The 461,373-nt window shown below is 31.4% G+C and carries 367 protein-coding genes, 10 tRNA genes, 1 other RNA gene, 3 pseudogenes, 6 riboswitches and 3 other annotated features (2 of these 390 running past the window's edge); of the genes and pseudogenes, 70 read left to right on the forward strand and 311 right to left on the reverse strand.

The window, feature by feature from the left end; translation table 11 throughout:
• Together G9F70_RS20295 and G9F70_RS20300 are read left to right on the forward strand one after the other, a co-directional pair.
• Positions 1-1,880, forward strand: partial view of a YhgE/Pip domain-containing protein gene (locus tag G9F70_RS20295; RefSeq protein ID WP_224617708.1) — the 3' portion only. The gene continues 250 nt to the left of window position 1, outside the view; 1,880 of the gene's 2,130 nt are visible here — the last part of the coding sequence; its start codon lies beyond the left edge, outside the window; its stop codon occupies positions 1,878-1,880.
• A 142-nt stretch (positions 1,881-2,022) separates the two neighbouring features.
• Complete coding sequence (locus G9F70_RS20300) at positions 2,023-4,254, forward strand: YhgE/Pip domain-containing protein (RefSeq protein WP_164947397.1); 2,232 nt, start codon at positions 2,023-2,025, stop codon at positions 4,252-4,254.
• A 107-nt stretch (positions 4,255-4,361) separates the two neighbouring features.
• Here G9F70_RS20300 and G9F70_RS20305 read toward each other — a convergent pair whose 3' ends face one another.
• Entirely contained in the window at positions 4,362-5,855 is a 1,494-nt protein-coding gene (locus tag G9F70_RS20305) for a hypothetical protein (RefSeq protein WP_164947398.1), read from the reverse strand.
• A gap of 204 nt (positions 5,856-6,059) precedes the next feature.
• On the reverse strand, positions 6,060-9,041 hold the full coding sequence (locus G9F70_RS20310; RefSeq protein ID WP_164947399.1) for an Ig domain-containing protein: 2,982 nt from the start codon (positions 9,039-9,041) through the stop codon (positions 6,060-6,062).
• A 382-nt stretch (positions 9,042-9,423) separates the two neighbouring features.
• Here G9F70_RS20310 and G9F70_RS20315 point away from each other — a divergent pair, with 382 nt between their 5' ends.
• Positions 9,424-9,849, forward strand: a complete 426-nt coding sequence (locus G9F70_RS20315; protein ID WP_164947400.1) for a hypothetical protein — start codon at positions 9,424-9,426, stop codon at positions 9,847-9,849.
• 88 nt (positions 9,850-9,937) lie between these two features.
• Here G9F70_RS20315 and G9F70_RS20320 read toward each other — a convergent pair whose 3' ends face one another.
• From G9F70_RS20320 to G9F70_RS20405, 18 genes and pseudogenes are all read right to left on the reverse strand, one after another.
• Positions 9,938-10,555: an SLAP domain-containing protein gene (locus G9F70_RS20320; protein WP_164947401.1), complete on the reverse strand. Its 618-nt coding sequence runs from the start codon at positions 10,553-10,555 to the stop codon at positions 9,938-9,940.
• A 245-nt stretch (positions 10,556-10,800) separates the two neighbouring features.
• Complete coding sequence (locus G9F70_RS20325; RefSeq protein WP_164947402.1) at positions 10,801-12,993, reverse strand: S-layer homology domain-containing protein; 2,193 nt, start codon at positions 12,991-12,993, stop codon at positions 10,801-10,803.
• A gap of 89 nt (positions 12,994-13,082) precedes the next feature.
• Positions 13,083-14,420: a hypothetical protein gene (locus G9F70_RS20330; protein WP_164947403.1), complete on the reverse strand. Its 1,338-nt coding sequence runs from the start codon at positions 14,418-14,420 to the stop codon at positions 13,083-13,085.
• 942 nt (positions 14,421-15,362) lie between these two features.
• Positions 15,363-16,031 carry an ABC transporter ATP-binding protein gene (locus G9F70_RS20335; RefSeq protein WP_164947404.1) on the reverse strand — a complete coding sequence of 223 codons (669 nt, stop codon included), beginning with the start codon at positions 16,029-16,031 and terminating at the stop codon, positions 15,363-15,365.
• Entirely contained in the window at positions 16,024-17,178 is a 1,155-nt protein-coding gene (locus G9F70_RS20340; protein ID WP_164947405.1) for an ABC transporter permease, read from the reverse strand. Before G9F70_RS20340 ends, G9F70_RS20335 begins: the two co-directional genes overlap by 8 nt.
• Positions 17,179-17,394: 216 nt before the next feature.
• Complete coding sequence (locus G9F70_RS20345; protein WP_164947406.1) at positions 17,395-18,588, reverse strand: hypothetical protein; 1,194 nt, start codon at positions 18,586-18,588, stop codon at positions 17,395-17,397.
• Positions 18,589-18,833: 245 nt separating this feature from the next.
• A pseudogene (locus tag G9F70_RS20350) lies at positions 18,834-19,043 on the reverse strand (Uma2 family endonuclease); the annotation flags it as partial.
• A 15-nt stretch (positions 19,044-19,058) separates the two neighbouring features.
• Positions 19,059-19,391 carry a PD-(D/E)XK nuclease family transposase gene (locus G9F70_RS27340; RefSeq protein ID WP_318011021.1) on the reverse strand — a complete coding sequence of 111 codons (333 nt, stop codon included), beginning with the start codon at positions 19,389-19,391 and terminating at the stop codon, positions 19,059-19,061.
• Positions 19,392-19,394: 3 nt separating this feature from the next.
• Complete coding sequence (ltrA, locus tag G9F70_RS20360; protein WP_224617424.1) at positions 19,395-21,017, reverse strand: group II intron reverse transcriptase/maturase; 1,623 nt, start codon at positions 21,015-21,017, stop codon at positions 19,395-19,397.
• A gap of 1,126 nt (positions 21,018-22,143) precedes the next feature.
• Positions 22,144-22,350, reverse strand: a complete 207-nt coding sequence (locus G9F70_RS20365) for a hypothetical protein (RefSeq protein WP_164948071.1) — start codon at positions 22,348-22,350, stop codon at positions 22,144-22,146.
• Between the two features lie 421 nt (positions 22,351-22,771).
• Complete coding sequence (locus G9F70_RS20370; RefSeq protein WP_164948072.1) at positions 22,772-23,788, reverse strand: hypothetical protein; 1,017 nt, start codon at positions 23,786-23,788, stop codon at positions 22,772-22,774.
• 76 nt (positions 23,789-23,864) lie between these two features.
• On the reverse strand, positions 23,865-24,119 hold the full coding sequence (locus G9F70_RS20375; RefSeq protein WP_263484342.1) for an Rpn family recombination-promoting nuclease/putative transposase: 255 nt from the start codon (positions 24,117-24,119) through the stop codon (positions 23,865-23,867).
• Positions 24,120-24,507: 388 nt separating this feature from the next.
• On the reverse strand, positions 24,508-26,130 hold the full coding sequence (gene ltrA / locus G9F70_RS20380) for a group II intron reverse transcriptase/maturase (protein ID WP_224617424.1): 1,623 nt from the start codon (positions 26,128-26,130) through the stop codon (positions 24,508-24,510).
• Between the two features lie 758 nt (positions 26,131-26,888).
• Positions 26,889-27,941 (reverse strand): dTDP-glucose 4,6-dehydratase, encoded by a 1,053-nt coding sequence (gene rfbB, locus G9F70_RS20385; protein ID WP_164948030.1) that lies wholly within the window; start codon positions 27,939-27,941, stop codon positions 26,889-26,891.
• Between the two features lie 6 nt (positions 27,942-27,947).
• Positions 27,948-28,520, reverse strand: coding sequence for a dTDP-4-dehydrorhamnose 3,5-epimerase (rfbC, locus tag G9F70_RS20390; RefSeq protein ID WP_164948029.1), 573 nt, complete (start codon positions 28,518-28,520; stop codon positions 27,948-27,950).
• A gap of 15 nt (positions 28,521-28,535) precedes the next feature.
• Positions 28,536-29,438: a glucose-1-phosphate thymidylyltransferase RfbA gene (gene rfbA / locus G9F70_RS20395; RefSeq protein ID WP_164948028.1), complete on the reverse strand. Its 903-nt coding sequence runs from the start codon at positions 29,436-29,438 to the stop codon at positions 28,536-28,538.
• Positions 29,439-29,458: 20 nt separating this feature from the next.
• Entirely contained in the window at positions 29,459-29,620 is a 162-nt protein-coding gene (locus tag G9F70_RS20400; protein WP_224617709.1) for a hypothetical protein, read from the reverse strand.
• A 641-nt stretch (positions 29,621-30,261) separates the two neighbouring features.
• Entirely contained in the window at positions 30,262-31,080 is an 819-nt protein-coding gene (locus tag G9F70_RS20405; protein ID WP_224617710.1) for an ISAzo13-like element transposase-related protein, read from the reverse strand.
• A gap of 244 nt (positions 31,081-31,324) precedes the next feature.
• On the opposite strand from G9F70_RS20405, the gene G9F70_RS20410 reads away from it, so the two are divergent.
• The 4 genes from G9F70_RS20410 (at position 31,325) to G9F70_RS20425 (ending at position 34,409) form a co-directional block, all read left to right on the forward strand.
• A complete protein-coding gene (locus tag G9F70_RS20410) occupies positions 31,325-31,900 on the forward strand; it encodes a DUF6431 domain-containing protein (protein ID WP_164948068.1) in 576 nt (191 codons plus the stop codon).
• A gap of 106 nt (positions 31,901-32,006) precedes the next feature.
• Positions 32,007-33,266 (forward strand): DDE-type integrase/transposase/recombinase, encoded by a 1,260-nt coding sequence (locus G9F70_RS20415; RefSeq protein WP_125006703.1) that lies wholly within the window; start codon positions 32,007-32,009, stop codon positions 33,264-33,266.
• On the forward strand, positions 33,259-34,062 hold the full coding sequence (locus tag G9F70_RS20420; RefSeq protein ID WP_164948066.1) for an ExeA family protein: 804 nt from the start codon (positions 33,259-33,261) through the stop codon (positions 34,060-34,062). The genes G9F70_RS20415 and G9F70_RS20420 overlap by 8 nt, the downstream gene beginning before the upstream one ends.
• 29 nt (positions 34,063-34,091) lie before the next feature.
• Entirely contained in the window at positions 34,092-34,409 is a 318-nt protein-coding gene (locus tag G9F70_RS20425; protein ID WP_164948065.1) for a DUF6618 family protein, read from the forward strand.
• Between the two features lie 169 nt (positions 34,410-34,578).
• Here the strand turns inward: G9F70_RS20425 and G9F70_RS20430 are convergent, their stop codons facing one another.
• The 35 genes and pseudogenes from G9F70_RS20430 to G9F70_RS20590 all read right to left on the reverse strand — a co-directional run bounded on the left by G9F70_RS20430 (position 34,579) and on the right by G9F70_RS20590 (position 82,742).
• Complete coding sequence (locus G9F70_RS20430) at positions 34,579-35,028, reverse strand: hypothetical protein (protein WP_164945513.1); 450 nt, start codon at positions 35,026-35,028, stop codon at positions 34,579-34,581.
• A gap of 156 nt (positions 35,029-35,184) precedes the next feature.
• Positions 35,185-35,310: a hypothetical protein gene (locus G9F70_RS27120; protein WP_263484343.1), complete on the reverse strand. Its 126-nt coding sequence runs from the start codon at positions 35,308-35,310 to the stop codon at positions 35,185-35,187.
• Positions 35,311-35,666: 356 nt separating this feature from the next.
• Positions 35,667-36,041, reverse strand: a pseudogene (locus G9F70_RS20435) (hypothetical protein); the annotation flags it as partial.
• Between the two features lie 408 nt (positions 36,042-36,449).
• On the reverse strand, positions 36,450-37,907 hold the full coding sequence (locus tag G9F70_RS20440; RefSeq protein ID WP_164945514.1) for a flippase: 1,458 nt from the start codon (positions 37,905-37,907) through the stop codon (positions 36,450-36,452).
• A 141-nt stretch (positions 37,908-38,048) separates the two neighbouring features.
• A complete protein-coding gene (locus G9F70_RS20445) occupies positions 38,049-38,654 on the reverse strand; it encodes a DapH/DapD/GlmU-related protein (protein ID WP_164945515.1) in 606 nt (201 codons plus the stop codon).
• A complete protein-coding gene (locus G9F70_RS20450; protein ID WP_164945516.1) occupies positions 38,651-39,871 on the reverse strand; it encodes a hypothetical protein in 1,221 nt (406 codons plus the stop codon). Before G9F70_RS20450 ends, G9F70_RS20445 begins: the two co-directional genes overlap by 4 nt.
• 389 nt (positions 39,872-40,260) lie before the next feature.
• Positions 40,261-40,389, reverse strand: a complete 129-nt coding sequence (locus tag G9F70_RS27125; RefSeq protein WP_263484344.1) for a hypothetical protein — start codon at positions 40,387-40,389, stop codon at positions 40,261-40,263.
• A gap of 202 nt (positions 40,390-40,591) precedes the next feature.
• The gene (locus tag G9F70_RS20455) at positions 40,592-41,470 is read right to left on the reverse strand and encodes a glycosyltransferase family 2 protein (protein WP_164945517.1); all 879 of its coding nucleotides are present in this window, start codon (positions 41,468-41,470) and stop codon (positions 40,592-40,594) included.
• A gap of 18 nt (positions 41,471-41,488) precedes the next feature.
• Positions 41,489-41,665, reverse strand: a complete 177-nt coding sequence (locus G9F70_RS20460; RefSeq protein ID WP_224617711.1) for a hypothetical protein — start codon at positions 41,663-41,665, stop codon at positions 41,489-41,491.
• A 16-nt stretch (positions 41,666-41,681) separates the two neighbouring features.
• Entirely contained in the window at positions 41,682-42,875 is a 1,194-nt protein-coding gene (locus G9F70_RS20465) for an ATP-grasp domain-containing protein (protein WP_164945519.1), read from the reverse strand.
• Between the two features lie 16 nt (positions 42,876-42,891).
• Positions 42,892-44,310 (reverse strand): PIG-L family deacetylase, encoded by a 1,419-nt coding sequence (locus G9F70_RS20470; protein ID WP_164945520.1) that lies wholly within the window; start codon positions 44,308-44,310, stop codon positions 42,892-42,894.
• A gap of 35 nt (positions 44,311-44,345) precedes the next feature.
• Entirely contained in the window at positions 44,346-45,470 is a 1,125-nt protein-coding gene (locus G9F70_RS20475; protein ID WP_164945521.1) for a glycosyltransferase family 1 protein, read from the reverse strand.
• Positions 45,471-45,570: 100 nt separating this feature from the next.
• The gene (gene tagD / locus G9F70_RS20480; RefSeq protein ID WP_164945522.1) at positions 45,571-45,981 is read right to left on the reverse strand and encodes a glycerol-3-phosphate cytidylyltransferase; all 411 of its coding nucleotides are present in this window, start codon (positions 45,979-45,981) and stop codon (positions 45,571-45,573) included.
• A gap of 10 nt (positions 45,982-45,991) precedes the next feature.
• A complete protein-coding gene (locus tag G9F70_RS20485) occupies positions 45,992-47,173 on the reverse strand; it encodes a CDP-glycerol glycerophosphotransferase family protein (RefSeq protein WP_202882630.1) in 1,182 nt (393 codons plus the stop codon).
• Positions 47,174-47,384: 211 nt separating this feature from the next.
• Positions 47,385-48,347, reverse strand: coding sequence for an NAD-dependent epimerase/dehydratase family protein (locus G9F70_RS20490; protein ID WP_164945523.1), 963 nt, complete (start codon positions 48,345-48,347; stop codon positions 47,385-47,387).
• A 91-nt stretch (positions 48,348-48,438) separates the two neighbouring features.
• Positions 48,439-49,605 (reverse strand): glycosyltransferase family 4 protein, encoded by a 1,167-nt coding sequence (locus G9F70_RS20495; RefSeq protein ID WP_164945524.1) that lies wholly within the window; start codon positions 49,603-49,605, stop codon positions 48,439-48,441.
• A gap of 54 nt (positions 49,606-49,659) precedes the next feature.
• Complete coding sequence (locus G9F70_RS20500) at positions 49,660-50,550, reverse strand: SDR family oxidoreductase (RefSeq protein WP_164945525.1); 891 nt, start codon at positions 50,548-50,550, stop codon at positions 49,660-49,662.
• 182 nt (positions 50,551-50,732) lie between these two features.
• Positions 50,733-51,296: a NeuD/PglB/VioB family sugar acetyltransferase gene (locus G9F70_RS20505; protein ID WP_164945526.1), complete on the reverse strand. Its 564-nt coding sequence runs from the start codon at positions 51,294-51,296 to the stop codon at positions 50,733-50,735.
• Between the two features lie 23 nt (positions 51,297-51,319).
• The gene (locus G9F70_RS20510; protein WP_164945527.1) at positions 51,320-51,949 is read right to left on the reverse strand and encodes a sugar transferase; all 630 of its coding nucleotides are present in this window, start codon (positions 51,947-51,949) and stop codon (positions 51,320-51,322) included.
• A gap of 21 nt (positions 51,950-51,970) precedes the next feature.
• Positions 51,971-53,872: a nucleoside-diphosphate sugar epimerase/dehydratase gene (locus G9F70_RS20515; protein WP_224617712.1), complete on the reverse strand. Its 1,902-nt coding sequence runs from the start codon at positions 53,870-53,872 to the stop codon at positions 51,971-51,973.
• A 453-nt stretch (positions 53,873-54,325) separates the two neighbouring features.
• Positions 54,326-55,042, reverse strand: coding sequence for a CpsD/CapB family tyrosine-protein kinase (locus G9F70_RS20520; protein WP_164945529.1), 717 nt, complete (start codon positions 55,040-55,042; stop codon positions 54,326-54,328).
• 97 nt (positions 55,043-55,139) lie between these two features.
• Positions 55,140-55,907: a tyrosine-protein phosphatase gene (locus G9F70_RS20525; RefSeq protein WP_164945530.1), complete on the reverse strand. Its 768-nt coding sequence runs from the start codon at positions 55,905-55,907 to the stop codon at positions 55,140-55,142.
• Between the two features lie 12 nt (positions 55,908-55,919).
• Positions 55,920-56,627, reverse strand: a complete 708-nt coding sequence (locus G9F70_RS20530; RefSeq protein ID WP_164945531.1) for a YveK family protein — start codon at positions 56,625-56,627, stop codon at positions 55,920-55,922.
• Positions 56,628-56,892: 265 nt separating this feature from the next.
• Positions 56,893-60,891 carry an Ig-like domain-containing protein gene (locus G9F70_RS20535; RefSeq protein WP_164945532.1) on the reverse strand — a complete coding sequence of 1,333 codons (3,999 nt, stop codon included), beginning with the start codon at positions 60,889-60,891 and terminating at the stop codon, positions 56,893-56,895.
• A gap of 97 nt (positions 60,892-60,988) precedes the next feature.
• Positions 60,989-64,822, reverse strand: a complete 3,834-nt coding sequence (locus tag G9F70_RS20540) for a S8 family serine peptidase (RefSeq protein ID WP_164945533.1) — start codon at positions 64,820-64,822, stop codon at positions 60,989-60,991.
• A 254-nt stretch (positions 64,823-65,076) separates the two neighbouring features.
• Positions 65,077-66,558 carry an undecaprenyl-phosphate glucose phosphotransferase gene (locus G9F70_RS20545; RefSeq protein ID WP_164945534.1) on the reverse strand — a complete coding sequence of 494 codons (1,482 nt, stop codon included), beginning with the start codon at positions 66,556-66,558 and terminating at the stop codon, positions 65,077-65,079.
• A 64-nt stretch (positions 66,559-66,622) separates the two neighbouring features.
• The gene (locus G9F70_RS20550) at positions 66,623-67,489 is read right to left on the reverse strand and encodes a glycosyltransferase family 2 protein (protein WP_224617714.1); all 867 of its coding nucleotides are present in this window, start codon (positions 67,487-67,489) and stop codon (positions 66,623-66,625) included.
• 111 nt (positions 67,490-67,600) lie between these two features.
• Positions 67,601-68,614, reverse strand: coding sequence for a glycosyltransferase family 2 protein (locus tag G9F70_RS20555; RefSeq protein WP_164945535.1), 1,014 nt, complete (start codon positions 68,612-68,614; stop codon positions 67,601-67,603).
• Positions 68,615-68,625: 11 nt separating this feature from the next.
• Positions 68,626-71,904: a glycosyltransferase gene (locus G9F70_RS20560; RefSeq protein ID WP_164945536.1), complete on the reverse strand. Its 3,279-nt coding sequence runs from the start codon at positions 71,902-71,904 to the stop codon at positions 68,626-68,628.
• The gene (locus tag G9F70_RS20565) at positions 71,901-73,121 is read right to left on the reverse strand and encodes an ABC transporter ATP-binding protein (RefSeq protein WP_164945537.1); all 1,221 of its coding nucleotides are present in this window, start codon (positions 73,119-73,121) and stop codon (positions 71,901-71,903) included. Before G9F70_RS20565 ends, G9F70_RS20560 begins: the two co-directional genes overlap by 4 nt.
• A 12-nt stretch (positions 73,122-73,133) precedes the next feature.
• Complete coding sequence (locus G9F70_RS20570; protein WP_164945538.1) at positions 73,134-74,501, reverse strand: ABC transporter permease; 1,368 nt, start codon at positions 74,499-74,501, stop codon at positions 73,134-73,136.
• Between the two features lie 20 nt (positions 74,502-74,521).
• On the reverse strand, positions 74,522-76,330 hold the full coding sequence (locus G9F70_RS20575; RefSeq protein ID WP_164945539.1) for an O-antigen ligase family protein: 1,809 nt from the start codon (positions 76,328-76,330) through the stop codon (positions 74,522-74,524).
• 212 nt (positions 76,331-76,542) lie between these two features.
• Positions 76,543-77,448 (reverse strand): hypothetical protein, encoded by a 906-nt coding sequence (locus G9F70_RS20580; RefSeq protein ID WP_164945540.1) that lies wholly within the window; start codon positions 77,446-77,448, stop codon positions 76,543-76,545.
• A gap of 301 nt (positions 77,449-77,749) precedes the next feature.
• On the reverse strand, positions 77,750-81,271 hold the full coding sequence (locus G9F70_RS20585) for a hypothetical protein (RefSeq protein WP_164945541.1): 3,522 nt from the start codon (positions 81,269-81,271) through the stop codon (positions 77,750-77,752).
• A 100-nt stretch (positions 81,272-81,371) separates the two neighbouring features.
• Positions 81,372-82,742 carry a hypothetical protein gene (locus tag G9F70_RS20590; protein ID WP_164945542.1) on the reverse strand — a complete coding sequence of 457 codons (1,371 nt, stop codon included), beginning with the start codon at positions 82,740-82,742 and terminating at the stop codon, positions 81,372-81,374.
• Between the two features lie 1,020 nt (positions 82,743-83,762).
• Between G9F70_RS20590 and G9F70_RS20595 the strand changes: the two genes are divergently transcribed.
• Positions 83,763-84,374, forward strand: coding sequence for a DUF4397 domain-containing protein (locus tag G9F70_RS20595; RefSeq protein ID WP_224617716.1), 612 nt, complete (start codon positions 83,763-83,765; stop codon positions 84,372-84,374).
• A gap of 407 nt (positions 84,375-84,781) precedes the next feature.
• A complete protein-coding gene (locus G9F70_RS20600) occupies positions 84,782-85,807 on the forward strand; it encodes a PTS transporter subunit IIC (RefSeq protein WP_164945544.1) in 1,026 nt (341 codons plus the stop codon).
• Positions 85,808-86,567: 760 nt separating this feature from the next.
• On the opposite strand, the gene G9F70_RS20605 is transcribed toward G9F70_RS20600, so the two are convergent.
• From G9F70_RS20605 to G9F70_RS20635, 7 genes are all read right to left on the reverse strand, one after another.
• The gene (locus tag G9F70_RS20605; RefSeq protein WP_202882631.1) at positions 86,568-88,601 is read right to left on the reverse strand and encodes an ABC transporter ATP-binding protein; all 2,034 of its coding nucleotides are present in this window, start codon (positions 88,599-88,601) and stop codon (positions 86,568-86,570) included.
• Complete coding sequence (locus G9F70_RS20610) at positions 88,588-90,357, reverse strand: ABC transporter ATP-binding protein (RefSeq protein WP_164945545.1); 1,770 nt, start codon at positions 90,355-90,357, stop codon at positions 88,588-88,590. The genes G9F70_RS20605 and G9F70_RS20610 overlap by 14 nt, the downstream gene beginning before the upstream one ends.
• Before the next feature lie 272 nt (positions 90,358-90,629).
• Complete coding sequence (locus tag G9F70_RS20615) at positions 90,630-91,085, reverse strand: PadR family transcriptional regulator (RefSeq protein ID WP_164945546.1); 456 nt, start codon at positions 91,083-91,085, stop codon at positions 90,630-90,632.
• Between the two features lie 6 nt (positions 91,086-91,091).
• Positions 91,092-91,940, reverse strand: coding sequence for a DegV family protein (locus G9F70_RS20620; RefSeq protein WP_164945547.1), 849 nt, complete (start codon positions 91,938-91,940; stop codon positions 91,092-91,094).
• Between the two features lie 234 nt (positions 91,941-92,174).
• Positions 92,175-92,393: a DUF1450 domain-containing protein gene (locus tag G9F70_RS20625; RefSeq protein ID WP_164945548.1), complete on the reverse strand. Its 219-nt coding sequence runs from the start codon at positions 92,391-92,393 to the stop codon at positions 92,175-92,177.
• A gap of 109 nt (positions 92,394-92,502) precedes the next feature.
• Positions 92,503-93,828 carry a cobyrinate a,c-diamide synthase gene (locus tag G9F70_RS20630; protein WP_164945549.1) on the reverse strand — a complete coding sequence of 442 codons (1,326 nt, stop codon included), beginning with the start codon at positions 93,826-93,828 and terminating at the stop codon, positions 92,503-92,505.
• A 118-nt stretch (positions 93,829-93,946) separates the two neighbouring features.
• Entirely contained in the window at positions 93,947-95,131 is a 1,185-nt protein-coding gene (locus G9F70_RS20635; RefSeq protein WP_164945550.1) for a pyridoxal phosphate-dependent aminotransferase, read from the reverse strand.
• 162 nt (positions 95,132-95,293) lie between these two features.
• A riboswitch (cobalamin riboswitch) is annotated at positions 95,294-95,427 on the reverse strand.
• 132 nt (positions 95,428-95,559) lie between these two features.
• Between G9F70_RS20635 and G9F70_RS20640 the strand changes: the two genes are divergently transcribed.
• Complete coding sequence (locus G9F70_RS20640; RefSeq protein WP_164945551.1) at positions 95,560-96,474, forward strand: transposase; 915 nt, start codon at positions 95,560-95,562, stop codon at positions 96,472-96,474.
• 233 nt (positions 96,475-96,707) lie between these two features.
• Here G9F70_RS20640 and cobS read toward each other — a convergent pair whose 3' ends face one another.
• The 16 genes from cobS to speD all read right to left on the reverse strand — a co-directional run bounded on the left by cobS (position 96,708) and on the right by speD (position 116,779).
• Entirely contained in the window at positions 96,708-97,460 is a 753-nt protein-coding gene (gene cobS, locus G9F70_RS20645; protein WP_164945612.1) for an adenosylcobinamide-GDP ribazoletransferase, read from the reverse strand.
• A gap of 34 nt (positions 97,461-97,494) precedes the next feature.
• On the reverse strand, positions 97,495-98,100 hold the full coding sequence (gene cobC / locus G9F70_RS20650) for an alpha-ribazole phosphatase (RefSeq protein WP_164945552.1): 606 nt from the start codon (positions 98,098-98,100) through the stop codon (positions 97,495-97,497).
• Entirely contained in the window at positions 98,097-99,200 is a 1,104-nt protein-coding gene (gene cobT / locus G9F70_RS20655; RefSeq protein ID WP_164945553.1) for a nicotinate-nucleotide--dimethylbenzimidazole phosphoribosyltransferase, read from the reverse strand. The genes cobC and cobT overlap by 4 nt, the downstream gene beginning before the upstream one ends.
• Before the next feature lie 150 nt (positions 99,201-99,350).
• A complete protein-coding gene (locus tag G9F70_RS20660; protein WP_164945554.1) occupies positions 99,351-99,611 on the reverse strand; it encodes a DUF3892 domain-containing protein in 261 nt (86 codons plus the stop codon).
• A 580-nt stretch (positions 99,612-100,191) separates the two neighbouring features.
• Positions 100,192-101,172, reverse strand: a complete 981-nt coding sequence (gene rpsA / locus G9F70_RS20665; protein ID WP_224617719.1) for a 30S ribosomal protein S1 — start codon at positions 101,170-101,172, stop codon at positions 100,192-100,194.
• 376 nt (positions 101,173-101,548) lie between these two features.
• Complete coding sequence (locus G9F70_RS20670; protein ID WP_164945555.1) at positions 101,549-102,487, reverse strand: ABC transporter permease; 939 nt, start codon at positions 102,485-102,487, stop codon at positions 101,549-101,551.
• Positions 102,480-103,562 carry an ABC transporter permease gene (locus tag G9F70_RS20675; protein WP_164945556.1) on the reverse strand — a complete coding sequence of 361 codons (1,083 nt, stop codon included), beginning with the start codon at positions 103,560-103,562 and terminating at the stop codon, positions 102,480-102,482. The genes G9F70_RS20670 and G9F70_RS20675 overlap by 8 nt, the downstream gene beginning before the upstream one ends.
• A complete protein-coding gene (locus tag G9F70_RS20680) occupies positions 103,563-105,080 on the reverse strand; it encodes an ABC transporter ATP-binding protein (RefSeq protein WP_164945557.1) in 1,518 nt (505 codons plus the stop codon).
• 37 nt (positions 105,081-105,117) lie between these two features.
• A complete protein-coding gene (locus G9F70_RS20685; RefSeq protein ID WP_164945558.1) occupies positions 105,118-106,224 on the reverse strand; it encodes a BMP family ABC transporter substrate-binding protein in 1,107 nt (368 codons plus the stop codon).
• 108 nt (positions 106,225-106,332) lie between these two features.
• Entirely contained in the window at positions 106,333-106,905 is a 573-nt protein-coding gene (locus G9F70_RS20690) for a xanthine phosphoribosyltransferase (RefSeq protein WP_164945559.1), read from the reverse strand.
• 207 nt (positions 106,906-107,112) lie between these two features.
• A riboswitch (purine riboswitch) is annotated at positions 107,113-107,214 on the reverse strand.
• A 442-nt stretch (positions 107,215-107,656) separates the two neighbouring features.
• Complete coding sequence (locus G9F70_RS20695; RefSeq protein WP_164945560.1) at positions 107,657-110,089, reverse strand: glycogen/starch/alpha-glucan phosphorylase; 2,433 nt, start codon at positions 110,087-110,089, stop codon at positions 107,657-107,659.
• Between the two features lie 44 nt (positions 110,090-110,133).
• Complete coding sequence (gene glgA / locus G9F70_RS20700) at positions 110,134-111,567, reverse strand: glycogen synthase GlgA (protein WP_164945561.1); 1,434 nt, start codon at positions 111,565-111,567, stop codon at positions 110,134-110,136.
• Between the two features lie 24 nt (positions 111,568-111,591).
• Entirely contained in the window at positions 111,592-112,704 is a 1,113-nt protein-coding gene (gene glgD, locus G9F70_RS20705; protein WP_164945562.1) for a glucose-1-phosphate adenylyltransferase subunit GlgD, read from the reverse strand.
• Between the two features lie 18 nt (positions 112,705-112,722).
• A complete protein-coding gene (locus G9F70_RS20710; RefSeq protein WP_164945563.1) occupies positions 112,723-113,877 on the reverse strand; it encodes a glucose-1-phosphate adenylyltransferase in 1,155 nt (384 codons plus the stop codon).
• 507 nt (positions 113,878-114,384) lie between these two features.
• On the reverse strand, positions 114,385-115,671 hold the full coding sequence (gene murA, locus G9F70_RS20715) for a UDP-N-acetylglucosamine 1-carboxyvinyltransferase (protein ID WP_164945564.1): 1,287 nt from the start codon (positions 115,669-115,671) through the stop codon (positions 114,385-114,387).
• Between the two features lie 289 nt (positions 115,672-115,960).
• Entirely contained in the window at positions 115,961-116,779 is an 819-nt protein-coding gene (gene speD / locus G9F70_RS20720; RefSeq protein ID WP_164945565.1) for an adenosylmethionine decarboxylase, read from the reverse strand.
• Between the two features lie 276 nt (positions 116,780-117,055).
• On the opposite strand from speD, the gene asd reads away from it, so the two are divergent.
• Complete coding sequence (gene asd / locus G9F70_RS20725) at positions 117,056-118,141, forward strand: aspartate-semialdehyde dehydrogenase (RefSeq protein ID WP_164945566.1); 1,086 nt, start codon at positions 117,056-117,058, stop codon at positions 118,139-118,141.
• Positions 118,142-118,334: 193 nt separating this feature from the next.
• Here the strand turns inward: asd and hemL are convergent, their stop codons facing one another.
• From hemL to G9F70_RS20755, 6 genes are all read right to left on the reverse strand, one after another.
• A complete protein-coding gene (gene hemL, locus G9F70_RS20730) occupies positions 118,335-119,609 on the reverse strand; it encodes a glutamate-1-semialdehyde 2,1-aminomutase (protein ID WP_164945567.1) in 1,275 nt (424 codons plus the stop codon).
• A 136-nt stretch (positions 119,610-119,745) separates the two neighbouring features.
• Positions 119,746-120,924 (reverse strand): glutamyl-tRNA reductase, encoded by a 1,179-nt coding sequence (gene hemA, locus G9F70_RS20735; protein ID WP_164945568.1) that lies wholly within the window; start codon positions 120,922-120,924, stop codon positions 119,746-119,748.
• 4 nt (positions 120,925-120,928) lie between these two features.
• A complete protein-coding gene (gene cbiB / locus G9F70_RS20740; protein WP_164945569.1) occupies positions 120,929-121,912 on the reverse strand; it encodes an adenosylcobinamide-phosphate synthase CbiB in 984 nt (327 codons plus the stop codon).
• Positions 121,913-122,081: 169 nt separating this feature from the next.
• The gene (locus G9F70_RS20745; protein ID WP_164945570.1) at positions 122,082-123,626 is read right to left on the reverse strand and encodes a cobyric acid synthase; all 1,545 of its coding nucleotides are present in this window, start codon (positions 123,624-123,626) and stop codon (positions 122,082-122,084) included.
• A gap of 122 nt (positions 123,627-123,748) precedes the next feature.
• A riboswitch (cobalamin riboswitch) is annotated at positions 123,749-123,922 on the reverse strand.
• A 220-nt stretch (positions 123,923-124,142) separates the two neighbouring features.
• Entirely contained in the window at positions 124,143-124,988 is an 846-nt protein-coding gene (locus G9F70_RS20750; protein ID WP_164945571.1) for a TIGR03943 family putative permease subunit, read from the reverse strand.
• 102 nt (positions 124,989-125,090) lie between these two features.
• The gene (locus tag G9F70_RS20755; protein WP_164945614.1) at positions 125,091-126,221 is read right to left on the reverse strand and encodes a permease; all 1,131 of its coding nucleotides are present in this window, start codon (positions 126,219-126,221) and stop codon (positions 125,091-125,093) included.
• A 243-nt stretch (positions 126,222-126,464) separates the two neighbouring features.
• Between G9F70_RS20755 and G9F70_RS20760 the strand changes: the two genes are divergently transcribed.
• Positions 126,465-128,465: a methyl-accepting chemotaxis protein gene (locus G9F70_RS20760; RefSeq protein ID WP_164945572.1), complete on the forward strand. Its 2,001-nt coding sequence runs from the start codon at positions 126,465-126,467 to the stop codon at positions 128,463-128,465.
• 150 nt (positions 128,466-128,615) lie between these two features.
• Here the strand turns inward: G9F70_RS20760 and trmB are convergent, their stop codons facing one another.
• The 11 genes from trmB to G9F70_RS20815 form a co-directional block, all read right to left on the reverse strand.
• Positions 128,616-129,269, reverse strand: coding sequence for a tRNA (guanosine(46)-N7)-methyltransferase TrmB (gene trmB, locus G9F70_RS20765; protein WP_164945573.1), 654 nt, complete (start codon positions 129,267-129,269; stop codon positions 128,616-128,618).
• A 214-nt stretch (positions 129,270-129,483) separates the two neighbouring features.
• Positions 129,484-130,629 (reverse strand): ABC transporter permease, encoded by a 1,146-nt coding sequence (locus G9F70_RS20770; protein ID WP_164945574.1) that lies wholly within the window; start codon positions 130,627-130,629, stop codon positions 129,484-129,486.
• A gap of 1 nt (position 130,630) precedes the next feature.
• A complete protein-coding gene (locus tag G9F70_RS20775; protein WP_164945575.1) occupies positions 130,631-131,758 on the reverse strand; it encodes a SagG family ABC transporter permease subunit in 1,128 nt (375 codons plus the stop codon).
• A 99-nt stretch (positions 131,759-131,857) separates the two neighbouring features.
• Entirely contained in the window at positions 131,858-132,793 is a 936-nt protein-coding gene (locus G9F70_RS20780; protein ID WP_164945576.1) for an ABC transporter ATP-binding protein, read from the reverse strand.
• 218 nt (positions 132,794-133,011) lie between these two features.
• Positions 133,012-133,644, reverse strand: a complete 633-nt coding sequence (locus tag G9F70_RS20785) for a response regulator (protein ID WP_164945577.1) — start codon at positions 133,642-133,644, stop codon at positions 133,012-133,014.
• Positions 133,645-133,795: 151 nt separating this feature from the next.
• Positions 133,796-134,668, reverse strand: a complete 873-nt coding sequence (locus G9F70_RS20790; RefSeq protein ID WP_224617720.1) for a sensor histidine kinase — start codon at positions 134,666-134,668, stop codon at positions 133,796-133,798.
• A 281-nt stretch (positions 134,669-134,949) separates the two neighbouring features.
• On the reverse strand, positions 134,950-135,567 hold the full coding sequence (locus G9F70_RS20795; RefSeq protein ID WP_164945615.1) for a site-2 protease family protein: 618 nt from the start codon (positions 135,565-135,567) through the stop codon (positions 134,950-134,952).
• A gap of 459 nt (positions 135,568-136,026) precedes the next feature.
• Positions 136,027-139,554, reverse strand: coding sequence for a 5'-nucleotidase C-terminal domain-containing protein (locus G9F70_RS20800; RefSeq protein ID WP_164945579.1), 3,528 nt, complete (start codon positions 139,552-139,554; stop codon positions 136,027-136,029).
• A 246-nt stretch (positions 139,555-139,800) separates the two neighbouring features.
• On the reverse strand, positions 139,801-140,841 hold the full coding sequence (locus G9F70_RS20805) for a hypothetical protein (protein ID WP_164945580.1): 1,041 nt from the start codon (positions 140,839-140,841) through the stop codon (positions 139,801-139,803).
• A 49-nt stretch (positions 140,842-140,890) separates the two neighbouring features.
• On the reverse strand, positions 140,891-141,931 hold the full coding sequence (locus tag G9F70_RS20810; RefSeq protein ID WP_164945581.1) for a phosphodiester glycosidase family protein: 1,041 nt from the start codon (positions 141,929-141,931) through the stop codon (positions 140,891-140,893).
• A 164-nt stretch (positions 141,932-142,095) separates the two neighbouring features.
• A complete protein-coding gene (locus tag G9F70_RS20815) occupies positions 142,096-143,472 on the reverse strand; it encodes a PhoH family protein (RefSeq protein WP_164945582.1) in 1,377 nt (458 codons plus the stop codon).
• A 177-nt stretch (positions 143,473-143,649) separates the two neighbouring features.
• On the opposite strand from G9F70_RS20815, the gene G9F70_RS20820 reads away from it, so the two are divergent.
• Positions 143,650-144,060, forward strand: a complete 411-nt coding sequence (locus G9F70_RS20820) for a Fur family transcriptional regulator (RefSeq protein WP_164945583.1) — start codon at positions 143,650-143,652, stop codon at positions 144,058-144,060.
• Positions 144,061-144,117: 57 nt separating this feature from the next.
• Here G9F70_RS20820 and G9F70_RS20825 read toward each other — a convergent pair whose 3' ends face one another.
• The gene (locus G9F70_RS20825; protein WP_164945584.1) at positions 144,118-145,362 is read right to left on the reverse strand and encodes an ABC transporter substrate-binding protein; all 1,245 of its coding nucleotides are present in this window, start codon (positions 145,360-145,362) and stop codon (positions 144,118-144,120) included.
• A gap of 104 nt (positions 145,363-145,466) precedes the next feature.
• On the opposite strand from G9F70_RS20825, the gene G9F70_RS20830 reads away from it, so the two are divergent.
• Both G9F70_RS20830 and G9F70_RS20835 read left to right on the forward strand, forming a co-directional pair.
• On the forward strand, positions 145,467-146,450 hold the full coding sequence (locus G9F70_RS20830; RefSeq protein WP_164945585.1) for a hypothetical protein: 984 nt from the start codon (positions 145,467-145,469) through the stop codon (positions 146,448-146,450).
• A gap of 263 nt (positions 146,451-146,713) precedes the next feature.
• The gene (locus G9F70_RS20835) at positions 146,714-147,091 is read left to right on the forward strand and encodes a polymer-forming cytoskeletal protein (RefSeq protein ID WP_164945586.1); all 378 of its coding nucleotides are present in this window, start codon (positions 146,714-146,716) and stop codon (positions 147,089-147,091) included.
• Positions 147,092-147,197: 106 nt separating this feature from the next.
• On the opposite strand, the gene G9F70_RS20840 is transcribed toward G9F70_RS20835, so the two are convergent.
• The 11 genes from G9F70_RS20840 to G9F70_RS20890 all read right to left on the reverse strand — a co-directional run bounded on the left by G9F70_RS20840 (position 147,198) and on the right by G9F70_RS20890 (position 159,636).
• A complete protein-coding gene (locus tag G9F70_RS20840; RefSeq protein WP_164945587.1) occupies positions 147,198-147,992 on the reverse strand; it encodes a hypothetical protein in 795 nt (264 codons plus the stop codon).
• 87 nt (positions 147,993-148,079) lie between these two features.
• Positions 148,080-148,316 (reverse strand): hypothetical protein, encoded by a 237-nt coding sequence (locus tag G9F70_RS20845; protein ID WP_164945588.1) that lies wholly within the window; start codon positions 148,314-148,316, stop codon positions 148,080-148,082.
• A 103-nt stretch (positions 148,317-148,419) separates the two neighbouring features.
• Positions 148,420-148,809: a hypothetical protein gene (locus G9F70_RS20850; protein WP_187352987.1), complete on the reverse strand. Its 390-nt coding sequence runs from the start codon at positions 148,807-148,809 to the stop codon at positions 148,420-148,422.
• Positions 148,810-149,146: 337 nt separating this feature from the next.
• Entirely contained in the window at positions 149,147-149,770 is a 624-nt protein-coding gene (yihA, locus tag G9F70_RS20855; RefSeq protein WP_164945589.1) for a ribosome biogenesis GTP-binding protein YihA/YsxC, read from the reverse strand.
• Positions 149,751-152,093 (reverse strand): endopeptidase La, encoded by a 2,343-nt coding sequence (gene lon, locus G9F70_RS20860; protein WP_164945590.1) that lies wholly within the window; start codon positions 152,091-152,093, stop codon positions 149,751-149,753. The genes yihA and lon overlap by 20 nt, the downstream gene beginning before the upstream one ends.
• 275 nt (positions 152,094-152,368) lie before the next feature.
• Positions 152,369-154,048, reverse strand: coding sequence for an ATP-dependent protease LonB (gene lonB / locus G9F70_RS20865; RefSeq protein ID WP_187352988.1), 1,680 nt, complete (start codon positions 154,046-154,048; stop codon positions 152,369-152,371).
• Positions 154,049-154,261: 213 nt separating this feature from the next.
• Positions 154,262-155,554 carry an ATP-dependent Clp protease ATP-binding subunit ClpX gene (gene clpX / locus G9F70_RS20870; protein ID WP_164945592.1) on the reverse strand — a complete coding sequence of 431 codons (1,293 nt, stop codon included), beginning with the start codon at positions 155,552-155,554 and terminating at the stop codon, positions 154,262-154,264.
• A gap of 19 nt (positions 155,555-155,573) precedes the next feature.
• Positions 155,574-156,158, reverse strand: coding sequence for an ATP-dependent Clp endopeptidase proteolytic subunit ClpP (gene clpP, locus G9F70_RS20875; protein ID WP_164945593.1), 585 nt, complete (start codon positions 156,156-156,158; stop codon positions 155,574-155,576).
• Positions 156,159-156,310: 152 nt separating this feature from the next.
• Positions 156,311-157,603, reverse strand: a complete 1,293-nt coding sequence (tig, locus tag G9F70_RS20880) for a trigger factor (RefSeq protein ID WP_164945594.1) — start codon at positions 157,601-157,603, stop codon at positions 156,311-156,313.
• Positions 157,604-157,961: 358 nt separating this feature from the next.
• Entirely contained in the window at positions 157,962-158,777 is an 816-nt protein-coding gene (locus G9F70_RS20885; RefSeq protein WP_164945595.1) for a sugar phosphate isomerase/epimerase family protein, read from the reverse strand.
• 16 nt (positions 158,778-158,793) lie between these two features.
• Positions 158,794-159,636 (reverse strand): hypothetical protein, encoded by an 843-nt coding sequence (locus G9F70_RS20890; protein WP_164945596.1) that lies wholly within the window; start codon positions 159,634-159,636, stop codon positions 158,794-158,796.
• Positions 159,637-160,253: 617 nt separating this feature from the next.
• Here G9F70_RS20890 and pflB point away from each other — a divergent pair.
• The 4 genes from pflB (at position 160,254) to G9F70_RS20910 (ending at position 164,630) form a co-directional block, all read left to right on the forward strand.
• The gene (gene pflB / locus G9F70_RS20895; RefSeq protein WP_164945597.1) at positions 160,254-162,482 is read left to right on the forward strand and encodes a formate C-acetyltransferase; all 2,229 of its coding nucleotides are present in this window, start codon (positions 160,254-160,256) and stop codon (positions 162,480-162,482) included.
• A 135-nt stretch (positions 162,483-162,617) separates the two neighbouring features.
• Complete coding sequence (gene pflA / locus G9F70_RS20900; RefSeq protein ID WP_164945598.1) at positions 162,618-163,343, forward strand: pyruvate formate-lyase-activating protein; 726 nt, start codon at positions 162,618-162,620, stop codon at positions 163,341-163,343.
• Between the two features lie 617 nt (positions 163,344-163,960).
• Positions 163,961-164,224, forward strand: coding sequence for a CD3324 family protein (locus G9F70_RS20905; protein ID WP_164945599.1), 264 nt, complete (start codon positions 163,961-163,963; stop codon positions 164,222-164,224).
• A gap of 193 nt (positions 164,225-164,417) precedes the next feature.
• Positions 164,418-164,630 carry a hypothetical protein gene (locus tag G9F70_RS20910; RefSeq protein WP_224617722.1) on the forward strand — a complete coding sequence of 71 codons (213 nt, stop codon included), beginning with the start codon at positions 164,418-164,420 and terminating at the stop codon, positions 164,628-164,630.
• Between the two features lie 390 nt (positions 164,631-165,020).
• Here the strand turns inward: G9F70_RS20910 and pyrE are convergent, their stop codons facing one another.
• The 7 genes from pyrE to pyrB all read right to left on the reverse strand — a co-directional run bounded on the left by pyrE (position 165,021) and on the right by pyrB (position 170,943).
• A complete protein-coding gene (gene pyrE, locus G9F70_RS20915) occupies positions 165,021-165,587 on the reverse strand; it encodes an orotate phosphoribosyltransferase (protein ID WP_224617723.1) in 567 nt (188 codons plus the stop codon).
• Between the two features lie 62 nt (positions 165,588-165,649).
• Positions 165,650-166,546 (reverse strand): dihydroorotate dehydrogenase, encoded by an 897-nt coding sequence (locus tag G9F70_RS20920; RefSeq protein ID WP_164945601.1) that lies wholly within the window; start codon positions 166,544-166,546, stop codon positions 165,650-165,652.
• Complete coding sequence (locus G9F70_RS20925) at positions 166,539-167,216, reverse strand: dihydroorotate dehydrogenase electron transfer subunit (protein ID WP_263577374.1); 678 nt, start codon at positions 167,214-167,216, stop codon at positions 166,539-166,541. Before G9F70_RS20925 ends, G9F70_RS20920 begins: the two co-directional genes overlap by 8 nt.
• Before the next feature lie 139 nt (positions 167,217-167,355).
• Positions 167,356-168,219 carry an orotidine-5'-phosphate decarboxylase gene (gene pyrF / locus G9F70_RS20930; RefSeq protein WP_164945603.1) on the reverse strand — a complete coding sequence of 288 codons (864 nt, stop codon included), beginning with the start codon at positions 168,217-168,219 and terminating at the stop codon, positions 167,356-167,358.
• 42 nt (positions 168,220-168,261) lie between these two features.
• On the reverse strand, positions 168,262-169,458 hold the full coding sequence (locus G9F70_RS20935; protein ID WP_164945604.1) for a dihydroorotase: 1,197 nt from the start codon (positions 169,456-169,458) through the stop codon (positions 168,262-168,264).
• Positions 169,459-169,582: 124 nt separating this feature from the next.
• Positions 169,583-170,017, reverse strand: a complete 435-nt coding sequence (locus G9F70_RS20940; RefSeq protein ID WP_164945605.1) for an aspartate carbamoyltransferase regulatory subunit — start codon at positions 170,015-170,017, stop codon at positions 169,583-169,585.
• Positions 170,017-170,943 carry an aspartate carbamoyltransferase gene (gene pyrB / locus G9F70_RS20945; protein ID WP_164945606.1) on the reverse strand — a complete coding sequence of 309 codons (927 nt, stop codon included), beginning with the start codon at positions 170,941-170,943 and terminating at the stop codon, positions 170,017-170,019. Before pyrB ends, G9F70_RS20940 begins: the two co-directional genes overlap by 1 nt.
• A 341-nt stretch (positions 170,944-171,284) precedes the next feature.
• Between pyrB and G9F70_RS20950 the strand changes: the two genes are divergently transcribed.
• The gene (locus G9F70_RS20950) at positions 171,285-171,713 is read left to right on the forward strand and encodes a hypothetical protein (protein WP_164945607.1); all 429 of its coding nucleotides are present in this window, start codon (positions 171,285-171,287) and stop codon (positions 171,711-171,713) included.
• A 41-nt stretch (positions 171,714-171,754) separates the two neighbouring features.
• On the opposite strand, the gene G9F70_RS20955 is transcribed toward G9F70_RS20950, so the two are convergent.
• From G9F70_RS20955 to G9F70_RS21020, 14 genes are all read right to left on the reverse strand, one after another.
• Positions 171,755-172,978 (reverse strand): hypothetical protein, encoded by a 1,224-nt coding sequence (locus G9F70_RS20955; RefSeq protein ID WP_164945608.1) that lies wholly within the window; start codon positions 172,976-172,978, stop codon positions 171,755-171,757.
• 341 nt (positions 172,979-173,319) lie between these two features.
• Positions 173,320-173,396: transfer RNA gene (locus tag G9F70_RS20960), tRNA-Arg, on the reverse strand.
• 54 nt (positions 173,397-173,450) lie between these two features.
• Positions 173,451-173,524, reverse strand: a tRNA-Gly gene (locus G9F70_RS20965).
• 5 nt (positions 173,525-173,529) lie between these two features.
• Positions 173,530-173,604, reverse strand: a tRNA-Gly gene (locus G9F70_RS20970).
• A gap of 24 nt (positions 173,605-173,628) precedes the next feature.
• A tRNA-Leu gene (locus G9F70_RS20975) sits at positions 173,629-173,712 on the reverse strand.
• Between the two features lie 15 nt (positions 173,713-173,727).
• Positions 173,728-173,803: transfer RNA gene (locus G9F70_RS20980), tRNA-Lys, on the reverse strand.
• Between the two features lie 4 nt (positions 173,804-173,807).
• Positions 173,808-173,882, reverse strand: a tRNA-Gln gene (locus G9F70_RS20985).
• 8 nt (positions 173,883-173,890) lie between these two features.
• A tRNA-His gene (locus G9F70_RS20990) sits at positions 173,891-173,966 on the reverse strand.
• Between the two features lie 4 nt (positions 173,967-173,970).
• Positions 173,971-174,047 (reverse strand) — tRNA-Arg (locus G9F70_RS20995).
• Between the two features lie 29 nt (positions 174,048-174,076).
• Positions 174,077-174,150 (reverse strand) — tRNA-Gly (locus G9F70_RS21000).
• 12 nt (positions 174,151-174,162) lie between these two features.
• Positions 174,163-174,238 (reverse strand) — tRNA-Pro (locus G9F70_RS21005).
• A gap of 264 nt (positions 174,239-174,502) precedes the next feature.
• Entirely contained in the window at positions 174,503-174,973 is a 471-nt protein-coding gene (locus G9F70_RS21010) for a metallophosphoesterase (RefSeq protein WP_164944137.1), read from the reverse strand.
• A 31-nt stretch (positions 174,974-175,004) separates the two neighbouring features.
• Positions 175,005-175,601, reverse strand: coding sequence for an XTP/dITP diphosphatase (locus G9F70_RS21015; RefSeq protein ID WP_164944136.1), 597 nt, complete (start codon positions 175,599-175,601; stop codon positions 175,005-175,007).
• 35 nt (positions 175,602-175,636) lie between these two features.
• Complete coding sequence (locus G9F70_RS21020) at positions 175,637-176,611, reverse strand: AIR synthase family protein (protein ID WP_164944135.1); 975 nt, start codon at positions 176,609-176,611, stop codon at positions 175,637-175,639.
• Positions 176,612-176,704: 93 nt separating this feature from the next.
• Here G9F70_RS21020 and G9F70_RS21025 point away from each other — a divergent pair, with 93 nt between their 5' ends.
• On the forward strand, positions 176,705-178,084 hold the full coding sequence (locus tag G9F70_RS21025; RefSeq protein WP_164944134.1) for a hypothetical protein: 1,380 nt from the start codon (positions 176,705-176,707) through the stop codon (positions 178,082-178,084).
• Positions 178,085-178,558: 474 nt separating this feature from the next.
• Here G9F70_RS21025 and G9F70_RS21030 read toward each other — a convergent pair whose 3' ends face one another.
• Positions 178,559-180,241 carry a peptide ABC transporter substrate-binding protein gene (locus G9F70_RS21030; RefSeq protein WP_164944133.1) on the reverse strand — a complete coding sequence of 561 codons (1,683 nt, stop codon included), beginning with the start codon at positions 180,239-180,241 and terminating at the stop codon, positions 178,559-178,561.
• Between the two features lie 225 nt (positions 180,242-180,466).
• Between G9F70_RS21030 and G9F70_RS21035 the strand changes: the two genes are divergently transcribed.
• Positions 180,467-180,736: a hypothetical protein gene (locus G9F70_RS21035; RefSeq protein ID WP_164944132.1), complete on the forward strand. Its 270-nt coding sequence runs from the start codon at positions 180,467-180,469 to the stop codon at positions 180,734-180,736.
• Positions 180,737-180,794: 58 nt separating this feature from the next.
• On the opposite strand, the gene G9F70_RS21040 is transcribed toward G9F70_RS21035, so the two are convergent.
• The 34 genes from G9F70_RS21040 to G9F70_RS21205 all read right to left on the reverse strand — a co-directional run bounded on the left by G9F70_RS21040 (position 180,795) and on the right by G9F70_RS21205 (position 221,933).
• Positions 180,795-181,580 (reverse strand): hypothetical protein, encoded by a 786-nt coding sequence (locus tag G9F70_RS21040; RefSeq protein WP_224617724.1) that lies wholly within the window; start codon positions 181,578-181,580, stop codon positions 180,795-180,797.
• 690 nt (positions 181,581-182,270) lie between these two features.
• A complete protein-coding gene (gene ligA, locus G9F70_RS21045) occupies positions 182,271-184,265 on the reverse strand; it encodes an NAD-dependent DNA ligase LigA (RefSeq protein WP_164944130.1) in 1,995 nt (664 codons plus the stop codon).
• Between the two features lie 94 nt (positions 184,266-184,359).
• Positions 184,360-186,624, reverse strand: a complete 2,265-nt coding sequence (gene pcrA, locus G9F70_RS21050) for a DNA helicase PcrA (protein WP_164944129.1) — start codon at positions 186,622-186,624, stop codon at positions 184,360-184,362.
• Between the two features lie 425 nt (positions 186,625-187,049).
• On the reverse strand, positions 187,050-187,352 hold the full coding sequence (locus G9F70_RS21055) for a YerC/YecD family TrpR-related protein (RefSeq protein WP_164944148.1): 303 nt from the start codon (positions 187,350-187,352) through the stop codon (positions 187,050-187,052).
• Positions 187,353-187,595: 243 nt separating this feature from the next.
• The gene (secG, locus tag G9F70_RS21060) at positions 187,596-187,826 is read right to left on the reverse strand and encodes a preprotein translocase subunit SecG (protein ID WP_164944128.1); all 231 of its coding nucleotides are present in this window, start codon (positions 187,824-187,826) and stop codon (positions 187,596-187,598) included.
• Between the two features lie 112 nt (positions 187,827-187,938).
• The gene (gene eno, locus G9F70_RS21065) at positions 187,939-189,234 is read right to left on the reverse strand and encodes a phosphopyruvate hydratase (protein ID WP_164944127.1); all 1,296 of its coding nucleotides are present in this window, start codon (positions 189,232-189,234) and stop codon (positions 187,939-187,941) included.
• A 118-nt stretch (positions 189,235-189,352) separates the two neighbouring features.
• Positions 189,353-190,885, reverse strand: a complete 1,533-nt coding sequence (gpmI, locus tag G9F70_RS21070) for a 2,3-bisphosphoglycerate-independent phosphoglycerate mutase (RefSeq protein ID WP_164944126.1) — start codon at positions 190,883-190,885, stop codon at positions 189,353-189,355.
• 52 nt (positions 190,886-190,937) lie between these two features.
• Positions 190,938-191,684 (reverse strand): triose-phosphate isomerase, encoded by a 747-nt coding sequence (tpiA, locus tag G9F70_RS21075; protein ID WP_124999633.1) that lies wholly within the window; start codon positions 191,682-191,684, stop codon positions 190,938-190,940.
• 138 nt (positions 191,685-191,822) lie between these two features.
• Entirely contained in the window at positions 191,823-193,019 is a 1,197-nt protein-coding gene (locus G9F70_RS21080; RefSeq protein WP_164944125.1) for a phosphoglycerate kinase, read from the reverse strand.
• 217 nt (positions 193,020-193,236) lie between these two features.
• Entirely contained in the window at positions 193,237-194,244 is a 1,008-nt protein-coding gene (gene gap / locus G9F70_RS21085; protein WP_164944124.1) for a type I glyceraldehyde-3-phosphate dehydrogenase, read from the reverse strand.
• A gap of 79 nt (positions 194,245-194,323) precedes the next feature.
• Positions 194,324-195,358 (reverse strand): sugar-binding transcriptional regulator, encoded by a 1,035-nt coding sequence (locus tag G9F70_RS21090; RefSeq protein ID WP_164944123.1) that lies wholly within the window; start codon positions 195,356-195,358, stop codon positions 194,324-194,326.
• Between the two features lie 147 nt (positions 195,359-195,505).
• Positions 195,506-196,876 (reverse strand): RNA polymerase factor sigma-54, encoded by a 1,371-nt coding sequence (rpoN, locus tag G9F70_RS21095; protein ID WP_187352965.1) that lies wholly within the window; start codon positions 196,874-196,876, stop codon positions 195,506-195,508.
• A gap of 143 nt (positions 196,877-197,019) precedes the next feature.
• The gene (locus G9F70_RS21100; RefSeq protein ID WP_164944121.1) at positions 197,020-197,949 is read right to left on the reverse strand and encodes an ABC transporter permease; all 930 of its coding nucleotides are present in this window, start codon (positions 197,947-197,949) and stop codon (positions 197,020-197,022) included.
• Entirely contained in the window at positions 197,942-199,048 is a 1,107-nt protein-coding gene (locus G9F70_RS21105; protein WP_164944120.1) for an ABC transporter permease, read from the reverse strand. Before G9F70_RS21105 ends, G9F70_RS21100 begins: the two co-directional genes overlap by 8 nt.
• Entirely contained in the window at positions 199,041-200,582 is a 1,542-nt protein-coding gene (locus G9F70_RS21110; RefSeq protein WP_164944119.1) for an ABC transporter ATP-binding protein, read from the reverse strand. The genes G9F70_RS21105 and G9F70_RS21110 overlap by 8 nt, the downstream gene beginning before the upstream one ends.
• A 134-nt stretch (positions 200,583-200,716) precedes the next feature.
• Entirely contained in the window at positions 200,717-201,820 is a 1,104-nt protein-coding gene (locus tag G9F70_RS21115) for a BMP family protein (RefSeq protein WP_164944118.1), read from the reverse strand.
• A 325-nt stretch (positions 201,821-202,145) separates the two neighbouring features.
• Entirely contained in the window at positions 202,146-203,309 is a 1,164-nt protein-coding gene (grdD, locus tag G9F70_RS21120) for a glycine/sarcosine/betaine reductase complex component C subunit alpha (protein ID WP_164944117.1), read from the reverse strand.
• Between the two features lie 39 nt (positions 203,310-203,348).
• Complete coding sequence (gene grdC / locus G9F70_RS21125; protein ID WP_164944116.1) at positions 203,349-204,887, reverse strand: glycine/sarcosine/betaine reductase complex component C subunit beta; 1,539 nt, start codon at positions 204,885-204,887, stop codon at positions 203,349-203,351.
• A 221-nt stretch (positions 204,888-205,108) separates the two neighbouring features.
• Positions 205,109-206,416: a glycine reductase complex selenoprotein B gene (gene grdB, locus G9F70_RS21130; RefSeq protein WP_164944115.1), complete on the reverse strand. Its 1,308-nt coding sequence runs from the start codon at positions 206,414-206,416 to the stop codon at positions 205,109-205,111.
• Positions 206,417-206,542: 126 nt separating this feature from the next.
• On the reverse strand, positions 206,543-207,019 hold the full coding sequence (gene grdA, locus G9F70_RS21135) for a glycine/sarcosine/betaine reductase complex selenoprotein A (RefSeq protein WP_164944114.1): 477 nt from the start codon (positions 207,017-207,019) through the stop codon (positions 206,543-206,545).
• Between the two features lie 70 nt (positions 207,020-207,089).
• The gene (locus tag G9F70_RS21140; RefSeq protein ID WP_164944113.1) at positions 207,090-208,376 is read right to left on the reverse strand and encodes a glycine/sarcosine/betaine reductase component B subunit; all 1,287 of its coding nucleotides are present in this window, start codon (positions 208,374-208,376) and stop codon (positions 207,090-207,092) included.
• Between the two features lie 76 nt (positions 208,377-208,452).
• Positions 208,453-208,782: a thioredoxin family protein gene (locus tag G9F70_RS21145; RefSeq protein WP_164944112.1), complete on the reverse strand. Its 330-nt coding sequence runs from the start codon at positions 208,780-208,782 to the stop codon at positions 208,453-208,455.
• Between the two features lie 99 nt (positions 208,783-208,881).
• Positions 208,882-209,808 carry a thioredoxin-disulfide reductase gene (trxB, locus tag G9F70_RS21150; RefSeq protein ID WP_164944111.1) on the reverse strand — a complete coding sequence of 309 codons (927 nt, stop codon included), beginning with the start codon at positions 209,806-209,808 and terminating at the stop codon, positions 208,882-208,884.
• A gap of 28 nt (positions 209,809-209,836) precedes the next feature.
• Positions 209,837-210,214: a GrdX family protein gene (locus tag G9F70_RS21155; RefSeq protein WP_187352964.1), complete on the reverse strand. Its 378-nt coding sequence runs from the start codon at positions 210,212-210,214 to the stop codon at positions 209,837-209,839.
• A gap of 175 nt (positions 210,215-210,389) precedes the next feature.
• Positions 210,390-210,533: riboswitch (glycine riboswitch) on the reverse strand.
• A gap of 385 nt (positions 210,534-210,918) precedes the next feature.
• Complete coding sequence (locus G9F70_RS21160) at positions 210,919-211,386, reverse strand: tRNA (cytidine(34)-2'-O)-methyltransferase (protein ID WP_164944110.1); 468 nt, start codon at positions 211,384-211,386, stop codon at positions 210,919-210,921.
• Positions 211,387-211,531: 145 nt separating this feature from the next.
• Positions 211,532-213,121: a MutS-related protein gene (locus G9F70_RS21165; RefSeq protein ID WP_164944146.1), complete on the reverse strand. Its 1,590-nt coding sequence runs from the start codon at positions 213,119-213,121 to the stop codon at positions 211,532-211,534.
• Positions 213,122-213,284: 163 nt separating this feature from the next.
• Positions 213,285-213,662: a type II toxin-antitoxin system death-on-curing family toxin gene (locus G9F70_RS21170; protein WP_187352963.1), complete on the reverse strand. Its 378-nt coding sequence runs from the start codon at positions 213,660-213,662 to the stop codon at positions 213,285-213,287.
• Complete coding sequence (locus G9F70_RS21175; protein WP_164944109.1) at positions 213,662-213,835, reverse strand: DUF2281 domain-containing protein; 174 nt, start codon at positions 213,833-213,835, stop codon at positions 213,662-213,664. Before G9F70_RS21175 ends, G9F70_RS21170 begins: the two co-directional genes overlap by 1 nt.
• A gap of 203 nt (positions 213,836-214,038) precedes the next feature.
• On the reverse strand, positions 214,039-214,461 hold the full coding sequence (locus G9F70_RS21180; protein WP_164944108.1) for a VOC family protein: 423 nt from the start codon (positions 214,459-214,461) through the stop codon (positions 214,039-214,041).
• Between the two features lie 360 nt (positions 214,462-214,821).
• Complete coding sequence (locus G9F70_RS21185; protein WP_164944107.1) at positions 214,822-215,649, reverse strand: Cof-type HAD-IIB family hydrolase; 828 nt, start codon at positions 215,647-215,649, stop codon at positions 214,822-214,824.
• Between the two features lie 67 nt (positions 215,650-215,716).
• On the reverse strand, positions 215,717-218,071 hold the full coding sequence (locus G9F70_RS21190; RefSeq protein WP_164944106.1) for a transglutaminase-like domain-containing protein: 2,355 nt from the start codon (positions 218,069-218,071) through the stop codon (positions 215,717-215,719).
• Positions 218,068-219,120 (reverse strand): DUF58 domain-containing protein, encoded by a 1,053-nt coding sequence (locus G9F70_RS21195; RefSeq protein WP_224617725.1) that lies wholly within the window; start codon positions 219,118-219,120, stop codon positions 218,068-218,070. The genes G9F70_RS21190 and G9F70_RS21195 overlap by 4 nt, the downstream gene beginning before the upstream one ends.
• Positions 219,121-219,253: 133 nt before the next feature.
• Positions 219,254-220,195: an AAA family ATPase gene (locus G9F70_RS21200; RefSeq protein WP_164944104.1), complete on the reverse strand. Its 942-nt coding sequence runs from the start codon at positions 220,193-220,195 to the stop codon at positions 219,254-219,256.
• 388 nt (positions 220,196-220,583) lie between these two features.
• Positions 220,584-221,933 carry a VanW family protein gene (locus G9F70_RS21205; RefSeq protein ID WP_164944103.1) on the reverse strand — a complete coding sequence of 450 codons (1,350 nt, stop codon included), beginning with the start codon at positions 221,931-221,933 and terminating at the stop codon, positions 220,584-220,586.
• A gap of 164 nt (positions 221,934-222,097) precedes the next feature.
• Here G9F70_RS21205 and G9F70_RS21210 point away from each other — a divergent pair, with 164 nt between their 5' ends.
• Complete coding sequence (locus G9F70_RS21210) at positions 222,098-223,138, forward strand: M42 family metallopeptidase (RefSeq protein ID WP_164944102.1); 1,041 nt, start codon at positions 222,098-222,100, stop codon at positions 223,136-223,138.
• 56 nt (positions 223,139-223,194) lie between these two features.
• On the opposite strand, the gene G9F70_RS21215 is transcribed toward G9F70_RS21210, so the two are convergent.
• From G9F70_RS21215 to G9F70_RS21230, 4 genes are all read right to left on the reverse strand, one after another.
• Positions 223,195-224,607 carry a TolB family protein gene (locus G9F70_RS21215; RefSeq protein ID WP_164944101.1) on the reverse strand — a complete coding sequence of 471 codons (1,413 nt, stop codon included), beginning with the start codon at positions 224,605-224,607 and terminating at the stop codon, positions 223,195-223,197.
• Positions 224,600-225,106 carry an RNA polymerase sigma factor gene (locus G9F70_RS21220; RefSeq protein WP_125006000.1) on the reverse strand — a complete coding sequence of 169 codons (507 nt, stop codon included), beginning with the start codon at positions 225,104-225,106 and terminating at the stop codon, positions 224,600-224,602. The genes G9F70_RS21215 and G9F70_RS21220 overlap by 8 nt, the downstream gene beginning before the upstream one ends.
• A 273-nt stretch (positions 225,107-225,379) precedes the next feature.
• A complete protein-coding gene (sleB, locus tag G9F70_RS21225; RefSeq protein ID WP_164944144.1) occupies positions 225,380-226,051 on the reverse strand; it encodes a spore cortex-lytic enzyme in 672 nt (223 codons plus the stop codon).
• Between the two features lie 198 nt (positions 226,052-226,249).
• Positions 226,250-227,512: a magnesium transporter gene (locus G9F70_RS21230; protein ID WP_164944100.1), complete on the reverse strand. Its 1,263-nt coding sequence runs from the start codon at positions 227,510-227,512 to the stop codon at positions 226,250-226,252.
• Positions 227,513-228,127: 615 nt separating this feature from the next.
• Between G9F70_RS21230 and G9F70_RS21235 the strand changes: the two genes are divergently transcribed.
• Complete coding sequence (locus G9F70_RS21235) at positions 228,128-229,981, forward strand: YgiQ family radical SAM protein (RefSeq protein ID WP_164944099.1); 1,854 nt, start codon at positions 228,128-228,130, stop codon at positions 229,979-229,981.
• Between the two features lie 65 nt (positions 229,982-230,046).
• Here the strand turns inward: G9F70_RS21235 and G9F70_RS21240 are convergent, their stop codons facing one another.
• The 3 genes from G9F70_RS21240 to G9F70_RS21250 all read right to left on the reverse strand — a co-directional run bounded on the left by G9F70_RS21240 (position 230,047) and on the right by G9F70_RS21250 (position 232,226).
• Complete coding sequence (locus G9F70_RS21240) at positions 230,047-230,682, reverse strand: hypothetical protein (protein WP_164944098.1); 636 nt, start codon at positions 230,680-230,682, stop codon at positions 230,047-230,049.
• 121 nt (positions 230,683-230,803) lie between these two features.
• Positions 230,804-231,688 carry a YegS/Rv2252/BmrU family lipid kinase gene (locus tag G9F70_RS21245; protein WP_164944097.1) on the reverse strand — a complete coding sequence of 295 codons (885 nt, stop codon included), beginning with the start codon at positions 231,686-231,688 and terminating at the stop codon, positions 230,804-230,806.
• A 109-nt stretch (positions 231,689-231,797) separates the two neighbouring features.
• On the reverse strand, positions 231,798-232,226 hold the full coding sequence (locus G9F70_RS21250) for a CBS domain-containing protein (RefSeq protein ID WP_164944096.1): 429 nt from the start codon (positions 232,224-232,226) through the stop codon (positions 231,798-231,800).
• Between the two features lie 242 nt (positions 232,227-232,468).
• Between G9F70_RS21250 and pssA the strand changes: the two genes are divergently transcribed.
• Complete coding sequence (gene pssA, locus G9F70_RS21255) at positions 232,469-232,981, forward strand: CDP-diacylglycerol--serine O-phosphatidyltransferase (protein WP_164944095.1); 513 nt, start codon at positions 232,469-232,471, stop codon at positions 232,979-232,981.
• Between the two features lie 32 nt (positions 232,982-233,013).
• Here pssA and G9F70_RS21260 read toward each other — a convergent pair whose 3' ends face one another.
• The 7 genes from G9F70_RS21260 to G9F70_RS21290 all read right to left on the reverse strand — a co-directional run bounded on the left by G9F70_RS21260 (position 233,014) and on the right by G9F70_RS21290 (position 238,846).
• Complete coding sequence (locus G9F70_RS21260; RefSeq protein WP_125006013.1) at positions 233,014-233,343, reverse strand: hypothetical protein; 330 nt, start codon at positions 233,341-233,343, stop codon at positions 233,014-233,016.
• A gap of 118 nt (positions 233,344-233,461) precedes the next feature.
• Positions 233,462-234,508 carry a calcium/proton exchanger gene (cax, locus tag G9F70_RS21265; protein WP_164944094.1) on the reverse strand — a complete coding sequence of 349 codons (1,047 nt, stop codon included), beginning with the start codon at positions 234,506-234,508 and terminating at the stop codon, positions 233,462-233,464.
• Positions 234,509-234,527: 19 nt separating this feature from the next.
• Complete coding sequence (locus tag G9F70_RS21270) at positions 234,528-234,740, reverse strand: hypothetical protein (protein WP_164944093.1); 213 nt, start codon at positions 234,738-234,740, stop codon at positions 234,528-234,530.
• An 11-nt stretch (positions 234,741-234,751) separates the two neighbouring features.
• Positions 234,752-235,291 carry a rubrerythrin gene (gene rbr / locus G9F70_RS21275; RefSeq protein ID WP_164944092.1) on the reverse strand — a complete coding sequence of 180 codons (540 nt, stop codon included), beginning with the start codon at positions 235,289-235,291 and terminating at the stop codon, positions 234,752-234,754.
• A 125-nt stretch (positions 235,292-235,416) separates the two neighbouring features.
• Positions 235,417-236,292, reverse strand: coding sequence for an L-serine ammonia-lyase, iron-sulfur-dependent, subunit alpha (gene sdaAA / locus G9F70_RS21280; RefSeq protein WP_164944091.1), 876 nt, complete (start codon positions 236,290-236,292; stop codon positions 235,417-235,419).
• 46 nt (positions 236,293-236,338) lie between these two features.
• On the reverse strand, positions 236,339-237,013 hold the full coding sequence (gene sdaAB, locus G9F70_RS21285) for an L-serine ammonia-lyase, iron-sulfur-dependent subunit beta (protein WP_164944090.1): 675 nt from the start codon (positions 237,011-237,013) through the stop codon (positions 236,339-236,341).
• A gap of 174 nt (positions 237,014-237,187) precedes the next feature.
• On the reverse strand, positions 237,188-238,846 hold the full coding sequence (locus G9F70_RS21290) for a nucleoside kinase (protein WP_164944089.1): 1,659 nt from the start codon (positions 238,844-238,846) through the stop codon (positions 237,188-237,190).
• 180 nt (positions 238,847-239,026) lie between these two features.
• On the opposite strand from G9F70_RS21290, the gene G9F70_RS21295 reads away from it, so the two are divergent.
• The 3 genes from G9F70_RS21295 (at position 239,027) to G9F70_RS21305 (ending at position 241,123) form a co-directional block, all read left to right on the forward strand.
• Positions 239,027-239,662: a DUF421 domain-containing protein gene (locus G9F70_RS21295; protein WP_164944088.1), complete on the forward strand. Its 636-nt coding sequence runs from the start codon at positions 239,027-239,029 to the stop codon at positions 239,660-239,662.
• Positions 239,659-240,039 carry a DUF4363 family protein gene (locus G9F70_RS21300; protein WP_164944087.1) on the forward strand — a complete coding sequence of 127 codons (381 nt, stop codon included), beginning with the start codon at positions 239,659-239,661 and terminating at the stop codon, positions 240,037-240,039. Before G9F70_RS21295 ends, G9F70_RS21300 begins: the two co-directional genes overlap by 4 nt.
• 136 nt (positions 240,040-240,175) lie before the next feature.
• Positions 240,176-241,123, forward strand: coding sequence for a ketose-bisphosphate aldolase (locus tag G9F70_RS21305; protein ID WP_164944086.1), 948 nt, complete (start codon positions 240,176-240,178; stop codon positions 241,121-241,123).
• Between the two features lie 360 nt (positions 241,124-241,483).
• On the opposite strand, the gene G9F70_RS21310 is transcribed toward G9F70_RS21305, so the two are convergent.
• A complete protein-coding gene (locus G9F70_RS21310) occupies positions 241,484-242,536 on the reverse strand; it encodes a nucleoid-associated protein (protein ID WP_164944085.1) in 1,053 nt (350 codons plus the stop codon).
• A gap of 327 nt (positions 242,537-242,863) precedes the next feature.
• Here G9F70_RS21310 and G9F70_RS21315 point away from each other — a divergent pair, with 327 nt between their 5' ends.
• The 3 genes from G9F70_RS21315 to G9F70_RS21325 are packed head-to-tail and all read left to right on the forward strand — an operon-like array spanning position 242,864 to position 244,975.
• Complete coding sequence (locus tag G9F70_RS21315) at positions 242,864-243,415, forward strand: class IV adenylate cyclase (RefSeq protein ID WP_164944084.1); 552 nt, start codon at positions 242,864-242,866, stop codon at positions 243,413-243,415.
• Complete coding sequence (locus G9F70_RS21320; protein ID WP_224617728.1) at positions 243,415-244,359, forward strand: DUF5685 family protein; 945 nt, start codon at positions 243,415-243,417, stop codon at positions 244,357-244,359. Before G9F70_RS21315 ends, G9F70_RS21320 begins: the two co-directional genes overlap by 1 nt.
• Positions 244,343-244,975, forward strand: a complete 633-nt coding sequence (locus G9F70_RS21325; RefSeq protein ID WP_164944083.1) for a J domain-containing protein — start codon at positions 244,343-244,345, stop codon at positions 244,973-244,975. The genes G9F70_RS21320 and G9F70_RS21325 overlap by 17 nt, the downstream gene beginning before the upstream one ends.
• Positions 244,976-244,985: 10 nt before the next feature.
• Here the strand turns inward: G9F70_RS21325 and G9F70_RS21330 are convergent, their stop codons facing one another.
• Positions 244,986-245,204, reverse strand: coding sequence for a hypothetical protein (locus G9F70_RS21330; RefSeq protein WP_164944082.1), 219 nt, complete (start codon positions 245,202-245,204; stop codon positions 244,986-244,988).
• A gap of 723 nt (positions 245,205-245,927) precedes the next feature.
• Positions 245,928-246,158, forward strand: a binding site (T-box leader).
• Between the two features lie 115 nt (positions 246,159-246,273).
• Between G9F70_RS21330 and leuS the strand changes: the two genes are divergently transcribed.
• Positions 246,274-248,757, forward strand: coding sequence for a leucine--tRNA ligase (leuS, locus tag G9F70_RS21335; protein WP_164944081.1), 2,484 nt, complete (start codon positions 246,274-246,276; stop codon positions 248,755-248,757).
• 99 nt (positions 248,758-248,856) lie between these two features.
• Here leuS and G9F70_RS21340 read toward each other — a convergent pair whose 3' ends face one another.
• On the reverse strand, positions 248,857-249,651 hold the full coding sequence (locus G9F70_RS21340) for a GTP pyrophosphokinase family protein (protein WP_164944080.1): 795 nt from the start codon (positions 249,649-249,651) through the stop codon (positions 248,857-248,859).
• Positions 249,652-249,855: 204 nt separating this feature from the next.
• On the opposite strand from G9F70_RS21340, the gene G9F70_RS21345 reads away from it, so the two are divergent.
• Positions 249,856-250,746: a DUF2225 domain-containing protein gene (locus G9F70_RS21345; protein ID WP_164944079.1), complete on the forward strand. Its 891-nt coding sequence runs from the start codon at positions 249,856-249,858 to the stop codon at positions 250,744-250,746.
• A 149-nt stretch (positions 250,747-250,895) separates the two neighbouring features.
• Here the strand turns inward: G9F70_RS21345 and G9F70_RS21350 are convergent, their stop codons facing one another.
• The 9 genes from G9F70_RS21350 to G9F70_RS21390 all read right to left on the reverse strand — a co-directional run bounded on the left by G9F70_RS21350 (position 250,896) and on the right by G9F70_RS21390 (position 261,863).
• Positions 250,896-251,585 carry a metallophosphoesterase gene (locus G9F70_RS21350; RefSeq protein WP_164944078.1) on the reverse strand — a complete coding sequence of 230 codons (690 nt, stop codon included), beginning with the start codon at positions 251,583-251,585 and terminating at the stop codon, positions 250,896-250,898.
• Positions 251,586-251,599: 14 nt separating this feature from the next.
• Positions 251,600-251,866: an EscU/YscU/HrcU family type III secretion system export apparatus switch protein gene (locus tag G9F70_RS21355; RefSeq protein WP_164944077.1), complete on the reverse strand. Its 267-nt coding sequence runs from the start codon at positions 251,864-251,866 to the stop codon at positions 251,600-251,602.
• A 99-nt stretch (positions 251,867-251,965) separates the two neighbouring features.
• Positions 251,966-254,272 (reverse strand): hypothetical protein, encoded by a 2,307-nt coding sequence (locus tag G9F70_RS21360; RefSeq protein ID WP_164944076.1) that lies wholly within the window; start codon positions 254,270-254,272, stop codon positions 251,966-251,968.
• A 212-nt stretch (positions 254,273-254,484) separates the two neighbouring features.
• Positions 254,485-255,705, reverse strand: coding sequence for a tyrosine--tRNA ligase (gene tyrS / locus G9F70_RS21365; RefSeq protein ID WP_164944075.1), 1,221 nt, complete (start codon positions 255,703-255,705; stop codon positions 254,485-254,487).
• A gap of 61 nt (positions 255,706-255,766) precedes the next feature.
• Positions 255,767-256,026 (reverse strand) — a binding site (T-box leader).
• Positions 256,027-256,381: 355 nt separating this feature from the next.
• Positions 256,382-256,792, reverse strand: coding sequence for an ATP-binding protein (locus G9F70_RS21370; RefSeq protein WP_164944074.1), 411 nt, complete (start codon positions 256,790-256,792; stop codon positions 256,382-256,384).
• Positions 256,793-256,911: 119 nt separating this feature from the next.
• Positions 256,912-258,057, reverse strand: a complete 1,146-nt coding sequence (locus G9F70_RS21375) for a helix-turn-helix domain-containing protein (protein ID WP_164944073.1) — start codon at positions 258,055-258,057, stop codon at positions 256,912-256,914.
• A 123-nt stretch (positions 258,058-258,180) separates the two neighbouring features.
• Positions 258,181-259,254 carry a sensor domain-containing diguanylate cyclase gene (locus G9F70_RS21380; protein ID WP_164944072.1) on the reverse strand — a complete coding sequence of 358 codons (1,074 nt, stop codon included), beginning with the start codon at positions 259,252-259,254 and terminating at the stop codon, positions 258,181-258,183.
• Positions 259,255-259,345: 91 nt separating this feature from the next.
• Positions 259,346-260,464 carry a Ger(x)C family spore germination protein gene (locus G9F70_RS21385; RefSeq protein WP_164944071.1) on the reverse strand — a complete coding sequence of 373 codons (1,119 nt, stop codon included), beginning with the start codon at positions 260,462-260,464 and terminating at the stop codon, positions 259,346-259,348.
• Positions 260,457-261,863, reverse strand: a complete 1,407-nt coding sequence (locus G9F70_RS21390; protein ID WP_164944070.1) for a spore germination protein — start codon at positions 261,861-261,863, stop codon at positions 260,457-260,459. Before G9F70_RS21390 ends, G9F70_RS21385 begins: the two co-directional genes overlap by 8 nt.
• 119 nt (positions 261,864-261,982) lie before the next feature.
• Here G9F70_RS21390 and G9F70_RS21395 point away from each other — a divergent pair, with 119 nt between their 5' ends.
• Positions 261,983-263,080 (forward strand): endospore germination permease, encoded by a 1,098-nt coding sequence (locus G9F70_RS21395; RefSeq protein WP_164944069.1) that lies wholly within the window; start codon positions 261,983-261,985, stop codon positions 263,078-263,080.
• 75 nt (positions 263,081-263,155) lie between these two features.
• Here the strand turns inward: G9F70_RS21395 and G9F70_RS21400 are convergent, their stop codons facing one another.
• The gene (locus G9F70_RS21400) at positions 263,156-263,698 is read right to left on the reverse strand and encodes an ECF transporter S component (RefSeq protein WP_164944068.1); all 543 of its coding nucleotides are present in this window, start codon (positions 263,696-263,698) and stop codon (positions 263,156-263,158) included.
• A 249-nt stretch (positions 263,699-263,947) separates the two neighbouring features.
• Here G9F70_RS21400 and G9F70_RS21405 point away from each other — a divergent pair, with 249 nt between their 5' ends.
• On the forward strand, positions 263,948-264,103 hold the full coding sequence (locus G9F70_RS21405) for a hypothetical protein (protein WP_164944067.1): 156 nt from the start codon (positions 263,948-263,950) through the stop codon (positions 264,101-264,103).
• Positions 264,104-264,163: 60 nt separating this feature from the next.
• On the opposite strand, the gene G9F70_RS21410 is transcribed toward G9F70_RS21405, so the two are convergent.
• From G9F70_RS21410 to G9F70_RS21420, 3 genes are all read right to left on the reverse strand, one after another.
• Positions 264,164-265,759 (reverse strand): peptide chain release factor 3, encoded by a 1,596-nt coding sequence (locus G9F70_RS21410; protein ID WP_164944066.1) that lies wholly within the window; start codon positions 265,757-265,759, stop codon positions 264,164-264,166.
• Positions 265,760-266,173: 414 nt separating this feature from the next.
• Positions 266,174-267,172 (reverse strand): tryptophan--tRNA ligase, encoded by a 999-nt coding sequence (gene trpS, locus G9F70_RS21415; protein WP_187352962.1) that lies wholly within the window; start codon positions 267,170-267,172, stop codon positions 266,174-266,176.
• A gap of 436 nt (positions 267,173-267,608) precedes the next feature.
• A complete protein-coding gene (locus G9F70_RS21420) occupies positions 267,609-267,983 on the reverse strand; it encodes a desulfoferrodoxin (protein ID WP_164944064.1) in 375 nt (124 codons plus the stop codon).
• A 278-nt stretch (positions 267,984-268,261) separates the two neighbouring features.
• On the opposite strand from G9F70_RS21420, the gene G9F70_RS21425 reads away from it, so the two are divergent.
• Positions 268,262-268,468, forward strand: coding sequence for a hypothetical protein (locus G9F70_RS21425; RefSeq protein ID WP_187352961.1), 207 nt, complete (start codon positions 268,262-268,264; stop codon positions 268,466-268,468).
• A gap of 155 nt (positions 268,469-268,623) precedes the next feature.
• Here the strand turns inward: G9F70_RS21425 and G9F70_RS21430 are convergent, their stop codons facing one another.
• Together G9F70_RS21430 and G9F70_RS21435 are read right to left on the reverse strand one after the other, a co-directional pair.
• The gene (locus G9F70_RS21430) at positions 268,624-277,254 is read right to left on the reverse strand and encodes a GH36-type glycosyl hydrolase domain-containing protein (protein ID WP_164944063.1); all 8,631 of its coding nucleotides are present in this window, start codon (positions 277,252-277,254) and stop codon (positions 268,624-268,626) included.
• A 154-nt stretch (positions 277,255-277,408) separates the two neighbouring features.
• The gene (locus tag G9F70_RS21435) at positions 277,409-278,710 is read right to left on the reverse strand and encodes a M18 family aminopeptidase (RefSeq protein ID WP_164944062.1); all 1,302 of its coding nucleotides are present in this window, start codon (positions 278,708-278,710) and stop codon (positions 277,409-277,411) included.
• Between the two features lie 176 nt (positions 278,711-278,886).
• On the opposite strand from G9F70_RS21435, the gene G9F70_RS21440 reads away from it, so the two are divergent.
• Positions 278,887-280,074, forward strand: a complete 1,188-nt coding sequence (locus G9F70_RS21440) for a cation diffusion facilitator family transporter (RefSeq protein WP_164944061.1) — start codon at positions 278,887-278,889, stop codon at positions 280,072-280,074.
• A 335-nt stretch (positions 280,075-280,409) separates the two neighbouring features.
• Here the strand turns inward: G9F70_RS21440 and lysA are convergent, their stop codons facing one another.
• From lysA to G9F70_RS21465, 5 genes are all read right to left on the reverse strand, one after another.
• On the reverse strand, positions 280,410-281,708 hold the full coding sequence (gene lysA / locus G9F70_RS21445; RefSeq protein ID WP_164944060.1) for a diaminopimelate decarboxylase: 1,299 nt from the start codon (positions 281,706-281,708) through the stop codon (positions 280,410-280,412).
• A gap of 25 nt (positions 281,709-281,733) precedes the next feature.
• Positions 281,734-282,933 carry an aspartate kinase gene (locus G9F70_RS21450; RefSeq protein WP_164944059.1) on the reverse strand — a complete coding sequence of 400 codons (1,200 nt, stop codon included), beginning with the start codon at positions 282,931-282,933 and terminating at the stop codon, positions 281,734-281,736.
• A 200-nt stretch (positions 282,934-283,133) separates the two neighbouring features.
• A riboswitch (Lysine riboswitch) is annotated at positions 283,134-283,305 on the reverse strand.
• A 56-nt stretch (positions 283,306-283,361) separates the two neighbouring features.
• Entirely contained in the window at positions 283,362-284,273 is a 912-nt protein-coding gene (locus tag G9F70_RS21455; RefSeq protein WP_164944058.1) for a PLP-dependent cysteine synthase family protein, read from the reverse strand.
• Positions 284,257-284,754, reverse strand: a complete 498-nt coding sequence (locus tag G9F70_RS21460) for an S-ribosylhomocysteine lyase (RefSeq protein WP_318011006.1) — start codon at positions 284,752-284,754, stop codon at positions 284,257-284,259. Before G9F70_RS21460 ends, G9F70_RS21455 begins: the two co-directional genes overlap by 17 nt.
• Positions 284,744-285,388, reverse strand: a complete 645-nt coding sequence (locus tag G9F70_RS21465; protein ID WP_164944057.1) for a class I SAM-dependent methyltransferase — start codon at positions 285,386-285,388, stop codon at positions 284,744-284,746. Before G9F70_RS21465 ends, G9F70_RS21460 begins: the two co-directional genes overlap by 11 nt.
• Positions 285,389-285,499: 111 nt before the next feature.
• Positions 285,500-285,731 (reverse strand) — a binding site (T-box leader).
• A 207-nt stretch (positions 285,732-285,938) separates the two neighbouring features.
• Here G9F70_RS21465 and G9F70_RS21470 point away from each other — a divergent pair.
• From G9F70_RS21470 to G9F70_RS21480, 3 genes are all read left to right on the forward strand, one after another.
• Positions 285,939-287,039, forward strand: coding sequence for a PRK06851 family protein (locus tag G9F70_RS21470; RefSeq protein WP_164944056.1), 1,101 nt, complete (start codon positions 285,939-285,941; stop codon positions 287,037-287,039).
• A 265-nt stretch (positions 287,040-287,304) separates the two neighbouring features.
• Complete coding sequence (locus G9F70_RS21475) at positions 287,305-287,664, forward strand: DUF5658 family protein (protein WP_224617882.1); 360 nt, start codon at positions 287,305-287,307, stop codon at positions 287,662-287,664.
• A 112-nt stretch (positions 287,665-287,776) separates the two neighbouring features.
• Complete coding sequence (locus tag G9F70_RS21480; RefSeq protein WP_164944054.1) at positions 287,777-288,889, forward strand: DUF362 domain-containing protein; 1,113 nt, start codon at positions 287,777-287,779, stop codon at positions 288,887-288,889.
• A 117-nt stretch (positions 288,890-289,006) separates the two neighbouring features.
• Here G9F70_RS21480 and truA read toward each other — a convergent pair whose 3' ends face one another.
• The 7 genes from truA to G9F70_RS21515 form a co-directional block, all read right to left on the reverse strand.
• A complete protein-coding gene (truA, locus tag G9F70_RS21485) occupies positions 289,007-289,744 on the reverse strand; it encodes a tRNA pseudouridine(38-40) synthase TruA (RefSeq protein WP_164944053.1) in 738 nt (245 codons plus the stop codon).
• Between the two features lie 385 nt (positions 289,745-290,129).
• Entirely contained in the window at positions 290,130-291,497 is a 1,368-nt protein-coding gene (locus G9F70_RS21490) for a VWA-like domain-containing protein (protein ID WP_164944052.1), read from the reverse strand.
• Positions 291,498-291,505: 8 nt separating this feature from the next.
• Entirely contained in the window at positions 291,506-292,624 is a 1,119-nt protein-coding gene (locus G9F70_RS21495) for an ATP-binding protein (protein WP_164944051.1), read from the reverse strand.
• A gap of 13 nt (positions 292,625-292,637) precedes the next feature.
• Entirely contained in the window at positions 292,638-293,441 is an 804-nt protein-coding gene (locus G9F70_RS21500) for a hypothetical protein (protein WP_164944050.1), read from the reverse strand.
• Positions 293,442-293,662: 221 nt separating this feature from the next.
• Positions 293,663-293,850, reverse strand: a non-coding RNA gene (gene ssrS, locus G9F70_RS21505) — 6S RNA.
• Positions 293,851-294,015: 165 nt separating this feature from the next.
• The gene (locus G9F70_RS21510) at positions 294,016-295,371 is read right to left on the reverse strand and encodes a serine dehydratase subunit alpha family protein (protein WP_164944049.1); all 1,356 of its coding nucleotides are present in this window, start codon (positions 295,369-295,371) and stop codon (positions 294,016-294,018) included.
• Between the two features lie 216 nt (positions 295,372-295,587).
• On the reverse strand, positions 295,588-297,375 hold the full coding sequence (locus G9F70_RS21515) for a sigma 54-interacting transcriptional regulator (protein ID WP_164944048.1): 1,788 nt from the start codon (positions 297,373-297,375) through the stop codon (positions 295,588-295,590).
• 207 nt (positions 297,376-297,582) lie between these two features.
• Here G9F70_RS21515 and G9F70_RS21520 point away from each other — a divergent pair, with 207 nt between their 5' ends.
• From G9F70_RS21520 to G9F70_RS21535, 4 genes are all read left to right on the forward strand, one after another.
• On the forward strand, positions 297,583-298,293 hold the full coding sequence (locus G9F70_RS21520; protein WP_164944047.1) for a DUF421 domain-containing protein: 711 nt from the start codon (positions 297,583-297,585) through the stop codon (positions 298,291-298,293).
• 17 nt (positions 298,294-298,310) lie between these two features.
• On the forward strand, positions 298,311-298,676 hold the full coding sequence (locus G9F70_RS21525; protein ID WP_164944046.1) for a DUF4363 family protein: 366 nt from the start codon (positions 298,311-298,313) through the stop codon (positions 298,674-298,676).
• A 427-nt stretch (positions 298,677-299,103) separates the two neighbouring features.
• Complete coding sequence (locus G9F70_RS21530; RefSeq protein WP_187352960.1) at positions 299,104-299,373, forward strand: CD3324 family protein; 270 nt, start codon at positions 299,104-299,106, stop codon at positions 299,371-299,373.
• A 170-nt stretch (positions 299,374-299,543) separates the two neighbouring features.
• On the forward strand, positions 299,544-300,797 hold the full coding sequence (locus G9F70_RS21535; RefSeq protein WP_164944044.1) for a serine hydrolase domain-containing protein: 1,254 nt from the start codon (positions 299,544-299,546) through the stop codon (positions 300,795-300,797).
• A gap of 377 nt (positions 300,798-301,174) precedes the next feature.
• Here G9F70_RS21535 and G9F70_RS21540 read toward each other — a convergent pair whose 3' ends face one another.
• The 46 genes from G9F70_RS21540 to G9F70_RS21765 all read right to left on the reverse strand — a co-directional run bounded on the left by G9F70_RS21540 (position 301,175) and on the right by G9F70_RS21765 (position 357,825).
• Positions 301,175-303,322 (reverse strand): HelD family protein, encoded by a 2,148-nt coding sequence (locus G9F70_RS21540; RefSeq protein WP_164944141.1) that lies wholly within the window; start codon positions 303,320-303,322, stop codon positions 301,175-301,177.
• A gap of 48 nt (positions 303,323-303,370) precedes the next feature.
• Positions 303,371-304,459 (reverse strand): dipeptide epimerase, encoded by a 1,089-nt coding sequence (locus G9F70_RS21545; RefSeq protein WP_164944043.1) that lies wholly within the window; start codon positions 304,457-304,459, stop codon positions 303,371-303,373.
• A gap of 187 nt (positions 304,460-304,646) precedes the next feature.
• Positions 304,647-306,038, reverse strand: coding sequence for a dipeptidase PepV (gene pepV / locus G9F70_RS21550; RefSeq protein ID WP_164944042.1), 1,392 nt, complete (start codon positions 306,036-306,038; stop codon positions 304,647-304,649).
• A 70-nt stretch (positions 306,039-306,108) separates the two neighbouring features.
• The gene (locus G9F70_RS21555; protein WP_164944041.1) at positions 306,109-306,462 is read right to left on the reverse strand and encodes a PqqD family protein; all 354 of its coding nucleotides are present in this window, start codon (positions 306,460-306,462) and stop codon (positions 306,109-306,111) included.
• A gap of 105 nt (positions 306,463-306,567) precedes the next feature.
• On the reverse strand, positions 306,568-308,523 hold the full coding sequence (locus tag G9F70_RS21560) for an OPT family oligopeptide transporter (RefSeq protein WP_411956027.1): 1,956 nt from the start codon (positions 308,521-308,523) through the stop codon (positions 306,568-306,570).
• A gap of 477 nt (positions 308,524-309,000) precedes the next feature.
• The gene (lepB, locus tag G9F70_RS21565) at positions 309,001-309,519 is read right to left on the reverse strand and encodes a signal peptidase I (protein WP_164944039.1); all 519 of its coding nucleotides are present in this window, start codon (positions 309,517-309,519) and stop codon (positions 309,001-309,003) included.
• Between the two features lie 173 nt (positions 309,520-309,692).
• A complete protein-coding gene (locus G9F70_RS21570; RefSeq protein WP_164944038.1) occupies positions 309,693-311,081 on the reverse strand; it encodes an alanine/glycine:cation symporter family protein in 1,389 nt (462 codons plus the stop codon).
• 203 nt (positions 311,082-311,284) lie between these two features.
• On the reverse strand, positions 311,285-312,676 hold the full coding sequence (rlmD, locus tag G9F70_RS21575) for a 23S rRNA (uracil(1939)-C(5))-methyltransferase RlmD (RefSeq protein WP_164944037.1): 1,392 nt from the start codon (positions 312,674-312,676) through the stop codon (positions 311,285-311,287).
• 128 nt (positions 312,677-312,804) lie between these two features.
• Complete coding sequence (locus tag G9F70_RS21580) at positions 312,805-313,164, reverse strand: DUF1540 domain-containing protein (RefSeq protein WP_164944036.1); 360 nt, start codon at positions 313,162-313,164, stop codon at positions 312,805-312,807.
• 311 nt (positions 313,165-313,475) lie between these two features.
• Positions 313,476-315,236 (reverse strand): pyruvate kinase, encoded by a 1,761-nt coding sequence (gene pyk / locus G9F70_RS21585; RefSeq protein WP_164944035.1) that lies wholly within the window; start codon positions 315,234-315,236, stop codon positions 313,476-313,478.
• A gap of 81 nt (positions 315,237-315,317) precedes the next feature.
• Positions 315,318-316,277 carry a 6-phosphofructokinase gene (gene pfkA / locus G9F70_RS21590; RefSeq protein ID WP_164944034.1) on the reverse strand — a complete coding sequence of 320 codons (960 nt, stop codon included), beginning with the start codon at positions 316,275-316,277 and terminating at the stop codon, positions 315,318-315,320.
• 305 nt (positions 316,278-316,582) lie between these two features.
• Positions 316,583-320,155, reverse strand: a complete 3,573-nt coding sequence (locus G9F70_RS21595; RefSeq protein WP_164944033.1) for a DNA polymerase III subunit alpha — start codon at positions 320,153-320,155, stop codon at positions 316,583-316,585.
• An 80-nt stretch (positions 320,156-320,235) separates the two neighbouring features.
• Complete coding sequence (locus G9F70_RS21600; RefSeq protein ID WP_164944032.1) at positions 320,236-320,520, reverse strand: Dabb family protein; 285 nt, start codon at positions 320,518-320,520, stop codon at positions 320,236-320,238.
• Between the two features lie 43 nt (positions 320,521-320,563).
• Positions 320,564-321,868, reverse strand: coding sequence for a DRTGG domain-containing protein (locus G9F70_RS21605; RefSeq protein WP_125004169.1), 1,305 nt, complete (start codon positions 321,866-321,868; stop codon positions 320,564-320,566).
• A gap of 8 nt (positions 321,869-321,876) precedes the next feature.
• Positions 321,877-322,827, reverse strand: coding sequence for a DNA-binding protein WhiA (gene whiA, locus G9F70_RS21610; protein WP_164944031.1), 951 nt, complete (start codon positions 322,825-322,827; stop codon positions 321,877-321,879).
• 57 nt (positions 322,828-322,884) lie between these two features.
• Complete coding sequence (locus G9F70_RS21615; RefSeq protein WP_164944030.1) at positions 322,885-324,216, reverse strand: uridine diphosphate-N-acetylglucosamine-binding protein YvcK; 1,332 nt, start codon at positions 324,214-324,216, stop codon at positions 322,885-322,887.
• Positions 324,213-325,097: an RNase adapter RapZ gene (rapZ, locus tag G9F70_RS21620; RefSeq protein ID WP_164944029.1), complete on the reverse strand. Its 885-nt coding sequence runs from the start codon at positions 325,095-325,097 to the stop codon at positions 324,213-324,215. The genes G9F70_RS21615 and rapZ overlap by 4 nt, the downstream gene beginning before the upstream one ends.
• A gap of 317 nt (positions 325,098-325,414) precedes the next feature.
• On the reverse strand, positions 325,415-326,350 hold the full coding sequence (gene murB, locus G9F70_RS21625) for a UDP-N-acetylmuramate dehydrogenase (RefSeq protein ID WP_164944028.1): 936 nt from the start codon (positions 326,348-326,350) through the stop codon (positions 325,415-325,417).
• 147 nt (positions 326,351-326,497) lie between these two features.
• Positions 326,498-328,360, reverse strand: coding sequence for an excinuclease ABC subunit UvrC (gene uvrC, locus G9F70_RS21630; RefSeq protein ID WP_164944027.1), 1,863 nt, complete (start codon positions 328,358-328,360; stop codon positions 326,498-326,500).
• Positions 328,361-328,693: 333 nt separating this feature from the next.
• Positions 328,694-330,118, reverse strand: coding sequence for a peptidoglycan D,D-transpeptidase FtsI family protein (locus G9F70_RS21635; RefSeq protein WP_164944026.1), 1,425 nt, complete (start codon positions 330,116-330,118; stop codon positions 328,694-328,696).
• Positions 330,111-331,355, reverse strand: coding sequence for an FtsW/RodA/SpoVE family cell cycle protein (locus G9F70_RS21640; protein ID WP_164944025.1), 1,245 nt, complete (start codon positions 331,353-331,355; stop codon positions 330,111-330,113). The genes G9F70_RS21635 and G9F70_RS21640 overlap by 8 nt, the downstream gene beginning before the upstream one ends.
• A 38-nt stretch (positions 331,356-331,393) precedes the next feature.
• Entirely contained in the window at positions 331,394-331,822 is a 429-nt protein-coding gene (locus G9F70_RS21645) for an FHA domain-containing protein (protein WP_164944024.1), read from the reverse strand.
• Between the two features lie 69 nt (positions 331,823-331,891).
• Positions 331,892-334,714 (reverse strand): excinuclease ABC subunit UvrA, encoded by a 2,823-nt coding sequence (gene uvrA, locus G9F70_RS21650; protein ID WP_164944023.1) that lies wholly within the window; start codon positions 334,712-334,714, stop codon positions 331,892-331,894.
• Between the two features lie 61 nt (positions 334,715-334,775).
• Entirely contained in the window at positions 334,776-336,761 is a 1,986-nt protein-coding gene (uvrB, locus tag G9F70_RS21655; RefSeq protein WP_164944022.1) for an excinuclease ABC subunit UvrB, read from the reverse strand.
• A 249-nt stretch (positions 336,762-337,010) separates the two neighbouring features.
• Complete coding sequence (locus G9F70_RS21660; protein WP_164944021.1) at positions 337,011-337,394, reverse strand: hypothetical protein; 384 nt, start codon at positions 337,392-337,394, stop codon at positions 337,011-337,013.
• 290 nt (positions 337,395-337,684) lie between these two features.
• Positions 337,685-338,881 carry a C40 family peptidase gene (locus G9F70_RS21665; protein ID WP_164944020.1) on the reverse strand — a complete coding sequence of 399 codons (1,197 nt, stop codon included), beginning with the start codon at positions 338,879-338,881 and terminating at the stop codon, positions 337,685-337,687.
• Positions 338,882-339,176: 295 nt separating this feature from the next.
• Positions 339,177-339,626 (reverse strand): hypothetical protein, encoded by a 450-nt coding sequence (locus G9F70_RS21670; RefSeq protein WP_164944019.1) that lies wholly within the window; start codon positions 339,624-339,626, stop codon positions 339,177-339,179.
• A gap of 768 nt (positions 339,627-340,394) precedes the next feature.
• Entirely contained in the window at positions 340,395-341,687 is a 1,293-nt protein-coding gene (locus G9F70_RS21675; RefSeq protein ID WP_164944018.1) for a PDZ domain-containing protein, read from the reverse strand.
• Positions 341,688-341,886: 199 nt separating this feature from the next.
• On the reverse strand, positions 341,887-343,167 hold the full coding sequence (locus tag G9F70_RS21680) for a S41 family peptidase (protein WP_164944017.1): 1,281 nt from the start codon (positions 343,165-343,167) through the stop codon (positions 341,887-341,889).
• Between the two features lie 87 nt (positions 343,168-343,254).
• Complete coding sequence (ftsX, locus tag G9F70_RS21685) at positions 343,255-344,148, reverse strand: permease-like cell division protein FtsX (RefSeq protein WP_164944016.1); 894 nt, start codon at positions 344,146-344,148, stop codon at positions 343,255-343,257.
• The gene (ftsE, locus tag G9F70_RS21690; protein WP_164944015.1) at positions 344,138-344,824 is read right to left on the reverse strand and encodes a cell division ATP-binding protein FtsE; all 687 of its coding nucleotides are present in this window, start codon (positions 344,822-344,824) and stop codon (positions 344,138-344,140) included. The genes ftsX and ftsE overlap by 11 nt, the downstream gene beginning before the upstream one ends.
• Before the next feature lie 267 nt (positions 344,825-345,091).
• A complete protein-coding gene (locus G9F70_RS21695) occupies positions 345,092-345,448 on the reverse strand; it encodes a hypothetical protein (protein WP_164944014.1) in 357 nt (118 codons plus the stop codon).
• Positions 345,449-345,564: 116 nt separating this feature from the next.
• The gene (locus tag G9F70_RS21700) at positions 345,565-346,503 is read right to left on the reverse strand and encodes a transketolase family protein (RefSeq protein ID WP_187352959.1); all 939 of its coding nucleotides are present in this window, start codon (positions 346,501-346,503) and stop codon (positions 345,565-345,567) included.
• Positions 346,503-347,327: a transketolase gene (locus G9F70_RS21705; protein ID WP_164944013.1), complete on the reverse strand. Its 825-nt coding sequence runs from the start codon at positions 347,325-347,327 to the stop codon at positions 346,503-346,505. Before G9F70_RS21705 ends, G9F70_RS21700 begins: the two co-directional genes overlap by 1 nt.
• A gap of 234 nt (positions 347,328-347,561) precedes the next feature.
• Positions 347,562-347,909, reverse strand: a complete 348-nt coding sequence (locus tag G9F70_RS21710) for a type II toxin-antitoxin system PemK/MazF family toxin (protein ID WP_125005266.1) — start codon at positions 347,907-347,909, stop codon at positions 347,562-347,564.
• Positions 347,869-348,189, reverse strand: coding sequence for a CopG family transcriptional regulator (locus G9F70_RS21715; RefSeq protein ID WP_125005264.1), 321 nt, complete (start codon positions 348,187-348,189; stop codon positions 347,869-347,871). Before G9F70_RS21715 ends, G9F70_RS21710 begins: the two co-directional genes overlap by 41 nt.
• 159 nt (positions 348,190-348,348) lie before the next feature.
• Positions 348,349-349,509, reverse strand: a complete 1,161-nt coding sequence (gene alr, locus G9F70_RS21720) for an alanine racemase (RefSeq protein ID WP_164944012.1) — start codon at positions 349,507-349,509, stop codon at positions 348,349-348,351.
• Between the two features lie 57 nt (positions 349,510-349,566).
• A complete protein-coding gene (locus tag G9F70_RS21725) occupies positions 349,567-350,208 on the reverse strand; it encodes a germination lipoprotein GerS-related protein (protein WP_164944011.1) in 642 nt (213 codons plus the stop codon).
• A 147-nt stretch (positions 350,209-350,355) separates the two neighbouring features.
• The gene (gene acpS / locus G9F70_RS21730) at positions 350,356-350,745 is read right to left on the reverse strand and encodes a holo-ACP synthase (RefSeq protein WP_164944010.1); all 390 of its coding nucleotides are present in this window, start codon (positions 350,743-350,745) and stop codon (positions 350,356-350,358) included.
• Positions 350,746-351,092: 347 nt separating this feature from the next.
• Entirely contained in the window at positions 351,093-351,446 is a 354-nt protein-coding gene (locus G9F70_RS21735) for a DUF6514 family protein (protein ID WP_125005256.1), read from the reverse strand.
• Between the two features lie 368 nt (positions 351,447-351,814).
• A complete protein-coding gene (locus G9F70_RS21740) occupies positions 351,815-352,414 on the reverse strand; it encodes a hypothetical protein (RefSeq protein WP_164944009.1) in 600 nt (199 codons plus the stop codon).
• A gap of 160 nt (positions 352,415-352,574) precedes the next feature.
• The gene (locus tag G9F70_RS21745) at positions 352,575-353,819 is read right to left on the reverse strand and encodes a hypothetical protein (protein WP_164944008.1); all 1,245 of its coding nucleotides are present in this window, start codon (positions 353,817-353,819) and stop codon (positions 352,575-352,577) included.
• The gene (locus G9F70_RS21750) at positions 353,816-354,946 is read right to left on the reverse strand and encodes a DUF58 domain-containing protein (RefSeq protein ID WP_164944007.1); all 1,131 of its coding nucleotides are present in this window, start codon (positions 354,944-354,946) and stop codon (positions 353,816-353,818) included. The genes G9F70_RS21745 and G9F70_RS21750 overlap by 4 nt, the downstream gene beginning before the upstream one ends.
• Positions 354,947-354,956: 10 nt before the next feature.
• Positions 354,957-355,904, reverse strand: coding sequence for an AAA family ATPase (locus G9F70_RS21755; protein WP_164944006.1), 948 nt, complete (start codon positions 355,902-355,904; stop codon positions 354,957-354,959).
• Between the two features lie 390 nt (positions 355,905-356,294).
• On the reverse strand, positions 356,295-356,753 hold the full coding sequence (locus G9F70_RS21760; protein WP_164944005.1) for a COG2426 family protein: 459 nt from the start codon (positions 356,751-356,753) through the stop codon (positions 356,295-356,297).
• 181 nt (positions 356,754-356,934) lie between these two features.
• Positions 356,935-357,825, reverse strand: a complete 891-nt coding sequence (locus G9F70_RS21765) for a DegV family protein (RefSeq protein WP_164944004.1) — start codon at positions 357,823-357,825, stop codon at positions 356,935-356,937.
• A 195-nt stretch (positions 357,826-358,020) separates the two neighbouring features.
• Between G9F70_RS21765 and G9F70_RS21770 the strand changes: the two genes are divergently transcribed.
• Positions 358,021-360,564 carry an FAD-dependent oxidoreductase gene (locus tag G9F70_RS21770; RefSeq protein ID WP_164944003.1) on the forward strand — a complete coding sequence of 848 codons (2,544 nt, stop codon included), beginning with the start codon at positions 358,021-358,023 and terminating at the stop codon, positions 360,562-360,564.
• Positions 360,565-360,617: 53 nt separating this feature from the next.
• Here G9F70_RS21770 and G9F70_RS21775 read toward each other — a convergent pair whose 3' ends face one another.
• The gene (locus G9F70_RS21775) at positions 360,618-361,511 is read right to left on the reverse strand and encodes an N-acetylmuramoyl-L-alanine amidase (protein ID WP_224617730.1); all 894 of its coding nucleotides are present in this window, start codon (positions 361,509-361,511) and stop codon (positions 360,618-360,620) included.
• Positions 361,512-361,747: 236 nt separating this feature from the next.
• Between G9F70_RS21775 and G9F70_RS21780 the strand changes: the two genes are divergently transcribed.
• The gene (locus tag G9F70_RS21780) at positions 361,748-362,131 is read left to right on the forward strand and encodes a hypothetical protein (protein ID WP_164944002.1); all 384 of its coding nucleotides are present in this window, start codon (positions 361,748-361,750) and stop codon (positions 362,129-362,131) included.
• An 83-nt stretch (positions 362,132-362,214) separates the two neighbouring features.
• Here G9F70_RS21780 and G9F70_RS21785 read toward each other — a convergent pair whose 3' ends face one another.
• The 4 genes from G9F70_RS21785 to yidA all read right to left on the reverse strand — a co-directional run bounded on the left by G9F70_RS21785 (position 362,215) and on the right by yidA (position 366,082).
• Positions 362,215-362,898, reverse strand: a complete 684-nt coding sequence (locus tag G9F70_RS21785; protein ID WP_164944001.1) for a PBECR4 domain-containing protein — start codon at positions 362,896-362,898, stop codon at positions 362,215-362,217.
• A 353-nt stretch (positions 362,899-363,251) separates the two neighbouring features.
• Positions 363,252-363,908: a deoxynucleoside kinase gene (locus G9F70_RS21790; protein ID WP_164944000.1), complete on the reverse strand. Its 657-nt coding sequence runs from the start codon at positions 363,906-363,908 to the stop codon at positions 363,252-363,254.
• A 394-nt stretch (positions 363,909-364,302) separates the two neighbouring features.
• A complete protein-coding gene (locus tag G9F70_RS21795; protein WP_164943999.1) occupies positions 364,303-364,980 on the reverse strand; it encodes a hypothetical protein in 678 nt (225 codons plus the stop codon).
• Between the two features lie 277 nt (positions 364,981-365,257).
• Positions 365,258-366,082 (reverse strand): sugar-phosphatase, encoded by an 825-nt coding sequence (yidA, locus tag G9F70_RS21800; RefSeq protein ID WP_164943998.1) that lies wholly within the window; start codon positions 366,080-366,082, stop codon positions 365,258-365,260.
• Between the two features lie 507 nt (positions 366,083-366,589).
• Between yidA and G9F70_RS21805 the strand changes: the two genes are divergently transcribed.
• Positions 366,590-368,890 (forward strand): diguanylate cyclase, encoded by a 2,301-nt coding sequence (locus G9F70_RS21805; RefSeq protein ID WP_164943997.1) that lies wholly within the window; start codon positions 366,590-366,592, stop codon positions 368,888-368,890.
• Positions 368,891-369,142: 252 nt separating this feature from the next.
• On the opposite strand, the gene G9F70_RS21810 is transcribed toward G9F70_RS21805, so the two are convergent.
• Positions 369,143-369,316: a hypothetical protein gene (locus tag G9F70_RS21810; RefSeq protein ID WP_164943996.1), complete on the reverse strand. Its 174-nt coding sequence runs from the start codon at positions 369,314-369,316 to the stop codon at positions 369,143-369,145.
• Positions 369,317-369,458: 142 nt separating this feature from the next.
• Positions 369,459-370,004 (reverse strand): (d)CMP kinase, encoded by a 546-nt coding sequence (gene cmk / locus G9F70_RS21815; RefSeq protein ID WP_164943995.1) that lies wholly within the window; start codon positions 370,002-370,004, stop codon positions 369,459-369,461.
• Positions 370,005-370,190: 186 nt separating this feature from the next.
• Here cmk and G9F70_RS21820 point away from each other — a divergent pair, with 186 nt between their 5' ends.
• The 3 genes from G9F70_RS21820 to G9F70_RS21830 all read left to right on the forward strand — a co-directional run bounded on the left by G9F70_RS21820 (position 370,191) and on the right by G9F70_RS21830 (position 374,437).
• Positions 370,191-370,652: a ferritin-like domain-containing protein gene (locus G9F70_RS21820; RefSeq protein ID WP_164943994.1), complete on the forward strand. Its 462-nt coding sequence runs from the start codon at positions 370,191-370,193 to the stop codon at positions 370,650-370,652.
• 290 nt (positions 370,653-370,942) lie between these two features.
• On the forward strand, positions 370,943-372,439 hold the full coding sequence (locus G9F70_RS21825; protein WP_164943993.1) for a leucyl aminopeptidase: 1,497 nt from the start codon (positions 370,943-370,945) through the stop codon (positions 372,437-372,439).
• A 174-nt stretch (positions 372,440-372,613) separates the two neighbouring features.
• Entirely contained in the window at positions 372,614-374,437 is a 1,824-nt protein-coding gene (locus G9F70_RS21830) for a MutS-related protein (RefSeq protein ID WP_164943992.1), read from the forward strand.
• 121 nt (positions 374,438-374,558) lie between these two features.
• On the opposite strand, the gene G9F70_RS21835 is transcribed toward G9F70_RS21830, so the two are convergent.
• A complete protein-coding gene (locus tag G9F70_RS21835) occupies positions 374,559-375,593 on the reverse strand; it encodes a ComEC/Rec2 family competence protein (protein ID WP_164943991.1) in 1,035 nt (344 codons plus the stop codon).
• Positions 375,594-375,812: 219 nt separating this feature from the next.
• Here G9F70_RS21835 and G9F70_RS21840 point away from each other — a divergent pair, with 219 nt between their 5' ends.
• Positions 375,813-375,956, forward strand: a complete 144-nt coding sequence (locus G9F70_RS21840) for a hypothetical protein (RefSeq protein WP_164943990.1) — start codon at positions 375,813-375,815, stop codon at positions 375,954-375,956.
• Between the two features lie 368 nt (positions 375,957-376,324).
• Positions 376,325-377,668 (forward strand): magnesium transporter, encoded by a 1,344-nt coding sequence (mgtE, locus tag G9F70_RS21845; protein WP_164943989.1) that lies wholly within the window; start codon positions 376,325-376,327, stop codon positions 377,666-377,668.
• 71 nt (positions 377,669-377,739) lie between these two features.
• Here the strand turns inward: mgtE and G9F70_RS21850 are convergent, their stop codons facing one another.
• Both G9F70_RS21850 and G9F70_RS21855 read right to left on the reverse strand, forming a co-directional pair.
• Positions 377,740-378,216: a hypothetical protein gene (locus G9F70_RS21850; protein ID WP_164943988.1), complete on the reverse strand. Its 477-nt coding sequence runs from the start codon at positions 378,214-378,216 to the stop codon at positions 377,740-377,742.
• A gap of 70 nt (positions 378,217-378,286) precedes the next feature.
• Positions 378,287-378,772, reverse strand: coding sequence for a VanZ family protein (locus tag G9F70_RS21855; protein ID WP_164943987.1), 486 nt, complete (start codon positions 378,770-378,772; stop codon positions 378,287-378,289).
• Positions 378,773-379,055: 283 nt separating this feature from the next.
• Between G9F70_RS21855 and G9F70_RS27540 the strand changes: the two genes are divergently transcribed.
• From G9F70_RS27540 to G9F70_RS21890, 8 genes are all read left to right on the forward strand, one after another.
• On the forward strand, positions 379,056-379,370 hold the full coding sequence (locus G9F70_RS27540; protein WP_411956008.1) for a hypothetical protein: 315 nt from the start codon (positions 379,056-379,058) through the stop codon (positions 379,368-379,370).
• Between the two features lie 183 nt (positions 379,371-379,553).
• Complete coding sequence (locus tag G9F70_RS21860) at positions 379,554-380,180, forward strand: TrkA C-terminal domain-containing protein (RefSeq protein WP_164944138.1); 627 nt, start codon at positions 379,554-379,556, stop codon at positions 380,178-380,180.
• 226 nt (positions 380,181-380,406) lie between these two features.
• On the forward strand, positions 380,407-381,540 hold the full coding sequence (locus G9F70_RS21865) for a betaine/proline/choline family ABC transporter ATP-binding protein (protein ID WP_164943986.1): 1,134 nt from the start codon (positions 380,407-380,409) through the stop codon (positions 381,538-381,540).
• The gene (locus tag G9F70_RS21870; protein WP_164943985.1) at positions 381,533-383,110 is read left to right on the forward strand and encodes a glycine betaine ABC transporter substrate-binding protein; all 1,578 of its coding nucleotides are present in this window, start codon (positions 381,533-381,535) and stop codon (positions 383,108-383,110) included. Before G9F70_RS21865 ends, G9F70_RS21870 begins: the two co-directional genes overlap by 8 nt.
• A gap of 151 nt (positions 383,111-383,261) precedes the next feature.
• Positions 383,262-384,398 (forward strand): TlpA family protein disulfide reductase, encoded by a 1,137-nt coding sequence (locus G9F70_RS21875; protein WP_164943984.1) that lies wholly within the window; start codon positions 383,262-383,264, stop codon positions 384,396-384,398.
• A 39-nt stretch (positions 384,399-384,437) separates the two neighbouring features.
• Positions 384,438-384,575 carry a CD1871A family CXXC motif-containing protein gene (locus G9F70_RS21880; protein ID WP_164943983.1) on the forward strand — a complete coding sequence of 46 codons (138 nt, stop codon included), beginning with the start codon at positions 384,438-384,440 and terminating at the stop codon, positions 384,573-384,575.
• Positions 384,568-385,437, forward strand: coding sequence for a 4Fe-4S binding protein (locus G9F70_RS21885; protein WP_164943982.1), 870 nt, complete (start codon positions 384,568-384,570; stop codon positions 385,435-385,437). The genes G9F70_RS21880 and G9F70_RS21885 overlap by 8 nt, the downstream gene beginning before the upstream one ends.
• Positions 385,438-385,468: 31 nt before the next feature.
• The gene (locus G9F70_RS21890) at positions 385,469-386,053 is read left to right on the forward strand and encodes a TlpA family protein disulfide reductase (protein ID WP_164943981.1); all 585 of its coding nucleotides are present in this window, start codon (positions 385,469-385,471) and stop codon (positions 386,051-386,053) included.
• Between the two features lie 82 nt (positions 386,054-386,135).
• On the opposite strand, the gene G9F70_RS21895 is transcribed toward G9F70_RS21890, so the two are convergent.
• From G9F70_RS21895 to G9F70_RS21910, 4 genes are all read right to left on the reverse strand, one after another.
• The gene (locus G9F70_RS21895; protein WP_164943980.1) at positions 386,136-387,182 is read right to left on the reverse strand and encodes an LCP family protein; all 1,047 of its coding nucleotides are present in this window, start codon (positions 387,180-387,182) and stop codon (positions 386,136-386,138) included.
• 177 nt (positions 387,183-387,359) lie between these two features.
• Complete coding sequence (locus G9F70_RS21900) at positions 387,360-388,778, reverse strand: polysaccharide biosynthesis tyrosine autokinase (RefSeq protein ID WP_164943979.1); 1,419 nt, start codon at positions 388,776-388,778, stop codon at positions 387,360-387,362.
• 179 nt (positions 388,779-388,957) lie between these two features.
• Entirely contained in the window at positions 388,958-390,550 is a 1,593-nt protein-coding gene (locus G9F70_RS21905; RefSeq protein ID WP_164943978.1) for a hypothetical protein, read from the reverse strand.
• A gap of 167 nt (positions 390,551-390,717) precedes the next feature.
• Positions 390,718-392,301, reverse strand: coding sequence for a glycosyl hydrolase family 28-related protein (locus G9F70_RS21910; RefSeq protein WP_164943977.1), 1,584 nt, complete (start codon positions 392,299-392,301; stop codon positions 390,718-390,720).
• A 211-nt stretch (positions 392,302-392,512) separates the two neighbouring features.
• Between G9F70_RS21910 and G9F70_RS21915 the strand changes: the two genes are divergently transcribed.
• Both G9F70_RS21915 and G9F70_RS21920 read left to right on the forward strand, forming a co-directional pair.
• Positions 392,513-394,747, forward strand: a complete 2,235-nt coding sequence (locus tag G9F70_RS21915; RefSeq protein WP_164943976.1) for an Ig-like domain-containing protein — start codon at positions 392,513-392,515, stop codon at positions 394,745-394,747.
• A 162-nt stretch (positions 394,748-394,909) separates the two neighbouring features.
• Positions 394,910-395,974, forward strand: coding sequence for an acyltransferase family protein (locus G9F70_RS21920; RefSeq protein ID WP_164943975.1), 1,065 nt, complete (start codon positions 394,910-394,912; stop codon positions 395,972-395,974).
• A 29-nt stretch (positions 395,975-396,003) separates the two neighbouring features.
• Here the strand turns inward: G9F70_RS21920 and G9F70_RS21925 are convergent, their stop codons facing one another.
• The 10 genes from G9F70_RS21925 to G9F70_RS21970 all read right to left on the reverse strand — a co-directional run bounded on the left by G9F70_RS21925 (position 396,004) and on the right by G9F70_RS21970 (position 406,057).
• The gene (locus G9F70_RS21925) at positions 396,004-397,548 is read right to left on the reverse strand and encodes a lipopolysaccharide biosynthesis protein (RefSeq protein ID WP_224617732.1); all 1,545 of its coding nucleotides are present in this window, start codon (positions 397,546-397,548) and stop codon (positions 396,004-396,006) included.
• The gene (locus G9F70_RS21930) at positions 397,541-398,659 is read right to left on the reverse strand and encodes a hypothetical protein (protein WP_164943973.1); all 1,119 of its coding nucleotides are present in this window, start codon (positions 398,657-398,659) and stop codon (positions 397,541-397,543) included. The genes G9F70_RS21925 and G9F70_RS21930 overlap by 8 nt, the downstream gene beginning before the upstream one ends.
• A 240-nt stretch (positions 398,660-398,899) precedes the next feature.
• A complete protein-coding gene (locus G9F70_RS21935) occupies positions 398,900-400,048 on the reverse strand; it encodes a glycosyltransferase family 4 protein (protein ID WP_164943972.1) in 1,149 nt (382 codons plus the stop codon).
• The gene (locus tag G9F70_RS21940) at positions 400,045-400,953 is read right to left on the reverse strand and encodes a glycosyltransferase family 2 protein (RefSeq protein WP_164943971.1); all 909 of its coding nucleotides are present in this window, start codon (positions 400,951-400,953) and stop codon (positions 400,045-400,047) included. The genes G9F70_RS21935 and G9F70_RS21940 overlap by 4 nt, the downstream gene beginning before the upstream one ends.
• 66 nt (positions 400,954-401,019) lie before the next feature.
• Entirely contained in the window at positions 401,020-402,153 is a 1,134-nt protein-coding gene (locus G9F70_RS21945) for a glycosyltransferase (protein ID WP_164943970.1), read from the reverse strand.
• A gap of 41 nt (positions 402,154-402,194) precedes the next feature.
• Positions 402,195-403,298, reverse strand: coding sequence for a glycosyltransferase (locus G9F70_RS21950; protein ID WP_164943969.1), 1,104 nt, complete (start codon positions 403,296-403,298; stop codon positions 402,195-402,197).
• Positions 403,295-403,789 carry a glycosyltransferase gene (locus G9F70_RS21955; protein ID WP_164943968.1) on the reverse strand — a complete coding sequence of 165 codons (495 nt, stop codon included), beginning with the start codon at positions 403,787-403,789 and terminating at the stop codon, positions 403,295-403,297. Before G9F70_RS21955 ends, G9F70_RS21950 begins: the two co-directional genes overlap by 4 nt.
• Positions 403,786-404,235, reverse strand: a complete 450-nt coding sequence (pssD, locus tag G9F70_RS21960) for a PssD/Cps14F family polysaccharide biosynthesis glycosyltransferase (protein ID WP_164943967.1) — start codon at positions 404,233-404,235, stop codon at positions 403,786-403,788. Before pssD ends, G9F70_RS21955 begins: the two co-directional genes overlap by 4 nt.
• A gap of 73 nt (positions 404,236-404,308) precedes the next feature.
• On the reverse strand, positions 404,309-405,355 hold the full coding sequence (locus G9F70_RS21965; protein WP_164943966.1) for a mannose-1-phosphate guanylyltransferase: 1,047 nt from the start codon (positions 405,353-405,355) through the stop codon (positions 404,309-404,311).
• A 33-nt stretch (positions 405,356-405,388) separates the two neighbouring features.
• Complete coding sequence (locus G9F70_RS21970) at positions 405,389-406,057, reverse strand: sugar transferase (protein ID WP_164943965.1); 669 nt, start codon at positions 406,055-406,057, stop codon at positions 405,389-405,391.
• 321 nt (positions 406,058-406,378) lie between these two features.
• Between G9F70_RS21970 and G9F70_RS27130 the strand changes: the two genes are divergently transcribed.
• On the forward strand, positions 406,379-406,510 hold the full coding sequence (locus tag G9F70_RS27130) for a hypothetical protein (protein WP_263484350.1): 132 nt from the start codon (positions 406,379-406,381) through the stop codon (positions 406,508-406,510).
• Positions 406,511-406,658: 148 nt separating this feature from the next.
• On the opposite strand, the gene galU is transcribed toward G9F70_RS27130, so the two are convergent.
• The 4 genes from galU to G9F70_RS21990 form a co-directional block, all read right to left on the reverse strand.
• Positions 406,659-407,570 carry a UTP--glucose-1-phosphate uridylyltransferase GalU gene (galU, locus tag G9F70_RS21975; RefSeq protein ID WP_164943964.1) on the reverse strand — a complete coding sequence of 304 codons (912 nt, stop codon included), beginning with the start codon at positions 407,568-407,570 and terminating at the stop codon, positions 406,659-406,661.
• A gap of 24 nt (positions 407,571-407,594) precedes the next feature.
• A complete protein-coding gene (gene galE, locus G9F70_RS21980; protein ID WP_164943963.1) occupies positions 407,595-408,581 on the reverse strand; it encodes a UDP-glucose 4-epimerase GalE in 987 nt (328 codons plus the stop codon).
• A gap of 163 nt (positions 408,582-408,744) precedes the next feature.
• Positions 408,745-409,578 (reverse strand): dTDP-4-dehydrorhamnose reductase, encoded by an 834-nt coding sequence (gene rfbD / locus G9F70_RS21985; RefSeq protein WP_164943962.1) that lies wholly within the window; start codon positions 409,576-409,578, stop codon positions 408,745-408,747.
• A 64-nt stretch (positions 409,579-409,642) separates the two neighbouring features.
• Complete coding sequence (locus G9F70_RS21990) at positions 409,643-410,635, reverse strand: LCP family protein (protein ID WP_164943961.1); 993 nt, start codon at positions 410,633-410,635, stop codon at positions 409,643-409,645.
• Positions 410,636-410,883: 248 nt separating this feature from the next.
• A riboswitch (cyclic di-GMP riboswitch) is annotated at positions 410,884-410,964 on the forward strand.
• A gap of 18 nt (positions 410,965-410,982) precedes the next feature.
• Between G9F70_RS21990 and G9F70_RS21995 the strand changes: the two genes are divergently transcribed.
• Both G9F70_RS21995 and G9F70_RS22000 read left to right on the forward strand, forming a co-directional pair.
• On the forward strand, positions 410,983-412,347 hold the full coding sequence (locus tag G9F70_RS21995) for a right-handed parallel beta-helix repeat-containing protein (protein ID WP_164943960.1): 1,365 nt from the start codon (positions 410,983-410,985) through the stop codon (positions 412,345-412,347).
• 344 nt (positions 412,348-412,691) lie between these two features.
• Positions 412,692-413,900, forward strand: coding sequence for a right-handed parallel beta-helix repeat-containing protein (locus tag G9F70_RS22000; protein ID WP_224617884.1), 1,209 nt, complete (start codon positions 412,692-412,694; stop codon positions 413,898-413,900).
• Between the two features lie 31 nt (positions 413,901-413,931).
• Here G9F70_RS22000 and G9F70_RS22005 read toward each other — a convergent pair whose 3' ends face one another.
• The 18 genes from G9F70_RS22005 to G9F70_RS22090 form a co-directional block, all read right to left on the reverse strand.
• Entirely contained in the window at positions 413,932-415,143 is a 1,212-nt protein-coding gene (locus G9F70_RS22005; RefSeq protein WP_164943958.1) for a hypothetical protein, read from the reverse strand.
• A 27-nt stretch (positions 415,144-415,170) separates the two neighbouring features.
• Positions 415,171-416,496: a glycosyltransferase gene (locus tag G9F70_RS22010; RefSeq protein WP_224617734.1), complete on the reverse strand. Its 1,326-nt coding sequence runs from the start codon at positions 416,494-416,496 to the stop codon at positions 415,171-415,173.
• Between the two features lie 94 nt (positions 416,497-416,590).
• Positions 416,591-417,742: a beta 1-4 rhamnosyltransferase Cps2T gene (gene cps2T / locus G9F70_RS22015; protein WP_164943956.1), complete on the reverse strand. Its 1,152-nt coding sequence runs from the start codon at positions 417,740-417,742 to the stop codon at positions 416,591-416,593.
• A 45-nt stretch (positions 417,743-417,787) separates the two neighbouring features.
• A complete protein-coding gene (locus G9F70_RS22020) occupies positions 417,788-418,417 on the reverse strand; it encodes a CpsD/CapB family tyrosine-protein kinase (RefSeq protein ID WP_164943955.1) in 630 nt (209 codons plus the stop codon).
• Positions 418,418-418,444: 27 nt separating this feature from the next.
• Positions 418,445-419,113 (reverse strand): YveK family protein, encoded by a 669-nt coding sequence (locus G9F70_RS22025; protein ID WP_164943954.1) that lies wholly within the window; start codon positions 419,111-419,113, stop codon positions 418,445-418,447.
• A gap of 1 nt (position 419,114) precedes the next feature.
• Positions 419,115-420,128, reverse strand: a complete 1,014-nt coding sequence (locus G9F70_RS22030; protein ID WP_164943953.1) for a glycosyltransferase family A protein — start codon at positions 420,126-420,128, stop codon at positions 419,115-419,117.
• Entirely contained in the window at positions 420,112-421,644 is a 1,533-nt protein-coding gene (locus G9F70_RS22035) for a lipopolysaccharide biosynthesis protein (protein ID WP_164943952.1), read from the reverse strand. The genes G9F70_RS22030 and G9F70_RS22035 overlap by 17 nt, the downstream gene beginning before the upstream one ends.
• On the reverse strand, positions 421,634-422,824 hold the full coding sequence (locus G9F70_RS22040; protein WP_164943951.1) for a Coenzyme F420 hydrogenase/dehydrogenase, beta subunit C-terminal domain: 1,191 nt from the start codon (positions 422,822-422,824) through the stop codon (positions 421,634-421,636). Before G9F70_RS22040 ends, G9F70_RS22035 begins: the two co-directional genes overlap by 11 nt.
• 35 nt (positions 422,825-422,859) lie before the next feature.
• The gene (locus tag G9F70_RS22045; RefSeq protein WP_164943950.1) at positions 422,860-424,074 is read right to left on the reverse strand and encodes a polysaccharide pyruvyl transferase family protein; all 1,215 of its coding nucleotides are present in this window, start codon (positions 424,072-424,074) and stop codon (positions 422,860-422,862) included.
• Between the two features lie 39 nt (positions 424,075-424,113).
• Positions 424,114-425,142, reverse strand: coding sequence for a glycosyltransferase family 2 protein (locus G9F70_RS22050; RefSeq protein ID WP_164943949.1), 1,029 nt, complete (start codon positions 425,140-425,142; stop codon positions 424,114-424,116).
• A gap of 29 nt (positions 425,143-425,171) precedes the next feature.
• A complete protein-coding gene (locus G9F70_RS22055) occupies positions 425,172-426,200 on the reverse strand; it encodes a glycosyltransferase family 2 protein (RefSeq protein ID WP_224617885.1) in 1,029 nt (342 codons plus the stop codon).
• 70 nt (positions 426,201-426,270) lie between these two features.
• Positions 426,271-427,251 carry a glycosyltransferase gene (locus G9F70_RS22060; protein ID WP_164943947.1) on the reverse strand — a complete coding sequence of 327 codons (981 nt, stop codon included), beginning with the start codon at positions 427,249-427,251 and terminating at the stop codon, positions 426,271-426,273.
• A 55-nt stretch (positions 427,252-427,306) separates the two neighbouring features.
• Complete coding sequence (gene rfbC, locus G9F70_RS22065; RefSeq protein WP_164943946.1) at positions 427,307-427,876, reverse strand: dTDP-4-dehydrorhamnose 3,5-epimerase; 570 nt, start codon at positions 427,874-427,876, stop codon at positions 427,307-427,309.
• Entirely contained in the window at positions 427,876-428,940 is a 1,065-nt protein-coding gene (gene rfbB, locus G9F70_RS22070) for a dTDP-glucose 4,6-dehydratase (RefSeq protein WP_164943945.1), read from the reverse strand. The genes rfbC (G9F70_RS22065) and rfbB (G9F70_RS22070) overlap by 1 nt, the downstream gene beginning before the upstream one ends.
• A gap of 31 nt (positions 428,941-428,971) precedes the next feature.
• Entirely contained in the window at positions 428,972-429,892 is a 921-nt protein-coding gene (gene rfbA, locus G9F70_RS22075) for a glucose-1-phosphate thymidylyltransferase RfbA (RefSeq protein ID WP_164943944.1), read from the reverse strand.
• A gap of 87 nt (positions 429,893-429,979) precedes the next feature.
• The gene (locus G9F70_RS22080) at positions 429,980-430,648 is read right to left on the reverse strand and encodes a sugar transferase (RefSeq protein WP_164943943.1); all 669 of its coding nucleotides are present in this window, start codon (positions 430,646-430,648) and stop codon (positions 429,980-429,982) included.
• Positions 430,649-430,764: 116 nt separating this feature from the next.
• The gene (locus G9F70_RS22085; RefSeq protein ID WP_164943942.1) at positions 430,765-431,304 is read right to left on the reverse strand and encodes a UTP--glucose-1-phosphate uridylyltransferase; all 540 of its coding nucleotides are present in this window, start codon (positions 431,302-431,304) and stop codon (positions 430,765-430,767) included.
• 789 nt (positions 431,305-432,093) lie between these two features.
• Positions 432,094-432,930, reverse strand: a complete 837-nt coding sequence (locus tag G9F70_RS22090) for a YihY/virulence factor BrkB family protein (RefSeq protein WP_164943941.1) — start codon at positions 432,928-432,930, stop codon at positions 432,094-432,096.
• A gap of 232 nt (positions 432,931-433,162) precedes the next feature.
• Here G9F70_RS22090 and G9F70_RS22095 point away from each other — a divergent pair, with 232 nt between their 5' ends.
• Positions 433,163-433,960, forward strand: a complete 798-nt coding sequence (locus G9F70_RS22095; RefSeq protein WP_164943940.1) for a nitrilase-related carbon-nitrogen hydrolase — start codon at positions 433,163-433,165, stop codon at positions 433,958-433,960.
• 521 nt (positions 433,961-434,481) lie between these two features.
• Here G9F70_RS22095 and G9F70_RS22100 read toward each other — a convergent pair.
• From G9F70_RS22100 to G9F70_RS22120, 5 genes are all read right to left on the reverse strand, one after another.
• Positions 434,482-434,751, reverse strand: coding sequence for a DUF1294 domain-containing protein (locus G9F70_RS22100; protein ID WP_164943939.1), 270 nt, complete (start codon positions 434,749-434,751; stop codon positions 434,482-434,484).
• 97 nt (positions 434,752-434,848) lie between these two features.
• Positions 434,849-438,442: an AAA family ATPase gene (locus G9F70_RS22105; RefSeq protein WP_164943938.1), complete on the reverse strand. Its 3,594-nt coding sequence runs from the start codon at positions 438,440-438,442 to the stop codon at positions 434,849-434,851.
• On the reverse strand, positions 438,429-439,676 hold the full coding sequence (locus G9F70_RS22110) for an exonuclease SbcCD subunit D (protein WP_164943937.1): 1,248 nt from the start codon (positions 439,674-439,676) through the stop codon (positions 438,429-438,431). Before G9F70_RS22110 ends, G9F70_RS22105 begins: the two co-directional genes overlap by 14 nt.
• Before the next feature lie 24 nt (positions 439,677-439,700).
• A complete protein-coding gene (gene addA, locus G9F70_RS22115) occupies positions 439,701-443,651 on the reverse strand; it encodes a helicase-exonuclease AddAB subunit AddA (RefSeq protein ID WP_164943936.1) in 3,951 nt (1,316 codons plus the stop codon).
• Positions 443,651-447,352: a PD-(D/E)XK nuclease family protein gene (locus G9F70_RS22120; protein ID WP_164943935.1), complete on the reverse strand. Its 3,702-nt coding sequence runs from the start codon at positions 447,350-447,352 to the stop codon at positions 443,651-443,653. Before G9F70_RS22120 ends, addA begins: the two co-directional genes overlap by 1 nt.
• Positions 447,353-447,802: 450 nt before the next feature.
• Between G9F70_RS22120 and G9F70_RS22125 the strand changes: the two genes are divergently transcribed.
• Both G9F70_RS22125 and G9F70_RS22130 read left to right on the forward strand, forming a co-directional pair.
• A complete protein-coding gene (locus tag G9F70_RS22125) occupies positions 447,803-449,149 on the forward strand; it encodes a TIGR00366 family protein (protein ID WP_164943934.1) in 1,347 nt (448 codons plus the stop codon).
• A 493-nt stretch (positions 449,150-449,642) separates the two neighbouring features.
• Positions 449,643-449,912 carry a late competence development ComFB family protein gene (locus G9F70_RS22130; RefSeq protein WP_164943933.1) on the forward strand — a complete coding sequence of 90 codons (270 nt, stop codon included), beginning with the start codon at positions 449,643-449,645 and terminating at the stop codon, positions 449,910-449,912.
• Between the two features lie 432 nt (positions 449,913-450,344).
• Here the strand turns inward: G9F70_RS22130 and G9F70_RS22135 are convergent, their stop codons facing one another.
• The 7 genes from G9F70_RS22135 to G9F70_RS22165 all read right to left on the reverse strand — a co-directional run bounded on the left by G9F70_RS22135 (position 450,345) and on the right by G9F70_RS22165 (position 458,854).
• Positions 450,345-452,069 (reverse strand): phospho-sugar mutase, encoded by a 1,725-nt coding sequence (locus G9F70_RS22135; RefSeq protein WP_164943932.1) that lies wholly within the window; start codon positions 452,067-452,069, stop codon positions 450,345-450,347.
• Positions 452,070-452,416: 347 nt separating this feature from the next.
• A complete protein-coding gene (locus G9F70_RS22140; RefSeq protein ID WP_164948081.1) occupies positions 452,417-453,934 on the reverse strand; it encodes a transposase family protein in 1,518 nt (505 codons plus the stop codon).
• Positions 453,927-454,829 (reverse strand): Druantia anti-phage system protein DruA, encoded by a 903-nt coding sequence (locus G9F70_RS22145; protein ID WP_164948080.1) that lies wholly within the window; start codon positions 454,827-454,829, stop codon positions 453,927-453,929. The genes G9F70_RS22140 and G9F70_RS22145 overlap by 8 nt, the downstream gene beginning before the upstream one ends.
• Before the next feature lie 263 nt (positions 454,830-455,092).
• Complete coding sequence (locus G9F70_RS27345; protein ID WP_224617738.1) at positions 455,093-456,481, reverse strand: nucleoside recognition domain-containing protein; 1,389 nt, start codon at positions 456,479-456,481, stop codon at positions 455,093-455,095.
• Between the two features lie 74 nt (positions 456,482-456,555).
• The gene (locus G9F70_RS27350) at positions 456,556-457,314 is read right to left on the reverse strand and encodes a FeoB small GTPase domain-containing protein (protein WP_164946664.1); all 759 of its coding nucleotides are present in this window, start codon (positions 457,312-457,314) and stop codon (positions 456,556-456,558) included.
• 67 nt (positions 457,315-457,381) lie between these two features.
• On the reverse strand, positions 457,382-457,621 hold the full coding sequence (locus G9F70_RS22160) for a ferrous iron transport protein A (protein WP_164946665.1): 240 nt from the start codon (positions 457,619-457,621) through the stop codon (positions 457,382-457,384).
• Between the two features lie 261 nt (positions 457,622-457,882).
• Positions 457,883-458,854 (reverse strand): serine hydrolase, encoded by a 972-nt coding sequence (locus tag G9F70_RS22165; RefSeq protein ID WP_164946666.1) that lies wholly within the window; start codon positions 458,852-458,854, stop codon positions 457,883-457,885.
• 313 nt (positions 458,855-459,167) lie between these two features.
• On the opposite strand from G9F70_RS22165, the pseudogene G9F70_RS22170 reads away from it, so the two are divergent.
• Positions 459,168-460,532 (forward strand): annotated as a pseudogene (locus tag G9F70_RS22170) (sulfite exporter TauE/SafE family protein); the annotation flags it as partial.
• Between the two features lie 132 nt (positions 460,533-460,664).
• A protein-coding gene (locus G9F70_RS22175; protein ID WP_164946668.1) for a transposase crosses the window boundary here: on the forward strand, positions 460,665-461,373 show its 5' portion. Its footprint extends 203 nt past the window's final position; only the first 709 of its 912 coding nucleotides appear in the window; it begins with the start codon at positions 460,665-460,667; the stop codon falls past the right edge of the window.

Genomic DNA, 461,373 nt, shown 5'->3' on the forward strand with positions numbered 1-461,373 from the left:
GCGAGGCCCAAAAAGGTATAAAATACGGTAAATACTATGCCAGTTTAACTGTTCCTAAGGATTTTTCAAAGGATCTTCTTTCTGTTGCAACTAGCAGTAATCCAACGAAAGCAAAACTAATTTATACTGTTAATGAAAAAAGAAATGCTATATCTCCAAAAATCACTGGAAAAGGTGCAACTTCTCTGCAGGAAGAAATCACGAAGACTTTTATTGAAACAGCTAGTGGAACAATTTTTTCTTTTCTTACCCAAGTTGGAGTTGAATTAGAAAAAAACAAACCACAAGTAGAAAGTGTTATTGATATAATGGTTAGCTTAGATGATAAAATGCCTAAAATTAAAAAGTCCTTAGATAATATTTATGGACAATCTGTAATGTTTCAAACATATATGCATAAGGTTCAGGGAGATGTCCCTACTATATCTGATGAATTAGACAATGTTTTGGACATTACTAAGACAAGTAATAGCTATATAGAAAAATCAAGAGATTCCCTGAAAGCTGTATCTCCAATTGTAAAGGAAGACCTTTCCCTTATAAAGGATATAACAGATAATGCTGAATCTTCTTTAACTAAAGTCCAAGACTTAACCCCCTCAAATGATGCTCTAATGAAAGATGTTTTAATTAAAGTTCGAGACCAGTATAGGGATGGAATGCAAACAATTGACAATGTTTCAAGTTTAAATAAATCAATGAATAATTTTTTAAACAGTGCTGTTATTGATACTTTAATTGATAATCTTTCAAGCGTTAGAAATGAAATGGCAAACCAACAAAACGATATTAATTCTATGATTAGTACTCTTGATCGTGGAAATTCGGTTTTAACTAGTGATATAAGTGCTGCAATGCGCGGTGCGAATAAAACTTCAAAGTTAATGAATAATTTGACGGATAAGTTTGACACCACAATCGACCCAAAGATCGATGATGCACTGAAAAACATAACTAAGTTATCAAATAATGCAGTTGGCATGTTACAAGGCGTACAAGACAATATGCCCACGGTTAATAAACTACTTGGAGAAACGGTTAATAAAGTTGACTCAAAAGTAAATAGTTTAAAGAAAATAAAGGATAATTTCCCCAAAACAGAGCAAGATATGCATTCAAATGCAGAAAAATTAAAAAGCCTTACTAGTGATGAAAAACTTAATCAAATTATCCTGATGTTAAAAAAGGATGGTAAAAAAGAAAGTGACTTTTTATCAAGCCCCATAAATTTAAAGCAAAATAGCATCTATCCAATACCTAATTATGGTTCAGCTATGTCCGCATTTTATACTACGCTTGCTATTTGGGTAGGCGCACTTATAATGTTTTCATTCTTATCAGTTGAGGTTAAAGAATTTGAGGGTGGCATACCTATAAATACAAGGGAAAAATTTTTGGGAAGATATTTTACCCTTTTAAGTATTGGAATTGTGCAAGCTTTAGTCACTATAGGTGGTAACTTGTTTTTACTGAAGACCTATGCCGTCTCCCCTATTATACTTACGCTGTTTGGGGTGTATGTAAGTATTGTATTTATCACTCTTATGTACGCAACCGTATGTATTTTTGGCAATATAGGTAAAGCTTTGATTGTTGTAGTGATGGTACTACAAATTTCTGCCTCAGGAGGAACATTTCCAGTAGAATTATTAGGCACGTTCTCCCAATATATACACCCTATGCTACCCTTTACTTATGCTATAGGCGGAATGAGGGAAGCCATCGCAGGAATTATACCAGAAGTGTTAATGAATAATGTGGTAACCCTGGGCAAATATTTTGTTGTTTCTTTACTTTTAGGACTTTTATTACAAGAAAGAATGACTAAAATAACTTCACACTCCGCAAGGCAGTTTGATGAAAGTGGCCTCGCCGAGTAATAGTATTTGATACTTTGCCCTGCGAAGGATTCCTAGTGCTTAATATATATACACACCATTAAACTAAATAAAATTAGTTATCGAAAATCTTAAAAAGCAGTAATGTTAATTTTAAAATATATAAGTAAGGTTGTGGAGGTTTATGAAGAATATTTTTAAAAGTTCTAAAATATGTATAAAAAATATTTTAAAAACTTATAAAATAGATATGAAAATTGTTTTTAAAATTTATAAAAGAGATATAAAAAATATATTTTCCAACTATATAACACTAATTATAATAGTTGGAGTATCTTGCTTACCGGCACTTTATGCATGGTTTAATATTCAAGCAGGTTGGGATCCATATTCAAAGACTAAAGGACTTTTAGTTGCAGTTGTTAATTTGGATAATGGTTCGCAGTTAAAAGATGTTAAAGTTAATATTGGACGTGATTTAGTAAAAAAATTAAAAACTAATGACTCTATTGGTTGGAGATTTGTAAATGAGAGCGATGCTAAGGAGGGTGTAAAATACGGTAGATATTATGCCAGTTTAACTATCCCTAAGGATTTTTCAAAGGATCTTCTTTCTATTGGAACTTATAATGCCCCAACGAAACCACAACTAATTTATAGTGTTAATGAAAAATTAAACGCTATAGCTCCAAAAATTACTGGAAAGGGTGCAACTTCTCTACAAGAGCAAATATCAAGAAGCTTTATTGAAACAGCTAGTGGCGCAATTTTTTCTTACCTTAACCAAGTTGGAGGTAAGCTTGAGAAAAACAAACCAGAACTGGAAAGTCTTATTGATAGAATGCTTAGCGTAGATGATAAGATGCCTGAAATCGGGAAATCCATAGATAATGTTTATGAAGGCTCCTTAATGTTTCAAAAATTCATGAAAAATGTTGAAGGTGATATTCCTGTTATATCTGACGCCGTAGACCATACTTTAGACATTACTAAAACAAGCAATGAAAACATGGGAAAGGCAAAAGATTCACTTAAAACTGTATCTCCAATTGTGAAGGCTGACCTTGCTCTTATAAAGAATACAGCAGATCTTGCTGAATCCTCTTTAATTCAATTTCAAGACTCTCAGCCATCAAATAAGGCTTTACTTAAAGCCACTTTAATTAAGACCCGGGACAAATATAGGGATGGAATACAGAAAATCGACAATGTTTTAAGTTTTAATAAATCAATAAATAATTCCTTAAACAGTACTCTTATTGGAACTTTCATTAATAATCTTTCAAACGTTAAAACTGAAATGGTAAACCAGCAAAGCCATGTTAATTCTATGATTAGTACCCTAGAGACTGGTAATGAGGTTTTAACTAGTAATATAAACGCTGCAATAAAAGGCGCCAATAAAACTTCAGGGTTAATGAATAATACAATTGATAGTTTCAACAGAGATACTAACCCAATAATTGATAATGTAATGAACAATGCAAGTGGGCTATCAAATACTGCAGCGGATATGCTACAAAGTATACAAGGTAATATGCCCTTGTTTAATAGCATACTTGATCAAGCCAATACTCAAATTGACTCAAGCGTAGACGGTTTAAAGCAAATAAAGGATAATTTTCCTAAGATTCAACAAGATATGCATTCAAATGCTGAAAAATTAAGAAACCTTACTGATGATGAAAAACTTAATGAACTTATCAAGATGTTAAAAGAGGATGGTAAAAAGAAAAGTGACTTCTTAGCAAATCCTATAGAGCTAATAGAAAATAGGGTCTATCCAATTCCTAATTATGGTTCAGCTATGACCCCATTTTATACTATACTTGCTATTTGGGTAGGTGCATATATACTGGTTTCATTATTATCAGTTCATGTTAAAGACTTTGATGATGGTACACCTATGAATACAAATGAAAAATTTTTCGGAAGGTATTTTATATTTTTAAGTGTTGCAATTATGCAAGCTTTAGTAACTATAGCTGGTAACTTATTTGTTCTTAAGACTTACACAGTATCCCCTATTCCACTTGTGCTAATTGGGATCTATGTAAGTGTTGTATTTATTACCATAATCTATACGTTAGTATCTGTTTTTGGCAATGGCGGTAAAGCTCTCACCATGGTAGCAATGGTATTACAAGTTTCTGGATCCGGAGGAACATTTCCAGTAGAGTTATTGGGTTCTTTCTTTCAATATATAAATCCAATGATGCCATTTACTTATGCCATAGGAGGAATGAGGGAAGCAACAGCGGGAATTATACCGGGCGTGTTAATTAAAGATATGCTAATACTGGCTATATATTTTGTTGTTTCTTTATTTCTTGGGGTTTTCTTAAAAGAAAAAATAAATAAAGCAACTGAAGGCTTTGTAAAAGAGTTCCATGAAAGTGGATTAACAGGTAAATAGCATTAAATAATAGTTCAAAAAGTTGATGCTGTAGATAATTTATCTACAGCATTTATTTTTATATTTGCTAGGTAACTAATGTTAAGATACAAATACATACCCTATTACTACCTTATATTTAGTTTAGAGTGAATACCATTTACAGAAGTAATATTTGTTGTTTCGTAAGGATTATCATATTTAAATGTATCCTTTACCTGCAACGCATATCTTCTTCCCCATACAGTTAAATCAGTATCAGATAAATCATTGATTGTATTAAAATGTATCATAGCATCAGAATTTTTTTCATCAAAAATATTTTGATTTATTTTATCATAGTTTAGTCTAACCCATCTGTTGCCTACATAAATTTCATTATAAGTAGGAGAAGAAAATCCCACCATTCCAGCTGTACCTTGTCTTACCTTACCACGAATATCTGCATCACTAATATTATTTAATAACGCTTGTTGAATTGGGTCATTACAGTCAATAATAGGTACTGTTTGAATTATCCTACAAGGAATACCTATAGCTCTAAATACAGTTTCCATCAATATTGCTGATGATGTATCTGAACCATGTTGCTTATTCATGTACATCTGCTTACCATACAATTCATGATTAAATTGTTCCTGTGTAGACCATGATTGATCGCCCTTATCTCTTTGAAATGCTGCTTGCAATTCTGGTGCTATTGTAGGTATACCATTGGAAAAAGATGTATAAAAATTAGTAGATTCTTTTAAGCTTTGTGTATTATTAAAAATATAATTTGTTACTTTTTCTACAATTTGAGTGTCTGCAACTTTAACCCCATTATACATAGAATTTTCTATATCAATACCCTGATATTTTAAATCTGAAATTATAGTTGTCCTTAATTGATTATCCCAATTAGCAGTTATTGTAGGTTTTAAATATTGTTGAAGTTCCGAACTTTTAGCATAGTCTTTCCAGTTATAATTTGAATCTACATTATTGGTATTATATGGATATAGAACTATATCAAATATACCATACTCTGAAGTTTCTCCTTTTAATGTAACATCTTGATAATTATCATTTTTCATTACATTAATATTATAAGGTTTCTTTATTCTCATTGTAGTCTTAATTACATAGGTATTTTCGGTTCTTTCATTTAGGTCACCATCTGGTATTCCATCACCATCAGTATCTCTATTATAAGGATTAGAAAAATATTTGTGAATTTCTTGATAGTCGGTTAACCCATCACCATCAGTATCAGTATACATATCTTGATTAAATACTGGATCAATTATATTAGACCTATTTTCAGTAGTAAAGCCAAAATTAAGATCCAGACTCAAATGGTTACCATTATTTGAATTGCTTTCTTTTTTGATTGATAATCCCCATTTATCATTATGCTTTTGTAACTGAATGAATTTATACCCTCCTTGTTTTGATTTATTTAATTGTATGTCTATATCACCATCCCCATCTTTAACAATAATTTTATTATTTAATGTAACTTTATCCGTTGTAATACTAGTATTATTATTTACATTTACTCCTTGTGCAAATACATTTATAGTCATAAATGTTGATATGATTATTATTGTGGAACATAGATAATTTCTTGATCTTTTCATACTTACGCAACTCCCCCGTTATTTTATAGTGTATAAACCAAATATATGGCTTATTTTATTGTATCATCGTATCCATTATTAGTCAATTTACCTATTGTAGAACATAACATAATCTCTTAATTTATTTTTAAAAAAACAACCCTAGCACAATTAATGTACTAGGGTTGTTTTTTATTCCATATTTACCCAGGGGTCTGACCCCTTTTAATGTACTTCAATTTCTATAGTATATAAATTTCCTTTATAGAATCCTGTTACAGTTGTTTTGCCAGCTTTTACTGCTGTCACAAGACCAGAAGAATTTACTGTAGCTACTTCCTCACTTGCAGACGTCCAGGTTGTATCAGCTTGTACTTCTTTTTCAATTCCGTACTGATCTTTGCCTATTAAAACAATCTGTCCTGTTGTTTCCATATTAGCATTTCCATTTGCACCTTTTCCAATTACTAATTGTACTCCTGCTACATCTATATTTTCATCCACAGTGTCTTTAATTACTACCGTTGATTTATCAACTACTGGTGCATCATCAGAGAATGTTAAATATATTGAAGATGTTTTTCCATTAGCTGTGAGAATGCTTATTGTTACAACTGCATCACTACCCCCAATACCTGTTGTAGCATCATTTGCTTTAGCTTTAACAAATATTTCCGAACCAGATTTGGTTACAGTAACTAAATCAGAATCAGCAATTACACTAATTGCACTTGCAGGAACGTCTATTAATCCACCATTTACTTTATAAGTTAATGCCACTGTTTGGTCCTTAGTATCATCAGTTGAATTGTACACTTTATAACGATTTGCATCAAAGGCTATGGAGCTTATATTTGTGTTATCCCCAATAGTTACATTTACAGTTAGTTTTACATTAGCGTCAGCCACTGCTTTTAAAACTATTGTATCAGTTCCTGTTTTTTTACCAGTGTATGTTATATACATCTTTTTAGCTATTGCATCAAAGGAAACTGCCGCAGTAACTTTTGTATCATCTGTTGCCATGGCTGTTACCATTGTAGGATCAGTTATAACTTTTGAATATTGGTCAAGTAAAACTAATTCTTTTTTAACAGTAGCTCCAGGAATTACTGTAACAGCTGAATCTGCTAGAGTTATATTCTTTACTGAACTCTTAGCTTTTACAGTTACATTTAATGTATCTTTGATTACATCTGTTGCAGATATTGCCTTATTTCCAACTGTTACTGTTAATATTGTATCTGCAGTATAAGCATTTATAGGTGCTACATTTGGAGCAAATTTCACAGCTATTCCTTGCGCCTCTATTGAAGTAGCTTCTACAACGAGCCCTCTTGCATCTCGTTTGTAATAAACAAGGCTTGCAAAACTCGCAATAGCATTTGCACCATTTTTAGTTGAAATAGACCAATCTTTAACATCAGGAGTTATTTCATCACCTTTACTATCTTTTACACTTATCACTCTATAAACAGGCTCTGTAGCATTAGCTATTATACTATCCTGTGCAACGCTATTCCCAAACTCAATTGTTTTAATTGTTGTAAGTTCTGCTAAAGCTGCTATATCATAGGTTGCAGTTGTTCCATTAACGGTTACGCGTACCACATAGTTTCCACCAGCTATGGCATTAAATCTTAAGGTTTTGACTGCCTTTGTAGTTGCTAGTTGTCCATCTTTATCTAATTTTTCCACTATTACTTTGTCAGATACTATTCCATCTTTATAAACTACAGTGGTAACATTATTGGAAGTTACGTCTATAACTTCACCATAAGTATTTCTTATCACTAAGTTTGCTGCTTGTTTTATATCAACTTTAAGTTTTGGTAATGTTATTGGATCAATCTTTGTTGCGGTTGAATTTAATGTAGTTGCCACATCAAATTTTGCTGATTTTATAGTACCTTCTGCATCAAATGTGGTTCCTACATATGGTGTAACTTCATAGGTCCCAACTTTTGTTGTTTTAGCATTGATTAGTATATCATTTTTATCAGTACCATTACCACCTCTGAGTGCAGCTGAAACTGTTATATCACTTGCACCTGTATTTACAGTTTTTGGAGTTATGTTAAATTTAATCATATCCGCTGTTAATACAGTACCATCATTTCTAGCTATTTTATTATATTTAATATTTTCATTATTAAACTGCGTAGTTGGATTTTCGGAAGTTAGCCTAAGTGCTGTAAGTTTAGCTGGTGCTACTATAACTGTATATGTAGCTTTAGCGCCATTAGCAATATTATATGCACTTATAGTTATTGTACCTGGTTTTGTAGCTGTGAATTCAACTTTATTTAATTGTGTATCATTATCACTTTGTGATTCATTTCCAAGTACCCCATTATCATCTATTAAATCCATACCTGCGTCTACTACCCATCTTACTAGTGTTTTACCTTTACCTGCATCTGACATTGGGTTGTTAAATTGATTTCTTATATCAGCTGTTAAAGTTACTTTTGCATCTCCTACTACTATACTATCTACTGATGGAGTTACTTTTGCAATTGACTTAGGAACAACTGCTCCATCTTTCTCCACTATGTACACAGAACTTATTGAAGCTAATAATTTAGCTGTTTTATCCCCTCCATCTTTATCAAATTTTTCTACTTTAATAACTACAGCGTCATTTTCAACTAACTCTTTTGCTATTGTGATTTTTGCCATATTATTCTCTGTTGCGAGTTTCACTTCTGTTGTTAAAGGCATTCCATTTACTGTGGCTGTTACTTTATAAGAAGAATCTGTTGCTATATTATAAGCTTTTCCATATTGATCTGATGCTGTTAAATATACAACATTAGATGTATTGTTGATTGCATTTGTTGCATTAGTAAATGTTGATAAATATGATGCTTCTAGAGCACCTGATGCATCTTTATCTCCAGCATCAAATTTAATTTCTTTAGTAGCATTTTTATAAACTACTGCTGGTATAACACTTGCTTCTACTTTTAATCCACCTTCATTACTAATCCACTTTCCGTCGAAATTTTTAATATAAACTGATCCACCTGCAACTATCGCGTTAGTTATTTCAACAATATTCGCTTGTGTATTAGCATAAGCTAAGTCAAAAGCTTTATTACCTATTACAACCGTACCACTGGACATTGAAGCAAAAGCTGAGAAGGATGTTGATCCTGCTATCATGAGTGTAGCAAGAGCACACCCTGTAATTTTCTTATTCATATATTTATACCTCCATTGTTTTGTTTTATCTTTAATACTTTATATTAAGCTAATCAAATATTAATTGTGATTTTATGTACTATTAAATCATCACCTATGCTGCTAAATATGGTTGAAAATTATAGTTGTTGAAATTTTACCCCTTACCCTTAAATAACGATTAGTCCGACAATATAGTTGCACTTTTATAAATCTTATTATAATTAAACCATAAAAGGTCAATATATACATTAATTTTATAAACTTGTTTTCATTATTATTCTAAATATCAGATAAGAGTTTGTAGAAATAAAGGGCTAATCCTCCCTGTTGAATGGATGTTTTCTGTGAAAAACTTGACATTACCTCGAATCTTGACTAAAATTTTAATGAGGTGATTTTTTTGAAAAAATTTTTATACATTCCTATGGTATTAGGTATATCAATATTATTTGTTGCATGTGGTGCAAAAGCTCCTGTTAATTCCAGTAAAGCTACCACTACTACACCTACTACTAATACTAGTACTAGTACTAAAATAATCTATACTCAAAAATTAACGTATCTTCCATCATATAATGGAGTACAACCAACTGAGTACACTGCTGCAAGCAAAAAATCAGCACTTGCTACTTCAACATATACTATAAAAAACACTACAGATATAAAGGTGTTTGAAGATTATGAAAATATTTTAAAAAAAGATGGATGGACCATTACAGATGCAAAAAAACACTATAGTATTTTTGCAAAAAAGGATAAGCATATGGCAAATATTATAATTCAAAAAGCCAGCAAAGATGTAATACTACAAGTTACGTCAAAATAGTATAGTAATTTTACTTAAATATAAGTAGGTTTGTGTAAATAATTTACACAAACCTACTTATATTTCCTACTATTTTGCACATTTAATTTTACCCAGTAAAAATTATATCCCATTTTTCCAAATTAATAGTACTTTCTTTCAGTTTTTCTTTACTTACTATAGTTTCAAATATTCCTATTTTTCCAGGATTCACTATTGCATCTATATCAACTTCTTCTTTTATTATTAATGATTTGTTTGCATCTGTCAATTTTAGTGATATTTGCGGTAAATTTAACCGTAATTTAGCTCCATTATGTATTACTAATGTAATCTTTATGTCTCCATCTTCTGTTTCACTAACGCTATATGGATATATCATACTCCATCCGGTTTCTTTGAGATCTTTCCCCTTTAAAAATCCTAGGATTTTATTTACCTCCTCCTCTGATAGCCCTTCTGGTATTTTTTCAAAGGTATCAATTAAATTTTCCTCTTTAACTTCCTCTTTAGCAATAGTATTTACTATCTTAATACTATCTTCACTAGTTTTACAATTAATTATTATTTTTCCATCCTCATTAACCTTAAATGCACAAGCATTTTCTTTGTCTGCACTATATAATTCTGTTGAAGGAACTGTAATACTAACAATGGAGGTTGTATCGGAAATATCAATAACTACACTGTTATTAGAGCCTTTTTTGAAATTTATAACATCATTCATATATTTTTCTCCTCTCATTAAAATAGTATTTACGAAATAATATTTCAATCATTAATTTTACATCGTACTCAAGCAAGCTCAAAGATGAACTTGCCATTCTATAACATATGTTTTAATTTTATCATTGTTTTATATATTATAAAAGCTTTTTATGCTTTCCCATTTTTTTACAAGTGCCTGTCCCCTCTTTAAAAAAGGCCCTGTGGAGAGCATCTCCACAGGGCCTTTCTTAAAATATTTATTTACTATTTAGAAATAACAGAGTCTTTAACAAAGTTTCCATTGCCGTCTACTAAGTTTGCAGCTTTGAATTCAACAGTAATTGTATCTGTTAATGAGTAGTCGTTAGTAGTTTTAACAGCTAATTTACCATTAGCACTTGTAACAACTGCAGTAACCACAGTTCCATTGATTTTCACTATAACTCCACTTGGAGTTGTAGTATCTACAAGTAATTTTGAGAAATCAACAGTGAAATTTTTACTATCAACTACAGTTATTTTAGAAGCTACTGGAGCAACATTTTCTTTTAATGGAACTTGAACAGTTGCTTTTCCATCTTTCAAAGTGTTTCCAATTGTATCTATAACATTCTTAGCTCCAAGAACATAATTACCATTAGCAGTAATAGATCCTTCTGGTAATGTGAATCTTACTTTCTTAGTACCATCAACAAACTGAAGTTCAGTACCTGTTGGTAATGCTTTTCCTCCAAGAGTGTAATTAACTGCTGTTGTTGCTGAATTAGTAACGTTTGTAGCATACTCAACAGTAAACACTTTATTGTTAGTAGGATCTACTACAACAGGTGTAGTACTAGCAAATACTAATGAATCTGTAACTGTTCCAGGTGGAGTTTGGAAAGTACCAGATGCAGCATTAAATGTAATAACACTTGCGTTTACATTTCCAGACAAGTCTGATACGGATCCAGCAGCTAATTCGAAAGTGTATACAGAGTTGCTATCTAAGTCTATATCAACTTTAATAGTGTTTAGCTCATCACCTTCAATTTTGCCGTTAGCATCAACATCAAAACCAGTTCCAGTAACTTCATTTACATTTGTTACAGTTCCCGCAGTATAAACAACGCCATTCCTAGTTTTAAGAGTTAATGCGCCCTTAACTTTTACAGGCTTATTGAAAGTAAGATATAAAGCATCTTTATCTGTATCAACCGCTGTATCATCAGCTACTAACATTTTTGTTGAAGTAGATGAAAGAGTAGCTGGAGTTGAATCCTTAGTTAGAGTAGCATTGAATTCAAATGCATCTCCAGCATTCAAAGCTAGATCTTTTTGTCCTTCTACTTTAACTGTTGTATTTATAAATTTCTCTGAACCTAATGCAGATACTGCATCTAAAGTAAATTTAGTTTTATCAGTAGTATCTTTAATTTGAGCATCAGTCAAGTAGAAAACACTAGTTCCTACAGTTACTTTTGCATACTCTTCAATAGAAGCGTTACCATCAAGATTCTGCTTAGATAATTCCTCTGAGAAATCAAAAGTGATTTCTGTACCATTAACTGTAGAAGTTACAGTTGGCTTTGAACTATCAACTACTAGCCTGTCTACTGTGAAGTTAACAGCCATTGGGTTCGAGATATTACCTGCGAAGTCAGTTGCTCCAATAATATCTACTTTATAAGACTTATCAGCAGTTAACCCTGTGATTGTTAGCATATTATCAACTAAAGTATATTGAGTACTAGAAAGCTGAACACCATCTAAGCTTACTGTTCCTTCGTTTTGTATTGGCTCATCAAAAGTGATAACCGCTGTAGTTCCTTTTGCTGCAACAGATTTAACGGTGGCTGAAGTTGTATCTGCAAATGTTAGCAATGTATTAAACTCAGCTGTTAAAACGGTAACATTTGATTTTGTTTTGATTGGTGAAACAGTTACTTTAGCATTTGAAACTTTTAACTCAGTTTTAGTTGTTAGCGTAACAGTCTTACCATCTTCTGAAACCACTGCCTTAGTGATATCCATGCCTGCTACAGCATATTTTGTTGTAATTGCAGCATCTATTGCATCAACTGATTTGTTAAATTTAACTTCAAGAGTTTTAGCATTAATTGCATTTACTGTTGTAACTGATGCTGTAGTCACTATATCTGTATCTTTAGCATCAAAATTAGTTTCTATTCCAGCAGCATTCTTATAAACTACAGCTGGTATAACACCTACATTTACTACGAGTCCTGTAGTATTGTCTATCCAATTTCCTTGGAAATCTTTAACGTAAACTGCTCCACCTGCAATTATTGCATTAGTGATTTCAGTAAGATTTTTTGCATCATTAGCATAAGCTAAGTCAAAAGCTTTGTTTCCTATTACAACAGTACCATTTGCCATTGCAGCAAAAGCTGAGAAAGATGTTGTTCCTGCTATCATTACAGCAGCAAGAACTGAACTTGTAATTTTTTTATTCATATATTTCTACCTCCATTATTTTAGTTGATTTTTCTTATTAACTACCCTTAATCAAATATTAATTAAGAATTAAAGTTCTTTAAAAGTTATTAGTTAGCGGCTACTAAAGCTACTTCGTTTGTTGCAATCACTGTTCCAGCTTCATTTATTAATTTAACATTAACTTTGTCTCCTGCAACTTTTCCAGGGAAAACTGTTGTAGCTGTCCCTAGAACTTCTATAGCTGATAAAGCTTCTGTACCATTAAATACTTGGTATTTAACTGCATCTTTTAGAGTCGATGTAACAGTTACTAATGCTCCAAATGTAGCAGGTTTTACTGTTGCTTTAACTTCTACTGTAGTTGGATCTACTGGTACAACTGTAATTGTTCCTGATTCTCCTAAAGCTACTTCTATAACTTTAAGTTCTTTTGCACTTGCATCAAATAATTTAACATTTACTTTATCGCCAGAAGTTTTAGCTGGGAAAACTGTTGTAGCCTCTCCTAAGTCACTCATAGATGATATAGCGCTTGTACCATTAAATATTTGGTATTGCGTAGCTGTAGCAAAGTTTTTAACGCCATCTGCTGTCATAGTTACATTTACTAATGATCCAAATGCAGCTTCTTTAACAGTAGTATCAAATACTTTTACTGTATCTTCTGCTTTAACAGTTACCATTATTGTTTTCCAAGCTTCATATGTTCCATATGTTGAACCTTGATTTGCAACTGTTTTGTCTTGTGCTAGGTATTTTTCCCAAGTTGTTGATTTTTCTGTGTTTGCATGTACAACAACCATGTAAGTTCCTTCTTTTGTGAATGTGTATGATGGAGTTTCTTGATAAGTAGTTACTCTCTTTGTCCATACTCCAGTCAATGGATCCATTATATGTATTGCGTATTTGTATGGTCCTTCGATTCCGCCTATTCCTTCTATTTTATTAAAAGTTAATTTCATTCCATTAACTGTATAATCCGCTTTTCCATCAGCGTATACTCTATTTGCATCATCTTTAGCTACACAGTTTAGTGCTGCTACATAGTAACTATCAAAGTCACCGTTTTTGTTTGATTTAACACCTGTCTCTCCAGCTTTTTTTACCCAAACTGAAAGCTGTTGCTTTCCTAGTGTGAATTTTTTTGTTTCTGGTAACGCATATGGTGTTTTAGAATCTACTGCTGCACCATATCCACTTGTTAATTCATTCCACTGTTTACCGTCGAAAAGGAATGCTCTGTATTGTACTAGGCCCTCATAATTCGATGAAGTTACTGTAAAGTTTTCAGTGTCCCCTACCACTAGTGGTGAATGTTCTATTCCAACATAATTTACTACTGGAACAACTACTGCCTCGGCTTTTGCCGTAACGTTGCCTAAAATTCCAGCCATTACAAATAGTGCTGCCATAAATATACTTAATGTTCTTTTGATTCTTTTCATATGTTTGTCCCTCCCATTAATAGATATTTTTTATTTTATATAAAAATAAAAACGTAATTATAATTGCAGTCTTTTTAAAGAGTACAATTAGCTTTTCTTTAATTACGCGCCCCCTAGGTCGCTATTTTTTGTTACTATAAAATGACTTGGCCAGTTTTATAGTAATATTGTAATTAAAGACCTCAATGTGCTTGTGATATTTTTCATTTCCACCGCATTTTTAATAAAATGCTTAAATCCGGAGAACAATTGTAATGTTTATATCAAATTTCTACAATTTTCATATTATTATTCTATCTTATACCATATTTCGTCAAATTTCAACTATAATTATTGCATTATAAAATATTATTTTTGATTTTCGCCTTATAATATTAAAGTTTGTCCCACTTATCCCATAAAAAAAATTATATCCTTCTTTTCTGTGATCTAAAATTTCTTTTAGCTTTCAAGCCTTCAATATGCTAGTCCTAGATAATATTTCTTAAAATACATTTGGATTTAAATAACAAACTAATTGTATTATACTAGAAATATGTCGAATTACAACAGGTAAGTTAAACCATTATTTAAGGTAAATTATTCATTATTAATTATCATACTAATGTAATTAACTATTTCCTAGAAACACTTTAAATTCTAGTCGTATATTGTCGAAATGATAATAAATAAAAAAATTGCTAAAAATCTTTAGTTTGTATGAAATAACCGTATTTTTTAAACTTAATTATTAAAATTTTGTGCAGAAATTATTTAACGCTAAGTTTAGCTCCTATATTTGGAAATATATTCTTAACTTCAATTCGACATTTTTTGCAGTAAAATAGCTATATACTTTTTTCATTAATTAATGATTTTGTCAATATCACAGATAAATTATCCTGTGATATATAAAAAAAAATAGTGCCGTAAAGGCACTATTTTCTTTGTAGTTCGATTGCTTTAAATGACACCATCTTTTATTTCAATTATTCTATCTGTTTTTTTTGCTATTCTTTCATCATGAGTTATTATTATAAAGGTAGTTCCAAAATTTTTATTTATATCTCTAAATATATTGTATATAGCTTCAGACGCATGAGAATCCAAATTCCCTGTAGGCTCATCTGCCAGTATTATTTTAGGATTATTCATGAGTGCCCTAGCAATTGCTACCCTTTGCTGCTCTCCCCCGGACAAATCATATACTTTGTTATGTTTAACCGTTGGAAGTCCAACTAGTTCAAGAAGTTCTTTTGCTTTTTCACGAGTTTTTCTGCCAGAAAACAAATTTCTTATAGAATGTGGCATAAGCACATTTTCCAATGCATTAAATTCTGGTAATAAATAATGAAATTGAAATACAAAACCTATCTCTCTATTTCTAATAGAGGCTAAAGACCTTCTACTCATTTTGTCTATTCTTTTACCTTCCATTTCTACTTGTCCACTTGTAGGCTTGTCCAGCATTCCTATTATATTTAATAATGAAGTTTTACCACTACCGGATTCCCCAATAATAGAATTAAGAGATCCCTTATCAATAGATAAATTTATATTATTTAATACTTGTGTTTTAACTCTTCTGCCATAAATCTTATTGATATTTTTTAGTTGTATAATACTATCCATTTTTTATGACCTCCACAGGCGTTAATTTAAAGGATTTTATAGCTGGAAAAAATGCTGCTAAAGTTGATGCAATTACATCAATAATACATAATTTAATTATAAAACTATAATTTATAATTATCTTAACTATAGGTGTTCCATCTGAGGAAACTATATATCTATTAAAGCCTCTTATATATATATATGTTAAAAACACACCAAGGCAAGTACCAACTATACCTAATATAAAAGCTTGAATTAAAAATATAGCACCAGCTGAACCATCTTTTATACCCATAGCCTTTAAAATACCTATTTGCTTGTATTTCTGAACCACACTTATACCCATTATACTTATTATACTTAAAACAGCTGCAATCATTACGCAAAGTTGAATTACTATACTACATACTTTTTCACCCATTATGGCACTTACTAATAGTTTATTTTGATCTTTCCAATTTTCTATCTTTAAATTTTTATCTTTTAGCCCAGATTCTATTTTGGTTGCAATAGAATCTGCATTATAAGGATCACTTGTAGATAATTGCATGGAGCTTGCAGCATCACCAACCGCCGCTAAATCTTGAGCAGTTTTCAAATCTGTAATAACTAAAATTTTATTAACCTTTATTGTATCTAAATCATAAAATCCTACCACTTTTATGACCATATTTCTTCCATCAGGCGTTACTATATCAATATTATCATTTATTTTTAAGCCTAATTTTTCACTAAGTTCCTTTCCTAATATTGCTTCTCTAGGATTTTGAAGGGTTCTTCCCTTATAAATCTTATTTTTTATATTATATAATGAATCCAAATCTTTAGAAATAAATCCTCTAATTTGAATTGCTTCAACCATATCCCTAAGCTTAATAGATGCACCGTACTCCACTACAGGCGCCACTGATGTTATTTTACTATCCAATTTTCTAATTTTCTCTTCCTTTTCATGATAATTTTCTATTATATTATTCTTAGGGTAGATTGTTATATGAGTGGAATTTCCAACCACTTTATCCAGCAATGTAGTTTCAAGTCCCATGCTTAGTAGTCCAACGAATATTTGTACTGAAATACCTATGGCAATACCTAAAATTATTACTAACGTTTGAATCTTACTGTTTATTAAAAATCTCCAGGCTATTTTTAAAGCTGTAAACATATTGTCTAGCCTCCACTATCCATTTTTTTAAATCTTCATAATTAATTAGTTTTTACTTTGGAATCATTATATTAATTCCAATTCTTCTATCATATCATATTTTTTTATAAATAAATAACTAATTCGCTAATTTTCGACCCATCAGCCCTGAAAATTAAAAAAATAAAGCTATCAAAATACTTCTTAGGTATTTTGATAGCTTTTATTTTAATGGTCCTATACTCCAAAAATATCTCTTAGCAATTGAAGATTGCTACCTTCAACATTAGAAGCTAATGCATACTTGACTTTATTCCTGCTGCCTGAATCTAATGTACTATACATAGACTTGACAGAAGCTTGCTCTGAGCTAGAATTATAGGAAGGGTCGGATGCCATCTTATCCATAGTTGACTGCATTATTGATATTATCTGCTTCTCTTTTGAGGTCTCTAGCTGAGAATATGCACCACTTAGATCCTGCGCAGCTTTTGTTAATGCAACTCGCCTAATCTGGTTTTGCTCCTGAGATTTTTTTTCCTTTTCAGCTGCAATATTTTCAGCCCTTTTAGCCTCTGCTTTTATTTTTTCTAATTCTTTCTTTTTCTCACTGTCTGTTGTTTTATTAATAGCCTCATTAAGTTGACCAATAGTATCACTTATAGCTTTTTTCTTTTCTTGTATAGATTTTCCCTTAACCTCTTCTATGATGCCTTGAATTTCCTTTGCTTTTGCTTTTTCTGCCTCATTCATAAATGCAGTGGCACTTTGTATTTTCTGCTTAACTGAAGCTAGTTGTCTATCTATTTCTTTCTCACTCATTTTATCTAGCTCTGCAAATGAGGTTTTTGTACCCTGAGTCAAGGCTACAGCTAAAATTTTATTATCTTTAATTTTAAGACTGTTTATCTTAAAAGGAATTATGCTTGGATTAATTTTTATTAAATTGTCCTCAACATAAATCCTCTCATTCTTAAGCTTTAACATTTGGGACATTACTAATTTTTTGGGTAGTGTAAGCTTGCCAATTTTAAAATTATCAGCAGTATATGTAATTTTCCCATTAGAAAAATCTATTTTCCCCTTGGTGGACAATAACAAGTTAATCTTCTTGTAACTGATAGGAGCCTTAATTAAAATCTCGTCATTATAGATTTGAACACTAACTCCTGTAAGAGTTACGTTTCCTTTACTTATAGGCTTTGCAAAATATAAGCTGCTTAACTCATCTATATTCTTTTGAGTTAATTCAAATTGTCCACCTTTTACCTGTACATTTTTAAGTTTATCTATAACCTCTGTGGAAGTGGTTTTTTTAAGTACTACTCCACCATTATATAATATAATGTATGAAAAAATTGCTAGCGCTCCTAATAAAATAATTAGTGCCCATATTAGTTTGTTTTTCTTTAGTTGCTTAGTTCTAGACATATACTCCCCCCTTTCTTTTATAGTTATATAATACCACAATTACTATAATTTTTGAATTAAATATAGCATATCCTTCTCTTCACGATGAAAAAAAAACACCAAAATATATTCAGTAGTTTTCCTCCCTGGCTGACGCCAAGTATCTTTATTTTTATTTTTTTACCATCTTAGTAAAAATTTGATCTTCCCCCAAGGTACTAGGAGATGCCTGGAAGGTTAGCTCCTTGCTACAACCCCCAGGGAAGTTAAAGCTCGAAAATTTCTCTCAAATTTATCTTAAGTTCTTTGAAAGTAGCTGATTCAAATTCTTCTCCATTTTTATAAACTCCAAATTGCTCATAAAAACACTTTTCATTAATTTTATATATTGATACTGTTTTAATTTTAGGGTTTACTATCCAGTATTCATTTACTCCAAAGTGTTGATATAAATTCATCTTTGTAGCTAAGTCATGAGACTGATTTGTTAACTACACTTCTATTTCAAGTTGTGTACCATCTTCTGTTTTAGCTCGAACATCTATTATGCCTGTCTTATCTCCGATTAATTCAGGTGTTAGCCCTTTATTCCCAACTATTTCTAGTGTTACTAATTTATCTCTATCTTTTTTACTTAGGATTGCATTAAGTAGTGCTATTAGATTATCTTTTGTTTCTTCCTCACCAAAGGTTTTCTTGCTGACTAGGTAGGTGGAATTACTTCCACTTTCCCGTCTAAGAACCGTACTTGAAAGTTTCCCTTCATACGGCTCAAGCCCCTGAAAGCATTCTTTAGCATGAAAATGCCGGTTTCTATTAATAATTGGTCAATTGGTTAAAGTACAAGCCCTATGTGCTAATAATACTTTATCCTTTTGTTTATTTCCAATAGGATTATTATTATTATTATATGTTATACTTCTTTCTTCAGCAGTGTCCATTGATAATCCACATATAGTACATTTTCCATTCTGTTTTACCCATAATTTTTTAAATATTCCGGTTAGCTTCTTTGCTCCCAATTTGTACTTTCGCTCTTCAAAATATTGAGTATCAGTATATGGATTTTTATTAAGCTTTAGTGGTATATGTCTGATTATTTTCTTATCACTCATTAAAATCAGCTTCTTATTATCCTTGAATACCCAATTTCTAGCACCGTGTACTTTCCAGTATTTTGATTTTATCCATCTTTTGCCTTTGTTAGGATGTCTCCTTTTTGCCCATTTCCATAGCATTTGAAATGTAATATGGTCTATCTTTTGAAATATATCATTTGATACAGCACATTGATGGTAATTACTCCATCCAGTTATTATTTGATTTAACTTTATTATTAATATATCCTGTTCTACTGATTTATTCCCCTTTATAATCGCACTAATTTTACTTATTACCCTTTTAATTGATTTTTGAGATGGCTTAATCAGCAACTTACCTTTATATTTCTTTATATTCCATCCAATAAAATCAAAGCCTTCATCTATATGAGTTATTATTGTCTTTTCATCTGACAATTCTAGCCCTCTTTGGATTAAAAAACTTTTTATTATTTCTTTTGCTTTTATAGCAGTTTCACTGTCGGGAGCTGTAACAATAAAGTCATCCGCATAGCGGATTAGATTAACCTTGGGTCTTTCATTATTTCGGATTTTTGTACTTCTTTTAAATGTGCTTTTCAATAATTCGTCTATACCATCAAGAGTAAAATTAGCTAAACAAGGACTAATTGGAGAACCTTGTGCGGTTCCGCTTTTTGTAGAGAATAGTTTCCCCTTATATACATATCCAGATTTAATAAGCTTATTTAATACATTAGTATCCATAGGAGAGTTATCTGTTAGCCATTTATGTGATATATTATTAAAACAGCCTTTGATGTCTCCTTCTAGAACCCATGTTGGGGATGACTTGCGACTAAAGTTTATAAATATTTGTGACATAGCGTCTACACAACTTCTGTTTTTTCGAAATCCAAATGATGTTTTGTCACTCATGCTTTCTACAACAGGATCCAATCCCATCATATATAATGTTTGCATAGCTCTATCATGCATTGTAGCTATTCCAAGCGGTCTCAATTTCCCATTTTGTTTTCGTATATTTACTCTTTTTAATGGTTTAGGTTTATAGTTCTTACTGTTAAGCAACTTTACTGCTTCACATTTTTTCTTTGCTGAATTCCAGAGTATATTATCTATGCCCGGTGTTTTCTTACCTTTGTTTGTTGTTATACGTTTTACTGACATTAGTTTAGCATAGTGGGAATGAACCAGCATTCGCTGTAATTCTTTTACAAGTTTCCAATTTTTATTAATAGTCGCCTTTACAATCCTAGCTTGAATCTTATTAACGAATTTTTCAATGTTTTTCCAATCAATGCTTTTCCAATAAAAGCTTGCTTGTTTTTCGTCTAAGTTTGCAGTCTGTTTAATTAACAGTATACACATCTCCCTTATTCGTAAGATTCATTCCTTTAATGTAATCAAGCACCATAGTATAAGTCAGCATCCTTTCGGATCACTCCAAATATTGAAGAGTTATACCTTCCATTACAGAAGATCTTTCGCTTTTTATACTTTCCTATACCCTCTACTTCCCATAAAAAAAGGGCCTGTATAGGGCTTACCGAGTTCCAGTTTAAAACCAATTCAATGTGCCTTAGAACCTGTCTATAGCCCGGAGATACTGACCATCTTGCATACTGCATTTTCAGACATTATGCCCTTATCTCTCACCTTTTTTGTCCAAGCGTGTCAACCTTTTTTCGCTTGTTTGACTTAACGAGCCTTGCAACAGTTTGTTTATCCTGTTCATAACACATCATTTATGCTTGCAGTAGATAGGATAAGGTTTCCCATTTTTCCCGCTTTGTCCCAACAGCTTAGTACATTTCTGTTGCCAAAAATGCACCTGTGGTAGCATTACCCCAAATGGTAGGGATAGCCCAAAAGTTTAGTTAATACTTAGGCAGCTTTTAAACCGACCTCTCGTCACAGGAAAATGAAGTCATTTAAAGGTTTTAATCTTTTCATATAATCATTCTTTCCTATATTCTTATTTTATCAGAAAATTACATTTTATTCTACACTGTTTATAAACTAATGTCGTGAAAACATTATTTAACGTCAAAAAAACCACCAAAGTTAATTCAGTAGTTCCCCGCATATCTTTTACCTCTCTTGTAAAAATTTGCTCTTCACTCTAGTCTTTTACAAAAATTGGATGTAATAGCAGACTGTTTCTGTTTACTTTACACTACTTTTATATTTTTAAAATAATGTTTTAAAGCTCAACTTAACGACGGAAAACTACAGAAATATATTCAGTAGTTTCCACTTCGTGGCTGCCTCCAAGTTTTTTTCGTTTCTATTCTTTTCTAACCTTCTTAACCTTACAACTCAACTTCTTCACCTTAAATCCGCATCAGATGTCACATCTTGATGCCCTCCGAGGTGTTCGAGGGGCGCAAAGCGAACCTCTTGCTTGAAATTGGTAACGCAGTGGACAACTTCTGTTTGCTAACAGGCTATTTGATTTATGTTATTTTACTGATTTTAATTTTGATATATCGTTCTAATTTTTTGATGTTATCATTTCTACTGCTGTAAGATCTTCTCTAATTCCTCTAACTTCACCTTCGACTCTTGCAACCGTATAGTTAACTTTATCTATTTCTGCTTTGTGAACCTCACTTGCATGTTCTAAAGATCTTAATATTTGTGTATGTTCATCAAGCTTATTATTAATAGTATTCAATAAATCTAAAATTTCATTATCCATGTTTTCACCACCTATATTTTTAATTTTAACATCAATTTAATTCTATTTCAAGATAAATCAGCTTTGCTAAAAATACATTTAGCAACAAAAAAAACACTAAAACAAAGTTTAGCGGTTTTCCTCTCTGGCTGCCGCCAAGTTTTTTTGTTTCTATTCTTTTCTCAATTTTTTCACCTAACTATGACTCTACTCCTTACGCATCAGCTGTCCCATCTTTCATGCCCTTCGAGTCTTGTCGTTCACACTTTGTTCACGTACCCCGAGGTGCTAAGAGATGACTGGAAGTCAGTTCCTTACTATAGGCCTCCGAGATGTTTGACGGGCGCAAAGCGAACCTCTTGCTTGCAGACTGTTTCTGTTTGCTAAGTGACAGGCACCCTAGTGATGAGGGTTGCCGACGAACTTGCTAATCTCCTTGCTACTAATGAATACTATTTTTCACTACATCCTTCACATATTCAACATCAAAATCATTTATCTCTGCAATATATTCTATAGAAAGTCCTTTACTATATTGCTTAAGTATTAGTTGTTTTCTTTCTTTTTCTATTCCTTTTTCTATCCCTTTTTCTATTCCTTTTTCTATTCCTCTTTCTATTCCTCTTTGTTCTACAGCCGGATCATACAAGGTCTTAGTCATACTACGCACCTCCTCATTTAATTTTACATCCTCACCATATTTTGTATTCAGATATTCAAATAAATTTGCTACTGCTAATAATATTCTGTGAAAATCATCACCGTCTATTTCCCCACTATTAAATAATTGACTTCCTTCTTTTGATATTATTTCTGATATCATTTTTGCTTCCATGATAGTTTCTTTAAGTTCATAACTTCCTTCACCATGTTTCTTTTTTACTTGTTCCATTTTGTACCTAAGCTTAAATACTTGCAATGGAAGCAGTGGATACATTTTTTCTTGCAAAATGTCTTCGTCGCTAAATTCCCAATATTTCATTGTTGGAACAGTATATTTTATTTCCTGATCATTCGGAAAAATTAATTTCATTTTTAATTCATCTTTGATATTTCTATTTTGCTCAACAAATATCACTAATTGCTTTGGAATGAAAATAACCGTTTCTTCTCCATCATCTCCATTACATTTTGCTACTTCCTTTGCTTTTTTAAACCCATACTCAAACATTCTAATGACCATACCTAAATCATTTTTAGTTTGTAGCTCTATATGATAATGATATGGTTTATTTTCCTTAGAAATTTTTATAAATAAATCTCCACGTATAATATCATAATCATCTGAAACAAATTCAGTATTATCAAACGATATTTCTGTCATTTTTACATCAAAATTTTCTTTGAATAAGCTATTCATCATTGTAATTAGTACTTTCTTTGATACTGCAAACAATGATTTTAGTATCTCATCTAATTTTACTTGTTGTTCATTTTCAGTGTTTATAAGCCATCTCACCTGCTTTCTATCTTGCTTTTATTTTATCATTTTTATATGTGCTTTACAATTCCATTATACACTATTTACGTAACCGCTATAATAGATATTCTAGAAATGTCGTGAAATCCCTTTTAACGGTTTGTGGATCACTACTTAGATATTCTATTTTTTCTTCTGCTTTTCTAATATCAACATCCATGTCCGTAAGCTCCTTTAACTCTTCTTTACTTATATCTTCTCTAAAGAATGATAACCACCTTTGCAGCTTATCTTCTTTTAAGTTCTTATTTTTTAACTTTGTAAATTTCTCCATCTCTATGAAGTGAATCTCTACAACATCTGTTAACATGTAGTCTTTGACCTCATCTTCCCATAGATGAAATGTTGTGCTGATTTGTTAACTGCACTTCTATTTCAAGTTGTGTGCCATCTTCTGTTTTAGCTCAAACATCTATTATGCCTGTCTTATCTCCGATTAATTCAGGTGTTAGCTCTTTATTTTCAACTATTTCTAGTGTTACTAATTTATCTCTATCTTTTTTACTTAGGATTGCATTAGGTAGTGCTATTAGATTATCTTTTGTTTCTTCCTCACCAAAGGTTTTCTTGCTGACTAGGTAGGTGGAATTACTTCCACTTTCCCGTCTAAGAACCGTACTTGAAAGTTTCCCTTCATACGGCTCAAGCCCCTGAAAGCATTCTTTAGCATGAAAATGCCGGTTTCTATTAATAATTGGTCAATTGGTTAAAGTACAAGCCCTATGTGCTAATAATACTTTATCCTTTTGTTTATTTCCAATAGGATTATTATTATTATTATATGTTATACTTCTTTCTTCAGCAGTGTCCATTGATAATCCACATATAGTACATTTTCCATTCTGTTTTACCCATAATTTTTTAAATATTCCGGTTAGCTTCTTTGCTCCCAATTTGTACTTTCGCTCTTCAAAATATTGAGTATCAGTATATGGATTTTTATTAAGCTTTAGTGGTATATGTCTGATTATTTTCTTATCACTCATTAAAATCAGCTTCTTATTATCCTTGAATACCCAATTTCTAGCACCGTGTACTTTCCAGTATTTTGATTTTATCCATCTTTTGCCTTTGTTAGGATGTCTCCTTTTTGCCCATTTCCATAGCATTTGAAATGTAATATGGTCTATCTTTTGAAATATATCATTTGATACAGCACATTGATGGTAATTACTCCATCCAGTTATTATTTGATTTAACTTTATTATTAATATATCCTGTTCTACTGATTTATTCCCCTTTATAATCGCACTAATTTTACTTATTACCCTTTTAATTGATTTTTGAGATGGCTTAATCAGCAACTTACCTTTATATTTCTTTATATTCCATCCAATAAAATCAAAGCCTTCATCTATATGAGTTATTATTGTCTTTTCATCTGACAATTCTAGCCCTCTTTGGATTAAAAAACTTTTTATTATTTCTTTTGCTTTTATAGCAGTTTCACTGTCGGGAGCTGTAACAATAAAGTCATCCGCATAGCGGATTAGATTAACCTTGGGTCTTTCATTATTTCGGATTTTTGTACTTCTTTTAAATGTGCTTTTCAATAATTCGTCTATACCATCAAGAGTAAAATTAGCTAAACAAGGACTAATTGGAGAACCTTGTGCGGTTCCGCTTTTTGTAGAGAATAGTTTCCCCTTATATACATATCCAGATTTAATAAGCTTATTTAATACATTAGTATCCATAGGAGAGTTATCTGTTAGCCATTTATGTGATATATTATTAAAACAGCCTTTGATGTCTCCTTCTAGAACCCATGTTGGGGATGACTTGCGACTAAAGTTTATAAATATTTGTGACATAGCGTCTACACAACTTCTGTTTTTTCGAAATCCAAATGATGTTTTGTCACTCATGCTTTCTACAACAGGATCCAATCCCATCATATATAATGTTTGCATAGCTCTATCATGCATTGTAGCTATTCCAAGCGGTCTCAATTTCCCATTTTGTTTTCGTATATTTACTCTTTTTAATGGTTTAGGTTTATAGTTCTTACTGTTAAGCAACTTTACTGCTTCACATTTTTTCTTTGCTGAATTCCAGAGTATATTATCTATGCCCGGTGTTTTCTTACCTTTGTTTGTTGTTATACGTTTTACTGACATTAGTTTAGCATAGTGGGAATGAACCAGCATTCGCTGTAATTCTTTTACAAGTTTCCAATTTTTATTAATAGTCGCCTTTACAATCCTAGCTTGAATCTTATTAACGAATTTTTCAATGTTTTTCCAATCAATGCTTTTCCAATAAAAGCTTGCTTGTTTTTCGTCTAAGTTTGCAGTCTGTTTAATTAACAGTATACACATCTCCCTTATTCGTAAGATTCATTCCTTTAATGTAATCAAGCACCATAGTATAAGTCAGCATCCTTTCGGATCACTCCAAATATTGAAGAGTTATACCTTCCATTACAGAAGATCTTTCGCTTTTTATACTTTCCTATACCCTCTACTTCCCATAAAAAAAGGGCCTGTATAGGGCTTACCGAGTTCCAGTTTAAAACCAATTCAATGTGCCTTAGAACCTGTCTATAGCCCGGAGATACTGACCATCTTGCATACTGCATTTTCAGACATTATGCCCTTATCTCTCACCTTTTTTGTCCAAGCGTGTCAACCTTTTTTCGCTTGTTTGACTTAACGAGCCTTGCAACAGTTTGTTTATCCTGTTCATAACACATCATTTATGCTTGCAGTAGATAGGATAAGGTTTCCCATTTTTCCCGCTTTGTCCCAACAGCTTAGTACATTTCTGTTGCCAAAAATGCACCTGTGGTAGCATTACCCCAAATGGTAGGGATAGCCCAAAAGTTTAGTTAATACTTAGGCAGCTTTTAAACCGACCTCTCGTCACAGAAAGATAAAGTCATTTAAAGGCTTTAATCCTTCCAAATAATCATTCCTTCCTATATTCTTATTTTATCAGAAGATTACATTTAATTCTACACTATTAATAAACTAATGTGGTGAAATTTAAATTTAACAACGAAAAAACTACTAAAATATATTCAGTAGTTTCCCCCCAAAGTCATAGAGTTAAGTCCCTAAGAGTTCAATTATATCTATTATTTTTCATACATATTGTTATAATAATTTCGGTACTCACCGGAGGTAATATTATCCATCCACTGTTTATTGTCTAAATTCCATTTTATTGTCCTCACAATTCCTACTTCAAAGGTAGTTTCAGGTTGCCATCCAAGCTCTTCTTTTATCTTAGCTGGGTCTATTCCATATCTCATATCATGCCCTTTTCTATCTTCAACATAAGTTATTAGTTTTTCTGTTATTTCACTGTCTACACTTTCGTTTAAATAATTTATAACAGTTTTAACTATTTGCATATTAGTTCGCTCGTTATGTCCACCTATATTATAAACTTCCCCTACCCTGCCACTATTTATAACCATATCTATAGCTTTGCAATGGTCTTCAACATATAACCAATCTCTTATATTCATTCCATCACCGTATACTGGTAGATTTTTATGATTTAAGCAATTGTTTATTAGGAGTGGTATTAATTTTTCTGGAAATTGGTATGGTCCATAGTTGTTTGAACATCTAGTTGTATTTACAGGCATTTTATAGGTATCATAATAAGCCTTAACCATTAGATCTGCACCTGTTTTGCTTGAAGAATATGGGCTGTGTGGGTCTAGTGGTGTAGTTTCAAGGAAGAATCCTGTAGCGCCAAGTGATCCATATACTTCATCCGTGGATACTTGCATAAACTTCTTGCCTTCTTTAAAGCCATCTTGGGTTGCCCATGCATTTTTCGCTACATTTAAAAGGTTTACAGTACCTAAAACATTTGTCTTCACAAATATTTCTGGTTCTTTTATGCTTCTATCTACATGTGATTCTGCTGCAAAGTTTACAACATAATCAATATCAACTTCCGCAAATAATTTTTCTACTAACTCTTTGTCACATATATCTCCTTGAACAAAAGTATAGTTTTTATTATTTTCTATATCTTTCAAGTTTTCTAAATTTCCTGCATAAGTTAATTTGTCTAGATTTATAATTTTTATATCTGAATATTTATTTAACATATAATGAACAAAATTTGCACCTATAAATCCAGCCCCACCTGTTACTAAATAAGTTTTCATAAACACCTACACCCCTTTATATTCAAATGGTATTTCTAAATCTTTTAGTTTTCTTTGTATTTTATCCTTATCTGACAATAAAATCTCTTTTATATCTGCCAGTGGCCATTCTATAGCTATATCTTCGTCATTCCATAATACTCCACTATCATACTCAGGTGCATAATAATCTGTACATTTATAATTAAATACAGCCTCATCTGACATAACTAAAAACCCATGAGCAAATCCTTCTGGAACATAAAACTGTTTTTTATTTTCAGCTGTAAGGATTACTCCTTCCCATTTTCCAAAGGTAGGTGAACCCTTTCTTAAATCTACGGCTACATCAAAGACTTGTCCCTCTGTAACACGAACTAATTTCCCTTGAGTATGTTTAGTTTGAAAATGAAGTCCTCTGAGTACTCCTTTTTTAGACTTTGATTCATTATCTTGAACAAATTCCATTGTAAGCCCAGCTTCAAAGAAGTCATTCTTATTGTAGGTCTCCATAAAATAACCTCTGTTGTCACCAAAAACTTTAGGTTCAATTATGTATATACCATTTATCTTAGTTTCTATAAAGTTAAACCTTCCCATAAGTTCCTCCCTTCATTACTCTGTTACAGCAGCTGCTTCTAAATTAACTTTATTATACTCGTCAGCTATCTGCACCAAATACTTACCATATTCAGTTTTCATTAATGGTTCTGCTATCTTTAGAAGCTCTTCTCTATTTATAAAACCATTTCTATAAGCTATCTCTTCTATACAAGCTACATATAATCCTTGCCTAGTCTGAATAGCTTCAACAAAATTAGCTGCATCCAGTAGACCTCTGTGAGTTCCTGTATCAAGCCAAGCCATCCCTCTACCAAAGAGCTCAACTTTTAGTTCTCCTCTTCTTAAATATTCATTATTTACTGCTGTTATTTCTATTTCTCCTCTAGCAGAGGGCTTAACATTTTTAGCAATATCTATTACAGCGTTATCATAGAAATATAAACCTGGAACAGCATAATTTGATTTAGGTTTTTGAGGTTTTTCCTCTATAGATACTACATTATTATCTTTATCAAATTCAACAACACCAAATTCAGTTGGATTACTTACATGATAACCAAAAATAGTAGCTCCTTCTCTTTCTGATGCCCTGGTTAATCTTTCAGTAAAACCATAACCATGGAAAATATTATCTCCAAGTACTAAGGCTACCTTATCCTTTCCTATGAACTCTTCGCCTATAATAAATGCATCTGCAAGTCCTCTTGGCTCTTCTTGAATCGCATATTGTAATTTAAGTCCTATATCACTTCCATCACCTAGTAACTCTTCAAAAGTAATTATATCTCTTGGTGTTGAAATAATTAATATTTCTTTTATACCTGCAAGCATTAATACTGATAATGGGTAATATATCATTGGTTTATCGTATATTGGAAGTATTTGTTTTGATACTGCCTTTGTTACTGGGTAAAGTCTTGTGCCGGAACCACCGGCTAAAATAATACCTTTCATATTTTGCCCCCTTAGAAATTTCATAATTCCCATCCCTGACTGGCCACGAAGCTCTTTTTTTCTTTTATTGCTATTGCGCTTTCAATAAATTCTTTGTACAACTCTCTACATTTAACACTTCTAAAATAATCAACTATATTTTGTGGTTTTATTATTTGTTTGCAGTCTAATCCTACGAACATGCTATAAGAACTCCATTTATAAGCTTCTGCTTCTCCCAGCATTTTAACTCTTACAAGATTTAAATGTATATATATACCATTTTACAACATTTGTTTGTCATCTTCAATTAATCTTTCAAAATATTTGTCCTGCCATAAGTGTCCTACATAATTGTATTTTTTATTAAAATACCTTGAATATATAGAATCTAATCTTCTAATTAAATTATCATCTGCGATACTGCAATATTAACGGCTTCAGAAGGAGATTTACCTCCTTGTAGACCTCTGGGGCAGATAACAATTATCAATTGTTATCCTCCCACTTATAGAAGTGGGAGACTTTCCTTCTGAAATGTCGTTAAATATTCTGTTTTCTTTTCATTAGCATATATTAATAAATGTATATGATTTATCATAAGAGAATAGCATGTTAACTAATAATTATGTATTTAATAATAATTTATAGATTCCTTCATTATTATTAAGGCATGTTAAAAAAAATAACAAGTCAATTTATATTGAAAATGCAGTTTAACATTATGACTAAAGTTTAAACTGTTTTTTCAATGTTTATTTTCTTTAATTATACTAAATTGGTATCAAATTAATTATTTAAAGCTAAAAAGTATACACTTTCCCCTTACCCCAGAATTAGATTCTTATACTTTCATTTCCATATCAAGCACTACTCTGCATTTTTGTGGTAATATCGTAACAAACCACTTTTCAATACCTTTAGTTCCATACAGCACAGTCTCATAAATATTCATTACATTCTTTTCTACTTTTTTGCCTGTTTCATACACGCTTTCATTAAGAGTTACAAAAGGATTTTTTCCTTTCCAAGTCATGCTGCTTGCAAAACCTAAAACAGCTTCATTGGTATCAAGAATATCTCCATTCCAGTGTTGCTCCAAACTTCCCCATACTCTTTCTATAGGATTATATTTACTATGATAAGGTGGATAATATGCTAAAATAACTTTCACACTGTAGGTCGATGAAAACTCTATAATTCTTTTCATGAATTGCATTCTACGACTGCTATTCTCTGGTCCGTTATCAGCATTTATTATAAGCGTATCTTTAGAATACCAGTATCCACTTTTAAGCCAATAAGCCTCTATACTATCAACCATAAAATCTGATGTGGCCTTAGTTTGAGTAAATATTAGTTCCAAACTATCGTTTGTTAAATCCAATATCCCAAATGGCGTCAAATAATCATTACCAAAGTCGTGGTCGCCTGCCTTAATAGCAATTCTACTTCTACCGCCTCTTGAAAAATCACCAACTTTTACTCTATCTTTTGTATCAATTGATATTCTTACAACATTCTCCTTACCTTTATTTTCATCGTGTACTTTTTTTAGACTTTCAAATATTTTATCAGTTTCCTCAATTTTCTTTAATGGTTTTACTTTTCTTACTTTCTTAAGTTTATAGCCCATTTTGTTTATTTTATTGTAGTACGTCAAAATATAGCTTTATGGAACTGCATTCCTAAGTCAAATTATAACTATAATACTAATAATTATCTAGTGGTTATTTGCTTTTTTACTAAGCAGATTATTCCTATAACAAAGCTCCTAATGACTTGACATCATTAGGAGCTTAATTTATGCTTATTATTAAAACTAGAGAAAGGAAAAGGGAGAACCCCAGCCGTCCAAAGCAATGTTCTCCCTTTATTAGAGTTAATACTCTTATAAAACTACTATTATGATAAGATTAAATTTACAATTATGCAAGTGTTTTAAGCAAATTTCTTTTGAAAATGAGATAACTGCCTTTAATAAATATGTAAGCTCTGTTAATATAGAGACTTTAGTATGTCCATTTTGTGGCGCTAAACATGCGCTATCTCCATTTGCGTCTTACAAACGCCATCTTGTGACTTATAATAATAATACTGCTCAAGATAATATAATCATCATTTCTAGATATATTTGTTCATCATGTAAACGTACTCATGCCCTTCTACCTTCTGTAATTGTGCCGTATATGTCATTTAGTTTTAAATTCACTGTTTACCTCATCCATGACTATCTTGTACATAAATATCACTCTGTGGAAGCTATGTGCGAACATTATGGCATTGCTATATCTACATTCTATCGAATTTTAAAGAAGTTTAAAGAACATAAACAGATGTGGCTTGGACTTTTAGAGGACAAGCTCATTTCAAACTTAACTTTTGTGCAGCATATCATAAATAGTTCCTTTGATAAACTTGAGGACTTCATAATACAATTTTTCAAGCAAAATGGTTCATCGTTTTTTCAAGGAACGTCATAGTTTAGCTATAAGCATATATTTTTAATTTTAATTTAGGCAGACCACTTAATACGATAATGGTCATTGAAATACCTATATGATAACATTTTTCTAGAGGTGATAATAAATGAATAACAAAGAAATAATCGAAATAGCATCTATTAGATTAGCACTAATAGCCCCTGCTATAAATAATACTTTTACTGAGCAATCTAAAATTGCTTATTATAGACGTGTTTCTATTAACCCTGTAAAATTACCTAACGGCAATTCAGTTTTGTATAGCCCAGGAACACTTTCTAATTGGGAATCAGAATATAATAGATTTGGTTTTGATTCCCTTCTTCCGAAGACGCGTAGCGATATAGGTCAAACCAGAAAACTAAGTAATGTAGCTATAGAGCAGATATACACTTTAAAAAACAACTTTCCTAAAATTAATGCTACGCTTATATATTATAAACTCATCGAAGATGGCTTTATTAAAGAAAAGGATGTGTCAATTTCAACTGTTCAACGGTTTATAAAAAATAACGATATTAGATCTGCTAGATGTATCAACATGAAAGATAGAAAAGCTTTTGAAGAAGAATTTGCAACTGGAATGTTTCAAGGCGACACCTGTTACGGTCCATTTATAACTGAAAATGGTGAGCGCAAGCGGACGTACGTAATTATGTTAATAGATGATAAATCTAGATTAATAGTAGGCGGTAGATTCTTTTACAATGATAATTCTTATAACTTTCAAAAGGTACTTAAAGAGGCTGTAGCCAGGTATGGAATTCCAAAAAAAATTTATTTGGATAATGGCTCTCCGTACAGAAATGAGCAATTAAGTCTTATATGCGGCTCTCTTGGAATAGTAGAGCTCCATACAATGGTAAGGGACGGAGCATCTAAAGGAAAGGTAGAAAGAAATTTCAGGACATTAAAAAGCAGATGGCTAAACACTTTAGATGTAGAATCTATTTCCTCCTTAGCGGAGCTAAATGATGAATTATTCACTTATATTAATAAGCATAACATAACTATTCATTCATCTACAAAGCAGCGTCCTATTGATAGATATAAGAGCGATTTAGCTCATGTAAAAGTAGCATCTGACAGTGAATGGCTAGATAATTGTTTTATGAATCGCGTACAACGGAAAGTAAATAATGATGCAACTATAAGCATTGATAAAATATCTTATGATGTACCTATGCAATTTATAAAACAGAAGGTTGAAGTGCGGTATCTACCTGATGACATGGACAGTGCTTATATCTATTATGAAAAGATTAAATATAGCATTAGAAAAACAAACAAGGTTGAAAATGGTAAAACCAAACGTAAAAACCCACTTAATATAGATTATTCAAAGGATGGTGTTAAATATGTTTAAGCAGTTTTATGGTATGACCTTAAACCCTTTTGAAAAAGGTATTAAAGAAAAAGATGCATATATCTCAAGGGATTTAAAAGAAATGATATCAAGACTTGATTATCTTAATGAAACTAGAGGCATTGGATTATTTACGGCTTCGCCTGGATCAGGAAAAACTTTTGCTCTAAGATGTTTCGCGAAAAAAGTTAATCCAAATTTAACAAAGGTTATTTATCTTTGCTTTACTACCGTAACTACTGCTGAGTTTTATCGGCAGTTTTGTATCTCACTAGGACTCGAACCTTGCTCTCGCAAGTCAGACATGTTTAAAAATATAAAAGACTATATGGAAAACATGAGCAGTGATAAGGGTGTCCATTACATACTTGTATGGGATGAAGCACAGTATTTAAGTAATGATATATTGAAAGATTTAAAATTACTCATGAATTTTTCTATGGACTCAAAGGACTGTTTTTCACTGGTTTTAATAGGTCAACCTATACTTAATAATATCTTAGAAAAACAGATACATGAAGCATTAAAGCAAAGGATCATAATAAATTATGATTTTGAAGGGTTTTCAGAGACTGAGGCTGTAGAATACATTCATTCGAGACTATCATTGGCAAGTGCTTCTTCTGAAATTATTGATAATAATGCCATTTTAGCTGCATACAGAAGCTGTACTGGTTCTATAAGACGTCTAAATATGATATTAACAAAGGCTTTAATAATAGGTGCACAGCACGAAAAAACAGTGATTGACACTGACACAATAATGGCTGCCGCCAATGAATTATCGCTTCGGTAATCGTAGATTAGTTTTTAGGAGGATTGTCTATGCTAATTAAATTTGAGTGTACAATGAAAACGGGCAAAAAAATAGAAAATTGGTCTGGGATGATAACTAAATTAACTGAATTTGGAAGTCATTATGAGCTTAAGATTGAAAGTAGAAGTGGCTTTATTGTAGTTATAGGCAAAACAAATTATGGAAATTTTGCTTGTATCCCTGATTATGATGTAGGCTGTCATCTTTCTACCTTAAACGATTTATTTTGGAACTCTGAACGCTTATGTGAAATTATGAACAAAGTAGATGCGATAACAGTGGCTCATGCCTTACAAGCTATGGCCGAACATATTAATTTAAACTAACATACTTGGGTAGCTATTATTGCTACTCATTTTTTATATAAAAGTAGCCTGCCGGCTAAAAGAAATTATATTAATAAAATGCTTTTTTCTTACTGATAAAGTGATTTTATAGGGATAATCTGACGTAAATCACCTACTAATAATAGAAATAAAATGACGTTTCAATTAGTTATAATTTGACGTTTAACATTTTATTGTTTAATGTTTGATTTGTGGGTAGCTCTTTTTCATCATAACCTTTTTGTTTAATAAGTTGATTTCTAACTTCTTTCACAGTAATCCTTGTAAATAGCCTTGTTGTATTAAAGCTTGGATCTGTCTGACTTTGACAATCAACAATGTCCTTTATATCAAGTATTAAATTATGAAGGGTTTCTTCAATATTTTTGCGACCTCTTGCGTTAAAGGCATCAACAATTCTAATTCCTGACTTTAACTCATGGAGTCCCTTTCTTATGGTATCACGGCTAACCTTAAACTCCTTAGCTACCGCTGATTGACCCCCTTTACCAATTCCTTTTGAAACTTTTGCCAAAGCAATTCGCTTATCAGAGCCCCTAAGTTGATTTATATTTTCTATAAAAATATCTTTGCATTTCCAAAAAAAATTATGTATCATAATATCTGTATCCTTTGTTATGTTTTTTTTGTTTTTGTCGTTATTAACTATTAAAACATAATTCAAAGGATATTTTTATATTTTTAGTTAAAATGTTATGTTATTCCTTTTATTGATGCCTTTAGGTTGAGATATTATGAAAAATTGACTTGTTATTTATTTTGAAGTGCCTAAATACATATTAAAATAAGATTCATCTCTAAAAATATCATTTCTATGATTTCCTCTTGCTGTTATATGGTAATTTGATCCCCTATACCATATTATTTTAGGTATCGCCATTTTCTTAACTCTTTCCTTTTTTTTAATTATTGACTTAAATTAATCAATTTAAACCTAAAAAAAATAAACTATGTTAAGTTTTTTTACTTAACATAGTTTACAATGTAACTCTCTTTTTATCTCTTTGGTAAAAATTTGATCTTCCCCCGAGGTGCTAACAGAAATTGGTTGCGCTAGCAGACTGTTTCAGTTTACTATGAGGCGCTGACTGGAATGTCAGCGCCTTGCTATTAAGTAGGCTAATTAGCTACATTCCTGTACTTATTTCTAAATTCTACGTTTTTGTCATCTTTAATAGAATTTACAAGTTCATCCTTCTTTCTTGATATTTTCTACTTCTTCTATTGTTAAGTCACCACTATTTTTGACTCATCATTATTTTTATACCTAAATTTACCCCATATCCTATAAAAGTATCTGAACATTCTTTCCCCAAAAACTTCATGTCCACCGCTATGGCTTTGTACTTCTACGTGTATGAATAGTATCTTACTTCCTTTATCTTTTAATCTCACCTTTATTATTTTATCCGATATTACTGTTTCAGTACTCTCTTTATCAAATATATATTTCTGTATTTCCAGCAATTCCTTCTCTAAGTATTCTGCTCCTAATTTCCAATCTATTTTATTAAATATCTCTAGAAATAGTAATCCTACTACTTCCACTTCAAATGCTTCTAAAATGGACTTCCAAGCTGCATCAAAATCATTGTTTTTGTCGAAATTTATTCACTTCCTTGTAATTCTGTAATTCATTAATTGATTTTATTATATTCACCTTAATTTTTCCTTTACACTACTTTTAAACTACTAAAATTATGTCGTGAGATCTATATTTAACGACAAAAAAACTACCGAAATATATTTGTATATCAGTAGTTCCCACCCATGGCTGCCCCCAAGTTTTTTTATTCTATTCTACCCAACCATACCCTTACTGACTCAGAATCAGCTGTTCCATCCTTGATGCCCTTCGGGTTCACTTTTTGCTTGTAACTGATAATTTTTCGGACCTCTGAGGTGTTTGATGGTCACGAATGAGCACTCAAACACCTCGTTTGGCTATCCAGTTAACTTTCATCTTTGCTTTAGATGTATCAGCATAACACTCAGCTATACCGCCGTGTATCCTAGTTACTATTTAATATAGGAGTTAATTTTGTTTTTTACAAAAGTAACTATCATAATTACTAATTCATCTTTTCTAATCCATAGTGGTATTACATAAACTATACCGCCTACAGCTATTAATATCAAAGTATGACGAATATTTGCTGTAGGTACAAAATACGTTTCAACAAACTTTATTGCTATACACATAATAAATGAATACCCTAAGTACTTAAAGATGGATTTAAAAATAATTGTAACGTCAATTCGTTCTCTATTAATATACATTAGTATTACTAATATCAACAATTCACCAATAATTGTAGCTATGGCTGCACCTTCTGCATTAAAATAAGGAATTAATAAAGCGTTAAATATACAATTGCATATGGTTCCAATTAATATTATTACTGTAAGCACTTTTTCCTTTTTTATAGCCACTAAATATTGATTTCCAATAATATTATTCAATCCCATTATCAAAGCTAAAGGACTAAAAATTTTAATTAATACAGAAACTTTATCGAAACCTTCTCCAAAGAACCAAGGAACCAAATTATCAGATATTGCTATTAGACCAAACATAATTGGTAATGTTATAAAGCAAACAAATCTAAGAACATACTTTAAATACTTATTGATTTCCTCTTTGCTATCATGTGAAAATAAGACGGCCAATCTCGGCATTAATACCATACCTAATGAAGTAACAATCGCTGTACTAAAAGTTATTATTTTTTGAGATTGTTCATAGAATCCTACTTCAAGCATTGAGCCGCTTAATGCACCCAACATAGTTTTATCAATTATAGCATATAATGTTGTTACGGAATAAGGAAGTAAAAGTATAATTGCTGGTTTTATATGCCTTTTAAATTGCAAATCTTTAAACTTTACTTTTCCTACATACCTCGGTACATACAACCATAATGATAGATTTCCAAGTAAATTTGCAAGCATTATGTATAAAGCATAAGCATATAAGTCTCCTCTATTTTTTACTAAAGTAAATATCATTATAACACTTGCCAGTTTTATTAAAAAATTTCTTCCTACCACTATTTTAAATTCCTCTAATCCACCTAAAAACCATGTAATATCAAAAATTGTAGCAATTATACCCATTCCAACCATAAAAAACATTGATGAATATTGATTTTTTCTAACTACAAATAATAAGAAGAACACTATCAGTAAGATAAGCAATGCAATACATTGACATGTAAAAATTTCAACAAATGTCTTGCTTCTCTTTTCAAAATTTTCTCTAGTATATGCTATTTCTCTTTGTCCGTATATTGGAAAACCTAACGTCCCTATTACTATAAAATATGTAGAGATAGACAAGCAATAACTATAGATTCCTATCCCTTTTGCACCTATTACTCTCGAAATATAAGGTGTAGTAATTAGGGGTACAATAACAACTAGCACTTGATAAATTAAATTAAATATATAATTACTTGCAACGCTATTTTTCTTCATAGTAACACTTTCTTCAACCTTTCTATTTTATCGTCAGTTATTCTTTGTTTTGCAACTCAACGTTTTAATCCAACCAGGTATAATCTATAATATTAACAATAAGAGAGTTGAATACAATTTAGTTAGACTTATCAACAATTTTTATTTAATTATTGTACTTTCATCAGATAAAAATGAAATATTATCTTTTATCTTTTTTTCATCCCAATCCCACCATTTTGAATTCTCAATGCATGTTATTTTTTCTTTATTAAACCTCCAGCCTATATGCTCTGCAGGGACTCCACCTACAATTTCATACGGTTTTACATCTTTTGTAACAACAGCTCCTGCGCCAACTACGGCTCCATTCCCAATTTCTACACTTTGTAAAATTATTGCATTCAAGCATATCAAGACATCATTTGCTATTACTACTTTCTTTCTAATTCTATTGCTTATTACAATTGGATGTGTTGTGATGTGCTTTAAATCATGTTCCGCAGGACATATGTATACTCCAGATGAAATGGAACAAAACTTCCCAATTGTGCAATTCTCCACTGATGAATCTCTGTTAATGTAACTATAGTCCCCTATCGTTACAGTTTCATCAACAACAGTATTTTTACCGATAGATACATTCTTACCATACGTAGCATGTAAATCTGCTCTATAACTATGTATATGTGTATGTTTCATTAAATTATAAATGTCTAAATAAAAACTTTTTATTATGTTTCTTAATAATACTAACAACATTCTCATCTTTTATATTTTTCTCCTTTAAATTGAATAGGTAAATTATTTAATTTTACAATTAGAAATGGAAAGCAAAACAAAATATTACTAGAAAAAATACTATCACTTCCAATGCATGATACTAAAATAATAATCCACATCATTTTTTGTGTAAAATTTGTTTTTTTTAATAAAATGGAATATCCAATAAAAAATATTATGCTTCCAATTATACCATAATAATAAAATAAACGAGGTAAAGCAGAAAGATATCCCTCCATATATTCATATGAACGCATGCCAACTCCAAATAATCCTTGCTGGGTGAATAAATTTTCCCCATTAAAAACATTTTGATAAGTACCAACTCTTAAACTAGTTGATTCTCCGAATGACCCATTCTCCGACATTGTTCTTTCAATAAAATATTCATAAAATCCAAATTTAAAAAATACAAATAAAATAATAGGCAATAGTATTATTAGCAACCTTATGAATTTTTTACTTACTTTATTATTAGTTATCATCCATACTAAATAGCTTGTCCATATAATAAGCATAAGAATAATTCCAGTTGACGACATTGACAAAATAATTCCAAATGTTAAAAAAAGTTCTAAATAATATGTTTTCTCTAAATGATAATTAGAAAATAATGTTATTATCAAGAAAAAAACTATATATATTGCATAGCTAGAAGGTTCAGGAAAAACAGATCGAGGTCTTACATAATATTGGCTATATGAAGCATGCTGAATAAAATACAAAACATCTTCACTCATTAAATTCAAGAACGGAATCTTTCCTGTTAAATAAAATCCTGAAGTTCTTAGTAGTAATGTTTGAATAATAATATATAATGTAGAAAACACAGATACTATTTTAAACACTTTATATCCCAATCTCGCATCAAAATAGCATTTGATGAGGGCTATAGTACTTACTATATAGAAAACATAATGTAGCGTTCTGATTGAAATACCAATTATATATTCATCACTCTCCGTAAAATGTATTATAAAAAGCTGAATTAATATGTAAAATAAGTATGGTGTAAGAGCACATAACACTTTTCTAGATAATTTAAACTTTCCCCTTATAATATCAAAAACTATAAAAGGAAAGACTGCCAATAATAATATTTCAGCTAAAGATACATTTTCTATAACTGTACTATATTGCTGCATAATTGGATATATTAGCAATAATATGGTAATATATCCTGTCACAAATTTTTTGTTCATTATAATATAACTCCTTATAATATCTAGTGATAAGAGATTTTAATCCTTACACCATCCTATTTTTATTTTCAATACATGCGCTTAACATATCATTTAAATATACTACCCATTCCATATATGTCGAAAACTACTCCCTATACTGCATTTGGTCCCATTATAGTTACTTTAATTACTAATCTATAAATACCGTATAATAAACTACACTATATTTCTTTCTTTTTTTAAAATAACCAAACTATCTATACATTTTTTCAGATAAAAAAACACAGTCGTTGGTTTGAAATGAAATAATTAACAAAGACATATTCCTACTATTTTTGTGCTTTTAGCCCTATTGTAACTGAAGATACATGAACAACTATTGTTTTACAATTTTTTACTTCATTTTCCTAGTTTCCGTATGAAAAACTTTGAAATGGAAGATTATAACTAATCCACATTGTTCTAAATCCTCTAATTAGCTTAGGAAACTCTTCCATTATAATTTCTGCATCTATATTGTTATTTTTCCATTCCAAGTAAGCATAATCTATTTTTACGCTTTAAACTAAAATGAGAGTATTTTCTTTAATTTTATTAATTTAGCAACCCTCATTCACATCAGTCTATTTGATCTGTTTATAGATATATTTCACATATTCTTTTAGAAAATAGATCATTTCTATTCGTTTGCTGTGACCATATGTTCCAAAACCTAACTATATGTTTATGTTTTTCACATTATCTATAACGTAAAATATATAATAATATTGCTGGGGGATAAGCTAATACTGCAAAATTTTTATATGGTGCGTTTTTGATTTTGTGTTTTTCTTTGCTGAGAATACAACCGACCATGTAACGTATGCTATTAAGATATTTGCTCTTGATAGATTTTGAAAATGCTGCTGACTGTCGATTAAGAACCATATAGCCTCTAGGGTTATTTTTCGTCAAGCTTCTAACATTTGCTGTATAGCCATCTTCAAGATATTCACATATATAAAGTATCCTATCTAATAAATATAACGAATAATGTTGGTCAATTTGAAGATAGACGTAACTTTCACCAATAAATTTTTCTCCTTGAACTACAAAAAATAAAAACTGTTTTAAAATATCTGTGCGAAAAAGTAATGCTGTATCACCACGAAAACCATATCTATCACATAAATCAGTTAAGGGAGATATTTCTACATTTTGGGGCATCCAAGTTCCCATTGGCGTATCACTATCTTTGCCTCTTAATGCCACGATGCCGCTAATTTTCTGCTTATTTTTTATACTATCCCAAGTTGAAATAAAACTTTCTATAGCATCTTCTGTTACATAGTCATCAGAATCAACGCAGATAAAAAGTTCTGTATCACAAAGTTCTACACCTTTATTGTGAGCTCTCTGTTTTCCACCGTTTTTCTGTTTGCAATATCTTACTTCTATAAGCTCTTCCGACAACCAAGTATTCACAAGCTCTTCTGTATTGTCAGTAGATCCATCATCTACAATAAGCCAAAGAAATGAGTCATTTGTCTGCCTTTTCAAACTCTCATATAATCGGTTCAAAATGTAAGCACGATTATATGTGGGAGTAAAAACTGTTATTCTCTTTTTTTCATGCATAATTATCCCACCTACTTATTAATATAAAATAGCTTCTTCCCATACACCTAAAGTCGTAACTCTCTCTTCCATTGATTGGCTTAATTCACCTTCCTCGATTAATAGCAAACATAAACTTTCATAGCATTTATTTAAAACAGCCCCACGATTATAAGTTGGAGTAAACACAGTAAGCAATATATTTCTTTCTTTCATTTCCATAATAACCTCACTATTCTGCTTTTTTTCTTTGCTCTTTTCCTTTATGCATTGATTGCTTAATATAATATAAAATTCTATTCCAAAATGGCTTCATATCCCGTTTATCGAACAACATAAAACAATTCGTTTTATGTAAATCTGCTAGCCAATTTTTAAAACCTAAATGTCCATATATAACATGGCGAAAATCTGTAACTTCTGTCATTACATATCCTGCCTTATCAGCATATTTTTTAAAATTTGGTATCCTCAAACCTGCAGCATCTAGACACCAAATATATGGATAATACATTTCTTGAAACACAGAACAATGTCCATTTCCACTATTTCGGAAATTAATTTCATTCAAGTAGATTTTACCTTTTACATTAAATAATTCGATATCATATGTCCCTCTAAAACCAATGTAACGTAGCACTTCTACTATTTTTATACATTCATTTCTTATTCCTTGATCTATTACGAAGCTTGAATAACAATTTGTTCCACCACTAACTGGCCATTCTCGAATAATACGTAGTGGGCATAAAATAATCTCATTGGAATTCATCATTATACATCCAAATAAATCCAATTCATAATCTTTATTAATATATTCTTGTGCAAAAATTCTTTTATAAGACTTGCTTTCTAATATTTTAATTGCATTTTCTAATTGATCTATATTTTTACAAATGACTATATCTCTTTTGTCCCCTTCTGAACTAACTTGAGGTTTTAATATACATGGAAAACTTATATCATTAGGTATCGAAAGTACTGGACTGATATTTATAACCCAACTTTTAGCCATCGGTATACCATAGTCTTGAGCTAATTTATATTGAATGTTTTTATCTTGTAGTTTATTTACTGCCCCCTGCATGCCATTAATGCTTGGTACAATAAATTTTTGTTTCAATTCATTGAGATTTTTATCAATAACTTCTTCTGCTAAATCAGAATATGGAATAATAATTGGCTTTTGCTTTTCTGAATTGAACTCTTGACGTAAAACCGTCATGATTCCATTTTCATCATCTAAAACAAGCCATGTCTCTTTCCAAAACTTTGACTTTGACGTATATCGTCTTTCTCCAGGTGATGTAATAATCCCATATGGCATAATTCCCTTTACTCCTAGACTTCTAGCAATTCCTATACCATTATGTTGTTCGCCACCAATAAGTATAATTTTATTCTCAATTGTGTTATTTATAGTCATAATTTTCCCTTTCTATTTAACCATTTTTATACACTCTTTTGAGTTTTCTGTTTATTCTTGCTACTAAAAGCAATGTCTTGAAGTAATTAATTTTAATCATTTCTGCTATTCTACTAGATGGTAAGCTGATTCCCTTACCGGTTTCATATTTATTGGCTAAGAAAAACAAATTAGGTTTTTTTCTATTTGAAAATATTTCGACTTCAGTAAAACCTGGTTTTTCTCCTACATATTTTATAATCTTAACTGAAATTTTTGTTATATTTTTTTGCTGTGGAAATAAAATTATTGTTTCTGCTCCACTGTTTATTAACTTACCGGTTCTCATTTTATATCCGTTGTAAAAATCGATTTCTGCATCAATTATATTACATGATAAATCAAAATTTTCATATAAAGATATGCTTTGTACAATTTTCGGTTCATCAAATAAAAATGTAATAGTTTTATTTTCATCTTTTTCATCAGGTATCCAAATGCAATTATCAAAAATATTTACATTTTCCCTTTTTGTATATACATTAGAACAGTCTATCAGCTTAAAATCATTCAAGTATTTTGCATTGCCAGAGCTAACATTAATACTTGCGTGATAGGTTAAACTATCAGTTCTGCGTAACCAATATATTGCATCATCATTACATATTCTATCTATGGTAAATCTAACCATTTGCGACTTCTGTTTGCAAGCAGCTTTATATATTATGTTGTTTCTTATTAAAGGCGTTTTTGCTTCTGCGGGCACTTCGAATCTAATACGACTATCCCACTTGTAAGACGGAACATCAAGTTCATAATTCTGATCAAGCTTTTTAAAAGGTAAAATAGTAGGTTTGAAAGGCTGATCATAATAATCTTTAGGCCCTTCCCAAACTCCTGCATATGCAAATTTTTTCATAACAAAAGGCTTAAAATCATTTCTTTCTTTTAGTAAATCTCCAATTATTTCTTCAAACATAAGAGATGTGGCTCTATGGTCCCAGTGCCAATCAAAATCAACACAAATAATTACTGTAGGCATAATATCAAGTATTACATCTCTCATATCACGCTTATAATTATTTCGGTTGTATTTACTATGAATACCAGACTTCATAAATCTATACTCCGGATGTTTAGGTAAGCCATAGGTTTCGTGTTTACCCGCGATGGAAACCAATGATTCATCTCCTTCGGCATTATATAAGTGAGTTTTACCCTTCCATGTGTCGCCATATCCTAAAAAGTGTATATTTTCTTCCGATACACCAAGAACATCTAGAGATGAAATACATTCTTTAAGTCGAGTAAGAGCTTCATACGGGTGGTAATCTCCATTTGTAGTGTACAATACATCAACACATATATTTTCTTTTGTTAGCTTATATATCATTGAACCCGCAACATTAATTTCATCGTCTTGATGTGGAACAATAATTAAAACATTTTGCTTCATTAAATCCTCCATTTTTAAGTACCATCTGAATCTATCTATTTAACTGCTAACCTCTTATAGTTCTTAAGGTAAAATTTTTGTAACCATTCTGCATTCTTAGAAATATCATACCCCGACTTAATAATCTCTACTTGTGTATTTTGCCTTTTTACATTCCCACTTTCTATTATTTCTTCTGCCCAGTTCTCTATAGGATCGTTCAAATTTATACATTTAACCAAACCAGTAATACTTACTTCTTTTGGAATTGTATCGGATATAACACAAGGCAGTCCACTCGCTTGTGCCTCGATGGTCACTAAACCCAAACCCTCATATAAAGATGGAAATACGAAAACATCTATCGCTTGTAATAAATCTGCTACATCATTGCGCAATCCAAGAAATTCAACACTGTTAGTTAATTTTAACTTTACCACCTTTTCTTTGATTCTTTCCTGCTCACTTCCAGTTCCAATCAGAACCAACGTGGCATTTGGGTTGTTCTTATGCACTTCATTAAATACATCAATAAGAAAAGTATGGTTTTTTACAGGGTGAAATCGGCCTACATGACCAATAACAAATCTATTATCTAAATTTAATAATTTTCGTATTTCAAGTCGCTTCTGCTCGCTGAATAAATATTTTGATGAATCAACAGGGTTTTTAATGATGTTTATTTTCCCTAAATTAAAATAGGTCTCTCCAAAAAGATAAATACCTGCATCTTTACTACATGCAAAATAATCAGTTGTAACTAACTTTAAAAAAGGGCGAAGTGCTGAGCGAATTTTCCCATTAATTCCACTCTCAGACTTTGATCCGTGACAGTGAGCAATCCGAACTGGTATCATGTTTTTCTTTGCATAAAACAAAGGAATCACACTTTTACTTGTTGTATGTGAGTGAACAATTCTATATTCTTTATGCTCTTTAAAAAAGTCACTGATCCCCTTGCAATAAACCCAAGGCTTTTTTTTGGTTAAAAGAGGGATTCTATAAATCTTCCCTCCTAATTTTAATATTTCCTCCTCATAGTCGCAGTGATTTGAATTAGTCAATAAAAAATCAAACTGTATTTTGTTTCTATCGATCTTTCGATAATAATTCATTATCATCGTTTCGGTGCCACCGCAATCCATACTATGAAGAATATTTAACACTCTTATTGATTTCATTTTTCCTCCCAAATCGTTGCTATAACAACTAAGTCTTCCTTAATGAATAACTTAATTCAGATAAAATTTGAATCATTTTCTCCAAACAACTCTTTATACTTTACCCATTTCTTTTCTCACTATTTAGCTGTAAATCTTCCTTTATCTTTGTTGTAGAAATCTCCGGTGTACGTTCCAAGTATACAACTTGACAATAATCATTTAGAAAATCAAATTTGCCTTTCCAATCATCACCCATAACAAAATTATCAATTTTATATTCTTGAACATCTGATACTTTTTGTTCCCAATTATTCTCTGGTATTACCAAATCAACATATCTAATTGCTTCTAATAATTTTTTTCTTTCTTCGTAGGTAAAATATGTGGTTTTGCCTTTTTCTATGCTATTAAATTCATCTGATGATAATACTACAATTAAATAATCTCCTAAAGCCTTCGCTCTTCTTAGCAAATTAATGTGTCCATAATGTAACAAATCAAAAGTACCATATGTAATTACCCTTTTCATACTAAATCCCTCAATTCTTTTTAATTTTTTCAAAAATAGTATCTAAAGAAGTTTTAGTGGCATTTCCATAACTTTCAACATATTTACTCCTAAAACTTCTAACCTTTTCTAACGCTTTATCATAATTCAAACTGTTAATCAAAAGCAATAACTCTTCTTCATTGAGCGAACTCCCAAGTAGTTCCTTCCGTATATCAAAGTACATTCCACGTTTCTCCTCATACTCATTATAATCATATGTATAACAAAACATAGGTCTATCTAAAATTGAATAATCAAAGAAAATACTTGAATAATCCGAAATCAACATGTCAGATGCTAACATTAAGTCATTTAACACTGGATAATCTGATACATTATACACAAACCCATCGTCTGTTTTAACATTTAGTACTTTTGCTACCTCATAATGGGCACGAAGTAAAATCACATATCCGTCCCCAATTTTCTTTCTCCATCTATCAAAATCAATAGGTGGTGCTATAACACAATTGAACTGCTCGTCTCTTTCATATTCCCTAAATGTGGGTGCATACAATACTACCTTTTTATCTAAGGGTAATCCGATTTTCCGCATCATCGCTTGCTTTGTTTCCACTGTTCGATCTGCTAAAATATCATTTCTAGGCAAACCACAAATCAAAAAATTCTCTCTATTTATACTAAACACCCTTGAAAATATGTCAGCTTCATATTTGCTTTGGGATGTCATTACATCAACATCCCATTTTCTCTTCATTCCAAATGACTTATTTGTATTAACTATATCTTCTCCCATCTTTTTAATAGGTGTACCATGCCAAGTGTTAAAATAAAAAGTACTTTTCCCTTTGAAGTTTAATCCTCTCTCAACTGCTGAATTAGTTACCCAGCAACGTGCTTTTAAGGCAGTAATGTAATACTTATATGAGTCTGTCTTGATTATTCGTCCTCTCGGGATTTTAAATGCTTGAGTATTTTGAAAAGCCCAAACAAAATCATAACCATTAAAACGATTATCTTTTATCATATCTTCGTATATATCTTTTGGACTGTCATCAAACTTCTTGCCCCCAAAACTGATAAAAAGGACCAAATTATCCTCTGATTTAACAAAGAGTTTAAGAATATTTACAGCGAACGAGCCAATCCAATAATAAATCTTATATAATGGTTTGAAATACTTCACGATTATCATCAAATGTTTTTTCAAAATATTACACCCCTAAGTATATTTTCTCCATATCTTTTTTACGATTCTTCTATTAAATTCTATGATTTTGTTTTTATTACATTGTCCATATTTTCTTTTAAAATTACCTTTCAATTTTTTTTATTGGCGTCATCTTCAAACTCATCAACATCATTAGGTTCAAGTAACTATTCGCCCTTACCACTTTAATTATATTTGTGTTTCCTTTTATTTAAGGCAAACTATTTGTAGTAACCGCAGCTTCTTTTTCTGCCTCATATACCTCCATATAATACCTGCAAGTCTCCTTCAATCCATCTTCTAAACTATATTCATTCTTCCAATTTAAAAACTTATACGCTTTTTCATTTTTCAAATTACTATCTCTTATGTCCCCATATCTTTCTTTTTCATGAATAGCTTCTAATTTACTATTAAATATTTCTTTCATTACCTTAAAAAGTTCAATAACTGTAACTGGTTTCTGTGTACTTATATTTAAAATTTCATTATCTCCACCGCTAAGTGCTAGTAAATTAGCTCTAGCTATATCTTTAACATATATAAAATCTCTAGTTTGGTTACCATCTCCAAAGATTATTGGAAATTTATTATTTAAAAATTTATCAATAGATATAGAAACTACTCCACCTTCACCTTTAGGATCTTGCCTTATCCCGTATACATTTGCATATCTAAATATTGTGTACTTAATATTATAAAGATCTGCATAAGTTTTTATATAATGTTCTGGTGTATGTTTTGATATTCCATAAAAAGATATGGGCTCAACTGGATGATTTTCATCTACTGGTAAATACTTAGGATCTCCATACACCGCCGCAGAAGATGGATATACTATTTTTTCAACTCCAAATTTTCTACAACATTCTAATACATTTATAGTTCCTTTGATATTAATTTCTGAATCTAAAGCTGGTTTTTTTATGGAAGTTTGTATATCAATTTGAGCTGCATTATGTATAACTACATCTGGCTGTTCTTTAGAAAATATAACACTAAGCTCGTCTACATCTAATATGTCACATTTATAAAATCCAGCGCTACTATGTACATTTTCTCTTTTACCTTGTGAAAGATTATCAACAACTATCACACTATGACCTTGTTTTATAAGTAAATCGACTACGTTAGATCCTATAAACCCTGCTCCACCAGTTATTAATACTTTCATTTTACCCCCACTTTCTTACTACCTAATGTCCTATCCTATCAGTATTATTTTCACATTATGAATCTTCTCACTAAATTACACTTTCAAAATACTACACTTCAAAATATATTTTCTCCATATCTTCTTTTACATTATCTATATCAAATTTCACAATACATTCTTTGTTATATTTACCCATATTTTTATTTAAAGTTGGGTTTCGAATAATTTCATCAATAGCTCCAGCAAATCCATCAATGTCATCTGGTTCTATTATGTATCCACCCTTACCATTTTCAATTAAATCAATGTTTCCCCTTATATTTGAACAGGCTACTTCAAGTCCCGAAGCCATTGCCTCCATTAAAGCCACGGATAAACCCTCTCTATATGAAGGAAAAACAAATACGTCTGAAGTCTTACTAATCTCTGCTATATCTGTACGATAACCCAATAAATTAACTTGTTTCTCTAAACATAATTTTTTTATTAAGTCCTTCAAATAGTTTTTCAATGTTCCTTGTCCACATATCAAATAATAAACATTTGGATTATTTAGCTTTGCTATAGCCTTAATCACCGTTTCATGATTCTTATTTTTATTAAGCTCTCCTACCGAAAGTATTACAAAAGCGTCTTTAGGCACCCTCAATTCTCTACGCTTAGCCAATTTATCAACAATCACTTCACTAATTTTTTTGGTATCAATTCCAACGCCAGGAATGTACTCAACTTTACCTGCTTTAAATGACTTCTTAGCCCTCGCATAATCTTCTTTATTGATTGTAATAAGTACATCAGTACATCTCGCTAACCAACGTTCAATCGGATAATAAAGTAACCAGTTTTTCAATGGAGCCCCTTTGTAAAAATGAAATCCGTGAGCGGTATAGATAACCTTCGTTCCCGTTTTGCGGGCTTTACGAGCTGCTAATCTTACTATCATAGCTGCAACTGGTGTGTGACAATGAATGATTTCAAAATAGTTACTGTTTATAAGTTTTTTAATATCTTTATAAGCAAAGAAATTGGCTTTAGAAAATGGATTTCTATTAAAATTTATTTCATTGACAACAATATTCTTTTCTTGTAATCCAAATTTGTATTCTTTTACTCTTTTTTGAGATGTATTATTCCCCACATAAAAATTAGCAGCAACAGAGACATTATAGGATTTTTGTAATATTCCTATACCATTCATACAAAATTGATCCAATGTTGATGCAACCGTGGTCACTACCAGAGCTTTTTTACAATAATCTGCTTTATAGTTATTCATTTAAATACAGCTCCTATCAGAAACAATTTCTGTAACTATTTTTACTTCTTAGTTTTATTTTTGTAAGTATTCTTCTACTTCCATTATTATCCCATCTTCAAACATAATTGGGTTATATTTTAAATCATTAGTTGCATCATCATGAGAATAGCTCCGGTTTTCATCCATTCTTTGAACTTTTTCAATATAATCAATTTTGCCAAGAGTTATAACCTTGAGGATTTTTGCCATAAATATGCCTAAGCTCAAAGGGACACTAACAAAAATAGTCGTTTTATTAAGTGCATGACTTATCAACTTAAATACATCAATCATCATAATTGGCTTATCTCCAGAAAGATTGTAAGCTTTCCCCGCTATGTCATTTGGTGACATCAACGCAATAAAAAATGTTTTACCCAAATCTCTAGCATTAACAGGTTGTATCAAACTAGTGCCTCTATTTATGACAGGCATAATTCGAAGCTTATCAAGCATTTTTATAAACTTACTCATATTACTGTCGCACAAATCTCCATATATCATACTAGGTCTTAGTATTGTAATGCTCGTCTGACAGCGACTGTCTCTTGTCAATTCTAAAACTTTTCCCTCTATCTCCTTGTATTTTTGGGAAGCATTCTTGAAATTGGAGTAGATTCCGGTGGTATGTACTAATATAGCTCTTTTTACATTATTATCAATAGCAGCTTGTACAATCATTGGAGAATGGTGAATATTATAAATATGCATAACAGTATCCACCCCAACCATAGCTTTATCAATGAATTCTTGGTCATTTAAATTTCCAAGAACCTTATCTATCTTAAGTCCACTACTATCGATTATTGATGTGTCAGATGTCTCTCTAACAATGCAGCGAATAGATCCCTCATACTTATTTTTGATAAGTTCTTGCAGGAAATATCTGCCGCTATGGCCTGTAATTCCTGTAACTAATAACATCTTTTCACCCCTCATACTCACTTCGCCCTAACCATTCAATCATAAAAATTGAATATCTCCATCATCGTCTTATTCTTTAGTATGTACACCATTTCACTTTTTCTTCTTGGCTTGAATTAACAAATAATACATACCACGTTTCTTGCTTTCCTAGATTCAACTGCAATCGCTCCTTTATTTGTTTAAATCACCATTCCATCATGCAATACAAATTTATCTTGCAACATAACTCCCGGTTTAACGCAACCTCCAGCGCCAATATAAGATAATTTCCCTATCCTACACCCACTCCTAACAATCGCTCCACTACACACATGAACTCCATCATAAACCACGCTATCATGATCAACGCAGCTATTGATATTAACAATACACCCTCTCCCAATGCTAGCATCCGTATTAATTACAGCTCCAGCGAGTATCACACTACCCTCGCCTATATGGCTATACTTACTAACGGTGGCTTTAGGATGAATAATCACTGGAACTTTGTATCCTGACTTTAATAGCTTTTCCATTAAAACCATTCTTTTCTCATTGTCACCTATACATACAATAGCATAATCATACTTGTCTGTAAATTGCTCATATTCCTCCAATTTACCAACAATCCTATGATTCAGGACCATATTTACATCTATTCTATCGTCTAGAAATACAATATTTCCCCATAGGCCCATAAGTTCTACAGTTTCAGCCACCACTCTACCATGTCCACCAGCTCCAATTATTAACAAATCACCCATCTAAAATCACCTCAGATCTATACTTAAATATCTTTTGATTCGCTCTTTAGATGTGCAGCATCAAGATGATGTCCACCACCTTGATGCTGCACACCATCAAGAATCCCCTCTGCTCTTAAAACCTTAAAAACCGTTCTAAATACTATTCTTACATCTAGCCACAAACATTTATTATTTAAATAATCCCTATCATGCTGCGTTTTTTCATAATCATCATTATTATCTCGTCCATTAATTTGAGCCCACCCTGTAACTCCTGGGAGTAATTTATGAACTCCTGCCTTTGTTCTAAGTTCCTTAAGTTCATACTGATTATATAGTGCAGGTCTTGGTCCTACAAAAGTCATATCACCTTTAAGAATATTGATTATTTGTGGGAGCTCGTCAAGGCTAGTTTTTCTTAAAATTTTTCCAGTTGTAGTTATGTAACTTTTTGAACTATCAAGTTTGTCTGTTGCTACATTAGGAGTTCCAATTTTCATTGTCCTAAACTTATAAAATTTAAATAATTCATTATTTCTACCAATTCTCACCTGAGTAAAGAATACCGGTCCTTTTGAATTCAACTTTATTATTACTCCTATAATTAAAAATAACGGTGATAAAATTACTAATAATACAAAACTAAATATGATGTTCAAAAATTTACTCATAATATGCTCCCCCTAATTTTTTTACTCTTGCATCTTTGTAATCGCGCTTTCATCCATATTTCTCTTGTAGGTTGGAACTATTTCTTCTATTTTCTTAATTAATAAGCCTACATCATCTTCCTCAATAACCACCGCGAGTTCCCTCATTTTCTTTTTCATTTCTGCCAAATCACTAAAGGTGGGCCTTCCAACAAATATCTTCTCATGTTTAGTATTAGCAAGTCCTTCTTCACTCATCATAAGCTCTTCATAAAGTTTTTCTCCTGGGCGAAGTCCTGTAATTTCAATTTTAATATCCTTATTAGGAACAAATCCCGAAAGCTTTATTAAATCCCAGGCTAAATCGTATATCTTTACAGGTTGTCCCATATCCAACACGAATATTTCTCCACCCTGGGCATATGCACCGGATTGAAGCACTAGTTGTGCTGCCTCTGGTATTGTCATAAAGAACCTTGTTATATATTTATTAGTAAGTGTAATTGGTCCACCACGCTCTATTTGTTTTTTAAATAGCGGGATAACAGAGCCATTACTTCCTAAAACATTACCAAATCTCACTGCTACAAAGTGTGTTTCACTTATCTTATCCATGGATTGTATAATCATTTCACACATTCTTTTAGTTGCACCCATTACATTTGTAGGGTTTACTGCTTTATCTGTAGAAATCATGACGAATCTTTCTACATTAAATTTATGTGCATACTCTGCTACATTATAAGTACCAAACACATTGTTTTTTATGGCTTCCATGGGACTTTCTTCCATTAGCGGAACATGTTTATGTGCTGCTGCATGGAAAACTATATTTGGTGAATACTTTTCAAATACACTTTTTAATCTAGCTTTATCTCTAACAGATCCTATTAATACTTTTAAATCTAATTTTGGGTATTTATACTTAAGTTCCATTTGCAGATCATAAGCATTGTTTTCATATATATCGAATATAATTAATTGTTTAGGCTCGAATTTCAAAATTTGACGACACAATTCAGAACCAATTGACCCACCGCCACCTGTTACTAATATGGTTTTATTTTGAATATAACTTGCAATGCCTGCCATATCTAGCTGAACTGGGCTGCGTCCAAGGAGATCTTCAATCTCTACTTTTCTAATTTGATTTAAAGAAACTTTACCATTTATTATTTCATACATACCAGGAATAATTTCTATTTCACAATTTGTTTTTTTACATATTTCTAAAATTTGTTTTTTATCCATCTCATCAATAGTAGGTATAGCTATAAGTATAGTTTCTATGGATCTTTCTTTCACTATGGCAGGTATGTCTCTCCTACTTCCAAGGACCTTTACCCCCATAATGTTTTTTCCTTTTTTATAAGCTTCATCATCAATTACAGCTACAGGCATATATTTACTTTGGCTACTACTTTTCATTTCTTTTATAACCATAGCAGCTGCCGCCCCAGCACCAATTATCATTACTCTTGCTTTGGGGATTTTGCTTGCATTGCAATTTACAATGCTTTCAAATCTACCGTAAATTCTAAAGGACATTCTAAGCCCAACTATAAAAATAATTGAAAAAGCACAAGCTATTATACTTACTCCATAGGCAAAGCTATGTCCAATTATTCTAATAAAGGCTATAGTAGATAAATTAGAAACAAGACAAGCACCGATAACCAACATAAACTCATCTATGCTGGCATAGCTCCAAAGGCTTTCATAAAGCTTAAAGATATAAAAACAGGCTATATATATAACTGTTACAATTAATGCTATCTCTTTATAGTCAGTGGAATAGAACTTAAAGTTCGTATAATTATATCTGAAATAAATAGCTAATATGTAGGCTAAATTTATTAGTACTGCATCACTTAGTATTAATATTGGTTTTTTCCATTTCCCTAAATTTTTCATTTTATATACCTCTTTTTTTAAATTCTTCATAGTTATCGAACTTAATTATACAGCTTTAGCAATTTTACGGCAAATTTTTCGTTTGGCGATTTAGTCCGTTAATAAACATTTACTCCAATATACGTCAACTTCCTTATTATTTTACACTTTAAGAATTATTTTTTTAAATTTATTAACCTTTAAAGTGTTATATATCAATACTTCACCCTTATACATTTATCGTCATAATATAAATTTTTTTTTATACTTATATTACTTGATATGCAATAAACTACTATGATTTTATTCCACTTATTTTAACTAATTCAAAATTTTATTCAATAAATGAATTTAATGCTTTTGATAAATTTAGTTTTGTTTTTACTAGATAATTATGTGTCTCCCAATATTTATAATTTTTTTAGATGAATAATCTTAAACAAAATAAAAAACCATAATTTTTTATCCTCCTTTAGATAAAAATTATGATTTAAAATAATTTTATTATTTTGCTTTCTTTCTATTTTTGCCTTCTTTGCTAGTTCCACCGTACTCATATTGATAGTGATAGTAGCCTTTCTTTTTTGAATCCACTTTATTAAGTACTGTCCCCAATATTTTTGCATTAACCTTTTCAAGGAGTCCTTTAGATTTAATTGCTGAATCACGTTCTGCCTCGCCTGAAGATATAACTAAAAGGCAGCCATCCGTATACTGGGCTAGAATTTGTGCATCTGTAACCAATACTATTGGAGGAGTATCTAAAATTATAAAGTCATAGGTTTTCTTTAACTGCTCAATAAAATTTTTCATTTTTGCAGAGCCTAAAAGTTCTGCCGGGTTTGGAGGCCTTGTGCCTGAAGATAAAACATGGAGATTGGGCTGCTCAGTTTCATGGACACCTATGTTTATGTCTACTTCATTATCACTTACCAAAATGTTAGATAAGCCATTTTCGTTAGAAAATCCAAAAACCTTATGTACCTGTGGCTTTCTTTGATCACAATCTATTAATATAGTTTTATTTCCACCTTGAGCCATGACCATGGCTAAATTTGAAGAAGTTGTAGTTTTTCCCTCTCCTGGTCCTGAACTAGTTATTAGTATGGTTTTAATCTTTTTATCAAAAGATGAAAACTGAATATTAGTCCTAAGGGTTCTATAAGACTCTGACATAGGCGAAGTAGGTTCTTTAAATGTTATTAAATCTAAACCTTTCATTTGATGCACTACCTTTGCTAATTATTTTTTTAAGTATCCAATTAATTTATGTATAAATCACAACTTGCGCGCTCAAGCATTAATGCTTGTTGCATGATTAATGCTTGAAAAACTGAAATATACTTTTCTTTTTCTTTATTTTTTCCATATTCATTTCTATAGCTTTATCTAAGAGTAACAATTCTAAATTCCTTGATACTTTTTTTTCTATTTCTCTATCTATGGCTTTGGCTTCTCTAAATCCTTCTATAAGGCCTGGGCATCTCCTATTTAAGGAATGAGCATCAGAAGCTATGAAGTTTACAAGACCCTCTTTCACTAGTAGCTTCGCACAATTTTGAATTTTCTTTCCAAATAAACCTTGTAGGCTTCCTGTATTAATTTGAAATATGCATCCCTCTTCAATAAAATCATTTATATTAATAGGTGATTCATTTATGTATTCATATCTTTCTGGATGTGCAATTATAGGCTTAATATTGAGAATCCTTAGCTCGTAAATTAAATCAAGGGCATCCCTTGGCAATTTATCCATAGGAAATTCAATAAGCATATAGCTTGTCCCATTTATCCCTCTTAATTTTCCCTCTTTGCAGAGCTTAAGTGAATATTTGTCTAGCATTACTTCTTGTCCTAGCAGTATTTCTACCTTTATACCTCTAGACTTTGCCTCAAGCTTTAACTCTTGATGCAGAGCAAAAACCTGTTCATAGTGATTTTCATATATACCACTTATATAATGTGGTGTAGCTACAATAGTTTTTGTTCCTTTTTCCTCTGCCAGCTTTAACATTTTAATGCTCATTTCCATATCCTTTGAACCATCATCAATTCCTGGAAGTATATGACTATGAATATCAATCATACTATCACCTTCCTATTTTTTCTCTACAATCATTCTAGGTATTACGCCCAGTACTGGTAATCCTAAATATTTTTCCACATCACTTTCGGTCTTTACAGTGCTATCCATGTAGTCCAAAAGGAATACAATTCCAAGCGAAACCATTAATCCTAGAAAGAAAGCAATTGCAATGTTTAATTTCTTATTGGGGCTAATAGGATTTTTGGGCATAATAGCTTTATCCATTACCTGTATATCTCCACCTGTAGGATAAACCTTTTTTGAGGATTCTATAAAGGATGTTGAAATAGCATTTATAATATTAAATACCTCTTGAGGCTTTTTACCCTTAGCCGTGATTATTAGAATTTGAGTTCCAGTTTGTGGAGTAACCGTAATGCTCTTTTTAATCTGCTCTAACTCTAAATTACTATGTAATTTATCCAAAGCCCCCTGTGATACTAAATCAGACTTAGCAATTTCAGTATATGTCTTAAGTAAATTTTGATACATCATTACATCACTATTTAATTGTGCAGCCCCACTTGCAGTTTCCTGTGGCTTTCCAACTATTATGCTGGTACTAGCCTGGTAGGTTGGTTTTATAACAAAAAAACTTGCTATACCTGCTATAATAACAGCCATAACCGTTATAGAAACTATTAACCATAACTTTTCTTTTATTATTATAAGATAATCTTCAAGACTTATATTGGTTTCTCCATTCATTTCTTCATTCATCCGTAGTTCCTCCTAGTAAAAAATCATATGATTGTATTATATCATTGTTTGCTGTTGGGGTAAATAATGATTTCTATAAAATGCTATTTTTCGTACTGTTTTATATTTTCCTGATGCTTAATTAGAAATTTATTTGTTAACTAATAAAAAAATCATGTTTTGTACTTCAAAAATCAGCATGACGAAAAACTACCGAAATATAAATTTCGGTAGTTCTCCTCCTTTGCTATGGCCAAGTTTTTTTTATTTAATTTTTTATATTACCTTACTCTATTGTTTCTACTACTTTTAGTAGGTCATCTAATTTGAATTTTACAATTGGTTTATAAAAACTTACTGTATTCACTCTAACTGAAGTTCCTGCTTTGGATGAGCTGGCAGTTGTTTTGTCACTACTTACTGCTTCTACCATTCCACTTACATTAAAGTCTATAGCAGAGCTAGTTGTTACTGTAATTGCACAAGTAGCTATTTTCCCACCATCTTCAGTAGTAGCTGTAATAATGGCAGTTCCTGCTTTTATTGCTTTTATATCTGCCATTGCTGCTATACCACCTGTAACTTTAGCTACAGCTTCATTACTACTAGTCCATGTTACATTTTTATTTGTTGCATTGTCTGGGTTTATTGTTGCTACTAGCTCTATTGATTGTCCTGTTGTTACACTTGCTGTTGTTTTGTTTAGACTTACTCCTTCTACCTTAATGCCAATACTAGTTTGCACTATTTCAAAATCTAATTTAGTACTTAAAGAAGCATTAGCTGCTTTTACAAGACCATGATATTTACCTACTTCTAAAATAGTATTAAATGCAGCTTTCCCTGCTGAATCAGCAGTTAATTGATCAATGAAAGCTATATCCTTATTTTCTTTATAGATTGCTATTGTAATTTGTTGATTTAAAGCCTTAATATTATCTACCGCTACAATAACTTTCTTTTGTTCAATCTTTACAACTGCATTAAGCTCTATTGCAGGGCTTGTTGTAGTTGTTACTGTAATTGCACAAGTAGCTATTTTCCCACCATCTTCAGTAGTAACTGTAATAATGGCAGTTCCTGCTCCTATTGTTTTTATATCTGCCTTTGCTCCTATACTACTTGTAACTTTAGCTACAGCTTCATTGCTACTAGTCCATGTTACATTTTTGTTTGTTGCATTGTCCGGGTTTATTGTTGCTATTAACTCTACCGATTGTCCTGTTGTTACACTTTCAGTTGTTTTGTTTAGACTTACTCCTTCTACCTTAATACTAATACCAGTTTGTACTATCTCAAAATCTAATTTTGTACTTAAAGAAGCATTAGATGCTTTTACGAGACCATGATATTTACCTGCTTCTAAAATAGTATTAAATACAGCTTTCCCTGCTGAATCAGCAGTTAATTGATCAATGAAAGCTATATCCTTATTTTCTTTATAGATTGCTATTGTAATTTGTTGATTTAAAGCCTTAATATTGTCTACGGATACAGTAACTTTCTTTTGTTCAATTTTTACAACTGCGTTAAGCTCTATTTCAGGGCTTGTTGTAGTTTCTACTGTAATTAAACAAGTAGCTATTTTTCCACCATCCTCAGTAGTAACTGTAATAATGGCAGTTCCTGCTCCTATTGCACTTACATTTGCCTTCGATTGTGTACTACCTGTAACTGTTGCTACAGCTTCGTTACTACTTTTCCATGTTATTTTTTTATTTGTTGCATTTTCTGGATTTATTGTTGCTATTAACTCTATTACTTGTCCTGATGTCGTATTAACAGTGGATTTATCAAGACTTACTCCTGTAACAGCATAAGTTGGTGCTGGCACTTTTGCTACTTTAATTATACAAGTAGCTATTTTACCACCATCCTCAGTAGTAACTGTAATAGTCGCAGTTCCTACTCCTATTGCTTTTATATCTGCCATCGCTTCTGCACTACCTGTAACTTTAGCTACTAGTGGATTACTACTAGTCCATGTTACATTTTTATTTGTTGCATTTTCTGGATTTATTGTGGCTGTTAATTTTAGTTCTCCAGCTGCTGTCAAATCAGCAGTGGTTTTATTAAGACTTACTCCCGTAACAGGAACTGGCACATCTGCTACTTTAATTGTACAAGTAGCTGTTTTTCCACCATCTTCAGTAGTAACTGTAATAGTAGCAGTTCCTACTCCTGTTGCTTTTACATTTGCCTTTGCTCCTGCACCACTTGCAACTGTAGCTACTAGTGGATTACTACTAGTCCATGTTACGTTTTTATTTGTTGCATTTTCTGGATTTATTGTGGCTGTTAACTCTATTGACTGTCCCGATGTTGTATTGGCAGTGCTCTTATCAAGACTTACCCCTGTAACAGCATAGGTTGGTGCTGGCACTTTTGCTACGTTAATTACACAAGTAGCTATTTTCCAACCTTCCTCAGTTTTAACTGTAATAGTTGCAGTTCCTACACCTATTGCTTTTATATCTGCCTTTACTCCTGCATTACTTTTAACTGTAGCTACTAGCGGATCACTACTAGTCCATGTTACATTTTTATTTCTTGCATTACTTGGATTTATTGTTGCTGTTAATTGTAATATGTCACCTATTGTTAATTCTGAAGTTGTTTTATTTAGACTTACACCTACAACATCATAAGCCGCTGTTGATCCTCCACTTGATCCTCCACCTGTGGATGGTGGTGTTGGCTTTGATGGATTTACTTTTTTCTCAACTGTTCCTAAACCTGTTTGTGCAACAGTTTGACCATTCTGATCTAATGTAGTAACTGTTGAACCCTTCCCTAGCTCCAAAACTACTGGACTATTAGTAGTTATTTTCTCTATTTTAGTGTTTTCAGTTGTAGCAACAACTGCTTTCTTATTTACTTCTACTTGACCGAAATTACCATCGAGAGTTATTTTTTCATTATTTGCAGGCTCTATAACAACCTTTAAAATTTTAGCATCCTTAGCTGTTTTTAGAGTTGCTTTAGTTTTAACTATTATATTTTTATCAAAGCTTCCTCTTAGTTCAATTAAACTCTCAGTTTTGCTTTGATTTTCTAAAACCTCAATATTACCAAAGGAACCTTCTGCGGCATCAAGTATTACACTTGATTTGACCTCTGTTTTTTCAATACTTGTTTTACCTTTAATTTCTATTCTAACTGATTCCTTAGCATTGGTACTATTAACATTTAATGTTTTTACATTAATATTGTTAAAGTGAATACTATTTGCTGCTCCTGAAAGAACCTCTATAGTACCCGCAGTTACATTATCAAGCTTTACTGTACCTTTTTCTCCTGGATTAAGGATTAAAGTTCCTTCAACTTTAACATTATTCAAAGTTGCATTGTTGCCAGTTATTGTAACATTGCCTTTAACATTTGCATTATTTAATACAACATCATTTGCTGTTATATTAATTTTTTTGTTTATTTCCATTGGGTTTTTTAAATCTTTTGAACCATATATTACTCCATTTTCCTTGATATTAATTTCTGTAATTTCAGGCTGTACTTTCTTTTCAGTAACAGTTATTACTTTTAATTTCCAAGCCTCATATATACGTCCATTAAATTTAGCTTCCTTACCCCATAAAGTAGAGTTTGATGACATAGCCCAAACATCTAGAACATAAGTACCAGGTTTATCAGCTAGGAAGCTTAGATCTTTTCTATAAGCCTCATTATCTAGTTTCCACGCATTACTATTTACATCATAGACATGTAATTTGTAAGTGTATGGGTCTTTCATTCCTGAGATGTCTTCGATTCCATTTACTTTTATGGTTTCTCCAACTACATAGTTATCCTTTTCTATATTCATATCTCCATTAGTATAAACTCTGTTGTTATTATCCTTATTTACACAATTTAGATATGAAATATAATAACTATCATATCCACCGTTTTTGTTTTTAAAATTACCTTCCGTGTCTGCTTTTTTTACCCAAATAGAAAGTTTGTACTTTCCAACTTCATATTTAGCTGACCCAGCCACCTTAGTAATATCATTTGCATTTCCAGCATTAGTGTAGTTCGGAGTTAACTCCTCCCACTTATCGCTTCCAATCTTATTTTGGAATATTCTGTACTGCACTTTCTCTGCTCCCATAGCCCTTAAGTAAAAGGTCTCAGAATCACCCTCCACTAATGGCGAATGCTCAACTCCTAAAAAAGCAACTTCTGTAATAGTTTCAGCAGCTTTTGCCGGTACATAGCTTAAAAAAGTCATAGCAATAAATAATATTGCTAAAACTGAACTAAGCCTTTTTTTTAATTTCCCCATTCTTCTCCCCCTTTTATCATATATTGAACTGTAGTCTAAGTCATTTATAAAAAGATGAGGAAAGCGTATTGACCACATCTTTTTATAATTACTTGCATTACTTTACTACGGGTATTTGAATTGCTTCTGATAAAGATTCTTGTCCTTCTATACTATCCCAAACAAAGCATTTAACTATATAATCTCCATCAGTAGGCATTTTAAAGCTCGTTGAAAGGGTAGCTTTTCCTCCAGCTTTTACAACTTTAGGATCTTTAGCATATCCTACTAATTTATTAGTCAATTTATCATATACAGCAAAAATCAATGTTACTTCTTGATCTTTAAGTGTGTAATTTACAGCATTTATCTCAATCTTTGCATCTGCGGCTAATTTAATTTCTTTTGGCATATTTGCTGTCTGAACTGCTATTCCTGTAGCTATTCCTTTAGCCTTTGCTTCTACTTTTGCTTTTCCAACAACATTTCCTTTTTCATCTACAGCAATTATAAATCCTCTATGAGTTCCTTGCGTATTTGGTATTTTTAACCCACAACTTATATTTGCTATTTGTCTATCAAGAGTAACATTGGGATTCTTAATTTCTATAACATTTTCTCCATGTGATGAATTAGCTACTTGCATTGTGAAATCATAATTTGTAACATCTGCTGTTCCATATGCAATTATTGCTAAGGCATATTTACCTGCTTTAAGGGATTCTAAATAAATATCTTCATCACTGCCGCCATTACCTGATGATGCAATCTTATCTCCTAATTCTCCCTTTTCATCAACTTTATAAAGCTCGAGATCTATATCATCCCCAGCGAATTGTGGATTTCTAGTATGGAATCTAGCTACTATATTTGCATCATTTTCTGGTATAGTAAATGGTACTAATGTGGTATCCCCATTATTAATAGTTTTTCTTTCTTTAACTATATTTGTATTTTCTCCTACAAGTCCAGTAGCTTTCAGCGTTATTGCTTTTGAATCATTTTCTGTAGCATTTAAAATTTTCATGGCAAGGTCTTTTTCAATGTATTCCCCAGCCTTACCTTCATATAAAACTACCGATGGGTCAATAACCACTCCTTGCATTTCTGCTTTTATGGTATGTTTTCCTTTAGCTTTAGTAGCAGCGTCTGGACCATATGTTCCTATTGAACCTCTGCTAGAATATACTGCCACTTCCCAAGTTCCTGCTGTAGGATTGTCAAGAATTATTTCTTGTTTCCCAACATTAAGAAGTCTTGCCCCTCCCAAATCTTCTCTTTGTATTCCTGATGGTTCTGCAACGAATGCAGATACATAGCTTAAATCCTCTTTATCATTTCTTTCAAGCGTTATTTTTACCTTTTCTGTTCCATTAGGAATTTTTATAAAGTGCTTGTCCCATTCTTGTAAACCAAATTCTCTTGATTGACTTTCAGTTACAACTGGGCTTTTTATATTTAAATCTAAATAATTAACTAGGGTTATTGGAATGAATCCTTCATTTAATGTAGTACTAGGATCATCCATTCTAATTATTAATGAGTTTACTCCTTGATTTAGCTTAGACTTGTCTATTTTTAAAGTTAAAGTTTTAGACTCCCCTGCTGATAATTTAAGAGTATCTTGCGGTAATGTTAACCATTCTGTTTTGTATACCTTTTCATTATAACTGTCTTTAACCAAGTTTACGTTTACTGCTTGATTCTTAGTATTAGTAATTGTAACCTTTACTTCATTTGGAATATCGCCATTTCTTACATAAAGTCCTTCTGGAGTATAATTTAATTTTTCTGTATAGTTAAATTCAGTCTTTAATACTATATCATTTCTATCTATATAACTTCCATCTTTCTTTAAACTTCCTTGATCTAGTCCTTTTCCTTTTAAGCCTTCTAAATATGTTAATGCTAAGTTTGGATCAATCATACCCCCACCTATTTCAGCTGGCTTATAGATCTTATTGTTTAAATCTTTATTTCCAGTTTCAAATATAGCTTCTTTAACTACAAGTGGGTGATATGCTATACCTTTTTCATTAATAGCTTGCTTTATAGCAGCAAGCACACCTGCTGTATATGGACTTGACATACTTGTTCCTTGCATTAATCCGTGTCCTACAGTTTCCTCTTTGCCTGCTCTTATTTTTTCTGCAAACCACATTGGATATGATGAAACTTGACTTCCTGGAGCTACTATTGTTGGTTTTAATCTACCATCTTCTGTTGGTCCATTACTTGAAAAGTACCACATATTATCTGGCACTGTAGGGTATCCATAGTTTGACCATGCTGGATTATACGCACCTACTGTGACTGCCCACTCACTAGTTCCTGGGGTTCCTATTGAGTTTGTAACGGGTCCTTCATTTCCTGCTGAAATAGCAAAAATAGTGCCATATTTTTTAGTTAATGTATTTACTAAGATAGCCGATGGCTCTCTTTGGTCATTTAAGTCTGGTAAACTTCCAAGACTCATGTTAACAGTATCTGCTCCATTTTCACAAGCATATTCCATAGCTGCCATATATGCAGATTGTGGCGTACCAGAATGACTTTGGAATACTCTACATGCCATTATTTGAGCTCCTGGTGCAGCCCCTTTTAAAGTTCCATCAGTTATTAAATTTCCTTCTTTATCTTTTAATGTCTTGTCTACAAATGGGAGTACTTCATACCCATTTCCTGCTGCATCTCCCGAAACATGAGAACCGTGCTCATTTCCATCGTATCCTAAATTTACAATCCATTGTTTGCTTCCATCTTTAAGTTCTCTATTTTCAACTTCAGTTGCTACAAAATTATATTGACTTCCTACTGGATTTTTCCCCTTGCCAGCATCCACAAATTTATTTGATAATTTATTATATGTCTTTTCATATTCAGCTTTAACTACTGGTTTTCCATCTTTTAATACAGGTTTTTTATCTTCACCCATTTCAAATATAACTTTATCTGCCATAGGTTTTACGAGCTCTTTATATACGCCCATTTCTTTTTCTTTTGTAAAGTCATTGTCTGCATTAGTGTCTACAAATATTTTATCATTTGCTTTATCCGAATCAGAATAATTCATAACAACTACTGGGAATTTATCTTTAAAAGTTCCATTATTATTTAAATCATGTGGAATTTTTTTGTTAGTACTACTATCAACCCTATATACAGGTTCCTCAAAGAAATATCCAAATAATACCTTTTCGCCCGCACTATCTGGTAAATACATTTTTGCTTCTCCATCTTCTATATATTTTTTTCCATCCGCTGTTTTAACATCTGTTTCTTTTAATTTTACATCGCCTTCACCAAAATCAGTATATTTTTTATAGAAATCTTGATAATCTACAATTTTAATCTTACCATCGGTAGTAAGGGTAAGCATTTCATTCCCTGGTTCTACGCCTGTATCAATGATAGCTATTTTTGTTCCTTTACCATCAAACCCCGCTCTCCAGAACTTTGTCATTCCTACTACCTCGTTACAGTATTCTAAGTTAGGCTGAGCTATACCACCCTTTAGGTCCTTAGCTTCTTCCAAATCAATAGGTTTAGGTAATTGTAATATTTTATCTCTACCAACAGCTTTAACTTCTTTTATATTACCAATATTATTTGCTTTATTTGCAGGAATATTTACAACATAAACGCTTGTACTCATTTTGTTTACTTCTGCACCTAGACTTTCTAATTTTTGGGTTATATCACTTCCTTCACATACTAGAAGTAATTCCACAGTTTTTTCAGTTTTGGGATTATCAACTCCTTGCCCTAAAATAGCTTTACTGATTTGTGCTTTGATAATTAATTCATCGGATTTAACTGGTTTATCTGTTTTTAAATTTCCAAAGCTTTTCGTATTGCTGTCTGTATACTGAATTCCTTTAGCCATTGCAGGTAAACTGCTAGTTGCAAGCAGAGTAGCAGTTATAACTGCTGAGATTAGTTTTTTATTCAAAATAATGCCCCCCTTTTTTATAAACATAAAAATAAAATACATTTAAAATTCCCTATTTTTACATTATTGTATTATTATACTATTTATATATTACATTAGCAATATATAAATTGTTTGACAATTGATTTTTTTATCCTACTGTTCCTTTATATATGTTGATTTTTCATTTATCAAAAAAAATATAAAATCACTCTCAGTAAAAATTCCCTAAGAGTGATTTTATGTGTATAAATGAATTTATGAAAGAGTTACTATTAATATGCATTCTTATTCATAAATCCCTTAAATATTGTAAGGAAAAGAATTTTCATATCAATAGTAATGCTCCAATTTTCAATATAATATATGTCATATTCTATTCTCTTATGGATGGAAGTATCCCCTCTCCAACCATTAACCTGGGCCCAGCCTGTCATCCCCGGCCTAACATGATGCTTAATCATGTATTTGGGTATCTCTTCCTTAAATTTGTCCACATAAAAAGGACGCTCTGGTCTTGGACCAATAAGGCTCATATCACCCTTTAAAACGTTAAACAACTGCAAAAGCTCATCAATACTTATTTTCCGTATAAATGATCCAAATTTTGTTTTTCTAGAGTCTTCCTTAGTAGTCCACTTATTAACCTCATCTTCAGTCCGTTGTACTTTCATAGAACGAAACTTATACATAGTAAAGGGCTTTCGATTTCGTCCAATTCTTTCTTGCTTGAATATAATGGGGCCTGGTGATGTAAGCTTCATTATTAAAGAAGTTACAAGCATTATGGGTAAAAATAAAATAATACTTAAGATTGAAAACACTATATCAAATGCCCTCTTTATAAAATTGTTTAGAAAATTATCAAGAGGTACATATCTTAAATTTATCATTGGAAGCCCATCCATATCCTCAAGATAAGGTTTGGAAGGTATATATTTATAATATCCAGGAATAATCTGAACTCTAATTCCCATCTTTTCACAAACCCCAATTATGCTCCCTATTTTGAAGTATTCCTTTAAATCAAGAGTTATAAATATCTCATTCACATTAAATTCATTTAAAAATGACTGTAAGCTATCAATTTTACCCAGGATTTTTATGCCTTTATAATACTCCAATGTAGCTGCTACTTCCTCATAGGTGTCTTGATCAAAATTATTTAACTCAGCCTTTAGATTATTATTGTTTATACTTCCTACTTCTACATTATCATCAAGAATACCTATAATATTGTATCCCCAATGGGCGTTAAAAACTAATTTACTCATAAGTTCATAGGTCATTTCACTTAAGCCTATGACAAGGATATGCTTAAGATTATAGCCATTTTTTCTTAGTCTTCTAAGTATTAAACGCATTATGAATCTTTCAATAAAGGTAAATGTAATGCACAATATACCGAAAATAAATATGAGATAACGAGAATAGTCTACAACCTTAAATAAATAAAGTGCTAAAATAAATATTAAGATTCCTACCACATTGGACCTTATAATACTGATTAATTCTTCAAATGGTTTTCTCACTCTTTGAGTTGTGTATAAACTAAATACGCTATAAATAAAAAGGTATAAAGGTATTATAAATATCAGTGGAAAAAGGTATTGCTCAAAGGTTAAATGTCCATCATTTATATTAATAAATCTACTTTTAAATCTAATAATCCAGGATAAGACTAGAGCCAATATAATAGAAATAGCGTCAATAAGTACAAGAGCTTTGCTTAAGTATTTTTGATTTTGCCTTATCATATTAAAAAATACCCCCCTAAGTAAAATACTAACTAATCTACGTTAATTACTGAAAGACTCAGCTTTACCTTAGTTTAAAGAAATTAATAAAAAAAGACACTGACATTTTTACTATTATTGTAGCAAACACAATTCCAGTAACTATAAAATTATATTTATTACGGTAATGCTTATTATAAAATATATACATGGCTCTGTGAAACTCATAAATAGTCTTATATCTTTTCCTTTTACTACTGCCACCCTTATAGTGTATAGTTACAGCTTTTGGATAATAAATAACCTTGTAACCAGCCTTTTTTATTCTAAAGCACCAGTCCAGATCTTCTCCATACATAAAGAAGGTCTCATCCAAAAGGCCTACCTTACTAAGTACCTCTTTTCTAACCATCATAAAAGCTCCTGTAAGAGCATCCACTTCATTTATTTCATAAATGGGAAGGTAGTTCAACGTATATTTCCCAAACCTTTTCCTAGCTGGAAATAATTTATGAAGCTTTAATATATAATATAAAGAAGCCTCTGGCGTTGGAAACCCACGTCTGCAAGCATGGTCAAGCTTGCCACTACCAAGTAGTAACCTGCATCCAAGTGCACCTATTTCCATATTACTATCCATATAATGCAAACATTTTTGGAGGCAATCCTCAAGAACTTTTGTATCAGAATTTAAAAGTAAAATGTAACGTCCAGAAGCTTCTTTAATCCCTATATTATTCGCTTTTGAAAACCCAAGGTTGTCCTTATTCTCTATTAGATTAACTTCTGGATATTGCCTTTTAACCATCTCAATGCTTCCATCGGAGGAATCATTATCAACAACAATAATTTCATATTTAGTATTATCCCCTGTATCTATAACAGACTTAATTGTATCCCCTAGTAATTTTTTTGTATTATAGTTTACTATAATTATTGATATATCTATCATTACTAAAACCCTCGTTCTTAATTTTTACCAAATTATAATATAACTTCAATTTAAATCATATTACAATTTAGTAAAATGTTGTAATTATTTTCACTCATTACATAGCTAATATTATCTTAGTATAACTATAAAATGCCTTAAGGATTTTTTTAGCTTTAGTAGTATATAGTAAAAAGTATTTATAATTAGCTCATATTCTACTTTTAAATAATTAGCTAAATTTTTATTATAATACTTAGTTTTTTTTATAAGAGAATATTTATTAAAGGCTTCCTTAACGCCATTTATATAATCATTTCCAAAACCTATTTTATAGAAGAATACTACTTTCACTAAAAATCCAATCATTAAGAACGGTAAATTTACAATCAATTGTAAATTAGGCATATTTTTTATAACTAGATAAATATTATTTCTACCAGCAAGCCTTACTTTAAAGCTATTATATTTGCTTCCACTTGTAGCGCTGCCGATATGATAAACAATAGCCTTACTACAATAGATGTTTTTATATCCATTTAACTTAGCTCTGTAGCTAATATCAACATCTTCCATATAAGCAAAAAAAGACTCATCAAAATATCCAACTTTTTCTAATAAATCTTTTCTATAGATTGCAGCTCCTGCGCAGCTACTAAAAACTTTTTGATTTTTAGTATATTTTTCCCATGAAGCTCCATCTCCACGTTTATAAGCCCAGCCTAAAATTGTATACCCGTCCCCTGCATCATCAATTTTATTTCTTTCTGAATATTGCATCATTTTGCTACAGCAAGAGAATATATTTTCATCATCTTCAATGCATTTCACTAAATTTTGGAGCCAAAACTTGTCTACTTCCGTATCATTGTTTAATAAAACCACATATTCTGAATTGGAAGCTTTTATACCCTCGTTCACGGCCCTGCTAAAGCCGTAGTTTTCTTTTAAAGATATAAGTTTCTCTTTAGGATAGTTTTCTAAAATGAATTCACAGCTACCATCCTGTGAGGCATTGTCCACTATTATGATATCAAAGCTTTGAAAAGACTGACTGTATAAAGACTCCAAACAAACCCTGATATATTTCAGACCATTGTAGCTTGGAATTACTATTGATACCTTATGTAGCTTGTCTACTTTCATGCTCTTTCACCTTACCTTAAACTAAAATCTTCTCTATCAAGTGTCAAATTAATATTATAATAGGGATCCCCTCTCTGGAGTTCTTGCTTCCATCTATTTTTAAATCTTACAACTTCACCATTAAATCTAGCCTGTTTTTCTGGTGTATCTTCGCTACCTCTGGAAATTGATTCATAGTGATATGCCTCTGCATAAGGTGTCCATACAATTAAGTATCCAGATTTTCTAATTCTCATACATAAATCAACATCGTTAAAAGCAACTTCAAAAGTTTCATCAAATCCATCAATCTCATTAAATATAGTCTTTTTCACCATAAGACAAGCCGCTGTTACCCCGGATACGTTTCTAGCAAAAAATAAATTTCCCATATAACCAGTTGCATTTCTGTCAAAATTTCTAAAATAATGTCCTGCTAATGTTAATATTCCTATACCTAATCCTGCATGTTGAATACTATCATTAAAATAATAAAGTTTTGCACCTACTGCCCCTACATCTTCTCTTTGAGAATACATTAGCATTTCTTGTAACCAGTTTTCGCTTATAATTTCTATATCATTATTTAAGAATAATAAATGTTCTCCATTTGCATGAGTAACTCCAAAATTATTAATGGCAGAATAGTTGAATTTCCCTTTGCTTTCATAAATAACAACTTTAATATTTTGATATTTTTCTAAAGTTTTATAATACTCAAAAGTTTCTAGCTTTGTACTATTATTTTCTATTATTATTATCTCTATATTTTTATAAATTGATTTTTCTAAAATAGAGTTTATACATTTTGAAAGATCTACAACATGATCTTTATTAGGTATTAATATAGAAATTAAGGGGTTACCTATTATGTTATATTTTATTCTATAAATATTAGGGTGTACTACAGAACTTTCTACTATAGCTTTTAAATTACATCTTTCCAAATGTGCTTTTACAGCATCAATTCCAGCTTGAATAGTATATGGTTTTGCATAGGGATCAGAAGCAACAGAATTCGAACTAACTCTCCAGTGATACAATATCTTAGGAACATGCACAATATGTTTTGCTTTTTGCGTTAATCTTAAAACCATATCATGGTCTTGTGAACCATCAAACTCTTTTCTAAATAAACCAACTTCATCAAGTAAGCTCCTTTTAAATACAGTAAAATGACAAATATAATTATTTGCCCTTAAATTATCAATTGCAAAATCTGGTTTATAATAAGGATCAAAACAAAGATTAATATCTGTTTCAAATTTATCTTCATCACAATAGACAAAATCAGCGTTTTTCTCACAAATAGCCTTCATATATTCAAATAATGCTGATGAATGTAATATATCATCATGATCAAAAAGAGCTATATAATCTCCTGTAGCCATTTTGATACTCTCATTTGTATTTTCTGAAATGCCAAGATTTTTCTTTAAAACTTTATATTTTATACGCTTATCTTTTTTGATATAATCTAGAACTATTTTTTTAACATATCCATGATCTTTATCGCTGCCATCCGCAAGACATAACTCCCAATTATTATAGGTTTGGTCAATGCAAGAATTAATCATCTCACATAAAAAATTCTCAGGAGTATTATATAAGGGCACCACTATACTAAATTTAATGTTTTTAGTGAATTTTGTATTGATTTGAATTTCCTTTTTTTCATTTGTTAAAATGTTTAATCTTGCATAATCTTTATAGCCCTTTGCACTTTTAGATTTACGCTTTATTTTTTTAAAAGTATATTTGATGCCATTTTGCTTTAAACACTTTAGTCCTTTGCAAAATTTATGTGTATATCTATTAGATTTTAAATTTTTTTTTATAAAGTCTAAAACTACCCTAAGGGGCTTTGTTATCTCCCAACTAGTTGAGTTTGCTATAATATTATAAGAAGTTTCTATATGTGATAATTTGATATTTATCTCATCTCTTTGTGCAATTGCTTCAATATAATTAAATTTATAGTTTTCTATTATGCTATTTAATTCTTGTGTCAACTTATCTTTTTCTATAATTATATTTTGTTTTTCAATTATTTTATTTTCTTTTTCATTTATTTTATGTTCTTTATCCCTTATTATATTTTCCTTGTCATTTATTATATTTTCTTTCTCCCATATTGTATTTTCTTTTTGTTTTATATTTAAATTTCTATCTTCAATTATATTTTTAAATAGTTGTTCATATTTATTTATATTATCTGAATCATAATCTATAAGAATATGTTCATAATATAGTACCTTTATATTCATACCTTTAACATCTAAATATATTTGGGGGTCATTGGTTGAAAAAATATATATAGAAGCATATAAATTAATTCCAGTTGTATGTAATATATTTATATCTACTTTTTTATCATCAATTGTTGTATATATATTTTTAATGTCAATTACACAATTATTTTCAATGGGATCTAGTCTTAATTGGCTTATTTCTTTAAATCTACTAAATTGTAATTCTATAATATTATGACTAGGATTTATAAATTTACTAATTTTCTTAATTTCACTATAGTTATCATCTGTTTTTTCCTTAATATAACATGTGAATTCATATTCATAATTCATATCTAAATTTACTTGTTTCAAAGGAGAACATATCATTACATATTCTTTCTTTTTTACTTCAAAAACAAACTGATATAAATTTCCTTTATCCCTTTTCCTTAATGATTTTGCACATTCTTTACTTACGCAGTTATAATTATTATCTATTTCATTTTCTCCAACTCTACAATGAGTAGCTCTTTCTATTACTGTTTTATATCCACTTTCCTCTATCATTCTTACTAAGGATTTATAAGAAAAAAAACTTATATGGGTATTATCCAATAATCCTACTTCATTATATTTAAATTCATCATTAATTAAATCAATTATCACAGAATTGTGTGCAATATTGGGAGCAGATATGATTATTGAACCACTATTTTTAAGGATTCTATTACATAGTTTTAAAACCTTACTGGGAAAATATAAATGTTCTAATACATCTGCAAATACAATATAATCATACTGTTCATTTTTTAATTCATCTAACCATTTGTACTTTTCAATATCTCCTAAAACTTCCCCAACAAAACTTTTATTACTATACTGCAAGGCTTCTAGTCCAGCACTCTCATCTATTTCAACAATATCAATGCTGCAATTCAGATTTTCGCTTAAATATTTTGTCATTCTTCCATTTGCTGGTCCAAACTCTAATACTTTAGATTTTGGTTTTATCATATTTATTATTATTGATAATGAATTTTCACTATCTAAATCCAACTGAAAATTATATTTACTCAAAAATCTTCCCTCCATACATGTGGCATTATGTATCTACCTTCACCAATATAATCAGAAATTACCGTTATATCCTTTATATTAGATATATATTGAATTGGCACTGTGGCTGTTTCTTCAAACAATGCTACATGAAAATAATATTTTCCACCTATTGCTCTGATTCCATATGTATATTCTAATTGAAACTTATTCCTTCCATATTTCCAGGGAATTGAGATTTTATCTAATAGAGTATTTAATCCGCATACATAATCATCAGTTATGCTCTTAATAGCTATTCCTAAAACTGGACTTTTTATATTTTCATCATAAACATCATAGGTCACATCTATTTTTAAATATTCATCCAATTTAACTTCATTAACTATATTATTAGATTTATCTAGAATTTTAAAATCTATTACTTCAGCAATATTTTCTCCTGGGACAAAAGGCTTAAGTTGATTGTTTTTTTCTAAATCATAATTTTCCTCTTGAACCTGAGCACATTTTAAGAAATCTAAATATTTATCGGCAATTCTATTTACTTCCCCAATTTCTTTCATAAAACCGTCATTTAACCAAATAGCTTTCATGCAAAATCTTCTTATAGCATTTATATCATGGGATACAAATAGTACCGTGGTTCCCCCTTCCATCATTTTCTTCATTTTATCCATACATTTTATTTGAAACCTAATGTCTCCAACAGCTAATGCCTCATCCACTATTAAAATATCTGGTTCCACATTAATTGCCACTGCAAAAGCTAATCTTGCAAACATGCCTGAGGAATAGGTCTTTACTGGTTGGTCTATAAATTCTCCTATATTGGCAAATTCCATTATTAGATTTACTCTTTGATCCATCTGCTCTTTAGTGTATCCCATCATAGTTCCATTTAAGTATATATTTTCTAATCCTGAATACTCAGGGTTGAATCCTGCTCCAAGCTCCAATAATGCTGATATCTTACCATTCACCTTAATATTTCCCATGGAAGGAGTAAGTACTCCAGTTATTATTTTTAATAAAGTGGATTTACCTGAGCCATTAGTACCTAGTATCCCTATTGTTTCGCCCTTTTTTACTTCAAATGATATATTATTTAATGCATAATGCTCTCTGCTATATTTCTTTTTTGATGGGCTTAAGGATTCTTTAAGTCTATCCAGTGGCTTAGCATATAATTTATATATTTTGCTTAAGTTTTCTACTTTTATTGCTATATCTGGCATTTGCATCTCCTTCTACAGTACATCTGCAAAATGTGGCTTCAATTTTTTAAATATAATTGCTCCAAAAGCAAATAATCCTAGTGTTATTATCCAAAAATATAGGGTTTGGAAATACCTTTGGTAAAACCAAACATGATTTATAATGGTATCTCTGTATCCTTCTACTATATAGTACATAGGATTTAATTTTACTATCCATTGAAATCTTTGAGGCACTATTGTATAGCTCCACATTATTGGTGTCATCCACATTCCTATTTGCAAAAATATATTTATTATTTGTCCTAGATCCTTAAAAAATATCACTATTGCTGAGGTTGCGTAGGATATTGAAAGTGCTATAAAAAAAGTGCAAAATGAGTAATATATTAATTGTATTGTATACTGAGATGGATAAAATCCGTATATTGCAGCCACTATAAATAAAAATCCTATAAACACTAAATGTACAAATAAAGCTGATATTATTTTAACTATTGGTAGTATGCTTATTTTAAATACTACTTTTTTAACTAAATAACTATATTCCACCATACAATTTGTAGCATTAAGTAATGCTTCCTGAAAGAAAAACCAGGGAACCAGTCCTGTCATAAACCATAATATAAAGGGTACATCTTTTATAGGTGAACCTGCTTTTAGTCCAAATTCAAACACAAACCAATAGATTAGTATGGTTACAATCGGCTGAATAAAGGCCCAGGTAATACCTAAATATGAACCGGCATATTTTGTCTTAAAATCATTTTTTGACAAATTCCATATAAGTACTTTATTATTATTCAACTCTTGAATTAATGTAAATACACTTTTAGACCTTTTTAGTAAGATTAGTATTAAAAAGTCTAAGATTATACAAATCCCTATCTTGAGTATATTATTTAGCCTTTCCATATGTTTAGCGAAATTCATCACTACCTTAGGATTCAACTTGTAATTTATATAAGGGTCTGTACCTACTGTATTTATGTGTAATGTGTTTTGTCTTTTTTTAATTTGAGCTTGATTACTACCCTCTAACATTCCATCCATATCTAGCTCTATACTTTTACCTAATTGTGATAACTCAATATCTGATATAGTCATATTTGAAAGTTTATTACCTAAATCAAATCTCAGTTCTAAAGCATCCATTGGAATTGTAAATTTCAAAGTTTTTTCTTTTTTTATATCTATATAATTTTTCTTTTCAGATTGCTTCTCAGACCAGGAACCCTTATTTTTAAAAAACAGTTGATATGTGTCTTCTTTATCTGATATTAATTTGTAACTTAAAGTTATATTTTTACTTTCTAAATTACAATATTTAAATATTAAAATATTAGATATAATTATTAAACCAATTAATATAACTCGCTTGATAAATTTATTTTTTCTCATATTTTTATCACTTTCCATCTTTAAATAGTTTTATGTGTCAAAATTTTATTAATACTTATTCCCATTCCTAGCAGTATCCAAAATACTGGTGCTACTGATACTACGCTGTCGTTAAATATAGCAGCTCCTAAATATCCCACTACTGCTACAAAAATTCCAAGTCCAGCAATAGAATTAAAATCTTTAAAATCGCTATTATAGTAAATTTTAAAACTTTTTACAATGTACATTATAAATAAGGCTAACATAGCTATTAAGGATAGCACCCCTGTGTTAATCGCTGTTTGTAGGTATAAATTATGCGGCTTGTCCACTAATTGCCACATATCACCATTATATGCATACATCTTTCCTTTAATATCCTGCTGTGGAAAGTATGCCGCAAAAGTATCTGGTCCATGGCCAAGTAATAATTTATCTTTAACTAAGGGTAAAGATCTTGACCATATATATCCTCTTGAAGAAGCTAGAAGTTCCTTACCTTTAAAACCAAAACTTTTGATGTTATCTATATCTATGCTTTTTCCTTTATAATCAACAATTCCAATGTATTTGGATTTCAATTCAAAATATAGCTTTATATTTCCTTTATTAATATATAAAATATTTTTCCCATTCATATTAGCTAATGTAATATCATAATTTTTATATCTTTCATCCTTTAATATTATTTTCCCAGTGTCACTCTTATTTTCTATAGTAATATTTTTTTTACTCTCATCAGTGAAAAGCATATCAGCTTCCCTAATTTCAATGTTTAAAATCCTATTATCTATATTAATAAAGGCAGTATTCCCCTTTGTCTTTACATCTTTTAATGGTATAAGATTTCTAAAGTCTTCAGTTTTCTTATCTGATATAAACGCTGTTTTTAATTCACTAGATAATGTTTTTATTCTTGAACTAAGGGCTCCATTTGATATAAGATTAAGGGCTACAAATACAACTATAAGAGCTATAACTGCTATCCCAAAATTTCTCTTTTTTTCTTTTACATACTTACGCATCATTATTAGTAATACTATTAGAGCTATTCCTCCACCAATAAGTCCTGCACGAGAATTACATGCAATCCAATTTATAGCCATAAGTGTAGTGCCTATCCCCATAAATATTTTTGCTTTTTTATTTTTTATTAGTATAAAAATAGTAAGTGTTAATGGAAATAACATTGCCATATAACTTCCTACATAATTATAATGATACAAAGTTGAATATATTACATTCTTTCCAAACTTGAATTCAACTTTATCTGCTTGGCTCATAAACTCACTTGGAAGCATAAAACTTTTACCAAAATTAGTTTTAAATACATCTAGGCCTATATACTGAAATACACCTATAGTTCCAATAATAATAGCCGAGAAAATTAAAGTTGTAAGTATAAATTTCACATGATACTCGCTATCTACTAATATCATAGTAACTACCAAAATTATCATATAAGCTAATAGGACAAACATGCCTTCATATCTATCTACAAATCCCCAAATAGATATATCCTTATACTCCGAAAATAGAGTGGATAAAATAACAACAAGACTATATACTGCAATAGGTATAAAGTAATACGATTTTTTTAAAATCTTAAATTGTTCTTGATAACCTTTTATCATAAGCATAATTATTGAAAATAGGCTGCAACCAAGAATCCAAACCATCTTATAATAAGAGAAAAAGTCACTAACCTGTTTTGCTCCAGTCCAAAATTCAAATCGGGCCCCTGATAATGGAATAATTTTCAACCTTACAATGATTGGAACTATAAAAATCATAAGCATTAACGGAATTAAGTGATATGCTTCATCTTTTTTGCAATATTTATTCATTTTTCCCCCTTTTAACTATATACCCTTTATTTACTATTAATTTCCTTACCATTATACCATAATAATCCTAAATATCAATATTCTATAAATTGAAATGCATTGATTTTTTTGTAGTGAATTTCACTGAAGTTTTACAATCAAAAGAAAAAGAGAACCATCATTTCTGATAATTCTCTCATTTCGATATTTTTTTAATTTCTCCCATAGGCGAGTTAGTAAGCAGTAATAGTAATTATTGTTGTTGTTTCGTTTCCTGCACCGTCTTTAAGTGTTACATTTAATCTGACTGCATCATTCACTAGAGCAAGATAACTTTTTAAAGTTCTTACAGACATACCATCTCCTTTAGGCGCGAATGACCCCAGTATATCAGCTACAATAATAGTAACTTTACCTGAATCATCCGTTGTAAAAGTTTTAGAGCTTCCCATAGCGAAAATTTTTATAGTAGCTTTTTCACTAGCATTTAAGGTTATGGCAGTAAGCATATCAGTATCTTTTTTACCAGCTAGGGACACTTTAAAATCACCACTGGCATCTTTAGTAGCTGAAACTGATTGTCCAATAACTAAGGATACTGAATTAAGAGCTGGACCAGTTACATCTAGCACTTTAACAAGTTTTAAACGTGTTACTAAATCTGCTCTTATTGTATTTGTTGAAACGTCAGATGATAGAGCATTAACTAAAGCACTTGCAGCATCTATATCTGCTTGTAGTCTGCTAACTTCAGCTTTAACTACTGCCACAGTTGCTGTTGCAATTTTAGCAGTAATGTCTACTGGCGTTGTAACAAATGCGTCTTTATCTGCAGCATCAAATTTATTTTTTTCAGTGGCACTCTTATAAACTACAGATGGTATAGCACTTGTAACTACTGCTAATCCAGTTTTATTATTAATCCAATTTCCTTCAAAATTTTTTACATAAATTTCTCCACCTGCAACTATTTCATTAGTGATTTCTGTAATATTCGCAGGTTCGTTTGCATAAGCTAAGCCAAAAGCTTTATTACCTATTACAACGCTGCCATTAGGCATTGCTGCATACGCTGTGAAAGTTGTTGCTGCTGATATCATTACAGCTGCAAGAAGTGAACTTGTAATTTTCTTGTTCATATATTTTTACCTCCATTTTTTTGATTTAATTTAACCACTTTTATTAACCTTAGTTGAAAATAAAAGCCACCATACCAAAAGATATGATGACTTATACTATATATTTAGTTAGTTGATAACTATATATTTCCCACAAAATGTTTTATGGAGTAGTCAGTGATATGTTCTGACTTAATAAATTCTAACTGATGTGATTGTTTTGAAATGTTACTTTCTGTATTTATTAATAAGAGAAGGACAAATCCACAAATGTCCTTCTCTTATTTCATAATTATTATTTGTTCATACTATTAACTTTAAATTATTTTAAAGCATTTACTAAAGTATATGATACAGTTATAGGTGTACCATTTGAACCTGTTACAGTAAGAACTACTTTTGTACCTTCTATTAAGTTACTACCAAAGTATTTCAATACTTGTGCTTTTACTGCTTCATAGTTGTCTAGTACTGCTTGTGTAGTTCCTACTGCTGGTGATGCATTAACAATAGCAATTTCTGTATTACCCAATTTAACACTACTTACTCTAATAGTCTTAAGTTTGTCGAATACTCCTGAACCAGTTGTTGCAGAAGCATCAGTTACATTGATTTTATCTCCTACTACTGTACCACCTAATACTTGGTTATTAATAAGAGCTAAGCTTACAGCATATTCTGCTATAGTTGCTTTCTGTTCTGCTGTTTCTACTATAACTATTGCAGTTAATCTGTCTTGTAAAGCTGTTTTATCTGTTCCAGTTGGTAATGCAGTTACTAATGTTTGTGCTGCTGTTTTATCAGCTGCTAATTTACTAGTCTCAGCTTTAACTACTGCTGCTGTTGCTTCTGCTAATTTAGCTGCTGCTGTGTCTTCTAATGTAACTATTGCAGTTAATCTAGTTTGCAAATCTGTTTTAATTGTTGAAACTTCTAATCCAGTTACTAATGTTTGTGCTGCTTTTTTATCAATTGCTAATTTGCTAGCTTCAGCTTTACCTACTGCTGCTGTTGCTGCTATTACTCTTGCAGCTTCCATATCTACTGATGATGTACCAGCGAAAACAAGCTTAATTGTCTTCATTTTTCCATTAGGAGTAGCAGCAGAAACTGTAACAAAATCACCAGGCTTAACATTCATAGATGTAATAGTACCATCGTTAGCAAGTTTGAATGTTGATCCAGTTGCAAGAGTAGTTTCATTTTCAATTACTCTAAACGTAGCCAATGCCATACTATCTGTATCATATTGATCATCTGCTGCAATATAAACATTTTGTGTAGTACCAGCATTTCCAGCTGCATCGTATTGTGCTAAAGAGTTTCCTAACATATCTGCATAAGAATTACCAGCAGATTGAGTAAGAGTTATAATATCATCATCTTCAGAAATACCAAGTACTTCAGTAGCTACAGAAGCATATATTGACTTAGCTTCTGGGTCTATTGTTGAAGACTTAATTGTTGTAGTTTTTGAATATAGTTTTTTATCAGCACCTATAAGACTTACTTGTAGCTTAGTGCTTGATCCTGTCTTTGCAGCATCTGCAAAGTCAAATGCAACTACTCTTACTTTGTCATAAGGGCAAGATCCATTATATGGTGCAGCTGCAGGTCCACCAATTTCAGGTCCTCTAATTATTTTAAAGTCTTTACTATCAACGGTTGCTGAAACTATTGGCCTACCTGATAATATTACTTCTGCTCCGCTTGATGTTGTACCATAAACTTTTACACCAGCTTTATAATCTACTTGTCTAGGAGTTACAACCTTAGTAACATGATCAACGTCAGCATATATTGCATTAGGTTTTTCAGATATTACATAATCTTTAATATCATCATTAGCTAATACTGAGAATGTTTGTGATTGAGTATCAACAGCCACAAGAGGATCTCTGTTAGTGCCATCAGCCTTTGTAGGATCAGTGTTATATAATTTAAATGTAATAGTTGCTGTTCCTGCTTTATCTGCTGTAAGTGCTATATAACCTTTTCCTGTACTTAACTTGTTATTAGTTATAACATTTTCGTCTCCGTCTTTGTTAGTAACTGCAACTACATTTGAATTACTTGACTCTGCGACAACATAGTATCTACCTTCGTCTTTATTAGCCATAGTACCTGTAGTCATATCAACTTCTCTGTCATACTGATCTTTAACAGATAATCCGCCGCAATCCCATCCAAAGTCTAATAGTTGCTCTGCTTTACCAGAATCTTGACCTACTTGCATAATAGTTTTGAAAGCTTTAGTATCTAAAGATAATGTATCAGCCATAACTTTTTTCTGAATATTTATATTTATGCTACTATTCTTACCTGTTCTTGTTGATGCTGTTATAATTCTTTGGCCATCACTTGAATAACCTTTACCATCTTTATCTCCACATCTTAATATAGCAAGTCCATCTGCATCTTTATCCCAATATGCTCCTGAAACTGAAACACCATCTTTAACTATATCTACGTATTTTGTTAATATTTTTCCATTTTGATCCATTGCTACAAACGGAATTGCTTTGTTTTCACCAACGGCTATATTATAAGAAGGTGACATTAATTGGATTGAATCTATTATTGCCGCTTTCTTTAATGTTACAATCAATTGTGAATTTTTTCCTGTATAAGTCATAGCTACAATTTGTACATTGGGCATATCTTGTTGAATAACATCTGTTGCATTTTTAACTTGAACTTGAATTGCTGCTTTCTTTGAATCTTTTGGATCATGTACAATTTTGGTAGTTAAATATGAGCTTGACGCAGTTAACTCGTCATTATCATTTAATATTAAACCATTTTTTACAAGATCATAATCTGTTGTAGGATTACCACTAATATCAGTTGCAGTATAAGCAGCATAGAATACAGTTGAAGTATCTTCTGCAGTTAACACTTTGTTATCAACATTTGTTAAAGCTGTAAGCTTTATGTCACTTAATGTACCAGATTCTGTAGATACTGGTAATGTAGCACTTGTATTTGTTCCAGTACCTGAATCAAAAGCACTTATTGTTACTGAAGTAAATTGTAAAATATTCATATTTGGTGTTAATTTAATTACACCATTTTTTCCTTCTACAGTACCTAAACCGCATTGGAAAGTTAAACTGTTAGAAATAGAAGACTGTGTAATATCATTTCCAAATTGATCTAATACTTGATAAGTTACAAATCCAACTCCAAAATCATTGCTATTTTTTCTAATTGCATTGTTAATTCCTAATTTAGTTGAAGTTATATTAATCTTAGCAATTTTTTGTTCTACTACAGTTAATTTTGTAGTTCCAAGATCAGTTTTATCATTCATTACGTTAACTGTATACTCTCCTATTGGTAAGTTTGATGTATTAGTTAATGTAGCTTCTGTTTTAGCAGTATTCCAAATAACTGTTAAAGTTTTAACTTCTGATAGTCCTTGTTTAACTGTAAATACAACCTTTGTTGTATCTGTTACTTCAGCACTAAATGTTGCTTTGAAACTTTTTGCACCATTATTAGTTACTGTTACTCCCGCTGCATCTTTATCTGCTGCTGGATAATTAGTTACTACTCCAGTAGCATTTTTATAAGTTACTGCTGGTATAACACTTGCTGCTACTGTTGTTCCAGTTGTATTGTTAATCCAGTTTCCTTCGAAGTTTTTAACATAAACTGCTCCACCTGCAACCAATGCATTAGTGATTTCAGTAAGATTTTTTGCATCATTAGCATAAGCTAAGTCAAACGCTTTGTTTCCTATTACTACAGTACCATTAGACATTGCTGCGAAAGCTGAGAAAGATGTTGATCCTGCTATCATTAAAGCAGCAAGAGCTGAGCTTGTAATTTTCTTGTTCATATATTTATACCTCCATTTAATTTGGTTTTATTTTGATACTTTATTTATTAACTACCCTTAATTAAATATTAATTAAGGGTTAAAGTCCTTTTAAAAGTTACTAGTTAGCAGCTACTAAAGCTACTTCGTTTGTTGCAATTACTGTTCCAGCTGCATTTATTAATTTAACATTAACTTTGTCTCCTGCAACTTTAGCTGGCATAGACATAACTGTTGTAGCTGTTCCTAAGTCAACTATAGCTGATACAGCTGCTGTACCATTAAATACTTGGTATTTAACTGCGTCTTTTAGAGTTGATGTAACAGTTACTAATGCTCCAAATGTAGCAGCTTTTACTGTTGCTTTAACATCTGCTGTAGTTGGATCTACTGGTGCTACTGGTGCTATTGTAATTGTTCCTGATTGTCCTAAAGCAACTTCTATAGTTTTAACTTCTGTTCCAGTTGCATTTGTTAATTTAACATTAACTTTGTCTCCTGCAACTTTAACTGGGATAGACATAACTGTTGTAGCTGTTCCCAAGTTAACTACAGCTGATAAAGCACTTGTACCATTAAGTATTTGGTATTGAGTAGCTGTAGGAAAGTTTTTAGTACCTTCTGCTGTCATAGTTACATTTACTAATGATCCAAATTGAGCTGCTGCAACAGTAGTATCAAATACTTTTACTGTTTCTTCTGATTTAACAGTTACCATTATTGTTTTCCAAGCTTCATATGTTCCATATGTTGAACCTTGATTAGCATCTGTTTTATCTTGTGCTAAGTATTTTGCCCAAGTTGTTGATTTTTCTGTATTTGCATGTACAACAACCATATAAGTTCCTGGTTTTGTGAATGTATATGATGGAGATTCTTGGTAAGTAGTTACTCTCTTTGTCCATACTCCAGTTGTTGGATCCATTACGTGCATTGCATATTTGTATGGTCCTGGGATTCCACTAATTCCTTCTATTTTGTTGAAAGTTAATTTCATTCCATTAACAGTGTAATCAGCTTTTCCATTAGCGTATACTCTATTAGCATCATCTTTAGCAACACAATTTAATTCTGCAACATAATAACTATCAAAGTTACCATTGCTGTTAGATTTAATTCCTGTTTCTGCGTCTCTTTTTACCCAAACTGAAACTTTATATTTTCCTAATTTGAATGCTGCTGTTTCTGGTAAAACATATGGTGTTTTAGCATCTACTGATGCGCCATATCCCTTTGTTAATTCTGTCCATGTTTTACCATCGGACATAAATGCTCTGTATTGAACTTTTCCTGTAAAGTTTGAAGTTACTGTGAATTTTTCAGTATCTCCTACTATTAGTGGTGAATGTTCTACTCCAACATAATTTATCGCTGGAACAAGTACCTTTGTTGTAACTGCCTGTGCAGCGTTTGCTGTAACATTACCTAAAATTCCGGCCATTACGAATATTGCTGCCATGAATATGCTTAGTGATTTTTTGATTTGTTTCATATAGTTTGTCCCTCCCATTAATATATACTTTTTATTTTTAAAAAAATAAAAACTTAATTATAATTGTAATCTTTTTAAAAGAATACAATATTTTCTCCTTTAACTACACCCCCTAGGGAGCTCTTTTTATTACTATAAAACATAAAAATCAGTTTAAAGTAACTTAGTAATTAAAGACTTCAATGTGTTTGTGATCCCTTTAGAATGTATGGTGTTTTACCATATTATGAAATGACATAAATATTTGTGATAACATTAATCCAATTACACAAAATTCATACTGTACCTATTATATAACTCTTTTTGTTTAATTTCAACTTTTTTATTAAAATTTAACTCAATTTCTTTAATTTTCACATGGTACACTTATTTTCATAACTTACACTTATATAACGTTTATGGTCATATTTTAGTTGCACCTTTTAGAAATTTTTTTTACTTTTCTTTACTTGGTTTAATTTTTACTTAGTTATTAAAATTTCCTCTAGTTCATATGTTTTCATATTTTATACTTATATAACGTTTATGGCTATATTTTAGTTGCAACTTTTAGAATTTTTTTTTACTTGATTTTAATTGGTTTAATTTTCACTTATCTAATAAAATTACCTATAGTTCATATGTTTTCATGTTTTACACTTATATAACGTTTATGACTATATTTTAGTTGCAACTTTTAGAATTTTTTTTACTTGATTTTTAATTGCTTTAATTTTCACTTACTCATTAAAATTTCCTCTAGTTCATATGTTTTTATGTTTTACACTTATATAAGGTTTATTACTATAATATAGTTGTTCTTATCTCCACCATAAAATTTAGTATGTTTATAGTCCTTTACATATCTATTACAAACAAACATGATTTATTACAATAAATTTTAGTAACCCTTTAGAATTTTTCTTCATATATTAATATAGTAGAAATATTTGAAGGGAGCCTTTTATGTTCTATTGTCCAAAAAATGTTTATAATCCTTATTCTCTATATAGGGTAAGCCCTATTACTAGCGCTCGCCCTATGACTTCATATTTAAGAATTCTTCATGCTTCACCTAAATCCCCAGTTGTTGATGTGTATATTAATGATATGTTAAAATTTAAAAGCCTCGCCTATGGTGATTTTACAGATTATATAGATGTTGTAACTGGTAATTACAATGTAAAAATCTATCCAGCTGGAACTATTGCCTCTCCCGTACTTAATAAAACACTTTTTATTCCACCTGAAAAAATTTACACTATTGCTGCCATTGGAATGTTACCTAACATGGATTTACTCTCCGTTCCTGAAACTAAAATTATGAATCCATCAGATAATGTATATATTAAGTTCGCTCATTTATCACCTAATACTGGACCTGTTGATATTGTATTACCTAATGGTAAAATTCTATTTAAGAATATTAGTTACAAAGGATTTACTGACTATATAGAAGTTCCTGCTGGAACCTATACTTTAGAAGCTAGACCTACCGGTACCCAAACCACAGTTTTATACGTTCCTAATATAAAACTAAAATCCCAGCGTTTTTACACCGTTTATGCTATAGGCCTACTTAATGGTCGACCAGGCCTTCAAGCCTTAATCCCTCTTGATGGTAGTTCTTATTTAGAAATGCGAGAAGACTAAATATCGAGTGCCACCCACCTGGCAAGTGGCATCTTTAACTACATTTCAGAAGGAAGGTCTCCTACTTCTACACAAGAGAAAACTTCTGTAGGAATATAAATCTCCATCAGAAGTTTTCTCTTGTAGCTCCAAAGGCGATAGTTTAAAATTTAAGAAAGCTTCTATAATATATTAATATATTATAGAAGCTTCTTTTCATGCCCTCATGCTTTTTCTCTCTACCTTATTGATGTCTTTATAAGGAGATGGTATAATGTTGTCAGTTTATACGTGTATATACATAGGTATACATTTGTGTATATAAGTTAATTAACAATAAATGTGTATAATATTATAAACATGGTTTATGTCCCTAGCATAACAAAAGCATATATTACGAACACTATATTTCATTAGGAGGAGAACTTATGGAAAAATTCAAAATTGCTGTAAAAAAAACCTTTAAACGTGATTTTATAGATGCCTTAAGTGCAATGGCATTAGGTCTATTTGCTTCATTAATTATTGGACTAATACTAAGTCAATTATCAAAAATCCCTGGCCTAACCTTCCTTAAAGAGTTCACAGAAATTATTTCAGCTAAATCCCCTGTAGTTGGCTGCGCCATAGGTGTTGCTGTAGCTTGGGGCTTAAAGGTCGCCCCTCTTGCAATGTTTTCTTCAGCTGCCACCGGTGCCTTCGGGTATATGTATATGGGTGGTGGCCCAGTTGGATCTTTCATTGCAGCTGTAGTAGGTGCAGAACTTGGAAACTTGGTGTCTGGAAAAACAAAACTTGATATTCTAATAGTTCCCATTGTTACTATTATTACTGGAAGTATAGCAGGTAAATTTGTGGGGCCTTATATTTCAGTCTTTATGACGGGTTTAGGTGCAGTCATTAATTCCGCTACTAATCTTATGCCTATTCCAATGGGTATCGCTGTATCTACTTTAATGGGCATGACACTTTCTTCTCCAATTAGTAGTGCTGCCATAGCAATTTCTTTGAATATGTCTGGCCTTGCAGCCGGTGCTGCCACGGTGGGCTGCAGTGCTCAAATGATAGGCTTTGCTGTTTCTAGTTATAGAGAAAATAAAGTAGGTGGTTTGGTATCTCAAGGACTAGGTACCTCTAAGCTACAATTACCTAACATAATAACCCGCCCTCAAGTTTGGATTCCTCCTACTTTAGCAGGTGCAATTCTAGGACCTCTTTCTACAACTATTTTTTCCATGAAAAATAATTCTCTAGGTGCAGGCATGGGCACCAGTGGCTTTGTAGGTCAATTCGGTACCCTTGCAGCTATGCAAGGCAGTGAACCTACTTCTATAATAGTTTTAAAAATATTATTTTTACACTTTATAGCCCCCGCAGTCTTAACCTTAATTTTCTCAGAGATTATGAGAAATAAAGGTTGGATAAGGGAAGGAGACTTAAAGCTAAAACTCTAGTGCCATCTAAGTTGGTGCCACCCACGTGGCAAGTGGCATGTTTAAAGTTAAGGAATCTCCTATAATACATGAATGTATTATAGGAGCTTTTGTTTTTTCCTTCCAATATATGCGATACTTATTTTCAAATATATCTTAGGCGGTAACCTTGTAGATTAGAAATAACTTAATATGTGTAAAGAATATTTTAAATAATGGGCATAATAAATAAGAGAACCATATAACTCTGTTTCTTAAGGGTTAATTATTTTATCTGAATTTTTATTTGAATCTAAATGTGATAAAATATAGATATGAGGTGAAGCGTACATGCCAAAAATAGATATACCTTCAAAACGATTAATTCAGATAAGACCAGAAGATTGGGTAAAGCTTTTACTCCCTGGTTGCAAATGAGAATGGATTAGTGAAATGAAAACAGAAAAAGTACCCAAAACGGAATCAAGATTAGATTCATTATTTTGGGTTGAAAGTCCAGATGGTCCATACATTTTAAATATAGAACCTCAAGGCTACAAAGACAAAGCAACGCCTACAAGAATGTTAAGATATAGAGCAGATATTTGGGAATATACTATGTCTAAAGATAGAAGTACACCTAGAATAAATCAAGCAGTAATATTTTACTTTCCGGAACATGACAATGAAAGAAATACACTAAATGATGATTGGCAAGGAAAACTAACTATTGATTATAACTATGAAGTAATTAAAGTATGGGAGCTTAAGAAGGAGTTAAAATTGATTATCTTTTTTCCCCTTAATTCTTCCCTTCCATATACTGCAACTTATATAAATTACTATACAACCCCTGCTTTTCAAGCAATTCCGCGTGGTTTCCTATTTCTCGTATCCTACCTTTATGCAACACTATTATCTTGTCTGCATTTTTAATAGTAGATAGTCTATGTGCCACAATAATTGTAGTACGGTTTATTGTAAGCTTACTTAATGCATCTTGAATTAAGCTTTCAGTTTCTGTATCTATATTAGAAGTAGCTTCATCCAGGACTAGGATTGGTGGATCAAAAGCTATAGCTCTTGCAAAGGCTATTAACTGTCTTTGACCTTGTGAAAAAGTTGAGCCTCTCTCATTAACAGGCGCAGAATATTTCTGGGGCAATTTTTCAATGAACTTATCAGCGTTCACATATTTACAGGCTTTTATTATTTCCTCATCAGAAATGTTTTTATTATTTAGTCTTACATTGCCTTTTATGTTCCCTGCAAAGAGAAATACATCCTGAAGCACTGTAGCTATGTTTTCTCGTAGTTGCTCTTTCCTCATATGCTTGATATTCTGTCCATCTACCAATATTTCACCTTTTTGAATGTCATATAATCTAGTTATAAGGTTTATAATAGAGGTTTTTCCCGCACCTGTAGCTCCCACAAAGGCTATTTTCTCACCTTTTTCTATATTAAAACTAACATCTTTTAAAACCCAATCTTCATCTTTATATGCAAACCAAACATTTTTAAACTCTATATTTCCCTTAAATCTATCCACTTCCACCGGATTTTCAATATTATTAATTTTTTCTTGGTTGTCCATAAGCATAAAAATTCTTTCTGAGGATGCCATGGAGGATTGGAGTATATCATATTTTTCTGTTAGGTCAAATATAGGCTGGAAAAATTGCATTAAATAACTTATGAAAACAAATAACACCCCTAGTTTTATATTTCCATCAATTGCTCTTATTCCACCAAACCATAAAAGTAGTGCTAAGGTTAAAGATGAAAACAAATCCATGGTAGGTCTAAAGATTGCAAATACTTTTATTTGCTCCATGGTAGCCTGCTTATAAGATTTATTTACCTCATCAAATTCCTTATACTTTTTCTTTTCTTTACCAAAGACCTGAACAGTTTTCATACCAGATATATTTTCTGATATAGAGGAATTTATTTTTGCAAGTCTAGCTCTTACTTTTCTGTAAGCCTGCCTATCATACTTTTTGAATAGGAAAGCCGTGAAAATTACAAAGGGTAGTGCCCCTACAGTAATTAGTGCTAATTTAACATCTAGTATGAACATAGCTATAACTATTCCCACTAGCATAAACAAATCCTTAAATAAATTAACCAGCACAGCCGTATACATTTCATTTAACGTTTCCACATCATTTGTTACTCTAGTCACAAGGCGCCCCACAGGGTTTTTATCAAAGAATGATAAGGATAGGCCCTCTACTTGCTTAAATACTGCTTCCCTAATGCTAAACACAATCTTTTGTCCCGTATATTGCAATATATATGTCTGAATATAATTAAGTATAAAAATCAGAATAGCTATTATCACAATATATACTGCAGTTTTTATAACCTGCTGGACATCAGTTTTTCTTAGTATTTTCAAATCCGCTGGCTTTATAATATCTGCCTTATAGGTAGTGCCACCTTGCGTAAACTTATCAACTTTTATATTGAATTCAGTGTTTTCTTGTACTTTGCCATGGATAATATAGTAACTATTATTAAGATATACCATAGAGCAGGGTTCACCATCTTTAATGTCTCCTTGAACTAAATACTTGTCACCTAGAAGGATACTATTCTCTAGAGGCTCCGCTACAATGGTGTAGGTTTTATTGTAGCCCATTAGATTGTTATCTATAGCATTCTTTATGAGGTATGGGCGAGCTAAATCCATAGCTGTTACTATTAACATTATGAATATTACGAGTGTTATGTACCACCTATATGGTTTTGCAAATTTTAGAAGTCGCCTCATAAGCTTTGAGTCATATTCTTTAGTTATATTCTCTTCCTCATTATTATAGTTTTCCACCCGTTGCCACCTCCTCATCAGATTGGATTCGCTCTTCTATAAGTTGCTTTTCATAAATGTCTTTGTATATTCCAACTTCATTTATAAGATCTGCGTGGGTTCCTCTTTGAATGATTTCGCCCTCTTCTAGCACAATTATTGTATCTGCATCTTTTACTGCAGAGATTCTATGGGATATTATAATAGAGGTTTTTTCCTTCATTATTCTTTTTAGGTTTTGAAGAATCTTAACTTCTGTTTTAGCATCTACCGCTGATAAGCAATCATCTAGAATCAATATGTCTGGATTTTTAATAAGAGCCCTTGCTATAGACGTCCTTTGCTTTTGTCCACCTGAGAGCGTTACTCCTCTTTCTCCAACAATGGTTTCAAAGCCCATAGGGAAATCCATTATATTATCATAAATATCTGCCTCTTTAGTGCTTTGAATTATTTTATCCATATCTAGCTCTTCAAAGGCTAAATTTATATTCTCTGACATTATATTAGAAAATAAGAAGGAATCTTGAGATACAAAACCTATATTTTCTCTTAATGTATTTAATGGAATCCTATTTATATCTTCATTATTTATAAAAATTTTATCATCTTCCACGTTATAAATCCTTAGGAGTAATTGGGCCAAGGTGGTTTTACTACTGCCTGTGCGACCTACTATACCTAATGTTTGTCCTGACTTTACAGTTAAACTAATATTAGTTAAGGCTGGCTTTTCCATAGTTTTATACTTAAAACTCAAATTATTTATAACAATATCTCCTTTAAGTGTTGCACATGCATTGGTATTTACATCAAAAATTTCAGGCTTTTCTTTTAGAACTTTTTCTATTCGCTCCAGCGATGCAAACCCTCTTTGTATAAGATTAATTACCCAGCCTATAGCCATCATTGGCCAAATTAGATTTGCAAGATACATATTAAAGGCTATAAAATCCCCAAGAGATATGTTTCCGTAAATTACATATACTCCACCTAAGGCTACTAATAGTACCAGGCCTAGTGATGCAATAAATTCAATAAGCGGTGAAAATAATCCCCATATTCTAATAAGAGACATATTAGCTTTAAAATTATTGGTGTTTTCTACATCAAACTTTTGAAACTCACTTTCTTCTTGTACAAAGGATTTAATAATTCTTATGCCAGAGAAATTTTCTTGAACCATATCTGTAAGCTTTGAGAAGGCTTCTTGAACCACAGTAAATTTTTTGTGCATTATCTTGCCGAATTTAAGTGATACTATGCTTACAAAAGGAAGTGGCAAAAGTGATAATAGCGTCAGCCTCACATTTATACTAAGCATAATAACAATAGTTGCTATAGTTAAAACTACAGCATCTATAATCATAATTACACCCTGTCCTAGGGCCATTCTTACCGCATTAAGGTCATTAGTGGCTAGCGCCATAAGATCTCCTGTTTTATTTTCATCATAAAAGTCTGTAGATAAACTTTGCAAATGGGTGAAAAATTTGTTTCTTATATCGTACTCCACATATCTTGAACTACCCACAATGAAAATTCTCCACACGTATCTACCTATTGCCATAAGAGCTGCGACCAAAACTATAAGCAATATATATTTTAATAGTAAACCTTTACTTGCTGTACCCTTCGAAATATTGTCTGTTATAACTCCTATTAATTTGGGCGGTATTAGCTGACATATATCAACTATTATTAAAAATACAATTCCAAACAAATACCTTTTTCTATAATCGTAGGTGTACTTAAAAAGTTCTCTGATTTTTTTCATGCTTTCCCCCTCTTTCCTGTTGCTACTTGGTTCTATTGGGCGCTCGCCTGTTGCCATGTAGGTGTCACCCATGGCATTTTTGGATTCCATGGGATTATGCTTAGACTCTCTAATTGAATTTTATTTGTAATATATTCTATTTTTATATTTAAATTCCTTTTTAATTCAGAAATATTACTATAGATTTTTTTAGTCTATGGTCTTAGCCTATATGCTGGACGTACAAAAGGAGCTGCAAGCGAAATCCCTGCAGCTCCTTATTTAACAATATACTATTTGTATAAATCGCTATAAATTATCTTAAATACTTCCAACGCTTCTTCGATTTTATCTTGCAATAGGTATTTTTTATTTTCTAATTGCCTTTTACCGACCTCGGTGATTTTATAAATTTTCTGAGCCTTCTTCGCGTTACTCCATTCACCAACTACTAGTTTTTCCTTTTCCAATCTTTTTAAAAGAGGATATATTCCACCTGTACTAGGAACCCAAAGACCATTTGTCCGCTCTCCTATTTTGTGAGATATATCATTTCCATTAGTTTCACCTAAACTTAGAATAAATAATGCGTACAGTGGTAGTAATCCTTTTGTGAATACTTGCCCCACTGCTTCTTTTTCCTTTTGAACTTTTCGGAGTTCTAGAAGTTTTTTCTTATATTCTTCATAAAGTCTTTTTTCTTCAGCCCTAATGTCTATCTCACTTTCTTTAATCTCTATATTAGCCATCTATATTTAAGGTTCCTCTATACAAACCATTCCTATTAAACCTGGTCCACTATGAACTCCTGATACAGGGCTTATATATCCACCAAATTCTATAGAAATAACGTTTGGATGAGGACGTATACTCTCCATTACTTTTTTAGACTCTTCTAAAGCATCGCCGTGAACTATATAAACTCTACACTTCTTTTTATCTAAAATATTGTTTGTAAGTTCTACAAGCTTATTGAGTGATTGCTTTCTACCTCTTACCTTTTCACAGGTAACATACTTACCATCAGTATCTACAGCGATTATAGGCTTAATATTTAAAAGCTCTGCTATAGTACCTGAAACCTTTCCTATTCTTCCACCCTTTTTTAAGTACTCTAAAGTGCCTACTAGAAAATATAGATGGATTCTCTTTTTAATAGAGGGAATAGCTTCTACAATTTCTTCAAAGCTCTTTCCTTCTTCTATAAGTCTTCCACATTCAGTTACTATTAACCCTTCACCAAGAGCTATAGATTGTGAGTCACATATGTGTGTATTAATTCCTGGATGATTTTCACTTGTAAGTTTCATTGCATTGAATATACCCGATAACCCAGTAGACAGCGTTACTGCTATAGCATGAGTGTATCCTTGTTCTTCCAATTTCAAAAATAGTTCTTCCATATCCTTCATCGATGGCAGTGAGGATGTAGGTACTTCTTTTTCCATATTTGCATAAACTTCCTGTGATGTAATATCTACATTGTCTAAATATTCTCTATCAGAATAGATAATCCTAAAGGGTAATACATTAATATTATATTTCTCTATGAGTTCTCTATTTAAATCGCTTGTAGTGTCTGTAATTAAAGCTATTTTGTTCAAATTAACTCCTCCTATATGCTTTATATTGACATTATATCACTATCGATTATATGTATCAATAGTGATACATAAGAAAAAAATTACGTGGGGACGGTTAACAATTAATTCAACTTTATGTAAGGGGACAGTTAACAATTAATTCAACTAATTACGCAAATTGGAGGAAACAGCTCTAACATAAAAACAACCCTCTTTAGCTACTATAACGCTAAAGAGAGTTATCTAAGGAAGATTCTACTCTAACTCCATGTACTCACCTATAATATCTAATAAACTCTCACAATCTTCTGCTTCAACTAATTCCCCATTTATTCTGGCAATTAATGTATTACCGCATTTATCGCAAGCACCTATACATTTATTAAGGGTAACTGTACATTCTGGGTACTCATTTCTAACAGCTTCAACAACTTCTTCTATTCCTACGTTATGCTTACAAAAACTAATCTTCATATATGTAATCTCCTTTTGCTGATTTTACTAAATGCAAAATATTTTCTTCTAATGTATTGTACCAAAAAATTCGAATAAAAGGAATATAGTTAATTCTTTTGCTTTTCATCTATTTAAATATTTCCTTAAACCATTCTAAATTACCAAAAAAATGCACATGTCCATAGGCTGCTAAGGTGTTTTTCAAAGCATATCCACATTTCCAACTTTTATGGCTACCATCATAAATCTGTTTAGAAAGTTTGAATACATTTTCTGCCTCTAGCTCAACAGTAGATTTATGAAATTCATGACAGTTTATACTCATGTTTTTGGATATAATATTATTATCTAACTCTACCTTGATTTCTGCATATCCAAAATTCTGAAGTTTTTTTGTCAAAGTATAATAACCTTCAAAAAAACCAACTGTATTATTTGATGTTTGCTCTTCCACACCTAGTTTTTCTCCTAAAGTAAGATACATTAATCCTCCACATTCCGCATAGCAACGCAGCCCATTATTAAGAGATTTTTTTATACTTTCTAGCATAGATGCATTTTGAGATAACTCTTTTATAAACACCTCTGGGTATCCTCCACCTATATAAAGAAAATCAATATTACTTGGAAGCTCATCATCCTCAATTGGACTAAAGTATATAACTTGTCCCAGTTCCTCTAAAAGCTCTAAATTTTCTTTATAATAAAAACTAAAGGCTTTATCATAGGCCACAGCTATTTTTTTTCCCTTATACTCCACATGAAATTTATCTATGTATTTTTCACTTTCTTTAAATCCATCTAATAATAAATTCATATCCAAATGCTTTTCTAATAACTGAGCACATATTTCAATTTTCTCTTCTAAATCCTCGACTTCGCTGCTTTGAATTAACCCTAAATGCCTACTTTTTAAATCTAACCTGTCATCCTTCGGAAGATAACCTAAGACCTTCAAGTTACAGTTTTCTTTAATAGATGCTTTAAGTAAATTATAATAACTTTCTGTTACATTGTTTAGTATTATGCCCTTTATATTAGCGTCTTTGAAATTCGCTATTCCATTTATTTCTGCACAAAGAGTTGCTACCTGAGCCTTTGGAGACAATACAAGTATAATAGGTAAGTCCAAAACCTTTGATATGTGATAAGTAGAATAGGATGTATCTGTACCTTTCCCATCATATAAACCCATAACACCCTCAACCACCCCTAAGTCACCATCGCCTCTAGAAAAGCTAGCTTTAACTCCCGCCTCTCCCATAAGATATAAATCTAAATTTCTTGAATCACTACCGGTTATCTTTGTATGAAAAGCTGGGTCTATATAGTCAGGGCCTACTTTGTACCCTTGTACCTTAAATCCTCTATTTTTTAGTGCTTTCATAATTCCCAGTGTTACTGTGGTTTTACCACCACCACTGCAATTCGAAGCTATAATTATACTCTTCATTTTTAATCTTCACATCCTTGTTTTGCTAGAATTCAAATAGTTGTTATCCATCTTCAATGTTTACCTGTCCCCGCCTAATTGCCGTATTTATATCCAATGTTTACCTGTCCCCGCTTGATTAAACTTTAAATTTCAAACTCTCTAGCATTGCCACCAATTTTTCATTGCTACCCCTATCCTTAATAGCCAGCCTTATATACTGTTTATCAAGTCCTCTAAAATTGTCTGCTTTTCTTATTACAAAGCCTTGTTCTAGGCAACTCTTATAAAATTCCTCTGAGTTTAGTCCTTTTTCAAAGGCAAGTCCTTTTTCAAAGGCAAGTCCTTTTTCAAAGGCAAGTCCTTTTTCAAAGGCAAGTCCTTTTTCAAAGGCTAGTCCATTTAATTTGCAAAGCACATAATTTCCATAGGTTAAAAATACTTCTTCTATAAAATAAATATTTTTCAATGATTTTAAAAATCTAGGTCTTTCCTCTCTTATCCACTCTTTGCTTTTTTGAATATATACACTATCCTTTAACACATGGCGTGCTGCAACTTCTGCAAAGCAATTTATGTTCCATGGGTTTTGTTTTGATTTAATATTTTTTATTAAATCAGCATTACTACTTATTCCATACCCAAACCTTATACCAGGCATTGCAAAAAATTTAGTTAAAGCTCTTATTATAAATAAACACTTGTACTTTTTAACTTCGTCTACAAAACTGTGCCTGGAATCTCCCGTAAATTCAATAAAAGCCTCATCTATTATTATTACTTTATTATTACTCTCACAATATTCAAGAATTTTTTGAAACTCGCCTCTATCAATGATATTGCCATTAGGATTATTGGGATTACCTAAAACCATGGCTTCTACCTTTTGTAATTTATTTAAAATATCTTCATAATCATAGGAAAGCTGAGCATATTCAGTCTTTAATAAGTCATTATAATTAATATCCTCTTTTAAATAGGAATACTCTATATTACAACCCCACTTTTTAGCATCAATCTCATACTCTACAAAAGAAGGCACAACAATTAATAAGCTTTTATGACAAGCTATAACCAAGTCAATTATTTCTGCAGCTCCGTTGCCTAAAACAAAATACTCTTCTGGGCAATCAATATATTCTCTTAAAGCTTTTAACACATCTCTATATTGAATATCTGGATATCTTGTTAAGGCATTTATTGCTTCATTAATGTTATCAATGAAGCTTTTAGGAACCCCTAATGGATTTATATTAGAACTATAATCAATTAACTCTCGGCCCTGAAGTAATCCATCAGTATAAACGTCTCCACCATGTATCATTAAATACCTTCCTTTCTATTTATAACTTTTCAGAAGCCACCCAGCTTCTTCAATATACTATCTTTTTAAACGCAAAAAAAGTAGTAAGCTTAAGATAGCGACTACTTTTTAATTAATTTATAATTAAATTAACTATATTAAAAAGCTATTTCCCTCCGAAATCTTTGTTAACATCATTTAGGCAGGTCTCCTGGCTTTTGAAGAGCTATCCTCAATTACAGTAGCGGGGGCTGCTGCGGATTTAAACCGCATTCCCTTTTCACCTATTAAAAGGCACCTAAAATTCTATTCTATTTTAACTACAGTTTATTATAATTACGCCCTCATGTCAATAAAATGCTTGGGGACGGTTAACAACTTTTTGAACTATGAATATCTTCACCAGTTAAAGGCAATAATATAAAAAATTATATAAAGAGGTGTTTTTTATGGCAAGAAAAGCAAGATTAAAAACAAATGATGCTATATACCATATTATGTGTAAAAGCATCACTGAGGTAGATTTGTTCAGAGATGATGAAGATAAGAAAAAATATTTATCTCTTGTAAAAAAATACAAAGATCTCCATCATGTTAAAATTTATGGGTACTGTCTTATGGATAACCATTCACATCTATTAATTGATGCTAATGGTGCAGATATATCAAAAGTCATGCATGGAATAAATTTTTCTTACGCAATGTACTTTAATAAAAAGTATAAAAGAGAGGGCCATCTTTTTAAAGACAGATTCAAAAGCAAAATAGTTGATAGTGATAGATACTTAAGGACTGTATCACTATATATACATAATAATCCTACAGATATAAGTGAATTTAAAGATTGTCCTGAAAAATATGCTTTTTCTAGTTTGGGAATATATATTGGAAAACGACGTGACCATTTAAACATAGTTGATTACGGATTTGTCATGGGCTTTTTTGGTAATAATCTTAAACTGGCAAGGAATTATTACTATAGCCTTGTTTTTGGATGCACCGACGAAAAATTAAAAGAAGAATTTGAATTTAAAGATGAAAAGACAAAGTATTGCAGTGTCCGGACAATACTTGTAAGAAACTTTAAGCCTGAAGATATCATAGAATTTATAGCAGTAAAGATGAATATAGCAAAGCTCCAACTTCATATGAAGTACAGTCGAAAACTTGTAGAAGCAAGAGCATTAACCGTTGTTTTAATGAGGAGTATTTGCAATTTAAAATCCAGTGATATATCCAACATACTTGGAAACATTACACCAGCTAGAGTATCAAAATTAAGCAGTATTGGTCTAGAATTAATTAGAACTAACAAAAACTACGAAAATATCCTTGAGGAATTTATTAAATGTTACGCTGAGTAATTAATATTAAGCTTAATACCTTATTGTATCTCTATATTTTAATTTATAAAAAATTACAAGATAATATAAAGCTATTTTTAATTAAATAAATTTGGACAAGCCTTTAAAAATATCATATCTTATTAAAATATCCCATGAAAATAAGTACTGAAAACATCATTAATTAAAAAGTACAAAGTTTCATAAAAACCTTGTACCAAAATATAGTTTAATTAATTGTTAACCGTCCCCGCTTAATTCATAGCTACAAATAAAATCATAATTAAAATTTCAACTAATTCATTATTAGCACCTAAACTATCTCCTGTAAGTCCCGTAATTTTGCTTTCACAAAACTTATTAAAGAGTAAACTTAAAAGGAGCCCTGAAGCTATTAATATAACACTTTTATTAAATCCTATTAATAAAGTCCCAAGTATAATAGTTGTAATACCTGTAATCACAACCCTTTTAACGTCTATATTGCCAATAAATATATTGCCTGAGCCATTTTCTTTAGCATTTTTTCCGATAAAAGATAAAAACACTACAGTAAACCTTGCAATTACTGGCGTTGCAATTAATATAAATGGTAAATTTAATTCTATGATAGTATATACTGCTGCGTATCGGGCTAACATATCGAATACTATAGCAACACTTGCATAAGTACCTACTCTACTATCCTTCATAACTTCTATTATTTTATCTTTACCACCTTTTAAGGAAAAGAAACCATCGCAGGTATCTCCAAGTCCATCTACATGCAAGGCACCAGTAATAACTATTGGTATAATAACTACAAATATTGATGTAATATTTATTGGTAGCGCTTTTATTAATATATAATAAATTAACCACTGAATAATTCCAATAAATAATCCTACCACAGGAAAAAATATAGATCCTCGCCTAAAGTTCTCTTTTTCGCATTTTAAATTTATGTTTATCGGTATACGTGTAAAAAACTGAAAAAACAGTAACAAATCATTTAAATATTCTCTCATTTTGTTTGCTTGCAAAGACTTATCCCTGCAAACCTCACCTCTTTCCTAAATATGCGTTATGCATTATGGTATCAATATATAAATTCCCATATTCATATTTTATAACGCTTATATCTCCATTTTTACAACCAAATTTCCAAAATAAATCTATGTTTTCGTTCATAACATAACAATATATAGCTCTTATTACTCCAGAATGAGTGCAAATTAAAATATTATCACATTCTAATTTTTTAATATCCTCCATAAAGCTCTTAACTCTTTCACATAACTGAATATAACTTTCACCTCTAGGAGGTATAAATTCCATCCAATTATTTTGCCAACAAAGACATTCTTTGGGATAGAGCGTCTTAATTTCCTCATAGGTTTTTCCTTCAAAATCTCCAAAATTAGTCTCATTTATTCTATTATCCTGTATAACTTGAATTTCCGCTTGTCCTAAAACTAAATTAGCCATTTCTGTGGTTCTTTTTTTATCACTAACATATACTCTATCTAATTTTATATCATTAAAGAAAGCATTAGCTTTGTTTCCTTGACTTATGCCAATTGCATTTAGACTTATATCCAAATTACCATAATAGGAGCCCCTTCTATTTTCTTCTGTCTGACCATGCCTTAACAAATAAATATTCATAATTTCTCACCTAAATCGTGCCCCATGGTATTATCCCTTATATCTATATACTTTTTGCTATCCAAGGTTGCCTCTTCAAAGGTTCCCATATTATCCATTGTGAATAACGCCGCTTCGATTATATTAAACGCAAGAGGGCACCCTGAACCTTCGCCGAGTCGCATATTCAAATTCAGCATAGGTGCAAGTCCTATTTCCTTCATTATAAACGCTGCTCCAGGTTCCGCAGATAAGTGAGATGCAAATATATATTCCTTTACTAGGGGATTTAATTTATAAGCACAAAGTGCAGCTGCTGAAGCTATAAAACCATCGATAACAATGGGCACTCTATTTTTCGCAGCGGATAGGAAGCAACCACATAGTGCTGCAATGTCAAATCCTCCAACTTTTGAAAGTACATCAATAACATCATTTTTATCTGGTTTATTTACTTCAATAGCCTTTTTAACCACTCTTTTTTTATTCGTAAATTGTTCCTCCGTAATTCCTGAGCCTTTACCTACAGACATCTCTACATCAAGCCCCGAAAGAACACTTAAAATTGCTGCACTTGTGGCAGTATTTCCTACACCCATTTCCCCTGTACCAAACAAATCATAGCCTTTATTTGCCAAATCGTCAATTGTTTCTATACCAATTTCTATAGCTTTTATTGTTTGCTCTTTAGTCATTGCAGGCCCCTTAATCATATTCATAGTACCGTATGCAATTTTTCTATTTATGATTTTAGGGTTATTAAAGTCTGCATCAACCCCTACATCTACAACTGTAATATCACTTCCAACAAATTTTGATAAAACATATACGCCGGTAATTTTTTTAGTAAAATTATTAGTAACTGTAGCCGTTACACTTTTAGGGCAATTAGATACTCCTTCTTCTACCACTCCATTATCGCCACACATTATAACCACATTTTTTTTATTAATCTTGTTATGTATCTCTCCAGTAATACCCGCCATTTTGGCTATAATATTCTCTATCTCACCAAGACTTCCTATAGGTTTTGTTAAACTATCAAGTCTTTCCCAAGCCTTTTTCATAGCTTCTATATTTGCCGGTTCAATACACTGCAAAGTATTTTTTAAAATTTCCACTTGCTTATACCCCCGTTCTGATCTAAGTCTACCCCTTAATTTTAACACATAAACCTTAAATAGTGTTCAATAGTTGCATTAGTTTAATTAGTTGTTAACCGTCCCCACTTAACTAACTAAAAAGCAGGGACAACCTAATGTCCCTGCTTCTTAATAGATATCGTTATCGTCTATAACTGGTAAACTGTCTAAATTATTGGATTTATCTCCATCAGGTAAACTTCTGAGGAATTCTTCACCTTTTTTTGAAGTTGATATAGAAACTCCGCCTATATTGCCTTGCCTCGCCAAAAGGACTGCTTGTTCTTTTGAAACTATATCTCCATTTTCAAATTCGTAGGCTGTTATTTCTCCACTATTGTCCTTAACTACTCTACTAATCATATGAGTTGAGCTTTCTTTTTTATCCATAATTACACTCCCTCCCTTAATTCATTAAACACATAAAATATGTGTTTCTTATTTTAGATACATAACCAATGTTAAATAGATTATAAAACGAAATATCTACTTATACAGTTTTACCAATTATATAATTATTTATGAGAAATATTTATATATTTATCAATAATACTACGAGAGTTATTCCAACTTGGTTGTACTATTTCTTATTAGCATTGTTATCATATTTTACTAGATAAAATTTGCGCCAGTGGGATTTAGAATTTAAATTTCAAACAAATATTATCCTACACTAGCCTAAAATGGAGGTGTTTATTATGATCCAAGCTATATATTCGAGAAAATCTATAAAAACTATAAAGATGCAAGTGGTTCTGTATAAAGTCATTTAGAAACCATATGCTCCATCTACGAAGCCATAGTTCTTAAGCTAACACTGCTTTGAATCGGAACTTCTTGTAATGTACAGTAATTTTACTGCTAATTCTAAATAAAATATAAGTATCCCCAAAAAAAAATAACAAGTCAATATGCTAGCATACTGACTTGTTATTTTTTCGGCTTTGTCTAAACAAAACTATGAAAGGATTTATTCAAATTTAAAATCCTTAAATTTATCTTTTAATATATCTCCTAAAGTTAAGCCTTGCTCTTCACCATTATACTGTGAAAGATCACCATAACTTTTATCTAATGCTTCTTTAATACTTAAACTTATTCTTCTATCTTTTTCATTTATATCACCAATTTTAACTTTTACAACATCTCCAACCTTTAATACATCAGAAACCTTTTCTATACGATCTTCTGATATTTCTGATAGATGAACAAGTCCATCTATACCTGATGGTAGTTGAACAAAAGCACCAAATTCCATTATTCTTACTACAGTTCCCTCTACTATATCATTTGTTTTATATGTGCTTGATATATTATTCCAAGGGTTTCCTGCTGCTGCTTTAAGTCCTAGAGATATTCTTCCTTTTTCTCTATCAAGATCTATTACACGAACTTCCAATTCTTCTCCAACAGATACTACTTCTGATGGATCTTGAACTCTTTTCCATGATAATTCTGAAATGTGAATAAGACCATCAACGCCACCTAAATCTACAAAAGCACCAAATTTAGCTAGTCTAGTTACAACGCCTTTTCTCATGTCGCCCTTTTTAAGTTCATCCCAAACTAAATTTCCCTTAGCTTCATTTTCTTCTTTTTCTATAGCTTTTCTAGATAAAACTAATTTTTTGTTTTCTTTCTCTAATTCAATTATCTTAACTTCCATAGTTTTTCCTTTAAAATCTTGTAAATTTTCTATGTAGGCATTTGACATTTGTGAAGCAGGTATAAACGCTCTAATTCCGTCAACATCAGCCGTAGCTCCACCTTTTACTATTTCATTAATAGTAATTTCAAAAGTTTTATTTTCATCTAAAATTCCTTGCAATTTATCCCATACTTTATCGCTATCTCCACTATTTGTAGAATCCATAGATTCCTCAATACTGCCCATCACGTCTTTCATTGATATTTCTTCTTTATTTTCTGTTGTTAAATTTTCTGTTGTCATATAATACACTCCTTCTATTAAATAATTATTATTAAAACTATCCTTGAACTACCTATATAGACTAATATTTCATTCTATATATGCTTATTCAAATCATGGTTATTTTGATGATTTCATAGACCGAACATAAAATCAGTTTTGTTTATCTGACTTTCTTATCATTGTTACCATTTAAATATCACACTATCCATTATACACAAAAAAATCATAAAATACAAAGTTGTTTGAAATTATTCATAAAATAGTTGGGGACGGTTAACAACTATTTGAACTATTTGCATTTAAAAGTGCATTAATTGTTAACTGTCCCCATGATTCCATGATTTTAAAAGTGCCAGCAATGTTAACTACTTCCTAACATTGCCATCACTGGCACTTATCTTTCTTCCCTAAAATAAGCATTAGACAGTCCAGCCGGTGGTGAATTTTTGTTAGATTTTTTCATGGACACTATTACTAAAATTATTATTGTAACTATATAAGGTAGCAAATCAATAAGATATTGGTTTACCGCAAAATTAGGTAGGCCCTGAAGTCTAAATCCTAATATGTCAAGACCACCAAATAGATATGCGCCTATAAGTGCTCTATGAGGCCTCCAAGTGGCGAAAATCACTAAGGCCACTGCTATCCACCCTCTGCCTGCTGTTACATTCTCTTGCCAAGCTGGTACATAAACAAGGGATAGGTATGCTCCACCAAGACCGCAAAGAGCTCCGCCTATTAAGGTATTAACATATTTATATAAATTAACATTTATACTAGCTGCATCGGCAGCTGCAGGATTTTCTCCTACCGCCATGGTATTTAAGCCCTTAGCAGTTTTATATAAGTATATAAACAAAAGTAGGGTTATAATATATCCAAGATATACAAATACATCTTGATTAAAAAATATATCGCCTATAAAAGGTATATCGCCTATTAGAGGAATTCTTTTAGGCACAAAAAATGTTTTAATTTTATCTGGGGTAACTTGCCCTATCAATTTTTTACCTACCATACTTGAAAACCCAGTTCCAAATATAGTTAGTGTAAGCCCACATACAACTTGATTTGCTCTTAGTGTTATAGTTAAGAATGCATAAATCAGTGCACCAAAGCCTCCCGCAATCGCCGCAGCTAACATTGCTATAATTGGACTTCCCGTACTTAAACCTGCCATAAATCCAATGACAGATCCCATAAGCATCATACCTTCTACACCTAAATTAAGATTACCTACTTTTTCAGTTAATATTTCACCTAAGGTAGCAAAAAGTAGAGGCGTACCAGCTACAACTGCAGCGGCTAAAAATGTTGTTATACTATTCATTTTTATTACCTCCCTTTTTCTGAAAATTTACAGCTCGAAAATTTATTTTATATCTAGTAAAAAATTCGCTGCCCAATACGAAAAACAGTATGACAGCCTGTATTAGCTGTGCCGCCGCTTGAGGTATTCCAAAGGCTGTTTGAATAAATGAGGCTCCCTGTAAAAGTGCCGCAAAAAGTATAGATACTATTACTATAATAGGTGCACTTAAGGCTGAAAGCCAAGCTATAATTATAGCTGTAAATCCAGCACCACCTGCCACCTCCGCAGTCAAGGTTCTACTAACTGCTGATGCTTGAATTACACCAGCGATTCCACATAGAGCGCCGCTTAAAAATATAGCTATATACATGGTTTTTCTAATTTTAATTCCTGCATATATTGCTGTTTTTTCACTTTCACCAAGCACCGCAATTTCATAACCCTTTTTAGTATATTTCATGAAAATATAAACTAGAACAACAAGTATAATTGCGATTATCCATCCCATATGTATGCCAAAAACATCTGGTAGCATTGCATTTGGAGAAAAATTAGGTATTTTAGGGAAACCCATTGCCCTTTTATCCTTCCAAGGTCCATATTGCAAATAGGTGATAAATTTTAAAGCTATGTAATTTAGCATTAAGGTTACAATCGTTTCATTAGTTTTCCATTTACCTTTAAGTAAGGCTGCAATTAATGCCCATAAGCCACCACCGAGTATTCCTGCGCAAAACATTAAGAGTAATAGTGGCAATTTATCCATATGAGGAAATTTTAAAGCAAAAAAGCTAGCGGCAAAAGCTCCCATTACTATTTGCCCTTCTCCACCAATATTCCAAAATTGCATTTTGAAGGCTATAGATATACCAAGTGAAGTTATAATAAGTGGTATTGCCTTAATAAGTGTTTGCTTAATACTATAAGTAGATCCAAGGCTCCCCTCTATAATCGCAGCATATACATCTATTGGATTAAGTTTAATTACTAGCAAAAACATACCTAATACCAAAAGGGATAGGAGAATTGCAATGCATCTGATTTTAAAATTATCAGTTTTACTTATTTCAGCTTTTTTAACAATGTGCATCATCTATATCCCCTCCTCAACTGTTTTTCCCACCATCATCATACCAATTTTTTCTCTTGAAGCATCCACTGCAGAAACAATGCCAGTTACCTCACCATGACAAATTACCATAATCCTATCACATAATTGAATTAACACATCCAAATCTTCTCCAATGAATAATACCGCAGTTCCTTTTTTCTTTTCTTCATTTATTAGGTCGTAAATTGTATAACATGTATTAATATCCAGACCTCTTACGGCATATGCCATAATAAGTATTTTTGGGTACATGCTTAATTCTCTTCCCACTAATATTTTTTGAATATTTCCACCGGATAAATATTTTATAGGATGATATATGTCTGGTGTTTTAATTTCAAACTCCTCCACCATTTTTCTTGCCTTTTCAATGACTGGTTTTCTATCTATAAATAGTCCTTTTTGTTTATGATAATCCTTTAGCAAAAGGTTATCCACCATGTCCAACGACGCAACAAGGCCCATTCCTAATCTGTCCTCTGGTATAAAGCTCATGCTTATACCTTTATTAATAATATCCCTAGGAGATTCTCCTACCAGGTTCTCCCCTTCAAGAAATATTTCGCCACCAGCTACCTTCTCGATTCCTGCAATGGCCTCACATAATTCCTTTTGTCCACTACCAGCAATTCCAGCTACACCAAGAATTTCACCGCGTCTTAAGCTGAAACTAATATTTTTAATTATTTCTGCTTTTTCAGCGTTTAACACTTTCAAATCTTTTACCTGTAGCAATATTTCTCCTGGCTCTCTATCAACACGATTTATAGATAAATCCGCCCTGCGTCCCATCATTAGTTCTGTTAGATATTTTGGTGTGGCATTTTCTTTTTCCACGGTTTTTACAGCTTCACCTTTTCTTAAAACAGTAATTCTGTCACAGATTTCCATTACTTCATCCATTTTATGGCTTATAAATATAATTGCACAACCTTGCTGCTTCATCTTTTTCATTATCTTGAATAATTTAGCTGTTTCACCTTGCGTAAATACTGTGGTAGGCTCATCTAATACCAAAATATCAGCACCTCTATAAAGCACCTTTAATATTTCAAGATTTTGCCTCTCTCCAACTGCCATATCACAAACATATTTATTTATATCTATCTCCAACTGAAATTTTTCACATATATCAACAATTTTTTTAACTTCTAACTTGTCCTTAAAAAATATGCCACTATTTTGACCTAGTAATATGTTTTGCTTGGCAGTCATTTCCTCAACTAATTTAAAATGTTGATAAATCATTCCTACTCCAGCTTTTATGGCATCCTTTGGGCAAGTGAAATTCATATTTTTCCCATGAATAAAAATAGAACCGCTATCAGGGGTATATACCCCTGATAGCATGTTCATAAGAGTGCTTTTACCTGCTCCATTTTCACCTAAAAGTGCATGGATTTCTCCACCATGCACCGTTAAATTCATATTCACATTAGCTACTACTTTTCCGAAGGTCTTACTAATATTTTCTATAGATACATAAGGGATTTTATCCATATTTTACTTCTCCTGTCCTTAATATTTTAAATATATATTATTTTTCTATTTTTCCTTCTACTCCTTTAACAAACCAATTGAATTGTAATAATTCTTGATCAGTCATAACTTTACCCTTTGCAATTTTAACTGCTCCACTTTGATCTTTTAGTGGACCTACAAATATTTTATTTTTGCCGCTTATAATAGCTGCCTTACCAGTTTCTACAGCATCTTTTGCTCCAGTTGGTGCATTTGCCGTTAGTGGTGCAAGAGACACAATTCCAGACTCTAATCCTTTCCAATAAGTTCCTGATTTCCAAGTACCTGCTTGAATAGCTTTTATTTGCTCAACATAATATGGTGTCCAATTCCAAACTGGTGATGTCATGTATGCTTTAGGTGCTTTAGCTTGCATATCTGTATTATACCCAATAGCAGATATTCCAGCTTCTTCTGCTGCTTGTAATGGTCCTGCAGTGTCTTGATGCTGAGTAATTACGTCTACACCTTCAGCAATTAGTGCTTTTCCTGCTTCTTTTTCTCTAGCTGGGTCATACCAAGTATTAGTCCATTTTACCTTTACTATTGCCTCTGGTTTCACCGATTGTACCCCTAGTGCAAAAGCATTGATTCCTCTTATTACTTCTGGAATTGGATGTGCTGCTACATATCCTATTTTATTAGTTTTAGTTTTCATTCCAGCAACTTTACCTGAAAGATATCTCGCTTGATACATACGACCAAAATAATTTGACATATTTTCTGATGTTTTGTATCCAGATGCATGAAGATATTTAACATCAGGGTGCTTTGCCGCAGACGCTTCCATCCCATCCATAAAACCAAAGCTTGTTCCTACAATAACATTGGCTCCTCCATTAATCATTTCTTCGCATACCTTTTCTACTTCTGCTAAATCCTCTTTTACTGATTCTTTAAATAGTGTCTTTACGCCCAGTTGTTTTTCAAGCTCTTTTCTTGCAATATCATGAGAATAAGTCCAACCTTCATCTCCTACTGGTCCTACATATATAAATCCTACCTTTATTTCTTTTTTCACAGTATCTTTTGTCTCAGTTTTTTTCTCACTAGCACATCCAACTAAGGCTAAAGACATAATTAATGTAAATGCTATTAGTAAGCTTCCTAATTTTTTTTTCATTATAAATACCCCCTTTATTCTTCTCTTGCATATATTTTCTCTAGTAATACTAATTATTAACCCTTATGTGAACTGCTTACCACCTAAAAGGTGGTAGAATTCCACTCCTTATTTAAAAACTACCTTGTTATCTTTTATAGATTTTATTATGGCCAATGACTCTACCTTAATACCTTCCTTTTCTATTCGACTGCGTCCATCTTGAAATGCCTTTTCAATTACAATTCCCACTCCAACAACCTCAGCTAAGGCCTGACGTACAATTTCTACAAGTCCCAGTGCTGCATTTCCATTTGCTAAAAAATCATCAATTATTAAAATTTTATCTTCACTATTTATGTATTTTTTACTGGCTCTTATCTTATAATTCTTATTTTTTGTAAATGAGAATACATCTGCTTCATATGTATCAGAATCTAAATTAGCAGCTTCATGTTTTTTTGCGAAAACTACAGGAATATTACCAAAATATTGCGCTACAATACATGCTATTCCTATACCAGATGCTTCAACTGTTAGTATTTTTGTAATTTCATTACGCGCAAATCTTTCTTTAAATTCCTTTCCGATTTCATTAAAAAGATTTATATCAATTTGATGATTCAAAAAGCTATCCACCTTTAAGATTTCACTACCTATTATTGTTCCTTCAACTAATATCTTATTTTTTAATGTTTCCATAATTTTTCTCCTTTATTCATTAAATTTTCAACATATTTTAAACAACAAAAAAACTCCACAGTTAATTTTAACTAGGGAGTTTATAATAAAAATAATAACCCTAAAATTCATAAGTATAAAAAGTAATTTCTTTAATCTTAAAGAACAAACTTTTTATATTTTAAACTAAAGGTAACCACAATAATGACGTATTCCAAAATCATTGCACTATTTTATCAAAACACCCATAGTCAAGTATTTTACGGTTACTTGGTAGAAACGCTTAGTCCATATTTCTAAGCATATATGAGTTTACGAATATTAAATTTTATTTTCTTGTTAATTGTTCGTATATGTATTCTTTATAACAATATTACAACATTTTTTTTATTAATTCAACATTTTTTTATTGATTCTACTTATTTGTAGATTTCAATGTGAAATATTCCACTAAATCATCTCCTGGGTCGCTGCAATTAAAGACTTAAGAATGAGATTTACCCCCTTGTAGACCTCTGGAGCAGATAATAATTCTCAATTGTTATCCCCTCACTGAAGTTTTCCTTTTGTTGTAGTATGTGACTCCCACTTATAGAAATGGGAGACTTTCCTTCTGAAATGTCATTAAGCATTTTGCACTAAATTTTTTGTTTAGTAATAAAAATGGACGGTTAACAACTAATTAAACATTAATTAGTTGTTAACCGTCCCCAAAGAATCATGCTAACCTATTTGTAGGCTAGCATACTTACTTGTATTTAACTCTATATAATTATAATTTAACTCTAAACATTGGTGTATCCCAAATTTCTTTGGCATATTGATTTATAGTGTTGTCGCTGGAGAATATTCCAGACTTCGCAATATTGGTAATAGCCATTCTTTGCCAAATAGACTTTTGTCTAAATAGAGAATCAATTTCACTTTGAGCCCTTACATAAGAATCAAAATCTTTAAGTACGAAGAACTCATCATTGTGAGGGATCAAACTATCGTATATAGTCATAAATTCCATTTTATCAGTTTCTAAAAATCCATTTACCAACTGATTTACTATACAGTTTAATCTCATATCGCTATTATAAATATCAGAAGCTCTATAATTTTTATTCTTATAATACTCTATTACTTCCTGAGAAGTTAGTCCGAATAAAACAATATTTTCTTTTCCCACTGCATCAAATATTTCTACGTTAGCTCCATCTAAAGTTGCTATTGTTATAGCCCCATTCATCATAAATTTCATATTACCAGTTCCAGAAGCTTCTTTAGATGCAGTAGATATCTGCTGACTAACATCAGCGCAAGGAATAATTTTCTCAGCTATTGATACTCCATAATTTTCAAGGAATACTATCTTTATTTTATCGTGAGCTATAGGATCATTATTTATCTTTTTAGCAAGTGTATTAATAAGCTTAATAGTTTGCTTTGCTAAACTATAACTTGGAGAAGCCTTTGCACCAAATATAAAAGTTCTTGGCACTATATCTAGGTTAGGATTTTCGCGAAGCTGATTATATAAATGCATTATATTGAAAACATTTAAAAGTTGCCTTTTATATGCATGCATTCTTTTTACATGAACATCAAATATAGAACTTGGATCAATTTCAGTGCCATAATTTGATAATATATAATTTGAAAAGGTTATCTTGTTATTTGTTTTTATATCTTGTGTTTTCTCTTGGAAAGCAGCATCCTGCGCATAATCCATTAATTTACGGAGTTCATTCGGAGACTTTATCCACTTGTCACCTATTGTTTCAGTTATAAGGTTTGCTAGCTCTTCATTAGAATTTAATAACCATCTTCTATGAGTTATGCCATTAGTTTTATTATTAAATTTTTCTGGAAAGAATTCATAAAAATCCGCAAGTTCTTGGTGCTTTAATAATTCTGTGTGCAGCTTTGCAACCCCATTAACAGAATGACTTCCTACAATAGCTAAATATGCCATCCTAATATATTCATCATGAATAATTGACATTTTATTAACTTTATTCCAGTCTCCATTGTACCTATGGTAAACTTCATTACAAAAACGCCTATTTATTTCTTCTATAATCATGTAAATACGTGGAAGTAATTTTTTAAACATTTCTACAGGCCATTTTTCTAGTGCTTCTGCCATAATTGTATGGTTAGTGTAGGCCATTGTACCAGTGGTAATAGTAAAAGCCTCATCCCAAGTAAGTCCCTGTGCGTCCATTAGCAGTCTCATAAGCTCAGCCACAGCTACAGCTGGGTGGGTATCATTTATCTGCACTGCCACATGCTTATGAAATTCGCTAAGTGAAATCTTCATTTTTTTATAGCTTTTGATAATACTTTGCATTCCAGCACTTACAAAAAAGTACTCTTGTTTAAGCCTTAGAAGCCGTCCTTGTTCATAGCTATCATCCGGATATAAAACTTGTGAAATAGCCTCAACTGAATATTTATCCTCACCTGCTTTTGCGTAATTTCCTTGACTAAAGGATGAAAAATCAAAATCTTCTTCCATAGTCTCAGCACTCCAAAGCCTTAGTGTATTTACGGTATTATTTTTATATCCTTTTATTGGAGTATCATAAGGTACCGCTCTTACGGATTGATAATTTTCATGGATAACTTTCATTTGCCCATTTTCTTCCTTCAAATATACATCTCCAGAAAATCTTACTTCTACAGCCTTGTTTTCTTTTCTTATTTCCCAAACATTTCCGTTTTTTAGCCAATTATCAGGAACTTCTACTTGATAACCATCTTCTATTTTCTGTTTGAATAATCCATATTTATACCTTATACCGCAACCATGACCGGGCACTTGCGTAGATGCCATGGAATCTAAGAAGCATGCTGCCAATCTTCCAAGCCCACCATTACCAAGTCCAGCATCCAGTTCTATATCCTCTATATCTATCCAACTAATTCCGAGATCTGCAAAGGCCTCCTCGCAAACATCCTTTATACCTAGATTAACTAAATTACTATTTAATAATCTACCAACTAAGAACTCCATAGAAAAATAATAGACTTGTTTTGTTTTGCTTTTCCCGTATTGTTTATTAGTTTCTATCCAAGATTTAGAACAATAATCTTTTATTAATGCGCCTAATGCAACATATTGATGAAGCCTGGATGCATCCACTGCATCTTCTGCAAACATAGTCTGTAATTTTTCTATATAATCTACTTTAAATTCTTCTTTATCTATTACCACAATACTCACCACCTAAAAATTTTAAATCTACAACAAATAAAATTTTAATCTATTAAATTACTATATAAATCTATATAATTTTTAGCTGAATTTTCCCAACTATTGTTTGAAGTCATGGCATTTTTAACTAATTTATTCCAAGAATCTTTGTCCTTGTATAAATTCAGAGCACTAGTTATGGCGTCCATTAATTCATCACTACTATAATTTTCAAAAGAAAAACCATTGCCAGTACCAGTATATTTATTATAAGGTATAATTGTGTCCTTTAACCCTCCAGTTTCACGTACAATTGGAATACTTCCATATTTTAATGCTATAAGCTGACCAATACCACAAGGTTCAAATAATGATGGCATTAAAAACATGTCTGAAGCAGCATATATTTTCTTTGCTAGCACCTCATCAAAAACAATATTTGTTGATATTCTGCTTGGATATATAGACGCATAATATTGGAATATATCTTCATAGTACCCATCGCCATTGCCAAGCAACACTATTTGAATAGGAAGGCTTAAGAGTTCTTGGAGTTTCTCTACTATTAAATCTAAACCCTTTTGTTTTACTAGTCTAGTTACAATTCCTACCAACGGTATATTTTCATTTACGGTGAAACATAGTTGATTTTGAAGTTTTAATTTATTTTTCACCTTTTGTTTTAAAGAGTCTGAATCAAAATTATAAAATATTTTTTTATCAACTTTAGGATTGTAGAGTTCATAATCTATACCGTTTACTATGCCATATAATTTTTCTGATTTTGAGCGCAATAGCCCATCTAGTCCTTCACCATAAAACGGAGTCTGTATTTCCCCTGCATAAGTTTCACTTACGGTAGTTACTGCATCTGCGAAAACAATTCCGCCCTTCATAAAGGATATAGCATCATAAAACTTAAGTGCATCATCACTAAAATACCCCTCATCTAAATTTAATAACTCATCAAGTATTTCTTTTGGAAATACTCCTTGATATTTTAAGTTATGAATAGTGAATACACTTTTTATTTCACTGTATATTTCATCATCACTATAGATATCTTTAAGCAGTGCCGGCACAATTCCGGAGTGCCAATCATTGCAATGAATTATATCTGGCACAAAATCGCCCATGTATTTTATAGCTTCTAGCACGGCCTTTGAAAAATAAGAATATCTCTCTCCATCATCATAACATCCATATATCTCAGGTCTTTCAAAATAGTATTCGTTATCTACAAAGTAGTAAGGTATATCCTCATAAGTTAAATATTTCAAACCACAATATTGATTTCTCCACCCAACTGGCACAGTAAAACTAGCTAGATTTTCCATGCAATTTTTAAAGGACAGTGGAATGGTACTATATTTTGGTATAATAACTCTTGCATCAATACCCATCTTTCTTAATGCTTTAGGTAGTGCATATGATACATCCCCCAGACCTCCAGTTTTTATAAAAGGATAAGCTTCTGAAGCCACAAATAATACTTTCATACTAACCCCCCCTTAGTTTTTTTATTATTCTAATCTGGATTTTTTCTCTATAACAACTGGGAAATCTTCATCTCCTTTCAATACTGTATTCTCATTTATAATAGTATTCTTATCAAGAATAACATTAGTTAATTTGCATCCTTGTTTGATTTCACAACTTTCAAATATTATGCAATTTTTAAGTTCTGCACCGGCATGAACTATTACTCTTCTTGAAATTATACTATTTTCTATACTTCCTTTTAAAATACATCCATTGGATATCAATGCATTCTTAACTCTTGACTCATTAAAGTATTTAGTAGGTGCTCCGTCTTTACTCTTTGTATTAATTAACCCATTGTTAAAAAATAATTCCTTGGTTACTTTTCCATTTAGCATATCCATACTAGTTTTGTAATAATTTTTTACAGAATTCACACATTGAACGTATCCTTTAAACTCAAATGCATTTACATTAAGCTGAGGAGCACTATTATAAATAGCTGCTTTTATGGAATTACTATATCCTGTCTGAACTGCATTGTTTATAATGTTTATGAGGGTGCTTTTTTTCATTATAAACATTTCCATGGATATATTTAGTTTGTCCTCTGCTCCAATGTTTTTACCAATGCTCAAAACCTTATTTTCCTCATTAATATAAAGTGTACTATTATCTATATAGTGCTTTTTCCCATTATTTGTTTTTTTGTATAATAAGGTTATATCACTACCTGACTCTTCGTGAAACTTAGCAGCCTCATTATAATCCATGTTACACAACATATAGGAAGAAGACATCACTACATAATCTTGCTTTGTTCTACGAATATAATCTATATTATCACTTAATGCATCTATATCTCTTAACCTAGATCCATCTGTTGTTGAATTAAATAAAAATAGCCCATTTATTTTTCTATCCAAGTCCCAAGGTTTACCTGAGCCTAAATGGTCCACGAGTGATCTAGTTTTTGTGTTAGCAAACACACCTATATTATGAATACCCGAATTAACCATATTTGAAAGCACAAAATCAATAATCCTGTATCTTCCGCCTATAGGTATAGCTCCTATAGGCCTTGATTTTGTAAGACTTTTAATATTATCTTCATTCTCATTTAACATTAATATTCCTATGTAGTTTTTAAGCATACTGGCACCTCCCTCAATTTATAATTTAGTTAATATTTTCGGATCAACTTTAATGTCCTTTCCTTCTTCTATAACAATAATATCTTCACCATTGCCAATGTGTGAATTATGTCTTATGCAAACATTACTTCCGATAATTGCTTTATGAATAACCACATTATTTCCTATTTTAGTATTTGGCAGGATAACCGAATTGGTTATTTTTGTATTTTTACCTACATGTACTCCTTGGAAAAGCACACAATTGTTTACCTCTCCAAAAACAGTACAGCCCTCATTTACCATGGCATTACTTATCTTAGCTTCAGGTCCAATATATTGAGGTGGCAACTTAGCATTAACTGTATATATTCTCCATTTAGCGTCATGTATATTCAAATCATTGTCTTCAGACAGCAAATCCATATTAGCTTCCCAAAAGCTTTCAATAGTACCAACATCTCTCCAATATCCTTTGAAGGGATAGGCATATAGCTTCTGATTATTTTCTATCATTTTTGGTATTATATCCTTACCAAAGTCATTACTAGAACTTTTATCAAGGTTGTCCTCTTTTAAAAGTTGTTTAAGAGCAGACCAATTAAATATATAAACTCCCATAGATGCTAAATTACTTTTTGGATTTTCTGGCTTTTCCTCAAATTCATAAATAGTATTATCTTCCCGAGTGTTCATCATTCCAAATCTACTGGCCTCATCCTTTGATACTTTTAGTACTGCAATCGTAACATCTGCAGCTTTTTCTTTGTGATAATCTAGCATTTTGGAATAATTCATTTTATAAATATGATCTCCTGATAAAATAAGCACATATTCTGGATCATAACTATCAATGTAATTTGTATTTTGATATATAGCATCTGCTGTACCATTGTACCAATTGCCTCCATCTTCGCTTTGGTAAGGGGCAAGCATACTTACACCACCATTTCTTCTATCCAAATCCCATGGTGCTCCTATGCCTATGTGAGCGTTTAAAGCCAATGGTTGGTATTGAGTAAGAACTCCTACGGTGTCTATATTAGAATTAGAACAATTACTTAAAGAAAAATCAATGATTCTATATTTTCCTCCAAAGGGAACTGCTGGCTTTGCTATGACTTTTGTTAATTGTTTTAGTCTTGACCCTTGACCTCCTGCGAGTATCATAGCTATGATTTCTTTTTTTAACATGCTAGTTCTCCCCCTTTTTAAACTTATGTTAATAATTTAACATACAATAGTTTACAATAAATAAAATTTAAAACCATATCCGTAAAAAATAATGTTCTATATCTTTTAAATTTTTAATAATGAAAAGAAAACTTCTTTTTTATAATTTGTTAGAATATTTAAATAATATATTTGAAATTATACCATATTATTATTAAAAAACCATAAAAAAACATTAAAAAATTGGAAATTTTTATTTTTTTTAATGTTTATTTAATTTCACCATCTTTTATTTATAATATAAGTATTTTTTTTGAACTTATGTATTTTTTAGTTAAAATGCTTTGATAACTTAGCATTCTTCAATAAATTATAATTTGTAATAGGAACACATAATGGTGTATTATTGTATGCCATTTCTATTAAAAAAATAACCACTACATCTTAATTTAAAGATGTAGTGGTATCTAGGTTTAATAATATTTATAATTTTTGAATATTTATTTTTTTGCTTTTCTGCCACATTCCTTAGCAAATATCAAACTCTTTATTTTCTTCCAGATCAGTTCCAACTAATTTAATATTCGCACCTAGTGATAGGAAATCCTTAACAATATTCACATATCCACGTTCAATATGTTCCACCCCAGTAATATAGGTTGTACCTTCCGCAATTAATCCCGCTAAAATAAGAGATATTCCAGCTCTTACATCTGAAGCATTAACCCAGGCTCCTTTTAAAGACCTATTACCAGGAATTATTGCACTTCCTTCTTTTATAATAATATCTGCTCCCATGCGATTTAGCTCCTGGCAATGATTAAATCTTCCTGGATAAACCTTATCAACAATAACACTGTGACTGCTTGCTAATATCAGCAGGGCAGTTAGTGGCTGTTGCAGATCCGTTGCGAATCCGGGATACATAGTAGCCTTAACATTTACACCCTGAATCTTACCTTGTGTATATGCTCTTATAAAATCATTTCCTTCTTCTATACATACCCCTGCTTCTTCAAGCTTTGCTGTGCAGGATATCAAATGCTCAGGTATAATACCTGAAGCTTTAATATCCCCTCCTGTTATAGCTGCTGCCATTAGATAAGACCCAGCAATTAATCTATCCGGAATAGCGCAGTGGGTACCTCCACCTAGTGATCTTACACCTTCAATAGTAATTATGTCTGTTCCAGCACCCTTAACAAAAGCGCCCATTTCATTTAAAAATATAGCCACATCAACAACTTCCGGGTCCTTAGCTGCATTTCGTAATATTGTTTTGCCCTGCGCAAGTACAGCTGCAAGCATTATATTTATAGTTGCCCCGCTTGAAATTACATCTAAATATATATCTGCTCCAATAAGTTTATTTGCCTGGACCACATAATAATCCTTATAGAAATTAAACTTTGCGCCCAATGCTTCAAACCCTTTGATATGTTGATCAATAGGTCTTGACCCAAAATCATCGCCTCCTGGGTATCCTATAGAAACTCTTTTAAATTTTGCTAGCAATGCTCCGGCAAAATAATAAGAAGCTCTAAAGTCAGCAGATTTATTATGGTCTATAAGTGCACTATTAATATTAGATGGATCTAGTATTAACTTATCTTCTTTAATTATTATCTTCATCCCAATATCCTTAGCAATATCACATACTAAGCTAACATCAGAAATATTAGGTATGTTTTTTAATATAACCACTTCATCACATAAACAGCACGCAGCAAGTAATGGCAGCGAGCTGTTTTTTGATCCCGGTATAGTAATACTACCTTTTAAAGGATTACCCCTTGTGATTTCTAACCAACGCATGTACAACTCCTACCTTTTTTTGTTTTTTTGCTTTTATTATACCATATTTGTTCCTATTTTGTTCATATTTATCATTTATAACCCTTTATATTACATTATATTTAGAATAAACAAAAGATTTTTTTACATTTTTGAGTAAATTCCTTAGTTTGCATAATTAGAGGCTTTATCCTCTACACAATACCCCTACAAATAATATCTATAGAATTAAAAAAAATAAAACTTCAATGGGAGTATTAATCTCCTTTTGAAGTCTTTAATTAAAGCGATTTAGTAGGTTTTAAAGAAGTTACCCATTAGAAATGTCCATACCATAAAATATTTCCACCATTTCTTTTTTTAATTTCTTTATAATATCACATTTTTCTTCATTATTTAAATCTTTTTCTGTAATCTCAAACAAATAATTATCAAGCTCAAAATCATTTAATATCATTTTTGTATGAAATATATTAGATTGATATATATTCATGTCAATTAAATTGTATCTATTTATAGTTTCACTTGCTATATAATTTTGTATAGAATTAATTTCATGATCTATAAAATGCTTTTTACCATCCATATCTCTAGTAAAGCCACGAACCCTATAATCAATAGTAATAATATCAGAATCAAAGCTACCTATTAAATAGTTTAGAGCTTTTAATGGGGATATAGTTCCACATGTTGCTACATCTATGTCCACTCTAAAGGTGCTTATATTATTTTGAGGATGACTTTCAGGATAAGTATGTACCGTCACATGACTTTTATCTAAATGACCCACAATGTTCTCACGAATTGGAGTTAAATTTCCTCTATTACAAGAAGGATCAACCATATATAGTGGAATTTCTTCCTCTGAAATAAGTAGTGTTACACTTGCTCCCTGAGGGTCATAATCTTGCTTCGCAATGTTTAGTACGCTAGCACCTATTATGTTAGTAACATCAGTAAGAATTTTTGTTAGTCTCTCAGCATTATAGTGTTCATCAATATACTCTATATATTTCTTGCGGTCTTCTTCCGTCCTCGTATAGCAAATATCATAAATATTAAAACTTAATGATTTTGTTAAATTATTAAACCCATATAGCTTTATCTTATTTTTATCATTTTTAACCAACTTTATTCCCCATTTCTCTTAGACATCTTCTAAAAAAATTATATAACTTATAGCTTCTTTGTCAAGACATAAATTTATGTACATATCTATTCTATATAATTTTTTACTTGAAGTATATACTTTTTAACATTATAATCATTAATAATAGTAAACTGTATATAATTTTATATATTTATTATTATTATTAACTTTGTAACGTGGATTTGAATATATATAAGTATAGCATTTATATGTTATCACAAATGTACATCATTAAAATATGGAGGTATCAATACAATGGATAAAAAATTAAAAGTTGGTTTGCTAGGTGGAACTGGATTTGTTGGTCAACGTCTTGTTACGCTGCTAGCAGATCACCCTTACTTTGAAATAGCTGTTATTGCTGCTAGTGAGAACTCTGTGGGTAAGACTTATTTTGAAGCTGTAAATAATAGATGGAAATTAGATATGCCAATGCCAGACAGTGTTAAAAATATAGTAATAAAAAATATAGATCAAGTAGATTTAATAAGCAGTGAAGTAGATTTTGTATTCTGCGCTGTCAATATGCCTGCCAACGAAATTAGACAAATTGAAGAGAAATATGCAAAAGCTGAAACTCCTGTAATTTCAAATAACTCTGCAAATAGACATACTAGCGATGTTCCAATGGTTATTCCAGAAATAAATGCTGACCATTTTGAATTAATTCAGGTTCAACGCAGGCGTCTAGGAACTAAAAGAGGCTTTATTGTTGCTAAACCTAATTGCTCAATTCAAAGTTATGTTCCTGCTATAAGTGCACTTATGCAATATAAACCTAAAAAAATATTAGTTTGTACCTATCAAGCTATATCTGGCTCTGGAAAAATATTTTCAGACTGGCCAGAAATTAGTGATAATGTAATACCCTATATAGGTGGAGAAGAAGAAAAGAGTGAGCAAGAGCCTCTAAAAATTTGGGGCCATATAGAAAATGATATGGTAGTTAATGCTGTGGATCCTATTATTTCAACTCAATGCATACGTGTTCCTGTGTCAGATGGCCACTTAGCTGCAGTCTTTGTTTCCTTTGAAGATAAACCATCTATAGAAACTATTTTGCAGCATTGGGCAAGTTTCCAGGGAAAACCTCAACTTTTAAAACTCCCAAATGCCCCTAAACAATTTTTAACCTACTTTGAGGAAAATGATAGACCACAAACTAGGCTAGATAGAAATATTGAAAAAGGCATGGGCATATCAATTGGAAGACTACGAGAAGATAGTTTGTTTGACTACAAATTTGTTTGCCTATCACATAATACTCTACGTGGTGCAGCCGGTGGTGCAGTTCTTACAGCTGAACTTTTAATGGCTGAAGGGTATTTGACTTCAAAATAAAAACAAAAGTATAAATATAACCCCCTATTATTTCAAGATAATTTTCAACTTGAAATAATAGGGGTTTTTCAATTTAAATGTGGGGACAGTTAACAACTAATTCACTTTAAGAATTAAGTAAGGGACAGTTAACAACTATTTAGTTGTTAACTGTCCCTCACTGTTTAATTGTTAAATAGTTGTTAACCGTCCCCTAGTATTTAAAACTCTTAAATACCTCTAAGAATCTCTCAATATCCTCCTCCGTATGTTTCACACATAAAAATGTTGCCTCAAATTGAGAAGGTGCAACATTTATTCCATTTGTTATCATATGCTCAAAGTATCTTGAAAATATCTTAGCGTCACAAGTTTTAGCATCTTCAAAATTTTTAACTTCTTTCTTTTTCGTAAAGAAAGGTGTAATCATGGAACCACATCTATTAACTACCATTGGTATGCCGTTTTCTTTTGCAATTTCTAGTAGTCCCTTTTCAAGTTTTTTACACAGCTTCTCCATGTGTTCATAAAGACTTGGGTTATTATAAAGCTTAGTTAATGTTGCGTATCCAGCTGCCATTACCACAGGATTTCCTGACATAGTACCAGCTTGATAAACTGGTCCCATAGGTGATAATTTCTCCATTATCTCTTTTTTACCACCATAAGCACCACAAGGAAGTCCCCCTCCCATGATTTTTGCATAAGTTATTAAATCGGGAGTTATTCCATAAATGCTTTGCGCACCTTTATATGCTACTCTAAATCCACTCATTACTTCATCAAAAACAAGTAGGCTCTTGTATTTATCACATAAACTTCTGATTTCTAACAAAAATTCTTTTTCAGCAGGGATAACTCCCATATTTCCTGCCACTGGCTCAATTATTATGCAGGCAATATCATCCCCGTACTTCTCGAATATTTGTTTTACGCTATCTATATCATTGTAATTTGCTATTAATGTATTTATGATGCTTTCTTTTGGAACACCTGCAGATCCAGGTATGCCAGCTGTAATTACTCCTGAACCTGCCTGAACTAGAAATCCTTCAGCATGCCCATGATAACAACCTGCAAATTTTATTATTTTATCCTTTCCTGTGTACCCTCTTGCAAGTTTAACTGCACTCATTGTAGCTTCTGTACCTGAGTTAACCATTCTTACCATATCTACATTATCTACGGTGCTGCAAATATGCCTTGCAAGTTTTAGTTCTAATTCTGTAGGCGCACCAAAGGCTATAGCATCCGCACAGGTATCTTGTATTGCTTTTACTACCTCTTTATCACTATGTCCAAGTATCATAGGTCCCCAGGCACATACGAAATCTATGTATTTGTTTCCCTCTTCATCATAAATGTATGCACCCATACCTTTTTTAATAATTGGAGGATTTACAGTTAAATCTTTAAAAGCTCTAACTGGACTATTAACTCCACCAGGCATGTATTGTTTTGATTCATTAAATATGTCTAAATTCTTCATATTAGTTTCCTCTTTTCTTAATATTAATTTTTGATGTTTTTATACTACAGTAGAAAAATGACTACAATTGTGTAGTTAAAATTCTACTAAAATATTAATTTTATTGGCTAGCAAAGTAATCAAGATCAATTTAAAGCTAAAAAATCCTGCTTATTATGTCCACACATTCTTTAGCCCTTCCCTTCAAATGTTCCTCCTTTAAGACATCTATAGCTCTATTTATATAGGCATTTGAAGTACTCTTCAAAAGTATCTCTGCTAATTTCTCATTATCTTTAGTCTCTTTCTTGTGCTTAAAAGTGTCTAACCTTTCTTTGTAGATATCTTCACCATTGTGTTTTATCCTTTTTATAAAGGATGATAGCTCTTTCATGGTTTTCCATTCTATATAATCTTTTATAGCTTTATCCACAATGTATCTGTTATTCTTCATTGATGCTTCTCTTTTTTTGTAGTTATCATCATGGATGTCTTTTAACATATCTATGTCATATACTTCATATAAAGGATTTCCACTTACTATTTCTTCAATATCCCTTGGCACAGCTAAATCAAATAATAATAAGCGCTTATTAGGTAACTCCTTTAAGTGGACCACAGTATGAGGAGCCGATGTACAAGATATAACACAATCCACCTCTTCATAATACTTATGTATATCCTTAAAAGGTATTATTTTTACTCTTGGATCTTCTATATTAACCTTTTGAAGATCTCTAACTGCAATATATAGTAAATCTATTTTCCCCTCTAGTATATATTTTGAGGTTAATTCCCCTACAGCTCCACAGCCTAAAACCATAAAGTTTTTAAGGCCCCTACCTATAGCCTTTTTAACTACCATAGAAGACGAGGAAACTGGTATATCACTTATTTTAGATTTAGTTCTAAATTCCTTGCCACAGGCAATAGCATTTTCAAAAAGCCTTTGAAGTTCCTTTTTAGTTGTTTTAGAACCTTTTGCAGCTTCATAAGCGTCCCTAACTTGTCCTAAAATTTGGTCCTCTCCAAGTAATAATGAATCAAATCCACAAACCACTTCCATTAAGTGCTTAATAGCTTTTTCTTCCTTATAACTTTCTACACACTTTATTAAAGTCTTATCCCAATTTAATGCTTCAAAAACTCTACCTATAATATCTTCATCCTTAGATTCAAAATATATCTCTGTTCTGTTGCAAGTACTTAAAATAACTGCCTCTTCACAAATATTTAAAAGGGCTTCTAAATATTTTGCTTGACGCTTTGGTATAATTGAAAGTTTTTCTCTGATTTCTATTTTCACATCATGCTTTAGTCCTATTAGTTGTATCATTTTATCATCTCCAAAAACACATCACTATTACTAATATTGCGTATAATACGTATAGTATTATTAAATAAAACATTGCCCCATACATTAATTTTATTGTATCTACTATATGCTCTTTTCCTAACTCTTTTATTTTATTTCCTATGGTTGGTTTGTACATTTTCTCTCCAAAATATATATTTGTCCCACCTAGCTGAACTCTCATAGCCCCAGCTGCTGCACCTTCTGGATAAGCACAATTAGGGCTTTTATGATTTTTTCTATCTCTTATCATTACTTTTATACTGGCAGCGATATTCCCTCCAACCAGTGGTGCTGCTAAACAAATTAAAAGTCCCGTTATTCTTGCTGGTACAAAATTAAATACATCATCTGTTTTTGCTGGAAAGAATCCAATATATTTATATTTCTCATTCATATATCCAAGCATTGAATCCATAGTATTTACGCCCTTATACATCATAGCTAAGGGCGCTCCACCTAGTATTGCATAAAGAATAGGGGCTATAACACCATCTGCTGTATTTTCTGCAATAGTCTCCACATCTGCCCTTATTATTTCATACTCACTAAGGGTTTTTGTATCCCTACCTACAATGTAAGATAATTTAACTCTTGCGTCTTCAATATCATTTTTAGCTAAGGAGTCATATACCTTCTTCCCCTCTTTATGAAGTCCTCTAGTAGCTATTGTTGTCCAAAGCAATATTATATTAAAAATATGGTATAGCCAAAAAACCTCACTAGAAACCTTCAAAATTATAAAGGGTACTAAATAACTTGAAAAAGCTACTACGACTACAATGGCCCCTCCAAAAACTTTAATTTGCTTATTGGTTTTACATAGCTTTCTAGCCAGCTTATCTAATGCAGATATAAGTTTTCCTATATAAATCACCGGATGTGGAAACCAATATGGATCTCCAATTAATAAGTCTAGAACAACCGCTAATATTAAATCTACTACATTCATGGCAAATAGAATTTCCATATTAATTCCTCACTATCTTATAATGTTTTAATTTTTTATAAAGTTGTTAACTGTCTTCAACTTGTTACCTGTCCCCAACTTTTTAGATTAAATTAGTTCAATTAATTGTTAACTGTCCCCCACTTTTTAGTTCAATTAATTGTTAACTGTCCCTCACTTTTTAGTTTAATTAGTTGTTAACCGTCCCCAGCTTTTTTAGTCCCATGATTTTATAGATTGAGTCCATGTCTATACTATCTCTCACTATATCTGCTAGCTTGTCTATTTCTTTTTCTCTTAAACTTTCATATACCTTAGATTTTTTAGTCTCCATAGCTTTTTTTACTCTTAGCGCATTTACTATATATTCTCTAAATTCTACTCCATCGAAAATTCCATGAATATATGTACCCATAATATTTCCACCTTCATTAATTGCTCCGTCAAAGGAAGACGAGTGCTCACCTTCTAATGAAGGGCTCTCACTATTCTTTTCATATATTTCAAAGAGTGGTTTTGCCTTATGCCCATACTTACAAATCCCCATATGTATTTCATAACCATAGACTTGAATATTATCACTATTCACTACGTTAATAGCTCTCATATTAATGCTGCGCGCCTTTACTCTTGTAGTTATTTTTTCTTCCTCGAATACTGTATCTATGTCTAAAAGCTTCATACCCTCTATTTTTTCTAAATTTGTTTCTACGCAATAAGGATCATTTAAGCTATTTCCTAGCATTTGATACCCTCCACAAATACCTAATACCTTACCTTCTACGCTATATTTCACAATAGCCTCTGCAAGTCCTGACTTTCTTAGCGTAATTAAATCCTCAATAGTATTTTTAGTTCCTGGTATTATAAGTAAGTCTGGATTTCCCAATTCTTCTTTAGTTGTAACAAATCTAACTGATACATCCTCTTCAGTCTTTAATGCATCTAAGTCTGTGAAATTTGATATATGTGGCAGCCATATCACGGCAACATCAATAGGTGCAGTGATTTTTTTGTTAAATTCTACTGTACCATCTTCATCTTCTAAATCCAGTCTAAAGTAAGGAACTACTCCGGCGCAAGGGATATGTATAATATCCTCTAGCATTGTCAGACCTGGCTTTAGGATTTCTATATCCCCTCTAAATTTATTTATAATAGTGGCTTTAACTCTTTTTTTCTCTTCCTCATTCAGTAAAAGCATTGTTCCTGCTAGAGAAGCAAATACTCCACCCTTATCTATATCTCCAGCTAGGATTACAGGGGCATCTATAAGCTCTGCCATTCCCATATTTACTATATCTCTATCTCTTAAATTAATTTCTGCTGGGCTTCCTGCGCCTTCCATTACTATAATATCAAATTTCTTTTCTAACTCTTCAAACTGCATCTTTAACATATCTTTAAATTCCACTTTCATATTATGATATTCCATAGCTGTACTATTTCCAAAAACCTTCCCATTAACTATAACTTGGCACTTTTTATCTGAGGAAGGTTTTAATAAAATTGGATTCATAAATACCTCTGGCTCAAGTCCAGCTGCATAGGCTTGAAGTACTTGTGCACGCCCCATTTCTTTTCCATCCAATGTAATATAAGAATTCAATGACATATTCTGTGACTTAAAAGGACACACAGAAAACCCATCTTGTTTAAAAATCCTGCAAAGTGCTGTTACTAATATGCTTTTCCCTACAGATGAAGCCGTTCCTTGAACCATTATTTTAGCCATTACTATCCCTCCTTGTATGTTTTTTTTATGCAAAATAAAAAACAGCAAGCTTTCGCACCTGCTGTTATGTACAAAATTTCATTGCACTAACTTAATTTCTACAAGTTCTTTCCCGCCGAAAGTTTAATATTACTGATTTAGGCAGGTCTCCTGGCTCTTGATTCACTCTCCCCTTTCCCTTGCCCTTTCGGGTGGTTATAAAAGGTTCGTCCTCAATTACAGTAGCGGGGGCTGCTGTGGATTTAAACCACATTCCCTTTTCACCCTATTAAATAATCTACTAACGTAGCTTTGTCTACTAATGTAGCTTAATCTACTAACGTAGCTTAATTAATAAAAGGCACCTAAAAAATATCTATTCACTTTTTTAAAAAAATCCTATAATAAAATTAAATTTATTAAAAATCACAATATTTAATGTATTTCTACATTGTTAAGTTTATAGCATTACATGAGTTATGTCAATAACTAAGAATTCCATATGCCTTTAACATGTTTCTTAAATTTTGGAATTAACTAATTATATATATACTCATTATTGTGCTTATCTATTTTTTCTATTTTATTCACTTTAATTATTGGAATCACAGTAATTTGTCCACTTTTTGAATCCACATATTCTCGCTCCCCAAGTGTTCCCTCTACATTTACCCAAGTGCCTTCTGTGAATGATTTTTCCTCGGAATAACCACACAAAATTCCCAGGAGCTGTGCATCTGCAGCGCAGCAACTTACAATGATTCTAGATAATATAAATTCCCCTTCATTAAGTCCCTTTTGTTTATATATGAATCCTTTGGTATTAATGACTCTACCAACATAATTGTGCGGCTTTCCATATATATCTTCATAAATTTTTATAAAATTTTCTTTAGTAATATCTATAGTTCCACCTTTTACTGCTACCATATTTTCTAAAGACTTATTTGATGAAACGTTAGCGCCGTCAATAGAATTAATGTGTTCTTCATTATGCTCACATACCTCTGTTCCATCCGCTAGAACTTTATGTTTATGCTTTAAGTTACTAATTTTCAACTGTGAGTTTAATGAAAACCCCTTATTCATGGCGCTGTAAGTACTCATACCCACCGGTTTTAATAGAAATCCTAAAGTAAGCGGGATTAAAAACATGATATATCCAATTTTTAACCTTTTATCCTTTTTAAATGCATAAATATTTTTTCCTTGAAAAATAAGTAAAGTAATAAAAAAGTATAATGCAAATTTTACGTATTTAACCATTTTGGGATGTACAAATAAAGTTATTTTATTTGTACTTATTATCATATAAAAATAACAAGTGAAGCCTGTGAGTATAAGAAACCATATCAATTCATTTAAATTTAACTTCTTTTTCAACCCTTTCCTCCTTATATAACCCTGTGATTAGATAATAGTTATTAATTAATATATCCCTTGTAGGTAGATACTTATTATAGTTTTATCCATATAAAGAATTATCTATAAAGTTAAAGCATTGCTTAACACCTCAAGAGGAAATATGTTTGCTATAACAGCTAAAATAAAGCAAATAGTAATTATAAGAAAAATCAGTTTAGCTACAAAATTTAATTTGAAACTCCCACAAAGCATAATTGTATTTTTTATATCTAACATAGGCCCTAAAATTAAAAATCCTAAAATTGAACCTGAGGTAAATTGACCTAAAAAACCTCTAGCTATAAATGCATCTGTTTCTGAACAAACTGATAATACAAAAGCCAGTATCATCATCACTATTATGGAGGACAACACTCCACCACCTATTGATAAAATATATGTTTTAGGTATAAACACTTGCATACATGTAGATAAAAAAACTCCCATTATAAAGAATCTACCTATGTCATATAGCTCTGCACTTGTATGTGATATTATTTCCTCCATATTACGTATAAACACATTGCCTGCTTTACTATGATTATGACTATACCCACAAGAACAGTTATCATGATTATGTTTAAGGTTTTTCAGTTTATGATGTGCACAACCGCAATCAGCCTTATGTGATTTGCCTCTAGGCTTTTTTACTACTTGTGGCTTAAAAGGACTATCTTTATGAAGTACCCCTATAAGAACACCTATTGTTATAGCACCAATCATACCAAACATAGCCCTTGCTATTACCATATATGACATTCCCATAAAAGCATAATGTGTTGACAATAAAACCACGGGATTCATTATGGGAACTGATAACATAAATGTAACTGCAATACTTAGTGGAACACCCTTTTTAAGTAGTCTCCTAGTTATAGGAACAATAGCACACTCACATACTGGAAAAACAAGTCCCACTAGGGATGCAATTAAAACTCCTACAAATTTATTTTTAGGAATTATTTTAGCAATTGCTTCCTCTGATACAAATATTTGAATTATAGAAGAAGCTAATGCTCCAATTAGTATAAATGGTATACCTTCAAAAATTATACTAAGGAAAATTGTAGAAAAATCATTAATAACCCTGGAATCAAATTTAATAACTGTGGTACTCTGTGCAAAATATATGCCCAATAGTAAGACTATGATGATAATTAAAATTTTTATTAGGTTAATCTCACTATCATAAACTCTTTTATTTCCCTGAATCAACTTCCCAACCCCTTGCTATTAATATTTATACATTCTGAACTATTATATTATCTTGTAATGCTTACTATGCTACTTATAGAATTGTACTTGTTGATTTTTTAATTATATTTAGATTGTTTTGTTTTTGTTTTTATTTACATTAAATCAAATTTTTGTTGTAAATGTTTTAAATTATATTGATTTCAGTGGACAAATAACCTATTATGTTATGTGTTGGATAAATTTAAAAAGAGAGATTATATGAAATTTAAAAGTTTTACAATGAACAGCATTCGTACTAAATTAATTATTAGTTTGGTAGGAATTTGCGTAATTCCATTAATAATAACAGGTTTTGGCTCTTACAATCAGTCAAAGTCAATTCTCAGTAAAAAATTAACAGTCACAAGTAGCCAAACGCTTACAGAAATAAACAATGGATTAGTTGATTACTTTAATGGATTTTCTAATATGGTTTTAATGGCATCAAGTAATTATGATTTTGTGAATGTTGATACAGGTAATAATGCTAAATATATACCTGATATATTAAAAGGCGTAAAAGAAAGCAACAAAGATATACTTTGCATGTATTATGGAACTGCCTCTGGCAAGTTTGATACATATCCTAATGATAAAATGCCTAAGGGATATGATGCGACCACAAGACCTTGGTATAAACAAGCTTTAGATCATAAAGGTCAAATTGTAATAACTCCTGCGTATAAAGATAATGGAACTGGAAACACTGTTGTTACACTTGCAGGAACAGTAGAAAAAAATGGACAAGTAGTTGGCGTTGTGGCAATAGATTTAACATTAGCTACACTTGCACAGCGAATATCTACTAAGAAAGTAGGTAGTACAGGATATGTGTTTATTTCGGATGTATCAGGCAACATTTTAGCTCACCCACAAAAGGAGCTTATTAACACAAATGCAGCCTCCAAGTTGTCCTTTTGGAATAAAGCAAAATCAGAAAATAGTGGTTTTGTTAATTATAAAGATAATGGTACTAAAAAATTTGGAGTCTATCAAGCAAATGCATTAACAGGTTGGAAGCTCGTAGCTACTTTAGATGAAAGCGAACTATCCAGTGATACAAAATCTATTTTACAAACAACCTTTTTAATGATATTGGTAATGGGAATAATTTCAGTATTTATGTCATTATTATTAAGCAAGGGGATATCTAATAATATCCTGAAATTAAAAGAAGTATTTGCTAAGGCATCAAATGGAGACTTAACGGTGTCTATTAACGCTTCAACAAAAGATGAATTTAACGATTTAGCTATATCCTTTAATTTAATGATAAAAAACATATCAGATCTTATGCATAGTGTTACAAACTCTTCTAAGACGGTACTCCTAACATCAACAAGTCTTACCAATATGTCAGAGGGGGTAACCGCTTCTATAAGTGAAGTAGCAAGTGCAATAGAAGAAGTTTCCGTAGGTGCAACGCATCAAGCTCAAAATGCTCAAAACGGTGCTTCTCAAATAGATGACCTATCAAACAGAATAGATAAAATTAGTGTTAGCTCTAATGAAATGGACAAAATTTCAAGCAATACTAAAGATTTAGGCTCAAAGGGCCTATTAATGGTAAATACCTTAATTGAGAAATCAAATAAGACTAAGATAGCTACTTCAGAGGTTAACAATATAATGCAAGATATGAATGAAAGCACTAAGCAAATAAATGCAATCTCTGAAACAATAGCCAATATAACAGCTCAAACTAATCTTTTATCATTAAATGCAAGTATTGAATCTGCACGTGCAGGTGAAGCCGGCAGAGGATTTGCTGTAGTTGCAGACGAGATAAGAAAACTTGCTGACCAGTCAAAAAGTTCAACTGAAGAAATAAAGGCAATTATAGCAAGCATACAGAAAAAGTCAGATATAGCGGTAAATGCTATTAAATCCACTGAAACTGTAGTAAATGAGCAAGACTTAGCGGTAGTTAAAACTCAAGAGATATTTAGTGAAATTCTAAAATCAATTGAAGTAATGATTACTAAAGTTGATGAAGTAAAAATATCTATTATTGATATAAATGAGAAAAAACAATCTACAGTATTAGAAATCGAAAATATTTCTGCAATATCAGAACAAACAGCCGCCTCTTCAGAACAAGTTACAGCTTCTACAGAAGAAATAACAGCCACTATGGAAGAGTTTACAAAGCATTCAAGTGAGCTACAAATGTTAGCCGAGCAGTTAGGGGCTGAAATAAATAAATTTAAAATTAATTAATCATCCTCCCTTTCCCTTAAATAAATTCATTAGAATTTCGAGATTTATTACTGAATGTACACTAAAAGAAAAATTGTCCACAGTAGAACCAAATTTTATGGCTCTACTGTGGACAATTATGCTTCTAACTGTGTTTATATTATTATTTATCTATATTAGTTTAGCCCTCAAAAACATAGCTTTCATACCCAGGCTCGCAAATTTAGCTTCATACTCTGTAACTACATTTTCTTTAAAATCACTATTGTGCAAGTCATAGGTTGAAAATAATATTTCAAATCCACATTCTTTGAAATACTCTACTGAGTCTTCAAATAACTCTGTGTCATCTGTTTTAAACCAAACTTCAGATCCTGTCTTTAAGAATTTCTTATAATTTGTTAAACATTTAGTGTGAGTTAATCTTCTTTTGTTATGTCTTTCCTTTGGCCAAGGATTACAGAAATTTATATAAATTCTACTTATCTCATCCTTTGCAAAAACATCATCAATAAGCATTATATTTAGAGGCATAAGTCTTACATTTAGTTCTTCTGCACCTTTAACTTCTCTTACCTCTATTACTTTTCTAAGGGCAAATACTAGCACTTCATCTTTTAAATCTATACCTACAAAATTAATATTAGGATTTTGCTTAGATCTTTCTGATATAAAGCCACCTTTACCACAGCCTAGTTCTAAATGTATTTCATTAGTATTTTTAAATTCGTCATTCCATTTTCCTTTATGAACATAATGGTCTGTTACTACAATATGGCTAGACTCTAGCTCTGGCCTAGCCCAATATTTTTTTCTTAGGCGCATATACTTTTCTCCTTTTATTTATATATTAAAAAATTACTACATAATTTTTCTCAAATTCACTTTATTATTATATCACAGGAATTGAGCTAAACAAAACTTATAGTTTTAAAGATACATTAGTTATTACCTGTCCCCGCCTTAAATGTCAATTAATTGTTACCTGTCCCCAACCTTTCAACATTTAAACATCAATTAATTGTTACCTGTCCCCGTCTTAAATGAATCTTTCTACATTTCTATCCTTTTTCATTTTGTAAACTGAAATTAAAAAGAATGTAACTGCGAAAGCTAATAATATTGTTATATTGCCTAATATATCTTTGAACTGACCTCCTGTTTGAATCTTTCTTATAGCCCCTAGCGCCCAACTTTGTGGAATAAAATCTGATAGTCTTTGCATAAATGGCGGCATTAACGAAACTGGCCAAAAACAACCTCCTAGCATACAAGTAGGCGTAACAATTAAGGTAGAGAGGCTATTTGCTGATGCACTAGAATTAGAGCATACCACTATTAAAAGCCCCATTGCTACAGCTACTGTGCCAAAGCTCATTAATATAATTAACAACTGCATAGCTGGTATATGAGTGTTATATTTTAAAACTTTAGTAGCTAAAGTCATAACTATGGTAATTTGAATAAACACAATAAATAGATTTACTATTACATTGGAAATCATATACTGTTTTGAACTTACAGGCGAAGCACATATCCTCTGGAAGGTGCCATCTCTTTTTTCTTTTAAAATCAATCTTGAAGTTGTAGTTGCTCCCATTAACATTACCATAATAAATAATCCCATTGTGTTTTGAGTTGCATTTGTTCCCTTTGCATTATCTGTTACAAATTTACTTTGAAATTTTAATTCTCCATTTGAATAGCCTTTATATATTTTATTAAAAATTTCTTCTTTTCCATTTGAGGCTTTTGCTATGCTCATTAAATTTTTCATATACATGTCTATATAATTTTCGATCCACGCAGTAGTATCTTCACCTTTTATAGATATTATTTGGATATTTTCAGTATTTTCGTTTAATATTTTCTCTTTCATATTTTCAGGGATTATTAATGCAAATTGCACATCTCCATTGGATACTTTGTCTTCTAAATTTTCTTCGTTTATTGGTACTATTTTAAATTTCTCAGTAGAATCTAAATATTTAAGCATATCCGAAGCTATTTCTGTTTTATCTTTATTAATAACTCCCACTGATACTTTAGACCCAGAAGAAGGACCTTGCAAACTCATAAAAATCATAACAAGTACTATAGGTAATATGATATATACTATTACATTAGATTTTTCCTTGAATATTAGCTTAAACATATTTTGCGCTATTAAAAAAATATTTCTCATATTATGCCCTCTCCTTTCTAAATATCAAGGTAGCTATAGTTAAAAATACTGTAGCCGCTATCAAATTAATAGCAATGGTAGTAAACACATCACTAAAATTTCCACTATATATTACTTTGAAAGCAGTGTCATTTGCCCATTTTACTGGAGAAAACTTAGCTATATTGAATAGAAGTTCACTGTTAAATTGTTCTAATGGAACATATCCTCCCCCAAGAAAAACCATGACAGGTATTAAAATATTTAATACTCCTGTCATTGTAGCTTCAGTTTTAAAGATAAAGGCGGCTCCTATTCCAAGGGAAGTTGCCATAAAAGCTTCCGATGCCATTATTAAAAATACTATTCCTGGACTATTTCCCCAGTCTACATTTAAAACATTTCTACTGAAAATTATCACTATTAATAATTGAAATATTAAACTTACAAAAGATCCAATATTCTTTCCTATAAAATATTCATACTTTTTTATAGGGGAAGTTAATATTCTATTCCCTGTCTTCCTTGTTTTTTCTCCGTAAATGGCAAAAGCCCCTGAAAAACAACCATACATTATAATTAAGGTTGTCATGGTTATTCCATAATAGTCAATTGCTCTTGGCTGCTTTTTTCTATCAATGGATTTTACCTCTACGTATTTTTTAGAATCTTCTTTTAAAACTTCTTTTACGGAAGCTGGATTAACCTTTGCTATTTCAGCTACAACATTATATTTTTGTACAAATGCTTGAAAAACTACTTCTACAAATGCGGCTTCTGAATTATATCTTTCATTCTTAAAAAGATTTATTTTGTTTTCCTTTTCATTAAAATCTATATAGCAAGCATACTCTGTTTGTTTAACACTATTAATTCCACTATCATACTCTTGTATCCTCGCGGCTGTTATTCCAAATTTTTCTATTTTTTTTATAAACCCTTCAAAAGCCTGCACCCTCTGCCCTTGACCCTCAATAGAATAAGCTACCTTTGCATCATCAAACATTGATGAATTTCCGCCCATAACACCCGAGAAAGCTGTTCCTAAAATCCACATAAGAACTATAGGAAGTGCTATCATTATAACCATTATTTGCTTATTTCTTAAGTTATGCTTGATTTCCTTTACTACTATATTAAAAATTCTCATTTTCTCCCTCCTCCTATTCCTTATGAGTACATAAATGTTATTAATAGTTATGCTCCTTGTATTCCTTATAGGTACATAACTATTATAAGCAAGTAATGGCTAATCCCTAAGTTTCCTTCCCGTTAGAGTAAGAAATACTGACTCTAAATCTGGATTTTTACTTTCTATATTCTTAATAGAAATACTATTGCTGGTAAAGTATAATATTATCTTATCTAAATTAGTAACGTCCTTTTTGCTTTCTATTTTAATTTTCTCATCCTGGACTTCTATTTGCACAACTCCAGGTATTGCCTTAAGTTGCTCTATATTAAGCACTTCTACATCTTCTACAGTAATCTCAACATAATTTACATCTGTAACTATAGACTTTAACTCTTCCACAGTTCCTTGTGCAATTACTTTTCCATGGTCCATTATAGCTATATTCCCACATATAGCTTCTACCTCTTCCATATAGTGAGTAGTGTAAATTATAGTACATCCCAATAAGTTTAATTTTTTTACAGATTGTAATATATGATTTCTTGATTGAGGATCAATTCCTACTGTTGGTTCGTCCATTATAATTAGCTTAGGTCTATGAGCTATAGAGCATGCAATATTTAATCGTCTTTTCATTCCACCTGAAAAACTTTTTGGATACTGTTTTTTCTTATCTAAAAGTCCAACAAACTCTAGTGCCTCTTCTACTTTTTCTTTAAGCTCAGACCCTTTTAATCCATAAAGACTAGCAAAAAACTTAACATTTTCATAGGCTGTTAAATCTTCATAAATAGCAATTTCTTGAGGTACCACACCAATATTTTGCTTAATATACATTAAGCTGCTTTCAATGCCTCTACCTAAAATTTCAATTTTACCTTTATCCATTGTAAGTAATCCACATAATATATTTATAATAGTACTCTTACCTGCTCCATTAGGTCCGAGTAGCCCATAAATTTCACCTTCTTCTATAGATAAGCTTACATTATCTACCGCTATTACATCTTTGAATTTTTTGGTTAATCCTTCAATTTTAACTATCTTCATATATAACCCCTCTTTATAATTTTTGTTATTTAAGTACATTTAGATAGCAAGTCAATATGCTCGTCTATTTCATGTACCTTATATTTCTATTATATAAAAAAAACGACTTTCTAATAAGTAGTGAAAGTCACCTCTTCTATATGACTAAAGTCACATAAGGCACATGAAAATAAATAGACTAGTCTTCTGACTTGTTATTTATTTTCATATGCCTTATATTATATTTCTCCTTGCAGATAATATATTGCAATTTGTGTTCTATGTTTTAAACCAGTCTTATTCAAAATAGAAGTGATATAGTTCTTAACTGTCCCCTCTGATATATAGAGTTTACTAGAGATTTCTTTATTAGAAAGACCTTCTGCAATAGCTTTTATTATATCTATTTCTCTTTCGGTAAAGGTATCTCCCTTTGGAACTTTATCTTGCCTAGGAGTTTTAAATCCTTGTGTAACCTTATCTAATATTACATCTTGCATAACAATATTGCCCCCAAAAACAGTCTTAATAGCATCTTTTATTTTATCTGGGGAATTATTTTTCAAAAGATATCCTCTCGCTCCATTTTTTAAAGCCTCAAATATATATTCATCCTCATCAAATGTAGTTAAAATTAAGGTTTTAGTTGTGGTTTTCATTGCTATTTCCCTTACTGCTTGTACCCCATTCATAACTGGCATCCTAACATCCAATAATGCTACATCTACAGTTTTCTCAATACACATCTCTAGGGCTTCTAATCCATTTGAGACGCAACCAACCACTTCAAATTCACTATCCAAGCCAAGTATAATCTTAAGTCCTTCTCTTATAAGTATATCATCATCAGCTATCAAAACTTTAATTGCCATACCCATAACCCCTTATTTATTTTTTATTTCTTCTTCCTAATTAATAAATGCGCATTAGTTGTTAACCGTCCCCCACTTTTTCACTCTTCTAAATGTGCATTAGTTCTTAACTGTCCCCCACTTTTTCAATCTTCTAAACATTCATTAGTTGTTAACTGTCCCCGGCTTTTCTCACTTGGTCTAATGGAATAATTGAAATAACGGAAAAGCCTTGCGCTCCATCTACAATGACCTGTCCACCTTCATTGCCTACACGGTCCTCCATGCCAGCAATACCTAGACCTTTAATAACCGTATTACAGCCTATTCCATCGTCCTTAACTTCTAATTTTATAATTTTATTGTGAATTTCAATATTAACATTTACCTTGGAAGCTTTGGAGTATTTCATTGTATTAGTTAAAGCTTCGTTAATGTTGTCGTATATTAGTCTCCACTGCCTTGGAGTTATTCTATTTATGTTTCCATTATAAAGAAAATTAGACTTTATACCACTATTAAAACTAAATTCCTCGATTAATAGTTTAAGCTTGTTTATACCTAATTGCTCTGAGGGTGGTTTAATATTTTTCAAAGTAATTCTTATATTGTCCAGGCCTTCACGTAGTACATTAATAGTGCTTTGGATCATTGATTTTGATTTAGGTATATCAATGTCTAATAAAAGCTTAGCTGCCTCTAGTTGCATAATGCCTCCAGACAACGTATGTCCAATTTTATCATGTATTTCCTGGGCTATTTTATTCCTTTCTTCAAGCCTTGACATATATTTAAATTGCTTATGGAACTGCAGATCTTTATTTAGTTTATTAGAAAGTATAGTATTTTTATTCTTTAAGCTTTCATTTTCTTCTGTAAGCCTTTGAATTTTACTAAAGCTACTATTCACCAAAGTGTATACTAGATAACCTAATATGGCAGCCAATATATATTCTTGTAAAATATCATGTTTTATAAAATATACACTAATGATAATGGCTAATGCATTTATCCACTTATGCTGGTCACTCATACCTATTAACATATAAATGTTAATAGGCAACATTAATATTATTAAATTATAAATATAAGTATATTGGAACAATATTAGTATTAAAGTTACTATCAATATGATATTCTTGTGTTTAGACTTGCTAAATATATAATAACAAATCTTAATACATATATAAGATAAAATAATGGATATAGCAAAAGTGGAATTTTTCATTCCACTCTGTACGTAATTGCTTATACAATAAATCAAAATAGAAAATTCATAAAGAATAATCCATCCTTCCATTTAAATCATCACCTTCTAAAATGTTATTAAATCATCCATACAATATTTTTGAAAAAATAAAATAACAATGACCCTGGTACTTGCACAAGATAATAAAAAACTGATTGTCCACCAGGTAATAGTGGCAACATTAATATAATAAATATCGGGAATTGATACCTAGTAACTGAATCTGAAATATTGTAAAAAAACTTTGGAAATAAATCTCTAACTATATGAAATCCATCAAAACCCGGTATTGGTACTAAATTAAGAAAAAACAACACGCAATTTAAGTATCCTGTAATTTTTAGTATCTCAAAAATTATTTTACCTAGGGCACCATTAATTGGTGAAAACTTTGCAAATAATACAGTTAAAATTGCAAATACAAAACCTAGAATTAAATTAGCAATTGGCCCTGCCGCAGAAACTTTCAAATCGTCCTTATAATAGTTTTTATAGGCACTGGGATTTGTCTCAACGGGTTTTGCCCACCCGAAGTTTACTAGTAAAATCAAAATAAATCCCATTGGATCTATATGAGCAATTGGATTCAGTGTAAGTCTCCCTTGAAATCTTGGAGTTTTATCCCCTAACCTATCTGCTGTGATAGCATGTGCATACTCGTGAAAAGTGAATGCTATTAAAATTGCTGGTATCATTAAAATCTTATATAATATTTCTGATGTATCCAAATTTATTCCTCCTTTTTATCCTACAAGGTATATATCAACTACTAATTGTTACTTCCCTTGTTAGGACATCTTTGACTTATTATTTTCTTCAGATGCCTAATATATCTATTATAGCAAAGTTTATTGTTATTTTGAATGTATTATTTTTAAAACAAAATAATATATTTCTACAACTGGATTTCTTATGAATAAGCTTATATTTTTATATAAGGCATCTTCAAAAAATAGTGAGTATACTCTTCTGATCTATTTAAGATGCCACATAAAAAGACCCTATCTTCAACAGATAAGATCTTTTTTTACAAAATATAGTTTTTAAATAACACTTTATATCATCTTCTACATATAATGCTAAATATAGTAATATATCGTATAGACAATATATTACTATACTGTCTACACGGTATTTTATTGTAGAATTCTTTTTTAAGCCGCAGTCACCAGCTTAGCCGATGCTACTTTTGTGTAAGATTTGTAGATATAACCTACTTTACCATTGTAATTAATTTTATACCAAATAGCAGTTTCTGAAACAACCTGAACTACTGTGCCATATTTAAGTACTCCAAGTTTCTTTGAAGACGCTGAAGCTGCTACTCTGAAATTCAATCCACTTTTAGCTGTAGTCATAACATATTTACCCTTAATAGGTAATGCTGGTTTTGTTACCACAGGTTTTGTTACTACTGGTTTTGTTACCACTGGTGCAGTACCGGAAACAAGATTATTATTGTTTTTAACTGATATAGCTTTAACCTTTTTCAATTCAGTTACTAATGCTTCTCTTATTGGAGTCATAGTATCTACGGCATTTATTGCACCTTTGAAGTCATACTTATCTCCACCTGTGAACATAAAGTCGTTAGTAACTACTGTATAAGTTTTGTTCATGTCAACTGGCGTTCCATTTTCTAAGAACATAGCTGTAATTCTTTTGCCAAATTCAGCTTTTTCATTATAGTAAACTTTTACTCCACCTACTTGAACCCAACCAATATCTTTATTATCTATTCCATTTTCAATTACTCTCTTTAAATCAGAACCCTTAAGTTCCATTTTAACTAATGTATTGTCAAATGGCATAACTTCATACATATTACCCATTGTAATATTTCCAGCAGCTACTGGAACTCTTAGTCCACCACCATTAGTTATACCAATTTGTGTACCTGTTACTTTTCTCATAACATCAGTTGTCCATTGTCCTAGTAGTGATGTTCCTTGGGCATATCTATCATGAGGCAATTCCTTATCTGTTTTTGCTAAAACTTCACTGAGTATAGGTTGTAAATCTTTAGTATATTTATCAGCAATTGCTTTTGCAGCTGCATCTTCTACTAAAGTAGTTGGTCTGCTATATAAGTTATCTATTGAAGGTACTATGCCTGCTAATTTACCGCTGGCATCAATTTTGATTGTTAATCTTCCCAAAGTCCTTCCTGAATAATATGCTTGAACTACAGGAATCCCATTAACCATTCCACTTACAGGTTGGTGAGTATGCGCTGAAATAACTGCATCTATATTGGGAAGTCCGCAAAGTGCAGTGGCTTCTCCAGTAATTTTACCATCTTTATCTTGGAAAGCTCCTAAATGAGTTAATGCAATAACTACATCTGCTCCCTTATCTTTTGCAACTTTAGCCCATTCTTTAGCTGAAGTAGCGGGATCCTTAAACTCTAAATTTTTAACATTTTCTGGTTTCGTTTTAAATTCTGTCTCTGGTGTTGCAATTCCCACAAGGCCTATTTTTACTCCACCTTTTTCAACTATCATGTATGGCTCAGACCAAGTTACTGGCTTACCTGTAGTTTTATCATAAATATTTGAAGCGAGGAATTTGTATCCGCCATCTTGTGCCCACTTAGCTATTTTATCAGTACCCCAGTCAAATTCGTGATTTCCTACAGCTGAGGCAACTACTCCAACTGATTTCATCATTTCATTTACTGGTGCACCATAAGTTAAGTTAGACATTGCGCTTCCTTGAAAATTGTCTCCACCTGATACTACTATAGTATTAGGATTTTGTGTTTTAACTTTGTTTATTTCTCCAGCAAATTTAGCTATACCTGCATTCTTTCCGTCTGCAGCTACTGCACCATGGAAATCATTAAATGTAACAATATTAACTCCATTAGCTGCTATTGCATCATCATAAGTAACAGATTTAACATTTGGAGTTCTTCCATCTTCTGATGTTGGTAATTGTAGTTTACCATTATTGATTAATTTAGCTGCGAAGGCAGCTTTAGTAGCATCCATTCCATTGCCGATTATTTTCCAGTTATTATCTAATTCTGGAGTTATAACACCCTTCTTTTCTTCAACAATATATTTTCTTATTAAATCTCTTATACGTCCGTCGTCTCCCATAGCTTTAAAGGAGTCATATACTATTTCTACACCTTCACCCTTAAATAATCCTGATTCTTCATTAAGCAGAGTTGTGCTAGCTCTGTAATTATTAACTGCTAATTTTAAAACATCTGTGTCTTTTATTTGTGTTCCATCCGTTTTAGTTAAATTAACAATTCTTTTCCCTGCTTCCTTTGATACATCCACATCATATTTTACGCCTGAGAACATATCATAGTTGTAATCTCTTATTTTTTCATTAAATGAAACTGTTAAATCTCCTGGTTTAAAAGTATTGTAATAACTAGCTGACCACTCCATATATTTCTTTAACTGTGCTCCAGTTACTTTAAGTGTCACTAAGGTATTATCAAATTTATAAATCGAAGCTGTACCAGCTTTAATTATTTTACCTTCTTTGATATTTGCAGTAGTGCTAAAACTAGCAGCCGCTGCTACATCTGCCTTTGTATAAAACATCTGAACTTTATTAATTAAATCTATCATTGCAGTATCTTTTACTTGTGCTGTTGGAATTCCTTTAATTTCAGAGGCTGGAACCAAATCTCCGCCTTTAAGTTCTCCAATAACAACATTAGCATCTGCAATAGCTGTTGTACTATAAGATTGTAATTTAGCTGAAAGGTCTGCATCTGCTATTACTGCTTTTCCGCCTTTAGGCGTTGCATACACTAAATCTGATTTAGCATCTACCACAGAATACTTGCCAGCAGCATTTTTAGTAAGCTTAACATCAATTTTTGATAATTGAGATGCTCCTTTATTAGGTTCAGTAATAATAACATTTCCTTCTTTAACTTGAGCTATAGTTGAATGAGCATGCCCAGCTACTATAGCAGTTAATTCTGGGCAAGCTTTAGCAAGTTCTCTAGCGCTATCACCATTTCCATATTCTGCATTTTCACCTGCGTGCATAGTTGCTATCATAACATCAACTTTGCCTTTAAGCTCATCAATAATTTTTCTAGTTTCTACAACTGGATTTGTTACTGTATAACCTACTAGATTAGGTCCATCCCATTTTGTTATATGTGGAGTTACCATACCAATAATAGCAATTTTAACCCCATCTTTTTCTATGATTTTATAAGGCTTACCTATAGATTTACCAGCTTTATCAAAAACATTACCACAAAGAACTGTTCCAGTGAATTTAGATGATATTTTTTGCAGTGTTGGTATTCCATAATTAAATTCATGGTTTCCCATAGACCAAGTATCATATCCCATTTCATTCATTGCAAGTACCATTGGGTGAATTGCATCGTTATTAAATAATGATGATGAATTATCTTGAATACTATCACCATTATCTACTAAAATAGTGTTTGGATTTGCTTTTTTCAATTCTTTGACGATTGTCTGAAGTTGAGCCATACTTCCTGATGTGTCTGGTGCATTAATAGCGTAGTCGTAGGGTAAAAATCTACCATGCATATCACTAGTCGCTAATATTTGTAAATTTATTTCCTTGCTTTCTGCTCCAAAAACATTAACTGGTTGAACTAAAGTAAAAACCATCATTAATGTTAATAACCATGATGTTAATTTCTTCCCCCTAAAATTATTAAACAAATTAACCCCTCCATTCATTAAATGCTAATTTCATCCTATAATTTCTATGTTAATCTATATTATTCATTAACATGAAAATTTTAGGACAAGTCAATAAACATATTATAATACTAAAAAAACTTTTTGTAAACGATTAATAGTTTTTTTATAATATTAAAAAACTTTATAATTTTTTAGCAAACAAAAAAAACCATGCCAAGGGCATAGTTTAAAATTATTATTAACTATTTATTTTAATGTACCTACCTATTTAAAAGGAACAAAGGATATTTTATTACCTACTAAAGATACTATCCCTTTAGCATACATTTGTAAAAACTTCCCTTCATAACTAGTTTGAGATCCAGAATTAATTTCTTTTACTACACCTTGCAGCGAATCATGCTGATAGACCTTGCCAGCATCGGAAACGAATAAATCATCTCTTTCACAAGGTTGTTGTAACTCAATTGTTTTCCAGTCTTGAGTCTTATCTGCTGTTTTTCCATAATAAATTTTGCTTACTAATTTATCCTTTAATTCTCCAAGATACACATTATCATTATTATCAATACCAATTATCGTAAGCTTGTCTACACCTTTAATAGTTATCGGTTCCGTCGGTTCCTCACGAGCCGTGGCATATATTTTATTATAAACTAATCCCTCATAAACCACATTATCTTCATGGCGGGATGATACGATATTGCTCACTTTATTAGGTATGGTATTGACTTTTCTCGTTTTTCTCATTCTATCAATTCTATATATTTGGCTTCTCTCACCATTATTTGAAGCTTTTACATAATAAAAGCCTGTTAAAGTTGATCCTTGAATGTCTTCTACTTTGGTTTCTCCATTGCTCCAGTCTAAATCTACATACTTTGCTTTTTCACCTTTTGATAAATCATAGGAATATAATTCTAATTTACTAGATTCATCATCGCTTTTTTTCTCAACTATATACATCCTATTTCTATCTGGAAGCCATTTATAAAAACAAATTTTGCTTCCTTCTTCCGCCTCTACATTTTTAATTTTTCCATCCTTACAATCAACAATTTTTAATTGCTGGTCTTCATAATAGGATAAATATTTAGCATCATAGGAGGCTAATATTTTTTCTGCGCTTTCTGGTACCGTAATATCGATTTTTTTTGTTTCTTCTTTTTCATCTTCAACAATTTTTTTAGAAACCGCTTTTGAATCACTAGTTGCTAAAAAATAATGATCTATATAAAATAAAACTAAACATTGTAAAGATAGAGATACTACAATCCATATACCTATTCTTTTCTTCCATGTCATAATGATTGCTCCTTTAATTTAAAATATGCTATGCTGAGATTTAACCTTATTATCTACTCTCAACATAAATAATTGAAGGTATAGATCTTTCTCCATAGCTGTCACTAGGATTATTTATAATTTCATCCTTGTAAAACATTGTAGAAGAAGATCCTCCATCTAAGTTACTAGCATGATAAGCTCCATAATCATACAAAATATTTTGAACATCTTTTAAAGAAGCCCCAAAACTACTTATCTGTCTACCGTCAATAACTAATAATATTATTGCGCCATCTTGCCTTTGTCCAATAGCCGTTCTAGGTGCTGGACCCTGTCCACCATCATTCTCGTCACTAACTATAGTTTTCTTACCATTAACTATCAATGCTGGGCCAAAAGACACCGCTTCTGTTACCCCATCTCTTTTCATTTCTTTAATGCTATGAGCACCAACTAACAAATTTCCATCTTTAGTTATTGCAACAACATCTGTTTTAGTATTTTCATTTTTTATATCATTAAAAATTTCTTTTCCACTAGTCATTATAATTCCCGTGGGCTTTGCTCCCGTTCCTGCCCATTCTGCTCCAGCCGCTTCGTCTACGAATGCTCCACCATTAACTGCCGCAATTGCATTATTAGCTTTTGCAATTTCACTAGTACGCTCACCTTCCTTAAGTTGCCCAGGTTTGTTAAGTAGTTTACTACTGTATCCTGCCTTTATCCTAGTAGGATCCTTAATTATTAATACATATCCTTTGTATCTGTTTCCTTTTATCTCATATCTTTCAATGTCATTATCATTTTTATTTTCTACTTTTACACCAGCATTTACGCCATCTGATCTTTCTTGTGCTATAACAGCTACTGTTTGTCCCTTCAAAATTTCATTTATTTTTGCATCAGATAAAAATGCTTTTGCTAGCCACTGTAATGTGAGAGTAGTCATTGCTGCACCCACTACTGTTGTCTTCACTTTTTTAAACGGACCGTAATAAAGCATATATGGACCCGTAGCAGTTGTGAAAATAAGTTCAAATACTATAAATAATATAACCAGCTTGCTTGTACTTATTTTTTTCTTCTTACCATTTTTTCTTTTTTTCATGCTTCCCATCCTTTTTCTTATTAGATACTATCCTATTGTACAATAAAACTTTGTATTTTAAAATACAATTTTAATGTAATTTTTGTGAACTACATCACTAATTTGATAATTTCATACAAAAAGAGAGTATAAATCCATATACTCTCTTTTATAACTTGTCATATTTATAATTTTTTTGAGCCTTCGTAGGCTAGTGGTGATCTCTCACATTCATCATATTTTAAAGTTACCTGATAACACAAATCACTACCCTTCATTTTTTCAGAGGCATAGCACAAACCATTTGATCTTGAATCAAGAAAAGGATGATCGATTTGTTCTGGGTCACCTATAAGAATCAGCTTAGTTCCCTCACCAACTCTAGTTATTATTGTTTTAACTTGTTTGGGCGATAAATTTTGTGCTTCATCTATGATTACCCAATTTTTAACTATGGACCTTCCTCTAAGGTAAGCAACAGCCTCAGTTGTTATAATTCTCCTATCAAATAAGTCTTTTATCTTATCTAATAATTCCTTTTCATTTTTGTAACGTTCTTTTTCATCAGAATCCACAAGTATCTCTAAATTATCAAATATTGGTCGCATAAAGGGTGATATTTTTTCTTGCTCCGTACCAGGTAAAAAGCCTATTTCCTCATCCATGGTAACATTCGGTCTACAAACTAAAATTCTTCTGTAATGCTCACTATTCTCATTTAATATTTTTTGAAGTCCTACGGCTAATGAAAATAGTGTTTTAGCTGTTCCTGCAGGTCCTTTAACAATTACTAAAGGTGCTTTTATAGCATCGACACTTAGTGCTTCTAGCATAAACCGCTGTCCAACATTTCTTGGTACAACTCCTAATGGTTTACTATCCTTACTGTACAGTGGCACTACATTTTTACCATCATACCTACCAAGTGCAGTTTGTTTAGGGTTTTCCAATGAATGAATTATTAAAAATTGATTTGTATATAAAATTGGTATGGTGTATTCCTCTAAATTCTCATCATAATTAAGTAAAGCCTCAACTGCTAAACTTTTTTTGCTATAAAACTCTTGAAGTTTTTCTGAAGATACGAATACTTCTGATCTTCCTGTATATTGATTATCATATTCTGGCACAAATTTTTCATAGAAATCTTCTACATTAATATCTACGGCATCTGCCTTTATTCTTAGAAATATATCTTTTGTTATTAGCCATACCTCCTCTCCTTGTTCTTTAAGACCTTTGCATACCTGTAATATTCTATTGTCAGCCTTTTCTTTATTCCAAGAAGCAGGAATTTTAGTATCATAGTGATTCATCTCTACTCTAAGTCTTCCACCATTCTCAAGCTCAATACCCTCGTTTAGTTTTCCCTCATTTCTCAGTTTATCAATAAGCCTAGCTGCATATCTGGCATTAGCCCCTAAATCACTTTTATCTTTTTTAAAACTATCTAATTCCTCGAGTACCACTTCGGGTATTATTACATCGTTATCTCCAAAAGATAATATAGCACTTGGCGTGTATAGAATAACATTGGTATCTAATACATAGGTTTTTTTCAAAATATCAGCCCTCCTCTCTATATTACTAATATATGTTGCTTATCCTATAAATGAATTAAAAGTTTAATGATTTTTATTATTTTTACAAGTAATATGGAAATTATTTCTTTTGACAAGTAATAATTTTTATTATATAATAAGTTTTATAACTATTAATTAGATTATAGGATGGTGTATATGGAGAACATTACAACAATTTTTAGAGAGAAAAAGTTAAAGCTAACACCTCAACGTATTGCAGTTTATAAATATTTAAAATCTACAAAAGAACATCCTTCAGCAGAAGTTATTTACAAAGCCCTACAACCAACTTACCCTACTATGAGTTTGGCTACAATTTACAAAGCATTAAAAACTCTTGTTGCGGTTGAGTTAATAATAGAACTTAATGTAGGTGAAGGCAACTTTAGGTATGATGGAAACATGGCTACCCATCCTCATGTGCAATGCATAAGTTGCGGTAGAGTTGATGACATAGAAGGCATATCTTTTCCAAATGTAAATGAAGATGTTAAACAGTATACTAATTACGAAATTTTAGCGAGCAAAATATATTTTTACGGATTATGTAAAGATTGCAAAAAATGATTTATTAAGTAAAAAAAAGAAGTATAGAAACTATACTTCTTTTTTTTATTTAATAAATCATTTATAAGATTCTTTTAATAACTCTTCCCATTCTTTAGAATTATAACCACCAGCTAAAATCCTTTTCAAAGTTATCAATACATTGCTTTTGATTTTATCAGGTAAATTATATAATGCAAGAATACTATTATCATTAGCTTTATACATATGTCCAACCATTATTTTGCCTATACCAGTTATTTTATTATTTGCAGTTTTGTTTCCACTTATAATTCCCTTTTGCACAATTCTTGCTTGAACCTCATCACTATAAATATATTTAATAAAAGCATTGACATTATCCCCATTTTTCGCATTTATAGGCATACATACTAAAGAATTAATTATAATAGGCATATTAGAACCATAATTTGAATTATTATCATAATCTCCTATTATACCTATGTTTGTTCCATTAAGTTTAGAATTATAATAAGAAATACATGCAAGTAGAGCCGCATCACCATTATTAAAACTAATAATGCTTTGTTCATTCCCTAACTCAAAAGACTCTTTAGAAATTCCACTGCCTTTTGTTACTAAATTAAATTTCTTAAATGTCTCCTGCATGGTTTTAATTTTTTTATATGACTCCTCACCACTATCATAGCTTTCTTCAAGTTCATGAATATTTACCACTTTACTAGCGATTAAAGAAAACAGAAGTCCATTAGCATCTACATCTTCAGTTAACACTATTGGAGTTTTTATTCCCTTGTTATGAATTTGCTTCAAAACATCTAACCATTGTTCTAAATTCTTAGGGTTAGATATTTTTAATTTTTCTAGATTAACTTTATTATATAATAACTCAATAGAATATGGTACAACTCCTATACCATAATATTTATCCCCTACTCTACCATAAGAGCCTACAATGTCATAATATCTATCGCCGATAGCCTCTTTTTCATAAACACTTTTCATATCACTAATTACTCCCTTTTTGCTAAGCTCAATAAGGGTATTCCTATTAGTGAAAATCACATCAATTTCTGTACCAAGATTAATGCTTTCCATGATATCACTTTTATTACCTAGTACATCATTTAGTTTTATTTCAACATCTGGATTGGCACTTTTAAAATCCTCAATTAAAAACTTAATTACATTAGAAGAATACTTGTCAGTTGTATCCAGGAATACATTTATTTTTTTTTGTTTTTCACTTTTATTAGATTTACAGGCTGAGAGTGTAAATACCATAATTAAAATTATAAAAAAACTAAATAGATTTTTCAGTATTTTAAATGATTTTTTCATAAGTTCACCTCTTAATAATAATAAATATGAATTTTTTTATTTTTTTTCTATATAAATTAATTAAATATATAATTGTTACATATAATTTAAAGGGGGTGGAATATATGAAATTACACATACTATTTTTTAAGAAGAAATTTGTTTACTATGCTTTAGCCTTTATTGTCTTTTCAACAATTTTTACAGTTCTCTTAGTAATTAGAAACAAATCATTAAGTACATTTAATATTGTTACTGAAAGCAAAATGATGCAAGCTGATTTAACAGGGGATGGCACTAAGGATATTCTATACATAAAAACAGAAACAGAAACAGATAAATATTATATTCAAATAAATTCACAAGATAAAAGTTATTACCTTGAACCCTCTAAAAAAATTAATACTGTGGGAAATTATTATAAGGAGTGGCCAATGCGACTTACTTTAATGGACATATCTACAAACAACAAACCTGAAATATTTACTCAAGCCTCTGTAGAGAATACAGCCTCTCTACAGGATACATCATCTATAAACAATAAAGCTGTTCAGCATGTATTCCTTTGGAATAATGAAAAATTTGATGATATATTTTGCAGCACCAATAATATTTTAGGTTTTGTAGACAGTAAAAATAATAAAACGCCTAAAGTTTTATCTGGAAATATTAAAGATGGTAAAATGACGTTTACAAGTTATATTTTTATTAAGAACAGGTTAAAGTCTTTTGACTATAACTATGATGATAATTATATGGGTAAAAACACCATAACAAGCTTTATAAATCTTATGACAAGCTTTCCACTATCAGAATTAAATATGTCAAAAGAGCCTTTCTCACCTGATTTAAATGGTAATGATATATCACTATTAAGCGATTTATGGAATAAAAAAATATATTTCAACTTCCAAGATGCTGTTTTCAAAGATTCTAATTGGGACAAAGAAGGCAATGCCAGTAAAATTCTATGGACCTTAAACTTTAAAGGAAGTACTGAAAGGGATTCAAAAGACACAAAAAACTATACCATAGAACTAATTCTTAAACCTATACCTAAAAGCGATACTACTTCTACCTTTAAGATTAGTTCTATAAGTATTAAGTAATAACATAAAATTTAAATTAGATAGTTAATATATAAAATATTGTTATAATTTACGGATTAAAAAGGGACCGTATTATCGGTCCCAAGGGGGATGGGGGGGTTCCGCATAAAATAATTAATTTTATGCTAATGGAGATTTAACTCCGATTACATTTATAATATTAACCTTTTTGCATAGTTTTATTCATTATAAATGATATTTTAAATTATAAATTTATTATTGTTTAGAAATACAAACTAATTTAACATTGGAGGAGTGTTCATATGTTTAATAACAAGGAAAAAGACGTAAATAGGATTGAAACTTTAATTGGAGATCAATGCTTTATAATTGGTTCTTTAAACGTTAATGGATTAATAAAAATAGACGGTTCCATTGATGGAGACATATTTTGTGCAGATGATGTAATTCTAGGAGAATCTGGCCACATAAAAGGCAATACAGCGTGTGATAATGCCTCTATAAACGGAATGATTAATGGAAATATCTGTTGCAAAAGCACATTGTCCATAGAAAGTTGTGGCAAGGTCAAAGGAGATATTTCAGTGAAAAAACTTATGATATCTGAAGGTGGAATTCTTGATGGTAAATGCACTATGATAGGTTATGAAGATCCTAATAGTGAAAATAATAATTTATAAGATAGACAATAAAATAACAGGCCGAATATGCACGAATATTTGCTCTGTTATTTTTTGATGATTTTCATAAAAAACAGTATCATTGCAATACATTTAAATATAAGCCTTAATTAGAATTCTCTCCTACTATCTTATTTAGCATTTCAAGTTTCCTGTCATCTACTAGATGAGCTAATATATATATTAACTGTCCCAAATCCTCCTCTTCTAAGTTTTTCACAATATTATGTGTTCTTGCCTTAGGGTCAGTATGTTTAAATTCAACATCATTACTTTCAATAGGCTCACTATTTACAAACGTATTATTATTGGTCAATGAATTTATCATCTCACTAAGATTTGGATTATTTAAATCTAGATTATTTAAATCTATTCCAGCCAGCATATTTGAGATTTGACTTAAGTCTATACCTCCCATACCTGAAAATATATCTGCTAAAGTGTTGTCATTATCATCAACATTAGAATTTATTGAATCATTATTTCCATTTGAATTGTTTTTGTTATTCTTTGTAACACTTGATGTTGATTTTACCTTTGAATTCGTACTTGAATTTGCATTACCCGGGTTTAAATTATTCGCTAAGTTGCCTAGTATGTTATTACCTTGACCATTTAAATTACCCATCAAGTTTGCTAATATATTGTTATCTTGACCCCCTAAATTACCCAACAAATTTGTTAACATATTATTATCTTGACCGCCTAAACCAGAAAGTAACCCTTCAAGCATATTATTACCGCCACCATTATTTCCAGAAAGCAAACTAGATAATAATGCCATCATCGGGTTCCCAGAATTTCCATTTAGCATTTGTGTTAATGGATTACTGTTAGAATTGTTATTGTTATTATTATTGCCGTTACTGTCATTGTTATTATTGTTATTTTCATTATTCATATTATTTGTATGGCTCCTATGATGTTTTGACACATTTATCACCTCATTTATAAATGGGAGAGCATAAGCTCTCCCTGATTTTTAAGACTAGCAACCAAAGCCTCTGCCACAACCTACTCTTCCACCTCTACAGAAACAAAAACCTAAGAATAATAATATTAATAGAAATGCGTTATTGTTTTCAAGTAGACATGTTTTTTGAAGTATAATTAAGATTATTAAAGCACAAATTGGATTTGAGCATAGACTTCCAAATTGATTTCCACATCCAACTTCAGCTACTGCAGCTACTGCTTCCTTACCACAACATCTTCTTTTTGACATATAAAACCCCCCTTTCTGGGCATGTTTCAATGTGTTACATATTTCAACTAAAGTAATCATTATTTTAATTTATCAGATGTTAACCTATTATCCTTTACCTAGTTTATTCGTCACAACAGTCGTTATTATTTGAGCAGCATCCTCTGTTTTGATTGCCACATGTGAATAAAAGTATTAATATTATTATCCACCAGCAGCCGAATCCTGAACCAGATCCACCAAATCCACCAAATCCGCCGAATCCACCGTTATTAATTGGACCACATCTACATAATTCTTTGCAGTGTTTAGGGTCGCATCCGCAAACAGTCCCACAATCTTGTCCTTGACCACCAAATCCTCCACAGAAGCATAATAGAATAATGATCAAAATTATTGAGCTTCCACCGAAGATGCCATTGTTGTTGTTGTTGTTGTTGTTACAACAACATTTTCTATTATGATCACATTCATTTTTTTGTGCTAATCCACTTAGCAATCCATTCATATCCACTTTACTTCCCTCCTTATATTTACTTATTAGTTAAATAACAATTAGTAATTGTTCTCTTCCTCTGTTTATCTCTTAATTTAAAAACATTTTTCTTTTGTTTTCTAATATATACTATTCTGATAAATATAAATTGACACTGAATTTTCAATTAAAATACAAAAAAAATAGGCCTTATCACTTTGTGCAAAAATTACTATTTTACACTCTATAATATAGGTCTATTTTATTTATCACATTATTTTTATTCTATAGTCTCAGATTCGTTAAATCATCACCTTCGGTGCTGCAATTAACGACTTCAGAAGGAATTTATATTCTCACTAAAGTTTTCTTTTTATTACAGTTTAGAATTTCCATTAGAACTAGGGGACTCTCCTTCTGAAATGTCGTTAAACATATTTCCTAAAAGCTCTTTGACACCTATTTTTTTTAGTGATGAAATATTGATAATTTCTTCACTATCCTCTAAATCCAATGTTTCTCTAATTAACTTATTATTTTTTACTAATTCTGCTCTATTTAACTTATCTTTTTTTGTTGCAACTATTACAACTTCATAGCCAAAATGTTTTATCCATCCGTACATTAGAAGATCATCTTTAGTTGGCTTACGTCTACAATCCACGAGTAATGCTACTTTTTGGAGCTGAGGTCTTCGGACTAAATAATCCTCCATCATTTTTCCCCATTTGGCTTGTTCAGTCTTTGATACTTTAGCATATCCATAACCCGGTAAATCAACAAAATAAAAACTATCATTTATTAAAAAGAAGTTTATAAGTCTTGTTTTTCCAGGTGTACCACTAACTTTAACCAATTTACGTCTATTGGTTAAAGTATTTATTAAAGATGATTTTCCTACATTTGACCTGCCAACAAAAGCATACTCTACCATATTATCCGTAGGATATTGAGCAGGTTTTACTGCTGAAATTATGAATTCAGATTGTTTTATCTCCATTATTTATCGCTCCAATTAATGCGTTTTCAAGTACATCTTCTACTTTACTTGCAATTATAAATTTTAGTTTATCCTTAACACTCTTTGGTATCTTCTGTATATCTTTTTCATTGTCCTTTGGAATAATAATTGTATCAATACCTGCCCTATATGCAGCTAGGGATTTTTCCTTAAGCCCTCCAATAGGTAAAACCCTTCCCGTAAGCGTAATCTCACCTGTCATCGCTACGTTATGTCTTACTTTTCTATTAGTTAAGGCAGATACCATTGCAGTAATCATAGTTACCCCAGCAGATGGACCATCTTTAGGCACTGAACCTTCTGGTACATGAATATGAATGTCCTTATTTTTATAAAAGTCACTATCAATATTATATTTACCTGCATTAGCTCTAATATAACTATATCCAGCTTTAGCAGATTCTTTCATAACATCGCCTAACTTACCGGTAAGTTCAAGCTTACCAGTTCCCTCCATGGCACTTACCTCTACAGGCAAAGTAACACCACCCACTTCAGTCCACGCAAGTCCTGTTACGACGCCTACTCCATCTTCCATATCAGCTTTATCATAAGTATATAGTTCAATTCCTAAATACCTTTTAACGTGCGTCGTTGTAACATCAATATTTTCTTTAGTCTTTTCTACCATTTCAGTTATTGCTTTTCTGATAACTGAAGCAATTTGTCTTTCAAGATTTCTAACCCCTGATTCTCTAGTATAACTTTCTATAATACAATTTATTGAAGAATCAGAAAAATTTATTTTGCTATCTTCCATATTGTGTTCTTTTAACATCTTTGGAATAAGATGATTCTTAGCAATGTGGAATTTTTCTTCTGATGTATAACCGGATACCTCAATAATTTCCATTCTATCTAATAATGGTCTTGGAATCGTATCTAATTTATTTGCAGTAGTTATAAACAAAATCTTTGATAAATCAAAATCGAGTTCCAGATAATGATCCCTGAAAGTTGCATTTTGTTCACTATCCAAAACTTCGAGTAGTGCATCTGCAGGGTCACCCTTAAAGTCACCACTCATTTTGTCAATTTCATCTAATAAGAACAATGGATTTTTAGACCCTGCTTGTTTCATGGCATATATAATTCTACCTGGAATTGCTCCCACGTAAGTTTTTCTATGTCCTCTTATTTCAGCCTCATCTTTTACTCCACCTAGAGACATTCTAACAAACTTTCTATTTATTGCATTAGCAACAGATTTTGCTATAGATGTTTTTCCAACTCCCGGTGGTCCTACCAAACAAAGTATAGGTCCTTTAAGAGTTTTGCTAATCTTTTTAACTGCTAAATATTCTATTATTCTTTCCTTAACATCCTCTAGTCCATAATGTTCTGCTGCAAAAACTTCTCTAGCCTTGTTAATATCAATATTATCTTTAGTAAATTTATTCCAAGGTAGCTCTAAAATCCAATCTAAATATGCTCTTATTACTCCACTTTCAGAAGAATAATTCCCTGCACTTTTCAATCTATTTAATTCATAAATCGCTTTTTCTTTTGCCTCTTTAGGAAGTTTCGCCTTATTTATCTTAATTTCATATTCGTCTACTTCTCTTTTATTCTCGTCATCTTCTCCTAATTCTTCTTGTATAGCTTTTATTTGTTCTCTTAGATAATATTCCTTTTGAACTTTATCAATTCTACTTTTAACCTTTGTTCCAATTTTCTTTTCTATTTTTAATACTTCAACTTCATTTTTTAATATAAATAGTAGTTTTTCTAATCTTTTAATAACATCTACCGTTTCAAGCAATTTTTGTTTTGTTTCTGGTTTTAGTATTAAATATGAACTTACAATATCACAATATCTTCCTGGCTCTTTGGTCTCTTCTAAACTGAATAGTGCATCGGGAAAATTATTAACTGATAGATTTATGTATTCTTCAAAAGCTTTATCTATAATTCTAACTAACGCCTTACATTTCTTGTCATCTTCGAAATCTTCATCTTCAATAATTTCTACTTCTGCCCGTACAAAAGTTTCATTATCTTTGTACTCCAAAATTTTCCCTCTTTTTAGTCCTTCAACTAGTACCCTAATTGTATCTCCTGGTAACTTTAATATTTGCTTTATATTACAAATAGTACCAATACTATATATATCCTTTTCCCCTGGTTCTTCAATTTTTGATATCTTCTGTGAAACCAGAAAAATTTCTTGATTATTTAGCATAGCATTTTCTAATGCAAGAATAGATTTCTCTCTACCAACATCAAAATGCAACACCATATATGGAAATATATTCATACCTCTTAGTGGAATTAGCGGAAGAAGTTTTGTATTCTTATCCATTTTCTCCCTCTTTTCTAAATTAATATTATTTTATTAATATAAAGTTAGAACTTGAAATTCGAAATTTTATATTAATATATAGGAAATATAGCTATTAATTTACTATATTTTTATAGCAACTATAATTATAGCAACACTACTATAGTATACCTATAATAAGATTAATTTTCAATACTAGAAAATTTAAAATAAATTATAAGGCGCATAAAAACAAATAACAAGTCAAATATATTATCATACTTACTTATTATTTGTTTAAATAAAAATAGCCAATACTAAAGTTTTAATGCTTCGGCTGCTATAACATCCACATCTGGCTCAAATGTAATTGAAATATTTTTAGGTTCCTCCTGGATCAAAGCTTCTCGAATTACCTCAGTAATATTACTTACTGGTATAATCACTATGTTTTCAATATTTTTAAAGCTATCTTGCCAATTATCTATAGGAATAATAACTCTGGTAGCACCTGCTTTTTTTGCAGCAGCAATCTTGGCATTAACTCCTCCTATAGGCTTTACATTACCATGAATTGATATCTCTCCTGTCATTGCAACCATGTTATCAACTGGTATACCTTTTATTGCACTGTATATTGCAGTTGTTATGCTTATACCAGCAGATGGACCATCCACCGGTGAACCACCAGGAAAATTTACATGAATATCATAATCATCGCAATCTAAATTGAAATACTTTTCCAGTACTGTAACCACATTTTCAACTGAGGATCTTGCAGTACTTTTTCTTCTGAGCTTTTTATTTGCACTACTTATTTCTTCTTCCTCAATAATTCCTGTAATTTTAAGTATACCTTTTCGAAGCTTTATTTTTTTTGCAGAAGCTTCGATTTCCATTACAGCTCCCATATTAGCTCCATAAACTGCTAGACCGTTTACATATCCAATTTGTGGTTTATCTGATATTTTAAACTCAGACCTTGGCGAATACTGCCCATTTTCTATAACCCATTCAATATCTTCAATACTTACTTCATTTCTTTCATCATTAATAGCAATTCCACTAGCTAACTGAATTAAATTAACAGTATCCCGTCCATTACTAGAGTATTTACCTACAAGCTTTAATGCTTTTTCACAAATTTTAAGACCAATTTTATTTATTGCGTTATCCGCGATTATCTGTAATTCTTCTGGAAGTAATTGTCTGAAAAATATTTCTACGCATCTGGACCTTATTGCCGGAGTTATTTCTTCCGGACTCCTTGTAGTTGCTCCTATAAGCCTAAAATCAGCTGGAAGCCCTCCGTCAAAGACTTCTTTTATATAAAGTGGCGTATTAGGATCTTCTCCATTATAATAAGCACTGTCTAAAAATACTTTTCTATCCTCTAAAACTTTAAGGAGTTTATTCATTTCTATAGGATGTAGCTCTCCAATTTCATCAATAAACAAAATGCCTCCATGAGCTTTTGTAACTGCTCCAGGTTTTGGTTGAGGCACTCCAGCTGCTCCTAGTGGTCCAGCTCCTTGGTAGATTGGATCATGAACAGATCCAATAAGTGGATCTGCTATACCCCTTTCATCAAATCTCACTGTGGTTGCATCTATTTCTATAAACTTAGAAGATTCATTAAACGGAGAGCGTGCTCTTTTTTTAGCGTCTTCAAGCACTAATCTAGCTGCTGCCGTTTTACCTATTCCTGGGGGACCATAAATTATGACATGTTGAGGATTAGGGCCACATATAGCTGCTTGCAGGGCCTTAATTCCTTTTTCCTGGCCTATAACATCTTCAAATTTCGTTGGTCTACTTTTCTCTGTTAGTGGTTCCGTAAGACTTATACTTTTCATTACTCTTAACTTTTCCATTTCTTTTTTGCTATCTACATTAACAGACACCTTTCCATTATGGTGACTTTTTAATGCATTAAAAACATATATTCCAATTACTATGGTAAATAAAAGTTGTATTATCATCAGAAGTTGCATAATCATATTATTAGAAGTTTAATATTCAATTATATTAAACTAATCCTCCTTTCTAAGATTATTTAACAAGTTATAGTAAATATTCTATCATCTGATATTATGCTCAAGTTGTATTTAATATATTCTTTTTGTTCTAAATAATAATTTCCTTATTTATCAAAAAATAAAAAAAGACAGATAAGTAATCCGTCTTTCTATTATGTTTGCATTTTATTTTTATGCTGTTTCTATACCTTTTTTACTTTTAATTTTTTTTGTTAATTTTAATTTTTCTCTTTTGCCATTTTCAGCTAAAACTAGTTGTGGGGTTCTAGTTTTAATAGTTTCCTCATTAACTATTACTTTAGATACTTGTTCATTTGAAGGAATATCAAACATAATTTCCTTCATTGTATCCTCTATAATAGATCTGAGTCCTCTAGCTCCAGTTTTTCTTTTAATAGCTTCTTTTGCTATAGCTTTTAAAGCTTGCTCTTCAAACTCTAACTCTACGTTATCCATTTCAAATAATTTCTTATATTGTTTAATAAGCGCATTTTTAGGTTCACTAAGAATTTTAACCAATGCCGTTTCATCTAAAGCTTCAAGAGTAACTACTATAGGAAGCCTACCTACAAACTCCGGGATTAAACCAAATTTCAGTAAATCTCCTGGCATTATAGATTTTAATAGTTCTCCTACATTTTTTTCTTCTTTAGATTGTATTTCAGCTCCGAAACCAACGGAAGTAGTTCTAGTTCTTTTTTCTATGATTTTATCTAGTCCATCAAAGGCTCCTCCACAGATAAATAAAATATTAGCTGTGTTTATCTGAATAAACTCCTGATGAGGGTGCTTTCTTCCGCCTTGTGGCGGTACTGATGCTGTAGTGCCTTCTAGTATTTTAAGTAATGCTTGTTGAACACCTTCACCAGATACATCCCTAGTTATAGAAGGATTTTCTGATTTCCTAGCAATCTTATCTATTTCATCTATATAGATAATACCTTTTTCTGCTTTTTCTACATCATAGTCAGCATTTTGTATTAATTTAAGCAAGATGTTTTCCACATCTTCCCCTACATACCCTGCTTCAGTAAGTGTAGTTGCATCTGCTATAGCAAAAGGTACATTTAAATATTTCGCCAAGGTTTGAGCAAGTAGTGTTTTTCCACATCCTGTAGGTCCAAGTAATAATATATTACTTTTCTGAAGTTCAACATCACTTTCATTAATATTTGAATTTATTCTTTTGTAATGATTGTATACTGCCACAGCCAAGGATTTTTTAGCGGTATCTTGACCAACTACATAATCATCTATATATTTTTTTATTTCTGCAGGTTTTGGCAATGTACCTAAATCTAGTTCCACATCTCCCTGAAATTCATCTACAATTATTTCAGAACATAATTCTATACATTCATCGCAGATATATACTCCCGGCCCTGCAATTAATCTTCTAACTTGGTCTTGGGTTTTACCACAGAAAGAACATTTAAGTTGTTTTTTTTCATCATACTTTGGCATATCTTCACCTCAATTAATGTTATTTCCTTTTAGTTATAACTTCATCTATTAATCCATACTCCATGGCCTCTTGTGAACTCATAAAGTAATCTCTTTCAACATCATGTTGAATTTTCTCCAATGATTGGCCAGTTCTTTCACTCAATATCTTATTTAACGTATCTTTAGTTCTCATAATTCGTTTTGCATGGATATCAATATCCGTTGCTTGACCTTGAAATCCTCCTAAAGGCTGATGTATCAAAATCTCACTATTAGGCAATGCAAATCTTTTTCCCTTTTCTCCAGCTGCTAGTAAGAACGCTCCCATGGATGCTGCCATACCAGTACATATAGTTGAAACTTGTGGCTTTATCAATTGCATTGTGTCAAAAATAGCCATGCCTGATGTAATTGATCCACCTGGACTATTTATATATAAATAAATGTCTTTATCAGGGTCTTCTGACTCCAAATACAATAACTGAGCAACAATTAAACTAGCTGTTACATCATTTACTTCTTCTCCTAGAAAAATTATTCTTTCTTTTAATAATCTTGAATAAATATCATAGGATCTTTCTCCCCTATTTGTTTGTTCAACAACCATTGGCACCAAACTCATATAATTCCCTCCTCTTGTCTAATAATAGAACTACTTCGAAAGGTAATCCACTTGTAATTCTATCCTAAATAATTGATTTTTAACCACATAATTTTATCCTATATTTAAAATTAATTGCCAGAAAAATATCTGGCAATTAATTTTAAAGTATATTATGCAATAACTTTAGCGCTATCAACTAACATTTTTATTACTTTTTCATTTACAACATCGATTTTCAGATATTGTTTTTGTGCTTTTAAAATTAAATCTGCTGTTTTATCTATATCTTTTTCTCCATATTGTGCCGCAACTTCTTTTGCTTTTGCAAGCATTTCTTCGTCAGTTGCTTCAACTTTTTCTATTTTTGCTATCTCTGTTATTATTAAATCTGTTTTAACTCTTTTTTCTGCTGCTTCTTTCATGAATTCTCTAACTTTTTCTTCTGTGTTATTAGTATACTGATAATATTGTTCAAGCTCTAAACCTTGATATTTTAATTTCGTTTCTAAATCTTTCAGCATAACATCAGTTTCTCTTTTTATCATAATTTCTGGAATGTCCATTGGAACATTAGAGCAAACTGCATCTATTACAGCTTCTTCAAATTCTTTTACTTCTCTATCTTTACTTGATTTTTCAAGGTTTGCTTTAATATCATTTCTTAATTCCTCTAAAGTATCAAATTCTGATACGTCTTTAGCAAATTCATCATCAATAGCTGGTAATTCTTTTTTCTTCATGCTTTTAACAGTTACGTTAAAAGTTGCAAGTTTTCCATTCAAGTCTTCTCTTCCATATGCTTCTGGAAAATTAACTTTAACTTCTTTACTTTCTCCTGCTTTTAATTCAACTAATTGTTGTTCAAAAGTATCAATAAATGATCCTGAACCAATTTCAAGTTCAAAGTCTTTTCCTTCTCCACCTTCAAAAGCTACCTCATCAATAAATCCTTTAAAGTCTATAACAGCTATATCGCCCATTGCAACAGTGCCATCAACCTTCTCTTCGATTCTAGCATTTTTTTCTTGCATGCCTTTTAGTTGGTTTTCAATTTCATCATCTGTTACATTATATTCAGTTTTCTTAGCTTCAAGTCCTTTGTACTCTCCAAGTTTAACTTCTGGAATTACTGCTACAGAAGCAGTATATACAAAATCTTTTCCTTCGCCTATTTCAATAATATCAATTTTAGGATAATCCAATGGACTTATATCATACTCTTTTAAAGCCTCTGGATATGTATCATCGCAACAGAAATTTATAGCATCTTCAAAGAAAACACCTTCACCATACATTTTCTTTATTATAGACATTGGTGCTTTACCTTTTCTGAATCCAGGTATGTTTATAGTTTTTGAGTTTTTTGCAGAAGATTTTTTCAAAGATTCATTAAACCTTTTTGCTTCCACTGTTATTTCTAATTTAACAATATTTTTTTCTAATTTTTCCATTTTAACTATCATTATATTACTCCTCCTAATCACCACAAATGCTTGTTAACCTTAACATTATAACATAAGTTTTAAGGTCTTTACAAATATTATTAAGCATCTACACTTATATAGTCTAATATTACTGATTATAACTAAATTTTTTATAATTTACAACACAATTTTAGTAATGTTATAATCTATTTACATTTTAACTCCCATAATAAGTAAAATATTCTATATAATGTGCTTTAAAAATTGTATGGCTAATAATTGTTTACTCTTCCAAACTATCGTTAAATCATCTCCTGCGGAGCTGTAATTAACGACTTCAGAAGGGGATTTAGACTTCCACTAAAGTTTTCTTTTTATTGTAATATGTGACACCCACCTATAGAAGTTGGTGACTTCCTTCTGAAATGTCATTAAAGCTTTCATAAATATTTTTTTTTGCCTTTGTAAGTTGTTCATAATTTGAATAATTGTTTTTGTAAACTTCAATAATCCCTTTCCCACTATATCCTACGCTTTTAAGCTTACTTGCTATATCTTTATAATCTAAATTTCCTTCTCCTGGTAAAAGGCAAGATGAATTTTCATCTCTATCATTAATATGAAGGTTCACTATATTATTACCCATAAGATTTATATATTTTTCTAGAGGAATATTAGTTCTATAAGCTTGTTTTAAATCCAAAGTAAAATATATTGGATATTTACATTTTTCAGATAAAAGCGTTAAAAAATTCAAATCAGAAGACATACACCAAGATACATTTTCCTGTGCTAATTTAATGTCTGACTCTATTGCAATATAGGACAGTTCATTATATATATCTATTACAAATTTAGTGTCTAATTCATTAAAATTCACATAGCGCATACCATGAAAAGTATAGCAACTTGCTCCTAAAACCTTTGCCGCCTTGCAAACGCTTTTAAAATGTTTTAACATATCCGTTCTTCGTCTATCGTATTTATCAAAAAGATAGGGCTCAAAAGAGCTTGAAAATGCATGAACCGAATTTACGTTGAATTCATAGAATTCTTTTTTTTCTAAAAGTATCTTCACAAACTCCTCTGAGTACTCACTCCATGTATTTAAAAATATTTCACCATGATTAAATCCTAATTCTTTCATCTTTACTATACTGTTTTCTGTATGTAAATCAGGATAAAAGCAGGCTGACGATAATCCTATATCCATAATTAACCTCTTTCCCCTATTCTATTGTTTCTCCAGTGGAAGTTACATATACCACATTACCATCTATAAGTGTAGTAAGCCCCTTAGGAGTAATGTTTTTAAAAGTGATGCTTTTGCCAGATTCTTGTTTTACCTGCGTATGAAGATTACTTTTGAGATTCACCTTCCATATATATTGTACTGCGCTTTCGTTTATCCAAGGTAATTCACTAACATATGCAATGTTATCTTCATCAATGAATTTAGGCGTAATGGACCAAATGTAGTTTTTATGAGTTTTAAATAGTTCATCCTTTGAAAACATTTGCCCCTTGCTAGATTGATGTGTTTTTTTTGTAATGTCTTTACTCGCCTTGTTTACATCAACATATAGAAGATCCTGATTGTTTCTGCTCTGTATAACTATGGATTTCTTACTTGGACTTATATCATATGAAATATTTTTATCATCGGTTATCCCTTTTATGGTTTTTTCTGCCACATTAACACTAACTTCAATACTGATTTTTTGCCCATCAGATAGTGCTACAACAAACACTTCATTTTTCAAAGCTGCTTCTACTTTTAAAGCTTTTTCTGCTTGAACCGCTTTGCTTTTTTCAGAATCTGATTGTGGTTTAACAATATGTGGTGTTTTTTCCACTTGCACTTCACTACTTAGTTTGTCTTTGGCTTTATTTAATAAGATGCTATTTATACCATTTTTCATACTTGTCCCACTATTTTTTAGTGCTTCAAAATCTGTAATCAAAAATATAGTTAACCCTATTATAGGGACAATAATCAATAGCACTATTTTTCTTTTTCTTTTTTTTATTTCTTTCTTATAATCCTTGCTAAACATGCTAGGTTTGCTCATATTTTAAAACCTCCATTCTAATATAGAATATATCAATACATTACTTATTATAACGCATTATAATTGAAAAGAATATTAATTTTTCTAGATTTATTGTGTGTTTCAAAGCGACAAATCTCTCTTTCAAATTCTAATGTTAGAATCACGCTAAATTTAAAATCCTATAAATCATTGTATCCTTAACCAATTTACATATTTGCCTGTTTAAAACAATACAATATTCTATTGTTTCGCATTAAAACAATTCTGTTTCATTATTTATTTTTAATATAATCTACTGTTAAATCCTTATATTTAAACACTCTTGAAATTATTAAAATATTCTAAATTTTAAAACTTTTATATAATCACTTGAACTGTTTCACTTTTAATATTACAATATATTATATTGACAAGTTAAATTTTAAATAACATTTATAACTGTTATTTATTTTGTGAATCTTATATAACTTTTACTTTTATGTATTAACAAATACAATAAAATATTGTATAATATCTTAAACAGTATTGATTGTCAATTAATACTTATTATTTGATTTATTTACTCGTTTGGTTTTATACTTTAAGAATTATTATAGAAAATAATCTGAAATTAATGTATTATAAGGAGGAAAAAAATGTTTAAACAATGGAACGGTTTCAAAGGTGATGAATGGAAGAATAAAATTGATGTAAGTGACTTTATTCAAAAGAATTACACTTTATATGAAGGTGATGATAGTTTTTTAGTAGGAAAAACAGCTAAGACTAATAAGGTTTGGGATAAAGCTTATTCACTTATTTTAAAAGAGATTAAACAAGGTATTATAGATGTAGAAACTAATGAAATTTCAGGAATAGACAATTTTGCTCCTGGATATATAGATAAAGAAAATGAAGTAATTGTTGGTTTCCAAACAGATGCTCCACTAAAAAGAATAGTAAACCCATTTGGTGGCTTTAGAATGGTAGAACAATCACTAGAAGAATATGGTTTTAAATTAAATAAGGATATAGAAAATTTCTTCCCTAAATATAGAAAAACTCATAACGAAGGAGTTTTTGATGCATACTCTCCTGCTACAAAAGTTGCAAGAAATGTAGGACTCCTAACTGGACTTCCAGATGCATATGGTCGCGGAAGGATAATAGGAGACTATAGAAGAGTAGCTCTTTATGGAATAGATTTTTTAATAGAAGAAAAGAAAAAAGATTTAACGAAGTTAACAGGACTTGCTACTGATTCACTAATAAGACATAGAGAAGAAGTAAGTATGCAAATAAGAGCTCTTGCTGCAATAAAAAGCATGGCTTCAAAATATGGAGTTGATATTTCAAAACCGGCTACTACAGCAGTAGAAGCTACTCAAGCAGTTTATTTTGGATATCTTGCAGGAATAAAAGAAAACAACGGTGCTGCAATGTCTCTTGGAAGAACAACTACTTTCTTAGACATTTATATGCAAAGAGACTTAGCAGCAGGCATATTAACTGAGGATGGATCACAAGAGATTGTTGATCAATTCGTAATTAAACTTAGAATGGCAAGACATCTTAGAACACCTGAATACAATGAATTATTTGGTGGAGATCCAAATTGGGTAACAGAATCAATAGGCGGTGTAGCCATTAACGGAAAAGCAATGGTAACAAAAACTTCCTTTAGATTTCTTCATACATTAACAAATTTAGGATCAGCACCAGAACCAAACATGACTGTGCTTTGGTCAGAAAAATTACCAGAACCTTTCAAAAAATATTGTGCTAAAATGTCTATTGAAACAGATGCACTTCAATATGAAAATGATGATGTAATGAGACCAATATATGGAGAGGACTATGGAATAGCTTGCTGCGTTTCTGCTATGGAAATTGGTAAGAGGATGCAATTCTTTGGAGCTCGCGCAAACCTAGCCAAATCATTATTACTATCACTTAACGGTGGAATGGACGAATTAAAAGGTAAGCTTGTAATACCTGGAATCGAAAAAACAACTGATGAGATTCTTGATTACAAAACAGTTAGAGCAATGTATTCAAAAGTTTTAGCCTATGTTGCAGAGATGTATGTAGATACAATGAATACTATACATTATATGCACGATAAGTACGCTTATGAAGCTGGTCAATTATCCCTTCATGATACCGACCTAAAATACTTCATGGCATTCGGTGTAGCAGGACTTTCAGTTGCAGCTGACTCCTTAAGTGCTATAAAATTTGCTAAGGTATCTCCAATAAGAAATGAAAATGGAATAACAGTTGACTTTAAAATAGAAGGAGATTTCCCTAAATATGGAAATGACGATGACAGAGTTGATGATTTAGCTGTTAATCTTATTAAAGAATTTAGTGATGAGCTTAAAAAACACCCAGCTTACAAGAACGCTGAGCATACACTATCTGCACTTACTATTACCTCTAATGTTGTTTATGGTAAAAAGACAGGAGCAACTCCTGACGGAAGAAAACAAGGTATACCACTTGCTCCAGGAGCAAACCCAACACAATGCCACGATGAAAATGGAGCACTCGCATCATTAAATTCAGTTGCTAAGATTCCTTATAGAAAATACTGCCAAGATGGAGTTTCAAATACTTTTTCAATAGTACCAGCCGCACTTGGGATAGATGAAGATACAAGAATAAATAATCTAGTTTTCCTTTTAGATGGCTATTTTGCACAAAGTGCGCACCATTTAAATGTAAATGTCTTAAATAGAGACGTTTTAATTGATGCTATGGAAAATCCAGACAAATATCCAACATTAACAGTAAGGGTATCAGGATATGCAGTTCACTTCAATAGATTATCAAAAGAACAACAGCTTGAAGTTATTAGCAGAACTTTCCATAAAAAAATATAATTAGTTTTTTATATAATATGAGAGATGCTTATTCTTATAAGCATCTCTCGACTTATATAAAAAAACTAATTATAAATTTCATTTTATGTTATTTAAAAATTGATTTTTATACACTAGTGCGGAGGAGGAATATATATGGTAAAAGGTAACATTCATTCTATAGAAAGTATGGGACTAGTTGATGGTCCTGGGATAAGAGTAGTTGTTTTTTTTCAAGGTTGTAAATTGCGATGTGCCTACTGCCATAACCCTGATACATGGAGTCTCAGTGGTGGCACAGAAATGACACCCAGCGAAATTGTTCAAAAGATTATTAGATTCAAGCCATATTTTGATCGTTCTTCTGGCGGAGTTACTTTCTCTGGCGGTGATCCATTAATGCAACCTGAATTTCTTCTCCAGTGTTTAAAATTATGTAAACAAAATGGCATTCATACTACTCTAGATACCTCTGGTTTTGGTAATGGTGACTATGCTGATATATTAGAATATACAGATTTAGTTCTTTTAGATATAAAACAGACAACTAGTAAGGGCTACGTTAATTTAACCGGTAGAGATACAGGAGATATTAATTTATTTTTAGAAGCTTTAAGAAAATCAAAATCTAGGGTTTGGGTAAGACATGTTGTTGTACCAGGAATTACAGATTCTGTGGAACATATAACTAAAATTGCTAAAATAATTAGTGAAGAAGTTCCTAATTTAGATAAAGTCGAACTCCTTGCCTATCATGTTCTAGGAGTAAGTAAATACGAAGCTCTATCAATTCCTTATAAATTAAAAGGTGTAGAGCCCATGGATAAAGATAAAACTAAGGAACTTCAAATATTAATAAATAATTTACTAAACCTGAAATAATATTTAGTGCAATCATTATCCCTTTTTTCTTATAGAATGCTATAACAAAAGTATATATTGCTAAAATGCTTTCACTTCGCCAAGTAATTCTAAGATTTATTTTATTTTCAGCTGCTAAAAAATGCAAACTCGCTTACGCTCAAACATGCATTTTTCTTTACGCACCTGCAAATAAAATAAATTTTGAATTACTAAGGCTTGTTCAAATGCATTCTACGCAATATATACTTTTGTTAGCATTATCTAAGAAAAAAAGGTCTTTGCTTCTTTCATATTTTTGCTGCCAATTGTGAAAATATCAATGTGCTATTTATAGTATTAAATTTGAGAAATTTAGAAAAGTATATAATTTCATGTAAAATACTGGTACAATATTTATAAGAGTTGTTTCGCAATTGTAAGTTAGTTTTATAAATAGGATATGTTTTTAAAAGGAGGTACTAGAATGGCTAAAACATTTGGTTTTGTACATATCATGCTCCATGCAAAGTCTGCTTAATGAGCATTGACGATACCTTACATGGAGTATAATAGAATTATTTATAATCGTCGATATTCATTCTAGTTGAAACAGACTTTGCATCCTTAATAACATTAAATTAAGGAGCTGAGTTAGAATGAAATATATTAAAGCTTGTGATATATTCCCAAAATATCTTTTAGAAGAAATTCAACAGTATACTGAAGGCTGTATTGTCTACATTCCTAATAAAACGGGAAATCGTAGGTCCTGGGGTGACATGACAGGCACAAAAACCAAATTACAGAACCGAAATATGCAGATTAAAGTTGACTTTAAGGCTGGTATAGTCATTGATGAATTAGCTGAAAAGTACAGTCTCTCAGTTGAATCCATAAAAAAAATAATTTACTCTCGGTGAAGATATACCCCTGGCATAATAATATGGCAGGGGTATGTCTTATATTTTTATAAAAAATTCTAGGAATATACACTTACGCTTTATCATTGTAAAGTATATATTATAGCCGGGGTATAAACCAGAACTTGATTTGTGCATATTGGACACGGAAGGAAAGCCAGTGGGAATTGCTATCATCTGGTATAATGATAAAATGCCTTATTGCGAATTAGAGCCACTTGGAGTTGTATGGTGGTCTAGACGAATAGGAATAGCAAGAGCGTTGATATATGAGGTAGCCAACCGTGTTATGAAGATGGCACCACAGTGTAGGGGAATGCTTGGAGGCGACCAGGCATTTTATTGGGATTTAAATTTTAAAGTTGAAACAATTAATGAAGTTTGGGATTGGAGCAGAAAATTTTAACAGTGCGTAATCTTCATATATTATTGCGCGAAAATTTTAAATAAAATTGTAAATAGGATACATAATTTGATTTTGAGATGTAAGCAACTCAATAATTCATGATCATAATGTCCTTTTAAAAATAATATGAGATAGGTAATTTATCCGAAGTGACTTGCAATACGAAACGCAGAAACTATTGAAATTCCATTTACAAATTCTTCATTTGCGAATATAAAATTCTCGTAAGCCTGCCAGGACGGCAGGCTAGCGAACCTGAGCCAGGATGGCGAATGTGAGTGTTAGAGAATTTTATATTCGCAAATGATTAGAATTTGTTAATGGAATTTCTAGTTTTAAGTTCGTTTGCAAGGCACGCAGGAGAAATTTCCTATCTTTTTTATCATGTATTTATTTTATATTTCTACTACCTGGTTTTATATAAGCCGTTCCTTCTTTACAAAGTGGGCAATCGACCGCATCATAACTTTCAATATCTAGCTTTATAGCGCTATAGATAGGATAAGGAGTAGTGCTACTTCCTCTATCTACAATACAACATATCCCAACTACTTCTGCGCCAAGTTCCTTTAAAACTTCTATTGTTTCTAGTGAAGATTTACCAGTAGTTACTACATCCTCTGTAATTAAAACCTTCTGACCCTTCTTAATTTCAAATCCCCGTCGCAGTTCGAAGGTACCGTTAACTCTTTCAGTAAATATAGCAGGCTTTCCAGTTTGTCTACCTACTTCATAAGCCACTATTATCCCACCCATAGCCGGTCCTACTACCACATCAAACTCTATATCTTTAATTTTTTCTACTGCTACACTTAACACTTTCTCAGCCTTATCTGGATATTGAAGCAATTTTGCACATTGGCAATATCTATTACTGTGTCTTCCCGATGATAACAGAAAGTGACCCTCGAGTAGTGCTCCTGATTCTTTTAATATATCTAAAACATTAATGTTCATAACATAACCTCCCATTTTTTTACTAGCTCACTGTGAACCTTCACTTTTAACTTCTAATTGTATTAAATAATTCCTCTAATCTCACTTAAATCTTTAATACCTTCGCGTATCATATAATTTTCTATTCCATCTATTATATCATTGCAAATATCCGGTTTTATGAAATTCGCAGTTCCAACTTGAATTGCTTGTGCACCTACCATTATAAATTCTATAGCATCTTCAAAAGAACATATACCGCCCATACCAACAACCGGTATGTTTACAGCCTTGCATACTTCATGAACCATTCGGAGTGCCATAGGCTTTATAGCAGGTCCCGATAGCCCTGCATATATATTATTAAAAATTGCTTTTCTTTTATGTATATCCACTGCCATACCCTTAAAAGTATTTACCAGGGACAATGCATCTGCTCCAGCGGCGCAGCAACGGTACGCCATATCTACTATATTCTCTGCATTTGGTGAAAGTTTTACCATAAGGGGTTTCTTGCAAATACTTTTCACTTCCCTAACCATTTCATAGGCTACCTTTGAATTAATTCCAAAAGCCATACCTCCACATTTTACATTAGGGCAGGATATATTTAATTCAACTATATCTATAGCCTCATTATTTAATCTCTCTATGGCAGCCATATATTCTTCTATATTGCCACCTCCAACATTTGCAATTATAGCTGTATTATATTCCTGCATCTTTGGAAGCTCTAATTTTATAAATTTTTCAATACCTGGATTTTGAAGCCCTACACTATTTAACATTCCACCTCTTGTTTCAAAAACACGTATGCCATCATTACCTTGTTTTTCATTAATTGTAAGTCCTTTAGATGCTATGCCACCCAATTTTCCGATATCAAAATATTGATTATATTCGGCTCCGAATCCAAAAGTACCAGATGCCGCTATTACAGGGTTTTTTAAGTTCACACCACATAATTCCACATTAATCATTAAAAATCAAATCCTTTCCAAGAAAAACTGGACCATCTTTGCAGGTTCTTTTGTTTCCACCCTTGGTTTTACAAGTACATACAAGACATGCACCTATCCCGCAGGCCATATGAGTTTCCATCGACACATAAACAGTTACATTAGCATCATTGCATAAACTTATAACCTTTTTCATCATAATTTCTGGTCCACAGCATATAACTGTTTCATATTTTTGTGGATTTATTATATCTGTTATATATCCCTTATGCCCTTTTAAACCACTTTCTGTGGATAAGTAAACTTTATTTACATATTTTTCCACAGAATCCACAGAATAATCCACAGTTCTAAATCCAGAATACAAATCTATTTCACAGTTTGTAAGGCTTTTTATAAGATAAATAAGTGGCGCTATGCCAATTCCTCCAGATACTACAGCAATTTTCCCTTTTATTTTCTCTACATCAAATCCATTTCCTAAAGGTCCCATTATCTGAACTTCCTCATTTTCCTTTAATTTACTAAGAAGCTTTGTACCTTTACCTACTATTCCATATAAAAAGCTTATTTTCTCTTCGTCTACATCATAAACACTTATAGGTCTTGGTAATAACGGTTCAAGGCCACCTACCTTTAACATAAAAAATTGACCCGGCTTTACGTTAAATTTGCCCTTTATAGAAAGCATATAAACGCCTTCACTTATTTCAACATTTTCATATATTTTCTCTACGCAACATATCAAATAAACTCCTCCAGTATGTTAATAAAAATCATGTACTATCTTTTTTACATTCTGATTTTAATAAAAATTAGAGATTACTTTACTACTTTGCAGCTTTTCTTATTTCATCTCGCATTTTTATTGCCTCTTCTCTAGCAAATTGTTCAAAATGACTCCATCCATTTTCTACTTTCTTATATGCAAGTAAAATACTTCTAGAGGCATTTACCACTCCGCCATTTCCATTTTTCAAATATATGGCCACATCCTCAGCCCCGCCACCTTGTGCCCCATAACCTGGTATTAAGAAAAACATTTTTTCCAGGTCTTTCCTCATCTTTAATCCTTCATCTATATGAGTGCAACCTATAACTCCACCTAGCGCGCTATATCCACATTCACCCATAAATCCACTTCCAATTTTTAATAGTTTTTCCCCTACAACATCATAAACCCTTTTATTTTCTTTGTTTTCTATATACTCTATATCCTCTGCCCCACTATTTGAGGTTCTTACTAATGAAAACAATCCCTTTTCCTTGTTTTTTAAATAAGGAAGATAAGGCTCTATACTATCCATGCCCATATATGGATTTACAGTTATAAAATCACTTTCAAAATCTCCTTCAAAATGGGCTTTAGCATACATTTCCGCAGTTTTTGCAATATCTCCTCTTTTGATATCTGCAATAACAATGCCGCCTTTATTTTTTATATAATTTAAAGTATCTTTATATACTTTTAAGCCTTTGAGTCCAAGAGCTTCATAATATGCTATTTGTACCTTATAACAAGCTGCTACATCAAATGTGGCATCAATTATTTGCTGATTAAATCTATATAAGGCATAATCCTCATATACAAACTTATTTTTAAATTCTGTTGGTAAGTATTCCAATGCTGTATCAAGTCCTATGCATACGTGACCTTTCTTTTCTACACTTTCAAATAATCTATCTATAATCATCAGTTACCCCACCTTTGCTATTTTATTTATAAATCAACTGCTTTATTTAAAGGTTTTAGCTTTATAAACTATATTTCCTGCCTTAATGGTGCACATTACGGTTCCCATTACACTCTTTCCATCAAAGGGAGAATTCACTCCTTTTGATAAAAACTCCCTGGCATCAATATTATACTTAGTTTTAGTATCTAAGAGCACCAAGTCTCCATCAAATCCTATTTTAATTTCACCCTTATTTAGTCCCATAATTTTAGCTGGGTTTTTCGACATCAGTTCTGAAAGTTTATTTAGAGTAATATGTCCTTCACCTATAAGTTTAGTGAAACATACAGGAAAAGAAGTCTCTAGCCCTGATATGCCTGGTGCCCCTTTTATTTTATCCTCCATACTATGCGGTGCGTGGTCAGTGGCTATAACATCCACAAAACCATCTTTTATAGCTTCGATTAAGAAAGTTACATCTTCTGTTTCCCTTAGTGGAGGGTTTACTCTATACTGAGTTTCCGAAGTTAATGCTAAATGATGTGGTGTAACTTCGCAGGTTATCCTTGCACCCTGCCGCTTAGCCACTATAATATCATTCATAGCCTCTTTTGTACTAACATGAGCTAAGTGAAGTTTACAACCTGTGAATTTTGAAAGTGTTATATCTCTTATTGTCATGAGATTTTCAGCAAGTCTAGTATCAATGTCTACCAATTCTTCATTTTCAGCATGGGATATTATTGTTAAATTCTTTTCATTGGCCACTACCATTGCATTAAGCATTACAAGGCTACTAGAAACTCCTCTGCCATCATCTGATATAAATTTCACTTCATTAGTTAGCTTCTCTAGGTGATCTATAGATTGCCCCAATAAATCCTCTGTAATAGATGCACATTGATGAATATCTACAAGATTTATTTCTCTAGCTTTTTTTAATACCATATTTATAGTGTCCATGGAGCTACATACTGGCTTTGTATTTGCCATAAGATTTATGGCAGTATATCCACCACGTACCGCCGCTTTACTTCCAGATAATAAATCCTCTTTATAAGTGTATCCAGGTTCTCTAAAATGACTGTGAAGATCTACAAAAGAAGGAGCTAAAATATATCCCTCTCCATCTAGAACCTCACAGTCTTTTTTTAGTTTTTTTCCTATTTCACATATTATTTCATTTTTTATATATACATCGGAAGTAAAATCCTGTGATGAATCAACTATTCTTGCATTTTTAATTAGTAATTCCATAATTATGTCTCCCTTCATACTACATTGTGACACAGGTTAATATACTTTTATTAACCTGTTATTTATTCCAATGTACCTAAGATTTATATGTAGGATCTAAATTACAATTTAGATCCTACATGCTTTATAATCTACTTGTAGGGTTATTAATTTCATCGCAATATATACATCTGTACTCGCCCTTTTGTCTATCCGCTAAATAGAAGCTATGCAAAACTTCTTGCTCTACAGATGTTATACATCTCGGATTATCACATTTTATAACATGCTCAATTTTATCTGGCAATCTAAGTTTAACTTTATTTTCAATTTCTTCTCCAGATATTATATTTATTGTTATGTTAGGGTCTATAAAACCTAGTACTGTAAAATCTATATCAATTTCGTTTTCTATCTTAATTATATCTTTGTAGCCAAGCTTCCCACTAGGTGCATTCATAATAAGGGCTACTGTAAAATCAGCATTATCAAGGCCTAAATATTTAAATATCTTTATTCCAACACCGGCTTTAATATGATCTATTACTATTCCTCTTTTTATACTATTTATTGTCACCATTATTTCTCCACCCCCAAAAGCTTAGCAATAAGTGCCATTCTTGCGTACATACCATATTTTGCTTGCCTAAAGTAACACGCCCTTGGATCAGTATCAATTTCTACAGCTATTTCATTAACTCTAGGAAGTGGGTGAAGAATTATCATATCTTCTTTGGCGCTTTTCATTTTGTCTTTATCTAATATATAACTATCTTTAAGTCTTATATAATCATCCTCATTAAAAAATCTTTCTTTTTGGACTCTAGTCATATACAAAATATCTAAATCAGAGATAACATCTTCTAATTTTCGAGCTTCCAGAAATTCTATATTATTTTTTCCCAATACTTCTGTTTTAATGTACGTAGGAATTGTTAACTCATTTGGTGAAATTAGTACGAATTTGATGTTTTCATATCTTGACATGGCTTTTATTAATGAATGAACAGTTCTACCAAACTTTAAATCCCCACAAATTCCTATGGTTAAGTTTGATAATGTTCCTTTGATATTTCTTATGGTTAAAAGATCTGTTAGTGTTTGAGTTGGATGTTGATGTCCGCCATCACCTGCATTTATTACTGGCATCTTTGAATTCATGGATGCAACCTTCGGAGCTCCTTCTTTTGGATGTCTCATAGCTGCAATATCTGCATAACATTCTACTGTTCTTATAGTATCTGCTACACTTTCTCCTTTTGCTGCTGAACTTGATTGTGCCTCAGAAAAACCTAATACTTGACCTCCAAGTCTTAACATTGCCGCTTCAAAGCTTAATCTTGTTCTTGTACTTGGTTCATAAAACAATGTTGCCAAAATTTTTCCATCGCAAATATGCGAAAACTTTTCAGGGCTTTTAATTATTTCATCTGCATAATCAAAAATCTCCTCAAGCTCTAGCAGTGTAAAATCCATTGGGTCAATTAAGTGTCTTCCTTTTAACATATACATCTCTCCTTCTCAGCCTCTCCGGACTAAATTTAAAGGTACTACAATCCTTTTAATATTGTGTTCATTTATTTAATAATTACTAAATAAAAAAACGCCATCTCTATTATGAGAAGGCGTAGCAATAACAATATAAAACATTTGCTTCCTTCTCAGCCTCTCGGACTAAATTAAAGGTTATTTATTTATTCTTTTATTTATAGTACTACATCTTTTCATTCCTGTCAACCTAAATACGCAAAATCCTTACTTGTTTTATTTACTTATTTGTTGGTTTATGAGATAATGATTTAATAATTAAATAAAAAGTATATTATTAAAATTGAGGGGGCATAAGCATGGGACAAAACGCTAAATTATTTCAACAATTTATAAATGAAAATACTATACCTATGGTTACTAATAACAATATTGAAGGGTTTACGACTTTTGTTATTCCTGAAGAACAAGCAATTAAAAATGCTAAAGTTAAGGTTGTAGTGGCTATAACTGATGACGACGCCTACGCTGATATGTACATATATGATATCGCTAATGTTATTAATGATGATACTGTAAAAGCAAAATTATATAAACTCTTAAACGACCTTAATAGTTCTTATAAATTCATATCTTTTTATGAGGTAGACAATATAATAAATGCTAAATGCTGCATACCTTTTAGTACCAATTTTGATGCACAATTAGTTTTTAATATCCTTTCAGTTCTATCTAGTGCTGTAGAAGATGAATATGATAACATCATGAAAACCTTATGGGATAAATAAAAAAAAGCGTCATAAACAATTATTGTTTATGACGCTTTTTTTTATTTAATAGGTAGTTCTGTTGAAACCATCTTCATTATATCAGTATAGTTAAATGAATTGGTTGAATTTACTTTTGGCAATACAATATCAACTTTTCCATTTATATTAGTCATATCAGTATTAAAGTCCACAGCTATAGTGTATATACCAGTAGGATTGCTTATGCTGCTAGCTTTTGAAGTATTTCCAGTTAATTTAATTATGTTAGGTAAATCAACAACAAATTCAGCATTTCCCTTTTCCTTTATAATATAACCATCTTCATTAACAGTATATCTAATTCTTATTCCATTATCCCCAAGAATTTTTAGTTTATCAATAGAATCTAGTGATTTATCTAAACTTGCGAGTCCTTGTGGCCATTGAGTTGTTAAGTTATCAAATGCTTTGTTTACTTCATCCTTACTACTTTTATCTGCCGTATTAGTTATATCACAAACTGACATTATAGCTGTCATATAATCCTTAACGAAGTTCATAGCATCCGTATTTTTAGAAAGATTATTCAATGTATAATGCATTAGCTCCTTAAAGGACTTATCAGTTAATCTCACTTCATAAGTATCTGTAGATTTCATTTTATTATCTTCTAAAAAGCTTTGACCTCCTACATGTTTAACATAATCTGTAGTTGGATTAAATTGTTTTGCATACTTAACCATAAAATCAAGAAATTTAGGTTGAAATTCTTTACTAAAAGACATAAGTTTTTTATAATCAGTTTGAGGCATACCTTCTGAACTTGGCATATCAGCTAAATTCATTACCATATAATCTTTACCCTGTAACTCCTTTGGAAATTGAGAAGCCATTAATTGAGGAATTTTAATTACCTCATTAACTACAGGTTTATCTCCAGCTGCATCCACATCAGCCCAAATACTCATATTTATAGGATCAGGCATTTTCCCCAATTGTAAAACCATATCACTTTGCATCTTAGAAACTGTTTTTTCTTTATTCTGATTAATTTTAGTTAGCATAGAAATATTCATTCCATTTATCATAGGCAAGGTTGCATTCATCATTTCCTGTTCCTGTGCCGACATATTAGAACCTGAAACTTTTACAGAAATATCAGTTTTACTCTGCATAGAATTTATTGTTTGAGATTTTCCAAAGGCATTCATAAGTTCTAATCCACTACTTGAACATCCAGTGAATAATGAAGCTGTCATAATCAAACCCACACTTAATGCTACTACTTTTTTAATTTTTTTCATTTTTGTTTCCCCCTATTAATATTATATTTTAATATTTTCAATTAGTACTACTCCATTATTACTAATATATTTCTTTACCTCCTACATTTATTCCATAAACTTGTACCTTTAATTATATTACATATATTAAATTTGTAAATACATTGTTTCCAAACTATACAAATACTTGACTCAAATGTCATTTTTCATGTTTAACATTTATTCTACCATTATATAGAAAAGAAGTAAAGGTGAATTTTATAAAATAAACTTGAAATATGAAATTATACTAAAATATCTGTACAATGGCAAAAAATATAGCAAGATCTACATTTCTGTAAACCTTGCTATTTAATCGCTTTTGGTGCGCCCAGCGGGAGTCGAACCCACGACCTTCAGATTCGAAGTCTGCAACTCTATCCAACTGAGCTATGGGCGCAAAATAAAATTAATTTTTAAAAAAGTCTTTAGTATAAATACTAAAGACTTAAATTGGAGCGGGTAGAGGGAATCGAACCCTCGTAATTAGCTTGGAAGGCTAACACTCTACCATTGAGTTATACCCGCGTATTTGGAGCGGGAGACGAGATTCGAACTCGCGACGTTCACCTTGGCAAGGTGACGCTCTACCACTGAGCCACCCCCGCATGTTGTTTGTTTATAAATAGTAATGGTGCAGGTGAAGGGACTTGAACCCCCATGCCGTAAAGCGCTAGATCCTAAGTCTAGTGCGTCTGCCATTCCGCCACACCTGCGAATAATTACTATTTTGGTGGCTTACCGGGGAATCGAACCCCGGACACCATGATTAAAAGTCATGTGCTCTACCAACTGAGCTAGTAAACCATATTGGCTGGGAGGGCAGGATTTGAACCTACGAATGCCACAGTCAAAGTGTGGTGCCTTACCGCTTGGCGACATCCCAACAATAAATGGGGTGAAAGATGGGACTCGAACCCACGACAACCAGAATCACAATCTGGCGCTCTACCAACTGAACTACTCCCACCATATGGTGTGTCTTAAGGGATTTGAACCCCCGGCCCACGCCTTAGAAGGGCGTTGCTCTATCCAACTGAGCTAAAGACACTTATATATTTATTATATACCTAAGCATATTGGAGCGGGTAGAGGGAATCGAACCCTCGTAATTAGCTTGGAAGGCTAACACTCTACCATTGAGTTATACCCGCATATTTTTTTAATGGTCGGGGTGACAGGGATTGAACCTGCGACCTCATGGTCCCAAACCACGCGCGCTCCCAGCTGCGCTACACCCCGATATACATTAAGTCTTTATAAAACTATTAAATACGCTAAATTCACTCTAACCTCATAAACTTTTGTTTTTAATGTTTTTTTGTGACGACATGGATTATTGTACACCACATATGCTAATACGTCAATACTTTTTTAAACTTTTTCTCTTGAATATTTAAATAAGTTTTACCAAAGCATCTTTTTTTTGTTTTAACACATACTTAATTGCTATTAAAAAAACTGTAATTTTGAAGGTACAGTTTTAAAAAACTATTTGCAAAAAAACTAAATTCTTACTAAATTAGATCCTATGGATTCCCCCTGGATATCTATAATAGCAAAACTCGGGGCTGCATCTCTTGGCTCCGATGCACTGCCAGGATTTATATACCATATTCCTTCTTCAAAATCTATTTTTCCAATATGAGTGTGCCCATATAGAACTATATTAGCTCCTGTTTCTAGAGCCTTATATCTTAATTTTAACAATCCTTCTTTTACATTATACCTATGACCATGAGTTAAGAAAATCCTTTTTCCACAAATATCTTCTACCCTATCATCGGGCGTGCTTGTAGAAAAATCACAATTGCCTTTCACATTAATTATTCTTCCCTTAAAATACTTCTCTATAATTAATATATCATCTACATTATCACCTAAGTGTATAATCACGTCTAATGCCTTTATTTTGCCTGCTAGCTGCTCTATGCAGCTAGCATTCCTATGTGTATCACTTATAACACCTATACGCATTTAAAATCACCCTCTTCATTGATGTTCGGACCTATATTAATTTTTCAAGCTCACTTTTTAATTTATCTAGTGCCCTTCCCCTATGACTAATAGAATTTTTTTCCTTAGTGCTTATCTGTGCAAAAGTTTTATTAAATTCTTTCACAAAAAATAGTGGATCGTATCCAAAGCCTTCTTCCTCTCTAAATTCAGCTGTAATCATTCCTTCTACTTCCCCTTGCACCTTTACTATTTTATCTTCATTAACTATAAGTACCATTGCGCAAATGAACTTAGCTTTTCGCTGTGACTCTTTAGCACCATCTAAAAGATATAATAATTTTTCATTATTTGCTTTAGTATCTCCATGAACACCTGCAAACCTAGCTGAAAAAACGCCTGGCTCACCATTTAATGATTCCACTGATAAGCCTGAGTCATCTGCAAGTACCATATTCCCATCAGCTATTTTGAAAATTTCACTGGCCTTTATCTCTGCATTGTCCATAAAGGTACTTCCCGTTTCCTCTACATCAATATTAATTTTAGCTTCTTTCAAAGATAATACTTCAAAAGGAAATTGTGATAACATTTCCTTTATCTCTATAATTTTATGCTCATTATTACTAGCAACTATTAATTTTTTCATTTTTTTCCTCCTCCTAGTTCTCTAATCGTAAATAACTATATACTAAATAACTCATCTCTAGTAGGTGGCAAAACGTCTTTTTGAATCTCATCCGTTACTAATATACCTCTAGATTCAGTTATATTTCCTATCACTGTAGCTTGTATTCCTTTACTAATTAATTCCTCCACTAGTTTTTTTCCACAAGTAGCAGTTATTAACATGCTTCCTGAAGATATAAACTTCAAAGGATCAATATTAAGCCTTTCACAAATTTTAATTGTAATATCACTAATTGGCATTTTATTATTATATACCTTAAAGCCTAAATTACTAGCCTCTGCAACCTCCCACAAGGCTCCGAGCACTCCACCTTCTGTTATATCATGCATTGAATTAACACCAAGCTCTCCAGCTATACGGCCCTCATTAACCACACTAATACTATTCACATAGTCTTTTGCTTGTTCTATTTCCTTATGAGTTAAAAGATCTCTTACCCTATCCAAGTAATCATTTGCTATAATTGAAGTTCCTTCCATACATAACAGTTTGGTAACAACAATTTCATCTCCAAGCTTTGCTCCTGAAGTTGCCACTGCGCCACATGCTTTTCCTTTACCTATTGCTGTACAAGAAACTACTATTCTATTCACAGCCGCTGTAACCTCAGTATGCCCGCCTAATATTTCCACGTTCAGTTTTTTTGTTTCTTCGTCAATTTCTTTCATAATATTTTTTATATCTTGAAGGGTGGATGTAGGCGGCACAAGAATCGTAACTAAAATACCTACAGGTTCAACTCCACAAGAAGCTATATCGTTGCAGTTTATATTAACTGCCAATTTACCTATATTTTTATCTGCTCCTGTTATTGGGTCAGTGGATACGACGCACTCATATTCACCAAAATTTATGACACTGCAGTCTTCCCCTACTCCACTTCGAATTCTTACGTCATCACGGACAACACTTTTATTATTATCGATTATTTGTTTTAAATCATCCCAATTTAATTTTCCAATTTTCATATAAATTCTTCCTTTCTTATTTTATAAAACTAGCACATTTTAACAATTGTAATCATATTATCTATATAAGGACTAATTTATGGTGGTGATATTTTGAAATTTCTAGGACCTTTTTTAAGAATCAATACATTAAACGAAAATAACATAAAAAATCAATTCTTTTACTTATCAAAAGAATCATTAAAAGATATAGTTTTCGACTCTAAATGTGGGATATATATTCCCGCACGGGATTTAAAATCTAAATCTTTTTCTAAGATTGATATTAACACAATTAATTTAAATTCTCCACTTTTATGTATTTATAAAAAAGCAGATGCTAAATTAAAATCGCAAGACGGCACGTTACTTTGGAATGAAAACAAGGTAAAAAAAGAAATAACTATTAATAGCAATGCCTTCATGACTTTATCACTTTTAGAGCTTGTGGACTATTATAGTAGCTTTAAGAACATTGATAATTCTAAATATGCTTTAAGCCCTTTATACCTTAAGCTATGCAACGAACAATTAGAATTTTATGCTTCTTATTTTCGAAATAAAGATGGGCTCTTTGTTGATAAAGTGGATTTAACTGATCCAATGAACCAAGAATTTAATTTTGAAAATAAAAACAATAAATTTAAATTTTCTGATCAAGCTTTCATGATGGCTGCTTACTACAAATATTCTTCTTATGATAAAGACAACCCTGAACACGAGTATGAAAAATTTGCTCTAGATATCCTAAATATGTTTATTCAATATAAAGAAGAAATTTATAATGTTTCTTTTGAGGAGCTCAACAAGATATGCCTCGCCTTAAACGTTTTCTACAAATACTCTGGTCTAGAAAAATGCGAAAATTTATTACTAGATTTTTCAGACCTACTTATAGAGCAATATAATACTAAGCCCTCTATAATTATTAATGCCAAATTGGATTATTCCTGTATGCTTTTTATAAACTGCACACTTTTATATAATAATACTTCATTGCACAAATTTAAAGCCACTAGCGATGATTTATATGAAAAGCTCACAAAATTATATGAAAGTAATAAAGGTATTTTGCTAAAGGAAAGTAATGATAAAGAAATAAATTACACTTGCGATGAACTCTTGCTATATATGTATAGCTTAATGATTTATTCTGATTTTAATAATGTGGAAGAAAATTCTTATATGCTTCAAGATATTTTTAAACATCAAATAATAGACTCTGGCCTAGTTTTAAGTTGGCCTGATTCTCCTTCTTTAGATAGTACGGAGCACTATAGAAATTTTTCACTAAAATCAGAAGACTTACTCCAAGAAGAAGATTTTAGAATGTCTACTATAGCAACCCCTGAAAGTAATGAACTAGCATCTGTCTTCATTAAAAACGTGGTATATAATAAACGAAAAGATACCTTTAAACAAAGTAAATCATCTTTTGATAGCAGTAAAAATATGTTTATATTCTTCTTATCAATATTTTTCCGCAACCAATAAGTATCTATTAAGTTATAATAGTTTTTCTTATATTATGCTATAAAGTCAAGTATATATTGCTAAAATGCTTTCACTTCACCATGTAATTCTAAAATTTATTTTACGCAATATATACTTTTGTAAGCATAATCCAAGAAATAAATTTCTACTTCGTTATCTTTACATCCTCTAATCCTTTCACTATATATTTGAACGCCTTCTGTAGATTTATTGTTATTTTATTTAAAACATTTTTCAATACATCCATTAATTCTCCCCCTATATTTTTTTTACAACTTGATATTATTTAACACTTATAATTGTATCATAATATCTCAAAAATGTAATACTTAATATACTTTAACACATATTGGAGTTTATAGAAAAAATAAACCATCGTCAGCACCTATCACTACATGCTAATGACTTTGATGCATTCATGTCGGTAATGTTTATACTTGAACACAAGTAGTGTGATATATAAATTGTCATGTATCAATTATCAAGTTTGCGAAGTCCCTTCGCAGTATTATCCTCTTTATAAGCATAATCAAATATTAAATTCCCACCTTTAGTGGTATAAATATTTTTAACATTTTCTTTCTTACAAATAACTGTATTAACTATATATACAGGTATACATGGCAAATCTTTTGCTAATATTTCTTGTGCTTCATTATAGAGTTTTATTTTGTTTTTTTTATCCTTCTGCAATAGCGCACTTTTAATTATTTTATCATATTCTAAATCCTTGTATCCGTAGATGTTATAGCTTGAGCTGGATGTCCATCTTGAAAGTAATTTATAAATATCTCCATATTCTTCATCAATTCTTGAGAATAATATATTATAGTCTCCCTGCTTTGTGACTTTATTAAGCTCATCTTTTGCATATCCTTTGCAAACTACATTTACATCTAGATAATCTTTTAAATCTAAATATCCTTTAATATTTTTAGCTATTTCATCTAAGTTTTCTTTAATGTTTTTAGCTATTTCTTTTGCTATCCTATCATCAAGATTTTTATTTTCATATACTATAATTAATTCTGCTTTCTTTTCATAGTTGTAGGTCTTTAAATATTCCTTTAAATATTTTGCACCTTTATCTTTACTCCCAAACACATCAAATATCAGTTTACTACTATCCTCATTAACCACGCTAGAAGTGGTATAATTTATTGCTGGAACCGCCAAATCTTTTGATATAGTTTGTATAATAAATTCCTTAGATATTATTGCACTAATTGCATTTCTAAAATTATTATCTTTTACTGTATCTTTAGTATTTAAATTAAAAGTTAGATAATACATACTCTTTGTAGGCACAGCTATAGTTTTCTTTTTCATACTAAGAGATTTTCCTTCGCTTATTGGTGGACTAACAAATACATCAATCTTTGAGGTATCACTAACCCTAGTAGTTTCAAAGTCTGCTAATGTTTTTTCCTCATCCTTTATGGTTGTAAACAGCATTTCATTGCTAACAATTTCACTTTTCCTCCAATACTTTTCATTCCTTAATAGATATATTTCTCCATATTCATTTATCTCTTTTATAATAAATGGACCGCTATATTGAATGTCTTCGTAGCTATTTTTCCAGTTTCTCTTATTCATATTAGTTTCCCTTAAAGTGAAAACTGGATTACTAAGAATATTTAGAAAATAATCATTAGGGCTATTTAGTCTTATCTCTAAAGTTAAATCATCCTTTGCTAAAATAGCAACTTTGTCAGATTTTACTTTTCCCATGCTAAAATCCTTAGCTCCAAATATACAGTATAATTGCTCAACAAAAACATTGTTTTTTTCCAATAGAATATTGTGAAAAAACCTTACAAAATCTATGGCTTTTATAGACCTTCCATCGCTATAATGAAGGTCCTTTCTTAATTTAAAGGTATACCCTATTTTATCTACTGAAATATCAAATCTTTCTGCCATAGCAGGCACTATTTCTCCATATTTATCTTCACGTACCAACCCTTCAAATAAAGCTAACAACAAATCTTTTTCTCTGATATTATCACTATTTAGCATTAACAAATCTGAAGGCACCTCTCCCAAGTTATAAACTAAATATTTTCTAGAATTTGTAGGCTTTACTTTCTTCTCAACACATCCACTACTTAACATCATTATAAAAATTAATATTATGCATAATAACTTTTTCATAATTACCTCCAATTGGATCTTATCAAAAGTATTAACCTTTCATGTATGAAGTAATCATATTTATAGCAAAAAGATTGAAATTCCATTTAAAATCATGAACTTAGGGCTGTTACTGAAAAAACTCTTAATCAATGTGTTAGCTTTTTGTACTTTAATTATGCTATAATATACACATATATATTTACATAATTTATGTAATTAAAAGGTATATAGGGGGAATTTTTTATGCTAATCTTAACTATTAAAATAATTGCTATATGTGCCATGTTAACTTTTATGTTTATCGGAATTTGGGGTTTCATTTTACTAATTAAAATATATGACCAGTTAAGATATAAAAATTATTTAATGGAGAAACTTATACAGAACACCTCTAAATTATCTTTAGCCCATGAAAATATAGCCCAACCTAAAAAGGATATTGAAGCTTACGATACTTTTAATCTCACCGAAAAAGAAATATTAGACCTTAACATAAAAAAAGACGCCATTTGACGTCTTTTTCTTTATAAACTATTATAAATATCTACGGGTTATTTACTAAGCCCATAAATTAATTTATCGCTGCTGTATCTTTTACTACTGGTGCTGTAACTGGTTCTGTAGCCGGTGCTACTTCCTTTACCGCTGATGCTGTATCTGGTTCTGTAGCCGGTGCTACTTCCTTTACCACTGGTGCTGTATCTGGTTCTGTAGCCGGTGCTACTTCCTTTACCACTGGTGCTGTATCTGGTTCTGTAGCCGGTACTGGTACTGGTGTTGGTGTTGGTGTTGGTGTTGGTGTTGGTGTTGGTGTTGGTGTTGGTGTCAATATCACTTTAATTATTTTGTCTATATCACCATTTAATTTTACTAACTTTGCATTTCTGTCCTTTAATTTTGTTATATGAGCATCTAGCACTTTTTCAAAGTTTTTCTCTCCTTCGTTTATTAACTTTAATTCAATACCTTTACCCAAAATTTTAAGCCTTTCTTTTAATGATTCTTTTTGTGCTTCTATTTTATCTATCTTACTTTTTTTCACAACACTTCCTACTTTAATTAGCTTTACATCTATCTGTTTTTTAAGTTCGTAATTAGCCATTTCTAGGCCTTTTATTTGATTCTTTTTAAGAGTTATCCTTGCTTTAAATTCTACAGTACTTTTAGGTTGTTCCTGATTTTTCCTACCCACTATATTTTTAAGGTTTTGTAAATCAGTTGCTAGTTTTTGTCCTTTTTGTTCTAACTTACTTGGACGTTCTATTATTTTTAGAGTTCTAGCACTAACTGTTAGTGTTGGCACTGTAAATGATGACACTGCAATTGCTATTACTAAGTTACACATTTTTTTATTCATACTAATACTCCCCCTTGTTTTTTGATAGTGTAAACACTATCTTTGTTTTATTTTAAAAAACATTTAAATATTTACATTACATCGCCCCCTTTTGCCCTTGTAAATCAATTTATTTTTTTAATAGGTTATTTCAATTATATTTTTATTTCTTATTGATTTACTTAAATCCCATACCTTTGATAAAATCAAAGATATGGGATTTAAAGGTACATAATTTAAAAGCTCATCTCTAATAGCATCATTAATATATTTCCTTTGTTCGTTATCTACTTGTCCTAATTAAATCATCTCCTGGGTCGCTGTAATTAACGACTTCAGAAGGAGATTTACCCCCTTGTAGACCTCTGGAGCAGATAACAATTCTCAATTGTTATCCCTCCACTGAAGTTTTATTTTTGTTGTAGTATGTGACCCCCATTTATAGAAGTGGGAGACTTCCTTCTGAAATGTCGTTAAAATTATATACATATATTTATTATACATAAAAACGGAGTTTTTTGCCATGCATTTCAGAAGATTTACTTTTGTTACATTATTTATAAATTGAAATTGCTTTTAAGATAAAACAAAAGCACCAGATAAACTAGATGCTCTTTCTTATACTTTTCAAACTATTTCCTTTGAACCTAGACTATACATTTGTATACTTTTTTAAAGTAAAATAACTATGTTCATTACTTCGCATATTAGCTATTTTAACATATTTACTAATTCCTCTTCAGATATAACTGTAATTCCGAGTTCCTCCGCTTTCGCACGCTTACTTCCGGCATTCTCTCCTGCTAACACATAACTGGTTTTACTCGAAACAGAACCTGCTACTTTTCCTCCGTGCTTCTCTATCACTTCTGTAGCTTCATTTCTCCCCATAGTAGTCAATGTTCCAGTTACAACGAAAGTTAATCCATCAAATCGATTATCCACCTGTTTTAAGTCTTCTACAGCCATATTTACACCATATTCTTTTAACCTGTTAATTATTTCACAGTTTTTATCATCTTCAAAAAATCTTAGTATATTTAAAGCACTTATTTCACCTATATCAGAAACTTCTTGTAAGTCTTCCAAAGATGCATTTTTCAAATTTTCAATAGATTTATAATGATTCATTATTGTTTTAGCTGCTACTTTTCCAATTCCAGGAATTCCCAGGCCTGCCATAAGTTTTTGTGCTTCATTTCCCTTTGATTTTTCTATAGCCTCTAGCAACTTATCTGTATTCTTTTCTTTTCCAATTATACCCTGCTCTATAAGCTCTTCCCGATAGTTAAACAGTGAATATACATCAGCAATATCTTTAATATATCCCAAACAAATAAGTTCCTTAACATATGCCGTGCCAAAACCTTTTATATCCATAGCAGTCCTACCAACAAAATTAATAATGTGTCTTTCTAATTGCGCCAAACAATTAGGATTTGTACATTTGATGTCAGCCGTATCTTTTTCACGAACAGTTGGTGCCCCGCATACCGGACAAATGCCAGGAATCTTAAATCTATTTAATTCGCCAGCACGTTTTTCTTTAACTACAGATTTAATCTTTGGGATAATTTCTCCTGATTTGTATACAACAATTGTATCTCCAATTCTTATATCTAAATCATCTATAAAATCTTGATTGTGAAGAATTGCTCTAGATACAGATGTTCCACATAACCGAATTGGCTCAAATATTGCTGTGGGAGTAATTCTTCCGGTTCTTCCTACTGATACTTCAATATCGATTAATTTTGTTTCTTTTTCTTCTGGAGGGAATTTATAGGCTATAGCCCATTTCGGAACTTTTGAAGTATTTCCAAGTTTTTCTCTCTCCTCTAAATTATCGATTTTTATGACAACTCCATCAATGTCATATGCTAAATTCCCTCTATCCTCTGAGATAGCCTGAATAGCATTCCACACTTCATCAGCTGTTTTACATTTCACATAATTCTCAATAACTTTTATGCCTTGCTTTTTCAGCCACTCATAACCTTCTGTATGGGACTTAAATTCAATTCCTTTGATATCTTGAATATTAAAAATAAATAGAGATAATTCTCTTTCCTTTGTTATTTTACTATCCAACTGTCTTAATGTGCCTGCGGCACAGTTTCTAGGATTGGCAAATATTTTTTTATCTAATAACTCCTGTTGCTGATTAACCTTATCAAAGGCTTCATTTGCCATATATACTTCACCACGAATTTCCAGGTATGGAATAGGGTCTTTTAGCTTCCGTACAACATCCTTAATTGCTTTAGCATTTTCAGTGACATCCTCACCTTGAATGATTCCATCACCACGAGTCACGGCTACGGTTAAAATGCCCTCTACATAACGTAAAGCCATTGACAAACCATCAATTTTAAGCTCGACAACAAAAGTTGGACTCTCTAGTTCTCCAATCTTTTTATTTACATAAGCATAGACTTCTTCTTTGGTAAATACGTCTTGCAAACTAAGCATCGGGACATTATGTTTTACGAGTACCCCAGCTTTCCTTTTAGCGTTTCCACCTACTCTTTGAGTTGGCGAATCTAAGGTGATAAGTTCTGGATGCTTCTTCTCTATTGCTTTAAGCGTAAGCATTAATTGATCGTATTCATAATCTGATATTTCCGGATTATCTTCGTTATAATATCTATCACTGTGATATTTAATTATCTTTTTTATTTCGTTAATTCTATCTTCCACACTCATACACTACACCCTTTCCCATAAAATCTAAACCTTACTATTAAGTATACCAAATAAAATAACTAGCATACTGACTAGTTATTTTATGGAACATGTTTTATAACATTTCTATAGGTGCTTTATCTAATACCAACTTTTTTATCCCCATATTATCAAAGGCTATTGAGATTAAGGTGTCACCATTTGAACTTGACATTGACACAATGGTGCCTATTCCAAATTTACCATGCTTAACTTTTCTACCTATCGTAGCTTCACTTTTCATACTTTGCTGCTGATTACTACCTTGCTCCGTAACTGATAGGTACTCTTGCGTGGTAGCATTACTCTCTTCAGCATTTGAACTCATAAGTCCATGAGGATTATACTTTTGTGGCGCCTTAATTTTATTTCTTTTTAAGACCTGCACAGTCCTATTTTTATTTCCCCCAATAATTTCTTTTAACCCTTCTGAGATTTCACTTATAAAATCAGAAGGCGCGTACCCAACAGTTCTTCCAAATACCATCCTACTTTCTGCTGATGTTATATAAAGCTTTTCTTCTGCTCTTGTTATAGCAACATAACATAGACGCCTTGATTCTTCCATTTCCGTAAAGTTGTTAAAGGAAGACATACCTGGGAATATACCATTTTCCATACCAACCATGAATACCACTGGAAATTCTAACCCTTTTGCACTATGCACCGTCATCATTGCTGCAGTATCTACAATTTCCTCAGGATTCTCAGGATTCTCTCCACTTGAACCTAAACTAACCCCTTCTAAAAAGGCTAAAAGTGATTTATCTTCTGAAGTTCTTTCAAATTCTACAGCATCTGATACTAATTCCTTTATATTTTCTACTCTGCTCTCATCCTCTGGTTCCTTAGATGTTTCTAATTGCTTTAAATATCCTGTATCACTCAAAATAGACTTAATTAACTCAGATACAGTGATTTCATCCTTTTTAGCCATAAAACTATTCATAAGACTAACAAACTTATTTATAGATGATGTATTTCTAGTGGTCAGCGACGGTATAAACTCCACATCTAGAATAGCACTATACAAACATTGGTCTATATCAGTTGCAAACTCTTGAATCTTTTGAATAGTTGCATCACCTATATTTCTTTTAGGTACATTTATAATTCTTTTTAATGCAATATCATCAAGAGGATTATTCATAAGCTTTAAATATGCCATTATATCCTTTATTTCTTTCCTATCATAAAACTTTAGTCCTCCTACTATTCTATATGGAATTAAAGACTTCCTAAAACTTTCCTCAAAAATACGAGATTGGGAATTCATCCTATATAAAATTGCAAAATCCTTAAAGCTCTTATTTTCTTCCTTCATAATTTCCTTAATCTGACTTGCTACAAAATTTGCCTCATCCCTATCTGAAAATGCTCTATACAAATTGATTTTGTCTCCACTTTCTTTTTCAGTCCTTAGTGCTTTGTCTTTTCTCTCCGAATTATTTCTTATGACTTCGTTAGCTGCCGTAAGTATATTTCCATAAGATCTATAGTTTTGCTCAAGCTTAACCACTTTTGCCCCTGGATAATCACTTTCAAAATCTAAAATATTAGTAACATCAGCACCTCTCCATGCATAGATGCATTGATCGTCATCTCCAACTACGCATATATTTTCCTTTTCATCTACTAAAAGCTTTATAAGCATATACTGGGCCTTATTTGTATCTTGATATTCATCTACCATAATATATCTAAATTTTTTATGATAAAATTCTAAAACGTCCTTATTATTTTTAAGTAGTTCTACAGCTTTAAAAATTAAATCATCAAAATCTAGTGCATTATTACCTTTTAGCTTTTTTTGATAAAGAACATATATATCAGCAATTTTATTTTTCCTAAAATCATGTTCATTTTCTTTTTTATATATTTCTGGAGAAATTAGTTCGTTTTTAGCATTTGATATTTTATTTAGAATTTCTGAATCTGTTAAATCTTTTTCATTTATCTGAAGCTCTTTCATACACTGTTTAATCAAACTTTTTTGATCATAACTATCGTATATAGTAAAGTTCTTATTATATCCTAGTTTATCTATTTCCCTGCGAAGTATCCTAACACAGCTAGAGTGGAAGGTAGAAATCCACATATTATCTGCTATATTACCTACAAGCGCACGCACTCTATCCTTCATTTCACCAGCTGCTTTATTCGTAAAAGTTATGGCTAAAATTTGCGAAGGGTATATATTTAGATCTTGAATCATATGGGCAATTCTATAAGTTAAGACTCTAGTTTTTCCAGAGCCCGCACCTGCCAAAATGAGTAGCGGACCATCCACTGTTATCGCAGCCTCACACTGCTCTTTGTTTAATAAGCTTTCTAAATCCATAAAAACACTCCTTATATATTATATTAATACTAGATACATCTAGCATTACTTATGTTTCTCTCAAGACGCAAATAAACAAATAATAAGTTAGTATACTACTTGTTTATTTGCAACAGACATACCTATAATTATATCACAATGTGTGTAAACTTAAACAATTTTAAAAATAGAGACGGCTAATTTATGTTCACTCCTTTAACGACATTTCAGAAGGGAAGCTACATACTTATATATATGAGTGCTCCTACTATAATATATAAAAAACTTCAGCAAGAGCATAAATCTCCTTCTGAAGTCGTTAATATTGCGGCATCGAAGATGATGCACGGCTACGCAAGTGACGATTAACCTTAGTTATACTGAGTAAATATATGTTAACCGTCTCTTTTTATACCAATTTATAAGGCACATGAAAATAAATATACTTATTTTTTTAATTTCAAACGTTCTAATATAAGTTTATACCCATCACTACCATAGTTTAATGATCTATTTATTCTACTTATTGTGGCGGTACTTGCCCCTGTAGTACTAGCTATATCCAGATAGGTCCTTTTTTCTTCTAACATTTTCGCTACCTGAAGTCTTTGCTCAAATGCTTGAATTTCATTTATAGTGCATATATCCTCAAAAAATCTATAGCACTCTTCCTTATTTTGCAGGCTTAAAATACCATCAAAAAGAAAATCCATATCTTCACTTTCTAATTTAGAACTATATTCACTCATCATCCTTCACCTCTAATGATCATTGATTACTTTAAACAATTTTAACATTTATATTATATTTATACTATTAAAATTTAACAAAATCCAAAAATTACATATTTTACAAGTATTTTGCCTTATTCAAGTGATTTTATAATTTACTGTGAAATAAAAAAATGCAGTTTATTAAAAATTATTTAAATAAACTGCTACAAGCCCAAAATATTTATTTGAATGTGCTTAACTGTGATTTAGATAATTATATTATTTAACTAAATTTAACATAACCGTAGTTAAAATAAAGCAAACTGCTGAGATTGCTGTGATTCTTGCTAGTACCGATTCTGCAGTTTTCGTTTTATTTTTTGCAAAGAAAGTCTCAGAACTTCCTGCTATAAGACCACTTAATCCATTTGATTTACTAGGTTGCATCATAACTGAAACAATTATAATAATTGATGTTATAACCTGTAAAACTATTAGAAAACTATGCATGTGAACACCCCCCTATTCATGGAATACAACATTATTTTAGCATACTCTGAGGTAGCTTGCAATAAAATGCAAGAGCATAGCCTATAAAGACTATACTCTTATTTAGCATTGGTTATCTTTTGATGTTATAAAATGCTTTTAGTCCTCTATATTCAGCCATTTCTTCTAATTCTTCTTCTATTCTTAATAACTGATTATATTTAGCAACTCTTTCGGTTCTAGCTGGTGCACCAGTTTTAATTTGTCCTGCATTCACAGCTACAACCAGGTCTGCTATACTCGTATCTTCTGTTTCTCCTGATCTATGAGAAACTACTGCAGTAAATCCTGCTCTTTCAGCCATTTCTATAGCATTTAATGTTTCAGTGAGTGTTCCTATTTGGTTTAATTTTATAAGAATTGAATTTGCAGTTTTTCTTTCAATTCCCATTTTTAATCTATCAGTATTAGTTACAAATAAATCGTCTCCAACTAATTGAATTCTATCTCCTATTTTATCAGTTAAGTACTTCCAACCTTCCCAATCTTCCTCAGCCATTCCATCTTCTATAGAAATAATTGGATATTTGTTAACTAATTCTACATAGTAATCAGCCATTTGCTCTGGAGTTAATATTCTTCCTTCTGAAGATAAGTTGTATGTTCCATCTTCAAAGAATTCAGAAGCTGCTGGGTCAAGAGCTATATATATATCTTTTCCTGGAACATATCCTGCTTTTTCTATAGCTTCGATTATAATCTTTATAGCTTCTTCATTTGATGATAAGTCTGGAGCGAATCCACCTTCATCACCGACACCAGTAGCGAGGCCCTTAGATTTTAATAATGCTTTTAATGAATGGTAAACTTCTGCACTCATTCTTAGCGCTTCGCTGAAAGAAGTTGCTCCAACTGGCATAATCATAAACTCTTGTAAGTCTACATTATTGTCAGCATGGCTTCCACCATTTATAATGTTCATCATTGGAACTGGTAAAACTTTAGCGTTTACTCCACCAATATATTGATATAATCCAAGACCTAGTGATTCAGCTGCAGCTCTAGCGCAAGCTAGGGATACTCCAAGAGTTGCATTAGCACCTAGTTTGCTCTTATTGTCTGTTCCATCAAGAGCTATCATTGCTTTATCTATAGCTATTTGATCATATACATTCATTCCAATTAACTCTTCAGCTATTAGATTATTTACATTATCAATAGCTTTTAAAACGCCTTTTCCGTTATATATATCTTTGTCTCCATCTCTGAGTTCTACGGCTTCAAACATACCAGTAGAAGCTCCTGATGGCACTGCTGCTCTTGCTACTGTTCCATCTTCCAGGGTTACTTCAACCTCAACAGTTGGAAATGCTCTTGAATCTAAAATTTGTCTTGCATAAACATCAATAATTTCAATATAGTTCTTCATATATTATTGCCTCCAATTTTTTTATGTTATTATTTTCTAAGTTAATAGAATAATCCACTAGTCTTTGAAAATATTTGTTTAACTTAGATAATATAATAATCTTATTTATATTTTAATGCTAATCTATGATTAATGATTTTCCTGTCATTTCCACCGGTACAGGCAGACCCATAACTGAAAGCATTGTAGGTGCCATATCTGCCAAGATGCCGCTATCCTTTAGTTCTTTACTATGGTTTGAAATATAAGTAAATGGAACTAAATTTGTAGTATGTGCTGTCATAGGCTTTCCTGACGAAAAGTCAATCATTTGCTCAGAATTTCCATGGTCTGCAGTTATAAATATACTACCATCTTTCTCTAGAACATTTTCAACAATTTTTCCAAGACATATATCCACTGCTTCTATTGCTTTTTTAGCAGCTTCAAAATCTCCTGTATGACCTACCATATCTGGATTAGCAAAATTAAGTATAATCATGTCATAAAGGCCCGAATCCAATCTTTTTAATAATTCCTCGGTAACCTCATAGGCACTCATTTCTGGCTTTAAATCATAAGTAGCTACCTTAGGCGATGGAATAAGTGCTCTATCTTCATTGGCATTTGGAGCCTCAACTCCTCCATTGAAGAAGAATGTAACATGAGCATATTTTTCAGTTTCAGCTATTCTTAACTGTCTTTTGCCCATTTTACTAACATATTCCCCCAGTGTATTTGTGAAACTTTCTGGTGTATACGCCACATCAACATTTTCTAGGGACATATCATATTGAGTAGTACACACATAGTTTAAATTTAGTGTTTCTCTTTCAAATCCAAGGAATACTTTATCATTTATTGCCCTAGTAATCTCTCTAGCTCTGTCTGGTCTAAAATTAAAGAATATAACACTATCATTATTACTTATAGCGGATACTGGTTTATTATTCTCCATGATAACCGTTGGAAGAACAAACTCATCTGTCTTATTATCATGAAAAGCACGTTTAACTGCTTCTGTCGCTGATGTACTCTCTTCACCTTTAGACAAAACCATAGCATCATATGCAAGCTTAACTCTTTCCCATCTCTGATCTCTATCCATAGCATAATATCTACCACTTACAGTAGCAATTTTCCCGATACCTATTTCATTCATATATTCTTCGAGTTCTGCTATGTATTCCAGCGCTGAACCTGGTTGTACATCCCTGCCATCTAGGAAAGCATGCACATAAACCTTTTTAGCGCCTTTATCCATAGCAAGCTTTAATAATGCCTTTAAATGATTAATATGAGAGTGAACTCCACCATCAGACAACAATCCTAAAAGATGTATTGAAGAATTTGCTTCAATAGCTTTATCTATAGCACTATTAAAAGCAGGATTTTTAAAGAAGTCTCCTTCCTTAATTTCTTTTGTTATCCTTGTAAGTTCTTGGTATATAATTCTACCAGAACCTATATTTAGATGACCAACTTCTGAGTTTCCCATTTGACCCTCTGGTAGTCCTACCTCTAGGCCACTTGCCTTCAATTTTGTACTTGGATATTTCTTTAATATTGCGTCATAGTTCGGTTTATTTGCTGATACTACTGCATTTCCATCTAAGTGATCTGATAATCCAAATCCATCTAAAATCATTAGCATTACTGGTTTCTTTGGCATTTTTGTTCCTCCCACCCGCTCTGTTTCTAACATATATCTGTTTATTTATATTTTAATAGTTTACTATTCCTGCAAAATCTTCTGCTTTAAGACTAGCTCCTCCAATTAATCCACCATCTATATCTGATTTACCCATTTGCTCACTTATAGTTGATGGTTTAACTGAACCGCCATATTGGATTCTAAGTTTATCCGAAACATCAGATCCAAACATAGCAGAAACAGTCTTTCTTATAAATCCAATTGTTTCATTAGCCTCATCTGCAGTTGCAGTTTTTCCTGTGCCAATAGCCCATATTGGTTCATAAGCTATAACCAATTTTTCCACTTGCTCTCTTGTAAGTCCTGCTAAATCTAACTTTATTTGGTTATCTAATACTTTTTCTGTAATATTTGATTCTCTTTGTGCAAGAGTTTCTCCCATGCAAAGTATAGGTGAAATACTATGATTATAAGCAGCTTTAAGTTTTTTATTTACACTTTCGTCTGTTTCATTGAAATACTGTCTTCTCTCACTATGGCCAATTATAACATAATCAACGCCCATATCTTTTAACATTCCTGGTGAAACTTCACCTGTAAAAGCACCATTTTCCTCAAAATGCATGTTTTGAGCTCCTACTTTTATATTTGATCCCTTAGCTGCTTTTATTACTGCATCTAAACATAAAAATGTAGGACAAACTACAACTTCACATTGTGCATTTTTAACTAAAGGTTTTATTTCCTGGATTAAACTTACAGCTTCACCTACAGTTTTATTCATTTTCCAATTACCTGCAATTATACCTTTTCTCATAAAAAACCCTCCTAATTATTGCTTTGTGATATATGTGAAATATTAATTGTTATCTCCCTCATTTGTCTTTAAAAAAACTTTTGAGGAAGGCAACAACTAATATTAATTTATGACTTTAAAATAAAAAAATTTATTTAATTATTTGTTTGTAAGAGCTTCGATTCCTGGTAACAATTTACCCTCTAAAAACTCAAGAGATGCTCCACCACCTGTAGATATGTGAGTCATTTTATCTCCAAATCCTAATTGGTTAACTGCCGCTGCACTATCTCCACCGCCTATTACAGTAGTTCCGTCAACTTTTGACATGCCTTCTGCTACTGCTATAGTTCCCTTTGCAAAATTTGCAAATTCAAATACTCCCATTGGTCCATTCCAAATAATAGTTTTGGCTATACTTATAGCACCTTTGTAAATCTCACAAGTCTTAGGTCCAATATCAAGTCCCATATACCCATCTGGAATATTTTGATTATCAGTAACTACAGGCTTTGCCTCAGCTGAAAATCTATCCGCAACAATATGATCCACTGGTAATAAGAATTTAACTCCTTTTGCCTCCGCTCTTTGCATCATATCTTTAGCATATTCTACTTTATCTTCTTCAACTAATGAACTTCCTATAGAATAACCACCAGCTTTTAAGAATGTGTAAGCCATTCCTCCACCAATTATTAAAGTATCTACCTTTTCAAGCAAATTAGCAATAACATCTATTTTATCTGAAACCTTAGCTCCACCTAAAATTGCTACAAAAGGTCTAACTGGTTGATCTACTGCTTCTCCTAAGAATTTCAATTCTTTTTGAATTAAGTATCCACATACTGAAGTCTCAATAAACTGCGTTACCCCAACTGTAGAACAATGAGCTCTATGAGCCGTTCCAAAGGCATCATTTACAAATATATCTGCAAGAGATGCGAGTTCCTTTGAAAAATTCTCACTATTTTTAGTTTCTTCTTTTCTATATCTTGTATTTTCTAATAACAAAACATCTCCGTCTTTCATTTTTGCTACTTCAGATTTTACATTATCACTAACTACATTTGGATCTGCCGCAAAAACTACTTCGGATCCTAACATTTCACTTAATCTCTTAGCAACTGGTGCTAGTGAAAGTTCAGGTCTTGGCTCTCCACTTGGTTTTCCAAGGTGTGAACATAAAATAACCTTTGCTCCATTTTTAATTAAATAATTTATTGTAGGCATAGCACCTACTAATCTATTTACATCAGTAATTGCTCCCTCACTTAATGGTACGTTGAAATCACATCTTACTAACACCTTTTTACCTTTAACCTGGATATCTTCTATGGTTTTTTTATTAAATTTCATACACATTCTCCTCCCATACTGTTTATTATACAAAATCTTTTTAACTTATAATAATTGTACTTGTATTAATTATTGTTTGTGCTAAATTTTGCATGATGTAATTATTAAAAAGGCCTGGTTCTATAGATTAACTATAAAACCAACCCTTAATATTTTACTTACTGTTTGCTTACAGTTAAATTATAATTTGCTTACAGTTTTATAGTAAAATTAATTTTTATAGTCTGTCTGCAACATATTTAGTTAAGTCTGCGAGTCTATTTGAATAACCCCATTCATTATCATACCAAGCTACAACTTTAACCATGTTATCTCCAATAACCATAGTTGATGGTGCATCAACTATAGAAGATCTTTCGTCTCCTCTAAAGTCAATTGAAACTAATGGTTCTTCGCAGAATCCAAGAATTCCTTTCATTGTAGTTTCAGAAGCAGTCTTAAACGCTGCATTTACTTGCTCTATCGTAACATTTTTTGAAAGTTCACAAACTAAATCTGTGCATGATACTGTTGGAGTTGGAACTCTTAATGAGAATCCATTTAATTTTCCTTTTAATTGTGGTAGCACCAGCGCTACAGCTTTTGCAGCTCCAGTTGTAGTTGGAATCATTGATTCACAAGCAGCTCTTGCACGTCTCATATCGCTATGTGGAGCATCTAATAATCTTTGATCTCCAGTATATGAATGAATTGTAGTCATAAGACCCTTAACTATTCCAAATTCTTGATCTAAAACTTTAGCAAATGGTGCTAAGCAGTTTGTTGTACATGATGCATTGGAAATTATGTTATGTTTAGCTGCATCGTACCTTTCTTCGTTAACTCCTAGTACTATTGTTATATCTTCATTTTTTGCTGGTGCAGATATAAGAACTTTTTTAACACTTCCACCTAAATGAGCATTTGCTTTAGTGGCATCTGTAAAGAATCCTGTAGATTCTATTATTATTTCTGCTCCAAGTGAATTCCAATCTATATTTTTGGGATCTCTTTCTGCGAATATTTTAATTTCTTTTCCATTAACAACTATTGAATTTTGTTTAGCTTCTACAGTTCCGTTAAATTTTCCATAAAGTGAATCATATTTTAAAAGGTGAGCAAGTGTTGCAGCATCTGTTAAGTCATTAATTCCTACTACCTGTAATTCTGTAGCATAGTTTGCCACTAGTGCTTTAAATACATTTCTTCCTATTCTACCAAATCCATTTATTCCTACTTTTATCATTTTGACAAAACCTCCTAAATTTTAAAAAATAATTATATGTAAATATATAATTTTTCCTTCTACAAAATCATTATATAGTTTACTCTGTTTTCTCTATAATATTTATAATTTCTTTTGCAGCTGCTTCATCAATTATTAAAACGGTACTTGAACGATTGATTTCAGTGGCTATGATGGCTCTAGCTTTGTTTTTTCCAGCTGCTACTGCAATTAGAGTTTTTATGTTTTTAACATCTTCATTTTTCACCCCAATAGTAGGTGTAGAATGAACTATCTTACCTAGTCCATTGTAATAATGGCCAAAAGTCTCTCCTACAGCACCTAAGTCTTCTAGTTCTCTTATATCTTCTTCCGATAGACCTCTTTTCCTAGCCATGTCTGTAGCAATACCTATACCATAAATAAGAACCTCAGCACTTCGAATCTTATCAATTATGCTTTTTATTTCTTTTTCATTTAATATAGTTTCTAGTGCTACATTGCTCAAATTATCAGGAGCATGAAGTAATTCATAATTGCCACCAATTTTATCTGCAAGCCTTGCCACTAATGTATTGGCTTGAATTTCTACATTTCTTGCCATACCACCTCTAGCCGGAAGCACTAAAATATTACTGTACTTATTATTTTTAGTAAAACCATCTACAACTTGTTTAACTGTTGATCCACCTGTTAATGCAATTATACTATTATCTTTAATAATATCCATAGCATAAGTGGCAGCCGCTTTTCCAAGTTCTTTAAGCACACTTTTATCAAAGTCTACATCTCCAGGAACAACTATAACTTGGTGAATATTCAAATGCTTCTCAATAAACTTCTCAATTTGAGACAATCCTTTAATTTCATGAATAAACCCTTTTAACTTATTTATAATTTCTTCCCCATCAGTTGTTATAAACATACCCGATGTATTAACCTCAATTAAATTCTGAGATTTTAAAAAATTTATTTCATTTCTTACTATTCTTTCACTTATATTCATGTCATTTGCCAAAATTCTTCGTCCTATAGGCCCATTATAATATATCACTCTTAATATATCATACCTCTTTTGGAGAAGTTCTATGAGTTCTGGGACTACCTTTTGTTGTAATTTTAATATGTTCTGCACTTAAACACCTCTATGGACTTTTTAAGTCCCAGCTTATATTTTTTGTTCCCACTTACATTATAAATGAAATACTAACTTTTTTAAATTAGTATTTGAAAAAAACTTGTTAACATTGTGTTAACAAGACTCTTAAAAGTAATATTTCACTTAAAATCTTTTTCGTTTACTCGAACTCTTAATTTGGAGTTCTTCTCTATATTTTGCTACAGTTCTTCTTGAAATATTCATCCCTTCTATATTTAATCGATTACAAATAATTTGGTCTGATAACGGTTTTTTTTTATCTTCCGTGTCTACCATTTCCTTAATAGCACTCTTAATATTAATTGTAGATATATCCTCTCCACCTATAACTGAAGCAATTCCACTAGTAAATAAATCTTTTATTTTAATGACTTTACCGCTATTCACACTAACATATTTTTCTCTAATTGCACGACTTATAGTGGATTCATGCATTTCTAAATTGTCAGCAATTTTTTTAAGTGTCATTGGTTTTAAGTATTCGTCTCCGTTATCAAAATATTCCTTTTGAACTACCAAAATCTCTTCCAAAACTCTATATACAGTATTTTTCCTTTGTTCAATACTTTTAATAAGAAACATTGCACTATTAAGTTTTTCTTTCACATATTCTACTGCCTCTACGTCTTTTCCATTTTTAATAATTTCCTTATACATTGAATTTATATTCAATTTAGGCAGCATATCTTCGTTCATAGAAATAAAATATTGCTCATTAATTTTATTGATGTAAGCATCAGGTACAATATATTTAACTGTCTCTCCAGTATAAAATCCTCTTGAAGGCTTTGGCTCTAAAGTTTTTATTATGTCTACATATTTTTGAACATGAGGAATCGTTATTTTTAGTTCTTTAGCTATGACATTATATTTATTTTCTGCCAATAATTCTAAATACTCTTCAATTATTTTATAAATATTTTCATCATTATTGCCCAGGTTATATAATTGAATTTTCAAGCATTCTCTTAAGTCCCTAGCTCCTATTCCCTCTGGCTCCAAAGATTGAATAATTTTAAGTGCATTTTCAGCCTGTTCATTTGATATTGTAAGCTCCTTGCATATGTCAGATAATTTTACAGATAAATATCCTTTTGCGTCTAAATTTTCCACCATGTATTTACATATGTCCAGAGTTTCAGGTTTTTCAGTTAACTCGCCTATTTGCTCCACAAGATAATCTTTAAGAGATTTTTCTTGTGCAATATAATAAAAAGGAGAAACTTCTTCACTTTCAGACTTTGCACTATAATTTTTTATTTTATAATCGTCTTTTTCAAGATATTTAATTATTTCTTTATATTCATTTGTTTCAGTGTTATTATTTTTAGAATTTTGTAAATCTCTTTCCTCAAGTACCGGATTTTCTTGCATTTCTTTATTTACATATTGACCCAGCTCGTATGCGGACATTTGAAGAAGTTTAACAGACATCTGCATTTCTTGTGTCATTATTAATTTTTGTTCTTGGATCAAATTCAAACCAAAATTAATGTTCATTTTATCCTCACCTCATATAAATCACCTTATAAATATTATAACATAGCATAGACTATAAATATAGATTATGTCTTAATGCACATTCTAATAAAATAAAAAAACCTTAGCAAAAGCTAAGACTTTTTATTTTCAAAATTTTATCTCGATCCTTTATCATAGGGCTTACCACTAGCCAAAGGCCCTGTTGTTTTCCCAACAAATCCTGCAAGTGCAAGCATAGTAAGTACATATGGAATAACATCATATACTTCTGAAGGTAAATTCCAGCTAAGCCCCTGTGCAAAAATACTAAATGAATTACCAAAAGCAAATAGTAAACTAGCACCAAGCGCTCCAAAAGGCTTCCAATTACCAAATATAACGGCAGCTAAGGCAATAAATCCTTTTCCTGCAACCATTCCTTCTCTGTAAAGTGGAGCAGAAGAAAGGGATAATGCCGCTCCACCCAGTCCTGCAAGCATTCCTGATAAAATAACACATAAATATCTTATTTTATAAACATTTATTCCTAATGTATCTGCGGCCTTTGGATGCTCTCCTACAGCTCTAATTCTTAGTCCCAATGGCGTTTTATATAATACATAGTGTGACACAAATACTAAAATAATTGCTACTATAACAAACCAGTTTAACTCAGCTATTAATTTACCTATTATTGGTATATTTCTAATTCCATCTGGTATGTTATATGAAAGTCCTTTTACTATATCTGTTTGGCCACCCTTGCCACCAAATAGCTTAAATATTAAGAAACTAGCAAGGGCCGTTGCAAAAAGATTTATAGCTGTACCGGAAATTACTTGATCTGCACGCAAATGTATACTGAGCACTGCATGTATTAACCCCAAAACCCCACCAGCTATAACTCCGAAAAGTATTCCTACTACAGGACCAAATAAAGAACTTCCAAATACCGCAAAGAAAGCACCTATTACCATCATACCTTCAAGGCCTATATTAACCACACCTGATTTTTCAGAAAATATACCACCCAGAGCTGCAAAAATTAGAGGCGTTGCTATTCTTAGAGTTTGGGCTAACAAATTTATTAAAATAATACTACTCATTTGTAATCGCCCCCTTCTTTTTCTTTTCAGAGAAGTACTTAACAATATAATCTGTAGCTACAAATGTAATAATTATAGCTTGGATTAAATAAACTATGTCTTTTGGTATTCCATTTAATTGAAGAGTTCTAGCACTACTATTTAAAGTTCCGAATAATAGTGCCGAGGCTATACATCCAACAGGATTACTCTTGGCAAGTAGTGCAACTGCAATACCATCAAACCCATAAGAGGGAAGTGCCATAAAGTCTTTTACATTATGAAGAACACCTGCAACCTGTGTTGCCCCACCAATTCCTGCAATTGCACCAGAAATCACCATAGCTAGTATTGTATTTTTCGCTACATTAATTCCACCATATTCTGCAGCATGTGGATTTATGCCAACAGCTCTTATTTCATATCCAACAGTGGTTTTCCATAATAACCAAAATATAAAAATAGCTACTGCTATGGCAAGGAATATACTAATATTAGCCCCACTACCGGATACGAACCTAGGCAACTGTGCACTCTCTTGTATAATTGCCGTACTTGATTTACCTGTCACTCCAAAGCTAGTTCTTAATATAAAGAAATTAGCGAGTGCCATAGATATATAATTCATCATAATTGTATTAATAACTTCATGAGTACCTACTTTAGCCTTTAAATATCCAGGTATAGCCCCCCATAATCCTCCGGCTACAGAGCCTGCAAGAATAATTAGTACTATATGAATTACAGGGTTTAGGCCTGGAATAGTTCCTACAAAAGCCGCTGCTAGCATTCCTAGTATAAATTGGCCAGCAACACCTATGTTAAATAGTCCACATTTAAATGCTACTGCATTTGCGACCCCTGTAAATATTAATGGAGTAACTTCTGAAACAGTAACAAAGGTTACTCTTGGATTACCAAATCCACCTTTATATATAAGTCCAAACAAATCGCCTAAAGCCGAAAAGTACTGTAATATAGAATATCCTTTTGCCCACATTACAAAGAACACAGCAACAAAAATGGAAACAATTATAGAAAAGAAAGGAAAGGCCAGCGCTTTAAGGGCACTCTTTGCCGTATTAACAAGTTTACTGTCTTTACTTTTAGCTTTATTCATTATCTTTAACTCCTTTCGGTGTTTCACCAAGAGTACCACCAGCCATAAGTATACCAAGTTTTTTCTCTGTGGCATCACATCTCTCTAGTATATCTACTATTTTACCATCATACATTACCGCTATTCTATCTGATAATGCTAGTATTTCATCCAGCTCTAAGGACACTAATAAAACCGCCTTACCCTTATCACGTTCACCCACTAGTCTTTTGTGAATATATTCAATTGCACCAACATCAAGACCTCTTGTAGGTTGTGCTGCTATTAACAATTCTGGATCCTTTGAAATTTCTCTAGCCGCTATAAGCTTTTGTTGATTACCACCTGATAGTGCCTCAGCGTTTACATCTGCATTTGGAGTTCTAACATCAAATTCTCGAATAAGCTCATCACAGTGCTTTCTAATTTCACTGTAATTCATAACTATACCTTTACTAAAAGGTGCATTTTTATGAATTCCAAGCACAGAGTTTTCAACTAGAGAGTAATCTAATATAAGTCCTCTTTTATGTCTATCTTCTGGTATATGGCCAACACCTGATGACATAATAGCTCTTGGTGACTTACCATATATATCCTTACCGTTTAAAGTAATACTTCCGCTCTTCGGCTTTCTAAGTCCAGTTAGAACCTCTAAAAATTCAGATTGACCATTGCCATCAACACCAGCTATGCCAAGAATTTCTCCCCCTTGTACTGTTAAATTCAAATTATCTACAGCAGGTAATCCTCTTTGATCATTCGCACAAAGATTTTCAATTTTTAATATTTCTCCTCTAATCACAGCGGGCTTCTTGTCTACGGTTAAATTAACCTTTCTTCCTACCATAAGTTCAGCTAATTCGTCTATACTTGTTTCTTTAGTATTTACGGTACCAGTAACCTTACCTCGCCTTATTATAGTAACTCTATCACTCATACTCATAACTTCTTTTAATTTATGAGTTATCAGTATTACTGATTTTCCTTCTTTTTCAAGATTTCTAATTATAATCCCTAGCTCCACAATTTCTTGAGGCGTCAAAACTGCAGTAGGCTCGTCTAATATTAATGTTTCGGCACCTCTATATAGCGCCTTTAGTATCTCTACTCTTTGTTGTTGTCCTACGGAAATATCTTCTATAACTGAATTTGGATTAATAGCAAAACCATATTTTTCAGAAATCTCTTTAACATCATGTATTGCTTTGACCATATCAATTTTAAAGCCTTTTTTAGGTTCAATGCCTAAAACTATATTTTGTGTTACGGTAAAGTTATGTATAAGCATAAAATGCTGATGAACCATTCCTATGCCAAGCTTTATAGCATCATTTGGAGTATTTATATTCACTAGGTTACCGCTTACATAAATCTCGCCTTTTTCTTGTTTGTATAGACCATAGAGAATATTCATAAGAGTTGTTTTTCCTGCACCATTTTCACCAAGAAGAACATGCGTTTCCCCTCTTAATAATTCGAAATCTATATTGTCATTGGCAATAGTACCTGGAAAAACCTTGGTTATGCCTTTCATTTCGATTACTTTTTCCATTTGCTTTCCTCCTTAAGAAAAATTAAATCACCACCTGTAGAGGTACAAATACCACTATTTGTAGAAAGAGCTAGATGTATTACATCTAGCTCTTATTGTATGCTAAAAATCACAAGCCAGTAAATAACAAATTTTTATTTAAAATCCATTACTCCTTTTCTATTTGATGGAACAACTATTTCTCCAGCTATAACTTTATCTTCATATGTTTTAACTAAAGTTAAAACATCCTTTTGTACATTTTTAACAGATGTTGGAGCTATTCCTACGCCTTGTTCTTTTAATCCAAGATTAATAACTGCGCCACCTTTAAATGCGTTTTTAACTTGAGCTTTAGATTCATTGTAAGTTGCTGTATCAACTCTTTTCATCATACTTGAAAGTATAACGTCAGCATATACTGGAAGTGTTAAAGCTTGATCTTTATCAACACCTATTGCCCAAACTACTTTTCCGCCATCTTTTAATTCTTTAGCAGCTTTAAATAAACCAATTCCAACTCCGCCTGCTGCGTGATAAACTACGTCGCAACCACCTTGATATAATGATTTAGCTAATTCATATCCTTTATTTGTATCATCGAAACTGTCTGCGTATTTTACAGTTGTTCCCGCACTCTTACCATCTGCACTTATTAAGCCTTTAGCAGCTTCTGGATTAACTGCTTTAACTCCAGCTGCAAAACCAGCTTCAAATCTGTTTATCATTTCACCATCTTTTCCACCAATAAATCCAATTTTATTAGTCTTAGTGGTTTTTCCAGCAATTACTCCCATTAAGAAAGATCCTTCTTGCTCTTTAAAAACAATTGATGCTACGTTTGGTAATTTAACAACTGAATCTACAATTGCAAAGTTTTTATCAGAATGGTTTTTAGCAACTTCTTGCATTGCATCAGACATTTGATATCCAATAGCAAAAGTTAAAGCTGAACCCTCTTCAATCAATGATTCTAAATTAGCTGTATAGTCTTCTTTCTTTTTAGACTCGATAGCTTTGTAATTGAAACCGTCTTCACCCTTAGCCTTATTAACCCCTTCATTTGCTGATTGGTTAAATGATTTGTCATTTAATCCGCCTTCATCAGTAGAAAGTCCTATCATCATAGTTGATTTTGCTGTTTCAGTTTTTGGTGCTTCAGTCTTTGGTGCTTCTACCTTTTTAGTTCCACAACCTACAAATAATGTTGCAACTACAGCCACTGCTGCAAGTACCGCAACTACCTTTTTCTTGTTCATAATAATTTCCTCCCCATAAGTAATTAATTATTTTCGCTCTTCATGTTAGTATTCTATAAAAATCAAAAAAATCCTTTTTATTAAAAAATTTTTTTAAAATTTCTATACGTATTCATTCAATTATCAAATAACGTTTTTATTTATTATTTTATTCTATATAAGATATAATAATGTGACATAAATTAAATTATATATGAATTTTTTATTAATAGCAACTAATTCTTAAGTATAACAATGAATTTATATTTTTTATGTTTTTTGGTAAAATAATAGAAAAGCTCTCACTAATAATTTTAGTGAGAGCTTTTTTTAATTTAAGATTCATCTAAATCATAAATTTAGCTTTTTTAAGAATCTCAATAGCTTTATCCGATTCATCTTCCGGAACTAAAACTACTGGTCCTGTACATCCCATGCCGCTTTCTGAATAGATTCCCTCTTTCCATAATGATTTACATGCATCTTCGAGTTCAAGTATATCTATTCCAAGGATAGGAAATGTAACAACCCTTTTCTTTGGCATTTTTACATTTTCTTCTATTTCTGTTTTTTCCACCTTTTTAATAACATTGTTTATAGCTTCTTTTAAACCTGATTTATTAGCACTCGCAAATTCATCTCTCGCCTTGTCCAAAACAGTATTTTGGGCACAAATAGCACAGTATTTTAAAGCTTCAGCTATTAATGGTGCTCCTGAGGCTCTAGAAACTATATTTACAAGTTTATCATAATTTTCTCCAATACCAGGTCCATATCCAGCACCTACTGTCTCGTAATTGCCTCCTGTAGTGAAAGAAGCAAAAGTTTTAACTAAAAGGTTACCTGTTAATGAATCACAAACCATAACATCTGGTGTTCCTGCAAGAAGGTCATTCCCCCTCATAACCGCTCCACCACCAGCTCTTAAAGAATCTGCAAATCTAAAATCATATCCATTATTTTGTATTTCTTTTAATATTCTTTCAACTTGTCTCGCTCCATCTAAATTCAAAATTCCAACAGTTGGATTTTTGATACCTGTAGCTTTAGCTGTAGCAATACCAGAAATCGCATTAAGTACCATACCTTCTACTCTGTTAGTAGATGCAGTTCCGGTAGTGGTAGCGAGTATCATATCCGTGCCTTTACCTGGTGTTACTATCTTTCCAACTGTAGATACTCCTATAGGAAAATCAAAATGTTGAGTTACACATCCACTCAAATTACCATTTTCTAATAATTCTGTCATTTTCTTATGACCTTCCTCAGCAGTGGCAACTTCTATAATTTCAAAATCTGCATCTACCTTTGGTCCTATTAAAACAATTTCAAAATCATCATATTTATTTTTAGCTAGTTCTGCAGCTTTTACCATTTCGCCTACGCCATGTTCGCTACCGAATGTAGTTAATCCTATTCTAACACTATTTTTAAATTTTCCGCTTTTTATGCCACTCGCTATATCATTAAATACTTCAGCAATCATTTGTTTAACTACGTTTTCACTCATATCTACACCCCTTTTCTAAGCGACAAATTAAATCATTATTTATTCATTTTTATTTATTAAATATTCAGCAAAATCTTTCATTGCGTCTCCAACCATAGCTTTAACTTCTTCTTTGCTAATTCCTGATTGCTGCTCTACTTTTCCTGGATTTTTCTCAACTAAAATTGAAATTCCATCAAATAAGTTAGTCATTCTTCCAAGGAATAAACTTCCCTTACCAATTACCATGAAGTTTTTTAAAACTCCTGATTTTATATGTTCTATTCCATGTCCAACAATAGGCGCTCCTGATGGTATATGCCCTTGTGTTGGCGCATATCCTGGGTATCCATGTTGTTTTATAAAGCTCGGTAATTCTTTTCTATCCAATTGTCCCTTTTTAACTGCAAGAGCTCCAATCATTTTATAATTTTGTGTAGGTACATCTCCAGCTCCTGCAGGCTCAGTTATATCTGGAGTTTGCATTTCTGGTGCATATTTATCCACATCTGTGATTTTCATTCCAGCAGCAGTTAATGGATCAAGTACTAATGCTTCAAGTACAGCTTGAGGTGCTGCTCCATGTCCTATAGTATGTTTTCCTATTATATCAGTTCTTAAAATCGGGCTAACTCCATCATTTTCTGATACAAGAATAGCAAAGCCACCTAAACAATCTTCAAGTATAGATAAACCCTTTTTAACATGATCTTTACCATTCATACCCAGTTTTGCAGTAGCTCCTCCAGCAACAACAAGTACATTTTTAAATATACCTGATTTAACTAAAGAAGCAGCATTTACTAGAGCATGAGTTGGAGCAGCACAAAATCCTCTTATATCTGAACCTGTTGCGCCAACAAGCCCTACTACTTCGCCTATAGATTTAGCTAAATTTCCGCCACCTCTTTGGTTCATATCACCTATAGCCTCTTCAGAGCATTCTAATATATACCCAATTTCTTCTATTGGTATATCTAAGTTACTAACTAAGTGAAGTCCAGCCAAAATGCCTGATGCTTTAACAGCTATGTTTTCTAGCATATAATGAGCTGCAAGGTTTGGATCAAATTCATGAGCTCGTCTTACGCAACCTACTAAGTCTGTCCCATTATATAGACCCTCTGCACCACTATCGCAAACAAGACTTCTGATTTTTTCTATTTCTTCGCCAACTATTTTTTCTACTTTACTAGATATTAGTGGGTGCTTTAACAGTTTTTCTTTTACACTTTCTGCAAAAGAATTTTCTAATAATACAAGATCAAATACATCTGAAATTTTCATTAAACCATAGAATTCATCCTGTGGCATAATTTCACCAAATTTACCAAATCTATTTGCATTCTCAAGGTTTTTGCCGTACCAAGGTCTTGGCATCTCGGCTAACTGCTCTGGAGTTATATTTCCTATATATGTTTGGTTTGGGGCATATGCCACAACCTCTTCAAATCCTCTTAAATGACTTTTCATATCTCTTAAATATTCGGAATCTGGATTTGTTTCTCTCTCTAATGTTTGTGTAGTTCCATTGTGAATTACCATATCTGGAGCATTGACTAAAATATAAGATGCTTTTTTTATAACTGGGAAATTCATAATCACTCATCCTCCTTATTTGCTTTTTCAAGTACAAACCTTAATTTAATATATGTACATTAATTTTAAAAGTTTTAATGCACAATCCACAATATAAACTTCGCTAAGTAAAATATAGAAATTAAGCTAAATTGTACATTGTGCATTGTGCACTGTACAATGTGCATTGGATAAATAATTAGGGAACTTTAAAGTCCCCTAATTTATTTATTAATTAAAAATTAGTCTTCAAATACTTTTTGGCTTTCTACAGGAGTCTGCAACGCCACTAATGCTTTTTCCACTAATTTTCTTCTTAATTTAAACTCATCTTCCTTGCTTAATGCAGGGTTTCCAAGTGGGTGAGGAATAGCAATTGTAGGTATAATTCTATTAGCACCAACAGTTACTGAAACTGGAGTAATAGTACACATATGAACTACTGGAAGTCCAGCTCTTTCTATTTCTTTAACTAACGTTGCACCGCAACGTGTACAAGTTCCTCATGTTGAAGTTAATATAACTGCATCTACACCATCCGCAATTAATTCTTTAGCAGTATCTTCACCAAATTTCTTAGATGATGCAACTGCTGTACCATTACCTACTGTTGAATAAAAATATCTGTGTAATGATCCTATTTTGCCTTCTTTTTCTAGTTGTCTTAATACATCTACTGGAATAACTCTATCTGGATCTTCATTAGCATATACTGGATCGTGTCCACCATGTGCTGTTTCATGAGTTTCAGACGTCAAGTCCATTATTCCTTCTATGTCATATTTACATATTTTAGAAGCACTTGAAGATTCTATATGATCAGGGTTTCCTTTTGGAACAATACCACCAGAGGTAACTATTGCTATTTTAGCTTTAGTTATATCAAGTATAGGAGCATTTGGTTCAACTCTATCAAAAGTAGGCATTTTGAATTCTGTTACAAATTCTTCTCCCTTTAACTTCTTAACAAGCATATCAACCGCTCTTTTAGAACCTCTCTCACTGGCGAAATGATTCTTTCTTATACCTCTTTCGATATAATTATCTTCAGTAGGCATTCCTACTTCTTCACCTTTAGCGAGTTTTAATGCGAGTGCTGCCATCTTAGGTAATGCATCCCTCATACCAACTGCACTATTTCTAGTTGAAACTATGTACAATTGTTTTTTATACATATCAGCACCTGGATTTTCTACATACATTCCAGTCATTACTGGTATATTTAATTGCTGCTTCACCGCTGCTGCCACAGCTCCACAAGCAATACCATATCTTCCTGCATTAAAAGCAGGACCTGCCATAAATAAATCAGGATTGTATTTTTTCACCATCTCAATTATTTCAGCTTGAGCTTCTTCTATGTTTTCAGCAAAATATGAGTCACCACAGATTATAGTAGCAACTATTTCTGCGCCACCTTTAGTTAACAAGCCATTTAGTCCCATACCTGGTCCTACAAAGCCTTCTCTAACCTCTGGTTTAATATTTGCTTTTTCTTCTCCGCCTATTCCAGCGTAAAATTGATTTATATAATGTACGATTTTTAACAAGTATTTCTCCCCCTTTCTAACGGGAATTGACAATTTTATTTTAACTATATTAATATAAGTTAACTTACAATTGGCAATCTTATGGTATTTATACTAGAGTATCTCATCTAATTTAAATTTATAATTTTAAACAGTATATTTTGAGAATTCTTCTCTAATTGGTTTAACTTCTCCGATTATTTCATCTACTTCTAAAACCATTTCCATCATGCCACATTGCTCTTCATAAATTGCCTCATCACATTGATCTTTAATTTCTGTTTCAACTATGTGGTATACTGCAAGGCCTAGTGCAATTCCAGCCAGTGGTCCAGCGTATGTTGGATCTCCTGCTGCTACTGTTTCTGCTGAAAGTCCTGATGCTTCAGCTTCAGCTCCTCCAATAATTACTACCATATTTTCAGCGCCAAACTTTTCAGTAAGGTCTTTTACTCTTTGTTGGATCTCCAGATCCATAGCTCCTGCGGCTGTTCAGACAAAGCATTCTGTTGATGCAAATACTACTTCAGCTCCAGCAGATTTAACGCAAGCTTCTATTGCTGGTCCTGGTATTCCGTCTCTATCACCAATAGCGATAACTTTTTTCCCTTTTAACATTTTCATCTTCCTTTCTTGTTTATATTTATTTTCTAGTAACTATAATTTAACGCTATATCTATATAATTAAATAATTTTAGTATCCTCTAGCTGTTAAATTATTAAATCCAACTTCACTAGTTGCACCAGTTATAACTTGAATTTCAGCAAAGATAGAACCATCTGCTCCTAAACTTCCCATGTGTCCACCAGCTATTATATCAGCAGCTTCCATATGTCCAATAATTTTTTTCATTGGAGGAAGTGTAATTACTTCATTAGCATTTCCACCAGTTACAACTGCATCACCATGTGGTGTTGAGTCAGCTAGGGACTGAGAACTTCCATCTTGACCAGCATATTCATCAGTTAAAAGTACAGTTTTAACTCCTTTTGCAGTTATCTTATTACAGTTCATAACAAGGTCAGCATCTGGATTACCAAAACCTTCTTCTGAAATTATAGCAGCATCTGCTCCTATGAATTCAACTAATTTTGCAACCATATTTGATGATCTTTCTTTATCTGCTAAGTATACATTTTCATTTGTTATTATACATCCCATAAAGTTAATATCCTTGCCATGTCTCTCATATAAATCTTCTATTATTGGATGATTCATATGCACGTAACTTGGGTTCTTGTCACAAGCCGAAACACAGTTACCACTTACTATTGCTCCATCAAATATTTCTGTTGGATAGATAAAAGTAGGTATTATCTTTTTAGCATCTACTCCATAAACATAAGTATCATGTAATAAACCTTGTGTTTGAAGCATATATACATATACTACTTTTGGCAGTTCAGGGTATAGTTTAATTTGCTGGAGTAATGGCAATGTTTCAAATGTTTTTATTTCATCTGGTTCAATTTTCTTACCAGCTTCTCCAAGATAAACAGCAGCTTTAAAGCCTACCATTCTTACAGCTTCTTCATGCTCATGTTGCAGTATTCCCTCTTTTGGCTCACAAGTAATTACTAAGTTGTTTGTTTTTGAGAAAGGTGTATATTTAGCTCCTTCTCCGCACATATCAACTATTCCTTCTTGGAATCCAACGATTTTACCAGTTGTTATAACAGCTGCTCCTTTAAGAACGTGAGTTCTTCCTGAACCTACTGTGTCAACTTTGTTTATAAATCCTGGGAATATTCCACCACCACCACTAACTTTAACTCTTGGTTCTATTACGTCTTTTACTGGAATTATTCTAACTTCTTCACCGGGTCTTGCTATGTCTAATTTAATCGTTTCCAGTCTTTCGTCTCCTGAAACCGCTTTTAATAATTCATCTTGATTAACATAAAGAATTCCACCCTCAACCTTTGTTTCTGGTCCAAACTGAATATCTTTAATAAATATGTTTCCTATTTCTAGACGCAAAACAATCACCTCCTATGATATTAAGTATATATATCTAATAGCTTATAGCTTTTTTACTATAAGCTTTAGTACCAAATTATAATGTATTATAATAATCTTTTATAAAGTTTTCTACATCATCTAATGAAGAAATTTTATCTGGTGTTATTGTAGCTGCTTTTTCTCCACCCTTATATAAAATCATTGTTGGAAGTCCTAAAACTCTTTGAGCTATAGCTGTTCTCCTTGCTCCACCAATGTTTAAAGAAGCGAATTTAATTTTATCTGAAAATTTTTCTTCTAGGGCATGAACTCCTGGCATAAGTTCTATGCAGATTTCACATTTATCTCCCCAAAAATCTACAAATACTGGTTTTTCAGATTGTAATACTTCTGCTTCAAAATTTTCTTTATTTAATTCTACCATTACTAATGACCTCCTAAAATTTTAATTGTAATTGTTTCATATATATATATTTAAAAGAATTATGCCTTTTATTTAAAAGGATAATACCCTTTATATAAGCTAATTAAATTTATCTTCAATGTAATGTTCAGCATGAGTCGCTGCTATTGCACCATCTGCCGCTGCTGTAATTACTTGTCTTAATAATTTTTCTCTTATGTCTCCCGCTGCATATACCCCTGGTATATTAGTTCTCATCTCTTCATCAGTAATAACGTCGCCTCTCTCCGTCATATTAATCATACCTTTAAACAATTCTGAAATTGGAAGATATCCTACAAATACAAAACATCCATCTACTTTTAAATCACTGAGTTCTCCAGTTTTAACATTTTTTAAAACTAAACCTTCTAAAATTTCTTCGCCCTTAGCTTCCTGCACTACTGTATCCCAAATAAACTTAATTTTTGGGTTTTTAAAAGCTTTTTCTTGAAGTGACTTAGCACCACGAAGTTCATCTCTTCTGTGTATTACTGTAACACTTTCACCAAATTTAGCTAAGTATATAGCTTCAGACAACGCTGAATCTCCGCCTCCTAGCACTGCAATATCTAAATCTGTAAAAAAGTCAGCATCGCAAGTTGCACAATAAGAAACACCTTTTCCTCTTAGTTCAATTTCATTTTTAAATCCACCAAGTCTTGGGTATGCTCCTGTAGCAATTATAATTGTTTTGGCTTTATAAGTTTCTTTATTACACTTGATTACTTTAATATCTCCTTCAAGTTCAACTTCAACAACTTCTTCTTTAACAAATTGTGTTCCAAATTCTTCTGCTTGCTGCTTCATTCTTTTACTTAATGTTGTCCCTGTACATTCTTCAATGGAACCTGGGTAATTATCTAATTCATCTGTTGTAGTCGCTTGTCCACCAAATTTTGCTCTTTCTATTATTAAAGTATCCATTCTTGATCTTGATGCATAAAGTCCAGCAGATAATCCGGCAGGACCTCCACCAATAATTATAGTATCATAAATATGTTCCATAGCTATATCCTCCTTATTTTTCATATGTCTAATTTATTGCATGATCTATTAAATCAAAATCTATAAGTTGAAAATCCAACAATATCTTTTCATTCCACTGAGGCGTTTTAAAATCTTTTAAGAATTTCTCTGTGGTCATAATGCTCTCTTCTATTATAGATAACGATTGCAAGTCAACTCCACTTAATTTTTCTTTTGATATACAAATAGTTCTATAAGGCGTTTCATTCGGCTTTATACTGCTCATTAAAGGATGGGTTAATAATTTATGACCTACATGGATATTATCCCTAACTTTTCTCAAAATATCCATCATGGTTCCTTGAATAAATACTACCTTATATTTAATCTCAAATTTTTCTTTTGACATTGGATTATTTGTTACAATAATTAATGGTTCTATCAATTAATGCCCTCCTTATAGTTCTCTAGGATAAAACAACTGTTAATTGTTATCCCACCCACATAAAACACATTTTAGCACAACAAAAAAGACAGATATAAAAGCCCCTTGTGCCCTTATACTCTGTCTTTTAACCTGAGAGGTTTACTCCGTCGGTGCCATTCGCTTTCCAGAGGTATGTCCATTTTCGGTACCTTTTGCCTGAGAGATTCATGTTGCATAGGCTGCAATACTTACTCCTTCGGCTATCTTAAAAGGGTTAATTTTTTACATTAAAAAATTTATCCCGTGATAATTTAAGATCATCTCCCTAAAACATCATCCATTTCAATATTAAATTATTTCTGTAAATCTATCACATATTTACAGTATACACTATTTTTTTCACATTAACCATAATGTTTAGAATATTAACTATTTTAATTATCTATAGTTGTGATTTATATATCAAATAGTTTGTTATTTTTTTATCATTTGCAAAGCAGATTAAATATCTTTGTGAAACCGATTAAATAATACTATAATTTCATTTAATTAAATATATATATACATTTTTTAGTCTCATAACTCTTTATTGTTATAGTTTTAACCTTATCCATTTTATCCCTCCTTGCTTCCCTATGGGATGATATAACAATTATTAATTACTAAATACTCTAGCATATAAAAAAAATAACTAGTATATATACTAGTTATTTTAGGCTTCCTTATTTCATCTCGGGAAACCCAACTTGCCTAAGAGCTTCATATGTTGTAATAGCAACAGTATTAGAAAGATTGAGGGACCTAGTAGTTGTATTTATCATAGGTACTCGTATACACCTTTCAGGGTCACTATTCCGAACACTATCTGGAAGTCCTGATGACTCACGCCCGAATATTATAAAATCACCTTTTTTATATTCTACTTCTGAATATAATTTTGAAGCCTTTGTTGTAGAATAGTAGAAGGTTGCATCTTTATATTTTTCCCTAAGTGCCTCATATGAATCATGTATCTCAAGGTCTAAAAACGGCCAGTAATCGAGTCCTGCTCTCTTAAGTTGTTTTTCATCTAAACTAAATCCTAATGGTTTTATAAGATGAAGTTTGCAGTCAGTAAGCACGCAAGTTCTTCCAATATTCCCAGTATTCTGCGGTATTTCCGGTTGAAATAAAACTATATTTAAATTCATAAATTACTCCTCCTTGCACTTCTAAGCAGTACAACATTATTATTAATAATTTTGCTCCAATGACATAAGTATATACTGTCATATTACCTTACTTATAATTATTAGTAAAGACATAGGCCACTATTAGCCGCCCATGTTTACTAAACTATAATAGTTTTTCAATTATCTCAGCTCTTTTATATGCCCTATCTGTTATTTCTTTTGGATAACACATGTATTCTAAAAGTTTAATGGCATTTCTTGTTTGAGAAATTCCTTTTTTAATCTTATAATCAAAGCTTAAGCCCTTACCCGTATCAACAGTTTCACTAAAATAGTAAAACTCATAATTTTCTTTTAAAATATCCGAGAGTTCTCTATCATGTGTAGCTACAATTGAAATACTTTTTCCACGGTTTATATATGTTAATATTTCCGCTGACATAGAAATCCTCTCTATGGGATTTGTGCCCCTAAATATCTCATCTATAGGGCAAAATACCGGCAAATCCTTTTCTAGCGCTTTAATTATTCTATGAATTGATTCTACCTCTGCCATAAAGAAACTTTTCCCCTTTGTTAAATCGTCACTGGGGCTAATTGATGAAACTATATTGAAAAAAGGAGCCTGGTACTCTTTAGCTAAAACAAAATAAAAGCTTTGAGCCAAAATCATATTTACTCCAAGCATTCTTAAAAAAGTAGACTTACCAGCCATATTTGTACCTGTAAGCACAATACCTCCTTTTTTTATATTAATTGAATTCCCAACAGCATTCTCTATAAGGGGATGTATTCCTTCCACTATATTTAAAGTAATTTCTTTTATAAAGACAGGTTTTACATACTGTTCCATTAAATCATATTTATAACCAGAAATAGAAATTAGTGCTTCTAATTCTCCGACTATATAGTAAAGGTCCATTAAAACTTCTTTTTCTTCTTTTATTTTGTCAGATATAGAATAATAAGCACTTTCTTCTAAGAGAAAGAGCACCGAAAGAGGTTCAAATAATCCTGCCCACATATTTATAAATCCTATTAATCTTGTGCCCCTGTCTATTCCCTTTATGGATTTAAGTATTCCTGATATTTTATCCCTATAATAAACAATATCACTGTTATTTATACTTACAATTTTTTTAGCTGCTACAATGTTTTTTCTTAAATAGAATATCCCATTAGTCTTAATAGCCTTTACTTCTCTAGTGTTAATATTAATATTAATATAGCTTAGTACAAACAGTACTATCATAAATTTCACATTTACAAGTATTGCGAGCAATATTAACGTTAATGGAACTATTTTACCTAGAAAAGTATAGATATAATATTTAGCCTTACTTATTGTAAGATCATTTTCTATCATATCTAAAAAACCATTTTTAAAATCGTTATTTAAGTTAAAGAAAATGCACTGAAGACTCTCCCTTAATTCACTATTTTCTTTAAATAATTGAATTAATCTCCCTCTTTCTTTTAACTTATCTTCCGACCTTAGTGGGTTTCTTAGCATTGAATATAGTGCTGCCTCTCCCGAACTGCTATATGCCCTATCCAATTTTTCATATATCTTATTCATATCCAAATCAGACCATGTTTGGTTATCTAAAGTGTAATCATTTTTTTTACTCATATCAAAGAATTTTCTAATCTTCTCAAAACTTCTTGCCTTGTCCATATCTTTGTTATGATCATTTCTTATTAATCCTAAAACTCTTTTATTTAGGTATTCCTTTAAAGTATTTAAAAACATTTTTCCTATAGTCAAGTTAATTCCCCCCTGTAGCATTTCTATACATTTACTATTCCAATTGTACCATAGTATAGAGTTTTCTCAAAAAAAATCGCCCCATTATTTACTTAATAATGGGACTTAATGTTACTATTCAGCCTCTATGTATTGTTACTTATTAACCTTACAATTTTTTATTGTTTATCCATATTTTAATATCATTTTCACTAAAAGTTCCATCTGCCACTTTTAAACCAAGCTCAATTAATTGCTTTTGAGAATATTTTACATTAATGTTGTTTAATTTTAATAATAAAACCATTACTGAAACCCCTATTCTTTTGTTCCCATCAACAAAGCCATGGTTTTTAATAAGTCCATAAGTAATAGCTGAAATCTTTCCCTCTATTTCCCAATATAAATCAATTCCATCAAAAGTTGCAGAAGCTCTATTTAATGCACTATCAATTAAACCTAAATCTCTTATTTCCTTACTTCCACCAGTCTCACGAACTATCTTTTTATGAAATAACAATATATCATCCATATCTATATTTTTCATTATTTGCTTAGCTCCTCGAGCGCTTCCTTATTCTCCACAATAATTAAATCCATCATACTCTCAATATTTTTTCGATTCTTTTTTTTTAAAAAATCAACAAAATCTATTACTTCTATTTTTTTATCTTCTGGAAGTGTTTCAAAATCCTTTATTAGTTTTTCTGCTAAACTCATTAACTTCACCCCACTTTATAACTCTTTATATTAATTATATACCATAGTAAAATAAAATACTCTCATATTTAATAAATTTCTTATTTACAGTAGATATGGAAACATTAAATCATCTCCTGAGTCACTGTAATTAACGATTTCAGAAGGCGATTTACCCTCTTTTAGGACGCAATAGAATATCTTAAATTTCTCCATACTAAAAATTACTTAATTCGGTTCAAACTTGGATGATTTTCTTTCAATTCTAGCAAATCCCATAGGTTCCCATATAAATCTTTAAATACTGCAACCATTCCATAGGATTGCTCTTTGGGTTCTCTCACAAATTCTATTCCCACTGAGATCATTTCATTATAGTCTCTCCAAAAATCATCAGTATTTAAAAACAGAAAAACTCTACCGCCTGACTGATTGCCTATAAATGGATTTTGCTCAGCTTTAGAAGCTCTTGCAAGTAATATTGTGGTACCCACTGATCCAGGTGGCGCTATTACTACCCATCGTTTATCTTGTTCTGGCTGATAAGTATCTTCAACTACTGTAAACTTAAGCTTTTTAGTATAAAACTCTATTGCCTCATCATAATCTTTCACAACTAGAGCTATGTGAACTATTGATTGAATCATTTTTCCAACTCCTCTTAATTTTCGATTTTCTTATTCAAGCTAAATAATTGCGTATAACTATGGTATTCCCGACAGTTATGTCGGGGACGCTTATTTTATAGATGACAAGCTATATCAATAAACTATTGCGTCTTTATTACATCGCAATTAAATTTTATAAAAATTTTCAATATTCGTTAAATCGCATAAAAATTATTTTATTTGCAGGTGCATTTTTAAACAGATGCAGTACACCTATAAGGATGCTAAAGGCATATGATATTTCTACGGAGTGACTTGCAATAAGAAGCGAAATGACTATTGAATTCCTTAATGGAATTTCCAGTCCTGAGCTCGTTTGCAAGGCACGCAGTAGAATTTTTATACCTCTAGCACAAATTTCTCAATAACCCTTGCTACCCCATCACAATTATTACTATCAGTAATATACTGTGCCGTTTTTTTTACAGCATCATTTCCATTCCCCATAGCAACTCCAAGTCCCGCAAATTTAATCATAGATAAATCATTTTCACTATCCCCTATACAAATAATCTGCTTACTATTTATTCCATAATAATCTCCTAAAATCTTAACCGCATTCCCCTTTGATACTCCCCTATTCATAACTTCAAAATTATCAAAGCGGGAACTTACCACTTCAAAATCTTCCATGCCTTTTAGTTGATTTTTTGCATTCTGTAATTTTTCTAAATCCTCATCTATTGCTATACCCTTAAAAATTTCACTCTCATATTTCTCAAATATCTCATCCCAATCCTCAACAAGGACTATTTCAACCTGCTTATCCTTAGGTAAGGTTTTATTAACTTCCTTATAAAAACATGAAGAGTGTATTAATTTCTCTGTAAAAACTATATTGCTGGTATAATAGTGTGGATATAGGCTGTACTGTCTAAACACTGACAAAAGTTTCTTGCATTTTTCCACCCCTAGAGTTGACTTATAAACTACTTCATTTCTGTCTTTCTCCCTAATATAAGCCCCATTTGAAGCTATTACTGGAGACTTCACTCCCAAAAGTTCTGAGAAAAATTCTGCTGAAGTGAAAATTCTTCCTGTACACACCGCAATTCTTACACCTTTTTCACTTGCCAATTTTATAGCTCGAAGGTTCTTCGCACTAATAATTTTTTCATCATTTAATAATGTACCATCCATATCGATGCATATTAATTTATAATCCATATTTTTACCTTCCTTCTTGTGTATTTTGTTCAATCTATCTTAAGTTATAGAAAATATACTAGGTCTATTATTTAAACATACCTAAGTACTTATTCAATAAATACTGGAACCTTCCTTCATATTCTTTTAAATATACCTCCAAAAATTCATAGTATTCAACATTATTCAGTGCCTTTACTGAATGTTTGCTATAGTTCTCCTCATATGCCCCGTTAGCTAAAATTTTCATTTTTTGTTTAAGCCCCAAATTCGTTATCCCACTCACAAACTCTAAGTCACCTTGATATTCAGGTTTAACTATTCCTATTTCCTCTAGTCTATAAATATAATAATTATATAGCGGTGCAATTTTTTTAGATTTTAATAGCTTACTGCGCCTTTTTAAAACTTTAATAATTCTCATTAAAATAAATAATATAATTGAAGTTAATATATTCATTGCCTTAATCTGTGAATCTGATAATACCCCTACCTTGCTTTCGGAAGCTCCTTCTCCAAGGCCTGTATCATCTATAATATTTTGAGGTTTATGAATGGCATTTACACCATTACCTCCACTATTATCAGTATTTTTCTGAACTTTTTCGAGCTCCTTTAATTTTCTTTTCATATCTTCTGAGGCAGTAGGAGATGCATCCACTATTGTCCACATATTTGAATATTCCAAGGTTCCAAGTAACACTTCACACCAAGCATGGGCGTCAGAATTAGAAACATTATACAATCCACCAGCATCTTTTTTATCAGGCGTTTTAAATCCCTCTACATATCTTGCAGGAACTCCAGCCATTCTAGACATAACAGTCATTGCTGTATTAAAATAAGTACAGTACCCCTTTTTTTCCACGAACAAAAAATAATCAATAAATTCACTATTTTCAGGCACTACTGAAACCTGTAAATCATAAACATAATTTTTTGTTAAATACTTCTTAATTTCCAATACCTTTTCTATGCTAGTATTAGAATCTTTTGTAATATCCTTAACTAAATCGTATGTCCTTTGAGAAATATTTTTTGGCACCTGGAGATACTCACCATAATTTTTTGCTATTTTAAAATCCTCACTGTTTCTAAATGAAAATTTTTCTTCTATAAGGGTATTTTTATTACTCAATATATTAACATTCTTAGGTTTAGGCTGTAACAAATAATCCATAGGCACTTCATTTGTTTCAATATTATTCTTAATCTCAGAGACTTTATTTCTATAATCTCTTACATCTTCAATAGTATCAATGACATCACTATATTTATAGAAATCTACATTATATGGTTTTGTAACTGTGCCTTCACTTAAAACTGTAGGTGATTTATCATAAAACAGTATTTTCTCAGTAGCACCAACATTAAATGCATAGTTAGGTACAAATATTGTATTAGTTTTAAATTTTTTACCTGGATATATAATTAGTGAATTTTTCATATCTATTGATTTTTTCCCATAATTTAAAAATTCCATATTCCTACTGTCAATTTTCTTATAGTAAATTTCATTAGATTTGCTCCACTTATTCCCATCATAAAAATCCAGAGCATTACCCTTTAAATAATAAGGCTTATCACTTTTTACCTTAAATACATCTTGATAATTTAAAGAAATAGGTCCCCCTAATCTTTTATCATTACTGCTGTAACCAGAGCTTGACAACTTATATCTATCTTTATTTGCCGTAGAAGTCTGGGATTCAACAGATGCAAATTTATTCTCAAAATAATTACCCAAATGAGTAAATTCATGACCTTTATACTCCTGTGGTAACATAATAGATACTTTCGAAATTACTAATGATATTATAAGGGCATAGATTAAAATCGGAACAAATTTTAAAGATACCTTTACACCCTCATCCTTATACTTCTGAATCCTTTTAATGTAGTCCATAATAATAAAACTAAATAAGGAAATAAAAATATATATAAATAAATAATCTTTGACTGTAGCATAGCTAGCAGAAAACCATAATGCAATAACTGCAGCAAGAGTTACTGTTAGTATAAATTTCTTCATAAATCTAAAAGTTACCCACAAAATTAAAGCCGTAGTCAATGGAATTATTAAGATAAATATAATTTTATATTGATAAAAGTAAGTAGTAGCCTGCTCATATATAAGGTCATTTAGATTAATAATATTTTTAAAAAGATATTGGTTTACTATACCATTAACAAATTTAACTTTTTTAAAATAATAGACACCACCTATAATAAATATAAACAATGTAAATAATACCTTATACCTCCCTTTTTTAAGCAGGTAGTCATAAAACCAATAAATAAAAAAGCCCATTAACAGTAGCAAACTTGTAAATCCATAATTGAAATTCTCAATATATATACCTTTTTCTAGAAGTCTTAAAATAAAGTTAAAGTTTACATATATCAGAACTATGTATATGAGTTTTTCCTTTATCCATTTCATTGCTTCACCTTCTCTATGGCTTGCTTAAAATTAATGCAATCTATTCCAACATTTTTAAGAAGTTCAATATTTTTAAGAAAATTCGCATGTTTCAAATTATTAAAAATATTTCCGTAGTAGAATACATTAACTCTATATCCCATCTCTTTTAAATTCATAAGCACATCTCGCAAGCTATCATCAACAGCTATGCTTACAATGCCTATCCAATTTCCTTTAGGTATATGTCGCAAATTTGATTTTATAAAGCTAGTAAATTCTAAGGTTCCATCACTTTTAGATTTTAAAAAGTATTCCATTAGTCCTAGAAAAGCTTCCTTAGACTCTACCTCTATATTTTTTTGCTCTTTTGCATTTATAAATAACTTAGTTCTTATTCTATTATTCACCATATATTTTGCCAGAGATACTGAGAAATCTACCATATCTTCCTCAATAATTTCAAATAAATCACTACCCAAATTGTCAATATGCATATTCATAAACAAGTTACATTCTTTACCTGAAATTGAATCAAAATTCTTCACATACAATTCTCCATGCTTTGCACTTAATTTCCAATGTACTTTTTTAAGATTATCTCCTGTATTATACTTTCTTATGTCTTTAATTAGTGTAAAATCATCAACTCCACTCTTACTATTAATACGATTTTCATAACAATCCCGCCCACTTAAATTTATATTACTTAGATCATATACCTTAGGATACACCTTAATATAAAGTTCCTTGTGGATGTTTTTAACTGATTTTAAAATACAAAATAAATCACTAGCTTCGAGAGATATATCTCCAAAATCATAAATTCCTCTTTTCGTAAAAAGTATTTTATTTTTAATCCATACACACTTATCCCCACCTAGAAAAATCAAGTCCCCTTGATATCCTTCTATTAGTGAGCGTAACATTATGCTTTGTACGTAAACATAAGGATTAGGTATTATCCCTAAATTTTCAGCTATTATCGTAAAATCTGCAATATCTCCCACATTGTAAACTTTACTGCCATATTTCAATTTAGCATTCAAACTCTTTTTAGCTATATACATATAAATTATTCCTAAAATTATGCTAAATGTGAATACATAAAATATTGCATATGGTAGGTTGCCTCCTGATACAAAAGCAAAAATAAAAGCCACTATACTCAAAAATACTATTTTTTTATTCACCCGAGTCATACTACTTAACCTTAGGAACTTGAATAGTTCTTAAAATATCTGAAATCACCTGCTGCGTACAATAATTATTAGCTCTGGCGGATGAGGTCAAGGTTATTCTATGACTTAAGACAATCATTACATTTTCCCTTATATCCTCAGGTATAATGTAATCTCTTCCATTTATAAGTGCAGTTGCTTGTGCAAGTCTTTGTAGTGCTAATGATGCTCTTATGCTTCCTCCTAAAAGTATAAAACTATTATGCCGAGTAGCATTAACTATTTTAACTATATATTCATTTAACTCTTTTTCCACATGAATATCTCTAACCTTTTTCTGTAAATATATAATATCATCCTCCGTGGCTACAGCTTCTAATTCTTCAATAGGATTATTTTGCCTATATAACTCTAATATATCTACTTCAGCATCTAAGTTAGGGTACCCTATACTTACTTTAATCATAAATCTATCTAGTTGTGCCTCTGGCAATGAAAAAGTACCTTCATACTCTATAGGATTTTCTGTGGCTAAAACCAGAAAGGGCTCTTTTAGCTTATATGTAATTCCACCTTCCGAAATTTGTTTTTCTTCCATTGCCTCAAGCAGTGCAGACTGTGTTTTAGGTGATGTTCTATTTATTTCATCTGCCAGTACTATATTAGAAAAAATAGGTCCTTTTTTATATTCAAACTCCATAGTTTTTTGGTTATATATAGACACTCCAATAATATCCGAAGGCAAAAGATCCGGTGTAAATTGAATTCTACTATAGGATAAACTTAGTGACTTTGCTAATGCTTTTATAAGCGTGGTTTTTCCTACCCCCGGAATATCTTCAATTAAAATATGACCATTAGCTAATATTCCTTTTAATATATTGTATACTTCAAGCCTCTTACCCAAAATAACTTTTTCTATATTATCTGCAATCTTATGAACTAACTCTACTTCATTTGTCATAATATATCCCCCTTACCCTGCTTTGAGTTATAAAAAAAAATTAATCTAATATTCTTTATATAATATCATGTTATTCATTATTTATCCATTAATTCAATTATTAAACTTAGATTTTTTTCCTATAATTTGTAGAATATAATCATGAATTTTATGCATGTAAAAGTTTATGTTCCATAGACTATATACTGTGTTTTAGTCAATATTAGATTATACAAGCAAAAGTATATATTGCGGAGGATTTATCGGGATTACATCGGCCATTTCGTAAATTAGGAGTTTTTTCTTATATTATGCTAACAAAAGTATAATATAAGAAAAAACATAACATTAATTAAACGTTATGTTTTCCTTTATATATCTATTATTTTGGTACTACAGGAGCTATTGTTTACTTTTTCTTAGTACCAACTTTTATAACGCCATTGATAACGTTAAATGTATCCTTATTTATTACCTGCGTATCAACTAACTTACCATTTTCATAAGTTTTTCTAGACACTTTAACCTTAAATCCATTATACCCGGTTTTAACAATTTCACTTTCACCTTCATACTTAGTTGCATCTTGTATTGTTTCTGTTTTTGGTTGAGTAACTTCCAATATTTCACTCACAATTTCATAAGTTCTGTTAGTTAATGTAGAATTAGAATAAACATTGAAATAAATGTTTCTGTTTGATACAACGCCTTCAATATATATGGGATACTTATAGGTATTCTTAAACTTATAATCAAGATTACCATAATCTACTGTGGCATCCTGTCCTTTTGGGATATATCCTGAAGAAATTGTATGATGAGTTCTTTCTACAGAAACAAGTTCAGTACCCAGTATTGCATTATACAAAGTAGATGAAACCTGACATATTCCTCCACCTAATCCTTGCTCTATTTTATCTCCAATAATTACACCTGCGCTTTGATAGCCTCTCCCCGCAGTTCTTTCTCCTACCGTCCCATTAAAGCTAAACACATCTCCTGGCATTAATAGAGTCCCATTAATACTTTCAGTGGATAGTCCTATATTAGTTGCTCTGCCTTCTGCCGAGCTTTCATAATTCGTAGTATAAGTGGATATTCTTGTATTTATTGACTTTAATGCAGCTTGTGAAATTTTAGGTTTTACCTCTGTTACTGGGGCCACTATGCTTATAACATCTGCTGAAAGAACACCATTGATTTTGCTTTTAATGTCTTTTTTTAATATATCCGCTTGTAACTGCCTTCCAGAAGCATCATTAGTAACATTAAATACACCACTACTAACCATAGTTATGGTTGAATTTACAGCCTTTTTATTTGTATTTTTAGCTATCTCCGTAAGCATTTGATCAACAATCTTATCATTATAATTAAAGGTTAGCTTTATTTGTTTCAAAACAGGATTTTTTATAGCTTTATATTTTTGAAACATATTCATGCCTCTTCCATAGCTATATGCCTCTTCTATTGCCTCATTAATATTATACTTAGCATCAAGCATTGAGTAGTCTAAGGTATATTTTTTCTCCTTAGTTACTATATCTATTTTTTTCTTAATCACCTGGCTTGAATACTTGTCCATCATTATTTTTTGAGCTTCTTTCTTAGTTTTACCTGTTAAATCTTCATTTTCTATTTTAACTGTAGGTAAAATCAAAGAATCCCAATGTTTTACTCCAACATAAGAATAGCTAGTAAATATAATCGTGCCTAACAAAATTAAAATTCCTACTATTATAATTGCTTTTTTCTTCATATAAATTCTCCTTTTCCACTCGTAAATATTATACTACAAACAAACTAATATTCCTATATGCTTATATTTTTTTATACCCGTTTTTTTATTATTTTTAGTTTAAATTTAACATATTTTATGGTAAAATTATGCCTATACTAATTTCTTCACTAAGGAGTGGTAATATGAATTATAATGAGGATAAAATTAAATACTATTTAAAGAACATTCTATCAATATCTAGTCCTTCCGGTTATACTGAAAAAATCATGGATTATATAAAAGAAGAACTTGTAAATTTAAACGTACCACATTTCACCACTAATAAAGGTGCAGTTGTGGCTACCATAAAAGGCAAAAATGAGGATTACCAAAGAACACTATCTGCTCATGTAGATACACTTGGTGCAATGGTTAAAAAAATTAATCCTAGTGGTTCGCTTGCAATAGATCCTATTGGCGGATTCATGATGAATTCAATAGAAGGTGAAAATTGCACCATTGAAACTATCCATGGTAAAACCTTCACAGGAACTATTCAAAGCACAAAACCTTCAGTACATATTAGTGGTAGTGAAGCTCGCGAGCTTAAAAGAGCCCCAGAAAATATGGAAGTAATTCTTGATGAAAAAATTTCTTCAAAAAAAGAAGTTGAAGAACTAGGTATCAGTGTTGGTGATTTTATTTGTTTTAGTGCGAGAACACGCTTTACTGAAAAGGGTTTTATAAAATCCAGGCACCTAGATGACAAAGCTTCAGTGGCAATTCTACTTTATGCTATAAAACACATAGTAGAAAATAAGATTGAACTTCCGTATACAACTAATATATTTATTAGCAATTATGAAGAAGTCGGACATGGAGCTTCTGCTTCAATGCCAGAAAAAACTAAAGAATTTGTATCTGTAGATATGGGTTGCCCAGGTCTTGATCAAAATTCTTCTGAATATAGTGTTTGCATTTGTGCTAAAGACTCATCAGGCCCTTATGATTTAAGCATGCGAAAAAAATTAACAGATATATGTGAAAAAGAAAGCATAGATTATAAAATAGATGTTTACCCCAATTATGGTTCTGATGCATCAGCAGCTCTAAGAGCTGGTTATGACATAAAGACAGCTTTAATTGGGGCTGGAATTTTCGCCTCACATGGTTATGAAAGAACTCATATGGATTCTATATTGTGTACTTTAGATCTAATAATTAAATACTGCTCAGCGGAATAAAAAATATAAAATTGGTAGTAGAAATTTTTCTACTACCAATTTTATATTTTAATCACTTATTTATCTAATGTAAACTTAATGAATTCGAACATTTGCGCATCATTGTTTTTTCTAATAACATATATTTCTTTATTATTAAAAGACCAAATACTCTCATAGTAGCTATATTTACTGGTTACTTTAAGATCACTAGTAACACTTCCAGTTCTTACAGCATCTGCCCAAGATTGAATGCTATCACCATTAATATTCACCACATTATTTGTTAAACTATGGGTGTCTTCAGTCACTAAATCAAAAATCCATAAGCTAGAAAATGTTTTTTGAATATAAACATCTTTTTTACCAGTATTAGCATCATAATTCTGAATTTCTTTATCTTCCTTTACATAGCTGATTGTGTTACCATTCTCAGAAAAAGCAGGATATTTACCATTATCCACAAATCTTTTATTATTTGTTGCTAAACTTAGAATGAATATTTTGCCTTCCGTTTCATAAACTAATTTTTTACCATCTTTTGATATCATAGGATTTTTTCCATCTACAAGTTTACTGGATCCTTGCCCATTTTTGTCACATAAATATATTGCTCCATTTTTTTCACCAATATCGCCATTTTCTAGGGTTATCTTTTCTGATTTATAATAAATTATTCCACCATCTGGTGTAAAATTAGGCTTTTCAAATATTTGAATCTTCTCATCATAAGCTATTAACTTTTTCTCTTTTGAAGACTCTATATCCTTTACATATATACCGCCATCCTTAACACTAACTAGGCTCTTCTCACCTAAGGAATACCTTGAATCATAGAATTTCAAACTTGAAACTACTGCTTCTTTATTCTCAGTTTTAGGTACATTTACCGGACCACCAATCTCTACTGAAACACTAGTATTTTTATTGACTTTAACTAAGCCTTTATTTATACTAGCATCGCTCTCTTCACTCTCTTCACTCTCTTCAGCCTTGGCCACGACTTGGTTTCTATTAACTACATCACTATTTTTTTTACTATACTTTTCTAAAAGATTATAAGCAGTATCCCCTTCACTACCTTTTGTTATGCTTGGTAGCTTGTTCCCATTATTAATTATTGCTACTGCGTCTTTAGGTTGTAGGAAATTTGTTTTTTGACTTTTGTTGCCTGCTGAGTTTTTTTCACTACTTATCGGCATAATAAAATCAGATTTTTCTTCGTTATTTGCAAATATATTTTTACTTGGAATATCTATAACCTTAAATATTGTTCCACTTACAAATACGCAAATTATAAAGCCTGAAGCAATTTTAAAATATTTGCTTTGTTTAAAGCTATTTTTACGTTTAGGTAGTTCTGTAATATTGTTGTATTTATCTCCAAACATTATTCTATTTTTTAAATCATATTTAAACTCCTCATCAATAACAATCTTTGCTGCATCCTTACACAATAATTTTTCTACATGAAATTCATTGCTAACCAATTACATCACCTCCTAAACTATGTTCATAATTTTTCTTAATTTTCTTTATAGCCCTTGAAATAATTGACTTAACAGTATTTTCTGCTACATTTACTGTTTCTGCAATTTCTCTAAATTTAAGACCACCATAAAATCTTAAATAAAGCATTTTTTTTGTTTCTTCTGGTAACCCATCAATTATTTTTTTCACTCCATTAAACTCATCTTTGATAACAATATCTTCATATCCAAAATCTTCATCCCCTCTGTCCAAAAAACTTTCTATAGGGATGACTTTACTGTTTTTTCTATAAAAATCTATGATAGTATTATGAGCTATACGAAAAATCCAATTTTTACTTGCTTCTACATCAGTAATTTTATCTTCATTTTCAAATATTTTAGTAAATACTGTAGCAATTATATCTTCTGCGTTCCATTTATTTTTTACAGAAACAAAAATATATCTGTACACGCAATCATAGTACATATCATAAAGCTGTTCGAACTTGCTTTGCATTAAGAAGTACCCCCATTAAATTTGTTAATTTTAATACAACTAGTTATTAAAAAAACATATCGATTAATATACGTGGCTATTGATATTTAGTTGCATATTTTACAAGTTTTTATGTAAAATATTTAGAAATATATAGAAATATTATAACATAATTTGAATAATACTAATGTTATTTACAAAATAAAATTTTATATTTTAAATATCAGAAATAAAATCCACAATAAATATAAAATTTTGTAATTTTATATTTATTGTGGATTTCACTTCTGTTAATTAACTACAAAATCTATGTTTACCAATTATTTTTATAAGTGGCCGTGACCAAATCCACTTATTAGTGCTTGTTGCAGGATTAAAATAAAATACTGCTCCCCCAGAGGGATCCCATCCATTTATTGCATCCCTTGCAGCCCTTATAGAGCTTTCTTCAATTTTTGCATTTATTTGTCCGTCTACTATAGCTGTGAATGCCCCTGGTTGATAAATCACTCCTGCTATGGTAGATGGAAATCTTGCATCTCTTGTTCTGTTTAAAATTGTTGCTCCAACCGCCACTTGCCCTTCATAAGGTTCACCTCTAGCCTCACCATTTATGAGTCTAGCCATTAAATCCACATCCTTATTGTTTGTTACATTTTGACCGGAAGCTGTTTCGCTAGAACCTTCTTTACTAGGGTTTATGCCCATGGCTGCAAGTGTTTGACTTCCCGCTATTCCATCTACTTTAAGTCCGTTGCTTGTTTGAAATGACTTAACAGAAAGATATGTATTATAGCCATATATTCCATCAACACTATCATTATGGTATCCCCATTGTTTTAGTTTAGTTTGAATTTGTTTAACTTGTTCACCTCGTGACCCATATTTATAAACCTGTGCCATAACTTTCATACTAGAAATATTAAAATAAGCTTCACTTGCAAAATATGCAATTAAGATAGTCATAACCACCGCGCTGCATCTTTTGAGTAAGTGTTTATTAATCTTCAAAATATTCCTCCTTAGATTGGAGCACATGAAAATAACTATCAAGTCAGTATGCTATTTATTTTCATGTACCTAATATATAGTCTTTATCAACAACATTAGTTTGTGCTAAATCCAAAAAAAAATACACTGTACTAATTAAAGTACAGTGTATTTTTAAATAATTTTTTTAAGTTTCCTTTTCCATCTAGGAGACAATAGTTCTTCAATTATATCATTCATAATTACTATTCCACATAACTTCTCGTCTAGATCCACTACAGGCAGCGAAATTAAATCATATTTCAATGCCACTTCAATAGCATCCTCAATATCTTGACAATCTTTTATTTTAATAACTTTATCATCCATAATGTCTTTCAATTTCTGAACTGGAGCTGATAGGACTAAATTTCTGAGTGAAATAAAACCTTGAAGTTTTTCATCTTCATCTACAATATAAATATAATGTATTACTTCATCTTCTGGCTTAAGTTCCCTTAGAATTTCTATAGTTTCACTGGCTGTAATATTTACATTAAAAGATATGAAATCTTTATTCATTATGCTCCCTACAACTTCATCTGGGTACTCCATAAGATTTCTAATTTCTTCTTCATCTTCTTTATTAAAATTCAAAAGAATTTTTTCTGCGTCAACTTCCTTCATTTCATCTAAAATATCTGCAATTTCATCATTGGGCATTTCATCTAAAATCTCTTGTGCCCGTAGGTTGTTTATAGTACTTAAAATATCTGCTTGAACCTCTGGTTGTAGTTCTTCTAGGGTGTCTGCCGCTAAATCTTTATCTAAGCTCTCAAAAATTTTGTTTCGTGCCTCTGTATCTAGCCCCTCTAAAATGTCCGCAAGATCTGCTGGATGGAGCTTAGTTAATTTCCCGTAGGGCTCAGTTAGTTTTAGACTATCGGCTACCATTTCTAAAGATTGAACACTTTCCCAGGTTATACTATTCTCTCTAGGCTTTTTACCCAATATATCATATAAAAATCTAGTTATTCCATCTAATTTATATTTTCTCGTAGCTGCAATAATACCCGATTCTACGGCTACAACTCTTATTTCTCCACCAATCTTATTCATGGTTAGATCATTAACTTTAACCACTTTCTTACCATTAACATCAACTATTTGTTTGTTCAATAAATGTTTAGATAAAAGGTAAGAGAACTTTCTAGGAATTATATCTTTAACTCCCCTTACTCGTAGCATTAGTCCTTTATCCTCTTTACATATATCAATATTTCTAAATTCATAATTAAAAATTTCTCTTCCTTTTTTGATTTTATATCCTATAACTCTTGGATATCCCTGCTGCGTAGTAACATAAATATCAAACAACTTACCAATATTATCCTCAAGTTCATCATACACATTTTGATTGAGCACTTTACTTAAAAAAAATTCAGAAACTTTTTCCATGAATATTCCTCCTCTTTTGCAGAGAAATATCAAAACACAATTAATAACCCATTGATTTTTAATCAATATTAAAACTATATTAATTTCTAATACAACAATTTCTCTGCATATTAATATTAAATTTTAGAATTAATTTTGACCTTCTAATCCGAGGGCCATTTTCCATTTAGTTTCACCACCTATAAGATTTAGACTCACATATTATACGATTTGTATATATTAATTATATACAAAGAAAATATTCTATCTATATAATTATATTATAAATACTTCAAAATGCAACTAAAAAAGAGAAATTCAATTAGATTTGTCCATTATACTCATTTAAGTAGACCAAGTAAGTTATCTATCATTATTTCTCATTATTTCTCATTATTTCTTTAAAATACAGATAATATTTTCATTTTCTTCCTTTTGTAATAGCACTTTAATATTTATAAGCTTTTATAGTTCATATTTTTCAATAGTTATGTTAATATTACTATGCACATAAAAATAAATAATAAGTAAAAATGCGCTTATTTATTCCAGTGTGCCTTAAATACATTTAACAGAAGAAAAAGAACTTTAAGTTCAATGAACTTTAGTTTAAACTTATCTGTTTTGGAGGATTATATGAAAATAAACAAACAATTTTTACCTATTAGTATGGCTGATTTAAAAGAAAGAAATATATCTCAATTAGATTTTATAATAATTACAGGGGACGCGTATATTGATCATCCCTCCTTTGGAACTGCTATAATTGGAAGAACATTAGAACATCAAGGCTTTACTGTAGGTATTATAGCCCAACCTAATTGGGAAAACGCTACTGATTTTAGAAAACTTGGAAGGCCTAAATACGGATTTCTTGTAAATTCTGGTAATATAGATTCTATGGTTAATCATTATACCACTTCAAAGAAAAAAAGACATACAGACCTTTATTCTCCTGGTGGCGAAATGGGCCACAGACCTGATAGAGCAGTAATTGTGTATTGTAATAGAGCTCGCGAGGCTTTTAAAAATGTTCCAATTATTATTGGTGGTATAGAAGCAAGTCTTAGGCGATTTGCCCATTATGATTATTGGGATAATAAGGTAAGGCGCAGCTTATTAATTGATGCTAAAGCCGATTTACTAATCTATGGTATGGGAGAAAAAACTATAATTGAAATGGCTAATCTTTTCAAGTATGGCATGACCATAGATAAAATGACTTCTCTAAGAGGGACAGTTTATGCTTCAAAAGAAATTGGAAAACTTAAAGATTTCATAGAGGTTCCATCTTTTGAAGCTGTGAGCATTGATAAAAACACTTATGCAGAAAGTTACAAATTACAATCCTTGGAGCAGGATGATATAAGAGGAAAAACCGTAGTGCAAAAGCATAATGATAGATTCGTAGTACAAAACCCTCCTCAAATTTCACTAACTCAAAATGAAATGGATATAACTTATGATCTGCCATATACGAGAACCTATCACCCTATATATGAAGCTAAAGGTGGTATTCCTGCCATAAATGAAGTTGAATTTTCTATAACAAGCCATAGAGGTTGTTTTGGTAGTTGTTCATTTTGCGCATTAACCTTTCATCAAGGTAGAGTCATTCAAAATAGAAGCCAAAACTCCATTATAGATGAAGCGAAGCTTTTAACAACCTTAAAGAATTTCAAAGGATACATTCACGATATTGGCGGTCCAACTGCAAATTTTAGACATAGAGCTTGCAAGATTCAAGAAAAAGTAGGTGTGTGCAAAGATAAACAATGCATGTATCCAGAACCTTGTAAAAATCTTATTATTGATCACACTGAATATTTGGATTTATTAAGAAAGGTTAGAATACTCCCAAATATTAAAAAAGTTTTTATTCGTTCTGGAATAAGATATGATTATTTGATTTTTGATAAAAACACTAAGTTTTTCGAAGAGCTATGTGAGCATCATATTAGTGGGCAATTAAAAGTAGCACCTGAGCACATTAGTGACAAGGTACTAGATCAAATGGGTAAATCAAAAAAAGAAGTCTATGATCGTTTCGTAAAAAAATATTTCGAAATAGATAAAAAACTGGATAAAAATCAATTTTTGGTTCCCTATCTTATGTCAAGCCACCCTGGATCGGACCTTGCAGAATCAATTAAATTATCAGAATATATAAAAGAAATGGGCTACACTCCAGAGCAGGTTCAAGACTTTTATCCAACACCAGGTAGTTTATCTACTACAATATATTACACTGGAATTAATCCTTTCACCAAAGAGAAGGTTTATGTTCCAAATGAGCAAAAAGAAAAAAATATGCAAAGAGCTTTGCTACAATTTAAAAATCCAGAAAACTATAACCTTGTAAAAGAAGCTCTAATAAAAGCTCATAGAGAAGATTTAATTGGTTTTGATAAAAAATCCTTGATACCACCAAGACCCTTAAAGATAAGTGGTAATACTAAATTTTCAAGAAGCAAAAATTATAAAAAATAAAAAAAGCATGTAGGGCTAGGGACTCATCCTAGCCCTATATGCTTTTTTTATACAATATATAAACTTCACCTTTTAAACTTTATTAAACCATAATCTATGGTTACTATCCAAGAAATATCCCCTAGAAGTATCATTGGAAAATTTGAATTTATTGAGGTTATAACTACAGATAGTAATGTGATACTAGAAGCTATCATTATTAACAAAGCCCCTAGTTTGTTTGCATAAATTTTATTATATAACTTTATACCTTTGATGAAGAAAATTGAATTTATTATAAGTAGAACAATATAACAATAAAGTTCTAGTTGTAATTCCATAATATATCCACAGTTATTTGATATATCAATGTTTGCAGATGACTTATATATAACTATGAAATAGGCTATACCTATCATAGCGCAGACAAATAAAATTTTTTTGAGTTTTATTTTATTATTCCTAGAAAAAATTAAAACTGAAAGGATGCCACATATAGGTATGCACAATAAATTTGCATATACCAAAGGTTTTAATAAATACAAATAGCTTTGATTTTTAATAGTAAAAAGGATTACTAAAGCTGCATATCTAAAGGCCATTAAACTCAAAACTATGGCACTTATTATCTTGATTTTCTTAGGTGCATAAGTCAAACTAGAAATTATACCTCCGTATAATAAAACAGCCATTACTAACAGCAGTAAAAAATATATACTCATTCATATACTCTCCCTAAAGTTGCTACTGTTAATATTTATTAATTTCGCTTTGAAAATATGCCAAGGCACATCAAAATAAATAACAAGGCAGTGTGCTTGTTGTTTATTTTGATGTACCTAACTATATTTTAGCACCTAATATAGATATCCCACCTTTTTCACATTCTATAAGAAGTGGAAAATCTGGCCCTCTTTCGCCATCTATATCTGTGACAATGTCTTCAAAGCATTCTATTTCTAATTTATTAGTCTTAAAGTAAATAATACCATCCACATTTTCTAGATGCTCACTTCGAAGCATTTTAATAAAAACATTTAATATGTTTTTCATAGTTCCAGCCTTTATTATAATTACGTCTAAAAGTCCATCGTCTACTTTAGCCTTATATGCAAATTTTAAATTTCCTGCTGTTTGTCCATTAAATACTAACATTAAGTACATATCTCCATCAAAAGAAACTTCATCTGAATCAACCTTTATTTTCAATTTTCTAAAATTAGGCAACTGTTCTATTCCTTTTACATAGTATGCCAGTTTTCCTATGGTGTTTTTTAGATTTACATCCATTTTTTGTGATATATCTGTGAATAATCCTGTACTGGCTACATTTAGAAAATATTTGTGGTTTATCTTTCCTATATCTATCTTTTTCACTTTACTTTTTAATATTTGCTCACAGGCTTCTTCAACATCTTGAGGCATTCCTAAATAATTAGCAAAATCATTTGCAGTGCCTGAAGGAAGAATCGCTATTGGCAAATCAATATTTCTTTTTTTCATCTCATTAACTACATTATCTACAGTTCCATCTCCACCTGCTATTAAAATATATCTGTAACTTTTATCTATATCAAAAAAAGCGTTTGATATAGGATTTTCATAGCACATTCTATGTGGCACTATTATATGTTCATATTTTTGATGAATCATTATTACTCTATCTAAATCTGATGCTATAGTATTTTCTCCAGAAAATGGATTATAAATAAATTTTACTTTATGCATTGCATTCTCTCCTATTGCCCTTAATTTTAACAATTTATTTAATTATTATAACTCTTTAAATATAAATCCACAAGATTCACATTTTCCTGTGGACTTTTTTTAGTTATTTTTAAATATTGGGTGTGCAAGGAATAGAAATCTCACTTAATGCCCCTGACGCCTCTTGCCTAAGATTTGGATCTACTGCTAAATCTCCTAGGGACAACATTCCAACTAATATATTGTTACTTACTATTGGTAATCTCCTTATTTGCCTTTCACTCATAATCCTAGCTGCATCATCAACATTTAAATTTTCATCTCCTACAACTGGATTCGAGGTCATAATTTCTCTAACTTTTTGAATTTTTAAGTCTTTACCTTCTGCAACACCTCTAAGTATTATATCCCTATCCGTTACAATTCCAACTATTTTCTCATTTGTATTTACAGGAATGGATCCTATATCATGCTCCTTCATAAGTCCTGCCGCATGCTCCACTGTATCATCTACGGATAAACTTATAACGTCTTTAGTCATTATTTCAGAAATTTTCATTTTATTATCCTCCTTATTAGGTTTTTAAAGTCTGCACAATTATTATTCTTTTTATTTTAACCATAAAGAAAAATTAATATTAATATTTTTTATATATGTAATGTTTTAATAAAATATATGCTTTTCATACTTAAAAATTATTGTGAAATGATGTATAATTAAAAAGATGATTTTTATAAAATATATGTTAATATAATATCTAAATTTATAGTTCAATTTTATTATTTTAGGAGTGATGCACAGTGAAGAGAAGTTCTATCCCAAATATTCTAACCTTTGGGAATTTAATTTTTGGTTTATTATCCTTACTTATGACTTTTCAAGCTAATTACATGTTATCTGTCATTTTCATACTACTCGCTGGCATTATGGACAGATATGATGGCCAAGTAGCGCGTTTATTACAAGTATCTAGTGAGCTAGGGAAAGAATTAGATTCATTAGCAGATCTAGTATCTTTTGGTGTTGCACCTTCAATGCTTATATTTAATTTATATAATTTCATATCACTAGGCTACTTATCTTATATTGTCTTTTTGGTTTACCCTGTAGCTGGTGCATATAGACTAGCACGATATAACTGTTCTAAATTTGATGATGTTTATACCGGAATCCCCATTACCATGGCTGGAATGCTTGTAGCACTCTATGCCCTATTAACTTTAAATTCCCCTCATAATTTTCCACTTACTATTATTATAATGTTTATCCTATCTTATCTTATGATAAGTAAATTTCAAATAAAAAAAGTGTGAGAAATTTCTCACACTTTTTAATATCAAGTACCCTAATCTTTTAATTTTAAATCCTCGTCAATCTCCGTTTCTATATACTCTATTTGAAGCTTGCATTTCATAACTTCTGTTTTCATTTTGCAGTAAGACATATAGCTAAAACTGGCGTCATCTAATACCTTTATTGCTTCATCTATAATGTCTCCCAAATTGTCTGCTCTTTTAAGTGCATCCTTAACCTCACTTTTTTTAGACAGTGCAATTTTATTTAATTCATCTGCTCCACCTATTAATAGCCTGTAAGAACTAACTAGTTTAGTTAATATTTCCGCTAAATTATTTATATCATTGTAATAATTTTGAATTACTCTTCTATGTGCCAAATAATCACCTTTTAGTTTTGATATTCATTAATTATATTATTGTAAAAATTAAATTATGCACAGACGCAGGAAAATAAATAACAAGTGGAAGATTCCAAAGGTATTTTTTTTAATTTCCCTATACAATATAATAATATGCTAAAGTAATTATCATATAGGAAGTAATTAAAATACTACCTTCCAACCAATAGGTTTTTCCATCCTGAAAAACTAAAAAAGACATTCCTACTGCTATACCACACATTATTATATGAAAAATTGGAAATAAAAGCGTCATATTTAAACCCATAAAACAAGAAAATATAACAAGCACAGGGGTAACAAAAAGTGAAATTTGGATGCTTGACCCTATGGCTGTTTCTAAGCTCATATCCACTTTGTTTTGCATTGCACACATTATAGTAGATACATTTTCGCCTATATTCCCTAAAAATGGGATTAGAATAATACCTATAAACTCTTGAGATATATTATAGTGTTTTATAAAATCTCTAATATTATAAATTAGCTTATCACTTACAAAATAGAGTAATACAGATATGCATATTAAAGTTATTGCACTTTCAATTACTTTCCTATTCACAGTACTTTTTTTCTCCTCGCTATATTCACTAACTACGAACAGATTGTTATGAGTATATAATGAGAATACTAGTCCTAAGATATAAATACCTATGAGTAAAACAGCAACTTTCACACTTATTGATATAATCACCGAATCCATAACTACAGAGTATCTATTTAATGTAGCTATAACAACCATAGAAGACATGGCTAGTAATAACATATTGAAATTCGTTCGCGCTATTATACTACTAAAGTTTTGCTCTTTAAACTTAAATCCTCCAAATACTACTGCAATGCCAAGACCTAAAAGCATGTTATTTATAATTGAACCAATTAAAGAGGCTTGAACCAAGGGTACCATACCATACTTTATTGACCATATTCCCATCATAAGCTCTGGGACATTACCCACTGTGGCTGCTAATAGTCCTCCTTTTTTTTGCCCTATATAATCTGATATTCTAGTAGTTTGATCTCCAAGTAAAATAGCTAATGGAACTATGGCTAATGAATATATTATTGTATTTGCTAAACTTGATGAAGTATTTATAAACATTAAGGCAATTACAATAAATACAACAATATAGGTTTTTTTCATTCAAAACACCAAACAATCATTATTTTGTACTTTCATTTACGTATTCTTCATCAACCTCTCCAAAAATATCTTCATCTATATTTCTGTATGTGTTATGCACTTCATTTTGGTCCATATTAAATCGAAATCCAGAATGATATTCCTGGCTATGACCATGGCGATATTCATCCTCGTCTATTGATATTGCAGGTATTACTGGTACTAAATAGTAGGTGGGATAATAAATTATCATATTCACTCCTCCTATTTGTAGTCTTCGCAGTATATTTTAAAGTAAGCTCTTGGAAACTTACATAGAGGGCAAAATAGTGGTGCTTCTTTTCCTACATGGATATATCCACAATTCATACACTGCCATTTAACTTCATTATTTCGTTTAAACATCATGCCCGACACTAGATTTTCATATATTTTCATATACCTCATTTCATGGCTTTCTTCTACTTCCTGCAATTCTTTATAGAAATCTGCAATTTCCGTAAAACCCTCTTCTCTGGCCTCTTTTTCAAATTGTTTATATAACTTGTTGGTTTCAAAAGCTTCTCCTTTTGCAGCATCCATCAAGTTTTCTGCTGTACTTTTGTTCATCTTAAGAAATCTATTAAAAACTTCTCTTGCATGAGCCTTTTCATTGTTTGCAGTTGCTTCGAAAATAGATGCTACATACTCATACCCCTCCTTCTCCGCTTTTTCAGCATAAAATGTATATTTATTTCTAGCTCTTGACTCTCCAGCAAAAGTTTTAAGAAGATTTTTTTCTGTTTTGCTATCATTTAATTGCACTTCTACTCCTCCATTTAATTAGCTATCTTCTTTATTATTCTATTCATTATGCTTTTAAAGGTTACTTAAAAAAGAGGGACATCCCATTTGGGATATCCCTCTTTGATTTTTTAATTATTTACATTTTATTTTCCTAGTATTTCTTTTGAAAGTGTAAGGCCTGTAGGCGTAGTTGCAAGACCACCCATAGCAGTCTCTCTAAGTTCGCAAGGCAATTGCTTGCCTACCTTATACATAGCAATTACTGTATCATCAAAAGGTATTCTACTAGTTACACCACTCATAACCAAGTCTGCAGTGGTTAATGCACTTACAGCTCCAGCTATATTTCGTTTAGCGCAAGGCACCTCAACGAGTCCTGCAACAGGGTCGCAAACTAATCCCAATATGTTTTTTATCACAATAGCAGCTGCATCCATTGCCATTGCAGGAGTACCACCCATCATTTCTACTACAGCAGCGGCTCCCATAGCAGCTGCTGACCCGCATTCAGCCTGGCATCCACCTTCTGCTCCTGATAATGTAGCATTTTTAGCTATTATAATTCCTATGCCTGAAGCAGTAAATAAGGCATTAATTAACTCATCTTCAGTCTTATTTAACTTCTCTCCAGCTGTAATAATCACTGCTGGAAGTATTCCACAAGATCCCGCTGTAGGTGCAGCAACTATTTTGCCCATAGCTGCATTCACTTCGGAGCATGAGAGAGCTCTAGCCATTGCTTTTACCATAAATTCACCTGTCAATGTATTATTGGAACTGGCATACCTATTTAGTTTTATTGCATCCCCACCTATTAAACCGCTTATTGACCTAGTTTCATTTGTAAGTCCATATTCTGCAGCTTCTCTCATTATATTTAGATTTTTTCTCATCTTTTCAATAATTTCCATACGTGAAAGCCCACTGTTTTCTTCTTCACGCCTTATTGTATATTCCCAAATTGATATATTTTTTTGCTTACATATATTAAAAAGTTCTATTCCTTTGTTTACAAACACAATTATTGCCTCCTTGTGGTTTCCATTTAGTAGATAACAATTATTATTACTGTTTTATCGGTGATATTTCTCTTATACTGTAAATGTATCCCAAGTCCTTGATTTTATCTAGTACCTTTTTAGGCACTACGGTATCTGTTTCAAATACCATAGCCGCTTTTAACCCTCTGCTATTTCTATACACATTCATAAACGCTATGTTAACATTTTCATTAAATAATATGGTACTTACTTTTGAAATCATACCTGGAGTATCTTTATGACTAATTATAATTGTTGGATAATTACCTGTAAATTCAACTGGTTCACCATCAACTTCAAAGATTAAAATATTTCCCCCTCCAACAGATGAACCAATAATTTCAACTTTTCTCCCACTTTTTTTTGTTATAATAAGCTTTACTGTATTAGGATGAACATCCCCCAAATCCCCTTCGATAAACTCTATGCCAAGCCCTTGATCACTAGCTATGCGAAGGGATTCCTTAAGTCTATCATCCCAAGGATCCATTCCTAAAATTCCTGCCACCAATGCTCTATCCGATCCGTGACCTTTATAAGTTTTAGCAAAAGACCCATGTAAAACAAATTGTACAGATGCAATATTTTTCCCTGCAATTATAGACGCAATTTTGGCAAGCCTCGCCGCACCAGCTGTATGGGAACTTGATGGCCCTACCATAATTGGACCTAATATATCAAAAACACTATAGTTTTTCATGTTATCCTCCTTTTACGTCTCTGCACAATACAAAACAATTCACAATTATTTTGTCACACTTTAACATATCTTATTCTTTTGTTACTCTATAGTAAGTATTAAATTTATCATACATGCATAACCTTCATCTGTTCTTAAAATAGTAACTGATTGATAAGTATGAAATTTCCTATCTTAGTACTGATAAAAACAACTTCCACCAGTGAACTCTCTGATTATTGAATTATCTGGTACTAAATCTTTGTCTACATCTACAAAGAAATTTAAAAAGCTTCTTAATCTGCTTGCTTCATAATATACTGGACTATCCGCTCCAATTTTATTAAGCTCAGCTAATGCAATTTTTTTAAGTACACAAAGCTCGTAGACTACATTGGAATTAAACATTGCATCTGCTTGTTCTTGAAATACAAAAATATTTTTTTCCTCTCCACGTTTTACAGAAGGCCACATTTTCAGTGTATCTTCAACGCCGTATCCTCTAGATAAATAATCCCTAACTATTCTTCGTGTCATTCTTACATCTGTTGTAGAAATCCTGTTGTGGTCGTCCAAATTAAGCTGTGTTAATGGACTTATATATATTTTAAATTTACTTTCCCTAGCTATGGAAGCAGTTAAGATTTCATTTAATCCATGTATTCCTTCTACAATCAAAACTCCATTTTCAGGCATTTTAATCTTATTTCCATGCCATTCCCTTTTTCCTGTCTTAAAATTAAAACTTGGTATATCGGCCTCAGTGCCTTGTAGTAATAATTTTAAATCCTCGTTGAAGAGCTCTAAATCTAAAGCATATATAGATTCAAAATCATATTCACCATTTTCATCCCTTGGAGTAACTTCTCTATCAACAAAATAATCATCTAAAGAAATAAATATTGGTATTAAGCCATTTACTCTTAATTGAATACCTAACCTTTTTGAAAAAGTAGTTTTCCCTGAGGAAGATGGTCCTGCTATAAGCACTAATTTCACCTTTTCTCTTTGATGAATCATATCCGCAATATAAGCTATTTTCTTTTCATGAAGGGCCTCTGCCACTCTAATTAAATTAACAATATCACCATTTACTACTTCATCATTTAGTGCACCAACACTTCCAACACCTAATATTTCTCCCCATTGCTCCGCTTCATAAAATACTTTAGCTAGTTTTTCGTGTTTTTGAAATTTAGGAATTCTATCTGGCTGCTCAGAGGTGGGATATCTTAATATAAACCCTGGCTCATAGTATATTAAATCAAATGTTTTTAATACTCCTGTTGAATAAGCCATTGGTCCATAAAAATAGTCATATCTTCCATCCAATTCATAAAGCTTTACTTCTTCTGAGTTAACGTACTTTAAAAGCTTAACTTTATCTTGCATATTATATCCCCTAAAAATTTCTATTGCTTTGGCTTTTGACAATGCTATCTTTCTTATAGGAATATCCGCTTTTATTATTTCACTCATTTTGTTTTTTATATCATATATATCATCAACATCTAATGCACTAGTCTTATGGATTTCTCCAAATAAGCCTTTGCTTAGTGAATGCTCGATAGAAATTTTAGCTGTAGGAAACAGTTCAAAAACTGCCTTTATTAGCACGAACTGAAGGGTTCTAACGTATGTCATCATTCCAATTCTACTTTTAATATCCACAGTGTCAAAATTACCATCTTGCGTTATAATTTCTCCTAGCTCATACAGTTTATTATTAACCTTACCTAAAACTACTGGTATATCATTTAATAAACTATTATCTGTAATAATATCATTTAATATAGTTCCCGGCTTTACTAAAATGTGTCTACCATCTTTAAGGCCTATATTGAAATTATTCATACAATCATCCCCTATTTTTACTGTTTAGTACTATTATACTGTAATTTTTTAAAAATGTATCCTATACCCCCTTATAATTTTTATATTTAAACGAAAAATATACATTATAGAGAATGAGGTGATATTACGTTTATTTTAATAATCAGAACTTTTTTGTTATACTTTGCAGTTATTTTTATTATGAGGATGATGGGTAAAAAACAAATAGGTGAGCTTGAACCTTTTGAACTGGTAATTGCATTAATGATTTCTGAACTTGCCACTTTTCCCATGCAAGATATAAGAATACCAATTTTACATGCCATTATACCAATAGTCACTTTACTATTTCTTCAAGTTGCTACTTCTTTTATTGAACTCAAAAGTGAGAAAGCTAGAAAAATATTAACAGGTGCTCCAAGTATACTTATAAAAAATGGAAAAATTGATATTGCAGAGCTCAGGTATCAAAGATTTAATATTAATGATTTATTAGAAGAACTTAGATTAAAAGGATATTTTAACTTATCTGATATTGAATATGCTATTTTAGAAACTAGCGGTGAGCTTTCTATATTGCCAAAAACCGGTAATTCAAATATAACTAAGGATGATTTAAATTTATCCTTAACCCAAGAGTCTTTGCCTATACCTTTAATTATGGATGGCAATGTAAATTTTAAAAATTTAAAAATTTTAGAAAAAGATGAGACTTGGTTAAATAGCATACTCAAAAAAAATAATATTGACGCTGCAAAAGACGTTTTCATAGGAATAATAGATTCTAAAAATAAGTTCTATTATCAACTTAAGGAAGGGAAAGATATAAATAAATGAAAAATGTTTACTTAGCCTTTAGCTTATTCATTATAATGATTATAGGAATATTTTTATCTATAAATACTATAAATCAAAGTTGCGCAAATTTGCAATATTTGAATTGTACCCTAGAAAGTTATATACTTAAGGAGAACTATAAAGATGCATATGATCTATCCCTAGATTATATAGCTCAGTGGAAAAGGGACTCTAATTTTTTAACCATTTATATACATCACGAGGACTTAGATCATGTGGACAATGAAGTTTTAAAATTAACTCAATATATAAAAACTCGCGATAAGTCCGAAGCCTTAGCCACTGTGCATGTTATGAAATATCTTATAGATCATATAAAATCCCATGAAAAAGTATCTATAAGCAATATTTTTTAATTATTTTTATTTGTGCATCATTTATAAGAAAAGGGTAGAAAATAGTCCATTTATAGCTTATAATTATATTATACTATAAAAAGTCCCACAGGGACAATATATGTCCCTGTTACAAAATTTGAAAGGTGGAATTAATATGGCTTTAGTTACTACAACTAATATGTTTAAAAAAGCTTTTGAAGGAAATTACGCAATTGGTGCATTTAACATCAATAATATGGAAATAATTCAAGGAATAATGGATGCTTGTGCAGTTCACAAGTCCGCAGTTATTCTTCAGGTATCAGGTGGTGCTTTGAAATATGCAAGGCCTACTTATCTTAGAAAAATGGTAGAGGCAGCTGTAGAAGACACTGGTATTGAAGTGGCTCTTCACTTAGATCACGGTTCTGATCTTGCTCAAGTTAAACTTGCAATAGCTTCTGGATTTACTTCAGTAATGTATGATGGTTCTCATTTTGATTATGAGGAAAATGTAAGATTAACTAAAGAAGTAGTTGACTATGCTCATTCTAAAGGTGTTGTAGTTGAAGCTGAACTTGGAAAGCTTGCTGGAGTTGAAGATGCTGTTTCAGTTTCAGCTGCTGATGCAACTTATACTGATCCGGAGCAAGCAGTAGATTATGTAAAAAGAACTGGTATTGACTCTTTAGCTATAGCTATAGGAACAAGCCATGGTGCCTATAAATTCAAAGGTGAAGCTAAACTAGATTTTGAAAGATTAGAATCAATCACTAAAAAATTAGAAGATGCAGGCATGCACAATTTCCCAATAGTTCTTCACGGAGCATCTGCTGTAGATCAAGATTTTGTTTCTATGTGCAATGAGTTTGGTGGAGAAATTAAAGGTGCAAAAGGAATACCACTAGAAATGCTCAGAAAAGCAGCTTCTATGGCTGTTTGTAAAATAAACATGGACACTGATTTAAGACTTGCTATGACAGGTTCAATAAGAAAAGTTTTAACTGAAATTCCTGGCGAAATTGATCCAAGAAAATATCTTGGAGAAGCAAGAAATAACATAACTAAATTAGTTGATGGTAAAATCACTAATGTTTTAGGTTCTGCTAATTCATCTAAATAATTTAAATCAATATAATTTAGATTTAAGTTATTAAAACAAAAATACCCACGTATATTATACTGTGGGTATTTTTGTTTTATTTTTTTATTATATAGGAAACTATAATGTTTTTATGCGCAAAAAAAAGTATATATTACGTATAATGCATTTGAATAAGCTTTAGAACTTCTTATTATATTTTGAATTAAGCTACGCTCAGAAAAACATATGTTTGAGCGCACAACAATTGAGAATTGTTGTGTGCCCATGAGGAATACTAAGGGGAAGCGAGTTTATGTTTTTTAGCAGCTTAATTCAAAATATAATTAGTAGTTCTTAGCGAAATGAATGCATTAGTAGTAATATATACTTTTTTATTTTTTATTTTTGGACATAATTGCTTACATGTTTAATAACCATATTAATTGTTCCATCGCCATTTCTTTGTATTTCAAAGCGACTATTATCATGATAAGTTTCCTCATCTACATATAAATCTATATCTTTATCAATTTTAAGTCTTACTCTTTTTAGTTTTTTATCTATCCACTCTTTATCAAGACTAATATTTTCCGAAACTCCTTGCTCTGCAATAAACTCAACAAACTTTTCCTTAGTTTCATGGTTTTCAGGAAACATTTCTTCCGACAATTCTCTAATATCAATATTGTCTTCTTGTTTAAGTTTTCTTTTTATAGTACTTCTAACTACTTCTGCTTTATCTGCATTTTCTGGAAAGGTATTTTGGGTAAATTTTTCAGCTGCTTTTACAAAGTTTTTAGTAACATCTCTTTCGTTATCAACAATTGTACAACCCAAATAATCATTTATAAAATAGTTTGACCCATATCCTTGATCTTCTTTATCACTTGATTCTTTGGTCTTTATTCTTTTGTCAATAACCATTAGGTCAAAATTATTTTCTTTTCTAATAGGCTTTAAAAAAGCACATTTTTGTATTCTTTGAGATGAACCAGGAAGGCCAGTGAACTGTGGTACTATATCAATGCCTAATTTGTTATCTACAAACTCTATAGTATGAACATAATTCTTAATATAATCCATTTTAAATATACCAAGGATAGGTCCAAATTCTGTAGTAAAAGATACTACTATTAAATCACAAGAAGGAATGCTACCCTTAGATCTCATCAAAATAAACATCTGTCTTGCCAATTCCTTAGATACAACCAGTAGATTGTTTTCACCATTTAAATATTCCTGAGATAAATCTTTTACTATGTTTCGCTCAGAGTTAAAGACACCATATTTTAAATCTTCATCCTTTAAACATTTTTGAATATGTTTCAATAAAAAATTGTATTTTTCTTCTTCTAAATCCAAAGCATATTCATTTAAGATAGGTTCATCTGCATTATTATCTAAAACATGAATAATAGCCTCATTTATATTAACTTCTTTTATGTACTCCAAAAAAACACCACCTTGTTATTTATCTAAGGCACATTCAAATATAAAATTATTTTTTTGAATGTGCCTAACTATTATACTATTTAAATTTAATTATATAAAGTAATATATTGCTATATATTTAGTTCTAAGTATCATTATTGTTTCTACTTAGGTCATTGTATTGATATGGTAATTTTAATGAATTCTTAATGTTAGTTTATTTAAATTATGATATAATCACAATTAATGATCAATTTCGCAAAATTGACAATTGACTTGTCACTTATTTAAACAGACCTAAATAATTAATAATTATTATATGCCCTAGAGACATACAAGGAGGCCACTATGAAAGAAATAGAAACTCGAATTATAGATATTGATGTAGAAGAAATCCGCAAAAAATTATTGAATATAAATGCGCCAAAAGTAAAACAAGAAAATCAAATAAATAATATTTATGATTTCTCGGATAAAAGGCTAATAAAGAGCAAAGGCTATGCAAGAATACGCACTATCCATGATGAATTAACAAATTCTACGCTGCACTATATAACTACAAAAAAACTTATAAGCCAAGAAAAATATAAGATCATGGATGAGCATGAATCGGAAATTAAAGATGAAGTGGCTGCTATTGGAATATTTGAAGCCTTAGGTCTTGAGCTTATACAATCCATAAAAAAATATAGGGAAAGCTATAAATATAAAAATACCCTAATAGAAATAGACATAAACGATAAGGAATTCTGTCCTTTTCCTTATATAGAAATTGAAAGTGAAGATGAAGATGAGCTTTGTGAAGTTATAACCTTACTAGGTTATAGTCCCTCGGATACTACATCTAAAACTATTTATGAAATACTAAAATCAAAAGAAATAGTAGTAAAGGGGCTATAATGTTTGGATATGTAACTCCATGTAAAATGGAAATGAAAATAAAAGACTTTGAAAAATTCAAAGCTTATTATTGTGGTTTATGTAATTCCATTAAAAATAGCTATGGTCAGCTACCAAGGCTTACTTTAAATTATGATATGACTTTTTTAGCAGTACTTCTAGATTCACTAGGCGACAATAAATGTAACTTTACTAAATTTAGTTGTGCAATTCATCCATTAAAAAAAAGAATTATGATTAATAATAATATGGCTTTAGATTATGCAGCTTTTTGTAATACTACTTTAGCATATTATAAGTTAATGGATGATGCCTGCGATAATAAAACAATGAAAAGCAAAGTTTTTTCAGTTTTTTTAAAGAAATATTTGCCAAAATCCAAAGTGGAATATAATGATGTAATGAGGTATACTAAGGAAAAGCTTTTACTACTAAATACTCTAGAAACAAATCCTGTGAATATATCCATAGATGAACAGCTATCCATAGATGAGCATCTATCCATAGATGAGTTATCTCATGTTTTTGCTGATCTTACGGGCTTTATAGTATCCTTTTATTATAAGGATGCACCCTTTAAGGATGATTTATATTGGCTTGGATATAACTTAGGTAAATGGATATACATTATAGATGCTTATGATGATTTAGAAAGGGATGTAAAAAGCAACTCTTTTAATGCTATAAGTTCATTATTCAATAAGGATAATCTGGATTTTAAAAGTTTTTCGAAATTAATAAAGCCAAGAATTGATTATATATTGACTACTTGCGCCCAGCAATGTTTGAAAAATTTAAGTTCATTACCCCTAATAAAAAATGAGGATATATTATATAATATATTGGAACTGGGACTCATGGAAAAAATGCATAAGGTTTTTAATGAAAATTTAGATATTGATTATTTAAAAGGAGTGGAATATAAAAATGGCAAATCCCTATGAAATACTTGGTGTACGCGAAGGCGCGTCAAAAGAAGATATAAAAAAAGCCTATAGAGAACAAGCAAAAAAATATCACCCTGATCAGTATGGTGATAACCCCCTAAAAGATTTAGCAGAAGAAAAAATGCAAGAGCTAAATGAAGCTTATGATTCACTTATGAAAAATACTAGTTCTTCTAATAGCTACCAGTCTTCAAATACTTATAATTCTTCCAACAATTACAATTCTTCTTCAAATGATGACTATACTAATAGAGACATATATCAATCAATAAGAATGGATTTAAATAGTGGAAACCTTCCTTTGGCTGAGCAAAAATTAGGTTCTATGAATACAAAAACTGCTGAGTGGAATTATTTAATGGGAATGGTTCATTTGAAAAAAAATTGGCATGATAGTGCTTACAATTTCATTAGCAAAGCCTGCTCTCTTGAGCCTAATAATGTTGAATATAGGCGAAGCTTTAATGAACTAAATACTAGAAACACAAATTATAGAGGTAACTATTATGGCAGGCGAAACAAAGATTCTGATATTGGTAATATGTGCATTAACTTATGGTGTGCAGATAGTCTTTGTGAATGTTTAGGCGGAGATCTTATTTCCTGTTGCTAATCATATTAATTTAGGAGATGATTTTTATGAAATCTAATAACATTGCTAAGGGTGGAATATTCGCAGCACTTAGTTTGATATTACTATACCTCTCTTCTGTTTTTCCTACAAATAGATTATTCATAATGGTCATAGCTTCTTGTATTATTCCTCTTTCCATTATACTTACCGGAATAAAAAATACTATAATAGTATATAGTGCTGTTTGTTTGCTTAGTTTATTTATCATACCCTCAAAGCTTATAAGCATTGCCTATATATTAATTTTTGGATTATATGGTTTTGTAAAATATTTCATAGAAAAATTAAGGAGTATTCCTCTAGAGTTCGTACTTAAGTTATTATATTTTAATATAAGCTCGGCTATAATTATATTTATATATAAATTACTATTATTAAAAATTCCTAATATAAATATATATTTATTAATACTCTTTCTGCAATTTAGTTTCCTAGTATATGACTATACACTTACAGTTTTCATCGCCTATGCAAATAAAAATTTGCTTAAAAAATTTAGTTAAGTCATATTAAAATGTTTCTAACCAGAGCTGAAGCATGAATATTAAAATGTAGTAAATTCAATGCCTAGGGGGTCTTTGATAAAAAAGTTTTTCGCGAACGCTCTAAAATATTCAAATTTTACGGAATACAACCTTAAATATAATTCCATTTAAGGTTAATTAAAGGATAATAACATCCCATAATTATGAAATATATTGCATTTATTAACTGAAATAGTGTTTATTTGTAAAATGGTTTTATGTGTAACCATCCATTATATCATAAAAAATGGTATATGTGTTGATTGAAGTCGTTTTCACGAAAAAAAGTTATAAAATTAAGCTGTTTTTTCATGCTTCAGCTCTGGTTTCTAACCCATGCACTTGACAGAAAATTCTATTTAAATTATAATAGGTGATAATACTTTTATAAACAAAGTATTATATAATAAATTGCTTTGATTAGGAGTAGTAGTATTTGTAGCATTTTAAAGAGAGCTGTTGCTTTGGTGTGAAACAGTAATGATATAATACGAACTTGCCTATGACCTTACTTTAGTAAAAGCTTACTTTAGTAAAAGCTTACTTGTAAAACAAGTACGGTTAAAACCGTTATATTCTTAAGTGAGGTGTAATGCCTAATTAGAGTGGTACCGCGGAATATTACTTTCGTCTCTTTGTTGAGATGAAGGTTTTTTTTATTTTCTATCTATTTCGAGCTCCATATAACCTTAAATGCTAAATCTAAAAACCCACAATTATTTTCTACTTTAGATCATACAAGGAGGAATATTAATGGCAAAATATAATACAACCATCGATGAAAAATGGCAACAAAAATGGGAACAAACTAATCTCTATAAATTTGATGAAAATAATACTGATAAGAAGCTCTATGTGCTTGAAATGTTCTCTTATCCATCTGGAAGTCAACTACATGCCGGGCATTGGTTTAACTATGGTCCCGTAGATACCTGGGCTAGAATGAAGAAAATGCAAGGTTACAATGTATTTCAGCCAATGGGCTTTGACGCTTTTGGATTGCCTGCTGAAAACTATGCAATAAAAACTGGTGTACATCCAAAAGATTCTACAGAGCAAAATATTACTACTATGGAAAAGCAATTAAAAGCCATGGGCGCAATGTTTAATTGGGATCATGAAGTTGTAACTTGTCGTCCAGATTATTATAAATGGACTCAATGGTTATTCTTAAAACTATTTGAAAAAGGTCTTGCCTACAGAAAAAAAGCCCCTGTAAATTGGTGCCCTAGTTGTAGTACTGTACTTGCAAATGAGCAAGTATTGGTAGATGGTTCTTGTGAAAGGTGCGGCACTCAGGTTACTAAAAAGAATTTAACCCAATGGTTTTTAAAAATTACTGACTATGCTGATGAACTATTAGAAAAACTTGATACCTTGGATTGGCCTGAAAAAACTAAATCAATGCAAAAACATTGGATAGGAAAATCTACTGGCGCTGAGGTTACATTTAAGGTGGAAGATTCAGATATAGACTTTAGTGTCTTCACTACAAGGGTTGACACCCTATACGGTGTTACCTATGTGGTACTTGCACCTGAAAATGACCTTGTAGGTGTTCTAACTAAAGATGAATATAAACATGCTGTGGTGACTTATAGAGATGAAGCTAACAAGCAATCTGATATAGAAAGACAATCTATTACAAGAGAAAAAACCGGTGTATTTACTGGTTCCTATGCTATTAATCCTATTAACGGAAGAAAGATCCCTATTTGGATTGCTGACTACGTTCTAAATACTTATGGAACTGGCATCGTAATGGCTGTTCCCGCTCATGATGATAGAGATTTTGCCTTTGCTACTAAATATAATTTACCCATTGAAAGAGTAATTGTTCCTGCTAATAGTGTAATCTCTGGTACAGAAACCGAAATAGATAAGGTCGAAAACCTTCCTTATACGGAACATGGAAAAATGGTAAATAGTGAAGAGTTTAATGGTTTATCTACCATCGATGGGAAAATTGCTGTAGTAAAAAAATTAGAAGCTCAAAATTTAGGAACAGAAAAAGTAAACTTCAGGCTTCGTGATTGGTTAGTTTCAAGGCAGAGATATTGGGGAGCTCCTATTCCAATAATTCACTGTGATAAATGTGGGCCTGTACCCGTACCTGAAGACCAACTTCCTGTAGAACTCCCTTATGACGTAGAATTTGCACCAGACGGAGAATCACCCCTAGCTAAATCTGCAGACTTTATTAATGTGCCTTGCCCAGTTTGTGGTAGTCCTGCCCACAGAGAAGCTGATACCTTAGATACCTTCGTTTGTTCTTCTTTTTACTATTTAAGATATGTAGATAACAAAAATAGTGAAAAGGCTTTTGATACAGACTTAATAAACAAAATGCTTCCTGTAGACAAATATGTAGGTGGCCCTGAACATGCCTGTATGCATTTACTATATGCAAGGTTTATCACCAAAGCTCTTCGCGATATGGGCTATTTAAACTTTGATGAACCTTTCTTGTCTCTTACTCACCAAGGTTTAATTTTAGGACCAGACGGATTAAAAATGAGTAAATCCAAAGGAAATACTATTTCACCAGACCAATATATAAAAGAGTTTGGCGCAGATGTGTTTAGAATGTACCTAATGTTTGGCTTTGGTTATACTGATGGTGGTGCTTGGAGTGATGATGGTATAAAAGCTATTGGAAAATTCGTTGATAGAATTGAACGAGCTGTAGACACTGGAATTTCCGAAATGTTAAAAGAAAGTAATAAGGAGGCTCCTCTCAATAAGGCAGAAAAAGAATTAAACTACTGGAGACATTTTGCAATAAAAGGAGTTACTGAAGACACAGAAAAACTTCAATTTAATACAGCTATTGCAAGACTTATGGAACTTACAAATGCTCTATCAAAATATGTTAATGAAGAAACTGTTAATAGTAATTTCTTAAAAGAAGTGCTTGTGGATTACCTTTTACTTTTAGCACCTTTTGCTCCTCACTTTGCAGAAGAAAAGTGGGAAACCTTAGGTATGGGTTATTCTATATTTAATCAAAGCTTTCCTAAATTTGATGCTAGTGCTCTAATCAAAGATGAAATAGAGATAGCTATTCAAGTAAATGGGAAAATTAAATCCAGAATAACTATAGCGCAAAATTTAGATGAAGAAGCTATAAAAAAAGCTGCTCTTGAAGATGAAACACTAATTGCTTCCTTAGAAGGTAAAACTATAAGAAAGATTATTATAATAAAAGGAAGATTAGTTAATATAGTAGCTTCTTAGTAAAAACTACTCACTGATCAGTATAAATCAAAAAAATAAGAGTAGGGAGTCTAGTTTAGACTCCCTACTCTTATTTTTTTGATTTATACTGTTTACATATTATGAAACTCCATACACATCTAAGGTCTTTTGAGTTGATTTAAGAAGACTGCTAAGCTCAAAGACTTCTCCTTCTTCTAGTAGCTTATTTAATTGTTCTCTATACCTAGTTGCATCCATTAATTTTCCTAGGGAAGAAATCATAAGAATATTATTCATTATATCAGATACCAAATTAGATTTAACCTCAAAGAGTTTTTGTGCGTCTTTAATCTCATCTTTAATTTCTAACATCTGCTGATCTAACTGAAAAGCAGCATCTGCAGCATTTTTAAGTTTTTCTCTTATATACTCTGGTATATCATGCTTATATTTATAATTTAGAGAATGCTCTACTGTAGCCCAAAAATTCATTGCCAAGGTTCTAATTTGAAATTCCGCTAGTATTTCGGTTTGACCATCAGATAAGTTCACCGGATACTTTATAATCATATGATAGCTTCTATACCCACTTTCTTTTACATTGGCAACATAGTCTTTTTCATAAACTATTTTCATATCACGTCTTTCGCGAATTAAATTTACCACCTTATCAATGTCATCAACAAATTGGCACATTACTCTTATTCCCGCAATATCCTCCATTTCAAATTCAATTCGATCTAAAGGGATACAGAATTTATTAGCTTTTTCAAGAATACTAGATATTTCTTTAACCCTACCTGTAACAAACTCCACAGGTGAATAATCATTTTTGCGTCTATATTCGCGCCGAATACTTTTGAACTTTACTTTTAACTCTTCTACCGCCTGTTCATAAGGTATTAAGAATCTTTTCCACTCTCTTATTGCCATATACTCAGTCCTTTACATAAAATTTCATATTTACAAAAAATATATACAAACTTTTGGATGGTGCTTTTTATTATTATTATATTTTTATTAATTTTCTGTTATAATTAATTTACTACTAAATTAGCATAAAAGCAATTATTTTAGGAAAATATACTAATTTTATAACTAATCATAATACAGTAAATTCTATTTTGGGGTGATTAAATGGATAAAAAAATGTTTTCTGGTCTAGAAAATATGGGGTTTGATAATATTGAAGATATTAAAATCTATAATAAAAAAACTGAAACTGTAAAAGAAAATAGTGAAATCAACCAGGAAAAGTCTCTTCTATATAGTAAAGAAGTTACCTGCCCTGTATGTGAAGTAATCTTCAAAACTAACGCAGTAAAGTCATCAGCTTACAGAATGATAAAAAAAGACAGTGACTTTTTTATAAGGTATTCATTAATTAATCCTTATTTCTATGACGTTTGGATTTGTAATTCTTGCGGGTATTCAGCTATGAAAACAGATTTCCATAGTATAAGAAGTATAGAGATAGAAAAAGTACAGCAGTCTATTTCACCTAAATGGAAGGGCAGAATGTATCCAGAGGTTTATGATATACATATTGCTATTGAAAGGTATAAACTATCCCTTTTAAATTATATAATAACCAATGCAAAATCAAGTAAAAAAGCAATCAATTGTATGAAACTAGCCTGGATGTACAGGCTACTAGAAACCGAAGATGCCCGCGAGATGGAGGTAGTATTTTTAAAGCAAGCCCTAGAAGGACTTAATGATTCATATTACGCAGAAGCCTTCCCTATATATGGTATGGATAAATACAGCGCTATGTATCTTATTGGAGAGCTAAATAGACGTATTGGCAATACAGAAACTTCACTAGTTTGGTTTAGTAATGTAATAACTAGCCCTAATGTAAAGCAAAGTTTAAAAGAACTTGCAAGGGATATGAAGGACCTTATAAAAGAGGAAGAAGCTGCATTACTACTTGCTAATGAAAATCTAAATAAAGCTTCTACAGAAAACTTTGAGCCAATAGAACACACTAAGAAATCTGGTTTTTTCTCTAAAATTTTTAAATAATAATTTAAATACGTAAAAACAAATAATAAGTCAATATGCTAGAATATTTGACTTGTTATTTGTTTTTACATTCCTATGATTATTAGGTTTGTTATCCACATAAATAAATCTAGTAGTCATACTTATACACAAAAACTTACCACTTTGTGCTATTCTAATATTTTTAAAGGATCAAAGTCCAAATAATCACAAGAAGTTACTATATACTCTACGCCCTCTATATTTCCCTCATATAACCTATTTAAAGATGGTCCATGTAAATGTCCGTATATTACCTTTGCCACATTATATTCTTTTAGTATACTTATAAGTTTAGTTTCTTCGAACTTATCATTAGTAGGTGGATAATGAAGCATTACAATAAATTTACTATATCCATTCTTCACTGCCTCATCTAATGATATTCGAAGCCTTATTAACTCTCTATTATATATTTTTTGGTCATGCTCTGTAAATTTTGTAGATCCCGGACAATTCCATCCCCGAGTACCGCATATAGCAAAATCTTTATAGTTAAAAAAATTATTTTGAATAAAATTCATATCTTCATAAAGAGAATTAAGCTTTGTGATGCTACTCCACCAATAGTCATGATTTCCTTTAATAAGTATTTTTTTACCTGGGAGTTTATGAATCCACTCCAAATCCTCAACACCCTCTGAAATATTCATGGACCATGAAATGTCCCCTGCAATTAACACAGTATCCTCAGCGGAAACTTTACTAAGCCAATTTTCTTTTATTTTTTCATGATGTTTTTCCCATTTATCTCCAAATATATCCATGGGTTTATCTGAATTTAAAGCTAAATGAAGATCAGATATTGCCCACAACGCCATAATATGCCTCCTTTTTAGTCTTTTTTCATTAATGAATCTATATCCATTACATAAGCAATAACCTTTGCTATTGCATCATATAATTCGAAGGGTATTTCTGATCCTATATCCACATTTAAAAGTAAATTAGCCAATTCCTCGTTTTGCACTATTGCTACCTTACTCTCTTCAGCCTTCACCAGAATTTTATCTGCAATATAACCCATTCCAGCTGCTGTTACTATAGGCACATCATATCCTTGTTCATATTTTATAGCAGCAGCTTTTTTTACTTTTTTCATTTTAACACCCCTCATTAGTGTTCGATAGTTATATTTTAAATTATATTAAATATAATACTCCAGCATATTCACTATTATTTTTCTTAATGCTCTATTGTATTATACCTTTATATTGAGGGTATTAAAACTTCTATCATCAAAAAATTCTCCGCAACTTACTAATGTAAATTCTTTAGCCTTGTTATTAACCTCAATATTAACTCTATAATTTAGATTAGATAAATCCTTTGTTAACTTTTCTTTGCCCAATTTTAAAACTTTAACCCAGAATTTATCACAATTGATATCAATATTCATATTATTATTATTAATTTTAATATATGCATCTACAGTTCCCATATTTATTGTTTTGACACTAGTAGCAATTTTAACATTCTTACTGTCGATCTTTTTTCCTTTTTTCCTATCATCTTTAATAATTAATTTAAATTGATATTCATCATCTTTAACATTTATAGGCAAATCCAAATAATAATATTGTTCCGAAATAGAATTAAACATTTTCAAATCGTTGAGTTTTTCATGGAATAAACCCATAACCTTTTCATAGGTCTCTGGCTTTAAGTTAAGCTTATTTTCAATAAGGTCTCTAACTATATTTTTAATCTCTTCAGTCTTTAATTTAATTTGTTCTTTAATAAGAAAATCTGTAGTTATCTTTTCTATGTCTTTTTCCACATTATTTATAATTCCCTTTTCAACCTCTGAAATATTCAATTCTTTTTTTATCATATTTATAATTTCATTAAGTGAATTGTTTTTTCCATATCCATTTGCTTTAGTATTGATAGCACTTTTACTACTTAGTTCCACTTCATCCGGCTTATCTTTTTGTAATATATTTGCATTCAAAGGCAATTCTTCATTTGGCACTATACTTTCTAGTTTCACACTAATAGGTTCGCTCTTTGTTATGTTTAATTTTGCCTCTAAATTTTCTATTAATTTAACATAGCTATCTGGACTTAAAAATATTTGCTCCACCTTGAAAATTTCGTCAACCATTGCTTTTATTGTACCACTATTAAACTTAATATTTTCTAGTTTTATATTTTTATCTATTCCATTTTCTATATTAAGTTCTAAATTCTTATTTAGTTCTAAAGTTTTACCTAGTTTTATATTTTCAGCTATTCCAGAACCCTTACTAAGTTCTATATTTTTATCTAGTTCTAAAGTTTTACCTGGTTTTATATTTTCATCTATTTCAAAACCCTTACTAAGTTCTATATTTTTATCTAGTTCTAAAGTTTTACCTGGTTTTATATTTTCATCTATTCCAAAACCCTTACTAAGTTCTATATTTTTATCTAGTTCTAAAGTTTTACCTGGTTTTATATTTTCATCTATTCCAAAACCCTTACTAAGTTCTATATTTTTATCTAGTTCTAAAGTTTTAATAGTAGAATTTAATACCCTATAATTAATATCTAAATTCTTTAACTCTTTATTTATTAAATTAACTATTCCTTTTAGGTTGTTATTAGGTCTAACATTATCTGAATTCTGAATTTTATCCACTATTTTTCCATTATCATTTGGTAGCTGTACCGTCTTTGTTTCGTTACTACTTTTAAATTCCAAATTTGTAGACGCTTTGATACTTTCATCTAAATCCATAAAGCTATCTAGGCTCACACTTACTTCCAAACCCTGTACATTCTTTAATGTATTTTTATTTGTATCACTATTTAAAAAGTAGTTGCTAATATCTTTTAAATTGTTGTATACAGTTGATTCTCCTTTAAATAGTTTTATAAAGCTATCCAAATTTCCTTTAGTAATTTCTATATTATTTTCTTTAAATAATAATATCTCATCAATATCTAAATTCTTTAATGCCTCAAAAAAGTTTTTTAAAATTTTTGTTGTTTCATTTCCCTTTTCACTACTGGGGTCAATATTTCTACTTTCAAGGTACCTAGCAATAAAAATTTCTTCTTTATTAGAATTTAAGGATATCTTTTCTTTAAAATCAACTAAATTTTTTATATCAATTATATTATCTTTAGTTAACGACATATCATGTTTTATCATTTTAGAAAAAAGCACTGCATCCAATTTATCAGTGCCCGTGGTATCCCCCTTACTGAAGGCTTCCAAGCCTTCAGTATCAATACTTTTACCTTCTTTATCTTCATATACTAATTTTATTTTAAGCTTATCATTTTCAAAACCTTCTACTTCAAATTTAAGCACTTTACCTTCTGGAGCCTGTTCCAGTGGCTTATCAAGCTTTGCAGAAAATTGCCATCCATCTAGTAATTTTAAACTAACTTCTCCCTTTTCCTGATCTGTACCTACTATTCTTGCATTAAAGGTTTCCCCAGCTTCAAAAGATATCTTACTAAAAGCCTTTTTAGCTTGTGGATTCTGTTGTATTGCAATATTGCTAATTATAGACATAAGCCACCCCCCCTTTTTTTTGGAATAATAACATTTTTAAAAGTTATTAACATTTAATTATCGTATGAAACACTTTTTTTTAAAGGGGGAAGTCAATAATTATCTATTTTTAACTGAAAGTATTAAATAATTGTTAACAATACCCATAAAATAAATGTTACTAAAAAAACAAAGCTAAAATATTAGCTTCAGCTTTGTTTTTTTAAACTTTATTATTCTATAATTAAGGAATAGTATTTTTTCTTTCCTTTTTTTATAAGTACACTAGCATCCTTAAAATCTGAGTCTAAAAGTGTTTCATTTTTATCTTCAATTTTTCTGCCATTAACAGTTAACCCGCCCTGTTCAATAAGCCTTCTAGCTTCTGCTTTTGATGGTACTACTTTAGTGTACACTAATATATCCATGAGTCCCACACTCTTCATATCTAAGGGTATAGATACTTTAGGCACGGTACTCATGTTAGCTCCACCACCAAACAATGCTTCTGCTGCGGTCTGAGCCTTGATAGCTTCTTCTTCTCCATGAATAAGTTTTGTAACCTCAAAAGCTAAAACTTTTTTAGCTTCATTAATCTTTTCATCTTTTAAAGCACTTAATTGTCTAACTTCCTCCATTGGTACAAATGTAAGTAAGGATAAGCATTGCTTCACATCTGAGTCTGCTACATTTCTCCAGTATTGATAAAAATCATAAGGTGACGTTTTATCTGCATCAAGCCATAGTGCACCATTTTCTGTTTTTCCCATCTTTTTGCCTTCACTGTTAGTAAGCAATGCACATGTCATTCCATATGAAGATTTACTTTCTTTTCTTCTTATTAGTTCCATACCAGCAATTATGTTAGACCATTGATCATCTCCACCTAATTGCATAGTGCATCCATATTTTTGATTTAAGACTAAAAAGTCATATCCCTGCATAAGCATATAATTAAACTCAAGGAAAGATAGTCCTTTTTCTAATCTCTGTTTAAAGCATTCAGCAGTTAACATCCTGTTTACTGAAAAATGTACTCCTATATCTCTTATAAATTCTACATAGTTTAAGTTTAGTAGCCAATCTGCATTGTTTTCCAGTATTGCTTTACCATCACTAAAGTCTATAAGTTTTGAAAGCTGCGATTTTATGCATGATATATTATAATCAATTTCTTCTTTTGTAAGCATTTTTCTCATATCTGTTTTTCCTGACGGATCACCTATCATTGCAGTCCCACCGCCAACTAAGGCTATAGGCCTATGGCCTGCCCTTTGCATATGTGCCATAAACATCATAGCAATAAAATGGCCAATATGTAGACTATCTGCCGTAGGGTCAAAACCTATATAAAATGTTACCTTTCCCGTATCTAGTATTTTCCTTATTTCCTCCTCATGAGTAAGTTGTTTGATGTATCCTCGCTCGTATAGTGTATCATATACATTTGACATAAATTATTCCTCCTTATTTTTAATGCTCTATTATTTTTGGGAAATAAAAAAACGCCCCTATGAAAGGGACGAAATAATTCCGTGGTACCACCCAAATTGATTTAACAATCCGCTCATGCCTTATAACGTAAGGTAAGTCCGTCTCAGCTTACTTTAAACATCATCTTCACAGCTGCTTATCATCTTCGAAGCTGCTCATTAACGACTTTATTTCAGCTTAAAGCTCCAGAATGTATTTCACTATATTCATTAACTAGTTCACACCTACCACTAGCTCTCTTAATAATTCCTACAGTTACTTTTTTCCTTCATAGCCTTTTAAATATAAACTTTTATTCTGTTAATTGTATAGGTATATTTAAAGTATATCAAGCTTACTAATTGGTTATTTTCTCTACCTACATCTATTTACTTGCTATATACGCTGATTTTCAACCATTTGCTCTATTTACAATAAATGCAGGGTTTTTAGTCCTGCATTACACTAAAAATCAATTCAATCATCTCCTGCGGAGCTGTAATTAACGACTTCAGAAGGAGATTTACCCCCTTGTAGACCTCTGGAGCAGATAACAATTCTCAATTGTTATCCCCCCACTGAAGTTTTATTTTTGTTGTAGTATGTGACCCCCACTTATAGAAGTGGGAGACTTCCTTCTGAAATGTCGTTGAATGCTTACGCGATATAACCCTTTAAAAATTCTGGTGGGGTTTTATATTCACAACTAACATTTACATAAAAATCTACATTATACCTTTTAGCTAAAGAATCCATTTTAGAAAACAATTGTGCCGTATGCTCAAGTTTATCATCAACAATATTAAATACGCCATCAACAAAAATGGTATCAATATCGTAATCTTTTGAGAGCATACCGCACAAAAAACCATAAAAATCATTATTATTTTTTAAATTAAACTCATTTGTAGCTACAAATCTCATTTTGCTGTTTAATTGCAAAACAGCTTTAGTATCATCATCAATATACACTATGTTCCCCTTAACCTCATGAACCTTTTCATTGGCAAGTTTAATCAAAGCTTTAGTTTTACCTGAACCTTTTCTACCGCAAAATACATGAATCATGTTAACCGCCTCCTATTTTATCTAACATAACCAGATAATTATTAAACAGGTCTACACTGTACGCAATATAGTTACACTCATTATATATTATTCAGAATATTTTTGCAATATTATACTTATTAAATAAAATTTTTAATTCCTGGAAAAATTACCTTGAAACTATTATCATCTTTTGAATCCACAAATATTACTTTACCATATTTTACAAAAGCTTTCTTAATTCTTGCAAATCCTTTTCCAGATTTTATGAATCTTTTTCTATCATCTAAGGCTATTAACTTATCGTATATCCACATATTTCTTTTTGAATAATTATGAGCATTAATTTTATTTGAAAATAATAAATTACCAGGACTAATTACGCTAACGCTGTTATAATTTATTGCTATTTCTATTTCCTTATAGAACATAGTATAGTCCCTAAAAAGTATTGCATTTTTTACAGCTTCATGTACGGAAGCTATAGGATACTTTAAAGGGAATATATTTTTGAACAGTTCTTCTACCCTATCTAGCATATATAATAGACTTCCCTGCACAATTATAACCTCATCAACCTTATTATTTACCTTGTTTACTATCTTAATCATATTATGAGGTAGATAAATACTATTAACTCCTGAAAACACCAATAAGCCACCTAGTGTAACAACTCTCTTGTTATAATCCCTTTCAATAAAGGTTATTCCTGTATTATCCATAAACTCTAATCTATTGTCATCAGTTACTACAATTCCCTTATTTAAAAAGTATTTATTGATTATATTAAAATCCAAACTATTGATATCACTATTTATAATAGGCATAGTTTCAATATTTAAACTTAGATTTTCTTGTAAACAAGAGATTAATTCGTCCTTTCTCATGGTATCTGTTGTAGAACCACGCCTAATGTAAAAGGCACCATTTTCTCTTAATTGATAAGGCTTCTGACCACCATCATATATAGTTATAATTGCCAAATTTTTAGTTTGATATATCACAAAATCTATGGAAATTGGAATAGGTGGTTCACATCTTGAACTAATAATTTGTTGAAACTGCTCTTCTTTAAAGTCGTCTAGATTAATACCTATAACTCTTTTGGTCTTATCTTCAACCCCAACAACAATATATCCTCTTCCTCCACGAGAATTTGCTATAGCACATATATCTTTAGCTAATTCTTTTTTACCGCTTTCTATTAATATATCCATTTTCAACTTAAAATCTAATTTTGTACCTTCATCCCTTTTTAACAATATGCTGATTTTTTTTGTATCCATATATTTCACTCCAACCGTGCTATAATAATATACTATGTTTATTGATACGCAATGTTTCTAAGATAATTTTTCTAATGATACTCTGGCATATTCAACAAAAGACGATGGAATACCATCGCCCTTTTATTCGCTTACAACTCTATTTTTACCACTTGCTTTAGCTTTATAAAGCATTATATCTGCTATTTCTAATACTTTATCCACACTTTTATTTCCCTTGTAATAGCTAATTCCAAAACTAGCTGTAATGGGATTTTTTAGATTCTTACTCTCACTTATGGTATTAGTTATTTTTTTTCTGATATTGTCAATTCTATTATAAACTATGTTATAATTTCGAACTTCATGGATATATATAACAATTTCTTCCCCACCATATCTAGCCACTATATCTTCCTCATGCAAATTTTCACTTATAGTATTGGTAATACTTAGTAAAATTTCGTCACCAGCTTGATGGCCATACAAATCATTCACTTTTTTAAAATCATCAATATCCATCATAACTATTGCAAATTCAGTAGATATATCAGTAAAAAGTTTATTTTCTATAGTGTCAAAAAAGTATTTTCTATTGTATATTCCAAGTAACGGATCTCTTATTGAACTTTCTTTAACCTTAGCATACAATAAACTATTTTCAATGGTTATAGCAATTTGAATAGCAATAGAAGATATAAAACTTACATACTCTTGACTAAAAAAATTCCATAGTGTATGTTCGACTATTATGTAACCCGTAAATTTATCTCTTAAATTAATTGGTATACCTATTATTGAATGTATTTTATCTTTTATTAAATCCTCTCCCACAGTGCCCTTAGAATTAATAATAAATAACTTTCCTTCATTTAATTGTACAAAATGGTCTTTAAACTTTAAATTCAAATCCACCTCATCACTATTTGTTGCCTTAACTACCAATTTATCAAATTCAGACAAATATATTGATGAATATGTTACACCTGAAATACCTATAATCATGTCATTTATCATAGATATTAAGTTAGGATCGCTAATATTAGAATTAATATACTTGCTAATTTCAACAATATTAGTTATATTGTCCAACCTTTTCTCTAACTTAGTATTTTTTTCACTTATAGTTTGTATAGTACTTTCAGCGAAATTTTGATAAGTTTCAAACTCTTCCCTTAGTCTTTCAAATTTTTCTACCAATTCTAATTCTTTTTCCATTCAATTTAACATTCCTTTTAACTAAATGTATTATAAATCCATTATCCTATGATTAGTATACAACTAAATTGCAGAACTTCCTATGATTTTTTTATTGGAAGTTATTAGCATCCCCTGTATTCATTATTTCTACTTCTGCTTCTACTTTTAACTCAGTTTTCTTAATAATATCTTCGATTCTTATCTTTGGGTATTTCCTGTAAAATTCTTCGCTTATATCAAAGATATCTATACCCATCTCCTTGTATTTTTCAAATACATTATTGCAGGCTTTCACAATATTCTCTTCTGATTTATTTTTGATTTTACTTATGTTCTCTTTTGTAAGTAAAATACTTTTCTGGGCCTCTCCAAAATCCACCTTAACTTTAATTTTCTTTTTTAAATGAATAACATTGTCATAATAGCTAATTTCTGTCTTAGTTTTATTTTTTAAAATTTCTAAAGTTACAAATTTATTAATATCACAGGGATTAGTTATTTCCAAAGTCCCACCTGAAATGCTATTCATTAAAAAGTTAAAGCCTTGACCCTCTTCTCTTGATAATATGTTAATCATTTTATCATCTTTAATCACTGCTCCACCATTTACTTCTAATTTGGGTTCTAAGCTATCTTTTTTGATATCTATTATAGTTACTACACTAGTTCTATCTCCCATATTTCTTTGATTGTAAAACTGGTTTAAACTTAGTTGTACAGCTCTTGAATACGCTCCAATATTATCTATAAGTTGCACTACAAATAATCCAATGTATTTCTCTTCAATCATATTTATCTTTATAAGCTTTTCTGGATCTCCTAGATATACTGCAATATAGGGTCTTATAAGCAATTCTTGATCACGGTCCAAAAAATCTATAAAATTATCAATACCCAATTCTGCAGCCTTTTGAGTAAATATTATGGCCTTGTTCTGCGTATAATTAAATTTATAACTAGAAGTGGAATTCATATTTCTAACAGCTTCAAAAATTGTTTTTCCTGTTCCTTTATATAAGATTCTTTCATCCATTCCTTGAGGCGATACCCCTCTTATTCCCTTAAATGCTTCAGCATATAATATAGGATTACCCATATTATCTACATCTATTATTATAGCAGTGATAAATAAAACTTTATTAATATCCCTGTAGCTGAAACACGATGTCATGCTAAAACAGTTCATTATTATCAAGGCTATGAGTAATATTTTTTTATACTTATTCATTATAATCATCCTTATCAAAAATACTATTGGATATCTTGCTAAGATCTTTTCTGTAAAATAAATCTTTGAAGTTAAAATTTTCTAGTGTACCTAAAGGAAATAAATATGGATATCCACAGCTTTCAAGGCCTGCCATATGTGAGATAAAAATAAATAAACTAATGTAAAACCCTGGAAGCCCAAGTACTGAGGAAAATAAAATAATAACTATATTCCATATGGTTAGAGCACCATAAAGCTTAGGAACTAAAAAAGAAGATATAGAGGAAATTGCCACAATTACTACCGTACTTTGGGATGCCAGGCCTACTCCCACTGCAGCATCACCTAAAATCAAAGCACCAACAATGCTCATTGACTGACCTATAGATTGTGGTAATCTTATACCTGCCTCTCTAAGTAATTGAAAGAAAAAAGTCATTACTAATAACTCTATAACCGTAGGGAGAGGTACACCGGCTCTAGAAATTGTGAACTTCACAGCAAATACCGTAGGAATAAGTGAAAAGTGGAAACAAGCAATAGCCACATATAACCCAGACAATAAGCTAGCTGCGAAGAAACTAAACACCCTGGTAAGTCTCGATAAATTGGCAAAATACTTATTAGAATAATAATCATCTGCCGCTTGAAAATTATCCACAAAAAAATATGGTGCAGTAATTACGAAAGGAGTTCCATCTACAATTATTGCTATTTTCCCTTCTAAAAGCTTTGATGCTACCACATCTGGTTTTTCCGTAGTTCCTATTGTGTCAAAAGCTGTGTGCTTGTTTTTTAATTGTTCCTCGATATAATTTGTATCTAATATAAACTCTAGCTTTATGTTAGATACTTTTTTTCTTATATAATCCACAAGTTTCCTCGGAGCCACCCCTTCTATGTAGCATATGACAACTACTGTGTTAGATTTAGCACCTAATATTATGGGTTCAAATTTCAAAGCAGGATTTTTTATTTTTCGTCGTATCAACGATACATTATCTACAAAAGCCTCCGTAAATCCTTCTCTTGGTCCTTTAATAACATTTTCTGTAACGGGAATTCCAACACTCCGCCTCACATAACCCTTGGCCTCACAATAAATTGCACTATTTGCGAAAGAAAATATAAGCACCAAATCTCCAGATAAAATATGTGATATAGCATCATCATTACTGTTAATATCTCCAATGCTACTCGCTGATAATACTTCTTTTTTTATATACTCTAAATCTACATTTGAAATGTTTTTTTGTATTAGCGGCTCAAATATATATTCACTAATAAATTTAGAATCACATAAATCATCAATAAATATGCCGATTATTATTCCCAGTGCGCATTCTATCTCTCGGTATTTCACATCATAGCTATTTTTCAATTTTCCCTTAATATAATCCATATTTAGTTTTTCCATTTTAATCACCCTTTTTATTATTTGTAATATTTAAGATTATTATTCTCAAATTGGGAAATACTACTGATGTATTACAAGTTTTATTTCCAAAGGATATAAAATTGAAACAAGGAGGTAGAATGGATAAGCTAAATACAAAACATTTAATATTCATTATTTGGGGAACTTCCATTGTAGCAATGAAAACTTACCCCAATATATTCATTATAAATGGAGGTAGAAATTCCTGGATTTCCGTTATTGTTGCCTCTATTCTTTTACTTTTATATTTTATTTATATACTTTTTGTTTGTAAAAAAAGTAATTGCTATAATATGAATGAAATATACCATAGGGCTTTAGGTAAACCTATGGGTGACATTTTTTTGATACTATTTATCATAGCCTTAATTGTTACCTTGATAGAAAGTTCCTCAGTGGAGGCAAATGCCTTGCACCTAAATATGCTTTCAGATACTCCACCTTGGTTTCTTCTTTTGTTTATATTAATACCAGCCATTTATATTACAAAAAAGGGTACTAGGTCAATAATTATAATTACTATTATTGGTATATGTCTTATTATGGTTGCAGGTATAAACCTAGCAATTCTTACAGCTAAATATAAAAAGCTTAGTTACCTACTTCCTATAATGGCGGATGGTATCACCCCCTCTTTTATTTTATCTATAATAAAAGCACTTGGATGCTATGGAGGTATAGGTATTTGCATTCCATTTTTATCCAAAGTAACAAGTAAGTCAAAAATCTCAAAGCACTGCATTATTGCAATATTAATTGTAATACAAATGGAGATTGTTGCAAACATTGGTCTTTTAAGTACTTTCGGCATAGCTAGAGTCCTTAGCCTTAACTATCCCAAGCTCATACAAACTCAGTTAGTTAGTTACTTCAGTTTTTTAGAGGGTGGGGAATTTTTTGTAATGCTTCAAATGGTGGGGGGATGGTTTATAAAATATATGTTAACGCTGAATGCTATACTAATTCTATTAAAACAACTTTCTTTCTTTAATAAATACACTATATACATTATTACTTTATTTGTATTCACAATTTCCTATTTTGTTTCAGCTAAAGTATTGTTTCTATATAAGTTTTTAAATGTTTTTGCCTATTTCTCTGTAGTATGCTTCATATTAATACCAACAATAATTTTCACTATATTTTATATTAAAAATAGAAAAACCAAGAAAAATAACTATACAGGTATAATATAAAAATAGAGCTCTTATTTATCAACACTAATTTTAAAAAGTATTGATAATAATAGCTCTATTTTTATGTTTATTATCTTATCTATTAATTTTTGTTTTTAAAGCTGTTATTAAAGGCAGTGCTAGAGCCATACCGCCTACTACTTGAAGAATGTTAGTAGGTATATCCTTTAAAGCAATAATTAATGCCTTTTGAAGAGTAAATTCTTTAGAAATAAATGTTAGTATAATTGCTCCACCTAAATAATATGCCATAATCATCCAAATACCCGCGATAGCGAAAGCAAAAACATTATTTGAAAATTTATTTCCATCATAATTTTTTCTATAAGCAATTGTTCCAGCAATATAACCCATACCGCCTTTAATAACAAGAGTAAATGGTGCCCACATAGTATATCCAGTCATTAAATCAAATAAACACATACCAATAGCAGATGATATAGCCGCTTTTTTTCTTCCAAATAATATAGCTGATAAAAAAATCATGCTATCTCCTAAATGGAGTACTCCCATAGAACTGGGAAAGTGTATAACGCTCGTAGCTATAAATGTAATCGCTGCCATTAGACTGATTTGTACTATGTCAATAGTTTTAATTGCTGATACTCTATTTTCCATATTTATCCCCCAATAATTTAATTTTTAATGCAATTTAGCCTTAAAATATCTTCCTAAGCAATCTTTTAATATTATTATATACAAAAATAATCATTTTTTCAAATGTATGCATACACTTTTAACCATGCTTCCATATATTTTTTTGCATATACATTGCTAAAGTAATACATACTATATCTAGTATTCATATACATAATTCACTAGAGTGGATGAATCCACTCTAGTAGATTTATAAATGGAGGTACGCATATGCCTTTTCTACGTTGGTTAGGTGGCTTCGTAGTATTATTTGTTTTAATGGGAGTACTTTTCAGCATAGGTGGTAATTTAATTAATATCCTACTAATATTTGCTACAATTATTTTTATAGTTGATGCTATATCTAGCAGAAGAAGAAGCACGTAAAAAAATAAAAGAAAAAATCTCTTGAAATTATTTCAAGAGATTTTTTCTTTTATTTTTAAGTTAATCATCGTTTTTGCTAACGTCTGATAAAATCAAACCTTTATTATGCTCTATTGCCCAACTAATGGACCAATCACTTTGAAACAGTAACAGGTCTCTGTCCTTAAGGTCTTTAACTATTCTCGTATCACTAGTCAAGTTAAGCTCTTCTTTGTCTATATTACTATTTTCAATCCATCTTATATATTTAAATGCTAATCTATCCATCTTAATATCTGCATTATATTCATTTTTAAGTCTGAATTCTAATACTTCAAACTGAAGCACTCCTACAACCCCAACTATAATTTGTTCAATCCCTATATGAAGTTCCTTAAATACTTGGATTGCCCCTTCTTCAGCTATTTGTGTTATACCCTTTATAAATTGCTTTCTCTTCATTGTATCAACAGTTCTCACACTTGCAAAATGTTCTGGGGCAAAAGTTGGTATTCCTTCAAACTTAAATTTATTTGATGAAGCACATATTGTATCTCCTATGCTAAATATACCTGGATCAAAAACTCCAATAATATCTCCTGCATAAGCCGCCTCAACTATTTCTCTCTCTTGCGCTAAAAATTGTTGAGGTTGCGCTAATTTTATTTTATTACCACCTTGCACATGATAAACTTCCATACCTTTTTCAAACTGTCCGGAACAAATTCTCATAAAAGCCATTCTATCTCTGTGAGCTTTATTCATATTAGCTTGAATTTTAAATACAAAAGCAGAAAAATCTTTGCTGAAAACGTCTATTTTACCTATGCTTGAATTTCTTGGTAATGGGGATGAAGTTAATCGTAAAAAGTTATCTAAAAAGGGTTCAACTCCAAAATTGGTTGAGGCACTTCCAAAAAATACTGGCGTAAGCTCTCCAGTAGCCACTTTTGCTAAATCAAAATCATCACCCGCTACATCTAAAAGCTCCATATCCTCCATAAGCTTTTCATATAGCACATCTCCAATAAGTTCAATTGCCTTTTCATCATTAACACTAATTTTCGTCTCTTTAGCTGCTATTTGTCCATGCTTTCCATCATCAAAAACAATGATTTCCTTTGTTCGTCTATCGTAAACACCTTTAAAATCTACCCCACAACCTATAGGCCAATTCATTGGGTAAGATTTAATCCCAAATTCATTTTCTATCTCATCCATAAGTTCGAATATATCTCTAGTTTCTCTATCCATCTTGTTAACAAATGTAAAAATGGGTATCTCTCTAATACTACATACATGGAATAGCTTTCTTGTTTGATCCTCTACTCCTTTTGCACCATCAATAATCATTACTGCACTATCTGCAGCCATAAGGGTTCTATAAGTATCTTCACTAAAGTCTTGGTGACCTGGTGTATCAAGTATGTTTATACAAAAATCATTATAATTAAATTGCATAACTGAAGATGTAACAGAAATACCTCTTTGTTTTTCTATTTCCATCCAGTCAGAAACCGCATGTTTAGAGGCTTTTCTAGCTTTAACTGAACCTGCAAGCCTTATTGCTCCTCCATATAATAATAACTTTTCTGTAAGTGTAGTTTTACCAGCATCCGGGTGGGAAATTATAGCAAATGTTCTTCTCTTTTGAATCTCTTTTATGTAATCCAGCAAGGTTATCGCACTCCTTTTTTAAATATTTTAATATGTACTATAAATATATATTCCTACAATCACTCTCTGTACTTCTAGTGATTCTAAAATTTTCATTTTTAAATTCTCTACCTATTGATTTTATCTTTTATGAACATTTCTGTCAACTAAGCTTGTACTCTATAAATAAAAAAACCACAGCCTGTAAGTTTAAAATGATACTACAGACTATAGTTTTATAAAATTTTTATTTTTATCTTCTTTTGCGAATATAAAATCCTCGTAAGCTTGCACAGGAAGTGCAAGCTAGCGAACCTGAGGCAGGATGCCGAATGTGAGCGTTAGAGAATTTTATATGAGCAAAAGATTAGAATTTCTTAATGGAATTTCCAGCCCCGAGCTCGTTTGCAAGGCACGCAGGAGAAATTTTATACTTTATCTGGGTATAAATCCTATTTTCTTTTGCATTTTTCTTAATGTCTTATTGGCAACGTAGTTAGCTTTCTCAGAACCTTTTTTATAAATCCCCTCTAAATAAGCTTTGTTACCCGTATATTCCTTAATCTTTACCTGTATTGGCTCAAGTTCACCAACTATTGCTTCTGCTACATCATTCTTAAATTGAGCATAACCTAAGCCTTCATATTTTCCTTCAATTTCTTCTATAGACATACCAGTTATAGTCATTAATATAGTCATTAAATTCTTAACACCTAATTGCTCCTCATTAAACTTAACTATCCCTAAGCTATCTGTAACTGCCCTATTTACTTTCTTTCTTATAACTTCTGGTGGATCCATTATTAAAATATATCCATTAATATTTTCCTCTGATTTAGACATTTTTTTTGTTGGATCTTGCATATCCATTATCTTAGCCCCTGATTTGGGTACATATGCTTCTGGGATTACAAAGGTGTCGCTATATATCCTATTGAATCTTTCCCCTATATCCCTTGCAATTTCAAGATGTTGAAGTTGATCCTTTCCTACAGGAACTAAATCAGTTTGATATAATAAAATGTCTGCTGCCATTAGAACTGGATAGTTAAATAAACCTGCTGATATACTTTCTCCACTATTTTTAGATTTATCTTTATATTGAGTCATTCTACTTAATTCCCCCATGTAAGTGGAACAAGTTAACATCCAACCAGCTTCACTATGAGCTGGGACATGCGACTGAATAAATATGGTATTTTTCTCAGGATCAATGCCCGATGCTAAATAAATAGCTAATAGTTCTAAGGATCTCCTTCTCAAATCCTTTGGTTCTTGTTTTACTGTAATTGCATGCAAATCCATCACACAAAAATAGCATTCATATTCTTCTTGTAATTTAACCCAGTTTTTTATAGCTCCTAAGTAATTACCTAAAGTTAAGTCGCCTGAAGGTTTAATTCCACTAAATATTACTTTTTTATTACCTTCCAAAAATATCATCTCCTATAATAAAATAAATGAATGAAAATAATATATGATTTTTTCAACTTTCCAAAAGTGCTAAAGGTAGGAAATTCACAATTCCCTTGAATGAAAAAAAGCCCTATGGATAAATCCATAGGGCGCATATACACGGTACCACCTAATACTTAGAAGCTATATTAGAGCTTCTACTCAAACAGATACACTACGATATCCTACCTTTATAACGTAAGGCTTACGTCAAGGAATACTGCAATTCATCCCCAAGTCTTAGAGACCCATTCAATTTAAACATAATTATCGCAATCACACTATCTACGACTCTCTGAAAATCTGTTTTTAAATTTACTTACTTCTCATCAAAGACTATAACATTATAAAATTTAAAATGTCTTTAAATTATATTATTCCTATTTGCTTAAATTGTCAATAGAATTTTTAAGTATTATGCTTTCCAAAGACCATGTAAGTTGCAGTATTCGCGTACAAATAACACTTCTTCATCTAATTTAAATTCTGCTACTGGTTTTTTACCTGGTTTTAAATATTTTCTGTACACTTTATTTTCTGTATGCACTTCGATAAATTCAATATGATGTTCCTCTGTCATTGGATGCTCTACTGCTCCAACCGTGACTCTAATTCCGCCTTCTATTTTTTCTACTACTGGAACATGTTTTTCAACTGCTGCATCCTGAGTATTTTCTCCTTTAAGTGTCATAGGTTTTCCGCAACAGACTAAAGTTCCTCCAGCATTGTGGACCACCTCAACTATATTACCACATATTTCACATTTGTAAATTTGTCTTAATTCAGTCATTATTATTCCTCCTTTAAATTTAGAACACTATAAGTCTAATTGTGATTTTATCAATCTATAATAGTTATTTATTGATAACAACTATAACTATATATATTCTACATTTTATTTAATTCTCCTCTATTAAATTGTGAATTTTTAGTTATTTATATATTTTTTCCGAAATAACTTTATTATATTCATTTAGAGCCACCAGTGTTGATTTAACTAATATTACCTTCATTTTTTCACTCTTATTTGGAACACTATATAATATAAATATAAAAGGAGGTATGAATATGAGCAAAAACGAAATGAAACTGTATGCGCCTCACCAAAGGGATTTTTATGAAATAGAACCCAGAGACATTAGATCTTATTCAGAAAAAGATTCTACTATGCTACCAGACCCAGTAACTGACCCTATAGTTGCTATGAATATATCTAATGTAGAATTTGACTATACCTATAATGGTGGACAAGAAATTTTAGATATAGAAGAATAACTTTCCATAAGACATATTTAATCATCTCCTGCGGAGCTGTAATTAATGACTTCAAAATGAGATTTATACTCCTACTTATAGAAGTAGGAGGTTTCCTTCTGAAATGTCATTAAATCATAAAAACGGATAACTTCTTTTTAGAAGTTATCCGTTTTTTAAATTATAACCTCTACTTTATGCACTCCATCAATAAATGGAATTAGCGCATCTTCACATAAATTGCCATCAAGCCAAATACCTTTATCTCCCTCCCGTTTAATCTGGATTTCATACTCAAATTTATCTTTTTTATAAATAATCTCATAGTGTGACCATTCCTCTGGCACACAGGGTTCAATGGTAAATCCTTTTCCCTCTTTTAGTTTAAAACCTAAAATAGCTTCTATTCCCGTTGTATACATCCACCCTGAAGTTCCAGTATACCAACTCCACCCTCCTCGCCCTATATGAGGTTCTTTTCCATAAACATCTGCAGTCATTACGTAAGGCTCCGTTTTATATCTTTCACACTGGAGCAATGTTTTTGTATGATTAATAGGGTTTATCATATTATACAACTTAGTTGCTTTATTACCATTGTGGAGTTTGGCAAAGGCAAGAATTACCCAAGTTGCAGCATGCGTATATTGACCTCCATTTTCTCTAACTCCAGGTACATAACCTTTGATATAACCAGGTTCTAAATTAGATTTGTTAAAAGGTGGAGTTAACAATAAAATCATTCCATTATCTTCTTTTATTAAATAGTGTTCTAAGGACTTCATAGCCATCCCTGCTCTGTCGCTATTTGCAGCTCCAGATATAACTGCCCAGGATTGAGATAGAGAATCAATCTTACACTCTTCATTTTCAGATGAGCCAAGAGCCGTGCCATCATCGAAATATGCTCTCCTATACCAATTGCCATCCCATGCATTATCCTCTAGATTTATCCTTATATATTCTTGCATCTCCTTATATCGCTGTAGTCTGACCTCATCCTTTTTATACTTGCAAGCCCCAGCGAACTCCTCTAATATATTATATAAAAACCACCCTAGCCATACACTTTCACCGCTTCCTTTGTTGCCTACGGTACTCATTCCATCATTCCAATCTCCACTGCCCATTAATGGAATATTATGAGGACCAAATTTAAGAGCTTTGTCTATTGCTTTAGTGCAGTGTTCATATATGCTACCTGTAAAATCTGCCTTTCCTGAAATGTTATATCTTTCATCTTCCCCAACCGCTAGTGGCGTATCCATTAGGTACTGTGCATTTTCCTCAAGAATATCAAAATCACCTGTATTTTTTATATATTCCATAGTTACAAAAGGTAACCATAATAAGTCATCAGAGAATCTTGTTCTTATTCCACTATCTACAACTGGATGCCACCAATGTTGCACATCACCCTCAACAAATTGTCTTGAGGCACTAAGTAGAATTTGTTTTTTTGTCATACTAGGTTCAAGCAAGCTTACAGGCATAACATCCTGAAGCTGATCTCTAAAGCCATAGGCTCCACCGGATTGATAAAATGCAGTTCTTGCCCAAAGTCTACATACTATAGTTTGGTACATTAGCCATCCATTAAGCATTAAATCCATACTCTTATCTGGAGTCTTAACCTGCAATGTATGAAGTAATTTATTCCAATAATCCTTCACCTTTTGCAATTCAGTATCAACCCTTTCAAAATCCTCAAATTCCACAATATCATTAGAAATACTATCTAGATCATCATCTTCACCTATCATAGCTACGAGTTCAATCTCCATATTAGGCTCCAGATAAATTTTAGAAGTAACTGCTAAGCAGGGGTCTATTCCAGCTCCTACCCTGTTTGAAAGTCCTACTCTCTTTAATGCATCTGGGCTTTCTACGCTTCCTCCTCTACCTAGAAACTCACCTCTGTCCCCAGTAAAGCTTTGATTCTCCCCACCAACTAATTTTAAGAAAGCATTTAGTTTACCAAAATTCTGACTATAAGTATTTGTAGCATATATATATTTGTTTTCCTCATTGAAATAAGTAACAATATGCTGAGCAGTATGCTCCCTTGCAACCCCCATTACAATCTCCGCATAATAGGTTATACTTAACTCTCGAGCTATATCGCTATTATTCACAAGTTTTATTTTACATAGCTTAAGGTTATGTGACATAGGCACAAACATGATTACTTCACCCATAATTCCATAAACCTCATGTTTAAAATTTGAATATCCAAAGCCATGCTGGATTAAATATTCTCCACCATCTCTTATAGGTTTGGGTGTAATGGACCACACATTTCCAAAAGTATCATCTCGCAAATATATAGCTTCTGAGGGTTCATCACTTACCCAATCATTTGACCAAGTAGTAATTTTATTCTCGCGACTATTACCATGCCAAGTATAAGCTGCTCCACATTCTGACACATGAAATCCAAAATTGCCATTGGAAATTACATTTATCCAAGGTGCTGGTGTATTATTAAAATCTTTAAGTAGAATGGTGTAATTTTCATTTTCTACATCAAAGCCTCCTAAGTCATTAAAATACTCTAATGGTTTAATATCGAACTTGTGAGTTTTAAAAGTAAATTTATTTTCTGTTTTTTTCAAAAATGGTTGTTTTTCTATTTTCTCATAGTTATTCCTAATTTGAGATACTAACATCCCCTTGGATGAATCTATAACTATTCTAGCTATAGCTATAAAAAGATCTATATCCTCCTCCCTTATAGTTGCCTTATTAAGTATAAATAGTCCCCCTGGTTTATTTTCTTTATCTCTTAAGTGACTACTACCTACCAAATTTTTAATATCAGCTTGTAGTGGTTGATCATATGAGGTTTTTTGAAGATTTATTATTACCAAATCAACTTTTAGTCCTTTAAGGCTTAAGTATTCATGGGCATTTACAAGTTGACGAGCTAAGTCTCTATCTTTGCTCTCCCTTGCTATAAGTAACATTATAGGTAAATCTCCTGAAATACCATATCCCCAAAGAGTAGATTGACCCGTCTTTACCTTTTTTATAAATTCTCCTCTTTCTTTAAAAGTAGAATTTAAAAACAAAATTTTAGAAGCCATTACTTGGTATAAGTTTGCTTGGGTAGATTTTATACCTAAATATTTCATATCTACCTGAGTTTGACTCCACGCTAAATCAAATACCCTATCTACATTGTGAAGTTCACTATATTTTTTAGCTAGACTTATTACTTCCGCTTTACTATTAGCTATTGATGTAGTGAAGGCTATAATACAGGTTTCGCCAGGTTTTATCTTAACCCTCCTTCTTAAACTTATTATAGGATCCAGTACCGCCCCCACAGTATTAGTTAAAAGTGAATCTCGTTTCATTGTTCTTGGATGTATTATGTTTTCACCACGGCCTATGAAATTCTCTCTGCTAGTTTCATATTGAACAGTTCCTATGGTAGTTCCATAAACTGCAATAGTTTGCATAAGCCAAGGTTGCAATGTACCTTTAGCTCTAGGTCTTCTCGTTGCCAGGATACAGCTAGGATTATCTATATACTCTGTTTTTACAAATAGATTACCAAAGGCTGGATGCACTATATCCGCATCATAATGAGCCAGCGTTACTTCTAAATAACTAGTTATTTCTAAACTTTTACTCTTTGTACCATGATTTGTAATGGATAATCTTCTTACTTCTGAATCATCTTCTGTAGACACCGTAATTTCCATGCGAGTAGTAATATTGTTATCACCCCTCGTAAATTCTGCTTTGTCTAAGGCGAAGGTTACTTCATAGCTATCCCCTTCACTTTTACAAGGTTCATAAGCCGCGCTGAAGTATTCATTTTTATCCACATCTTTGATATACACAAACATGCCTGTATTATCTTTAGTAACATCTTCTTTCCATCTATAAATCATAGTTCTATTCCTTGAAGCGTACCCCGCCCCACTATTAGAAATCATTAAGGAATAACTTCCATTTGAAATTAAATGTGTTTCTGGCGATTCTGTGTTTGCTGTAGTATATTTTCTAACTATAATCTTTTGTTTTCCCATAGTAGTTCCCGATACATTAAATTTATATTCCCTATCATACACTACTCTTTTAGAAATTTTTTCTTGAAGTAATAGTTCTGTAGCTTTCACCTTTGGCAAGCTATGAAATCTTTTTTGGAGAATATTGTTTAATAATACATTGTCTATTGCCATTAAGCTCATTCCTTCATGGTGAATCATAAAACACTTAATAATAGCTTTAGATTCCTCACTAGGTATTCTATTTTTGGTATAATCTGCAGCTTCATAAAAGCCATAAGTTCCCTCCAAGCCTTCACTAGCAAGTTTACGAAGATTATCATAAGACCCTCTGAAATCAGTTTGCAATGCCATCACCGTAGAATATGGAGAAATAACCAATTCATTTGCTAATCCTCGCTTTAAGCCTACTCCAGGTATTCCGAATGCCTTATATTGATAATTTAAATTTACATCAAAATTGTAAAATGCAGATTCAGAGATTCCAAAAGGCACCTCTTTTTCATTACAATATTTCTTTTGTGCCTGAATTACAGCTTTGTAGGTTTCGTCTAGCATTGTACCCTTGTAATTTTTCATTATAAGTAAGGGCATCAAGTATTCAAACATAGTTCCACTCCAAGAAACGAGTCCCTTACTTTTGCCCATGAGAGTCATAGATCTACCAAGCACAAACCAATGTTTTTTAGGAACATCTCCTTTTGCTATGGCTACAAAGCTAGCCTGCCTTGATTCAGATGCTAATAAATCATAATAGCTCTTACCCAAATTATCATTCTCTACGTCATATCCAATACTAAATAATTCCCGTTCTTTGTCGTATACCATTTTAAAATCTGTAGCTTCCGCCATAGAGTTTAGTCTTTGTTTCAAGTTCTCAATGCTACTAATAATCATTTGAAATTTTTCTTTTGCGTTTTGTAAAGATATTTTTAATTTTTTTAAATATTCATCATTTTGGGGCTTACTATTTAACATATTTAATATTTTACTTATTTTTTTTGGAATAGCATTTAAAGCTGTTCTTTCTAATAAGCTGCTTAAAGAATTACTAATATCTAAATCAATGTTTTCTTCCAAAGTAATATTAAACCAAGGGAAAAATTCATTTATTTCCTCTAAAAACCCTTCCACATCACCTTTAAGCTTTTTATTCCAATATAATTCATTTTTGCATCCATTTTTATCCATTTCTTTAGCCTTACTATATAAGTCTACAAGCATAGTTTGCCAGGATTTAAAATCAATTACATCATTATTTAAGTTTCCTATTAGGACCTGATATAATTCTTTTATTCCCATAGCCTCTTCTATTTCGTCACTAGCAAGCCTCATGGTGTCTTGCAACCCTCTAACCTGCATCTGGTTAAATACTGGAACACTTAAATAATCCTCAAGGGCCTGTGAAACTACCCACAAGTATCCAACTAAATTCCCGCTATCCACAGTGGATACATATCTTGGATAAAGTGGTGTTTTATTTTTAGTATCATACCAATTATAAAAATGACCTTTGTAAGTAGCCATGTCTTCCATTGAAGTCATACTCTTTCCTATCCTACTTACAGTGTCTATAATTCCTATATATCCTAAATCATAGGCAACTATATTTGAGGTCAATCCCATACCTAAATCCGTTGGAGAAGTTCTATGTGCTACTCCATTAGGTGGATCTTGCTGGTAATTATCAGGTCCAAGCCAATTATTTTCGTCATTAATAAAATCTTCAAAATAAGCCCAAGTTTTTCTACTTATTTTCCTTAAGAAAATCACTTCTTGTTCATTCATTTCAAGGGTTTCTAAACCTCTATCGCGACTTATAAAATAGGCAACTAAAGGGCTTAAAAGCCATAGGGCGCAGGAAGGTATACTAAGAATTCCAATATTTTCTCCACTATTAAATGCTAGAAATAAAATCAACAATGAAATTGCACTACCCATCCACATAAAAGCTATAAAATTTTTAAATCTTTTTCCTAGTTTCACCTCCACGTCTGCTGCTGTCTGCCACTCTAATAAATTTTTCTTGCTAATAATCAATCTATATAAGGTTCTAATTATGGCATCTAGCATAAGGTATGCTTGAAAAGGTATAAAGCAAAAAATCAAAAATACCTGTTCTATAGCCATCTTACTATTTTGAATTTTACCTGATAAACTTATACCTACAGCCGGAGATACTACAGCTTCTGTTACATCAAAAAGTATAGGGGCTATTATCGCAACAAAGGCTGTAATAAACCATTTATCCGTACCATCAGGCAATATTCCACTTAAAGTAAGTATAAGGAGTATTGTAATGGTTGGAGCTAATAAACTTCTTCTTAGGTTATCTAATATTTTCCATTTAGACATTTTGTTTAAAGGTGAAGAACTTTTAAGCCAAGGTAATAATTGCCAATCTCCTCTAGTCCACCTATGGAGTCTCATACAACTTGAATTGTAATAAGCTGGGTATCCATCTATAAACTCCACATCCGTAACTAAGGCAGTCCTAACATATGCCCCCTCTAATAAGTCGTGGCTTAAAACTGTATTTTCAGGTATCTCATCTTTTAACATATAATTAAAAACATCTACATCATAAATTCCTTTTCCAGTAAAAATTCCTTCTCCAAATAAATCCTGATATACATCAGATACAGCAGTAGTATACAAATCTATGCCTGTTTCACCAGAGAATATCTTTGAAAATAGGGTTTTATGTGCACTAAGAATTGATACTCCTATTCTTGGTTGCATAAGCCCATATCCTCTACTCACAGTTTTTTTACTATGATTTATAACAGCATTATTTAGGGGATGAGCCATGGCACCTATTAATTTTTTAGCAGAGTCCCTTGGGAGCTTTGTATCTGCATCTAAGGTAATAACATATTTAACCGTTCTCAGTATTTGTGCATTGTTACTTATTACATTGTAACTGGTATTTTCACTCCCTCGAAGAAACTCATTAAACTCCATAAGCTTTCCACGTTTTCTTTCCCAACCTATCCACTTATCTTCACTTTTATTGTACTGTCTTACTCTGTTTAAGAAGAAGAATATTTCCTTCCCATTAGTACAATACTTTTTATTTAGTAATTCTATGGCTAGAAGCCCTTGGCTCACTACTGCTTTATCTCCTTCTTCCTCCCTTGTAGCACTATCCTTAAAATCTCCAAGTAAAGCAAAATATAAATTGTTTTGTGAATTGGCTAAATAGTATATTTCTAAGTCAGCTATTAACTCTTCTACCCTAGAAAGATTATTGAGTAAGGTTGGAATTACAACCACTGTACTAAATTTCTCTGGTATTACTTCTTTAAACTCCATTTTAGGAATAAAAGATGGAGAAATTAAAATACTTACACTCCAATTGAAAATCGATATTGCTATTTCGCTACAAGGCACTAATATCACAATTATAGCTACAACATATCTCCATAATACTTTATCATTATCATATAATAGACTAAACACAATAAATAGAGATATTATTAACATTGTGAACACAATAATAGTACCTATATATAAATTTTCTCTATTGTTTTTTGTGATATTTGTAAACCAGCCTATACCTGTATTCTTGTATCCTATTTTTTCCTTCAATTCTTGGATTCCTTCATCTACCAAATAATACCCAACATGCTGTTTATAAATATTACTTTCTGATGCTTCATTTTCCTTGCAACATTCAATAATTTTTTTTGCTATATAGGATTCTGGAAGCTTTGTATGTTTGTATATCTTTTCTATTTCATGCCTATAATTATCTCTTGACTTAAAATCCATTTCTCCGTAAATACAAGCTGGATCATCCCTCAATATACACTCTACAGAACTTAATTTTTCAAAATGATTTTTCCAATTTAAACCTTCAATAACTCTTATACTATTAATAGAATTACCCATAGATATTTCAAAATTAGCTTCCATTTGATGCTCTAGGGATATGATTTTTTCTGAGCTTGTTTCAAGCGCTCCAAGTTTTTCATCTATATAATCATAAACCTCTTTAGAATCAATGCCATTATCCCTGAGTAGTTTCAATAATCTTTCCGTAAAATGAGAATTAAATGTGTGCTTTTCACTATTTAATAGTGATAGTACAGTGTCAACCTTACCTTCATTGAAACTATTAATTAACCGCTCTGCAACAAGTTCTGCTTGCTTTTTATCCTGCTCTGCATTAACAATTTTCTCAGTTATTTTACTAATATTTTGTATTAATGCTATTCTAAGCATTATAGGAATAGCCCATAGTTCACCGGTGGTTAGTAAAGTGTTCTTTTGGTAAGCCCTAATAAAGTTTACAATAACACTTTCATCAATTCTACCATCAGTGTGGGATACCATTTCAATAGCAATATGATATACCCTTGGATACCCCTTTATAACTCCTTTATATATAACTGGCAGGTCATTATAATATGTTTTTGGCATATTATGTTTTATACTTTTATACTCTTTTTCTACCAAATAAAGATTATCCAAAAGCCATTCTGCTGCAGGTACTACTTCTCTTTTACTTTTTCCTTCCTTATATATGTCTTCGTAGCCTTTTAAAATTTTTTCATAGCTTCTATCTAAATTACTAATAAGCTTTTTCTTGCAATTAGTATTCTTGATATCAGAGTAATGGTGTGCTATTTCAGAGGCATGTTTTTCTAAATCCTCTCTATTAACATTTATGGTTGGAATATCTTTTAGTAAATTTTCTTCTTGATAATAATTTATATTTTTCCTTACCACTAAGTAAATTAAACCACTTATTACGACTATTGCCCCTAATGTAAGATAAAGCACTATAACCACCCTTTCAACGCTTTTTGTTAATTATGTTTATGAAGATTTAGGACTAACTCAAATTATTATCTCCAACTAACCCTTTAATTATTAGTAAAAATAAGAAAAAGAACTCACAATAAAATCATTGTGAGTTCTTTTTCTTATTTTTATACTAAATTTCATAAAATTGTTGGAAGGATTTTGTAACATAAGTATGGTCCATTACTCCGCCTAATTCTCTTATGGAATGCATAGCTAGGGTTGGACTTCCCATATCCACTGAGCGTATATTTAAATGAGTTGAAGATATTGGTCCTATAGTTGAACCTCCACGGGCATCAGAACGATTAACAAATTTTTGTACTGGTACTCCTGCTTTTTCGCAAATTAATTCATAAACAGCATCAGAGTTACTATCAGTGGTATAACTTTGACTAGCACTAATTTTTATAACAGGGCCTTTATTCATATAAAGCTTATTTGTTGGATCGTTCTTTTCAGGACTGTTAGGATGAACAGCATGTGCATTGTCTGCAGATATTATAAAAGATTTAGAAATAGCTCTTAAAAAATCCTCTCTATTTTTACCCTGCGATATTGTAATGCGTTCTAAAATATCAACTAACATATTAGAGTCAGCTCCCTGCTTAGTTGAGCTTCCTACTTCTTCATTATCAAAGCAAACCATTACATTTGTTGCCTCTACAGCTTGCACTCTGGTCAATGCTCTTATTCCTGCATGTACCATAGCTAAATCATCTAATCTTGAACTAGAAATAAATTCATTATTTAAACCTATAATTGCTCCCTTTTCATATTCATAAAGAAATAAATCAAAATCTATAATTTGTTTAATGTCTACAGATAGTTCACTTGCAATGGCACTTATAAGGTAATTCTTCTTTTCTAATTCGGTGCTCACCATTGATAACAGTGGCAGCGTATCCTTTTGTTTATTTAGTTCAATTCCAGTATTTATATCTCTATTCATATGAATAGCTAGATTAGGTATTATCATTATAGGCTTATTAATATTTACTAGCCTAGTCTCTGGGTATAAAATATTATCACTTCTTAAAGTTACCCGTCCTGCTACGGCTAGCGGCCTATCCATCCAAGTATTGAGTATTGGTCCGCCATAAACCTCAGTATTTAATTTTACATATGTATTATCAACTACCATTTCTGGTGATGGCTTAATTCTAAAGCTAGGTGAATCTGTATGAGCTCCAATAATTTTAAATCCATTTTCTTCAATTTCTCCCTTTCCAACTACAAATGCAGTTAGTGCAGAGTCATTTTTCGTAACAAAATATTTCCCACCTTTTTCAAGGTTCCACTTTTCTTCTTGTTTAATTTCCACAAAGCCTTCTTTAGACAAATCTTCTTTAACCTTTGCTACAGCATGAAAAGCTGTTGGACTATCATAAATATAATCAATAAGATTTTGGGCAAATTCTAATTCACTATTCATATATATCCCTCCAATGCATATTGTGGCACATAAGCACTTTGCTTATCCCCTTTCACTATTATAACAAAATTTTTGGTAATATTTCTATAAATTCTAAATTAATGCTATAATTAATTGTTAAATATATGTTTAAAAATTAATAGTTTAAATTATACTATATAATTAGAGGTGAAAATATGTTATCAAAATTTTTAATTTCAAAATTCATAAAGAATCCTGAGGACACTACTAATAAAAAAGTAAGAGTTGCCTATGGTTACCTAGGCGGTTTAGTTGGAATTATAGTAAACTTAATTCTTTTTATTACAAAACTAATAATAGGAATACTATTAAATAGTATAGCAGTTACTGCAGATGCCTTTAATAACCTTTCAGATGTAGCTTCTTCCGTTATTACCATTTTAGGATTTAAGCTAGCTAGTAAACCTGCCGATAAGGAGCATCCTTTTGGTCATGGAAGGCTTGAATATATTTCTGGTCTTATAGTTTCTTTCTTAGTAATACTAGTAGGTTTTGAGTTTATTAAAACCTCCTATAGTAGAATAGTTAATCCCTCAAAAGTAATTTTTAACCTTATACCCTTTATATTAATATTAGTGTCTATAATTTCCAAACTTTGGATTAGTGGATTTAATAAGACCCTAGGCAAGGCTATAAAATCTTCTGCATTAGAAGCTTCTTCCTTTGATGCATTAAGTGATGTAGTTAGTTCAAGCTGTGTTGCACTATCACTGCTTCTTTCTATATGGATTGACATTCCTATAGATGGTTACATAGGAATGCTAGTATCCTTTTTCATAATCTATGCTGGCTTTTCACTTATAAAAGACACAATGAATCCCTTGCTTGGTGAGGCCCCTGACGTGAACCTTGTGAAAGGTATCCAATATAAGCTACTATCCTATAACCATATTACTGGCGCCCACGATTTAGTTATCCATAACTATGGACCCAGTAGATGCATGGGTTCTATTCATGCAGAAGTTCCCTGTGATATTTCTATAGTTGAAATTCATGAGATTATAGACAAAGCTGAAAAAGAGATTTCAGAAGAATTTGACATACATTTAGTTATTCACATGGATCCTATAAATACAGATGATGAAGAAGTTAATGATTGCCGAATAGAGCTTTTAAATGTATTAAAATATTTTCCTATAATAAAATCGATTCATGATTTTAGAATTGTGGGCAGTGGTGAATATAAAAATTTAATTTTTGACGCCGTAATTGATTTTAACCCAAGCTTTACAGCAGATGATGAATCCAAACTAGGAGATGCAATTAATAGTGAACTGAAAAAATGTTGCCCTCAGTATAATGCGTTGATGACATTAGATAGAGATTATTTAGGGGTAGTATAAATGAAAAAAAGAAAGTATAAGTAGAATTCTATTCTTCTTTGGAATTTTTATGTGCCCCTAAGGAATATCCCGAGGACTACTTAGACTAAATAAGTATAAAATTTCGACTTCGTTCCTTGCAATAAGAAGCGAAAAAACATTGAAATTCCATTTAGAAATTCTTCTTTTGCAAATATAAAATTCTCGTGAGCCTGCCAGGACGGCAGGCTAGCGAACCTGAGCCAGGAAGGCGAATGTGAGCGTCAGAGAATTTTATATTTTCAAAAGTTTAGAATTTCTTAATGAAATTTCACGTTTCGAGCTCATATTACAAGGCACGAAGTCGATTTTTTCACTTATAAGCACACTTCATTACTAATCATGTCCTTGTAAGTTTGTCTTTTGCATATGAGTCTATGCTTTCCTTCACTTACTAAAACTACCGCAGCCTTCCGTATTTTATTATAATTACTACTCATTGAATATCCATAAGCCCCCGTTGAAAGTACAGCCATAAGGTCTCCAGTATCAACCACTGGTAATCTTACACCTTCTAATAATATATCTCCACTTTCACAGCACTTACCAGCTATTGTAACTACCTCCATACAAGGTTCATTTATTCTATTGGCAAGTACACATTGATACTCTGCATTGTATAATGCCGGCCTTATATTATCTGTCATGCCACCATCTACTGCCACATATTTTCTTACATTTGGTATATCCTTTATAGCCCCTACAGTATATAAAGTAATTCCCGCATTAGCTACAATAGACCTCCCTGGCTCTATTACAAGCGTAGGTGATTTTATTCCATACTCCTTGCACTTAATTTTAGCTTCCTGGATTATTACTCTGCAGAAGTCCTCTATTTCTTTTGGCTCATCACCTTTGTTATAATAAACGCCAAAGCCTCCCCCTAGATCCAATTCTTCTATATCATAACTGAATTTTTCTTTAATATCCTTAATGAAAGACAACATTATGCCCACAGCATCTCTGTAAGGTTGTAACTCGAAAATTTGAGACCCTATATGACAGTGTAGTCCTGCAAGTTTTATATTTGAAAAGCTTAACGCAGTTTTTATAACTCCCTCTAATTCGTTATTTAATGCAGTAAACCCAAACTTTGAATCAATTTGACCAGTTTTTATATACTCATGAGTATGAGCTTCTATTCCTGGAGTTACGCGAAGAAGAATCCGTTGCATAATGCCTTTTCCCATTGCCTTTTTATGTATAATCTCCATTTCATGAAGATTATCTACCACAAAAGTTCCTACCCCCAGTTCTATCGCCATTTCAATTTCATCCAATGTTTTATTATTACCATGGAAATACACCTTTCTTAATGGAAAATCAGCCTTATAGGCAGTATATAATTCTCCCCCTGAGACTACATCCAAATATAGTCCTTCACTTTTTACAATTTCGCACATAGCCATAGTTAAAAATGCTTTTCCCGCATAAGCTACCTTATTCCCATTTTCCTGACCTTCAAAAGCTTTAGAGAACCTCCTACAATTACCGCGTATAAGCTGTTCATCCATTACATAAAGAGGGGTTCCGTATTCCTTAGCTAGAGCCTGCGCACTAACGCCTGCAATATTTAATTTATTATTTTCGTCCACTATATTACCAAAAAATCTCACATGAATCCCTCCTTCTATAGCTTATTTACATATTAAATTCCTTTGCAATAACTTGTATAGCCTTTAATTTATCTTCTGTTTTAATAGCGCAAGTAATTCTTATTTCTGAAGTAGTAATCATTTTAATCTCGATACTGTTTTTGCTAAAAACCCTAAACACTCTAGCTGCTACTCCTGAGGTTGTTTTCATTCCAAGCCCCACCACTGAAAATTTAGTTATATCCTCATCAACTATGACTTTATTATCTACTATTGCGTTATCTATAATTTCTAAACTATCCTTTAAACTTTCTTTAGGAATTGTAAAGGATACATTTACGGTTCCATCTATAGGCGACGTTTGACTTATCATATCTATATTAATTCTTTTACTTCCTATAGCTTCAAATATAGTGGCCAATATATTCACGTCTTTAGGTATACGCTGGAGAGTTACTGCCACATCCTCATCACTAGTTGCTATTCCCGTTACTGGTTTACTTTCCATATCCATATTTTTAACCTCCCTAATTACAGTTCCTTTAATATCGCTATTACTGAGCCCTACATATATAGGGATACCATATTTTTGAGCAAGCTCTATAGACCTTGAATGCATTATTTGAGCTCCCAAACTGGCTAGCTCCAGCATCTCTTCATATTCTATTTCATCTAATTTCTTAGCCTCTCCATATGCTCTAGGATCTACACTATATATTCCAGCCACATCCGTATATATTTCACAGCTACCGCAAAGTTTAACAGCCAAAGCTACGGCAGTGGTATCCGACCCACCTCTGCCTAAGGTGGTAATATCACCATCTCCATTTATTCCTTGGAAGCCAGCAACTATTACAATTTTGCCTTCTTTTAAGCTTTTTTTAATTTTCTTATCTTGTATATCCTTAATTAATGCCTTACCATATTGTCCACTAGTTTGAATGCCAATTTGGTGTGCAGTATAGCTTATAGCATCGCATCCTAAAGCCTTAATTGCCATGGCGAGTAGTGCACTTGAAATCATTTCTCCTGTTGATAATATAGCGTCGAGTTCCCTCTTATCTGGTTCCTGCGTTATACCTTTTGATAGAGCTATTAAATCATCCGTAGTTTTCCCCATAGCAGATACAACTATAACTAAATCTGTGTTTTCATTTTTTCTTTTTACTATACTTTGTGCAATACCTTTAATTTTCTCTGTAGTGCCTACAGAAGAGCCTCCATATTTTTGAACAACCACTGCCATAATTCAATCATTCCCCTTTATATCTAGTGTACTTGCTTGTGCACTGATTGATTTTACCTATTTTGTGAAATGTCGTTAAATCAACTACTAATATTTTTAGAATTACCTCCAGGAACATCAAGCTATTGTTTCAAAAAAAATAAATGCAGCAAAGGAACACCTTTGCTGCATAAAAATACATATTTTTATACAAACTTCGTGTACCTTGTAGTTCTCCACTGAAAAATCAGTGACAGTCGTACACATATTATATGTAAAACCAGAAAATATTTTCACAAAATATATCTTCTTCGGCTATAGCTCCTTTCCTTATTCATCCTCGCCTGTCAGCTCCGAACAAGTACTTTTAGATATAGCACCTCTACCCTAGGTAGTTTACTTATTAAATTAGTTCTTAGTCTATCACAGTATGTTTATAAGCACAAGTATTAATTATAAATGTTCTTGCTAAAATATCTATCTCCTCTATCGGGCAGTATCACAACAATATTCCCCTTTTCAATGGTTTTTCCAAGTTTTATTGCAGCTACTAATGCAGCCCCCGAAGAGCTACCTACAATAAGCCCTTCTTTTACTGCAATTAGGTTTAGCATGTTTAAAGCTTCATCATCAGAAACCTTTATAATGTTATCCACTAAACTCATGTCCATGGTTCCAGGCACAAAATTGTTTCCTATTCCTTCTATATCATAACAAAACTCTTCACCACCACCAAGAGTTGAACCATAAGGATCCACTAATATACCCTTTGTATTTTTATTCATTCCCTTTAAATATTTCATAACACCACTAAAGGTACCGCCACTACCTGCTCCTGCCACAAAATAATCAATTTCGCCTTCTAAGGCATCATATATTTCTGGTCCTGTAGTTTCATAATGAGCCTTTGGGTTCGCATTATTTTCAAACTGCTGGAGTGAAATAGAATTAGGAATTTCATTAAGTAGTTCTTTTTCTTTGGCAATAGCCCCTAGCATTCCGTCTTCCCTCCGTGTATTAATAATAGTTGCTCCTAATGCTCTCATCAGGGTTTGCTTTTCTACAGAAAACTTTTCTGGAACCACAAATATTACTTTGTATTCTTTATTTAAGGCTGCAAGCGCAACTCCTATGCCAGTATTTCCTGCAGTAGCTTCGACAATGGTATATCCAGCCTTTAAAATACCCTTGTCTTCTGCATCTTTTATCATGTAAACTCCAACTCTATCTTTAACACTACCACCGGGGTTCTCCCCCTCTAGTTTTGCGAAGATATTTACACCTTCTTTTACGCCCAAATTATTTAATTTAATAAGTGGTGTATTTCCTATAATATCTAATATGCTATTTATATATTTCACTGCTAACACCCCTATTTAGAACTAATTTTGCATATTCTTTTGCACCTTCTAAGGAATGGTCTTTATAATTTCCACATTGAAATTTATTGGCTGCTGGTGTCTCCTCTGACTCTATTACCTTTGTAAGTCCATAATTTAAAGTTTCTATAACCTTATCCACACTCACATCATTCCATGTAATCATATAAAACCCTGTTCTACATCCCATAGGTGAAATGTCTATAATTCCCTCCATTACTTCTCTCATATATCCAGCAAGCAAATGCTCTAAGGTATGGATAGCTGCTATATCCATAAACTCAACATTTGGTTGCATGAATCTTAAATCAAACTTTGTTACTATATCACCCTTCTCACCTACCTTTACCTCGCACTTTCTTACAAAAGGTGCCTTTACCTTTGTGTGATCTAATGAAAAACTTTCAACTTTAACCTTTTCCTTAGACATTTCTTCTTGCATTAATAATGAATTAAATTTCATAATTTAGCCCTCCTTTATTTGCTACTGCAATGAAAATCCCAGTTTCAGTAAATTCACCTTTGCTAGAATATCCTTTGCATTTTAAATTTGTATTTTCAATATTCACTATGTCAAACCCAACGCCAGTTAACCACTCTTCCAACTGCTGATTTGAAAAACCAAGCCATTCGTCAAACATCTCATCCTTTGCCCACTGACCATTGTGCTCTAGTACATCTGATATTATTAAAGTCCCATCTTTTTTAATTATTCTATACATCTCCTCAATAGCTTTTTTAGCATCCTTCACATGATGAAGAGCCATATTAATAAATACCACATCTACAGATTCATCAAATAAAACCAAGTTATCTATGGATGATTTTATTGGATATACATTGTTGAATTTTTTAGTTTCCATTAATTTTTTAGATTCTCTAAGCATATTTACAGATTGATCTATAGAAAATACAATACTTGCCTCTAATGCCAGTGCCAAGGATAAAAATCCAGTACCGCATCCAAGGTCAGCCACTACTTTATCTTTTATATTTACTTTAGATAATACCTCATACTTTAACCTTTCCTCAAAATACTCACTTCTTATTACGTTCCAACTTTTAGCTATCTTATTAAAATAATCTAACGAACCCATAACATCGCCTCCATTTAATTTTTGCGTAACATATTTAAAAATAGTGTTGTGGCTAAGACCTTTCTCAAAAATACAGATATATTTTTGACGTCAAAAAAGCCCGTCTCCTTTTATAGAGACGAAGCTATAAACTTCGCGGTCCCACCCTAATTAGATATAAAATCTCACTTAATTTCAAGCACAAAATGCTTTATCGCTTTAACGGGCCAACCCGTAGTCCCCTACTATAATTTCGGGTCCATACTCCAAAGGGCACTTCATATATCTTTCGGTAGAAGCTTCTCAGCAGTGCTTCCTCTCTGTACCCTTCGAACATATTACTTTCCTTTTTCATTGTATATATTAGTATTCATATAGGAATAGTTATGTTTTTATTATATGCCATATTTTATTTTTGTCAACCCTAGTTTTTAACTTATTTTCAATTGTTGAATTATATATTCTTCTAATTTAGGCGGTGTCTAAATTATATTATCACGGTTTTCTATATCACCATTTTCTATGCTTGTGAATATTATATATTGATATGATGATATGGAGTGTGATATTTATGCAAGGTACTATTAAAAATATTTTTCCCGGTGGCAATACTTCAAGAGGCTTCTATTCCTTCTATAGGTATATATTAGGTCAGGATGAAGCAAGAAGAATAATATGCATAAAAGGAGGCCCTGGAACAGGTAAATCCTCCTTAATGAAGAAAGTTGGTAAATACTTTAATGAAAAAGGCTACGACATAGAATACCATCACTGCTCTTCTGATAATAATTCATTAGATGGATTAGTTATTAAAGGACTTAATGTAGCAATACTTGATGGGACTTCACCTCATGTAGTAGACCCCGTAAATCCTGGAGCTGTAGATGAAATTCTAAACATGGGAGATTGTTGGGATGAGGAAGGCTTTAAGAAATATAGGCATAAAATAATCGACACAAACAAAAAAGTGGGTAAAACTTTTAAAAGAGCCTATAAATTTTTTGGAGCAGCTAAATTAGTTTATGATGATTGGTATACCTATAATAATGAAGCCTTAAATATTAATAAGCTAAACCTACTAAAAGAAAATCTAAAAGAATCACTATTTACTACTCCAGCATCTAATATGGGTTATGATAGACATTTATTTGCTACAGCTTTTACACCTAATGGTATTATCACCTATATTGAAAACTTGTGCTCAGATTACAAGAAAATTTATGTACTAAAAGGCGGTCCTGGTACTGGCAAGTCAAGTATACTAGAATTCTTATCTTCTGAAGCCTTAAGGCGTGGTCACTATGTAGAAATTTTCCATACACCCCTTATTCCTGAAAAAATCGAGCATATATTGATTCCTGACTTAAATGTTGCCATATTAACCTCCAATGAAATAAACAATTTAGATCTACCCGGTACTGTAATTGACATGAGAGACTGTTTAAATCTTAGTACCCTTGAAAAAAACAAAGCTGAAATGGAATATGATGCAACCCAGTTTTTCACACTTTTAAACAAGGGTTTAGCTACAATAAAAGAAGCTAAAGCTCTACATGACGAACTTGAAACTTCCTTTATTCCAAATATGGATTTTTCTAAAGTAGATGAAGTATTGACAAAGGTTATTAAAAAGATAAATGGATATGAAGATGATTATTTAAATAACAAATAAATTTTAAAGAGCTGCGGTTATCCACAGCTCTTTTCACTTAACGCACAGTGCTGTGCACTTAATCCATATTGAATTCTTTTAAGGCTGATGCAATAGTGGGAGCATCAAGTTGAACCTCTTCTTTAGCTCCCACCTTCATATCACTGTATATTTATTTTTTATATGCAAACACTAGGCACATAAAAATAAACTTTAGCATAGTATATAATAATACATTCATTATTCCACTAAGATATCCTAACCTTTAATGGAGGCGCTTACATTGATGTTTTTTATAAAAAACTATACATTTGAAAATATAAAACATAAGCTTTTAATATTATACATACTTAATGTAACAGATATATTCTTTACTCTTTTACTCCTGTCTACAGGCTTATTTATGGAGGCAAATCGCTTAATGATAAATGTAGTTCAAAGTACATCTGCTAGTTTTATATTGAAAATCGTACTACCAGCCCTATTATTATTATATATATACATTAGAATGAAAAGAGCAACCGTAACTCAACTAAAACAATCTAACATTATTCTTAATATTATTACTGGAGTTTATATCATAATCAATATTTCTCATTTAGTATGTTTCTTGCTATTTGGTTTATTTATAAAATTTCCTATGTAATAAAAGTGCTTGAGAGTGATCCCAATGCAATTGGAAGGGTTTGCTTCCATATGCTATAATTATAAAAATATATAAAATATATTTCAAATTAATTATATAAGGGGGTAAATGAATGAATAAATCAAAGGTATTTTTTACGAACTTAAGAACAAAACCTGGATGTAATCTATTAGATAAGCTTCAAAAACTTGTAGTAGAGGCAGGTATAAAAAACATAGATTTTAAAGATCAATTTGTGGCTATAAAAATTCATTTTGGAGAGCCGGGTAACCTTTCATACATACGGCCAAACTATGCTGCAAGTATTGTTAAACTTATTAAAGAGTTAGGTGGAAAGCCATTCCTTACTGATTCAAACACCTTATACGCTGGAAGAAGATCTAATGCTATAGACCATATTGAGTCAGCTATGGAAAATGGTTTTAATCCCATTTCTGTTGGATGTAACGTAATAATAGCGGATGGATTAAAGGGTGGAGATTATAGGGAAATTCCAATCAATCAAAAACATTGTAAAACTGCTAAAATAGGTGCAGCCATTGCAGATTCAGATATAATTATTTCTATGACTCACTTCAAAGGTCATGAAATGACCGGTTTTGGTGGAGCATTAAAGAATTTAGGTATGGGCTCAGGTTCCGTTGGTGGAAAGCTTGAAATGCATTCTGCATCTAAACCTTTTATGAAAAAAAATAACTGTGTAAGCTGTGGAATATGCTTTAAGAATTGCCTGCACAAAGCAATTTCCTTCGATGAAAATAAAAAGGCAACTATAGATTATGATAAATGCGTAGGCTGTGGCCAATGTGTTGCAGTATGCCGTTTTAATTGCGCAACAGTAAAGTGGAATGAATCTGCTGATAGTGCTAATGAGAAAATTGCAGAATATACCTATGCTGTTATTAAAGACAAACCAAATTTTCATATTAGCTTTATTATGAATGTTTCCCCTAATTGTGATTGTTCTCCGGAAAACGATGTAGCAATTGTTCCAGATATAGGTATCGCTGCTTCCTTTGACCCAGTAGCCTTAGATAAGGCCTGTGTTGACATGGTTAACAGTGCAACTGCATTAAATTCAACTGAGCTTTCAGATAGACATTATCATGATGGCCTGGATAAATTTTCTCATATACATCCTGATACAAATTGGAAGGTTGGTCTAGCCCATGCAAAAGCTATTGGCATTGGTACTGACGAATATGAGCTAGTAACAGTTAAATAGAAAAGACTCTAAAATGGAGAAAGTGAATGCCATATCACTTTCTCCATTTTGTATAATTATTTAAAAGATAAATTGTAAGAAAACCTCTTAATTTAGATATTCCTTACTTTTTCATTCTTAGTATTCAATATTTCTTAGTGATAGCCCTTTTGATTTAGCCATTAAGCTATATTTTGACTCTGTTTTTTCAGTTAACAGCGTTTCTATATCTTCTACCTCTAGCTTTCCTTCACCTATATCTATAAGGCTTGCTATAATAATTCTTACCATATTCCATAAAAAATCATTACCATTAATTTCTATTTCGACCATATCATTTTTCTCAATTATGTTTATATAATTAATAGTTCTAATAGTAGATTTAGTATCAGATGTGACCGTAGTAAACCCCTGAAAGTCATGAGTTCCAACTAAAGATTCTGCTGCAATTCTCATTTCTTCTAAATTAAGTTTGCCCTCACTATGATAAACATATTTTCTATTAAATACATTTCTTAATTCATTATTATTTATTTTATACACATAAGTAATTGATTTTATGTTATATGCCACATGAAATTTTTCGCTTGCTTCTTCCATAGATTTCACTACTATATCTTCTGGTAAAAATTCATATAGATAATCCAGTATAGCCTCATTGCTTAAATCGCTATTTGTATGAAAATTCGCCATATAATTTTCAGCATGTACCCCTACATCTGTTCGCACGCAACCTGAAACCTCAATAGGTTCTCCTGCCATCTTAGACAATACACTTTGAATTTTACCTTGCAACGTTAAATCATTATCCTCTTGCTTTTGCCATCCTTTATATCTGCTTCCATCATATTCTAATATCATTTTTAAATTTCTCATATATTTCCGCCTTTAACTTATTTGATTATTCATGTTTTAATTTTGCCCAATGAATACTTTAATTATATCTTTCCTACTAAAATAAAGCTATTATATTTGCAATTATAATTACAACACACTGCACAAACTATTAAAATTTAGTTTAAGTATTTTTTCTTAGATTATGCTAACAAAAGTATATATTGCGAAGAATGCATTTGAATAAGCCTTAGTAATTCAAAATTTATTTTATTTACAGGTGCGTAAAGAAAAACATATGTTTGAGCGTAAGCGAGTTTATGTTTTTTAGCAACTGTAAATAAAATAAATTTTAGAATTACTTGGCGAAGTGAAAGCATTTTAGCAATATATACTTGACCTTATAGCATAAGCTAAGAAAAATTTCCTAATATATTGGCTCATGGTTATTCCCAGAAAAACCATCCACCATTACATCTATCCTATCCTCAGTGTCCTCTTTTATCTCTACAGGTTTTAGTTTTTTTACCGTGCCAAAGGGCTGCGCTAATGAAAGTTTATCACCACGTCCTGATATAACCCACAAGGTTTTATAGCCTTTTGGCGTTACACCTAGGTTTACTTCACCCTTTCCATCTGTAAAATATATTAGTATGTTTGTATCAGTATTATTTACATAATTAAAAACCGGTGTAAATTTTGTACCACCACCGCCAGTACTGCTTCGCTTACGTACATTATTAATGGATTTCACCTTGTATGCTTGTCTTATTTCCGTATCACATTCAAGCAGTGTTATTTCATGTTTATAAGTTTTTACAATATTAAAAACCTCTTTTATTGCTCCATGAAATTCCTCATCACTAATACTTCCACTTATGTCTATAGCCAGGGTAATTCTAGCTGTATGCCCCCTAAGTTCTCCTCTTAAATCTAATCTATTAGGTTGGCGTCTACTTCTTCTTGTAATAGTCTTCTTTTTGTCACCTTCTAGCGTTCCCATCATTTTCCTTAGATACATATTCCAAGGGATTTCACCTTTTTTCCCTGCAAGACCTTTAAGCATATCCTCCAAATAAAGAGGAACTGCGCCCTTCTCTGCTAACACTACAAATTTCTCTGTAAAATTTTTAAGGGTCTCCTCATCTATTTCCGTGGATTCTTCCCACAAATCATGAGTACTCGCAGCATCATATTCTTTTTTTATCTGCTCGTACTTAGACTCATCTTCCTTACTTTCATCTTTTTCCTCTAATAAATTTAGAGCCATTTGAATTTTATCCACATAATACTCCATAATCATATAAGGTTGCATATTTAAACTATACTTAAAATTTATACTATCTAAAGTTGTAGCAAAGTGTGGAAGATCCTTTAGATGCTGATTAACTACTATATCCATCGCCATATTAATAGCCAAGTTACTATATTTTGTTTTAAGTACTCTCGCACGATTTAAATGAAATGATAGTATGTGATAAATCTCATGCTTAATAGTGCTTTTCATCTGCTCCCCTGTAAGATTCAAAAAAATATATGGGTTGAAATAAATTACATATTTAGACAATTTAAAATTCACAGCTGTGGGCGACGTTATATCATATTTTATTTCTCTAGACATTTGAAGTAGAAAATAGCCATAAAAGTTTTCATTATCTTCTATGAGCATAAAATTAACCATAGTAACAAGTTTCAAAAATTCTTCATTAAAATCTTTTGGCATGTCTTCAATTCTTTTCAGATTAGAAATCTGGTCGTAAAGTGAGTTTTTAAGATTTTCAAATACCTTTCCCATAATATCACCTAGCCTTTTATCTCATTATAGGCCTTAAAATACATTTCAACGAAAGCTTCATTTTCCAAACATAATTTATAAACAACATTATAACTCTCTTTAATATCCTGCATAATCCCTATGCCTAGGTCCACAGGATATAACCCCAAAAACTCTACAAATCTTGTTATATCGCTATTTAAAATTTCTTTTCTATCTAAATTATGCAAAATATTCTTTGCTATCAAGTATAATCTTGTGTGGCTTTCTTTTTTTACTTTTCCTATAACCTCTTGTGTCAATTCTGAAGGCTCAAACACCTCTTCATAAGAAATTAAAGGTTTATTATTCTCCTGTTCAAAAGCCATAAACTCATGAGCAATTCTATCACCTAAATTACCTTTTAGAATATTTAAAAATACTCTTTTAGGAGTCTTATCTTTATTTGTTTTGTAAATCCTATAGCTTTTAGAAACCCGTTCAAAGCTTCTAGGAGTTGCCTTTATCTGCTCACCCTTTAGTGTACTTTGTAAATATTCCGGGAAAGTAGATATAAACTCTATAACCTTTTGCTCTATTTTATTTTCAATAGCCCAGCTCAGCCAAGCTTTTGAGTCGCTTTCCATATAAAGCCAAACAAATCTATTTTCTTGTGCTGCATCCATATCAACTACTTGATAGTCAACATCGTCTCCATATTTACTAGAAGGATTCATTGCAGCTAATATTTTCACTCTATCATGAAGCTTATACCCATTTATATCTCGGTTTAATATAAGATTCATAAGTTCTTGTTGCACAGTATGCTCACAACGGTTTATCTCATCAATAAATAAAAACACTTCTTTGCCATCATCTATCAAACTATCTATTTCCTGTAGCTTTGTATGAACCGCGTAAACAGTATTTTTTTTACTAATAGCCCTACCGCTATCATCCTTAAAACTATAGTCTTCAACTGTTGGAAGACCACCTATTTCTCCTTCTTTTAAAAGGTTTCCATCTATAACAACTAGGCTCCAGCCTTTCTTTTTTGCGAGTTCTTTAGCTAGGGCAGTTTTTCCTATACCGCTTTCTCCTACAATTATTGGTACTTCATTCGTTTCTATAACAAGCTCCGCACTTTGCAGCGTATCCTTAAAATTCATAACTTATCTCCTCTTAGATCATCTTCAATTTTTCATCAACCGCTATTTTTTTGCAGGTTTTACTTCCATATTTATAAATAAAAATGATTTTATCCAATGATATATTACCATATTTCTCATTTATACTTTCACAGTTAATAAAATCTCTTACATATTTTTCTGATATATCTTCTTTAGATAATACCTCTTTAAAAGCCATCTCTACCGTATCCCTTGGTAGGTCATTAATAAAATATTTCATTACCAGGGAATTGTGTTTTAAAAACAATATTTTTTTATTTTCATCTATGTTTAAAATGAACTTTATAGCAGCTTCATTTTCCGTAATGGCCAATATCTCCGCCTTTATAGTTGCATTTTCTATATATCTTAAAGTCTCATAATTTTTTTCTATAGCTAAAAGTTGTATTTCTTCAATTGGGCTGTCTATAAATCTTATAGAGTCATAATCTCTTTCTATAGCTAATTTTTGTAATTCGATGCTGGGGCTTTTGGCATATTTTATTGCATATCCTTTTTGCTTAATACCGATCTTTATTAATTCGGCGCTGGGATTTTCTATAAAGTCTAAAGTATTCCAAATCTTTGATACAACATATTTTTTCATATCATAAGTTGGATTTTCTATAAACTCAATGGCCATGCAATTACTTTTTATTGCCATGTCTTGCATCTGTTTTGTAGGATTTTTTATATAACGTATCATTATCCCATCTTTTTTTATAGCCCTAATCTTCATTTCCTCACTAAGTTCTTTAATATTTTTTATAATAATTGGGTTACTCTCTATCATTTGTAGAATTTTATCATCTGTCATAAAACTTCACCTCTATACTAATCATATTCAAAAGCAACTATTCATTAAGCTAGTATTTTTTTATAACTGCCTTATTAATTTAATACAATTATAGCATAAAAAAGAAAAGTATAAATAGTTGTTAACCGTCCCCCATTAATTTTCAAAATTTAATAATTTTTTATAAACTAAAAAAAGAGATATTTCTATCTCTTTTATAAACGAACCAAAATTTTTAAATTTATAATCCAAGGTACCGTTGCCCCAATTTTTGCACCTATCTTTATGATAGGTGGGTGTCCTCAGAGATGTTCAGCAGTCCTTGCCAATTAAATATTGGTCTTATAGGCCTAGTATGCATCTAGATCTTGAACTCCCGTATTAATACTGTAGGTTGAAAATAAGAGCTTCACGAATATCCCAGAAATATATATTCATATAAAATTTTTAAGTAAGTTTAATTACTATCTATTGACTTTATTATATCAGAATTAAAATAAAATTCAATAGTAAATTACAGTTTTTTTTAAATAAATTTATGAGAATAAGATGTAAAATATAATACATTCTCACTTATTATTTGTTTTATTAAATGCTATGCAATAATGCCTTGTTTTTTTAAGTATGATTTTGAATTTTCATGTAACGGCAAGGTCTCAAACTCTTTTTGCATTTTTTTCATAGTATTTAATATAACAACATCCGCAATATTCATGCCTTCTGAAGATAAAACTCCTAAATTCATAATTGTATCTTCAGCAGTTTCTGCAACAATTCCATTTCTTGCAGGTACAATAGAACCATTTATAGCTAAAACTGCGGATTGCACAGCAACTGATGCAGATGTGGAAAGCTTTAATGCACATCCTTCCTTTGCACCATCACATATCATACCGCTTGTATTTGCAAGGGTGTTCTTTATAACACCCTCTATTTGGTCTTCACTCGCACCCATTAACCATGCTATAGCTACCCCAGAACCAGTTCCAGCTGCAACACCACAAGCACAAAGCGCTGATAATCTCCCTATATAATGTTTTATATAGCTATTCATAATATGACTTATTGCAACTGCTTTAGCCAGTTTTTCATCAGTCACATTAAATTTATTTTTGTATGCTACTAATGGTAAAATTGCTGTAAGCCCATTATTTCCACTTCCGTTGCTGCTCATAACTGATAAATTTATTCCGGACATCCTAGCATCGCTAGCAGCTGCAGTTAGCATCATTGAAGAAGTCATTAAGTCCTCACAAAGAAATCCTTGCTCCATACCTTTTTTAAGACTAAATCCAACCCCCATACCCATTTTTTCTTTAAGTCCAACTTCAGCTATAGCTTCATTCATTACTACTCCATCTAACATAAAAGCTATATCTTCATGAGGAATTTTTTCAATTTCGCTTATGATTTCTCTTACTTTTAAACCATATAGAATGTTCTTTCCAATATTGCTTTTTTTATCCCCTTTTCTTAAATCTAAAAGGACTTCTCCTAGTCTTTCAATATAAACAAATCTATTATGTTTTCCGCTTATAATCACATTACAATTGCCTTTATCTGTCACAAAATTTACTTCTACATAAATCTTGTCTTCAGTATCTTTAATGTCCAATGATACCTTTCCACTATGCAAAAGTTCTTTAGCAAGTTGTACTTGCCTCTCATTAATTCCTTCAAGTACTCTTAAATCCTTTTCACTTTCTCCACCAATAAACCCAAGGGCCGCTGCGATATGAAGGCCAACTTCCTTTGTATTTGGTATACCAACTGATAATCCATTTTTGTATATATTCGGACTAACAAAAACTTTTGCACTCTCTATATAATTAAAAGCCATTAATTCTTTAGCCTTTGCGCAAGCAAGAGCAACAGCTACTGGTTCAGTACATCCCATGGCAGGAACTACTTCCTCTTTCAACGTTTCAACTATAAGATTTCTTAATTTCATGAAATCACTCCCTCTATGAATTATATTATTAAAAATATGTATACTATCAAATTTAAATATATCAAAAATTTATGTAGTCTTTATGAATGTTTTTTAATACTACTAATACATATTAAAGCAATATTCATGCCAATAAAATCATTGGTATAATAGCCCCCTTAATTTTATTTTTCTCAAAATGATAAAAACAAAAGAAAAACAGTATCAAAATGAGAATTAATTCTCATTTTGATACTGTTCCATTTTATATTCTTTTAATTTTCTATACAGCGTTGCTCTACTTAATTCTAAAGCTTCAGCAGCCTTTGTAATCGCTTGTTTGCTATGTCCAAAATGTTCTAACGCTTTTAAAATTTCTTTTTTCTCTAATTCCTTAATAGGTATAATACCTATATTTTTATTAATTTCTAAAGTATTTGATGAAGCTTTCAACCTCTTAGGCAAATCCATACATTTTATAACTGAACTACCGCACATATTTACGGCATATTCTATGGTATTTTCCAATTCACGTACGTTCCCTGGCCACTTATAATTCATGAAAATTTCTAAAACAGAATCTTCTATTTTACTTATATGCTTTTCTAGCTTAACGTTGCATTTTTCCAAAAGATAATCCATAAGAATCACTATATCATCTTTTCGCTCCCTTAATGGAGGTATATTAAGTGGGATTACATTTAATCTATAAAACAAATCTTGCCTAAACTCTCCCTCTAACACTTTTTTTTCTAAATCTTTATTAGTAGCTACAATAATTCTTACATCTATAGGAATGGATTCTTTTCCGCCAATCTTCTCAATAACGTATTCCTGTACTACCCTTAAAAGTTTAGTTTGAAGATGAATAGGCATATCTCCAATTTCATCTAAAAATATAGTTCCCTTATTTGCGAGTTCAAATTTCCCTGCCTTACCACCTCTTCTTGCTCCTGTAAATGCTCCATCCTCATACCCAAAAAGCTCACTTTCTAGTAATTGTTCTGGAATAGCTGCACAATTTATTGGAATAAAAGGCCCTTTAGCTCTAGCACTATAAAAGTGAACAGCCCTTGCAAATAATTCTTTTCCCGTTCCACTTTCTCCCTGAATAAGCACTGTAGAAGTAGATTTCGCAGCCTTTTTTGCTTCTACTTTAACCTGCTCTAAACAAGAACTACTGCCTATAATACTGTCAAAGGAAGTAACCATGGTACCCGTGGTAATATGATTTACTGTTTTTAACAAATCAGAAATATTACTAAAAGAACATACTATGCCAAAGCTTTTATCGCCGATACTAATAGGCTTTGCATCAAAAACTCCCCTGAAATGATGGCTATTATTATTATAAGTGAATTCTTTATTTTTTAAATTTTTATGTTCCTCAATAAGCAAATCAAAATCTAAACTACCAATAAATTTTTTTATATTAGTTTTTAAAATTTGATTTCCCTGAAGCTTAAATAGCTCTGCTGCTTTGGTATTATAATGAAGAATGTTTCCTGCGTGATCCGCCGCTATAATCCCTCTATCTACAGCATCGAGAACTATCTCTAGTTCACTTACTAAAAGCTTTATTTGCTCTGTATTTTCCTGTTCTAATAACTTTGATGATATTAAATCCGCCATTCTATTTAAAAAATTCATTAGATTTTCTTTATTATTTATAATAGCATCCCGTTGCTCTTCTTCAAAGGCAATAAGCCCAATAACTCCAACAGTGACATCTCCTACATGAATTGGACAACAAACCTCTGCAAATTCCTCGCAGTTGTAAGCATTCTCACATTCTAAACATGTAAAATGTTGCCTAGGATTTTCAATAATAAAACTTTCTCCTTGTGTTAAAGAAAACCCAAAAGCAGATTTTTCATTTACTTTTTCGAAAAGAGAATTTCTATATCTTCCTGTACCTGCTATTCTATTATAATTATTATCTACAACAGTCACATCTACCCCTATGACACTTGATATTGCCTCAGAAATTTTCTGAACATTTGAAACAATTTTTATCAAATCCATCTTTATCATCCTTTTGTTTTTTACTTGAATACACGCTTATTATATCTCTGGTGCCACCCAGGTTGCAAGTGGTAAGTAACTTGGCTAACTCATCACTTAAATTTCACCTTGAGGAAATAATAATTTAAATTTATTGTTTGTAAAATATTAAAATTAATATAACTTATAAACTTGGATATAATATTATTGAAGGAAGGTGTTGTTCCCATGAACGAAGGCCTAATAGTACTAGTCAGAGGAATCATTGGCTTTTTTACCTTATTGATATTTACCCGTATTCTCGGCAAGCAGCAGGTTAGTCAGCTTACTTTTTTTGATTATGTAGTTGGTATAACTATAGGTTCTACAGCCTCCTCTCTAACTACAGACTTAACTAGTAGAGCATGGCCTCATTGGGTAGGACTATTTACATGGACTGCTTTATGCTTAATTTTACAATTAATAACTCTTAAATCAAAGACTGCCGAAAAATACCTAGATGGACAGCCTACCATCGTTATTATAAATGGAAAAATACTAGAGGAATCCATGAAAAAGTTTCGATACACCATAGGTGACCTTCTATCACAGTTAAGAGATAAAGATATTTTTGATATAGACCAAGTGGCTTATGCAATCCTGGAAAAAGATGGTCAATTGTCTATCTTAAAAAAAACTCAGTGTGATCCAGTTACCCCAAAGGATTTAAATCTTAAAACTTCACCTGCCAGTATTGATTTTGAAGTAATTTACGATGGCTCCATTTTGCAAGATAGCTTAGATAAGATTAATAGGAATGAAAGATGGCTAATGAAACAATTAAAAAGCAAAGGCATTAATGACGCTTCCGAAGTATTCTTAGCTATTTATAATGCCACCAGTGGCCTACATGTAGATCTTTATAAAGATCATATAAAAAAAATAACAAATAAAATATAAGGGAGTAACTTAACTTTATGAAAAAATTAATATCATACTCTATACCAATAGTTACTTTAACAGTCTTTGTATTATTAATGCTTGGTGGTAATTATTTAAAAAAACCTCATAACCAGTCGGAAGATGTAGTTGCTTTTGTAGAGGTATCCATAGAACATGCAAAATCTGAAAAATGGGAGATGCTTCAGCAAGATGTGACTAATATTGATTCAGCCTGGAAAAAAATAATTCCACGTATTCAATTTAGTGTTGAGCGAGATGAAATATATAATATAAGTTTAAATATAGCTAAACTTCGTGGCTCCATAACCAGTGAAGATAAAGCTAGTACACTAATAGAATTAAATGAGATCATGGAAGATTGGGATGAATTAACACGATAGTTTATAATGTTCTTTTAAATCAAAAGATCTTTTCTTATATTATGCTATAACGAAAAATATATATTGCTAAAATGCGCTCACTTCGCCAAGTAATTCAAAAATTTATTTTATTTACAGCTGCTAAAAAATACAAACTTGCTATCGCTCAAACATGTATTTTTCATCACGCATCTTCAAATAAAATAAATTGATATTTTGTACAAAATTTGATATTATTTGTAATGTAACGTTCTTATTTAGGAAGTGATAATATGCGCATTGGATTCAATAATCATGAAAAGGACACAAAACTCTGTGCAAAGTCTGTAAGTATGGCTTGGGCGAGTTTGCACGGAGACATAGATAGTACTCGCCTTTAATAATTAAAACTCATACATGTACAGGCTTTGTTTCCTTATTAGAATATAATTTTAAGGAGATGAGCTTTGTGAATTATGTAAATGCTAGAGTAATTTTACCAGATAATTTAGTTGTTGAAATTCAAAAATACATTCAAGGTGGATATTTATATATTCCATCGCAAGGGCAAACAAGAAAAAAGTGGGGAGAAAATTCAGGAAATCGAGATTATATAAAAAACAGAAATCAAGATATATGTATAAGGCATAAAAATGGGTATACAATCAAAGGTTTAGCTAAGGAGTTTTTCCTCTCAATTGATAGTATTAAGAAAATTGTATATACAAAAGACTCCTAGATTAAAAGCTACTACTCTCACATTGGGGGTGGTAGCTTTTATTGTGTAAAAAACAATGCAGAAAAGTTCTTTCTCTTTTACTTCATAGGGTACTAAGTTAAATTTATCGTATATAGTAATTCGTCAAACACTATAATTTTATAAAATATATAAACAGAAGGTGAAGTTTAATGAGTATTAATTATAAAATAAATGAATATTTAGATGAGTATACTAAGCTATGGCCATTTAGTGGGGCCATTTTAGTAGTAAATAATGGACAAGTTATATTTAATAAAAGCTATGGCATGGCAAGCATAGAACATGGTGCTGCAAATACAACAAAAACAAAGTATAAAATTGCTTCTCTTACAAAACAGATTACCTGTATGGGCATAATGATTCTAAAGGAAAGAGGTCTTCTTAATGTTTGCGATAGCCTAAAAAAGTTTTTTCCTGATTATCCAGAACTTGATGAGAGAATAACAATTCATCATTTAATGACACATACATCTGGCCTATGTAGTGAATTTTCAGTAGTCGATCCCTATCTTATGCTTGGGAAACGTTTATATACGCATGAGGAAGTTTTTGACCTTTTTAAAGATATGCCTCTGGAATTCGAACCAGGTGAAGGTTGGAGCTATTGCTATTTTGGCTATTATTTACTTGGCGTTATAATTGAACGAATTTCTGGAAAGTCATATATTGAATTTTTAAAAGATAATATTTTCAAGCCTTTAGGAATGAATAATACTGGTCTTGATGACTACATTGAGATTCTTCCTAATAAAGCAAGTGGATATTATGTAAGTAGTGAAAATTTGGTATGCAGTGAAATTGATACAATGAGTGTTTTTTCGGCCGGCGCCATTTATTCTACTATAGAGGATATGCTCTTCTGGGATAAGTCCCTATACTGTGAAAAACTTGTATCAAAAGAGACAATGAATGAGATATTTACACCCTACAAAGAAGATTATGGATATGGCTGGGTTATAGATAAAAAGAACAGTCGTAAAAGAGTTCACCATAGCGGTGGGGGGAGTGGCTTTAGTCACCAATTTCATAGATATATAGATGATAAAGTTACCATTCTTGTATTGAGTAATTATGGATTTTCCAATTCACTTAATATCAATGAAAATATTGCAAAAATAGTATTTGATGAGGAGTGTTGTATACCCTCAAAGCCACTAAAATTCGATTTGGATCTAAATGTTTATGATAGTTATGTGGGTATATATCGAAAGGAGGATTTTAAACTTGAGGTTAAAAGAGATGACGATAAATTGTATTTTATACAGTCAAATAAATGGGTAATGCCCATCTATCCAATATCAGAAAGCACATTCCACCACACTTGGATAGATCAAGAATATAGTTTTGAAAAAAATATTAAGGGAGAGGTTTATTTTGTTGGCATTAAGAAAAGGACTAATTAAAATAATCTTTTATGAATTTCCGAATGACTTTATGAGGGTAAAGCATGTAAGAAGTGAAAAATAGTACATAGTAAATTTACAGTGTCTTAGTTTATGGATTGTAAAATCCCCGTGGAGCGGAGCAATGATGGCAATCGCTTAACCCTGATATATGATGTCCAACTGTGACCATATAGAATTTTGAACTAAACTCTTTTTTCTTAGATTATGCTAACAAAAGTATATATTGCGTAAAATGCATTTAAGCAAGCCTTAGAAATTCTTAATTAATTTTAGTATCTTTCAATAAAATCAATTTAGAATTACTTAGCGAAGCGAACGCATTTCTAGCAATATATACTTGACCTTATAGCATAATATAAGAAAAAACACTTAATTTAAAACGAACTTTTTTTAACCACAGCAAGCTCATGTAATGCTCTAGTTGCCATCACATATCTAAGTTTATCCTCTTGCTTATAGTCATCTCCTGTACCACTTGGTCCTTCTAGCAGCATAATAACTGCATCAAACTCAAGTCCCTTAGCAAAATAGGATGGAATAACAACAATGCCACTATGATACACTGCATTTTCATTATTAATAATTTTAATCTTAGCAATGTCTTTAATTAACTTGAAGATTTTTTCTGTTTCACTTATATCCTTACAGATAATTGCAATATTTTCATAAGCTTTGCTTTTAAAATCTTCAATTTTTTGTACCATATAACTTTTAAATTCATCCGTGTCAGATATTGATTTTTCTGTTACAGGTTCGCCACTTCTTACTATAGGAACAATAGGTTCTGTACTCAAATATTTATTGGCATACTCCATAATTTCCACTGTAGATCTATAACTAGTATTTAGCTTAAACTCCTGAACATTACATTGTGGAAGTATATTTTTCAAGTCATGCATAGGTAGCTTGCCATCATATGGAATAATTCGTTGATTACTATCTCCAACTATGGTTAAGGAAGTACACCTTGTTAATTCTTTTACTACTAGGAATTGAAGTTGATTATAATCCTGAGCTTCATCTATTACTACATGTTTGATTTGCTCAGAAACTTTTATTCCCTCTAACTTATTTTTAAAATACAAGATACCGCCCAAATCATTTTCAGTTAATCTTTTATAGCCATTGATTTTGTTGTATAAATCAACACAGTTTCCATTTTCTAGCCAAGTAAGATTTCTTTTTAACTTTATTATCTCTTTAATAACTTCTCGTATTTTAAGTTTTCTGTTAAACTCTAAATCATTTACTTTAAAACTTCGTTCTTCCTCAGATAATAAAGACACAGTTTTTTCATATTCCTTTTGTATAAGTCTAACTTTTTCATCTCTAGCATCACTAATCTTAGAATAAATAATTCTTTTAATTTTCTTACTTCTCCTAAATAAGGGCATAGTTTTATAATAATTATAAAACATTTCCATTATAGCTTCTTTAGATAATATTACCTCATTCATAAAAGATAAATCTTCTATTTTAAAATATTCACTATCTAATTTTTCTACTGATTCATCAAGGAAATTTTTATATTCTATAGAATTTTTATAGATAATATCCTCTGTAAATTCACTTTCACCACTAAGCACTTTTTCCATGTATTCTTTTAGACTCATTACTTCTTCAATCTCTAAAATATCAAAGGCAAAGTCTCTAAAGGTTGTTTGTTTAACCCCTGATTCTCCAAGGCTTGGTAGCACTCGCGATATATACTCCATAAATACATTATTTGGGCCTAATATTAGAACTTTATCTTGGAGTATTTTTCTGTAGTTATAAAGTAGATAAGCTACCCTATGAAGAGCAATAGTAGTTTTTCCACTTCCTGCCACACCATCCACTACTATAGTTTTGGTTCTTGGTTGTCTTATTAAGTCATCCTGTTCCTTTTGTATTGTCATTATTATATCTTTTAACTTTTCTGAAGCATTGCTACTAAGCACCATTTGAAGTATCTCATCTTTTATATCTAGTGCTGAGTCAAACATACCCATAAGTTTTTCTTTTTTTATAATGTATTGTCTCTTAGCTAAAATATTCACTAGCATCTTTTCTTTAGGTGCTTCATAAAAAGCTTCTCCTAAAGCTTCGCTATAAAATAAGGATGCAATTGGTGCTCTCCAATCTACTATTAGTGGTTCAAATGTATTCTCTGGAGTAACTCCAAATCTTCCTATATACATTTTATTAATACCAAAATCTTCTTCCGAAAAATCAATTCTTCCAAAATAAGGAGAGCTCTTAAGTTGAGTTAACTCTTTAAGTCTTCTATCAATAGTTTTGAAGGCTTCTTCCTTAACATATATCTCATGATCAAAATATTCTATTACCATATCCTCATCATCTCTATAGTCTTCAATTACTTTTTTCCTATATTCTAAAATATATTTTGTAATTCCCTTTCTCTTTTCAATATATTTTAGAATTTCTTCACTAATGATTTCAATATCCACTTTTAGTTTTTCTTCTTCTATATTAAATTCTAATTGCTTTTTTAATTCCACTTCTATGAGACTAGCGTCCATATCATATTTATTATTCAAAACTATCACCCCATTTCAATGGTTATATTTTTATAAAATTTCATGCCATCCAATAATATCTGAAATACCAAGGCCTGGAGAATCATTAATAGTTATTCTATTTCCTGTAATACATGCTCCTCCAATTATTGAATCATGCTCAAATAACAACATAGTATCTAGGTCTGCTTTAATCATATTAGATTTTGATGCCGCAAAACTAGCTGCTGCTGTTATGCCCATTCTGCTTTCTAGCATACAGCCCATCATGCATCTTATACCCATATTTTCTGCCATATTGTATATTTTTATTGCATTATTTATGCCCCCACACTTCATAAGCTTTATGCTTATAAGATCTGCTGCTCTTCTTTCAATTATCTTAAAGGCATCTGAAGGACCAAAAACTGCTTCATCTGCAAGAATTTTTGTTTCTACGTTATCTGTAACATATTTTAATCCATCTATATCCCAAGCATTAACTGGCTGCTCAACGAACTCAATGTCTAGTCCCATATCTTCAAATTTTCTAATAATACTTACAGCTTCTTTGGGTCTCCAACCTTGATTAGCATCTACCCTTATTTTTATTCCTCGTCTTACTGCTTTTCTTACAGCTTTTACTCTCTCTATATCATGTTCTAAATCATTCCCAATTTTTACCTTTAAATAAGTATACCCATCCATTACAGCTTCTAGGGATTTTCCTACCATTTGTTCCACAGTATCATTTGCTATTGTAAGATCTGTAGTTAATGAAGTTTTATATCCTCCCAAAAATTTATAAAGTGGCAATCCATATTTTTTACAAAGTAAATCATATATAGCAATATCAATAGCTGCTTTCGCACTATTATTTCCATGAATAGAATTATGAATTACTTTCATAATTTCTTCAAGATTATCGATGTCTAGACCTATAATTTCTGGTTTAATATAATTTATTGCTCCAATAATTGAATTCTCTGTTTCTCCAGTTATAGACGGCGTAGGAGCTGCACTACCATAGCCTATTTCTCCTGTATCTGTAATCATTTTTATAACTATTTCATCAGAGTATGTAAGGAATCTCTTCCCTACTCTATATGGTTTTTTCAAAGGAGTACTAATTTTACCCATTTTAATCTCTTTTATTTTCATAATTATCCTCCACTAAAAGTTTAATATTTTTTATAGTGTTTAAGTTGTTCATAATATTGTATTATACCTCTATATCCATTTTAATTCTACAACTTTTATATTAATTAATTTTAAAAATATAGCTCTTTTAAAATACTAAGGCCTATATCTCATTTTATAAGATATAGGCCTATAAGTTATTCCATTATTACTTTGCTAATTCATATAATGCGTGAGCATATATTTTAGCATTCTTAATTAAATTATCTATAGTGATATATTCATTTTTCTTATGAATAGTATCTGGTTCTCCTGGAAACATTGGTCCAAATGCTACAGTGTTAGGCATTTCTTTAGCATAAGTTCCTCCACCTATAGATACTAATTTAGCTTCTTCGCCAGTTTGCTCAGTATAAACTTTTTGAAGTGCTTTAATAATTGGACTATCTGGTGAAAAGTATAATGGTGCTTGGTGCTCAAACTTTTCTATTTTTATTCCAGTTCCTTCTATCCTACTATTAAATGGATTCATCATATCTTCTAGTTTATTTGTTACAGGGTATCTTAAATTCAAAGTCATTGTAGCTGAATTTTCATCCATGCTTACAACTCCAACATTAAAGGATAATTTTCCTGAATTCTCATCTTCGAGACAAACCCCAAAAGACTCACCATGTGTTTCCATACCTATATTCTTATTTAAAAATTCAACGAATTCTGACACATCGTTTGTTCCAAGTTCCACAGTTCCAAGGAAAGCTAATAATTGCATTATGGCATTAACTCCAATTTCTGGTGTACTTCCATGAGCTGCTTCACCTACAGATTTAATTATTACCACATCTTCCTTAACTTCACAGGAAAGCTTGTAATCCATTTGTTTTGCAAAAATATCTAATGCACTAATAATGTTTTTTGCATCTTTAGCTACAATTCCTGCTTCACAATAATCAGGTACTATGTTAGCTACTCGACCACCTTTGATATATTTTATAAGGTTTTCACCAGGATTCTTTTTATTAAAATCTTTTACAATGTTGAAAATAGTTATACCTTTTTCTCCATTGATTATTGGATAGTCTGCATCTGGTGTAAAACCAGCAACTGGTGCTTTTTCTTTTTCTAAATAATGTTCAATTTCCTTGCTTCCCGTTTCTTCATTAGTTCCAAATAAAATTCTAATTCTTTTAGAAATAGGTAATTTTGCATCTTTAATTGCCTTTAGTCCATATAATGTTGCCATTATTGGTCCTTTATCATCTGTAGTTCCACGTCCGTACATTTTCCCATCATGAATTTCTGCGCCGTAAGGTGGATAAATCCATCCTTCTCCTTCAGGAACTACATCTAAGTGTCCTAAGGCTAAAACATAATCCTCACCTTGTCCGTACTCTGCATATCCAACATAACCATCTAAGTTAACTGTATGAAAGCCTAAATTCTTTGCAGTATTTAAAGCACATTCTAATGTTTTAGCTACACCTTCTCCAAAAGGCATTCCAGGTTTTGGTTCACTTTCTATACTCTTAATTCTTATGACCTCTTGAGTAGATTTAACAATATCCTCTTTCATAGCGTCAATTAATTTATTTATTTCCATATTCGTTCCCCTCCATTTATAGTCCACATTAAATCATCTAATGTGGTTTATTTAGATATGATATATATTATTATTTTTCAAAAGTGATCCATCCCTTTCGAGATAAATACCTTAGAAACATAATTAATCTATTAATAGAATTCTCCTCAGTATCATTAAATCTTTCCACCAGGGCTAAAGCTATGTCATAAACAGTTCTAGTGCCATCGCAAAGTTGCCAAACCATAGAACCCATTTCATCAAGCTGTATATCACTAACTTTTGATTTTTTTATAAGCCATCTCATAAATCTTTCAACTGGCTTGTTATGGTGAAAAAATAGTTTTACTTTTTCACCATTTACTTCCCATTGTTCAATCTTTCTTAATGGCCTATAGAGCAAAAAATTTTCTTCTGATTTTTCTTTGTTTTTTTTATTAAACATACATTTCACCTACAAAGTAGCTAAGAGCCAAAACGGCCCTTAACTTATAATTTTTTCTTTATTATTTCTTAAATTTAATCTTTTATACCCTGCCTAATTATAACACTAAATGGTTTTTTTGTCTATTTTTGTAGCGAATAGGTAAATTGCTAATCCTAGTGCAAAGAACACCATTGTTGAGAATTCGTGACTTAATGCTAACCCTGGAAGTATTTTAGGACCGTATGCTATATCTAACCAAGAAATATTGGGATAGATATTCCTAGCTGTAGCAATTCCTGCAACAACTATACCCATTAAAGCATCTCCTGCAACCAGGCCTGATGAAAGAAGTATACCTTTTTCCACCTGTGTCTTTTGCCTTTCTTCGTTTTTCTTAAATTTCTTTTCGACTAATAATCTAATAATACCACCACAAAGGATAGCTGCATTTAAGTGTATTGGTAAATATAATCCAAGTGCAACTGGAAGTATTGGAAGTGCTGCAAGTTCACAGAAAACTGCAATGGTAACTCCAACAAATACTAAGGCCCATGGAAGTTCAGCAGTCATTACACCTTTAATAACCATTGACATTAATGTCGCTTGAGGTGCAGCAACATCTTTGCTACCTATACCATATGTGCTATGAAGCATTAATAATACCGCACCAGCAACTGCTGCAGATGCAACTATTCCTAAAAACATACCAATTTGTATGTTTTTCGGTGTTCCACCGATAATATAAGTTGTTTTTAAACTTTGTGCAGTACCACCGGCAACGCAGATAGCAACACAAACTATACCACCTATAATAACAGCTGCAATCATTCCTTTATCGCCAATATTACCTGTAAACTTTAAAACTGATGTTACAAATAACAATGTAGCTATAGTCATTCCTGAAGCTGGGTTATTTGATGCTCCTATTATACCAACCATTCTAGCTGATACAACTGCAAAGAAGAAGGAGAATACAACTGCGAGTATTGCACCAATTATACCAACATTAATTATTGGTAATAACCAGGAAAGTAAAAATACTAATACTGCTGCGCCTATAACCCAAGTTATTGGTGCATCAATGTCTGATCTTTTTTGAGTTGTCGCCCCACCTGCTCCAATACCCGACATAGCTGATTTGAAGGATTTAATGATTGTTGGAGCTGATTTTGCAAGACTTATAAATCCACCTGCTGCAACTCCACCTGCACCTATGTATCTTATATATTTTTCCCAAATATCCCATGCCCCCATTTTACTAATAAGAACTGTTGATGGGAATAATGGGTCTTGTAGTCCATGTCCAACGTACATTATTAATGGAATAAGTCCAAGCCAAGCTATTAAAGAACCTCCAAACATATAAAGTGAAGCTCTAACTCCAACTATATAACCAACACCCATAAGAGATGCTAATGTATCAAAACCAAACATTGTTCCCTGCATTGGCTTGATACTCCATTCAGCCTCTTCAAGCCAGAATTTAAATCCGCCAGAGAATAACTTGTAAACTGCTCCTACTACAAGTCCTGTTATAACTGTCTTGAACCCTTGCCCACCTTCACTACCAGTTACAAGAACTTCAGCAGCTGCCATACTTTCTGGAAATATAAGAGTACCATGCTCTTCAACTATTAAGAATCTTCGAAGTGGTGAAACGAAGAATACACCAAGTAGTCCTCCAAGTAAGGTTACCATAATTATAGTAGAAAGTTTTAATTCCATACCCCAAAGGATAATTGCTGGAAGTATAAATATAATTCCGCCTGCTATAGATTCTCCCACAGCAGCAATTGAAGATACCATATTAGCCTCTAATATGTTATTTCTTTTAAATAAACCTTTAAGTAATCCTGTAGCTAAAATTGCTCCTGGAATACCTGCTGAAATTGTTAATCCTACTTTAAGTCCTAAATAGGTGTTTGCAGCTGCAAATATCATTGCAAATACCATACCTAAAATTAATGATATTGCCGTTAGTTCTGGCATTGCTTGACTAGCTGGTACAAATGGTAAGTAATCCTCACCCTTAATACCACCGTAAGCGGTATGAGAAAGTTTTTTATTTTCCTCCATGATATATCCCCCTTTTATTATAAATGTTAATTATTTGTTAATGTAAATTTATAATAACATATGTTTTAAAAATAGCTAAATATGAAAACCCCTCGTTTTTTATGAAATTTTCATATTGTATTGATTTTTCACATAAATAGCTATAATATACTCCATTTTCCATCATTTCGCACTATGTTTTTATTGATTTAGTATGATTTTTGAAGTTGTGCAGATTTCATTGTTAATTTTTTTAACATTCTGCTAATATAAATATGTTTTGTTTAATAATACTCAAAAAAATGCCAACAAATTTTTCCCGATTTTAAAAATAGTTTACTAGGAATTGTAAAGCTTTACTGTAATTTTTTCATTGCAAAATTCCTTTAATTAACATGATACTTCAATTATTCAATAGATCATATTATAAATTCAAAAAATGTTTTCAAAAAAAATGAAAATAGCAGATGTATAAACTTGCATTCATACTCTGCTATTTTCTTACTTTAATTTTCCAAATGTGCTAAAAGGACTAATTCTGATTCTTGCTTTACCCATTATATCTTTCCCGGGTATAAAAGGATTTGCCCAGTATCTTGCATCTGAAGAGTTTATTCTATTATCTCCCATAAAGAAGTAACTGCCTTCTGGAACTTTAAATTTTAACCCTGCTTTGCCACCTGGATTTACAACATAACTCTCGTCTATTTTCTCCTTGTTTATGTACAGTGACCCATCATCTCTAATTTCTATTTCATCATTAGGTAGTCCAATAAGTCTCTTTATTAAATCTTCATTTAATTCATCAGAATGAAATACTACTATATCCCCATGTTTGAGGTTTTTCTTGTTATGAACTCTTGTTACCAAAATCTTATCATCTAGTTTTATAGTTGGTAGCATTGATCCAGTTGGAACAGACACGTTAAAGAAAATAACCTTATTTATGATAAATGCTATTATAATTGCTGCGAGTATTGGCAGTATCCAGTCTTTAAATACCTTTTTTATAATATCCATGATTATCTCCTCTCAATTCTAATACACTAATATTTTATCACAATATTTATAATATAGCAGTATTTTAAATTTAGCATATGTAAACATTTTTTAAACTTTTAGTGCTTCAACCTATAAATTTACTAAAGCCCTTAGCATTTTAGCGTGCCAAGAGCCTTATTTATAAAATCTATTTACATTGATAAAGAATTTCCTTTTTCATCAACTTGCCTTATGGGATCAGTGTCTATTGCTTCAAGGTTATCATCCCATAAATATTTCTTAGTTTCACTAACAATTACAGGACTGAGTACTATTAAAGCAATTAGATTTGGAAGTGCCATTAATCCATTAAATAAATCTGCTAAATCCCAAACTAGATTAAGTGAGAACACTGAGCCAACATAAACAAATATAACCCAAAGTATTCTATAAGGAAGTATTGCTTTTTTGCCAAGTAAGTATTCGATTGCCTTTTCTCCATAGTATGACCAACCAAGTATAGTTGAAAATACAAATGTCAAAAGTCCAACTGTTAAAATGATAGGCCCTACCACAGGAATAGCCGCGAATGCTCCCTTAGTAAGTGCCGCACCCTTTACTCCTTCTTGCCACAAACCCGAATTTACAATAACTAAGCCTGTCATTGCACATACAACTACTGTATCCCAAAAAGTACCTGTTGCTGAAACTAGAGCTTGCTTAACAGGATTTCTTGTTTGTGCTGCAGCTGCAACTATAGGTGCACTACCAAGACCTGATTCATTTGAGAAAAGTCCCCTTGAAACACCATATCTCATTGCCATCATAACCCCTGCTCCAGCAAATCCACCAGCTGCAGCTTGAGGTGAGAAAGCATCCCTAAATATTAGGACTATTGTGCTTCCAATAGTTTTGTAACCTATTGCAAGAAGTATAATACACCCAATAACATAAAATATAGCCATAAATGGAACTAAAATATCGCAAACCTTAGCTATTTTCTTTATTCCACCCAATATAACAACTGCTACTAATACAGCTATTACAAGGCCTGTAGCCCAAGTTGGAATTTTAAATGTTTCATATACCATTGATGATACGGAGTTTGCTTGAACCATACATCCAATACCAAAAGCTGCAATACTTGTAAATAATGCAAATAGTATTCCTGCCCATTTTGCATTAAGCCCATGTTCTAAAACATACATTGGCCCACCTGCCATTGTACCATCTTTAGTTTTAACACGATACTTAACAGATAATAAAGACTCAGAATACTTTGTAGCTATTCCAAATACACCTGTTAACCAACACCAAAGAACTGCACCAGGTCCACCAAGACCAACCGCTGTTGCAACACCAACTATATTTCCCGTTCCTATAGTCGCTGCAAGCGCTGTAGTTAGAGCACTAAATTGACTTACATCTCCCACACCAAAATCATCTTTGGTTACAGAAAGTTTTATAGCCTTAAAAATGTAGCGTTGAATAAATTTAAGCCTAAAAGTTAAAAATAGATGAGTGCCAAATAATAATACAATAAGTGGTATTCCCCATATCCAGCTATCAATTTGGGCAATTAGTTGACCGAATGATTCCATAAAACATCCCCCTTCTATAGTTTAATCACTCTTATTATATATTATTTGGAACCTATAATAAATCAGAATTTTCCGACAAATTGTTTTATATGTTTCTTAAAAATCGCCTAATTTTATTTAAATAAATTAGACGATTTTCTGTAATACAAACCAATTTCAATATTCATTTAAAATCTTCAACCCGCCACGTGGATGGCACCGGCCTATTTTTTCTCTATCCTTGCCACGCACTCCACATGAGCCGTTTGAGGAAACATATCCACAGGCTGAATTTCTATAGTCTTATATCCAAGTTCATCTAAAATCCCAAGATCCCGAGCTAAAGTACCTGGATCACAAGAAACATAAACTATAGTTCTAGGTCCCATACTGCTTATGGCTTCTAATAGGGTTTTATCACAACCCTTTCTTGGTGGGTCAACTACCACTACATCAGCCCGCACTCCAAGGCTTATAAGTTTTGGAATAGCACTTTCTGCCTCACCTACTATAAACTCTGTATTATTTACCTTGTTTTCTTTTGCGTTTATTATAGCATTTTCAATAGCTTCTGGTACTATCTCCACCCCATATACCTTTTTCGCCTTTTGGGATAGAAATAAGGATATAGTCCCCGTACCACAATAAGCATCCAGAACCACTTCTCCACCACTTAAGTTTGCATACTCTAGTGCTTTACCATACAACTTTTCTGTTTGAATTGAATTAACTTGGAAAAATGATAGTGGAGAAACTTCAAATTTGAATTCTCCTATATAATCAGTTATAGTATCTTTTCCCCATAGCGTTACACATTTTGCTCCCAGTATTACATTTGTTTTTTCACTATTAATATTTTGTACTACACTGACAAGCCCTTGGATCTTTTTTGTCATTGTGGCTATAAATTCTGCTTTATGTGGAATATTCTTACCATTCGTGACTAACACCACCATTACTTCTCCTGTTTTAAACCCTTTTCTAATCATAATATGACGAAGCAATCCCTTATGGTTTTCTTCATTATAACTTTGGATATTATACTCTTTTATCCATTGTTTTGTAAGCTTTACCACAACATCCGCTACCTTATCTTGAATATGGCAGGTTTCCATGTTTATTATGTCGTGACTTCTTGCTGCATAAAAACCAATATCTATTGCTCCATTTTTATTAGACACAGGTAATTGAACCTTATTTCTGTAATTATAAGGTTTTTCCATTCCTAGTGTAGGGTGAACTATTACATTTTCCAATTTTCCTATCCTATTTATAACCTGTATCACCCTATTAGTTTTAAAATCTAATTGCCCTGTGTAATCTATATGTTGAAGATTACAACCTCCACAATTCTTATATATAGTACAAACTGGCTCTATTCTACTGCTTGATGATTCTATTATCTCTAATAACTTACCAAAGGCAAAACTTTTAGAAATCTTAACAATTTTTATTTTTACCTTTTCACCTACTATTGCACCAGCTACAAAAACAGTAAAGTTATCTATCTTACCTACACCTTCACCCTCGTACCCCATATTATCTATAGTCATTATATAGTCCCCATTTTTTTCAACTGGAATAATATAATTATCAAATTTTTTATTGCTTTTCATTATTTTTCCTCCTACCTTAGCTATAACTATTTTCCCATACTAAAGGCATCTTGAAAAAATAATTTCTTTCAAGATGCCTTTTATCATCATCTAAGAAAAACCCTAAACTTTATAATTGAAAAATGTCTTTATTCTTCGAAGGTCTCACATTCTGTTTTTTCAATACTTAAAGCATCTTTCCCGTACATTATAATATTACCCGCTAAACATAATTTTTTTTCATTATGTTTACAGTATATAGCTTCACATCTAATCATTGGACTCATTTCTATAGAGTCACTATTAAATGCTTGTTTAAATTCACCTACTACATTCATATTGAGCACATTAATTAATGAATTCTTTAATCCCTTTTCTGAAAAATTCTCACACTGTGTTCCCTCGCTACTATGGGCGTTTGATCCAGAAACATGGATAGTCCTAGCTGAACATATTGCTGATATATTATTAACACAATTCACTGCGCTACAACTTAAAACTCCGTTCATATTTATCCCTCCCACTACTTAATTTTAATTATAGTTTGTAGCTTTTACTTTTATTATACTATAGAAAAGAAAGATAAAGATAATTAAACTCATAATTTTTGTGATTTTTTCATTTAAAAACAAAAAAAGCACCATATAGATGCTCTAATAGAAATCAGTTGCCTTGGTATTTATTTATAATTGTACCCATATTTGTTTTAATTATACATAATTTTTCTTAATATGTAAAGTTTTTTTAAGATTGCCAGATATCTGACAATCTTAATTACAGCATTACTAACTTAGCATATTAGGAGTAAGCTAGTTGCTTTTTAATTTTTTACATTAGCCCTACCGCTATAAACAATACCTCGAGCTGCATCCATAGTTATAAATGAACCAGTTTTAATAACCTCCGTTGCTCCAGCTGCATTATATATTATTGGAATTTCTCTTGATGTACATTCAATTACAACACTTGAGCTTAATTCATCTTCTTCTACGATAATTCCAGAAACTCTATCTAATATCTCAATATATTCTCTGTTTAATGTTTTCACCACTAAAATATCTCCATCTTGCATAGTATCATTAGCTTCTTTTGTGCTTTTAACATAATAAGCTGTACCACATGCTGATGCACTTATATTCCCCTTACCTTGAAGTAATATATCACCAACGATATGAACCTTCATCATATTTGTGCTACCTACAAAATTCGCTGGAATTCCAGCAGCCATAACTACTAAATCTCCCTTTTCTACATAGCCTGCTTTTAGTGCAATATTCACAGATTTATCTATAAGTTCATCTGTAGATTCTACTTTTTCTGCACATATTGCGATTACACCCCAGTTTAATGCAAGACTTCTAGCTACTTTTTCATACGGAGTAACTGCTATAACAGGACATTCTGGCCTATAAGCTGAAACTTTTCTAGCTGTACTACCGCTTTGAGTTGCAGTAATAATAGCTGAAGCATTGAGTTCCATAGCTGTATTGCAAGTAGCTAAACTAATAGCATTTGGTACATTAGGAATATGAGACTTTCTCTTCTTGTTTAAATTTTCTTCATAGTTAAGAACATCTTCAGCAGCTTTTGCTATTTTAGACATTATGGTTACTGCCTCTACAGGGTATTTACCATTAGCAGTTTCACCACTGAGCATTATAGCATCTGTACCATCAAATATTGCATTTGCAACGTCTGATGACTCTGCTCTAGTCGGTCTTGGATTTCTCATCATAGAATCTAACATTTGAGTAGCTGTTATAACTGCCTTTCCAGCAGCATTACACTTCTGGATAATCATTTTTTGAACTATTGGAACTTCTTCAGTAGGAATTTCAACTCCTAAATCTCCTCTTGCAACCATAATACCGTCAGAGAACTTAATAATATCATCGATATTATTAACGCCTTCCCTATTTTCAATCTTAGAGAATATTTGTATATCTGCTCCACCATTTTCATTAAGTATACGTCTTATGTCAAGCACATCAGAAGCTTTTCTTATAAAAGACGCAGCAACAATATCAACTTCTTGGGTAACTCCGAATTTTAAATCTTCAATATCTTGACCTGTAAGTGCAGGAAGATTTATTGAAACTCCAGGCACGTTGACTCCTTTATGATTACCAACCATACCAGTATTAGCAACTATACATTCAATTTTTTTGCCTTTTATTTCTTGTACTATAAGTCCTACGAGGCCGTCATCTATTAATATAATATCATTAGGTTTAACATCTTCATTTAGTTTATTATATGTCACTGAGCAAGTAGTCTCATCTCCAATAACTTCTTCACCACAGACAACTGTAAACTTAGCACCTTCTTTTAATTCAACTTTACCCGCTGCAAAATTTCCTGTTCTAATTTCTGGTCCTTTAGTATCAAGTATTATAGCAATATGTTTATTAAGTTCTACTCTAAGGTCTTTTACGAGATCCATTCTTATCTTATGTTCAGCGTGGTCTCCGTGAGAAAAATTGTGTCTTGAGACATCCATTCCTGCATTGATTAAGCTTCTTATAGTTTCACTGTTGTCACTAGCTGGTCCTACGGTACATATAATTTTAGTTTTTTTCATAAATTGCTCTCCTTATTGAATCTTATTTTTGAATTTAATATCTATTTAAATATGCTTATTTTAACATATTTTTACTTATTTCTAATAAGAAAGAATTTTTGATATTTCATAAAGTTCTTCGTCTAATTTTCTTGGCATTGCAAGCGCTGTATTGATATCTTCATCAATTATTTTACCATCCCTCATACCAATTACTCTTCCTGATTTACCTTCCATAAGCACTTCTACTGCTGCTACTCCCATTCTTGAAGAAAGCATTCTATCGAAGCCACTTGGACTTCCACCTCTTTGAATATGACCAAGTATGGTAGCTCTAGATTCTATTCCTGTTATTTCTTCAATTTCCTTAGCAAGCTCATTTGCTCCACCTACGCCTTCAGCCAGTATTATTAGGTTGTGCATTTTCCCTCTTAGCTTACCTTCAAATATAGTTTTGCACAAATCATCTATTTCATACCCTTTTTCAGGAATAATTACTTTTTCAGCCCCTCCGCCAATTCCAGCGTATAAGGCTATATCTCCACAATTTCTTCCCATTACTTCAACTACACTAATTCTTTCATGGGAACTTGAAGTGTCTCTTATCTTATTTATAGCGTCAAGTACTGTATTTAAAGCCGTATCAAAGCCTATAGCATATTCAGTATAAGGTAAGTCATTATCAATAGTTCCAGGGATACCAACAGTTGCAATACCCATTTCTGATAAATACTGTGCTCCTGTGAAAGACCCATCGCCTCCAATTACCACCAGGCCATCAATGCCAAATACTCTTAATACATTAGCTGCTTTTTCTCTTCCTTCTGGAGTTTTAAATTCTTCACAACGTGCAGTTCTAAGAATAGTTCCACCTTTATGAATTATATCAGAAACAGAACGTCTATCCATTTCAAAAAGTTCACCATTTATAAGCCCACTATATCCTCTTTGTACACCCATAACCCTTATGCCTTTATAGATAGCCATTCTGACTACTGCTCTAAGGGCTGCATTCATTCCTGGTGCGTCTCCCCCACTTGTTAATACCGCAATTGTTTTCATAAACATTAACCTCCTTATAGTTTTCTTCCTTGCACTATCGGGACAATCTCTGTACCATCGGGTCAAAGTTAGTCCCACTATGGTTATAATATATCCATGTTTATTGACAGTAATATTAATACTAATTAAAATTTTTCTTATACTCTAATTTTATACAAAATTCGCGAAATATTCAACGTTTTATATTCATAAATAATAAATTTTTAATATATAGCATACTATGGTGGCATTGTAAACCTTTTAACGGGTAAAAACGGGAGAAAAAAGTTTTCCCCCATGGTTTTTACTTATAATAGGTAAAGGTTTCATTGTATTTTTATGTTATTTTTTCCGAATATGTCTCTTAAGACTTCCATAGTATCGGTTTCCTCACTGAGCCATAATGCTTTATCCGCAGCATACATTTTTCTTGGCTCCTTTGTACAAATATATACCGGAGTGTATCCCCTATAAATGGTCAAGTTTTGCTTTAATTTTTTTAGTGTATCTTTCATCATCGTTTCATTTTCTATCAAAATATAAATTTTTTCACTGTTAATCTTTAAAAGGGGTTTAATATCTTCACACAAAATCTTGGGTTGTTCTTCTTCCCTAATACTTACTCTTCCTTTTATTATTACTATTTCATCCTCTTCTATTAAGGACTTATATTTTTCAAAGGTCTTAGGAAAAACTATTACTTCTACACTTGCATATAGGTCTTCTAGATTAATAAAAGCCATCATTGCATTATTTTTTGTAACTTTTTTCGAAACAGTCGATATTATGCCTCCGATAATAACTTTATCCCCATCTTGAAGCTTAAAGCTTTCATTCAATAGTTCATTACCTTCTTCAAGGCTTTCATCTACCACAATATCCGATATTCTTGTATCCGTCTGTATTTTGAGAGTCTCTTCATATTCATCTAGTGGGTGACCAGATAAATATATTCCTGTCATTTCTTTTTCCATAGCTAAAAGATGTTTCTTTTTAAATTCTTTAATATTAGGATACTCTATTTCGAAATTATTATAATCATTTTCAAAATCTAAAAATAAATTTATTTGTCCAGAAATATTTCTCTTCCTATCATTATTTACTCCATCTAATACTTTTTCATAGATTGCTAGTAGTTGAGACCTATGAATTTTGAAATCATCAAAGGCTCCTGCTTTAATAAGACTTTCTACTGCTCTTTTGCTTACACAGGAAGTATCTATTTTATTGCAAAAATCCATTAAACCGGTGAAATCACCTTTTTCTTCTCGATTTTTCACAATACTGTCTATTACATTTACCCCTACATTTTTTAAAGCTGTAAGCCCAAATCTTATAGTCTCTCCTTTTACGGTAAACCCAGCGTAACTTTCATTTATACTAGGAGGTAGCACCCCAATCCCAATTTGCACTGCATATCTGGTATAAAAAGCTATTTTCTCACTAGCACCCTTTACGCTGTTTAGCATAGCAGCTATAAATTCTGTGGGATAATAACACATTAAATATGCTGTTTGGTAACCAACCACTGCATAAGCTGCTGCATGTGATTTATTAAAAGCATAAGACGCAAAATCCATCATTTGGTCAAATATGCGGTTTGCAGCCTTTTCCGAAATTCCATTTCGGAGGCAACCTTCTACTTCTATGGTTCCATCCGCGCGGACTATTCCATGGATAAAGTTATATCGTTCCTCTTCCATAACCTTGTGCTTCTTTTTAGACATAGCACGACGTACAAGGTCTGATCTACCCATGGAATAACCAGCTAGTTTTCTAACAATTTCCATTACTTGTTCTTGATATACCATTACACCATAGGTAACGCCAAGAATTTCTTCCAGTTGCGGAGTTTCATATTCTACCTTATCCATACTATTTTTATTTCTTATATAGCGTGGAATCTCAGCCATAGGACCTGGTCTATATAAACTTATACCAGCGATAATATCTTCTAAATTGTCTGGCTTTAGTTCTTTCATAAAGCTAGTCATTCCTGCAGATTCTAATTGAAATATTCCTACAGTTTTACCTTCTCCAATCATCTTATAGACCTTGTGATCTTCAATATCTAAATCATCTATATCTATACTCACATTCCTGTTTTCCTTTATGAAATCCACACAATCTCTCATAACTGTAAGTGTTCGAAGACCTAAAAAATCCATTTTCAAAAGTCCAAGTTCCTCTAAGGTTCCCATAGGAAATTGTGTTACTATCATTTCCTCATTTTTCTGAAGAGGAACATAATTTACTAATGGCTTCGAGGCAATAACTACTCCTGCTGCGTGAGTAGAACTATGCCTTGGTAGTCCCTCTAAGGCCTTTGCAATATCTATAAGTGCTTCAACCCGTATATCATCTTCATATAAGGAGTTAAGCTCCGCATTCATCTCAAGAGCTTTATTTATAGTTATACCAATTACAGTTGGAATCATCTTAGCAATTCTATCTACCTCTGCATAAGAATAATTCATAGCCCTTCCTACATCTCTTATACAAGCTCTTGGAGCCATAGTTCCAAAAGTTATAATTTGTGATACATTATCAGACCCATATTTCTCAACTACATAATCAATTACAGCTTGACGTCCTTCATAGCAGAAATCCGAATCTATATCCGGCATTGAAACTCGCTCTGGATTTAAAAATCTCTCAAAAATAAGACTATATTTTATAGGGTCTATCTTAGTTATTCCTAATGCATAAGCCACTATAGAACCTGCCGCAGAGCCACGACCAGGCCCCGTGGGAATATCATGTTCTACTGCAAACTTTATAAAATCCCATACTATAAGAAAATAATCTATGTATCCCATTTGCTTTATTATATTAAGTTCATATTCCAGTCTGACCACATACTCTTTAGCCTGATCACTTCCAACCGCTATTTGATTTACATATTCTATAGAAAAACCCTTTTCCTGTACCTCACTAAAGACCTTATAAAGCGATGACATACCCTTGTAGCAATTTTCTCTTAGGAATTCATAAGAATCCACCTTTTCTGGTAATGGGAACTTAGGTAATTTAGATACATGAAATTCATAATCAAAATTACACTGCTCTGCAATTTTCACTGTATTACTTAAAGCCTCTGGAACATAAGCAAAGGTCTTTTTCATTTCATCAGGAGATTTTAAATAAAACTCATCTGATGGATATCTCATTCTATTTTCTTCATCCACAGTTTTCGCTGTTTGAATGCATAAGAGCACATCATGAGCCTTTGCATCCTCTTTATTAATATAGTGAGTATCATTGCTACAAATTAAAGGAATTCCTGTATCCTTTGAAAGTTTAATTAAAAGTTCATTGACCTTAAGTTGGTCCTGCATACCATGATATTGCAATTCCAAATAAAAGCCATCTTTGAAAATTTCTTTATATTGCAGCGCTATTTCCTTTGCTTTTTCATAATTATCGCGAAGAAGATGACTTTGAACCTCACCACCAAGGCAGGCACTACTAGCTATTATTCCTTCACTATACTTTGATAAGAATTCATGGTCGACCCTTGGTTTGTAATAAAAGCCTTTAATTGAAGCTGCGGATACTATCTGCATTAAATTTTCATACCCCAATGCATTCTTAACTAAAAGCACTAAATGGTGAGTTTGATTCTCTCTATCTGCTTCTTTTATGTACATAGACTTAGCAGCTACATATATTTCACACCCAATAATAGGTTTAATGCCTTGCTCCTTTGCCTGCTTATAAAATTCCACACAACCATACATTACTCCATGGTCTGTTATAGCAATACTCTTCATACCTAACTCCTTGGTTTTAGAAAGGAGTTCTTTAATCTTCCCGGAACCATCCAGCAAACTATACTCTGTATGTACATGGAGATGAACGAAATTTTCTACGTCTTCTTTCTCTGATTTTTGGTGCATATTTTTTCACTTCCCCTCAAACCATATAATTAATCATATAAAGTTATTTTTATCCACAGAGGCCTTAATTAATCCCCAATTTAACTCTCATAGTCCACAACTTTAGAAGACTCGAGCATTGGTTTTAAATATTTAAGCACCTCATTTACATGATACTCATGTACCGCATAAGATTTCATATCCTCAAGTGAATCAAACCTAGTAATCAAAACTAAATCATAAGAACGCTCAGTATGTAGAACATCCACTCCCACTTCTAGCCCCTTAAGTTGTGGTATCTTTCCCTCCATACTGAGTAAAATATTTCTAGCACCCTGTGCTTGCTCTTTACTTTTTAACTTGAAAAATACTATGTGTGTAAACATTAAAGTACCTCCTCATAAAATCATATTAATATCAACCCATATATTATTTACTAAATGTTTTTGCGGAAATCATAGCCTTTGCCACGGGCTGCTTAAGTCTATTATACATACTAATTTCTACTTTAGAAAAACTTCTACCCTTATCCAGGACTTCTGCATATATATCTATATCACTACCCATTTGTACAGGCTTCATAAAATATGCCATAATACTATCTACTGAAATATTGATATTGTTATTTTTTCTGAGTGCCATTATTCCCATAGTTGATAAAAGCATATTAAGTGAACTCCAAGATGCAGTTCCAACAGGGTCTAGCATTTGAGGAATAATCTGGCCATTAAAGTGTAGCCTCTCCCCCTCAATATCACATTTAAAATTCTTTAAAATAAGATCTTCTATAGTTTCCGATACTTGAGGCTGCCTTAATGAAAACTCCATCGCTTTTATAACATCCTCAATACTTAGAACTCCTACTAACTTTTTCTTATTAACCACAGGACAGAGCTTTATTCCATCCCATCCCATAATGTGAGCGGCATAAGCTACTGTTGTTTTAGGTGTTACACTTATAGTATCCTTACTCATAACCTTATATATTTGTTCATTTTCATCATCATGTCCTTGTAAATCTCTTAGTGTAACTATGCCAATAAGCTTCATATTCTCATCTACCACAGGATATCTTTCATGATTAGTTTCCATCATTAGTTTTCTCCAGGTGGCAACAGTATCAGTGCCACTAAGGTACTTGGGATGTATTTCCATTACATCTTCAACTGAAATAATTTCTTTTTTAATCATGCTTTCATAAATAGCCTTATTTATCATACTTGCTACTGTAAAGGTATCATAAGATGAAGACAATACAGGAATACCCTTTTCGTTTGCCAAGGCCTTTATTTTTTCACTACAATTAAAGCCTCCAGTAATTAATACCGCGGCTTCATTCTCAAGTGCAAGTTCTTGCGCCTCTTCCCTATTTCCAACGATGAGTAGATACCCCGGGCTTATATATTTATGTATAGTTTCAACAGCCATTGCCCCTATTATGAATTTATTTAAACTTCTGTTTATGCCCTTTTTTCCACCTAAAATCGTTGCATCAAGGATGTTTATAACTTCAGCATAAGTCAAACTTTCAATATTTTTTTTATCTACTTTGTCTACTCTTACAGTTCCAACCCTAGGTACAGTCTTAACAATCCCCATATTTTCAGCTTCTTTTATAGCTCTATATGCTGTACCATCGCTAAGGCCGAGTTCACTACTTATGCCCCTTACTGAAATTTTAGTTCCAATATCTAGGGAAATGATAAAATTAACAATCTCTTCATGCTTTGACATTAGATGTTTTACCTTCCTTCTTTCCTTAATTCCTCAGCAATCTTTTCTATTCTTCTTAATCTATGATTAATTCCAGATTTTCCCACTGGTGGTTCAAGTATTGCACCAAGCTCCTTTAGTGATTCATCTGGGTACTCAAGGCGAAGTTCCGCAATTTCCCTTAAATTTTTAGGAAGCCTTTGAAACCCTAATTCTTTTTGTATTAATTTAATACTCTCCACTTGTCTTACTGATGCATTCACCGTTTTGCTAAGATTGGCGGTTTCGCAGTTCACAAGCCTATTTACATTGTTTCTCACTTCCTTCATTATCCTTACATTCTCCAGGAATAATAATGAGTTATGGGCACCAATGATATTAAGTAGATCAACAATCTGCTCACCTTCTTTAATATAAATTACAAAACTACTTTTTCTTTGTATTATCTTTGAAGATAGTCCATAACTATTAATAAGTGTGCACAGTTCCTGCGCATAATCACTGTCATGCGTAACGAATTCTACATGGTAGTTTTTTTCTGGATTACTGATACTTCCACCACCTAAAAATGCACCTCTTATATATTTACGTTTGCATTCTTCAGCATCAATTAACCTTTCTGGTATAGTATAATCTATGGAAAAAAAGCTCTCGTCTTCTAGTACTGCCACTTGCTTTAATAAGCCTTTAACACCCATGTCTTCTGTAATTATAACTACATAAACATTCTTTTTTTTAAGAGAATTACTTCTTTTGACTAGTAACCTAGCATGAATGGCAAAGTGCTCCTTTAATAATTTAAAGATAAGTCTTGCAATTGCAGGATTTTCGGTAGTTATTTGAAAATTCACTTGTTTATTTGAACCAAGTCCAATAGTTCCACTAACCTTCATTATAGCCGCAAGTTCTGCCATGGCTTCTTTCTTACTCATTTCTGTAAATCTACAAATTTCATTTTTAACCTTAGACGAAAATGACATTATTTTACTCCTTATTGCGTTTATTTTCTCAAAAATCATAAAAATAAATATGGATCATTATTTATTTTTATGTTCCTTAAGCCTCTGTGATAAATAAAAATACTCCACTATTCTCTTCTTATCGTAAAACAGTTTTTTTTCCATAATTGTTTCTAATATAATGGCTGCAAGCTTGTCTTCGTCATGCCTTACATATCCCTTTTGAATCTTTACAAAATCGCTCTTAATTACCTCTATACCCAGCTTTTTAACTTCCTTTTCATTTATATTAACCATATTAGAATTATCCTTTTGATACTTTTCTTCTAAATCATTAGTTAATTTTCCTACATTAACTAAAACATAATCTACAACCTTGCATCCAGCATGTTGATGTATAGCTTTTATGTGGTCGCATACGCAAAAATTATCGCTTTCTCCTGGTTGAGTCATTATATTTGACACATAAATTCTTAAGGCTTTTGTTTTATCTAATGCATCTCTTATCTCCCGTACTAATAGATTGGGAATAATGCTAGTATAGAGACTACCCGGTCCTAGGATTACTGCATCTGCCCCATTTATGGCAAACAATGCTTCCTTAATTGCTTTAGCATCTATAGGCTCTATAAAAACCTCCTCAATAGGACTGTTACAATCTAGAGCAGCTTTTGGTATATTGGATTCTCCATCAATTATTTTTCCATTTTGGAGTTTGGCTTTTAATATCATATTATCTAGTGTAACTGGTATAACTCTTCCTGTTACAGCCAGCACCGAACTCATTTTCTGAACAGCTTCTTCGAAATTATTTGAAATTCCATCCATTGCTGCTAAAAACAAATTACCAAAATTTTGATCCTTTAATCTTCCATCTTTAAATCTATACTGCAATAATTCCTCCATTAGTGGCTCCGTATCTGCTAAGGCTAAAATACAATTTCTAATATCCCCAGGAGGGAGAATGCCTAAATCTTCCCTTAAAACACCCGATCCCCCGCCATCATCTGCCACCGTAACTATTGCAGTTATATTATTGGTATATTTTTTTAAGCCTCGAAGCATAGTTGCAAGACCTGTACCGCCTCCGATTACTACAATTTTAGGACCTTTTACAAGTGCTCTCTTTTCATAAATCAAATCTCCAAAGTTTTTCGAGTCAATGGCTACATCTACATTTCCTATGTTTATCAATATAATAAATGATTTAATAATTTGCATTAAAGCAATATACAAAATCAAAACTCCGATACCAATGAAAAAAATAGGAAAAGCTGAATTTATAGACCACAAATATTTTTTATTAATAAACTCATTAACTCCATAAAACAATAAGAAAATCCCTATAATACCTACAAGAACCCATCTTTTTATATTAACACCAGGTTTGAGCAAATCCCTGGTTATCATAGCTTTCCGCCACCCCTATTCACATCTTCATATATATCCCTATGATCTATATTGACACTATATCCGCTTTGCTCTAGTATTTCATAAATTTTGTTGGCTATAGCTACGGATCTATGTCTTCCCCCTGTGCATCCAATAGACACTATAAGTTGTCTTTTTCCCTCTTTTTTATAATTTGGAATAAGAAACTCTAACATATCCTGGAGTTTTTCTATAAATACTATAGTTCCATCAAAATCTAGTACATAATCTCTAACCGGTTTTTCATTACCTGAATACTGCTTAAGCTCTGGAATATAATATGGGTTTGGCAAAAACCTAACATCAAATACTAAATCCGAATCCACAGGTATCCCATATTTAAAGCCAAAAGAAAGCACAGTTATCATAAGTTTAGTCTCCATCTGACCTTCTTCCGCATAAATATTGTTTATTTCTTCCGTAAGCTCTCTTGCAGAAAGTTTAGTAGTATTAATTATATGGTCAGCACGCTCACGTACATCCTTAAGTTTTTTTCTTTCAGTTGCAATTCCATTTAAAACTCTTCCCTCTGGCGCTAGAGGATGTTTTCGTCTTGATTCTTTATATCTTTTAACAAGTACTTCATCTGAGGCCTCTAAAAATAATATTTCATACATATATCCTTGTTCTTTTAGAAAGGTTAAGCTTTCAAACAAATCATCAAAAAATTTTCCGCCTCTAATGTCTATAACTAGTGCAATTTTATCTATATTTCCGTTGGTTTGATAACATGCCTCTGCAAATTTAGGAATTACTGTAGGTGGCAAATTATCTACACAAAAAAATCCTAAGTCTTCAAGGTTTCTTATGGTTTGTGTTTTACCAGCACCAGAAAGCCCCGTTAATATAACAAATCTCATTTAAAACCCCCCCTTTACAAAGATTATTAATAATACAGTTTCATTTTTTTATTATAACACATTTAGGGGTGATTAGGCATCTGAAAAAAATAACAAGTTAGCCATGACAAGGATATTTTTTAAAGAGATGTCCAGGGTATATGCGAATAAAAAAAATGCACAACAGTTTATCCCGTTGTGCATTTTAGTAACTTATCAAAAATCCCTGCTTTATAAAAAACTTAAGCCCAAAATTTGTTTTCTTACTGTGTATCCCATGATTATTTAATTATATTAAAACCACATTTCAGAAGAAAATCCTTCTAAAATGTGGTTATTTAAACTTGTTTAGATGATTCTTTTTCTTCTCCCCAAATTTTTACTTCGGTGTGAAGTTGTACCCCAAATTTTTCTTTCACTTGATTCTGAACAAGCTGGATTAATTCCAAAATATCCTTTGCACTTGCATTCTTCTTATTAATAATAAAACCAGAATGCTTCTCAGATACTTGAGCCCCTCCAACATAAGTACCTTTCAACCCACAATCTTCTATAAGCTTACCGGCAAAATGGCCTTCTGGCCTTTTAAATGTACTTCCGGCTGATGGGTATTCTAAAGGTTGCTTATCACTTCTTCTTTTTGCAAGAGTGTCCATCCTTGCTTTTATAACTTTCATATCTCCAACCTGGAGATTAAGAGTAACTGATACTACTGTGTATCCATATTTAAAAATTGCGCTACTCCTATAAGCAAGTTCCATTTCGCCCTTTGTTAAAGTTAATAATTCTCCATTATTATCAATTGCTAACATACTTTCCATTACCATAGACATTTCGCCATCATAGGCTCCTGCATTCATAGCTGCTGCGCCACCAATGCTGCCTGGAATTCCACTGGCAAACTCCATGCCCTTAAGCCCACTGCCCAAAGCTACCTCAGCCACGTTGTATAATGTAGCTCCACTTTGTGCCCTTATTTTATTTCCTTCTACCTCAATTTTATCAATCTTAGATAATTTTATAACTACCCCGCGAATTCCACCATCTTTTACTAATAAATTAGAACCATTGCCTATTAAATAATATTTAACTCCATTTTCTTTGCAAATTTTTATTATAGCTTGAATTTCTTTAATATCTTCTGGAGTTACTAAGATATCCGCTGGCCCACCTACCTTGAAATAAGTATGGTTTTTCATTGGTTCATCTATCATTATGTTTGCTTTGTCTATTACTTCATATAATTGTTTAAATAATTCTACATATTGCTTCATATACTCTCCTTGAACATATTAATATATTTATATACTCTCCTAACATAAATTATAATTCATGTTAGGAAAGTTATAGCTATTTTAGTTTACCCTTTTTCACAAGATATTTCAACAATTTAAATTCATTATTAGTTCCTAGGGCACTATTTACTGTTTTTTAAAGTATTCTAAAACACATTGCGACGCTTTACTATCCATGGAGGGTGTTTCCATTAATTCCTTATTGCTCGCATTTTTTATATTATCAATGCTACCAAATTTCTTGAGTAGCTCTCTTCTTCTCTTTTCCCCTATATTAGGTATATTGTCTAATATAGAATATAGAGTTCTTTTATCTCTTAAGGTTCTGTGGTAAGTAATAGCAAATCTATGCACCTCGTCCTGTATTCTAGTAATTAAATGCATGCTTTGAGAATTACTTTTCATAATCATCTCTATATTATTATATATAAGTCCTCTAGTTTTGTGCTTGTCATCCTTAACCATTCCACATACAGGTATATCGATATTAAGATTGTTTAACACCTCTAACGCCACATTGACTTGTCCTTTTCCACCATCCATAAGAATTAAATCAGGAAATATGCAAAACTTACCTTTACTTAATTCTAAATTTCTTTCTTTTATTTCTTCCACTTCATAAAGTCCACGCTTAAATCTCCGCTCTAAGATTTCACGCATACTATCATAATCATTAGCTCCTATTACTGATTTTATTTTAAACCTTCTATAATCGCTACTTTTAGGTTTTCCACCTTCAAAAACTACCATGCTACCTACAGAATCCACCCCCATTATATTCGAAATGTCATAGGATTCAATTCTCTCAGGTATTTCGCCAAGTTCCAATAGCTCTACAAGCTCCTGCAATGCAATTTTATGAATTTCCTTATCCTCTCTATCCTTTAATTTGAATTGTTGGAGGGTTATCTTAGCATTATTTTCTACCATCTCTAAGGTCTTCTTCTTTTCTCCCTTTTGAGGAATCTTAATGGTTACCTTTAAATCTTTTTTCATGCTAAGCCATTGCTCCAGAATCTCTCCCTCATTTATAAAAGGAACATATATAGTTTTAGGAATAAATGCTGTGCCTCCGTAAAATCTCTTTATAAATCCTTCTATAAGTTCACTTCCTAGTTCACCCGCTTCGTCATTTAAAATAAAATGTTCCCGACCTATTATCTTTCCATCCCGAAGGAAAAACACCTGAAGACAGACATCTTTTTCATCCACATATAAATTAATGAAATCTTCATTTTCACAATTACCTATTACAATTTTTTGCTTTTCGTTTATCTTGTCTACCGCCAAAATTTTATCTCGAAAACCCGCTGCTTTTTCATATTCCAAAGATTCCGCCGCACTTCCCATTTCTTCCTTTAGATCATCCACTATATTTCTATCTTTTCCTGTAAGCAGCTCCATTGTACCTTTTATGAATTTGCCATAATCTTCTCTGCTAATATAACCAGCACAAGGAGCTTTGCAAAGCCCAATATGATAGTTCAAGCAAGGCCTTGTATGAGGTAGTCCTTCTTTAATAACTCGCTTGCAGGTTCTAAGGGGGAATATTTTTTTTATAAGTTCAATAACGGTATATACAGCCGCCGAATCTGTATATGGTCCAAAATATTTTCCTCCATCATTTGCAATATTTCTGGTTACAAAAACTCTTGGAAATTCCTCATTTACGGTTATTTTTATAAAAGGATAATGTTTATCGTCCTTAAGCAAAATATTGTACCTTGGACTATATTTCTTAATAAGATTACACTCGAGTATTAGTGCTTCCATTTCTGAATCCGTCACTATATATTCAAATTCAGTTATATTTTTCACCATAGCCTTCACTTTTTCAGAATGATTCTTTGAATTTTGAAAGTATTGCCTTACCCTATTTTTTAATATTTTAGCCTTCCCTACATATATTACTTCACCAAGATGGTTTCTCATAAGATATACTCCTGGTGCCTCTGGAAGAATCTTTAGTTGATATTCAAAATCAAACACATTAACCCCCCTTAACCTTCTCTGGGGTACATAACAATTATCAATTGTTATGCCTCCTAGTCTTTCTCTGTGGCACATGTTCACAAACAACCATATATGGTCATAATTATAGTTATATAGTCCTATTTCCTGGGCAATTTATAACAAATTGCTACACGTATTGTTTTACTACTATTATAGAATTTGCCTTACCATTTAACTTCATTAGTTAATTCTTCTCCTGGGTCGCCGCAATATATAATAATAAAGTATATGAAAATAAAGTCAGATATGGTTCCATATCTGACTTTATAATATTAGTATTCCCACGTACTAAGGTATGATTTTTTAATTTTATTGCAAATAAACTTTAATTAATTCTCTAGTTATCTCAGCAGCAACTCCGCCACCTACTCCACCCTCTTCTACAATTACCGCTATGGCAATTTGAGGATTTTCATATGGTGCAAAGCCAATAAACCAAGAATGTGGACCCACTTGTTTACTTGAGTCACCTTTATGATCTGCAGTGCCTGTTTTTCCACAAACAGTTATGCCATCCACAGCTGCGTTTTTCCCTGTGCCTTCAGCCACTACATCCTTCATTAAATCTTTCATTATCTTCGCATTTTCCTTTGACATGTTTTCTCCCAATGCTTTAGGCTCTATTTTCTTTAATGATTTGCCCTTACTACTCAATATCTCTTTAACCAACATTGGCTGCATCATAATGCCATCATTAGCAACAGTGCTTGCAACTAATGCCATTTCCATAGGCGTAGCTAAAACCTCAGCTTGACCTATAGCACTTTGTGCTATATTACCTTTTTCATTGCTTTTGTAACTTGGAAATTTACTGTTCTCTATTGTTAAGCCTGATGCTGGAATATCCTTATTAAAATAAAATTTTTCGGTGGTATCCTTTAGCGCCTTATTTCCAAGTTCAATACCCAATGACCCAAAAACCACATTACTAGAATGTAAATAAGCAGTTCTAAAATCTATATTTCCAAAAACCTCGCCATCATAATTTTTAAGTGATGAACTTTGATTGAAAACTAATGAACCATTATCTTCAAATCTCTTATTGTAAACGCTTGGAATGTTCTCTAAAGCACTTATTGCCGTAATAGTTTTAAATATAGACCCCGGTGGGTATAGGCCAGATACCGCTCTATTAAGCAATGGCATATCCTTATTTGCAACTATTCCTTTCCAATCTTTCTCTAAATTATTAGGGTTATAAGAAGGCATAGACACCATGGCCAGAATTTCTCCAGTTTTGGGGTTCAAAGCCACTATTGAACCACGCTTACCTTGTAAAAGACTAAAAGCTTTTTTTTGAAGCTTAGAATTAAGTGTAGTTCGCAGTCCATTGCCAACCTTTTCTTCCTCCTTTTTATTAAAGTCAAAAAGCTTTGAGGCTACAGTCTCTTCAGACCCCATAAGTTCTGCATCATATTTTTTTTCAAGTCCTGCAAGTCCATATATAGGATTCATATACCCTATAGCATGAGCAAAAACTTCACCCTGCAAATATTCCTGTTTTTGAGACACTTCACTTATTTTCGTACTTTTAGTTAAAGGGGTCATATCTTTATCGTAAATGGTTCCCCTAAGCACTTTATTTCTTTCTGCCCATAATCTATGATTAAAAGTACTGGCCACTGCCTTTTGACTATTAAACATATAAATATAGGTTATATAGGAGATTAAAGCAACAAAAAGTATTAAAAATACCAACATTACTTTTTTTATATTAATAACAATATCATTCATAACTTTGACCGTCCTCCGAAATTTTTTGAAGTATACCTAAGGAAAAGAAAGTTACTATCATAGAACTTCCACCATAACTAACCAGTGGTAAGGTTATTCCTGTTAATGGTATAGCTCCAACCACCCCACCTACAATAACTAATACCTGAGCTGCTATCATTGTACTATAACCCACTGCCAGTAGTCTTGAAAATTTATCCTTGCTGTAAACAGGAACCCTCATGCATCTATAAAACAGTAAAAAATATAAGATAAGCATAGCAAGCCCAGTCAGTAGTCCCATTTCCTCACAAATAGCTGCAAATATAAAATCTGAAGTAACTACTGGAACCATTGTGGGATATCCAAGCCCCATACCAGTTCCAAAAAGTCCACCTGATGCTATAGAAATTAAAGATTGCACTACTTGATGTCCTTGATCGTACCCATACTTCCATGGATCTCCCCAAATTAAAACCCTTAGGCGCACATGCCCAAAAAGCTTATAGCTTATAAATCCACCCACCATGAAAAGTACTAAACATACTAGTACGTATTTAAACTTTGAAGTAGCAATATATAACATTGTTACTGAAATAGCAAAAAATAGAAGCGCCGATCCTAAATCCTTTTGAAGCACCATAAGTCCAAGTGAAATCATAACTACAATTCCAGGCTCAATTAACGCTTTAAGTTTTATAAAATCTGATTTTTGTTTAGTATCATTACCGTAATGCTGTAGTGATGCTGCTAAATATGCCACCAGTGATAGTTTACCAAACTCTGTTGGTTGAAAACTAAAGCCACCAATAGATATCCAGTTTTTAGCTCCATAAACTTCGTCCCCAAATAAACTTCCTAAGGCCATAAGAATAATCGTAGCTATCAGGTAAAACCATTTATACTTTCCAAAACTAGTTAAACTAGGAAAAAGCACTACTACTAAAATAAATATGGCAATGCCTACGGTATACCATATAAGTTGTTTAAGCGCAGTAGGCGAATCTAGTCTATATAAAATGCCCATGCCTATAACCGCTAAAACATTTGAAAACAGTAAAATATATTTATCGCCGTCGGGGAAAAATCTTCTTATTATAAAATGAGAATAGGCAAAAAGTATACATATTATTACACCCATTATCAAGGCACCTTTATCAAGTCCATTTTTACCAATAAAGAACATATTTACAAATAAAACTATACATAAAAGATAAGTATACCTTAGAAGTTTCCGTTCTTCCTTTATACTTTCCATATTATCACCTCTTTAATCATCACCTTCGGTGCTGAGATTTATCCTATAACCTTAAAAATTGAAGTTCCTATTTTAATTTCGTCACCTTTTTTTATAACAACCCTATCCTTCACTTTTTTGTTGTTCATTAATGTACCATTAGTACTCCCCAAATCCTGCAGAATATAATCTGTATTTTTTCTATATATCCTTGCATGCTGAGAAGACACGTATTTATCACCTAATATTAAAAGATTATCTGCTTTTCTACCTACGGAAAGTCCGTCATTCAGAGGAATAACAGCACCAACTCTTAAGTTAAAGTTTTCTCCTCTTTCTATAACCTCAAGCCCCATAGTTTTCTTTATTACCGGTTTCTTCTTTGCACCACCTTTTATGTCTTTATACATTATTCTCAAAGCAAATATTATTATAAGGTAAATAACCGCTATAATTGCATACTTCATAATCGAGCTTATAATAGTCATAAGTCACTTTCTCCTCTTTAAAAAATAATCCAAGACTAGCATTAAATTAATATGCTAGCCTTGAATAAATTATAACATCTTTTTTAAATATTGTCCTGTATATGAATTTACATTTAAAGATATTTCTTTTGGAGTTCCGCTACACATAATGTAACCACCCTTGTCTCCACCCTCAGGACCTAAATCTATAATATAGTCTGAGCACTTTATAACATCTAAATTATGCTCTATTACCACTACAGTGTTACCTGCGTCAACTAATCTTTGAAGTATTTTAATAAGTTTGCTAACATCATCAATATGAAGTCCTGTAGTAGGCTCATCTAAAATATAAAAAGTCTTACCTGTACTTCTCTTAGATAACTCTGATGCCAGTTTAATTCTTTGAGCCTCACCACCAGATAATTGAGTGGAAGGCTGACCTAGCCTAATGTAACCTAATCCAACATCTATCAGTGTTTTAAATTTACTATGTATTCTTGGAATATTTTCAAAGAATTTTACAGCTTCCTCCACAGTCATATTTAAAATTTCATCAATATTCTTTCCTTTATACTTAACCTCTAAGGTTTCTCTATTGTATCTTTTGCCCTTACAAACCTCACAAGGCACATAAACATCAGATAAAAATTGCATTTCTATTTTAATTATCCCATCACCCTTACAAGCTTCACATCTTCCACCCTTTACATTAAAACTAAATCTACCTGGCTTATAACCTCGCACCTTGGATTCTGAGCTCATGGAGAAAACCTCGCGAATTATGTCAAAGACACCTGTGTAAGTAGCTGGATTGGATCTTGGAGTACGCCCAATAGGACCCTGGTCTATGTCTATAATTTTATCTATATTCTCTACACCTAAAATATCTTTATGAAGTCCTGCATTTTTTTTAGAATTATTTAGCTTCTTGTTAAGACCTTTATATAGGATTTCATTTACTAAAGTACTCTTTCCGGATCCGGAAACACCCGTTACACATGTAAATACACCCAGTGGAAACTCCACGCTAACATTCTTAAGGTTATTTTGCTTCGCATTAATTATTTTTATGCATGAGCCATTAGGCACTCTTGTTTTATCTGGAGCTTCGATCTTCTTTTTACCACTTAAATATTGCCCTGTAATTGACTCTTCGCAGTTCTTTATGTCGTCTATTGTTCCTGCCGCCACAATTTCTCCACCATGTTCCCCAGCTCCTGGTCCAATATCTACAATATAATCTGCTGCCATCATAGTGTCCTCATCATGTTCTACAACTACTAGCGTATTCCCTAAATCTCTTAGCTGTTTTAATGTCTTAATAAGCTTTTCATTATCCCTTTGATGAAGTCCAATACTAGGTTCATCTAAAATGTATAAAACTCCCATGAGGCTTGAACCTATCTGAGTAGCTAGTCTTATTCTCTGTGCCTCTCCACCAGACAAGGTACCTGCAGATCTTGTTAAATTTAGATAATCAAGTCCCACATTCTTAAGAAAACTAAGTCTATTATTTATTTCTTTGAAAATTTGGTTAGCTATCATCTTATTTTTTTCCGACAATTCAATTTCACCTAAAAATTTCACTTCATCTACAATGGACATATTGCAGAATTCATATATATTCTTTTCACCCACAGTTACAGCTAATGCCTCTGGACTCAGCCTTGCACCATTGCACTTAGGGCATGCATTATCCCCCATATATTGTTCAACTTCTCTTTTTATATAATCAGAAGAGGTTTCAAAATATCGCCTTTTTAAATTGTTTATAATACCTTCATAAATATGATTAAAGGTACCTGTCCTATACTCCTTAACATATTCTACCTTTATTCGTTCTCCATTAGTTCCGTATAATAGTATTTTAAGGATTTCCGGATCATATTCTTCCATAGGCGTATCTAAACTAAACTTATATTTTTCGCTTAATGCCTTTAATACTGCAAAAGTCCAAGAATCCTCCTTAAGGCTACCTTCTCCAAAGGACAAAATAGCCCCACCCAAAATACTCTTACTTTTATCGGGCATAATTAAATCCTCATCAATTTCCATAAGCGTACCAAGTCCATCACAAGTATCACACTTACCAAAAGGAGAGTTAAAAGAAAACATCCTAGGTGCTAGTTCCCCTAGACTTATACCACAATCCGGACAAGCAAAATGTTCACTGAAAAGCATGTCTTCTCCATCTACGACGCTAGCGATAGCTGTTCCCTCTGCTAATTTTAAAGCACTCTCTAAGGATTCAGAAAGCCTACCACGAATCTCCTCTTTTACAGAAATTCTATCAATGACTATCTCTATACTATGCTTTTTAGTCTTTGTAAGCTTTATCTCCTCTTCCATAAGTTCTACTATATTGCCATCTATTCTAGCGCGAACAAACCCATTCTTTTTAATATTCTCTAATACCTTAACATGCTCACCCTTTTTACCCCTTATTATGGGCGATAGAATTAAAAGCTTGGTTTTTAGTGGCATATCCATTACTCTGTCCACCATCTGATCTACAGTCTGCTGAGAAATCTCCTTGCCGCATTTAGGACAATGAGGCGTTCCAACCTTAGCATAAAGCAATCTCAAATAATCATAAATTTCAGTTACAGTACCCACTGTAGAACGCGGATTTCTATTAGTTGTTTTCTGATCTATAGAAATCGCAGGAGATAGTCCCTCTATGTATTCAACATCTGGCTTATCCATATTACCTAAGAACTGCCTTGCGTAAGCTGACAGCGACTCTACATACCTTCTCTGCCCTTCTGCATATAATGTATCAAAAGCCAGCGAAGACTTACCAGATCCCGAAAGTCCAGTAAACACTACAAATTTATCTCTTGGAATCTCTAAATCTACATTTTTTAAATTATTAACCTTAGCACCCTTTATAAAAATCTTATCCCTCATAATTCCACTCCTTATATTTCCCCTAAATAGTTAGAAATTGATAATTAATAATTTTCAATTCTCAGATATTCTTAATTTGTTTTTTAAGTTTATAAATTATATCGCGAAGCTGCGCTGCTCTTTCAAATTGTAAATCCTTAGCCGCCTGCTTCATTTCACTTTCATACCTGTCCATTAACTTTTTAGTTTCATCGTAATTTGCTTCCATAGCAGCTTCAAGGGTTTCATATACCGCTTCTTCCTCTGCCACTGTAACAGCTCCGATTACTTCTCTAATATCTTTAATAATAGTAGTTGGTGTAATATCATGTTCTTCATTATAATCCATCTGAAGTTTTCTACGTCTATTAGTTTCATCTATAGCCTTTTTCATAGACTTTGTGATTCTGTCCGCATACATTATTACTTTACTCTCTGAATTTCTTGCAGCTCTTCCTATAGTTTGAATTAATGAAGTTTCAGAACGCAGAAATCCTTCCTTATCTGCATCGAGTATCGCCACAAGGGCTACTTCTGGAATATCTAAGCCCTCTCTTAAAAGATTTATACCTACTAGTACATCAAATGTACCTAGTCTAAGATCTTGAATAATTTTCATTCTTTCTATAGTATCAATATCAGAATGTAGATAGGTAATTTTCATATCCATTTCTCTAAAGTATTTAGTCAAATCCTCTGACATCTTTTTTGTAAGTGTTGTAACTAAAACTCTAAACCCTTTTTTTATTGTGTCCTGAATCTTAGCATATAAATCATCTATTTGACCTTTGACAGGTCTAATAGCTATTTCAGGGTCTAATAGTCCTGTGGGTCTTATCACTTGCTCTGCAGTATTCTCGCTATGCTCTGCTTCATAGACGTTTGGAGTTGCACTTACAAAAACTGTCTGATTCATAGTACCCTCAAACTCTTCAAATGTTAGAGGCCTATTATCATAGGCAGAAGGAAGTCTAAACCCATACTCAATCAAATTAGTCTTTCTTGATTTATCTCCTCCAAACATAGCCCTAACCTGAGGAAGGGTTACATGACTTTCATCTATAAACATTAAAAAATTCTTTGGGAAATAGTGCATCAAGGTTTGAGGCGCTGTTCCTGCAGGCCTCCCATCTAAAATTCTAGAATAGTTCTCTATGCCACTACAGTAGCCAACCTCTCTTATCATTTCAATATCAAAGTTAGTTCTTTGCTTAAGTCTTTGTGCCTCTAGTAATTTATCCTGTGATATAAGCACCTTTAATCTGTGCTCTAATTCTTCTTCTATTTGTTCTATAGCAGGCTCTAGTTTTTCTTTTGAAGTCGCAAAATGAGAAGCTGGAAAAATAGATACATGCTTTCTCGCTCCAATAATTTCTCCTGTTAGCGAATCAAATGATCTAATTTTATCTATTTCATCACCAAAAAACTCCACCCTAATTCCTTCGCTGCTGGATGAAGCAGGAAATATATCAACAGTGTCCCCTCTCACTCTAAAGGTTCCGCGAATAAAATTAATGTCGTTTCTCTCATATTGTATATCTACTAATTGTCTTAATACTTCATTTCTATCCTTTTCCATGCCTTCCCGAAGTGAAACTGTAAGTTTTTTATATTCTTCAGGGTTTCCAAGTCCATATATACATGAAACTGAAGCCACCACAATAACATCATTACGCTCAAGTAGCGCTGAGGTAGCCGAATGTCTTAACTTATCAATATCATCATTTATAGATGAATCTTTTTCTATAAAGGTATCCGTTTGTGCGATATAAGCCTCTGGCTGATAATAATCATAGTAGGACACAAAATACTCCACACAGTTGTCAGGAAAAAACTCTCTAAACTCTGAGCAAAGCTGTGCCGCTAAAACCTTATTATGGGCAAGCACCAAAGTAGGCTTTTGAACTCTTTCAATAATATTAGCCATGGTAAAAGTCTTACCTGAACCGGTTACCCCTTTAAGAGTTTGAAATTTTTTACCTTCCTCAACCCCGCCCGCAAGACTCTCAATAGCCTGTGGTTGATCTCCAGTAGGTTTAAACTTCGAATGCAATTTAAATTCATTCATAAAAATCACCGCCTTTTATTCCGCTTAATTCGATAACAACTATTAATTGCTATCATCTATCTGAACATTTGTTCGTCTACTCCATTTTAACTATAAGTATTTAGTATGTCAATATCTCCTACAACTAATTCACTAATAAGTACTCTAAATAGTAAGTGTGAAATTTCTCCGAAGTGACTTGCAAAAAAATTAAAAAAGCTTGCCTCCTCAGTCTAAACTAAGGAGGCAAGTCTTTTTGATTTATTTCAATTAAGCTTTTTTTACTTCTTGCTGGATTTCTATGTTTTCTGCATTAATATTATCGTCAACCTCAACTTTAGTTAGTAACATTAAGCAATTTGAAACTTTTTTATTGACTATACCCAAACCTAATATTAGAAATGCGATGCCACCATATATACCAATTGGTTCAAATATTCCTGGTAACAATTGCGATGTCAATAATGCTTTTCTTACAGTAGCAATATCATACCCTTGATTTACAGCTTGGCTAACCGTACTTTTAAATAAGAGAATATTATTGACTAATAATGCAACACCGATCATTGCCACAACTGAAGCTACAATATACATAACAATCGAGATAGAAAATCCCTTTGATTTTTTAGATACACTTTTTTCTTTAGTTTGCATAATAACTTTTCCTCGTTTCCGCCCTTAAAGGCTATATTATAATTTCAATTTAATACTGAACCCATATTATTTTTTAAATAACATCTTCGTCTATTCATTAATACTAGTAGATAATTGTTGCATTAAGGTGTCAATAATGTTAACAATCTATAACCATTAAATCAAATTTTACATAAAAAGAAATAGGAACCTAAGTCCCTATTCCTTAAATATTATATGCTTTTTAGTTTAAAATTAAACAATTAGTAATTGTTATGTACCCATAATAATAGTAATAATATAAATTTTACTTATTCTATTATTCTTTTACCTATTACAAAGTTATCTGCGTAATACCCGGTTAATTCAGATATTTTTACAACATCACCAGGTTTAGGACAATGTATAAATTTATTATCTCCAATATATATTCCAACATGAGATACTTCAGAAGGTACAGCTGAATTAGTTATAAAAAAGACTAAATCTCCCTTTTCAAGATTATTTATATTAACAGATGCACCTATATCTACCTGGTCCATAGTCGTTCTAGGCAGATTTATCCCAAAGTTTTTATAGCTATACTGCACAAACCCTGAACAATCGAATCCACCACTTAAATATTCCCCAGCAGCGTTGAAATTTGCTGGTGCTTCGCCACCCCAAATATAAGGTGTTCCCAAAAATGTATTTGAATATGACACTAAGTCATTTCCAGTTGTTTTTGTGCTATATCGTTGTCCATCTTCAACATATTCAGCTTTATTTGATGTAGTATCAACAACACTTACATAGGATTTATATATATATCCCCATTCACCATCATACTTAATTTTATAGAACTCGCCTTGAGTTCCATATATATCTACTTTTTCCTTAGGATACTTTTTACCCATAACAATAACATTACTATCCAATGAAGCTGTTTTTCTTACGCTCAAAAAATCAGAGGCTGTAATAGTTCCAACACCTGTAGCTTTTGTTACAGGTGTTGGTGTAACACTGCTTGTACTATTTTCATTTACAACTTTTACATATAATTCACTTATATAGCTTGTTTTACCAGAGTAAGTTATTTTATAAAAACCATTTGTATTTTCATACATTGTAACTTTACTTCCAAGCTTAATAGAGCCTATCACAGGATAGGTTGTCCCAGCCCCAGACCTTATATTTAAAACATTTGCTGTTATAACTCCATATTTTTCTATGTAATCCGGTTTTACACTCACTACACTTTTGGTAGGAGAAGTATTTTTTACTATGTTTACGTATGATGTATGTGCGTATCCAATTTTCCCATTATAATTTATCTTATAAAAATCACCCTGTTTTCCAAGGGTATCTATCTTTGTATTCTTTGAAAGAAAACCTATAATGGAAGAAGAAAGTGAGGGATTTTGCCTAACACGTAATGAGTCTGTATTCACTACTCCACTATCAGCAGCTGCAATTTGAGAACTCACCATTGTCAATATCATAACTATAAGCGCTATTCTTTTTTTCATTTATTTACCTTCTCTCTATATTCTAAAATTCAATTCGAGTATATAGTATACCTTAAACTACTTATGATTTTGGTTTTATATTTATATTTCGACATAATATAATTCACTAAATATTTAAATGTATTCATCCTCCCATTTATTTTGAGTACTATTAAAACCCGCATTAAAAATACTAGATAAAATATGATGAAGTAATATTTTATATTATAGCACTTATATACTATAAATTTGTTGTTTTCAGAAATTTATGATTCTTATCATAGAGAAACCTAACATATATAAAATATACTAGCAATTATTCTTTACTATAGACTTTACTTACTTCTAATTTGAAGTCTAAAATTTTTGACAATACATCTATGTCGCCTCTAAATGGGTAACATAATAGTCTATTTTCATTTTCAAAAATCATAAAAAATGCTGGCTCATTTTCAGGTATTATTATATAAACTTCGTTTACAAGTGCATTTATACATTTCCCTTGTACCTTAACAGAAGGATAAAGTGGAATTCTAATAGCATAACCATCATCTGTAAGAGGGTTGCTTTTACCATAGATATTATCCACATCCTTTATCCAACTTACAACCATATTTTGAATTTCTCTATTAACTTGAATTACTTTTACGACCTTATCTTGCTTTGGGTCAAAAATTTCTGCATATCTAAATTCTTCAGCACTAATTACTATTGAATGCATGATTATAATAAATAAGAATATAATAACTGGTGTTTTTTTAATCATAAATATCACCTCTTTATTAATATTCCCATAATGAATTATAGTTATGTCCCAAAGATACACTTTGAATTTATGTATAGTTAAATTGTAACTATACCAATCGCCATTCATATTAACTAATTCATAAAAACACCTCTTTATTTAATTATATATCATATCAATGTAATTATTCAAATTTTTAACAGTATTCTTTTACAATTACTTTTGGAGAATTCCCTGAAAAACACCTGGACAACTTACATATTTCCACTAACATTACCCATACCATATACACTCTGATAGCGTCTAAAGAATTTTGGTACGGTCTATTGCAAAAAAAAAAAAAAATAAAATTGACTATGCAATTTTACAGTCAATTTTAGCAGTATTCTCTTAACGCTCTAGGATACATTTATATCTTTAGATTTTCCCTTTGATTCCTTTAATAATATAAGGAACGCCAACTGGCAAAAAAACACCTGCCATTAACCACATTAGTCCCTATACCACATAACAACTAATAATTGTTATGTACCCCAAGGTTTTACCCCCGAATCTACATAAAAAAGAAAGAATGAACTTTCTCTGGAGTGACTTGCAATACGAGACGCTGAAACTATTGAAATTCCATTTAGAAATTCTTCTTTTGCGAATGTAAAATCCTCGTAAGCCTGCCAGGACGCATTCCCTTTAGGTATTTTTTCTTAGATTATGCTAACAAAAGTATATATTGCGCAGAATGCATTTTAGCAATATATACTTGACCTTATAGCATAATCTAAGAAAAAACTTTTATTTCTTATCTATGTCTTTCATTTTGTCCAGTACATCTTTAAAGCTTTCATCATCCATCTTTACCACAGAGTTATCTTTTGGTAACTCCCTTGGTACAATCACTATTCCTAGTCTTTTGTTCCCAGCTACATTGGTATAACTCATATCTTTTAATTCTCCAGATGGTTTTTTGATTTTTAAAAATAATGAACTAAAATTACCTTTAACTACATGTAAAATTTCTTCTTCAGCCTCTACTTTTTTATCATTAATTTGGACTATTAAATCTCCACTTTGAATTCCCATTTCAAAAGCAGGGGATTTAGGAGCTACCTGTAGCACCATAATTCCCTCATCGTCACTAACAAATTTAGGTTTTAAAGTGAGCTCCAAATGTCTTTCTAATTGCAACATTGCTTCATGCAGTGCAGCTGCAAATATTAAAATAAAAATTTGAACAGCTACGCCAAATACTGCTAATTGAGATATGGCTGTTAAGAGCACGCCATATCCCATTATTAATGCTCCTGAAAAGAGAGTTTTTTTGCCCTTGCTCTTAGTAAAGGTAATACTGCTATAACCAATAACCCCATACAGAGCAACAGAAGCTATAATTGACTTTTCCAAGATTTTACCCGCTATAGCCCCTCTTATTGCAGGCATCCACTGTGGAGTCATTAAGCTCTGTCCTGCCACCAGGTCTGAGGTCTGAGAACTTAAAAGTACAAGTATAGCGATTGGTAATGCCCAATATCTTTTTAAGGCAAATCCACCAATAATTTTATTATCTCTATTTGTAAAAACAGGAATGGCTCCTCTTGATCCATCTATCATTACTAAACTTCCCTCTACAATATGTAATACACCCACCAAGGTCATTAATGTAAGAATATCTACGTTTATAAAATCCAATTTTGGCATATGTAACATGATAGCTGCATATTTAAACACTAGGCTGCTTATACCTAAAACTGCACCAGAATAAGAAAAACATATAAATCTAGGCTTAAATGCCATAAAAAACAATGACAACATAAACAATAAATAAATATTTGAATTCTCATCAAAAACTAGACCTAAAAATGTAAACAGAAGACTTGCTAGGGCCCCTGCAATAATTCCTATTACAATTTGTGATATAGTTAACTCAAAAGGTGAATCTAAACTCTCTCCCATTATCATTCTCTGCATAATCGATATTTTCTTATTTTTATTATAAAAAATTAATCCAATCATTATTAAGATAAACGCATTTGAAGGATCTACAATTGCATAAGCAACTGCTCTTAAAGTATGTATTGCAATGTCCATTCAGTAAAATTCTCCTTTCATATTGCTATGAAAAACTATATATTCCCCATATCACCCATGTAAATGCGTTACATCACCTACAGTGATGCGCTCACCTAGGGTGATGCCATTACCTACGATGATGAGCCTCGCCTGCTGTTCTAACGGTTGTTAAAAACCAAGTATCCACCAAATTTATTGGTAGATACTTGGTATGTTATTACTTGATTTTACCCTTAGCTATCTCTAAAGCTTTCTTAAATTGCGGATCCAAAGTTCTATCATATGCTTTCTCTTTAAGTGCTTTTGGATACACCACCTCAACTTCTGGTTTTATTCCAATATGATGTATATTTTCTCCATTGGGAGTATAATATTTTGATATAGTTACTTTTAATGCAGTACCATCATCAAAGCCATCAACATCTCTAGAAAACATAGTTTGAACTATGCCTTTACCAAAGGTCTTCTCTCCCACTAAGGTACCAACCTTATAGTCTCTGATTGCTCCTGCAAAAATTTCTGAAGCACTTGCAGATCCTTCATCAGTTAATACTGTGAGTGGCATGCCTACAGCTAGACCACCCTTAGACTTATATTCTGTCTTTTCCTTATTCTTATCTATTGTATATACTAAAACCTTTCCTTCAGGTACAAAATTAGAGGTTAAATCTACACATTGATTTAAAAGACCACCAGGGTTTCCTCTTAAATCTAACACTAGACTTTTCATACCTTTTCCTTTTAATTCCACTAATTTTTTATTGAAATTTTTAGCAGTATTTTCATCAAACATTGTAAGTTGAATATATCCAATATTTTTGTCTAACATTTCACCTTTAACCGTTACCATATCGATTTTAGCACGTTTTACACTAACTTCAAAACTGCCTTTATCTTTTCTATTAAGAGTTAACTTGACAGCTTCATTTTCCTTACCTTTCATCATTGTGACAGCTTTTTCGAGTTCTTTTCCTGTGACAGCTGTTCCATTAACCTTTTCAATAACATCTCCTGGAAGTATTCCTGCACTTTTAGCTGGTGATGGATCGAAAGGGGCAATTACAACTATATTATTTTCTTTAACTCCTACTTGTAAGCCAAGTCCTGTATACACCCCTACTGTTGTAGCATTAAACTCTGCATACTCTTTTTTGTTCATAAAAACTGTATAAGGATCTTCTAGGGAATTAGTCATGCCCTTTATAGCACCTTCTACTAAAACCTCATCACTAATTTTACCATCATAATACTTATATAGTTTATTTCTCACTAAAAATAGTTTTTGAAACTTTACTACTTGGTCATAAGCGTCCCTTCCAATTATTACTTTCCCATTGGGAGTTCTTAAGGAAATTTGGGTTGAAACTAATAGGGTTATTGCATTAGTAACAAGTACTATAACTATAATCCAAATAATCCATTTTGTTTTCTTTGTTTTGTGTGTGACATCATTATATTCTACAGTTTTATATTGTCCAAGTCTATTTTCATCGCCCATTTTATACACCTCTTTGTAATTCTCTATATATTATTTATGTAAATATAATAAATTTATAACACTAATAAGAAAATAAATATATTGTATTTACACAATCAAGAATTTTCTTATGGACATAATACTTCCCACGGCCCCAATAACTATGCCGCCTAACATAAATTGCCATAGAATAGTGCTTAATATAAAATGAGGATCTATTAAACTAACTCCTAATAATACATTTGCTGAAGACTTTAGAAAAACCATTTTATAAGCATAATATAGTATTCCGGTAGAAATAATTGCCCCAGCTATTCCAAGCATCATACCTTCAATAATAAATGGCCATCTTATAAACCAATCAGTAGCTCCAACAAATTTCATAATACCTATTTCTTTTTTTCTAGAATATAATGTAAGCTTAATTGTGTTTCCTATTAGGAACAGTGATACGCTTACTAAAATTACAAATAAGGCCAGGCCTACTACCTTTAAAGTATTTGTTATTTTTATAATTTTATCAACTATTCCCCTAACATCATTAACCTTCTCTACACCTTTTAATCCTTTAGCAGCCTTAACTACATTATCTACTATTTCAGGTTTTTCTACACTTACAACATATGAAGTTGGAAAAGGGTTCTTTTTCTCAAAACCTTGCACTAAGGATTTACTATCTTCTCCAAATTGTTTTTTCACTTTTTCTAGTGCATCGCCCTTATCTTCAAATTTAATTTCTGAAACTCCTTGCACATTGTCAAGGGCCTTTTGAATAACAGATTTATCACCTATTGTTACATCATCTTTAAGAAAAATTTGTACCTGTAACTTGGAACCTATTTCTTCCACTGCTGCATTAACATTAAAAACAATTAGTAAAAATACGCCTAAAATAAATAAAGTAGCTGCCACTGTAGCAACTGACGCCATACTAACAGTTCTATTTCTTTTTAAACTTTTTAGTGCATCTACAAAATAATATTTAATTGTACTAATCTTCATAACCGTATCTTCCCCTTTGCTCATCTCTAGCTAGAACACCTTTTTCTATAGCTATTACTCTCTTCTTCATAGAGTCTACTATATTCTTTGCATGTGTTGCCATAACTATAGTAGTACCAGCCTTATTAATATCATTTAAGATATCCATGATACCTAATGCTGTTTCAGGATCTAAATTACCTGTTGGCTCATCTGCTATTAGCAATGTAGGATTATTTACTATTGCTCTAGCAAGAGAAACTCTTTGTTGCTCTCCACCTGAAATCTCATGAGGATAAGCCATATGTTTTTTTGATAATCCGACTAAATCCAAGACCAAAGGTACTCTTTTCCTAATATCCCTTGGAGAACATTCTGTAACTCTCAATGCAAATGCAACATTTTCATAAACATTTAAGGTATCAATTAATCTAAAATCTTGGAAAACCACTCCAATTTTTCTCCTAAAATAAGGTGTCTGCGCTCTTTTTAATTTCGTTATATCTGAGTTGTTTAAAATGACACTACCCGTAGTTGGTTCTACTTCTTTTAAAAGTATTTTAATAAAAGTAGATTTTCCCGCTCCACTGGGGCCTACAAGGAATACAAATTCCCCTTTTTCAATAGTAATATCAACATTGGACAAGGCTATTACATTATTATCATAAATCTTAGTTACTTTCTTAAATTCTATCATATTTAATTCTCCTTACCACGTTTCTGTAATTCATTTCATTAAAATCCATAACAACATTATATCATAAGGACTAGGCTTATAATAAATTTTATTATAAAATTTTCGTGAATATTACTCAAAATACGCTAATTTATTTTTCTAAAAATTCACAAATAACGTTTATCTTTATCGTTTCCTATAAAATTAAAATTATGAGTTATTATGAAATCCTTTGTAATATTAAAGCACTAAAGATTGATTAGCAAAAGATGCTGACTACAGCAATGATTAATAAATTTGAAATAAAACTAAGTCAATAACTGTTGAATAAACTAACATAAATAAGGAAACAAAGAATATTACACCAACTAAATTCAATTTTTCATAATATTCCATCCATTTTTCTTCATAATTTAGCGGTTCTAACATTTCTCTTTTTACAAAACCTATACCTGAAATAGCAAGACCAAAACAAGATATTCTAATAGCTGTTCTGTTTACTGAAGCTAATACCCCTTGTAGATTTAGGTCACCATTGACTAACCCACTTATTACTCCAATTAAAGCTCCCATAATTATAGGAACTAAAAATATCTTTAATGATAGTATAAAACAATGTAATAAATCCTTTAAAACTTCTTTCATGCTTCTTCCTCTCCCCATAGTTATTCTTGATGTATTATATCATAAAGTATCACAAAAAACATTATCCTGTAAAATAGTTAAAACCCCTATGCATAAATACATAGGGGTCCTTAAAATTATTTTAAACTGAGTCCTTTTTTAAGAGCTTTAACTATTTCATCTGTGGTTAATCCATAAGCTTTTAAAAGTTCATTTGGTTTACCACTTTCACCAAACGTATCTTTAATTCCCACTCTCATAACTGGTACTGGGTGGTTTGAACAAACAACTTCAGCTACTGCGGAGCCAAGTCCACCTATAATGCTATGCTCTTCAGCAGTAACAATCAATCCAGTTTTTCTAGCTGCAGTAACAATTGCTTCTTCATCTATTGGTTTAATAGTGTGTATATTTAACACTTTAACCTTTATTCCTTCTTCTGCTAGTATGTTATAAGCTTCCAAAGCAGCATCTACCATAATACCTGTAGCTATTATAGTTGCGTCGTGTCCTTCTCTAAGTGTTACCGCTTTTCCAATTTCAAATTTGTAATCTGGATTATCATTTATTGTCTCAACACCCATTCTTCCTAACCTTACATAACAAGGTCCATTGTATTTCGCAATAGCTTCTATGGCTGCCTGCGTTTCAATGTTATCACTTGGGCTTATAACTACCATGTTGGGAATGCTTCTCATTAGTGCTATATCCTCTATCGCTTGATGAGACGCTCCATCTTCCCCTACAGTTAAACCTGCGTGTGTGGCACAAATTTTAACATTTAATTTCGGATAACAAATAGAATTTCTTATTTGCTCAAAAGCTCTTCCTGCTGCAAATATAGCAAAAGTACTTGCAAAAGGAATTTTACCACAGGTAGCAAGCCCTGCTGCTACAGACATCATGTTTCCTTCAGCAATACCCATATTTATAAATCGATCTTCCGCAACTTTTTTAAAATCTGCAGTTTTAGTAGATTTAGACAAATCCGCATCTAAAACAACTATATTTTCATTTTCTAGTCCTAATTTAGCGAGTGCGCTGCCATAAGCTTCTCTTGTTGCAATTTTACCCATTATAGTGCACCCCCAATTTCTTCTAAAGCTATTTGGCACTGCTCTTTACTTGGAGCCGTGCCATGCCAGCTAGCTTCATTTTCCATGAAGGACACGCCTTTACCCTTTATGGTTTCACAAATTATAACTGTTGGTTTTCCTTTTGTTTTTTTAGCTTCTTCTATAGCATTTTTAATTGAAGCGAAATCATGACCATCCACAGATATAGTGTTCCATCCAAAAGCTGCAAATTTAGCATCTACTGGATCAGAACCCATAACCTCAGAAACGGTGCCATCTATTTGAAGTCCATTATGATCTACAAAAGCCGTTAGGTTGTCAAGCTTATAATGTGCAGCTGACATCGTAGCTTCCCATACTTGACCTTCAGCAAGCTCTCCATCTCCAAGTAAGGAATACACTCTATATTCTTTTTTATCAAGTTTTCCAGCTAGTGCCATACCTACTGCTACTGAAATACCTTGTCCCAGTGATCCTGTAGACATATCTACTCCAGGAATAGTATTCATATTAGGATGCCCTTGAAGCCTTGATCCTAATTTTCTCAGTCCCATTAGCTCGTCCTTATCAAAAAAACCCTTTTCAGCAAGCACACTATATAATGCTGGTGCAGCGTGTCCCTTTGATAGTACAAATCTATCTCTGTTAGGGTCATTTTTATTTTGTACGCTTACATTCATCTCATTAAAATATAATGCAGTTATAATTTCAACACAGGATAATGATCCACCTGGGTGACCAGAACATGACTCTGTAATCATAGTTATTATATTTTTTCTAACTTGCCTTGCAATTGCTTTTAATCTTTCTACTGTTTTTTCCATATGTATTCCTCCTAGTATTTCTTTGAAACATTAATAATAGTTATCTACCTATATTCCTATTTATCTTCCACAATTATTATAACAATATTATACACTATAACAACATATTTCTTAGAAATTCTACAAAAATAATTAAATAACTATAGGATTATTTTAAAAGCTATAGTTTTATTAAAATACATTAATCTATTATTCCATAAAATAAAATAAGGGCAATGATTGCCCTTATTCATTTTATAAACCTACACTAATTAAAATCGCAGTATCTACTTTTTTCATATCGCTATCAGTCATATGACCAATTTTTTCTTTTAATCTTTTTTTATCCAGTGTTCTTATTTGTTCTAGCAAAACTACTGAATCTTTATTTAACCCATACTCTTCTGAAGAAATTTCAACATGAGTAGGGAGTTTTGCCTTATTTATCTGTGACGTAATAGCTGCAATAATAATAGTGGGACTGTACTTGTTGCCAATATCATTTTGAATTATAATTACTGGTCTAACCCCACCTTGTTCTGAGCCTACAACCGGACTCAAATCAGCATAAAATATATCTCCTCTTTTCACTATTGTTGTCATTAGACAAATCACTCTCCGAAAGCTTAACTTCGTAATCTTTAAAATCTTTAATATCAATTTCAAAACCCATGTCAGCTATTTCTAAATTTAATTCAGCCATTTCTAAATAACCTTGTTTCATTTCATCTATATAACTGAGTCTTTTCTTTTCCTCAATATATAGTATTATAGCTTCCCTAAAAAATTCACTTCTTTTTTTAGAATCTTTCTGGAGTGCCTTATTAAATTCAATATAGAGTGTTTCTGATAGGTTTACTACTAATTTCTTTGAAGTTGACATAGAAAATTTAATACCTCCCATTTGCTTAAACAACAATATGTACAAAATATATTATAATTCAACCTATGTCAATCTGTCAAAGAAATTATGGGTATTTTCACCCTTTTACAACAAGATTTTTACGCATAAATAGTTTATTTTACATATAATGCATTAATATTACACGTAATTTCTTATTTTCACAACTTTACCTTCGCTAATGTAGACTCTAGGAACTCTTTTACCAACCATACAAACTATTTCATAGTTTATAGTTCCTATTAGCTGCGCTATTGTATCTGCTGTAAATTTATTATTCTCATCTTCACCCATTAGTATAACCTCATCGCCAATCTTCACTCCAGAAATATTAGTAACATCAATCATACATTGATCCATGCAAATTCTACCTATTACTGGAGCAAAGCTTCCATTTATAATAACCTTTCCCTTTTGAAATAGGAGCCTTGTATACCCATCCGCATAGCCAACTGGAAGTGTAGCTATAATACTTTCTTTTTCCGTTTTAAACTTTCTTCCATAACTCACGTATTCTCCAGGTGGCAAACTTTTTATGTGTACTACATTTGTTTTTAATGTCATTACAGGTTTTAAATTTATATTGTCCTTATTCACCTCTTCAGAAGGATAATAGCCATATAATATTATTCCTGGTCGTACTGCCTCATAATGTGTTTCTGGTAAATCTATAATAGCAGCACTATTGGCCATATGTCTTATATTTATGTTCACTTTTTTCTCTTTTAACTTTTCATAAAAATAATTGTATTTCTTAACTTGATTATAGGTATAAGTCTTATCCTCTTCATCTGCGGAAGAAAAGTGACAAAACATGCCTTCTATAATTATATTAGGTAGCTTGCTAATATTATATACTTCTTCTGCACTTTCATCATTTGGTAGATAACCTATCCTGCCCATACCTGTATCTATCACTATATGAATTTTAGCTATTTTATTTTTCTTGTGAGCCATTTTTGATAATTCACTTGCAAATTCATAAGAGTATACAGCTTGTTCAATGTTATATTTTAATAAATCATCTATTAAATTTGGTGGTGTAAACCCTAAAATCATTATTGGGCATTCTATGCCTGAACGTCTAAGCTCCACTGCTTCACTTACTACAGCTACAGCTAATCTATCAGCACCATTTTGCAGGAGCACTGGAGCCACATCTATAGCCCCGTGCCCATAGGCGTCTGCCTTTACAACTGCTATGATATTTGCGCTTCTAGCTACCCTTCTAATTTCTCTCATATTATACGCTAATTTATCTAAATCAACCTCTGCCCATACAGGCCTTAAATGTCTAAACATGATCTTCACCTCATCTGTTATTGAAATTTACTTTTTGTCGTAGCTTGTAACTCCCACTTATAGAAATGGGATACTTTTCTTCTGAAATGTCGTTAGAAACTCTGATGGTTCAATTCTTACGTTTGGAAGAAAATTCGAATATGTTATGTTAATTTTTTCTTTACCCTTAATATCGTAAATAACCAATTTTTCTGGTATCATGCTCTTAGTATTAACATACAGCAATGCATTATTAATATTTTTGTTGCCACCAGGTATAAATAAATCGATTACTGAATATTCAACGTCATTAATCTTTTTAATTGAATATTTTATTTCCTCATTGGTATACAATAATCCTATGTATTCTCCAATAAAACAAAGTTTAAGCACTTCATCAAAATCTTTGCTCTGTACATACTTTGCTCCATTATTTTTATCACTAATATAAATATTATCATTTGCTTTATAAATAAATACTCTGCTATTGTTTAGCTCTAGTTTGTATCCGCCTCCTCTCAAATAGGATTGCCTTGCCTTATAGTTAATGGTCTGCTTATCATTCTTTATATCCATGTTCATTTCTGTAGTATAACTTTCCATATTTTTTAAAAAAGTTAAAATGTCATTAGTATTCTTAGGTTTTTTATTACAGGAAGTCATTAGTGTGAAGCTCAAAGTAAGTAAAAGTATTAAAAGTACCAGTAATTTTTTTTTCATTGTTATCCTCCTAGCATTTCTCTAGAGCAGATAGGCTTACCCCTGTTATCTACCATAACAAATCACTCTACTACTAATACTATTACTACTTCTTTCATACTATTACAAAAATTAATAATGACAATAAATCATTATCCTTGTCTATTTTTACACTTCCTCATTTTTTTCAACTTCCCATATAGCATAAGCAATTGCACTATCTTCCCCATGAGATATGCTAAGATGAATGTTATACTTCCCCTCTTTTTTAGCTATTAACTTTGCTTTGCCTTTTAAAATTACTATTGGTTTTCCAAGGGTTGTCCTGTCAATTTCAATATCTCTAAAATCAAACCCCCTAAATCCAGTACCTAAAGCTTTAGCTACTGCTTCTTTAGCAGCAAATCTTCCAGCCACGTATTCCGGCCTCAAATTTCTACTTTTAAGATATTCTAATTCAGTTGCTGTAAAAATTTTTTCTAAAAAACTATTGTTGGCGACCATAGCCTTTTCTATTCTACGTATTTCAATAATATCAGTACCTACTCCAATAATCAAAACTATCACTCCCAATCTTTAATCTGTACACTATAATTTTTATATTTGATTAAACACATATTTTAACTTTACTAATACTACAATAATATAATAAAATTATAATTATTTATAGTATTATTAATAAAAACTTAGCAGGAACCTACTATACCTTTAGGGTAGTGGGTATTGACAATATATTTTATTAGTAAAATAATAACAAAATTTTCATCCTATGTACTTCTATTATCAAGCTATAATTTTTTTATATAACAAAAAGAGGAGAAACCTCCTCGCCATCTTAGTTTAATAATATATCGCCACTAACTCATTACTAAAGTCACCAGAGCCCGTGGCGATTTTTGAAAATATTAGCAAGTACCAATGTTTTTTAACATCTCATCAAAATCGCTAATATACTCATCTATATAGTCACCTAGTATATCAATCATATGAATAGGTGATACTGTATTTTCATATAGCATTTTTATAAGATTTTTAACTTTATGTCTTTGAGGACTTATGTTTTCAACGCAATCCCTCTCTATAAATACCACTGTATCATCAATGATGTCTTGTCTTTCAATCTCAATACCATAGGCTTGTACTTCAGTAGATTCATTATCCATTGAAACAGAAACCTGACTCTTTACTAATCTATAAAAATAATTATGCTTTACATCAACCTCTGTTACTTTTTTAGATAAACTTTCTAAAACTACCATATTCGTCCCCCTTGTGTTATGTTATTGAAAATATAGTAACATTATTTTTCAGAAAAATCTGTCATTTCATGAAATGGCTTCAAATGTATTATCTCTTAAAACTGACAACTTCAACCTTTTGTGCCCATAATGTTATTATTAACAAAGTATCCACAGGCATATCATTATATATACATTAGCTTATTTTGTCGAAATCATCATAAATATATCTAAAAGTTTTTATATTTTAAATTGAATATATTTTGAAAAACTGCAACTATTTTTTATTTGACCCATAATATAATGAAAAATATAATTATTTTGTAAATATTTAGCATAATATCCTTTTATTCCGATAAATGTTTTATATATTTTTTAATCCAATAATGTTATTTGTATTTTTTTCCCTTTATTTCTTTTAGCATTTTGTACCTATCCACACCAATGTATTTACATAAATCTTCCAATATTAATAACACTGCAATAACCATAGTACAATCTTCCTTGTAATATTCCTCTAGTTCATAACGATTTTTATACACAATAGTATTAGCTTTTTTACAGCTAATAGTTTTGTATAATTCATTTAAGGTATTGTATAGTATAGAGTATGAAATTAAAATGTAATCGCCTTTTGCTTTTTCACTGCCATTAACTACCTCTCTAATAATTTTATTTAATGAAGTATTCTTATAATACTCTAGCATTTTTAACACATAATTATCCTGGATAAACTTGCCAATTATCTCAGCATCTATCAAAGTTATTTCACCCTCTGTGTTAAAAAAAATGCTAGCATCTAACAAACCATTTTTCTGATCACTAATTTCTGATAACATTTTTCTCATTTTATAGTTGAAATAATTAGTAAATTCGCCCTTTGTAATAAAATACTGCAGTTCTTTAGTAGACACAACATACACTAGCTCTGAAAAATTTTTATAAGCCTTATTTAGATAACTCTTATTATTGTAATCTATGTCACTCATAACCCTATGGCCCCCACTATAATAAATTAGTTGAGAATTTTAAGTCCTCTCTATTTAGTGTGGCTAATTAAATCCAAACTATACTAAAACACAGCAAAATAAATAACAAGTCAAGTATACTAGCACACTGACTTGTTCTTTATTTTCCCGTGTTTTGACTTTATAGTTGCTTTTTAATGTTACTATGTCCCTTTCTAACGCTTTCCACATTTTCCTGAGTCATAGTATGCAATGAGAACTTAGCTTCGTTATATACCAGTGTCATTTCATCTAAGCTATCAGAATTATCCACATTAATTTTAGTTACATTCTTTAGTTGCGACGCAGTCATATAAGGCTTATAAATATCTGCCCCCTCAGTTATTTTCTCAAAGCCTCTATATGTGTAAAGAATCTTATCTCTATTACTTTCGCCACCTTGAAAAATTTTATCAAATAAGTTTTTAACCCAATGTTTTTTGTTCTTTTTTTTAACAATTCTTTCCTTTTCTTCTACAAATCCCTTATATATTTTTGTTTTATTTCTAAACCTGGATAAAAATTTATATATTACATATAGAATAAGTAGTAAAATTAGAATTTTAAAAATTAAAATAATCACCGGTGGTATATTAATATTTTGATATTTAGACATATCGGACTGCTTCTTTAAACTCTCCCCAGCTGCGCTACCTTCTAATGTGAACTTATTTTCACTTTTCAGGAGAAGTTGCTTTATTTTTTCAGAAATCCAACTTATCGGTGCACCAAAAACTGTAGTTAAAAGGAATACAATAAAGAACATAATAAAATTTACTAGTTTTATAAGCATATCTAAGGCCTTCGCAATAATTTTGTTAGCAAAATCTAAAGATAGTGTAAGTACTGATATGCCTATAATTATATTCGTAACTATAGATGTATTGCTTTTAACCGAATATATATATCTTCGAGTTTCTCTCATAAGTATAATGATCATGATTATATAGAGAACATGAAACCTATACATTGCATTTACAAAGTCACTTCCTAATGTAAATGAAGCCATCCAAATAAATACTAAAACTACCATAGACTTATCTATATCTTGTTTATATTGATAGTAATCTATAGGGCTATCCTCCAATGAATAAGTTATTAAAGCAATAAATAACAAGAAAATTATATTTATAAAAATGATTTTCCCTTTGAATAATATGGAAGAAGCTACTATATTAAGTCCCAAAGTCACTAGTATAAAAAGATTCTTTTTTAACTTCACGCTATTAAGATATTGTGTAAAAAAAACAATACACAAGGTTATTAAAAACAGTTTATAATCCACTAGGTTTTCAAATAACCATCTACTTAAAGTTGACCAAATTATAAAAGAAATAGTAACAAAGCTTATACTATACATACTTTTTACTTTTCTATACCAGCTCATACCGTAATCCCACCTTTATAATCAATCTTTTCAATACCTGAAATGTAGGTCACAGTGGATTCTAAAGAAACATCTATTATTTTAATTAAAATGCCCTTTCTTTTCAATTTAGATAAAATACCAACAGTGTCTTCATCTAAATATGGCGTAATAATTACATAAGTAGAATTTGGATTTAAATCTTTTATTTTACTTCTTAAATAATCACTAAATTTAATAGTAATACTATAACTCATCCTGGCACTAAGTTCCATTATTTTTCTAAGAGCATTAATATCAGGTGAAATTTCATTAATGATTTTCTTTTGCATTCCCACCAATTGACAGTTAGTCCACATTCCTGAAGGTACGCCTTCTTTAATTGCTTTAGACGCCAGTGATGCCGCCACTGTAATTCCATTTTCTATAAGTGTTGGTTGAATGGTACCCCAATAAGGCTCACCACATTGACCGTTTACTATTATTGTAAGGTCTCTATCTGATGTGAAATCGTATTCTTTTACCATAAGCCTGTCCATTTTCAAACTAGATTTCCAATGAATATCCTTCATTCTATCCTCTACGTTATACTCTCTTATGCCTTTAATATATAAGGGGTCCTTATGAATCCATCTCTTAACATAATTATTACCTTGTAAATTGGTATTTGCAAACTCAACATTATTCATATTAATAAGTTTAGGATAAACCAAAATTTCTAGGAAGTCTTCTACTGCTACTGTTTCTGCAGAGCGTCCAAATAAATCTCCTACAGTAACATTAATATCTCTTAAAATGTAGGCTCCTCTTTTGTTACACTTCAATTTACAAATTCTTCTTTTTCTTTCATACCAACTTATAGTGTATTTACTTAAATGCCACAAATCCGCCCCTTCCTTAAATTTATTACTGTCTGATACAAATTCTATATCCCCTGGCATTTTTTCACTTAACATTAAAAATGATATAGGTAGCCGTTTATTATTTTCAATGGTTGTAGCTAGTTTGAATTCCTCACCAGGTAATACTCTATCTTTATCAATATTTCTACTGATTTTCAGGTTATCAAAACCTTTTTTTCGTGTATACTCACCTATAAAAAAAATAATAGTTAGTATGGCCAATATCAGAGCAAATTGTATAAACATAGTTTGCCCCCTATAACTTTTCGAGTGGAGCTTGAATAGTACTTATTATTTCTTCTATAAGTGTTTTACTCTTATTTCCCTGTCCTAAATCGTTCTTGAGCATTAACCTATGGCCTAAGATAGAAACTGCAAGTTCCTTTATATCCTCTGGAATTACATAGTCTCTCCCGAGCACCGCCGCAAGTGCTTGGCTTCCCTTCATCATATTTAGTGTAGCTCTTGGACTACATCCAAGCTCCACTTCCTTATGACTTCTTGTAGCACTAACTATTGCTATTATGTAATCTTTTATTTCTTCGCTAACATGTACCATAGTATAATTATTTTGAACATACTCTATATCTTCCATAGTAATCACAGCCTGAAGGTCATTTAATGGATCCGCTGTCATAAATCTATTCATCATAGCTTTCTCCTCGCTGGCATCTGGATACCCTAATGAAAGCTTCATAAAAAATCTATCTAATTGTGCCTCTGGTAATGGAAAGGTTCCAAACTGTTCCACTGGATTTTGAGTAGCAATTACGAAAAATGGTCTTTGGAGTTTTATAGTATTACCCTCCACAGTAATTTGTCTCTCTTCCATACACTCTAAAAGTGCTGACTGTGTTCTAGGTGTAGCCCTATTAATTTCATCAGCTAAAACTATTTGACTTAAAAGTGGTCCAGACCTAAACTCAAAGTCCTGATTTTTTTGGTTATAATAATATATTCCAGTTAAATCCGAAGGCAGTAAATCTGGTGTGAACTGTATCCTCTTAAAATTGCAATTCATAGAGCTTGAAAGACTTTTCGCAAGCTTCGTTTTGCCTAGTCCAGGAACATCCTCAATAAGCACATGCCCAGAACATATAAAAGCTACTATAATTTTATCAACACTGTCTCCTTTGCCTACTATAACTTTACCTATATTTTCCTTGATTTTGCCTCTAAATTCTTCAAATTTCTTTGTATCCATTTTAAAACCCCCCATTAGCTTATATATTTACATTTAGCGACTTACAAATTCTTTACTGTAAATATATCACATATAGTAGTCTTTTTAAATATAATTTGGCATTAATATTTCTACTTGTTACTGTTTTATCAGTTTTAAAATAGTAGCTATATACTAGGTGTGACATTTCAACGTAATGACTTGCAATATAAAACGAAAAAACTATTGAAATTCGATTTAGAAATTCTTGTTTTGCGAATATAAAATTCTCGTAAGCCTGACAGGATGCATAACAATTAATAATAATAATAATAATTGTTTTTAGGATTAAGTGTTTTTTCTTAGATTATGCTTGACCTTATAGCATAATCCAAGAAAAAAATCTCTCACCATTAGGTAAGAGATCATTTATTAAAGCATTTTCAAAAAAGCTGGAGCAGCTACAGCTAAACCTGTAATAATAACTCCGCATAAAAAAGATCCCACAACTGCACACATAACAGATCTTTTAAAATCCAGCTTTAAAAAAGCGGCTATTGCAGTTCCTGTCCAAACTCCTGTAGTTGGGAGAGGTATTGCAATAAATGTTATAAGCGCTATTTCTTCAAATTTTTCAAACTTAGCTTTATTCTTGCTTATCTTTCTATCAATTAAATTATAAAAACCACTAAAAAATTTATATTTTCCTAAAAAGTCAAATATTTTATTGAAAAATATCAGCACAAAAGGAACAGGAAGCAAACTTCCAAAAAAACTTAACAAAAATACTGTTATTGGATTAATATGATATACATTTATTCCAAGGGGTATAGCCCCTTTCATCTCAATAAGAGGCACTGCCGACAGTAATACTACTTTTAACCATTCCATAAAAAACTCTCCTTATTACTTTTTTTTCTTAATGTATCTTCAAAAAAAATGACTAGTCATTATACTAGTCTATTTTTTTTGATACTTAACCTATTATTTACAATACTATTATAAGTATTATGATTACTTACTTTCAAGTTATATTATAAATAAAAGAATATTTAACTGTATATTCACAATTCTAAATATCGATTACATGATGTTGTCTACTCTCACCAATAAAAAACACTGCCAAAGCCCCTGGCCCACTAAATCTTCCTACCACTGGTCCAATGTAATGAATAAGTACTTCTTTAACACTAACCTTTTCCAATATCTCCTCTTTAAGTCTTACAGCTTCCTCGTAGCAATCTGCATGACAGATAGCTATGCTTTGAGTTTCAGGATCTATAATCTTATCCTTTACTATTTCTGCAAGCTTAGTTATGGATTTTTTACGCCCACGCACCTTGAACACTGGCATTACGCGTCCTACCTGGTTAAGCGTAAGTATAGGCTTTATATGCAGAACTAGCCCTAATGTAGCCGCTACATTAGATATTCTTCCGCCTCTTTTTAGAAAATTCAAATCCTGTACAGTAATATATGTATTTAAATTTTGTATATTTTTTTCTATTTCGCACACTATTTTCTCTGCGGTGCATCCGACCTTTTTCATTTCTACAGCTTTTCTAACCATAAGTCCTTGACCAAGTGATGCTGTTAACACATCAATAATATGTATTGTAACACTTGGAAACTCTTCTAATATAGCAGTCTTTCCAATATTAGCACTATTATAGGTTCCGCTAAGACCTGACGAAACTCCAATATAAATTATATCCTGGCCACGCTTAGCAGCAGGTTTAAACATATTGTAGAAGCTTTCAGAATTTGCTTGAGAGGTATTTGGAAGTGCCCCTTCCCTAAGATCATCAAAAAACTGTTTTTGACTTAAACTTTGTCCAAAATCATCTAAGTACTCTTTATCATTATAACTGAATGGTAACATAGCAAATGGTATGTTATTCCCATAAATATATTCCTTTGGCAAATCACAGCAAGAATCTGTCATAATAACAAAATCTCTCATTCGTACTCCTCCTACTTTTTATAATTCTGCAAATATTTCGTTAAACAATACAGTAGAAACTATAGCATAAAATGTGTTCACTGTAAAAGGAAATTGCATTTACGGAGTAAATTATTATTGCTTTCTAAATACGCCTATATTATAATGTTAAATAATAACTATTATTTTTCAATAGTAATTAAAGGAGTGTTGTAAATGAAGGCATTAGAAGTGAAAAAAGATATATATTGGGTGGGTGCACTAGACCCCAATCTTAGAATTTTTGATATAGTTATGTATACCCCTTTTGGCACTACTTATAACTCTTATGTAGTTCGCGGCAGTGAAAAAACTGCGGTATTCGAAACAGTAAAAGAGAAATTTTTTGATGAATATCTGGAAAGACTAAAGTCTTTAGACATTAATATAGAGAACATTGATTATATCGTAGTTAATCATACGGAGCCAGACCATGCAGGTTCAGTTGGTAAACTTTTAGAAATTTCTAAAAATGCTAAAGTAGTAGGTTCATCTACAGCAATTAATTTTCTTAAGGAAATTGTAAATAGAGATTTTGAATACATAACTGTAAAAGATGGAGACATTATAAATCTTGGAAATAAAACCTTATCCTTCATTTCAGCACCTTTTCTTCACTGGCCGGATTCAATGTTTACCTATGTTGTAGAGGACAAAGTTCTTATAACTTGTGATTCCTTTGGGAGTCATTACTGTAATGCCGAAATGTACAATGACTTAAACCAAAGCCATGAAAATTATAGGGAGGCCTTAAAATACTACTTTGATGGTATTATGTCCCCCTTCAAACCTTATGTGTTAAAGGCTATAGATAAAATCAAAGACCTTTCAATAGATATTATATGCCCAGGACATGGCCCTATTTTAAGATACGACCCTTGGAATATAGTAAATTACTATAAAGAGTGGAGCCTTCCAAGAGAAGCTTCGCAGGAGCCACAAGTCACATTATGCTACGTATCAGCTTATGGATATACTGAGGCTGTGGCTAAAAAAATAGAGCAAGGCATAAAAACTTATTGTAATTTCAAAGTTAACATGTATGATGTTATACATAATGATATGAATGATATTTTAAATAGTATAGATAAATCTGAGGGATTAATTTTTGGTTCTCCTACTATGAATGGAGACGCACTAAAACCAATATGGGATATTTTGATAAATCTAAACCCTATAGTTCATGGCGGAAAAGTAGCTTCTGCATTTGGTTCCTATGGTTGGAGTGGAGAAGCTGTTCCAAATATAGAAGATAGATTAAAACAAATTAATCTAGATTTATATCCTTCCATGAAAATTAATTTTAAACCCACAGAAGGAGATTTAAACTTCGCCTTCAAATTTGGAGAGTCTTTTGCAGAGAAAATAGCTGAAAAACTCAAAATAAAAAGTTGCCCAGTAAAGCCTTCTACACAAAAAAGATGGAAATGTGTAGTTTGCGGAGAAGAATTTGATGGACCAAACCCACCTGAAATATGCCCTGCTTGTGGAGCCAGTGCCGATCAATTTATTCAAGTATCACAAGATGTAGTAACCTTTAGTTCTGATAAAAAAGAAAAATTCCTAATCATCGGTAACGGTGCTGCTGGATATTATGCTGCTGATGCCATAAGAAAAAGAAATAAACAATGTGAAATAGAAATAATCTCAGATGAACCCTACTTAACATACTATAGACCTTCCATCTCTGATGGTATAAGTGAAAATCTTAAAGAAGATACTTTTTATCTATCTCCAAAACAGTGGTATGTAGATAATAACATTATCCTTACTTTAGGAGTTCAGGTTGAAAGTTTAAATCCTGAAGAAAAAAGTATATTACTTAAAAATGGTAGCGCTGTGAGCTATGATAAGCTAATTTTAGCAAATGGAAGTCAAAACTTCATGATTCCTGTAGATGGAGTAGATAAAGCAGGTGTCTTCACTTTAAGAAATCTAAAGGATTTAGAGGCTATTAGAATTAAAATGAAAACCGCAAAAAATGTAGTAATTGTAGGTGGCGGACTTTTAGGCCTTGAAGCGGCTTATGAAATAAGCAAGACTGGTCTAGATGTTTGTGTGGTGGAAGTCAGTAATTCCCTACTTACTAAGCAATTAGATAGTGAAAGTAGCCTTATACTTAAGACTGCAGTTGAAAACCAAAATATTACAGTTATACTTTCCGATTCTGTAACCTCTATAGTAGGTGAAAAATCTGTTTCCTCTATTAAGCTCAAAAGCGGAAAAACACTGGAGGCAGACCTGGTGCTATTTTCAACAGGTATTGCACCAAATAAAAATATAGCCCATAAAACTAATATAATTACGAGCAGAGGTATACTAATCAATGATAAAATGGAAACTAACGTTAAAGACATCTATGCCTGTGGAGACATTGCAGAATTCAAAGGTAGAGTGTATGGTAATTGGCCTGCTGCTGTAGAAATGGGTAAAGCTGCTGGTATGAATGCGGTAGGAGAAAGTAAAGACTTATCCATCTCCCTAAGCGCCATTTCCTTTAATGCTATGGGCCTTGAATTATTGTCCGTAGGCGAAATTTCAAAAGAAGGATCTGTTGCTATTGCCTTAAATGATGATGCAAACAAAATATACAAAAAATTATTCTTCACTGAAAACATAATAACTGGTGGTATTCTAATAGGAGATAATAAATCTTCTGCTAAACTAATAAGTGCTATCGAAAGTTCAAAATCAATAAAAGAAGTCCTAGATATCCTTTAGGTGTCAACGTTGAAAAGAACACATAAGACTTAGTTGTCTTATGTGTTCTTTTCTTATTGCATTAACGCCTTATCAATCCCCTCTGATAATGCTTTGGATAGTTTATTTTGATAATTTTCAGTTGATAGTAGCTTATCCTCTTCTACATTAGATTGAAAACCCATTTCCACTAAAATAACAGGAACCACCGACCAATTAAAACCTGTAAGATCATTTCTCTCCACAACACCTCTATTTTTTATACCAACGCCGTGGATTAAATTGTTAAGAACTATTTCTCCATATCTTTTACTTGTTTTATATATAGCCTTTGTGCTTTTGCTATCTGCCGGCACCAGCATTGATGCTCCCTTAACAGCTGAATTATCATTTGAATCCGCATGAATTCTTATAACTAAGTCTGCCTTAGCCGTATTCCCAATCTTCGCTCTTGCAATATTCCCTAACATTTGTTTATTTTCTGTTTTAGTCATTATTATATTATAGCCTTTTTTCTCCAATAAATTCTTTAGTTTAACTGCTACTCCCATATTAACCAAGTACTCGGGGGTTTTTGTGTTAATACCCTCAGCCCCACCTGGCTCCTTTATTTTCATTATGTTGGAACCTGGCGCCTGCTGCTCTTTTTCCATACTAGTAACACTTGCATGTCCCGGGTCTATAACAATAACCATATCAGATTGTTTTTTCAAAGCCTTCTTATATTCTTGGGTTTTAACCTTTGTTTTTGCTATAACTGGGGGTTTAACTTCTTTTTTAGTTACAACCTTGCCTTTTGGTATTGGCTTCTCTGCTACTTTATTAGTTTTATTTATATTTCCGACCTTAACATTTATATCCTGTACAGATTTTCCATTTACTTTACTCACATAAATTGCGCCATATAACGCTCCACCTATAATTGGTAAACAGATAAAAATCAATATAATTTTCTTCATTTTCGACATTTTAACACTCCTAACTCTTTTTCTTTGAAAATAGCAACAATTAATGCCTATCTTACTATTCCTTGATGGTAATGTATATACTTATATCTCTTTTAAATAAAATTTATAGATTGCAATACAAACTTTACAAGATTTCGAGAAAAATATTAAATGTTAAATTCCAATCATCCCCTAGTATTATAATAGGTTAAAAAAACCAAACTAAGAAAGATGAATAAAAAAAAGGAGGCCTTTTCATGCCCCGTAATAAAGATAAATACGTCAGCGAAGACCGTAATAAAATCGAAAAAGCTAATAGAATAGAGGAACTTGAAAACTTAGTAGAAAGCCATACTAGAACAAAGCGACATCTTGAAAATCACTCTGACATTACTTCACCTCAAAAGGTTAATGAATCAAGAGAAAAACAAGCTGAGAGAGAATGTAACATTGAAATATTAAAGGATAAAATTATAAGTGGACAACAAATACGATCTAATGAGTCAGAAGGCCTAGAAAAAAACTATACCTTTGCCAAGGGATACATTGCTCATAACAAAAATCATATGGATGGTGAAGCCTTAGAAAACATGGAAGAAAAGCAGCAAAACAGAAGAGATAAGATGAGTGGATTAACATAAGCGGTAAAATATTTAAGCATAGAATTTATAAATTTTCTTGATTTTCTATAAATTAAAAACAGGCAAATTTAGAAATATAACTTCTAAATTTGCCTGTTTTTTCTTTTTAATTTTTTATTTTTCTTTCCTTGTTGCTTACCCTCAATAGTTGCTGCAACCTCTAATTCTGATTTAAAAGGATGTTTAGAAATTATTTTCGTATTTATAATCTTTATGTACTCTTGATCAATAATAAACCTATCACTATTGTCTCTTTCAACGATTAAAGTACGTGGATAGTACATTCCTCTTTTCTCATCCTTTTCAATACCCAGATGTATCCTACGTCCATAGTGAGTATCATACAGGATAAATTCGCAAGATACCTTAGAATGACCTGTAATATTATTAAATCTTATAATTTCACAATGCCTCAATAGTTTATAAATGCATGAAAAGCAAAGAATTTTGTCCTTATCTCTAGAAAATTTTCTTTCATCTATGCTTCTTAACTTTTTAATAGTTATATCCTCATTAAAAACACCCATATAACCATTTTCACCACTATAGAATTTTTTTGACTTATAGGGCACTATATGTTGGAACCCCATCAAATGACAAAGATTAACATCTAAAAATTCCAACTTGATTATATCCTTGTTTTCTAACTGGAGCACATATATGTTAGGGCAAATATATATATCATAAAACTCTTGCAAAAGCTTCAAAGAAATTTCAGAGATCTTGGGTAACCTATTTAAATTTAATAGTTCGTCTGTAGTTAGCATATTCCCTCCATAAGGAATGTCGTAAAAAACTATCCTAAGTATAAATATTTTATAATGACTTATGATACTAATAAAGTCTTAACTAATAAAAGTTAAGACTCCTAAAAAAACATATATTCTAATAAAATGAACAGCATATTAGTATTTTATGCCCTAATCGGCTAAGCTCCCAGTATATTTATTGTCTCCTAGGCGAGAGTGCGGGGCTGTTCGCTTATTCCCTCACAAGACTTAAATATTTTTCAAGTCTATACATCTATTATACTCCTCATAAACAAACAGTACAACAATATTATAGTATATTTATAATCATTGGGAATACCCAAAAGTGTACTTAAAATACCGGCTAAATGTTATTTTATTTTTCCCAGTGCCTCCTCTATAAGCCCTAGCACATATTCTTTATCTTTTTCATTATTTTCAAAATCTAATCCTTCCACATTTATCTTTAAAATTGGTGATATATTATATTGCTCAAAATAAGCTCTATAATTAGAATTTAGCTTTTCCCAATATTCACGTTCCACAATTTTCTCATACTCTCTGCCTCTTTTATTTATCTTATCCATAGCTGCATCCACAGAGGTTTCAAGATATACAAGTAGTTTTGGCGCCTTGCAATGTTCGATCATATTTTCGAACAGTTCAGCATATAAATCAAATTCTTCATTGCACATCTCACCTGAATCCTTTAACATTTTTGCAAAAATCACATCTCCATAAATACTTCGATCCATAACTGCATCTTTTACTTTTGAAGCTTCTTTAATATGCTTAAACCTTTTATTAAGGAAAAATATCTGCAATGAAAAACTATATCTCTCTCTATCATAATAAAATTTTTCTAATATAGGATTATCCACCACTGGCTCCTCAAAACGTACATAGCCTTTTTCTGCCATTATATTCATAAGTGTGGTCTTCCCTACTCCAACTACTCCATCGATAACTATCATATCCCAGTTTCCTCCTCTATTTATCTTACTTAGTGCCCTCTCGTAAAACCCCATAATATTATACTCTCCTTATATACTTTTAGGTATAAACCCTGCACATCTTTTAAATACTTTCATTCTAAAATTTGATTTCTATAAGCAACTCAAGACGCCTACCTATTAATAATTATTATGTCCCCCTGAGGAATGGCAATCATGAAATTTCCCCATAGTGACTTGCAATAAGAAGCGAAAAGACTATTGAAATTCCATTTGGAAATTCATATTTTGCGAATATAAAATTCTCGTAAGCCTGCCAGGACGGCAGGCTAGCGAACCCGAGCCAGGAAGGCGAGTGTGAGTGCTAGAGAATTTTATATTAGCAAAATATTAGAATTTCTTAATGGAATTTCTAGTCCCGAGCTCTTATTGCAAGGCACGCAGGAGAAACTTAATACTTTGTTATCCCCTACACAATTTTAACATTTTTCCTTTTTGAATAAGCTAAAATTATACCCAAAGCCAAGGATAAAAATGCAGCCATAAGAACTCTATAGTCACCTGGCAATAAAAAAGTTATTGTATGTGCTGGTATCCAGAAAAAGGGGATAGTTTTAAAAACAACAAAACTCATAAATCCATACCAATCTATTTTATCCGTTACAGCTCTAAGCTTAACTTTTTTAATCTTACTAAACTTTCCATGACCCAAATCTATATATGTATCGGTAAGCCTGTGTAAGGTCATAAAGGTAGGTCCAAAAATTAAATTCATAAAAGCACTTGTGAAAAATGCAAATAATAATTTAGCTGAAAAAGTATCAGGCACACCACTAGGCAATAATCCCTTCTTCATTGAACCAATTACTCCATTTGCAAATAAATCAAAAGCTATAACAAACCCTATACCCAAAAATCCCCAAACTATAAATCTATATACAATTCCTACAGGTTTCTTATAATTTCCAGTGACTATTCTAAGTGCTAACAGCTCCCCCATTGTAGCTAAAATGGAAACCTTTACAAATCCCATTATGTAAGGATGTGCTTTATTAGCTAATGTATACATTTCATTAGTTGATGGAAATGCCAATAAAAAAATAATTATTAGTAATGCCCCTATCCATATTAAATCCTTTTTTTTCACTATAATTCCCCCTCTGTATTCCTTTGTATTATACCAGAATCCCAAAGCAGTTTACACATTTTTTAGGCAAAATTGTGATTGTTTATAAATAAAAAAAAGCTAGTAATTGGACTCTTACTAGCTTTTCCATATTTGTTTTAAAAAGATTTTTTTGTATTAATTTTGTCTTTAACTGGGGGGATAAAGATGATCAATACCAACTGAATTAACAGTTTCTATGTTTTTATTATATACTAATTAAATTGCATTGTCAACAACCGTTATTAATTAATATTAATTATACTGCAAAAGCTTCTTTGCCATTCAAAATGAACTTATTAATTATATATGCTACTCCATCTTCCTCATTAGTTTTAGTTATAAAGTTGGCAATTTTTTTAACTTCTGGGAAGGCATTTCCCATAGCAACTCCTAGTCCAGCATATTTAATCATATGAATATCATTGCCTGCATCACCTATGCATATAACCTCTTCTTGCTTAATATTAAGTTTTTTTGCAAGGGCCGCTACTCCTGCACCTTTATTAACTGATTTATCAAGAAACTCTAAGTAGAAAGGTGCACTTCTAACTACTGTATACTTGTTACTTACCTCTTCAGGAATCTTTTGCATTATTTCCTCTATTATTTCTGGCTTGTCCACAAACATGACTTTTACTATAGTAGTATCTACAGCTACATCTTCCACAGCAATTATTTCGTTAGAAATACCATTCATTTCAGCCTCTCCCCTGGTGTATATAGTATCTTTAGGAGAAATCACACTAGTCTCTGTTAATGCATGTATATTAACGTTTAGCTCTTTGCTTAGCTTGTACAAATCTTTATAATCTTGGAGAGTTAATGTTGTTTTAGATATTATTTCCCCACCTTGAGAGCTTTGAACAAGGGCTCCGTTAAAAGCTACTGCATAATCATCCTCGGAAACTAAGTTAAGTTGTTCTAAATATTTTTTAAAACCAACTAAAGGTCTTCCTGATGCTATTACGACTTTCACTCCATTTTCTCTCGCTTGTTGTATTGCTTCATAATTTGCTGGTGAAATTTTCTTTTCATCACTTAATAAGGTTCCATCCATATCTATTGCTATTAATTTATACATTCATAACCTCCATGTAACACATTTCTTAAAAATCACTTAACGTGATTAAATCTCTTTAAAGTATATCATGGAATTTTTCAAGTAATGGATTTCATACTTTGTAAACTTTGCGTGAATTTTTTATTTCTATATTTTTCATCTATTATAAAAGTTTCTGATTAGGTTTAAAGAGCATGCATATTACACTTGCTTAAAAAAGTCAGTTCCACAATTTTCAATAGAATGTTCATTTAAAGAAATTTGAGCTATAACAAAAATCTTTTCAAATTAATGTTCATAAATAAACAAAAAAAGTATATTACTACAAATTTTTTTGTAATAATATACTTTTCCTATATTTTATAGCTTCTTTTATTACAAAATTTTTTAATTATAAATAGCTATTATGAATTTCAATACATAAAAATGTTAAGTTAGAGAAAAAGTGCTGACAAGTTTACAATATTAATATAAAATAATAACTATAATATGTAAAATAGACTAATTCTATACAACAGGAGGCAAATTATGATGCTAAAAAAAGAAAAATCACTAATAATTACTTTATCTATTATTATTTTAGCAGCATTATTATATGCAATTTTCACATTAAATAAATTAAGCAACGCAAATACCTCATCCAATATTAACGTCCAAAAAGGTGTATTAGAGATTTCAAATTGGGATTTCCATAAAGATGGCTATACTTCTCTTGAAGGTCAATGGGAATTTTACTGGCAGCAATTATTGACACCAGAAGATTTTGCTACGAGCTCACCACTTCCCTCTTATATAGAAATGCCTATGGAGTGGAATAGATACAATAAAAATTACAGTTCTAATGGCTATGCTACATATACTTTAACAATAAAATTAAATGATAAATATAAAAACACCCTTTTAGGTATAAGCGTACCTTCTATGTTATCTGCATATAAATTATGGGTTAATGGCGACCTCTTTTCCTCTAATGGAATTGTTGGTACAAGCGCTTCTTCAGAACGCCCAGGCACTATACCCCTAACAAGTTATTTTATGAATAAAAGTAATAAAATTCATTTAGTACTTCAAGTATCAAATTATAATTTTAGAGATGGTGGTACCCAAGACAAAATTTATCTAGGAACACAATCTCAAATGGCTAATAAAAGAGAGGCTTCCATCGCTCTTGAAATTCTTTACTTCGGTGTATTGCTTATAATGGGCTTGTATCAATTATGGTTATATGCCTTTAGAACAGATGATACTCCTAAACTGTATTTTGGTGCCCTCTGTATAACTTTATCTTTAATAGCCTTAACTGTTGGCAATAAATACTTTTTCACCATGTATAATAACTTAAGCTATAGCTTGGGTCTTAAACTAAAATACTTAACTTTTTATGTTGGAGTTTATTTTATGATAAATTACATACATATACTTTTTAAAAATAATTATTCAAAATGGGTTAGAAATGGCTGCAAACTTTTTTGTTTTTTCTTTATAACTACTACTATGTTTATATCCCCGCTGCTGTCCTCAAAGTTCCTTATGATTTTTCAAATATTCACTTTATTAATGATTATTTATGCTGCTTTTATTATATTAAAATCATATCATAGTAAAAAACAGGGGAGTTTAATTATTGCAATTAGTTGTTTAGTACCCATTGCAATAACCGCTATGTCAATACTACGATATCTAGGTTTGAATAATATCAACGACTATTCACTATCAGGATTCTTACTTCTCATACTTTTAAATGCTTTTATGTTGGCAATGAATGAATCTAAAGCTTACAGAAAAATAGAAAATTTATCTAAGGAAAAAGAACAGTATCTATTAGCAGAAAAACTTACAAAAGTTACCTTACTCTTAAATTCTACCTTGAATTTACAAGAAGTTTTAGATAAATTATTAGAAAACTTAAAAGAATTAGTACCTTATGACAGTGCCTCATTTTTCATGGAAGAAAATAACCGTTTTAATGTTAGGGCCGGAAATGGCTTTGAAAATGTGGAAGATATATATAAAATTTCTATTAATAAAGAGGATGACAAGCTATTTAAAGAAATATGTAAAACTAAAACTACATTATTAGTTTCTGATGTTAAAGAAGATCCTCGTTTTAGTCTATTTATAGATAAATCTACTATTGAAAGTTGGATGGGAATACCTATACTGTTTAAAAACGAAATTGTGGGTATCTTAACATTAGATTCAACCCAAAAGAATATTTATACTAAGTATCACTGTGACATAGCTTTATACTTTGCATGCCATGCAGGAATGGCTATAGAAAACGCTAAACTACATGGTAAAACTAAGTACCTAGCTAGCATAGACCCGCTAACTAGCTTGTACAACAGACGTAGTTTTTTTGAACTTGCAAATATAAACTTTGATAAAGCAAAATCATTTGCACAGACCATTTCAGGCATTATGATGGACATTGACGATTTCAAGAAAATCAATGACAATTTAGGTCACCATACTGGTGACCTGGTATTAAAGCATCTTTCTAAAATTTGTTCTGAAACTTTAAGTAATAGTCATATTTTAGGTCGTTTTGGTGGTGAAGAATTTATTGTTCTATTACCCACTACCTCCTTTAAAGCTGCAGAAATAATTGGTGAAACCCTACGAAGTGCTGTAGAAAACAATCCTATGATTACTAGGGCATCAGGTTCAATACCTATAACCTTAAGCATTGGAGTTGCTTCTATTACTCCAACAATACAAGATTTAGATTATTTGTTTATAGAGGCGGATAAAGCACTGTACCAGGCGAAATCTCTAGGTAAAAATCAAGTTGTGTCAATAAATTTGGACACTTTAATAGTAACTTAAAATGGAGGTATATAATGAAGTTGTTCAAATGGGTGAACCCGTTGTAGATTATTTTATAGACTCTTAGTTTACTACATTACAAATCCCCGTAAGCGGGCCAGGACAGATGACAATTAATAAAACAAGTATGACTTTCTCCAAAGTGACTTGCAATAAGAAGTGAAGAAACTATTAGAATTTCTTAATCAAATTTCCAGTTTGTAGTTCTTATTGCAAGGCACGCAGGAGAAATCTAATGCTTTCATTATTTTATTAAAGACTATCTATTTTTTTATGCTGACATCTTTTACAAACCTTAATTTTTTCACCACTACCAATAATTAGATCATACAACAATTTTATTCTTTCAGTCTTACATACAGGGCAAGTTCCTCTTCCTCTCGATGGCAACTTCCACAAAGCCCTACCGCGAAATTCTTTTCCCATTTTAAATCCCCCTTTTGGTTTATTGTTCTCTAATCACTATTAATAGTATTAATTATTGAAGGAATTTATGAATGTTTTTTATTTTTATATTTCGCGGAACAAACTTTAAAATAGATTACACTTAATAATACACCAACAAATTTTATATTTTCTCACTCACTCTTCTCACCTTATCTAAGACATCTTCTACTACATCTTCCATACTGATATGAGAAGTATCAATAACTAAATCGTAGTTACTCCCCCTATCTATGTCTATATTATAAATATCCTTAAATCTGCTAAGCTCGAGTCTCCTTCTTTCAATTATATTCTCCTTTGCTTCTTGTTTTGAAGCATATTTCTCTGATTTACCTCTTTCATTCTTCATAGCCCGTTCCACTGCAGTATCAATATCTACCTTTAGATAAATTTTAAAAGAATCGGGTATAAAATTCCATGCAAGTCTAGCATCAAAAATAAAATTTTCATTTTCTATTCCGATTTCTATAGTCCTATTGTCAACTTCATAATCTAAATTATTATCAAGCATATATTTATTGTATTCTGTTATAGATATTCCTTTTTCAACCGCTAGCTTTCTTTGTAGTTCACCTACACTAAAATAAGTATAATCTAAAGCCTTACTTATAGCCTTAGCAACGCTGCTTTTACCTGAGTATAAGGCTCCTGTTATAGTTATTTTCAATTTAAAATCATCTCCAATACTTTAATTCACTAAGATAAATAATCCATGAAATTATAATATCAATTATACTTCATAATTATATTTTTTGTAACTGCTTCCTGTAACAGATATCAACGGTTCTTCATATTATATATAATATTGATTTTATAATTATTTTTCCTAAAAAGCGCTAAAAGGAGGGTTAAAATGTTTGCAAACCCATATACCATGTATGATATGGATTTATTAGAAAAATCCTTAGAAGGGATCAAATTAGCTGTTCAAGGTGAACAAGAAGATGAATTATTCTATGATTACTTAATAAGCATTGCCCCTACAGATGATGAAAAAAAAATTATTGCCTCTATAAGAGATGACGAACGTGGACATAATAAAATGTTTAGACAAATATATAAAAGCATAACCGGTTCCTTTGTACCTCCTGGTGAAGATGAGGAATTTGTAAAACCTATTTCTTACCTTGATGGTATAAAAAAGGCCTTATTTGGAGAACTGAGCGCTGTAGAACGATATAGAGAAATCAGAAGAGGCCTTCCATCTACAATTTATAGAGATATGCTTTTCAACATTATAACGGATGAAATAAAGCATAGTGCAAAATACAATTACTTATTTACTTTAAACAGTCACAGCATGCCAAGAAATTAACTTTTAAGGTAATTGTTACCTGGAAAACAATAGTTTTTTCGTAAATTATGAGTTTTTTCTTATATTATGCTAACAAAAGTATATATTACTTGGCGACGTGAAAGCATTTTAGCGATATATACTTTTTGTTATAGCATAATATAAGAAAAAATAAATTGGTATTGACAAAATTAGTCATTAAGCATACAATCAAATTAGATATTACTTGATAATCATTATCGTTTTATACGAATTAGGCATATGAAAATGAATATGCCTTATACCAAAAATGAAAGAGAAGGTGAATATATATGATATTCCATAGTAAAAACATAAAATCCAAAAACAATGAGGCTGAAACAAAATTTATTACATATTTTGAGGATTCAAAGTTAGAAGATTTAAATTTATCATTGGACAATGAATTACTGTCTAAAATTAAATTTACATTAGATAGTGAAGGCTTCAAATGTAAAAATGGTGAGCTTCAAAATATCAATTTATTTAGAAATGAAAATCCTAAAAATATAATTCTAATTGGTATTGGCAAAAAAGAAGATTTTAATTTAGACAAATTAAGAAAAAATATAGCAAAAGCAGTAAAAGAAGCAGCAAATCTTAAATCTAAATCTATTGACATAAATATAGGAAATTTAGTTAGCCTAATGAACTTAGATGAGATCACTCGAACTATTTCTGAATCTACAGTAATGGCAGATTATAAATTTGATAAATATAAATCAGATAAAAAAGCGAAAACCTTAGAACAATTTACTATAATATATAATCAGGAAGAGGACTTAGAAAGTATTGATAAGGGAATTAATGAAGGTGTTATACTTGGACAAGCTAACCTACTCGCAAGAGAATTAGTTAATGAACCTGCTAATATATTAAGTCCTATAGAGCTAGCGCAGCAAGCAAAAAAAGCTGGTGATGAAAGTGGCTTTGAAGTTGAAATATTTGATGAGGCTTCTATAACAGCATTGAATATGCAAGCCTTCCTTGAAGTAGCAAAAGCTTCTGCGAACCCACCAAGATTAATTGTAATGAGATATAATGGTAACCCAGTCAAAAAAGATGAAATTGTAGGACTCGTTGGAAAAGGCCTTACTTATGACACTGGCGGATTATCTATAAAAACTACTGCTGGAATGGTTACAATGAAATCTGATATGGGTGGAGCAGCCGCCGTAATTGGTGCCATGACTGCTATAACAAAACTAAGAGCAAAGGTAAATGTAGTGGCAGTAGTTGCTTCTTGTGAAAATATGATTAGTGGAAACAGTTACAGACCAGGAGACATAATAGGCTCCATGGGTGGAAAAACCATAGAAGTACTTAACACTGATGCTGAAGGAAGATTAACTCTTGTAGATGCAGTAAATTATATAATTGAAAAAGAGCACGCTACTAAAGTAGTAGATATAGCTACATTAACTGGAGCAGTTATTTCAGCTTTGGGCACTACAACTACTGGGGTAGTTTCAAATAATGATTTCTTCTATAGTAGATTAGAACAAGCTTCAAAAATTTGTGATGAAAAGGTTTGGAGATTACCCGCCTTTGATGAATATAAAGAATTAATAAAGTCTGATGTAGCAGACCTTAAAAACATAGGCGGTCCAAAAGCTGGAACTATAACAGCAGGTTTATTCATTGGCGAATTCGTAGGAGAAAACCCTTGGCTACACCTTGATATAGCTGGAACTTCTTGGTCAGAAAAAGACAGTGGTTATGAATCTAAGGGTGCAACTGGTGAAGGTGCTAGACTTTTATATCACTTGATTAAGCAACTAGAAAAATAAAAAAACAAACTATCAAAATATTTATAAGTATTTTGATAGTTTGTTTTTTTAAGTAGGCCTTATAATTTTTCCTTATTATTCACCTATTTGGTCATATTATCCTAATATTGAAAATTGCGGACCAAGCCTTTAGTATGATATTATATATATATTAAGAATGCCTAGGAGGATATCATGGAAACTGAAAAAAAACTTTATGCTAATCGAAAAAAACATTACGATAATCTATTAAAAAAACAAACTGAAACGGTAAGTTTTATAAGCTTATTAAGATTTTTAGTCTTTGCAAGTGGCCTCGGATTTACGATTTTCTTTTATTTACGACCTAATTATTATTTATGCCTTTCTGTATTAATTACCACCCTTCTGATATTTGTATTTTTAGCAATTAAACATAATAAGATAAAACACAACAAAATTCGTTGTTCTACTTTAAGTGAAATTAACGAAAATTGTATAAAACGTCTTAACAATAATTGGAAGGACTTTTCTGATAAGGGTGAGGATTTTTCTGATGAAAATCACAATTATACAAAAGACTTAGATATATTTGGTGACAGCTCCCTTTTTCAATGGATTAATGGTTGCACAACTTATCTTGGCAGAAAAAAATTGAAGGATACTTTCTCTGCACCTATTTATGGTATTGAGGAAATATATAAAAGACAGAATGCAATCAAAGAGTTGGCAAAGAATATTGGTTGGACACAAAGATTTCAAGCGGAAGCAATACTTAGCGAAAATAAAAATCATAACCCTGAAGAATTATTTCAATGGGTAGGGTCAAAAAATGAGTTTTTTCTAAAATCCTGGGTAATAGCTATAATAAGGATATTGCCAGTAATAACCCTATCAATTTTGGTGTCCTCACTTATTTTCCCAAAGGTGTCCTATAAAATAGGCCTTTTAGCCATTGCGCTACAAATAATACTTCTCTCACTTGGCCATAAAGAAGTAAGTAAAAATTTAGATACTGTACATCAATATAAAAATACAATTCTTATATATAATAAACTCCTTATACATATAGAAAAGAAGAAGTTTAACTCAGAGTATTTAATAAAATTAAAAGAAAAACTTATAAATAGTAAGGGACTTACGGCTTCTTTTCAGATAAAAAAATTAGTAAATCTAGTAAACCTAATATCTGACAGAAAAAATATGTATTATATTCCTATAAATATCCTTACTCTCTGGGATTATCAATGTTTAATTAATTTGCAGCGCTTTAAAAAAGCTAGTGGTGCTTCTTTAAAATCTTGGCTAGAGGTTATAGGCGAAATGGAGGCCTTAAATAGTTTAGGGTCTATAGCCTATGAGCATAGTAATTGGACAATGCCAAAGTTCCAGGAAGGCTCCCCTATTTTTAGAGCTAAAAGCCTGGGCCATCCACTACTTGGAACCAGCAGAGTATATAATGACGTTCTCATAGAGAAGTCACAAAATATTCTTTTAATAACTGGTTCCAATATGTCTGGAAAAAGCACCCTACTTCGTACTACAGGTATTAACTTAGTTTTAGCCTATGCCGGTGCTCCCGTATGTGCAGATGATTTCTACTGCTCTATAATGGATATTTATACCTGCATGAGGACAAGTGATAATTTAGAAAAAAATATTTCTTCTTTCTATGCAGAGCTTTTAAGAATAAAAAAACTTGTAACTGCTACGAAAAATAAAGCTCCACTCTTCTTCTTATTAGATGAAATTTTCAAAGGAACTAACTCTATAGATCGACATACAGGGGCTAAGGTTTTGGTAAGCAAATTAAGTAATGAGAATGCTCTTGGCTTTGTATCTACACACGATTTAGAATTAGGCGAAATAGAAAATACCAACGTGAAAGTTAAAAATTATCACCTTAAAGAATATTATAAAGATGATAAATTATACTTTGACTATAAATTGCGCCCTGGGGTTTCTACCACTAGAAATGCATTATACTTAATGAAAATGGCAGGGCTTGAAATTCCACCTGACATTGAAATTCCTAAATAGAATTATGGCTTTTATTCCTAATTTTTAAAAAAACTATCAAGATACCTGAGAGGTATCTTGATAGTTTTTTTAAGTAGCCCTATAATCCAAAAACACTTTTAATTGTTCAATACTATGTCCGTTAGCGTTGGCCGGCTTTATAACTACCTGGTTTTGTGTTAAAGCTTATGGTTTTTCCATTAGATGTGGCAATAATTGTACCTAGCTCGTCTGTCCTGTATACTGATATGTTTTTATTTTTCAACTTATCCATGGTTTCCTTATGTGGATGGCCATAGTCGTTCCCTGTTTCACTAGATATAACTGCATACTTTGGGTTTACCTTGGTTAAAAATTTATCTGTAGTAGAAGAACGGCTTCCATGATGCCCTACTTTAAGTAAATCTGCTTTGATATTAAAACCTTTTGCAAGAATCTCACCTTCTGATATATCCTCCGCATCCCCTGTTAAAAGGAAAGATTTACTTCCAAATTCTAATTTTACCACAACAGAGTAATTATTTAAATCCTTATATTTACTACTGTTTGGTGCTAAAATAGTACATTTTGCAGTGCCTAAATTAAAGGTTTCGCCTGGTTTTGGTTCTGCTACCTTCATTCCTTTATTTTTTATTGCTACAATTACATCTCCAAAAGCTTTAGTAGTAGATGTGACTTTAGGTAAATATATTTTACCTATTTTAAAATCATTAATTATATAATCTAATCCTCCAATATGATCCTCATGTGGGTGAGTTCCAATAACATAGTCTAAGCTCTTTACACCTTGCTTTAGTAAGTAGTTTTTAACTAGCTTACCATCGCCATTATTTCCTGCATCAATGAGCATATGCTTTGAACCTTGTTGTATTAAAATGCTATCTGCTTGTCCTACATTAATAAAATGAACTATCAAGTTACCATTTACGGCTAAATTAGCTTTTTCCACTACCTCTTGGGTTGTTTTATCATTATCATACCCTACTTTAGTACTTTTCTTCACTGTTTTATTATTTTCATCTAACTTTATTCCTTGCTGCTTATTGGTACTTATTTGTAGTTTATCATTTGAAACGCTCATAGTGTTATTGCCTGCACTACTAGCGCACCCAGATAAAAGAAAAACAAATAAAAGCAAGATTAAAAAGTGTATGTATTTAATTTTAAATCTTTTCATAACAAAAACCCCCTTAAAACTTCAACTATCTACTACAATACAACACTTTTGTAGTTTTGTGAATTTTTTTGGTTTTTTTTGTAATTTTATTTTTATCTATATTACCAATTAACAATTAAACCATGTATATATTTTAACTTATTCCCTATGATTCAATAGTGTTTTAATTTTATTTTAGAGCAAAATAGTATTATAGTATTATCGGAAAGGAGAAATGTTATGAAGATTAATTTAATATTTAAAAATTTTATTATATTAATTTCTATAACTACTTTTTTAAAAGGCTCCTTCTTTGTAAATTCTTGCAATAAAGACGAAGATTTTAAAGACAAATATGGTGTTCAATTAGTTTTATCTAACTAATATTTACAAAAAATTAAAAAGGTTGTACATGCTATTGGAAAGCTTGTACAACTTTTTTAAATTAATATAAAAGCTAATTTTCTTTTACTAGAAGCATATCTATTAGTAGTAATTCTCTCCTTTTGCAAAATCATTTTTGTGCAATTGACTTTGAAGAGCTGGTATCATATAATAAATTAGATTAAACACGTAAGCTTTTTAGTATATACTAAAAAGCTATTTTAATTGGAGGTGGTATAAATGGATTCCGGACCCAGTCATCATATTTATTATATAAAATTTAATATTATTATAGAGGAAGAACTCATTTATACTATTTATTTAATTTAACCATACATTCTTCCTCTCATAAGATTTAGGAGGCTTGCATGGCACATGGATTAAATGGAGATGCACTAACAGAGTTTTTAATAAATGGAAATATAGATGAAATAAACAAACTTATTCAATTTATCCATCCTACAGATATTTTGGTAGCTATTAGCGAATATGAGGGAAATATTATAGATTTATTCCAAAACCTGTCCCCAAATATCATTGCTGATATTATTGATGAAGCAGAGGATGAGGATAAATACAACCTTTTATCTATTCATTCCGAAATAATTCAAAAGAAAATTATACACGAAATGTCCTCCGATGAATTGGTAGACTTATTAGAAGCAGTTTCAGAGGATGAAGCTAAAAACATTATGATAAAAATGGATAAAGAAGATGTTGATGGAGTAAAAGAATTATTAACCTACCCTGCGGAGAGTGCAGGAGGAATCATGGCCACTGAATTTATCAGTGTAAAAGAGAATATGACCATAGCTGATACCTTAATTTATTTACAAAAGGAAGCTCCAGAAGCAGAAACTTCTTATTATATATACGTATCAGATGAAAACCATCTTTTAAAAGGAGTTATATCCCTAAGAGACATAGTAGTAAGTAGTTTTGATGTAAGAATCTCTGATATTATGAACAGTAATGCCATGAGCATACCCGTTGATATGGATCAAGAAGAAGTGGGCCACATATTTGAAAAATACGGATTTTTAACTATGCCCGTAGTCAATGAGTCCATGCAGATTTTAGGAATAGTAACTGCAGATGATATAATGGGAATTCTTAGTGATGAGCATACTGAGGATTTATATCGTCTTGCGGGTTTAAAAGAAGATGAAAAGGTTACTGGTTCCCTTAAATCATCTGTCAGTAGCAGATTACCCTGGTTATTTGTAAATCTAGTAACCGCTATAATGGCAGCCGCTACCGTTAGTCTTTTTGAAGGCACCATTCAAAAGGTTGTGGCCCTAGCAACCTTCATGCCTATAGTTGCAGGTATGGGTGGTAATGCCGGTACTCAGACTCTAACTATTATTATCCGTAGCATTGCCCTTGGAGAAATAGACGCTAAAAATTCGAAGAAAATATTATTAAAAGAATTTGGCGTAGGACTATGTACAGGTGTTTCAGTGGGTATTGCAGTAGCTCTTTTAGGCTGGTTTTGGGAGAAAAATGTGGTTTTTGGAGTGGTTATTGGTTTATCTATGGTGCTAAATATGATGGCAGCCACCATATCAGGTTTTGCAGTACCAGTTGTACTTAAAAAGCTAGGTATCGACCCAGCCCTTGCCTCTGCTGTATTTGTTACTACCGTAACAGACGTTCTAGGCTTCTTCTTTTTTTTAGGACTTGCCACTTTATTCTTACCTTTCCTAGTATAGAACTTCTATAAGCTAACAGAAAATAAAAACTACCAAAGTGCATTTAAATACACTTTGGTAGTTTAACTTTATTACTCTTGATTTTTTTGATTTCTAAGTTCTGTGTTTTTAAGGTGCATTCTTTCTCTAAGTGCATCAGATTTTTCCTTAGTTAGAATACCATCAGCTACCAGATCTTTAAATAATCCGCCTCTTTCACCTTCACATTTTCCACTTTTGCATTTTTTATCTGTTTTGTTTTCCACCGATCTTTTCTGTGATTTAGCGTTTACATATTCTAAGACCTTATCTCCTTCAGTTTGTGTAATAATACTCCCTGTTACACTCTCTTTAATTACAGTTTCTAGTGTAGCCATCATCTCTGCCTGTCTTTCTTGCTTTAGCTTTTCCTTATCCATAGGAACTTTGACATCCATACTTGAAGCAAGCCTGACATTTACACTTCCACTATCTTTTACTGTAGCAAAACTAAGACTCCCTCCAGAAAATACTAATCCTGTGCATAACATTCCACTTAATATTTTTATTCTTAAAGATGTTTTTTTCATTTTCGAGTCTCCTCATAGCGAATTTTAGTACCTACTTATTATGACTATATTCAGTCAATAATATGCATTACTAATACTTCACCGTCACCTTGTTTTTACGGATTTTATAACCAATATTATATATTAACATTGCTAAAACTCCACCGCTAAAATCAATTATTATATCAAAAACATTCGAGGTTCGCCCTGGTACATACTTTTGGATAAATTCATCTATCACGGGAAAAAGTAAAAGAAGAAATAGCACTAAAAGTATTTCACTTGTTTTATACAATTTAAATTGCCTTACTACACTACATAGGAATATGCTAAAAATAAAGTACTGGAAAAAATGTGCATTTTTTCTTACATAATAGTTTACATCACTAAATTTAACACCAGGTGCGCCAATGCTAGCTGCTGGAATCTTCATAACTTCACTTGCTACCTTTATAACCTCTTTACTAGTTTTTTGTGATATTTCTCCTTGCCTTGTGCCATTATAAAAAATCACACAGAGCCAAATGACACATAGTAAAACCTTAGCTATTGTTTTTCTTTCAAATAAATTTTTCATAAACTTCTCCTATACTTACCTTTATTACTTTTATTTTTAATTGTTCCTAAGTTATTTCTATATCATCCCTCCGCTAATATCCAATGGATTTCAAATCTAAAAAATGCTATACTATTCTAGTTTGAAATACTAAAAATAAAGTGAGTGATAAAAAAATGTTAAACACAATATCCTTTAAGCATAACACAACACAAATATTAAATATATTAAAAAATGAAGTAATTTTTTCCTTAGCTCTAATAACCTCGCCCTTATAGTAAGTAAAAGAGCTAACTTAAATCCCATGAAATTAGTTATATTTCAAACACTAGCCGCTAATATTGGTTGCGCCCTTACACCTATGTGTAGTCCGCAAAATTTATTTATTTTTTCTTACTATAATCTAAAAGCCTTTGAATTTCTAGAAATAATGCTCCCTTTTCTGATTCTGGGTGCTATATGGCTTTTCATCTTAAATTTAACTCAAAAAAACAGAAAACTAGATTTTAATTTAGATAAGGTAGTTATTGAAAATAAGCAGACCTTGTTGATTTTTTTCGCTTTGTTTCTATTTATATTATTATCTGTGTTTAATATTATAATTTATATTAGTTTCTAACTAATTTCACTAGTTTTTCCTACTATTTGCGGTGCTGCAATGTTAACGACTTGCTACCTGGGTGGCACTATTTTTTGTTTACAATATCACTATTATAATCTATACTTGATTTGGAAAAACTATTATATGTTTGAGGGGGTGAATTTATCAAAAGTTTTAATTTTACTTTTGATAAAATCAAAAATGCCAAATAACTCTACTTTAAAACCTATTTATCAAAAAATAGCTATAGATATTGCTAATAGGATAGTATCCGGTGATCTTTCAATAGGTGATAAGCTGCACGGTCGTTCCTCGCTGGCAAGTCAATATAATGTGTCACCAGAAACTGTAAGAAGATCTGTAAGTCTTCTTAGTCAAATGGATATAGTAAAAGTAACAAAAGGCAGCGGAATTGTTATAAACTCAGTGGATAATTGCTTGCAATTTATTGATAAATTTAAAGATATAGATTCTATAAGCTCTATAAAAAAGAATATTGTGGATTTACTTGAAAAGAAAAAAGAGTTAGATAAAAATATAGAACATTCGATTGATGAACTAGTAGATTATTCTAGTAGATTTAAAAATAGTAACCCATTTATACCTTTTGAGTTTGAAATACATTCTGAAATGAGTATAATAAATAAAACTATATCGCAGGCTGAATTTTGGCAAAATACAGGAGCAACTATAATTGGTATACGGCGTGATGATAAATTAATACTCTCTCCTGGTCCAACTACAATATTTAAAGATAATGATATTTTTATAGTTATTTGTAGCGAAAATAGTTATTATAGGATCAAAGACTTTCTTAATGAAAAATAAAAATTTATTTAAATGTGACTTAGCCCTTACACCACAACGTTTTACAACAATGTGATGAAGGGTTTTTTTGCGCCTATGAAAACCTTTTACAAAATTTAAAAAGTATTTGTATAAACCGTTTTCAACAATTAAATACTAGATTATAGGTGTTAATACATTCTTTACAAAGTAACAACTCAATGTTATGATTGAGTTGTTACTTTGTAATAATTAAGGAGGCTACACTTTGATCCAATTTAAAAATGTAAGTAAATCTATAAATGGTAAAGCTATATTAAAAGATATAAACATTACTATAGAAAAAGGACAATTAGTTGTTTTTATCGGACCTAGTGGTTGTGGAAAAACTACCACACTAAAAATGATTAATAAATTACTAACTCCAACTTCTGGTGAAATTTTAATTAATGGTGATAAAATCGGAGAGAAAAACACTATAAATCTTAGAAGAAACATGGGTTACGTTATTCAACAAGCAGGTCTTTTACCTCATTTGACTATAGGTGAGAATATTAGTTTAATAGCATCTATAGAAAAAATGCCCAAGGATAAGATAAAGACTAAAATCATTGAATTATTAAATTTAGTAGGACTAGCTCCTGATGATTATACAAACAAATATCCTAAAGAATTAAGTGGAGGCCAACAACAAAGAGTAGGCGTAGCAAGGGCTCTTATAATGGATCCTGATGTAATATTAATGGATGAACCTTTTAGTGCATTAGACCCTATAACAAAAACTCAACTTCAAGATGAAATATTCAACATACAAGAAAATTTCAAGAAAACTATAATATTCGTAACTCATGATATGGATGAGGCCTTAAAACTGGCGGATAAAATCTGTATCCTAGATGCCGGAAGTGTAGTTCAATTTGATACTCCAGAGGAAATATTAAAAAATCCTATTAATGATTTTGTGAGAGACTTTGTAGGTAAAAATAGAATATGGAATCAGCCAGAACTCATTAAGGCAAAAGATATTATGATAGAAATGCCTATAAAATCAGTTGGTGAGCGAACAATACTCCAAGCTATTGAAATAATGAAATCTAGTCATGTAGATAGTTTACTTGTGGTAGATAAATCTAATCTTTTATGTGGACTTGTTACCTTAAAACAAATTAGATCAAATCCAGATAAAAGTAAAAAAATTAAAGATATAATGGAAAAGAATCTTATAACAGTAAATAACGAAGATTCTATAATAGATGTATTAGAAATTATAAAGAAAGAAAATATAAGCTTTGTACCTGTAATAGATGAAAACTTAAAACTGTCAGGCCTTATTACCAAAAGCAGCCTTTTGTCTATATTAAGTAATCAGTTTATAGATGAGGAGGTAGATGATAATGAGTAGTATAAATTCTTTTATGAATTTCGTAATAGATAGAAAATCCGAAATTTCCCATTTATTTATACAACATATTCAACTAACTATATTTTCAATTTTGCTTGCAGTGGTAATAGCTATACCCCTTGGAATACTTATAGTTAGATATAGAAAACTCGCAGGCCCCATTATTGGATTTACAAATATAGTTCAATCTATACCAAGTTTAGCATTGCTTGGATTTCTAATTCCTGTACTTGGTATCGGCAGTAAACCTGCAATTGTTATGGTAGTTATGTATTCTCTTCTACCTATTGTAAAAAGCACATATACGGGGCTTACTAACATAAATCCTTCACTTATTGAAGCTGCTGCTGGTATGGGACTTACTCAAACTCAAGTACTTCTCAAAGTTCGTTTCCCCTTAGCTATGCCCATTATAATGTCAGGTGTTAGAATATCTTCAGTTACAGCAGTAGGACTTATGACCATAGCCGCTTTTATAGGCGCTGGCGGTTTAGGCTTTTTAGTATATTCTGGTGTTGCAACTGTTAGTAATAATATGATACTAGCTGGAGCTATTCCTGCTTGTTTGCTTGCTATTTTTCTAGACTTCATTTTAGGTAGGGTAGAAAACATAGTAATACCTAGAGGTATAAGAACCACTCCTACTAAAGCAAGAAAAAGTAATACAATCTTAGGCAATAAAAAATTTAAACTTGGAGCCTTGATATTAGTTCTTATAATCATTCTATCTTCCGTAGTTTCTAGTTTTGGAAAAAGTAAAAACACAATTGTGGTAGGCTCTAAAAACTTTAATGAACAATTAATACTTGGAGATATGGTAGCCTCTTTAATAGAAAGTAAAACGGAAATTAAAGTTGAAAGAAAATTAAATTTAGGAGGAACTGCTGTAGTATTTAGCGCTATGCAATCAAAAAATGTAGATGTATATGTAGAATATACTGGAACAGGTCTTGTAAATATACTAAAAAAAACTACCATGAAGGATCCAACTAAAGTTTATAATGTCATGAAAACGGATTTTTCTAAAAATTATGATATGGAAGTATTAAGCCCCTTAGGATTTAATAACACTTATGTGATAGCAGTGAAAAAGGTTCTTGGTAAAAAAAGTAATTTAAATACTATTTCTGATTTAGCAAAAGTAAGTCCTACTTTAAATTCAGGATTTACTATGGAGTTTGCAAATAGGCCAGATGGTTATCTTGGAGTTAAAAAATTATATAACCTAAATTTTAAAAATTCAAAAGGTATAGATGGTGGACTTAGATATACTGCCCTTGAAAAAGGTGAAACACAGGTTTTAGATGCATTTGCTACAGATGGGTTACTTAAAAAATTTGATCTTCAGCTTTTAAAAGATGATAAGAATTTTTTCCCACCTTACTATGCAGTTCCTGTAGTAAGAGCAGAAACATTGAAGAAATATCCTGAGTTAAAGGAAGTCTTATCACTCTTAGAGAATAAAATTAGCGATAAGACTATGAGAAATCTGAACTATAGAGTAGATAATGGAGAACGATCAAGAATTGTTGCAGAAGACTTTTTAAGGTCAAAAAAATTAATAGAATAAGTTAAATCATCACCTGCGGTGCTGAAATGTCGTTAAAATAGCCAAACTACCACTGGGTAGTTTGGCTATTTTATGTATACCTAATCATAATAGCAAATATCGTAACATAAATATGATTATATATAATAAATTTATTGGGGGCGGCATATTTATGAACAAAAAAAATATATCAATGGCCTTAGTGCTTTCTTTGATAGTAATATCCTCAGCAGTTTTCGTAACGGTGAAAACTAAACAACCAGTAACTAAGAAACCAGTATCGGTGCAAAATAAGGTTGTACAACCCATATTAACACCTCAGCAAGAAAGAAGAAAGCAAGGATATATAAAGAAGAATTCTCTGGGTGTAGAATATAAAATTAATGCAGGCCTATGGACAAAGTATGATGATAACATATTAGTAGATGGAATTCCTAATGCTGACGATGAAGATAATACTAAGCCAGTATATGGAGGAAGAAAAGTTTCTTATATATCAAAAGATTTAATAAAACAATATGAAGAAGCTTCAAAAATAAAAGATAAAAAAGAAAACAAGGCTAAAACTAGTGAAATATTGTCAAAGGGAAAAGATTTTTATTCTATAGTAGTTTATAGGAAAGATAAATTGCCATCAGAAGTTCAAATTAAGAAAGATGTAAAATGTGAAAACCAACAGAAACTAGGTGAAAAAGAAAATTTTATTTTCTACTTTGGATACAACAATTTCAATGACAAGGACTTGCCAGATGGGGAGAAAGTGATTTATAAGCAACTTTATGATGATGCAATGGCTATAAAAAGTACAATCACTACATTTAAACCTTTAACTCTAGCAGATGCATTTAAGGAAACGAATAATTTTAAATTTAAATTAAAAGATTTAGATGGCACTGAAGTTTCTAGTGAAGTGTTTAATAAAAACAAGTTAACTATGGTTAATCTATGGGCTACTTATTGTGGATATTGTATTGATGAAATGCCTACACTCCAATCTTTAAGTCAAGAATTAGCTAATAATAAATTTGGAGTACTTGGTGTTGCTTCTGATGTATATGCAAATGGTGCTATAGATAAAAGCTTAGTTGAAAAAGCTAAAAAAATTGTTGCAGAAAAAGGTGTACTCTTCACAAATGTTATTCCAGACGATGTAATGAAATATGATGGACCCCTTGGATATATATCAGGTTATCCAACTTCCTTCTTTGTGGATAGTAACGGAAATATTGTTGGTGATATAATAGTTGGAGATAAAACTAAAGCTGAATATACAAAAATTATTGAAAAGCTTCTAAAAGAAGTGAAATAACTATATATTAGTTTTTCGATTCTATAAGGGGGTTATAGTGTGAATCTTAAAGTAAAACAATATGGAATTCTTATAGCCAGTATATGCTTGATTTTTTTAGGAGTAAACAGAGGGGAATATAGCACTATATTAAAGAAAGCAGTAAATATTTGCTTGGAGTGTATAGGAATTGGTTAAAGATTTTAGAAGACGTATAGTTCAAGTAGTATCAAGCATAGTCATAAATGGTAATTTAAAAGGTTTCAAAAATGGAACTATTTACAAAGGTAATTTTAAAAAAATATGTGTACCAGGATTAAACTGCTATTCTTGCCCTGGGGCTATGGGTTCTTGCCCAATAGGCTCTATGCAAGCTGTAATTAGTAGTATCCGGTACAATGTTTCCTATTATGTCTTGGGCTTCGCATCTTTACTCGGAATACTATTCGGTAGGCTAATTTGTGGGTGGGTATGTCCATTTGGCTTAATTCAAGAATTGCTACATAAAATACCTTTTCCTAAGATAAAGGTTAGTAGCAAAATAAACAATGTTTTAAAGTATGTTAAATATGTAATACTTGCAGTATTTGTTATAATACTTCCGCTAGGAGCGGCTCTACTTAATGATTTAGGAAATAGTGACCCATATTTTTGTAAATTAATATGTCCAGCAGGTACATTGGAGGGTGGAATTCCTTTAGTATTATCAAATAAAGAATTAAGAGGAGCAATAGGGTTTTTATTTGCTTGGAAGGTATCATTACTTATAATAATTATATTTTTATCTATGAGTATTTATAGAGTATTCTGCAGATATATTTGCCCATTAGGAGCATTTTATTCCTTGTTTAATCCTATTAGTTTTTATTCATTTAAGGTTGATAAAAGTAAATGTGTGTCCTGTAATAAATGTACAAATACATGTAAGTTAGATATAAAGGTATATGAAAATCCAAATAGCAGAGAATGCATTCGATGTGGTGAATGTATAAAAACTTGCCCTAAAAATGCTATTTCAAGAGGGTTTATACAAAAGAAGTTAAAAGGTACATTCAAATAAATATATAAATTTATAAGGAAAGGTAGAAAAGATGACTAAAAAAGTAATATCATTAGCTTTAATCTCAATTGTTATTTTTAGCTTAATAATTTATTCTCAAATAAATAAAAAGGTTGATTTACCTAAAAATACTAAATCTGTAGTGGTTAATAAAAAGGACGATGCAATAATGGCATTAAAAACTATTAGCTTCACATTGAAAGGTATAAATGGTGCGAAATATAAAAGTAGCGATATTTTTAATGGTAATACCCTTACAATGATAAACTTTTGGGGAACTTTGTGTAATCCATGCATAAATGAATTGCCAGAACTTCAAGAATTAAATGATGAAATGGAAAGCAAAAATTTCGGAATAATTGGTATTATAGGCGATGCTACAAGTGAGGAAAGCTTAGAGGATGGGGCTGCAACAATAGAAAAAAAAGGTATAAGCTATGCCAACCTTATACCAGATAAAAAAATAGAAGAAGATTTTATCTCTAAAATGACAGGTTATCCAGTATCCATATTTGTAGATAAAAACGGCAATATAGTTGGTGAAGTAATTACTGGAGCTAGGAGCAAAGTTGAATATAAAAAAATTGCAGATAAAATATTATCTACAATAAAGTAAATCATATGAAATAAATGTTAATAATAGACAAACTACCACTGAGGGAGTTTGTCTACTTTATTGAGGATATTGTTCTTTCTTTTTAAAACTGAGAGGCTTTAGGCACTGGTTTTATGTCTTCGTAAATAAAATTATGAAGTTGGTCTGCAGTAGCATCCATATCCGCAATCAAATACCACACCTCATCCATTATTTTTCCTTTGCAGTATCCATCTAATGGGAATCTAGCCTGCTCCAAGGTCGTTATATTAGATGTGAGCACCTTTGTACCAAGCTTTATTATATCCATACTCTTCATGCTTGTTTCAGTAAAAGGTAGAATCTTAGAAACTACAGATGGAAATTCTGTTATTCCTAATGATTGAATTTTTGTTATCATAGCTGATAATACAATCCTTTGTCTTTCTGTTCTCCGAAAATCACCACCAACAGTATAACGTATTCGTGAATATGCAACAGCCTGAAGTCCGTTTAGAGTCTGTAGTCCTGATTTTGTAACTTCACATACTACTCTTTTCTCAATATTAGCAACTTCAATCATATAACTGTTTAGCAATTCAATTTCATCTTGATTAACTTGTATAGTTACTCCACCAATAGTATCTATAATTTTTTCAAGTTTAAAAAAATCAACCATAACATAATCTCTAATATCTAAATTAAAATTTTCATTAATAGTTCTTATGGCAAGCTGTGCACCCCCATAAGCATATGCATGATTAATCTTTGTATCACCATGGTTTTTTATTTCTACATAGGTATCTCTCATAATAGATGACATTTTTATTTTTTTATGCTTTTTATCTATAGAAAGTATCATTATAGAATCTGAACGACTTGGTTCATTCACACCTCTTCTATCTATACCAAAAAGTGCAATATTTATTATTTCGTTAACCTCTTCCTTTTGCATCGGCACTTCAAGTTTAATCCTTGAATTTTTATCTATTTTCAAGGGTGCCTCAATCATAATACCTAAATCCACATCGCTTTTTGATATTACTGTAGTATTTACTTTACTAAATTGATAATAAGTGTAACTAAATGTTACTCCAACAACTAGTATAATAATAATAAATGCACTTAAAACAATTTTAATCCACAATTTACTTTTATTTCTATCTTTCATTATGAGCAGTATAATCAGTGCTAAAATTAATTAATTTCCTTTCTATATCATATCCCATCTTCATCCCCCCTTTTTAGTTTATGTCCTGTTTTCTTTCCCTATGTTATATTTGACTACAGGTTTTGATTTTATAATCAATAAATACCACTACAAGTCATAGTGGCATTTATTTTATTACTAAATATTTATAGGATTAGGTTTCTCATTATTATTTCGTTTTTTTCTTCCACTCTTATTTCTTAATTTACTGCTCTTTTCTTTATCATAGGAATAGTAATCATACCCATAGCCTATAAATGACCTTTTATCTACTTTATTTAATACAATTCCAATTATTGTAGCGTTAATATTTAATAATAGTTGTTTTGATTTTTTGCAGTTTTCTATTGTCGATTCCTCCGAACCTATTACTAATATTACTCCGATTTTCTCAGTAGCCAAGGTAAGAGCATCAGCAAATGCAATTATTGGCGGAGTATCTAATATTACGTAATCATACTTTTTTTCCATGTCCTTAATAAAGTCCTTCATTTTCTGAGATGATAATAACTCTGATGGATTATAATTAGCTTTTCCAGCAGTTAATACATCAAATTTATCGTCAATTCCTATTGAAATTTCCTCAACTTTTCTTTCTTGTAAAACTATATCCACCAAACCTTTTGCATTGTTAGTAATATTAAAGTGCCTATGTATACAAGGTTTCCTAAGATCACAATCAATAAGTAAAATGCTTTTCCCGGTCTGTGCTATGGTAGACGCAATGTTTGTGGAAACTGAAGTTTTACCATCTTTAGGCCCTGGGCTACAAACCATTAAGGTCTTTATACCTCTGTTTTCCATTGAAAACAACAAATTCGTTCGCATGGATTTAAATGCTTCTGTAACTGGAGATTTGGGCTCTTTTTCTACAATAAGATTCACCATTTTATTTTGTTTAGGAATTATTCCTACCATAGGTAGGTCTAAATATCGTTGTACATCATCTTCACTTTTAATTGTGTTATTTAAGTAATTAATTAATAAAACTAACCCTAATGACAATATTAGCCCTATTATAAATCCTATAGAAATGTTAAATTTTTTTTTAGGTGTAATAGGTAATTCAGGAATTAGAGCCTTGTCCATTATTTTTGCAATTCCTGAGGGTAAAAGATTTTGGGATTCTTCAATAAATGCCTGTGATAAAGCATTAGCCCCTTCCGCCGCTATTTCCGGATTTTTGCTTTTATAAGATATTTCTATTATTTGTGTACCTATTTTAGGCGTAATACTCAAATCCAACATAAATTCTTTAACAACTATCCCTGATTTTAGATTTTTAATGGCATTTTCAGCTACTACCCTTGATTTCCCAATTTCACTGTAGGTTTTTATTAAATCCTGATACATCATTACTTCACTTTGCGTAATTTTATCCGTACTATCCTTTCCAACAATGACAGTAGCTTTAGCCTCGTATACAGGCTTTAGCACATAAAAACTTAATAACCCAGCTATAAGCATTGGACAAATTATTATAAATAATATAACAACAATCTTCTTCCTAATTATATTTAAATAATCATTAAATTCTATGTCATTTTCTTCTCTCATGGTGTTCCCCCATTTGTTATTATTTTCCATATATGTATTGTATTATTACAAGCCTGTTTTGTCAAGTCTACTTTTAATATGAATCTTTTTATATTTTACCTAAATATAGCATTACCTTCTTCATTATAGAAACGAGACTCCTTTATGAAAAAAATTAAGATATGCATCCTATATTAGCTCTAACTCCTGGGTCTAATTTTACTTACAACCACAGCAATTAAAATGATTGATAGAACAATGATACAACTTAAAACAAATTTAAATATATCGTTTGTATTATTAAGCACCGATAACCCCCTGTGAGAATCATTAATGCTACTATATATCACCACTGCCTTAGGTGGTATTGTATCAGTAAAGTTGTTCAGAACTTTATTAAATACCTTATCATGACTTATAATTTTTGATTCTACATTTGTCCGTATTAATGTAGGATCATATAAATAACGGTATAATCTTTTATTAATATCAATAGATAAATTCACACTTATATCCTTCTCTAAATTACTACCATTTACAATAAGGAAACTCCAATTTTCATCTAGTTGCTTGCTAGCAGAAATATACACATCACTACTACACGTTGTTTCATAAACCTTAGTACCAGTCCCTCCCATTAATTTACTTATCATACTAAAAGCATAGAAACTTGGCCTAGGTTCCATGCTCTCGGGTAGCCAATAGGTAGTTCCCCATTCATGAATCCCATTATAAAAGGAATCCTTATTACTGATTTTATCAAGTGGATATGGATAACCTTGGTCAAATAATAGCCATAACATTGATGTAGCACATCCCGCATTCATAAATCCAGCTACTGCCTGTGCAATATAATTTCCATAGAGTGGTGAGAATCTTAAATTTTTATCTGTTTCCCCGTATTCATCAAACCACATTGGTTTATTTATAAGTTTAGCATAATCAACCATTTTCTTAGCTTCATCATACCAAGCGTTATAATCGTGTAAATCATAGTTGTGCCCACTTAAAATATCTATTTCATTACTACAACCCAGAACCGCCTCCTCAAAGTGTTCACCTCCATTACCATTATTAGGCCCAACTATCTTCACAAGATTTCTTCTATTATCCTCCACCAATTTTATATGTACTTCCTTAATAATATTCCTGTGCCAGTCCCATAGAGATAGAAATCCGGAAGGTTTTTCTGTATCCAAATAGCCCTGAGACCCCTCAGTTAGGAGAATAACATATTTTATATTAGTAAAACCCCTAACATTTACTAATTGATTTATGGATTCACTTAACCACTCAGAAAATCTAGGCAAGTATACTTTCCACTGATAGCTTTGCCCTCCCCACCAAACATCAGCATTAGTACCACTAGACCACCAAGGATTAATTGCAATATCTACATTTCGATCTTTCATTTTTTGGCACCAAGAATAAAATGCCTTCATCTTAACTGAATTCCAATCAAAATTGTTCATTAAGTCATCTCCACAAGCAAAATCAGGTCTGTACCAAGTCCTTGCTATATGTAAATTCATATTTTCTACTCTATTAAATTCTGTTTTTCTATAGTTGTCATTCATCCCTTTGCTCTCTTCCTCTGGCATATATGCAAATCCATGATAAACTGCATTTACACCAAGAAATTTTTCCTGTATAACCTTGTTGTTATTAACTGATATTACTGAGGTTGCTTGTACTTGAAGCGGTAATAACAGCAACCACATAATTGTAAAAATTAATATTATAATACCCGTTTCACCTAATTTCGACTTACCCTTAAATACTTTAAATTCCACTTTTATAATACACTCACCCCCTTTCTGTTTATCTTTTTTATATCAAATAAACCAATCTTCTATAATTTTATTCTTTAAATCCCTTTATTATTACCAAAGTAAATAACGTATAGAAAGAGAGACTACGCCCTCTATCTATTTTTCTATTGTAATTTAATTATAAATTTCTAAGTTTGAATCAATCCAAATCCTTTCCAAACCCCTGGAGTACCTGTTGTAATACACACCCATCCAATATAACCATTAGCTTTAGGGTTGCTATTATAGACTAAAGCTCCTTTTGTCCAAGTACCTGTTGTTGGAATTGCAGCTTTAGTAACAATCATTACACCTCCAATACTTACAGGAGTATTTATATTTGTAGCATTAACTATTGAGTTATCTTTTAGTAATAACCCGCCCAAAACAGCACCACCGCTTATAGGAAGATTTATTGGAGAATCTTGCCATGATTCAGTATCAGGGTCATATCTATCAATTCGGAAACTTTTATCTAAGCCATTTTGTCCATACACCCAATTTTTCGAATTATCCCTATGAATTTCTATCATAGCATCCTCCGTTCCTTCTAATCCTTGTGCTATGGTACCACCTATTTTTAGATATTCTATTGGGATTCCATTAATAATTTTCAAGTTTTCATATACTCCCTCATCATGATCATCTTTAACATCAATCTGTTGTTTAGAACAGGTTATATTAATTATGCAGCCAGTACAATAATTCAAATGCACACCAATATTTTGCGTTTTATATTTACCACTATCATCTTGCCTAAAGTCTGTACACATACAACTGTTTAATACTACATTTGAGCAAACATTTATATCAAACCCATTTTTAGTAAGATCTGATGTGGTTTGTTGATTTAACGAAGTTATCCCATTAGAATCTGCTACGCATCCTTGTAATGTCATATCCCTACAAACCTCCAAATACCAACCATGCCCATAACTCTCCTGTGCCTCACAATCAGTAAACGTATTCCTTTGGCCATTATATATAAGCCATCCTGCTGAATCATGAGATGAACGGTTTATTGTATTACATTGAAATGTTTTACAACTGAGCCATCGGTTTGCACTTCCATTTTCATAAAATCCTGCTAATCCATTTCTCCAACTTGTTATACAAACCATATTATTGTCTGAGCCATCATGATAAAACCCAAACCCTCCACAGTAATCTATAGTAACATTTATATATCTTCCCTCTCTGTGTTGCCCTCCATATACTCTAAATCCATCTTCTGGAGCCTCTGTAATATGAATGTTTTTGAGAAATAAATGACTATCATCACCATAAACTGACCTAGCAAAATAAACTGCATGTCCTTTTGTGTTATTCGTTTTATTCCCATCAATCTTTAGCGATTCTAATCCACACCAACCCGTATATTCATCAAATACTTTTATAAAATTATCATTAGTGTCGCTTTTCATTATAATCACAGAAGATTCTCCATCACCCAAAAGTCTAACTTTTTCTTTAAGAATTATAGATGACGCAATATAGGTATCAGAATGAAAATATACTGTACCTCCGCCATGCATAAACGCACTATTAATTGCATTTTCTATTGATAAAGTGTCATCTGTAATACCATCACCTTTTGCTCCATAGTCTCTTACATCATAACTTGATTTTTTCTCCTTATCTGCGAGAAGCAAATTAATTTTAGAGCTTGAATACACTGTAGTTGTAGACGGAGCATCATCTATAGCATCTAGTAAATTTAATTTATTATCCATTTTATCATCTCCTAAGATTATGCATATATCAGACTAATCTTTATTTTTAACAAATAATATTTTTGTTTAGATTTATAATCATTATATTAAAGTTAATAATTCATGTGATTTTTATCTTAATACAATACAAAATATTCATTTCTTTAATTGTAAATTTATTTCATAAATGATAAAATAATCAATAATAACAATGTTAAAAAGGAGGTTAACAATGAAAAAATTTTTGCAATTTGTATTTATAGTTACTCTTTTAATTATTGGTTTATCTAGTACTATTATTGCTACTTCAACAATAGTTGAAGCTACAACCTCTTCACCAAGATTATTTATAGACACTCCAACAGATGGAGTAACTATAACCGCTTCTGAAACTCCACTTTCCATTGATGGCTGGGCACTTGATCCTTCTGGAATTAAAAGTGTACAAGTATGCATTGATAATATATACAAGGGGGATGCCATTTTAGGAATAGAAAGGCCAGATGTAAATACTGCTTTCCCTGGCTATATTGGTGGTGCAACAAGCGGTTTTAGTTACGCTCTTAATATATCATCATTATCAAAAGGCAATCACACTATAACTGTAAATAGTACTGGTATTAACGGCGCGATATTGTCACAATATATTATAATAACTGTAAATTTACCCTCAAGAGCATTCATAGAGACTCCACAAGATGGTTTAACTATAACAACTTCAGAAATTCCACTTTCCATTAATGGTTGGGCTCTTGCTCCTTTTGGAATTAAAAATGTACAAGTCTATGTTGATAATATATACAATGGAGATGCAATCTTAGGAATACCAAGACCAGATGTAAATACTGCTTTCCCTGGCTATATTGGTGGTGCAACAAGCGGTTTTAGTTACGCTCTTGATATATCATCATTGTCAAAAGGCAATCACACTATAACTGTAAATAGTACTGGTATTAACGGAGAGTTGTATCCCCAAAATATTATAATTAGTTGCGATGGCCCTAGTGATCCCTCAGTACTATCAATCTTCAATTCACCCACTTCGGACAAAACCGTAATTTTTGATTCTTCACATTATGAAGAAATATTTTTGAAAGTGACAAAATCTTATGATACGCTTATATACGTGTACGGTGAAAGTTCACCTGGGGTTTATACCACTGCTCCATTGCAATTGATCAATTTAAATACAGGTAATTCATTAAATTTTATATCAACTTCTGGAACTTACTCTATTAAAACTAAGCAGTTTCAAAATGTTAAATTTATGAATATAAATGGTTGGAATGGAAAAAGTAATTTAACTGCATCTGTATATGTTCAAAACCCTTCACAAGAAAACCCCTCACAAATTATAGGGGATTATAATAATAAAGCCCCTACTCCAAAAGTTCTAAACACCATTACTTCAGTAGGCACATTGCTAGCAGTTAAAGATAGCAAGTCCTATTGCGCGGTTGGTAATATAATATACCGTTCTGATAATTGGGGTGCTGACCAGGTTTCCACAAATGTAGGCACAGTTATAGGCGCAACTTCTCTTTATAAAATGTTGATACTTGATAATGGTAATGTTTTAGTATGGGATAAAAATGGCAAAATATTCTTATCAACAAATAACTTTGCTTCCTTTAAAAAAGTATTTGATATGCTAGACTCCCCAACACATGATTTATTTGGAGCGAAAACTTATAAGAACTATGTAATGTTTACTCAATATAGCAACACAATAGGAGCTGCTTCAAAGGCATATATTAGCGAAGACTATGGTGTAACAATAAAAGAATGTTTTGATATTTACAAACAAAAAGGTTTTATTGAAGATGGCAATACAAAATTTCATACTCACGATTGTGCTATAGACCCCTACGAATTAAATTCAGCTGGAAAGCCAATGTTATGGACGTGTATAGGTGATGGCATTGGTGCTCAAATGATATTTTTCAGCAAAGATATGGGAGTAACTTGGACTAAATCATCACCTATTGGATATGGTCCTACGCAAACAACACAAATTATTCCTTTAAAAAACTGTGTATTATTCCTATCAGACTCAAGGCTAGTTTCCGTATTAAGATATGATAGACCAACTACAGGAACCAAATCAAAACAAAATTTAAACTTTGAAACCGCCTTTTTATTCCAGGTGGGATGGGGTAAAAATACAAATACAGAAGTTCCCATCGGCTGCACTTCAGCTATAGATTTTGAAAATTCAAAGGCATATTTTGGATTTTCAATAGTTGGTAATGCTTTTACAGGTAATATAACTGATGACACTTTATTAAAAGGTCAAGTTTATGCTACAGACGGTTATAAATTTTATGAGATATATAAAAATGCCTCCTTGGTAAATGGTTCGGGAGTAACTGCAGTATACGGAATAGATTCAGATAATGATAAAAGTATAGTTGCGAGGATTGGTGAATTTAATTCAGTTCGTTTAAGTTCAAAAATGTGGGATTAATTTAAAAGAGCTTCGATTGTTTTTTGTTTTATAAAACTTATCTATCATATGTAAATATTTAACTAAATACGCTATATAACCTTTCTTATTTACATAATATATTATGATTGTAAATATTTCAGCTTAAAATTTAGTGAATTATAATTAAAGGAGGTAGTCCCATTGGAATATTCCAGAGAGGAATGGATTATTCGTACAAAAGCGTTTGCAATACTTTTAGTTGTTATTGGCCATATGTTTAGAGGTTTTATTTCAGCTAATATCTGTAACTATTCAAGTTTTAAATATATAGACTTTATTGTGGATAGCTTTGCTATGCCCTTATTTTTTATTTTAAGTGGGTATCTATATGCCAAAACCAAGCAAATCGATTCTTTCAGCAAATATAAAAAAATATCCTTCAATAACATCTTAAACCTAGGAATACCATATTTTATATTTACGCTAGTACAATCCACCATTAATATTATTTTAAGTTCAAAAACTAATGGTACTGTGAGCATAATAAATTTGATAAGAATACCAATTGTACCATTATTTCAATTTTGGTTTTTGTATACATTATTAATTATATTTTTAATAATTCCTTTGTTAGAAATATTGCTGAAAAATAAATATATTATATTAGCAATACTAATTATATTAAAATTCGCATCACCATATCTAATAACAAATATTTTTTTAGTAGATAGTTTTTGTGACTATGCATTCTATTTTTATATAGGAAAAATATTATATTTTAAAAATAAAACCCTTGTAACAAACAATCTGGCTTTAGCATTATTTTCTCTTATATATATTTTTTTAAATATATTATCTTATACTAAATTCATTTATATCCATAATAAATTTATAAGCAGTATTTTAGAAATAGCATTATCACTAACAGGATCTTTATTTGCAATTTTTGTTACAAGTCTTTTATCTACAATAAATAATTTTATTAGAAATATATTGAATATAATCGGAAAATATTCTTTTCATATTTATTTGCTACATGTAATACCAATGGCAGGTATTCGTATAATTTTATCAAAAATTTTCAAAATAGATAATTTTGCATTGCATACAGCTTTAGGCTTAATTCTAGGTGTTTCCATTCCTATCATTGCTGGATATATAGCATATAAGATAAATATATTAAATTTCTTTTTCTATCCAACAAAATATATTTATAAGACTAAAGAAAACTTAATAAAAACTATGCCTAATATAACCTCACAGTAGTTAATGGTTTTAAGAATTATAAAGTCACTTCACTTATGCATCATCCCATTAACTACTCCCTGTAAATGTTTAAATTCATTAGTTCTTAAAAATATACTTGCAAATATTACATTAGGAATAATCAAACAAAATAACCCTCTGCCAACTATACTTAAAATCGTATATTTAGTAAACAAAGAACAAGCTAATATCGTTATTATTGCTGCACTAATTGTAATTAATGTATAGATTGTATATTTTATAAAATATGGTCTAATTGGCTTTTGAAACCCACGTTTATATAGTACATATGGTTCTACCCAAAAGGATGTTGTCATTGTACTTATAAATGTCCCTAAAAATACCCCCGCAACACCAAATTTTTTAAGCAATATAATAGAGGCTGCCATATTTATTAGTGCCTCAAACCAGGGTTTAAACCTATAATTCCAAAACAATCCTAAAGTAATGTTATACATTAAAACCGTTTGTCTCATCCCCATCACAAAAAAATTCAATACAATCATAATTACAATATAATCATCCATTATATACTTATAGCCTATCCACATTTTGATAAAGGGATTAAATAACGCCAACAATGCTATACTACAAAACCCATATAACCAAAAATTCATAAAAAATAATATATTGAATACCTCATGAGATTTTTCATTACTTTCTATAGCATTTAGATTACCAATACTGGCGGTTAAAGCTGTAAATACCTGTCCTAATACCCCATTAATCATAGCAATAATCATAACATAATTAGAATATAACCCTACCCAATATACTCCGATAAAAGTAGATATTAAAATGTTATCTGTACTACTAACTACTACACCACCAATCTTATGAGACATCATTGCACCTGTGTTTTTAAATATACTTTTTTTAATCTCCTTATCTAAATATTTTTTTTCGCCGGTTTTTAAATAAGGATATATTTTATCAGCTTTTTTAGAAATTGAAAAATTCATTAAAAAACTAAATATAACCTGAACCCCTAAATACAACAAGTATCTTTTTGTAACTAAGAGCAGGATGATTTGAATAATATTTTGAACAAAATTAAAGCAAACTTGATTTATGATATTAATATAATTTTTTTGGTCTGCCATTATAAGTGAACTTTTATAAGCGAAAAAATATGTGATAACAGAATTGGATAAAAACAATAAGTATATTATATTTAAATTTGGTATATTAGGTTTATCCTTAATTAAATAATTTAAAAAGGGAAGCAATAGAAGCCCTATTATTGCAACGGTACACCCAATAATACGATAAGCAGTTGCATACAAGCTCATTATAGCCTTGATTTTAATTTCATCTTTTTCTGCCAAAGGCTTGTACATACTATATATTATTGCACTACCTACGCCTAGTTCCGCTAAGGATAACATAGAAAGTATATTACCAAACAATCCGTTTATCCCCAAATAATTAGCACCTAATATATAAATAAATACGGTACGATTTACAAAACTAAGTATAGTTCCAATCAACTGCCCAACTAAACCATAAGCAGTATTTCTTATAGTGTTTTGTGTCCTCATTTTTTCAATCCTTTCAACATTTAAATTATTCAATATTTAATAAACTATCATATGTATCTAAATTCTCACGCTTGTCTTCAATCTTTTCAGTATATTTAAAATTAAAAATGCTTAGAATTATTGCCAACATAAATATCATCTCAAATGTACTAAATACCTGAGTATATATTGCCATGACTATATAATTAATAACCATTATTAAATAAGAAAGAAATCTAACTAGTTTTATTTTATTAGAAGAATAAAGAAGTCTAATAGAATAATAAGAGTACAAGAGTATAATGGATAATAAATAAATAAGTCCTCCTTGATAAGTTATAATTGATATTTCATTCATACCAAAATGTAGTGGTAACATAATGTCTCCATAGGTTGCACTTCCTATACCAGAACCCAACTTATATCCATTTCCATAGTTCAAAGCGTATTTGAACAATATTACTCTTTCCTCATCTTCTTGCTCCCCGCTTTTTCCAGAATACTGCTCATATTTTTCTTTAATCCTTGAATTATAAAATTCATTAACTTGCTCATTATTATTGTATATATATACACCACATATGGTAATCACTATTATTATGCTCATAAATTTTACAAAACTTCTTATATTAATTTTCAAGAACTCCTTTATGAAAAATTGCAATATAATTATAGGAAAAAAATAATAAAAAGCTGTATTATCACAATATGAAGATATTATTACCATAAAGATTATTTCAGATATCGTCATCCAGAGTATAAATTTTTTTTTGTATTTTTGATAAATATATATATTTATTAGAGTTAATGCTACCCAGTAGAATGTCATTCTGTGTGTTCCATTTACGCCTATTAATCCAGTTATTTGATCAAAATACAAAGGGTTACCATCTGTAAATCTCATCATGAAGCCTGTGCTACTTATTTGTTTTATAATAATTGGAACATTAATGAAAAAATATAAATTAAGCACTACTGACAAATATTTTATTATTAACCTTTCTAAGGCTTCTCTCTTATTCTTAATAATAAACCCGAAAAAAATAATAATAAATATATTTGAAAATACATTAAATACATTCCTTAACAAGTGAGTAGATATGCCATTTTCACTTATATTTAAGTAAATAACTGTAAGATTTACTAAAACAAATATAACTCCCATGATCCTCACCTTAGAATTATGCCTTTTCTTAGAATCTACAACAACAATTATAAAATATATAATATAAACCATAAAAATATATTGATAAAAATTTTTATTCCATAGCCAAGTAAATAGGAACATTTGAAAAAAACTATAGATTATAAATAAAAGCTCAAATAAATTGAGTTTTAATTTTTTTCTAACTAATATATCTTGATACATTCTATTCCCCACTCCCTTAACCTGAAATATATTTTTCTATGATTTTAAAATTTCATTATATAGTTTATATATTTCTTCTGTATTCCTTTTTGATGTAAATCTTTCAATAGCATAGGCATGACCATTAACACCCATTCTTTCAATTTCACTTGGATTATCAATAAAATATTTAATTTTTTCTGATAACCCAATATAATCACCTGTTTCATATAATAGTCCATTAAAATTATTTATTATAAGTTCTCCAGTAGCTGTGTTATTAGCGCCTATTACTGGGTTTTCGTTAAACATAGCCTCTATAGTAACTCTTCCAAAACCCTCGCTACCTGAACATACTACTTCAAGGCAAATACCTGCTCTCAGAGCATCTATGTCCACTCTAAAACCCATTAATATTACATTTCCTTCAATATTATTTTCTTTAATAACTCCTCTTATCTCTTGAATATAATCTTCATTACCATTTCCAACAATAAAAAGCATAATTTCATCATAACCTTTTTTTATCAAATTATTCACAGCTAGAATAACGTCTTTTGTTCTTTTATGAGGAGCTACCTCACCAACAATCATAATATTAAAAGGCTTTAATGTTTTTATATTTTCTGATTTCTTTTTTAAGTTTCTAATAGAAACTCCGTCATATATTAGGGTAAGTTTATCTTTACTAAAGTTCCTAAGATTTTCATCATATAAAGCTTTAGATATAACTATTATTTTTTCTGAGTACTTGTATATGAACCTTAAACATTTCTTTTTTGATAAAAAGTATTTAAAATTCAACCCCCTTTCAGCAAACTCTCTTACATGAAATATATGAGGTATTCCAGTATATTTACTTAGCAACAATCCAAAGTTAACCACACTTGTATTTGTATGAATTAAATCTATTTTATTTTCCTTAATTATTCTAGAAATTTTTCTTGCATTAATGATGTTAATAATATTTTCATATAAAAATTTCACTTTACTTCTTATTTTGATTTTCTTGTTTAACCAAAAATAATAGGTAACGATAATTAACTTAACCTCTCTTTTACTTATCTCTTCATAAAAAGCTCCTTCTTTAGCTATAACTGTTACAAAGACCTTATTACCTTTTAATATCATTTCATCAATTAATTCTAATAATGCAATTGTCGCGCCACCTAATTCCATTTCATGAGATATATATAATATATTCAATTACATATGCTCCTCTTCTGGTTTCTTTTCTTTAAAAAATTATAACTTTTTATAGCTTTAACTATATTCTTATAATTATATCTTCCAATAAATATACAATGCAACATATATATATTTGTATAAAGGGTAGCTATAGCCTTGTATCTATTTCCAAAATTTCTTTTTATGAATAAATACCTATTTCTGCACATATAAAATTGATAAGTTTCTGATAAGACTACCGTTGAGGCACTTACCTTGTGATAAATTAATGACTTAGGACAATACAATATTTTGTAGCCTGCTTTACTTACCTTTATACAATAATCAGTATCCTCATAATATAAAAAATATTCTTCTGATAAGTATCCTACTTTTTCTATTACCTCTTTATCAATTAGCATCATGCACCCTGTGGCAAAATCTACATTTTTTTTCCTATCATATTGACCATTATCAGTTTCTCCACATCCAATTTGAAAAGATTCCCCTTTAAAATAATTAATGCCGCCACCAGCATACCATATCCTCCTAATTCCATCGTTGTAATAAATTTTACCAATTGATATACCTGGTTTCTCCTCTACATTAAGGGTTTCATCTATTAAATTAGTTAAAAATTCAACTTCCACCAAAGTATCATTATTTAAGAGCAATACATATTGTGCACCTTCTTGAATAGCGTACTTAATTCCAATATTATTGCCCCCTGCAAACCCTTTATTACTATTTGTTTGAATTATTTTATACTTTTTAAATTCCCCTTTTAATATTTTTTCCGATCCATCCTTTGAATTATTATCAACTATAACTATTCTATAATTTTTATAATTTATTTTTTCTATACTTCTTACGCATTCTATTGTGTCTTTATATCCATTATAATTTAAAAGTATTATATAAATTAATGGTTCAAAATTATTCATTCCGCCTTACCTCTCCATGAATTTACAATGCTAAACTTCCATATTATTTTTTCTATTAACTCTATACTACTTTAGTAGCTCCACTAGCTTATTAATATATAACTTGTCTATAAAGTTTTCAAGGTATAACTTTCTAGCTACATCATTATAATTATGATCTTTATTATTCTCAATATAATTTTTTATTGCTTTAATGTAATCTATGGTATTGTTACATAAAAAACCTGAACCACTATATTTATCTATATCGTAGCCTTCAAAAGCCTCTTTGGTGCCAAAAACCGTCTTTCCAAACATAAAAGCCTCAGCAACTTTTACCTTCATCCCCGCACCATCAAATAATGGAGCAATAACAAAATCACATTTATAATAATAACTGTCAATATCCACAACCGTACCTTCCACTTTAACTTTACTAGACATACCTTCAAACTTTTCTTTATGTTTCTCCATATTTTTACCTATTACTATAAGTTTTAAATCCAATTGCGATAACACTTTACTAATAAACCAGTTCATTGCATTAACGTTAGGAAAGTAATCCCCTACCCCTACAAATAAAGCTGTAGGTACCTTTTTATTATTATTATTTTTATTAGCTATCTCCACATTAAACCTGTCCTTCATAGTAACAGGTAAATTTAAGTCGCTTTGTTTGTTGTAGATTTTATTTAACTGCGCGGCATCTCTTTCATTTATGGTTATAGTTTTATCGGAATATATTGAACTCAATCTTTCATTATATATAGTTGCTATATACTTAGGATAATATATGAATCCTGAATTCTTTAAATCCTGCTTTGCTAATTGATATTTTATATCATGATAAAAAATTACTACTTTTATATTGATAAATTCTTTTTTGATTTTTTTTGCCAGTTTCCCATACATTGAATTATCTATATATATAACGTCATAAGAATGCTGCCTAATTGTTTTTTTAATATATGAAACTATATGTCCATTCAATACAGGATAATATAAATTCAAACAATTAATCAATGAACCTAGCTTATTAGAAGGTGAATTATAAGTTTTTATGGCACCTTTAAATTGTTCTGACTGTTTATTACCTATAACAACCAAATCAACATTTTGATCTCCTACAGCGCTTTTAACTAAGTTATAGTTTCTTGTACTCACGCTGGCAATACCTGTATTAGTCAAAGACATACCATCACTAATAAATAATACTTTCATATTTTCTCCTTTGCTACCCATATCTACAGGCAAGGCTACAACTAATTATTAAGAATTTCCTCGTAATAATTTTTATACTTTCCCATAACATTTTCTAATTTAAATTTTTCACAATAAGTGTTATATGCATTTTCACCTAAATTATTAAGTTCTAAAGAGTTGGAATACAAATGATAAATTGCATCAGCTAATTGCTTTGAATTTCTAGGTTCAACTAATAATCCATCAACATTATTTGTTATAACTTCATCAGTACCCTCTATATTGGTAGCTACAATTGTTTTATTTTGAGAAAATACCTCCATGGGAAGCAATGGTAGTCCCTCCCTCAATGACGGTAATATAACTAAATCTAATTGATTAATTATATTTAATACATCTTTTCTAAACCCAAGAATAATAAACATATTTCTTAAATTGTGCTTTTCAATACTATTAATAATCTCTTCCTTCAAATCTCCCTCACCGACGATAACGTATTTAACTTTTGCATCTGTTTTTAACAAGTGTAGTGCTGCTTCAATATAATATTTAATTCCCTTTTCCTCAGCTAATCTACAAATAGTCCCTACTAAAAAATATCCTTCAGCCTTGCATTCCTTTAGCTCTCGAATTTCTCTGTACTCAAAGCTTTCATTAGCAACTCCATTATATATAACTATTATTGCCTTAGCCTTTACATTAAAATAGTTTAATAAATTATTTTTAACTCCATTGCTAACAGCAATAATATTTGTATTCCTAAGTACATATTTTGTTAACCCTTTCTTATTTTCTTGTAATACATGTGCGGTATGAATAACTTTAACTCCAGTTAAAATTGATAATATTTTAGCATAAAAGGTGCCCATTCTATGTTGACTATGAACTAAAGTAATTTTTTCAACTTTTATTATTTTATATAGCTGAAATATAATTTTAATCACATTAGCCAGTGATTTATTCTCAAAGTCTCCAATTTTATAATGTTTCACATCTAATTCTTTTAAATCTTTTTCATAATTTCCACCTAAAGAGCAAACTACGACCTTCTTAAATTCATTTTTAAAATAATCTGATAATTGCATTACAACCTTTTCTACGCCACCATATGCCATTTCTCTTGTTAAATATAAAATACTACTATCTAATATTACCTTTTTCAAATCAATAACTCATCTGCAATTATTTTAAATTGTCTTACAAAGTTACTGGTGCAACTAACTTCATCTACCTTGTTATTTGCTACTATTTCACTGTAATTTACTATAATATCTTCTAAACATTCTATGTCGAAAACTGTTAAAACTCTATTTTCAGCCTTCATTCTTTTGCTAAAATACACTTGATGATCATCTACATGTTCATTAAATTGCTTTTGCCTTGGCACTACTATAGGGATTTTATTATACTGCAAAGCTAGTAGCATGCTACCCGGGCCTCCATGAGTTATTATTATCCTAGCTTCCTTCGCTAGCTTATTCATCCTCTCAAACCCAATAACCCTCTCATAGCTACAATATATAGGTAAATATTTAGTATATCCTATTTGGATTTTTACATCTTCCAAAATAATTTTTTCACCTTTAAGTCTGTCTATTTCTTTAATTAATCTATCAAAAGAATCTTCATGGGTTCCTACTGTAACAAATATCATATAATCCCTCCTATGTTTATCCCACTAGAGTAAAATTTCTTTTGTTCTTCCCATTGCAGTATAAACTTGTCAGTTATAGGATAGACTAATTTACCTGTAATTGTTGGCAAATCAATTCTATCGTATACTTCTATATATATAAGCTTTGCGCCAAATAATTTTCCTATATAGAAAAAAGGTACAGCTACTGCAGCTCCGGTGGAAATTATTAAATCTGGTTTTTCCTTCTTTAATACCTTTATAGCTAAATAAGTGTTACGTATAAGATTTAGTATATTTCTATTGGTTGGAAAAAAGCAAAAATATTTTTTCTCCTGTTTAAGTAATGAAGCTGAGTCCTCTTTATCAAATGTTACCCAAAACCTATCATGCTTTATCCAATACTCTTTAAGTAACCATAAATGCGTCAAATGACCTCCACTTGAACCAACTAAACAGATCTTCATATTATCTCCTTCCATGTATTGTTCTTTCATTATGACTTATAAGCTTGTCCTAATTGTTTATAACCCCGCCTTTTTAAATTTTCATCTTGATATCTCTTATACTCTCCATTCCATCCTTTTTCCCAACAAATATCATATCATCACTTTCAACCACAAATATACCTTGAAGCCCTGAGATAACTATTGGTTTAACATTACTAATAATAATGTTATTGCTACAATCAAATTTCTTAACATTACCCATACAAACATTATCATTACAGTCTTTCATCATGTATCTCTGGGCAGCTTCCCAATTTCCCACATCATCCCATCCAAACTCTCCTGGAATAACGTATATGTCTTTTGCTTTCTCCATAATTCCAAAATCTACAGATATACTATCAATATTATTGTATTTTTCTTCTAATACTCTTTGATAATCCTCTTCGCAGGTCGCTACTATTTCACTTAACACTTCAAAAGTATTTTTCAAATATTGACTTGTAAGTCTCAAAATATTGGCGACCTTCCAAATAAACATTCCACCATTCCAAAGATAGTTTCCATCTTTTAAATACTCCTTTGCCTTATGTAAATCTGGTTTTTCTACAAACTTTTTAACACTTCTAACTTCATATCCATTTATTAAACAATGTATATGGCTATAATTTATATAGCCATATCCTATTTCCGGTCTATCTGGTTTTACACCTATAGTTACTATGGCTTCTTTATTTTTGTCTACAAATTCATCTGCTGAATTTAAAACTTCTAAAAATTTTTCTTCACCAGTAATAAGGTGGTCCGATGGTAATACTGCTATAGTAGCATCTCCGTATATTTTGTTAATATGAAAAGCTGAAAGTGCTATGCAAGGTGCCGTGTTCTTTCCTACAGGTTCTATAATGATGTTTCTATTTGGTAAGTTAGGTAACTGCTCTCTAACTAGATCCATATATCTTTTACCTGTTACTATAAATATTCTCTCTATAGGAATAAGTTTTTCTAATCTTTTCACGCTCATTTGAATCATTGTATCTTCACTAATAAGCTTCAGAAACTGTTTTGGCTTTTCTGCCGTAGACAAGGGCCAAAATCTAGTGCCCTTACCTCCTGCCATTATTAATGCACAAAGCATTAAGTACACCTCCTTACTTTCAATTTTGAACTACTACCTTGCACCATCATCCCCAAACAGCACTCTCACCGTTTTGAATATAAGTATTATATCTATCCATGTATTTCGTTCTTCTATATACTGAACATCCATTTCCATCCATTCTTGAAAACTCACATCACTTCTTCCTCTTACCTGCCAATAACAAGTTAAGCCTGGTTTTGCAACTAATCTTTGTTTTTGAAATGAGGTAAACTGTTCTACTTCTTTAGGTAGACTTGGTCTTGGTCCCACAAGTGACATTTCTCCCTTTAATATATTAAAAAGTTGGGGTAACTCGTCTATACTTGTCTTTCTTATAAATCTCCCTACTTTAGTTACTCTTGGATCATCTTTTATCTTAAACATAGGCCCTAACATTTCATTTTTATCTTTAAGCTTTTTCAAAAGATATTCTGCATCTAAACACATAGATCTAAATTTATACATCATAAACCTAGTACCATCTTGTCCAACTCGTTCCTGTATAAAAAAAACAGGTCCTGCTGAATCTAACTTAATCCAAATACCAACAACAATCATCACAGGACTTAGTAATAAAATTCCGCATAAAACACCCATAATATCAATTATTCTTTTGATAACAAAATATACTATATTTTTCTCATACTCTCTGGCATTCTCCAACTCTTGAACCATGGAATTTTCTTCTGATTGTTGCATATATATCACCTCTTCTTTTTAAAATATAAGAATGACTATCCTCTATTCTATTTCACATTCTCACCAATTATAACCAAAATTTTTTTGTTACAAAACCACTGATTATCTCTATATGTAATTTTCAAACCCTATAAAAATGTAGTACCTCTTTTGTATTTAAAAAATATCATACTAATAACATAAATTAACAATCATCTAACATCCCAGTGGCCTGTCACCATAATTCATTGTGTTTTTTTTCATTAAGACATATAATCTATATATACCTTTATATGAATAAAAATCTATTAACTGTTATTAATGTGGGAGGATGTAGTCTTAATGATAAAATTTATAATTATTGGATTTATATTAACTATTATGTATATTTCTTATGCTAGCCTAATGAAAGCAGCTGGAAAGGCCACCCCCCCAATGCCATATAACAATCCTAATCACCATAAAGATTTTTAACTTTATTGCCATTCGCACAAAATTTCTATAAAATTCTTTTTCATTAAAATTCAAAAAAAATAAGATAGAATTTGCTCATGAGCAAATTCTATCTTATTTAAGTTAATTATCTTTAAAGCTGCAATTCTAAATTTTCATTCTTTCACAACTACAATCTTCTTTTTTCTACTTTTTTATATAAGTCACTAAACTCATCATTATATTTTAAAGTCTGAAGATATTCCATAAAAGGAACTTTTAATTCTTCTCTTTTTAGTGCAAACTCAACTGTGGCCTCAAGAAATCCTAATTTATCACCTACGTCATATCTTCTTCCTTCGAATACATATGCATACATGTCTTGCTGCCCTATTAGAGTCTTTAGAGCATCCGTTAGTTGAATTTCTCCACCTTTACCTGGCTTTGTATTATCTAATATATCAAATATCTCTGGAGTTATAATGTACCTACCAAGTATAGCTACATTTGAAGGTGCTAAATCTACTTGTGGTTTTTCAACAAGGTTATTAACCTTGTATACTCTATTGCTAATTTGCACTCCATCAACTATGCCATATTTATCTACATTCTCTGCTTTTACCTCTTGAACTCCTAAAATTGTTGCTCCCTTTTCTTCAAAACAGTCCATAAGTTGTTTTAAACAAGGGATCTTCGCGTCAACTATATCATCACCCAACATAACAGCAAAAGGTTCATTACCCACAAATGTTCTTGCACAATTTATAGCATGACCAAGTCCCTTTGGCTCTTTTTGTCTTATAAAATGTATATTTACCATGTTTGATATATCTCTAACTTGTTCAAGTAAGCCATCCTTATGCTTATTTTCTAGCTCTAGCTCAAGTTCTACAGATTTATCAAAATGATCTTCAATAGACTTTTTATTCCTTCCTGTAATAATTAATATTTCTTCTATGCCTGAAGCCACAGCTTCCTCTATAATATATTGCATGGTAGGCTTATCAACTATAGGTAACATTTCCTTAGGTAGTGCCTTTGTTGCAGGAAGAAACCTTGTTCCAAGTCCCGCTGCTGGTATAATAGCTTTTTTGACTTTCATATAAACACCTCCTTATTTTATAAGTTATTTTTCATACCCATTAGGATTATTTTTATGCCATTCCCAAGCTGTTTCTATGATGTTTTCAAGGGAATTATATTTAGGGTTCCAACCGAGCTCATTTGCTGCCCTATCACTAGAAGCAATAAGTACAGCAGGGTCTCCCGGACGCCTTGGTGCAATTTCAGCTTTTATGACCTGGCCTGTAACTTTTCTTGCAACTTCTATAACTTCTTTAACAGAAAAACCTTCCCCATTGCCTAAGTTACAAATGGTGCTTTTACCACCATTCATAAGTCTTTTAAGGGCAAGTAAATGTGCATTTGCTAAATCTGTTACATGTATATAATCTCTTACGCAAGTACCATCTTCTGTAGGATAGTCATCCCCAAATATCATAATTTTTTCTCTTTTTCCTAGTGCTACCTCAAGAATTAATGGTATTAAATGAGACTCTGGCCAGTGATCTTCTCCTATTTTCCCAGATATATGAGCTCCTGCCGCATTAAAATATCTAAGGGCTGTATAGGTAATCCCATAAGCACTATCACACCACTTTAATATCTTTTCTACTGCAAGCTTTGACTCTCCATAGGGATTAGTTGGTATTGTTTTATCCTCTTCAAGGATAGGTATACTCTCCGGTTCTCCATAAGTTGCAGCTGTTGAGGAAAATACTATATGGCGTACTTTATGATCTCTCATAGCCTTTAGTAAATTAACAGTACTTCCTATATTGTTTTCAAAATACTTTAGTGGCTCCACTACGCTCTCTCCCACTAGTGAGTCTGCTGCAAAATCTATAACTGCATCTATTTTATTTTCATTAAAAACAAGATCTAATAGGTTACTATCTCTTAAATCTCCCTCATAAAACTTACCACCAAGTACTGCTTGCTTATGTCCTTTTTGAAGATTATCTAGAATTACAACTTCTTCGCCTTTTTCTAAAAGCTCCGCTACCATATGACTTCCAATGTATCCAGCTCCGCCACAAACTAAAATAGCCAATATATTCAACCCCTTTCAACTGGCTTCAAAATTATTTAATCTCGTTTGTAAGTTATAAGAATCCCACAATGCAATTATACTATTTAGCTCACTATTTTACCATTATTTTCACTTAGGAGTAGCCATCAAAAATGACTTTACGCCAGATTACTTTCTGACTTTATTATTTTAAATAATCATTAATCGCTTCTTCCCAAGTCCTAGTTATATCCCCACAAGTGAGTTCCATCATATAATTTCTAAGCATTGAATATTTAGGTCTTTTTGCTGGTCTTTTAAATTCATCTGTTGTGCAAGGCAAAACTTCTGTAGAAATACCTTTAAGTCTAAATATTTCTTTAGTGAATTCATACCAGGTACATTCGCCTTTGCAGGTGCAATGAAACAATCCATAATTCTTATCTTCTATAAGTTTTATTATAACTCTAGCTAAATCCACAGTACTTGTAGGTGTTCCCTTTTGGTCATTAACTACTTTTATTGTTGTATTAGTTTTACTTAAATTTATCATAGTCCTTACAAAATTATTCCCTTCTCCGTAAAGCCATGCAGTTCTAACTATATAATGCTTAGGATTGTGGCTTTTAACTAATATCTCTCCCTCAAGCTTTGTCTTCCCATAAACAGTTTGTGGATTTACTGGGTCAAACTCTGTTAGTGATTTATCAGTATTACCATCAAAAACATAATCTGTTGATACTTGAACAATTTCTGCCCCAATTCCATTTGCAGCTATAGCCAAGTTCTTAGGTCCTATAGCATTTATCTTATATGCCATATCTATTTGTGATTCGCATATATCCACAGCCGTAAATGCAGCACAGTTAATAATTACATCTGGTTTTTTTTGGTTTACAAAACTATATACATCATGTAGGTTTGTTATATCTAACTCTGATTTACCCGCAAGTATTAAGTCAATACTTTTTATATCTTTATATTGATTAGCCAGCTCTGTTCCAAGCTGGCCATTAGCTCCTGTAATTAATATCTTCATAATTCATTCTCCTTTATATTTTATTTACAACTAGAAATAATTTAAATTATCACCTATGCCATATTTACAATGGGGCTTTAGGCACCGGCTTTATATCTTTGTAAATAAATTTGTGGATTTGGTCTATAGTAGCCGACATATCCGCAGCTAAATACCACACTCCATCAATAGTTTTTCCCCTGCAGTAGCCATCTACTGGAAATCTCTCCTGCTCCAAGCTCTTTATATTAAGCGTAACCATTTCTTTAGCATTTTTTATTATTTCCATATTATTCATGTTTGTTTCAGTATAAGGTAGAATCTTAGTAGCAACAGATAGAGATTCTGTTACCCCTAATGATTTAATTTTTGTAAGCACAGCTGATAATACCGTTCTTTGCCTTTCAGTTCTCCGGAAATCCCCGCCAGTAGTATAGCGTACCCTTGCATACGCAACAGCCTGAAGTCCATTTAAAGTCTGCAGTCCCGATTTTGTAATTTTAGTAACCGCTTTTTTTTCGATTTTAGAAGCTTCAAGTATTTTATCGTTTATCGCACTAATTTCGTCTTGTTTAATATCTATATTTATTGTGCCAATATCGTCTATTATTTTTTCAAAGGCAATAAAATCCACAGAAACATAATCTCTAATGTCTAAATTAAAATTTTCATTAAGAGTTCTTATAGCAAGCTGTGGTCCACCGTAGGCATATGCATGTGCAAGCTTTGTTTTACCATGGCCACTTATCTCTACGTATGTATCTCTCATAATAGAAGACATTTTTATTTTCTTCTGCACTTTATCAATAGAGAGTATTATTATAGAATCCGACCGACTTGGCTGGTTTTTATCCTCTCTATCTAGACCGAAGAGTGCGATATTTATTATGCCCTTTTCATTTTGTTTTTTTACAGATACTTCAGGCTTGATACCTAACCCTGCATCGGTTTTTGATATTTTTGAAGTATTCATTTTGCTAAGTTGATAAAATGTATAGCTAAATACAGCTCCACCACCTATTACAATAATAATAAATACACTTAAAATAATTTTCATCCATGGTCTCATTTTCTTCATATTTTCACCTTCCTATAATGATTAGTATAATCAATTTGGAAAGTGCTATTCAGACTTTAAAATAACCACAATTAATTATATATCTCCCATAAATTTATGGCAAATTTAAAATTTCAAAATGAACATGTTTCCACCCATTTTTATAACTAATTTAAGAAAATCTAAAGGATAATAGATTGTTTTCGATAATATATACTAATGGTAATATTTTATTTAATATTCTACATAAATCTTCTAGATGAATCTTTTACTGATAATAGCAAACTTATCGAAAGGTAAGGACGCAAAGCCATAGGGCCTTACTTAGGTATGGTAGCCTAGCCACCGAAATAAAAGGAGTGATTTAAATGTTAAAAAACAATTTCAAAAAAAGTATAACCGCAATAATAATATTAATTTCTTTATCAAATGTTAGTTACTTTCTAACTACTACAAATGCTGCTGATCTAACAGCACAATCCTCTAACGTATCTATGACAACTAATATTCCTACTATTATAAATGCTATAAATTATAATTTAGATATAACAGGAGTATCAGATACCTCAATCCAATTTCAAAAAATGATAGACTCTTTTTCACAAGGCTCTGTAATACAATTACCAAAAGGTATATATAAATTTTCTAGTACTGTTAAATTAAAAGACAATATAAAATTACTTTCTTCTAATGATGTTATAATTAAAGGCACTGGCAAAAATACTTTATTTTCTGCAGGCAATTTTAACAGATTTGAAGGTATAGAGTTTCAAAATTGCTCTACAGCTTTAAGTGTTTTCGAAAAAAATGGAATTAATATAATAGGTTGCAGATTTACAAATAACATTGATTATGCAGGGATTAATTTTTATGGAGCCAGTAACTGTTCCCTTACAAATTCATATTTTTACGATATACGCAAATATGGAGTTTTAATAGATAAAGATAGTTCTAATATTATAATAGATAACAATAATTTTGATAATCCTAAGGTTTTTGGTGGCTATAGCATTGAACAAATAAGCGGACATGTTTATTGTTTAAATGGAACAAACATCTACGTAACAAATAATGTTTTGAATAACAGTGGAGGACAAGGTGTAATACTTGGTTACAACTCAACCACAGGAAAAGGTACAAGCAATTCTGTAGTGGCCAATAATAATTGCCAAGGCAATGGTCAGGAAGGTGTTACAGTTTATGGAGGTAGCAAGAAGGTTACCAGCGCAAATTCTATTATAAATAATAATTGTAAAAATAACAGATTTAATCAAATAGAAATATGGCAATCTGATAATAACATTGTTAAAAACAATACAGTAGAAGAATCAATTAAAGGTCGTGGAAATTTGGGTGCAATATGCCTTTTTGCTACAACTGGATCAACTGTTACAGGTAATAATGTATTGTCTTCGCAAACTAATGGCATAGCAATAATAGCAGGTACTTCAAATTGCACCGTATCAGATAATATTATAGCTGATACTAATGGTAAAAATGATGCTAATACTCCCGAGAAAGGTAATGCCATATTACTTGACTGGAATGGGGTAGCTGATCCTCAATATATTACAATCACCAATAATAAAATTAGCTCAACTAACGGAATTATAGCTAAAAGTGGTATATACTCCACTTCTAATAAAAATCATAATAACAAAATAAGTGGTAATATAACCAAAGGCTACAAGTATGGAGATCATTGTTATGCTCTAGCCACTTGTGGAAAATAATAATTACACTAGATAAAATTCTTATTTAAACTATCAGCTTCAATTTTATAATATTAAAGACTTCAGAAGGAGATTTATACTCCCACTGAGGTCTTTTGTTGTTGCTCTGTTAACACATAGAATGAACTTACTTATGTCTATTAATGTTATAATTAAAGGGCTACTCATTATATAATAATAGAATGAAATCCACATAAAAGGAGTGATTAAATATTTTAAAAATCAATATTAAAAAAAATATACTTTCAATTATTGCATTAATTTGTTTATCAATTATAATAACGACATTTATAATTATTAATAAAGCAAAAGATCCAGCTCTTCATAACATTAATAAAAATGATATTAAAAAATATTCATTAGACATAACTGGAGCAAGGGATACTTCTGCTTCATTTCAAAAAATGATAGATTCTTATCCTAACGGTAGTACAGTAAAATTACCAAAAGGTACATATAGTTTTCAAGGCACTGTTAAATTAAAAGATGGAATAAAATTAATTACAGGCGGTGATGTTGTAATTAAAGGCACAGGTAAAAATACTTTATTCTCTGTAGGCAATGCTAACAGTTTCCAGGGTATAGATTTTCAAAATTGTGCTACAGCTGTAAGTGTTACCGAAAAAAAAGGACTTGTGATAACTGATTGCAGATTCACAAATACCATTGATTTTGCAGCCATTAATCTTTCCAATGCAAGTGGCTGCTCAGTTACAAATTCATATTTCTATGATATACGCAAATATGGGATTTTAATAGATAATAATTCATCTAATATTACAATCCATAATAATAATTTTGATAACCCTAAAGTTTTTGGTGGCTATGCTAAGGAACAAATAAGTGGTCATGTTTACTCTTTAAATGGAACTAAAATATCCGTGACAAACAATATTTTAAAAAATAGCGGTGGGCAAGGTGTAATATTCGGTTATAATTCCACCACAGGAAAAGGTACGACAGACTCTGTAGCAAGAGATAATCTCTGCCAAGGCAATGGCCAGGAAGGCGCTACAATTTACGGAGGTAAGAGTAAGGTTACTAATGGTAATTCTCTTATAAACAATACTTGTAAAAATAACAGATTTAATCAAATAGAAGTATGGCAGTCCAATAATAATATTGTTAAAAACAATACAGTAGAAGAATCAATAAGCGGTGTTGGTAATTTAGGAGCAATATGTCTTTATGATACAACTGGAACAACCGTTACGGGAAACAAAGTATTATCTGCACAAACTAATGGTATTGATATAACCGCAGGAAGTGCAAATTGCACTATATCAAATAACACTATAACAAATACAAACCGCAAAAATGATACAAATACTGTAGAAAAGGGTAATGGAATATTACTTGACTCCGATGGAGCAGCTCAGCCTGAGCATATAACAATTAGGAGTAATAAGATTAGCTCAAGTAGTGGAGTTATAGCTAAGAGTGGGATCTATTCAACTTCTAATACTAATCAATACAACAAAATAGATAGCAATATAATAACCGGTTACAAAAAAGGACTTCATGAATATGCTAAAATGACCATTGGAAAATAAAAAAGAACAACGAATCAAAAGGGATAATTTATTAAATTATCCCTTTTATTGCGTTTATATTGTTTCCCTCCTGAATTTTCTCAGGTGTCCATTTGCTTAGTATTAATCCATATATAATCCAATTTACTGGATTTGTGAAATAACCTCCATAAATCTGATATAAAAAACTAAATAACAGAAGGTTTGCCAGTAGCATATTTTTTTTGTATAATACATTAATTAATAAAAATAGAATTAATATAACAAGATATGCTACTGCAAATACCCCGCCTTCTGCAATGAAATATGGAAATGATGCTGCTACCACAGCTGTCATGCCAGTTGATTTGAAAATTTTCCTAGTGCTTTCTGTATTCAGATTGCCAAGCCCAACTCCAATTCCACCAGTACTCGCTATTGCTGTACTAGTAAATTTTTGAGTAACATTTACTCTATAACTATTGGAAGAATCACTTCCATTTAGTGTATCAACAGTTCTCATATACATTGATGATTTAGTCGCAATAGATACTATTATTATTGTAGTAAAAATTATGCTTAATCCATATCCAACTAAAATATTTTTATAGTTCATCTTTGCTATTATAATTACAAATGATACAGAAAGTATGGTTCCCAATAATATTACTGAAGCGCCATAAGCTCTAGATAACACTAATAAAATTAAGCAATTCACGGTATAAACTATGTATTTTCGGTTTATCTTCTTATCTTTCTCTACAATAATTAAATACATTAATATAATAATTATAAAAGATAAATGAAAGCCCAGTTCGCTAGGTTCTATATAAAATAAATTGAGTCTCGTAAGGCTATATTTATTTATAGTATCATGGAGTCTCCAAAAATATTCATTACTAGAAAATATCAAAGCCATGGGTGTAAATATTATGTATATCCTACAAACATAATCAATAAATTTCTTAATTTTAAAATCATGCACTTTCCTATATACCAAAATCATTAGAGAAATACATATAGTTATTTTAGAAACATTAACCATAAGCTTTTGAATATCCAAATTAACCATGGTCATCCTTTGAAGAATACCATAAATTGCGATAGGTAGTGCACATATTATTAAAAGTGAAATGTCTTTTTTTCTTTTAAATATAACAAAAATAACCCCGAATATACCTAAGGCATAAAAAAAATCTAAATTGCCAGTTAAGGTTTTAGGAGCAAAGGGTAAATTGGCAGCCATCTGATGAAAGCAATACAATAATGCCATTAACATTTCCATTCAACTATTTCTCCATTTCTTTAATATTTAATTAAAACTTAAATCATCATACAATTTCATTACATCCTGAGTGTGATTTTTCATTGTATAAATACTTGGTAACGCAATTATATTTTCATTAATATAAGATAATTTTTCTCTGTTGTCTATTATAGTTTGTAGATTATTATATAATTCATCTTCTGAGACTTTAATTATGATGCCAGTAACTCCAGGAGTTATCATATCTTTAAACCCTACAAAATCAGTCATAATAACAGGTACTCCATAGGAAAATGCCTCTAGGGCTATATACCCAAATGTCTCATACCAAATACTAGGTACTATAAGCACATCTGTATTCTTGAATATTTGTTCTAACTCAGAATAATTATAAGTACCCTTTATCTTTACTTTTTCCCCATATTTATCTATATCTATATTTACATTTCTTCCGTAAATATCTAAACTCCAATTGTTAACATTGTTTTTCATTAACTTTTCAAGCACCTTCAGTAGGAAAAATAAACCTTTATATTTTTCTATTGATCCAATGTATGTTATTTTTAATGGTTCATTGTTGCTACTGCTTTTTTGTATTCTATTATCCTCTATATTTGAATGAGAAATATTAAGAATTTTGCTATTTACATTATCAATATATTTCTCATATGCATTTTTGGCAACTGTGCTGTTGTAATGAATGTAATCTATATTATTAATTATATCTATAAAGTACTTTCTTAAGTTAACATAGTCCTTGGCACAAGTGTTATTATTCTTTCCTTTTACCGGTTGGTATTCAATTATACTATTGTTTTTTTTAATAATTACTTTCTGCTTATAATTTCTTAATTTTTTTACAATTAAACTATTCTTTAGTTTTCTATAAGTCTTTGACTGCATTAAAACCACTAGCGAATTACTGTAGCCATTTCTATTACAATCTATACAGTTTTTCCCATTGTCATAATCCACACATATTGACCCTTGTAAATTAATAAGATTAACTTTAGGGCATATTCCAAAATAATCATGAGATGTGAATATGGTTTTTATATTTAACTGTTTTGCAGCTGTAATCAATTCTTTATTAAGCCCCATCAATGTGTGAATATGTATGATTTCTACCTTTAAATCTTTTAAAAAATCAATATAAATATTCACATTTATATTTTTCAAATATACTTTCGGATTAGGTATTCCGCTTAATAACGGAATGGAAAGAGGATTTAATATTTCAAATACCTTAATACTATTAAAGGATTTATTTACAAAGGATTTATCCTTATTAATCCGAAATTTCCTATTAAGCGAAAAATGTCCCGGATATAACAAAGAAACTTCATTTCCACTTTCAACTTGGCTCAACATAAGGTCTACAGAATATTTAGTTAATCCTCCTGTCCTAAGAGGTGGTAGTCCTAGGGAATAATGCAATATTTTAATAACGCCGCACCTCCTTTGTTTATAAGAAAAGCTCTTCATAATCATTAACAATCTTGTCCCAAGAATAAAATTGTTCAATAATATTTTTAGCTGTTCTAGACATTATTTCTATCTCATCTTCTTTTAATTTTTCAGCTTTATTTATTGTGGATGCTAAGTCACCATCTTGTTTACTAAAATACAGTGCTCCCTCTTTCCCTACTTCCTTATTAAAATTAACACCTAAAAGCAAATTAATATCAGTACTTGAAAGAGCTTCTAGTAACGAAGGATTTGTTCCCCCTACTTCATGTCCATGGAGATATGCAAATGCCTCTTCTCGTATTTTTTTTAGAAGTTCATTATCATATACAGTTCCTACAAATTTTACTCTTTTATCACTAGTAAAATTTGTGGCCTTTAGTAATCTTTCATAAAATTTATTTTTCTCTAAATTTGTAATTATAACTAGATCTTTATCAACATCAGACTTCATAAATTCTCTTATCATAGTCTCATAATTATTCTCAGGTACAAACCTTCCAACTATTAAGTAGTATGATTTTCTTTTTACTGAAAACTTATTAAACCAGTCTGTTATTATTGCATCATTTTCCCTTAGATTAGATCTTCCAATTTCCGCTCCATAAGCTATAAATGTAGTTTTAGGATTATACCCCTTGTACCCTGATTTTATATAATCCTCTATACCTCTTGAATCGCATATTTGTAAATCTGCATGTTTAACCATTAATTTTTCAGAAAATTTCCAGTAAGCCCTTATTGGTGCAATCCATTTACTTCTTTTCCATTCATGTCCATCAGGATTTACATAAAGCTTTATCCCTAAATCTTTTAGTTTTTTCTTGTAAAACCATAAGAATGGCCCAATACGACAAGCAAGAATAAGAATAATCGAATTAGATAAATTATTATCCTGAATATACTTTATAGATTTGCTTAAAGCTTGAAAGTCATACAGCACAGCTTTAGCGCTACCTATTTCTTTTACCCGTACATTAAAACATCTTGCCTTATTATAATAAAACTCTTCATTTCGCACATTTAGACAAGCTACATGATACTTTATAGCATCATTTTTTTTATAAAGAGTTAACTTATCTACAAAAGTTTCAAACCCGCCATAATTTGCTGGTATTCCTTTTGAACCTATAATAAATATATTTTTCATTTGTGCACACCTCTATTTCTCTTTTGTAAGATTATTAGCAATCTATTAATTTGTTTTATTCAAAAATACGCCTATAATACTGGCATTTACCTTTTCCAAAATTTCTTTAGCTTTTATAGCAGTCTTTCTTTCTGTCCCACCATACTTAATCACAAGTACACAACCATCAGCATTCTTTGCCATGGCCTTAGCATCGGCACTTTCAGTAAGTGGTGAAGAATCAATAATAATATAATCATAATCTTTTTTTAAAAATCCGGTAAATTCATTGAATTTCTCTGATACAAAAAGTTCCGCATAGTTTAATGCATTTGCGCCAGAAGTTATTATAGATAAATTCTTTTGTTTTGTAGTATTAATTGCTGCTTCAAGCTTAATATCTCCTGACAGAAAATTCACTAGACCTCTATCATTTGATAAATTAAACATATTATGTATATTAGAATTTCTTTGGTCACAATCAATAAGTATAGTTTTTTTACCACTTTGAGCGAGTACTAAGGAAAGATATGCAGCTGTAGTGGACCTGCCTACCTTTTCTTCTGCACTGCATATCATAATAACTTTACTTTCACTGCCCGTACGCAGAAACTGAATATTTGCTTTTAATTCGTAAAATGCTTTAGCATTAATTGAATCTAATTTATGATTTTCTGCAATATTTATTTTTCCCATTAAATACCCATCCTTTATGAAATATATTTATATGTCCGTTTTTTTTCTTTTAGGCAAATTTCCAATAACATCAAGTCCTAAATATCTCTCTACATCATCTTTAGTCCTAATTTTTTCATCAAAATAACCTGTGAAGGTTACAATAAATATTGAAAGAAAAAGTCCAAGTAAAAATGCTAATATAACATTAAGAAATTTAAATTTATTGTTTACAAGACCATTTTGAGCTGAATTTTCCATGATTTTCATGGTTTGTGTGGGATATATTCGCTTTACTTCTTTTGTAAAAGAGGTATAAACTGCATTAGCTATAGCCACGGACTCCTTTTGCGATTTTCCACTAGCTATAATTGTTAAAATTGGGGCGCCATCTGCTACACTAACTTCGTAACTTTTTTGAACTTCTAGAGCAGAAACAGAGCCATTTAATGCTTTACTAGTGTTTTTTGCAATAGTGGAAGAGCTTGCAATTTCCTCAAATGTACTAATTAAACCTTTTGCATTAACTATATCTTCTTTTTCGCCTATTATAACGCCTATTTTTGTTTGATAAACTGGTTTCGAGCTTATCATTAAATAAAAACTAATAGCCGTTGCTGTCAATGTTAATAATAATGTTAGTAGGAGTATAATCCATTTTCCTCTTTTTATAACATTTATAAACTCTTTATAGCCTACAGTAGTTTCATTGTTCATTTTAATACCTCCATGGTAATTCTTTGCTTATATTCCTAAGAATCCTAATTGTTTTAGAAATTATTCTATAGAACAAATTAAAAACAAAAGACAATCCTCTTGCAAATGTAATCTTATCCTTCATATTTAATACTCCCATTTTTCTTAAAACCTCATATTGCTGTACTAATATTTCTTTATTTTTATATGTTAGAGCTAAAGCCATTTTTCGTCTTGCATATTTTGCTGTTATTATCTCACTGTAAAATACTTTATCAACTTCCATAGAATCTATCACATTTATTAAAATATTCTCGTGATTGCTATTTTTAATTAAAGATGTTTGTAAATTTATATTTTCATCGGAGTGAGAATGACTGTCATTCCTCACTACATAATTATATAAGGATTCATCTATATATCCGCATTTATATTTATAAGCAATAGGTAATAACATTTGAAAGTTTTGGCCAGCTGTAGAAGCATATATTTCACTCTTAGGATTTACATCTAAAAATGCACTTGTTCTAAGCATATAGCAACCGTTCCAGCAATATGTATCTTCACTTAATAGATCTTCAAATATCTTTTCATTGAACCTATTAGGCTTTTTACCAGCTATAGTTCCAATTGGCTTTATTATATCTCCTTCATTAAAAATATATGCGTCTGTTCGGACTAATCCATATTGCTTATTTTTTTCTAAAAAATTCACCTTTTTCTCTATAGAATCTATGGACAAAAAATCATCTGAATCCGGCCAAGTTAAATACTCACCTGTAAATAATTTTAATCCTACATTTAGTGCTGCTGCTTGACCTGCATTTTCTTGAAAAATGTAGGTCAAATTCATTCCATTTTGCTGGAATTTATTAATATATGATTTTACTACTGCTTCTGTTTTATCCGTTGAACCATCATTTATAAATATTAACTCAATATTTTTATAGGTTTGATTTAATACTGATTCAAGATATCTTTGTGCAAACTTCTCACCATTCAAGCATGGCGTAATTATACTAACTTTTTTTCCCACTCCTGAATCCTCCTTTGTTTTCTTTGACTATGTTAATAAGTTGTTTAAATTCATAGGATTTTCTAAAGAGTACTACTATTAATAAATTAGGTATAACTACACATACAAAACATCTTCCAATTAGATTTACCCAGCCAGCATTAAGAAATAACATTTTGCATAAAGCGCTTGTGACAAAGATATTTACCACCACAACTAATAAATACTGAGTATATTGGATTAGATATTTTTTACATGATGTTTCAAATATATATTTATAAACAACATAGGGTCTGTAGATCATTGGGACAAAAGCACTTATAACCGTTCCCCAAAAGACTCCTGCTAAACCAATATATTTAACTAGTATAATAGAGAAGAATAAATTAACTATTGCTTGAATTAATGGAACAAACCTATCCTGCGCATAAACCCCTCCAGATGACTTTACTATTCCGAGTGAGACTCTCATTCCCACTAAATAATAGTTTATTATTACGGGGATTATTATAGATAAATCTAGAATGTATTTATTACCTATCCATAATGTAATAAATGGATTAAGGAGATTGTAAAAACAGATTGTAGCAAATCCAAAAAAACAAAATCCTAAGAAATTTAAGACTCTAAATTTCTCTAATCGTTTTTCAGGTTTTTCTTTGGCAATAAGATCACCAAAACTTGCAGATGTGCTGTTAAATATTATCATTATTATTGCGTTTACCGTAGTTATAAGTAAGGTATAGTTTGAATAAAAACCAACAGCCTTAATACCTACAAATGTAGAAATTACTATATTATCAGTTCCATTAACACAATAATCGCCTATTTTATGATAAAACATTGCTTTTACATTTTTAATAATTACATTTAATTCACTTTGAGGTAACTTTTCTTTAGTTTTAAAGTCAATATCTTTATACTGCTTTGTAATAACATTATTAATAATAATTCGCTGTATAAACCCAAATATTATTTGAACAAATAAATAATATATAAAGCTCTTTGTTGCCATAAGAATAACTATTTGACCTAAAATAGTTATTGCTGACATAGCTACATTAATAGGTACCAGGGTATACTCCTTTTGATATGCTGAAACCAACGTGGTTTTATAAGATAAAAAATATCCTGAAACTGTACTAAATAAATAAAGCAAATATATTGTTCTTAAATTTTCAATTGTATTTGCATCTTTAATAATATAATGTAAGAAAAACATTAGAATGAAGCCAAAAACAGCTACAATACATCCAATTAAACTATATGCTTTTCTGTAAAAAGTCATTAAAGTACTAATTTTATTATTATCTTTTTGAGCAATAGGCTTATATAAACTAAAGTTAATAGCTGTACCTATGCCCAATTCTGCTAGAGATAACATCATCAATATGTTAGAAAACAATCCATTAACGCCCAAATATTGGGCTCCAAGTGTGTAAATAAATATACTTCGTGATACAAAGCTTAAAATATAAGTAATAAAAGTGCTTCCTAAATTGAAAATAATATTATTTAATGAATTTTTAATCCTCACTTTTAAATTTCTCCTTAATATATTTTTTGATTTTCTTTGGTAATAATTTTCTTACCACCCTTTTAGGTATACTTTTAGATTTCTGTATGAATTCTGGTTTTAGCATATATCTAAAGTGTAATTTCTTTAGGGAATAATCCATTCCTAAATCAGCATTAAATCTATCAAACAATTCTGGTTTATGGATGCACTGCGCATATTGACTTATCTTTAATTCTTCAAAAGATACCTCTTCTAAATGTATTTTTTCTTTTATACTTTCCAATAATTTAAAACCCTTGTCCGTATTTGATAATACAATTGAAGAGCCTTTTTCATCAGCACTTCGCATAGGTCCCCAAAAATCACCCAGTCTTATATCTGAATATATTTTATTAAATCTTAATTTGCAATTGTAGCAACTTTCATTCAAATTTAAGTTTGATAAAAAGAACTTTAAATAAAGATCCTCATTTAATGTTTTTGTATAATTATTATCTCCACTTATCTTCATTGAAAAGTCATGCCAACCATAGGTTTTATCCCTGAAATTTAATGATGTTATATTGCTTATTTTATATTCATCCTTCAAATACACCAGGTACTTATCCCATAACTTATAGGATGGAACTCCGTGACAAAAGAAATCTACCAATATAAAGTTATCCTCAATTCCATTTAGCTGTATATACTTTCTTAAGCCATACATCTGGCATGGCGTTCCAAAAATTATATATTTCTTCTTATTATCTATCTTCTCAAAAGCCCCAGTTGTAAAACTCTGTATGTATTTAGAACCTGTAATTAAATCTAAATCTTCCTGCCTATCAATAATTACATGCTCTGCCCTATCTAATTCGTAATTATACTTTACTCCACAAACCAAATAATCATTTAACAGTCCATAATTTGCAATTTCTCTACCGGCTCCACCAGATGAGCTCTTCTTCCTTATGTCTTTATCCTTGCTATATACAAGAAAAGGTATAGCCTTTTCTATATCATATTCATTTTCCGGTGTTATAAATTTATAACAAACCTTCCTACAAAGCCCACAACTTGTACATTTATTTTCATCTACATTAGGTTCATAAAATCCTTTAGTAGTTAATGATATACTTATAGCCTTTTGTGGACATATTAAACTACAAAGAGAACAACCAGTGCAAGAATCTTCAGTGAACTTTAATATATTCTTCATTAATTACTACCACCTCCCCATAAAACATCTAATTATTATTTGTTTGATTTTCTTATTTCACTAACCAATTCTTTCAGTTCACTCTCTACAATTTTGCTAGTTTCTGAAACTTTAGTATCTATATTTTTAACTAAACTATCATAGTTTTTCAAAATAAAATCAACTTTTTCACTTACTAATTTACTTATTTCATCACATTTCCACAGTTTTTCATCTGCTGATTCAATAACTAATTCATTCATATCTAATCCATCACCTATTACTCCCGAATACTTAACGCTATAGGATAATGAAATAGCAGGTTTTCTCATATAAAAAGTTGATACACCCGAATGCATCCTTCCTGTTATAGTAAATAATCCATTTCCAAGTATTTCTCTAGCTTCTGATGGCAACATCGTCTCTGTTATGGCAACAATTTTTCCTAATATTTTTTTATCCAATTTTTCCATTATTTTATTTATTGCTCGTCTATCATCATTATCTGATTCTAAAGTGTCAGGTTCTGAGACGTGCATAAGTAAAACTATTTTTTCAAATTTATCACTTACCCATAATTCTTTAATAATATTTACCCAATTTCTAATATAATCATCAAAATTGTTTGTATAACTTTCAACAAGTCCTGAAGGTACTAAGGTTATATATTTATTCTCTTCCAGATTATATTCACTTACTTTGTTATCATATTGATATTGCATTGGTAATTCAATAAAGGCTAAATCTCTTCCAGATTTTGCATTTTTGAAGTTTAAACTTTTTAAATAATTTAAATTTTTATCATCTCTTGTATGAATTTTAGTTTCACTTAAACACTGCCTAGCTAGTTCTCCTCTATTACCTGTAAAAGGTCCCATTGTATGACCTATTAAATATATATTCTTACGCTGGCTTTCCTTTTTTAATTTATGTAATTCACTTTCTAATCGATCTATTCCATAGTACTCAGATATGTCATCTCCACCGATAATTATTATATTTTCTATGTTTTCAATAATTTTATTTAACTTTATACGTCTAATTTTATTTATACATTTTTTTAATAGATTATCTGTGGCGTCTATTCTAGACCTTTTTATGTTTGCGCCTGCTACTTCACTTTTTAATCTTTCTAAATCTATATCGGAGTTAACATCCACATAAAATATAACATTATCATAATTCTGATTTATTTTATTAATTAGTGTTATTGCCATCATGCAACTTCCATAATTAAATGTGTTCCATATATGTTTTATATAAATTTTCATAAAATCTACTCCTAGCTATTGATTTTTAATCCTATTTTTTTAGTCTCTTATATTATTTTGTATTAATTTAATTTTTACCAAAAATAATACTAATACAACATTTTTAGATCTCATATATTTAACAATTAATCTACTAAGTTTTCCAATCACATTACAATTACCTAAATATTCTATAACGCCTTCATCATTTAATAGCGACCCTATTTTTTCATATTTATTTTTAAAATTTAAGTGATTTTTAGCATAAACTACTCCATATAAATATTCAATTATGCAATAAATAAAATGATTTGCCTGGTATTCTATAGCCTTATCATCATATTTACCCCACTTCTCCAGCTTATTTATAAGGGTTATATTTTCTTCTAAAATAACATTTAAATAATTCTCTGAATACTTTAACCATACTGGATTGGCCTTCTCAATTCTATAATCATAAAAAGCAGCACCTAAGACTATACATTTGTCTATATGATCATAGTAATTAGCATTAAATACCGTATCTTCTCCACGTTTGAAATTCTCAAATTTCAAATCATATTTCTTTATAATTTCTGATTTGTAAATCTTATTCCATAGAGTATCTCCAATTTCTTCTTTTCTTAGTAAAATAAAATTACTTAAAATTTCATCTTTTGTCTCAAAAAAATGTTTTCTTGGCAATACTTTTGTTCTTCTTAAAATTTTTCCACTTGCGTCTACAGTAACATTAGTTTGACCTGATATAACTAAATCAACCTGGTGCTCATCAATACACTTATACATCTCCTGAAGTAGATTGTCTTCATACCAATCATCACAATCAAAAAATATAATGTATTTACCCGAAGAAATATCTATTCCTATATTTCTTGCAGCCCAAGTCCCTCCATTTTCTTTACTAATTAATCTTATTCTACTGTCTTTTTCTGCGTATTCATTACACATTTCTACGCTATTATCAGTAGATCCATCATTTATTATTATTAATTCAAAATCTTTAAATGTTTGATTTAAAATCATCTCTATACACTTATTAATATATTTCGCTCCATTATAAATCGGAACTATAATACTTATCTGAGGCATAACAACACTCCTTAATCATCAGCTACTTATTATTTCTTTAAAGATCTAAATTTATATAATATGCGAAATATAAGACCATAAGTTCTTGTCTTTATAAGTAACGCATTAACTTTATATTTAAGTGATAGCTTACTATTACTTATGATTTCAGAAATTTTTAAAGCTGTGACCTCTTTTTTAATTATTTTTTTAAAATCTAAATAATTGCTCTTTTCTCCTGTTTCACAATACTCAGTCCAATATTTGTTGTGTATTACCCATAAGGTTTTTATCATATACACTGCATAATAATGAATTAATTTTTCATAAAGCAGTGGATCCGCTGTTATATAATCTCTCATGATATAGCAACCTGCTAGCATATCCTCCATTGACTTTATTGAAAATACTTTTGTAAGTGATGCTTCTCTTTGCCTGTAATAATATAATGGTTCACTCATTAAAAAGATTTTCTTTGAACAAGCCAGTGTTAAAAATAGTACAGGAGTATCTTCACATACTATAAAATCAGGAAACAAAATTTTGTTTTCTGTAAAAAGTTCTCTTTTATGCAGCTTATTCCATGCATAGGCCTTGATATCATTTAATAAAAACTTCCTAAGAGCCTCAATTTTATCTATATGGCCCTCTTTATCAATTCCTTCTATGGTTTGATGGTATTTTTCACTATCCGATTTATATTTATCAGGCATGTCCATATATAATATATAATTGCAAATAACTATGTCTGCACTCTCTCTTTTAGCTGCGTTGTACATTTTTTCAAACATATTTAATTCAATAAAATCATCTGAATCAACAAATGCTATGTATTCTCCAGTTGCTGCTTTGAGTCCTGCATTTCGAGTTTCACTAATCCCACTATTTTTCTGATTTATAATAATCAATTCAGGGAATTTTATTTTATACTCTTTCAATATTTCATAACAATTATCTGTAGATCCATCATTTATTATAATAATTTCTCTATTATTAATAGTTTGCTTAATAACGCTATCTAAACACTCAGGCAAGTATTCTTGTACATTATAAACAGGTATTATAATACTGACATCCACCCTATTCAACGAAATACCCCCCTTTTGACTATCATCTTGATCTCTACTTATCACCTGTGAAGTTACATTGCTAATTAGTTGTTTTATGAGAAGGTTTTATATAAAAAGCCTTCTTGAATTTATGAAAAGTGATATCCTTTAATAAAATTCGTAAATATTTTGAACTTATATAACTTTTAAGGATTAGATAAATTCTATAAACTTCATTTTTTTTCTTATATTCTTTTGATTTAGTAAGTCCTTCTAAGGCTAAACTATATTTACTTTCTTCATTAGCATCAATTTTAATATTCTTTAAACATTCTACTGATTCACTTTCAAATCCAAATTTCAACCTATCTTTATACATCTTAACAACCTGTTTAGAGTATAAAAGCTGTTGCAATGAATTACTTTTGGAAATTCCACTGCTTCTAATTCTATATTTAACTAAGAACTCATTAGTACTCGCAAGTTTGAATCCGCTAGTTATAAGTCTTAGTAAAAAGTCATAATCTTCTGCGCAAGTAATTTGTCTGTACCCGCGAAGCTTATCTGCACATTTTTTTTTAAAAAACCAGGTTGGATGATTAACAAAATCTACATTTACTAAACAACTTTTTATTAATTTCATATCCTCTGGCATTATTGCATCTTTGTATAGTTCATTGCCATCTTCATCAATATTAATGCACCTGGCGCCCATAAAATCTATATCTGGATGACAATTAAAATAATTTATTTGTTTTTCAAATCTATCAGGCAATGATATATCGTCTGCATCCATTCTTGCTATAAAATCACCTTTTGCATGACTTAATGCAAAATTCAAGCTTTTAACTAACCCAATATTTTTTTCATTTTTAAAATATCGTATCCTTGCATCGCATTTGCAATAATTTTCAATTAATACATCTAATTCACTATTGTTTGGATTATCTAAAATAATAATAAACTCTAAATTTTTATAGCTTTGAGTTAATATGGATTCTATTGCTTCTATTAACCAATTTTCTTTTTCGTTGTATACACTCATAATTACAGACACTAAGATTTGTTTATTGCTATTCATGGAAAACACCTCGTTAAACCTTCGATTTATTTGTGTGAATTTCGAGTAATTTCACCTATAGAAGTGAGTGACTTTCCTTCTGAAATGCCACAAACAGTTGCGCCTGTTTATCTTTCTCAGAAAGTAACACTTCTCCTATATCTTTCAAAGGCCATTCTATCCCAATACTAGCATCATTCCAGGCAATTGATCCCTCAAACTCAGGGTGATATAAATTAGTACATTTATATACGAATTCTGCCTGCTCTGACATTACAAGGAACCCATGAGCAAAGCCTTCAGGTACATAAAATTGCCTTTTATTCTCACTACTCAGTATTGCTCCAACCCATTTACCATAGGTTTCAGATCTGCCTCGCAAGTCCACAGCTACATCAAATACTTCACCACTTAGAACTCTAACAAGTTTTCCTTGAGAATACTCTTTTTGAAAATGTAGTCCCCTAAGTACTCCCTTTTTAGATTTAGACTGGTTATCCTGAAGGAACACCATATCTAGCCCCGCTTCTTTAAATTCATCAAAATTATAAGTTTCCATAAAATATCCTCTGTTGTCTCCAAAAACTGTAGGCTCTATTATATATAAATCTTTTATTGTAGTTTCAATAAACTTAAATTTTTTCATTATACTGTTTTTACTCCTTCATACATCTTTTTATAGTATTTTTGATATTCTCCCGAGGTAACATTTTTCATCCATTTATCATTATCCAAATACCACTGAATCGTATTTTTTATACCTACTTCAAAAGCTGTTTCAGGATACCATCCCAGTTCATCCTTTATCTTTGATGGATCTATTGCGTATCTTCTATCGTGACCTTTTCTATCTTCAACATGCACAATTAATGCTTTTGTTATTTCCTTATCTACATTTTCATTTAAATAAGAAATAATACCCTCAACTATCTCAATATTAGCTTTCTCATTATGTCCACCAATATTATAAACTTCTCCAGTTGTTCCTTTTGTTAATACCATATCAATAGCCTTACAATGGTCCACCACATATAACCAGTCGCGAATATTTAAACCATCTCCGTATACAGGCAAATCCGCATGCTTTAAACAATTGTTTATTAAAAGAGGTATAAGCTTTTCTGGAAACTGATATGGTCCATAATTATTTGAACATCTAGTTATGTTCATTGGCATCTTAAATGTATCAAAGTATGCCTTTACCATTAAGTCACTGCCAGCCTTTGATGCTGAGTAGGGGCTATGCGAGTCAATAGGTGTTGTTTCTACAAAATACCCTGTTTCACCTAAAGAACCATATACCTCATCAGTAGACACCTGAAGGAATTTGACACCTTCCTTGAAGCCACTTTCAAACTCCCATGAATTTTTCGCACAGTTTAAAAGATTTACTGTTCCAAGTACATTTGTTTGAGCAAATATCTCTGGGTTCACTATGCTTCTATCCACATGAGATTCTGCTGCAAAGTTTACAACATAGTGAATATTGTATTCCTTGAACACCTTTCCCACTAATTCGCTATCACAAATATCTCCCTGGATAAAAATATAATTTGGATTATTTTCAATTTGTTTAAGGTTTTCCAAGTTTCCTGCATAAGTTAGATTGTCCAAATTTACTATTCTAACATCTGAATATTTCTTTAGAATATAGTGAACAAAGTTTGATCCTATAAACCCTGCTCCTCCTGTTACTAAATAAGTTTTCATTTTACTCCTCCAAATTCTATACCTTTTGATTTTATACCCCGGAACAAGCAGCTATTTCTTTTATTGCTTCTTTACTTGCTTTTTTATATTCCATAGCAATATCCATTAAATAAGTCCCATAACCAGTTTTCAAAAGTGGTTGTGCTAATGTTTTGAGTTCTTGCATAGTTATCCAACCATTTCTATAGGAAATTTCTTCAAGACAGGATATATATGTACCTTGAGTGCTTTGCACCGCTTCTACAAAATTTGAAGCCTTAAGCATGCTCGCATGAGTTCCTGTGTCAAGCCAAGCAAGTCCTCTTCCAAGTAGGTTTACCTTAAGTTTTCCCTCCATCATATAAATTCTATTTAAATCCGTAATTTCAAGTTCTCCTCGCTCCGAGGGTTTTAATTTTTTAACTTTTTCTACAACAGTGTTATCATAAAAATATAGTCCTGGAATGGCATATTCTGACTTTGGATTTTCAGGTTTTTCTTCTAGCGAAAGTACATTTCCATCTTTATCAAACTCAACAACTCCAAAAGAATTTGGATTTTTAACATGGTATCCAAAGATCACAGCTCCCTCCACAAGTTCCGCAGCCCTGCTTAGACTTTTTGTAAAACTTTGTCCCCAGAATAAATTATCTCCAAGTATCATCGCTACCTTATCATCACCAATGAATTTTTCTCCGATTATAAAGGCTTCCGCCAGTCCATTTGGTGCTTCTTGAATAGCATATTCTATTTTGAGTCCAATTTTACTTCCCTCTTCAAATAGCTCCATAAAACCTGGCAAATCTCTCGGTGTTGAAATTATTAATATTTCCCTTATCCCAGCTAACATTAAAACGGACATAGGATAATAGATCATTGGTTTATCATATATGGGTACCATTTGTTTTGATAACGCTTTTGTAACCGGGTAGAGCCTTGTGCCTGACCCTCCAGCTAATATAATACCTTTCATAACTATGTTTCCTCCCTCTACTAATCTTTTAACCAAAAAACCATTATTCTTTTAAAAAAACTCTCCACTTTCAATTCAGCGCCAATCTTAGCTAGCCTTCTCATCCCCAAATAGCACTCCCACCGTCTTGAATATAAGTCCTATATCTACAAGTGTATTTCTATCTATTAAATACTCAACATCCATTTCCATCCATTCTTCAAAGCAAATATTATTTCTTCCTCTTACCTGCCAATAACAAGTTAACCCCGGTTTTGCAATTAACCTTTGTCTTTGAAAAGATGTAAATTGCACTACTTCTTTGGGCAAACTCGGTCTTGGCCCAACTAAGGACATGTCGCCTCTTAATATGTTAAAAAGTTGTGGGAGTTCATCTATACTTGTCTTCCGTACGAACTTACCAACCTTAGTTATTCTAGGATCCTCTTTTATCTTAAACATAGGTCCTGACATCTCATTTTCACCTTGAAGCTTTCCTAGAAGACCTTCTGCATTTGAACACATAGACCTAAATTTGTACATTTTAAATTGTGTGCCATCTTTACCAACCCTAATTTGAGCAAAAAAAACAGGCCCCTTTGAATCTAATTTAATCCAAATGCCAACAACAATCATCACTGGACTTATTAATACAATTCCACATAAAGCACCTATAATATCAATTATCCTTTTGATTATAAAATATCCTAGTTTTTTCTCATATTCAGCAGCAGTCGAAGCCTGTGTAACTCTTGAATTTCTTTGTGATTTTTGCATCTATATTTCCTCCTTTTTAGGATTACGCAAATAAGTGATAAATCATCTTAAGCTAATTGCAATACCTTTTGCTATTTGAGTATGTATTAGAATTCATATTTCTTAACTTTTCATTCCTAGAAACTGCCACTTCTTATTACTTCTTCATATAGACTCCTAAAGTTCTCATTATATTTTAAAGTTTGAAGATACTCCATAAATGGAACTTTTAAATCAGCTCTTTTTAAAGCAAACTCAACTGTGGCCTCAAGAAATCCTAATTTATCACCTAGCATAACAGCAAAAGGTTCATTGCCTACAAAGGCTCTTGCGCAATTAATAGCATCCCCAAGTCCTTTAGGTTCCTTTTGTCTTATAAAGTGTATATTCACCATGTTTGATATATCTCTAACCTGTTTAAGAAGGTCATCTTTATGTTTATCTTCTAGTTCTAGCTCTAGTTCTACTGATTTATCAAAATGATCTTCAATAGACTTTTTATTTCTTCCTGTAATAACTAATATTTCTTCTATCCCAGCCTCAACAGCTTCCTCTATAATATATTGCATTGTAGGCTTATCAACTATAGGTAACATTTCTTTAGGTAATGCCTTTGTAGCAGGTAAGAACCTTGTTCCAAGTCCTGCTGCTGGTATAATAGCTTTTCTAACTCTCATATAAATTTTCTCCTTTTCTTATGTAAGTTATTTTTTTAAACATAGTTATAATTCTTATTTTCACAAGTCTAATTACTCTCTAAATGCCGCATGTTAATATCTTATATTTATACATTTATCGACTTAATGTGATATTTTATTCTCTTTTTACATAATTATTTGTGATAATTATTTTTTATTTTTATATTCAATTAAATAAATTGTCAAACACAGCATTGTTTTTACCATATGGTAGAGTATATCATAATATTACAAAATGTGTGTTAAGTTTTTATTAAATTTATATGTTTTGTAACTTTTACGACATAAACCGTTCGTTTTTTCATCTTTTTAACATGATTTTCTATTTTATTTTAATATTAATTAAAATCATTCTATAAATGTCATTAAATCTAGCTAAACGCAAAAAAGAATCAGAAGTTTTAAATTCTGATTCTTTTCTTGTTTTAATAAATAGTAAACATGGAATTTGTCAAGAGTAACTTGCAATAAAAAAGCAAAAGAATAGGGTATCTTCTTCGTGGTCTTTCCCTTTCCTTGTGAGTACAATAAGTATGAATTTTAGACTGAGTGACTTGCAATAAAGAAGCGAAAAAACATTGAAATTCCATTTAGAAATTCTTCTTTTGCGAATATAAAATTCTCGTGGGCCTGACAGGAAGTCAGGCTAGCGAACCTGAGGCAGGACGCCGAATGTAAGCGCTAGAGAATTTTATATTCGCAAAAGATTAGAATTTCTTAATGGGATTTCACGTTTCGAGCTCTTATTGCAAGTCACGCAGGATATTTTTAATACTTCTTGCACTTTGGTTTTTCTTTACCTTCTCTTTCAAATGCTAACAGTGCATTAACCTCTCCCCCTAGTAATATTATAATAGAAGTAATATAAAGCCACAGCATAAGCACTATCACTCCTCCTATACCACCATATACACTAGAATAGTTATTGAAGTTATTCACATAATAAGCAAATCCTAAAGAAGATAACAACCATCCTAAAGTACTAAATGTCGCTCCTGGCATTACTTCTCTCCATGTAAGTCTCCTACAAGGAGTAAAATGGTACAATGATGCAAATATAAACACCATCCCAGATAAAGTTACCAAGTACCTTATGATGTCCCAATTTAATATAAACTTACTGGATACAGGAAATTTCGTTACAATCGTTCCACCTATCATTTGTCCAAATACAACTAATCCTACTGCAGCTATAATAACCACTTCAAGTCCTACCATAAACAATATAGATATAATTAGAGTTTTTAAGTAAGATCTTGTTTCTTTTTCATCGTAGGCCTTATTTAATCCCTTTATTATAGCTCTGAACCCGCTAGACCCAGTCCAAATTAAACCTATTATACTTAGCGATACTAAATTCCCGCTTGTTTTTTCAAACACATCTATAACTGTAGTGTAAATTAAATCAAAAGTGCTTTTGGGCAATATTTGGCTTAAATATACCAACACATCATTACTCTTTAAATCACTATAGCCTAGCATACTAAGTAGTAGTAATAAAAAAGGAAAAAAAGATAACAATAAATAATAGGTAACTTGAGCTGCCAAGGCAGTAATATCATCATCAATAACCCTTGATACAAGTTTTTTTAAATTTTTAAACATATAAGCCACCTTTCACTCTTTCTATTTAAAATAGCATATGAAGGTTCCACATGTAGAATGTTATGATAGTAGATTATTCTACATGATTTCAACTATCATTGCCTTTGATATAAATATGCATAATCTTATGTAGTTAACGCAGAAGAAATTTCAAACTTAGCCTTCTATCCTTCTTCTGTTATAATATGTATTATAGCAAGATATTATTAGTAATTAAAGAGGGGATGTTAATATGAAATTAGCACTAGCCCAAGTAGATATTGCATGGGAAGATAAAGCTATTAACAAAGAAACTACATTACAATTTATAAAACAGGCATCTACTGAAAAGGTAGATATGATATTTTTCCCTGAAATGACTTTAACGGGCTTCTCTATGAATACTTCTTTAATAGGAGAAAATAATAATGAAACCACAGAATTCTTTAAGGAAATGAGTTCTAAATTTAATATTTTTATAGGATTTGGATATGTAGAAGGCACCACTAATAGTAAAAATAAATACTCTGTAGTTGCTCCCTCTGGAGAAGAACTTGTAAACTACACAAAAATTCATCCTTTTTCCTTTGGAGGAGAACCTGAATTTTACCAAAGCGGAAACCAAATAGAATTTTTTAACGCTTTCGATTTTACTATTGCCCCTTTCATCTGCTACGATTTGCGCTTCCCAGAAGTCTTTCAGATAGCTTCAAAACCCGCCACTTTAATTACCGTAGCAGCTAACTGGCCACTAGGTCGCCGTGAACACTGGATTACCCTACTAAAAGCAAGAGCCATAGAAAACCAATGTTATATAGCAGGTGTGAATCGAGTCGGCAAAGGAAATGGATTGACCTACAGCGGTGACTCCATGATTATAGATCCATTAGGAAATATAATAAGTAGTTTATATATGGAAGATGGTCTAATTATAGCTGATATCTGCAAGTCAGATGTATCTCATATTAGAAATAACTTTAGCCTTAAAGAAGATAGAAAAGACGGGCTGTATTATAATCTGTATTTAAGTGCTATTCAAGGCTCCAAATGAAGGAATTTTTTTCAATAAATTAATAAATTTAGATTATTTCAATAGATAAAAGTTAATATTATAATATATTTTTATATAATATATTTTCAGATAATTAAAAATTTATCCACAATTCAAATAAAGTTATCCACATAAAGAGGATAACTTTGTTTAAATATACATTCAATAAGGCAAGCAGTGATAATTTTTCCCATTTTTCTGGAATCTATTCGCTTTCACAAAATAGTTATACACAGGTACGAAATAAGTCTAATTTTTAATTCTATTGAGAAAGTTTCTTTTTCATCATGAAAAGATCGCGTTCATTATTCAGTTCTTTCATACCGATATACTCAATTTTTTCACTTACATCTGCAATCTCATTTGAAATATGCTTTACAGCACTTTTTATCACACTAACATCTTCATGGTTTCCTTGTCCACACTATTACCACCTTTCTATTATATCTTGTGTATTCTTTATAATTATACCTTTATTATATCCTCAAAAGGGTATAATTTCAAAGCTTAAACTATGGAACTTACAGTATTTTATAAATATATGCAAAGGATATAAACACTTGAACTATCAGTATTAAAGGTATTCCTATCACAAACTTTTTATGCTTAGTTTTATGCCTAAATAATTGCATACCCATAAATATACCCAAAGCACCAAAAGCAAAAGCTACAGTAAAAAGAGTCCTTTCTGGAGTTCTCCATCTCTTCTTTTGTGATTTATTCTTATCTGAATACATCACATAAATACCGTATAAATTAATAGCTAAAATATAATATAAAAATAATTTCATGTTTTCCCTCCAATTTAATTGGCAAAAGGTTAGAATTTCTTAATCAAATTTCACGTTTCAAGCTCGTTTGCAATTAACGCAAGCGAAATTGTATGCCTTAAGTATACTCGAGTTTAACCTTGCTCCCTCCCTGTCCCTGCTCTGCAGGCGTTACTATTAGCTTTATAGGAACCCTATTCTTAAGCTCTTCCACATGACTTATTATCCCCACAGAAAGCGTACTTGAATGGAGCTTTTCTAGTGAATTCATTACTATTTCTAAAAGATCTGTATCTAAAGTTCCAAAACCTTCATCTAAAAAGAAGAATTCTAGTGGAGCACTTCCTTTTAATTGAATTTGTGAGGATAGTGCAAGTGCAAGACATAATGAGGTCAAGAAGGTTTCTCCTCCGGACAAGGTGTTGGTTTCGCGTCTTGTTCCTCCATTGAAATCATCCCTCATTACAAAAGCTCCATCAGCGTCAAGCTCCAAGGCATAACGACCTCTTGTTATTTCCTTCAAACGTTTTGAAGCCTCCAATGATATATATTTTAGCTGCTTCATTGCTACATATTCTACAAATTTATTCCCTTGAATTAAGGTGTCAAGTTCTCTTAAAAGACCTAGCATATGTTCTACTTCGCTACGCTTTATTATAAGAGCTGCAAATTCTTTTAACTTTCTTTCCATTTCCTCTAAGATACGATTTTCAACACCTACAGCCTTATTTTTTTCTTCTAAAACATTTTGTAGTATTTGTCTTTTTTCTTTTAATTCTTCCCAAAAATTAGGGTCTATTTCTTTTCCGCAAAGAAGATTTTCTACTCTTTGCAAATTATCTAGAATTCTACGAAGCACCTCTTCATAATGTTTTATTTCAGCATCTAAAATCATCAAATCTTCTTTGGAAATTAAATATTGAATAGCTAAATCAGTGTTTTCAAAGGAATCTTCACTAAGAGATATCTTTAATTTTTCTTCTCCTATAACTAATAGTTTTAAAAGCATTGTATTTTCCTTTTCTTCACTAGTCTTCTGAGTCTCCACATTTTGCTTTTCTATATTTTCTCTTTCTAAAACTTCTTTTAAATTTGCCTCCTTCAACGTTATGTTTTTGATTTCACTTTTTACCTTTTCTATTTCAATTTTAGGGGTTAATTCTTTTGAAGGCTTGAATCCACAGAGTTCTACAATTTGAATAGTCAAACGCTCTATTTCTGCTCTTTTTTCCTTGCCACTGGTTTCTATTTCTGTTTTTGAGGTAGTAAGGCCCTTTAATATTTTATCCACTTCATCTCTTTGCTTTTCTAGTATTACTAACTCTGCTCTGTACTTCCTTGCTGTAGAAGTTAGCTTTATTACTTCATTGTCCCTGGCTTTAAGTTGCTTTATTTTTTCACTTATGGATAGGTTTTTTATACTATCCCTTTGCTTATGGGCATATTCTTCTCTTTGCAAATCTTCTTTTAAAAGCATGTACTTATTCTGAAGTATCTTTATACTTTCTGTAGCAATAGATAAATCTACATTTATTGCTATTAGTGCTTCCTTTTCCTTTTTCAAACCTTCGTAAAGCCTAGCTTCCGAAAGGTCTACTTTGCTTTTTTCATTTTGTAGCACAACTAAGGCTAAGTCTAGCTCAGTTTTTTGCTTATTGTAAGATTCTGTGTTTTCTCTAAACTTAATTAATTCCTTTTCGCTTATACTCTTCTGCTCTTGTAATTCCAAGATATTTACGCCTTGGAGCTTTTCGGAAACCTCTCTAAGGCTCTTATTTATATGCTCAGCATCTCTTAAAAATTCCGCTGCTTTAATCTGCTCCTTTTGAAGTTCTTTAGCGAGTTTTTCTAAGTTTAGCTCTCCATTTTGCTTTAAATTTTTTAATTCTTCTAAGTTGGTGTTTAATGATGCCTGTGCTAAATGCGTATGATGCTCCGATCCGCATACTGGGCATAGGTCTCCTTGTTTTAAATTGGAAGCTAGAACTGCTGCCATGCCCCCTAGTTCTATATCTTTTATTTCACCTTCTATGTTTTTAAGCTGAGCTTTAGCCACTTCTATAGTTTCTGACCTGTTTTTTAAATCTAAGCTAACTTTTTCACTTTCAGTGTTAATAATATTATATCTTCCCTTAAGCTCACCCACTATTTTATGGTTTTCTACAGCTTTTTCTAGAGTATCCTGAAGTTTGCTATAAGCGTCTTGCCTATCTAACAACAAATTACTATCTCCCGGGAAATTATTCGTAAGTTCCACGGTTTTTTCTCGTAAAACCACTAATTTATTCCTACTATTTTCCTGAAGCAGCAATGCTTCACTATGCATTCCCTCCGTTATAAATATAGACTTTTGAGATGCTTGTTCTTTATTTTTAAGTATATCTACATTTTTTATGGCAAGGTCAACTTCTAGCTCAATGTTATAGGTATTCTGCAGTTTTTCCCTATATTCTGGCAATATTTCTATTTCATTTAGAGTTTCTTCTGTACCTTTTAGTTTGTTTTCTGCTACTGCTTTATTACTTTCTATTAGCTTGTACTTTAAATTATTTTCATTTATATTTGTCATAAGTACTTTATGTTGTTCTAAAAGAATAGCTTTTTCTTCAGCCAGATAATTTATTTTTTCTTCAATAGTTATAGCTTGTTTAAGGCTTACTTCCCTTTCAATTAATCCAGGAAGTTTATTGTTTTTATCCATCCATGCCCCCTCATAAGAGGTTTTTGTTATATTTAGCCTTTCACATAAAACTAAAAAAGCATTGTTTAATTTTTGAAGAGTGAAATTATTTTTAGCTAAACTCTCTTTAATTTCAATTACATTGTCAATAAAGGGTTTTACCTTTATTGCTGCGCTTCCTTTAGTTAACTTTTCAATTTTATTTTTAATTTCTTCTTCCTGAAGTTTTAGCTGGACTTCCTTATTTACATACTGTTTTTTTTCTTCCTGTAGCTCCCAGAGAGTTTTGTACTGCTCGTACTGTTTATCTACTGCACTTTTCTGAGTCCTAAGATCACTTTCTTCTTTTTTTAAACGGGCTAATGTCTGAGTTATCTCACTAAGGGCCTCTTGTCCTACATTTTCATAGCCCTTCATTTCTCCCTCTAGCTCATTTTTTGTTATTAAGTTTTCATTTCTAACTCTTTTTATTTTCTCATAGAGCTTTGTTCCATATTTTTCTAAGGCAAATATTCTCTCTAACATATTTCTTCTTTCTTTTCCTGTAAGCTTTAAAAATTCATTGAATTTACCTTGAGGTAGTACCACTGATCGTGTAAAATCCTCAACTTTTAGTCCTATAATATCTATAATATTTTCCTCTACGTCCTTTGGTCCTTCTGCTAGCACTTTATTTTCTTCTGAGTTTTCTTTGTTTATTTCTATAAGCCTTGCATAGGCAGTTTTAAAATATCCAGTTTTTAATCTCTTTATGCACCTTTCTGCTCTATACAGCTTTCGAGTTTTTCCAAGGCCTATTTCAAAATCGTAGCTTATTTCTACCATATTTGTTTCTGTGTTTACAAACTCCTTGGTTTCTCTAGATACTTTTCCATAAAGAGCTATTGTTATACCATCTAGGATGGTAGATTTGCCACTAGCTGTGGGACCAAAGATACCGAAAAGTCCTTTCTCTGTAAGCCTTGAAAACTCTATAGTTTGCTCTTCTACAAAGGAATTCAAACCCTTTATTTTAAGATTAACTGGTTTCATTTTCCGTATCCCCCTCTATTGCTATACTTAAGAATAACTCCATTAACTCTTTTGAAGGCTCTAGCCCTGATTTTTCCTTTATAAAATATTCTTTAAACAATTCTTCCATAGATTTTTCCCTTAGACCTTCCGCTAAATCTTCTTCCCTTTCTAGGCCTTCTAGTATTGGCTGTATGGAAACTATGTCACGGCGATTTTTTTTCATTTCCTTTATATGTTCTGTACTGATTATTTCTTTGGTCTTTATTTCAAGGTATACCCAAATGTTTCGCTGGCTTTCTGCTATGCATTTTTCTAATGCTTCTTCCACGCTACTACATTTCCATACTTCTATAGGCTTGTAATTTCTAAATAGAAGTTGTGATATTTCCGCCTCCTCGCCAGCTTTAACCTCTACAAGATATGCGCCTTTGCTATAGTTTATTTCACTTTTGCTATATTGAATTGGGGACCCGGAATATCTTATCTTCCCCTTAGTTCCTGGTACTTTTTGTGGTCTATGAAGATGCCCCAGGGCTGAATACTGAGCATTTTCCGGAAATTTCAATGGGGAAACTGAAAGACTTCCACCCAGTTGTATACTTCTCTCTGAAGCACTTTCCTCTCCACCCATAACATAAAGGTGAGATACTGCTAGATTTACGGTATCATCTCTATATTTAGTGGATAGCTTCTCAAATAGTTGCCCTATTCTATCAGAATAGCTTTTTTGCCTATCTTCATCAGTTAACCCCATTGAAAGCACTTCATTTAACCTTTTCTCACTTGGGTAGGGCAGCGTTATAATAACTGCCTTCTCCCCTCTTATACTAAGCTCTAAATAGCCTTCGCCACTTTCTATTATTTCAAAATCATGTTCCATTTCAAAATTAACTTCTCCAAATACGCCTTCTCTGGCTATGCTCTTTGGTTCTCCTAAAAGTATTACTCCATGCTTATAAGCAAGGGGGCTAGCTGCTACTAGCCTCTCTGGATTATCATGATTTCCTGCTACTACAAGCACTGCTGTTTTACCACTACTGGTGATTCTCTTAAGGGTACTATAAAACATTGCTTCTGCCTTTGCTGGAGGATTACCATTGTCATAGATATCCCCAGCTATAAGTACTAAATCTATATTATTATTTGCCACTATCTCTATAAATTCCTCTAGAAATTCTTCCTGTTCCTCTAGCCTACTGAATTGCTCTAAGGTTTTTCCTAGATGCCAATCGGAGGTGTGAAGTATTCTCATTTTATTCTCCCCTTTCTTAAAACACTATTTAACTCGCAAGGCTTTATCTATACTAAATAAATATAGATAGCTCTCTTTAACTGTTTTTCCAAGAGTAGCCCTAAGTGCCCTTGCATAATAATCTAGCTGAGGCTTATATCTTTCTATTAACTCATCCGTATCGCCATTTTTTACTGAGTCTGTTTTATAATCTACTAGAATTATTTCTCCATTTTCTTCAAAATAGCAATCGATTATTCCTTGAAGGATTATTTTTTCTTCTCCATATATGTCAGTGGGAAGATTTTTATAAATGTCTGTTGAATTAATTTCCATATGGAAAGGTACTTCTCTTTTTAATAGATCAAGCCCATAGGCTTTTACCATCCTAGCTCCAAGCTCTGTTTTAAATAACTTTACTAGTTTGGGTACCCGTACAGCTTTGCCCTCTTCTTTTGACAATAAAAGTTTTTCAATGTAAATTCGGATTTGAACCTCTATTTCACTTGTGGTTGACACTTTATTCAAATCTAGTCTTTGCACTACTGCATGCATAGCTGTTCCTTTTTCTGCTGGCGTTAAGCCCTTTAGTTCCTCTAAAAATCTTGGTTTACTTATAAGTTTCGGCACATACATATTTTCTGAGGTACCTTCTGCAAGCTCTACATTAACTTTTCTTTTTAGCTCCGTTACTGTAAGCACTGTGGGCATTTTTGTAGACATTTCATATTTATAAATAAATCCTAGCCTTTTTTCTATCTCTGCCATTTTTTTTTCATCTGTGATTTTTTCCTGGAGCATTATTAATTTTTCCTGTGTACTCACAAGGGTTTCTTCCTGCGCATCTTGTATTTTGACTATGTCATCTCTATTCCAAAGCCTAACCTGAAAGCTTGCAGGATGCTCCAATAGATTTACGTTATCATCTTCTATTCCAATTAACTGCCTTAGCATCTTTCCATCTGCGTGCCTTATTACGGAAGGTACTATCCAGTCTAAATAGCTTTTTGCTTTTAGAATTTCATATTCTCCAAGCTTTTCAGTATTTTCTTCTAAACTAAAGCTCATTCTTCCTATATTTTTCTCTATGTTTTTTATTGACCCAGTTATAATTAGCTTTTCCTTTGCTCTTGTAAATGCTACGTATAGCACTCTCATTTCTTCTGAAAGGCTTTCTATCTTTATTTTCTTTCTTAGTGCTTGTTTTAAAACTGTAGGGTAAGAAATTCTTCTTAAGGGGTCCACAAAATCTGGACCGTAGCCTAAATCATGATGAAATAATATGCTCTTATTTATATCCATTAGGTTAAAGTTTTTCCCTGTACCACTTAAAAATACTACAGGAAACTCTAAGCCTTTACTTTTATGAATACTCATTATCCTAACTACGTTTTCATTTTCCCCTAAGGTTTTAGCGCTGCCCATATCTCCACTGCTTATTTTTAGCTTGTTTATGAAGTTTATAAAATTAAACAGTCCCTTATAGCTAGTTTCGGCGTATTGCCTAGCCCTTTGGAAAAGCACTCTTAGATTTGCCTGTCTTTGGACTCCTCCTGGCATGGCTCCTATATAGCCATAATACCCTGTGTCTGTGTATAGATACCAGATAAATTCTTCAATAGGCATATACTTACATATTTCTCTAAAGTGATTTAATTTTTTTAGGAATTTATTAAGCTTTTGGGCAATTGATTCATTTTGCTCTGTTTCCTTATCATCCGAAAAATTTACCATTGCCTCATAAAAAGAAATTTCCCTCTGACCTATTCTTATATCTACTAGCTCCTCTGAAGTAAACCCGCCTATTGGAGAACGTAAAACTGAAAGCATAGGGATATCTTGTCTTGGGTTATCTATAATTTGAAGGAGACTCATGATTATTTGAATTTCTATGGTGTTAAAATATCCTGTGCCCGTATCTGCATAAACAGGTATGCCTTCAAGTTTTAACTCTTCTAAAAATGAAGGTGCCCAATTTGAGGTGGCACGAAGTAATATTACAATATCCTTATAATCTACATTTCTATAAGCTTTGATATTTTTATCATAAATTTTAAAGGCTTTACATGCATCGTGTAGCATTAATTCTTTTATTCTCTTTGCCACAATTCTAGCTTCTAATTGAATATTTGTAGGGGTTTCTTCCTCTGAGCTTTTGCTAGCGTCCTGGTCTTCTGAATCCTTTGACTGATTTTCATCTTCAGCCTCTGCATTTTCCTCGGAGATATCTATAACATCCTTTTCAATAAGATGTAGCTCCACAGCTCCGCCTACTACCCCTGGCTCTTTAAGCTCTTCAAAAAATGCTCCTAGATTTAGTGCTTCTTCATCTGTATAGTCAAGATCTCCAATGTTTTTGCACATTATTCCTTTGAAGATATAATTTACAGCATTTATAACTGGTTCTCTGCTTCTAAAATTTTTGTATAGTGTTATTTTTCTTGTTTTTGCACCCTCAACCTTTTCATAAGAACTATATTTCCCTAAAAAGAGCTCTGGTCTTGCCTGCCTAAATCTATATATGCTCTGCTTTACATCTCCTACCATAAATACATTTGGAGCCCCTATTTTTTCTCTTGAAATTATATTGAGTAAGGTTTCCTGCACCATGTTGCTATCTTGATATTCATCTATCAAAATTTCTTCGTATTTATTTCGTAGTTGCAGGGCTACAGATGAAGGTTCTGGTTTTCCGTCCAAGCCTAGTACTACTTCACCTTTTTCATTCCTTTGCATCAAAATATAAAGACAAAAATGCTCAAAGTCGTTGAAATCTATGATGGAGCGTTCTTTTTTCTTTTGTGTATATTTTTCCTCCAAATCTATAACTAACTGCGATAATGCCATCATTTGAGGATATAGTTTTTTTATATCCTGAAGAGCTGTTTCTGAATTTGCGTTCATTACCTGCTGCCCTAGCTCTTGTAATTGTTTTTTTACCTTATTTCTTATATCCTGCACTGCCTTTTGTTTTTCCTTGTCTTTGCAAGCCTTTATGCTTGGTAGCTTTTGGAAACTTAAATTTTCTATAGTCCCTGCCAAATTATTAAATGAGTTTTTGGATGCAGATAAAAGGTCAGAAATAATTTCCAAATCACCTTTAAAAACTTCAAAGTACAATGCTATAGCTTCATTTCCTTCTATGATTTTCAATGCTTTTATCATTACTTTTTCAATGCCTTGCAGCTCTATTTTAATATCTTCTATTAAAACTGCGGCCCAAGGGGTATCGCTAAGACTGTAACCTTCTTTAATATTAAAATCCTCTGCTGCATCTAATAGCCATTTTGCTGGATCTGTGGAACTCATAGCAAAATTATAAAGGCTTAAGACTATAGCTTGAAGACCTAAGTCTTCTTTATTATTGCTATAGGATTCGACTAGGTTTAAGAAACTATTTTCTTGCTCAAAGCTAGGGGCCTGCACTGGCTTTGAGCTACTATTTTCTTCTAGGCCATTCTCCGATTCTTGATTATCCTCTTTTGCTTGGTCCATCTGATCTTCAACAATGGGTACATATCTTTCTTCGAAAAGTTCTTCTAGAGCTTCCTGCTTTAAAAGTACTGCTTCTGTGGTGTCAGCTATTCGAAAATTAGGGTCTAGATCTACTATATGAAAATTGTTTCTAATAACCTCAAGACAAAAAGAGTGAATAGTTGTAATGCTAGATTTATTTAATAGTGTAAGTTGTCTTTGCAGTAACTTACTTTTTGGATTTTTATGAAGTTCCTTTGAGATCGCTTGCGCTATTCTCTCTCTCATCTCTGACGCAGCTGCATTTGTAAATGTAACTACTAGAAGCTTATCAATATCTGTTGGCCGCTCTTCATCTGTTACTATTTTTATTATTCTCTCCACTAGCACTGCAGTTTTTCCGGAACCCGCAGCTGCTGCTACTAGAATATTACAATCACGAATTGTTATAGCCTTTTGTTGATCCTCCGTCCATGAAACCTTTTTTTCTACTTGCTTAATTTCACTTGTATCCTTATCCATTAATCTTCCACTCCCATCTCTTGGGTATTTACACTATTTAGTTGCGATTCTTCCTGTGATTCCTTTTCAGATTCATTCGCTAAAAGTTCCCAGATTTCCTGGTCCTTTTTATCCTTTATTATTTTATAGGTATTTTCCTTTAATGTGGAATCAAATTGACAAATAGCTGAGTATTCACAATAAGCACAAGGAGTAATATCCTTTTTCTTGTAGGGTTTTATGTCTATTTCCCCACTTAACATTTCCTCGCAGGTGCATACCAGATTTTCCTTTACATGTTTTAGCAGCATCTCAAATTGCTCTTTAGTCGCCACGGATGACCTTGAGCCCAGTTCGCCATCTTTCTTAATAGAGGCTGGAACAACTAGTGATGCCCCTTGAATATTTCTATCCATTTCCCTAATTATCTTAGTATCTGCTAGCAGTAGGCCCTTCATTTTTAAAGCCTTCATTATGGCTTTTTCTAGCTCCTCTTCATCTAAATTATTTTTAGCTTTTATTACTGGGTCATCTATTTTAAAATACAGTATACCCGCTGGGAAAATTGTTTCCTTAGAAAGAGAACTTTCTTTAGAAAAAGCTATCTCATTTGTAAGCATTGCGTCTAAATAAGTCAATAGCTGTATTTGAAGTCCGTAATATACATCCGATAGCTTAAAATCCTTATTTCCGGATTTATAATCTACTATTCTGTAGAATTCTTCTCCCTCATTTATTAATTTATCTACCCTATCTATTCTGCCCACTAAATTTACGGTTTCTCCTGTGGATAGTTCTATTTGTATCGGTGGATAATCTCCATCATTAAAGCCAAAGGATACTTCATATCCAAAAGGTTCAAAACCACTATTTTTCATTTGCTCAACTATGACAAAGATGGTCCGCTTTAAAACTCTTTTTAATCTCTCAGTAAAATACTTATACCTTGGGGTACTGTTTAATATATAACCACTTATGCCGAGGTCTGCTTCCGCTTCTACAATGGTTGCTATATTTGCCTCGCACCATGTCTTATCAAGATCCGCCCATTTTATTTTGCTTTTATCCACAAGCTTTGAAAAATTGTCAAGCACACTGTGCATAAAACTACCTAAGTCCGGCGAAGAAAAAGTAAAAGTTTTTCTTTCTTTTGCTTTTAATCCATATTGCACAAAATATGCAAAGGGACACTCTTCATATTTTTCTATTCTAGATACGCTAAAATAGTTTTTATCTCCATAAAGTAGTTTTACTTTTTCTTTTTCTAGCATTTTCACTTCATTCTTATAGTCAAAGCCTTTAAACATGCTGTTACTCTTTTCTTTCCATTCTGCTTCTTTTTGATACCACTTATAAACTTTAACCCAAAGTTCCGATATATACCCAGTCTCTAAATATTTTCTAAGAGCAAAGATTAAACCATTAAAAGTGGGAACTTTAGCACACACCTCTGACATTTCATGAGCATCTTGCATATCCTGCGCATTGTGTATTTCATGCAGGTCGTCACTATACTGCGTTATATTGCTTTGTTCTACCAGTGCCTTAAATAATGCTTTAAATCTAGATATTATAATAGAAGGTCTTAGGGTTTTGCCTTCATAATCTCCTATGGGATAGCTTATATTTAAATATTTACTGGGTATAGTTATGGTAGCATAAATTAAGTACTGCTCATTGAACATCTCAGTTTTTGTGTCATTTGCCATTTCTACTCCATTTTCTTTTAAAATTAATCTGTCACTGTCTGTGAATATCCCCTCCTCCTTATTTGCCTTTGGGAACACTCCATCATTTACGCCTATAATGTATAGGGCATTTATATCATGACTTTTTATGCGGTCTAGGCTAGTGATAGAAACACCATCTAGCGCTGGTGGAATAAGTCCCATTTGATGTTTGCTAAAGCCTATGGATAGGATCTTTACAAACTCTTCTAAGGATAGAGTCTCGCATCCTAGGACCTCTACCATCTGATCTAATAGTTCCATAACTAGGTTCCATATTTTGCCGTACTCTATCACCTGCTCTTGAGCACCTTGATTTTTGAAATTCTTTATCCACTGCTCTAGAGTTTTATATACCTTTATTGATTCTAGGAATTCAAATAGGGCGGTGCAGATTTTTATAGTTGTGTTTTTACCCTTTAATTTTTCATTTAATGCTAGTAGTGGCTTTATGAAGGCGTCTCTTGTATCATTAAGAATTTTAATGGTAGCTTCTATTTTTTCAGCTTCCTGGGCTTCTTTGGTGACTGGGGTTTCTATATTTATTTCTGGGTTTTGATGTTCTTGATATTGTTGATTCTCGTCAGTTTCGACCTCTTCTATGTTTTTCTGTAGCTCCGTCGCAGCTGCGCTTTTATCATAATAATCTCTAAAATAATATTCTATTTTTTCTTGCCATAGTGCGACTTCTGTCCATTTTTTTTTGCCCTTTATGCCTGTTTGTATTACGAAGTTTTCTAATATATCTATATTTTCCACTTCTATATCCAGTAAGCCTGTTTTAAGATATCGAAACACTGATTCATAACTAAAGTTCTTAGTGAAAATCTCAACAGTTGATGTTATTAACACAATTAGAGGATTACTTGTTATATCTTTTTTCTTATCTATAAATAAAGGGATATTGTATTCTGTAAATATTGCTTTAATTAACTTTTCATAGGATGGTAAATCTCTGGTTACCACTGCAATTTTATTAAATCTTATATGTTCATCGCGGCATAGTCTCAAGATATCTTTTGCCACATGTTCTATTTCGGAATAGGCATTTAGAGCTTTAAACACCCTTATATTTTTACACTTTTCAGTGGATGCAGTGTATGGGAAAGCAAAATAATTTTTTTCTAGAAAAGAAAGCTCCGCATTATCTTTAAATTTATGCTCCTTATTTTCTTGTAACTCTATAGGCGCATCAAAAGTTGTTCCAGTTTCCTCAGCTATTTTTAAAAGTTTGTCTTCTGTAAATTTTATAGAATAAAAGGCATCTGCCTCATCCATACCTTTTGAATGCTCTGAGCTTTTTAGTGGCAAGGTTATATTTACCCTTTTAGCCTTTTTATATAGCTTTTCTATTATTCCATATTGTTGCGGTGTAAAGCCTGTAAACTCATCTAACCAAAACTCGCAGCCATCAAAAATATTACATTCATCAAGGGCACTATATAAACGGGTTAAATCGTCATCAGGGTCTACATAGTTTTGACTTAAAATATCATCAAATTCTCCATATATAAGTGATAAATCAGTTATTTTATCTATTAATAAGGGATTTTCCCCTAAATTTTCTTTTACAACATTTAAATCTTCCACAGAAATTCCATATTTTTTAAATTCTGTGATAGCACTAGCTACATTATCTACAAAGCCTTTTTGCCTTGATGCTGCACTAAATACTTTAAATTTCTCTTGTTTTTTTTGCATTATGCTATGAATAAGCATTGCTTTTCCTGAGGTGTCCATAGGTGTGCGAGTTATACCTCCAACCTCACTAAATACTTTGTAAGCTAACCTATTAAAACTAAGTACTTGGATATTTTTTATTCCTGTAGATCCAACTACTTTTATAAGATTTTTTTCAGCTTGGAAAGAGAATTGTTCTGGTACTAAAAGTACCAGGGGCAGTTCACGCTCTTCAACACTTCTATCTTTTATATCTTCTAAACAGAAGGTACTTTTTCCCTTGCCAGCTCCTCCGTATATAAATCTTAAACTCACAAAAACACATCCCTTCTTTTTTAGGCCTTAGTCACATATACTATACCGTGTATAATTTTACCATAATAAATGCATTTTCTCGAGCAATTCCCATTATCGTTATTATATTATAACATGTTAATCATAGTAACCCCTGACGTTTAAACACATAATTTTACATATATATTAATATTTCTTTAACAAATATGCAGGTATTTGTATTTTAATATAGAATAATAGTATATATAAATCTTATAAATTTACACATTAGTGTAAATTATGTATTAATTCCAATGAATATATTGAATTTTATATTCATATATTTTATTTTTATTGGCCTTGGCATTGTAATATGAGAATTATATAAATTATTGTTCTTATATTCGAATACTAATATAATACCTAAGATTTATGCTTCGCGTTTTCATAACATTATTAAAAATTTAACAATATTAAAGGAGAGGAATTAAAATGTTTAAGAAATTCACAAATGGTTGCGTTAATCTTGTCCAAAAGTATTTGCCAGATCCATTTATATTTGCTGTGCTTCTAACATTCTTTGTATTGATTTTAGGGATAGTACTTACTGGTCAAAGTCCCTTAGCTATGACTGTTCACTGGAGCAAGGGCTTATGGACTCTTCTTTCTTTTTCAATGCAAATGGCATTAGTATTAGTTACAGGCCACGCGCTTGCCAATGCACCATCTTTTAAAAAGGGCCTTAAAACTCTTGCAAAAATACCTAAATCACCAACTCAAGCAATTGTTCTTGTTACTCTTATTTCTACTGTAGCTTGTTGGATTAACTGGGGTTTTGGTCTAGTTATTGGAGCTATTTTTGCTAAAGAACTCGCTAAAGAAGTTAAAGGTGTAGATTATAGACTTTTAATAGCTTCTGCTTATTCCGGCTTTTTAGTATGGCATGCTGGTCTTTCTGGTTCTATACCACTAGTAGTTGCTGGGGGTGGTGCTGACGTAGCAAAAGCCACTGCAGGCGCAGTTACTACAGCTATACCTACCAGTGCTACATTGTTTTCAGGTTTTAATTTAATTATATTAGCTGTACTTTTAATAACATTACCTCTTGTAAATAAAGCTATGCATCCTAATAAGGATAATACTGTTACTATAGATCCAAATCTTTTGGTGGAAGAACCAGTAGTGATAATGTCTAAAGGAGAAATGACTCCTGCTGATAAACTTGAGAATAGTACTATTATCTCAATGTTATTATCACTTATGGGCTTCACTTATATTATTTATTACTTTATTAAAGGTGGTAGCCTTGATTTAAACATTGTTAATGCTATTTTCTTATTCCTTGGAGTTGCTCTTCATAAAACTCCTAGAAGATTTGTTGGTGCAATTACAGATGCTGCTAAAGGAGCTGCTGGAATTATACTTCAATTTCCATTCTATGCAGGTATTATGGGTATGATGGTAGGTGCAAGTGCTTCTGGTATTTCTCTTGCAGGAGTTATGTCTACTTCTTTTGTTAGTATATCTAATCAACATACCTTCCCGCTCTTTACTTTCTTAAGTGCAGGACTTGTTAACTTCTTTGTACCATCTGGTGGTGGCCAATGGGCTGTCCAAGCTCCTATTATGATGCCTGCTGGTGCAGCTTTAGGTGTACCTGCTGCGAAAACTGCTATGGCTATTGCTTGGGGAGATGCATGGACTAACATGATTCAACCTTTCTGGGCATTACCTGCTCTTGGAATTGCTGGACTCAGCGCTAAGGATGTAATGGGTTTTTGTATAGTTGACTTGTTGTGCTCAGGTGTTATTATTGGACTAGGATTATTCCTTTTTTAAGAAGTTTTCATTATAATAGCTAAGCTACTGTCTACCTCTAGAAAGTAATTCCTAGAGGTAGACACTTTTTTTCTGAAAATACAAAAGCGGACTCTCAGGAATCCGCTTTTTGCGTACAATTTATTATCTATACATCCATTATTTTTAGATTTTCTGATATTATGAGTTCCGCAGCAGTAGTTGATCTAACTTCTTCAACTGTTGTATCTTTATGAATTTCAATAAGTCTTCCTGTTCCAGCACTTGTTCCTATATAAGAAGCTATAACCTTTTTATAAATAAATGTAATAATTTAAATCTAAAGATATATTTATATAAATGACAAACAGTCAAGCTAATAACAATAAGAATAACGCCTTATGGAAATAAACTACAGGAAAATGCATTAGACAAATAAATAAAATATGCAAGATTTTATATGTAAAATCTTTAACATGTGTGCTATAATTTGTACATCACGTTATCTAGCAATAAAAGTACTAGGAGGATTATAATGTATAATTTAAAAAATTTTTCTGAAACTGAAGTAAGCGTACTGTTAGAAGAGATATTACAAAGACATGATACTATTTGCAAATGTGAAAAGTGTAAATTGGATATTAAGGCTTTATCATTAAATGCCTTGTCCACAAAATATATTGTTTCTGAGCAAGGTGAAATATATACTAAAGCACTAAATGAGGTTGACAAGCAGGAACAAATTAATGTTGTCATGGCTATTACAAAAGCTATTGATGTAGTATCTGCTAATCCGAAGCATTAGATAGTTCTGATAGTGGTTTAGGTAAATGTTTACATAAAAATCGATTTTAACTCTTCATAAACAATTTCATAAAAAACACCCTATAAAGTGGACACTTAAGGCCTGCTTTATAGGGTATTTTTGTGTACTTGATCATTAAGTTGAAAGCATATAGTGATAGTATAAATAGTTTATAATGAGTATGAAATCTCTCCGAAGTGATTTTCAATACGAGACGCTGAAACTATTAAATTCCATTTAGAAATTCTTCTTTTGCGAATATAAAATTCTCGTAAGCCTGCCAGGACGGCAGGCTAGCGAAACCGAGGCAGGACGCCGAGTTTGAGCGCTAGAGAATTTTATATGAGCAAAAGATTAGAATTACTTAATGGAATTTCTTGTTTTTAGTTCGTTTGCAAAGCACGTAGGAGAAATTTCATCCCTTTAGTATGTTTATTTTGTGCTTTGAAGTTTTCTTATGATTATCTCTTTCATTTCTGCTAGTTTATTTTCTGCTATTTCTAAAGTTTTCCCCTTAGAATACATGTATATTTTAATTTTTGGTTCTGTACCTGAAGGCCTTACAGCATACCAACTCTCATCCTCAAAATAGAATTTAAGTACATTAGATACTGGAATTCCACTAGACTGCTCTGTGCCGAGAGTTATATCATAAGATTTTTCTATTTCGTAATCAATGTATTTAACTAGCTTTGCTCCGCCTAAAGTCTTTGGATTATCTTTTCTGTATTCTTCCATCATTCTAGAAATTCTTTTTTGTCCTTCTATACCTTCTAAAACTATAGATATTAGATTTTCTCTATAATACCCAAATTCCTCGTAAATCTCATTTAGTATATCTATTAGAGTTTTCCCTTGAGATTTATAATAGGCTGCTGCTTCACATAAAAGCATGGAAGATATTACCCCATCTTTGTCACGAACGAAAGTACCAGCAACATATCCAATGCTTTCTTCATATCCAAAGATAAATTCATTGCTATTGTCCCTCTTAAAATCAGGAATTTTACCACAAATGTTTTTGAAACCTGTTAGTACTTCAAAGGTTTCTACACCGTATTTTTTCGCTATAGCCTTGCCTAAATCCCCTGTTACTATGGATTTTACTATGGCTGCGTTCTTTGGAAGTGTTCCTTTTTCCTTCATTCCCTCTACTACATATTTTATGAGTATTGCTCCTGTTTGATTACCATTAAATGCAACATATTCACCATCTTTATCTCTAACCATTATGGCAAGTCTATCACAATCTGGGTCTGTAGCTATAAGTAACTCTGCTGCTTCTTTTTTCCCAAGAGCCTTGGCATATTTAAAGGCTTTTACATCCTCTGGATTTGGATATCCAACTGTGGTAAAATCTGGATCTGGATTTTCTTGTTCTGGTACCACTATTATATTTGTAAATCCTCGTTCCTTTAGTACGCGCCTTACAGGTACATTTCCTGTTCCGTTTAGAGGTGTGTAAACAATTTTTATATCTTTATCTATGTCTTCTCTTATAGCTAAACCTTTTACTTTTTCAAAGTACTCATCATCCATGGCTTTTCCAAGCATTACTATTAAGCCTTTTTCCTTAGCCTCTGACATATCCATAAACTTTATAGCACTAAAGTCTGAAATACTCTGAATTTTTTTTGTTATATCCGTAGCTATTGATGACAAAATTTGCGCACCATCTTCCCAATATACTTTGTATCCATTGTATTCACGAGGATTATGGCTGGCAGTTACTACGATTCCTGATGCAGTATGTAATCTTCTTACTGCATAAGATAATTCTGGAGTAGGTCTTAGCTGCTCAAATAAATAAGCTTTTATTCCATTCGCTGCTAAAACTTGTGCTGCTGTAGCTGCAAATTCCTCGGAAAAATGTCTACAGTCGTATGCTATAGCTACGCCCCTATCCATATACTCTTTGCCATAACCTTTAATATAATCTGCAAGTCCTTGAGTCGCTCTTGAAATAATATATATGTTCATTCGGTTAAGTCCTGCGCCTAATTTCCCTCTTAGACCCGCAGTTCCAAACTCTAAATCCATGTAAAACCTATCTTGAATTTCTTTAGGGTCTTCTGCTATTGACCTTAATTCTTCTCTAGTTTTTTCATCAAAGTATTCATTGTTTAACCATTCTTCATATTTTTTCATATAAGTCATCTTAACTCACACCTTTCCAAATCATTAATATTATATAACATTATACATTATTATCTAAGTTTTTTAAACAAGACTTTTATAGGGACAGAGCTGAAGCATGATTTTTTTTGAAGCAGTAATTTAACTTAAAATTATAAATTACTATTACTATTTGTGATTCGCAGATTTTTTTATATAATATTGCTGATAAAATAAGCTTCAATTCATTTTCATAGTTCACTTTTGGTAATAAACTGAACGCCAAAAAGACCCTCGCTAAAGAGCACTATAAATATTTACATACATTAAATTCATACTAATCACCAAGGGCATACGCCCTTAATCAATAATGAAAATTTCATTACCAACTAATCTACTAGTCTCCACTGGTACCTATTGTCTTTTGCTATTGCCGACAGGCGTATTTTATTAAGAATATCTCCTGTACATGCTTTGAAAATAAAAGTTATTAATCCTCTTATGCCTAGCTGCATAACCTTTTTTGCTAGAAATTCACTGTTTACAAGTAACACATTTATGAATCTACCTATTTTCATAAGATGGTGAAATCCAACCATAGCATTCCAATTGTAGGAAAAGCAGTGTTCATATTGATATCCTTGATGTTTCACCACAAGAAAATTATTTTCAATTTTCCATCGATAGCGTCCGATCTTAATACACCGATTTTCTACATTACTTTTAGTAAGCTCTTTACCAGATATCCATACATATCTAGCTGATTTTAGTTCAGTTTTACCAGTAGTTCTGCTTGTTTCTTCCCAAGTCTCTTTGCAAGTTACTGCGTGTAGCATTGTTTTGCTTCTGCCGTTATCACCATATGTATACTCAACATCATTAATCCACCTATAAACCTGATTTCTAGATTCATAATTATACTTAATTGTATTCTCAGGAGTAAGCCTTATAAGTCCCATCATTTCTTTCCAAGTATTTCTCATTGATCCTTCCTTGAATACAAGCATAAAGTCCCATCCATAATCACGGCAGATTTTTATTACAGGTCCACAAGCATAAAGACCATCCATTGTTACTGTAATTTTGAGTTTTGGAAACCTTGCCTTTACTTTTTTAGAAAACCGATAAAAAGCTTTGCGTTCACAGTCTTGTTTATCAGCGCTAACATCTTTATACTCCTCATTGTTTAAAAATTCGCTCATTAATGGCAAAGTTATTCCATTATTAAAAATAACCACTGACTCTAAAACGTATACATAGAATTGTTCTTGTTTTTCTTTACCAACATGACGCTCCAAACATTCCTGTGACCATTTTTCATTTCTCATGAATTTTTGAGTACCATCTATGGCTATGACATATCTTTTATTTATTAAATGATTTTTAAATTTCTTCTTTTTAACAAGTTCTTCAAATAACACTAACATGCTTTCTTCTATTTCTTCCACCTTTATTTTCTCTAAAAGTCTGCTCAAGGTATCTGAATGGGGCATAGTTTCAAAATCTGGGAACATAGCATTCATATTATCAAAAAATATTGGTAAACTCATTTCTTTATTGGCATTTCTTAATGAAGACACATTGTATACGAACATGAATATTCCATATATCATAAGTACTGTTAAACTATGTTTTATTTTCTTTGTTTGTCTAGGATCTTTGATTTTACTCATTCTTTTAAGAAGTAATGGTAGCACTCTACGATAAACCTTTAAGGCTGCTTCTGTGGTTTCCTGTCTATCCATCATTTCTTCTTCAGCTGTGTTATAGCTGCATTTTTTATTAGCTATATTTTTTTTCTTTCTATAATCTTGCCTTGAAATAATAACTCCTTTGGCTTCTAACTCTTTGTTTTTAACTTCTTTTTCCTGTTCCCTTTTTTTCTGTCGTTCCTCTGCTCTACTCATCAGGATTCACCACCTTGCATGGTTTAAGTCCCTTAAGACAATCTTTAAAATCCTTTTGGAGTGGATACATATAGATAGCTTTGGGAGGTAATAACATCTCTGTATTTTTGTCCATTCTGCCACGCCCTTTGGTATGACCTAGATATGTCCAGTTCGAAGCTTTATAACATGTACCCGCAAATTGAGAGGTATCTACAAAGGTCTCTAATAACACTGGCGAATAACAATATTCTCTGAGCCAATCTTTTTGAATTTGTTTTATGGATAAAGCTAACGCTTTACTTGCTAAATTTTTGATATTAACCCAAGGAAATATTAAAAATCTACTGTTATTCAGTATAAAATGAAGTCTTACATTTTTATCTTCGATACTCCATCCTATCCATTCATCACGTGATTTAAGTGCCCACGCTGACGCGGAAAATTGAAGACACCCAAGCTTCTTGTCTCCACTTTTAACAAAATAGTATAATCTAGAACCAAATACTTGCTTATCTCCTAACATATGATAATCATTAACATATTTTCGCCACAGTTTCAATTGGGCTCCGGCTCTTGCAATCTCTAAGTTTATTGGCTCAAAATCTTTTAGGTCTCCTATTATAGGAGTGATATCTATATCAAAGTCCGGTATTATTGATACTGATACTTTTTTTGACTTAATAATTACAGGTGGCAATTCAATAATTTCAGCTTTTTCTAACTCCACTAGAAATGCTACGCATTGAGGTGTTTTGGCCCTTCCAGCTGGCGTAGTCCAGTTTAGAAACTCGCATACAGTGCCTGCTAATTCTCTTCTTGATAAATGAGAATATTTATTTCTTGTCCATTTGATAAGTTCTATATCTTCAGAAGTGAAATTTCGTCCGGAGGATGCCATGATAATTTTGTCCATATTGTGCCCCACCTACCTTTCCAATGTTATCATAACATTTGAGCTATAGTATTGTCCAGGGGCATTTAAGAAAAAGTTTTTCAAAAAAAAACTTATAGCCCTTGATATACAAGGGCTATATTTTTATGCTTCAGGTCTGTTATAGGGACGGTTAACAACTAATTAATTTTTAATTAGTTGTTAACCGTCCCCATTGTTTTTTGATGATTAATAATAAAAAGTTCTTAAATGTCCCCATGCTTTTTTTGGCTTAGTTTTACTGGCTAAAAAATTCTATAGATTTGAGTAGTACAAAAACAAATGATTATAGCAATGACTGTTGGCATTAATATAGATAATATTGTCCATTTTATACTACCTGTTTCTTTTTTGATAGTCCATATTGTTGTAGCACAAGGAAAGTGTAGTAGTGAAAATAACATGGTGTTTATTAAGGTTAAGTAAGTCCACCCATTATTAAGCAAAATTTCTCGAAGCTGACTTATACTTTCAAACTGAAGCATGGATCCTTTAGATAGGTATGCCATTAAAAGAATAGGAAGTACGATTTCATTTGCTGGAAACCCTAAAATAAAAGCTATTAAGATAAAACCGTCTAAGCCTATGGCCTTAGCAAAAGGATTTAGAAAATTTGCTACATGAGCTAGTATGCTTATATCTCCGATTATTACATTTCCAAGAATATAGGTTATAGCACCAGCAGGTATAGCTACAATTATGGCTCTTCCTAGCACAAACATGGTTCTATCAATTATAGAGGTATATAGTACTCTTCCTACTTGAGGTTTTCTATAGGGTGGTAGCTCTAGGGTAAAACTTGAGGGCATGCCTTTTAGTATTGTTTTTGATAGTGCATAGGATGTTAGTAATGTCATTCCTATACCTATAAGCACTAAAACTACTACCATTAGCGCAGCTATAATAGAGCTAGTAGTTGAGGAAAAACTCACACCTACAAACACCATGGATAGTGCTATTAAAGCGGGAAATCTTCCATTACAGGGCACAAAATTGTTGGTTACTATTGCTATAAGCCTCTCTCTTGGAGATTCAATTATCCTACAAGCTATTACGCCACAAGCATTACAACCAAATCCCATACACATGGTTAGTGCCTGTTTGCCATGGCAACAAGCTTTTTTAAAGACGTGGTCTAAATTAAAACATATTCTAGGCAGATATCCACTATCCTCTAGAAGTGTAAATATAGGAAAAAATATTGCCATAGGTGGAAGCATTACAGATACTACCCATGCAAAAGTTCGATATACACCTAGTACTAAAAGGTTATTTAGCCAAAGGGGAACTTGAATATATATAAAGAATAATCCAATCTTTGCTTCTATCCAAAATAAGAATTTCGCTATAAGCTGTGATGGGTAATTTGCTCCCTGAATTGTAAGCCAAAATATCACTGCAAGTATTAGTATCATTATGGGTATACCAGTTTTTTTAGAGGTGACTATGTCATCAATCTTTTGCTCCGATAACATTCTTTCAGTGTCTTTTGTAACGGTTTTTCTAGTTATGTCCTCTGCTGTTTTATAAATGGTGGATACAATTGTGTCTCTTACATTCTTATTGTTTTTGTTTCTAAAAAGTTTAGTTTTTTCTAGAACTACTTTTATATTTATGTCTTCCTTTAGGTTCAATAAATACACCTTCCATTAATTGCTGGTGTAGGCATCTTCAAAGGAATAACTAGTAAATATACTAGTCTATTTCTTTAGATGCCTAAGTCATAATCTAAAAATTTACCTATAGAATTTATTAGAGATTCATCTCCATCTAAAAGTCTTAGTGCAAGCCATTTAATGTTAATTTCATCCATAAAAATTGAATATAGCATTGGGGTGAGTTGCTTAAGCTCCTCTTCAATATCTGTAGGGTATTGAATTTGTAATGGACAGGTATGAATTTTATTAGTGCATAAATCATATATGCTATCTTTCAAAATATTCATACCTATATTACTTCTAGCAGTAGTTGGTACCACCGGAATACCTAATTCTTTTGATAAGTCCTCAATATTTATTCTTATCTTTTTGCTTTTAGCCTCATCCATAAGATTTACACAAGCCACTACATTACCCGTAATCTCAAGAACCTGCAAAAGTAAATTTAAATTTCTCTCAATACAGGTGGCATCCAGAACCACCACTGTTACATCTGGCTTTCCAAAACATATGAAGTCTCTAGCGACTATTTCTTCTACAGAACTTGCGAGAAGAGAATAAGTGCCTGGTAAATCCACAATAATAAACTCTTTATCCTTATGGGCATATTTCCCTTGAGAGTTTACTACAGTTTTGCCTGGCCAATTTCCTGTATGCTGATGAAGTCCCGTTAGTGCATTGAAAACTGTGCTTTTACCTGTATTTGGATTTCCTGCAAGTGCAATTACGTAATCCTCTTCCTTTGTCTTTTCTATATTAAACAGGTCCTTTAGCCCTTGCTTAGTACTAGAAGTGTGAGTTAGCCCCATATTTCTTCTCCCTTTCTATTGCTTTTGGTATATTTCAGCAAACAATTTTTATCATTTCAGAGCTGCACTATATGTGTCTCACCATAATGTTTTTTGCCTCTTCTTCTCTTAGTGCAATGCAAGTATCTCTTATGAGATAGGCGGTAGGATCTCCAAAGGGACTCTGCCTAAGTACATGTATAATAGTGTTTGGCACTATACCTAAATCAAGCATTCGTTGTCTTGATAAGCCTTTTGAAATCAATTCTACTACTTCGACTTTTTTGCCTACAGCAATGTCTGTTAATTTAGCTGTTCTATTCTCCATTTTTTCACCTACTTTACTAATATAAGGTATCTAGGCACAGGATAAAGATGGTAGTATATTTATTAAAATGTGCCCTTGCTTTATATTATGAGATTAAAGGTAAAATCGACACTTAAAATAAAAAAAGTATATACTATGTAAATTAATTTACATAGTATATACTTTTTTGAGATAACAAAATATATCTCTTATATTTTTACTTAAGTTGTATGTGAAATCTATATTTAATTTCACAATTTACTTGGTGTATCTGTCCACTTATTATTTTTGAGCGTCATATATCATCTTGGATACTTGTGCAATAGTTTCATCTGCATTTGGAAGTTCCTCTGTAAAAACCACAAGAATGTATGGATCATCCTTACTTACAATGGCAATATCATTTACACACTCACCAAAGTCACCTATTTTATGAGCTACAATTCCCTTCGGAATGTACTTATCTATCCTATCATGGTAGTCTGTTTTTTTCATGGTTTCAATCAAATCACTATAGTATTTATTATTATCAAGATTTAAATATAATTTCTCTAAAATTTTAAAAGAATCCTTTGGTGTAGTATTATTTTCACTATGCACTGTAGGATGCCCAACGATTTTTTCGATATACTTACATTTATTTTCATCGCCGACTTTTCTTAAAATCATATTTATAGCTATATTGTCCGAATAAATTATTGAATAGTCACTTAAGGTCTTGAGTTCAATAGGTTTACTTAAATCTGTTCCTTGAAGTTCTCCTGCACCCTCTTCATAATCGCATTCTTTAAATATTAATTTTTCATTTATATCAATTTTTCCTTCTTGAATCATATCATACATAAGCATATTTATAGGTACTTTTATTGTGCTAGCTGCTACAAACTGCTTGTCTTGATTTATTTCAATAAAATTTTCAGACTCTATGTCATAGTAAACCAATCCAACTTTATTTATATTGCTTCCTAAAAATGTTCTAATCCCCTTTTCTAAGTCCTTTAACTGAGCCTGTTTCTTAGAATTTTCTTCTACCTTGATTTGATTGTAGTCTAATGATTGTTTATAATCTAGATCTCCATAGTCAATTTTAGATATGGGTTTGGATATTCCATAATTATTACTTTTATTATTGGTAGAAATATAATGAAGCGTAGCAATACTTCTGCTGGCCCCTACCGGCTGTTTGCTTAAGTAAGTCGTTGCAACGAGTGCTATTATTATTGCTATGGAAATGACAATTTCCTTACCTTTCATCTGACCATTCCCCCTTGTACTACGCTGTTAAAGATGTCCATTATTATTGTTATCTCTTTAAAATTCTTTTACTATAAAAATATACTAATTATATGTCGTTTTAATGACAATTTTGTTAACAATCTATGAACTTATTTTCTCACCTTTATAAACTTGGGTACGGTTAACAATTATGTATATATAAGGATGGGGACGGTTAACAATTATATATATTTAAAAAAATAAAATTATTACTACTTTCATCTTCATAAAATCTTCATGCCAGGTGCTTATAATTTAAATTAGTTATTATTATTAAAAAAAAAGGTGTAGTATGAGTAATAAAAAACAAAAAATCAAAGTTTACAATATGACCTGTAATTCCTGTGAAAAAAGAATTGAAAAGGCATTAATGAATATATCTGGAGTTACTAATGTATTAGGTGATTACAAAAGCGAAAGTGTATTTTTAGAGTATGACGATGAAATCTGCGACATTGTACAAATTAAAGAAAAAATCTCAAAACTTGGCTATAGTAACGAGACTTCTGGTAATTTAAAACTTATTGGCCTCCTAATAATAGTTCTTGCAATTTTTCTTTTAAGTAAGGCTGGAAATAGCTTTGACATGGATTCTAAGCTTAAGAATGCTTCCTATTTCGTTTTATTTATAGTAGGTATTTTCACCGCCCTGCACTGCGTTGGTATGTGCGGTGGCATAATGTTATCTCAAAGTATTTCAACAGGAGATAAGAATAAGTTTCAGGCTTTAAAACCTGCTATATTTTATAATCTTGGCAGAGTTATATCCTATACTATTCTTGGTGGAATTGTTGGAGCTCTAGGCTCTGTTTTTTCTCTTACTTTAACTTTTAAAGCTAGTCTTCAAGTTTTGACTGGAATTTTTATGATTATTATGGGTTTGAATATGTCTGGTTACAGTCTTTTTAGAAAACTCAACATAAAATTACCTTGGTCTGCCTGTAATATTAAAAAAAGTGGAAAGACTCCTTTTGTTGTTGGTATTTTGAATGGTTTTATGCCTTGTGGGCCGCTCCAAACCATGCAAATATATGCCCTTGGAACAGGTAGTGCTATAATCGGTGCCACTTCAATGTTTATATTTGCGCTTGGAACAGTACCTCTAATGCTTGGCTTTGGAGCCATTTCTGGTCTTTTAAGTAAGGATCATACTAAGCAGCTTGTAAAGTTCGGAGGAATTCTTATAGTTGTTCTTGGGCTTATTATGGGTAATAGAGGACTCGCTCTTGCTGGTATTAATTTGTCACCTATGGCTTTTGTAAATACTGCTTCTAGGCAGGCGGCTTCTCCTACAAATGGTTCAAAAGCCACTATTGAAAATGGAGTTCAAGTAATAAAAATGACTGCTAATGCTGATGGATACACTCCTAATGTATTTTATGTACAAAAGAATGTACCTGTTAAGTGGATAATAAATGGAGAGCTACTCACCTCCTGTAATAATTCAATTGTGGCACCTTCTTTAAATGTAGAAAAGAAATTAGCATCCGGTGAAAATGTGATAAATTTTACCCCAGGAGATAAAGATATAAACTTTAGCTGTTGGATGGGTATGATAAATGGAGTAATTAAGGTAGTAGATGATGTTAGGGCTATAGATACTTCTAAATCCACAGGTAATGTTCCACCAGTAGCATCCGATGGAAGTTGTTGTTCTCCTGGTGGTAATGAGTAAACAAACAGACAGGGACGGTTAACAACTATTTAATCATTATCTTAAAAATATGAATATCATCTCCACCCTTAGGCAATAATTTTAAGAAAAGCTTATGAGTAGGGGTGATTTTTTATGGCAAGAAAGGCAAGATTAAAAACAGCTGATGCTATATTTCATATTATGTGCAAAAGTATCAGCGAGGTAGATTTATATAGGAATTCTGAAGATAAGGAAAAGTATTTATCGCTTGTTAAGAAGTATAAAAAACTTTTTAATGTTAAAATTTACGGGTACTGCCTTATGGATAACCATGCACATTTATTGGTTGATGCTAATGGAGCAGATATATCAAAAGTAATGCACGGAATAAATTTTTCATATGCAATGTACTTTAATAAAAAGTACAAAAGAGAAGGACATCTTTTTAAAGATAGGTTTAAGAGCAAAATAGTTGATAATGACCACTATTTGAAGACCGTATCGTTATATATACATAATAATCCTACAGATATTGGTGAATATAAAGACTGTCCTGAAAAATATTCTTTTTCTAGTTTGGGAATATATGTTGGTAAAAGACGTGACCTTTTCAACATAGTTGATTATGAATTTGTCATGGGGTTTTTCGGTAATGATCTTGATACTGCAAGAAAAAATTACTATAGCCTTGTTTTTGGATGCGACGACGAAAAATTAAAAGAAGAATTTGAATTCCAAGATGAAAAAACAGAATATAGAAGTGGAAGAAATGTACTTGTAAGAAAATTCATGTCTGAAGATATAATAGAATTTATAGCCTCAAAGATGAGTATATCAAAGATTCTACTTAATACTAAATACA

The sequence above is a fragment of the Clostridium sp. FP1 genome (assembly GCF_011065975.2).
Lineage (GTDB): Bacteria > Bacillota > Clostridia > Clostridiales > Clostridiaceae > Clostridium_AD > Clostridium_AD tagluense.

Coding starts and splice junctions, on each gene's coding strand:
- G9F70_RS22085 (WP_164943942.1), bottom strand. CDS start 431,304: ATGAGAGTTAGAAAAGCTATTATACCAGCAGCAGGACTTGGAACAAGG.
- G9F70_RS22040 (WP_164943951.1), bottom strand. CDS start 422,824: ATGAAGAATATATTAAAGTTCACTGAAGATTCTTGCACTGGTTGTTCT.
- G9F70_RS21525 (WP_164944046.1), top strand. CDS start 298,311: ATGAAAAAATTAATATCATACTCTATACCAATAGTTACTTTAACAGTC.
- alr (WP_164944012.1), bottom strand. CDS start 349,509: ATGTTTAGACATTTAAGGCCTGTATGGGCAGAGGTTGATTTAGATAAA.
- G9F70_RS21345 (WP_164944079.1), top strand. CDS start 249,856: ATGGATAAAAAAATGTTTTCTGGTCTAGAAAATATGGGGTTTGATAAT.
- G9F70_RS21750 (WP_164944007.1), bottom strand. CDS start 354,946: ATGTTTATACAATTTGCTCTGATATTGGCCATACTAACTATTATTTTT.
- G9F70_RS21175 (WP_164944109.1), bottom strand. CDS start 213,835: ATGAGTTTAGCAGAAAAACTAATAAAGGATTTTGAAACACTTCCAGAA.
- G9F70_RS21420 (WP_164944064.1), bottom strand. CDS start 267,983: ATGACTGAATTAAGACAAATTTACAAATGTGAAATATGTGGTAATATA.
- G9F70_RS21190 (WP_164944106.1), bottom strand. CDS start 218,071: ATGAAATGGATAAAGGAAAAACTCATATACATAGTTCTGATATATGTA.
- G9F70_RS22045 (WP_164943950.1), bottom strand. CDS start 424,074: ATGAAAATTTATATAAAACATATATGGAACACATTTAATTATGGAAGT.
- G9F70_RS20935 (WP_164945604.1), bottom strand. CDS start 169,458: ATGGAATTACTAATTAAAAATGCAAGAATAGTTGATTCATCACAGGAT.
- G9F70_RS21470 (WP_164944056.1), top strand. CDS start 285,939: ATGCAAGGTACTATTAAAAATATTTTTCCCGGTGGCAATACTTCAAGA.
- G9F70_RS20745 (WP_164945570.1), bottom strand. CDS start 123,626: ATGGCTAAAATAATGGTTCAAGGAACGGCTTCATCTGTAGGGAAAAGC.
- G9F70_RS21480 (WP_164944054.1), top strand. CDS start 287,777: ATGAATAAATCAAAGGTATTTTTTACGAACTTAAGAACAAAACCTGGA.
- G9F70_RS22095 (WP_164943940.1), top strand. CDS start 433,163: ATGAAATTAGCACTAGCCCAAGTAGATATTGCATGGGAAGATAAAGCT.
- G9F70_RS20500 (WP_164945525.1), bottom strand. CDS start 50,550: ATGTTATTAGTTACAGGAATTACAGGCCATAGCGGCAGATATTTCCTG.
- G9F70_RS20300 (WP_164947397.1), top strand. CDS start 2,023: ATGAAGAATATTTTTAAAAGTTCTAAAATATGTATAAAAAATATTTTA.
- pyrB (WP_164945606.1), bottom strand. CDS start 170,943: ATGTTAAAAGGAAGACACTTAATTGACCCAATGGATTTTACACTGCTA.
- G9F70_RS20950 (WP_164945607.1), top strand. CDS start 171,285: ATGGGACAAAACGCTAAATTATTTCAACAATTTATAAATGAAAATACT.
- G9F70_RS21760 (WP_164944005.1), bottom strand. CDS start 356,753: ATGGAATGGTTAAAAGTAGTATTACTGTCGGCAGTGCCTCTTATTGAG.
- G9F70_RS21510 (WP_164944049.1), bottom strand. CDS start 295,371: ATGAAATTAAGAAATCTTATAGTTGAAACGTTGAAAGAGGAAGTAGTT.
- G9F70_RS21840 (WP_164943990.1), top strand. CDS start 375,813: ATGAAGATTAATTTAATATTTAAAAATTTTATTATATTAATTTCTATA.
- eno (WP_164944127.1), bottom strand. CDS start 189,234: ATGAAGAACTATATTGAAATTATTGATGTTTATGCAAGACAAATTTTA.
- G9F70_RS21490 (WP_164944052.1), bottom strand. CDS start 291,497: ATGGGAAAGGTATTTGAAAATCTTAAAAACTCACTTTACGACCAGATT.
- G9F70_RS21900 (WP_164943979.1), bottom strand. CDS start 388,778: ATGAGAGAAGAAAATGACATAGAATTTAATGATTATTTAAATATAATT.
- G9F70_RS22125 (WP_164943934.1), top strand. CDS start 447,803: ATGTTTAAGAAATTCACAAATGGTTGCGTTAATCTTGTCCAAAAGTAT.
- gap (WP_164944124.1), bottom strand. CDS start 194,244: ATGATAAAAGTAGGAATAAATGGATTTGGTAGAATAGGAAGAAATGTA.
- G9F70_RS21030 (WP_164944133.1), bottom strand. CDS start 180,241: ATGAAAAAGTTATTATGCATAATATTAATTTTTATAATGATGTTAAGT.
- tig (WP_164945594.1), bottom strand. CDS start 157,603: ATGATAGTTAAAATGGAAAAATTAGAAAAAAATATTGTTAAATTAGAA.
- G9F70_RS21995 (WP_164943960.1), top strand. CDS start 410,983: ATGTTAAAAAACAATTTCAAAAAAAGTATAACCGCAATAATAATATTA.
- G9F70_RS22105 (WP_164943938.1), bottom strand. CDS start 438,442: ATGAAACCAGTTAATCTTAAAATAAAGGGTTTGAATTCCTTTGTAGAA.
- G9F70_RS21875 (WP_164943984.1), top strand. CDS start 383,262: ATGAACAAAAAAAATATATCAATGGCCTTAGTGCTTTCTTTGATAGTA.
- G9F70_RS21825 (WP_164943993.1), top strand. CDS start 370,943: ATGATATTCCATAGTAAAAACATAAAATCCAAAAACAATGAGGCTGAA.
- G9F70_RS22005 (WP_164943958.1), bottom strand. CDS start 415,143: ATGGAAATGTTAATGGCATTATTGTATTGCTTTCATCAGATGGCTGCC.
- G9F70_RS20955 (WP_164945608.1), bottom strand. CDS start 172,978: ATGAAAAAAATTAAAAAAGTAGTAGCATTAAGTGTGGGTTTGATTATG.
- G9F70_RS21765 (WP_164944004.1), bottom strand. CDS start 357,825: ATGAGAGATTTTGTTATTATGACAGATTCTTGCTGTGATTTGCCAAAG.
- tpiA (WP_124999633.1), bottom strand. CDS start 191,684: ATGAGAAAAGGTATAATTGCAGGTAATTGGAAAATGAATAAAACTGTA.
- G9F70_RS20415 (WP_125006703.1), top strand. CDS start 32,007: ATGAATAACAAAGAAATAATCGAAATAGCATCTATTAGATTAGCACTA.
- G9F70_RS21375 (WP_164944073.1), bottom strand. CDS start 258,057: ATGGATACAAAAAAAATCAGCATATTGTTAAAAAGGGATGAAGGTACA.
- G9F70_RS20515 (WP_224617712.1), bottom strand. CDS start 53,872: ATGAAGAATTTAAAAAAAGAGGTATATAAAATGAAAAATTTAGGGAAA.
- G9F70_RS20820 (WP_164945583.1), top strand. CDS start 143,650: ATGGAGAACATTACAACAATTTTTAGAGAGAAAAAGTTAAAGCTAACA.
- G9F70_RS21370 (WP_164944074.1), bottom strand. CDS start 256,792: ATGATTCATGTATTTTGCGGTAGAAAAGGTTCAGGTAAAACTAAAGCT.
- cobC (WP_164945552.1), bottom strand. CDS start 98,100: ATGAATATTTATTTGTTAAGGCATGGTCAGACAGAAGAAAATAGAAGG.
- G9F70_RS21315 (WP_164944084.1), top strand. CDS start 242,864: ATGAAAGAAATAGAAACTCGAATTATAGATATTGATGTAGAAGAAATC.
- G9F70_RS20670 (WP_164945555.1), bottom strand. CDS start 102,487: ATGAATAGTATAACAACATTTTTAGCCGCTGCAGTTGTAGCTGGTACG.
- G9F70_RS21015 (WP_164944136.1), bottom strand. CDS start 175,601: ATGAAAAAATTAATAGTTGCTAGTAATAATGAGCATAAAATTATAGAG.
- G9F70_RS21945 (WP_164943970.1), bottom strand. CDS start 402,153: ATGAAAGTATTATTTATTAGTGATGGTATGTCTTTGACTAATACAGGT.
- G9F70_RS20320 (WP_164947401.1), bottom strand. CDS start 10,555: ATGAATGATGTTATAAATTTCAAAAAAGGCTCTAATAACAGTGTAGTT.
- G9F70_RS21320 (WP_224617728.1), top strand. CDS start 243,415: ATGTTTGGATATGTAACTCCATGTAAAATGGAAATGAAAATAAAAGAC.
- pflA (WP_164945598.1), top strand. CDS start 162,618: ATGGTAAAAGGTAACATTCATTCTATAGAAAGTATGGGACTAGTTGAT.
- G9F70_RS20460 (WP_224617711.1), bottom strand. CDS start 41,665: ATGAAAGAAAGAAATATATTGCTTACTGTGTTTACTCCAACTTATAAT.
- pflB (WP_164945597.1), top strand. CDS start 160,254: ATGTTTAAACAATGGAACGGTTTCAAAGGTGATGAATGGAAGAATAAA.
- G9F70_RS21475 (WP_224617882.1), top strand. CDS start 287,305: ATGTTTTTTATAAAAAACTATACATTTGAAAATATAAAACATAAGCTT.
- mgtE (WP_164943989.1), top strand. CDS start 376,325: ATGGCACATGGATTAAATGGAGATGCACTAACAGAGTTTTTAATAAAT.
- G9F70_RS20685 (WP_164945558.1), bottom strand. CDS start 106,224: ATGAAAAAAAAATTAGGAAGCTTACTAATAGCATTTACATTAATTATG.
- G9F70_RS21230 (WP_164944100.1), bottom strand. CDS start 227,512: ATGGAAAAAGTTTCTGAATTTTTTTTAAGTAAAGTGCTCAATCAAAAT.
- G9F70_RS21250 (WP_164944096.1), bottom strand. CDS start 232,226: ATGAAAATTTCTGAAATAATGACTAAAGACGTTATAAGTTTATCCGTA.
- addA (WP_164943936.1), bottom strand. CDS start 443,651: ATGGATAAGGATACAAGTGAAATTAAGCAAGTAGAAAAAAAGGTTTCA.
- whiA (WP_164944031.1), bottom strand. CDS start 322,827: ATGTCATTTTCGTCTAAGGTTAAAAATGAAATTTGTAGATTTACAGAA.
- G9F70_RS21145 (WP_164944112.1), bottom strand. CDS start 208,782: ATGGTAGAATTAAATAAAGAAAATTTTGAAGCAGAAGTATTACAATCT.
- tagD (WP_164945522.1), bottom strand. CDS start 45,981: ATGAAAAGGGTAATTACATATGGTACTTTTGATTTGTTACATTATGGA.
- G9F70_RS21705 (WP_164944013.1), bottom strand. CDS start 347,327: ATGGAAAAAACAGTAGAAAGATTAAAAGCAATTGCAAGGCAAGTTAGA.
- G9F70_RS21390 (WP_164944070.1), bottom strand. CDS start 261,863: ATGGAAAAACTAAATATGGATTATATTAAGGGAAAATTGAAAAATAGC.
- ftsE (WP_164944015.1), bottom strand. CDS start 344,824: ATGATAGAATTTAAGAAAGTAACTAAGATTTATGATAATAATGTAATA.
- G9F70_RS20440 (WP_164945514.1), bottom strand. CDS start 37,907: ATGAAGAAAAATAGCGTTGCAAGTAATTATATATTTAATTTAATTTAT.
- rfbB (WP_164948030.1), bottom strand. CDS start 27,941: ATGAAAACTTATTTAGTAACAGGTGGGGCTGGATTTATAGGTGCAAAT.
- G9F70_RS20565 (WP_164945537.1), bottom strand. CDS start 73,121: ATGCCAGATATAGCAATAAAAGTAGAAAACTTAAGCAAAATATATAAA.
- G9F70_RS21385 (WP_164944071.1), bottom strand. CDS start 260,464: ATGAATAAGTATAAAAAAATATTACTCATAGCCTTGATAATAATGAAC.
- G9F70_RS20825 (WP_164945584.1), bottom strand. CDS start 145,362: ATGAAAAAATCATTTAAAATACTGAAAAATCTATTTAGTTTTTTTATA.
- grdD (WP_164944117.1), bottom strand. CDS start 203,309: ATGAGTGAAAACGTAGTTAAACAAATGATTGCTGAAGTATTTAATGAT.
- leuS (WP_164944081.1), top strand. CDS start 246,274: ATGGCAAAATATAATACAACCATCGATGAAAAATGGCAACAAAAATGG.
- hemA (WP_164945568.1), bottom strand. CDS start 120,924: ATGATACAACTAATAGGACTAAAGCATGATGTGAAAATAGAAATCAGA.
- G9F70_RS20490 (WP_164945523.1), bottom strand. CDS start 48,347: ATGAAAGTATTAATAACTGGTGGAGCAGGGTTTATAGGATCTAACGTA.
- G9F70_RS21305 (WP_164944086.1), top strand. CDS start 240,176: ATGGCTTTAGTTACTACAACTAATATGTTTAAAAAAGCTTTTGAAGGA.
- G9F70_RS20680 (WP_164945557.1), bottom strand. CDS start 105,080: ATGGATAAAATCCCTTATGTATCTATAGAAAATATTAGTAAGACCTTC.
- G9F70_RS21810 (WP_164943996.1), bottom strand. CDS start 369,316: ATGGGAAAAGAATTTCGCGGTAGGGCTTTGTGGAAGTTGCCATCGAGA.
- G9F70_RS21185 (WP_164944107.1), bottom strand. CDS start 215,649: ATGGATTATAAATTAATATGCATCGATATGGATGGTACATTATTAAAT.
- G9F70_RS20840 (WP_164945587.1), bottom strand. CDS start 147,992: ATGAATAATGAAAATAACAATAATAACAATGACAGTAACGGCAATAAT.
- G9F70_RS22110 (WP_164943937.1), bottom strand. CDS start 439,676: ATGAGAATACTTCACACCTCCGATTGGCATCTAGGAAAAACCTTAGAG.
- G9F70_RS21915 (WP_164943976.1), top strand. CDS start 392,513: ATGAAAAAATTTTTGCAATTTGTATTTATAGTTACTCTTTTAATTATT.
- G9F70_RS20340 (WP_164947405.1), bottom strand. CDS start 17,178: ATGTTTACAGCTTTAAAAATAGCCTGGAGATTTTTAATAAACAGTAAG.
- gpmI (WP_164944126.1), bottom strand. CDS start 190,885: ATGCCAAAGAAACCAGTAATGCTAATGATTTTAGATGGATTTGGATTA.
- G9F70_RS21820 (WP_164943994.1), top strand. CDS start 370,191: ATGTTTGCAAACCCATATACCATGTATGATATGGATTTATTAGAAAAA.
- G9F70_RS20580 (WP_164945540.1), bottom strand. CDS start 77,448: ATGAACAAGAAAATTACAAGTTCACTTCTTGCAGCTGTAATGATATCA.
- G9F70_RS21515 (WP_164944048.1), bottom strand. CDS start 297,375: ATGGATTTGATAAAAATTGTTTCAAATGTTCAGAAAATTTCTGAGGCA.
- G9F70_RS20845 (WP_164945588.1), bottom strand. CDS start 148,316: ATGTCAAAAAGAAGATGTTGTGGTAAGGAAGCAGTAGCTGCAGTAGCT.
- G9F70_RS21350 (WP_164944078.1), bottom strand. CDS start 251,585: ATGGCGTTGTGGGCAATATCTGATCTTCATTTAGCTTTAAATTCAGAT.
- G9F70_RS20640 (WP_164945551.1), top strand. CDS start 95,560: ATGGCAAGAAAAGCAAGATTAAAAACAAATGATGCTATATACCATATT.
- rfbB (WP_164943945.1), bottom strand. CDS start 428,940: ATGAAAACTTATTTAGTAACAGGAGGAGCAGGGTTTATAGGATCAAAC.
- G9F70_RS21170 (WP_187352963.1), bottom strand. CDS start 213,662: ATGAAAAATATAGATATGGATGATATATTGTTATTTCATAAAAAGATA.
- lepB (WP_164944039.1), bottom strand. CDS start 309,519: ATGGATATTATAAAAAAGGTATTTAAAGACTGGATACTGCCAATACTC.
- rfbC (WP_164943946.1), bottom strand. CDS start 427,876: ATGAAAAAATTTAAGTTTATTGAAACTACAATAAAAGATTTATATATA.
- G9F70_RS22160 (WP_164946665.1), bottom strand. CDS start 457,621: ATGGAGAATAGAACAGCTAAATTAACAGACATTGCTGTAGGCAAAAAA.
- G9F70_RS21355 (WP_164944077.1), bottom strand. CDS start 251,866: ATGAAAAAAGTAAAAAAAGCTGCTGCTATAAAATATGAACAAGGATAT.
- G9F70_RS20325 (WP_164947402.1), bottom strand. CDS start 12,993: ATGAATAAAAAAATTACAAGTTCAGTTCTTGCTGCTGTAATGATAGCA.
- tyrS (WP_164944075.1), bottom strand. CDS start 255,705: ATGTCAAATGTATATGATACACTATACGAGCGAGGATACATCAAACAA.
- G9F70_RS21055 (WP_164944148.1), bottom strand. CDS start 187,352: ATGAGTGAATATAGTTCTAAATTAGAAAGTGAAGATATGGATTTTCTT.
- G9F70_RS20310 (WP_164947399.1), bottom strand. CDS start 9,041: ATGAATAAGAAAATTACAGGGTGTGCTCTTGCTACACTCATGATAGCA.
- G9F70_RS21425 (WP_187352961.1), top strand. CDS start 268,262: ATGAGCAAAAACGAAATGAAACTGTATGCGCCTCACCAAAGGGATTTT.
- ligA (WP_164944130.1), bottom strand. CDS start 184,265: ATGAGTGTGGAAGATAGAATTAACGAAATAAAAAAGATAATTAAATAT.
- G9F70_RS20885 (WP_164945595.1), bottom strand. CDS start 158,777: ATGGATATAGGATTATCGTCAGCCTGCTTTTATCCTGATTTACATACA.
- G9F70_RS20425 (WP_164948065.1), top strand. CDS start 34,092: ATGCTAATTAAATTTGAGTGTACAATGAAAACGGGCAAAAAAATAGAA.
- G9F70_RS21535 (WP_164944044.1), top strand. CDS start 299,544: ATGAGTATTAATTATAAAATAAATGAATATTTAGATGAGTATACTAAG.
- G9F70_RS21660 (WP_164944021.1), bottom strand. CDS start 337,394: ATGCAAACTAAAGAAAAAAGTGTATCTAAAAAATCAAAGGGATTTTCT.
- G9F70_RS20445 (WP_164945515.1), bottom strand. CDS start 38,654: ATGAGAATGTTGTTAGTATTATTAAGAAACATAATAAAAAGTTTTTAT.
- G9F70_RS21300 (WP_164944087.1), top strand. CDS start 239,659: ATGAAAAATGTTTACTTAGCCTTTAGCTTATTCATTATAATGATTATA.
- G9F70_RS22130 (WP_164943933.1), top strand. CDS start 449,643: ATGTATAATTTAAAAAATTTTTCTGAAACTGAAGTAAGCGTACTGTTA.
- G9F70_RS21240 (WP_164944098.1), bottom strand. CDS start 230,682: ATGAGTATATATTTTTTACTGCTGTTAGTAATGGCTGTTTTATTATAC.
- G9F70_RS21675 (WP_164944018.1), bottom strand. CDS start 341,687: ATGGACATTGCAATACATACTTTAAGAGCAGTTGCTTATGCAATTGTA.
- G9F70_RS21555 (WP_164944041.1), bottom strand. CDS start 306,462: ATGTTTAATAAAAAAAACAAAGAAAAATCAGAAGAAAATTTTTTGCTC.
- cobS (WP_164945612.1), bottom strand. CDS start 97,460: ATGAGAGAATATTTAAATGATTTGTTACTGTTTTTTCAGTTTTTTACA.
- G9F70_RS20905 (WP_164945599.1), top strand. CDS start 163,961: ATGAAATATATTAAAGCTTGTGATATATTCCCAAAATATCTTTTAGAA.
- G9F70_RS20940 (WP_164945605.1), bottom strand. CDS start 170,017: ATGGTGACAATAAATAGTATAAAAAGAGGAATAGTAATAGATCATATT.
- G9F70_RS20450 (WP_164945516.1), bottom strand. CDS start 39,871: ATGAACAAAAAATTTGTGACAGGATATATTACCATATTATTGCTAATA.
- pcrA (WP_164944129.1), bottom strand. CDS start 186,624: ATGGATTTAGAAAGCTTATTAAACAAAGAGCAGTGTGAGGCTGCGATA.
- cax (WP_164944094.1), bottom strand. CDS start 234,508: ATGAAAAAAACCTATATTGTTGTATTTATTGTAATTGCCTTAATGTTT.
- G9F70_RS21775 (WP_224617730.1), bottom strand. CDS start 361,511: ATGTCGAAAATGAAGAAAATTATATTGATTTTTATCTGTTTACCAATT.
- G9F70_RS21440 (WP_164944061.1), top strand. CDS start 278,887: ATGTTATCAAAATTTTTAATTTCAAAATTCATAAAGAATCCTGAGGAC.
- G9F70_RS21080 (WP_164944125.1), bottom strand. CDS start 193,019: ATGAAATTTAATAAAAAAACCATAGAAGATATCCAGGTTAAAGGTAAA.
- G9F70_RS22060 (WP_164943947.1), bottom strand. CDS start 427,251: ATGAATAGCAATAAACAAATCTTAGTGTCTGTAATTATGAGTGTATAC.
- G9F70_RS21330 (WP_164944082.1), bottom strand. CDS start 245,204: ATGATAAATAAACTAAGCAAACAAACAGCACTATATACTATTATAGTA.
- G9F70_RS21115 (WP_164944118.1), bottom strand. CDS start 201,820: ATGAACAAGAAAAAGGTAGTTGCGGTACTTGCAGCAGTGGCTGTAGTT.
- G9F70_RS21670 (WP_164944019.1), bottom strand. CDS start 339,626: ATGATTAAAAAAACACCAGTTATTATATTCTTATTTATTATAATCATG.
- uvrA (WP_164944023.1), bottom strand. CDS start 334,714: ATGAGGGATAAGATTTTTATAAAGGGTGCTAAGGTTAATAATTTAAAA.
- G9F70_RS22025 (WP_164943954.1), bottom strand. CDS start 419,113: ATGAACAATGAAACTACTGTAGGCTATAAAGAGTTTATAAATGTTATA.
- G9F70_RS22135 (WP_164943932.1), bottom strand. CDS start 452,069: ATGACTTATATGAAAAAATATGAAGAATGGTTAAACAATGAATACTTT.
- G9F70_RS21755 (WP_164944006.1), bottom strand. CDS start 355,904: ATGGATACAAAGAAATTTGAAGAATTTAGAGGCAAAATCAAGGAAAAT.
- G9F70_RS21290 (WP_164944089.1), bottom strand. CDS start 238,846: ATGAATAATTTCAATATAGGCCTTAAAGATGGTAGACACATTTTAGTA.
- G9F70_RS21895 (WP_164943980.1), bottom strand. CDS start 387,182: ATGAAAGATAGAAATAAAAGTAAATTGTGGATTAAAATTGTTTTAAGT.
- G9F70_RS22020 (WP_164943955.1), bottom strand. CDS start 418,417: ATGGGAAAAATAAATATTGCAGAAAATCATAAATTAGATTCAATTAAT.
- G9F70_RS20365 (WP_164948071.1), bottom strand. CDS start 22,350: ATGGATAATGAAATTTTAGATTTATTGAATACTATTAATAATAAGCTT.
- G9F70_RS21785 (WP_164944001.1), bottom strand. CDS start 362,898: ATGCTAACTACAGACGAACTATTAAATTTAAATAGGTTACCCAAGATC.
- clpX (WP_164945592.1), bottom strand. CDS start 155,554: ATGCCAAAGTATGATGAAAAAAAACAACTTAAATGTTCTTTCTGTGGT.
- G9F70_RS22080 (WP_164943943.1), bottom strand. CDS start 430,648: ATGCAAAAATCACAAAGAAATTCAAGAGTTACACAGGCTTCGACTGCT.
- G9F70_RS21450 (WP_164944059.1), bottom strand. CDS start 282,933: ATGGCAGTGGTTGTTCAAAAATATGGAGGCTCTTCTGTAGGCACTACA.
- G9F70_RS20430 (WP_164945513.1), bottom strand. CDS start 35,028: ATGATACATAATTTTTTTTGGAAATGCAAAGATATTTTTATAGAAAAT.
- G9F70_RS21830 (WP_164943992.1), top strand. CDS start 372,614: ATGGAAACTGAAAAAAAACTTTATGCTAATCGAAAAAAACATTACGAT.
- rfbD (WP_164943962.1), bottom strand. CDS start 409,578: ATGAAGATATTAATTACAGGAGCTAATGGCCAGCTTGGAACAGAGCTG.
- G9F70_RS20890 (WP_164945596.1), bottom strand. CDS start 159,636: ATGAGCAAACCTAGCATGTTTAGCAAGGATTATAAGAAAGAAATAAAA.
- G9F70_RS20590 (WP_164945542.1), bottom strand. CDS start 82,742: ATGAAACAAATCAAAAAATCACTAAGCATATTCATGGCAGCAATATTC.
- G9F70_RS20710 (WP_164945563.1), bottom strand. CDS start 113,877: ATGTTAAAAAAAGAAATCATAGCTATGATACTCGCAGGAGGTCAAGGG.
- sleB (WP_164944144.1), bottom strand. CDS start 226,051: ATGACTATCTTAATTGCATATTTTGCAAGTGAAGCTTATTTTAATATT.
- trxB (WP_164944111.1), bottom strand. CDS start 209,808: ATGGAACATATTTATGATACTATAATTATTGGTGGAGGTCCTGCCGGA.
- G9F70_RS21105 (WP_164944120.1), bottom strand. CDS start 199,048: ATGAATAAAGCTAAAAGTAAAGACAGTAAACTTGTTAATACGGCAAAG.
- G9F70_RS21035 (WP_164944132.1), top strand. CDS start 180,467: ATGCTAATCTTAACTATTAAAATAATTGCTATATGTGCCATGTTAACT.
- G9F70_RS20920 (WP_164945601.1), bottom strand. CDS start 166,546: ATGATTAATGTGGAATTATGTGGTGTGAACTTAAAAAACCCTGTAATA.
- G9F70_RS20545 (WP_164945534.1), bottom strand. CDS start 66,558: ATGATAAGGCAAAATCAAAAATACTTAAGCAAAGCTCTTGTACTTATT.
- secG (WP_164944128.1), bottom strand. CDS start 187,826: ATGCATAGTTTTCTAATAGTTTTACAGGTTATAACATCAATTATTATA.
- yidA (WP_164943998.1), bottom strand. CDS start 366,082: ATGTATAAATTAATAGCAATAGATATGGATGGAACCTTATTAAGTGAT.
- G9F70_RS20470 (WP_164945520.1), bottom strand. CDS start 44,310: ATGAAGCAAAATGTTTTAATTATTGTTCCACATCAAGACGATGAAATT.
- G9F70_RS21160 (WP_164944110.1), bottom strand. CDS start 211,386: ATGAATTTAAATATAGTTTTATTTCAACCGGAAATACCGCAGAATACT.
- G9F70_RS20810 (WP_164945581.1), bottom strand. CDS start 141,931: ATGAAAAAAAGAAAAAATGGTAAGAAGAAAAAAATAAGTACAAGCAAG.
- G9F70_RS21400 (WP_164944068.1), bottom strand. CDS start 263,698: ATGGAAAATAGAGTATCAGCAATTAAAACTATTGACATAGTACAAATC.
- G9F70_RS21835 (WP_164943991.1), bottom strand. CDS start 375,593: ATGAAAAGATTTAAAATTAAATACATACACTTTTTAATCTTGCTTTTA.
- G9F70_RS21860 (WP_164944138.1), top strand. CDS start 379,554: ATGCCAAATAACTCTACTTTAAAACCTATTTATCAAAAAATAGCTATA.
- G9F70_RS21100 (WP_164944121.1), bottom strand. CDS start 197,949: ATGAGTAGTATTATTTTAATAAATTTGTTAGCCCAAACTCTAAGAATA.
- G9F70_RS21460 (WP_318011006.1), bottom strand. CDS start 284,754: ATGAAATTTAATTCATTATTAATGCAAGAAGAAATGTCTAAGGAAAAG.
- G9F70_RS20595 (WP_224617716.1), top strand. CDS start 83,763: ATGACTTCATATTTAAGAATTCTTCATGCTTCACCTAAATCCCCAGTT.
- sdaAB (WP_164944090.1), bottom strand. CDS start 237,013: ATGAAAAACTATAGTGTTTTTGATATATTAGGTCCAATTATGGTAGGG.
- G9F70_RS21205 (WP_164944103.1), bottom strand. CDS start 221,933: ATGAAGAAAAAAGCAATTATAATAGTAGGAATTTTAATTTTGTTAGGC.
- grdC (WP_164944116.1), bottom strand. CDS start 204,887: ATGAATTTCCCAGTTATAAAAAAAGCATCTTATATTTTAGTCAATGCT.
- G9F70_RS21165 (WP_164944146.1), bottom strand. CDS start 213,121: ATGTTTTTAAATACTTTAAAGGAATACCTAAATAAAAGAGTTTTAGGA.
- G9F70_RS21790 (WP_164944000.1), bottom strand. CDS start 363,908: ATGGGGTTTTACGAGAGGGCACTAAGTAAGATAAATAGAGGAGGAAAC.
- G9F70_RS21360 (WP_164944076.1), bottom strand. CDS start 254,272: ATGTCTATAATTAGCAATATTGCAATACAACAGAATCCACAAGCTAAA.
- G9F70_RS20690 (WP_164945559.1), bottom strand. CDS start 106,905: ATGGAAACATTAAAAAATAAGATATTAGTTGAAGGAACAATAATAGGT.
- G9F70_RS21735 (WP_125005256.1), bottom strand. CDS start 351,446: ATGGTAGTTTTAGAAAGTTTATCTAAAAAAGTAACAGAGGTTGATGTA.
- G9F70_RS21805 (WP_164943997.1), top strand. CDS start 366,590: ATGATGCTAAAAAAAGAAAAATCACTAATAATTACTTTATCTATTATT.
- G9F70_RS21195 (WP_224617725.1), bottom strand. CDS start 219,120: ATGTATATAGCTAAAAAGAGTTTGAATGCTAAATTGAAATATGGCAGT.
- G9F70_RS20830 (WP_164945585.1), top strand. CDS start 145,467: ATGAAATTACACATACTATTTTTTAAGAAGAAATTTGTTTACTATGCT.
- pyrF (WP_164945603.1), bottom strand. CDS start 168,219: ATGATTATAGATAGATTATTTGAAAGTGTAGAAAAGAAAGGTCACGTA.
- G9F70_RS20615 (WP_164945546.1), bottom strand. CDS start 91,085: ATGGCTAATATAGAGATTAAAGAAAGTGAGATAGACATTAGGGCTGAA.
- G9F70_RS27120 (WP_263484343.1), bottom strand. CDS start 35,310: ATGGCGATACCTAAAATAATATGGTATAGGGGATCAAATTACCATATA.
- G9F70_RS21465 (WP_164944057.1), bottom strand. CDS start 285,388: ATGGGTTCGTTAGATTATTTTAATAAGATAGCTAAAAGTTGGAACGTA.
- G9F70_RS21850 (WP_164943988.1), bottom strand. CDS start 378,216: ATGAAAAAAACATCTTTAAGAATAAAAATATTAAGTGGAATGTTATGC.
- G9F70_RS21220 (WP_125006000.1), bottom strand. CDS start 225,106: ATGCAAAGCAAGTTCGAACAGCTTTATGATATGTACTATGATTGCGTG.
- G9F70_RS22145 (WP_164948080.1), bottom strand. CDS start 454,829: ATGGACAAAATTATCATGGCATCCTCCGGACGAAATTTCACTTCTGAA.
- lon (WP_164945590.1), bottom strand. CDS start 152,093: ATGGATAAGAATACAAAACTTCTTCCGCTAATTCCACTAAGAGGTATG.
- G9F70_RS21990 (WP_164943961.1), bottom strand. CDS start 410,635: ATGAAGAAAATGAGACCATGGATGAAAATTATTTTAAGTGTATTTATT.
- G9F70_RS21500 (WP_164944050.1), bottom strand. CDS start 293,441: ATGACAGATGATAAAATTCTACAAATGATAGAGAGTAACCCAATTATT.
- G9F70_RS20465 (WP_164945519.1), bottom strand. CDS start 42,875: ATGACTATAAATAACACAATTGAGAATAAAATTATACTTATTGGTGGC.
- cbiB (WP_164945569.1), bottom strand. CDS start 121,912: ATGGAAATTCTATTTGCCATGAATGTAGTAGATTTAATATTAGCGGTT.
- G9F70_RS20535 (WP_164945532.1), bottom strand. CDS start 60,891: ATGGGGAAATTAAAAAAAAGGCTTAGTTCAGTTTTAGCAATATTATTT.
- G9F70_RS20335 (WP_164947404.1), bottom strand. CDS start 16,031: ATGGATAGTATTATACAACTAAAAAATATCAATAAGATTTATGGCAGA.
- rfbA (WP_164948028.1), bottom strand. CDS start 29,438: ATGAAAGGTATTATTTTAGCCGGTGGTTCCGGCACAAGACTTTACCCA.
- G9F70_RS21520 (WP_164944047.1), top strand. CDS start 297,583: ATGAACGAAGGCCTAATAGTACTAGTCAGAGGAATCATTGGCTTTTTT.
- pfkA (WP_164944034.1), bottom strand. CDS start 316,277: ATGAAAACAATTGCGGTATTAACAAGTGGGGGAGACGCACCAGGAATG.
- G9F70_RS20510 (WP_164945527.1), bottom strand. CDS start 51,949: ATGAGTAAATTTTTGAACATCATATTTAGTTTTGTATTATTAGTAATT.
- G9F70_RS20760 (WP_164945572.1), top strand. CDS start 126,465: ATGAAATTTAAAAGTTTTACAATGAACAGCATTCGTACTAAATTAATT.
- G9F70_RS21745 (WP_164944008.1), bottom strand. CDS start 353,819: ATGAGCTGGTATAGAAAAGTAAAAAGTATGTATAGTATAAGCTTTGTT.
- G9F70_RS21180 (WP_164944108.1), bottom strand. CDS start 214,461: ATGATTCAATCAATAGTTCACATAGCTCTAGTTGTGAAAGATTATGAT.
- G9F70_RS22140 (WP_164948081.1), bottom strand. CDS start 453,934: ATGAGTAGAGCAGAGGAACGACAGAAAAAAAGGGAACAGGAAAAAGAA.
- G9F70_RS20305 (WP_164947398.1), bottom strand. CDS start 5,855: ATGAAAAGATCAAGAAATTATCTATGTTCCACAATAATAATCATATCA.
- G9F70_RS20330 (WP_164947403.1), bottom strand. CDS start 14,420: ATGAAAAGAATCAAAAGAACATTAAGTATATTTATGGCAGCACTATTT.
- G9F70_RS21740 (WP_164944009.1), bottom strand. CDS start 352,414: ATGAGTGACATAGATTACAATAATAAGAGTTATCTAAATAAGGCTTAT.
- rfbC (WP_164948029.1), bottom strand. CDS start 28,520: ATGGGAAGGTTTAACTTTATAGAAACTAAGATAAATGGTATATACATA.
- G9F70_RS21725 (WP_164944011.1), bottom strand. CDS start 350,208: ATGAAAAAAAAATTACTGGTACTTTTAATACTTTTACTTACTTTGAGC.
- G9F70_RS21940 (WP_164943971.1), bottom strand. CDS start 400,953: ATGAATAATTTTGAACCATTAATTTATATAATACTTTTAAATTATAAT.
- G9F70_RS21600 (WP_164944032.1), bottom strand. CDS start 320,520: ATGTTTACACACATAGTATTTTTCAAGTTAAAAAGTAAAGAGCAAGCA.
- G9F70_RS21245 (WP_164944097.1), bottom strand. CDS start 231,688: ATGCATAAAGTAAAATTTATTTATAATCCATTTTCTGGAGAAAATACT.
- G9F70_RS20925 (WP_263577374.1), bottom strand. CDS start 167,216: ATGCTTTCTATAAAGGGCAAATTTAACGTAAAGCCGGGTCAATTTTTT.
- G9F70_RS20780 (WP_164945576.1), bottom strand. CDS start 132,793: ATGAAGATAGTTAAAATTGAAGGATTAACCAAAAAATTCAAAGATGTA.
- G9F70_RS21605 (WP_125004169.1), bottom strand. CDS start 321,868: ATGTCAAAGCATGAAGAGATTGTTAATTTTATCATTTCCCTAGATATT.
- G9F70_RS20910 (WP_224617722.1), top strand. CDS start 164,418: ATGCCTTATTGCGAATTAGAGCCACTTGGAGTTGTATGGTGGTCTAGA.
- G9F70_RS21700 (WP_187352959.1), bottom strand. CDS start 346,503: ATGGGTAAAATTGCAACAAGAGAAGCTTATGGCAGCGCACTCGCTAAA.
- G9F70_RS22100 (WP_164943939.1), bottom strand. CDS start 434,751: ATGAAATTATTTTTATATTATATTTTAGCTATTAATTTATACGGTATT.
- G9F70_RS21380 (WP_164944072.1), bottom strand. CDS start 259,254: ATGGAAAAAGAATTAGAATTGGTAGAAAAATTTGAAAGACTAAGGGAA.
- cps2T (WP_164943956.1), bottom strand. CDS start 417,742: ATGAAAAATATATTTATTATAGGTTCAAAAGGAATACCAGCAAATTAT.
- G9F70_RS20455 (WP_164945517.1), bottom strand. CDS start 41,470: ATGCATGAAAAAAAGAGAATAACAGTTTTTACTCCCACATATAATCGT.
- G9F70_RS21405 (WP_164944067.1), top strand. CDS start 263,948: ATGCCTTTTCTACGTTGGTTAGGTGGCTTCGTAGTATTATTTGTTTTA.
- hemL (WP_164945567.1), bottom strand. CDS start 119,609: ATGAAGAATTTAGACATATTTAATGAATCAAAACAATACATGCCTGGT.
- pssD (WP_164943967.1), bottom strand. CDS start 404,235: ATGAAGATCTGTTTAGTTGGTTCAAGTGGAGGTCATTTGACGCATTTA.
- G9F70_RS21780 (WP_164944002.1), top strand. CDS start 361,748: ATGCCCCGTAATAAAGATAAATACGTCAGCGAAGACCGTAATAAAATC.
- G9F70_RS21640 (WP_164944025.1), bottom strand. CDS start 331,355: ATGGAAAGTATAAAGGAAGAACGGAAACTTCTAAGGTATACTTATCTT.
- G9F70_RS20575 (WP_164945539.1), bottom strand. CDS start 76,330: ATGAATAAATATTGCAAAAAAGATGAAGCATATCACTTAATTCCGTTA.
- G9F70_RS20835 (WP_164945586.1), top strand. CDS start 146,714: ATGTTTAATAACAAGGAAAAAGACGTAAATAGGATTGAAACTTTAATT.
- murB (WP_164944028.1), bottom strand. CDS start 326,350: ATGAAGCAATATGTAGAATTATTTAAACAATTATATGAAGTAATAGAC.
- G9F70_RS20410 (WP_164948068.1), top strand. CDS start 31,325: ATGATAAGATTAAATTTACAATTATGCAAGTGTTTTAAGCAAATTTCT.
- galU (WP_164943964.1), bottom strand. CDS start 407,570: ATGAAAGTCAAAAAAGCTATTATACCAGCAGCGGGACTTGGAACAAGG.
- trmB (WP_164945573.1), bottom strand. CDS start 129,269: ATGCGCCTAAGAAAAAAATATTGGGCTAGGCCAGAGCTAGAGTCTAGC.
- G9F70_RS22090 (WP_164943941.1), bottom strand. CDS start 432,930: ATGTTTAAAAATTTAAAAAAACTTGTATCAAGGGTTATTGATGATGAT.
- G9F70_RS21210 (WP_164944102.1), top strand. CDS start 222,098: ATGAATTATAATGAGGATAAAATTAAATACTATTTAAAGAACATTCTA.
- ltrA (WP_224617424.1), bottom strand. CDS start 21,017: ATGTGTATACTGTTAATTAAACAGACTGCAAACTTAGACGAAAAACAA.
- G9F70_RS21955 (WP_164943968.1), bottom strand. CDS start 403,789: ATGATATTTGTTACAGTAGGAACCCATGAAGATTCTTTTGATAGATTA.
- G9F70_RS21715 (WP_125005264.1), bottom strand. CDS start 348,189: ATGTCAACTTCAAAGAAATTAGTAGTAAACCTATCAGAAACACTCTAT.
- G9F70_RS20770 (WP_164945574.1), bottom strand. CDS start 130,629: ATGAGAAATATTTTTTTAATAGCGCAAAATATGTTTAAGCTAATATTC.
- G9F70_RS20660 (WP_164945554.1), bottom strand. CDS start 99,611: ATGGATAAAAAAGAAAGCTCAACTCATATGATTAGTAGAGTAGTTAAG.
- G9F70_RS21040 (WP_224617724.1), bottom strand. CDS start 181,580: ATGAATAAAAAAATGTGTAACTTAGTAATAGCAATTGCAGTGTCATCA.
- rpsA (WP_224617719.1), bottom strand. CDS start 101,172: ATGACAACAGAAAATTTAACAACAGAAAATAAAGAAGAAATATCAATG.
- G9F70_RS20610 (WP_164945545.1), bottom strand. CDS start 90,357: ATGAAAAAAATCAGAGAACTTTTTAAGTACACCTACGATTATAGAAAA.
- murA (WP_164945564.1), bottom strand. CDS start 115,671: ATGCGTTGGTTAGAAATCACAAGGGGTAATCCTTTAAAAGGTAGTATT.
- yihA (WP_164945589.1), bottom strand. CDS start 149,770: ATGGAGATAAAACAATCTGAATTCATAATTTCAGCAGTAAAACCTGCT.
- G9F70_RS20520 (WP_164945529.1), bottom strand. CDS start 55,042: ATGAAAGGTTTAGATTTAATAACATTTAAAGAACCTACTTCGCCTATG.
- G9F70_RS20570 (WP_164945538.1), bottom strand. CDS start 74,501: ATGAGAAAAAATAAATTTATCAAGCGAGTTATATTAATTGGTTTAATA.
- G9F70_RS22050 (WP_164943949.1), bottom strand. CDS start 425,142: ATGCCTCAGATAAGTATTATAGTTCCGATTTATAATGGAGCGAAATAT.
- G9F70_RS20625 (WP_164945548.1), bottom strand. CDS start 92,393: ATGAAGATTAGTTTTTGTAAGCATAACGTAGGAATAGAAGAAGTTGTT.
- G9F70_RS21635 (WP_164944026.1), bottom strand. CDS start 330,118: ATGAATGATATTGTTATTAATATAAAAAAAGTAATGTTGGTATTTTTA.
- G9F70_RS21235 (WP_164944099.1), top strand. CDS start 228,128: ATGAAAATAAACAAACAATTTTTACCTATTAGTATGGCTGATTTAAAA.
- G9F70_RS20775 (WP_164945575.1), bottom strand. CDS start 131,758: ATGAGAATTTTTAATATAGTAGTAAAGGAAATCAAGCATAACTTAAGA.
- G9F70_RS20805 (WP_164945580.1), bottom strand. CDS start 140,841: ATGACATGGAAGAAAAGAATAGGTATATGGATTGTAGTATCTCTATCT.
- G9F70_RS21615 (WP_164944030.1), bottom strand. CDS start 324,216: ATGATAACCAGGGATTTGCTCAAACCTGGTGTTAATATAAAAAGATGG.
- glgD (WP_164945562.1), bottom strand. CDS start 112,704: ATGCTTAAAAACTACATAGGAATATTAATGTTAAATGAGAATGAAGAT.
- G9F70_RS21110 (WP_164944119.1), bottom strand. CDS start 200,582: ATGGAAAAAGTAATCGAAATGAAAGGCATAACCAAGGTTTTTCCAGGT.
- G9F70_RS20475 (WP_164945521.1), bottom strand. CDS start 45,470: ATGAAATCAATAAGAGTGTTAAATATTCTTCATAGTATGGATTGCGGT.
- G9F70_RS20505 (WP_164945526.1), bottom strand. CDS start 51,296: ATGGGTGATTTGTTAATAATTGGAGCTGGTGGACATGGTAGAGTGGTG.
- G9F70_RS20550 (WP_224617714.1), bottom strand. CDS start 67,489: ATGATAGATATATCAATAATTATAGTAAACTATAATACAAAAAAATTA.
- G9F70_RS20790 (WP_224617720.1), bottom strand. CDS start 134,668: ATGTTAATAGGTATGAGTGACCAGCATAAGTGGATAAATGCATTAGCC.
- G9F70_RS20600 (WP_164945544.1), top strand. CDS start 84,782: ATGGAAAAATTCAAAATTGCTGTAAAAAAAACCTTTAAACGTGATTTT.
- ftsX (WP_164944016.1), bottom strand. CDS start 344,148: ATGAAGATTAGTACAATTAAATATTATTTTGTAGATGCACTAAAAAGT.
- G9F70_RS21595 (WP_164944033.1), bottom strand. CDS start 320,155: ATGCACCAAAAATCAGAGAAAGAAGACGTAGAAAATTTCGTTCATCTC.
- G9F70_RS20585 (WP_164945541.1), bottom strand. CDS start 81,271: ATGAACAAGAAAATTACAAGCTCAGCTCTTGCTGCTTTAATGATAGCA.
- truA (WP_164944053.1), bottom strand. CDS start 289,744: ATGAGAAATTTAAAAATGATATTAGAATATGATGGAAGCAGATATAAA.
- G9F70_RS21970 (WP_164943965.1), bottom strand. CDS start 406,057: ATGCAACAATCAGAAGAAAATTCCATGGTTCAAGAGTTGGAGAATGCC.
- G9F70_RS20675 (WP_164945556.1), bottom strand. CDS start 103,562: ATGATGCACATTGTTAAAAAAGCTGAAATAAGTAAAACTGATAATTTT.
- G9F70_RS21770 (WP_164944003.1), top strand. CDS start 358,021: ATGAAGGCATTAGAAGTGAAAAAAGATATATATTGGGTGGGTGCACTA.
- pyk (WP_164944035.1), bottom strand. CDS start 315,236: ATGAAAAAAACTAAAATTATATGTACCGTAGGACCAGCTAGTGACAAC.
- G9F70_RS20795 (WP_164945615.1), bottom strand. CDS start 135,567: ATGATACCAGCAATTTTAATAGCATTCACTTTTCACGAGTATGCACAT.
- rlmD (WP_164944037.1), bottom strand. CDS start 312,676: ATGAAAAGCAATAAAAAATTTGATAATTATATTATTCCAGTTGAAAAA.
- G9F70_RS21710 (WP_125005266.1), bottom strand. CDS start 347,909: ATGACAACAATAGTGAAAAGAGGAGATATATTTTATGCTGATTTGAGT.
- G9F70_RS21270 (WP_164944093.1), bottom strand. CDS start 234,740: ATGATAATTTATTATCCCACCTACTATTTAGTACCAGTAATACCTGCA.
- ltrA (WP_224617424.1), bottom strand. CDS start 26,130: ATGTGTATACTGTTAATTAAACAGACTGCAAACTTAGACGAAAAACAA.
- G9F70_RS20345 (WP_164947406.1), bottom strand. CDS start 18,588: ATGTCTAGAACTAAGCAACTAAAGAAAAACAAACTAATATGGGCACTA.
- G9F70_RS21200 (WP_164944104.1), bottom strand. CDS start 220,195: ATGACAAATGAAGTAGAGTTAGTTCATAAGATTGCAGATAATATAGAA.
- G9F70_RS21910 (WP_164943977.1), bottom strand. CDS start 392,301: ATGGATAATAAATTAAATTTACTAGATGCTATAGATGATGCTCCGTCT.
- G9F70_RS21645 (WP_164944024.1), bottom strand. CDS start 331,822: ATGACTATTATAAGCTCGATTATGAAGTATGCAATTATAGCGGTTATT.
- pyrE (WP_224617723.1), bottom strand. CDS start 165,587: ATGAACATTAATGTTTTAGATATATTAAAAGAATCAGGAGCACTACTC.
- asd (WP_164945566.1), top strand. CDS start 117,056: ATGGATAAAAAATTAAAAGTTGGTTTGCTAGGTGGAACTGGATTTGTT.
- G9F70_RS22010 (WP_224617734.1), bottom strand. CDS start 416,496: ATGTTGAGCCAAGTTGAAAGTGGAAATGAAGTTTCTTTGTTATATCCG.
- G9F70_RS21695 (WP_164944014.1), bottom strand. CDS start 345,448: ATGAAAGAAGTTTTAAAGGATTTATTACATTGTTTTATACTATCATTA.
- G9F70_RS20400 (WP_224617709.1), bottom strand. CDS start 29,620: ATGTTCGTAGGATTAGACTGCAAACAAATAATAAAACCACAAAATATA.
- G9F70_RS21545 (WP_164944043.1), bottom strand. CDS start 304,459: ATGAAAATAAAAGAGATTAAAATGGGTAAAATTAGTACTCCTTTGAAA.
- G9F70_RS21570 (WP_164944038.1), bottom strand. CDS start 311,081: ATGGAATCATTCGGTCAACTAATTGCCCAAATTGATAGCTGGATATGG.
- G9F70_RS21930 (WP_164943973.1), bottom strand. CDS start 398,659: ATGGGAGTTATATTTGTTTTAGTAAATCTTACAGTTATTTACTTAAAT.
- G9F70_RS21665 (WP_164944020.1), bottom strand. CDS start 338,881: ATGAAAAAAAGAATAGCGCTTATAGTTATGATATTGACAATGGTGAGT.
- G9F70_RS21395 (WP_164944069.1), top strand. CDS start 261,983: ATGGATAAGCTAAATACAAAACATTTAATATTCATTATTTGGGGAACT.
- G9F70_RS22165 (WP_164946666.1), bottom strand. CDS start 458,854: ATGAAAGGTAAGGAAATTGTCATTTCCATAGCAATAATAATAGCACTC.
- rapZ (WP_164944029.1), bottom strand. CDS start 325,097: ATGAGATTTGTTATATTAACGGGGCTTTCTGGTGCTGGTAAAACACAA.
- G9F70_RS21580 (WP_164944036.1), bottom strand. CDS start 313,164: ATGAACGGAGTTTTAAGTTGTAGCGCAGTGAATTGTGTTAATAATATA.
- G9F70_RS21340 (WP_164944080.1), bottom strand. CDS start 249,651: ATGGCAATAAGAGAGTGGAAAAGATTCTTAATACCTTATGAACAGGCG.
- G9F70_RS20495 (WP_164945524.1), bottom strand. CDS start 49,605: ATGAATAACTATAAAGCAGATTATTGTAAAAAAGCTCTGGTAGTGACC.
- G9F70_RS21010 (WP_164944137.1), bottom strand. CDS start 174,973: ATGCGTATAGGTGTTATAAGTGATACACATAGGAATGCTAGCTGCATA.
- G9F70_RS20785 (WP_164945577.1), bottom strand. CDS start 133,644: ATGGCAATTAAAGTTTTGATAGCTGATGATGATATACTTATAAGAGAA.
- G9F70_RS27130 (WP_263484350.1), top strand. CDS start 406,379: ATGATAAAATTTATAATTATTGGATTTATATTAACTATTATGTATATT.
- G9F70_RS27350 (WP_164946664.1), bottom strand. CDS start 457,314: ATGGGGCTAACTCACACTTCTAGTACTAAGCAAGGGCTAAAGGACCTG.
- G9F70_RS27540 (WP_411956008.1), top strand. CDS start 379,056: ATGAAATTAGTTATATTTCAAACACTAGCCGCTAATATTGGTTGCGCC.
- G9F70_RS20630 (WP_164945549.1), bottom strand. CDS start 93,828: ATGAAGAGTATAATTATAGCTTCGAATTGCAGTGGTGGTGGTAAAACC.
- G9F70_RS21540 (WP_164944141.1), bottom strand. CDS start 303,322: ATGGACGCTAGTCTCATAGAAGTGGAATTAAAAAAGCAATTAGAATTT.
- clpP (WP_164945593.1), bottom strand. CDS start 156,158: ATGAGTTTGGTGCCAATGGTTGTTGAACAAACAAATAGGGGAGAAAGA.
- G9F70_RS21020 (WP_164944135.1), bottom strand. CDS start 176,611: ATGAAAATTGGAAAATTAAATTGGGATGATTTAAAACAAATAATCGAT.
- uvrB (WP_164944022.1), bottom strand. CDS start 336,761: ATGAATGAATTTAAATTGCATTCGAAGTTTAAACCTACTGGAGATCAA.
- G9F70_RS20530 (WP_164945531.1), bottom strand. CDS start 56,627: ATGAATGAAGAAATGAATGGAGAAACCAATATAAGTCTTGAAGATTAT.
- G9F70_RS21435 (WP_164944062.1), bottom strand. CDS start 278,710: ATGAATAGTGAATTAGAATTTGCCCAAAATCTTATTGATTATATTTAT.
- G9F70_RS21295 (WP_164944088.1), top strand. CDS start 239,027: ATGAGGATGATGGGTAAAAAACAAATAGGTGAGCTTGAACCTTTTGAA.
- G9F70_RS21495 (WP_164944051.1), bottom strand. CDS start 292,624: ATGAATTTTAAGGATACGCTGCAAAGTGCGGAGCTTGTTATAGAAACG.
- G9F70_RS21680 (WP_164944017.1), bottom strand. CDS start 343,167: ATGGGCGATGAAAATAGACTTGGACAATATAAAACTGTAGAATATAAT.
- G9F70_RS21855 (WP_164943987.1), bottom strand. CDS start 378,772: ATGAAAAATTTATTTGAAAGAAAAACAATAGCTAAGGTTTTACTATGT.
- glgA (WP_164945561.1), bottom strand. CDS start 111,567: ATGAAAGTATTATTTGTGGCTTCAGAAGCTTATCCTTTTATAAAAACT.
- G9F70_RS21890 (WP_164943981.1), top strand. CDS start 385,469: ATGACTAAAAAAGTAATATCATTAGCTTTAATCTCAATTGTTATTTTT.
- G9F70_RS20635 (WP_164945550.1), bottom strand. CDS start 95,131: ATGATACATGGTGGAGACGTTTATACTGATGGATTACTTCAGGGCCGA.
- G9F70_RS20525 (WP_164945530.1), bottom strand. CDS start 55,907: ATGATTGATATTCATAGTCATATACTTCCAGGAATTGATGATGGTTCA.
- G9F70_RS20555 (WP_164945535.1), bottom strand. CDS start 68,614: ATGAAAGTAGACAAGCTACATAAGGTATCAATAGTAATTCCAAGCTAC.
- G9F70_RS21965 (WP_164943966.1), bottom strand. CDS start 405,355: ATGCTTTGTGCATTAATAATGGCAGGAGGTAAGGGCACTAGATTTTGG.
- G9F70_RS20375 (WP_263484342.1), bottom strand. CDS start 24,119: ATGTTAACAGATGTTGTAGAGATTCACTTCATAGAGATGGAGAAATTT.
- rfbA (WP_164943944.1), bottom strand. CDS start 429,892: ATGAAAGGTATTATATTAGCTGGAGGGTCAGGCACAAGGCTCTACCCG.
- G9F70_RS21325 (WP_164944083.1), top strand. CDS start 244,343: ATGGCAAATCCCTATGAAATACTTGGTGTACGCGAAGGCGCGTCAAAA.
- G9F70_RS20420 (WP_164948066.1), top strand. CDS start 33,259: ATGTTTAAGCAGTTTTATGGTATGACCTTAAACCCTTTTGAAAAAGGT.
- pepV (WP_164944042.1), bottom strand. CDS start 306,038: ATGGAAATAAATAAATTAATTGACGCTATGAAAGAGGATATTGTTAAA.
- G9F70_RS21870 (WP_164943985.1), top strand. CDS start 381,533: ATGAGTAGTATAAATTCTTTTATGAATTTCGTAATAGATAGAAAATCC.